Origin of the sequence: Macrococcus equipercicus, assembly GCF_024205945.1 — a bacterium.
In the GTDB taxonomy this organism is placed as follows: domain Bacteria; phylum Bacillota; class Bacilli; order Staphylococcales; family Staphylococcaceae; genus Macrococcus; species Macrococcus equipercicus.
In genome coordinates, this window is record NZ_CP073809.1 from 692,060 (window position 1) to 1,153,432 (window position 461,373).

At 45.5% G+C, this 461,373-nt stretch carries 447 protein-coding genes, 6 pseudogenes, 1 CRISPR repeat array and 2 riboswitches (2 of these 456 only partly in view); of the genes and pseudogenes, 355 read left to right on the plus strand and 98 right to left on the minus strand.

The window, feature by feature from the left end; translation table 11 throughout:
- Positions 1–103, plus strand: partial view of an enoyl-ACP reductase FabI gene (gene fabI / locus KFV11_RS03620; RefSeq protein ID WP_149458153.1) — the final stretch only. 671 nt of this gene lie to the left of the window's left edge; the window shows 103 of its 774 coding nt (coding positions 672–774); its start codon lies beyond the left edge, outside the window; its stop codon occupies positions 101–103.
- Positions 104–244: 141 nt separating this feature from the next.
- Here fabI and KFV11_RS03625 read toward each other — a convergent pair whose 3' ends face one another.
- Together KFV11_RS03625 and KFV11_RS03630 are read right to left on the minus strand one after the other, a co-directional pair.
- Complete coding sequence (locus KFV11_RS03625; protein ID WP_149458154.1) at positions 245–754, minus strand: YjcG family protein; 510 nt, start codon at positions 752–754, stop codon at positions 245–247.
- Positions 755–795: 41 nt separating this feature from the next.
- A complete protein-coding gene (locus KFV11_RS03630) occupies positions 796–1,518 on the minus strand; it encodes an alpha/beta hydrolase (RefSeq protein ID WP_254250373.1) in 723 nt (240 codons plus the stop codon).
- A gap of 136 nt (positions 1,519–1,654) precedes the next feature.
- On the opposite strand from KFV11_RS03630, the gene KFV11_RS03635 reads away from it, so the two are divergent.
- Together KFV11_RS03635 and galU are read left to right on the plus strand one after the other, a co-directional pair.
- Positions 1,655–2,755 carry an AI-2E family transporter gene (locus KFV11_RS03635; RefSeq protein ID WP_254250374.1) on the plus strand — a complete coding sequence of 367 codons (1,101 nt, stop codon included), beginning with the start codon at positions 1,655–1,657 and terminating at the stop codon, positions 2,753–2,755.
- Positions 2,756–2,819: 64 nt separating this feature from the next.
- The gene (galU, locus tag KFV11_RS03640; RefSeq protein ID WP_149458157.1) at positions 2,820–3,692 is read left to right on the plus strand and encodes a UTP--glucose-1-phosphate uridylyltransferase GalU; all 873 of its coding nucleotides are present in this window, start codon (positions 2,820–2,822) and stop codon (positions 3,690–3,692) included.
- A gap of 79 nt (positions 3,693–3,771) precedes the next feature.
- Here galU and ltaA read toward each other — a convergent pair whose 3' ends face one another.
- Together ltaA and KFV11_RS03650 are read right to left on the minus strand one after the other, a co-directional pair.
- Positions 3,772–4,968, minus strand: a complete 1,197-nt coding sequence (ltaA, locus tag KFV11_RS03645) for a lipoteichoic acid biosynthesis MFS flippase LtaA (RefSeq protein WP_149458158.1) — start codon at positions 4,966–4,968, stop codon at positions 3,772–3,774.
- Positions 4,946–6,118, minus strand: a complete 1,173-nt coding sequence (locus tag KFV11_RS03650; RefSeq protein ID WP_149458344.1) for a diglucosyl diacylglycerol synthase — start codon at positions 6,116–6,118, stop codon at positions 4,946–4,948. The genes ltaA and KFV11_RS03650 overlap by 23 nt, the downstream gene beginning before the upstream one ends.
- A 235-nt stretch (positions 6,119–6,353) precedes the next feature.
- Here KFV11_RS03650 and KFV11_RS03655 point away from each other — a divergent pair, with 235 nt between their 5' ends.
- From KFV11_RS03655 to KFV11_RS03680, 6 genes are all read left to right on the plus strand, one after another.
- Complete coding sequence (locus KFV11_RS03655; protein ID WP_436970215.1) at positions 6,354–7,835, plus strand: UDP-N-acetylmuramoyl-L-alanyl-D-glutamate--L-lysine ligase; 1,482 nt, start codon at positions 6,354–6,356, stop codon at positions 7,833–7,835.
- The gene (locus tag KFV11_RS03660) at positions 7,825–8,064 is read left to right on the plus strand and encodes a YueH family protein (RefSeq protein WP_149458160.1); all 240 of its coding nucleotides are present in this window, start codon (positions 7,825–7,827) and stop codon (positions 8,062–8,064) included. The genes KFV11_RS03655 and KFV11_RS03660 overlap by 11 nt, the downstream gene beginning before the upstream one ends.
- Before the next feature lie 9 nt (positions 8,065–8,073).
- Positions 8,074–9,636: a peptide chain release factor 3 gene (locus KFV11_RS03665; protein ID WP_149458161.1), complete on the plus strand. Its 1,563-nt coding sequence runs from the start codon at positions 8,074–8,076 to the stop codon at positions 9,634–9,636.
- Between the two features lie 31 nt (positions 9,637–9,667).
- Positions 9,668–10,441, plus strand: a complete 774-nt coding sequence (locus KFV11_RS03670; RefSeq protein ID WP_149458162.1) for a TerC family protein — start codon at positions 9,668–9,670, stop codon at positions 10,439–10,441.
- A 73-nt stretch (positions 10,442–10,514) separates the two neighbouring features.
- Complete coding sequence (locus KFV11_RS03675) at positions 10,515–11,828, plus strand: S1C family serine protease (RefSeq protein WP_254250375.1); 1,314 nt, start codon at positions 10,515–10,517, stop codon at positions 11,826–11,828.
- 16 nt (positions 11,829–11,844) lie between these two features.
- Positions 11,845–13,188 carry a TrkH family potassium uptake protein gene (locus tag KFV11_RS03680; RefSeq protein WP_149458164.1) on the plus strand — a complete coding sequence of 448 codons (1,344 nt, stop codon included), beginning with the start codon at positions 11,845–11,847 and terminating at the stop codon, positions 13,186–13,188.
- Between the two features lie 30 nt (positions 13,189–13,218).
- Here the strand turns inward: KFV11_RS03680 and KFV11_RS03685 are convergent, their stop codons facing one another.
- Positions 13,219–14,685: an ATP-binding protein gene (locus tag KFV11_RS03685; RefSeq protein WP_149458165.1), complete on the minus strand. Its 1,467-nt coding sequence runs from the start codon at positions 14,683–14,685 to the stop codon at positions 13,219–13,221.
- Between the two features lie 65 nt (positions 14,686–14,750).
- Here KFV11_RS03685 and KFV11_RS03690 point away from each other — a divergent pair, with 65 nt between their 5' ends.
- Positions 14,751–16,220, plus strand: a complete 1,470-nt coding sequence (locus tag KFV11_RS03690) for a bifunctional metallophosphatase/5'-nucleotidase (RefSeq protein ID WP_254250376.1) — start codon at positions 14,751–14,753, stop codon at positions 16,218–16,220.
- A gap of 33 nt (positions 16,221–16,253) precedes the next feature.
- Here KFV11_RS03690 and KFV11_RS03695 read toward each other — a convergent pair whose 3' ends face one another.
- Genes KFV11_RS03695 through KFV11_RS03705 form a run of 3 tightly spaced genes read right to left on the minus strand, consistent with a single transcriptional unit; the run spans position 16,254 to position 17,567 of the window.
- Positions 16,254–16,853 (minus strand): CPBP family glutamic-type intramembrane protease, encoded by a 600-nt coding sequence (locus KFV11_RS03695; protein ID WP_149458167.1) that lies wholly within the window; start codon positions 16,851–16,853, stop codon positions 16,254–16,256.
- A gap of 1 nt (position 16,854) precedes the next feature.
- On the minus strand, positions 16,855–17,037 hold the full coding sequence (locus tag KFV11_RS03700) for a YkvS family protein (protein ID WP_149458168.1): 183 nt from the start codon (positions 17,035–17,037) through the stop codon (positions 16,855–16,857).
- 41 nt (positions 17,038–17,078) lie between these two features.
- A complete protein-coding gene (locus tag KFV11_RS03705; protein WP_254250377.1) occupies positions 17,079–17,567 on the minus strand; it encodes a sigma factor in 489 nt (162 codons plus the stop codon).
- A 242-nt stretch (positions 17,568–17,809) separates the two neighbouring features.
- On the opposite strand from KFV11_RS03705, the gene KFV11_RS03710 reads away from it, so the two are divergent.
- Positions 17,810–18,235, plus strand: coding sequence for a competence protein ComK (locus KFV11_RS03710; RefSeq protein WP_149458170.1), 426 nt, complete (start codon positions 17,810–17,812; stop codon positions 18,233–18,235).
- A gap of 35 nt (positions 18,236–18,270) precedes the next feature.
- Here the strand turns inward: KFV11_RS03710 and KFV11_RS03715 are convergent, their stop codons facing one another.
- Complete coding sequence (locus KFV11_RS03715; RefSeq protein ID WP_254250378.1) at positions 18,271–19,428, minus strand: aminotransferase class I/II-fold pyridoxal phosphate-dependent enzyme; 1,158 nt, start codon at positions 19,426–19,428, stop codon at positions 18,271–18,273.
- 119 nt (positions 19,429–19,547) lie between these two features.
- The gene (locus tag KFV11_RS03720) at positions 19,548–20,534 is read right to left on the minus strand and encodes an acyltransferase family protein (protein ID WP_149458172.1); all 987 of its coding nucleotides are present in this window, start codon (positions 20,532–20,534) and stop codon (positions 19,548–19,550) included.
- 188 nt (positions 20,535–20,722) lie between these two features.
- Between KFV11_RS03720 and KFV11_RS03725 the strand changes: the two genes are divergently transcribed.
- Positions 20,723–21,169: a MarR family winged helix-turn-helix transcriptional regulator gene (locus tag KFV11_RS03725; RefSeq protein WP_149458173.1), complete on the plus strand. Its 447-nt coding sequence runs from the start codon at positions 20,723–20,725 to the stop codon at positions 21,167–21,169.
- Between the two features lie 70 nt (positions 21,170–21,239).
- Here KFV11_RS03725 and KFV11_RS03730 read toward each other — a convergent pair whose 3' ends face one another.
- The 3 genes from KFV11_RS03730 to KFV11_RS03740 all read right to left on the minus strand — a co-directional run bounded on the left by KFV11_RS03730 (position 21,240) and on the right by KFV11_RS03740 (position 26,983).
- Entirely contained in the window at positions 21,240–25,046 is a 3,807-nt protein-coding gene (locus KFV11_RS03730) for an N-acetylmuramoyl-L-alanine amidase (protein WP_254250379.1), read from the minus strand.
- A gap of 348 nt (positions 25,047–25,394) precedes the next feature.
- The gene (locus KFV11_RS03735; protein ID WP_254250380.1) at positions 25,395–25,868 is read right to left on the minus strand and encodes a DUF2538 family protein; all 474 of its coding nucleotides are present in this window, start codon (positions 25,866–25,868) and stop codon (positions 25,395–25,397) included.
- Positions 25,869–25,894: 26 nt separating this feature from the next.
- Positions 25,895–26,983 carry an LCP family protein gene (locus KFV11_RS03740; RefSeq protein ID WP_254250381.1) on the minus strand — a complete coding sequence of 363 codons (1,089 nt, stop codon included), beginning with the start codon at positions 26,981–26,983 and terminating at the stop codon, positions 25,895–25,897.
- Positions 26,984–27,410: 427 nt separating this feature from the next.
- On the opposite strand from KFV11_RS03740, the gene KFV11_RS03745 reads away from it, so the two are divergent.
- The 13 genes and pseudogenes from KFV11_RS03745 (at position 27,411) to KFV11_RS03805 (ending at position 42,857) form a co-directional block, all read left to right on the plus strand.
- Entirely contained in the window at positions 27,411–28,664 is a 1,254-nt protein-coding gene (locus KFV11_RS03745) for a nucleotide sugar dehydrogenase (protein ID WP_149458177.1), read from the plus strand.
- A 114-nt stretch (positions 28,665–28,778) separates the two neighbouring features.
- Complete coding sequence (locus KFV11_RS03750; protein WP_254250382.1) at positions 28,779–29,930, plus strand: glycosyltransferase family 4 protein; 1,152 nt, start codon at positions 28,779–28,781, stop codon at positions 29,928–29,930.
- Positions 29,923–30,330: a hypothetical protein gene (locus KFV11_RS03755; protein ID WP_254250383.1), complete on the plus strand. Its 408-nt coding sequence runs from the start codon at positions 29,923–29,925 to the stop codon at positions 30,328–30,330. The genes KFV11_RS03750 and KFV11_RS03755 overlap by 8 nt, the downstream gene beginning before the upstream one ends.
- Positions 30,308–31,990, plus strand: a complete 1,683-nt coding sequence (locus tag KFV11_RS03760) for a glycosyltransferase family protein (protein WP_254250384.1) — start codon at positions 30,308–30,310, stop codon at positions 31,988–31,990. Before KFV11_RS03755 ends, KFV11_RS03760 begins: the two co-directional genes overlap by 23 nt.
- A gap of 135 nt (positions 31,991–32,125) precedes the next feature.
- On the plus strand, positions 32,126–32,926 hold the full coding sequence (locus tag KFV11_RS03765; protein WP_149458181.1) for an ABC transporter permease: 801 nt from the start codon (positions 32,126–32,128) through the stop codon (positions 32,924–32,926).
- 30 nt (positions 32,927–32,956) lie between these two features.
- Positions 32,957–33,910, plus strand: a complete 954-nt coding sequence (locus KFV11_RS03770; protein WP_254250385.1) for an ABC transporter ATP-binding protein — start codon at positions 32,957–32,959, stop codon at positions 33,908–33,910.
- Positions 33,911–33,933: 23 nt separating this feature from the next.
- Complete coding sequence (locus KFV11_RS03775; protein WP_254250386.1) at positions 33,934–35,106, plus strand: glycosyltransferase family 4 protein; 1,173 nt, start codon at positions 33,934–33,936, stop codon at positions 35,104–35,106.
- The gene (locus tag KFV11_RS03780) at positions 35,096–35,386 is read left to right on the plus strand and encodes a hypothetical protein (protein WP_149458183.1); all 291 of its coding nucleotides are present in this window, start codon (positions 35,096–35,098) and stop codon (positions 35,384–35,386) included. The genes KFV11_RS03775 and KFV11_RS03780 overlap by 11 nt, the downstream gene beginning before the upstream one ends.
- Positions 35,387–37,513 (plus strand): glycosyltransferase, encoded by a 2,127-nt coding sequence (locus KFV11_RS03785; protein ID WP_254250387.1) that lies wholly within the window; start codon positions 35,387–35,389, stop codon positions 37,511–37,513.
- 55 nt (positions 37,514–37,568) lie between these two features.
- Positions 37,569–38,579, plus strand: a pseudogene (locus KFV11_RS11745) (acyltransferase family protein); the annotation flags it as partial.
- A 204-nt stretch (positions 38,580–38,783) separates the two neighbouring features.
- Positions 38,784–39,557 (plus strand): SGNH hydrolase domain-containing protein, encoded by a 774-nt coding sequence (locus KFV11_RS11750; RefSeq protein ID WP_367305188.1) that lies wholly within the window; start codon positions 38,784–38,786, stop codon positions 39,555–39,557.
- A gap of 67 nt (positions 39,558–39,624) precedes the next feature.
- The gene (locus KFV11_RS03800) at positions 39,625–40,803 is read left to right on the plus strand and encodes a glycosyltransferase family 4 protein (protein ID WP_254250390.1); all 1,179 of its coding nucleotides are present in this window, start codon (positions 39,625–39,627) and stop codon (positions 40,801–40,803) included.
- Between the two features lie 230 nt (positions 40,804–41,033).
- On the plus strand, positions 41,034–42,857 hold the full coding sequence (locus KFV11_RS03805; protein ID WP_436970216.1) for a polysaccharide biosynthesis protein: 1,824 nt from the start codon (positions 41,034–41,036) through the stop codon (positions 42,855–42,857).
- 18 nt (positions 42,858–42,875) lie between these two features.
- Here KFV11_RS03805 and KFV11_RS03810 read toward each other — a convergent pair whose 3' ends face one another.
- The gene (locus KFV11_RS03810) at positions 42,876–43,301 is read right to left on the minus strand and encodes an RrF2 family transcriptional regulator (RefSeq protein ID WP_254250391.1); all 426 of its coding nucleotides are present in this window, start codon (positions 43,299–43,301) and stop codon (positions 42,876–42,878) included.
- Between the two features lie 132 nt (positions 43,302–43,433).
- Between KFV11_RS03810 and KFV11_RS03815 the strand changes: the two genes are divergently transcribed.
- A complete protein-coding gene (locus tag KFV11_RS03815) occupies positions 43,434–44,576 on the plus strand; it encodes a globin domain-containing protein (protein WP_254250392.1) in 1,143 nt (380 codons plus the stop codon).
- Between the two features lie 42 nt (positions 44,577–44,618).
- Here the strand turns inward: KFV11_RS03815 and folD are convergent, their stop codons facing one another.
- Positions 44,619–45,485 carry a bifunctional methylenetetrahydrofolate dehydrogenase/methenyltetrahydrofolate cyclohydrolase FolD gene (gene folD / locus KFV11_RS03820; protein WP_254250393.1) on the minus strand — a complete coding sequence of 289 codons (867 nt, stop codon included), beginning with the start codon at positions 45,483–45,485 and terminating at the stop codon, positions 44,619–44,621.
- Between the two features lie 201 nt (positions 45,486–45,686).
- On the opposite strand from folD, the gene purE reads away from it, so the two are divergent.
- Genes purE through purD form a run of 11 tightly spaced genes read left to right on the plus strand, consistent with a single transcriptional unit; the run spans position 45,687 to position 56,801 of the window.
- Positions 45,687–46,169: a 5-(carboxyamino)imidazole ribonucleotide mutase gene (gene purE / locus KFV11_RS03825; RefSeq protein ID WP_254250394.1), complete on the plus strand. Its 483-nt coding sequence runs from the start codon at positions 45,687–45,689 to the stop codon at positions 46,167–46,169.
- On the plus strand, positions 46,156–47,268 hold the full coding sequence (gene purK / locus KFV11_RS03830; protein ID WP_149458190.1) for a 5-(carboxyamino)imidazole ribonucleotide synthase: 1,113 nt from the start codon (positions 46,156–46,158) through the stop codon (positions 47,266–47,268). The genes purE and purK overlap by 14 nt, the downstream gene beginning before the upstream one ends.
- Positions 47,265–47,966 (plus strand): phosphoribosylaminoimidazolesuccinocarboxamide synthase, encoded by a 702-nt coding sequence (gene purC / locus KFV11_RS03835; RefSeq protein WP_254250395.1) that lies wholly within the window; start codon positions 47,265–47,267, stop codon positions 47,964–47,966. Before purK ends, purC begins: the two co-directional genes overlap by 4 nt.
- A gap of 2 nt (positions 47,967–47,968) precedes the next feature.
- Entirely contained in the window at positions 47,969–48,229 is a 261-nt protein-coding gene (purS, locus tag KFV11_RS03840; protein ID WP_149458192.1) for a phosphoribosylformylglycinamidine synthase subunit PurS, read from the plus strand.
- A complete protein-coding gene (gene purQ / locus KFV11_RS03845; protein WP_149458193.1) occupies positions 48,229–48,888 on the plus strand; it encodes a phosphoribosylformylglycinamidine synthase subunit PurQ in 660 nt (219 codons plus the stop codon). The genes purS and purQ overlap by 1 nt, the downstream gene beginning before the upstream one ends.
- A 1-nt stretch (position 48,889) precedes the next feature.
- The gene (purL, locus tag KFV11_RS03850) at positions 48,890–51,064 is read left to right on the plus strand and encodes a phosphoribosylformylglycinamidine synthase subunit PurL (RefSeq protein WP_254250396.1); all 2,175 of its coding nucleotides are present in this window, start codon (positions 48,890–48,892) and stop codon (positions 51,062–51,064) included.
- The gene (purF, locus tag KFV11_RS03855) at positions 51,043–52,461 is read left to right on the plus strand and encodes an amidophosphoribosyltransferase (RefSeq protein ID WP_149458195.1); all 1,419 of its coding nucleotides are present in this window, start codon (positions 51,043–51,045) and stop codon (positions 52,459–52,461) included. Before purL ends, purF begins: the two co-directional genes overlap by 22 nt.
- A gap of 2 nt (positions 52,462–52,463) precedes the next feature.
- On the plus strand, positions 52,464–53,489 hold the full coding sequence (gene purM, locus KFV11_RS03860; RefSeq protein ID WP_149458196.1) for a phosphoribosylformylglycinamidine cyclo-ligase: 1,026 nt from the start codon (positions 52,464–52,466) through the stop codon (positions 53,487–53,489).
- A 1-nt stretch (position 53,490) separates the two neighbouring features.
- A complete protein-coding gene (gene purN / locus KFV11_RS03865; RefSeq protein ID WP_149458197.1) occupies positions 53,491–54,057 on the plus strand; it encodes a phosphoribosylglycinamide formyltransferase in 567 nt (188 codons plus the stop codon).
- A gap of 10 nt (positions 54,058–54,067) precedes the next feature.
- Positions 54,068–55,546, plus strand: coding sequence for a bifunctional phosphoribosylaminoimidazolecarboxamide formyltransferase/IMP cyclohydrolase (purH, locus tag KFV11_RS03870; RefSeq protein ID WP_149458198.1), 1,479 nt, complete (start codon positions 54,068–54,070; stop codon positions 55,544–55,546).
- Between the two features lie 10 nt (positions 55,547–55,556).
- Positions 55,557–56,801 (plus strand): phosphoribosylamine--glycine ligase, encoded by a 1,245-nt coding sequence (gene purD / locus KFV11_RS03875; RefSeq protein ID WP_254250397.1) that lies wholly within the window; start codon positions 55,557–55,559, stop codon positions 56,799–56,801.
- A 20-nt stretch (positions 56,802–56,821) separates the two neighbouring features.
- On the opposite strand, the gene KFV11_RS03880 is transcribed toward purD, so the two are convergent.
- On the minus strand, positions 56,822–56,986 hold the full coding sequence (locus KFV11_RS03880) for a hypothetical protein (protein WP_170234504.1): 165 nt from the start codon (positions 56,984–56,986) through the stop codon (positions 56,822–56,824).
- Positions 56,987–57,125: 139 nt separating this feature from the next.
- Between KFV11_RS03880 and auxA the strand changes: the two genes are divergently transcribed.
- The 5 genes from auxA (at position 57,126) to ptsP (ending at position 62,518) form a co-directional block, all read left to right on the plus strand.
- The gene (auxA, locus tag KFV11_RS03885; protein WP_254250398.1) at positions 57,126–58,400 is read left to right on the plus strand and encodes a lipoteichoic acid stability factor AuxA; all 1,275 of its coding nucleotides are present in this window, start codon (positions 57,126–57,128) and stop codon (positions 58,398–58,400) included.
- Between the two features lie 209 nt (positions 58,401–58,609).
- Positions 58,610–59,779 (plus strand): class I SAM-dependent rRNA methyltransferase, encoded by a 1,170-nt coding sequence (locus tag KFV11_RS03890; RefSeq protein ID WP_170234505.1) that lies wholly within the window; start codon positions 58,610–58,612, stop codon positions 59,777–59,779.
- Between the two features lie 50 nt (positions 59,780–59,829).
- Positions 59,830–60,378 (plus strand): DUF697 domain-containing protein, encoded by a 549-nt coding sequence (locus KFV11_RS03895; RefSeq protein ID WP_149458201.1) that lies wholly within the window; start codon positions 59,830–59,832, stop codon positions 60,376–60,378.
- A 164-nt stretch (positions 60,379–60,542) separates the two neighbouring features.
- On the plus strand, positions 60,543–60,809 hold the full coding sequence (locus KFV11_RS03900; protein WP_149458202.1) for a phosphocarrier protein HPr: 267 nt from the start codon (positions 60,543–60,545) through the stop codon (positions 60,807–60,809).
- Positions 60,809–62,518: a phosphoenolpyruvate--protein phosphotransferase gene (ptsP, locus tag KFV11_RS03905; RefSeq protein ID WP_254250399.1), complete on the plus strand. Its 1,710-nt coding sequence runs from the start codon at positions 60,809–60,811 to the stop codon at positions 62,516–62,518. Before KFV11_RS03900 ends, ptsP begins: the two co-directional genes overlap by 1 nt.
- 25 nt (positions 62,519–62,543) lie before the next feature.
- On the opposite strand, the gene KFV11_RS03910 is transcribed toward ptsP, so the two are convergent.
- Together KFV11_RS03910 and KFV11_RS03915 are read right to left on the minus strand one after the other, a co-directional pair.
- Positions 62,544–63,377, minus strand: a complete 834-nt coding sequence (locus tag KFV11_RS03910; protein WP_149458204.1) for a metallophosphoesterase — start codon at positions 63,375–63,377, stop codon at positions 62,544–62,546.
- Complete coding sequence (locus KFV11_RS03915) at positions 63,370–63,606, minus strand: glutaredoxin family protein (protein WP_149458205.1); 237 nt, start codon at positions 63,604–63,606, stop codon at positions 63,370–63,372. The genes KFV11_RS03910 and KFV11_RS03915 overlap by 8 nt, the downstream gene beginning before the upstream one ends.
- 181 nt (positions 63,607–63,787) lie before the next feature.
- Here KFV11_RS03915 and KFV11_RS03920 point away from each other — a divergent pair, with 181 nt between their 5' ends.
- Genes KFV11_RS03920 through KFV11_RS03930 form a run of 3 tightly spaced genes read left to right on the plus strand, consistent with a single transcriptional unit; the run spans position 63,788 to position 66,830 of the window.
- A complete protein-coding gene (locus KFV11_RS03920; RefSeq protein ID WP_149458206.1) occupies positions 63,788–65,134 on the plus strand; it encodes a cytochrome ubiquinol oxidase subunit I in 1,347 nt (448 codons plus the stop codon).
- 2 nt (positions 65,135–65,136) lie between these two features.
- Positions 65,137–66,156: a cytochrome d ubiquinol oxidase subunit II gene (locus KFV11_RS03925; RefSeq protein ID WP_254250400.1), complete on the plus strand. Its 1,020-nt coding sequence runs from the start codon at positions 65,137–65,139 to the stop codon at positions 66,154–66,156.
- Between the two features lie 11 nt (positions 66,157–66,167).
- Positions 66,168–66,830: a potassium channel family protein gene (locus KFV11_RS03930; protein WP_149458208.1), complete on the plus strand. Its 663-nt coding sequence runs from the start codon at positions 66,168–66,170 to the stop codon at positions 66,828–66,830.
- Positions 66,831–66,893: 63 nt separating this feature from the next.
- Here the strand turns inward: KFV11_RS03930 and rnjA are convergent, their stop codons facing one another.
- The gene (rnjA, locus tag KFV11_RS03935) at positions 66,894–68,570 is read right to left on the minus strand and encodes a ribonuclease J1 (RefSeq protein ID WP_254250401.1); all 1,677 of its coding nucleotides are present in this window, start codon (positions 68,568–68,570) and stop codon (positions 66,894–66,896) included.
- Entirely contained in the window at positions 68,570–68,782 is a 213-nt protein-coding gene (locus KFV11_RS03940; protein WP_149458210.1) for a DNA-dependent RNA polymerase subunit epsilon, read from the minus strand. Before KFV11_RS03940 ends, rnjA begins: the two co-directional genes overlap by 1 nt.
- Before the next feature lie 201 nt (positions 68,783–68,983).
- On the opposite strand from KFV11_RS03940, the gene KFV11_RS03945 reads away from it, so the two are divergent.
- Together KFV11_RS03945 and KFV11_RS03950 are read left to right on the plus strand one after the other, a co-directional pair.
- Entirely contained in the window at positions 68,984–69,757 is a 774-nt protein-coding gene (locus KFV11_RS03945) for a Cof-type HAD-IIB family hydrolase (protein ID WP_254250402.1), read from the plus strand.
- A 35-nt stretch (positions 69,758–69,792) separates the two neighbouring features.
- Positions 69,793–70,062, plus strand: a complete 270-nt coding sequence (locus KFV11_RS03950) for a hypothetical protein (protein ID WP_149458212.1) — start codon at positions 69,793–69,795, stop codon at positions 70,060–70,062.
- Positions 70,063–70,126: 64 nt separating this feature from the next.
- On the opposite strand, the gene def (KFV11_RS03955) is transcribed toward KFV11_RS03950, so the two are convergent.
- Positions 70,127–70,681 (minus strand): peptide deformylase, encoded by a 555-nt coding sequence (gene def, locus KFV11_RS03955; protein WP_149458213.1) that lies wholly within the window; start codon positions 70,679–70,681, stop codon positions 70,127–70,129.
- Positions 70,682–70,794: 113 nt separating this feature from the next.
- On the opposite strand from def (KFV11_RS03955), the gene KFV11_RS03960 reads away from it, so the two are divergent.
- From KFV11_RS03960 to KFV11_RS04015, 12 genes are all read left to right on the plus strand, one after another.
- Entirely contained in the window at positions 70,795–71,421 is a 627-nt protein-coding gene (locus KFV11_RS03960; protein WP_170234506.1) for a YkyA family protein, read from the plus strand.
- A gap of 178 nt (positions 71,422–71,599) precedes the next feature.
- A complete protein-coding gene (gene pdhA, locus KFV11_RS03965) occupies positions 71,600–72,715 on the plus strand; it encodes a pyruvate dehydrogenase (acetyl-transferring) E1 component subunit alpha (RefSeq protein ID WP_149458215.1) in 1,116 nt (371 codons plus the stop codon).
- Between the two features lie 3 nt (positions 72,716–72,718).
- On the plus strand, positions 72,719–73,696 hold the full coding sequence (locus tag KFV11_RS03970; RefSeq protein ID WP_149458216.1) for an alpha-ketoacid dehydrogenase subunit beta: 978 nt from the start codon (positions 72,719–72,721) through the stop codon (positions 73,694–73,696).
- 80 nt (positions 73,697–73,776) lie between these two features.
- Positions 73,777–75,072, plus strand: coding sequence for a dihydrolipoamide acetyltransferase family protein (locus KFV11_RS03975; RefSeq protein ID WP_149458217.1), 1,296 nt, complete (start codon positions 73,777–73,779; stop codon positions 75,070–75,072).
- Positions 75,073–75,075: 3 nt separating this feature from the next.
- A complete protein-coding gene (gene lpdA / locus KFV11_RS03980; RefSeq protein WP_149458218.1) occupies positions 75,076–76,482 on the plus strand; it encodes a dihydrolipoyl dehydrogenase in 1,407 nt (468 codons plus the stop codon).
- Positions 76,483–76,553: 71 nt separating this feature from the next.
- Complete coding sequence (locus tag KFV11_RS03985) at positions 76,554–76,853, plus strand: UPF0223 family protein (RefSeq protein ID WP_254250403.1); 300 nt, start codon at positions 76,554–76,556, stop codon at positions 76,851–76,853.
- 102 nt (positions 76,854–76,955) lie between these two features.
- Entirely contained in the window at positions 76,956–77,498 is a 543-nt protein-coding gene (locus KFV11_RS03990; protein ID WP_149458220.1) for a helix-turn-helix domain-containing protein, read from the plus strand.
- A gap of 9 nt (positions 77,499–77,507) precedes the next feature.
- Entirely contained in the window at positions 77,508–78,593 is a 1,086-nt protein-coding gene (locus KFV11_RS03995; RefSeq protein WP_149458221.1) for an ABC transporter ATP-binding protein, read from the plus strand.
- A complete protein-coding gene (locus KFV11_RS04000) occupies positions 78,590–79,396 on the plus strand; it encodes an ABC transporter permease (protein WP_149458222.1) in 807 nt (268 codons plus the stop codon). The genes KFV11_RS03995 and KFV11_RS04000 overlap by 4 nt, the downstream gene beginning before the upstream one ends.
- On the plus strand, positions 79,393–80,205 hold the full coding sequence (locus KFV11_RS04005; RefSeq protein ID WP_149458223.1) for an ABC transporter permease: 813 nt from the start codon (positions 79,393–79,395) through the stop codon (positions 80,203–80,205). Before KFV11_RS04000 ends, KFV11_RS04005 begins: the two co-directional genes overlap by 4 nt.
- Positions 80,202–81,275, plus strand: coding sequence for an ABC transporter substrate-binding protein (locus KFV11_RS04010; RefSeq protein ID WP_254250404.1), 1,074 nt, complete (start codon positions 80,202–80,204; stop codon positions 81,273–81,275). The genes KFV11_RS04005 and KFV11_RS04010 overlap by 4 nt, the downstream gene beginning before the upstream one ends.
- 71 nt (positions 81,276–81,346) lie before the next feature.
- Positions 81,347–82,150, plus strand: a complete 804-nt coding sequence (locus KFV11_RS04015; protein WP_254250405.1) for a DUF4064 domain-containing protein — start codon at positions 81,347–81,349, stop codon at positions 82,148–82,150.
- A 63-nt stretch (positions 82,151–82,213) separates the two neighbouring features.
- On the opposite strand, the gene KFV11_RS04020 is transcribed toward KFV11_RS04015, so the two are convergent.
- Positions 82,214–82,822 (minus strand): YktB family protein, encoded by a 609-nt coding sequence (locus KFV11_RS04020; protein ID WP_254250406.1) that lies wholly within the window; start codon positions 82,820–82,822, stop codon positions 82,214–82,216.
- A 103-nt stretch (positions 82,823–82,925) separates the two neighbouring features.
- Here KFV11_RS04020 and KFV11_RS04025 point away from each other — a divergent pair, with 103 nt between their 5' ends.
- The gene (locus KFV11_RS04025) at positions 82,926–83,747 is read left to right on the plus strand and encodes an inositol monophosphatase family protein (protein WP_254250407.1); all 822 of its coding nucleotides are present in this window, start codon (positions 82,926–82,928) and stop codon (positions 83,745–83,747) included.
- On the opposite strand, the gene KFV11_RS04030 is transcribed toward KFV11_RS04025, so the two are convergent.
- From KFV11_RS04030 to KFV11_RS04040, 3 genes are all read right to left on the minus strand, one after another.
- On the minus strand, positions 83,723–84,064 hold the full coding sequence (locus KFV11_RS04030; RefSeq protein WP_254250408.1) for a hypothetical protein: 342 nt from the start codon (positions 84,062–84,064) through the stop codon (positions 83,723–83,725). The genes KFV11_RS04025 and KFV11_RS04030 overlap by 25 nt on opposite strands.
- Positions 84,061–84,624: a hypothetical protein gene (locus tag KFV11_RS04035; protein WP_254250409.1), complete on the minus strand. Its 564-nt coding sequence runs from the start codon at positions 84,622–84,624 to the stop codon at positions 84,061–84,063. Before KFV11_RS04035 ends, KFV11_RS04030 begins: the two co-directional genes overlap by 4 nt.
- A 157-nt stretch (positions 84,625–84,781) precedes the next feature.
- A complete protein-coding gene (locus KFV11_RS04040; RefSeq protein ID WP_149458229.1) occupies positions 84,782–84,967 on the minus strand; it encodes a DUF5325 family protein in 186 nt (61 codons plus the stop codon).
- Positions 84,968–85,054: 87 nt separating this feature from the next.
- Here KFV11_RS04040 and typA point away from each other — a divergent pair, with 87 nt between their 5' ends.
- Together typA and KFV11_RS04050 are read left to right on the plus strand one after the other, a co-directional pair.
- Positions 85,055–86,899, plus strand: a complete 1,845-nt coding sequence (typA, locus tag KFV11_RS04045; RefSeq protein WP_149458230.1) for a translational GTPase TypA — start codon at positions 85,055–85,057, stop codon at positions 86,897–86,899.
- A gap of 4 nt (positions 86,900–86,903) precedes the next feature.
- Positions 86,904–87,248 carry a YlaH-like family protein gene (locus KFV11_RS04050; RefSeq protein ID WP_149458231.1) on the plus strand — a complete coding sequence of 115 codons (345 nt, stop codon included), beginning with the start codon at positions 86,904–86,906 and terminating at the stop codon, positions 87,246–87,248.
- A 60-nt stretch (positions 87,249–87,308) separates the two neighbouring features.
- Here the strand turns inward: KFV11_RS04050 and KFV11_RS04055 are convergent, their stop codons facing one another.
- The gene (locus KFV11_RS04055; protein ID WP_149458348.1) at positions 87,309–87,785 is read right to left on the minus strand and encodes a hypothetical protein; all 477 of its coding nucleotides are present in this window, start codon (positions 87,783–87,785) and stop codon (positions 87,309–87,311) included.
- Between the two features lie 118 nt (positions 87,786–87,903).
- On the opposite strand from KFV11_RS04055, the gene KFV11_RS04060 reads away from it, so the two are divergent.
- Both KFV11_RS04060 and KFV11_RS04065 read left to right on the plus strand, forming a co-directional pair.
- A complete protein-coding gene (locus tag KFV11_RS04060; RefSeq protein ID WP_149458232.1) occupies positions 87,904–88,176 on the plus strand; it encodes an Fpa/YlaN family protein in 273 nt (90 codons plus the stop codon).
- A 55-nt stretch (positions 88,177–88,231) separates the two neighbouring features.
- Positions 88,232–89,425: an FtsW/RodA/SpoVE family cell cycle protein gene (locus tag KFV11_RS04065; protein WP_149458349.1), complete on the plus strand. Its 1,194-nt coding sequence runs from the start codon at positions 88,232–88,234 to the stop codon at positions 89,423–89,425.
- 277 nt (positions 89,426–89,702) lie between these two features.
- Here the strand turns inward: KFV11_RS04065 and KFV11_RS04070 are convergent, their stop codons facing one another.
- A complete protein-coding gene (locus tag KFV11_RS04070) occupies positions 89,703–90,614 on the minus strand; it encodes a COX15/CtaA family protein (protein ID WP_149458233.1) in 912 nt (303 codons plus the stop codon).
- A gap of 279 nt (positions 90,615–90,893) precedes the next feature.
- On the opposite strand from KFV11_RS04070, the gene cyoE reads away from it, so the two are divergent.
- The 7 genes from cyoE (at position 90,894) to KFV11_RS04105 (ending at position 97,445) form a co-directional block, all read left to right on the plus strand.
- Positions 90,894–91,814 carry a heme o synthase gene (gene cyoE, locus KFV11_RS04075; protein WP_254250410.1) on the plus strand — a complete coding sequence of 307 codons (921 nt, stop codon included), beginning with the start codon at positions 90,894–90,896 and terminating at the stop codon, positions 91,812–91,814.
- Between the two features lie 31 nt (positions 91,815–91,845).
- Complete coding sequence (gene coxB / locus KFV11_RS04080; protein WP_149458235.1) at positions 91,846–92,910, plus strand: cytochrome c oxidase subunit II; 1,065 nt, start codon at positions 91,846–91,848, stop codon at positions 92,908–92,910.
- Between the two features lie 22 nt (positions 92,911–92,932).
- Positions 92,933–94,834, plus strand: a complete 1,902-nt coding sequence (locus KFV11_RS04085; protein ID WP_149458236.1) for a cytochrome c oxidase subunit I — start codon at positions 92,933–92,935, stop codon at positions 94,832–94,834.
- Complete coding sequence (locus KFV11_RS04090) at positions 94,834–95,463, plus strand: cytochrome c oxidase subunit 3 (RefSeq protein ID WP_254250411.1); 630 nt, start codon at positions 94,834–94,836, stop codon at positions 95,461–95,463. The genes KFV11_RS04085 and KFV11_RS04090 overlap by 1 nt, the downstream gene beginning before the upstream one ends.
- Complete coding sequence (locus KFV11_RS04095; protein ID WP_149458238.1) at positions 95,463–95,897, plus strand: cytochrome C oxidase subunit IV family protein; 435 nt, start codon at positions 95,463–95,465, stop codon at positions 95,895–95,897. Before KFV11_RS04090 ends, KFV11_RS04095 begins: the two co-directional genes overlap by 1 nt.
- Positions 95,898–96,021: 124 nt before the next feature.
- A complete protein-coding gene (ctaG, locus tag KFV11_RS04100; protein WP_254250412.1) occupies positions 96,022–96,975 on the plus strand; it encodes a cytochrome c oxidase assembly factor CtaG in 954 nt (317 codons plus the stop codon).
- A gap of 8 nt (positions 96,976–96,983) precedes the next feature.
- Positions 96,984–97,445 (plus strand): DUF420 domain-containing protein, encoded by a 462-nt coding sequence (locus KFV11_RS04105; protein WP_149458240.1) that lies wholly within the window; start codon positions 96,984–96,986, stop codon positions 97,443–97,445.
- Between the two features lie 35 nt (positions 97,446–97,480).
- Here the strand turns inward: KFV11_RS04105 and ytvI are convergent, their stop codons facing one another.
- Entirely contained in the window at positions 97,481–98,530 is a 1,050-nt protein-coding gene (gene ytvI / locus KFV11_RS04110; RefSeq protein ID WP_149458241.1) for a sporulation integral membrane protein YtvI, read from the minus strand.
- 46 nt (positions 98,531–98,576) lie between these two features.
- Positions 98,577–98,936, minus strand: coding sequence for a YugN family protein (locus tag KFV11_RS04115; protein ID WP_149458242.1), 360 nt, complete (start codon positions 98,934–98,936; stop codon positions 98,577–98,579).
- Between the two features lie 123 nt (positions 98,937–99,059).
- Between KFV11_RS04115 and KFV11_RS04120 the strand changes: the two genes are divergently transcribed.
- Positions 99,060–100,124: a CAP domain-containing protein gene (locus KFV11_RS04120; protein ID WP_254250413.1), complete on the plus strand. Its 1,065-nt coding sequence runs from the start codon at positions 99,060–99,062 to the stop codon at positions 100,122–100,124.
- On the opposite strand, the gene KFV11_RS04125 is transcribed toward KFV11_RS04120, so the two are convergent.
- Positions 100,099–100,590: a PaaI family thioesterase gene (locus KFV11_RS04125; RefSeq protein WP_254250414.1), complete on the minus strand. Its 492-nt coding sequence runs from the start codon at positions 100,588–100,590 to the stop codon at positions 100,099–100,101. The genes KFV11_RS04120 and KFV11_RS04125 overlap by 26 nt on opposite strands.
- Positions 100,591–100,645: 55 nt before the next feature.
- Here KFV11_RS04125 and KFV11_RS04130 point away from each other — a divergent pair, with 55 nt between their 5' ends.
- Both KFV11_RS04130 and KFV11_RS04135 read left to right on the plus strand, forming a co-directional pair.
- A complete protein-coding gene (locus tag KFV11_RS04130; protein ID WP_149458245.1) occupies positions 100,646–101,074 on the plus strand; it encodes a YlbF/YmcA family competence regulator in 429 nt (142 codons plus the stop codon).
- Positions 101,075–101,086: 12 nt separating this feature from the next.
- On the plus strand, positions 101,087–101,668 hold the full coding sequence (locus KFV11_RS04135) for a class I SAM-dependent methyltransferase (protein ID WP_149458246.1): 582 nt from the start codon (positions 101,087–101,089) through the stop codon (positions 101,666–101,668).
- Between the two features lie 53 nt (positions 101,669–101,721).
- Here the strand turns inward: KFV11_RS04135 and KFV11_RS04140 are convergent, their stop codons facing one another.
- Positions 101,722–102,639: a glycerophosphodiester phosphodiesterase family protein gene (locus KFV11_RS04140; RefSeq protein WP_254250415.1), complete on the minus strand. Its 918-nt coding sequence runs from the start codon at positions 102,637–102,639 to the stop codon at positions 101,722–101,724.
- 86 nt (positions 102,640–102,725) lie between these two features.
- Between KFV11_RS04140 and KFV11_RS04145 the strand changes: the two genes are divergently transcribed.
- Positions 102,726–102,971 (plus strand): DUF2129 domain-containing protein, encoded by a 246-nt coding sequence (locus tag KFV11_RS04145; protein WP_149458248.1) that lies wholly within the window; start codon positions 102,726–102,728, stop codon positions 102,969–102,971.
- Here KFV11_RS04145 and KFV11_RS04150 read toward each other — a convergent pair.
- Positions 102,954–103,343, minus strand: a complete 390-nt coding sequence (locus tag KFV11_RS04150; protein WP_149458249.1) for a DUF7147 family protein — start codon at positions 103,341–103,343, stop codon at positions 102,954–102,956. The two genes, KFV11_RS04145 and KFV11_RS04150, sit on opposite strands and share 18 nt — an antisense overlap.
- A 38-nt stretch (positions 103,344–103,381) precedes the next feature.
- Between KFV11_RS04150 and rsmD the strand changes: the two genes are divergently transcribed.
- Positions 103,382–103,927 (plus strand): 16S rRNA (guanine(966)-N(2))-methyltransferase RsmD, encoded by a 546-nt coding sequence (gene rsmD, locus KFV11_RS04155; RefSeq protein WP_254250585.1) that lies wholly within the window; start codon positions 103,382–103,384, stop codon positions 103,925–103,927.
- Positions 103,917–104,405 (plus strand): pantetheine-phosphate adenylyltransferase, encoded by a 489-nt coding sequence (gene coaD / locus KFV11_RS04160; RefSeq protein WP_149458250.1) that lies wholly within the window; start codon positions 103,917–103,919, stop codon positions 104,403–104,405. The genes rsmD and coaD overlap by 11 nt, the downstream gene beginning before the upstream one ends.
- Here coaD and KFV11_RS04165 read toward each other — a convergent pair.
- The gene (locus tag KFV11_RS04165; protein ID WP_149458251.1) at positions 104,393–105,484 is read right to left on the minus strand and encodes a nucleotidyltransferase; all 1,092 of its coding nucleotides are present in this window, start codon (positions 105,482–105,484) and stop codon (positions 104,393–104,395) included. The genes coaD and KFV11_RS04165 overlap by 13 nt on opposite strands.
- 123 nt (positions 105,485–105,607) lie before the next feature.
- Between KFV11_RS04165 and KFV11_RS04170 the strand changes: the two genes are divergently transcribed.
- Positions 105,608–106,120, plus strand: a complete 513-nt coding sequence (locus tag KFV11_RS04170; protein WP_149458252.1) for a YceD family protein — start codon at positions 105,608–105,610, stop codon at positions 106,118–106,120.
- 31 nt (positions 106,121–106,151) lie between these two features.
- Positions 106,152–106,325, plus strand: a complete 174-nt coding sequence (gene rpmF / locus KFV11_RS04175) for a 50S ribosomal protein L32 (RefSeq protein WP_149458253.1) — start codon at positions 106,152–106,154, stop codon at positions 106,323–106,325.
- Between the two features lie 50 nt (positions 106,326–106,375).
- Here the strand turns inward: rpmF and KFV11_RS04180 are convergent, their stop codons facing one another.
- The gene (locus KFV11_RS04180; protein WP_254250416.1) at positions 106,376–106,831 is read right to left on the minus strand and encodes an N-acetyltransferase; all 456 of its coding nucleotides are present in this window, start codon (positions 106,829–106,831) and stop codon (positions 106,376–106,378) included.
- A 136-nt stretch (positions 106,832–106,967) separates the two neighbouring features.
- Between KFV11_RS04180 and bshC the strand changes: the two genes are divergently transcribed.
- The 30 genes and pseudogenes from bshC to KFV11_RS04330 all read left to right on the plus strand — a co-directional run bounded on the left by bshC (position 106,968) and on the right by KFV11_RS04330 (position 139,094).
- Positions 106,968–108,515 carry a bacillithiol biosynthesis cysteine-adding enzyme BshC gene (bshC, locus tag KFV11_RS04185; RefSeq protein ID WP_254250417.1) on the plus strand — a complete coding sequence of 516 codons (1,548 nt, stop codon included), beginning with the start codon at positions 106,968–106,970 and terminating at the stop codon, positions 108,513–108,515.
- A 158-nt stretch (positions 108,516–108,673) separates the two neighbouring features.
- Entirely contained in the window at positions 108,674–109,105 is a 432-nt protein-coding gene (gene mraZ, locus KFV11_RS04190; RefSeq protein WP_149458256.1) for a division/cell wall cluster transcriptional repressor MraZ, read from the plus strand.
- Positions 109,106–109,115: 10 nt separating this feature from the next.
- Complete coding sequence (gene rsmH, locus KFV11_RS04195) at positions 109,116–110,051, plus strand: 16S rRNA (cytosine(1402)-N(4))-methyltransferase RsmH (RefSeq protein WP_149458257.1); 936 nt, start codon at positions 109,116–109,118, stop codon at positions 110,049–110,051.
- 11 nt (positions 110,052–110,062) lie between these two features.
- Positions 110,063–110,440: a cell division protein FtsL gene (ftsL, locus tag KFV11_RS04200; RefSeq protein ID WP_149458258.1), complete on the plus strand. Its 378-nt coding sequence runs from the start codon at positions 110,063–110,065 to the stop codon at positions 110,438–110,440.
- Entirely contained in the window at positions 110,427–112,664 is a 2,238-nt protein-coding gene (locus KFV11_RS04205) for a penicillin-binding protein (RefSeq protein WP_436970219.1), read from the plus strand. Before ftsL ends, KFV11_RS04205 begins: the two co-directional genes overlap by 14 nt.
- A 34-nt stretch (positions 112,665–112,698) precedes the next feature.
- On the plus strand, positions 112,699–113,667 hold the full coding sequence (mraY, locus tag KFV11_RS04210) for a phospho-N-acetylmuramoyl-pentapeptide-transferase (RefSeq protein WP_254250419.1): 969 nt from the start codon (positions 112,699–112,701) through the stop codon (positions 113,665–113,667).
- Position 113,668: 1 nt separating this feature from the next.
- Positions 113,669–115,009, plus strand: a complete 1,341-nt coding sequence (murD, locus tag KFV11_RS04215; RefSeq protein WP_254250420.1) for a UDP-N-acetylmuramoyl-L-alanine--D-glutamate ligase — start codon at positions 113,669–113,671, stop codon at positions 115,007–115,009.
- Positions 115,010–115,020: 11 nt separating this feature from the next.
- The gene (locus tag KFV11_RS04220) at positions 115,021–115,923 is read left to right on the plus strand and encodes a cell division protein FtsQ/DivIB (RefSeq protein WP_254250421.1); all 903 of its coding nucleotides are present in this window, start codon (positions 115,021–115,023) and stop codon (positions 115,921–115,923) included.
- A 174-nt stretch (positions 115,924–116,097) separates the two neighbouring features.
- A pseudogene (gene ftsA, locus KFV11_RS04225) lies at positions 116,098–117,247 on the plus strand (cell division protein FtsA); the annotation flags it as partial.
- A gap of 248 nt (positions 117,248–117,495) precedes the next feature.
- A pseudogene (ftsZ, locus tag KFV11_RS04230) lies at positions 117,496–118,470 on the plus strand (cell division protein FtsZ); the annotation flags it as partial.
- Between the two features lie 241 nt (positions 118,471–118,711).
- Positions 118,712–119,500, plus strand: a complete 789-nt coding sequence (gene pgeF, locus KFV11_RS04235; RefSeq protein ID WP_254250423.1) for a peptidoglycan editing factor PgeF — start codon at positions 118,712–118,714, stop codon at positions 119,498–119,500.
- Complete coding sequence (locus KFV11_RS04240) at positions 119,490–120,140, plus strand: YggS family pyridoxal phosphate-dependent enzyme (protein ID WP_149458265.1); 651 nt, start codon at positions 119,490–119,492, stop codon at positions 120,138–120,140. Before pgeF ends, KFV11_RS04240 begins: the two co-directional genes overlap by 11 nt.
- A gap of 9 nt (positions 120,141–120,149) precedes the next feature.
- A complete protein-coding gene (locus tag KFV11_RS04245) occupies positions 120,150–120,653 on the plus strand; it encodes a cell division protein SepF (protein WP_254250424.1) in 504 nt (167 codons plus the stop codon).
- Between the two features lie 8 nt (positions 120,654–120,661).
- Positions 120,662–120,955, plus strand: a complete 294-nt coding sequence (locus tag KFV11_RS04250) for a YggT family protein (protein ID WP_254250425.1) — start codon at positions 120,662–120,664, stop codon at positions 120,953–120,955.
- A 68-nt stretch (positions 120,956–121,023) separates the two neighbouring features.
- A complete protein-coding gene (locus KFV11_RS04255; protein ID WP_254250426.1) occupies positions 121,024–121,797 on the plus strand; it encodes a YlmH family RNA-binding protein in 774 nt (257 codons plus the stop codon).
- A 12-nt stretch (positions 121,798–121,809) separates the two neighbouring features.
- Positions 121,810–122,328, plus strand: coding sequence for a DivIVA domain-containing protein (locus tag KFV11_RS04260; protein ID WP_149458269.1), 519 nt, complete (start codon positions 121,810–121,812; stop codon positions 122,326–122,328).
- Positions 122,329–122,552: 224 nt separating this feature from the next.
- Entirely contained in the window at positions 122,553–125,282 is a 2,730-nt protein-coding gene (gene ileS / locus KFV11_RS04265) for an isoleucine--tRNA ligase (protein ID WP_254250427.1), read from the plus strand.
- A gap of 138 nt (positions 125,283–125,420) precedes the next feature.
- Entirely contained in the window at positions 125,421–125,912 is a 492-nt protein-coding gene (gene lspA, locus KFV11_RS04270; protein WP_149458271.1) for a signal peptidase II, read from the plus strand.
- A complete protein-coding gene (locus KFV11_RS04275; protein WP_254250428.1) occupies positions 125,899–126,804 on the plus strand; it encodes an RluA family pseudouridine synthase in 906 nt (301 codons plus the stop codon). Before lspA ends, KFV11_RS04275 begins: the two co-directional genes overlap by 14 nt.
- A 150-nt stretch (positions 126,805–126,954) precedes the next feature.
- Positions 126,955–127,479 (plus strand): bifunctional pyr operon transcriptional regulator/uracil phosphoribosyltransferase PyrR, encoded by a 525-nt coding sequence (pyrR, locus tag KFV11_RS04280; protein ID WP_149458273.1) that lies wholly within the window; start codon positions 126,955–126,957, stop codon positions 127,477–127,479.
- Between the two features lie 103 nt (positions 127,480–127,582).
- Entirely contained in the window at positions 127,583–128,899 is a 1,317-nt protein-coding gene (locus tag KFV11_RS04285) for a uracil-xanthine permease family protein (RefSeq protein ID WP_149458274.1), read from the plus strand.
- Between the two features lie 11 nt (positions 128,900–128,910).
- Complete coding sequence (locus tag KFV11_RS04290) at positions 128,911–129,780, plus strand: aspartate carbamoyltransferase catalytic subunit (RefSeq protein ID WP_149458275.1); 870 nt, start codon at positions 128,911–128,913, stop codon at positions 129,778–129,780.
- Positions 129,781–129,792: 12 nt separating this feature from the next.
- The gene (pyrC, locus tag KFV11_RS04295) at positions 129,793–131,073 is read left to right on the plus strand and encodes a dihydroorotase (protein WP_149458276.1); all 1,281 of its coding nucleotides are present in this window, start codon (positions 129,793–129,795) and stop codon (positions 131,071–131,073) included.
- Entirely contained in the window at positions 131,066–132,160 is a 1,095-nt protein-coding gene (locus KFV11_RS04300) for a carbamoyl phosphate synthase small subunit (protein ID WP_149458277.1), read from the plus strand. The genes pyrC and KFV11_RS04300 overlap by 8 nt, the downstream gene beginning before the upstream one ends.
- Complete coding sequence (gene carB, locus KFV11_RS04305) at positions 132,153–135,326, plus strand: carbamoyl-phosphate synthase large subunit (protein ID WP_149458278.1); 3,174 nt, start codon at positions 132,153–132,155, stop codon at positions 135,324–135,326. The genes KFV11_RS04300 and carB overlap by 8 nt, the downstream gene beginning before the upstream one ends.
- Before the next feature lie 11 nt (positions 135,327–135,337).
- Positions 135,338–136,096, plus strand: a complete 759-nt coding sequence (locus tag KFV11_RS04310) for a dihydroorotate dehydrogenase electron transfer subunit (protein ID WP_436970220.1) — start codon at positions 135,338–135,340, stop codon at positions 136,094–136,096.
- Positions 136,093–137,013 (plus strand): dihydroorotate dehydrogenase, encoded by a 921-nt coding sequence (locus tag KFV11_RS04315; RefSeq protein WP_149458279.1) that lies wholly within the window; start codon positions 136,093–136,095, stop codon positions 137,011–137,013. Before KFV11_RS04310 ends, KFV11_RS04315 begins: the two co-directional genes overlap by 4 nt.
- Positions 137,010–137,708 (plus strand): orotidine-5'-phosphate decarboxylase, encoded by a 699-nt coding sequence (pyrF, locus tag KFV11_RS04320; RefSeq protein ID WP_254250429.1) that lies wholly within the window; start codon positions 137,010–137,012, stop codon positions 137,706–137,708. The genes KFV11_RS04315 and pyrF overlap by 4 nt, the downstream gene beginning before the upstream one ends.
- A complete protein-coding gene (pyrE, locus tag KFV11_RS04325) occupies positions 137,705–138,313 on the plus strand; it encodes an orotate phosphoribosyltransferase (RefSeq protein ID WP_149458353.1) in 609 nt (202 codons plus the stop codon). The genes pyrF and pyrE overlap by 4 nt, the downstream gene beginning before the upstream one ends.
- A gap of 58 nt (positions 138,314–138,371) precedes the next feature.
- Positions 138,372–139,094, plus strand: a complete 723-nt coding sequence (locus KFV11_RS04330) for a hypothetical protein (RefSeq protein ID WP_149458281.1) — start codon at positions 138,372–138,374, stop codon at positions 139,092–139,094.
- A gap of 56 nt (positions 139,095–139,150) precedes the next feature.
- On the opposite strand, the gene KFV11_RS04335 is transcribed toward KFV11_RS04330, so the two are convergent.
- Together KFV11_RS04335 and pulA are read right to left on the minus strand one after the other, a co-directional pair.
- On the minus strand, positions 139,151–140,800 hold the full coding sequence (locus KFV11_RS04335; RefSeq protein WP_254250430.1) for a phospho-sugar mutase: 1,650 nt from the start codon (positions 140,798–140,800) through the stop codon (positions 139,151–139,153).
- A 20-nt stretch (positions 140,801–140,820) separates the two neighbouring features.
- On the minus strand, positions 140,821–142,881 hold the full coding sequence (gene pulA, locus KFV11_RS04340; RefSeq protein WP_149458283.1) for a type I pullulanase: 2,061 nt from the start codon (positions 142,879–142,881) through the stop codon (positions 140,821–140,823).
- Between the two features lie 231 nt (positions 142,882–143,112).
- Between pulA and glgB the strand changes: the two genes are divergently transcribed.
- The 5 genes from glgB to KFV11_RS04365 are packed head-to-tail and all read left to right on the plus strand — an operon-like array spanning position 143,113 to position 151,141.
- Positions 143,113–145,062, plus strand: a complete 1,950-nt coding sequence (gene glgB, locus KFV11_RS04345) for a 1,4-alpha-glucan branching protein GlgB (RefSeq protein WP_149458284.1) — start codon at positions 143,113–143,115, stop codon at positions 145,060–145,062.
- Between the two features lies 1 nt (position 145,063).
- On the plus strand, positions 145,064–146,212 hold the full coding sequence (locus KFV11_RS04350; protein WP_254250431.1) for a glucose-1-phosphate adenylyltransferase: 1,149 nt from the start codon (positions 145,064–145,066) through the stop codon (positions 146,210–146,212).
- Between the two features lie 2 nt (positions 146,213–146,214).
- Complete coding sequence (gene glgD / locus KFV11_RS04355; protein ID WP_254250432.1) at positions 146,215–147,318, plus strand: glucose-1-phosphate adenylyltransferase subunit GlgD; 1,104 nt, start codon at positions 146,215–146,217, stop codon at positions 147,316–147,318.
- A gap of 16 nt (positions 147,319–147,334) precedes the next feature.
- Complete coding sequence (locus tag KFV11_RS04360; protein WP_254250433.1) at positions 147,335–148,735, plus strand: glycogen synthase; 1,401 nt, start codon at positions 147,335–147,337, stop codon at positions 148,733–148,735.
- Positions 148,736–148,747: 12 nt separating this feature from the next.
- Positions 148,748–151,141, plus strand: coding sequence for a glycogen/starch/alpha-glucan phosphorylase (locus KFV11_RS04365; protein WP_254250434.1), 2,394 nt, complete (start codon positions 148,748–148,750; stop codon positions 151,139–151,141).
- 38 nt (positions 151,142–151,179) lie between these two features.
- Here KFV11_RS04365 and KFV11_RS04370 read toward each other — a convergent pair whose 3' ends face one another.
- On the minus strand, positions 151,180–152,847 hold the full coding sequence (locus KFV11_RS04370; protein ID WP_254250435.1) for an Rqc2 family fibronectin-binding protein: 1,668 nt from the start codon (positions 152,845–152,847) through the stop codon (positions 151,180–151,182).
- 149 nt (positions 152,848–152,996) lie between these two features.
- Here KFV11_RS04370 and gmk point away from each other — a divergent pair, with 149 nt between their 5' ends.
- From gmk to KFV11_RS04440, 14 genes are all read left to right on the plus strand, one after another.
- Positions 152,997–153,620 carry a guanylate kinase gene (gene gmk / locus KFV11_RS04375; protein ID WP_149458290.1) on the plus strand — a complete coding sequence of 208 codons (624 nt, stop codon included), beginning with the start codon at positions 152,997–152,999 and terminating at the stop codon, positions 153,618–153,620.
- Positions 153,620–153,817 carry a DNA-directed RNA polymerase subunit omega gene (rpoZ, locus tag KFV11_RS04380; protein WP_149458291.1) on the plus strand — a complete coding sequence of 66 codons (198 nt, stop codon included), beginning with the start codon at positions 153,620–153,622 and terminating at the stop codon, positions 153,815–153,817. The genes gmk and rpoZ overlap by 1 nt, the downstream gene beginning before the upstream one ends.
- Positions 153,818–154,015: 198 nt before the next feature.
- Positions 154,016–155,212: a bifunctional phosphopantothenoylcysteine decarboxylase/phosphopantothenate--cysteine ligase CoaBC gene (gene coaBC / locus KFV11_RS04385; RefSeq protein ID WP_254250436.1), complete on the plus strand. Its 1,197-nt coding sequence runs from the start codon at positions 154,016–154,018 to the stop codon at positions 155,210–155,212.
- Positions 155,202–157,577: a primosomal protein N' gene (gene priA / locus KFV11_RS04390; protein WP_254250437.1), complete on the plus strand. Its 2,376-nt coding sequence runs from the start codon at positions 155,202–155,204 to the stop codon at positions 157,575–157,577. Before coaBC ends, priA begins: the two co-directional genes overlap by 11 nt.
- Positions 157,578–157,764: 187 nt before the next feature.
- The gene (def, locus tag KFV11_RS04395; protein ID WP_149458294.1) at positions 157,765–158,277 is read left to right on the plus strand and encodes a peptide deformylase; all 513 of its coding nucleotides are present in this window, start codon (positions 157,765–157,767) and stop codon (positions 158,275–158,277) included.
- Positions 158,246–159,178 carry a methionyl-tRNA formyltransferase gene (gene fmt / locus KFV11_RS04400; protein WP_149458295.1) on the plus strand — a complete coding sequence of 311 codons (933 nt, stop codon included), beginning with the start codon at positions 158,246–158,248 and terminating at the stop codon, positions 159,176–159,178. The genes def (KFV11_RS04395) and fmt overlap by 32 nt, the downstream gene beginning before the upstream one ends.
- Positions 159,168–160,475 (plus strand): 16S rRNA (cytosine(967)-C(5))-methyltransferase RsmB, encoded by a 1,308-nt coding sequence (gene rsmB / locus KFV11_RS04405; RefSeq protein ID WP_149458296.1) that lies wholly within the window; start codon positions 159,168–159,170, stop codon positions 160,473–160,475. The genes fmt and rsmB overlap by 11 nt, the downstream gene beginning before the upstream one ends.
- Entirely contained in the window at positions 160,475–161,566 is a 1,092-nt protein-coding gene (gene rlmN / locus KFV11_RS04410; protein WP_425463244.1) for a dual-specificity RNA methyltransferase RlmN, read from the plus strand. Before rsmB ends, rlmN begins: the two co-directional genes overlap by 1 nt.
- Positions 161,567–161,571: 5 nt before the next feature.
- Positions 161,572–162,309 carry a Stp1/IreP family PP2C-type Ser/Thr phosphatase gene (locus KFV11_RS04415; RefSeq protein ID WP_149458298.1) on the plus strand — a complete coding sequence of 246 codons (738 nt, stop codon included), beginning with the start codon at positions 161,572–161,574 and terminating at the stop codon, positions 162,307–162,309.
- Complete coding sequence (gene pknB, locus KFV11_RS04420; RefSeq protein ID WP_254250438.1) at positions 162,309–164,384, plus strand: Stk1 family PASTA domain-containing Ser/Thr kinase; 2,076 nt, start codon at positions 162,309–162,311, stop codon at positions 164,382–164,384. Before KFV11_RS04415 ends, pknB begins: the two co-directional genes overlap by 1 nt.
- Positions 164,385–164,470: 86 nt before the next feature.
- The gene (locus tag KFV11_RS04425) at positions 164,471–164,635 is read left to right on the plus strand and encodes a hypothetical protein (protein WP_254250439.1); all 165 of its coding nucleotides are present in this window, start codon (positions 164,471–164,473) and stop codon (positions 164,633–164,635) included.
- A 53-nt stretch (positions 164,636–164,688) separates the two neighbouring features.
- Positions 164,689–166,020, plus strand: coding sequence for a multidrug efflux MFS transporter SdrM (sdrM, locus tag KFV11_RS04430; RefSeq protein WP_254250440.1), 1,332 nt, complete (start codon positions 164,689–164,691; stop codon positions 166,018–166,020).
- Positions 166,021–166,085: 65 nt separating this feature from the next.
- Positions 166,086–167,006 (plus strand): hypothetical protein, encoded by a 921-nt coding sequence (locus KFV11_RS04435; protein ID WP_254250441.1) that lies wholly within the window; start codon positions 166,086–166,088, stop codon positions 167,004–167,006.
- A gap of 47 nt (positions 167,007–167,053) precedes the next feature.
- Entirely contained in the window at positions 167,054–168,331 is a 1,278-nt protein-coding gene (locus KFV11_RS04440; RefSeq protein ID WP_149458302.1) for a cytochrome P450, read from the plus strand.
- A 30-nt stretch (positions 168,332–168,361) separates the two neighbouring features.
- On the opposite strand, the gene KFV11_RS04445 is transcribed toward KFV11_RS04440, so the two are convergent.
- On the minus strand, positions 168,362–168,667 hold the full coding sequence (locus tag KFV11_RS04445) for a rhodanese-like domain-containing protein (protein ID WP_254250442.1): 306 nt from the start codon (positions 168,665–168,667) through the stop codon (positions 168,362–168,364).
- 172 nt (positions 168,668–168,839) lie between these two features.
- Between KFV11_RS04445 and KFV11_RS04450 the strand changes: the two genes are divergently transcribed.
- A complete protein-coding gene (locus KFV11_RS04450) occupies positions 168,840–170,825 on the plus strand; it encodes a KUP/HAK/KT family potassium transporter (protein WP_254250443.1) in 1,986 nt (661 codons plus the stop codon).
- Between the two features lie 42 nt (positions 170,826–170,867).
- Here KFV11_RS04450 and KFV11_RS04455 read toward each other — a convergent pair whose 3' ends face one another.
- Both KFV11_RS04455 and KFV11_RS04460 read right to left on the minus strand, forming a co-directional pair.
- A complete protein-coding gene (locus KFV11_RS04455) occupies positions 170,868–171,542 on the minus strand; it encodes an ABC transporter ATP-binding protein (RefSeq protein ID WP_254250444.1) in 675 nt (224 codons plus the stop codon).
- 1 nt (position 171,543) lies between these two features.
- Positions 171,544–172,602: an ABC transporter permease gene (locus KFV11_RS04460; protein WP_254250445.1), complete on the minus strand. Its 1,059-nt coding sequence runs from the start codon at positions 172,600–172,602 to the stop codon at positions 171,544–171,546.
- A 79-nt stretch (positions 172,603–172,681) separates the two neighbouring features.
- Between KFV11_RS04460 and KFV11_RS04465 the strand changes: the two genes are divergently transcribed.
- The 5 genes from KFV11_RS04465 (at position 172,682) to KFV11_RS04485 (ending at position 176,953) form a co-directional block, all read left to right on the plus strand.
- Complete coding sequence (locus KFV11_RS04465) at positions 172,682–173,347, plus strand: response regulator transcription factor (protein ID WP_254250446.1); 666 nt, start codon at positions 172,682–172,684, stop codon at positions 173,345–173,347.
- Positions 173,340–174,689: a HAMP domain-containing sensor histidine kinase gene (locus KFV11_RS04470; protein WP_254250447.1), complete on the plus strand. Its 1,350-nt coding sequence runs from the start codon at positions 173,340–173,342 to the stop codon at positions 174,687–174,689. The genes KFV11_RS04465 and KFV11_RS04470 overlap by 8 nt, the downstream gene beginning before the upstream one ends.
- A gap of 95 nt (positions 174,690–174,784) precedes the next feature.
- Positions 174,785–175,660 (plus strand): ribosome small subunit-dependent GTPase A, encoded by an 876-nt coding sequence (gene rsgA / locus KFV11_RS04475; RefSeq protein ID WP_254250448.1) that lies wholly within the window; start codon positions 174,785–174,787, stop codon positions 175,658–175,660.
- Positions 175,660–176,307 (plus strand): ribulose-phosphate 3-epimerase, encoded by a 648-nt coding sequence (gene rpe, locus KFV11_RS04480; RefSeq protein ID WP_254250449.1) that lies wholly within the window; start codon positions 175,660–175,662, stop codon positions 176,305–176,307. The genes rsgA and rpe overlap by 1 nt, the downstream gene beginning before the upstream one ends.
- Position 176,308: 1 nt before the next feature.
- The gene (locus KFV11_RS04485) at positions 176,309–176,953 is read left to right on the plus strand and encodes a thiamine diphosphokinase (protein ID WP_254250450.1); all 645 of its coding nucleotides are present in this window, start codon (positions 176,309–176,311) and stop codon (positions 176,951–176,953) included.
- A gap of 50 nt (positions 176,954–177,003) precedes the next feature.
- Here KFV11_RS04485 and rpmB read toward each other — a convergent pair whose 3' ends face one another.
- Entirely contained in the window at positions 177,004–177,192 is a 189-nt protein-coding gene (gene rpmB, locus KFV11_RS04490) for a 50S ribosomal protein L28 (RefSeq protein WP_133451977.1), read from the minus strand.
- Between the two features lie 262 nt (positions 177,193–177,454).
- On the opposite strand from rpmB, the gene KFV11_RS04495 reads away from it, so the two are divergent.
- From KFV11_RS04495 to rplS, 34 genes are all read left to right on the plus strand, one after another.
- On the plus strand, positions 177,455–177,829 hold the full coding sequence (locus KFV11_RS04495; RefSeq protein ID WP_149458312.1) for an Asp23/Gls24 family envelope stress response protein: 375 nt from the start codon (positions 177,455–177,457) through the stop codon (positions 177,827–177,829).
- A 14-nt stretch (positions 177,830–177,843) separates the two neighbouring features.
- Complete coding sequence (locus KFV11_RS04500) at positions 177,844–179,481, plus strand: DAK2 domain-containing protein (RefSeq protein ID WP_254250451.1); 1,638 nt, start codon at positions 177,844–177,846, stop codon at positions 179,479–179,481.
- A 266-nt stretch (positions 179,482–179,747) separates the two neighbouring features.
- A complete protein-coding gene (gene sdaAB, locus KFV11_RS04505) occupies positions 179,748–180,413 on the plus strand; it encodes an L-serine ammonia-lyase, iron-sulfur-dependent subunit beta (protein ID WP_149458314.1) in 666 nt (221 codons plus the stop codon).
- Between the two features lie 10 nt (positions 180,414–180,423).
- Positions 180,424–181,314: an L-serine ammonia-lyase, iron-sulfur-dependent, subunit alpha gene (gene sdaAA, locus KFV11_RS04510; protein ID WP_254250452.1), complete on the plus strand. Its 891-nt coding sequence runs from the start codon at positions 180,424–180,426 to the stop codon at positions 181,312–181,314.
- Positions 181,292–183,334: an ATP-dependent DNA helicase RecG gene (gene recG / locus KFV11_RS04515; protein ID WP_149458316.1), complete on the plus strand. Its 2,043-nt coding sequence runs from the start codon at positions 181,292–181,294 to the stop codon at positions 183,332–183,334. Before sdaAA ends, recG begins: the two co-directional genes overlap by 23 nt.
- Positions 183,335–183,366: 32 nt before the next feature.
- Complete coding sequence (locus KFV11_RS04520; protein ID WP_149458317.1) at positions 183,367–183,984, plus strand: class A sortase; 618 nt, start codon at positions 183,367–183,369, stop codon at positions 183,982–183,984.
- A gap of 147 nt (positions 183,985–184,131) precedes the next feature.
- Positions 184,132–184,704, plus strand: a complete 573-nt coding sequence (fapR, locus tag KFV11_RS04525) for a transcription factor FapR (protein WP_149458318.1) — start codon at positions 184,132–184,134, stop codon at positions 184,702–184,704.
- Positions 184,697–185,680: a phosphate acyltransferase PlsX gene (gene plsX, locus KFV11_RS04530; protein ID WP_149458319.1), complete on the plus strand. Its 984-nt coding sequence runs from the start codon at positions 184,697–184,699 to the stop codon at positions 185,678–185,680. The genes fapR and plsX overlap by 8 nt, the downstream gene beginning before the upstream one ends.
- The gene (gene fabD / locus KFV11_RS04535) at positions 185,673–186,590 is read left to right on the plus strand and encodes an ACP S-malonyltransferase (RefSeq protein WP_254250453.1); all 918 of its coding nucleotides are present in this window, start codon (positions 185,673–185,675) and stop codon (positions 186,588–186,590) included. Before plsX ends, fabD begins: the two co-directional genes overlap by 8 nt.
- Positions 186,587–187,321, plus strand: coding sequence for a 3-oxoacyl-[acyl-carrier-protein] reductase (gene fabG, locus KFV11_RS04540; protein WP_149458321.1), 735 nt, complete (start codon positions 186,587–186,589; stop codon positions 187,319–187,321). The genes fabD and fabG overlap by 4 nt, the downstream gene beginning before the upstream one ends.
- Positions 187,322–187,353: 32 nt before the next feature.
- On the plus strand, positions 187,354–187,587 hold the full coding sequence (locus KFV11_RS04545) for an acyl carrier protein (RefSeq protein ID WP_254250454.1): 234 nt from the start codon (positions 187,354–187,356) through the stop codon (positions 187,585–187,587).
- Between the two features lie 176 nt (positions 187,588–187,763).
- Complete coding sequence (rnc, locus tag KFV11_RS04550; RefSeq protein WP_149458323.1) at positions 187,764–188,489, plus strand: ribonuclease III; 726 nt, start codon at positions 187,764–187,766, stop codon at positions 188,487–188,489.
- Between the two features lies 1 nt (position 188,490).
- A complete protein-coding gene (smc, locus tag KFV11_RS04555; protein ID WP_254250455.1) occupies positions 188,491–192,045 on the plus strand; it encodes a chromosome segregation protein SMC in 3,555 nt (1,184 codons plus the stop codon).
- Positions 192,042–193,256, plus strand: a complete 1,215-nt coding sequence (ftsY, locus tag KFV11_RS04560) for a signal recognition particle-docking protein FtsY (protein ID WP_254250456.1) — start codon at positions 192,042–192,044, stop codon at positions 193,254–193,256. Before smc ends, ftsY begins: the two co-directional genes overlap by 4 nt.
- Positions 193,246–193,578: a putative DNA-binding protein gene (locus KFV11_RS04565; protein WP_211359959.1), complete on the plus strand. Its 333-nt coding sequence runs from the start codon at positions 193,246–193,248 to the stop codon at positions 193,576–193,578. The genes ftsY and KFV11_RS04565 overlap by 11 nt, the downstream gene beginning before the upstream one ends.
- A gap of 11 nt (positions 193,579–193,589) precedes the next feature.
- Positions 193,590–194,942 (plus strand): signal recognition particle protein, encoded by a 1,353-nt coding sequence (ffh, locus tag KFV11_RS04570; RefSeq protein ID WP_149458326.1) that lies wholly within the window; start codon positions 193,590–193,592, stop codon positions 194,940–194,942.
- Positions 194,943–195,272: 330 nt separating this feature from the next.
- Entirely contained in the window at positions 195,273–197,675 is a 2,403-nt protein-coding gene (cas3, locus tag KFV11_RS04575) for a CRISPR-associated helicase Cas3' (RefSeq protein ID WP_254250457.1), read from the plus strand.
- An 11-nt stretch (positions 197,676–197,686) separates the two neighbouring features.
- Positions 197,687–198,403, plus strand: a complete 717-nt coding sequence (cas5c, locus tag KFV11_RS04580; protein WP_254250458.1) for a type I-C CRISPR-associated protein Cas5c — start codon at positions 197,687–197,689, stop codon at positions 198,401–198,403.
- Positions 198,404–198,413: 10 nt separating this feature from the next.
- The gene (gene cas8c, locus KFV11_RS04585; RefSeq protein WP_254250459.1) at positions 198,414–200,297 is read left to right on the plus strand and encodes a type I-C CRISPR-associated protein Cas8c/Csd1; all 1,884 of its coding nucleotides are present in this window, start codon (positions 198,414–198,416) and stop codon (positions 200,295–200,297) included.
- On the plus strand, positions 200,287–201,135 hold the full coding sequence (gene cas7c, locus KFV11_RS04590) for a type I-C CRISPR-associated protein Cas7/Csd2 (RefSeq protein WP_254250460.1): 849 nt from the start codon (positions 200,287–200,289) through the stop codon (positions 201,133–201,135). Before cas8c ends, cas7c begins: the two co-directional genes overlap by 11 nt.
- Before the next feature lie 2 nt (positions 201,136–201,137).
- Positions 201,138–201,803, plus strand: a complete 666-nt coding sequence (cas4, locus tag KFV11_RS04595) for a CRISPR-associated protein Cas4 (RefSeq protein WP_254250461.1) — start codon at positions 201,138–201,140, stop codon at positions 201,801–201,803.
- Positions 201,800–202,828 (plus strand): type I-C CRISPR-associated endonuclease Cas1c, encoded by a 1,029-nt coding sequence (cas1c, locus tag KFV11_RS04600; protein ID WP_254250462.1) that lies wholly within the window; start codon positions 201,800–201,802, stop codon positions 202,826–202,828. Before cas4 ends, cas1c begins: the two co-directional genes overlap by 4 nt.
- Positions 202,829–202,838: 10 nt before the next feature.
- Complete coding sequence (gene cas2 / locus KFV11_RS04605) at positions 202,839–203,132, plus strand: CRISPR-associated endonuclease Cas2 (RefSeq protein ID WP_254250463.1); 294 nt, start codon at positions 202,839–202,841, stop codon at positions 203,130–203,132.
- 138 nt (positions 203,133–203,270) lie between these two features.
- Positions 203,271–208,857: a CRISPR direct-repeat array (repeat unit 32 nt; unit sequence GTCGCACCTCACGCAGGTGCGTGGATTGAAAT).
- Between the two features lie 157 nt (positions 208,858–209,014).
- Entirely contained in the window at positions 209,015–209,197 is a 183-nt protein-coding gene (locus KFV11_RS04610; RefSeq protein WP_254250464.1) for a hypothetical protein, read from the plus strand.
- A 161-nt stretch (positions 209,198–209,358) separates the two neighbouring features.
- Positions 209,359–209,862, plus strand: coding sequence for a DUF805 domain-containing protein (locus KFV11_RS04615; RefSeq protein WP_254250465.1), 504 nt, complete (start codon positions 209,359–209,361; stop codon positions 209,860–209,862).
- A gap of 138 nt (positions 209,863–210,000) precedes the next feature.
- On the plus strand, positions 210,001–210,897 hold the full coding sequence (locus KFV11_RS04620) for a CPBP family intramembrane glutamic endopeptidase (RefSeq protein ID WP_149459716.1): 897 nt from the start codon (positions 210,001–210,003) through the stop codon (positions 210,895–210,897).
- Positions 210,898–210,975: 78 nt separating this feature from the next.
- On the plus strand, positions 210,976–212,025 hold the full coding sequence (locus KFV11_RS04625; protein ID WP_254250466.1) for an LLM class flavin-dependent oxidoreductase: 1,050 nt from the start codon (positions 210,976–210,978) through the stop codon (positions 212,023–212,025).
- Positions 212,026–212,107: 82 nt separating this feature from the next.
- On the plus strand, positions 212,108–212,479 hold the full coding sequence (locus KFV11_RS04630) for a YbaN family protein (protein ID WP_254250467.1): 372 nt from the start codon (positions 212,108–212,110) through the stop codon (positions 212,477–212,479).
- A gap of 61 nt (positions 212,480–212,540) precedes the next feature.
- A complete protein-coding gene (locus KFV11_RS04635; RefSeq protein ID WP_149459719.1) occupies positions 212,541–212,960 on the plus strand; it encodes a cupin domain-containing protein in 420 nt (139 codons plus the stop codon).
- Between the two features lie 166 nt (positions 212,961–213,126).
- Positions 213,127–213,402, plus strand: a complete 276-nt coding sequence (gene rpsP, locus KFV11_RS04640) for a 30S ribosomal protein S16 (RefSeq protein ID WP_149459720.1) — start codon at positions 213,127–213,129, stop codon at positions 213,400–213,402.
- A 2-nt stretch (positions 213,403–213,404) separates the two neighbouring features.
- Positions 213,405–213,629, plus strand: a complete 225-nt coding sequence (locus KFV11_RS04645; protein WP_149459721.1) for a KH domain-containing protein — start codon at positions 213,405–213,407, stop codon at positions 213,627–213,629.
- 42 nt (positions 213,630–213,671) lie between these two features.
- On the plus strand, positions 213,672–214,172 hold the full coding sequence (gene rimM, locus KFV11_RS04650) for a ribosome maturation factor RimM (RefSeq protein WP_149459722.1): 501 nt from the start codon (positions 213,672–213,674) through the stop codon (positions 214,170–214,172).
- Positions 214,169–214,897 carry a tRNA (guanosine(37)-N1)-methyltransferase TrmD gene (gene trmD, locus KFV11_RS04655; RefSeq protein WP_254250468.1) on the plus strand — a complete coding sequence of 243 codons (729 nt, stop codon included), beginning with the start codon at positions 214,169–214,171 and terminating at the stop codon, positions 214,895–214,897. Before rimM ends, trmD begins: the two co-directional genes overlap by 4 nt.
- Positions 214,898–215,016: 119 nt before the next feature.
- On the plus strand, positions 215,017–215,364 hold the full coding sequence (gene rplS / locus KFV11_RS04660) for a 50S ribosomal protein L19 (RefSeq protein WP_149459724.1): 348 nt from the start codon (positions 215,017–215,019) through the stop codon (positions 215,362–215,364).
- A 105-nt stretch (positions 215,365–215,469) separates the two neighbouring features.
- Here rplS and KFV11_RS04665 read toward each other — a convergent pair whose 3' ends face one another.
- From KFV11_RS04665 to KFV11_RS04680, 4 genes are read right to left on the minus strand one after another with little or no spacing between them, the layout of a single operon-like run.
- Positions 215,470–218,121, minus strand: coding sequence for a YfhO family protein (locus KFV11_RS04665; RefSeq protein WP_254250469.1), 2,652 nt, complete (start codon positions 218,119–218,121; stop codon positions 215,470–215,472).
- Positions 218,105–220,708: a YfhO family protein gene (locus tag KFV11_RS04670; RefSeq protein WP_254250470.1), complete on the minus strand. Its 2,604-nt coding sequence runs from the start codon at positions 220,706–220,708 to the stop codon at positions 218,105–218,107. Before KFV11_RS04670 ends, KFV11_RS04665 begins: the two co-directional genes overlap by 17 nt.
- On the minus strand, positions 220,705–221,085 hold the full coding sequence (locus KFV11_RS04675) for a GtrA family protein (protein ID WP_149459726.1): 381 nt from the start codon (positions 221,083–221,085) through the stop codon (positions 220,705–220,707). Before KFV11_RS04675 ends, KFV11_RS04670 begins: the two co-directional genes overlap by 4 nt.
- Positions 221,082–222,020 carry a glycosyltransferase family 2 protein gene (locus KFV11_RS04680; protein ID WP_254250471.1) on the minus strand — a complete coding sequence of 313 codons (939 nt, stop codon included), beginning with the start codon at positions 222,018–222,020 and terminating at the stop codon, positions 221,082–221,084. The genes KFV11_RS04675 and KFV11_RS04680 overlap by 4 nt, the downstream gene beginning before the upstream one ends.
- Before the next feature lie 105 nt (positions 222,021–222,125).
- On the opposite strand from KFV11_RS04680, the gene ylqF reads away from it, so the two are divergent.
- The 26 genes from ylqF to infB all read left to right on the plus strand — a co-directional run bounded on the left by ylqF (position 222,126) and on the right by infB (position 252,675).
- Positions 222,126–223,004, plus strand: a complete 879-nt coding sequence (ylqF, locus tag KFV11_RS04685; RefSeq protein WP_149459728.1) for a ribosome biogenesis GTPase YlqF — start codon at positions 222,126–222,128, stop codon at positions 223,002–223,004.
- Positions 222,991–223,746: a ribonuclease HII gene (gene rnhB / locus KFV11_RS04690; RefSeq protein WP_149459729.1), complete on the plus strand. Its 756-nt coding sequence runs from the start codon at positions 222,991–222,993 to the stop codon at positions 223,744–223,746. The genes ylqF and rnhB overlap by 14 nt, the downstream gene beginning before the upstream one ends.
- A gap of 97 nt (positions 223,747–223,843) precedes the next feature.
- Positions 223,844–225,013: an ADP-forming succinate--CoA ligase subunit beta gene (sucC, locus tag KFV11_RS04695; protein WP_254250472.1), complete on the plus strand. Its 1,170-nt coding sequence runs from the start codon at positions 223,844–223,846 to the stop codon at positions 225,011–225,013.
- Between the two features lie 17 nt (positions 225,014–225,030).
- Positions 225,031–225,939: a succinate--CoA ligase subunit alpha gene (gene sucD / locus KFV11_RS04700; RefSeq protein ID WP_149459731.1), complete on the plus strand. Its 909-nt coding sequence runs from the start codon at positions 225,031–225,033 to the stop codon at positions 225,937–225,939.
- 187 nt (positions 225,940–226,126) lie between these two features.
- On the plus strand, positions 226,127–226,978 hold the full coding sequence (dprA, locus tag KFV11_RS04705; protein ID WP_149459733.1) for a DNA-processing protein DprA: 852 nt from the start codon (positions 226,127–226,129) through the stop codon (positions 226,976–226,978).
- Between the two features lie 92 nt (positions 226,979–227,070).
- Positions 227,071–229,146, plus strand: a complete 2,076-nt coding sequence (gene topA, locus KFV11_RS04710) for a type I DNA topoisomerase (protein WP_254250587.1) — start codon at positions 227,071–227,073, stop codon at positions 229,144–229,146.
- Positions 229,147–229,398: 252 nt separating this feature from the next.
- On the plus strand, positions 229,399–230,700 hold the full coding sequence (trmFO, locus tag KFV11_RS04715) for an FADH(2)-oxidizing methylenetetrahydrofolate--tRNA-(uracil(54)-C(5))-methyltransferase TrmFO (RefSeq protein WP_254250473.1): 1,302 nt from the start codon (positions 229,399–229,401) through the stop codon (positions 230,698–230,700).
- A 58-nt stretch (positions 230,701–230,758) separates the two neighbouring features.
- Positions 230,759–231,631 carry a site-specific tyrosine recombinase/integron integrase gene (gene xerA, locus KFV11_RS04720; RefSeq protein WP_254250474.1) on the plus strand — a complete coding sequence of 291 codons (873 nt, stop codon included), beginning with the start codon at positions 230,759–230,761 and terminating at the stop codon, positions 231,629–231,631.
- A gap of 20 nt (positions 231,632–231,651) precedes the next feature.
- Positions 231,652–232,182, plus strand: coding sequence for an ATP-dependent protease subunit HslV (hslV, locus tag KFV11_RS04725; RefSeq protein ID WP_149459775.1), 531 nt, complete (start codon positions 231,652–231,654; stop codon positions 232,180–232,182).
- 9 nt (positions 232,183–232,191) lie between these two features.
- Entirely contained in the window at positions 232,192–233,574 is a 1,383-nt protein-coding gene (hslU, locus tag KFV11_RS04730; RefSeq protein ID WP_246143156.1) for an ATP-dependent protease ATPase subunit HslU, read from the plus strand.
- A gap of 14 nt (positions 233,575–233,588) precedes the next feature.
- Positions 233,589–234,362 carry a GTP-sensing pleiotropic transcriptional regulator CodY gene (gene codY / locus KFV11_RS04735; RefSeq protein ID WP_149459737.1) on the plus strand — a complete coding sequence of 258 codons (774 nt, stop codon included), beginning with the start codon at positions 233,589–233,591 and terminating at the stop codon, positions 234,360–234,362.
- A gap of 238 nt (positions 234,363–234,600) precedes the next feature.
- Positions 234,601–235,377 (plus strand): 30S ribosomal protein S2, encoded by a 777-nt coding sequence (gene rpsB, locus KFV11_RS04740; RefSeq protein ID WP_149459738.1) that lies wholly within the window; start codon positions 234,601–234,603, stop codon positions 235,375–235,377.
- A 136-nt stretch (positions 235,378–235,513) separates the two neighbouring features.
- Positions 235,514–236,398 (plus strand): translation elongation factor Ts, encoded by an 885-nt coding sequence (tsf, locus tag KFV11_RS04745; protein ID WP_149459739.1) that lies wholly within the window; start codon positions 235,514–235,516, stop codon positions 236,396–236,398.
- A gap of 165 nt (positions 236,399–236,563) precedes the next feature.
- Positions 236,564–237,283 (plus strand): UMP kinase, encoded by a 720-nt coding sequence (gene pyrH / locus KFV11_RS04750; RefSeq protein WP_149459740.1) that lies wholly within the window; start codon positions 236,564–236,566, stop codon positions 237,281–237,283.
- A gap of 16 nt (positions 237,284–237,299) precedes the next feature.
- Positions 237,300–237,857: a ribosome recycling factor gene (gene frr / locus KFV11_RS04755; RefSeq protein WP_149459741.1), complete on the plus strand. Its 558-nt coding sequence runs from the start codon at positions 237,300–237,302 to the stop codon at positions 237,855–237,857.
- A gap of 172 nt (positions 237,858–238,029) precedes the next feature.
- On the plus strand, positions 238,030–238,776 hold the full coding sequence (uppS, locus tag KFV11_RS04760) for an undecaprenyl pyrophosphate synthase (protein WP_149459742.1): 747 nt from the start codon (positions 238,030–238,032) through the stop codon (positions 238,774–238,776).
- Positions 238,777–238,787: 11 nt separating this feature from the next.
- Positions 238,788–239,579 carry a phosphatidate cytidylyltransferase gene (locus tag KFV11_RS04765; protein WP_149459743.1) on the plus strand — a complete coding sequence of 264 codons (792 nt, stop codon included), beginning with the start codon at positions 238,788–238,790 and terminating at the stop codon, positions 239,577–239,579.
- An 8-nt stretch (positions 239,580–239,587) separates the two neighbouring features.
- Positions 239,588–240,718: a 1-deoxy-D-xylulose-5-phosphate reductoisomerase gene (dxr, locus tag KFV11_RS04770; RefSeq protein WP_254250475.1), complete on the plus strand. Its 1,131-nt coding sequence runs from the start codon at positions 239,588–239,590 to the stop codon at positions 240,716–240,718.
- 3 nt (positions 240,719–240,721) lie between these two features.
- A complete protein-coding gene (gene rseP, locus KFV11_RS04775) occupies positions 240,722–242,005 on the plus strand; it encodes an RIP metalloprotease RseP (RefSeq protein WP_254250476.1) in 1,284 nt (427 codons plus the stop codon).
- 18 nt (positions 242,006–242,023) lie between these two features.
- A complete protein-coding gene (locus tag KFV11_RS04780; protein WP_149459746.1) occupies positions 242,024–243,727 on the plus strand; it encodes a proline--tRNA ligase in 1,704 nt (567 codons plus the stop codon).
- A 78-nt stretch (positions 243,728–243,805) separates the two neighbouring features.
- The gene (locus tag KFV11_RS04785; protein ID WP_281290605.1) at positions 243,806–248,110 is read left to right on the plus strand and encodes a PolC-type DNA polymerase III; all 4,305 of its coding nucleotides are present in this window, start codon (positions 243,806–243,808) and stop codon (positions 248,108–248,110) included.
- 134 nt (positions 248,111–248,244) lie between these two features.
- Positions 248,245–248,712, plus strand: coding sequence for a ribosome maturation factor RimP (gene rimP / locus KFV11_RS04790; protein WP_149459747.1), 468 nt, complete (start codon positions 248,245–248,247; stop codon positions 248,710–248,712).
- Between the two features lie 16 nt (positions 248,713–248,728).
- The gene (gene nusA, locus KFV11_RS04795; RefSeq protein ID WP_254250477.1) at positions 248,729–249,790 is read left to right on the plus strand and encodes a transcription termination factor NusA; all 1,062 of its coding nucleotides are present in this window, start codon (positions 248,729–248,731) and stop codon (positions 249,788–249,790) included.
- Between the two features lie 11 nt (positions 249,791–249,801).
- Entirely contained in the window at positions 249,802–250,089 is a 288-nt protein-coding gene (gene rnpM / locus KFV11_RS04800; RefSeq protein WP_149459749.1) for an RNase P modulator RnpM, read from the plus strand.
- Positions 250,086–250,415 (plus strand): YlxQ family RNA-binding protein, encoded by a 330-nt coding sequence (locus KFV11_RS04805; RefSeq protein WP_149459750.1) that lies wholly within the window; start codon positions 250,086–250,088, stop codon positions 250,413–250,415. Before rnpM ends, KFV11_RS04805 begins: the two co-directional genes overlap by 4 nt.
- The gene (infB, locus tag KFV11_RS04810; RefSeq protein ID WP_254250478.1) at positions 250,408–252,675 is read left to right on the plus strand and encodes a translation initiation factor IF-2; all 2,268 of its coding nucleotides are present in this window, start codon (positions 250,408–250,410) and stop codon (positions 252,673–252,675) included. Before KFV11_RS04805 ends, infB begins: the two co-directional genes overlap by 8 nt.
- A gap of 462 nt (positions 252,676–253,137) precedes the next feature.
- Here the strand turns inward: infB and KFV11_RS04815 are convergent, their stop codons facing one another.
- Positions 253,138–254,241 carry an IS30 family transposase gene (locus tag KFV11_RS04815; RefSeq protein WP_254249998.1) on the minus strand — a complete coding sequence of 368 codons (1,104 nt, stop codon included), beginning with the start codon at positions 254,239–254,241 and terminating at the stop codon, positions 253,138–253,140.
- Positions 254,242–254,493: 252 nt separating this feature from the next.
- Here KFV11_RS04815 and KFV11_RS04820 point away from each other — a divergent pair, with 252 nt between their 5' ends.
- The 22 genes and pseudogenes from KFV11_RS04820 (at position 254,494) to rny (ending at position 277,785) form a co-directional block, all read left to right on the plus strand.
- Complete coding sequence (locus KFV11_RS04820) at positions 254,494–254,631, plus strand: hypothetical protein (protein WP_254250479.1); 138 nt, start codon at positions 254,494–254,496, stop codon at positions 254,629–254,631.
- A 701-nt stretch (positions 254,632–255,332) separates the two neighbouring features.
- A complete protein-coding gene (locus KFV11_RS04825) occupies positions 255,333–256,292 on the plus strand; it encodes an IS30 family transposase (RefSeq protein ID WP_254250480.1) in 960 nt (319 codons plus the stop codon).
- A gap of 417 nt (positions 256,293–256,709) precedes the next feature.
- Positions 256,710–257,309 carry an FMN-binding negative transcriptional regulator gene (locus tag KFV11_RS04830; RefSeq protein ID WP_149459752.1) on the plus strand — a complete coding sequence of 200 codons (600 nt, stop codon included), beginning with the start codon at positions 256,710–256,712 and terminating at the stop codon, positions 257,307–257,309.
- 82 nt (positions 257,310–257,391) lie between these two features.
- Positions 257,392–257,733 (plus strand): 30S ribosome-binding factor RbfA, encoded by a 342-nt coding sequence (rbfA, locus tag KFV11_RS04835; protein ID WP_149459753.1) that lies wholly within the window; start codon positions 257,392–257,394, stop codon positions 257,731–257,733.
- A 42-nt stretch (positions 257,734–257,775) separates the two neighbouring features.
- On the plus strand, positions 257,776–258,669 hold the full coding sequence (gene truB, locus KFV11_RS04840; protein WP_254250481.1) for a tRNA pseudouridine(55) synthase TruB: 894 nt from the start codon (positions 257,776–257,778) through the stop codon (positions 258,667–258,669).
- A gap of 142 nt (positions 258,670–258,811) precedes the next feature.
- The gene (locus tag KFV11_RS04845; protein ID WP_149459755.1) at positions 258,812–259,117 is read left to right on the plus strand and encodes a DUF3243 domain-containing protein; all 306 of its coding nucleotides are present in this window, start codon (positions 258,812–258,814) and stop codon (positions 259,115–259,117) included.
- Positions 259,118–259,223: 106 nt separating this feature from the next.
- Positions 259,224–260,177: a riboflavin biosynthesis protein RibF gene (gene ribF / locus KFV11_RS04850; RefSeq protein ID WP_254250588.1), complete on the plus strand. Its 954-nt coding sequence runs from the start codon at positions 259,224–259,226 to the stop codon at positions 260,175–260,177.
- Positions 260,178–260,282: 105 nt separating this feature from the next.
- A complete protein-coding gene (rpsO, locus tag KFV11_RS04855) occupies positions 260,283–260,552 on the plus strand; it encodes a 30S ribosomal protein S15 (protein WP_149459756.1) in 270 nt (89 codons plus the stop codon).
- Positions 260,553–260,668: 116 nt separating this feature from the next.
- Entirely contained in the window at positions 260,669–262,774 is a 2,106-nt protein-coding gene (gene pnp / locus KFV11_RS04860; RefSeq protein WP_254250482.1) for a polyribonucleotide nucleotidyltransferase, read from the plus strand.
- Positions 262,775–262,892: 118 nt separating this feature from the next.
- Positions 262,893–264,083 (plus strand): M16 family metallopeptidase, encoded by a 1,191-nt coding sequence (locus KFV11_RS04865; protein WP_254250483.1) that lies wholly within the window; start codon positions 262,893–262,895, stop codon positions 264,081–264,083.
- 47 nt (positions 264,084–264,130) lie between these two features.
- Positions 264,131–264,394 (plus strand): hypothetical protein, encoded by a 264-nt coding sequence (locus tag KFV11_RS04870; protein WP_149459759.1) that lies wholly within the window; start codon positions 264,131–264,133, stop codon positions 264,392–264,394.
- A gap of 199 nt (positions 264,395–264,593) precedes the next feature.
- On the plus strand, positions 264,594–266,267 hold the full coding sequence (rnjB, locus tag KFV11_RS04875; protein WP_149459760.1) for a ribonuclease J2: 1,674 nt from the start codon (positions 264,594–264,596) through the stop codon (positions 266,265–266,267).
- A gap of 892 nt (positions 266,268–267,159) precedes the next feature.
- Positions 267,160–268,557: pseudogene (locus KFV11_RS11765) on the plus strand (DNA translocase FtsK); the annotation flags it as partial.
- 14 nt (positions 268,558–268,571) lie between these two features.
- Positions 268,572–269,285 carry a GntR family transcriptional regulator gene (locus KFV11_RS04885; protein WP_254250485.1) on the plus strand — a complete coding sequence of 238 codons (714 nt, stop codon included), beginning with the start codon at positions 268,572–268,574 and terminating at the stop codon, positions 269,283–269,285.
- 4 nt (positions 269,286–269,289) lie between these two features.
- Positions 269,290–270,528: an EF-P 5-aminopentanol modification-associated protein YfmF gene (gene yfmF / locus KFV11_RS04890; RefSeq protein ID WP_149459762.1), complete on the plus strand. Its 1,239-nt coding sequence runs from the start codon at positions 269,290–269,292 to the stop codon at positions 270,526–270,528.
- Positions 270,525–271,793, plus strand: a complete 1,269-nt coding sequence (yfmH, locus tag KFV11_RS04895; RefSeq protein ID WP_254250486.1) for an EF-P 5-aminopentanol modification-associated protein YfmH — start codon at positions 270,525–270,527, stop codon at positions 271,791–271,793. The genes yfmF and yfmH overlap by 4 nt, the downstream gene beginning before the upstream one ends.
- Entirely contained in the window at positions 271,786–272,478 is a 693-nt protein-coding gene (ymfI, locus tag KFV11_RS04900) for an elongation factor P 5-aminopentanone reductase (RefSeq protein WP_149459764.1), read from the plus strand. The genes yfmH and ymfI overlap by 8 nt, the downstream gene beginning before the upstream one ends.
- A gap of 11 nt (positions 272,479–272,489) precedes the next feature.
- A complete protein-coding gene (locus KFV11_RS04905; protein ID WP_254250487.1) occupies positions 272,490–273,275 on the plus strand; it encodes a YmfK family protein in 786 nt (261 codons plus the stop codon).
- Between the two features lie 12 nt (positions 273,276–273,287).
- Complete coding sequence (locus KFV11_RS04910) at positions 273,288–274,136, plus strand: helix-turn-helix domain-containing protein (protein ID WP_254250488.1); 849 nt, start codon at positions 273,288–273,290, stop codon at positions 274,134–274,136.
- Between the two features lie 20 nt (positions 274,137–274,156).
- Positions 274,157–274,738 (plus strand): CDP-diacylglycerol--glycerol-3-phosphate 3-phosphatidyltransferase, encoded by a 582-nt coding sequence (pgsA, locus tag KFV11_RS04915; protein ID WP_254250489.1) that lies wholly within the window; start codon positions 274,157–274,159, stop codon positions 274,736–274,738.
- A gap of 251 nt (positions 274,739–274,989) precedes the next feature.
- Positions 274,990–276,057: a recombinase RecA gene (gene recA, locus KFV11_RS04920; protein ID WP_302054853.1), complete on the plus strand. Its 1,068-nt coding sequence runs from the start codon at positions 274,990–274,992 to the stop codon at positions 276,055–276,057.
- A gap of 174 nt (positions 276,058–276,231) precedes the next feature.
- The gene (gene rny, locus KFV11_RS04925) at positions 276,232–277,785 is read left to right on the plus strand and encodes a ribonuclease Y (protein WP_149459769.1); all 1,554 of its coding nucleotides are present in this window, start codon (positions 276,232–276,234) and stop codon (positions 277,783–277,785) included.
- Between the two features lie 137 nt (positions 277,786–277,922).
- Here rny and KFV11_RS04930 read toward each other — a convergent pair.
- From KFV11_RS04930 to KFV11_RS04945, 4 genes and pseudogenes are all read right to left on the minus strand, one after another.
- Positions 277,923–278,141 (minus strand): annotated as a pseudogene (locus tag KFV11_RS04930) (tyrosine-type recombinase/integrase); the annotation flags it as partial.
- A 30-nt stretch (positions 278,142–278,171) separates the two neighbouring features.
- Positions 278,172–278,803, minus strand: a pseudogene (locus KFV11_RS04935) (IS30 family transposase); the annotation flags it as partial.
- A 101-nt stretch (positions 278,804–278,904) separates the two neighbouring features.
- Positions 278,905–279,249 (minus strand): SdpI family protein, encoded by a 345-nt coding sequence (locus tag KFV11_RS04940; RefSeq protein WP_254250490.1) that lies wholly within the window; start codon positions 279,247–279,249, stop codon positions 278,905–278,907.
- The gene (locus KFV11_RS04945; RefSeq protein WP_367305189.1) at positions 279,246–279,974 is read right to left on the minus strand and encodes a sporulation-delaying protein SdpB family protein; all 729 of its coding nucleotides are present in this window, start codon (positions 279,972–279,974) and stop codon (positions 279,246–279,248) included. The genes KFV11_RS04940 and KFV11_RS04945 overlap by 4 nt, the downstream gene beginning before the upstream one ends.
- 70 nt (positions 279,975–280,044) lie before the next feature.
- Here KFV11_RS04945 and KFV11_RS04950 point away from each other — a divergent pair.
- From KFV11_RS04950 to KFV11_RS05000, 11 genes are all read left to right on the plus strand, one after another.
- Positions 280,045–281,189 (plus strand): IS3 family transposase gene (locus KFV11_RS04950; RefSeq protein ID WP_254250491.1). Its coding sequence is split into 2 segments (ribosomal slippage): positions 280,045–280,291 and positions 280,291–281,189, totalling 1,146 coding nucleotides; the frame shifts between segments, so codons are not numbered across the junction.
- A 42-nt stretch (positions 281,190–281,231) separates the two neighbouring features.
- Complete coding sequence (locus tag KFV11_RS04955; protein WP_254250492.1) at positions 281,232–283,100, plus strand: RHS repeat domain-containing protein; 1,869 nt, start codon at positions 281,232–281,234, stop codon at positions 283,098–283,100.
- Positions 283,101–283,126: 26 nt separating this feature from the next.
- Complete coding sequence (locus KFV11_RS04960; RefSeq protein ID WP_254250493.1) at positions 283,127–283,573, plus strand: DUF7878 domain-containing protein; 447 nt, start codon at positions 283,127–283,129, stop codon at positions 283,571–283,573.
- 230 nt (positions 283,574–283,803) lie between these two features.
- Positions 283,804–284,127 carry a hypothetical protein gene (locus KFV11_RS04965; RefSeq protein WP_254250494.1) on the plus strand — a complete coding sequence of 108 codons (324 nt, stop codon included), beginning with the start codon at positions 283,804–283,806 and terminating at the stop codon, positions 284,125–284,127.
- Between the two features lie 27 nt (positions 284,128–284,154).
- Positions 284,155–284,952, plus strand: a complete 798-nt coding sequence (locus KFV11_RS04970) for a TIGR00282 family metallophosphoesterase (RefSeq protein ID WP_254250495.1) — start codon at positions 284,155–284,157, stop codon at positions 284,950–284,952.
- 90 nt (positions 284,953–285,042) lie between these two features.
- On the plus strand, positions 285,043–286,785 hold the full coding sequence (locus KFV11_RS04975; RefSeq protein WP_254250496.1) for a 2-oxoacid:acceptor oxidoreductase subunit alpha: 1,743 nt from the start codon (positions 285,043–285,045) through the stop codon (positions 286,783–286,785).
- On the plus strand, positions 286,786–287,649 hold the full coding sequence (locus KFV11_RS04980) for a 2-oxoacid:ferredoxin oxidoreductase subunit beta (RefSeq protein WP_149458821.1): 864 nt from the start codon (positions 286,786–286,788) through the stop codon (positions 287,647–287,649).
- A 19-nt stretch (positions 287,650–287,668) separates the two neighbouring features.
- Positions 287,669–287,772, plus strand: a riboswitch (TPP riboswitch).
- A 40-nt stretch (positions 287,773–287,812) separates the two neighbouring features.
- Positions 287,813–288,811, plus strand: coding sequence for an ABC transporter substrate-binding protein (locus KFV11_RS04985; protein ID WP_254250497.1), 999 nt, complete (start codon positions 287,813–287,815; stop codon positions 288,809–288,811).
- Between the two features lie 2 nt (positions 288,812–288,813).
- Positions 288,814–289,101 (plus strand): thiamine-binding protein, encoded by a 288-nt coding sequence (locus KFV11_RS04990; protein WP_149458819.1) that lies wholly within the window; start codon positions 288,814–288,816, stop codon positions 289,099–289,101.
- Positions 289,098–289,835, plus strand: a complete 738-nt coding sequence (locus KFV11_RS04995; protein WP_149458818.1) for an ABC transporter permease — start codon at positions 289,098–289,100, stop codon at positions 289,833–289,835. Before KFV11_RS04990 ends, KFV11_RS04995 begins: the two co-directional genes overlap by 4 nt.
- 58 nt (positions 289,836–289,893) lie before the next feature.
- A complete protein-coding gene (locus KFV11_RS05000) occupies positions 289,894–290,535 on the plus strand; it encodes an ABC transporter ATP-binding protein (RefSeq protein ID WP_254250591.1) in 642 nt (213 codons plus the stop codon).
- Positions 290,536–290,565: 30 nt separating this feature from the next.
- Here the strand turns inward: KFV11_RS05000 and KFV11_RS05005 are convergent, their stop codons facing one another.
- The gene (locus KFV11_RS05005; protein WP_254250498.1) at positions 290,566–291,216 is read right to left on the minus strand and encodes a VTT domain-containing protein; all 651 of its coding nucleotides are present in this window, start codon (positions 291,214–291,216) and stop codon (positions 290,566–290,568) included.
- 106 nt (positions 291,217–291,322) lie between these two features.
- Here KFV11_RS05005 and KFV11_RS05010 point away from each other — a divergent pair, with 106 nt between their 5' ends.
- The 17 genes from KFV11_RS05010 (at position 291,323) to glnA (ending at position 312,692) form a co-directional block, all read left to right on the plus strand.
- Positions 291,323–293,080, plus strand: a complete 1,758-nt coding sequence (locus KFV11_RS05010; protein ID WP_367305182.1) for an ABC transporter ATP-binding protein — start codon at positions 291,323–291,325, stop codon at positions 293,078–293,080.
- Positions 293,073–294,911: an ABC transporter ATP-binding protein gene (locus tag KFV11_RS05015; RefSeq protein WP_254250499.1), complete on the plus strand. Its 1,839-nt coding sequence runs from the start codon at positions 293,073–293,075 to the stop codon at positions 294,909–294,911. Before KFV11_RS05010 ends, KFV11_RS05015 begins: the two co-directional genes overlap by 8 nt.
- 75 nt (positions 294,912–294,986) lie before the next feature.
- Positions 294,987–296,522 carry a tRNA (N6-isopentenyl adenosine(37)-C2)-methylthiotransferase MiaB gene (miaB, locus tag KFV11_RS05020; RefSeq protein ID WP_149458814.1) on the plus strand — a complete coding sequence of 512 codons (1,536 nt, stop codon included), beginning with the start codon at positions 294,987–294,989 and terminating at the stop codon, positions 296,520–296,522.
- Positions 296,522–296,947, plus strand: a complete 426-nt coding sequence (locus KFV11_RS05025) for a YlbF/YmcA family competence regulator (RefSeq protein ID WP_254250500.1) — start codon at positions 296,522–296,524, stop codon at positions 296,945–296,947. Before miaB ends, KFV11_RS05025 begins: the two co-directional genes overlap by 1 nt.
- Positions 296,948–297,058: 111 nt before the next feature.
- A complete protein-coding gene (mutS, locus tag KFV11_RS05030) occupies positions 297,059–299,542 on the plus strand; it encodes a DNA mismatch repair protein MutS (protein ID WP_254250501.1) in 2,484 nt (827 codons plus the stop codon).
- Positions 299,542–301,332, plus strand: coding sequence for a DNA mismatch repair endonuclease MutL (mutL, locus tag KFV11_RS05035; RefSeq protein ID WP_254250502.1), 1,791 nt, complete (start codon positions 299,542–299,544; stop codon positions 301,330–301,332). The genes mutS and mutL overlap by 1 nt, the downstream gene beginning before the upstream one ends.
- Complete coding sequence (locus KFV11_RS05040) at positions 301,332–301,877, plus strand: glycerol-3-phosphate responsive antiterminator (RefSeq protein WP_149458810.1); 546 nt, start codon at positions 301,332–301,334, stop codon at positions 301,875–301,877. The genes mutL and KFV11_RS05040 overlap by 1 nt, the downstream gene beginning before the upstream one ends.
- Positions 301,878–302,025: 148 nt before the next feature.
- Positions 302,026–302,844, plus strand: coding sequence for an MIP/aquaporin family protein (locus tag KFV11_RS05045; protein ID WP_254250503.1), 819 nt, complete (start codon positions 302,026–302,028; stop codon positions 302,842–302,844).
- A 13-nt stretch (positions 302,845–302,857) separates the two neighbouring features.
- A complete protein-coding gene (gene glpK, locus KFV11_RS05050) occupies positions 302,858–304,357 on the plus strand; it encodes a glycerol kinase GlpK (protein ID WP_149458808.1) in 1,500 nt (499 codons plus the stop codon).
- Between the two features lie 125 nt (positions 304,358–304,482).
- Positions 304,483–306,159 carry a glycerol-3-phosphate dehydrogenase/oxidase gene (locus KFV11_RS05055; protein ID WP_254250504.1) on the plus strand — a complete coding sequence of 559 codons (1,677 nt, stop codon included), beginning with the start codon at positions 304,483–304,485 and terminating at the stop codon, positions 306,157–306,159.
- Between the two features lie 83 nt (positions 306,160–306,242).
- Positions 306,243–307,145 (plus strand): alpha/beta fold hydrolase, encoded by a 903-nt coding sequence (locus tag KFV11_RS05060; RefSeq protein WP_254250505.1) that lies wholly within the window; start codon positions 306,243–306,245, stop codon positions 307,143–307,145.
- Positions 307,129–308,067 carry a tRNA (adenosine(37)-N6)-dimethylallyltransferase MiaA gene (miaA, locus tag KFV11_RS05065; RefSeq protein WP_436970225.1) on the plus strand — a complete coding sequence of 313 codons (939 nt, stop codon included), beginning with the start codon at positions 307,129–307,131 and terminating at the stop codon, positions 308,065–308,067. Before KFV11_RS05060 ends, miaA begins: the two co-directional genes overlap by 17 nt.
- A complete protein-coding gene (hfq, locus tag KFV11_RS05070) occupies positions 308,064–308,258 on the plus strand; it encodes an RNA chaperone Hfq (RefSeq protein ID WP_149458804.1) in 195 nt (64 codons plus the stop codon). The genes miaA and hfq overlap by 4 nt, the downstream gene beginning before the upstream one ends.
- Positions 308,259–308,337: 79 nt before the next feature.
- The gene (hflX, locus tag KFV11_RS05075; protein WP_254250507.1) at positions 308,338–309,621 is read left to right on the plus strand and encodes a GTPase HflX; all 1,284 of its coding nucleotides are present in this window, start codon (positions 308,338–308,340) and stop codon (positions 309,619–309,621) included.
- Complete coding sequence (locus KFV11_RS05080) at positions 309,614–310,861, plus strand: methionine gamma-lyase family protein (RefSeq protein ID WP_149458802.1); 1,248 nt, start codon at positions 309,614–309,616, stop codon at positions 310,859–310,861. Before hflX ends, KFV11_RS05080 begins: the two co-directional genes overlap by 8 nt.
- Before the next feature lie 111 nt (positions 310,862–310,972).
- Positions 310,973–311,338 (plus strand): MerR family transcriptional regulator, encoded by a 366-nt coding sequence (locus KFV11_RS05085; protein WP_254250508.1) that lies wholly within the window; start codon positions 310,973–310,975, stop codon positions 311,336–311,338.
- A gap of 16 nt (positions 311,339–311,354) precedes the next feature.
- Complete coding sequence (gene glnA, locus KFV11_RS05090; RefSeq protein ID WP_254250509.1) at positions 311,355–312,692, plus strand: type I glutamate--ammonia ligase; 1,338 nt, start codon at positions 311,355–311,357, stop codon at positions 312,690–312,692.
- A 108-nt stretch (positions 312,693–312,800) separates the two neighbouring features.
- Here glnA and KFV11_RS05095 read toward each other — a convergent pair whose 3' ends face one another.
- From KFV11_RS05095 to KFV11_RS05110, 4 genes are all read right to left on the minus strand, one after another.
- Positions 312,801–313,961, minus strand: a complete 1,161-nt coding sequence (locus KFV11_RS05095) for a site-specific integrase (protein ID WP_254250510.1) — start codon at positions 313,959–313,961, stop codon at positions 312,801–312,803.
- A gap of 64 nt (positions 313,962–314,025) precedes the next feature.
- Positions 314,026–314,499, minus strand: coding sequence for an Ltp family lipoprotein (locus tag KFV11_RS05100; RefSeq protein ID WP_254250511.1), 474 nt, complete (start codon positions 314,497–314,499; stop codon positions 314,026–314,028).
- Between the two features lie 16 nt (positions 314,500–314,515).
- Positions 314,516–315,001 carry an ImmA/IrrE family metallo-endopeptidase gene (locus tag KFV11_RS05105; protein WP_254250512.1) on the minus strand — a complete coding sequence of 162 codons (486 nt, stop codon included), beginning with the start codon at positions 314,999–315,001 and terminating at the stop codon, positions 314,516–314,518.
- A 26-nt stretch (positions 315,002–315,027) separates the two neighbouring features.
- Entirely contained in the window at positions 315,028–315,393 is a 366-nt protein-coding gene (locus tag KFV11_RS05110; RefSeq protein ID WP_254250513.1) for a helix-turn-helix domain-containing protein, read from the minus strand.
- Between the two features lie 157 nt (positions 315,394–315,550).
- On the opposite strand from KFV11_RS05110, the gene KFV11_RS05115 reads away from it, so the two are divergent.
- From KFV11_RS05115 to KFV11_RS11680, 5 genes are all read left to right on the plus strand, one after another.
- Positions 315,551–315,790 (plus strand): helix-turn-helix domain-containing protein, encoded by a 240-nt coding sequence (locus tag KFV11_RS05115; protein WP_254250514.1) that lies wholly within the window; start codon positions 315,551–315,553, stop codon positions 315,788–315,790.
- A gap of 9 nt (positions 315,791–315,799) precedes the next feature.
- A complete protein-coding gene (locus tag KFV11_RS05120; RefSeq protein WP_254250515.1) occupies positions 315,800–316,543 on the plus strand; it encodes a phage antirepressor KilAC domain-containing protein in 744 nt (247 codons plus the stop codon).
- Between the two features lie 12 nt (positions 316,544–316,555).
- Positions 316,556–316,825 carry a hypothetical protein gene (locus tag KFV11_RS05125; RefSeq protein ID WP_254250516.1) on the plus strand — a complete coding sequence of 90 codons (270 nt, stop codon included), beginning with the start codon at positions 316,556–316,558 and terminating at the stop codon, positions 316,823–316,825.
- Complete coding sequence (locus tag KFV11_RS05130; protein WP_254250517.1) at positions 316,822–316,989, plus strand: hypothetical protein; 168 nt, start codon at positions 316,822–316,824, stop codon at positions 316,987–316,989. Before KFV11_RS05125 ends, KFV11_RS05130 begins: the two co-directional genes overlap by 4 nt.
- A 145-nt stretch (positions 316,990–317,134) precedes the next feature.
- Positions 317,135–317,269, plus strand: a complete 135-nt coding sequence (locus tag KFV11_RS11680) for a hypothetical protein (protein WP_302054854.1) — start codon at positions 317,135–317,137, stop codon at positions 317,267–317,269.
- On the opposite strand, the gene KFV11_RS05135 is transcribed toward KFV11_RS11680, so the two are convergent.
- Positions 317,266–317,502: a hypothetical protein gene (locus KFV11_RS05135; RefSeq protein ID WP_254250518.1), complete on the minus strand. Its 237-nt coding sequence runs from the start codon at positions 317,500–317,502 to the stop codon at positions 317,266–317,268. The two genes, KFV11_RS11680 and KFV11_RS05135, sit on opposite strands and share 4 nt — an antisense overlap.
- Positions 317,503–317,615: 113 nt before the next feature.
- Between KFV11_RS05135 and KFV11_RS05140 the strand changes: the two genes are divergently transcribed.
- Together KFV11_RS05140 and KFV11_RS05145 are read left to right on the plus strand one after the other, a co-directional pair.
- Complete coding sequence (locus KFV11_RS05140; protein WP_254250519.1) at positions 317,616–317,864, plus strand: hypothetical protein; 249 nt, start codon at positions 317,616–317,618, stop codon at positions 317,862–317,864.
- Positions 317,861–319,801, plus strand: a complete 1,941-nt coding sequence (locus tag KFV11_RS05145) for a coiled-coil domain-containing protein (protein ID WP_254250520.1) — start codon at positions 317,861–317,863, stop codon at positions 319,799–319,801. The genes KFV11_RS05140 and KFV11_RS05145 overlap by 4 nt, the downstream gene beginning before the upstream one ends.
- Here the strand turns inward: KFV11_RS05145 and KFV11_RS05150 are convergent.
- Positions 319,794–319,994 (minus strand): hypothetical protein, encoded by a 201-nt coding sequence (locus KFV11_RS05150; RefSeq protein ID WP_254250521.1) that lies wholly within the window; start codon positions 319,992–319,994, stop codon positions 319,794–319,796. The two genes, KFV11_RS05145 and KFV11_RS05150, sit on opposite strands and share 8 nt — an antisense overlap.
- Before the next feature lie 55 nt (positions 319,995–320,049).
- Here KFV11_RS05150 and KFV11_RS05155 point away from each other — a divergent pair, with 55 nt between their 5' ends.
- The 10 genes from KFV11_RS05155 (at position 320,050) to KFV11_RS05200 (ending at position 325,970) form a co-directional block, all read left to right on the plus strand.
- Positions 320,050–320,973 carry a RecT family recombinase gene (locus KFV11_RS05155; RefSeq protein WP_254250522.1) on the plus strand — a complete coding sequence of 308 codons (924 nt, stop codon included), beginning with the start codon at positions 320,050–320,052 and terminating at the stop codon, positions 320,971–320,973.
- Positions 320,974–320,981: 8 nt separating this feature from the next.
- The gene (locus KFV11_RS05160) at positions 320,982–321,686 is read left to right on the plus strand and encodes an MBL fold metallo-hydrolase (RefSeq protein ID WP_254250593.1); all 705 of its coding nucleotides are present in this window, start codon (positions 320,982–320,984) and stop codon (positions 321,684–321,686) included.
- On the plus strand, positions 321,683–322,168 hold the full coding sequence (locus KFV11_RS05165; RefSeq protein ID WP_254250523.1) for a single-stranded DNA-binding protein: 486 nt from the start codon (positions 321,683–321,685) through the stop codon (positions 322,166–322,168). The genes KFV11_RS05160 and KFV11_RS05165 overlap by 4 nt, the downstream gene beginning before the upstream one ends.
- Positions 322,169–322,180: 12 nt before the next feature.
- Positions 322,181–322,726: an NUMOD4 domain-containing protein gene (locus KFV11_RS05170; protein ID WP_254250524.1), complete on the plus strand. Its 546-nt coding sequence runs from the start codon at positions 322,181–322,183 to the stop codon at positions 322,724–322,726.
- A gap of 107 nt (positions 322,727–322,833) precedes the next feature.
- Positions 322,834–323,718 carry a DnaD domain-containing protein gene (locus KFV11_RS05175; protein ID WP_254250525.1) on the plus strand — a complete coding sequence of 295 codons (885 nt, stop codon included), beginning with the start codon at positions 322,834–322,836 and terminating at the stop codon, positions 323,716–323,718.
- Positions 323,719–324,252 (plus strand): MazG-like family protein, encoded by a 534-nt coding sequence (locus KFV11_RS05180; RefSeq protein ID WP_254250526.1) that lies wholly within the window; start codon positions 323,719–323,721, stop codon positions 324,250–324,252. It abuts the gene before it with no gap.
- Positions 324,242–324,400 (plus strand): hypothetical protein, encoded by a 159-nt coding sequence (locus KFV11_RS05185; RefSeq protein ID WP_254250527.1) that lies wholly within the window; start codon positions 324,242–324,244, stop codon positions 324,398–324,400. Before KFV11_RS05180 ends, KFV11_RS05185 begins: the two co-directional genes overlap by 11 nt.
- Entirely contained in the window at positions 324,387–324,842 is a 456-nt protein-coding gene (locus tag KFV11_RS05190; protein ID WP_254250528.1) for a DUF1064 domain-containing protein, read from the plus strand. Before KFV11_RS05185 ends, KFV11_RS05190 begins: the two co-directional genes overlap by 14 nt.
- Complete coding sequence (locus KFV11_RS05195; protein WP_254250529.1) at positions 324,835–325,242, plus strand: replication terminator protein; 408 nt, start codon at positions 324,835–324,837, stop codon at positions 325,240–325,242. The genes KFV11_RS05190 and KFV11_RS05195 overlap by 8 nt, the downstream gene beginning before the upstream one ends.
- 11 nt (positions 325,243–325,253) lie before the next feature.
- Positions 325,254–325,970 (plus strand): hypothetical protein, encoded by a 717-nt coding sequence (locus KFV11_RS05200; protein WP_254250530.1) that lies wholly within the window; start codon positions 325,254–325,256, stop codon positions 325,968–325,970.
- A gap of 121 nt (positions 325,971–326,091) precedes the next feature.
- Here the strand turns inward: KFV11_RS05200 and KFV11_RS05205 are convergent, their stop codons facing one another.
- Positions 326,092–326,529: a hypothetical protein gene (locus tag KFV11_RS05205; RefSeq protein WP_254250531.1), complete on the minus strand. Its 438-nt coding sequence runs from the start codon at positions 326,527–326,529 to the stop codon at positions 326,092–326,094.
- Positions 326,530–326,686: 157 nt separating this feature from the next.
- Between KFV11_RS05205 and KFV11_RS05210 the strand changes: the two genes are divergently transcribed.
- The 39 genes from KFV11_RS05210 (at position 326,687) to KFV11_RS05400 (ending at position 363,715) form a co-directional block, all read left to right on the plus strand.
- Positions 326,687–327,067, plus strand: coding sequence for a hypothetical protein (locus tag KFV11_RS05210; protein ID WP_254250532.1), 381 nt, complete (start codon positions 326,687–326,689; stop codon positions 327,065–327,067).
- A 266-nt stretch (positions 327,068–327,333) separates the two neighbouring features.
- The gene (locus tag KFV11_RS05215) at positions 327,334–327,945 is read left to right on the plus strand and encodes a TIR domain-containing protein (RefSeq protein WP_254250533.1); all 612 of its coding nucleotides are present in this window, start codon (positions 327,334–327,336) and stop codon (positions 327,943–327,945) included.
- 77 nt (positions 327,946–328,022) lie between these two features.
- Entirely contained in the window at positions 328,023–328,580 is a 558-nt protein-coding gene (locus KFV11_RS05220) for a GIY-YIG nuclease family protein (protein WP_254250534.1), read from the plus strand.
- 29 nt (positions 328,581–328,609) lie between these two features.
- Positions 328,610–328,951, plus strand: coding sequence for a phBC6A51 family helix-turn-helix protein (locus KFV11_RS05225; RefSeq protein ID WP_254250535.1), 342 nt, complete (start codon positions 328,610–328,612; stop codon positions 328,949–328,951).
- Between the two features lie 3 nt (positions 328,952–328,954).
- A complete protein-coding gene (locus KFV11_RS05230) occupies positions 328,955–330,244 on the plus strand; it encodes a PBSX family phage terminase large subunit (RefSeq protein ID WP_254250536.1) in 1,290 nt (429 codons plus the stop codon).
- 12 nt (positions 330,245–330,256) lie between these two features.
- The gene (locus KFV11_RS05235) at positions 330,257–331,783 is read left to right on the plus strand and encodes a phage portal protein (RefSeq protein WP_254250537.1); all 1,527 of its coding nucleotides are present in this window, start codon (positions 330,257–330,259) and stop codon (positions 331,781–331,783) included.
- Positions 331,764–333,575, plus strand: a complete 1,812-nt coding sequence (locus KFV11_RS05240; RefSeq protein ID WP_254250538.1) for a minor capsid protein — start codon at positions 331,764–331,766, stop codon at positions 333,573–333,575. Before KFV11_RS05235 ends, KFV11_RS05240 begins: the two co-directional genes overlap by 20 nt.
- Positions 333,575–333,970 (plus strand): WDGH domain-containing protein, encoded by a 396-nt coding sequence (locus tag KFV11_RS05245; protein WP_254250539.1) that lies wholly within the window; start codon positions 333,575–333,577, stop codon positions 333,968–333,970. The genes KFV11_RS05240 and KFV11_RS05245 overlap by 1 nt, the downstream gene beginning before the upstream one ends.
- The gene (locus KFV11_RS05250; RefSeq protein ID WP_254250540.1) at positions 333,967–334,191 is read left to right on the plus strand and encodes a hypothetical protein; all 225 of its coding nucleotides are present in this window, start codon (positions 333,967–333,969) and stop codon (positions 334,189–334,191) included. Before KFV11_RS05245 ends, KFV11_RS05250 begins: the two co-directional genes overlap by 4 nt.
- 272 nt (positions 334,192–334,463) lie before the next feature.
- Complete coding sequence (locus tag KFV11_RS05255; protein WP_254250541.1) at positions 334,464–335,069, plus strand: DUF4355 domain-containing protein; 606 nt, start codon at positions 334,464–334,466, stop codon at positions 335,067–335,069.
- A gap of 15 nt (positions 335,070–335,084) precedes the next feature.
- Positions 335,085–336,047, plus strand: a complete 963-nt coding sequence (locus KFV11_RS05260) for a phage major capsid protein (RefSeq protein WP_436970226.1) — start codon at positions 335,085–335,087, stop codon at positions 336,045–336,047.
- A gap of 44 nt (positions 336,048–336,091) precedes the next feature.
- The gene (locus tag KFV11_RS05265) at positions 336,092–336,370 is read left to right on the plus strand and encodes a hypothetical protein (protein WP_254250542.1); all 279 of its coding nucleotides are present in this window, start codon (positions 336,092–336,094) and stop codon (positions 336,368–336,370) included.
- A gap of 1 nt (position 336,371) precedes the next feature.
- On the plus strand, positions 336,372–336,680 hold the full coding sequence (locus tag KFV11_RS05270) for a phage head-tail connector protein (protein ID WP_254250543.1): 309 nt from the start codon (positions 336,372–336,374) through the stop codon (positions 336,678–336,680).
- Positions 336,680–336,982 (plus strand): hypothetical protein, encoded by a 303-nt coding sequence (locus KFV11_RS05275; RefSeq protein WP_254250544.1) that lies wholly within the window; start codon positions 336,680–336,682, stop codon positions 336,980–336,982. Before KFV11_RS05270 ends, KFV11_RS05275 begins: the two co-directional genes overlap by 1 nt.
- The gene (locus KFV11_RS05280; RefSeq protein WP_254250545.1) at positions 336,976–337,320 is read left to right on the plus strand and encodes an HK97-gp10 family putative phage morphogenesis protein; all 345 of its coding nucleotides are present in this window, start codon (positions 336,976–336,978) and stop codon (positions 337,318–337,320) included. Before KFV11_RS05275 ends, KFV11_RS05280 begins: the two co-directional genes overlap by 7 nt.
- A gap of 4 nt (positions 337,321–337,324) precedes the next feature.
- Complete coding sequence (gene gp17 / locus KFV11_RS05285) at positions 337,325–337,708, plus strand: tail completion protein gp17 (protein WP_254250546.1); 384 nt, start codon at positions 337,325–337,327, stop codon at positions 337,706–337,708.
- A 12-nt stretch (positions 337,709–337,720) separates the two neighbouring features.
- Positions 337,721–338,263 carry a phage major tail protein, TP901-1 family gene (locus KFV11_RS05290; protein WP_254250547.1) on the plus strand — a complete coding sequence of 181 codons (543 nt, stop codon included), beginning with the start codon at positions 337,721–337,723 and terminating at the stop codon, positions 338,261–338,263.
- A gap of 62 nt (positions 338,264–338,325) precedes the next feature.
- Entirely contained in the window at positions 338,326–338,685 is a 360-nt protein-coding gene (locus KFV11_RS05295) for a tail assembly chaperone (protein ID WP_254250548.1), read from the plus strand.
- A gap of 29 nt (positions 338,686–338,714) precedes the next feature.
- Positions 338,715–339,062 carry a hypothetical protein gene (locus tag KFV11_RS05300; protein WP_254250549.1) on the plus strand — a complete coding sequence of 116 codons (348 nt, stop codon included), beginning with the start codon at positions 338,715–338,717 and terminating at the stop codon, positions 339,060–339,062.
- Between the two features lie 13 nt (positions 339,063–339,075).
- The gene (locus KFV11_RS05305; RefSeq protein ID WP_254250550.1) at positions 339,076–343,533 is read left to right on the plus strand and encodes a hypothetical protein; all 4,458 of its coding nucleotides are present in this window, start codon (positions 339,076–339,078) and stop codon (positions 343,531–343,533) included.
- 50 nt (positions 343,534–343,583) lie between these two features.
- Positions 343,584–344,396: a distal tail protein Dit gene (locus KFV11_RS05310; protein ID WP_254250551.1), complete on the plus strand. Its 813-nt coding sequence runs from the start codon at positions 343,584–343,586 to the stop codon at positions 344,394–344,396.
- Positions 344,393–349,624 carry a phage tail spike protein gene (locus KFV11_RS05315; RefSeq protein WP_254250552.1) on the plus strand — a complete coding sequence of 1,744 codons (5,232 nt, stop codon included), beginning with the start codon at positions 344,393–344,395 and terminating at the stop codon, positions 349,622–349,624. Before KFV11_RS05310 ends, KFV11_RS05315 begins: the two co-directional genes overlap by 4 nt.
- 12 nt (positions 349,625–349,636) lie before the next feature.
- Positions 349,637–349,975: a hypothetical protein gene (locus tag KFV11_RS05320; RefSeq protein WP_254250553.1), complete on the plus strand. Its 339-nt coding sequence runs from the start codon at positions 349,637–349,639 to the stop codon at positions 349,973–349,975.
- Positions 349,968–350,126 carry a hypothetical protein gene (locus tag KFV11_RS05325; RefSeq protein WP_254250554.1) on the plus strand — a complete coding sequence of 53 codons (159 nt, stop codon included), beginning with the start codon at positions 349,968–349,970 and terminating at the stop codon, positions 350,124–350,126. The genes KFV11_RS05320 and KFV11_RS05325 overlap by 8 nt, the downstream gene beginning before the upstream one ends.
- Before the next feature lie 38 nt (positions 350,127–350,164).
- The gene (locus tag KFV11_RS05330; RefSeq protein ID WP_254250555.1) at positions 350,165–350,437 is read left to right on the plus strand and encodes a hypothetical protein; all 273 of its coding nucleotides are present in this window, start codon (positions 350,165–350,167) and stop codon (positions 350,435–350,437) included.
- A gap of 32 nt (positions 350,438–350,469) precedes the next feature.
- Positions 350,470–350,964 (plus strand): phage holin family protein, encoded by a 495-nt coding sequence (locus KFV11_RS05335; protein ID WP_254250556.1) that lies wholly within the window; start codon positions 350,470–350,472, stop codon positions 350,962–350,964.
- Between the two features lie 38 nt (positions 350,965–351,002).
- Positions 351,003–352,364: an N-acetylmuramoyl-L-alanine amidase gene (locus tag KFV11_RS05340; RefSeq protein ID WP_254250557.1), complete on the plus strand. Its 1,362-nt coding sequence runs from the start codon at positions 351,003–351,005 to the stop codon at positions 352,362–352,364.
- Positions 352,365–352,482: 118 nt separating this feature from the next.
- Positions 352,483–353,697 (plus strand): hypothetical protein, encoded by a 1,215-nt coding sequence (locus KFV11_RS05345; protein WP_254250558.1) that lies wholly within the window; start codon positions 352,483–352,485, stop codon positions 353,695–353,697.
- 211 nt (positions 353,698–353,908) lie between these two features.
- Complete coding sequence (locus tag KFV11_RS05350) at positions 353,909–354,124, plus strand: hypothetical protein (protein WP_254250559.1); 216 nt, start codon at positions 353,909–353,911, stop codon at positions 354,122–354,124.
- 489 nt (positions 354,125–354,613) lie between these two features.
- Positions 354,614–355,285, plus strand: a complete 672-nt coding sequence (locus tag KFV11_RS05355; protein ID WP_254250560.1) for a response regulator transcription factor — start codon at positions 354,614–354,616, stop codon at positions 355,283–355,285.
- 4 nt (positions 355,286–355,289) lie between these two features.
- A complete protein-coding gene (locus tag KFV11_RS05360) occupies positions 355,290–356,201 on the plus strand; it encodes a sensor histidine kinase (protein WP_436970227.1) in 912 nt (303 codons plus the stop codon).
- Positions 356,202–356,293: 92 nt separating this feature from the next.
- Positions 356,294–357,046, plus strand: a complete 753-nt coding sequence (locus tag KFV11_RS05365; RefSeq protein ID WP_149458797.1) for an ABC transporter ATP-binding protein — start codon at positions 356,294–356,296, stop codon at positions 357,044–357,046.
- Between the two features lies 1 nt (position 357,047).
- Positions 357,048–359,012 carry an FtsX-like permease family protein gene (locus KFV11_RS05370; protein ID WP_254250561.1) on the plus strand — a complete coding sequence of 655 codons (1,965 nt, stop codon included), beginning with the start codon at positions 357,048–357,050 and terminating at the stop codon, positions 359,010–359,012.
- Positions 359,013–359,084: 72 nt separating this feature from the next.
- Positions 359,085–360,038 carry a family 20 glycosylhydrolase gene (locus KFV11_RS05375; RefSeq protein ID WP_254250562.1) on the plus strand — a complete coding sequence of 318 codons (954 nt, stop codon included), beginning with the start codon at positions 359,085–359,087 and terminating at the stop codon, positions 360,036–360,038.
- A 109-nt stretch (positions 360,039–360,147) separates the two neighbouring features.
- Complete coding sequence (locus KFV11_RS05380; protein ID WP_254250563.1) at positions 360,148–360,618, plus strand: alpha/beta fold hydrolase; 471 nt, start codon at positions 360,148–360,150, stop codon at positions 360,616–360,618.
- A gap of 2 nt (positions 360,619–360,620) precedes the next feature.
- On the plus strand, positions 360,621–360,995 hold the full coding sequence (locus KFV11_RS05385) for a hypothetical protein (protein WP_254250564.1): 375 nt from the start codon (positions 360,621–360,623) through the stop codon (positions 360,993–360,995).
- Position 360,996: 1 nt separating this feature from the next.
- Positions 360,997–362,028, plus strand: coding sequence for a S66 family peptidase (locus tag KFV11_RS05390; protein WP_149458793.1), 1,032 nt, complete (start codon positions 360,997–360,999; stop codon positions 362,026–362,028).
- A gap of 142 nt (positions 362,029–362,170) precedes the next feature.
- The gene (locus tag KFV11_RS05395) at positions 362,171–362,593 is read left to right on the plus strand and encodes a MarR family winged helix-turn-helix transcriptional regulator (protein WP_149458792.1); all 423 of its coding nucleotides are present in this window, start codon (positions 362,171–362,173) and stop codon (positions 362,591–362,593) included.
- 90 nt (positions 362,594–362,683) lie between these two features.
- Positions 362,684–363,715, plus strand: coding sequence for a DUF2332 family protein (locus KFV11_RS05400; protein WP_254250565.1), 1,032 nt, complete (start codon positions 362,684–362,686; stop codon positions 363,713–363,715).
- A 24-nt stretch (positions 363,716–363,739) separates the two neighbouring features.
- On the opposite strand, the gene KFV11_RS05405 is transcribed toward KFV11_RS05400, so the two are convergent.
- Complete coding sequence (locus KFV11_RS05405) at positions 363,740–365,083, minus strand: aspartate kinase (protein WP_254250566.1); 1,344 nt, start codon at positions 365,081–365,083, stop codon at positions 363,740–363,742.
- Between the two features lie 116 nt (positions 365,084–365,199).
- On the opposite strand from KFV11_RS05405, the gene KFV11_RS05410 reads away from it, so the two are divergent.
- From KFV11_RS05410 to KFV11_RS05425, 4 genes are read left to right on the plus strand one after another with little or no spacing between them, the layout of a single operon-like run.
- Positions 365,200–366,393 (plus strand): homoserine dehydrogenase, encoded by a 1,194-nt coding sequence (locus KFV11_RS05410; RefSeq protein WP_254250567.1) that lies wholly within the window; start codon positions 365,200–365,202, stop codon positions 366,391–366,393.
- A 1-nt stretch (position 366,394) separates the two neighbouring features.
- Positions 366,395–367,456: a threonine synthase gene (gene thrC / locus KFV11_RS05415; protein WP_254250568.1), complete on the plus strand. Its 1,062-nt coding sequence runs from the start codon at positions 366,395–366,397 to the stop codon at positions 367,454–367,456.
- Positions 367,453–368,343, plus strand: a complete 891-nt coding sequence (thrB, locus tag KFV11_RS05420; RefSeq protein WP_254250569.1) for a homoserine kinase — start codon at positions 367,453–367,455, stop codon at positions 368,341–368,343. Before thrC ends, thrB begins: the two co-directional genes overlap by 4 nt.
- Positions 368,344–368,362: 19 nt before the next feature.
- Complete coding sequence (locus KFV11_RS05425; RefSeq protein WP_254250570.1) at positions 368,363–369,172, plus strand: Cof-type HAD-IIB family hydrolase; 810 nt, start codon at positions 368,363–368,365, stop codon at positions 369,170–369,172.
- 67 nt (positions 369,173–369,239) lie between these two features.
- On the opposite strand, the gene KFV11_RS05430 is transcribed toward KFV11_RS05425, so the two are convergent.
- Entirely contained in the window at positions 369,240–370,091 is an 852-nt protein-coding gene (locus KFV11_RS05430; RefSeq protein WP_254250571.1) for an oxidoreductase, read from the minus strand.
- A gap of 83 nt (positions 370,092–370,174) precedes the next feature.
- Here KFV11_RS05430 and panB point away from each other — a divergent pair, with 83 nt between their 5' ends.
- Genes panB through panD form a run of 3 tightly spaced genes read left to right on the plus strand, consistent with a single transcriptional unit; the run spans position 370,175 to position 372,211 of the window.
- On the plus strand, positions 370,175–370,990 hold the full coding sequence (gene panB, locus KFV11_RS05435; RefSeq protein WP_149458784.1) for a 3-methyl-2-oxobutanoate hydroxymethyltransferase: 816 nt from the start codon (positions 370,175–370,177) through the stop codon (positions 370,988–370,990).
- Positions 370,983–371,834 (plus strand): pantoate--beta-alanine ligase, encoded by an 852-nt coding sequence (gene panC / locus KFV11_RS05440; RefSeq protein ID WP_149458783.1) that lies wholly within the window; start codon positions 370,983–370,985, stop codon positions 371,832–371,834. Before panB ends, panC begins: the two co-directional genes overlap by 8 nt.
- Positions 371,831–372,211 carry an aspartate 1-decarboxylase gene (gene panD / locus KFV11_RS05445; protein ID WP_149458782.1) on the plus strand — a complete coding sequence of 127 codons (381 nt, stop codon included), beginning with the start codon at positions 371,831–371,833 and terminating at the stop codon, positions 372,209–372,211. Before panC ends, panD begins: the two co-directional genes overlap by 4 nt.
- Before the next feature lie 45 nt (positions 372,212–372,256).
- Here the strand turns inward: panD and KFV11_RS05450 are convergent, their stop codons facing one another.
- Positions 372,257–372,577, minus strand: a complete 321-nt coding sequence (locus KFV11_RS05450; RefSeq protein WP_149458781.1) for a hypothetical protein — start codon at positions 372,575–372,577, stop codon at positions 372,257–372,259.
- An 87-nt stretch (positions 372,578–372,664) separates the two neighbouring features.
- Positions 372,665–374,107: an amino acid permease gene (locus KFV11_RS05455; RefSeq protein WP_254250572.1), complete on the minus strand. Its 1,443-nt coding sequence runs from the start codon at positions 374,105–374,107 to the stop codon at positions 372,665–372,667.
- 234 nt (positions 374,108–374,341) lie between these two features.
- On the opposite strand from KFV11_RS05455, the gene KFV11_RS05460 reads away from it, so the two are divergent.
- From KFV11_RS05460 to KFV11_RS05485, 6 genes are all read left to right on the plus strand, one after another.
- Positions 374,342–375,820: a catalase gene (locus KFV11_RS05460; protein ID WP_302054856.1), complete on the plus strand. Its 1,479-nt coding sequence runs from the start codon at positions 374,342–374,344 to the stop codon at positions 375,818–375,820.
- A gap of 136 nt (positions 375,821–375,956) precedes the next feature.
- The gene (locus tag KFV11_RS05465; RefSeq protein ID WP_149458778.1) at positions 375,957–376,871 is read left to right on the plus strand and encodes a metal ABC transporter solute-binding protein, Zn/Mn family; all 915 of its coding nucleotides are present in this window, start codon (positions 375,957–375,959) and stop codon (positions 376,869–376,871) included.
- 11 nt (positions 376,872–376,882) lie between these two features.
- Positions 376,883–377,152, plus strand: a complete 270-nt coding sequence (gene rpsN / locus KFV11_RS05470) for a 30S ribosomal protein S14 (protein ID WP_149458777.1) — start codon at positions 376,883–376,885, stop codon at positions 377,150–377,152.
- Between the two features lie 142 nt (positions 377,153–377,294).
- On the plus strand, positions 377,295–378,278 hold the full coding sequence (gene guaC / locus KFV11_RS05475) for a GMP reductase (protein WP_254250573.1): 984 nt from the start codon (positions 377,295–377,297) through the stop codon (positions 378,276–378,278).
- Positions 378,279–378,382: 104 nt separating this feature from the next.
- Positions 378,383–379,384, plus strand: a complete 1,002-nt coding sequence (locus KFV11_RS05480) for a CAP domain-containing protein (RefSeq protein WP_254249438.1) — start codon at positions 378,383–378,385, stop codon at positions 379,382–379,384.
- 9 nt (positions 379,385–379,393) lie between these two features.
- Positions 379,394–379,813, plus strand: coding sequence for a hypothetical protein (locus KFV11_RS05485; protein ID WP_149458774.1), 420 nt, complete (start codon positions 379,394–379,396; stop codon positions 379,811–379,813).
- Positions 379,814–379,849: 36 nt separating this feature from the next.
- Here the strand turns inward: KFV11_RS05485 and KFV11_RS05490 are convergent, their stop codons facing one another.
- The 3 genes from KFV11_RS05490 to lexA form a co-directional block, all read right to left on the minus strand.
- A complete protein-coding gene (locus KFV11_RS05490; RefSeq protein WP_149458773.1) occupies positions 379,850–380,305 on the minus strand; it encodes a DinB family protein in 456 nt (151 codons plus the stop codon).
- 65 nt (positions 380,306–380,370) lie between these two features.
- Positions 380,371–381,057, minus strand: a complete 687-nt coding sequence (locus tag KFV11_RS05495; protein WP_254249439.1) for a metal-binding protein ZinT — start codon at positions 381,055–381,057, stop codon at positions 380,371–380,373.
- Between the two features lie 394 nt (positions 381,058–381,451).
- Positions 381,452–382,072 carry a transcriptional repressor LexA gene (gene lexA / locus KFV11_RS05500; RefSeq protein ID WP_149458771.1) on the minus strand — a complete coding sequence of 207 codons (621 nt, stop codon included), beginning with the start codon at positions 382,070–382,072 and terminating at the stop codon, positions 381,452–381,454.
- A 140-nt stretch (positions 382,073–382,212) separates the two neighbouring features.
- Between lexA and KFV11_RS05505 the strand changes: the two genes are divergently transcribed.
- The 7 genes from KFV11_RS05505 to KFV11_RS05535 all read left to right on the plus strand — a co-directional run bounded on the left by KFV11_RS05505 (position 382,213) and on the right by KFV11_RS05535 (position 387,850).
- Positions 382,213–382,446, plus strand: coding sequence for a hypothetical protein (locus tag KFV11_RS05505; RefSeq protein ID WP_254249440.1), 234 nt, complete (start codon positions 382,213–382,215; stop codon positions 382,444–382,446).
- Between the two features lie 106 nt (positions 382,447–382,552).
- Entirely contained in the window at positions 382,553–382,789 is a 237-nt protein-coding gene (locus KFV11_RS05510) for a DUF896 domain-containing protein (protein WP_149458769.1), read from the plus strand.
- 60 nt (positions 382,790–382,849) lie between these two features.
- Entirely contained in the window at positions 382,850–384,838 is a 1,989-nt protein-coding gene (gene tkt / locus KFV11_RS05515; RefSeq protein WP_149458768.1) for a transketolase, read from the plus strand.
- Between the two features lie 108 nt (positions 384,839–384,946).
- Positions 384,947–386,257 (plus strand): CitMHS family transporter, encoded by a 1,311-nt coding sequence (locus tag KFV11_RS05520; RefSeq protein WP_254249441.1) that lies wholly within the window; start codon positions 384,947–384,949, stop codon positions 386,255–386,257.
- Positions 386,258–386,321: 64 nt separating this feature from the next.
- Positions 386,322–386,552, plus strand: a complete 231-nt coding sequence (locus tag KFV11_RS05525) for a YneF family protein (protein WP_149458766.1) — start codon at positions 386,322–386,324, stop codon at positions 386,550–386,552.
- A gap of 127 nt (positions 386,553–386,679) precedes the next feature.
- Entirely contained in the window at positions 386,680–387,363 is a 684-nt protein-coding gene (locus tag KFV11_RS05530; RefSeq protein ID WP_149458765.1) for a cytochrome c biogenesis CcdA family protein, read from the plus strand.
- Between the two features lies 1 nt (position 387,364).
- The gene (locus tag KFV11_RS05535) at positions 387,365–387,850 is read left to right on the plus strand and encodes a CcdC family protein (protein ID WP_149458764.1); all 486 of its coding nucleotides are present in this window, start codon (positions 387,365–387,367) and stop codon (positions 387,848–387,850) included.
- Between the two features lie 12 nt (positions 387,851–387,862).
- Here the strand turns inward: KFV11_RS05535 and KFV11_RS05540 are convergent, their stop codons facing one another.
- Positions 387,863–388,360, minus strand: a complete 498-nt coding sequence (locus KFV11_RS05540; RefSeq protein WP_149458763.1) for a DUF2621 family protein — start codon at positions 388,358–388,360, stop codon at positions 387,863–387,865.
- A 93-nt stretch (positions 388,361–388,453) separates the two neighbouring features.
- Here KFV11_RS05540 and KFV11_RS05545 point away from each other — a divergent pair, with 93 nt between their 5' ends.
- The 5 genes from KFV11_RS05545 (at position 388,454) to KFV11_RS05565 (ending at position 393,691) form a co-directional block, all read left to right on the plus strand.
- Positions 388,454–388,654 (plus strand): DUF1659 domain-containing protein, encoded by a 201-nt coding sequence (locus KFV11_RS05545; RefSeq protein WP_170234540.1) that lies wholly within the window; start codon positions 388,454–388,456, stop codon positions 388,652–388,654.
- A gap of 30 nt (positions 388,655–388,684) precedes the next feature.
- Positions 388,685–388,900 carry a DUF2922 domain-containing protein gene (locus KFV11_RS05550; RefSeq protein WP_149458761.1) on the plus strand — a complete coding sequence of 72 codons (216 nt, stop codon included), beginning with the start codon at positions 388,685–388,687 and terminating at the stop codon, positions 388,898–388,900.
- Between the two features lie 99 nt (positions 388,901–388,999).
- Positions 389,000–390,118 carry an exonuclease SbcCD subunit D gene (locus KFV11_RS05555; RefSeq protein ID WP_254249442.1) on the plus strand — a complete coding sequence of 373 codons (1,119 nt, stop codon included), beginning with the start codon at positions 389,000–389,002 and terminating at the stop codon, positions 390,116–390,118.
- Positions 390,105–392,993 carry an AAA family ATPase gene (locus tag KFV11_RS05560; RefSeq protein WP_254249443.1) on the plus strand — a complete coding sequence of 963 codons (2,889 nt, stop codon included), beginning with the start codon at positions 390,105–390,107 and terminating at the stop codon, positions 392,991–392,993. Before KFV11_RS05555 ends, KFV11_RS05560 begins: the two co-directional genes overlap by 14 nt.
- Before the next feature lie 86 nt (positions 392,994–393,079).
- Positions 393,080–393,691 (plus strand): SCO family protein, encoded by a 612-nt coding sequence (locus tag KFV11_RS05565; RefSeq protein ID WP_149458758.1) that lies wholly within the window; start codon positions 393,080–393,082, stop codon positions 393,689–393,691.
- 36 nt (positions 393,692–393,727) lie between these two features.
- Here KFV11_RS05565 and mscL read toward each other — a convergent pair whose 3' ends face one another.
- Positions 393,728–394,093 carry a large conductance mechanosensitive channel protein MscL gene (gene mscL, locus KFV11_RS05570; protein WP_149458757.1) on the minus strand — a complete coding sequence of 122 codons (366 nt, stop codon included), beginning with the start codon at positions 394,091–394,093 and terminating at the stop codon, positions 393,728–393,730.
- A gap of 220 nt (positions 394,094–394,313) precedes the next feature.
- Between mscL and KFV11_RS05575 the strand changes: the two genes are divergently transcribed.
- From KFV11_RS05575 to KFV11_RS05590, 4 genes are all read left to right on the plus strand, one after another.
- On the plus strand, positions 394,314–395,852 hold the full coding sequence (locus KFV11_RS05575; protein ID WP_254249444.1) for a glycine betaine uptake BCCT transporter: 1,539 nt from the start codon (positions 394,314–394,316) through the stop codon (positions 395,850–395,852).
- Between the two features lie 100 nt (positions 395,853–395,952).
- Positions 395,953–397,311 carry a TrkH family potassium uptake protein gene (locus tag KFV11_RS05580; RefSeq protein WP_367305190.1) on the plus strand — a complete coding sequence of 453 codons (1,359 nt, stop codon included), beginning with the start codon at positions 395,953–395,955 and terminating at the stop codon, positions 397,309–397,311.
- A 134-nt stretch (positions 397,312–397,445) separates the two neighbouring features.
- Positions 397,446–400,154 carry an aconitate hydratase AcnA gene (acnA, locus tag KFV11_RS05585; RefSeq protein ID WP_149458754.1) on the plus strand — a complete coding sequence of 903 codons (2,709 nt, stop codon included), beginning with the start codon at positions 397,446–397,448 and terminating at the stop codon, positions 400,152–400,154.
- 72 nt (positions 400,155–400,226) lie between these two features.
- Positions 400,227–400,643, plus strand: coding sequence for an acyl-CoA thioesterase (locus KFV11_RS05590; protein ID WP_149458753.1), 417 nt, complete (start codon positions 400,227–400,229; stop codon positions 400,641–400,643).
- A 66-nt stretch (positions 400,644–400,709) separates the two neighbouring features.
- On the opposite strand, the gene KFV11_RS05595 is transcribed toward KFV11_RS05590, so the two are convergent.
- Together KFV11_RS05595 and plsY are read right to left on the minus strand one after the other, a co-directional pair.
- Positions 400,710–400,994 carry a HesB/YadR/YfhF family protein gene (locus KFV11_RS05595; protein ID WP_149458752.1) on the minus strand — a complete coding sequence of 95 codons (285 nt, stop codon included), beginning with the start codon at positions 400,992–400,994 and terminating at the stop codon, positions 400,710–400,712.
- Between the two features lie 8 nt (positions 400,995–401,002).
- The gene (plsY, locus tag KFV11_RS05600; protein ID WP_254249445.1) at positions 401,003–401,584 is read right to left on the minus strand and encodes a glycerol-3-phosphate 1-O-acyltransferase PlsY; all 582 of its coding nucleotides are present in this window, start codon (positions 401,582–401,584) and stop codon (positions 401,003–401,005) included.
- 187 nt (positions 401,585–401,771) lie between these two features.
- Between plsY and KFV11_RS05605 the strand changes: the two genes are divergently transcribed.
- From KFV11_RS05605 to alsT, 5 genes are all read left to right on the plus strand, one after another.
- Positions 401,772–402,470 carry a CoA transferase subunit A gene (locus tag KFV11_RS05605; protein WP_149458750.1) on the plus strand — a complete coding sequence of 233 codons (699 nt, stop codon included), beginning with the start codon at positions 401,772–401,774 and terminating at the stop codon, positions 402,468–402,470.
- Positions 402,470–403,111, plus strand: coding sequence for a 3-oxoacid CoA-transferase subunit B (locus tag KFV11_RS05610; protein WP_170234537.1), 642 nt, complete (start codon positions 402,470–402,472; stop codon positions 403,109–403,111). The genes KFV11_RS05605 and KFV11_RS05610 overlap by 1 nt, the downstream gene beginning before the upstream one ends.
- A 167-nt stretch (positions 403,112–403,278) precedes the next feature.
- On the plus strand, positions 403,279–405,291 hold the full coding sequence (parE, locus tag KFV11_RS05615; protein WP_254249446.1) for a DNA topoisomerase IV subunit B: 2,013 nt from the start codon (positions 403,279–403,281) through the stop codon (positions 405,289–405,291).
- The gene (parC, locus tag KFV11_RS05620) at positions 405,291–407,693 is read left to right on the plus strand and encodes a DNA topoisomerase IV subunit A (RefSeq protein WP_254249447.1); all 2,403 of its coding nucleotides are present in this window, start codon (positions 405,291–405,293) and stop codon (positions 407,691–407,693) included. The genes parE and parC overlap by 1 nt, the downstream gene beginning before the upstream one ends.
- A gap of 105 nt (positions 407,694–407,798) precedes the next feature.
- A complete protein-coding gene (gene alsT / locus KFV11_RS05625; protein ID WP_246143117.1) occupies positions 407,799–409,277 on the plus strand; it encodes a glutamine transporter AlsT in 1,479 nt (492 codons plus the stop codon).
- A 22-nt stretch (positions 409,278–409,299) separates the two neighbouring features.
- On the opposite strand, the gene KFV11_RS05630 is transcribed toward alsT, so the two are convergent.
- A complete protein-coding gene (locus KFV11_RS05630; protein ID WP_254249448.1) occupies positions 409,300–410,280 on the minus strand; it encodes a DUF1002 domain-containing protein in 981 nt (326 codons plus the stop codon).
- Positions 410,281–410,412: 132 nt separating this feature from the next.
- On the opposite strand from KFV11_RS05630, the gene glcT reads away from it, so the two are divergent.
- Complete coding sequence (glcT, locus tag KFV11_RS05635) at positions 410,413–411,258, plus strand: glucose PTS transporter transcription antiterminator GlcT (protein WP_149458744.1); 846 nt, start codon at positions 410,413–410,415, stop codon at positions 411,256–411,258.
- A gap of 101 nt (positions 411,259–411,359) precedes the next feature.
- Entirely contained in the window at positions 411,360–413,453 is a 2,094-nt protein-coding gene (ptsG, locus tag KFV11_RS05640) for a glucose-specific PTS transporter subunit IIBC (RefSeq protein ID WP_254249449.1), read from the plus strand.
- Between the two features lie 150 nt (positions 413,454–413,603).
- Here the strand turns inward: ptsG and msrA are convergent, their stop codons facing one another.
- A complete protein-coding gene (msrA, locus tag KFV11_RS05645; protein WP_254249450.1) occupies positions 413,604–414,113 on the minus strand; it encodes a peptide-methionine (S)-S-oxide reductase MsrA in 510 nt (169 codons plus the stop codon).
- Between the two features lie 132 nt (positions 414,114–414,245).
- On the opposite strand from msrA, the gene KFV11_RS05650 reads away from it, so the two are divergent.
- The gene (locus KFV11_RS05650; protein WP_254249451.1) at positions 414,246–415,187 is read left to right on the plus strand and encodes an LCP family protein; all 942 of its coding nucleotides are present in this window, start codon (positions 414,246–414,248) and stop codon (positions 415,185–415,187) included.
- 42 nt (positions 415,188–415,229) lie between these two features.
- On the opposite strand, the gene thmT is transcribed toward KFV11_RS05650, so the two are convergent.
- Both thmT and KFV11_RS05660 read right to left on the minus strand, forming a co-directional pair.
- Positions 415,230–415,418, minus strand: a complete 189-nt coding sequence (gene thmT, locus KFV11_RS05655; RefSeq protein ID WP_149458740.1) for a 2-hydroxymuconate tautomerase — start codon at positions 415,416–415,418, stop codon at positions 415,230–415,232.
- 2 nt (positions 415,419–415,420) lie between these two features.
- Positions 415,421–416,434 carry a cation diffusion facilitator family transporter gene (locus KFV11_RS05660; protein WP_149458739.1) on the minus strand — a complete coding sequence of 338 codons (1,014 nt, stop codon included), beginning with the start codon at positions 416,432–416,434 and terminating at the stop codon, positions 415,421–415,423.
- An 88-nt stretch (positions 416,435–416,522) separates the two neighbouring features.
- Here KFV11_RS05660 and KFV11_RS05665 point away from each other — a divergent pair, with 88 nt between their 5' ends.
- The 3 genes from KFV11_RS05665 to KFV11_RS05675 all read left to right on the plus strand — a co-directional run bounded on the left by KFV11_RS05665 (position 416,523) and on the right by KFV11_RS05675 (position 419,401).
- Positions 416,523–416,894, plus strand: a complete 372-nt coding sequence (locus KFV11_RS05665; RefSeq protein WP_149458738.1) for a sporulation protein — start codon at positions 416,523–416,525, stop codon at positions 416,892–416,894.
- 139 nt (positions 416,895–417,033) lie between these two features.
- A complete protein-coding gene (locus tag KFV11_RS05670; RefSeq protein WP_149458737.1) occupies positions 417,034–418,296 on the plus strand; it encodes a Y-family DNA polymerase in 1,263 nt (420 codons plus the stop codon).
- 64 nt (positions 418,297–418,360) lie between these two features.
- On the plus strand, positions 418,361–419,401 hold the full coding sequence (locus tag KFV11_RS05675) for a M42 family metallopeptidase (RefSeq protein WP_254249452.1): 1,041 nt from the start codon (positions 418,361–418,363) through the stop codon (positions 419,399–419,401).
- Positions 419,402–419,426: 25 nt separating this feature from the next.
- Here KFV11_RS05675 and KFV11_RS05680 read toward each other — a convergent pair whose 3' ends face one another.
- Both KFV11_RS05680 and KFV11_RS05685 read right to left on the minus strand, forming a co-directional pair.
- Positions 419,427–419,804, minus strand: coding sequence for a hypothetical protein (locus KFV11_RS05680; protein ID WP_149458735.1), 378 nt, complete (start codon positions 419,802–419,804; stop codon positions 419,427–419,429).
- Complete coding sequence (locus tag KFV11_RS05685; protein WP_149458734.1) at positions 419,804–420,469, minus strand: virulence RhuM family protein; 666 nt, start codon at positions 420,467–420,469, stop codon at positions 419,804–419,806. Before KFV11_RS05685 ends, KFV11_RS05680 begins: the two co-directional genes overlap by 1 nt.
- A gap of 161 nt (positions 420,470–420,630) precedes the next feature.
- On the opposite strand from KFV11_RS05685, the gene KFV11_RS05690 reads away from it, so the two are divergent.
- Entirely contained in the window at positions 420,631–421,881 is a 1,251-nt protein-coding gene (locus KFV11_RS05690; RefSeq protein ID WP_149458733.1) for an aminoacyltransferase, read from the plus strand.
- A 19-nt stretch (positions 421,882–421,900) separates the two neighbouring features.
- Positions 421,901–423,187, plus strand: coding sequence for an aminoacyltransferase (locus tag KFV11_RS05695; protein WP_254249453.1), 1,287 nt, complete (start codon positions 421,901–421,903; stop codon positions 423,185–423,187).
- Between the two features lie 171 nt (positions 423,188–423,358).
- On the opposite strand, the gene KFV11_RS05700 is transcribed toward KFV11_RS05695, so the two are convergent.
- Both KFV11_RS05700 and KFV11_RS05705 read right to left on the minus strand, forming a co-directional pair.
- Positions 423,359–424,954 carry a choice-of-anchor I family protein gene (locus KFV11_RS05700; RefSeq protein ID WP_149458731.1) on the minus strand — a complete coding sequence of 532 codons (1,596 nt, stop codon included), beginning with the start codon at positions 424,952–424,954 and terminating at the stop codon, positions 423,359–423,361.
- 134 nt (positions 424,955–425,088) lie between these two features.
- Positions 425,089–425,460 carry a hypothetical protein gene (locus KFV11_RS05705; RefSeq protein WP_246143116.1) on the minus strand — a complete coding sequence of 124 codons (372 nt, stop codon included), beginning with the start codon at positions 425,458–425,460 and terminating at the stop codon, positions 425,089–425,091.
- 167 nt (positions 425,461–425,627) lie between these two features.
- On the opposite strand from KFV11_RS05705, the gene pepF reads away from it, so the two are divergent.
- A complete protein-coding gene (pepF, locus tag KFV11_RS05710) occupies positions 425,628–427,436 on the plus strand; it encodes an oligoendopeptidase F (RefSeq protein WP_254249454.1) in 1,809 nt (602 codons plus the stop codon).
- Between the two features lie 36 nt (positions 427,437–427,472).
- Here pepF and KFV11_RS05715 read toward each other — a convergent pair whose 3' ends face one another.
- From KFV11_RS05715 to KFV11_RS05760, 10 genes are all read right to left on the minus strand, one after another.
- The gene (locus KFV11_RS05715) at positions 427,473–427,703 is read right to left on the minus strand and encodes a hypothetical protein (protein WP_149458729.1); all 231 of its coding nucleotides are present in this window, start codon (positions 427,701–427,703) and stop codon (positions 427,473–427,475) included.
- Between the two features lie 155 nt (positions 427,704–427,858).
- Positions 427,859–429,376: an acyl-CoA carboxylase subunit beta gene (locus tag KFV11_RS05720; RefSeq protein ID WP_254249455.1), complete on the minus strand. Its 1,518-nt coding sequence runs from the start codon at positions 429,374–429,376 to the stop codon at positions 427,859–427,861.
- Between the two features lie 7 nt (positions 429,377–429,383).
- Entirely contained in the window at positions 429,384–430,142 is a 759-nt protein-coding gene (locus KFV11_RS05725) for an enoyl-CoA hydratase-related protein (protein WP_254249456.1), read from the minus strand.
- Positions 430,123–431,031, minus strand: coding sequence for a hydroxymethylglutaryl-CoA lyase (locus tag KFV11_RS05730; protein ID WP_254249457.1), 909 nt, complete (start codon positions 431,029–431,031; stop codon positions 430,123–430,125). Before KFV11_RS05730 ends, KFV11_RS05725 begins: the two co-directional genes overlap by 20 nt.
- A gap of 11 nt (positions 431,032–431,042) precedes the next feature.
- Positions 431,043–431,252, minus strand: coding sequence for an acetyl-CoA carboxylase biotin carboxyl carrier protein subunit (locus tag KFV11_RS05735; RefSeq protein ID WP_149458725.1), 210 nt, complete (start codon positions 431,250–431,252; stop codon positions 431,043–431,045).
- A gap of 30 nt (positions 431,253–431,282) precedes the next feature.
- The gene (locus KFV11_RS05740) at positions 431,283–432,629 is read right to left on the minus strand and encodes an acetyl-CoA carboxylase biotin carboxylase subunit (RefSeq protein ID WP_149458724.1); all 1,347 of its coding nucleotides are present in this window, start codon (positions 432,627–432,629) and stop codon (positions 431,283–431,285) included.
- Between the two features lies 1 nt (position 432,630).
- Positions 432,631–434,268, minus strand: a complete 1,638-nt coding sequence (locus tag KFV11_RS05745) for an AMP-binding protein (RefSeq protein WP_254250597.1) — start codon at positions 434,266–434,268, stop codon at positions 432,631–432,633.
- 17 nt (positions 434,269–434,285) lie between these two features.
- Positions 434,286–435,428, minus strand: coding sequence for an acyl-CoA dehydrogenase family protein (locus tag KFV11_RS05750; protein ID WP_149458723.1), 1,143 nt, complete (start codon positions 435,426–435,428; stop codon positions 434,286–434,288).
- A gap of 73 nt (positions 435,429–435,501) precedes the next feature.
- Positions 435,502–436,080 carry a TetR/AcrR family transcriptional regulator gene (locus tag KFV11_RS05755; RefSeq protein WP_170234535.1) on the minus strand — a complete coding sequence of 193 codons (579 nt, stop codon included), beginning with the start codon at positions 436,078–436,080 and terminating at the stop codon, positions 435,502–435,504.
- A gap of 136 nt (positions 436,081–436,216) precedes the next feature.
- The gene (locus KFV11_RS05760) at positions 436,217–437,086 is read right to left on the minus strand and encodes a CvfB family protein (protein ID WP_254249458.1); all 870 of its coding nucleotides are present in this window, start codon (positions 437,084–437,086) and stop codon (positions 436,217–436,219) included.
- Between the two features lie 115 nt (positions 437,087–437,201).
- Here KFV11_RS05760 and KFV11_RS05765 point away from each other — a divergent pair, with 115 nt between their 5' ends.
- On the plus strand, positions 437,202–438,803 hold the full coding sequence (locus KFV11_RS05765; protein ID WP_254249459.1) for an ABC-F family ATP-binding cassette domain-containing protein: 1,602 nt from the start codon (positions 437,202–437,204) through the stop codon (positions 438,801–438,803).
- A 38-nt stretch (positions 438,804–438,841) separates the two neighbouring features.
- Here the strand turns inward: KFV11_RS05765 and KFV11_RS05770 are convergent, their stop codons facing one another.
- Complete coding sequence (locus tag KFV11_RS05770) at positions 438,842–439,015, minus strand: hypothetical protein (protein WP_170234534.1); 174 nt, start codon at positions 439,013–439,015, stop codon at positions 438,842–438,844.
- A 114-nt stretch (positions 439,016–439,129) separates the two neighbouring features.
- A riboswitch (Lysine riboswitch) is annotated at positions 439,130–439,305 on the plus strand.
- 65 nt (positions 439,306–439,370) lie between these two features.
- Here KFV11_RS05770 and KFV11_RS05775 point away from each other — a divergent pair.
- The 8 genes from KFV11_RS05775 to lysA all read left to right on the plus strand — a co-directional run bounded on the left by KFV11_RS05775 (position 439,371) and on the right by lysA (position 447,474).
- Positions 439,371–440,579, plus strand: coding sequence for an aspartate kinase (locus KFV11_RS05775; protein WP_254249460.1), 1,209 nt, complete (start codon positions 439,371–439,373; stop codon positions 440,577–440,579).
- A gap of 11 nt (positions 440,580–440,590) precedes the next feature.
- Positions 440,591–441,586 carry an aspartate-semialdehyde dehydrogenase gene (locus KFV11_RS05780; RefSeq protein WP_254249461.1) on the plus strand — a complete coding sequence of 332 codons (996 nt, stop codon included), beginning with the start codon at positions 440,591–440,593 and terminating at the stop codon, positions 441,584–441,586.
- Entirely contained in the window at positions 441,579–442,463 is an 885-nt protein-coding gene (gene dapA / locus KFV11_RS05785; RefSeq protein ID WP_254249462.1) for a 4-hydroxy-tetrahydrodipicolinate synthase, read from the plus strand. Before KFV11_RS05780 ends, dapA begins: the two co-directional genes overlap by 8 nt.
- Entirely contained in the window at positions 442,460–443,176 is a 717-nt protein-coding gene (dapB, locus tag KFV11_RS05790; protein WP_254249463.1) for a 4-hydroxy-tetrahydrodipicolinate reductase, read from the plus strand. The genes dapA and dapB overlap by 4 nt, the downstream gene beginning before the upstream one ends.
- 20 nt (positions 443,177–443,196) lie before the next feature.
- Entirely contained in the window at positions 443,197–443,910 is a 714-nt protein-coding gene (gene dapD / locus KFV11_RS05795; protein ID WP_254249464.1) for a 2,3,4,5-tetrahydropyridine-2,6-dicarboxylate N-acetyltransferase, read from the plus strand.
- Between the two features lie 89 nt (positions 443,911–443,999).
- Positions 444,000–445,148, plus strand: coding sequence for a M20 metallopeptidase family protein (locus KFV11_RS05800; protein WP_436970196.1), 1,149 nt, complete (start codon positions 444,000–444,002; stop codon positions 445,146–445,148).
- The gene (locus KFV11_RS05805; RefSeq protein WP_254249465.1) at positions 445,145–446,209 is read left to right on the plus strand and encodes an alanine racemase; all 1,065 of its coding nucleotides are present in this window, start codon (positions 445,145–445,147) and stop codon (positions 446,207–446,209) included. The genes KFV11_RS05800 and KFV11_RS05805 overlap by 4 nt, the downstream gene beginning before the upstream one ends.
- A complete protein-coding gene (gene lysA / locus KFV11_RS05810) occupies positions 446,209–447,474 on the plus strand; it encodes a diaminopimelate decarboxylase (RefSeq protein WP_254249466.1) in 1,266 nt (421 codons plus the stop codon). Before KFV11_RS05805 ends, lysA begins: the two co-directional genes overlap by 1 nt.
- A 234-nt stretch (positions 447,475–447,708) precedes the next feature.
- On the opposite strand, the gene cspA is transcribed toward lysA, so the two are convergent.
- Positions 447,709–447,909, minus strand: a complete 201-nt coding sequence (gene cspA / locus KFV11_RS05815) for a cold shock protein CspA (protein WP_016912585.1) — start codon at positions 447,907–447,909, stop codon at positions 447,709–447,711.
- 152 nt (positions 447,910–448,061) lie between these two features.
- Entirely contained in the window at positions 448,062–448,379 is a 318-nt protein-coding gene (locus tag KFV11_RS05820; RefSeq protein ID WP_149458711.1) for a DUF1033 family protein, read from the minus strand.
- A gap of 135 nt (positions 448,380–448,514) precedes the next feature.
- Here KFV11_RS05820 and KFV11_RS05825 point away from each other — a divergent pair, with 135 nt between their 5' ends.
- Genes KFV11_RS05825 through KFV11_RS05835 form a run of 3 tightly spaced genes read left to right on the plus strand, consistent with a single transcriptional unit; the run spans position 448,515 to position 450,662 of the window.
- Positions 448,515–448,781, plus strand: coding sequence for an acylphosphatase (locus KFV11_RS05825; protein WP_149458710.1), 267 nt, complete (start codon positions 448,515–448,517; stop codon positions 448,779–448,781).
- Positions 448,782–448,815: 34 nt separating this feature from the next.
- Positions 448,816–449,499: a 5-bromo-4-chloroindolyl phosphate hydrolysis family protein gene (locus KFV11_RS05830; protein WP_149458709.1), complete on the plus strand. Its 684-nt coding sequence runs from the start codon at positions 448,816–448,818 to the stop codon at positions 449,497–449,499.
- Positions 449,499–450,662, plus strand: coding sequence for a toxic anion resistance protein (locus KFV11_RS05835; RefSeq protein ID WP_149458708.1), 1,164 nt, complete (start codon positions 449,499–449,501; stop codon positions 450,660–450,662). The genes KFV11_RS05830 and KFV11_RS05835 overlap by 1 nt, the downstream gene beginning before the upstream one ends.
- 15 nt (positions 450,663–450,677) lie before the next feature.
- On the opposite strand, the gene brnQ is transcribed toward KFV11_RS05835, so the two are convergent.
- From brnQ to KFV11_RS05875, 8 genes are all read right to left on the minus strand, one after another.
- Positions 450,678–452,009, minus strand: coding sequence for a branched-chain amino acid transport system II carrier protein (gene brnQ, locus KFV11_RS05840; RefSeq protein ID WP_254249467.1), 1,332 nt, complete (start codon positions 452,007–452,009; stop codon positions 450,678–450,680).
- Positions 452,010–452,108: 99 nt separating this feature from the next.
- Positions 452,109–453,941 carry a vWA domain-containing protein gene (locus KFV11_RS05845; RefSeq protein ID WP_254249468.1) on the minus strand — a complete coding sequence of 611 codons (1,833 nt, stop codon included), beginning with the start codon at positions 453,939–453,941 and terminating at the stop codon, positions 452,109–452,111.
- Positions 453,941–454,723: an ATP-binding protein gene (locus tag KFV11_RS05850; protein WP_254249469.1), complete on the minus strand. Its 783-nt coding sequence runs from the start codon at positions 454,721–454,723 to the stop codon at positions 453,941–453,943. Before KFV11_RS05850 ends, KFV11_RS05845 begins: the two co-directional genes overlap by 1 nt.
- A 36-nt stretch (positions 454,724–454,759) precedes the next feature.
- Positions 454,760–454,963, minus strand: coding sequence for a DUF6501 family protein (locus KFV11_RS05855; protein ID WP_149458704.1), 204 nt, complete (start codon positions 454,961–454,963; stop codon positions 454,760–454,762).
- A 53-nt stretch (positions 454,964–455,016) separates the two neighbouring features.
- Positions 455,017–455,880, minus strand: a complete 864-nt coding sequence (locus KFV11_RS05860; RefSeq protein ID WP_254249470.1) for a VOC family protein — start codon at positions 455,878–455,880, stop codon at positions 455,017–455,019.
- A gap of 158 nt (positions 455,881–456,038) precedes the next feature.
- Positions 456,039–457,253, minus strand: coding sequence for a 2-oxoglutarate dehydrogenase complex dihydrolipoyllysine-residue succinyltransferase (gene odhB, locus KFV11_RS05865; protein WP_149458702.1), 1,215 nt, complete (start codon positions 457,251–457,253; stop codon positions 456,039–456,041).
- A 13-nt stretch (positions 457,254–457,266) separates the two neighbouring features.
- Positions 457,267–460,035 carry a 2-oxoglutarate dehydrogenase E1 component gene (locus KFV11_RS05870; protein ID WP_254249471.1) on the minus strand — a complete coding sequence of 923 codons (2,769 nt, stop codon included), beginning with the start codon at positions 460,033–460,035 and terminating at the stop codon, positions 457,267–457,269.
- 105 nt (positions 460,036–460,140) lie between these two features.
- Positions 460,141–461,373, minus strand: the 3' portion of a protein-coding gene (locus tag KFV11_RS05875; RefSeq protein ID WP_254249472.1) for a sensor histidine kinase. 135 nt of this gene lie beyond the right edge of the window; the window shows 1,233 of its 1,368 coding nt (coding positions 136–1,368); the start codon falls outside the window, past its right edge; the stop codon is at positions 460,141–460,143.

The window sequence follows — 461,373 nt, forward strand, 5'->3', positions numbered from 1 at the left end:
CATTGAAGTTGGTAAGACAGCGGCTTACTTATTGAGCGACTTGTCAAGCGGTGTCACAGGTGAAAATATCCACGTTGATGCGGGCTATCATATTTTAGGTTAAACTTATGTCACAAAAAACGGAAATTCCAGTAGGAATTTCCGTTTTTTGTGTAGATGCTTCAGTTATATCTATTACTATAAAAACAAAGCGGGGATATCACTGTGTCCCCGTTTTGTTTCTCTGCGGAAGAGTTGCCGCCTGTTAGTTACCTAATTTAAACGTTTCAAGCACGTTCCATGTGCCATTGTCGAGCTGGTAGCATAAGCTGATTTTATCCACTGTTTCTTTATGATCGATACCGGCCATTTTCAGCTGACCATATACATCTTCAAACTCCTGGCTTGAGAAACCTTGGCCGATAGTGAAATGCGGCACGAAAGGGTGAGCATTCTTTCCGTAAAAAGAACCATCATTTAATACTTCATAAATCTTTGTCAGACCTTCACTGCTTACCACTTTAAAGAAAATGATATTTTTAGTCGGGGCAAAGCTTGATACTTTTGTCACTTCAATTTCAACCGGCTCAACTTCAGCCGCGACTTCTGTTAATTTAGCTGTTACATTTTTAACGTCATCCTCTGCCACTTCAAACGCATCTTTCAGCGTAATATGCGGTGGAATTAAAGCATAGTGTGAGTCATAACGTTTGCGGTATGAATTAACTTTATCCTGGAACCCCTTCGATGGAAAAATAACGATACCTAATTTCATGTGAATGCCTCCCTTTGTTGAATTCAATTAATTATAACAAATTATTTCGATAAAAAATACTTTAGCACTAGTTCAAGTTGCGGTTTCCATGTCTTCCATGTATGACCGCCGTCAAGCTCTTCGTAATAAGTCGTCACGCCTAATGAAATCAACTGGTCATGGAAGGCCTGGTTCGGTGTCAGAAAGTCTGCTTCTTCACCTGTCATCAATTTAAAGGAGTTTTCTTCTAGGCCGATGACATGGTACAAATCGATGTTTGATGTATTGGCGATGGCAAGCTCCTCATTAATGGTTGCGGTGATCATCGGGCTCAGCAGCAGTGCCCGTGAGAAATTGAGCGGATAGGAAAGCACCAGTGACAGTGAAATACTCGCAGCGAGACTGTCACCCATCACTAACCGTGCGTTTCCTGTTTTCAACGTTGCAAAGTTCTGGTCGATGTACGGCATCAGTTCATTCGTGATAAATTTAATCATGTGCTGCTTGTCCGGACTGTCAGGATGATATTCCCGCTTCCGTGTCTGAACGTCAGGATAATGGACGTAGATGATAATGGCGCGTTCTATTTCATCAGCTGCATACAGTTTCTCATAGCAGCGGTGAAGCTGTCCGAGCTGGCTGAAATCCTGGCCGTCAAATGTAATGATGACATGATGCTTATACAGCGATGTATAGTTCTTCGGCAAGTAGATACCGAATTTGACCGTGCGGTTTAAATGCTTACTTACTAGTTCATGTGGATTGACGAGCCCTTGTTGAAACATAGACAGTAGTCACCTCGAAGTTTTTTTACTATTGTAACACAATATAAAATCAATTCTTTGGTTTCAATGGATATCACTCCGATATTTCTATCATATTTGGGTATAATAGAGAAGAACTTGAAACGAGGAGGTATATATGTTAAATAAAGTTTGGGTCAGAGTAGCGATAGGGCTTTTGCTCGCGTTTCTGCTAATTAAGTATTTTCTTGAGATCAACCACATTTTTTACCCTATTATTGTCATCGTCAATTCAATAGCACTACCGTTATTACTAGGTGGATTTCTTTATTATGTCACCGTACCACTTCAGACCTTTCTCGAGAAGAAACGGGTTCCGAGATGGGGCAGTCTGATTATCATTATTTTTCTGCTGCTGCTTATAGTAACCAGCTTTGTGTCAATCGTCGGGCCGATACTCGTCGGCCAGGTCAACTCATTTATCGATAATCTGCCGCAGATTCAGCATGATTTTGAGGCGTACATCAGCTATGCGCTCGATCAGCGTGAAAAGCTGCCGGCAGGGGTCAAGGACAGTATCAACAATGGTATTCAAAAAATTAATACGTATACAGGTGCCTTATTATCGAATGCTGTAGTCTATATTACTAAATTCATCTCTACGCTGTTCCTGTTAATACTTGTACCATTTTTCCTGATCTACATGCTGAAAGATCACGACAGATTTATCCCGTTCATTGCTTCTCCTTTTTCCGGAAGTCGGAAGAAGTTTGTCGTTGATTTATTCAAGGATATCGACAAGACGCTGAAGAGCTATATTCAGGGACAGGTCACAGTCAGTGCTATTTTAGGGTCACTGCTGTTAATCGGCTATTTGATTATCGGTCTTGATTATGCATTAGTACTTGCACTATGGGGCATGGTCACAAACCTGATCCCGTTTCTTGGCCCTTATCTTGCGATAATACCGGCACTTGTCATCGCATTGATTCAAGATCCGATCATGGTCGTCTACGTCGGTATTATCATGTTTGTCGCTCAGCAGCTCGAAGGTAATGTAATTACTCCGAACATTATGGGTAAATCGCTGAACATCCATCCGCTGACAGTCATTACTGTCATACTGGCGGCCGGCAATCTTGGAGGGTTCTTTGCGATTTTAATCGCTGTTCCGACGTATGCGGTATTAAAAACAATTGTCACTAATTTTTATAAGCATCGCCAGGATATTCAGCTGCAGGCTCAGAAGGTAGTGAAAGACCAGCCGAAATCTGAATAAAATTTTCCACTGTGCTATATCATTGGTAAAATATTGCTAAAAGCATCATTTGCAAGGAGATTATATGAAAAAAGTGAAAAAAGCTGTTATACCTGCAGCAGGAATCGGTTCAAGATTCTTACCGGCCACAAAGGCAATGCCGAAAGAAATGCTTCCTATTCTCGATAAACCGACGATTCAGTATATCGTTGAAGAAGCTGCAGCCGCAGGAATTGAAGACATTATTATTATTACCGGGAAACATAAACGAGCCATTGAAGATCACTTTGATTCTCAGCTGGAACTGGAGTTAAATCTCAAGGAGAAGCATAAGACGGATTTACTGGAGAAAGTGCAGCATTCTACTAATCTGGCTAATATCTTCTACGTGCGTCAGAAGTCACCGCAAGGTCTCGGACATGCCATCTGGACAGCGAAGCAGTTCATCGGTGACGAACCGTTTGCGGTGCTGCTCGGGGATGATATCGTTGACGCTGAAAAGCCCGCTATTAAACAACTGGTTGAAGTCTATGAACAAACCGGGACGTCAGTCATCGGGGCAAAGACCGTGGAAGCCCATGAAACAGAACGCTACGGTATCATCGAATCAAAATCACAGAACGGGCGGCTGTATGAAATCAACAATTTGATTGAAAAGCCGAAAGCCGGTTCAACCGAATCGACCCTGGCGATTATGGGACGCTATGTTTTAACGCCTGATATTTTCACTTATCTGGAAGAGCAGAATATCGGTGCCGGCGGAGAAATCCAGCTCACGGACGCTATTCAGCGGGTCAATGAGAAGACAGCGGTTTACGCCTATAATTTTGAAGGTGATCGTTATGACGTCGGTGATAAATTTGGTTTTGTGAAGACAACGGTGGAATATGCCATGCGCTCTGAAATGAAAGATGAACTAGTACCTTTCCTTGAGCAATTGATTGAGAAGTATCGTTAACAGCTCAGCATTATTAATTAAAAAACGGAAATTCCTGTAATTCAAGGAATTTCCGTTTTTTGCTGACATGAGCATTTGATTATGACTGCCGAGCTTTTCTCAAATGTATAAAAAAGTAGCCGCTGTAAAACAGCGCAAGCAACGTGAAGGTGATAGCTGACAAATACAGGGTGAAGTTTACATTTCTGAACAGCTCAACGGCGAGTCCTCCGGCCACCGGACCGAACATCGTGCCGAAGCCCTGCAGGCTGTTGAATACTCCCCATGATTCCTCTTTCATGTCCTCGCTGATATTCTCAGCGAGAAATGTGTTCCAGCCCGGCAGCAGCAGACCATAGAACAATCCGATAAATGCTGCAATGACAAGTGCCGGAACGAACGTTGTAAGCGTGCTGAGCATATAGATGGCAGCCCCGAAAAATAAAAAGCCTGCTGTAATGATCGCATAGCGCAAGTTACGGCTGATCACGTCCATCCACTTAGAAATGAACAGCATCGCCACTGTACAGCCGATGCCTCCTGCAATGAGCAGGTAAGTATACTCAAGCGTCGTCACCTTTAAGTGATTAATCGCATACGTCGGTAAGATTGGGACAAGCATGCCGATAGCGAGACCTTGAAACAAAATACCCGGGAACAGGCCGCAGTGCTGTTTCATGACAGAGCCGATGAGATGCACCTGTGCTTTGATCGATTTCTTGTCGATGAAAGAGACTTCAGTATGTACAAAGAAGTAGAGCACCCAGCCAATGCCTGCGACGACAGCCATTAAAAATGTATAGCGGTTCGGGTGAAGCTTGAAGATTAAATTCATGACAATCATCCCGGACATCATGCCGACAAGCCAGGCAAAGTAAACATAGCCCATTTGTTTTGCCCGTTTATTTTCCTGAACTGAGCTCAGCATCACTACCCATATCGGACAGACGGCTATACCCAGCAGTACAGCCGTTAAAATAAGGACAGCAGTGGAATGGAAAAAGATCACGAGCACTAGACCGATGACGGCAAGTAAAAAGCCGGTGTTCAATATAACTTTAGTGCCGAAACGTCTGAGTAGAAAACCCGTAGAGAAATTCATCAGCGCATCACTGACAAAATGCAATGTAATGCACAATGAAGTAATACCGACGGAAACACCGATGCCGGTCGTCGGTAAGACCGGCAGATAACTTAATATGAACATGCCCCGTGCAAACTCCATTAAAAACAAAACGGCGAGCATTAATGAAAAGTTCAACCCTCTTAGTCGATTATCTTGCAAAGAATTTCGCATATAATGAAACCTTGGACTGAATTTGCTGGTTGATGAGTGATTCATTCATCAGAGAGACTAAATCATAGCAGATGTTTTCAGACGCTGAGGGCAAGTAGTCGAGTTTCATCTGCTGTTTCATTCTGTTCAGTTCCTCGTCGTTGGTCAGAAGGTCGATAGCGACATGCGTTGTTTCAGCGACAGTATGGGTCATTCGTGCATAACCTTGGCGACTGAAATAAACGGCATTTTCACCTTCCTGGCCCGGGGCAGGGTTAAAGAAGACGAAAGGTATCGCTTTGCACAGACCTTCAGAGATTGTAATGCCGCCGGGTTTAGTCAGCATTAAATCGCAGGCGTTCATCCATGCATCCATTTCCTTTGTGTAGCCGATAATGACGATGTTGTCAGCTGCTGCAAACTGCTGGTTCAATTCATTGAACAGGCGGGTGTTATTGCCGCAGACGACAACAAACTGAACATCAGCCCGTTCATTCATATCGTGCAGCATCGTGTTGAACCCTTGAACGACACCGAACGCACCTGCTACCATCAGCAGTGTCTTCTTGGCTGTTGACAGGCCGTGAGATTGAAGCCAGTGCGTTCTGTCGACAGTATGCTCAAATTTAGAGTCGATCGGAATGCCGGTGACATGAATACTGTCCTCAGCTATGCCGATTGCTGTCAGCTGCTGCTTTGTGTGATCTGCCGCCACATAATAACGTCTTGATTCTGGAGTGATCCAGTTCTTCTGCATGTTGTAGTCGGTGATAACAGTGGCAATCGGGATGTTAAGCTTGAATTCCTGCGTCAGCAGTGACACTACGGGCGTCGGAAATGTCAGCAGAATAAGGTCAGGTTTTTCCTTGATGAGCAGGTTCAGCAGTCGGTTGAGACCGTAGTATTTATAGAAGCATTTGTCGATTTCATCCGGTCTTGAATAATAGAAATATTTGTAAGTGTTACGGAAATATTTATAGCTGTTGATGTACCATTTCTTCATCAGCGAAGTGACGACTGGATGGGCTTCCAGAAACAAGTCATGCTGAATGACCTCAAGATGCTTTAAATCCATCTGGTTGAATTTCTCCACAATGCTGTTGGTCACAGAAATATGGCCATTTCCAAAAGAGCCTGTTATGATCAGTAATTTTTTGTTTGTCTTCAATATAGTCACGCTCCGGAAATCATTATTGTACTAAGTCATTTTATCTTATTATAGTTAGTTTTGAAAAAGAAAACATACTAATTACAAAAAAATTACAATTTCACTGTAAAGTTTAACGGAATATTTACAGTGAAAAAGAGACCTTAGCTACTGATTTTAACAAATTTTTAAAGAGAATGATTTATATCGTGTGACAAAAAGGTGTATAATAATAAACTGTATAAAAGGAGGCTGTCCTGTGGATGTAAAAGAATTGATTGATTCAATAAAAGCAAAAAAAATATATGGTGACTTTCCGACTGCAGTTACAAATATAACGACGGATTCAAGAGAGGCGGATGCGTCTAGTATTTTTGTCGCATCTGTCGGTTATACTGTTGACAGTCATCGCTTCATACCGGATGTGATTGAGCAGGGCTGCCGGTTCATTGTGACCGACCATTATGTTGAAACACCGCCGCATATAGGCCAGGTGGTCGTCAAGGATACACTGCGTACGGCAAGTCTGTTCGCCCATAAGATCTTTAATGATCCAAGCGCCCGTCTGACGACTTACGGCATTACTGGCACAAACGGCAAAACAAGTGTCGCAACGATGATCCATCATCTGCACCGTGCCCTTCATATAAGCAGTGCTTATTTAGGGACTAACGGTCTGCAGATTGATGACCAGGTGACTAAAGGGGCTAATTCGACGCCCGAGACCGTCACCCTTGTCAAAAGCATGGTGAAAGCGCTTGATGCCGGCGCAGCAGCGATGAGTTTCGAGGTTTCGAGTCATGGACTCGTACTCGGCCGGTTGAACGGCGTGCAGTTTGATGTCGCAGTATTCACGAATTTGACACAGGATCATCTGGATTTCCATGGGACGATGAAAGACTACGGCTTTGCGAAATCACTGCTGTTCAGTCAGCTGGGCCATGACTTTACGCAGCCGAAATATGCTGTGCTGAATGGTGATGATGCCTTTACGGAGCAGTTAAGCAGTGTGACCTCAAGAGAAGTCATTACGTATGGCATTAACAAACCTGCTGATTTTATGGCAGAAAACGTTAAGACGACCCTTCACGGGACAGCATTTGACCTGCTGACACCAGAAGGCCGCTTTCATGTCGAGAGCCCTTATCTCGGCACTTTCAATATATATAACATGATGGCAGCTATTGCCGCTCTGTTTGCAGCAGGACATCAACTTGAGACCATCTGCAGCGTGACGGGCGAACTGCCGCCGGTAGAAGGCCGGCTTGAAGTGCTGGACAGAAATCTGCCGATTGATTTAATCATTGATTATGCCCACACCCCTGACGGTATGAATAAACTGATTGATGCCGTGCAGCCGTTTGTCAAAGGCCGCCTTATTTTCCTGGTCGGCATGGCCGGCGAGCGGGATTTGTCGAAAGCAGCAGAGATGGGTGCCATCGCCTGCCGCGCGGATTATGTCATCTTCACACCGGACAATCCAGCGAACGACGAGCCGAAAAAACTCACTGATGCGCTAGAAGCGGGCGTCACTCATCAGAATTACATCTCGTTTGAGGACCGTAAAGAAGGCATTATCCATGCCATCGCTAGCGCTGAACCGGGTGATATGGTCGTTCTTGCTTCGAAAGGCCGGGAGCCCTATCAGATTATGAAGAATTACGTTAAAGTGCCGCACCGCGATGATCTGATCGGGCTGGAAGCGGCTTATAACAAGTTCGGAGGCCGTCATGAAAATTAGACAGAGTAACAGTGAGACATTAACCGTAAAAGTGTATATACACGAAAATAAAAAAGAAGAAACATTCCTCGTCAGCATACCTGACATCTTCTTTTCCATTCAGTTTGATTACCACTTATTTGGAGAAGCACTGACAGAACATCTTTATGTGCATCTCTTTAATATACTGGATGAGAAAGAAGCGGCGGAACTTGCACTGCGCATCACGCAGTGGACGAGCGAAGTATAAGGAGAAAATATGACTTTAAGAGAAGAAGTAGCAATTAGAAAGACATTCGCCATCATCTCTCACCCGGATGCCGGTAAAACGACGTTAACAGAGAAATTACTGCTGTTCGGGGGGGCCATCCGCGAGGCCGGCACAGTGAAAGGGAAGAAATCAGGCAAATTTGCGACAAGCGACTGGATGGATGTAGAAAAAGAACGGGGTATCTCAGTCACGAGTTCAGTCATGCAGTTTGACTATGACCATTATAAGATCAATATTTTAGATACACCGGGACACGAAGATTTCTCTGAAGACACGTACCGTACATTGATGGCGGTCGATAGTGCCGTCATGGTCATCGATGCCGCTAAAGGGATTGAGCCGCAGACATTGAAACTGTTCAAAGTGTGTAAAATGCGCGGTATCCCGATTTTCACGTTCATCAATAAACTTGACCGGGTCGGCAAAGAACCGTTTGAGCTGCTGGAAGAAATCGAAAAAACACTGGAAATTGAGACTTATCCGATGAACTGGCCGATTGGTATGGGACAGTCTTTCTTTGGCATTATCGACCGGAAACAACGGACAATTGAACCGTTTCGCGATGAAGACAATCTGCTTCACCTAACTGATGAGTATCAGCTGACTGAAAGTCATCCGATTGAATCAGACAGTGCATTTGAAGCGGCGATTGAAGAGCTGATGCTTGTGGATGAAGCAGGTGAATCTTTTGATGAGGATAAGCTGCTGAAAGGTGACTTGACTCCGGTCTTCTTCGGTTCAGCGCTGGCAAACTTCGGGGTGCGCAACTTCCTGAATGCTTATGTGGATTTTGCACCGATGCCAGGCGGCCGCCTGACAGAAGAAGGAGACGTGATTGAACCGTTTGAACCTGATTTCTCAGGTTTCATCTTTAAGATCCAGGCGAATATGAATCCCGCTCACCGCGATAGAATCGCTTTCATGAGAATTGTCTCAGGAGCCTTTGAAAGAGGAATGGATGTCACATTGACACGGACAGGTAAGAAGCTGAAGATTTCAAGATCGACATCATTTATGGCGGATGATACACAGACGGTCAACCATGCAGTGAGCGGTGACATTATCGGGCTTTATGATTCAGGCAACTATCAGATCGGTGATACACTGGTCGGCAGCAGCCAGAAGTTTAGTTTTGAAAAACTGCCGCAGTTCACACCGGAGCTGTTCATGAAAGTCAGCGCAAAGAATGTCATGAAACAGAAGCATTTTCATAAGGGAATTGAGCAGCTGGTTCAGGAAGGTGCGATCCAGCTGTACCGTACGCTGTATACCAACCAGATTATTCTTGGTGCTGTCGGACAGCTGCAGTTTGAAGTGTTTGAGCATCGTATGAATAATGAATATAATGTGGATGTCATTATGGAGCCGGTGGGTAAGAAAATTGCGCGCTGGATTGAGAATGAGGAAGACATCCGCGATGTGATGAACTCAAGCCGTTCAATTCTTGTAGATGACCGCTTCGGCAATAAAGTGTTCTTGTTTGAAAATGAATTTGCGACACGCTGGTTCGAAGACAAGTTCCCTGACATCAAACTCTATAGTCTGCTATAATGATTGAATTAACTAAGCGGGAGGAATCGTTTTGGATCCAAGTATATTATTGACTTATGGCTGGGTAGTCATCGTTCTCGTCGTACTGGAAGGGCTGCTCGCCGCTGACAATGCGATTGTCATGGCTGTCATGGTCAAACATCTGCCGGAAGAACGGCGAAAGAAAGCATTGTTCTATGGTTTAGTCGGTGCTTTTGTGTTTAGATTCATCTCCTTGTTTGTCATCAGTTACCTTGCGAATATATGGGAAATACAAGCAATCGGTGCGATTTATCTGCTGTACATCTCGATCAAGAATCTCTATGAGTATTTTTCATCAGGCGATGCGACATCTGAGGAAGAGGAAGAAGAAATCGCAGCGAGAGCTAGTACCGGCGGCAAAGGGTTCTGGCTGACTGTATTGAAAGTAGAGCTTGCAGATATTGCTTTTGCGATTGACTCTATGCTTGCAGCGATTGCGATTGCCATTACGCTGCCGCATGTCGGTCCTCAGTTCGGCGGCATGAATGCCGGGCAATTCACGGTGATGTTTATCGGCGGGATGCTGGGTGTCATCATTATGCGTTTTGCGGCGAATTGGTTTGTCGCGCTGCTGCACAAATATCCCTCACTCGAAGCGGCAGCGTTTGCGATTGTCGGCTGGGTAGGTATTAAGCTCATGGTCATCGTCCTGGCTCATGAACAGATCGGTATACTGCCTCATGACTTCCCGCACTCAGCACTGTGGCAGAGTATTTTCTGGATCGTGCTGGTCGCTATTCTTGCCATAGGCTGGTTTACAGGTAAGAAAAACGCCGTTAAATAAAGCAGAACATTTATATTAAACTTAGTATTTCTTTTGTATAATGGAAATACTAAGTTTTTTTGTGGAGGCAATAATGAAAAAGATTACGATTAGGAAGGCAGATTATCGAAGAAAGAAGAGAAATTTCTTTGATAAAGCTCATGATGATAATGCCCCTATACAGAAAAGTTCCGCCGAAGAACCGGAATGGATGGAGGAACCGATACTAGAGGAGCCGGCTGAGATTGTTGTGCCTGATCAAGAGGTCCGTCATACCGACTTGCTTGAAACGGATGAACCCGTCCGGATCAGGCGGCCGAACTTGAGCTTTCTCTGGCTGCTCCTTGGTCTGCTGCTCGGCATTGTACTAATGTCTATTTTTTCGATGCTGTTTATGAAGCAGCGTGCAGAACCAGCGCCGGCCGCGGCGTCCAAAACAGAACACGCCATACAGCTGGCTAAAGATGATGTGGTAAGCATCATCAATACAAAGAAAGTTTCCAACCTGCTGGATAGCAGCGCAGTGATCAGTCCTGAAAAGCTGGGTATCGGCAGCGGAGTCATCTACAAGGTGACCGGTAAATCTGCTTATATCATCACGAACTATCATGTGATAAATGATGCCCAGGTTATTGAAGTCACGATGACCAACCATGACAAGCAGATTGCTAAAGTCGTCGGTTCAGATAAGTGGGCAGATATTGCTGTGCTCCGTATTCCGAAAGGTAAGATTAAAGATAGCATTACATTTGCTGACAGCGATGCAGTCGTTGTAGGTGAGCCTGCGATAGCTATCGGCAGTCCTCTCAGCCCGTCGTTTGCGGGCAGCGTGTCTCAAGGAATTATTTCCGGTAAAAATAGAAGTGTGCCTGTCGATCTGGACGGTGACGGCAGTTATGACTGGGAGGCAGATGTCCTGCAGACAGATGCAGCAATCAACCCTGGTAATTCAGGCGGTGCATTGATTAATGACGACGGGAAGCTGATCGGCATTAATACGCTTAAAATCTCCATCGATAATGTGGAAGGCATTAACTTTGCTGTTCCAGCTAATGAAGTGAAAGAGATCGCCGGTATACTCGAAGATAAAGGAGAAATCAAGCGGCCGTCCCTCGGTGTGCTGCTGGAAGATCTGTCCGACCTGCAGATAGATGCGGTGCGTGCACAGATCGCTTTACCGGACGCAGTGAACAAAGGAGTCGTCATAACAGGATTTGAAGACAGCTCAGTCGCTGAAGCAGCAGGGCTCATGACGAAAGATGTCATTACAAAGATCGATGATACGCCGGTAGAAAGCTTAAGCCAGTTCAGAAATCTTCTTTATTATGGTAAAAAGAGCGGTGACAATGCAGTCATTACATACTACAGGCAAGGACAGCAGAAGACTGTGCAACTTAAGCTGAAATAAGGAAGTGACAGAGAACATGCAAAAACTATTTGAACGGCTGACACCTCAACAAGGTATCGTCCTCTATTATATTGCTGCCATACTTATTTCATTTTTGCTTCTCAGATTGCCATATGTCCATAGACATGGTGTACACATCTCATATATAGATAGTTTATTTGTAGCGGTCTCAGGAATCAGTGTGACAGGGCTGACACCGGTGTCCATTATCGATACTTATTCAATATTCGGGCAGCTGCTGATTCTCTTCATTCTAAATCTCGGGGGCATCGGTGTAATGGCTATGGGCACTTTGCTGTGGGTAGTGCTCGGTAAAAGAATCGGTATACGTGAACGTCAACTGATTATGGTCGACAATAACCGGGATAAAATGTCCGGGACGGTGTCATTGATCAGAGAAATAGTGAAGACGATGCTGATGATTGAGCTTGCAGGGGCACTGCTTTTAGCGTTTTACTTCTACAAAGATTTTCATTCAGTCAGCCAGTCGCTCTATCACGGCCTGTTCGCAAGCGTCTCTGCTACGACGAACGGAGGACTTGATATAACGGGTGAATCATTAAATCCATATGCGGACGATTATTTTGTCCAGGCGGTCATTATGGTGCTGATCATACTCGGGGCCATCGGCTTTCCGGTGATCATTGAAGTGAAGACTTATTTAACGAATAAAGTGCCGAACTTCAGATTTAGTCTGTTCGCCAAACTGACGGTGACGACGTATTTATCACTCCTGGCAGCCGGTTTTGCAGTTATTTATTTGCTGGAGTTCAATCATGCCTTTGAAGGAGAGACGTGGCATAAAGGGCTTTTTTACGCTCTGTTTCAATCCGCCACGACGCGTAGTGCGGGATTGACTACTATTGATTTAAGCCGCTTTTCTGAAGCCACCCAGTTCTTTATGGGAGGACTGATGTTTGTCGGCTCTTCACCGAGTTCTGTCGGCGGCGGCATCAGAACGACGACGCTTGCTATTCTAGTGCTCTTTCTGGTGAACTTCAGCAACGGCCGGACGACGATCAAAGTATTCAACAAGGAGATTCATCCGCTTGATATTCAGCGGTCGTTTGCTGTTATGATTCTTGCCTGTCTTATCTGCTTTACAGCTCTGATGCTGATACTTAGCTTTGAGAAGCATCATATCGGACTGTTGTCCATCTTCTTTGAAGTGATGAGTGCGTTCGGGACGTGCGGACTGTCGATGGGTATTACCGACGATTTATCATCACCATCAAAACTTGTCATTATATCACTCATGTTCGTTGGCCGGGTCGGGCTGATCTCATTCATCATCATGCTGGGCGGCAAAGCAGAGCCGGATAAATTCAATTACCCGAAAGAACGGGTGATGATCGGTTAAAAAAGACTGATACGACGCATGGCTGTCGTATCAGTCTTTTTTGTTGGGCAGCTGGATGATGAACGTTGTTCCTATATGGACTTCGCTTTCTACGGAAATCGTGCCGCCGTTTGTCTCGATGATGTTTTTTGTCACCGGCAGGCCGAGACCTGTGCCGTTCGCCTTTGTAGTGAAGAAAGTATCAAATAACTGGTTGATGGTCTGTTTAGTCATTCCTTCACCGTTATCCCGTACAGACAGAAATATATGCTCCTGCTGGCTGACTTTCACTTCGATGATGCCCTGACGGTCAGGGGGTATCGCTTCTCGCGCATTCTGGATGAGATTGATCAGAATCTGCTTCAGCTGGTCACTTGAAATGGTTGTATAGAGCGGCTGTTCAGGATAGCTGCTGATAAGCCTGATGTTGTAATGCTCAAGCTCGTACTTCAAGAATATAAGGATGTCCTTGACGACTGTCGTGATTTCAACGGGTTCACCGATGATAGAAGTCGGACGGCCGAGCAGCAGAAACTGACTGACGATTTCATTGATACGGTCAAGTTCACTTTTAACAATGGAGAAATGGGGGTTGGACCGTTCTTTATCATAGCTCAGTTCAAGCAGTTCGACGAATCCTTTGACAGCGGTCAAAGGATTTTTGATTTCATGAGCTGTATTGGCTGCAAGCATGCCGATCAGCTCTTTTTTCTGGACATTGATTTCCTCAATCAGCCGCAGTCGTTCCTTTTGAATCTCCCGGTGGTGCATGAATAACTGCAGCATAGCGGTCACAAGGCTGATGATAAATGCGATGGGCACTATTCGTTTCAGCGTCGTCCAATAAATATTTTCATTGGATGTGATGGTCAGTTTCCACTGCATGTTCTGGAAGGAGACTGTTCTTGAAATGCCCGATTTTACTGGATTCTTTGACTCAAAAATAACTTTATTGTGAAAATCTGTTATAGTAATGGTACTTTTCGACTGGATGGCATCAATAACCGAAATCAGGCCGTTGATATCGACTTCAATCACGACCAGCACTTTACTGGATTCATTCGGTATGAACTTCGAAATATAGATGACATCAATGCCGTTTCTATCTTGTTCACGGCCGCTGACAGCAACATTATTCAAATTCATATTACTGTTAAAGAACGCGTAGCTTTTCAATGTCTTGCCTATCATCTGGGAACTGGAAGAATTGACCACTTTGCTCTCTTTGTTCAGCACATAGACCGTCTTATATCTTGGTTCTTGTCTCTTGATGGAATCGATGGCGCTGTTGATTTCATCCTCATCACGGCTGAGTGAGACGACAGTCGCCAAATTCGCTACCGTCGCGTAGGCATCATTGATGAATGTTTCGATATGCTGCTGATGCATGGCGATGTTACGGTCAATTTTAATAAGATCCTGACCTTTATAGTAATGGAATAGGGCATAAAAGATGGCGGATGATAGGATAAGCGTGATGAGCAGATTGAGAATTAGATGCTTTTTCAGCTGTTTCATTAAACTAGTCAACCTCCGGCTCGCTCATTTGTTATAATTAAAAAAAACGTGGATAGGTGATACTGATGACTCAAGGATTAATCGATATTCATATTATAGCAACAAATGATATTCATGGGGCGCTCTTTCCGTCAGAAAATGATGCAGGAATCATGAAAGCAGCGACTTATGTCAAAATGGTCCGCCGCGCATCAGAGCATCTGCTCCTTATTGATAACGGCAACGCCCTGAGCGGATCTGTCAGCACATATTTTTTCTCACACTCAAAAAATAATTTCCGTAATCCGATAATCACTTTGATGAATAAGATGAACTATGACGCGAGCGGCATCAGTCCTAATGAGTTCCGCTACGGGCTCTCATACTTCAATAAAGCACAGGCGATGGCTGACTTTCCTTTTCTGTCCGCCAATATTCTGCACTCCCGCACGAAAGAGCCTTATTTTAACTCGCCTTATATCATTAAGACGTTTAATGGTATGAAAATCGGCATTATCGGTATTACTTCAAGAGGATTGATGGCGAAGGAGACGGTAGAGAGGGTGGGCGAATTTGCAGTGGAGGAAACAGTAAGAGCTGCCAAGCGATGGATCCGGCATATGCATGACAAGGAAAGTCCTGACTTTGTCATAGCCCTGTATCACGGCGGCCTGAATGAACTGGTCCGTAACACCGACTATAAAGAGTTGACAAGTAATGAGGCGGAGGCCATTATTCAGGCAAGTGAAGGTATAGATGTCATGATTACCGGCCATCAGAAGAAGACGCTGAATAAAATGATTGATGATACATTATTTATACAGGCGGGCAGCAATATGAGTCACCTCTGCCATATTCAGCTGCAGTTCAAAGGGCGGACAAATACATTCGAACTGGTGAACAGTCAGTCTGAGTTGATTGACATGACCGCCTATCAGGAAGATGAGCAGCTGAAAGACGAAGTCTACTTTGAGGAGAAGGAATTCAGACAGTGGCTGAAAAGTAAAGCGGGGGTCGTCAACGACGATTTCCGGCTTGAGCATTACGAGGACTTTCTAGCACCGCATCCGTTCAAAACATTGCTGCATGATCTCTTGAAGAATTGTACAGCAGAAATCACATGCTGCCATATTCCACATATGAAGGCACAGGGACTGAGCGGCATGGTCACGCAGCACGACCTCTACAATTCGTATATCAGTATCGATCATCCGGTTCAGCTGCTGCTGACCGGCAAGCAGATTCACAGAATCATGGAGCGGAGTGCAGCCGCGCTGTATGAAGAGAATGGCATACACATCCGGCAGGAAATGCTGGATCCGACGGTCATCACAGACTGGCGGGGATTTGATTATTCACTTGACCTTGACCAGCCCATCGGCCGGCGGGTAAAGATGACACTGGAACCGGCGGCGGAATATATCATCGGGACGACAGATTATATATACCGTCAGTACAGTGATTTAATAGCGGATGGCCAGCTGCTTAAAGTTCATGACCGACATATGATAGAACTGCTGGAAGAACGACTGAAGTCAACGCTTTATCTGGCATAAACTAAGCTGCGCCCGATTACGGACGCAGCTCTTTTAGCGGGCATAGATTATGATGAGAAGAACGATAGCAAGTATTTGACCGATCATCGGTGTAATCAGGCGCTTCGTATAGGCATAGCTTACTGCTAAAAGAAGCTGGACTACAAAAATAAACAGGACGAGCTGACTATCCAGTGTCCAGACAAACAGCAGTGCTGAGGCAGCGCTTGTCACGATTACCGAAAGCCACGGGCTTGTGACTTCCATCAAGCGCTGTTCAAGCATGCTTCTCATGTACAGTTCATGAAGCGGGACAGTGACAATTAACGAAATAATCAGCTGCCACTTGTAATAGACACCGATAGATACAAGTGTCTTTAACAGATGGAAGTAATGCACATCTGTAGTCATTGCTGAAGCGGCCATATAAACAAGTAGAATGGCGATGCTTGCTGTAATTCCGGCTGCGATAGAAATAAGAATACGCTTTGACCGGATGCTGCGCTCATAAAAGACATAGCTGATAGAAGAGAACAGCATGATACCTGTCATGATGTGCCAGAATACTTGTTCTTCGTTACGCATCACTATAAGGATAATCTGAAAAACAATATAAGTGACAATAAACCATAGCAGCGGCTTTCTGATTGCCATGCTACGCCTCGTCAACGATAGTATAACGCTTATGGTTAATCACAGTTTTCTCCTGCAGATCCAGCTGTTCGAAATTTTCCATAATTGTTAAATCAACAATAACAGAGTTTTCATTGACTTTTTCCACTTTTCCGCGTAAGCCGTCATGAAACTCAACAATATTTCCTACTTTAGCGATTGTCATCATTATCCTCCTAAAAACGTGCTATTTGACATTATACTAAATTACTGCACAGATTTAAATGTAAAATTGTCGTTTAACCGTAATTTTTCTCGGGCACATTTACGCCAGCGCTTGACAGCTGATGGACTGCGGTCAGACATTCCTGCGATTTCCTCGATGGTATAGCCGAGAAGCGCATACTTCAGCCAGAGCAGCTCATTATCAGTCAGGCTGACAGCCAGCTCCTCAATCAAAAAAGCTACAGGTTCCTCAGTACAATCTAATAGAGGGATGAGCACTTCATCAGTGACCGGATGATAGCGCTCCTTGTACTTTATTCGTTTTCTTAGTTCATCGATAATAGAAAATTTCAGCTTCATATAGACAAACTGATCCTGATGAGCTGTACGCGTCGGATCAAAGCTTTCATGAATCTCCCATAACTTGATTAATGCCAGCTGGTAATATTCATCAAAGTCATAGGTAATATGATACTGGTGCAGCAGGTGATAAATCATTCGGTCATAGCGGGTTTTCCATTCCTCGAACATCATAACTCTTTTCTGCCTATGCACATAAACGATTGATTTCCGGATGACTACAGTGTAATGGCGTAAACTGTTAAATGAAAATTAACAAATTTAAATAATTTTAATATGTATTAAAAATAACCCTGTATTTTATTAATTTTTCCGCTGTTTGAGCTTGTTAATCAAGTTTCAGCTATATAATTTAGTTAATAATCAAGAGAGGAGGAAACGCTATCGACACCATCAATCATGAAGTAGTTTTTGTGAAGCGGGATTTAAGCAGCGGTGGGCAGTCAGAAATCATGCTGCGCAACGGCCGGATCCTTAAAGTGGACCGGGAACCCGAACAATTATTGAACGAGACGTTAATCTATCTTGGAAGTAATTTAAAAGCGAGACGCTCAGCGGCTAAACACGTCCATCAGATCAAGCAGTTTATTCCGATAGTCATTGATTCAGAGACAGGCATCACATTTTTTCCGCTGCATCGGCAGACCGACTACTGCCGTTATTATATCAACAGCTTTTATTATTTGAACTATGCAGATCAGCAGATTACCTTTACCAATCAGACATGCTTGAAGATAGCACTGTCGGAAGCCTTTGTGAGAAGGCAGTATGAGAAGTCGCTGACCATGATGGACAGCCAGAAGAAAATAAGAGAGCAAAAAATAAAGTATGACTATTAACAGATGAGTCATCCAGTAATAGTCATACTTGAAGTTCAGCGGGTTAAATCGTTGACCATCGCTTCCAGTCTATTCAAACCTTCAGCTAAGACGTCCTGGTGATAAGCATAGCTCAGTCTGACATAACCTTCCCCGGCTGCTGTGAAAGTGGAGCCGGGGACAATGACAACACCGTACTGTTCAAGCGCCCTGTTAGCAAAATCAAATGACGTCATGGCGAAAGGCTGGATATCAATAAACAAATAAAATGCACCGTCAGGCTGAATGCAGCGCATATTCATGGCTGAAAGCCGTTCCATACAGTAATTTCTTCTGGCGATGTAAGCTTCATTCATCACAGCGGCTGCATCTCTAGCCGTAGTGACAGCAGCGATAGCCGCGTGCTGGGCAGGAACATTAGCGCATATGCAGTTATAGGCATGAACAATCGTGATATGCGCCATCAGTTCCGCCGGGCCCATACAAAAGCCGATTCTGAAGCCGGTCATGGCATGAGATTTACTGAGTCCATTAATCAGCAGCAGCTTCTCCTGAAGTTCCGGAAAACTGCCGAATGACACATGGGGTTGTCCGAATGTATTTTCACTGTATATTTCGTCGCTGATTGTATAAAAGTTCTGCTGCGCCAAATAATGAGCAAGCGCAGCTGTGTCATCGGCTGACAATATAGCGCCGGTCGGATTGTTAGGGTAATTCAGTATGATGGCTTTCGTCTTGTCTGTCACGACAGCTTCAATCATTTCCGGCGTCACTTTGCACTGATTGACTGTAGTATCTATCAATACGACGGTCGCGCCCATGTTTTCAATGACAGGGATATAGCCCGCGTAGATGGGGCCGGGAAGTATGACTTCATCCCCTGGTTCAAGCAGCGTTCTAAAGACTGTGTCAATCGCTTCAGAGGCGCCGTTTGTAATCAATATACAGTCACTCTCGTAACAGGCATTATATTTATCGGCCATAAACTGACTCACGGCACGACGCAGTTCCGGCAGTCCCTGATTATGGGAATAAGTCGTATAGTTGTCGTTGACAGCATCGATAAACGCCTGCTTGACAATAGCCGGCGTATGAAAGTCCGGCTGTCCGACCGTTAAATTGACGGCTTCAGGGAATTCTGAGATTCGGTTGGAGAACTTGCGTATTCCGGGCACTTCTAATTTTTCAGCATAGCGATTTAAAGTTAACGACATAGAATCATCCTTTATGTTTTATTGTTCATTATAACGTATTCAATGAATGATAAAAATGAGTGGGCAGGATAAATAAGAGTGAAGATGAAACAGGAATCAATACACAGAAAAAACAGCTGTCAGTCAAGAGGATTTTTAACTTCGACGACGGGGGCCGTCACTTTCCTGGTCATATTGTGGCTGAAGAGATAGACGATAAGTGTCGATAACACAAAAAGAGCGACTATGATCAACAGCATATTGCCTTCAAACACTTTATCCCACTTATAGACCCGGAACAGTCCGATAAAGAGGCCGTGCAGCAAATAGATGAACATCGTTCTTGAACCGATATAAGTGAGCGGAAGTTCCCGCTTTGGCACGACGTTTAAAAAGCTGAATGTACTCAGGACGATAATACCGTATATCAGCCCGCGCTTGACACCACTGTAGGCATCGACATGTTCGAGTGAACTGTATGGTTTACTGCCGAACAGCCATTCAAAGTTGAAATCAGTCATCATATAGAAGACAAAGATCAGTGTAAGAGCAAGGATGGATAAGGGAAGGTACTTCTTATTCTTTATATAGCTGAAATGTTCCGGTGTTGCATAATAGCCCAGTAGAAACAACGGGAAGAATACAAAGGTCCGCGACAGGCTTAGTGTATTATTGATGAAATCAAAATAACCGACTAATATTCCGGTGAGAAAAGCGAGTACGACGACATAGTACACATTGAAGTCTTTGACTAAGTACAGCAGGATATGCCATGAGAATAAGCTGAGCAGAAACCACATCGCCCACTGTGGATCGAAAGGGTTCAAGTCAATGGTCTTTACGTCATCAATAAAATAATAGTAACATGCGTAAAAAGTCTGGAATATTAAATAAGGGATGATGAGTTTTTTTACCAGCTTCAGCAGATAGCCGGGCCTGCTGATTCCTTTGGCAAAGTAGCCGGAAATAAGCACAAAAGCCGGCATATGAAAACTATATATAAACATATAAAGCGCCTGCAGAAAGTGATTTTCTGTCACAAATGACCGAAGAAGGTGGCCGAAAACGACAAGAACGATTAACAGAAACCGCGCATTATCGAAATAATGATCGCGTGTTTTAGCCATAAAAACGCCTACTTTCTTAAAACTTAAAGTCTTGAATTTATTACCCTGTTTAAAGGGGGGTATGCATAAGACGACTGAAAGAATAGATTATATATAGTTTGCAATACTTCTTCAAAATTTAATAAGTAGTTGATAAACTAATACGAGTGCATTATAATTCATGGTAACAGTGATGAAGGAGAAATAGCATGGATGATACTCGTTTAAAAAGGTTTGGGCAATTGATTTACTTCATGAATTCTAAAATAGACGAAATCACATCGACGGAATTGACAGATGTCAATCTTACTAGAGAACAGCTTTATATGCTGGAATTAATCGCCGGTGAAGAAAATATGACGCAGAAAAAACTGATCTATCGATTGAACAAAGAACAGACAGCTGTGTCTCGGGCGATTAAAAAATTAGTTGATAATGGTTATGTTTATAAAGAGCAGAGTATATATGATTTACGTTCCACTGTTCTGAAAGTGACTGATAACGGAAAAAAAGTACTGGAGAAAGCAGAAGTTATAAAAGGCAGAGTTGTCCAGAACTTTATGAAGGAATTAGGCACAGAAGAGTCTCAAGAATTGATTATGTTACTAGAAAAAGTGTACAACTCTTTTTCTATCCGTGACCCATTCAGATATTAATGACCGCTTTGTTCAATTAAAAACCCCCGGCAGTCCGCTTTAACAGCGGACTGCCGGGGGTTTTCAATGATTACTGGTCATAGCGATAAACGAAGAACTTCAAGCCTTCAAGTCCAATCTGTTGGTAGAAATCAGCAATACGTGCAGCGTTCTTGGAAGCCCATGCAATATCCGTTGCATATTGATGTGTCGCCGTATTTTTAGGGTTCCAGCGCATTTGATGCAGTGTAAACTGCTGGTTTTTGAAATAGCTGTCCGCTACGTACTTAGCACCGCCTATAATGGCTTTTGCAGGTGTGTCCCAGCCGTTTTCATAAGCATACTTAGTGCCGTTGTATACATTGCTGTCGGTTGCTTTAGTGCCGTACATGTTATAGTACTTTTTTGATGCGGTCTTACTGACTTGCCCGGTTTTGCTGTTATAACCTAGTCCGCGGCTTAATTCACTTGTACCGTTGCCTGTTTCAAGTAAGGCATGACTGATTAAATAAATCTCGTTAATATTTAACAGTTTTGAAGCTTCAGCAAATGTTTGTCCCTGGCCTGCAAGAATGCCTTTTCCGACAAGCAGTTTATTAAGAGTAGAACCTGAAATACCTTGAGAGACATTCAAATTAAGGAACTGATATTTCTGTGCCGGATTGTTCATAGCGGAAGAAGTATTTAAGTAATTGCGGACTTCCTGACTTGTAGCGGCACGTGCCATGGATTTGCCGGTCTTATCTGTGTAGATGACTTTTGGAGCTGCTGTAGCTGCCAGATTCATCTGTTTTTTAACAGCAGTTGATAAGGATTCTGGTGCCTTAGCGATAGTGACCAGCTGCTTTGCTAAATATTTTCCTTCGATCCAGCCGACTGTGTTCGTTTTAGTGAATACTCCTTTGTACCAGAGTGATGTGCCCACTTTCTCTGTTTTCACGACATTAAAAATCTTGCTTGTCTGTTTTGACAATGGAGCAATACGCTGCGTAGTGCTGCCGCCTGGAATAGAGAAGAGATAGGATTGAACATTTGTAATGACATACGGTGCTTTTTCCCAGCTGACTGTCTGATGAGCAAATTGTGTGATTTGCTTATCGTTGATCCAGCCGACTGTTTTGTTGGCGGCATCGACAATCTGGAAGTACTTTTCTGAGCCCTTAAGTGCTTCTTTACTGATGTAGTACTGTTTATCTGCTAATTTCGCGGCTGCTTTCTTGTAGATAAGGTTGTCGGTATAGTAGACAGCGCCATTCGCTGTGCGGCCGATCATATCAATCGCTTTGACGTTGGTTGGTTGAGGCGTCAAGTATTTCCCTGGAATCCAGCCGACTGTGTTTGTATTAGCGAACACCCCTTTGTACCAGAGTGATGTGCCCACTTTCTCTGTTTTCACGACATTGAAGACTTTGCCCGACAGGTTAGCCAGTGGTGCGACGCGCTGTGTATTACTGCCGTCAGGAATGGAGAGGACATATGACTTAGTGTCTGTCACTGCGTAAGGTGCTTTTTTCCAGTCAATCACCTGGTGTGTTGTCTGGGTGATATCCTTGTCGCTGACCCAGCCGACTGTTTTGTTGGCGGCATCGACAATCTGGAAGTACTTTTCTGTGCCCTTGAGTGCTTCTTTATTGATGTAATACTGTGTAGCAGCAAGATTTACTGCTGCCTTTTTAGAAATATTGCTGTCCGTATAATAAGCGGCACCGTTCGCTGTGCGGCCGATCATATCAATCGCTTTGACGTTGGTTGGAGCAGGAACCTGGAGCGTTAAATGACTGCCGCTGATCCAGCCGGATATGTTGTTGACTGTACCGAAATAGTAAGGCGTGCTGTTGATGATCACTTTCTTGCTTGGCGCAAACACTTGATTGACTGCAGTCTTTAAATCGCTGAGTTTTTGTGTGTCTGTTCCCCACGGCGTTGAATAAATGCCGCTGACAAGAGAGTTGATAGTATATTTAGTGCTGACCTGCTGTTCAGTGCTTCTAGTAGCCTGTGTCAGGTCTTTCGATTCAATCCAGCCACGTGGATTGCCTTTATCATCCTGAATTAAATAATACGTGTCACCGTTCAGTTCTGCCTTTTTGTTGACGAAATAAGAAGAACTATACTTCGCACCCGCTGGAGTGCTCACTGTATCTGTCACACTCGCATAAATAGGTGTCGCTGCCGAGTTGATACGGGCCATTTTAGAAACAGCTGTTGTTGTCACTTTTCCAGTTTTCACAGGAGCAGGTGACGTGACAGGAGGTGTAGGGGGAGTCGGAAGCACATTATTTGTTTTATAGTTATATTTTTCTGTGACAAGCTGCACAAGTTCATCAAATGTATAACCGTTCTCCGCAAACCAGCCGTATGGGTCCCCGTGGTCAGTTCCACCGAGATAATTGGATACCGCTTTATGGGACCAAAGCGTACCGGTACCGTCATATTCGGCGCTGTCTACCGGTAGATTGTAGTACAGCAGGTTAGTCGCAATATAATCCGCGTAGTTATTGATCGCTTTACTGAACCGGTCTTTGCCCTGCACGCGGACGAGTTCTACCTGGATAAAGCGCGGGTTCGCATACTGACCGCTGCCCCAAGCGAGATAATCAGTCGGTGCTGTTTCTATGATATTATTGTCATCAACGAAAGCATGGACAAAGGCGTTTTCAAAGTTATTTTTCATATAAGCAATTTCGCCCCAGATGGTCGAGGTGTTATTGGCAGTTTCGTGGGCGACGACGCCTTCTGGAGCCCCCACACCATTACGGTAAGCAATGAGCGGGAAGTCGCTTGAAAAGTCCTGCTGATAGACAGGGACGTTATAATTCATGTATTTAATGTAGTCATTCACTGACATACTGCTAGCCGTTTTTTGAAGTGTCGTTTTCGGTGCGGCAATCGCAGAGCCTGATTGGTGAGAAAAAGTTCTGACAGCATTTCCTGCTGTTATTGCAGTAGAACTTTTTTGAACAGCAGTCGGCTGGACAGTCGTTGTGACCGTCGAAGAAGTGCCTGCAGTTGTTGATGGGACAGCAGCTGTTTTAGTTGAAGCTGCCGTCGATTTAGTAGCCGCAGTTTTAAGCGTTGAAGTTACAGGTATTTCAGCCGTTTTAGGAGTAGTGGCTTGCATCACAGGGTCTTGCGTCACAGTTTTAGCTGCTGTAGAGACAGTTGTTGCCGGTGCTTGGGTTTCAGTTGCCGGTATTGCCGTCGCTTTAGGAGCAGGGTCTTGCGCCGCAGTTTTAGGTGCTGTAGAGACAGCAGGTGCCGGTGCTTGGATTTCAGTTGCCGGTATTGCAGCCGCTTTAGGAGCAGGGTCTTGCGCCGCAGTTTTAGCTGCTGTAGAGACAGCAGGTGCCGGTGCTTGGATTTCAGTTGCCGGTATTGCCGCCGTTTTAGGAGCAGGGTCTTGCGTCACAGTTTTAGCTGCTGTAGAGACAGCAGTTGCCGGTGCTTGGATTTCAGTTGCCGGTATTGCCGTCGCTTTAGGAGCAGTGGCTTGCGCTGCAGTTTTAGGTGCTGTAGAGACAGCAGTTGCCGGTGCTTGAATTTCAGTTGCCGGTATTACAGCCGCTTTAGGAGCAGTGGCTTGCGTCACAGGCGCTTGTGTTGCCGGTGTTGCTGCCGTTGTAGTTTTAAGTGCTGTAAGGACAGCTGCAGGTGTCTGGGTGTCTGGTGGTGTCGATACTGCACTGCTGCTTTGTTCAGGGAGCGAAGTCGTCACGTTATTGTAATCAGATGCATTGATGGTTTTCACTACATTAGAAGGTGTGGATACTGTATTGTTTCCTCCTTGTGGTGTAGCAGTGATCTCCTGCGGTAAAACATTAACAGCTGAGTCATTGTTTTCTGCAGCAGTGCTATTCTCCGCAGCATGTGCTGCTGTAGAATGTGCTGCGAACATCATTAATAAAAGGGCTGGTGCCTTAAAGTAAAATTTGTTATCCATAATGCATCCTTTCGTCATTTGATTTCAATTACTAGCAATATTATAAATTTTTTGAGAATTGATGTATATAGTGCTACAAAACTGTAATATTATTTTAACAAACTAAAATTTCCATTTTAACTATAGATTTTTCAGCAGTTATTTATCTACTTATAGTATCGAAAACTCCATAATAAAAAGACAGTATCAATAGGATACTGTCCTTTTATTTATTGGTTTTGTCAATTACCGGCAAACATCTAAATCAATATATTATTTTTACTGTATAATATTAAACCACTTAATTGTCTAATATTCGTATATCACTTAAAGCGCATTTCGACGAATAATCGCTGTATACTGCCAGAATAATTTCATTTGGGTGATATTCCAGTTAGTCATGCCGAGTGAGTAGCCGGAAGGTTCAAATATTTTAATGTCTGATACTTCTAGAATCGCTGCAATTAAGTATTGATAATAAACATTCAGTGATTTGAAGGTTTCACTTAAGTGACCGTTCTCAAAGACAAAATCAAGGGGTACTTCATATTCAAAAATATTCAGTACGTTAAATATTTCTGGGATGGCGAGTATATAGCATGCACCGTCAATAAGGGGATTATCATCTGACTGATGGTAATACAGTCTTAAAGACTCATAGTTCTGATGGTGATATTCATCCAGATAGAAAAATCTTGAGCGGAAATATTCCAAGTCTCCGGCATGAATAATCTGATGTTCCAGCCGATCAAATATTTGATTGATCTGTTCGTATTTTTCATAAGTTTTACGCTGACTCATTATGTCACTCCTTTCCTCATATATGGTCAGGTTTGAGTGGATTCTGTTGACACGCTGTCTTCTGCAGGCTTGCTGTTAAATTCTTTGTTGATTGCATCAACATCAATTTTTTCAAGCGGTATGAGACTGCCATATAATGATATCACTTTGTAGTCGAGAAGGTATTCTTGTCTGCCTTTAGCAAGGCCCAGATCTTTTCTTATAAGGTTTGATATCCGGTAGACATCTGTAAATTCAGGATTATAGTAATAGACGCCGTTATACATATCATCTGTTCCTTTTAACTGAGTCTGTTTAAACGTGACATCGTTTGATGAATACAGCGAAGCAAGCGATGTGATATTGGTGAATGTCAAATTATGCTTGGCGTTGTCGCCGACAATGTTGATGAGTTCATCTAGTTTGGACAAAGAATCTGTTCTTTCCGCTTTTTTGATAATCGCTTCAATCATCTGCATTTGACGCTTACCGCGGCCTAAGTCTGTATCGATATGTCTACTCCGGGCAAGGGCAAGTGCCTGATCACCGTTCAATAACTGATGTCCTTGTTTGACTTTTATTCTTCCATGGTCATTTTTAGTAGGTTCATCGATATCAAATGGAACATCGAACTCAATACCATCCAGCTCATCCACGATATCGACAAAAGCCTGCATGTTGACTCGGGCATAGTAGTCCACAGGCACATTGAACAGCTGCTCGACTGCATTCATCGATGATTTCGGCCCGCCTTCTGCATGGGCATGAGTGATTTTGTCATAGTAGCTGACTGCTGGAATATAGGACAAGGTATCACGCGGGATGCTGATCAGCCTGATCTGTTTGTCATCACGATTAAACGTCGCTAAAATCATGGCATCTGTTCTTGCTTTATCTGCCGACTGGCCATTTTTTCGTCTGCTTTCACTGTCATCTATTCCAAGGAAAAGGATTGACACATGGTTCATCGACGGGTCAACATCGTTCTTTCTTAAATCTGATTTATCAGTATTCTTTGCATACGAACCGTTAATGGCGTCTTTAGTTGTCCAGTATAAATAACCGGCATATGCGGCTGGTACTACAATTAAACTCAGACTTAACAAAATCAGTAGCGCTTTAAAATATTTGTTCATCGTCTCGTCACCTTATCTGATCGTATTTGTATTTAAATCATACTATTATATTGCATTATTATAATCATAACAAGATTTTTCATTGGCGGCATCATTTAACATAAGGTTTCAGCTAATAATGAAGAGGCCCCTTCTGTCGGGAGGAAAAGCATTGTAAATGACAAACGATTCCTGTAAATTAGAAAGTAAGTATGTATTTTGCCGATCTATAGTGAGCAGCTGCTGGAATATCAGCTGACTGGTAATACAGCTGTTATTCTATCAGGGCAAAGCGATAGGTTGCAATTTATACATAATCCTATAATATAGTGTAAGCAGATAATTTATTATTAAATGTATATTAAATCATAGTAAATTCTAACGACATATGATTAAATTAATTTATTCTATAAGTTAGTACTTAATTAAAGTTAAAGGCGGGATTTTTTTGAAATTAACAACAATTGGCCTCGGTTATATTGGGTTACCAACATCTATTATGTTTGCGAAGCATGGTGTGGATGTTGTCGGTGTCGACATCAATCAGAAAGCTGTTGATTCACTAAACAGCGGTACGATTCATATTGAAGAACCAGGTCTGCAGGAGGCATTTGAAGAAGTGCTTGCATGCGGCAGATTTAAGGCGACAACTAAACCGGAACCGGCTGACTGCTTCATTATCGCAGTACCGACACCGAACAATGCTGATCAGTTCAAATCATGTGATATTTCAATGGTGATGTCAGCAGTTGAATCCGTATTACCATTAGTGGAAAAAGGCAATGTTATCATTGTAGAATCAACAATTGCTCCTCGTACAATGGATGACTTCGTGAAACCACTAGTCGAATCCAAAGGCTTCACAATTGGTAAGGATGTTTTTCTCGTTCATTGTCCAGAGCGTGTCCTGCCGGGTCAGATTATGTACGAATTAATCCATAACAACCGTATCATCGGTGGTGTGACTAAAGAATGTATCGAAGCTGGTAAAAAAGTATACGGCACATTCGTCCAAGGTGAGATGATTGAAACAGATGCTAAGACGGCTGAGATGAGCAAATTAATGGAGAATACTTATCGTGACGTTAATATTGCTCTTGCGAATGAACTCGCTAAAATCTGTAATCACCTTGAAATCAATGCACTTGACGTCATCGAGATGGCAAACAAACATCCACGAGTAAACTTGCATCAGCCAGGTCCAGGTGTTGGTGGTCACTGTTTAGCAGTCGATCCTTACTTTATTATTGCGAAAGACCCGATTAATTCAGATATTATTCAGGTCGGCCGTAAGATCAATAACCAGATGCCGCATTACGTGGTCAATCAGACTAAAGAAATCCTGAAAGCAGTCGACGGCAATAAAGTCACTGTGTTCGGTCTGACTTACAAAGGTGATGTGGATGATATCCGCGAATCTCCGGCATTCGATATTTACCAGATGCTGAATGACGAACACTTTGAAGTAGTCGCATACGACCCGCACGTAAAACTTGATTTTGTTGAGAAAGACTTAAAGACCGCAGTCAAAGACAGCTCACTTGTCCTTGTGTTAAGCGACCATTCTGAGTTCAAAGCATTAACAGATGCTGACTTTGAAAGTATGAAAGACGCTATTATCTTTGATACAAAGAACATCGTAAAAACTCAGTTCGAAAATACACAGTACTATAACTTCGGTAATCTTTACGCATTTAAATAATTGTTATAAGAACTTGTACTTCATTTATATGAATTATAAGTTCTTATGTGTTTATAGACATTAAAGCGAATGAATATGACTATTTGTACAGAAGCGCTCTTGGAGGAAATAGCAATGACAAAAGTATTGGTTGTGTGTAATGCGTATCCGTCTGATGAAAACATTTATCAGAACGGCTTCATCCATAGACGAGTAAAATCTTATCAGAAAAAAGGTTTTACAGTAGAAGTCTATTATTTGAAGCAGACGGCTCATGAAGAAGAGGAATATAACTATCACGATGTCAATGTGACAATGGGGAATGGAACACATTACAGCCAGTATATTCAGGCGCATCGCGAAGACTATGCGAGCTACCTGATTCACTTTATCAATCCTCTGATGTATTACCCGATCATCGAATATGTCACAAACCCTAAATTAGTCATATGGATTCATGGTTATGAGGCAGAGGCATGGCATAGAAGATGGTTTAATTTTCTTGCCAGTGTTGAAGAGCTGAAAGCCATTGTCGACAAGGCGACAGGTTATTACAAGGAGCAGCTTGAATTTATGAATGCGCTGTACAAAGAGCAGGACGTTGATATAACGTTCATCCATGTATCACAGTGGTTCAAAGATCATATCGCGGATGTCGACGGGAAGTTTGCACCACAGAACTACGAGATCATCCCCAATATAATTGATAGCAGAATATTTAATTTTAAGCAAAAACAGCGAGAAGGTAAACTGAAGATCTTATCGATTCGTCCTTATGCGTCACATAAATATGCGAATGATCAGATTCGGGATGCGATTCTTCTCCTGTCAAAGAAAACTTTTTTTAAAGAGCTTGAATTTCATATTTACGGGGAAGGGAAGCTGTATGCTGAGCTCACGGCTCCTCTTGTTCCGTTTGATAACGTTCATCTGCATAACACTTTCCTTCGTCAGAGAGAGATATCGAGTCTGCATAAGGCGTTTGATGTCTTCTTATGTCCGACCCGCCTTGATTCACAAGGTGTATCAATGTGCGAGGCGATGAGCAGCGGACTTGCAGTGGTGGCGACGGATATCTCTGCTATTCCTGAGTTTGTGGAGCATAATGTATCTGGACTGCTGGCAAAACCCGAGTCACCGGAGTCGATTGCTGTTCAGATTGAAAGGTTGTATAACGAAGCTGAACTGCTGAAGAATATTTCCTATCATGCGGCACTGTCCATCAGACGGAAAGCAAGTGAAGAAGTCGTAATCAACAAAGAATTGAAGGTGATTTTAGGTGGCTGATTATATCGACTGGAAAGCACGGTACATCGAACTGGAAGATCAGCTGCTTCAGATGATGGAGATGACGATCCATCTTATTGATAAAGAAGTACATCAGCAGAAGGCCAAAATCAGTGGATTAGAGACAACGTACGTCGATAGAGAGCTGACGGTGACGGTGAAATCTAAATCAGCCAATGCTCAATATTTATTTGAGCTGCTCAATACTGATAATGATGTACTGCTGAAGCAAGAGACAGGCTATAGAAATAACCATATATTCAATATTGAACAGCTTGATGAACCGTTCAAAGTCAGAGTGTCAATCCGAAACGAAGGACATGACAGTTATGATGATGTGAATGAATCAAAAATATTTAATGCAGAGGATGGCCAAAATGAAGAAAAAAGTGCTGATTAGTGGTCTTATCACTTCCAACCTATTAGATGAATCTGCTTTATTTCTGTCAAGAATCACTCAAGTTTTAGCGATGAACCGTGATGCAGAAATTGACCTTCTGCTGACAGCTCCTTTTGAAAAAAATACGGTTCTGAAGCAACTGCTGAACTATCCGAATATTCATCTTATTGATCCGTTTGAAGAAGCAAAGTACAGCGATTTTCATTTTTTCAGTGGAATTGATGTAACCGCACGGGGTGCAGCCCTGCTGATAGATTACACGCTGCATCAAAACGACTATGACATCATCATGATCGGCTCACTTGACGTAGGGCGCGAACTGGTGCGCATGGACAGCAGATTCATCGATCGTCTTTTAGTCAATGTAACCGGCATGACAAAAAACGGGAATGCCATCCCGGAAGAAATATGGCAGTTACTGCTGACTATTATTAGCGGCGGCGGCCGTCTGCTTTGTCAGACACAACAGATGATTCACTATCTGCACAGCGAGCTTCATATTGAGAACGAGAAGATGATTTATCTGAATCCGATGATTCCAGATAACCTTTACACATTTGAACAAATATTTACACCTCGGAAGCGCTATAATAGATTCAGTCATATGGATATCTTTTCTAGAGAAAGTGAGATTATCACACTGATTGACCAGTTCCGTATGTTACAGGAAACTTATCCTGAGGCAGCGCTTTATCTTGCTGAAGATGACACAGCTAAAACTCAAGAAATCCCTGAGCTCCTGCACGAGGTGCTGGAGCATGCATCAAACATCATCTGGATAAGTGGCCTGACACCGTCCAGCACTATTAATTTGATTCGTTTAAGTGATGTCGGTATCTTATATCGTAAAGATGACTTAAATGATTCTTTCGAACTTTCTCCGAAGCTGTTTGAATACTGTAATATGGCGGTACCACCGATTATCAATCGGAGTGAAATGCACGAAGCGATATTAGGTGCTGATTATCCTTATTATGCAGATGATGATGTAGAATTCTACAGTCAGATGGTCAAAGTGATAGAAGACCCTGAATTATATGAAGCAACTGCAAGAAAAGTATATGCACTCGCTAAGCAGTTCTCCTGCACAGCGACTTATCACAGGCTCGCGCCACATCTTTTCGGCATCCCGGAAAATGAGACAGACCAGCTTGTCAGCGAGGTGTTTCAAAAGCAGGAACCTATATTCAGAGAAGCGGACAGCATCTACTTCTTCCCGCTGGGTGAGAACGACATGCAGTTTATTGAGGAAGCGGCACGTCATGGACGTATTCTCTCTATGGATGTTAACAACGGCGTTGCACTTTGTCATGTGCAAGCCGGGGAGAGCGGCAGTATGAGTGATATGCTGAAGGCTGCCACCGAGCTCGCGTATTATACACATAGGAGTCACTTTGCTAAAGCTTCAGAAGATATCGGGCACTTTATCAAAGGGGCACCTCTGCCGATTGAACAGATACCTGCATCTGAACCTGCACCGGAAATTGAATATATAGAGCCGGGGCTCGTGTTAAGTCTTGAGACTGAAAATGCACAGCTGAAGAACGAACTGGCAGTCATCAAAAGACAGTATCAACGTTTATCATCTTCAAAGCTGGGCAGCATGCAGAAAAAATACTGGAAAATACGTAATAAGAAGAAAAATAAGAAATCTCGGTGAAAGAAATTATGGCGTATCGCTTTAGGTCAGTTTTTTTGACTTCCTGTCATAGGTAAGACCTTTACTTTTAATGGCGTACAGTATACTTTATAAGTAACAATAACTGAGAAGAGAAACAGAATGAGGGTTTAATAGATGAAAGAAGTATGGTTGATCTTAAAAGAACAGTTTGAAAATATGCATATGATTCGCAAACTTGCGATATATAATATGAAAACAGAGTATTCCAATCATTACCTGGGTATGTTCTGGAATATTCTGCAGCCGTTGTTCCAGGTGCTGATTTATTATGTTGTCTTCGGCATGGGGATGAGACAGGGCGGTACCGGTATGACTTATCTGCTTCATCTGATTTCCGGTCTTTTTCCTTGGCTTTTTATATCACAGTCTTTAAATATCGGTGCGAATGCCATCTATGCTCAGCTTGGACTCGTCACAAAGATGAAGTTTCCGTCGTCCGTCCTGTTATCCATATCCTTTACCAATACATTCATCAATCTGCTGTTCACGACGGCCATTGTTGTGGCTATGTCGTTGATCAATGGCTACAGAGGTTACATTCATTTCTTCGAATTTATATATTTCATTGTCGCGGCTTTTGCGCTTATTTTTGCGATCAACCTGGTGATGAGTACGCTTGTAATTCTGGTTCGTGATACAAGGCTCATTTTGCAGAATGTTTTAAGAATGGGTTTTTTCGTCACACCGATATTCTGGAATGTACATACTGCATCGCCCATCCTCCAGAAAATCGCTTCACTGAATCCATTTGCATTTTTAATCGGTATGTACCGCAATGCGTTTATTGAAGGCTCAGCACCTGTCTATGGCCACTTAGGCGATCATCTTTATTTTTGGAGCATCACGTTATTATTATTATTTATCGGTAGTCATATTCATTATAGATTCAAGAACCGTCTAATTGACTTTTTATAGTATGCTGCCAGCAGGAAATGAGGAAACAAAATGAGTAATGAAATGAACGAAGTAAATGCAACAAACGACATAAAAGTTAAAGTTGAGAATGTCACGAAAGTCTACGAAGTGAATCAGAATAAAAAGGACAAAATACTGTCTGTGCTGAAGTTCTGGCAAAACAATGACAGTGATAATGTGTACTACGCGCTCCGGAATATCAGCTTCGTCGTCAATGCAGGAGATAGTATTGGTCTTGTCGGCTTGAACGGAGCCGGTAAGTCAACCCTGTCCAATCTGCTCGGTGAAGTCACTGTGCCTACAGCAGGCTCCATTAAAATCAATGGCAGAAGCTCGCTGATCGCGATATCCGCCGGACTCAATAATGAGCTGACAGGTGAGGAGAATATCAGAATGAAATGTCTGATGCACGGGATGTCAGAGGCGCTGATCAATGAAAGGTATCAGGATATCATCCAGTTCTCAGAGCTCGGAGAATTTATCAAACAGCCGATCAAGACTTATTCAAGCGGGATGAAGTCCCGTCTCGGGTTTGCAATCGCTGTTCATACAGATCCTGACGTGCTGATTGTCGATGAGGCTCTGTCGGTCGGTGATGATACGTTCTCAAACAAATGTATAGAACGTATGAAGCAGTTTCAGGCGGAAGGCAAGACGATATTCTTCGTCAGTCACTCGGCTGAACAGATTCGTAAGATGTGTAACAAAGCAATCTGGCTGCACTACGGCGAAGTGAAAGCGGCAGGCGAATGCCAGTCTATTGTCAAGGACTATACGGATTTTGTCAAAGACTACAATCAGAAGACGAAGCCTGAGCAGCTGGAATACAAAGAGAAGATGTCACAGGCCCAGTATGCGCCGTATCAGGCGGAGAAAGAGAAAAGCAGCACGTCAATCTCCAGTCTCTTCTATCTCGTCTTACTCGTCATGTTTTTCGTCGGAAGCCTGCTCTCTCAGCTTCATATTATTAACTTCCTGAATTAATTAAAACTTAAATAGGTGATAAAATGAAAAACATTACAATGTTTCTCTGGAATAACTTCACCAATGATGCACGGGTGACCCGAGAAGGTTCAGCACTTGTTGAGGCAGGTTATCAAGTCACTGTCATTGCCAAACGTGAAGAAAATGAAAGAGAACTAGAGAAAAGAGAGCAGCTGCCGTCCGGCATCCAGGTGTATCGGAAGGATAAAGCCGAAATCAGTGTAAAAGCATTGAAAGCATCCACGCTCATGAAAAAGCATATTCCGAATGCCTTATTGATGTTTAAAATGATAGCGGCGGGATATAAAATTGACACGGATGTCTATCATAGTCATGATCTCAATACGCTCATTCAAGGGGTCGTCTGCGCAAAGTTACGACCGCGAAAACGTACCCTGGTCTTTGATTCACATGAAGTCAACACGAGCCGGACAAACTATAGTGCTGGACTAGTTTACAAAGTGGAAAAGTTTCTGCTGAACTTCGTTGATCATACGATAGTGGAGAATGAAACACGGGCAACGTATCACGAAAGATTATACGGTGATAGACCGATGTCACTGCATAACTACTCAGAATACTACGATATCAGCGAGGTGCCGGCAGCTGAACTTGCCATACCGGCTGATAAAAAGATTCTTCTTTATCAGGGCGGTCTGCAGCAAGGCCGCGGTCTGCCTCTACTGATTGACGCATTTAAGGAAGCAGATGTAGATGCCGTTCTGCTCATGGTAGGTGACGGCAAGATCCGTCAGCAGCTTGAAGAGCAGGTCAGGACACTCGGTATCAGTGATAAGGTTATCTTTACCGGCCGTGTTCCTTATGAACTGCTGCGGGCTTATACGAAGCGAGCTTATATCGGTTTTCAAATTCTGCAGAATACAAACTTCAATCATTACTCTGCCTCATCGAATAAGCTGTATGAGTATATGATGGCGCATGTGCCGGTCATAGGAACGAATATGCCGGAGATACGCCGCGTTATTGAAGCGGAAAATATCGGTCTGGTCATCAGTGAATCTGATAAGAACGAGCTTACAGCAGCTATTCGATATGTTATGACCCATCCTGAGAAACATGCAGAGTGGGTACTGAATAATGAACACGCAAAAGATATATACAACTGGGAACAGGAAAAAGCCAAGCTTCTCAATCTTTATAAAATTATAAACGTGGGTGAGAATAATGGAGAGTGAAGAACTGAAAGGACTGCTGATTCAGAGTCTTGAATCAGAGAAGAAAACCTTGCAGCAGCTGCATATGCGTGACCGTGAAATTGAGAAACTGAAAGGACTGCTGATACAGAGCCTTGAATCAGAGAAGAAGTCGCTGCAGCAGCTGAATATGCGTGATCTTGAAATTGATAAGCTGAAGAAGAAAGTCTTGCTGCATGAGAGAAGAATGGAAAAGATTAAACGTCAGCCTGTTATCAAGCTATTATTAAAAATTAAATCTTTTGTCAAAGGATTGAAGTAAATGCAGAACAGCAGAGTAAGAGTCAAAGAAATCAACCGGGTTCTAGCCGCACTTAAAGAAGGTCAGCCCCTGCAGCCAACAAAATCCGAGCGTTTTATAGAGAAGGATTATCAGCCGGGATTGTCCATCATTATTCCGATGTACAAGAGCGCGCCTTTTATTGAGCGTCTTGTTAACAGCCTGATCCACGTGATTTCAGAGAGTGTGCCGTATGAAGTGGTGTTTGTTCTGAACGGTACCGAAGAAACTGTTGCGCTTGACCAAGATCTGCTGGAAAAAGCGCTCTCCAGCAGCCGGCTGAACTATTCCATTCTGCTGTCCGAACAAGGTGCAGGGAAAGCGAGAAATGCCGGTATAAAGGCAGCACGGTACAGTCATTCCCTGCTGCTGGACAGTGATGATACGTTATCGCCGGGCATTATTGATCAGCTGGAACCTTATCTTTCTCCGACAGCTATCACAGTGTTTGAAATTCATGATATACACACGGAAAGTGACAGCGGCAGCAATGTCATTCAAGAAGAGGTTAAACCATTTTTCGGCCAGACGACAACTGAGTACTTTAAAATCATGAAGATTTTATCGATGAATGGGGCAAAAGTGATTCCGTCTTCTTATCTCCTCAACACGCTTTATGATGAGAACTTGAGAAGTGGGGAAGACATCGTCCTGATGATGTCCATCATCACTAAGTTCATGCCTGAAGTTATCATAGTCCCGGAACATACGGCAGTCTATCATCGTTATATTGTTGATAATTCTGTCAGCCGCGTTGCGATGAGCTATGACTTCAATGTCCAGCAGCGTTTTGAAGTGATCCGTCTCCTCGGTGATCTGGCTGATGAAGCAGATGCGGAGATAAGACAGCTGATTCTTAACCGGATGGATGCACAGGCGGGCTTTGTCTCGCGTTATCTTATGGTGCACCCAGAGGACTACAGCCGTGTGATTCAGCTGTTTCAGACGCTGGACTGTGATTATATTCCTTACGGAGCTATTAACAGAAATAATGTCAGAACGCTGTATATCGGCTACTGTTTCACGCCATATGCCGATACGAGCGGCATTGTACTTGCCAAACGTATCCGCGAGCGCTGTCAGCCATGTGACGTCATCTCGAATGATATGTCAGCCGTCCGTACAGTTGACTATACATTAAACCAGATAGCAGAACCGTTTATTTATCAACATTTCGAGCTGCCGACAAAACCTTCTTTTAGCAGCTGGAGTGTAATTGAGAGCTTTGTCACACTTGGTGAGAGAAAAGTTAAAGACCGTAAATATGATGAGATATATTCACGTGTTCTCTGGCCGGGCAGTCATTTTCTGGCATTCAAGCTCAAGATGCAGCGTCCGGAAATAAAATGGACAGCAGAATTCTCAGATCCAGTGCTGCATGATATTAAGAACAACGAGCGCGAAGCGCCACTTCACAGCAAACAGCTGCATAAATTGTTCGGCAAGATAGATAAGCGCTGGAAGTCTTATATCGACAGCAATCTGTTCAATATGACGGAGATCATCGCCTTTGCAGAGGCAGATGAGATCATCTTCACAAACTACAGTCAGATGTTCAGTATGTGTGAACGATTCAAGGAACCTGAACTCAGACAGATTATTACAGAGAAGGCGGTTATCAAGACGCATCCTGTGGCAGAACCATCATTCTATCAGCTGGAGCAGTCGCTCATTCAGCTGGATCAGGACTATTTCCATATCGGTTACTTCGGCAATTTCTATGAGACAAGAGGACTGCAGGAAATTATCTCGCTGATCCGGGAGCCGGAGCAGGTGGCAGCGCTGAATCCAAAATCACTGCCGCTTAAGCTTCATATCTTCACCTCTAATCCGAAGCAGTCCAAAATGGAGCTGAGAAAGCATGGACTCGGCCGTAGTGTCGAAGTCTATCCTTATCTCCCGTATTTGGAGTTTCTGAATATGACGACTCATCTGGACGCTTTGCTAGTAATGGATGCCCATACGAAAGAATATAAGCGAATTAATCCTTACTTGCCAAGTAAGCTGAGCGACTATCTGGGAAGCAATACTCCAATCATTGCTTTCACGGAAAGAGATAGTCCTATGAGCAGATTAAAAGACGCGAATTTATTAAAAATAGAACTATAATGTCTGGGCAGTGTCTTAAAACACTGTCCCTTTAAATGACAAGCGGAGGATTAGAATGAAAAACGAAGAAGTAAAAATAAAGAAAAAATTCCGCCCGGAAATTGAGGGGTTAAGAGCAGTTGCTGCTATTCTGGTTGCTGTCTATCACATTTGGTTCGGACGTGTATCAGGCGGTGTCGATGTATTCTTTGTCGTATCAGGATTTCTGATCACTACCAGCTTACTATCAAAAGTCAGACGGACAGGAACAGTGAATTTCTTTGATTTTATCTTCGGTTTACTAAAGCGGTTACTGCCGTCAGCATTTTTTGTATTGTATACTGTGATTATTTTCAGCTATATATTTATTGATCAGTCTCAATGGGTGCAGATTATCAAAGAGGTGTTTGCATCATCTTTTTATTATGAGAATTGGCAGCTTGCGTTAAGTGCGACCGACTATTTAGATCAGAGCAACGAAAAAAGTCCGGTGCAGCATTTCTGGGCTATGAGTATTCAAGGGCAGTTCTATCTCATCTGGTTCTTAATTTTTACGTTTGCCATTAAATTCTTTAATAAAAACATAAGAAAAACGCTGGCAGTCTTTTTCACACTACTATTAATAGTCTCTTTTGCATAATCTGTCTACCTTACTCAAGTCAATCAGCCTTGGGCTTATTTTGATACTCGTACTCGTGTATGGGAGTTCGCAATGGGTGCACTTCTCTGCTTAACCATTACAAAAATCAAGCTGCCGAAAATATTAGCTGCAATAGGCGGCTGGCTTGGTCTAATCATGCTGGTGCTCTGCGGTGTACTATTTGAAGTATCAACTATGTTTCCAGGTTACATCGCTTTAGTTCCTACTTTAGCAGCAGTATTGATTCTTGTTTCTGGTGAAAACGAAAGCGGAAAAGGTGCTGAGAAGTTCCTGGGACATCCTATCATGGTTAAATTAGGTGCGTTGTCATATGGTTTTTATTTATGGCATTGGGTTATTCTTACTTTCTACAAAGAGATTTACAATATTAAGCAGGTCAGTCTGCTGCATGGTATTTTGATTATTGTTCTTTCTGCGTTCTTATCCTGGGTTGTAACATTGTTGGTGGAAAAACCGATTAGAAATCTGAAAATTAATCATCAGTCATTTAAAATGTTTGCCATTCTTTTAATTATTTTGTTACCGGTTGTCTTAACCAACGGTTTATGGAAATACAAAATTGAGACAGATTCAAATAAATCTGAAGTTCTTATCGGCTCAGATGATTATCCGGGTGCCCGAGTCTTCGATATGAAAAAGATCGATAAGAAACCTTATTTACCTACCGCTGCAAATATTTCCGATGACAAAGCTCTTCCTTTTACAGATGGCTGTCAGCAGAATCTCGATTCCGCTGAAGTGAAAATATGTGAATACGGAGCAACTAAAAATTATGATGCCACTGTAGCCTTGGTCGGTGGCTCACATTCGACGCACTGGCACAGTGCATTGCTGAAAATAGCGGAAAAACACAATATCAGACTAGTTAATATGACTAAAGCAGGTTGTCGTCTATCTACAGGTAAAGAAGGGCTGCCTAAATGTGATGAATGGAACGAACATATCATTGGAAAAATTGCAGAAGTCAAACCGGATTTAGTTTTTACGACAGCAGAAATATCGTATTTTAATATTAAAGAAGTGCCTCAAGGGTATATCGAACAGTTTGAAGCTTTAAATAAATTAGGTATTCAAGTATTCGGTGTTAGAGACACCCCATATTTCAGAAACCATGTTCCTCGCTGTATTGAAGAGTTTGGACGCGATAGCAAGGAATGTGCGATTGAAAAAGTGCTGGTCGTTCCGGACGTAACAGATTGGTCAAAACTCAAGAATCCTCCTGCAAATGTTCACTACTATGACTATACAGATCATATTTGTCCGGATACTCTCTGTAGACCTGTTATAGGTAATGTAGTCGGCTATTATGATACAGGTCATCTGTCGGTCTCATTTGTCAATACGTTGGTCCCTTATATTGAGGAAGACTTAATACCACTGCTGAATAAGGTGAAAAAGAAATAAAGCGGGACGCACATGCGTTGTCTGGAAATATTATAATAAACTTACTATATAAAAAGGTGAGAAGTACATGAAGCTATTACTCGTGACACAGAATTTCTATCCAGAAATAGGCTCGGGAGCAAATCGGTTTAGAAATTTATATAATCATTTATCGAAGACACATGACGTCGATGTTCTGACGACACATCCAGCTTATCCAAATGAACGTCTATATCAGGATAGTAAGTTCTGGTACGATGACGGTATTAATCAGTCATCAAACATCAAACGGCTTAACATGATGACCAGTAAGCAGCACAAGTCAATAGTAATGCGTCTTCTGTACTATTTTGAGCTAGGATACAAAGTACGAAATATCATCAAGCATCAGCAGGATAACTACGATATTCTCTATGTGACCTCACCTAATATCTTTATGCCATGGGCAGCGTTTTTCGGTCAGAAGCATATAACAAAGCGAGTGCTTGAAGTCAGGGATCTATGGCCGGATTCACTGATTGGAATAGATAAATTAAGAACATTCAAGTTCGTCTTCCCTGTGCTGAAGCTGCTCGAAAAACGTATGTACCGTGCTTCCGACATCATCATTATCAACAATGAAGGTTTCAGACCACATATTTCCAAACTTGCACCAAAAGTCAGACAATACTATTTTCCGAATGCCTTTAATCAGGATGAGATTCAGTTCTCGGACGTTACTGGAGACTTCAAGGTCATCTATACAGGCAATATCGGCTTTGCGCAAAGTTATAATCAGCTGATAGAGGTTGCCAAAGGATTGGAAGAACGCCGTATTTACTTCAATGCAGTGGTCTACGGCATAAATGCTCATCAGTTCATTCGTTATATAGAAGAACATGACTTTAAGTATGTTAAAGCTTATTCAGAGAAAAGCCGGTTAGAATGCCTGGAAATGATTAAAACACATAATGTCCAGCTATCATTGCTGAAAGAGACGGAAACGTTCATGAATGTGCTGCCGGGTAAGATCATTGACGGTATCGGCTGCGGCGTACCCGTCGTAACTAACCTCGGCGGCTATGCGAATGGGCTGATAAACGATAATCGGGTGGGCTATGCAAAAGAGAAGGCGACGACAGAAGAAGTACTTAAGGCGATAGAAGAGATTAAAAATGACCGAAAACTTGAGGAAAGCATGCGTGACAATGCACGGGAGCTTGTTTATAAGGAATTTCTCTGGAACAAGAACATCATTGAACTTGAGAGAGTGTTAAGCGCTGAATAACTAAGCATAGCAGTATATAAGACTTTTGTGCTGAAGCTCACTATTTTAATTAATAAGTAGCATGTACTGCGTTTAAAGCATAAGGTTTACTCACCTTAATTTGAAGGAGACAGAATAAAAAACCATTTCATTTGTTATTTCCAGTCATTGCCTTATCCGTGGAAGTAATATAATATTAATTAAGTCGAAGTGATTTCCTGTTCATCAACATGCGGCTATTACATTTCATCATGACATTACTGGAGGTATACATATTGTTGTCCATCACTGCAAAGCAAAGACTTGTCACCTTGCTCATTATTGACTCCATCATTGTGAGCTTATCGGTTTTCGTCGGGTTTTATGTGCTCCAACCATTCTTTGAAGGCTACACGATTAAACTTCTGCTGTTATCTTCTCTTATTTTATTGATTTCTCATCATGTTTCAGCGCATCTTTTCAATCTATATCACAGAGCGTGGGAATATGCGAGTGTCAATGAACTGCTGATGATTGTTAAAGCAGTCAGCCTCTCTATTGCTGTGACAGCTGCCATTGTGCCGCTGTTCACTCATAAACCGCCTTTTCTACGTCTTTATTTTATCACTTGGATGATGCACTTAATTTTAATCGGTGGTTCAAGAATTTTCTGGCGCATTTACAGGAGAGCGTTCATTGACAGCACGATCAAGAAAAAACCGACGCTCATTGTCGGCGCGGGCCGCGGTGGTTCGATGCTGATCAGACAGATGTTGTCGACACCTTATATGGGGATGGAACCAGTCACGGTTGTTGATGACGATAAAAACAAGCAGAACCTCTCGATCTATGCGGGAGTGAAAGTACAGGGGTATGTCAAAGATATCCCGGAACTGGTGAAAAAGTACAAAATCAAGAAAATCATTATCGCTATCCCGACGCTGACACAAAAACGACTGAAGGAAATCAGTGAACTATGCGAAGGACTTGGCATTGAAGTTTATCGTATGCCGAACATTGAGAATGTCATGTCAGGTCAGCTGAAAGTCAGTGAAATCAAAAAGGTGGAGGTCGAGGACCTGCTCGGGCGTGATCCCGTCCATCTTGACATGGCGATGATATCAAAAGAACTGACCCATCAGACGATTTTAGTGACTGGTGCCGGTGGTTCTATCGGTTCAGAAATCTGTCGTCAAGTATGTAAATTCAGTCCGGAGCGCATCATTCTGCTCGGCCACGGGGAGAACAGTATTTATACGATTCATCAGGAGTTATTTAATACATATGGGGAAACGATTGATATCGTTCCGATCATCGCAGATATTCAGGACCGCAGCCGGATGTTTCAGATTATGGCTGACTATAAGCCGTATATGGTTTATCACGCTGCTGCCCATAAACATGTACCGTTAATGGAGTACAATCCCAAAGAGGCCATCAAAAACAACATTCTCGGCACTAAAAACACTGCCGAGGCGGCCGGTGCGGCCGGTGTCAACAAGTTCGTCATGGTATCGACAGATAAAGCCGTCAATCCTCCGAACGTCATGGGAGCGACGAAGCGGATCGCTGAGATGGTCGTGCAGAGTCTGAACTCAGAGTCAAATGTTACGGACTTTGTCGCTGTCCGTTTCGGTAATGTTCTCGGTTCACGAGGGTCTGTCATCCCGCTGTTCAAACGCCAGATAGAAGTAGGCGGTCCCGTCACAGTCACACATCCTGACATGACCCGCTATTTCATGACCATCCCTGAGGCTTCACGACTTGTGCTGCAGGCAGGTGCGCTTGCTGAAGGCGGGGAAGTGTTCGTCCTTGATATGGGGGAACCCGTGAAGATTGTCGACCTTGCAACAAACCTCATTCAGCTGTCCGGCTATAAAGTCGAAGATATCGGCATTGAGTTCAGCGGCATTAGACCGGGTGAGAAGCTGTTCGAGGAACTACTGAATGAGGATGAGATTCATCCGGAGCAGGCTTATGAGAAAATTTACCGCGGCAAAGTAGCTGCGGTGAGCAGAGAACAGGTGGATAGTATTATCAATGACCTGCTGACTGGTTACACAAAAGAAAAAATCATTAACTATACAAACAGATAAAAAGGAAATTGAGTGCCTTCACTCAATTTCCTTTTTTTTACGAATATAGCCTGGCGTGACATCGGCGACAGTATATTGGTCAAGCACATTGATATAAGACCACAGCGCTTCGCCGAGCACAGCCTGCAGCCCGCAGTGCCCGATCAATGGACACGTATTGGTTTCCGGATTGAAGCATTCCACTAACGTGAAGTTCTCTTCCGTCTGTCTGATTAAGGCGCCGACATTGATCTCTTCCGGCTGCATCTTCAGCATAATGCCGCCGCCGCGTCCTCTGATGGAAGTGATATATCCAAGAAGCGCAAGGTTATGAACGACTTTAGTCAGATGGTTTTTAGATATATTATAAAATTTTGCGATTTCATCTATTTGTGTCAGCTGGTCCTGTCTGGCTAGATACATGAGCACACGCAGCGAATAATCTGAGTATAAAGTTAATTTCATGAGTACTGACTCCTTTGACTGTCTGCTATTAATTGTTACAGAATAACAAACAAATTGCAATTCTATTGTCATCGGCAGCAAATCATATTATATTAAAGATGTATTTAATATATATCTTTAGGGGGAAAAGTCATGTTATCGCAACAGACAAGAGAAATCATTAAAGCGACTGTACCTGTACTGGAACAGCACGGCCAAGAAATTACCACGGTTTTCTATGCTCATCTGTTTGAAGCACATCCTGAGCTGCTGAATATTTTCAATAAGACAAATCAGCAGCAGGGCAGACAGCAGGCTGCGCTGGCACAGACGGTACTAGCGGCAGCTAAACACATCGACCACCTGGAAGCGATTGTGCCGAATGTCAATCAAATCGCTCATAAACATCGTGCGCTGCAGGTGAAAGCGGAACATTATCCAATTGTCGGCGAGCATTTAATCTATGCGATTAAAGAAGTTTTAGGAGATGCGGCGACGCCTGACATCATCACGGCATGGACAGAGGCTTACGGTGAGATTGCGGATGTCTTCATTCAAATGGAAAAAGCATTGTATGAAGAAGAAGAGTGGCATGACTTCAAACCGTTTAAAGTGACAGCGATCAAGCGGGAATCAGCACATATCAAGTCATTTACAGTCAAGCCGGTGAACGACATAAAGTTGAAAGCTGTAGTGCCGGGTCAGTATATTACTGTAAAAGTACATCCTGAAGATGAGCAGAATGACATGCTGCGTCATTATTCCATCTGCACGCACGATGTAACAGACGGCATTCAATTCGCTGTTAAACGCGATGTCGCGGGTGCTCAAAAAGGCATTGTCTCTAATTATCTGCATGACAAAGTCACAGTAGGCGATGAACTGCTGTTATCAGCACCGGCAGGCGAGTTTACATTGCAGTCTGCTGACCAGCCGCTCGTCTTTTTAAGCGGCGGCGTCGGTATGACACCGCTTATGGCGATGCTTCAGTCATCAGCTGACAAGCAGGTGACATTCATCCATTCAGCGTACAACCGCGCAGAAGTACCGTTTAAAGATGAAATCACAGCCTTTCACGGTCAAGAAAACATCCAGTTCTACTTCAACTACTCTGAAGAAGCGGGTAGATTGACAGCGGACAAACTGCGTCAAGTGATGACAGGCAATGAAGCGATTTATATGTGCGGCAGTGTCAGCTTCATGGAAAGTATGCTCGTTATTCTCGATGAACTGGGCATCGACCGGACAAATATTCATTTTGAGCCTTTCGGTCCGAAGATGAGTATCACAGCTTAATCCAGCGTTTACTACATGAAATGAGCCACCTGATCAGGTGGCTCATTTTTTGTTGTGCCTTTGTTGTTTAGTGCGCTGTGCTGCAATGAGCGTATTGTTGAGGACCATCGTGATAGTCATCGGACCCACACCGCCAGGGACCGGTGTAATAGCGCCTGCGACTTCTTTGACGTCGTCGTAGAGCACATCGCCCTGCAGTCTGCCGTCTACAACAGTATTGCCGACATCGATAACGACGGCCCCCGGTTTGACATCTTCTTTAGTGACAAGTCCCGGCTTACCGACAGCTGAAATAATGATGTCGGAACGCTTCAATGTCTCTTTTAAGAACCGGCTTCTTGAATGGAGCAGTGTCACGGTCGCATTGCTGTCAGTCAATAGCTTCGCAACAGGCTGACCGACAATATGACTGCGCCCGATGACAGCGACCTCTTGACCTGTGAGGTCACTGTCTGCATGTTTCAGCAGTTCCATGATGCCGAGTGGTGTACATGGAATAAATGTCTCCACTCCTACATAGAGACGGCCGATATTGACAGGATTGAAGCCGTCTACATCTTTTTCAGGTGCGATGGCCTCGAGTATATGCGTCTCATTGATCTGCTGAGGCAGCGGTACCTGGACAAGAATACCGTGAACAGTCGGATCCTCGTTTAACTTTCTGATCACTGTCAGTACGTCTTCTTCTGAAGTATCTTCAGCCAGTCTGATGATGTCTGATGACATACCTATTTTTTCAGCGGCCTTTTTCTTGGAAGTGACGTAGCTTAAGCTCGCCCCGTCATTACCGACGAGTACAACCGTTAAGTTGGGAGTAATGCCTTCCGCTTGCAGCGCGGTTACTTCACTTTGTAAGTTCGCCCGGTAATCCTGAGCAATCTTCTTTCCGTCTAAAATTTTTGCAGTCATTTATAATCCTCCTTATTTCGAACATTTTTATTATATCACAACATAATTAAAGTCTAAATACGAACGAAAATCAAATTTTAATTTAAAAAATATAAAAATGTCCGTATATTCAATTGAAATCATACTGGGATGTTGATATGCTATACAAGTAATATACACTTTATCAAATGGCAACATCAAATGTATGGGAGCTGAAAATCAATGAAAGTAGCTGTTGTTATGGGTTCGTCATCTGACTGGGAGACGATGAAAGAAGCCTGTATAATGCTCGACGATTTTAATATACCTTATGAGAAATCGGTCGTCTCTGCACATCGGACGCCTGTCGAGATGGTAACCTTTGCTCAGAATGCCAGACGAAATGATATTGATATCATTATTGCGGGTGCAGGCGGTGCGGCGCACCTGCCCGGCATGATTGCTTCACTGACAACGGTGCCGGTCATCGGCGTGCCGATTGAAACGAAAATCTTAAAAGGACTTGATTCGCTCTTGTCTATCGTGCAGATGCCGGGCGGGATACCGGTCGCAACGACAGCAATCGGTAAAGCAGGCGCGAAAAATGCAGGTATACTTGCAGCACGTATACTGAGCCTGAAAGACGAACGATTGATTGAAGCATTAGACAGTTATGAGCAGTCACTGGTCAGGAAAGTAGAGGCGATGCAGCATGAACTCAACTAAACTCACTATCGGCAGCACAATCGGCATTATCGGCGGCGGCCAGCTCGGGAAGATGATGGCCCAGTCGGCACAGCGCATGGGCTTCAAGGTCGCTGTTCTTGATCCGGATGAGACTTGTCCCGCAAGATTTTCAGCGCATCATTTCATTCATGCCTCTTACAATGATCTGACGGCACTGACGAAACTCGGCGAACTGTCTGACAGTGTGACTTATGAATTTGAGAACATTGATGGCGAAGCACTCGCAGCCTTGACTGAGAACTATAACGTGCCGCAGGGGTCGGCAGCGGTGATCACACTGCAGAACAGGCTGTCAGAGAAAGATGCGGTGGCAGCAGCCGGCGCACAAGTCGTACCGTACGTTCCAGTCGATGACGCAGCAGCACTGGAGACAGCGGCAGAGCAGCTGGGCTTTCCCTTTATCCTGAAGACAGTTTTTGGCGGCTATGACGGTAAAGGTCAGTATGTGGTCAAAGCAGCTGAACAGCTTGAGTCAGCCCGTGAGTTCATCAGCAGTGGCCTCTGTGTCGCTGAGCAGATGATTGATCTTCAGTCAGAAATATCGATTACAGCGACAGCTGCTGCAGACGGCAGTGTTGTATTTTTTCCGGTGCAGGAAAATGTGCACCGCAACCAAATATTATACAGAACGACAGTCACAGGCACACATCGGCATCAGCAGAACGCCATCAATGAAGTGAAGAAGATCATGGCAGACATCAAACTCATCGGCACATTCACAGTTGAGTTCTTCATCGATCAGGAGGACAAGCTATACGTCAATGAGATTGCACCGAGACCGCATAACTCAGGACATTATTCTATAGAAGCTTGTGATTATTCCCAGTTTGACACCCATATATTAGCCGTCGCAGGATGGGGCCTGCCGGAGCAGATTACGCTGCATCAGCCTGCTGTGATGTATAATTTGCTCGGACAGGATCTGGATGTTATGGCGCATGTATTCAGCGAGCATCCAGAGTGGCATGTTCATGTGTATGGCAAGGAAGTGCGCAAGCATGACCGTAAGATGGGCCACGTCACTATTTTAACTACAGCCAATGACTACGAGACTATTTATGAGGAGCAGATGAAATGACTTTAGTCTATGAAGGGAAAGCAAAGCGTGTATTCACTACGGAAGAAGACGGGGTATACCGCATTGAATATAAGGATGAAGTGACAGCGGGCAACGGGGCTAAAAAAGACAGCATGGCGGGCAAAGGACGTCTGAATAACCTGATCACATCGAAATTTTTCGAAAAGCTGAATGAAGAAGGTTACGCGTCGCATTTCATCAGCAGGCTGTCAGAAACAGAGCAGCTTGTCAGAAAAGTTGACATCATCCCACTGGAAGTAGTCGTCAGAAACAAGGCGGCAGGTTCGATTGTTAAACGTCTCGGCCTGACAAAAGGCCAGGCATTTGAAGTGCCGATCGTTGAGTTCTACTATAAGAACGATGAACTGAACGACCCGATTATTACTGAGGATCATGTGAAGCTGCTCAACATTGCTGACGATGAAGAAATCAAAGCATTAAAAGAGCAGGCGCTGATTATTAACCGCATTTTAATCAGGCTGATGGAGCAGATGAACTTATCACTCATCGACTTTAAAATTGAATTCGGCAAGGATAAGGACGGAACTATTCTGCTTGCTGACGAAATTTCACCGGATACTTGCAGAATCTGGGATAAGGCGACAAATGAAAACTTTGACAAGGACGTCTACCGTGAAGACACAGGTTCACTGATTGATACGTATACCGCATTTTATAATAAACTGGAGGCTCTTTAATAATGAAAACGATTGAACTCTTTATAACTTTACAGCGTCAAGTACTCGACACACAAGGTCAGACATTAACGCGTGCAGTCCATGATTTAGGCTATCCTGAGGTCAATGATATCCGTGTCGGTAAAGTACTTTACATGACAGTGGACGAGGCATCAGATGAAGCGGTGGATAACATTGTCAGAACATTGAGTGAGAAGTTATTTGCCAACACAGTCATTGAGGAATATTCGTACAATGTAATCGAGGCAGAGGAGACTAACTGATGAGACTTGCGGTCATTGAATTTCCAGGTTCGAACTGTGACAGAGATATGCTGAATGCGGCGATAAACACTGGCATGGAAGCTGTTTATGTAGATTACAGAGAGACGTCGCTCGCTGGCTTTGACGGCGTATTGATACCCGGCGGTTTTTCATTCGGTGATTACTTGCGCTGCGGCGCGATGGCACGTGTAGCTCCGGTTGTCAGTGAAGTGAAACGTCTGGCAGACGAGGGCAAACCTGTACTTGGTGTGTGCAACGGCTTTCAAATATTGACGGAAATCGGATTATTACCCGGGGCATTACTTCATAACGAAAGTCACCGCTTTATCTGCAAGGATGAACATTTGAAGATCCGTAACACCACGAAGTTCACTCATCTTTATGAGGACAATGAAACAGTCGTCTATCCGATTGCGCATGGCGAAGGAAGTTATTACTGTTCACCGGAAACATTGACAGAGCTGAAAGACAATCAGCAGATTGTACTGACTTATGCAGAAAATCCGAACGGCTCAGTAGAAGATATCGCAGGAATCGTCAATCGTGCAGGTAATGTCCTTGGGATGATGCCGCATCCGGAGCGCGCCATGGAGACACTGCTCGGGTCTGATGACGGCAGACGATTATTTCAATCTATTCTAGAAAGCTGGGGTAAGTAATATGGCTAAGTTTTTGGAACCAACAGCACAAGAGATCAAACTGAATCATGTTTATAGAGATATGGGACTGACAGACGAGGAATATGACAAAGTCTGTCATATTCTTGGCCGTCAGCCGAACTATACAGAAATCGGTATTTTCTCTGTGATGTGGAGTGAACATTGTTCTTATAAGCATTCAAAGCCGTTGCTCAAGCAGTTTCCGACGACAGGAGACCGCGTGTTGATGGGACCAGGTGAAGGTGCAGGAGTTGTTGATATCGGTGATAATCAGGCGGTGGTCTTCAAAGTGGAATCTCATAATCACCCGAGCGCTATTGAGCCTTATCAAGGAGCAGCGACTGGTGTCGGCGGCATTATCCGTGATATTGTCTCAATCGGTGCCCGGCCAGTGCAGCTGCTTAACAGTCTCCGCTTCGGCGAACTGGACAGCAGACAGAATCAGCGGCTGTTCCAGGGGGTTGTCGCGGGTATTAGCGGCTACGGCAACTGCATCGGCATTCCGACAGTTGCCGGCGAGATTGAGTTCGATTCGCGCTATGACGGCAACCCGCTGGTCAATGCGATGTGCGTTGGTATTATTGACCACGATAAAATCCAGAAAGGGACAGCAAAAGGCGCAGGCAATCCGGTTATTTATGTCGGTCTTAAGACCGGGAGAGACGGCATCCACGGAGCAACGTTTGCCTCTGAGGAGCTGAACGAATCATCTGAAGCCAAACGCCCGTCTGTTCAGATTGGCGATCCTTTTGTCGGCAAGAAGCTGATGGAAGCGACTCTCGAAGCTATCACTTATCCTGAGCTTGTCGGTATTCAGGACATGGGCGCTGCAGGACTGACATCATCTTCTTCTGAGATGGCTGCTAAAGGTGGTTCCGGTATGCATCTGACCCTGGAGAAAGTACCCGTCAGAGAAGCAGGTATTTCTCCTTATGAGATGATGCTGTCAGAGACACAGGAGCGGATGCTGCTCGTTGTTAAGAAAGGAACAGAACAGAAGTTTCTTGAGTTATTTGAGCATCATGAGCTGGACAGTGCAGTCATTGGTGAAGTCACTGATACGGACCGTCTTGTACTGACTTATGACGATGAAGTATATGCAGATATTCCAGTGCAGCCGCTGTCTGACGAAGCACCGGTCTACGTGCTTGAAGGGATAGCGGTCCACCGCGAAGTGACACATGATTACAGCATGATTGATGCGGAAGAAACGCTGCTTCAGCTGCTGAGTCATCCGACGATGGCGTCTAAGTACTGGGCTTATTCCCAGTATGACCAGCAGGTCGGCGCCAACACGATCATCAAACCCGGCCTGTCAGCTGGTGTGACACGTGTTGAAGGAACAACAAAGGCGATTGCCTCGACGATTGACGGTGAAGCACGCTATGTCTTCAGCAGCCCGTATAACGGCGGTAAGATGGTTGTCGCAGAAGCATACCGTAACTTGATTGCAGTCGGCAGTGAGCCGCTGGCGATGACTGACTGTCTGAACTACGGGAGTCCGGAAAAACCTGAGATTTATCACCAGCTTGCAGAATCAACGCGCGGCATGGCAGATGCCTGCCGTGTGCTGAATACACCGGTTGTATCAGGTAACGTCAGTCTGTACAACGAAACAAAGGGCGATGCTATTTTTCCGACACCAGTTGTCGGTATGGTCGGACTGATTGACGACATCAGTTTTCTGCATCATTACCATCCGACAGCCGGCGAGAATATTTATCTGCTGGGTGAGACAAATGACGACTTCGGCGGTTCCCAGCTTGAGAAGCTGCTGTATGACGACGTTGCAGAACAGGAAGAGACAATTGACCTTGAACAGGAAGTGACGCGCGGTCAAGCAGTCCGTGACGCGATCCGTGCGGGCAGTGTATCCCATGCCCAGTCACCTGGTAAAGGAGGCCTTGCTGTTAAACTGGCGCAGCTTGCTGCCTACTTTGAGACAGGTATTGACGTGACTGTTGAATTATCAGCTGCGCAGCTCTTTTCAGAAACACCGGGACGCTATATTTTAATCGCAAAAGAGCAGCCGGTTGAAGGTGCAGTGAAAATCGGTACATTTGGTACTGAACAGCTGACGATCAACTATAACGGCGGCACGATTAATTATGACGTCAAAATGATCAGTGAGACATGGAAAGGGGCTGTTTCAACATGTATGACATCCGCGGTCTAAATGAAGAATGCGGCGTGTTCGGCATATGGAATCATCCTCAGGCAGCACAGCTCACTTATATGGCGCTGCATAGTCTGCAGCACCGGGGACAGGAAGGGGCAGGCATTGTCTGCTCAAACGGCGAAAATATTTTCGGCGCACGCGGCATGGGTCTACTGCCCGATGCAATCAGCCAGATTCAGCTTGAATCGCTGTCAGGTTACACAAACGCGATCGGACATGTCCGTTATGCGACGACCGGTGCGTCTGAGCTCTCCAATGTGCAGCCTTTTATATTCAAGCATTCAAAAGGAGACCTTGGTCTTGCCCATAACGGTAACTTGACCAACGCCCGTCAAATCAGACTGGCGCTGGAAGATGCAGGATCGATATTCCAGACATCAAGCGATTCTGAAGTGCTGGGGCATCTGCTGCTGAAAGCACGGTCAGCGAGCGAGACTGCGAATTTAAAGGCGGCACTTAACATGATTAAAGGGGCTTTCGCCTTTTTAGTACTGCGGAAGGATAGTCTCTCTGCAGCGCTGGATAACCACGGGGTGCGTCCGTTAATGCTCGGCATGGTGGACGGCGCTTACTGCGTGGCAAGCGAAACGTGCGCTTTCAATGCTATCGGTGCGACGTATATTCGTGACGTCCGGCCGGGTGAAGTGCTGACGTTCACTAACGACGGGCTTGTCGAAGATAATTACTCGCAGTATAGAGACAGTAAACTATGCTCGATGGAATACGTCTATTTTGCAAGACCAGATTCAGAGTTCAACAGGCATTCCGTCTATAATGTCAGAAAAGCACTTGGCGAGCAGTTAGCGAGAGAGATGTCCGTAGATGCCGATGTCGTCATCGGCGTGCCGGATTCATCACTGCAGGCTGCGATGGGGTTCTCGGACTATTCAGGCATCCCGAATGAACAGGGTCTGCTGAAAAACCGTTATATCGGCCGGACCTTTATCACACCGAACCAGGAGATGCGGGAACGTGCTGTACGGATGAAACATGCACCGATCCGTGATGTCATCGCAGGAAAACGTGTCATTGTCATCGATGACTCTATCGTCCGTGGAACGACGAGCAAGTACATCGTCAAAGCTCTGAGAAATGCCGGCGCAAAAGAAGTGCATATGGGCATCTCATCACCCCCGCTTAAGCATCCATGCTACTACGGCATTGACGTATCCACTCACGCAGAGCTGATTGCCGCTTATCAGTCAGTCGAAGCAATAAGAGCAGAGATTGAAGTCGACTCACTCAGCTATTTATCTGTCGAAGGAATGCACGACGTTTACCGGAGACACGGCTCACATGGTGAATGTGATGCCTGCTTCACGGGGAATTATCCGGTTGAAATTGTGGATCATCTGCTGCCGGAAGAAAAAGAAAAGAAGACGAAAGGGGTATAGCGATGTCTGAAGCATACAAAGCGTCAGGAGTCGATATCCATGCTGGATATGAGGCTGTGGAACGGATGAAAAAGCATGTCGCGCGCACGATGCGTCCTGAAGTGCTGGGAGGACTTGGAGGATTTGGTGCAGCGTTTGATCTCTCAGCGCTGAACATGACGTCACCGGTGCTTGTCTCTGGAACGGACGGTGTCGGGACGAAGCTTCGGCTCGCGATTGATTATAGTAAGCACGATACGATAGGGATTGACGCTGTTGCCATGTGCGTCAACGACATACTGACAACCGGTGCGCTGCCTATTTATTTTCTTGATTATTTAGCGCTTCACTCAGTAGATCCGGTAGTGGTGGAGCAGATTGTCAAAGGGGTTGCTGATGGCTGCAGTCAGTCGGAATGTGCGCTCATCGGCGGCGAAACAGCAGAAATGGGAGAAATGTATCATCCAGGGGACTATGATATCGCAGGATTTGCTGTCGGTGCGGTTGAAAAAAGTGATTATATTACCGGTGCAGCGATTACAGCAGGAGATGTCATTATCGGCCTGCCATCAAGTGGTATTCATTCTAACGGCTACAGTCTTGTCCGTAAAATCATTCATGACTCAACAGCTGACCTTTCACAGAAGTTCGGCGACCGGACACTGCTTGATGTACTGATTGAACCGACCCGCATTTATGTGAAGCCGGTGAAGGCACTGCTCGCGGCACATTCCATTAAAGGGATGTGCCACATTACAGGCGGCGGCTTCATCGAAAATATACCGAGAGTGCTGCCGGATAAACTCGCTGCAGTGATTGATGTCACGTCCTATCCGTGCCCGCCTGTCTTTGACTGGCTGCAGAAAGAGGGCGGACTGGACCGCGCTGAGATGTATAATGTCTTTAATATGGGCATCGGCTTCTGCATCATTGCAGCTCATGAAGAAAGTGAAGCCATCATTCAGTCACTGAACGATGCAGGCGAACAGGCGTTTGTCATCGGTACGATTAAAGAACAGCAGTGCCCGATAGAACTGACGGGGGTATAGCATGAAGAACATCGCGATTTTTGCCTCAGGTAACGGCTCGAATTTTGAAAAAATTATGGAGAACATAGAAGTCGGCTATTTAGACCATATTCATGTCACCGGTCTTTATACCGATCAGCAGGACGCCTTCGCAATCGAACGTGCCCGCAGATTCCGTCTGCCGGTTCATGTCTTCAATATGAAGCGCTATGATAATAAAGAGCATTATGAGACGGCCATCTTAAAGCAGCTGCACCGCGATAAAGTGGAGTGGCTCGTGCTTGCAGGTTATATGAAACTAGTCGGTCCGACGCTGCTTAATGCCTATGCAGACCAGATCATCAATATCCATCCGTCCATTCTGCCGAGTTTTCCCGGGAAAAATGCAGTAGGCCAGGCGCTCCGCTACGGCTGCCGTGTGAGCGGCGCGACCGTCCACTATGTTGACAGCGGAATGGACACCGGGAAAATTATCGACCAGATGAGCTGCCCGATCTATCCGGATGATACGGAGGAGACATTGCAGCTCAGAATACAGAACCTGGAATATGAACTATATCCGAGAGTTATCAAGACTATTATTTCCTAAGGAGTTTATCATGAAAAAAGCATTGTTAAGCGTTTCAGACAAAACAGGGATTGTCGAATTTGCGAAAGAGCTGAGCGCTCTTGATTATGAGCTCTATTCAACCGGCGGTACAAAGAAGACTTTAGAAGCCCATGACGTAGCTGTCAAATCAGTGAGCGAGCTGACACAGTTTCCGGAGATTATGGACGGCCGTGTCAAAACACTGCATCCGCATATTCACGGCGGCATACTTGCAGACAGAGATGTGCCGGAACACCTGGAAGCTTTAAATGAACTCGGCATAGAGCTGATAGATTTAGTAGTCGTCAATCTTTATCCGTTCGAACAGACTGTGGCACGTCCTGATGTGACAGAAGAAGAAGCCATTGAAAACATCGATATCGGCGGGCCGACCATGCTCCGTGCGAGTGCGAAAAATTTCAAGCACGTGCTGACAGTTGTCGATCCCGCTGACTACGCTGCAGTGATCGATAAGATCAAGCATGATCAAGCTGACTATCAGTTCAGAAAATCACTCATGCTCAAAGTGTTCGATCATACGAATCATTATGACGCAGCTATCGTCAATTTCTTCTCTAATAAAGTCACGACACTCAGATACGGCGAAAACCCTCAGCAGGCAGCCCGTTTCGTGAAAACTTCAGCTGCCCCGAATACAATCGCCGGTGCACGTCAGCTGCACGGCAAGGCATTAAGCTACAATAACATTAAAGATGCCGACGCAGCACTGCAGCTGGTCAAACAGTTCAGCGTGCCGGCAGCAGTAGCAGTGAAGCATATGAATCCTTGCGGCGTCGGTACAGGTGAAACCATCGCCGAGGCGTTTCAGCATGCCTATGAAGCGGATGACCAGTCGATATTCGGCGGCATTGTCAGTCTGAACAAAGAAGTCGACAAAGAAACAGCAGAGCAGCTGAAAGCAATCTTTCTGGAAGTGGTCATTGCACCTTCGTATTCGTCTGAAGCACTTGAGCTGCTCACTCAGAAGAAGAACATCCGTCTGCTGGAAGTACAGATGCACGGCGACGAAGAAACTGAAGAGTTTGTCTCGGTATCGGGCGGCTATTTAGTGCAGGATAAAGATCAAAAAGTATTATCTCCGGATGAGATGACAGTTGTGACAAAAGCACAGCCGACCGCTGAGCAGTGGCAGGCAATTGAACTTGGATGGACAGTTGTCAAGAGCGTCAAAAGCAATGCCATTGTACTTGCAAACGATAAACATACGGTCGGTATCGGCGCCGGCCAGATGAACAGAGTCGGCTCTGCAAAGATTGCGATCGAACGTGCGGCAGCCATTGATGACCACGTCATTATGGCGTCAGACGGATTTTTCCCGATGAGTGACACAGTGGAAACAGCAGCACTCGCAGGCATCACATGCATCGTGCAGCCGGGCGGCTCTATTAAGGACCAGGAATCTATTGATATGGCTGATAAACACGGCATTGCAATGGTAATGACCGGCATGCGTCATTTCAAACATTAGGAGGAAGTTGATGAAAGTACTTGTAATCGGTTCAGGCGGCCGTGAACATGCCCTGGCACATAAAGTCAGCCAGTCCGTACATGTCGAGGAAGTTTTCGTTATTCCCGGCAATGATGCCATGACAAATGTCGCAACAGTCGTCACTGCCATTGCTGAGACCGACCATGAAAAAATTGCCGATTTTGCAGTAGCAGAAGCTATTGACTGGGTGATCATCGGTCCGGAGCAGCCGCTCACCGCAGGGCTGGCTGATGTGCTCAAGGAGCGCGGTATTAAAGTGTTCGGACCGAATAAGAAGGCAGCACAGATGGAAGGTTCAAAGTCATTTGCCAAGCAGATGATGAAGCACTACAACATACCGACTGCGGCTTATGAGATGATTAGTACGAAAGAAGCGGCCCTCGCCTATATTCAAGAGCACTCAGGGCCGGTCGTGCTGAAGCAGGACGGCCTGGCCGCAGGAAAAGGAGTCATTGTCGCTATGACGGAGCAGGAGGCAGTTGCTGCTGTCCATGAGTTTTACAAAGATGGTGACACAGAAGTCGTCTTTGAAGAGTACCTGCAAGGTGAGGAGTTTTCATTGATGGTGTTTGTCAATGATGACTTCATCATTCCGCTTGACTGTGTGGCGCAGGACCATAAACGTGCCTTTGACGGTGACACGGGCCCTAATACGGGCGGCATGGGCGCTTACTGTCCGGTTGCCCATATTAAGGAACAGACGATGAAAGAGACGAATGAACGGATTTCCTATCCGATTGCCAGAGCTATGAAGGAGGAAGGGCTGCATTACTTCGGTCTGTTGTATATCGGTGCTATCATTACAGAAGAAGGGCCCAAAGTCATCGAGTTCAATGCACGTTTCGGTGATCCGGAATGCCAGGTGCTGCTGACACGTCTTGAGACAGACTTAATGGATATCATCTTCGCGCTGGAAGCAAAGCAGGATATCACTTTAACGTGGTCCGCTGATACAGTGGTCGGCGTTGTTCTGGCAGCGAAGGGATACCCGGCAGCTTACGATAAAGGAATCAAGGTTGAGGGATATAACGGTGAACTTGATTATTATGTCAGCGGCTTGAAGTATGAGGACGGCTGGAAGACAGCCGGCGGACGCGTAATGCTTGCAGTCGGCAGTGGCGGGACAGTGAAGGATGCTGTAGAAGCAAGCTATCAAAACGCAGCAAAAATAAAAAGCGATGGACTCTTCTATAGAACAGACATTGCGCATCGTGCGCTAAAAAATAACGGCTGAGACATTCTCAGCCGTTATTTTTACTGCTCATATGCTTGTTTGACGTCGTCTTCAGTCTGTTCATCACCGGAATGATCATTCTCTAAAGAGTCAATCTTTTCTTTAGTTTCAGAGTTATTGTCAGCGCCGTTACCAGCTGCCTTTTGAGCGTCATCTTTGAATTCTTCAATTTTATCGTCAGTCATAATAAATTCCTCCTAATATGATTAATATTCATCTATTCCCTGCTGTCTTCCTTTAAAACATCTCATACTTAAGACTGAAATTTTCATATTCAAAGGACAATCACGCGACTTTTCCTTATAATGGTTATGAGGTGAAAGTATGAAATGGTTTAAAAACAATATAGAAGTCATCACCGGCTGTTTATTGGGACTGATTTTTGTCGGCAGCGGAATATTTATCATATTCAATAGCAGCGCTATTGTAAATTTCAAGGAAATAGCAGTGAATAAACTGCATATGGCACAGCTGCTGGATTTTATCAGTATTTATCACTATGCTTTTATCAAAATATTAAGCCGTTATATTCATAGTCTTCCGCTCATTTACGCGGCCATACTGATGATATACGGACTGGGCTTCATTTATATCAGCAGACTGCTGAAGAAGACGACACAGTTTGATCAGCTGATCGCTTATTTCTATTTGCTGAGTGCATTCTTTCTTTTTCTCTTTACAGCAGTGCTGATGTTTGAAGTTTACGATATATATACAATCGTCTATTTTCTGTCCTTTCTCATTCTGACGTTCTATGTATTGAATAGAAAGCGACTGAATCAGGATTACCGGAAGATGCATCATATCGTCCTGCTGTTTTTCTTTTCAGTCGCCTATATACTGACGCAGAACAGAATTTATGACCGCCTGGCAGATAACACAGTGACGCCGCTCGATGTAATGGCGCTTAACTTCTTCTTCATCCTGCTGACAGTGATGGGATTAAGTGCGCTCGGCAACTATATCTTTTTGCACCGGGCGACAAAAGCGGACAGCACTGATGAGCTGTCACGTGTGCACCGCAAAAAACGCGACCGCCTGGTGAGCGATACAATCAATCATCAGACTAATGAAGCATTTGAGCAGCTGTCTAGGCAGTCATTGAAAGCTGATGAAAAAGTAATGATCGCCCTTAAGAAAATGCGGCTGAAGTTTGCCGAATGGATCAATTTAAAAGATGAAGATATCCCGGCATGGATGAGAAAACCAAAGTGGTTCAAATTCTTTCATATTGAACTGCTGTTCGGGACAATGATACTAATATTGACGTTTATTGAACTGAACAACAGAAGTGTGCTCTTCAATGTCAGTCAGTTCAATGTCGTGAAAATGCAGTATTTCTATGAATGGATCAATCTTGCTGGTCTGCTGCTTATGGTCATCGGCTACTTATTCTTTACCGCGCTGATCCATTTCAAAAAGCGGGGTTATTTTGGTCAGCTGCTCACCGTGACCTTTTTATTCGTCAAAATCATCACTGCCTTCTATTTGATGCTGTTCAAAGGCATTAACTTGTCGTTGTTTATTCCACCTGTCATTATCCTGCTGGTTTTGATGATTACGCCGTTATTTTTCTATCATCTGAAGAAACAGTACTGATTAAGCAGTAATAAGTTAATTGTTTAATTTTCTCTCATTTTATGTATTGTCATTCTCCTGTATTTTAATTATAATATAATGGAAAGCGGTTACATAGCGATGGGAGAAATGCACTTTGGGGAAAGTGCAGTGGTAATATGAACGTACAGAGTGCCTTTACGGCACTCTTTTTGTGTTATAGTGAAGTATAACTAAATGAGGTGAAGTGAGTGAAGACAGTAACATTGAAAGAACGGCATGGCAAGAAATACAAGGATGGCTATTTAGTCGTCGAAGAAGCAGATGTGTTTGATATGGACCCTTTAAATGAAGGCGATCTTTTTATTTTAAAGAACGCGTCGGCAGAGGCACTCGGCCTGTTTTACTTCGGCCGTCAAAATAGAGGCATCGGCTATAAGGTGAGCGATGATTTAGAGGTCAAGCTGACACAGAGCTATTTTACAGCATTGATGGAGCAGGCGCATAAAGAACGCGAATCACTTTACCGGGCAAGTCACACGAATGCCTTCCGGATCTATAACGGAGAAGGGGACGGGCTTGGAGGTTTCACTGTTGATAACTATAACGGACATTTATTGATTCAGTGGTATTCAAAAGGAATTTACCGCTACCAGCAGGAAGTACTGACAGCGCTGAAAGCCGTCTTCAACTATGAAACGATCTATGAGAAACTAAGATTTGACAGAGAAGTGCCGACGCATCTCCTGACTGATAAGCCGGCGGAGTTCCCGTTGATCATTCAGGAAAATAATTTATTCTATACGATACATTTTGAAGAAGGACCGATGACCGGCATCTTCCTCGATCAGCGCGATGTGAGAAACAAAATATTAGCGCTGCCGTTAGAAGAAGGAACGATGCTGAATTTATTTGCCTATTCCGGAGGCTTTAGTGTGGCAGCGGCTAAAAATGGGATGAGTACGACAAGTGTGGATATCGCTAAACGCTCGCTGGAGCTCATTGAACAGAATTTTGGCTTGAATGAACTGCCGCTGGATGATCATTTCCGTTATACACTTGATGTGTTTGATATGTTCAAATACTGCTCCCGCAAAAAACTGTCATATGACTTGATTGTCATCGATCCGCCGAGTTTCTCACGTTCTAAAAAGCGCCGGTTCAGCGTGAAGAGCAATTACCATGAGCTGATTGAAGGAGCCGTGCCGCTTGTTAAAGCGAATGGTTATCTGCTGCTCAGCACAAATGCCAGTGATTACTCGCTGAATGCTTTCAAGAAGATGATTGAGACAACGCTGAAAGAACAGCGGCGGGACTTTGAATTTGTAGAAGTGATGGGGCTGCCGAAAGACTTTAAAACCACCAATTCTTATAAGGCTTCCAAGTATTTGAAAGTCGTGCTTATCAAGTTTTTAGATTAATCATCAATTTTTCGGGAAATAAATGATTAAACAATTAAGGAGTGAGCGACATGGGATTACTGGATACAATGATTAATAAAATCGCTAAAAACTTAAATAGCACCAACCGAAAAACAGCAATGATAAAAAATGATCTTCCTGCTGACGAGAGGCAGCTGATAGAGCGCCGGGAGATGGCGGAGAACTTGATTAAAAACAAGTCGCTGATGAGCTCAGCCGGTGCTGTTGTACCGATTCCCGGACTGGATGTCGGGGTTGACATGAAGCTGATGACTGACATGATTGAGCAGATCAACCGGACATATGGTTTAAGCCATAAGCAGGTGAACGGCATGACTGATGATCTTAAACAAAAAGTCATGATGACAGCGGCTAAACAGGGCAGCGAATTAATAGGCAGACGTATGTCTCGAGCAGTGGTTGCAGCATTGTTCAAGACGGTAGCAAAACGCGAACTTGCCAAGCAGTCTAAATGGGTGCCGATTGTCGGCCAGGCGATTTCTGCTTCTGTCAGCTACTATATGATGAAGAAAATGGGGCTTGCACATATCGATAAATGCGAGAAAGTCGCACGAGCATTAATCAATAGTACAAAGTGATAACTTATGTGTAGAGTGTTTATTTTACGGTGAGTTAAATCATCATCCTATATCAAACAATTGAAGTTGACGCTATAATTTGTTATTCTATTCACTGTATAGACCGTTTCAGTTTATATATAAAAAAATTTGCATAATCATGCTTCTAAAGGAGAAATTTAACGATGGAACAAAAATCTTATGTAATTATTGACGAAACTGGTATTCACGCACGCCCGGCGACAATGCTTGTACAAACTGCAAGTAAGTTTGATTCAGACGTTCAATTAGAATACAACGGCAAAAAAGTTAACTTAAAATCAATCATGGGTGTTATGAGTCTTGGTGTAGGTAAAAATGCTGAAATCACAATTTATGCTGAAGGTGCTGATGAGCAGGAAGCTATTCAAGCCATTTCAGACGTGTTGACTAAAGAAGGCTTAACAGAATAATGTCTAATATGTTAAACGGAATTGGGGCTTCCGATGGCGTTGCCATCGCGAAGGCCTATCTTTTAGTTGAACCAGACTTAACCTACACTAATGATACAGTTGCTGATCCTGAAACGGAAGTGACAAAATTTAAGGCGGCTATCAACCAGTCAAAAGTTGAGCTGACTCAAATTAGAAATAATGCAGAAGTAGCGCTCGGCCCTGACAAAGCGGCTATTTTTGACGCACATCTGCTCGTTCTTGAAGATCCGGAACTGATTCAGCCGATCGAAGATGATATCCGCACAAACCAGTCCAATGCAGCAGCGGCATTAATGACTGTAGCGAATAACTTTGTGATGATTTTTGAATCGATGGATAATGAATATATGAGAGAACGTGCGGCTGACATCCGTGATGTGTCCAAGCGTGTGCTGGCTCATATATTAGGTGTGACACTGCCGAATCCAACGACCATCAATGAAAGTGTCGTCATTATCGCAGATGATCTGACACCGTCTGATACGGCGCAGCTGAACAAAGAATTTGTCAAAGGGTTTGCGACTAATATCGGTGGCCGGACAAGCCATTCGGCTATTATGAGCCGCTCTCTCGAAATTCCCGCGGTAGTAGGGACTAAAAACATTACTGCTGCTGTGAAGCACGGCGATATGGTCATTGTTGACGGTTCAACAGGTGAAGTGTTTATTAATCCTGATGAGACAACTATCATCGCTTACAAACAGAAGCAGGCGAACTTCATTCAGGAAAAAGAAGAACTGAAGCAGCTTGTCAATGACAAAACAACGTCTAAAGACGGCCTGCACGTGGAACTTGCTGCGAACATCGGGACGCCTAACGATTTAGAAGGCGTAATCAATAACGGCGCAGAAGGTATCGGTCTTTACCGTACAGAATTCCTGTATATGGGAAGAGACAGCATGCCGACTGAAGAAGAACAATACGAAGCTTATAAACGCGTGCTTTCTGAAATGAAAGGTAAGCGTGTCGTTGTCCGTACGCTTGATATCGGCGGAGACAAAGAGCTGCCGTATTTAAACTTACCGCATGAAATGAACCCGTTCCTTGGCTATCGTGCGATCCGCTTATGTCTGGACCAGCAGGATATCTTCAGAACACAGCTTCGTGCACTGCTGCGTGCATCTGCGCATGGCAGCTTAAGCATTATGTTCCCGATGATTGCAACAATCAACGAGTTCCGTGAAGCGAAAGCGATTCTGGAAGAAGAAAAGGCGAAGCTGATTGACGACAAAGTGAAAGTATCAGATACTATTGAACTCGGCATTATGGTGGAAATTCCATCGACTGCTGCGATGGCTGATATTTTTGCAAAAGAAGTCGATTTCTTCAGTATCGGTACTAATGATTTAATTCAGTACACGATGGCAGCTGACCGTATGTCAGAACGCGTTTCATATTTGTACCAGCCTTATAACCCGGCGATTCTGCGCTTAGTGAAGCAGGTTATCGATGCGAGTCATAAAGAAGGTAAATGGACAGGTATGTGCGGTGAGATGGCAGGCGATACAACAGCAATTCCGTTGCTGCTTGGTCTTGGTCTGGATGAGTTCTCAATGAGTGCGACCAGCATCTTGAAAGCCCGCCGCCAGATTAAGAATTTAAATCAGACAGAAATGAAAAAATTAGCGGAACAGGCAATCAATTGTGCGACTCAGGAAGAAGTCGTGGAACTGGTTAACCGTATATAAAAAAGAAGCCGAGTAAACGAATTGTTTACTCGGCTTCTTTTGTTGTCAGCTCGAGCACAGTGATCTCTGGCGGGCAGAAAAAACGGATGGGCAAATGCGTTGTCCCGAGACCCGGAGACACATGGAGCATCATTGAATGATGATGATGCATCAGCTGATAGAGGCCGCGCACATATTTTTTTCCCAGTGCCGGCAGGATAGGGGCGCCCAGCAGTGGTAGTCTGATCTGACCACCGTGCGTGTGTCCCGACAGCTGTAGATCGACGTCAAAGCGTTTGACGTAATCAGCAAAATCAGGCTCATGAACCATCATAATAGTGAAATCGTGGGAGTCGGTCCTGTTTTTCAGCGCCTGTGTGACATTGCCTTTACTGTTTAACACGTCATCAATGCCGCTAATATAGATGGCTTCTCCATCATAGTCAATGGTCCGGCCGAAATTATTCATCAGGTGAATGCCGCTGTCTTCGATGACCTGCTGTATTTTATGGGTCCGGCTGCTGCGCTGGTCGTGGTTGCCGTAAGAAAAATAAACGCCGGATGGTGCCTGAATGGTCCGGAGCAGCGGCGAGAAAGCTTGAGGTTTTCCTTTATAGCGATCGATCCGGTCAAACAGGTCGCCGGTAATCATGACGATGTCCGGGCGAAGCGTGTTCACTTTATTAATATGCTCGATTAAATCCTCATATGTATAATTAAAACCGATATGAAGGTCGGAAATATGAACGATTCGAAACGGCCGTGCATGCTGGTTGTGCAGCAGCGGTATTCTATAAGTCTTGACTTTAACATCATCAGCCCTGGCATAGAGGAAGCGGGGCTTAAGTTTTAATAAAGTCCGTATGGCAAGCTCAATCATGCTGCACCTCCTGCAGCCGCGCTTCGATACGTGCTATATCCACTGTGCGGATGACTTCGTCACCCATGATGATAAGAGGTGTGCTGAACGCGTCGTAATCCATCATCTCCCGGCGGTAACGGGGGTTTCTGATATTCTTTTCCGTGTAAGGAATAGATTTTTCTGCCAAATAACGTTTTATGAATGCGCAAGGAGGGCATTGGTTCTGTGTATAGATGGTAATATTCATTGGTCGTTCTCCTTCTTAAGAATAGTATCAATATAGCTTTAATAGATGAAGAATACAATAAAGATGATCAATCAATATATTGTCACATTTATTTCAAGTTTATAAATAGAATTATGGATGGAAATTAGCTATAATAGAAATATATCAATTTGTGATAAAAATCACAATAAGGAGGAAATCGATGGATGCAGTTGTACTAAGTCGTCTGCTTACTGCTATGACACTTGCGTTTCATATTATATTTGCAACAATCGGTGTCGCTCTGCCGGTCATGTTTATGATTGCTGAGGGACTCGGTCTCTATAAGAAAGACCCGCGTCATATCGCGATGGCGAAACGCTGGGCAAAAGGCTTCACTATTACGGTGGCAGTCGGCGTCGTGACCGGGACGATTATCGGTCTGTTATTATCCTTATTATGGCCGACATTTATGAAGCTTGGCGGCCAGGTGATCGCCCTGCCGCTGTTTATGGAAACATTCGCCTTCTTCTTTGAAGCGATATTCCTGAGTATTTATCTTTACACATGGGATAGATTCAAAAACAAATGGCTTCACTGGCTCATTAACTTTCCGATCATCATCGGTTCAACCATGAGTGCCTTGTTCATTACGAGTGTGAACTCATTTATGAATACACCACAAGGCTTTAAGATTGTGCACGGAAAAATGACCGGTGTCGATCCGATAGCGGCTATGCTTAACCCGTCATTTTTTGTGCGTGCGTTCCATGTCGTAGCAACCGGCGGTATGACGATAGCATTTATGCTGGCAAGTATCGCGGCCGTGAAAATTTTGCGCAACAAGTTTCCACAGGATAGAGATTATCATACCCACGGCCTGAAAATCACGATCACTGTCGGTCTGTTGTTCGGCTTGCTGACAATTATTGCAGGGGATATGTCTGCTAAGTTTCTGCATAATGAACAGCCTGAAAAATTGGCAGCTATGGAATGGCATTTCAAAACTGAAAGACAGGCGGACCTTGTACTGTTTGGTATTTTAGATCCTAAAACCCAGGAAGTAAAAGGCGCTGTCAAAGTTCCAGGTGTCCTGAGCTTCCTGGCTGATAATAACTTCAATACTAAAGTAACAGGGCTGGATGATATTCCTAAAGATGAACGCCCGCCGCTCATCATTCACTATTTCTTTGATTTAATGGTATTCTTCGGTATGTTTGCATTCACTATTTCAATCGTGTATTTAGTGCTCAGAAAGTTCAAGCCGGCTATCACCGAGCATCCGTTTATGCTTTACATGATTGCACTGACCGGGCCGATGTGTATGCTGTCAATTGAATTCGGCTGGTTCCTTGCAGAGATGGGCAGACAGCCATGGCTCCTGAGAGGCTATTTAAAAGTGGTTCAAGGGGCAACACAGGCAGACGGTCTGTCACTTGTCCTCGTCGCTTTTGCCATGCTGTACGCTATTCTAGGTTTCTCTTGCGCCTATGTTCTGATCAGAATGTTCCGGGACAAGCCTGCTGAGTTTGATGTTAAACAGAATCAAGCATTTGTGGGAGGGGAATAAATATGGATTATCAGCATATTGGTATTACTGTGTTATGGACCTTCCTGTACGGTTATATTATTATCGGAGCTATTGACTTCGGCGCAGGATTTTTCATGCTGTATGCAAAGATTACAAAGCAGGACCATATGATCAGCAGTCTAGTGTCAAGGTACCTTAATCCGGTATGGGAAGTGACGAACGTCTTCCTCGTATTCTTCTTTGTAGGAATCGTCGGCTTTTTCCCGGATACGGCTTACTACTTCGGTTCAACGTTGTTGATTCCAGGAACAGTGGCGCTCATTCTGCTGGCTATCCGTGGCGGCTTCTATGCTTTTGAAACATACGGCAAAGATTCCAAGTTCGCATGGATTTTCCTGTACGGGATGACAGGACTGTTAATTCCGGCGGCATTCTCAACCGTCTTAACGATTTCAGAAGGTGGTTTTATTGAGAAGACGGATAAAGGAGTCATGCTCAACTGGCTGGAACTGTTGATGAGTCCGTATTCATGGGCCGTTGTTTTTCTTGCCATCATCTCTGTGCTGTATATTTCGTCAGGATTTTTAACGTATTATGCGCATAAAGCAGGGGACACGGCAGCTTACCGGCTGATGCGCCAGTGGTTTTTAATATGGGCGGGCCCGATGCTTATTATTTGCCAGTTTGTCTTCTTGAGTCTCCGGCAGCATAATGCACAGCACTTTAACACAGCACTCACGCATTACTGGTGGCTGTTTGCACTGAGTATCGTCTTCTTTCTGGCAGCACTCATTCTGATACTGCTGAAAAGAAATCATGGAGTGGCGTTTATCATGATTATGATCCAGTTCGCACTCGCATTCTTCGGCTATGGATTAAGCAAACTTCCTTACATTTTATATCCATATGTCAATATCAATAAAGCAGTCGTCAACGATAACATGGCCATTGCACTTGTCATCGTATTTATTTTAGGTTTACTTTTACTTGTTCCTTCATTACTATTATTATTAAGATTATTTATCTTTGACGCAGATTATGTCAAAGGTAACAAGAAGTAACGGAGGTTCATATGGAGAAAGAGTTTGTAGTGATCGGCCTCGGTCGATTTGGGGGAAGTATTGTTCGTGAGTTAAACGCTTTAGGGGTCGACGTCATGGCGATTGACAACGACGAGGCGCGGGTTAATGAATACGCAGATATCGCAACGCACGCGGTCATCGCTGATACAACAGACGAAGCGGTGCTTAAAAGTCTCGGCATCCGGAACTTCGATCATGTCATCGTTGCTATCGGTGATAATATTCAGGCGAGTATTTTGACGACATTGATTCTTAAGGATTTAGGAGTCAAGACAGTCACGACGAAAGCTCAGAATGATTATCATGCCAAAGTGCTCAATAAAATTGGCGCAGATACTGTCGTTCATCCGGAACGAGATATGGGCAGACGTATCGCGCATAACCTTGCGAGTGCTTCGGTGCTCGATTACCTGGAGCTTTCTGACCAGTATTCCATCGTGGAAATACGGGCAGGGGAAACGTTACAGGGCAATACGATTTTAGACCTGGATGTCCGGGCCAACTATGGACTGAATATTATCGCCGTGAAACGAGGCAAGGAAATACTCGTATCACCGGATCCGTATGAAGTGATTGAACGCGGTGATATACTGATTGTCATTGGTCACGATAACGATCTGAACCGCTTTGAGAAAAAAATAGCGAACGATTAAGACTGATTATCAAGCATTCTTATAATAAACAGCCCTCCCTGAGTACTCAGGGAGGGCTGTTTATTATTGTTTAACATCCATAATCATCGGCAGAATCATTGGTTTACGTTCTGTCTTCTCATAAAGATAAGGTGATAGTTCTTCTGCGATGGCATTTTTAATATGATGCCATTCGACTGCTTCAGTGCTGTTCAGCTTTTCGATGACGACGCGCTTCAAGCGGCGCTGTGCATCGTAGATTAAATGACCGGATTCACGCATATAGACAAATCCACGTGAGATGATGTCAGGTCCTGCAAGCAGCTGCTTCGTTTTAAAGTCAATGCTGACGACGACAATCACCAGACCATCTTCCGATAATATTTTACGGTCTTTGATGACGACGTTGCCGATGTCACCGATACCACTGCCATCAACCAGTATGTCACCTGACTGCACTTGGCCTGCTGTTCTCGCGGAATTTCTAGTCAGTGCCAGCACTTCACCGTTTTCATGGATGAACACATTGTCAGGATGAACGCCGCAATCGATACCGAGCTTACCATGAAGACTCTGCATACGGTATTCACCGTGAATCGGCATGAAAAACTTCGGTTTGATAAGTCTCAGCATTAACTTCTGCTCTTCCTGTGACCCGTGACCCGATGTATGAATATTTGACAGCTTACCGTGGATGACATCAGCACCTGCTTTATAGAGCGCGTTGATGGTCCGGTTGACGCTGCGAATATTGCCCGGTATCGGTGAAGAAGAGAAGATAACAGTATCATCAGGGATGATGCTGATCTGCCTATGTGTACCATTAGCGATACGAGACAGCGCAGCCATAGGTTCCCCTTGAGAACCGGTGCAAAGAATAAGCAGCTTATGCTTTGGTATGCCGTTGATTTTATTCGCTTCTACAAACGTTTCAGGCGGCACTTTAATGTAGCCGAGCTCTATGCCGATCTTAATATTGTTCTCCATTGAACGCCCGAAGATGACAATCTTACGGTCAAACTTGACAGCCGCTTCAATCGCCTGCTGAACACGGTATATATTAGAGGCGAATGTCGCGAAAATAATACGGCCGGTACATTTTCTGAAAATCTGTTCAACGTTCTGTCCGACTTCACGCTCACTGATGGTGAAATTCGGGACTTCTGCATTAGTTGAGTCAGACAGCAGACAGAGTACGCCCTCATCACCAAGCGCAGCCATGCGGGCAATGTTCGCCGGTGCGCCGACCGGTGTGAAGTCAAACTTGAAGTCACCGGTATGCACAATCTTACCTTCCGGTGTCTCAACAACAACGCCGTATGCCTCAGGAATGGAGTGTGTCGTCAAATAAAATGACACTTTCAGGTGATTGAATTCAAACACGCTGTCTTCGTTGATCGGATTTAATGATGCAGTTCTTAACAGATGGTGTTCTTCCAGCTTATTTCTGATCAGCCCTAAAGCAAGCGGTCCGCCGTAAATAGGAATGTTCAGCTGTTTCAGCAGGAATGGCACGCCGCCGATATGGTCTTCGTGACCATGCGTAATGAATAAGCCTTTAATCTTATCTTTGTTCGCCACAAGATAAGAATAGTCAGGTATGACATAATCAATACCAAGAAGCTCGTCTTCAGGGAACTTAATTCCTGCGTCAATGACAACGATTTCATCCTGGTATTCTACTGCATAGGTGTTTTTACCGATTTCGCCCATACCACCCAGCGCAAATACGCCTACCTCATTTTTTTGGAGAAGATTCATTAGATTGTCTCCACGTTATAACTTGGTGCTTTTTCTTCATATGCAAGATGAGCACCTTCCAGTTTCTGAACAAATTCGATATTGTAAGGGCGATCTGATAGATGTTTTCTCACTTGTTCTTCAGTTTCTGCTTCGAAATATTTGACGTGCGTATTTTCGCGGATGATGACTTCACTTCTGTCCTCTTGATAAAATACTTTAAAAATTGCCATTATATAGCCTCCTAATTTATTGAAATCACATAAAGAATGCCCTAGCTAGTCTAGGGCCAATTCAAACCGTACAAGACATTTATATAAATGTATGAGTACTGTTATTTTACATGAAGTAAGAAGCGAGTGTAAAGCCTTTAACTTAAAAACTAGAGTTTAACGTTAATCTTTTGTATGATTATAAAATATGGAGGCGGTAAAGTGACGAGGAAATTAATCTTTTTTGATGTAGATGGAACAATTTATAACAGCAGGACGGAAATACCTGAAGCCACCCATCAGGCGATTCGGCAGTTGAAAGCGAATGGACACATTCTCGCTATCGCAAGCGGTAGAGCACCGTTTACGCTCGAGAAAGTATGCCGTGATACAGAAATACATAACTTTGTCTCTTTCAACGGCCAATATGTTGTCTATAATAATGAAGTGATTCATGAAAATCCGCTCGATATTGAAGCGCTGCGGCAGCTTGAGGAGCAGGCAGCGGAGCGGGAGCATCCGATGGTCTATTTCACGCATAATGATATGGTATCAAACGTCAATCATCATGAGCATATAGAAAAGAGTCTGTCCTCAATTAAAATAAACCATCCGCGCTTTGAAGCTGAATATTTTGAACGTCATCCGATCTATCAGGCGTTAATATTCCACGAGGCGAGCGATGATGTACTCTACGACAATCAGTATGACGCGCTGAAATTTTACCGCTGGCACGAAGTGAGCCGTGATGTTGTGCCGAGCAGCGGCTCGAAAGCTGAAGGGATCAAGAAGTTCGCAGAAAAGCTCGGTATCGCTCAGCAGGACTGTATTGCAGTAGGGGACGGGAACAACGATTTTGAGATGATAGCGTGGGCCGGTATCGGTATAGCGATGGGCAATGCAGTTGATGGATTGAAAGCATCCGCTGACTACATCACTGCTCATGTAGATGATGACGGGATATACAAAGCTTTCAAACAGCTGCAGATGATATAGGATAGACGATAGAAAACAGATAAAGGATGATCATTATGGCAAACGTAGCAAGAATTAAAGAGGAGATTCAAAAAGAATTTAATCATCCCTCTAAATCATTGAGCCATGTTGAGTTCAATAGACGGGGCGGTGAAGTCGTGATGACTTATGTTTATTTCCCTGACACTCATGACAATAAGGACCCTCATCTCGCAGCACATAACAAAGACCCGGAATGGCTGAATATTGAAGAGATGAACCAGCTGGAGAAATTTTTGAGAGACAATAATCTATCGTTCAATGAACGGACAGATGTCTTTATTTAATACTTAAAGAGACTGGATAACCGAAAGAAGCCGCCAGGAATTTTATTTCCGGCGGCTTCCTCAGTTATTCGACAGGTGATGCGTTAGGCTCAGGCTTGAATGGATCGTCATGATTGATATGGTCATAAAACATCACACCGTTTAAATGGTCGATTTCATGCTGGGCGACGATAGCGGCAAAACTGTTTAAGCGCAGCTTCACTTCCTTGCCCTCAGGATTGTAGCCTTTCACTGTAATACGGGCATAGCGGTGGACAAGCCCCGGGATGGTTTCATCGACACTCAAGCATCCTTCACCTTGCGGCAGATAGCTTTTTTCTATGCTGTGGCTGATAATTTTTGGATTGATCAGCTGATGGGTAATATAATTGTTCTTCTTGTCATCAAAGAAATGGATGACGAGCATTCTTTTATTGATGTTCAGCTGAGGCGCAGCAAGGCCGACGCCGCTGCGGAGCTGATACTTGGCTGCGATATCATCGTCCTGACTATTTATAAGGAAGTCAAGCATATCGTCAATCGTCTGCCGATCTTCAGTGCTGAGCGGAAGGCTGACGTCTTCTGCTTTTGTGCGGAGGCCCGGATGGCCGTCGCGAATAATATCTTTCATCGTTAACATGTTATCACTCCTTGATAATAATATAACAGAGAGCAAATCGCTGTTCCACCTAATGATTGAATCACTAAATAAAAAAAGCTACTATAAGATAGAAATCACAAGGAGGTATGATGATGCCAATGTATAAAACAGCTGTCTGTTTATCAGTGCTGCTGCTCGCAGCCTGCGGCAATGAAAACAAGCAGCTTGAATCATTCTACAAGCAGATTGAACTAGCGAATGAGAAAGAAAAGCCGATTGTCGAGACAAGTGACAAGTTAAGCCGGCTTGAGAATGAAAAAGTGCAGATGTTTGAAAAAATCAATAAAGGCACTTTGAATGAAATTCATGCCACTGCCAAGAAACTCGCACAGAACGCTGATAATCGGAAAGCAGTCATTACAGAGGAGAAAGAGGCTATTGCAGCGTCTGAAGCAGCATTCAAAAAGTCGCTGCCGCTCGCTAAGGCCATCGCCGATCAGCAGAATAAAAACGAAGCGCAGGATATCATCGATAAGATGGAGAAGAAATACAGCACGCATGCGCAGCTGATGACAGCCTATGAAGACATTCTCGCTAAAGAGCGGAATATTTTCAGCTATTTACAGCAGCCTCAGCCAGCCGGTCAAATTGTCAACGAAAAAATAGATCAGCTGGGCGAAACAACGAAAAAATTTCAGCAGCTGACAACAGTATACAACAATAATTCCAAAGCGCTCGAAAAAGAGAAAAAAGATGTCGTTGATCGATTGAACGAATAGTCGAATAAAAAATTTTTTGATATATAACAGATGATAAATAAATACTAATACAGTTTATTAAACGGTTGATAGTTATAATGTAAAACGTTTAAAGTTTTTTATTTAACACTACTACAGATATATGATAGAATAGTTTAGTAAAGAAATTATATTAAATCCGAAAGGTTTGGTGAATTGAATGGCTTCGAAGAAACAAGCACCATTCGATGCAGTAGCAGTTCTTAATGAAATCGAGTCTAAGTTTGAACTTGTTCAAGTATTAGATTTAGATGGTAATGTAGTAAATGAGGCATTTATGCCGGACTTAACAGACGAGCAGTTAGTTGAATTAATGGAAAGAATGGTCTGGACACGTGTTCTTGATCAACGTTCTATCTCTCTTAACCGCCAGGGCCGTCTTGGGTTCTATGCACCGACAGCTGGTCAGGAAGCATCCCAACTTGGCTCTCACTATGCACTTGAAAAAGAAGACTGGATTTTACCGGGTTACCGTGACGTCCCGCAATTAATCTGGCAGGGTCTTCCGTTGACTAAAGCATTCTTATGGTCGCGTGGTCACTTTGTAGGAAGTCAGTTCCCTGAAGGAATGCATGCATTAGCGCCACAAATCATTATCGGTGCGCAGTACGTACAGACAGCAGGTGTCGCACTTGGTCTGAAAAAACGCGGTCAACAGGCAGTAGCTATCACTTATACAGGTGACGGCGGTTCTTCACAAGGTGACTTCTATGAAGGTATCAACTTTGCATCTGCATTTAAAGCACCGGCAATCTTTGTCATCCAGAACAACAACTATGCGATCTCTACACCACGTGACAAACAGACAGCTGCTAAAACATTAGCTCAAAAATCAGTAGCAGCAGGTATCCCTGGTATCGTCGTAGATGGCATGGACGTTTTAGCGGTTTACGAAGTGACACGTCAAGCGCGTGAACGTGCAATCGCGGGTGATGGTCCGACATTAATCGAGACTATGACTTACCGTTACGGTCCACATACAATGGCAGGTGACGATCCGACTCGTTACAGAACTTCAGATGATGATGCTGAATGGATCAAAAAAGACCCATTAGTTCGTTTCCGTAAATTCCTTGAAGCTAAAGGTCTATGGAATGAAGAGAAAGAAAACGAAGTTATGGAACGTGCGAAAGAAGACATTAAAAATGCGATTAAAGAAGCAGATGCGACTCCAAAACAAACGGTTTCTCAATTAGCTGAGATTATGTACTCAGGAGAAATGCCTGCTAACTTAAAAGAGCAATATGAAATTTATAAAGAGAAGGAGTCGAAGTAAGTCATGGCACAAATGACAATGATTCAAGCAATAACTAATGCACTTCAAACTGAACTAAAAAATGACGAAAACGTTCTTGTATTCGGTGAAGACGTTGGTGTCAACGGTGGTGTATTCCGTGCGACTGAAGGACTTCAAAAAGAATTCGGTGAAGACCGTGTGTTCGATACACCGCTTGCTGAATCAGGTATCGGTGGATTGGCAGTCGGTTTAACATTGACGGGCTTCCGTCCGGTTATGGAAATTCAGTTCTTCGGCTTCGTCTTCGAAGTATTTGATTCAATTGCGGCTCAGTTAACGCGTCAGAATTTCCGTTCAGGCGGCACTAAGCCTGCTCCGGTTGTAATCCGTGCACCATTCGGCGGCGGTGTTCATACACCTGAACTTCACGCTGATAACCTGGAAGGTTTAATGGCTCAGACACCGGGTCTTAAAGTGGTTATTCCATCAAACCCATACGATGCTAAAGGTCTATTGATCTCAGCAATTCGTGACAATGATCCAGTTGTCTACTTGGAGCATATGAAATTATACCGTTCATTCCGTGAAGAAGTACCTGAAGAAGAGTACACAGTGGAACTGGGCAAAGCAGCAGTGAAACAAGAAGGAACTGACCTTTCTATCATTACTTACGGTGCAATGGTTCAAGAATCATTGAAAGCAGCTGAAGAGTTAGCGAAAGACGGTCATTCTGTTGAAGTAATTGACCTGCGTACAATCCAGCCGCTTGATATTGAGACAATTATTGCCTCAGTTGAAAAAACAGGCCGTGTTGTTGTCGTACAGGAAGCTCAAAAACAAGCAGGGGTCGGCGCGAACGTTGTGTCAGAAATCTCTGAACGTGCTGTATTGAGTTTAGAAGCTCCTATTGCCCGCGTATCTGCAGCTGATACTGCTTATCCATTTACACAGGCTGAGAACGTCTGGCTTCCAAACAAAACGGATATTGTCGAAGCAGCTAAGAAAACTTTAGAATTCTAAAAAAGAGTTTGATTGAAAGGTAGCAATGGTTGTTACCTTTCTCCATTTTAATATTACGGAATATTTAGGAGGAACCTATAGTGGCATTTGAATTTAAATTACCAGCACTTGGTGAAGGTATCTTTGAAGGTGAGATTGTTAAGTGGTTCGTTAAATCGGGCGATACGATTCAGGAAGATGATATTCTTTGCGAAGTACAAAATGATAAGTCAGTAGTCGAAATTCCCTCTCCTGTCTCAGGTACAGTTGAGAAAGTAGTCGTTGAAGAAGGCACAGTGGCTAACTTAGGTGATGTCATTGTAACAATTGACTCTCCTGACGCACCGGCATCAGATGCACATGGTGAAGAAGCTAAAGAAGAACAGCCGGCGGAAGCACCTGCTAAAGAAGAAACAGTGAAAGAAACTACAGCAGCTACTGCTGACGTTGAAGTAGACGACAACCGTCGTGTTATCGCTATGCCATCTGTACGTAAATTTGCCCGCGATAACGGCGTCAATATTAAAGCTGTACAAGGTACAGGCAAAAACGGCCGTGTGCTTAAAGAAGATATCGAAGCATACAAAAATGGCGGCACTCCAGCTGTAACGCCACAAGTAGATGCAGCACCAGCTAAAGAAGCGACTGAACAAGTGGCTGAACAAAAACAACCGATTGCAGCTCCGGAAGGCGAGTTCCCAGAGACTCGTGAAAAAATCCCTGCAATGCGTAAAGCAATCGCTAAAGCGATGGTTAACTCTAAACATACAGCGCCTCACGTAACATTAATGGATGAAATTGATGTTGAAGCGTTATGGAATCACCGTAAAAAATTCAAAGATGTGGCAGCTGAACAAGGTATTAAATTAACGTTCTTACCTTATGTGGTCAAAGCATTAGTATCAGCATTGAAAGCTTACCCTGCTTTAAACACTTCTATTGATGATGCAACAGATGAAGTCGTACAAAAACATTACTACAACATCGGTATTGCAGCAGATACAGAACGTGGTCTGTTAGTACCAGTCGTTAAAAATGCGGATCGCAAATCAATCTTCGCAGTTTCTGACGAAATTAATCAGTTAGCAGGAAAAGCACGTGACGGTAAACTTCAAGCTAGCGAAATGAAGGGTGCTTCATGTACAATTAGTAATATCGGTTCAGCTGGTGGACAATGGTTCACGCCGGTCATCAATCATCCTGAAGTAGCGATTTTAGGTATCGGCCGTATTGCACAGAAACCGATCGTTAAAGACGGCGAAATCGTTGCAGCACCAGTTCTTGCATTATCACTCAGCTTTGACCACCGTCAAATCGATGGCGCGACTGCTCAAAATGCAATGAACCATATTAAACGTTTGTTAAATAATCCAGAATTATTATTAATGGAGGGGTAAAAAATGGTAGTAGGCGATTTTCCAATTGAAACAGATACTATAATTATCGGTGCAGGTCCTGGCGGTTATGTTGCAGCAATTCGTGCAGCACAATTAGGTCAAAAAGTAACAATCGTTGAGAAAGCTTCTCTTGGCGGTGTATGTCTGAACGTCGGATGTATCCCTTCAAAAGCTTTATTATCAGCTTCACACCGCTATGAAACAGCGAAACATTCTGAAGACATGGGTATTTCTGCTGACAACGTCACAGTAGATTTCACTAAAGTTCAGGAATTCAAAAACAGCGTTGTTAACAAATTGACAGGCGGCGTCGGTTCATTGCTTAAAGGCCGTAAAGTAGAAGTTGTTCAAGGGGAAGCGTACTTCGTCGATCAGAACAACCTGAAAGTGATGACTGAAAAATCTTCACAAACTTATACGTTCAAAAACGCGATCATCGCAACAGGTTCTCGCCCGATCGAAATTCCTAACTTCAAATTCAACAAGCGTGTTATCGATTCTACAGGCGCACTTGCACTTCAGGAAATTCCTGAAAGCTTAGTTGTAGTCGGTGGCGGATATATCGGTTCAGAGCTTGGAACAGCTTATGCTAACTTTGGCACTAAAGTAACAATTTTAGAAGGTGCGAAAGATATTTTAGGCGGTTTCGAGAAACAAATGACTCAAATCGTTAAAAAAGGCCTGAAAGCTAAAGGCGTTGAAATCGTTACTGAAGCGATGGCTAAATCAGCTGAAGAATCAGAAAACGGTGTTAAAGTGACTTATGAAGCTGCCGGCGAAACTAAAACAGTGGAAGCGGATTACTGCTTAGTGACTGTTGGACGTCGTCCTAATACAGATGAACTTGGTCTGGAAGAGCTCGGCTTAAAAATGTCTGACCGCGGTCTTATTGACGTGGACAAACAAGGCCGTACATCAGTAGACAATATCTTTGCAATCGGTGATATCGTTGCTGGTCCTCCACTTGCTCATAAAGCATCTTATGAGGCTAAAATTGCTGCTGAAGCAATTTCTGGTGAAAAATCAGAAGTGGATTACTTAGCAATTCCTGCAGTATGTTTCACTGAGCCTGAACTGGCAACTGTAGGTTACACTGAAGCAATGGCTAAAGAAGAAGGATTGGAGATCAAAGCTTCTAAATTCCCATTCGCAGCTAATGGCCGTGCATTATCTATCAATGCGACTGACGGTTTCGTTAAATTGATCTCATTAAAAGAAGACGGCCTGTTGATCGGTGCTCAAGTTGCCGGCGCTGGTGCTTCTGACATCATTGCTGAACTTGGTTTAGCGATCGAAACAGGGATGACTGCTGAAGATATGGCAATGACAATCCATGCGCACCCGACATTAGGTGAGATTTCAATGGAAGCTGCTGAAGTGGCAATTGGACACCCAATCCACACAATGTAATTTTAGGTTTAAAAAAATATCGGAAAACGCTATTCTATTATAGAATGGCGTTTTTTTAAGGAGGAAATGAAATGGAATATAGTTATCCGATTGATTTAAGCTGGAGCCCGGAGGAAATGGTTGATGTCGTTAACTTTCTATCATGTATCGAAGAAGCTTATGAATCAAAAATTGATCCGGCCTTAATGAACGACCGGTATCAGCGTTTTAAACACGTCGTCCCTGGAAAAGCAGAAGAAAATACTATTTATAAGGACTTTAAAAAAGCATCAGGCTATGACGGTTATATCGTTGTTAAAGCGATGAAAGAAGCGCTGAAGAAAGACAATCCGAAATCTATCACAATAAAACAGCATCATCCTAAACTTTAAGCCATAAAATTGAGTATTATGTTGTTTTCTCGCCTCATTTTTGGTAATTTATTATTATATTAAACTTTTAGTTTATATATATTAAACAAAATGAGGTGTCATATGGATATAGGAAAGAAAATCAAAGATCTTCGACGCCAAAAAAACTTGACGCAGGAAGAACTCGGCGAACGCACCGATTTGTCGAAAGGTTACATTTCACAGCTTGAACGCAATCTATGTTCTCCGTCGATGGAGACATTCTTCAACATTCTAGAAGTGCTCGGCTCAGAGCCAGGTGACTTTTTTAATGAGACGCTCTATCAGCAGAAAATTTACTATCCGAAAAGTGAGCAGACGTTATATGATGAATATGACGACGGCTATATCATCAACTGGCTTGTACCGGATTCCAATGAATATGATATGGAACCGGTCATAATCACGCTGAAGTCAGGCGCTGAATATAAGAAGTTTGAGCCTTCGTTATCAGAGAGCTTTATGTATGTACTGAAAGGCTGTGCATCCATCAGAATCGGCAGAAAAGAATACAAGGCACGGACCGGGGAAAGCTTTTACTTTAAAGCCAATGAATCTCATCAGCTGTTCAATGCAGAGCAGCAGGAGGCAGAAGTGCTTATTGTTGCGACAGAATCATATTTATAGGAGGAACGTATGAAGTTCATCACATTTGACAATATCTCAAAAGTATATGATGGTAATCAAGTGCTTGATCATATCAATTTTGACATTGAACAAGGCAAGTTTTATACGCTGCTCGGTCCATCCGGCTGCGGCAAAACAACGATTCTCAGACTGATCGCAGGATTCGAGAAACCGACATCCGGCGATGTTTATTTTGCTGGACAACGTATTAATGACGTGCCGGCGAACAAACGCCAGGTGAACACGGTCTTTCAGGATTATGCCTTATTTCCTCACTTGGATGTCTATGAGAATGTGGCTTTCGGTCTGCGCATCAAAAAGGCGAGTAAGGCTGACATTGCTGCTAAAGTGAAAGATGCCTTGAAACTCGTTAAACTGGAAGGCTATGAAAAACGCCGTATTGATGAGATGAGCGGGGGACAGCGGCAGCGTGTCGCAATTGCGAGAGCCATCGTCAACGAACCTGAAGTCATTCTTCTCGATGAACCACTGAGTGCCCTTGATCTGAAGCTGAGAACTGAAATGCAGTATGAACTGCGGGAAATTCAGCGGCGCCTCGGTATTACATTCATCTTCGTCACACATGACCAGGAAGAAGCGCTCGCGATGAGTGATTATATTTTTGTTATGCGCAATGGTCGTATTGAACAAAGCGGCACACCGCATGATATTTATGATGAGCCGGTCAATAAATATGTGGCTGATTTCATCGGCGAATCCAATATCGTTGAAGGTTATATGGTCAGAGATTATGTCGTGAATATTCATGGGAATGATTATACGTGCGTCGATAAAGGATTTGCGGCGAATGCGCAGGTTGACATCGTCATCCGGCCGGAGGACCTTGAGATCACGACTGTGGATAACGGCAAATTGACGGCGCGGGTTGATTCTCAGCTGTTCAGGGGCGTCCATTATGAAATTTGTCTGTACGATGCGACCGGCCATGAATGGATCTGTCACTCGACAAGACCTGCGCCTATCGGTGAAGCGGTCGGACTGACATTTGATGAGCGGGCCGTGCATATTATGCTGCCGGGTGAGACAGAAGAAGAGTTTGATGCGCGTATTGAGTCTTATGAGGTCAACGCATGAGTCGGGCCAAAAATTATTTTCTGATTCCTTATCTGCTGTGGATTGTCCTGTTTATCATCATGCCGGTCGTGATGATCTGCTATACGAGCTTTAAAGATATGGACAATCACTTTACGCTTGAGAACTACCGGAACTTTTTGTCACCAGTCTATCTGGATATGACATTATCGTCTTTTTTCTATGCGCTGATCATTACAGTGATCTGCCTTATTATTGCCTACCCAGTGGCGCTTGCGCTGAGAAATACTAAAAATAAGCAGTTCTGGCTGCTGCTGATTATTTTGCCGACATGGATCAATCTGCTGCTGAAAACATACGCTTTTATCGGCATACTGAGTAAAGAAGGCACAGTCAATGACGTCATGCGTGCTCTGCACCTGCCGGCATCACAGCTGCTGTTTACGGACGCGGCATTTATTATTGTCTCCGTCTATATTTACATTCCCTTCATGATTCTCCCGATCTTTAACAGCATGGATGAAATTCCGGAAAACTTGCTGCAGGCTTCCCGTGACTTAGGGGCTGACCAGTGGACAACATTCAGGAAAGTCATTATGCCGCTGTCGTGGGAAGGGGTTAAAACAGGTATTCAGGTCACTTTTATTCCTGCGCTCAGCCTGTTCATGATCACGCGGTTAATCGCCGGCAACAAGGTGGTCAATTTAGGAACGGCAATAGAAGAGCAGTTTTTAGTGACGCAGAATTACGGCATGGGCTCAACAATAGCAGTCTTCTTAATACTGGCCATGGCACTCGTTATGGTCATCACTAAAACCAATAAAGAAAGCAGGGACAACCGATGAAGCTACAGGCCAAATTATTTCTCGCTGCCGCTTTATTGCTGCTCTATTTCCCGATTTTCTTTCTGATGTATTATTCTTTTAATGCAGCCGGCAATATGAATCACTTTAAAGGCTTTACGCTCGATCATTATAAGGCGGTTTTTGAGAACAAGCGGCTGCTTGTTATTATCATGAACACGATTGCCGTCGCATTAATTGCAGCGAGCATTTCAACGCTGATTGGCGTCTTTGGCGCATTAGGGATTCACTATATGCGCAATAAACAGCTGAAAATCGGATTGTTGACATTGAACAATATTTTAATGGTCAGTTCCGACGTCGTCATCGGTTCCTCATTCCTCATTCTGTTCACGGTTATCGGTCACTATACAGGTCTCGGCCTTGGCTTCTGGTCAGTCCTCGTGTCTCATATCGCCTTCTGTGTGCCGATTGTCGTGCTGATGGTGCTGCCGAAGCTCTACGATATGAAGCAGTCCATGATTAATGCGGCGACCGACCTGGGCGCTTCAACGTATCAGACGTTGTCCCGGGTCATTATTCCGCATATTATGCCGGGTGCTGTCGCAGGCTTCTTTATGGCGCTGACTTATTCGCTGGACGATTTCACGGTCAGTTTCTTTGTGACAGGTAACGGGTTCAGTGTGCTGTCCGTTGAGATTTACTCAATGGCACGAAAAGGTATATCGATGGAGATCAATGCATTATCGACGTTGCTCTTCCTGATTGTCATGATCATCATTATCATTTATTATTTCCTGTCGACCGGACGAGAACGCCGTAGAAGAGTGAAAGCGGGGGTATTAAAATGAGACGATTGCTGCAGTTAATCGGTGTATCACTGCTCATTGCGGTGCTGCTGCTGTTTTCCACAAGGTTTATTGATCCACCGCCGAAAGCCGGTAAAGGGAATGTCCTCTACGTCTATAACTGGGGTGAGTACATGGACCCTGCCCTGCTTAAAAAGTTTGAAAAAGAGACAGGTATCCGCGTCATCTATGAAACGTTTGACTCCAACGAGTCTATGCTCGCTAAAATTAAAAATGGCGGTACGCATTACGATATCGCTGTCCCGAGTGAATATGCGATCCAGAAGATGGCCGATGACAATCTGCTGATTCCGATCGATCACAAGCAGCTTCCTAACTTGAAAAATATCGACCCATCGTTTATGAATCTTGACTTTGATAAAGAGAACAAATATTCAGTGCCGTATTTCTGGGGGACGGTAGGGATTCTCTATAACCCGAAAGCCACAAAAGGAATTGATTTCTCCAGCTGGAACAGCTTATGGAATAAACGACTGAAAAATAACGTGTTAATCGTCGACGGCGCCCGTGAAGGTATCGGATTTGCGTTGAACAGCATGGGTGAATCGCTGAATGAGACGAATACTGCGAAGCTGAAGCGGGCAGAAGAAAAGCTCGAAAAGCTGTCACCTAACGTCAAAGGGGTCGTCGGTGATGAGATCAATACGATGATGGTCCAGAAAGAAGCGGATGTGGCAGTCGTCTGGAGCGGCATGGGGGCAGATATCATGACGGAAAATGAAAATCTTGATTTTGTCGTCCCGAAAGAAGGCTCCAACTTATGGTTTGACAACATGGTCATTCCGAAGACAGCCCAAAACGTGGAAGGTGCCCATAAGTTCATCAATTTCCTGCTTGACGAGAAAAATGGCAGACAGAACACGGAGTGGGTCGGCTATGCCACACCGAACATGAAAAGTTATCAGCTGCTGGATAAGAAAGTGAGAGAAGACAAACGCTTCTATCCTTCTCAAGCAGTCAAAGATAAGCTCGAAGTATACGAAGACCTGGGTCAGGAAAAAATAGGTGAGTATAACGAGCTGTTCCTGAAGTTCAAAATGTCACTGAAGTGACTGTTAAATGATTAACCATACAGGCATCAGGGTAATGGAGAAGTAACGACATGGATTAAGGAGATGAATTTATGGTAAAAAGAGAATATACACAGACAGTTCGACCTGTCAGCCGAATACCCGAAAAAATATTCGGATGGCTTGCCTGGTTGACACTGCTCGCTATCGCAGGTTTTATACTTTACAGTCTTTTAGTATCGGGCAATGATCCGAACTTCATGGAATCTGCGACATCAGAATTAGAACGTCAGATCACCTCCAATCCTCAAATCGGAGACTTTATGGCGAACAATAATTTGACGCCGCAGGAATTCGTCCATTTAATATTGGAGGCCGGCTGGTACGTTCTTGCTTACATGGCACTGCCGTTAATTCTCGGTCTGATTGGCCTGTTATCCATGAAGAACAGAATAGCGGCGGGAGTCCTGCTGTTACTTGCAGGATTACTGACATTACCGATGTTCGCTATTTTCTGGATTCCTTTGTTCTTCCTGATTGCCGCTATTTTATTGTTCATCAGAAAAAACAAAGTTATCCGTAACGACGATTATCACGATGATAATCGCCGTGACACATATGACCGTCATCGTGAAGCCGCACCTGTCTACGTTGACCGTGATGAATCGCTTGACCGTGAACGCAACGACAACTATGAGCCCCGAACAACGAGTCAACCGGCGTCCGAACAGCTTACAGATTATGTCGATACGACTGGACGCCGCAATGAGACGGTTGAACCAGTGACTCAAGAACATGGCACGGTACAGCAGGAATCAGAGGCTTATAGAGACCGCGTCAAATACGTCGATAAAACAAAAGATGCGACGATTGAACGCCGTGAGAATTATAACAACCGCATGAACAACAGAGATTGATAATAAAGAGAGTATGCATCTGGTAAGTCCAGCAGGCATACTCTCTTTTTATAGGTGAATCGATTATTGTAAGTCGATCAGTTTAAGGAACGTCTCTTCAAGTTCATTGATGAATGCCTGGTCAGACTTTAAGGCCGGGTGTTCCGGCGGATATACTTTACCGAACAGCAGTTCACCATTTTTAACTTCTTTAAGGCGCCGGACAGCAGCCGTCAGTTCTTCATCAGTGACATCGCGCATCAATGTATAATCTTCCTTCATATGGTCTTTCTTCATAATGAAGTCTTCAGGCAGCGCGCGTAGTGTCTGCTGTTTCTGCTGCCAGAGCTCCGCTACATTCGCTTTTTCAGGGGATTCATAAATGACGCCGTACAGCACGAAGGCATGCGAGCCGAATAGACCGATCTGGAAATGGGGCAGCATCTTATAACCGCGTTTATGAGTGGCAAAAGCGACCCATGTATCATTCGGCGGATTGGTCTTACGTCTTAAATGTTTAGCGACATGCGGATAATAGACGTCACCTGTATGTTCTGTGAGAAATGCGCTCATATGTGTCCCGAGGTTGTTCAGCTTCGGCCTGATATGGTCAATCAATGCTGCCATTCTTGGCTCAAGCCCGTCAATATTAAAAACTTCAAAATCTTTTGTCGTAAAATGATAGTTAGCCATGATACCCTCCATTCACATTAATTTTATCATAAGAGGCAGGTTGAATAAATTTTTATTGGCTGTTCGGTCATGTATAATGAAACTATTGCAGGGAGGAATCGACATGACGATTTATGAATTCGCAGAGCAGATCATCTATGAAGCAGGTCAAAATATAAAAAACAAACTGGCGCTGGAGCTGACGATTGAAACCAAGTCGAATCCGAACGACTTGGTGACAAATATGGATAAAGAAACGGAACAGCTGCTCGTCGAGCGCATCAATCAAGCGTATCCGGATCATCATATCATCGGTGAAGAAGGCCATGGTAAGGAAGTTGATACGCTGGACGGTGTCGTCTGGATCATCGATCCGATTGACGGCACATTGAACTTCGTCCATCAGCAGCAGAACTTTGCTATTTCAATCGGCATCTTTAAAGACGGCGAGAAATATGCGGGTCTTGTCTATGATGTGATGAATGATAATCTTTATCATGCCATTGCGGGTGAAGGCGCCTATTTAAATGACATGAAGCTGGGAGCACTGGCCGATACAACACTTAAACGGTCAATTATTTCCTTGAATCCCAACTGGCTGACGAAAGACTGGATAAAAGATGTTTATACACCGATTGTCAAAGATGCAAGAAGCGCACGGAGCTATGGGTCGGCGGCACTGGACTTTGTATTTGTCGCGGTCGGAATTGTCGACAGTTATATGACACTCCGGCTTCACCCCTGGGATTTTGCAGGCGGTATGATTATCGCTGAAGAAACAGGTGCTGTTGTCAGCAATCAGATGGGGGAAACGCTCCATCCGCTGCAATCGAACTCCATCATAGTCGCAAACCAGCAGCTGCACCGTGAAATTGTCAGCGGCTATTTAAGTCGTTATGAGAAAGAACTGACAGAACTGCATCAAGGAATGTTCAGCTCTAGATAATAGGTGCCTTTCGTCCGCCCCTCATTTTTAAAATGCTGTTTCAATAGCAGTGCTATTTTAGCAGGCGGGATTTTTTTGTTGCACCATTGATACATCGCGGATTTGGTCATTTTTCTGTCAGGATAGATTAATAAGTACTCTTTTGCCGCCTGTACAAATAACTGATCAATTGAAATGATAGTCCGGCACGACAGGCAGAGGAACAGCCGCTGGTGGCAGTTAAAGTCACTGATGAGTTGACAGGACGGGCAGCGCAGTCCTTTTTTAACTGATTGAAACGAGATATTGTCTGAGACGTGATGGAAATCATGAATCATCTCAGCAATAATTCTCGTTTTTTTTTATGGCTGCCTTTAATCTGACTCAGATACGCCGCGATATCATTCTTGAATAGAAAGTGCTGCTTGGAGGCATGACCGTCCAGTGCGAAGCGGTCATTCAGGCAGACGCATTTAATGATGATAGGCAGCTGTTTTAAGCGGGGATCCAGTATATTGTAAATACTGTATTTGACACAGTTCAGATGGACAAGATCAATTTTGACTTCATCCGTGAAGTAGTCAGCCAGCATGCCGTGATGATTGATATAGTGCAGGCCGGAATAATTATTCAGCTTGAACAAATAAATTCCGTCATTTGAAATAAGAACGAGATTGATCAGGGCGTCCTGGTGATAATCCGAATAGTTGAACTGCCAGATGACATCGATGTTGTCCATATCCAGTGCGCTGAGGTATAACTCAAAATGCTGCTCGAGCAGTGTCGTCTCTTTCAGATGGCGCAGCAGTTCAAGCTGATGAGACGTTAAATCTGTCCGGTGTTTGAGTGCTTCCAGCAGTTCAACCTGCTTATAATTTCTTCGTGCTTTAATGATCATAATGTGCTCCTTTCATTTGATGATTAAAATTTAAAATGAAAAGAGACAAAGTGCAACTTGCAGATTTTAATGAAAAACAAAGAAAAAGCATCCATTTCTTAAGAAATGATGCTTTTTCTTCAAATTCTGCAGAGATAATATGAGTTTTCAGCAAAAATTACAGCCAGCCGTTTTCTCTGTACTTTTTTTTCTGGGTGAAGCCGATACCGAAAATCGAGATAAACAGCAGGAGGCCGATGATCACAGTGAGAATACTGCCTTCAGCAATACCCGCACTAATGACGATCAGCATGATCACTGCCATAATCGCAAGGAACAGAAATATGGATTTGCTTTTTTTCATAGAAACCTCTCTTTATAGAAAATATGAGTTATATATGCTATAATATCACAGTTAGATAATAAACTGTACATGTGAAAGGGATACAATATGCCAAACTTTAGAGAAGATGTACGTAATATTGCCATAATCGCCCACGTCGACCATGGTAAAACGACATTAGTAGATGAATTACTTAAACAATCCGGAATTTTCCGTGAAAACGAGCATGTGGAAGAACGTGCGATGGATTCAAATGATCTGGAAAGAGAACGTGGTATTACGATTTTAGCGAAAAATACAGCGATTGACTATAAAGGAACACGTATTAACATTCTTGATACACCAGGACACGCGGACTTCGGTGGTGAAGTTGAACGTATTATGCGTATGGTTGATGGTGTAGTGCTTGTTGTTGATGCTTACGAAGGAACAATGCCGCAGACGCGTTTCGTTCTTAAGAAAGCACTGGAGCAGAACTTAAAACCAGTCGTCGTCGTCAATAAAATTGACAAACCATCAGCACGTCCTGCTGAAGTGCTTGACGAAGTATATGACCTGTTCATCGAGCTCGATGCTAACGACGAACAGCTTGATTTCCCGGTTGTTTACGCGAGTGCCATTAATGGTACTGCCAGCCTGAATGCAGAGGCTCAGGATGAGAACATGCAGAGCCTGTATGAAACCATTCTTGACTACGTGCCTGCACCAGTTGATAACCGCGAGGAACCGCTGCAGTTCCAGGTTGCGCTTCTGGACTACAACGACTATGTAGGTCGTATCGGTATCGGCCGGGTATTCCGCGGGACGATGGAAGTCGGTCAGCAAGTATCATTGATCAAGATTGACGGAACAGTCAAAAACTTCCGTGTCACTAAAATCTTTGGTTTCTTTGGTCTGCGCCGTGTAGAAATTGAAAAAGCATATCCGGGTGACTTGATTGCCGTATCTGGTATGGAAGATATCAACGTCGGTGAAACAGTGACACCTGTTGATCATCAGGAAGCATTGCCTGTTCTTCGCATCGATGAGCCGACACTGCAGATGACATTCTCTGTCAACAACTCTCCATTTGCAGGTAAGGAAGGTAAATTTGTGACAGCAAGAAATATCCAGGACCGTCTGGAATCTCAGCTTGAAACAGATGTATCACTGCGTGTTGAAGCGGTCGGACCAGACTCATGGACTGTATCAGGCCGTGGTGAACTTCACTTGTCCATTCTCATCGAGAATATGCGCCGTGAAGGATTTGAACTGCAGGTTTCTAAACCACAAGTGATCGTCAAAGAAATTGACGGCAAGAAATATGAGCCATACGAGCGCGTGCAGATTGATGTACCTGAGGAAAATACAGGGTCAGTCATCGAATCGCTGGGTACTCGTAAAGGCGAAATGGTCGATATGATTAATACGGGTAACGGCCAGACACGTCTGATCTTCAATGTACCGGCACGTGGATTGATCGGTTACCGTACTGAGTTCATGTCAATGACACGCGGCTATGGTATTTTAAACCATACATTCGATGAATACCGTCCATTGTTAAAAGGACGTATCGGCGGCCGTCATAATGGTGTATTAGTATCGATGGATAAAGGGGTAGCGAGTACTTATGCGATTCTTGCCCTTGAAGACCGTGGGACTAACTTCATGGAACCAGGAACAGAAGTCTATGAAGGCATGATTGTCGGCGAAAACTCACGCGACAACGACTTAACGGTCAACATCACAAAAGTAAAAGCGGCAAACAACATCCGTTCTGCGACTAAAGAAGCGACAACGACGATGAAAAAACCTCGTATCATGACGTTAGAAGAAGCGCTCGAGTACTTAAATGATGACGAGCTGCTTGAAGTCACACCTGAATCGATTCGTCTGAGAAAGAAAACATTGGATAAAGCGCAGCGCGAAAGAGAACAGAAGAAGCAAAAAGCGGCATTACAGGAACAGGAGTGATCCTATGAATTTTGTTCTGGCGATGGCAAAAGGCGTAAGCGTGAATCCTGACGAACGTATGTCATTTCTGGCAAAATTATTTCAGGTCGACAAACATCCGGGTACAGGAATGTGGTATTTGCTGATAGCCATCTTTATATTGAGTGCTGTCGTCTACAACCTTGGATTTGCAAGAAAGTTAAAGCTCTGGCAGAATGTTGTCATCTATATTATGCTGTTTCTCGGCTGCATCATACTGAACTTCCTGGCAGTATTTCTGCCGGTCGGGGAAAGTCTGATCATCGCGGCGATTGTCCTCGGACTTTACCGCTACCGACTGCATAAAGAAAGACAGCATACTGCGAACTAAAAAAGGAGACCGAAAGGTCTCCTTTTTTATGTGTAGTTTTAAATGAGTCGCGCTCAGCACTTATTTAATAGTGATAGCAGTCACATGATTGATGCGCTGCTTATAGCCGTTATTATAGACAAATGCATCGACCATGCCGTCTTGATACAGGCGTTTACCTTCTTTTGAGAACTGGAAGTAAAGATCAGTCAAATCAGTCAGTGCGATTTCTTCAGTCGTTTCTTCATTAGACAGGGCGATGACAGCTGCATCTTCCCCGGGTTCCGCATTGACAAAGAATGGTTCCATATTGATGACGAATGTTCCTTCAAGCAGTGCCTGCTTTTTGAACTTCTTTTCAGAGTTTAATGTCGGCGGTTTTGAAGCACCTTCTAAAATATCACGGTTCCATTCCCGGTTGTCCTTGAACTTGATCGGTGCCACTCCGGTCTTCTTCCCTTGTTCCATTTCTTCAACAGTGACTTTTCTATCATCGAATATCCATGTGGATGGATCGAGTGTGATAGGGAACTTTACATTGCCTTTAATCTGAATAATCATTTCATTCACTCCTTCATAGCCATTCTAACATAAGGACAGCACTATTTTGCTTGATTTTTAGCGGGTGCTCATATAGAATTTTATATTATAGAATGATAAACGGGGGTGTATGTCTATGCAGGAAGTGAATTATAAACAACAGGCATATGACCAGCTACATCAAGATGCAGATAAAATCCTGCAATTGATCAAAGTGCAGATGGATAACTTAACAATGCCCCAATGTCCGCTATACGAAGAAGTTCTGGATACCCAGATGTTTGGTTTGAGCCGTGAAGTGGATTTTGCGGTCAAAGTGGGTCTTATTGATAGAGAAGTAGGGAAAGCACTGCTGTCCAGTCTGGAAAAAGAACTGTCCAAGCTGCATGATGCTTTTACGAATGTATAGAAGTCTAGAGCCGGCGCTTTAGACTATTTTTTATTAGAATTGAGTGATTGAATTGATGTACCAGCTTAAAAGATTTATTGATTACATAAGAGTGTATTCGAAATATGTTGATTTTACATTGTTGATTTCCTATGTGGCTCTTTGTCTGATCGGTCTTGTGATGATCTACAGCGCCAGTATTGTGGCAGGGCCGAGAGGGATGCTGACAGGCGGCAGCGGTCCGGTCAGTTCTACTTATTTCTACGTGCGTCAATTGTTCGCTGTGATTCTCGGATTCGGTATCGTGTTTTTTATGGCTTACTTCATGCATATCAATATCATTAAAAACAAGCGCTTCCAGCAGTTCGCGATTGTGGTCATGCTTTTTATACTGCTGCTGACATTGATTGCAGGGACAGAAATCAACGGGGCAAAGAGCTGGATCAACTTAGGAGTGATGAGTCTGCAGCCTTCTGAGTTCTTGAAGATAGTGACCATCATCTACCTTGCCTATATTTATGACAAAAAGAAAAACTTAAGCAAGATGAGCGTCGATCTGCTGGCACCTTTAGTTTTGATCGGTCTCTGTTCAGGGCTTGTCCTGCTGCAGCCTGACTTTGGTTCGATGATGCTGATCATGATGATTATTGCCTGCATCTTCTTGTATGCCGGAATTGCTTTTAAGCCGATGATGATCATGGCGGCTATTGTCGGTGGTGTGACCGGACTGATTATGCTGGGTACTTATTTATTTACCGGGCATTTGCTGCTGAAGCACCAGTCGCAGCGGTTTGAAGTGCTGCAGAATCCATTCAAGGACGAAAGCGGGATCGGCTACCAGCTGTCCAACTCACTGCTTGCTATCGGTAATGGCGGATTATTCGGCAGAGGGCTCGGTAACGGGATTATGAAGCTTGGTTATCTGCCCGAGCCGCATACCGATTTCATTTTTGCGGTTATCGCTGAGGAGCTCGGCCTTGTCGGCGTGCTAGTGGTTATTTTTCTGCTGTTCTTTATCGTCTACAAAGGTTTTCTCTATGCCGCACTTGCCAAATCGCTGTTTTATAAACTGATCTGCGTCGGTGTGGCAAGTTATATCGGTATCCAGACGTTCATCAACATGGCCGGTGTCTCGGGGCTGATTCCGCTGACAGGTGTGCCGCTGCCGTTTCTCAGTTACGGTGGTTCAAGTATGCTCAGCCTTTCAATAGCAGTCGGCCTGCTGCTGATGGCTTCCAAGCACGTCAAGCAGGAAGCGGAAAATAAATAGCTGTATGTGTCATTTTGGCGTTCTTTAAAATCAAAGGTATAATGAATAGGCTGGTCCGGCCGGCATATTTTTAAAGAAATTGATGGATATCGCTGAGGTTACTTCGAGCTGAATGGCATGCCGAGAAAAGTTTATATTAAAGATGCATGTGGAAGCTTCAGTTCACGTCATGCGCCAAGCTGATCCTGCCCATATCCCGGTTGATAAAAACAAGTTATTCATATAAGACAGCATCATAATAAATCCCCGCGGTCCTTCCTGGGCCGCGGGGATTTATTCAGCTTCTTAGTCGGGCTCTTGATATCAGTAGAATAAAGTAGCATAGCAAGCCGAATAACAATGTGATAAACAAGGCATGCAAAAGCGCGATATTCAAATTCAGCATCGTCAGGACGCTCAAGGCGCCGGTCGTCACCTGCAGGCAGACTAAAGCGAAAGCGATAGTATAGCCAAATTTAATCACCCGGTACTGTCGATAATGACGCACTGCATGAATGAACAAATAGAGCAGCCAGAAAAAAAGAATAGCAGCAAGAGTCCGGTGGCTCATCTGCACCCACTCATAGAAGTTAGCGGGCAGCGCGAAAGTGCCGCGCCTGCATAACGGCCAGCTGAGGCAGGCAAGACTGGCCTGAGCATGTCTGACAAGAGCACCGCTATAGATGACAAGATAAATGTAGCAGGTGATGGCGATTGTATGATAGCGCAAATGGTTTTTAATGACGATCTGCGTCGCATCGAATTTCTGATCCACCTCGAATATTATAAGCGTTAAAAGAAATACCGAGCTGAAGCTGATGAGTGAAATTCCGAAGTGAAGCGCCAGAATGAAATTGTTCTGCTGCCACATGACAGCGGCCGCACCGATCAATGCCTGGGCAAAGATAAAAGCGATACTCATAAAGCAGAGAAATTTTGTTTCTCTTTTATGGCCGAGATATTTAATGCTTAATATGACCAGCCATGTCACAGAAATTAGAGCGAGCCCTGAAACGCCGCGATGGGCGAGCTCAATCAATGTTTCTTTCGGGATTTGCGTAGGGACAAACTGACCATGACAGAGCGGCCATGATTTACCGCAGCCGTCAGCAGAGCCGGTTTTAGTTACGAGCGCCCCGCCGATCTGGACAATCAGCATCAATATAGTCGTGAATACTGACAGCCATTTTAAATTCTTTTCTTTTAACACTAAATTCACCTCTATAATCATCACAATCATTAAAATTCAAGTTATAAGTTATAAGTACATATGGTAGAATAAAAGAGAATCAGAACGAATTGCCACACATACACTTAAATAATAGTATAACAGTGATTCTCATATGTAAATGTGTCACATCCATGAACTTTGACAGCAGCTGTTCAAGGAGAAAATGTCATAATTTTATTTTTAAATGGTATAGAAAATGTGACGTTTTTGATTTATTATTGTTATTATATGCGTCAGTAGTGCTAAAGGAGGGTGGATATGCAAAATGAAACGATCATCAGAGACATTACAGTGGCTGATGAGAAGTTAACAATTAAAGACGTTAAAGCGATTATAAAACTTGGGCTTGTACAAGGTAACTTGATTCCTACATTCGCTGCAGCATGGCTTGCCATTGTGATGACCGGGCAATCATTTCTAGGCAGCATGCCAGAAGTCATTACGATGCTTTTAGGGTCGACTTTGATTATGGGTGGGAGTTGTGCATTAAATAATTTTTATGATCAGGATATAGATGCATTAATGCCGAGCAAGATGAACAGACCGAGCGTCACCGGTAAAATAAGCAGCGCCAGTATTTTAAAGCTGGCTGTCCTTCTCATTGTTACAGGTGAGATCATGCTGTTTATGATCAATACAACTACAGGCGTCATCGGTTTTCTCGGGGTTTTCGGCTATGTCGTCCTTTATTCCGTCTGGTCTAAACGTCATTTAGTGTCAAACACTATTGTAGGTAGTTTTCCAGGTGCTGTGCCGCCATTAATCGGCTGGGCATGCATCGATCCGTCATTGTCAAAGACAGCGTGGATGCTATTTATTATTATGTTTGCCTGGCAACCTGCTCATTTCTATGCACTTGCCATTAAGCGTCAAGAAGAATATCGTCTGGCAGGCATACCGATGCTGCCGGCAGTCAAAGGATTCAGCCGCACTCGACTAGGCATGCTGTTATGGGTGCTTGCGCTGATTCCTGCGCCGCTGTTCATGGGAGAGTTAGGAACGGTCTTCGTCGTATTAGCTTCTCTTCTCAATCTGGGCTGGTTAGGTCTGGTACTGTCAGGCTTCCGAAAAGGACTGAATGAAGAGAAATGGGCAATGAAAATGTTTATTTATTCTTTAAACTATTTAATGCTCTTTTTTGTTATGATAGTGGTAGTTACTTTAGTTCAAATGATTTAATAATGAATGAGTGAAAGAGGGGTTTATTTTAATGAAAAACAATTTGAAGAACTTAAAATTGTTTAGCCTGATTTTTGTGCTGGTAATGACGCTGGCAGGGTGTGGCAAGCCTTACTTATCAACACTTCGTCCAGCAGGTGAAGTAGCAAAAGAACAATTCGACTTGATGATGCTCTCTATCTTCATCATGCTCTTCGTCATTATTGTCGTGATCGTTGTCTTCATCTTAGCGATTTTACGCAGCAGACGTAGTAAACTTGGCGAAAACTTTATGCCGAAACAAGTACACGGAAATATGAAGCTGGAAATCATCTGGACGCTGTTCCCGATTATCCTGCTGATCATCCTTGCAGTGCCGACTGTCTTACTTACTTTTAAACTTGCAGATGTCAGAGCAATGGACAAAGTAAACTCTAAAGGTGAGAACAAGCAGATGATTGTCAATGTGACATCGCATCAGTACTGGTGGGAGTTTGAATATCCGAACCAGAAGATTGTCACTGCTCAGGAACTTGTTGTACCGACTGACAAAAAAGTATACTTCCGTCTGCATTCAGCAGATGTTAAACACTCATTCTGGATTCCAGCTGTCGGCGGTAAACTAGATACGAACGTAGAAAACATCAATAAATTCTATTTGATTTTTGATGACAAGAAAGCTAAAGAAGCAAACAATATGTTCTATGGTAAATGTACAGAGTTATGCGGTCCTTCTCACGCATTGATGGACTTCAAAGTTAGAGCGCTTCCTGAAGCTGAATTCGATAAATGGGTCAGCGATATGCAGGCAGTTAAAAAACCGGTAGCCTCAAGCAGCGACGCTAAAGACGGGGAAAAAGTCTTCAAGCAGTCATGTGCAGGATGTCACGCCGTAACGCCGACCGGTGTAGGGTCAAAAGGTCCTAACTTAACAGAATTCGGTGACAGAACAAGAATCGCCGGTGTCCTCACTCACAACGAAGAGAACTTGAAAAAATGGATCAAAGATCCAGACAGTGTTAAACCAGGAAATAAAATGGCTGGGCAGTACAAAGTTTCTGACAGCGATATCGATGCATTAGCGAAATACTTAATGGAACGAAAAGTCGGGAACTAAAGTTTAAAGGGAGGTTACACAATTGTCTACACAGACTAAAAGAGGATTTGGGGCAACAGTCAAGGATTACTTGACCACTGTTGACCACAAAAAAATTGCGATTCTTTACTTGATTATGGGTGGGTTGTTCTTCGCTATGGGTGGTCTGGAAGCGATGTTCATTCGTATCCAGCTGGCAGTACCGGAAAACGACTTTGTATCAGCAGGTCTATTCAACCAGATCATTACAATGCATGGTACTACAATGATTTTCCTTGCAGCAATGCCTTTGTTATTCGCATTTATGAATGCGGTCGTGCCGCTGCAAATCGGTGCGCGTGACGTTGCATTCCCATTCTTGAATGCATTAGGTTTCTGGTTATTCTTCTTCGGCGGAATCTTCCTGAACTTATCATGGTTACTTGGCGGCGCACCTGATGCCGGCTGGACATCATACGCTTCACTTTCACTGGCATCAGCAGGTCATGGTATTGACTTCTATGCATTAGGTTTACAGATTTCTGGTGCCGGAACATTGATTGCTGGGATTAACTTCCTTGTAACCATTGTTAATATGAGAGCACCAGGTATGACATACATGCGTATGCCGCTATTCACCTGGACAACATTCGTTGCCAGTGCACTAATCGTCTTCGCATTTCCACCACTGACTATCGGTTTATTCTTACTGATTTTCGATAGAATGTTCGGTACAGGATTCTTCATTGTCTCTCAAGGTGGTAACACGATTATCTGGGAACACTTATTCTGGATTTTCGGTCACCCGGAAGTATATATCTTAATCTTACCGGCATTTGGTATTTTCTCAGAAATCATCCCGACATTCTCACGTAAAAGATTGTTCGGTTACTCAGCAATGGTATTTGCCACTGTACTGATTGGTTTCCTTGGCTTCATGGTGTGGGCGCACCATATGTTCACCGTAGGTCTTGGACCGACAGCGAATGCCATCTTCGCCTTAGCAACAATGGCGATTGCAGTACCAACAGGGGTTAAAGTCTTCAACTGGCTGTTAACTGTCTGGGGCGGTAGTGTTGAATTTACGACACCTATGCTTTATGCACTAGCGTTTATCCCTTCATTCGTAATGGGTGGGGTTACAGGTATCATGCAGGCTTCTGCTCCAGCGGATTACCAGTTCCATGATACGTATTTCATCGTTGCGCATTTCCACTATGTTATCGTCGGTGGTGTCGTGTTTGCCTTACTGGCAGGTCTTCACTTCTACTGGCCGTTAATGTTCGGTAAGATGCTGAGCGATAAGCTGGGCAAAATTGCTTTTGTCCTGTTCTTCACAGGTTTCCACTTAACATTCTTAGTACAGCATTTCCTTGGTCTATGGGGTATGCCAAGACGTGTCTTCACATACTTACCAGGACAAGGCTATGACTTATTCAACATGATTTCTACTATCGGTGCTTTAACAATGGCCGTAGCAGTGATTATTACAGTAATCAACATCATCATGACATTCGCTAAAGCACCTCGCGTTGGTCGCGATGCATGGGGCGACGGTCGTACGCTTGAATGGTCATTACCACAACCAGTGCCATTCTATAACTTTGCTCAAACACCATTAGTACGTGGTTTAGATGCATTCTGGCTGGAGAAAACTAAAGGCGACGGTAAAATCTTACCGGCTGAATCTTTAGGTGAAATCCATATGCCTAACAATTCAATTATTCCGTTTATCCAATCACTCGGATTATTTGTAGCAGCATTCGGTGCCTTGTATTTCGCTGATGGTAAAGACTGGGCAATTGAAGCAGTTAAGGAATTACCAGTACAGCCATGGGCTCCTTTCATCATCGGCCTTGGCCTTGCGATTACAGCGGGCGGAATGATTGCTCGTTCTCTTATGGATGATCATGGTTACCATATCTCCAAAGAAGAGTTAATTGAGTATGAAAGAGGTGTGAAATAATGGCACATGTAGAAGAACCAATGACGGCTGAAAGATGGCCGAGCCATCCTGAAACTGCATCGATGGAAGGAAAGAACAAACTGACCGGCTTCTGGGTTTTCCTGGGCGGTGAGACAGCATTGTTCGCTTCATTGTTTGCAACTTACTTGACACTGAAAGACCATGTACCTAACCAGGAACACTTATTAGCAAAACAGTTATTCCACTTACCACTCGCATTTGTTATGACGATGTTACTGTTAACATCGTCACTGACAAGTGTCTATGCTATTTACCACATGAAAAACTATAACTTCGGTAAGATGAGATTATGGTTTATCATCACGATTTTACTGGGCTTCGGCTTTCTGGCTCTTGAAATCTATGAGTTCACTGAATATATTCATCAAGGTCATACGTTCAGATCAAGCGCGTTCGGTAGTGCGTTCTACTTCTTAGTCGGAACACATGGTGCCCACGTATTAATCGGACTTGTCTGGATGATCCTGCTGGTTGTCAGAAACAATTCTCGCGGCTTGTCAGTATATAACGCTGCTAAATTCAATACAGTTTCTCTATACTGGCATTTCATTGACGTTGTTTGGGTATTCATCTTTACAGTAGTTTACTTGTTAGGGGTGCTGGGATAATGACAAATCACGAAAACAAACGAGTAATCAACGAACAGCAGGTCACTGAACATGTGAAAGTAAGAGACGTAGACACTGTTGAAACACACAGTGCAGCGGTTCATGCACCCGTGTTCAACCGAGCAAGATTTGAGTACGATAAACGCGTAAGAACAGAAGAAATGAGAATGCAGGTCACTACATTCGCTGTCATGATTTTCTTGACGTTCATTGCCTTTGCAATGACTGCAGCCGGCTTAAGCAAAGATTTTGTACTGCCAGTCATTTTATTACTGGCGTTAATACAGGTTATTCTTCAGTTCTTCTACTTCATGCACATGAAGCATAAAGGACATGATATTGCTAAGCTGTTCATGCTTTTCGGTATGTTCCTTGCGATGACATTCGTCGTCACTGCGCTCTACTTAATGTGGTTAGGTTCACCGCTGAAATAACAACAAAAACACCGCTGACTTGTCAGCGGTGTTTTTAAATTGACATAGAATTTTCGTTATTGCCCGTTTGTCTCACCTTTGCTATCGTTTATAATAAAGTGAGAATATTTTATGGAGTGATGGTATGGGTCGTTTAAGCTCAATTTCTATATTTGGTTTTATGGCGAACTGGAGTCCATACTACCTGTTGATTGTAGTGTTTTTAACAGTGCTGTATTTTATGGCTGTAACAAAATGGAGACACGGCATAGCGGGAAATCGTCTGCTGAAGGCAAGTGAAACGGTCTTATTACTGATCGCTGTCGTTCTCATCTACTTATTAAAAGGTGGCCCGATTGATCTGCTCAGTCACATCGTCTTCAGCTTCCATATGCTGCAGATGGCAATGCTGTATTTATTAGTCATTCCGATGCTGTATTTTGCTGTGCCTGCTTACTTCGTTGATTACATCATCTCGCGTCCGGTCATTAAGCCGGTGTTCCAGCTGATGACGCGCCCGGTCGTAGCACTTGTGGTCTTCAATGGACTGTTCAGCATCTATCACCTGCCGGTTGTCCTTGATTTCCTTAAGACCAATGCAGCACTGCATGCAGTATATACGATTTTACTTTCAGTAACAGCCTTTGTGATGTGGTTCCCAGTATTCAATCGCAGCCAGCTGCAGAGATCACAGCTTTCCGGATTGCAGAAAATGCTCTTTATCTTTATGATCGGCGTACTGCTGACGCCGTCGTGCGGACTCATTATCTTTGCCCAGCAGCCGATGTACAAGACGTACACTGATCCTAAAGCCTGGATGAACGCCATGAGTTTATGTGTGCCATCAGGGACGCTCGATAACATTTTGGCTTCAAGTGGTATTTCGGGGCCTCAGTACTTTACGAATATGTCTTCACTGGAAGACCAGCAGACAGGTGGCGTCATCATGAAAGTACTGCAGGAGCTCTTCTTTGCCGTCATGCTGTTCTATGTCTTCTTCAGCTGGAAGTACAGTGAAGGAAAAGATGAAGAACACACAACGATGAGAAGTTTAGAGCGGCGCCGTCAGGAGCAGGCATATTTTAATCAATTCAGATAGGAGAACTTATGAACTTACCAATTTTACCGACGATCAGTACATCATTTATTGTCATCAGTGCGATTTTTGTAGCCATTGGATGGTACCAGATTGCTAAAGGCAATATAGAAGCACATAAAAAGATTATGTTAATCGCAGGGATTTGCGCGTTGACCTTCTTTATCATCTATGCCACTAGAACGGTTTTTATTGGCAACACTTCTTTCGGAGGACCGCATCGTCTCAAACTTTACTATACGATTTTTCTTGTATTCCATATCAATCTCGCGACTATCGGTGGTATTATGGGACTTGTGAATATATGGTCAGGTCTGAAAGGAAAACTTAAGCTGCACCGTAAAATCGGGCCGATCACTTCAGTCATCTGGTTCTTTACAGCGATTACAGGTGTGGCCGTCTACTTGCTGCTTTATGTGTTCTATCACGGCGGAGAAACAACGTCAGTCATTAAAGCGATATTAGGCCACTAAATATAAAAAGGCTTTGACACAATGTCAAGGCCTTTTTATATTTTAAAGTTAGTCTTAATCGCTCCTGATTCAATAAAAGTCAGAATGAGGATAAGGACGATAGGTCCGACGAAGAAGCCGATGAAGCCCATCAGTTTAAGACCGATGTACATCGCAATTAAAGTCGGCAATGGACTGAGGCCGACACCGTTACCCATGACTTTAGGTTCGAGCACTTTTCGCTGCACGAGCAGGAATAATGAAAGGACAATCAGTTTCACCGCCATGATATGGTCACCGGTAAAGTATTCGTAGAGCGCCCATGGAATAGTGATTCCTGTTGCCCCTACAATCGGCAGCAGATCGACCACACAGATGACAAGGCTCATCACGAGGGCATTTTCAAAGGTAATGAACAGCAGGCCGATGAATGTGAACACCCAGGTGATAAATGATAAGATGAATGCCGCACGTATCATACCGAAGATAGAGCCGGAAATCCGCTTCCAGACGAATAATGACTTCTGATAGGTCGAGTCATACATATGATTTCTGAAGAACTGCTTGATTTTCGGTATTTCCAGCATGAACAAAAATAATGCTACTAAAAAGACGAGTCCTGAAATAAGCAGCTCGGGCAGTGCTGAAATGAAGCCGGTAATATTTTCAACATTGAAGTAACTAACGATGCTATCTCTCATAGAGAGCAGGAACTTCTGTACTTCGTCGTTAATTGCGGTTGTCACGCTTGCCGGTAGAATGGTATTGATTCGCGCTTCAATATGTGACCACGCATCAATGAGCCCGTTCATCTTAGCCGGTAGATCTGTGGCGAGCTGAATAATATTCTGAATCAGCTTAGTCAGAAAGAAATAGATGAACAGTAGCAGCAGTCCAAGTATCAATGAATAAATGGTAGTGACACTCCATTTACGGCTGCCGAATTTCAGCTCAAGCCGTCTGATCAGCGGCTCGATCATCAAAGCCAGCAGCAGGGCGATGATGAGCGGGATAGAGATCGGTAGTATAAAGTAGACAAAAAGCACTAAAAGAATGATTACTAATGCAATAGTCATTGTTCGTTTCGTCAGCCATTTTTTAAGCATTCCAGCACCTCAAAGTGAATAATAAAAAAGACGTGGCAACCACGTCTTAAGCAAGTAAAGCACGGATATCATGATATACGTTCATTATTGTACGTTTGCAATGCTCAACCATTGCTTCAGGGAAGTATTCATCTTCACCGTATTCAATACCGGTCGGATAATAATGTTTACCTAAATATGGATCCATCATTTGCAGCGTGGCATTTTTCGCACCGACATCACCGTCAACTGCATAGCCAGGTATGCGCAAGTAATAAACGCCTTCTTCAAGCTGATATTTCAAGTCATATGTGACACGCTCGTAATCCCAATGGCCGCCAAGATTAAAACCATGTTTATTCATTACATGCTGAATCAATGTCTGGTCAGCAACTATATTTTCAATTCCTGAATTTTCAAATACCATTGAATAATCCTCCCTCGTTATGCTCACTTCTCATTTTAAGACAAAATGACGCGGCTTGCAATCAGATATTTTTTTCAGAGTAAATATTGTATAATATAATGATAAAAAGGCCAGGAGGCGCTTATGAAAAATATTCTGATAAAATTACTGGCCGTCCTGTTCGCCGCCGTTTTTCTGTTCTATTTATTTTATTCACCGTCACTGAAATTCGATGTCCTTGAAAACCCGGAAAAAGTATCGAAGCCGACGGAACAGATCAATGATAACAGCACACAGCCGGCCAACCCGAAATTGACGAAAGGCATCGGTGTCTATATCGGCAGGTCAATTAATGACTTTACAGACCGCTACGGCTATCCAAAACGCATCTATCCGTCGAAATACAGCTATGACAACTATATTTTTCAGTTTCACGATAAATATTATATATGTGGTGTGAAAGACAAGCGGATTGTAATGATTTATGCGACCGGTAAAGCCGCTGACACATATCCGCTGAAAATTACAGCGGATGCCGCGCAGATTTTTAACGGCACGACCATCAATACTGAGCCTGTCATAAAGACCGCTAAAGGTAAGTACCGGTTTGAACTGTCGGAAGTCGATGTCAAAACACAGCTGCTGCTGCAGTACGGGAATATATATGCCCAAGTATTTGTTGACCGGCTGACCAGCAAAGTGATGGCGGTGAAGTATATGACCGGACCTGTGCTCGTCGAAATGCAGCCGTATGCCATGAGCTATAACGGTGAAATCATTGAACGGACACCGCAACAGCTGGATCATACAATTGATGAGATCTCAATTAATTCGAATAATGTACTGACGATGTTTGAGCTGACTAATATCATGCGCGAAATTAACGGCAGAAAACCGCTTGCAACGAATGAACTCATCAATCATACCGCTCAGTTCCAGGTAGCTGAACTCAGCAGAAAAAGCGGGAAGGTAGTCACTCAAGTAGAGAATGATATCGGCACGCAGCTGAAAGATGAGAATATTGACTATAAAGATTTTGCCCAGAATATCGCTTATAACTTTGAAGATGTGCCGAGTCTGATCAACAGCTGGCTGAACTCGGATGAACATAGAGAGCAGCTGCTGAACAGTAAGTTCAACGAAATGGGCGGCGGTATTTCAGGTGGTTATACGTCACTTGTATTCATCGAGCGGGCGGAAGGTCAATAAGAAAGAAACTGCCGGTCGCAAAACTAATTAAGTCATCGTCATTGAATACTTGACAGGTCACAAGATAAGTGGTCGACCCTTTTTTAATGATGTCGGCACGGGCAGAGATGACAGCACCCGTGCCTTTTTTTGTGAAGTACGTCGTCATTTCATGAGTGACGACCCGCTTGCCGGCCGGCACAACTTCATTGCACAGCGTGCCCATCAGTGTATCAGCCATCAGCATCACGATACCGCCGTGCAGAATGCCGAGGCTGTTATCCATCAGTTCGGTCCGTGATACTTTGAGAGTGCCGGTGTCGCCGGAGAAGGCCATCTCAAAAGGATAGATTTTCTGCAGCCACGTGTCTTTCGGCCGGCCGTCGAACTGAGAGAGCAGCGTCATAACCGCGGCCAGTTCAGCTGGATTGTTCCGCTCAAAGATGTCTTTTAGTTGCAGGTCGATAGACTGTTTGAATTCGCGCATAGGATGCTCCTTAAGTTTATGGTATAATTTTTGCTGAAACAGGAAGAGGTGTGCCATGGTATACGATGAGACTATCTTTGAGCTGCTGGATTATGCAGAAGGCATCAACCGCATGATTCTCAGCAGTGAAAGTTATATTAATTATAGAAATAATACGCTGCAAATGCAATGTGACCCGGAAGTTGAGCGGTTAAGGAAACGATTTATCAGACTGAAGGAACGTTACGATGAAGTGATGCGCTTTGGCAGATACCATCCGGACTATATGGAGGTCATGCTGGAGACAAGACGCGCCAAAAAGGCCTATGACCTGCATCCAATGGTCGCTGCTGCTAAACAGGCTGAGACCGCCTTACAGACGCTGCTTGATGAAGTCATCGTGAGCGTATCAGCTGCGGTATCGAGTGAAATTAAAGTTGACAGAGGGAATCCATTCTTTACAGCTGATCACCAGTGCGGCGGCGGCTGTTCATGTTCAGCATAAGGAGCGATTGACATGAATGAGGAAAAGTTTCAGGATCAGCTGAGAAGAAAATGGAAGGCACGGAACGAATTCATCACGCTGCCGCCGCAGAAAGTTTACCGGCTGCTGGCTGTGCACAATGTACTGATCCATGAGTTTGAACAGTGGATCACACAGCAGCATGATATTGCGGCTAAAGCGAAAGTCCTCTGTCTGGGCTGTCATCACGGCCGTATACTGAGCCGTATAGATAAAGAGCGGGGGATTAAAGGTTACTATGTGGATCAGTCGCCGCGACTGATGCAGTCTGCCATTCATCTATATCCCCATTTCTCCTATAAGCTGCTTGAACCTGAACATATTCCTTATAAGAGCCGGAAAGTGAACTATGCGATAGTTGCAGTGCCTTTTCAGTCTTTGTATCACAAAAGTGCCATCACGGCCGAACTGAGGCGCGTGCTCAAAAAGCAGGGGGTCATCTACTTGTATGACCGAGTCGGTCAGTCACTGAGCAGTGTCATAGAAGCAAACGGTCTTTACATTGAAGAGAAAATCAACTATAAATTGATTACCATCTACCGGGTGAAAGCACTGGAGGATAAGCGCTTCATATAAAAGAAGAGGACAGCCGTGCAATACCCCCCTCGCACGCGAGGGGGGTATTCACATTACTTCCTGTATTTTTCCTGTACTAAATGATAAGCGAGGTCCGGCCGGTCGGTGACAATCGTATGAGCGCCTTTAGTGAGCAGGTCGTCCATTTCATCAATGGTATTGATCACCCAGTATCCGACCGCTATGTTATAGCGCTGCAAGTAGCTGATGAAACGGGGATTATCCAGTCGGATGCCGCTGTAGTGCACCGGCAGCTGGAATGTGTCAATCGCCGGCTGATACAGCTGACCGAGTCCGAGTTTAAAGAGCAGGAATGCTTTAGCGGCTTCAGTCTGACTTGCTCCCGTTGCGACACGGTCCTGTGCGTAATGTTTGAAGCGCTGCACTTGTTCAGCATAAAAACTTGTGACCAGCACATGGTCAAATGCGTCGAGCGCATCAATCAGCTGATACAGTTGGGACGGTACGCGTCTGCCGGCTGTAGTGTCCGGCGCGTCTTTTATATCTATATTGATACGCATGCCGGGAAATGCTTCAATCAAGTCTTTCAATGTCACGATTTTAGCGTCATGATGACCTCTGAACGAATGATTTCCATAGACATCTTTGAAATGATAGCCGACATCGAGCGACCGCAATGCTTCAAGCGTCAGTTCTGATACTTTTCCGGAGCCGTCGGAAACACGGTCCACATAAGCATCATGGAAGACGACGATTTCTCCGTCCTGAGTCAGCCGGATGTCGATTTCAAAGCCGTCGACTTGAAAGGCTTTCGCTTCCTTAAAGGCAGCCATCGTGTTTTCTGGAGCTAACTGCATGCCGCCGCGGTGCGCAAAGATGTAAGGTGAGCGGCTGCTGAAATAAGGCTTGACCGCTCTTTTATGCGGCTTGATCATCGCTTTCATGGCTGCGGTGGCGCCCATATATACCGTGACCGCTGCCAATGCTGCTATCGTTCTTTTTTTATTCAAGATAGTGCCTCCTTCATATTTTGATGCTTTATATTTTACTAAAGTTAATGATACTATTAAAGAAACTGTGAGACGAGGTTTTTACAATGAATATTATTGAACGAACACATTTAATCGTATATTTAAAAAGTCCGAAACATGAACGGCAGATCAGAAAGTTCGGCCATATTGTCTATTCCAGCAAAAAAGACAAATGGCTGTCCCTCTATATCGATAAAGAGAAGACGGATGACGTGCTGGAACAGCTGGCAAAGCTTAAGTATGTGGTGGACGTGCAGATCTCTCCGTACAGTTCGCTGGAACGGAGTTATGAATCAACGCATCGGGGGTAACAGCCGCTGCAGCCTCAGCACGCCGGTCAAATAATTGAAGTAGAGCGCATCTTCAAAGAAGTGATGCTTCGCCTTCACTTCAAGCTCAGCGAGCGGCAGAGATTGCCCGGCCGCCCATGATTTGATAAAATCAAAGCGCTTGTTGCTTTTTGGATAAGGGTAAGGGATGGCTTCGAAGATAGAATAAATACCTTGGAAATTTCCTTGCCGGGTGGGCTTCATAATGAGCAGTACGCTCGTCTTCGGTTTTTGTTCGAGGGTCGTATGCAGACAGACAATTTTATGAATTCTGTCGTGATTATAATTGATGAGCTCCTCAAGCTCAAAGAAATCGCTGTAGCCATCGCCGAGTTTGATAAATGATTGTGACATGATAGTGCTCCTTTATTATAGATTAAGTAGGTGAAATGATGCGGGTCATCGCAGGAAAATACAAGAAAAAACAGATTACTGCCGCTCGGGGCATGACGTCACGACCGACGACAGATAAAATAAAAGAAAACATCTTCAACATACTCGGCCCGTTGTCCGGTCGAGGCCTTGACTTGTTCGCCGGAAGCGGTGGACTCGGCATCGAGGGGCTCAGCCGCGGTCTGGATGAGGCGATTTTTGTTGATGGCAGCATAGATGCGGTAAAAGCTATCAAACACAATCTGGAGCAGGTGACAGAACCTACAGAAGTGTATCGCAATGATGCTTTCAGAGCACTGAAAGCATTGAATAAGCGCGGCCTGCAGTTTGATCTCATTTTTCTTGATCCGCCTTACCGTAAAGGGCTTCTCAATCAGTCGCTCGCACTGATTGAGGAGTATGAGCTGCTGGCAGCTGACGGCTTGATCATGTGCGAGTGTGACAAGGAGGAGCTGGTAGACTGCCGCTCTTTTGAACGCATCAAAGAAGAAGTTTATGGTTCCATCAAAATTACAATATTAAGAGGTAATACAAATGACAATTAAAAAAGCAGTAGTGCCGGGAAGCTTTGATCCTATTACGCTTGGCCACCTGGATATTATAACGCGCAGCGCCAAACTTTTTGATGAAGTGCATGTCTCTGTGCTGCGCAATACAAATAAGACCGGTTTCTTCACGATTCAAGAGCGGGTGCAGCTGATCGAAGAAGTGACTAAAGACTTGCCGAATGTCCATGTCGGCTACTTCGAAGGCCTGCTGATTGATTACTGCGAGAAAATCGGAGCAGAAACAATTGTCAGAGGACTACGGGCAGTCAGTGACTTTGAATATGAAATGCAGCTGACGAGCATGAATAAAAAACTGAACGACAACATTGAAACGCTTTATATGATGACGAACAACAAGTATTCATTCATCAGCTCGAGCATTGCGAAGGAAGTAGCCAAGTTCGGTGGTAACGTGAGTGATATCGTGCCGCTTCAAGTGGCGGAAGCACTGCAACAAAAATATCAGGACCGGTAAATCACCGGCGTGTTAAAGTCGGTCATCCCGCTGCCGCTTATTAAATTATGAAGACGTGTCGCTTTAATTTCAAGATGAAAAAGCGGTGCGTTCTTTTTATTGGTCATCGTATAATAATGTTCGCCCGGCAGTGTCTTTAAGTAGCGCCTTCCTTTATCATTCATAGCGAGCACTCTGACAGCGCTGACTTCGGGATAGCGCTCTGAAGTCTTGATATTGAGCAGCACGTAGCAGAGCAGCCGCTGCAGCCGTGTATAAGTATAACGCTTCGTCTTAATACGGGACATAAAATCACTGAATGTCGCTGCTTCTACTATATGCTTTTTCAGCAGGTTTTCCAGTCCTTCCGTCATCATATAAATAGCGCGCAGCTCGTCTGTGCTTGACGTAAGAAGTCTGTATTTCAAAATCTCGAAAAACTGTTCCCACTGAAGCAGCTGTTCTGACAGCAGCAGCCTGCCGGTCCAGCTCGGCACAGTGCGGGTAACGTCTTCATGTTGCAGCGCGGCACGCCTGATTGCTGTTGCGCTGGCGATCCGTCCGTTGATCTCTGTATCATGATAAGAACTATCAATACGCTGAACCGGGACAAGCTGCAGCCCGGGATTAATCTGTCGTGCCGCCTTCATATACTGCATGGCAAGGATATTGTTCGGCGAGAAATAGTCTCTTTGTTCTTCACCCATCATCATGGCGTAACTTTTACCGCGGTCGACAGCACTCGGCTCTGTCAGCAGGTCGACAGCAGCCGTCAGCTTATCGATGTCCGGCTCTTCTGCGCCGAACGACAGTGCATCTGCACGCAGTAATTTAGCGGCCTGAATGCCGCCTGAAGCAAAGTCATTGGCATAGCTCAGGGCATAGAACTGCGGCAGCTCGACGATGAGGTCACAAGCAGAGAGCGCCATTTCAGCCCGGATGAATTTATTGACGATGGCCGGTTCGCCGCGCTGCGTGAACTGACCGCTCATAATGGCGATGACAACATCCGCTCCTGTCTGCTCGCGGGCGAGTTCGGCCTGATAGGCATGGCCGTTATGAAAAGGATTGTATTCAGAAATGATAGCGACTGACTTCATTGATATTCCCGCCTTTTAAGTTTATAATATTGATTGTATCAAAATTAACTGTTAAGAAAAAATCTTGACAAATAACTATATTTAAAGTTAAAATAAATTTTGTGTTTGTAAGAGGTGAAACCTATGAAATGGTCAATGACACAACTTCGGAAACACCAGGATGCGCCGTTAAGTTTTGAAACTGATATGGAGTTTCCACATCTTATTAAAAGTCTTCAGTTAATTGATTTATCCACTATCCATGTTGAAGGGCAGTTAACGACGAGAACTAAGGAAGTTTACGCTGATTTAGTGATCACAGGCAGCTATACAATGAGCTGTGCCCGCACACTGGAGCCGGTAGAAGTGCCGATTCATATTGAATCCCTTGAAATCTTTGACATGAATGAATTTAATCTTGATGAGGAATTAAATCGACATGAAATGATTAATGGCATGATCGATATTAAGCCTGTCGTTGAAGAACTGGTTGTATTGAATAAACCGGCCCGTGTCGTTAAAGATGACGTTGAAATGTCATTAACGCAGGGCAATGGCTGGGAAGTTGTTGCTGAGGATCAGTTAACCCAGGAAGATACACCTAAAGTTGATCCGAGATTTGCGAAACTGCAAGATTTACTTGATAGCAAGTCTTAACGAACAGTCTCAAGTAGAGGAGGAGAAAAGAATGGCAGTACCTAAAAGAAGAACGTCTAAAACAGCTAAAAGAAAACGTCGTACACACTTCAAAATTTCAGTACCTGGCATGGTTGAATGTTCAAGCTGTGGCGAAATGAAATTATCTCACCGTGTATGCCCGTCATGTGGCTCATATAACGGTAAAGAAGTCGTCGCTAAATAATGATAAAACCCCTTACGCTGTAAGGGGTTTTTACTTTGCGGGCCGCAAGATTACTGTTCAGCCGGGTACCAGACATAAACATTCTCATTCAGGTCGCGTTCCAGATTATATTCAAGCGGTACAAAGCCCTGCTTGATAAAGAACGGCGCTGCCTGTAAGCGCGGCGCTGTTTTAATCGGCAGCCCGAATGTTTTGGCGTAATCGAGCAGCTGTCTGCCGTAACCTTTATGCTGGTATTTCTCGAGTACTTCAAGTTTCCAGAGTACAAGATAGTCCGTCGCATCGCTGAAGTAGTCGTTGTTCACATCATCTTTCTTAAACAGGCACATACGTGCTGCAAGATTTTCTCCGACATAGATACCATAGAATGGGGATTCAATATCAGCATCCATCATATTGCCTTCAAGCTCATTGACCATCCATAGTTCCTGATTGCCGACTTCTCTGAACTTCTTAAAGTCATCCGCTGTCTTATAGTTGATTTCTAGTTTCTTGACTTCTGTCATCATCATCACTCCTTGTTCATATTATAACCTTGTTTACATTATAGCGATGTGAATTCACTCATAACAAGCCGGAATATTGTATTATTGTTTTAAAGTTATTATACTATTGTAAGAATAACGTGAAGGAGTATCAGCAATGGAGATACTAACGGTCAATGACCACGAGAAAAGTTACCATGAGGAATTTCCTCAGCATCTGTTCAAAGAACGTGCAGCAGTGAAATCCCATCCGCATACACAGCAGCTGGCTGACATTATTGCAGATTACATGAAGCCGCTTGGTATAACGAAGCAGCAGGACAATCACCTGACAGCGCTTAAAGAAGGGGCACCAGTGATTATCGGCGGCCAGCAGGCGGGGTTATTTATCAGTCCGCTGTATACCATACATAAAATTATTTCTATTATCGTGCTCGCAAGAGAACAGTCTCATCAGCTGAATCGCCCGGTTATCCCAGTGTTCTGGATTGCAGGAGAAGACCATGATTTCAGCGAAGTCAATCATGCTTATCTTTATGATGATAGTCAGGTCAGACTGAATAAAGTAAAAGTCGCGACGAAGCAGCAGGTGGAGACTTCCGTCTCCGACTTTATGCTGAGTGACGAAGAAAAACACAGTACGGTTCATGAGTTCATGTCAAAGCTTAAGGAGACGGAACGCACCCGGCAGATTCAGCAGCTGCTTTCAGAGCTGCCGAATGCGTGGACCGATCAAGTGAAGCAGCTGATTCACGAACTATTTAAGGAGAGTGGCCTGCTGCTGATTGACAGTAATGACCCTGCATTCCGTCGTCTTGAAAAAGAAACGTTCAAGTATATGCTGACGCATCACGAAGCGATTCATGCGGCATTTATCGCCGGTCAGAAGAAATCCGTTGCCGGCGGGCAGCAGCAGATGATTGAGACAAATTCCAATGTCCATCTGTTCATGAAATATGACAATCAGCGGCAGCTCCTGAATTTTACGGCAGGAAAGTTCGTGCTGAATAAATCTGACGTGACATTCACGCGGGATGAACTGCTGCGGCTCATTGATACAGAGCCTGAACTGTTCTCGAACAACGTAGTGACTCGCCCGGTCATGCAGGAATTAATGTTCAACACGCTCTGTTTCATCGGTGGACCGTCCGAGATTAAATACTGGAATGAACTGGCTGATGTGTTTGCGTACTTAGATCGTCCTCTGCCCATATTAATTCCGCGGATGAGAATAACATATATTAACCGGCGTATTCAGAAGCTGCTCGAACAGTATGAACTGAATATATCAGCTATTTTAACGGGCGGCATGCAGCATCAGCAGGAGCAGTTTCTGGCGGACGAGGCGAATAAGGCGCTGCTTGTAAAAGTTGACGCTCTTGAGCAGCAGCTGACCACTGTGTTCAGCGAAATAACAGAGCTGGCCGAGACGAAACAGGTTCAAGTGATCGCTGGCAGCAATCTTGAGCATCATTTAAAACAGCTCGATTACTTCAGAAAGGCTTATCAGCGCGAACTCAGACAGAAGAATGAGATTGTGCTGCGCCACTTCAAGGAGATAGAGCTGCACTTAAATCCAAGAGGCGGTCTGCAGGAGCGGACATGGCATCCGCTGCAGCTGATCAATGACACGGATTTATGCATATTTACTAAAATTTCTGATGAACTCGTGTATACGACAGGACAAGTTGTCATTGAGTTATAACGCTATAGCCATCAATACTTTCCAGCCATTTCGACAAATGTCGAAATGGTTTTTTTTTGTATTATTTAATTAATAAATAATATATTGTGAAAATTTTATTTTTCAGTGGTACAAAGTGGGGCGATGTGGTAAATTATATTTAAGGCAGGGTGATAGATATGTTCATGGGTGAATATCAGCATCAACTGGATGCTAAAGGACGTATCATTGTTCCTTCAAAATTCCGTGATGAATTATCAGAACATTTCGTTATTACTCGCGGCCTTGACAACTGTCTTTTTGGATACACGATTGCCGAATGGCAGAAGATTGAAGAGAAGTTAAAGACACTTCCCATCACTAAAAAAGATGCACGTAAATTTATGAGATTGTTTTTTTCCGGAGCTGTTGAAGTAGACCTTGATAAACAAGGAAGAATCAACATTCCATCTCATCTGAGAGAATATGCTGGATTAACGAAAGAATGTGTAGTCATCGGTGTATCGTCCCGCATAGAAATATGGGATAAAGCTGTATGGCAGACATTTTATGAAGAAACTGAAGAGCATTATGAAGAAATAGCAGAAGAATTGATTGATCTGGATTTTTAGGAGGTAAATTATGTTCCATCACATCACCGTATTATTGCGTGAAACAGTCGATATGCTGGATATTAAAGAAGACGGCGTTTATGTCGATTGCACATTAGGTGGTGCAGGCCATAGTCTTTATCTTGTCAGTCAGCTGTCCGATAAAGGACGTTTGATTGCGATCGATCAAGATGACAAAGCATTGAATAATGCATCTGATGTCCTGAAAGATCATATGCATAAAGTGACGCTCGTCAAGAACAATTTTAGAAACTTGCGGGAAGTTCTGGATTCATTGAATATTGATAAAGTAGACGGCATATTATATGACCTCGGCGTATCAAGTCCACAGCTGGACGAAGCAGAACGCGGCTTCAGCTATCACAACGCGGCAAGACTCGATATGAGAATGGACCAGACGCAGGAACTGTCTGCCTATGAAGTGGTCAATGACTGGCCGTATGAAAAACTTGTCAGCATCTTTTACCGTTATGGCGAAGAGAAATTTTCCAAGCAGATTGCAAGAAACATTGAAAAATTAAGAGAACTGAAACCTATTGAAACGACAATCGAACTCGTCGATATTATTAAGGATAGCATCCCGGCACCGGCTCGGCGCAAGGGCGGGCATCCGGCTAAAAGAGTCTTTCAGGCCATACGCATAGCGGTCAACGATGAACTGGGCGCTTTTGAATCATCGATTGAGCAAGCCATCCAATCAGTAAAAAAAGGTGGCAGAATTTCAGTCATCACGTTCCATTCACTGGAAGATCGTATATGTAAACAGTTGTTCCTGGAATATGAAAGAGGGCCTGAAGTACCTAGAGGCCTGCCCGTTATCCCCGACGAATATCAACCTAAACTCAAACGAGTCAACCGAAAAGCCATTGAGTCAACAGCAGAAGAATTAGCTGAAAATAACCGGGCAAGAAGTGCGAAGCTACGCGTCGCAGAAGTATTAAAATAAGGGGTGACAACATGGCAGCAGAATACATAGGCAGTAATGCGTATGAAAGAGCTTATGACACATATGAAGGCAGCAGTACGAAAGCTACAGCAAAAACCCATGTTGTATCGCTTTCTAAAGTAGAGAAGCTGATTTATTTAGCGCTTGTAGCATTGATTGCTTTGGTCAGTGTTTATATGCTATCTTTAAAGTATGATGCGTATGACATGAATGTAAAAATTGCAGCAACAGACAGTAAAATAATCCATCAGCAGAGCATTAACGGAGAATTAAACGCTGAAGCAATGAAACAATCATCTTACGAACGTATCTATAGTAAAGCGAAAGCTTATGGGCTGAGCTTGAACAATGATAACGTAAAGGTAGTGCAAAAAGATGGCAGCAATTAAGATTAAAAAAAACAAAATAGGAGCAGTCCTCTTAGTATTGTTATTCGGACTGCTCTTTTTTCTATTGATTTTTAGATACTCGTATGTAATGATTTCCGGGCATTCGTCGGGACAGGATTTATCTATTAAAGCCAGTGAGAAATATGCCAGAAATATTATCAATCAGCCGAAGCGTGGTGTCATCTATGACCGGAACGGTGAAGTGCTCGCGCAGGACATCAGTTCCTTCAAACTTGTTGCTGTGCTTGATAAGCGCATGGTCAACACAGATAAGTCGCCCGCTTATGTTGTGAATAAGAAAAAGACAGCTGCTGCCCTGAGTAAAATTATCGATATGCCGAAAAAAGAAGTGTATAACCGGCTGATGACAAAAAAAGTGTTCCAGGTTGAATTCGGTAAAGCCGGCAAAGATTTAACTTATAATCAGAAGAAAAAAATAGAGGCGCTGAATCTCCCGGGACTCACTTTCTTCTCTGAGAAGAAACGGTTTTACCCGAACGGCAATTTTGCCTCACATTTAATCGGCTATGCTGAGAAAAATTCTGAGACCAATAAGATCGAAGGAATGCTCGGCACAGAAAAAGTATTTGACTCCTACTTATCAGGTAAAGCCGGTAAAACAACTTATAAGCAGGATATATGGCAGTATGTCCTGCCGAATTCCGGGAATGTCACGCCGGCAGTCGACGGAGATGACGTTCACTTGACCATTGACAAGAACATCCAGATATTCGTCGAGGATTCACTTGATATGATGGTGAAGCGCTATGCGCCGAAAGATTTATTTGCGGTTGTCGCTGATGCAAAAACAGGAGAGATCCTCGGGTACAGTCAGCGGCCGACCTTCAACCCCGAGACGCGTGAAAACTTCGGCGTCAAATGGCAGAACGATTTGTTCCAGAATACATATGAGCCGGGTTCTACGTTTAAGACATATGGTCTCGCTGCTGCGATAGAAGAAGGCAAGTATCAGCCGAACAAAAAATATAAGTCAGGCAGCCGGACAATAGAAGGCCAGAAGATTTATGACTGGAACAAGACAGGGTGGGGCAGGATCACAGAGAACCACGGCTTCCAGCTCTCTTCCAATGTTCTGATGATGAAGCTGCAGGATGAGGTCGGTATTAAGAAGATGAAGGAGTATTACGAAAAATTCGGTTTCGGCAAGACGACGAATTCACTGTTTGACGGCGAAGTGACCGGCAATATTTCCTGGGGCGATCCATTAAGCCGTAAAGTGTCAGCCTTCGGCCAGTCCACAACTGTGACCCCTATTCAGATGGTGCAGGCTGAAACAGCGATTCTCAATGGCGGCAAAATGCTCAAGCCGTATTACGTCCAGTCTATTAATGGAGATAAGAAAGTGATGTATCAAGGGGAAAAGACGATAGTCGGCACACCGGTCACAAAGCAGACCGCGAAAGAAACGATGAAAGCACTTAAGAGTGTCGTCTACGGCTCAGAGATGCATGCTTATAACTACCGTATTGATGACTACCAAATTGCCGGCAAGACAGGAACCGCCCAAGTGCCGGACACAGAACACGGCGGTTATGTGCAGGGCGATAATCCGTATTTACTGAGTTTCATGGGCTATGCGCCTGCGGATCATCCTAAAGTCATCGTCTACATGGCGATGTCACTCGCACAGAAAAATGCAGCGGAAGCTTACAATATTGGTGTTTCGAAAGGCTACAAACCACTGATGGAAAACACACTGAAATACTTGGATGTTGAAAACGGCAAAGAGAAAAACCAGCCGCTGACGACTAAAGTTCCTACTACTGCAGGTATGCCTGTAGAAAAAGCGCAGGCAGCTCTTGAAAGTAAGTCTGTCGCACCTGTTATGATCGGCTCAGGTAAAACGGTCACTGCTTCTGAACCGGCAGCAGGTCAGACGATGCTGCTCGGCGATAAAGTGTTCATTGCAACAGACGGTGACTTGATGATGCCTGACATTTCAGGCTGGTCCAAACGTGAACTGCTGGAATTTGAACAGCTGACCGGTATCAAGGTGAAGTTTGATGGCTCCGGTTACGTTGTCAAGCAGTCTGTTCCACAAGGTGAAATTATTAAACAAGGCGAAGCGGTTGTCGTTAAAATGGATTCGCTTGATCCGCTGAAACAGTCACCCGCCTACGATGATATTATTGATGCCAACCAGAAAGATGAAGAGAATGCATTAAAGAAACAACTTGAAGCAGAAAAAGCAAAACAAAATTAAAAGGAGAATGCGACGTTACGTCGCGACCATAATCATGCAGACATTTCCCTACGCGCTTGCTGCGTTTATATTAACAGCAATTTTAGTTCCTTTATTCATCCCGCTGCTGAAACGAATGAAGTTCGGTCAGTCCATCAGAACAGAAGGTCCTCAGAGTCATATGAAAAAAAGCGGCACACCGACGATGGGCGGCCTGACATTCCTAATCAGTACGCTTGTCATCAGTCTCATCGCCCTATTGTTTGTTGAAGATAGAGGACCGATCATGCTGTTGATGCTCGTCACTTTAGGATTCGGGCTGATCGGCTTTGTAGATGATTACATCATCGTGGTCAAAAAGAATAACCAAGGCCTGACTTCCAGACAGAAATTTCTATTCCAGATTTTAATCGCAGTGCTGTTTTATATCGTCAGCAAATCATTAGGACTGCTTGCATTGAACACAACGATCAATCTGCCGTTCACTGACATGGGTATTCCACTCGGCTTGTTCTATATTGTATTTATTGTTTTCTGGCAGGTCGGTTTCTCGAACGCAGTCAATCTGACGGACGGTCTCGACGGACTGGCAACCGGCTTATCGATTATCGCCTTCAGTTGTTATGCGGTGATTGCCATGTATCAGCAGGCGTTCGGTATCGGTGTGTTTACGATGATTCTTGTCGGCAGTTTATGCGGCTTCCTGATCTACAATAAATATAAGGCGAAGCTATTTATGGGTGATACCGGCTCGCTCGCGCTCGGCGGTGTGATTGCGACTGTATCCATCATGCTGAATCAAGAACTCACGCTGCTCTTCATCGGCTTAGTATTCGTCCTTGAAACACTGTCAGTGATGCTGCAGGTCACATCATTCAAATTAACAGGGAAAAGAATTTTCCGTATGAGTCCGCTTCATCATCACTTTGAACTGGGTGGATGGAGCGAATGGAAGATTGTCATTGTGTTCTGGCTTGCCGGTCTGATTACCGGTGCCGTCGGAATTTATTTAGGAGTGAACTAACATGAAAAACATTACAGATTACAGAGAGAAGCATGTACTGGTCCTCGGTCTGGCAAAAAGCGGCTATGAAACAGCAAAATTACTTCATCGCTTAGGTGCAGTGGTGACGGTCAATGACGGGAAGGACTTGACTGACAATCAAGACGCCCGTGAACTGAAAGAGATGGGCGTCACAGTGATAGATAAAGAACATCCATTGACACTGCTTGATACGCACGAACTCATCGTCAAAAATCCAGGTATTCCTTACCATGTACCGCTGCTCAAGGAAGCTGTCAGCAGAAATATACCCGTTATTACTGAAGTGGAGCTTGCCTATCAGATCAATGAAGGAACGACGATTGCAATCACCGGCACAAACGGCAAGACGACAGTGACATCGTTGATCGGCGACATGTTCAGTCATTCACCTGAAACAGGTCTGTTAAGTGGCAACATCGGAGTTGTCGCGTCAAAAGTCGCGCAAACAGCCGGCCCTATGGATACGATGATCACAGAGCTGTCATCCTTTCAGCTGATGGGCATCCGTCAGTATAAACCCCATATTGCGGTTATCACTAACATTTATTCAGCGCACCTTGATTATCACGGGACACAGGATGACTATGTCCAGGCTAAGATGACTATTTTTAAGAATCAGACGGCAGAAGATTACCTGGTCTTTAACGATGCACAGCGGCATTTGCTGCAAGACTTTCCGGTTCATAGTCAAGTCAGCTATTTCTCACCGGACCATGAGACGAACGGCGCCTATATTATAGATGACCATATTTATTTCCAAGGTGAGGTCATCTGTTCTGTCGGGCAGGTCGTTCTTCCCGGCAAACATAATCTTGAAAACATTCTCGCAAGTATCGCTGTCTGTAAATTATCCGGTATCACCAATGAAGCAATCATCGCTACGCTGACTACATTCGAAGGTATTAAGCACCGCACGCAGTACGTCGCAACAATTGATGGTGTGAAGTACTACAATGATTCGAAAGCGACTAATACACTGGCAACAACGTTCGCACTTGATGCGTTCAAAGCGCGTGTGCACTGGCTGTGCGGCGGTCTCGACCGCGGCAATGGCTTTGAGGATCTGGATCATCATGTGGGGAACGTTGAGCGCATGTATATTTTCGGTGAGACGACACCTAAACTGATTGCGTTTGCGCAGCAGCATGCTATTCCTTACGAAGTATGCGAGGATGTCAAAGATGCCGCAGCAAAAACCGCGCACTTCACACAGCCGGGACAAGTCGTCCTGTTAAGCCCGGCCTGTGCCAGCTGGGATCAGTATCCCACATATGAAGTACGCGGTGATGAGTTCATCCAGCAAGTTAAGAAGATGGGATAGCAGGTGATAGAATGGCTGAATCAAATGTGGTGAAATCCACAAGTTTTAACGGTCGGACAAAAAACCGTAGAAATCGGTATCGGTTGCAGCTAGGGATTTTTTTAGCAGTCGTTGTACTTGTGACATTGATTCTGCTGTATATGTTCACGAGTATCAGTTATGTCGGCAAGGTGACCATCAACAAGACCCAGCTCATCACAGAAAGCAAAGTGAAACAAATACTCAATCTGTCGCCGAAAGACAGAATCTATTCGCTTCCCGTCAGCAAGATGGAACAGAACTTAAAAATGCAGGATGGCGTTAAAAAAGTTGAGATTCACCGCCATTTCCCGAACAAACTGTCTGTGGATATTACAGAATATGCTATAGTGGGTGTAGTCGCTGACGGCAGCGGATTCAATCCGCTGCTGGAAAACGGCCAGGTACTGAAGTCCATTAATAATATTGACAGCAGCACTGCACCTGTCGTCTCGGATTTCGGCAGAAAAGAACGGCAGCAGCTGGTGACTATTTTAAACAAGACCAATCCTGCTATTGTCAACGCCATCTCCGAAATTAACTTTGTGCCGAACCAGGAAGCATCCAGACGCGTTCAGCTGTTTATGAATGATGGTCTTGAAGTTATCGGGGATTTAAGGACGCTCGGCGACAAACTTGACTACTATCCCGGCATGGCAAAAAATGTGCCGCGGGACCAGAACGGCAATCTTGTGAAGCCTGGTATTATCGATCTTGAAGTAGGCGCAGTGTTCATTCCTTATGAATCGCAAAAAGCAGAGACGCGGCGCCTTGAAATGGAAAGTGAAGTGGCAGCGAGAAAGAAAAGAGAAGATCAGAAACTTGAGCAGTCTATCAATGAACTGAAGAAACAGCTCGATGCCATCCGCACAAAATCAAAAAAAGCTTCATCATAAAAACAGCGCCGGCATAATCAGCAGGCTGCAGCGATAAATCAGCCGCTCAATAGTTATTATAAGAATTGATTAAAATTAACGATATATTTGTTTTATAGTTCACATGACGATAGCTATCATGTAAACTAATGTTAGTGTGTAATAGTATAAATTGTGTTTTGGAGGTGCCTATTAATGGAAGAGCATTATTATGTAGCCATAGATATTGGCTCAGCAAGCGTGAAAGTGGTTGTCGGTGAGAAATTTCATAACGGTATCAATGTGATAGGCACAGGACAAACTTTCACGGATGGAATCAGACGCGGTGTCATCGATGATTTTGATGTTGCACAGCATGCGATTAAAGATACGATTAAAAAGGCGCAGATTGCTTCCGGCGTAGATATCAAGGAAGTATTCTTAAAAATGCCGATCATCCATACAGAAATACATGATGTGACGAATGAAATTTCTTTTAATGGAGAATCAACGGAAATACACGGTGAACATATTGAAGAAGTGCTTGAAAACATCCGCGGCAAAAATACGGCAAGCGACATTGAGATTATCGGGGTATATCCGAAATTGTTCAGAGTCGATGATATCCATGAAGTGAGCGACCCTAAAAATATGGTGGCGACGCAGAGTCTTGCAGTAGATGCAGGTGTCATCACGACTAACCGTTCACTTTTGATCAACACATTGAAATGTGTGGAGTCATGCGGTGTTGAAGTGCTGGACGTCTACTCAGATGCCTATAACTACAAGCATATACTGACACCGACAGAAGTCGAACTTGGGGCCTGTGTCATCGACATCGGAGACCAGCTGACACAAGTAGCGTTCTATGAACGCGGTACACTTGTCGATGCGGACAGCATTCCGGTTGCAGGCGCTCATATTACAGCAGATATCGCACAGGCGCTTAATACATCGTACGATAAAGCGGAGAAAATCAAAGAGCAGTATGGTCATGCATTTTTCGACCTTGCGTCTGAACAGGACGTCTTCCACGTCGTCCAGAACGACAGCAACGAGGAAGTGGCATTCAACCAGAAGGAACTCAGTGACTTTATTGAAGCGCGTGTCGAGGAGATGTTCCAGGAAGTCTTTGATTTACTTCAGGACATGGGAATTGATAAGATCAACGGCGGCTTCGTCATCACAGGGGGTTCTGCCAATATGCTTGGAATGAAAGAGCTGCTGATGGACATGGTCAATGAAAAAGTAAGAGTTCATGTACCAGTTCAGATGGGTATCAGAAAGCCTGAGTTCTCATCAAGCATCGCGATGATTTCAAGCGGCATTAACTTTGATGAGCTTCTTGATTATGTTACAATTAATAATCATGAAACGCATGCAGAAGAAGTGCATGTTGAACAAGGATCAAAGCCGAAACAAAATCGGCTGGACGGCTTCTTCAAAAGAAAAAGCCAGGTCAATGTCGAACCCGGTGAAACGGTCATTGTTGACAATGATAGACAAAATCACTCAGATGAATCAGCAGCACACGAAGAACAACCAAGTATGATGAAAAAAATTATGAAATCATTATTTGAATAGACGGCCATTACAGTATAGGAGGAAATATTAATGTTGGAATTTGAACAAGGGTTTAACCATTTAGCAACACTCAAAGTCATCGGTGTCGGAGGCGGCGGTAACAACGCGGTCAACCGAATGATTGAACATGGCATGAACAATGTAGAATTTATCGCGATTAATACTGATGGCCAGGCACTTAACTTATCAAAAGCTTCATCAAAGATTCAGATCGGTGAAAAACTGACGCGTGGTCTTGGCGCGGGGGCTAATCCTGAAATCGGGAAGAAAGCTGCCGAAGAATCACGTGAACAGATTGAAGATGCCATTCAAGGCGCTGATATGGTCTTCGTCACTGCCGGCATGGGCGGCGGTACTGGAACAGGTGCAGCACCGGTTGTCGCTAAAATCGCTAAAGAGATGGGCGCGTTGACAGTGGGTGTCGTGACACGTCCGTTCTCATTTGAAGGCCGTAAACGTCAGACTCAGGCGGCAGCAGGTGTAGAAGCAATGAAAGCTGCGGTCGACACATTGATTGTCATCCCGAATGACCGACTGCTTGATATCGTTGACAAATCAACGCCGATGATGGAAGCGTTTAAAGAGGCGGATAATGTATTACGTCAAGGGGTTCAAGGGATTTCAGACTTAATCGCTGTGTCCGGTGAAGTGAACCTTGACTTCGCCGATGTCAAGACGATTATGTCTAACCAAGGATCAGCATTGATGGGAATTGGCGTGGCATCTGGTGAGAACCGTGCGATGGAAGCCGCTAAAAAAGCGATTTCTTCTCCACTGCTTGAAACGTCTATCGTTGGTGCGCAAGGGGTTCTGATGAACATTACCGGCGGCGAATCATTATCACTATTTGAAGCTCAGGAAGCAGCAAATATTGTGCAGGATGCCGCGGACGAAGACGTGAACATGATCTTTGGTACAGTCATCAATCCTGAACTGCAGGACGAAATTGTTGTGACGGTCATCGCGACTGGCTTCAACGAAAAAACGAGTGCCCGCTCAGTGAAACCACAGACATCTTTCAGTCAAAACCCTGTAAGAGAGACTAAAGAGGAGCGTCCAGAACCATCACAGCCGCAGTCACAACCACAGTCAACTAACGATGGAGATCTTGATGTACCAAGCTTCTTACGTGACCGTACGCGTTCACGCCGGTCAAGAAGATAATAATAATGCATGAAGCTGGGACAAACATTATTTCCTCTCGGAGGGAACAAACGTCCCGGCTTTTTTTTCATAGGAGGATACGGTGGAACTATTCGATACTCAACCACTGCATATGGCTGTCGACAATAACAGAGTGATCGGAATCACGACGAGAAACGGCGGGGTGAGTGCTTACCCGGCCGACGCCATGAATATGGCGCATTATATCGATGACCTGCCGGCTAATGTCGTTCATAACCAGCAGCTGCTTGCTGAGGCGATCGGTGTGCCGCGTGAGAACTGGGTGTTTCCGGTTCAGACGCACGGCAACCGGATTGCTCAAGTGACTGCCGAACGCCGGGGAACCAATATTGATGAACTGACTGGTGACCTGCATGGTTATGACGGGCTCTGGACGATGGAAGCGGATGTTCTCTTGACGATGTGCTTTGCAGACTGCGTGCCCGTCTATCTTTATTCATTAGTCGATTCGTTTACAGCGCTCGGTCACGCGGGCTGGCGGGGAACGCTCGGCATGGTCACAGGAGAACTGATTAAAGAAGTGACGCATCCTGAAGAACTCGTCTGCATCATCGGACCGTCCATCTGTCCGGACTGCTACGAAGTGAACGAAGATATCAGGAGGCAGTTCAACGCGCTGCCCTTTGACACAGCACCTTTCTTTGAACGGAAGGACAGCGGGCATTATAAGATCAACTTAAAGGCACTGAACCGGGAAATCGCCCTATTTCACGGAGTTAAGCCGGAGAATATATGGATTTCAGCACATTGCACAGCAGAACACCCTGACTTTTTTTCTTATCGGACGGAATGCGGCAATACAGGCCGGATGCTTGCATTTATAGGAACGAGGAATGAACATGACAGTTAAAGAAAATTTGAAAACAATCAATGAGTCACTAGCTGCAAGAACAGGCAGCAGTCGTCCTACTGTAATTGCAGTCACAAAATATGTTACAATAGACCGAGCAAAGGAAGCATTAAATGCCGGCGTCACTCACTTCGGAGAGAACAGAGTTGAAGGATTTCTAGCTAAGAAAGAGGCGCTGCCGGAAGGGATTTTCCATTTCATCGGTTCGCTGCAGACGAGAAAAGTGAAAGACGTGATCAATTCGATTGATTACCTGCATTCGCTGGATAGATGGTCACTGGCTGAAGAGATCGAAAAACGTGCGGATCATCCCGTTAAATGTTTCGTACAGGTAAATGTGTCCGGAGAAGCATCAAAGCACGGGATGGCGCCGGAAGCAGTAGTGCCGTTCGTGCAATCATTAAAAGCATTTCAACAGATCGAAGTGGTCGGCTTGATGACGATGGCGCCTTTCTCGGACAACGAAGAAGAACTGAGAAGCTGCTTTGCCGCTTTAAGAACATTAAAAGATGAAGTAGCGGACTTGAAACAGTCCAATGCACCATGTACTGAGCTGTCAATGGGTATGAGCAATGACTATTTGATTGCTGCAGAAGAAGGTGCGACATTTATTAGAATTGGCACAAAGCTTGTCGGGTAGGAGGACACTATGGCGATTAAAGATGTATTTAAAGGATTCTTCGTCGTTGAAGATGAAGACAATGATAATGAGATATACAGCAGTGAAGATACACGCGAAGCGCGGCTGAAAGAAGAGCAGAAGGTCGTCCAGAAGAAAGTGGTGCAGGGTGAACCAAGAAAAGCATTTAAGCCGACGGAGAACAAAGTGGTGACTAAACCGAACGTTGTCAATATAAAGCAGGATGTGCAGAGCAGCTCGAAAATGTGTCTGTTTGAGCCCCGTGTGTTTTCAGATACGCAGGATATTGCGGACGAACTTAAGAATCGTCGGGCGACGCTTGTCAATCTGCAGCGCATCGATAAAATCTCTGCTAAAAGAATCATTGATTTTCTGAGTGGAACAGTATATGCTATCGGCGGCGACATTCAGCGCATCGGCCAGGATATTTTTCTGTGCACACCTGACAATGTAGAAGTTGCAGGAACTATCACAGAGATGCTGGATGCCCCTGAAAACATGGAAGAAAGATAGGAGAAAAAATGTCCCAGGATATCGTCATACCCATTTTTAACTTTATATTGTTTTTGCTGCAAGTTTATTTCTATGCCATGATTGTCTATTTCTTTATGTCGTGGATTCCAGGTGCGCAGCAATCCGCATTCGGCAGAATACTGGCACGAATCGTCGAGCCTTACTTAGAACTGTTCAGACGCTATATTCCGCCGGTCGGCATGTTTGATCTGTCAGCCATTGTCGCGTTAGTGGTGTTCAACTTATTCAGAAACGGCGTTATAGCTATTTTTTACCAGTTTGTACTACCTCATCTGTATTAACTTGAATGAGCGATGACGAATAATCTCAGTTTAATGGGATTATTTTTTTGTAGCATAAGGAGAAGCGCATGAATCTACTACAGCATTTCAGATACGAAGAACAGGAGACAGTCAAAGCGATGATGCAGTTCTGTGAGCGCGCAGATTCAAGCTATGCACCGGTATTGACGCCTTTTCTTGATCCCCGCGAACAGTATATTTTAACTGTCGTCGTCAAGCAGTTTGCCGGCCTTCATGTTCATACGTTCGGCGGTGATGCCCAGGCTGAACGCTGCCGGGCCATCATCAGTCCGGACTACTTTGTTCCGGAGGAGGAGGACTTTCAGCTGACACTGCTTGAAGTGAATTATCCGGACAAATTTGTCACGCTGACGCACCGCAATTTACTCGGCTCGCTGATGCAGACCGGCATTAAACGGGAGCAGCTCGGTGATATCAGAGTCGGGCATCACATCCAGTTCGTTTTGACGAAACCTTTTGAATCTTTTATGATACTCGAATTGACACGCATCAAGAAAGCCGCCGTCACTTTGCGGGCCGTCCCGTTCAGTGACTTCATTGAACCGGTGGAGGCTTATACGCAGCTGCAGACGACGGTCTCCAGTTTAAGGCTCGACAATGTCATCCAGCAGCTCACAAAGAAGTCACGGGCGGTCGCCCAGAAACTCATAGACGGCGAACATGTTAAAGTGAATCATACCGTGATCACTAAGACGAGTTTCACAGTGGAAGAACACGACTTATTATCCATCAAAGGATTCGGCAGAGCGAAAGTCACGCATATCGGAGACCGGACGAAAAAAGACAAAATCAGACTAACGATAGAGACATTATTTAATTAAGAGGTGAACACAATGAATTATTCTCCTTCAGACATCGAAATGAAGCAGTTCAATATCGTCCATAAAGGATTGAATGAAAACGAAGTAAGAGATTACTTGCGTGAACTGAGTGATGAACTGGAACGGCAGCGTGAAGAAAAAGCGATGCTGCAGCGCATGATTGACGATAAAGATGAAAACATCAGCCGATTCCGCGCGGTTGAAAATACAATCGGTGAGGCGCTTGTCGTTGCACAGCGCGCCGGCGATGAAATTAAAGCTGCAGCAGGCATGCAGGCTGACGTCATCATTAAAGATGCGCAGAACCATGCCGATCAGATTGTCAATGATGCGATGCAGAAAGCCCGCGAAATCAGTTTTCAGACAGAAGACATGAAGCGCCAGTCAAAAATTTTCCGTGCACGGTTCCGTATGCTTGTAGAAGCGCAGCTTGATCTGCTGAAGAATGAGGACTGGGATTACTTATTAAATTACGATTTGGAAACAAAACCTATTGAACAATCGCAGTTAAATGATGTAGAATCAGAGTAATAGTTAAATAGCAGAACCGTTCTATAGCATAATGGCAGTCAAGCGAGCTGATGACAGTGGGAGATCAGCCTGCCGCTCTATGGATATATCACTCTGCTGATTAATTCAATCATGAACTAAGAGAACTCTAAACTTGAGTTAAACAAGGTGGTACCGCGGAGCAATTCGTCCTTGATACAAAGTTTAGCGTTCTTTTTTTATATTTAGAAAATGGAGATGATCAAATGGAATATAAAGACACATTGCTGATGCCGAAAACTGCTTTTCCGATGCGCGGCGGTCTGCCGAACAAAGAGCCTGAGATTCAGGCGCAGTGGGATGAGCAGGATTTATATCATAAAATTTTAGAGAAAAATGCCGGAAAACCGAACTATATTCTGCATGACGGCCCGCCGTATGCAAACGGACAGATCCATATGGGTCATGCCCTAAATAAAATCATCAAAGACTTCATTACCCGTTATAAAGCGATGACCGGCTTCAACTCACCGTTTGTTCCCGGCTGGGATACGCATGGTCTGCCGATTGAACAGGCACTGACCAAAAAAGGAGTCAACCGCAAGGAGATGTCTGTCGCTGAGTTCCGTGAGCTGTGCAAGCAGTTCGCATTAGAGCAGGTCGACCTGCAGAAAGCAGATTTCAAACGTCTCGGTGTCAATGCGGACTGGCAGAAGCCATACATCACGCTGCAGGAGAAGTTTGAGGCGGAGCAGATTCGTCTGTTCGGCGACATGGCGAAAAAAGGCTATATCTATAAAGGGAAAAAACCGGTCTACTGGTCTCCGTCCAGTGAATCATCACTAGCTGAAGCAGAGATCGAGTACCAAGACAAAGTATCACCATCAATCTATGTCGCATTTAAGACGAAAGATGGTAAAGGTCTTATCGACAACGATGTGAAGTTCGTCATCTGGACAACGACGCCGTGGACATTACCTGCGAACGTAGCAATCGCTCTTAATCCGGCGCTTGATTATGTACAGGTGAATGTCGCAGGAGAATCATTCATCGTCGCTCAAGTACTGCTTGACAATGTTTGTGACGCAGTAGGCTGGGACAAAGACAGTATAACGATCGACAAGACATTTAAAGGCGAGGCACTTGAACATATTACAGCGCAGCATCCGTTCCTTGACCGTGAGTCACTCATTATTTTAGGGGACCACGTAACGACTGATGCCGGTACCGGCTGTGTCCATACTGCACCTGGGCACGGGGAAGATGACTTTATCGTCGGTCAGAAATATGATCTTCCTGTCATCTCACCTGTAGATGATAAAGGGGTGTTCACTGAGGAAGCGGGCGAATTCGCAGGTGTCTACTATGATAAAGCGAACAAGCTGATCACAGAGAAGCTGACAGAAGTCGGCGCACTGTTGAAACTTGAATTCTTCACGCACTCATATCCGCATGACTGGCGTACAAAGAAACCAGTTATTTTCCGTGCGACACCGCAGTGGTTCGCATCCATCAACAAAGTCCGCCAGGATATACTGGACGCGATTGATGAGACAGCGTTTAAAGTGGACTGGGGTAAAACACGTATTTACAATATGATCCGTGACCGCGGCGACTGGGTCATCTCCCGTCAGCGTGCATGGGGCGTGCCGCTGCCGGTATTCTATGCGGAGAACGGCGACATCATCATGGAAGAAGCAACGATTGAGCATGTCGCACAGTTATTTGAACAGTTCGGCTCGAATGTGTGGTATGAAAGAGAAGCGAAAGACTTGCTGCCGGAAGGCTATACACATAGCGGCAGCCCGAACGGTGAGTTCATAAAAGAGACGGATATCATGGATGTCTGGTTTGATTCAGGATCATCGCACCGCGGTGTACTGGAAGCACGTCCGGAACTCTCATTCCCGGCAGACCTGTACTTTGAAGGGTCTGACCAGTATCGCGGCTGGTTCAACTCATCCATCACGACAGCGGTAGCGACACGCGGGAAATCACCTTACAAAAAACTCCTGTCCCATGGCTTTGTCATGGACGGAGAAGGCCGTAAGATGAGTAAGTCACTCGGTAACACGATCTTACCTGAGAAAGTCGTCAAACAGATGGGTGCAGATATCATCCGTCTCTGGGTGATGTCAGTCGATTACTTGGCAGACGTCCGTATTTCTGACGACATCCTGAAGCAGGTGTCAGAAGTGTACCGTAAAATCCGTAACACATTCCGCTTCCTGCTCGGTAATGTGGCAGACTTCAATCCCGAGACAGATGCGGTCGCTTATGACGACTTAACAGAAGTCGATCAGTATATGCTGAACCGCCTTTATGCCTTTGTCAACCAGGCACATGGTCATTTTGAGAATCATGACTACTTATTCATCTATCAGGAGCTGCAGAACTTCATCAACGTTGAACTGAGTAATTTCTATCTCGATTACGGCAAAGATATTCTTTATATCGAAGGCCGGCATGCACACGTCCGCCGCAGCATGCAGACCGTTATTTATGAAGTGCTGACTTCCTTGACCCGGTTACTGGCACCTGTTCTCCCGCATACAGCAGAAGAAGTATGGAGCCATACCCCTCATGTCACAGAAGAGAGCGTGCATTTAACAAATATGCCGGAAACAACAGAAGTCGATACTGCGTTAGTTGAGAAGTGGGAGAGATTCCTTGAGCTGCGCGATGATGTGCTGAAAGCATTAGAAGATGCGCGTCATGAGAAAGTCATCGGTAAGTCACTGGAAGCGAAAGTGCAGATCTTCACTGACAATGCTGAAGATAAGGCGCTGCTTGAGTCGTTTGACAACTTAAACCAGCTGTTCATCACGTCACAGGCAGAACTTACTGCTGATCAAGCAGGTAAGGACTATGACTTCTTAAATGTTGCGGTAGCGAAAGCAGACGGAGAGAAATGTGAGCGCTGCTGGAACTATACAACAGAGCTCAACGATGAAAAACTATGCCCGCGCTGTCAGAGCGTGCTGCAGGCCGGCTAATACAGAAGTAGTGAATAACAACCATCCATGGATGGTTGTTATTTTTTTATATAAGTTAATAGAATATAATTATGTCAACTTAAAAATCAAGACGATTACTGCGAAATGTGATAAAATAGGAAAGATTGGAGTGAGGACATGACTAAAAAATACAACCTGGCACTAATGATTCCTCTCGGTATGTTCTTGGTTGCTATGGATCAACTTGCAAAATGGATTATCGTTAAAACGCTGGCAGTCGGTGACTCTGTCCCGGTGATCGGCGATATACTGGAAATTACGTCTCACAGGAATTACGGCGCTGCCTGGGGCATGCTGCAGAATCAGAGGATTTTCTTCTTCATCATCACTATTTTTGTGCTGCTGATGATTCTCTACTTCTACCGGAAGGATGCTGTCAATAAGCCGTTGATGCAGCTTGGTCTGACACTCGTCTTCGCCGGAGCAGTCGGTAATTTCATCGACCGCCTGTTCAGAGGAAGCGTCGTGGATTTCATCGATACGAAGATCATCAACTATGACTTCCCGATTTTTAACATCGCAGATTCATGTTTGACGATTGGTGTCATCATACTGCTCTATGAAATATTAGTGAATGAAAATAAGGAGAAAAAGAATGCAGACATTTAATTTTGAAATACTGGAAGAAGAAGTGGGTCAGCGTATCGATAAATATTTAACAGATATGAATGCTGACTGGTCGCGCAACCAGATCCAGGACTGGATTAAAAATGAACTTGTCCAGGTGAACGGTAAAGTGGTGAAAGCGAACTATAAGCTGAGATTGAACGATGAGATCATCGTGACAGAGAAACCGGTGGAAGAAGTCAATTTAGTCGCTGAGGATTTAGGCATTGAAATCTATTATGAAGATAAAGATGTGGCGGTTGTCTATAAACCAAAAGGGATGGTTGTGCATCCGGCACCGGGACATCCGAACGGCACGCTGGTCAATGGTCTGATGTATGCGATTAAAGACTTGTCAGGCATTAACGGGGAGATCCGTCCGGGAATTGTGCACCGTATCGATAAAGATACATCAGGACTGCTGATGGTCGCAAAAAATGATATCGCACACCGCGGTCTCGTAGATCAGCTGGTCAGTAAAACCGTCACGCGGAAGTACACGGCGCTCGTTCATGGCATCATTCCTCATGAATTCGGCACGATTGACGCACCGATCGGACGCAATCCGAAAGACCGTCAGGAAATGTCCGTGCAGGATAACGGCAAAGAGGCGGTGACACATTTCAACGTGCTGGAAACATTTGATAAGTTCTCACTCGTTGAATGTCAGCTGGAAACAGGACGTACGCATCAGATCCGTGTCCATATGAAGCATATCGGCTTTCCACTCGCAGGAGACCCGAAATACGGCCCTAAAAAGACACTTGATATCGGCGGGCAGGCGCTGCACGCAGGAGTCATCGGCTTTGAGCATCCAGTGACGGGCGAGTATATCGAGCGTACGGCTCCGCTGCCTGACTATTTTGAAGAGCTGATCCGTAAACTACGCAAATAGTTTTAGAATGTTGTTTGACAATGGTCGTCAGTATGTTACTATGTATATAACTTAATCACGTTGCTTTTAACTAAGTCCAGAGAGGCTTAAAAGGCGTTGAGCGGGCAAAACCTCACGTCTATTAGACGTGAGGTTTTTTAGGAGGTTAATATGGAAAAACGAGTCATTCTTGATGATAAAGCAATCGACAGAACATTGACACGGATTGCCCATGAAATTCTGGAGAACAACAAAGGGACGGCTGACCTTGCTTTGCTCGGCATCCGGACGCGTGGTGTCTACCTCGCGAACCGCATCCAGCAGAAAATCGAGAAGATTGAAGGTGTCATCGTGCCGACAGGTGTGCTCGATGTGACCGCATACCGTGATGATATTGATGACCGTCATGCAGTGGAGGTAACGGCTTATGAAATCCAGGCTGACTTGAACAATAAGCATGTCGTCATCGTCGATGATGTGCTTTACACGGGACGCACCGTCAGAGCATCACTGGATGCAATCCTTGATCAAGTGCGGCCGAAGCGCATCAGCCTTGCGACGCTGGTCGACCGCGGGCACCGTGAGCTGCCGATCCGGGCGGACTTCATCGGTAAGAACATTCCGACGGCCCTCACTGAAGAGATTGTTGTGATGCTTGATGAAGTTGATGAGAAAACACAAGTTTATATTAAATAAATCCTTTTAAATCGGTACGAGATACCGGCAAAGGGCCATTAAGTGAAAAACTTAAGTCTCTTTGCATACGCAAAGAGACTTTTTTTGATAAGGAGAAGAAAAAATGACGATTAACGAAGAAATATACGAACGCACGGTGGAACCGGTCTACGATGTTCATGACAAACCAAGAGCACGGGAATGGCTGCTGCTGAGTTCACAGCACTTGTTCGCGATGTTCGGTGCGACTGTACTTGTCCCTTATTTGACAGGACTCCCGGTGTCAGCGGCACTGATTGCATCTGGTCTTGGGACACTGCTTTATCTGCTGATTACAAAAGGGATGATTCCTGCTTATCTCGGTTCAAGCTTCGCCTTCATCACGCCGATCATCGTCGGACTGAAGACGCATGACCTAGGTGAGATGCTGATGGCGCTCTTCATGTCAGGTGTGTTCTATGTCATCATCGGTCTGATGATTAAGCTCACCGGCACAGAGTGGCTCTTGAAACTGCTGCCGCCGGTTGTTGTCGGACCCGTCATTATGGTCATCGGTCTCGGCCTTGCGCCTGTTGCTGTCAACATGGCGATGTATAAAGACAGCGCACAGATGACAGGTTACAGCGGTCAGTACTTAATCATCGCTGCGGTGACAACGCTGACAGTTGTTGCCTTCAATATATTCGCGAAAGGCTTCTTCTCGATTATTCCGGTGCTGATGGGTATCATCTTCGGCTATATCACAGCAGTCGCACTTGGCGTAGTTGATTTCACAGGAATCAGTAAAGCCAAATGGCTGCAGCTGCCGGACATCTACATGCCGTTCAGAGATTACCAGCCGACATTTGACTGGATGCTGATTTTAATCATGCTGCCGATCGTCCTTGTCACAGTCAGCGAGCATATCGGCCATCAGGTCGTCATCAACAAAATTGTAGGAAGAAACTTCTTCAAAAACCCGGGTCTTCATCGAAGCTTGATCGGTGACGGTGTGTCAACGATGGTATCTTCCATCATCGGCGGCCCGCCGAGCACGACTTACGGTGAGAACATCGGAGTTCTTGCCATCACAAGAATTTACAGTGTATGGGTTATCGGCGGTGCCGCAGTGCTGGCCTTGATCTTAGGCTTCGTCGGTAAGTTTACAGCGCTTGTATCCAGTATCCCGACGCCGGTCATGGGCGGCGTATCTATTCTCTTGTTCGGGATCATCGCAGCAAGCGGACTGCGCATGCTGGTGGAATCAAAAGTAGATTTCGGCGATAAGCGTAACTTGATCATCGCCTCTGTCATTTTAGTGCTCGGCATCGGTAAAGCGCATATTGACCTGACGATTCAGGATATCCATCTGAATATCGAAGGGATGGCACTTGCTGCACTGGCCGGCATACTGCTGAATCTCATCCTGCCTGAAGCAAAAGTTCATGAAGATTACGAATAAGGAGGCAGACGATGAAACATCTGCATTCAATTAATGAGTTGACGCCGGAACAAATGATGGCTGTCATTGAACGGGCATTAGCATTTAAACAGGGGAAAAAAGCACACTACTCAGGATATGCTGCCAATCTATTTTTTGAGAATTCAACGCGCACAAAATGCTCCTTCGAAATGGCGGAACGCCGCTTAGGACTCGATGTCATTCCGTTTGAGACAAGCACTTCTTCAGTGACAAAAGGCGAGAGCCTGTACGATACATGTAAGACGCTTGAAAGCATCGGAGTTGATGTACTCGTCATTAGACACCCCGATAATGCATACTACGACCAGCTTGAAGTGCTGAATATTCCGGTCGTGAACGGCGGGGACGGTAGCGGTCAGCATCCTTCCCAGTGTTTGCTTGACTTGATGACGATCTACGAGGAATATGGTACCTTCAAAGATTTAAAAGTACTGATCTGCGGCGATATTATTAACTCGCGTGTCGCAAGAAGCAATTACACGGCACTGACGAAACTCGGCGCACATGTCCAGTTCGCAGCACCTGAGCACTGGCAGGACTATACACTGGATGCCGCTTACGTCGCAATCGATGATGTCATCGGGGACATTGATGTCTGCATGCTGCTGCGCGTGCAGCATGAGCGCCATGCAGATGGTCAGTCGTTTGAAGAGGCTGATTACCATTCACGATACGGCCTGACAACCACGCGCTACAATCAGCTGAAAGACGGAGCGATTGTCATGCATCCTGCGCCGGTCAACCGCGGTGTTGAGATTGACAGTGCGCTTGTCGAAGCGGATAAATCACGGATCTTCAAACAGATGGAAAACGGTGTTTACACACGCATGAGTATATTGAGTCATATTCTTGATAACTAAGGAGTGGATATAATGGCGACATTGCTACGGAACGGTAAAATACTTGAAAACGGTGAACTTGTCACCCGCGATATTCGGATTGAAGCAGGCAGAGTGAGTGAAATAGGCGAACGCCTGAATGTTTACAACAGCGACATCATCGATTTGAACGGCCAGTTTGTCTCTGCAGGATTCATTGATGTCCATGTCCATTTGAGAGAACCGGGCGGTGAGCATAAAGAGACGATTGAAACAGGGACAAAAGCAGCGGCACGCGGCGGTTTTACAACCGTCTGCCCGATGCCGAACACAAGACCTGTGCCGGATACAGTCGACCATTTAGAACGTCTGAATGCCTCTATCAGAAGAAACGCAGCTGTCAGAGTTCTGCCTTATGCGTCCATTACAGAGCGGCAGCTGGGCGAGCAGCTCGTAGACTTCAAAGCGCTGAAAGAACACGGCGCTTTTGCTTTCACTGATGACGGGGTCGGGGTACAGACGGCGAGCGTCATGTACGAAGCGATGCAGCAGGCAGCGAAGCTTGATATGGCAATTGTTGCGCACTGTGAAGACAATTCACTCATTTACGGCGGCGCTATGCATGAAGGTGAAGTCTCTAGGAAGCTCGGCATTCCAGGCATTCCGGCTATCTGTGAGGCCGTGCAGATTGCACGTGACGTCCTGCTCGCTGAGGCAGCAGGCTGTCATTATCATGTCTGCCATGTATCTTCAAAAGAAAGTGTCCGAGTGATCCGCGACGCAAAGCGTGCCGGTATTAAAGTGACCGCTGAAGTGACGCCGCACCACTTATTATTAAATGAGACAGCCATAACTGAAGATGATGCGATTTTGAAGATGAATCCACCGCTGAGAGGTCACGATGACCAGGCGGCATTAATCGCAGCGCTGCTGGACGGTACGATTGACTTTATTGCGACAGACCATGCACCGCATGCAGCGGACGAGAAGGCACAGCCGATGGCTAAGGCACCATTCGGTATTGTCGGCAGCGAAACGGCATTCCCGCTGCTCTATACACATTTCGTCAAAAATGGGGACTGGACTCTGGAACAGCTTGTCAGCTATATGACGACAAAACCAAGTGACGTCTTCCAGCTGCCGTACGGTAGGCTTGCAGTTGGTGAACCCGCAGACATCACAGTGATCAATCTGGACGACTGCTATGAAATCAAGGCGGAAGATTTTCTGTCTAAAAGCAGCAACACCCCGTTTATCGGTGAGAAAGTATTCGGCAATGTCACATTGACTTTAGTAGAAGGAAAAATCGCTTATCAGGAGGAACAGCATGCGTAAACAAAGATTTCTAGTATTAGAAGACGGCACAATATTCAAAGGCTACCGGTTCGGCAGCGACAAAGAGATTACAGGTGAAATCGTGTTCAATACAGCCATGACCGGCTATCAAGAAACATTATCCGACCCGTCGTACACCGGTCAGATCATTACGTTCACTTATCCATTGATCGGCAACTACGGCATCAATAGAGATGATTTCGAAACGTTGACTCCGACATTAAAAGGGATGGTCGTCCGTGAGGCATGTGAGCTGCCAAGTAACTTCAGAAATATGGCATCGCTTGACGAGACGCTGACTTCTTATGATATTCCTGGGATTGATGGCATTGATACGCGTCAGCTGACAAGAAAAATCCGTGAGCACGGTGTGCTGAAAGCAGCATTTGTCAACGACGAAGACAACATTGCTGCAGCGATTGAAGCGCTGAAAACAGCAATCTTCCCGACCGATGAAGTGGCACAAGTGTCAACAAAGACAGCATATGTATCGACTGGAAACGACTTAAGAGTCGTGCTGATTGACTTCGGCAAGAAAGAGAACATCGTCCGTGAACTGAATCTGCGCGGCTGTGATGTCACAGTCATGCCTTATAATACGACGGCAGAGGAAATCCTTCGTCTGCGGCCGGATGGTGTCATGCTGTCAAACGGTCCCGGCAATCCGCAGGACGTTGAAGCGGGGATCAATATGATCAAAGGAATTCTCGGCCATATTCCATTCTTCGGTATTTGTCTCGGCCACCAGCTGTTTGCACTTGCATGCGGTGCAGAGACGTTCAAGATGAAGTTCGGTCACCGCGGTGCCAACCATCCGGTTAAAAACTTGGCGACCGGCAGAATTGAGATCACTTCACAAAATCACGGCTACGCAGTAGATCCAGCTTCCGTCAGAAACACAGCGCTTGAAATTACACATACAGCCTTGAACGACGGTACGGTGGAAGGGTTAAGACATGTATCGCTGCCGGCGTTCTCCGTCCAGTATCATCCGGAGGCGTCTCCTGGCCCGCATGATCCGAACTACTTATTTGATGACTTTATCACATTGATGACAGAAAACAAAGGGAGTGTCCTAAATGCCTAAACGCGACGATATCAATACTATACTTGTAATTGGTTCAGGCCCGATTATCATCGGCCAGGCCGCAGAGTTTGACTATGCAGGAACACAGGCGTGTCTTGCGTTAAGAGAAGAAGGGTACCGCGTTATTCTCGTGAACTCAAATCCTGCGACGATTATGACAGATACTGAGATTGCGGACAAAGTGTACATCGAGCCGCTTACGCTTGACTTTGTCGCACGTATTATCCGTAAGGAACAGCCGGATGCGCTGCTGCCGACGCTCGGCGGTCAGACGGGACTGAATATGGCTGTGCAGCTGCATGAAGCGGGGATTCTTGAGGAGAACAATGTGACGCTGCTCGGCACGAAGCTCTCTTCTATTGAACAGGCGGAAGACCGTGATTTATTCCGCAGCCTGATGAATGAACTCGGTGAACCAGTTCCTGAAAGTGATATCGTCAATGATGTCCAGGGGGCCGTCAACTTCGCCAATGCTATCGGCTATCCGGTCATCGTCCGTCCGGCATTCACAATGGGCGGCACCGGCGGCGGTATTTGCCATCATGAGAAAGAACTGATTGAGATCGTCACTAACGGGCTGAAGTACTCTCCTGTGACTCAATGTCTGATCGAAAAATCTATCGCCGGCTTCAAGGAGATTGAGTATGAAGTGATGCGCGACTCAAATGACAACGCGATCGTCGTCTGCAACATGGAAAACATTGACCCGGTCGGTATTCATACGGGTGACTCAATCGTTGTAGCACCAAGCCAGACATTATCTGACCGTGAATATCATATGCTCCGCGATGTCTCCCTGAAAATCATCCGGGCACTGAAAATTGAAGGCGGCTGTAACGTTCAGCTTGCGCTTGACCCGCATTCATTCAATTATTACATCATTGAAGTCAATCCGCGTGTATCGCGTTCATCAGCACTTGCTTCTAAAGCGACCGGCTATCCGATCGCGAAACTCGCTGCTAAAATTGCAGTCGGGCTGACACTTGATGAGATGCTGAATCCGGTGACCGGCACAAGTTACGCAGCCTTTGAACCGGCACTGGACTATGTCGTGTCAAAAATACCGCGTTTTCCGTTCGATAAATTCGAAAAAGGTGAACGTGTACTCGGCACTCAGATGAAAGCAACAGGAGAAGTAATGGCGATCGGCCGTACTTATGAAGAATCTCTGCTGAAAGCAATCCGTTCCCTTGAGTATGGTGTCCATCACCTCGGTCTGCCGAACGGCGAGCAGTTCGACCTTGACTTCATAGAAGCGCGCATTAAAGCACAGGACGACGAGCGTCTGTTCTTCATCGGTGAAGCATTAAGACGCGGCGTGACACCGGAACAGATTCATGAGCTGACGAAGATTGATCTGTTCTTCCTGAACAAAATGCAGCATATCATCGACATCGAGCATGACCTGAAAGAACATCCGGGCGATATCGACCGCTTGATCTGGGCGAAGAAATACGGCTTCAGTGACCGTGTCATCGCCCATAGATGGCAGATGACTGAGCGTGACGTTTATAATCTGCGTCATCAGCATCACATTCTTCCTGTCTATAAAATGGTGGACACTTGTGCCTCAGAGTTCGAATCATCGACCCCGTATTTCTACGGCACGTACGAGACTGAGAATGAATCCATCGTCTCAGACAAAAAGAAAATCGTCGTTCTCGGTTCCGGACCGATTCGCATCGGGCAAGGGGTTGAATTCGACTATGCGACCGTACATGCTGTATGGGCGATCCGTGAGATGGGTTACGAAGCGATTATCATCAACAACAACCCTGAAACCGTATCAACCGACTTCTCCATCTCGGACAAACTGTATTTTGAGCCGCTTACTGAAGAAGATGTCATGAACATCATCAACCTTGAGCAGCCGGAAGGTGTCGTCGTGCAGTTCGGCGGCCAGACGGCGATTAACTTGGCAGAGAAGCTGTCTAAATACGGTGTGCAGGTGCTGGGAACAAGCCTTGAGAACTTGGACCGTGCTGAAGACCGTAAAGAGTTTGAAGCCTTGATGCAGACCATCAGCATCCCTCAGCCATTAGGTAAAACAGCAACATCTGTAGAAGAAGCAGTCGCTAATGCAGACTTTATCGGTTATCCGGTGCTCGTCCGCCCGTCATACGTCCTCGGCGGCCGTGCCATGGAAATTGTATACGATAAACAGGAACTGACTAACTACATGACGCAGGCTGTTAAAGCAAGCCCTGAGCACCCGGTCTTAATCGACAGATATTTGACAGGAAAAGAGATTGAAGTGGATGCCATCTGTGATGGTGAGACAGTAGTCATTCCAGGGATTATGGAGCATATCGAACGTGCGGGCGTCCATTCCGGTGACTCTATCGCCGTCTACCCGCCGCAAAGTCTGACTGAAGAACAGATTGAAGTGCTGGCAGACTATACAACACGCCTCGCTCACGGACTTGAAATTGTCGGTCTGCTCAACATCCAGTTTGTTATCGCAGACAATGAAGTGTATGTCCTTGAAGTGAACCCGCGTTCAAGCCGTACAGTACCGTTCTTAAGCAAAATCACAGAAGTACCGATGGCAAACCTTGCGATGAAAGCTATTTTAGGTGAGAAGCTCACGACGAAAGGCTACAGCGAAGGACTGATTCCGTTCAAGGAAGGCGTCTTCGTGAAAGCACCGGTGTTCAGTTTCAGCAAGCTGAAGAACGTCGACATCACGCTCGGGCCGGAGATGAAGTCAACAGGAGAAGTCATGGGCAAAGACATGACACTTGAGAAAGCACTGTATAAAGGGCTTGTGGCAAGCGGTCTGCAGGTGAAAGATCACGGAACAGCGCTCATTACTGTAGCTGACAAAGACAAAGAAGAAGCGCTTGAACTGGCTAAACGTCTGCATAGCGTCGGTTACCGCATGATGGCGACAACAGGAACCGCCGCAGTGCTCAAGGCACACAATATTCCAGTCGTGGAAGTCAGCAAAATCGGGCAGGAGTTAAATCTGCTTGACGTCATTAAAGACGGGCACGTCCAGATTGTCATCAATACAATGACTAAAGGTAAACTTTTTGAACGTGACGGCTTCCAGATCAGACGTGAATCAGTCGATAACGGTGTACCTTGTTTAACGTCTCTTGATACAGCGAGAGCGTTGATTGGAGTCATCGAGAGCATGACATTCAGTATGAATCAGATGTAGGGGGAATAACCATGCAGGAAAAAATGACAGTCGTCAGTCAACGGCCGATTGCCCGCAATATTTTTGAGCTGGTGATGCACGGTACGATTACAAGAAACATGAAGACACCCGGGCAGTTCGTCCATATTCGTGTCGGCAGCTCCAATGAGTTTATGCTCAGACGCCCGATTTCCATCTGCAATGTCAATGCCGAAGAAGAGACATTGACATGTCTGTACCGGGCGGAAGGAAAAGGGACGCTTGCCCTGTCAGCAGCACGGCCGGGTGACGTCATTGATATTATCGCACCGCTCGGCAACGGTTTCCCGGTAACAGCCGCACAGAAATGTGCGCTGCTGATCGGCGGCGGCATCGGTGTGCCACCGCTCTACGAACTGTCCAAGCAGCTGAACGCGCGTGGAATCAAGACGATTCATGTGCTCGGGTTCCAGTCTGAAGCAGATATGTTCTATATGGATGCATTCAGTGCACTGGGCGAAACACATATCGCGACAGTTGACGGCAGTTACGGCACACGTGGGTTTGTGACGGACGTCATTAAAGCACTGCCTGTGGTGTATGACACGTTCTATACATGCGGACCGATCGTCATGATTAAAGCGATTGAAGCGGCACTGCCTGATACACCTGGCTTTATGTCCCTTGAAGAGCGGATGGGCTGCGGCATCGGAGCGTGCTATGCGTGTGTCTGTCAGGCAGACAACAACCATGGTTATGTGAAAATCTGCTCAGATGGCCCTGTATTTGAGAAAGGAGCGCTTGTACTATGAGATTAACTGTGGAATTGCCGGGGCTCAGCCTGAAAAATCCTGTGATGCCCGCTTCCGGCTGCTTTGCGTTCGGACAGGAATATGCGCGCTTTATGGACCTCAATCAGCTCGGTGCCATTATGATCAAAGCGGCGACAAAAGAGCAGCGTTTCGGCAACCCGACACCGCGCGTCGCCGAAACGTCAAGCGGTATGATCAACGCGATCGGTCTGCAGAATCCGGGCGTCGACCATATTATGGCGCATGAACTCAAATGGCTCGAGCAGTTTGATGTGCCGATTATCGCAAACGTTGCCGGGTCTAAAGTGGAGGACTATGTGGATGTGGCCGGAAGCATTTCAACAGCACCGAACGTCCATGCGCTGGAACTGAATATTTCCTGTCCGAATGTCAAGGAAGGCGGCATCCAGTTCGGTACAGATCCGGAGACTGCGGCACGCCTGACAAGCATGGTCCAGGAAGTGTCGGCTGTGCCGGTCTACGTCAAGCTGTCGCCGAACGTCACGAATATTGTTGACATGGCAAAAGCCGTGGCACCTTATTGCGACGGACTGACTATGATCAATACATTAGTCGGCCTGCGCATTGACCATAAGACAGGAAAACCGATCATCGCGAATGTTGTCGGCGGATTAAGCGGTCCAGCGATCAAACCTGTCGCGATGCGTATGGTGTATGAAGTACGTCAGCACCTGGACATTCCTATTATCGCCATGGGCGGTGTGACTGATGCAGAAGACGTCATTGATTACATTTCAGTCGGCGCTGATGCCGTAGCAGTCGGTACAGCAAACTTCCAGAACCCGACTGTCTGCCGGGACATTATTGAAGCACTCCCGTCAAAACTTGATGCTTTAGGTGTCAACCATATTCACGAACTGAAAGGGCGCACGTTGCGTGCGTTAGGTTTATCATGATGACCAAGCCGATTATCGCACTGGATTTTAAAAATATGACGGAAGTCACTGACTTTCTGGCACCATTTGATGAAGCACTGTTCGTTAAAGTCGGGATGGAGCTGTATTTACAAAATGGTCCTGCCTTGATCAAGGAAATTAGAGCGATGGAACATGAGATCTTTCTCGATCTTAAGCTGCATGATATTCCGAACACGGTGAAACAGGCGATGTACGGTCTTGGCGGGCTGGACATCCAGATGACCAATGTCCATGCCGCAGGAGGGCGCACCATGATGACGGCAGCACTTGATGGTCTGCGTGCTGCAGGCAGTGAGGCCGCGCTTATCGCCGTGACCCAGCTCACAAGTACATCTGAAGAACAGATGCAGCGCGAGCAGCTCATACAGGTATCGATGAACGACAGCATTCTTCACTATGCAGAAACAGCACAGCAAGCAGGTCTTGACGGTATTGTCTGCTCAGCCCATGAGAGCCGCATCATTACAGATAAGCTTGGAACATCATTTTTGAAAGTCACGCCCGGCATCAGAACTGCGGAAGATGCTGTCGGTGACCAAGTACGGGTCGCAACACCGGAGTACGCCCGTCAGAACGGGTCGACTCATATTGTCGTCGGCCGCGCCATCACACAGGATGCTGATCCAGTGGCCAAGTATCAAATAATCAAGAAAGCGTGGGGAACAGAATGCTGAAACAAGAAATAGCACGTCATTTATTAACAATCGGAGCAGTCGCCTTCAGCCCGGAAGAACCTTATACATGGGCATCCGGCATTAAAAGCCCGATTTACTGCGATAACCGCCTGACGATGTCTTATCCTGAAGTACGCGGTGAAGTGGCGGACGGCTTAGTGACACTGATCAAACAGCACTATCCGGAAGTGGAAGTCATCGCGGGGACTGCAACAGCAGGTATTCCACATGCTGCATTTGTCTCTGAACGGATGCAGCTGCCGATGAGCTACGTGCGTTCTTCCAGTAAAAAGCACGGTAAAGGCAACCAGATTGAAGGGAAAGTGGAGGCTGGACAGAAAGTCGTCGTCGTTGAAGATTTGATCTCAACGGGTGGGTCTGCTATTGATGCATGTGACGCACTGAAAGCACATGGCGCCGATGTGTTAGGCATTGTCGCTATTTTCAGCTACCAGCTGCAAAAAGGCAGGGACAAGCTTACTGCAGCCGGTTATCCTTATTCCACCTTGACCGACTTTGATACACTGGTGGAAGAGGCGGCAGCCATGAACAAACTGAACCAAAAAGATATCGAGACAGTCACTGACTTCAGAAATAATCTGTAATATTTTCAGCCCGTTTACTGTATACTACAATAAACGGGCTAAACTATTGAGGTGACTTATGGGGAACAGATGGAATCATATTAACTCATTCATTAAAAACAGAAATGAAACAACGACCATTAAGCGGCAAATACCATCAAAGAATGACGGACGCAGTACATTACATGCGCAAGTCATAAAACCGGTCAAGCAGTTCGACTATAAGATTGAAACGTTCATCACTTATGTCTTTTATGCGTTGTCCAAACCGCACATCATTGTCGGAGACGAACGCAGCAGCAGATATTTTATATTTGCGGCATTGAATTTCCTGCTTTACTTAGTCGTGCTTTTTTTCGTCGGCGCTACAGCGGGCGGGCACTTCAACTGGCAGCACGGCACTGTCAACATGATGCTGCAGGGGCTGTTCACCATCGCACTGATTCTGTTCACCTTTTTCATCCAGCTGCTGTCAATTAACCGGATGAACACCATCTATAAAGTATTCGTCGATACGATCAGTTATTTCTCGATTGTCAGCTTTATCGGTGCTGTGCAGGTAATCTTCAATCTTCTCGCTCTGCCGTTCATTCATGAGCTTGAGATCATCTCGTTTTTGATCATCATGAGCATACCTATGAGATTGTTCACGACTTACAATGAGAAGCATCACTTTGATATCGACGTCTTTAAGCTCAATCTGATGTTCATCGTATTGATTGTCATCTATATGGCGCTTGCCGAACATATTCCGTGGACTAGATTTTTAGAGGGGATTAGTTCACTGAGTGCCAAAAATTAAATAATAAGAAGAGTCCAGGACATTGTTATCCTGGACTCTTCTATTATGAAGCCGGTTTATGCGCCGAAGAACTCAGCATTGATTTTTTCCGCCAGTTCATCAATGTCGTCGGTGATAAGTGACACATATAATTTGATCTTTGGTTCAGTGCCTGATGGCCGCAGTGCAATCCAGCCGTCCTCAAAGAAGAACTTCAGCACATCAGCTTTCGGCAGATGAATCGCGGTCTCGCCGTGTTCGTCTTTCCGGAACTGCGCTGCGTAGTCTTCTATGGCTGTGACTTTCAGACCGGCAATAGAAACAGGTGACTCCTGTCTTGCTTTTGTCATAATATCCTGGATTTTCTGTCTGCCACTTTGACCTTCAAATGTATGGGCGAACAGTTTCTCCTGGTAATGGCCGTAAGTGCTGTAAATATCGTTCATCTTATCGACGATGGTCTTGCCGTCATTCTTCAGCTCGCTGGCTAATTTAATGATGAGCGGCACGATCTGCACGGCATCTTTATCGCGGACAAACGGGCTTGCCATATAGCCGTAGCTTTCCTCATAGCCGAATATATAGTGATAGTCCTCTGTGCGTTCGAACTCGGCGATTTTCTCGGCGATGAATTTGAATCCTGTCAGTACATCGAACATTTTGACATCGTTTTTCTCTGCAATGACTTTGCCGAGTTCACTGGTCACGATGGATTTGACGGCGGCACGGTTTTTAATACCTTTTGTCTGTTCAATGCGGTAATTGAGAAGAAGACTTCCGAGCTGGTTGCCGTTGAAGTAATGGAAGTCATCACCGACTTTTGCGACAACGCCCATACGGTCTGCATCCGGGTCTGTTGCAATGAGCAGGTCGGCATTTTCTTCCCGAGCCAGCTCAACGGCCAGATCGAATGCCACGTGATCTTCCGGATTTGCTGAGGCGACGCTTGAGAAGTCCGGATCCGGCTTACACTGCGCAGTGACCAGCTTGAAATTGCTGAAATTCAGTGATTCCAGTAGTTCCGGTATAATCGGTACGCTTGTCCCGTGAAGACTTGAGAAGACAACCTTTAAGTCTGACTGCGGAATATCCTGGATCAAGTCGATGACTTCCTGCTTATAGCTTTCAATAACATCAGTATGCGCCTGTTTCACAAGGCCGTCTGCCTTTAACTGCGCTAAAGGTTTGACGGGAATAGTCAGTTCATCGTCAATTCCATCAATATAGCCGCTGACTTTCTGCGAACCTTCCAGTGCCATCTGACCGCCATCTGGTCCATAAATTTTAATCCCGTTATAGTCAGGCGGGTTATGGCTCGCCGTGATCATGACACCGGCATCCGCCTGCAGGTAGCGGACGGCGTATGATAGTTCAGGCGTTGTATGATAGCGCTTGAATATATAGGCTGTGATGCCGTTTGTCCCGAGGACAGCCGCAATCTCATCACAGAACTCCTTAGATAGATGGCGGGTGTCATAAGCAATGACGACTGTTGCGTGCTGAGTCATTTCATTTAAATAGCGGCTTAAACCATGAGCCACTTTGCGGACGGTGAAGCGGTTCAGACGGTTCGGTCCAAGACCAATCTTCCCTCGGATACCGGCAGTACCGAAGGCAAGGTCTGCGCTGAAACTTTCCTCTTTCTCTTCCTCGGACAGTTGATGATACTGCTCTTCAGTGATCAGACTGTGCTGTAATTGAGTTTCCCATTGTTGTCTAGCAGGCATGTAAAACATCTCCTTATTGATTAATAGACGTGCTTTAAAATAACGCTCTCAAAAGGTTCCAGTGCATAGCAGTATGACTGCGTCGCTGACGATTGAGTCGTACTTAACACCATATCAAATACCCCTGCATGCGGCAGTTCAATCGTATAAGATTCAGGTGTCGGGTTGAACATGACAATGAATTCACATGATGTATCAAGCAGCCGGGCACCGAATACCGGCGGTGGACAGGCAAAGCTGATGATTTTTGATGTGATGTCCTGGTAATCTGTCATCCGGAACACGGTAAAGTCCTTCTTGAGGGCTACCGCTTTTTTGAACACTGCTATCTCCTTGTCATAACGCTGACGTCTGCTCCAGTTCAGGCGATTCATATAGTCACCGAGATTATACGTGTTACCGTGACCATACTTTGTCCGGAAGAACTCCTGGCCTGCATGGATGAACGGCACCCCCTGGCTCAGCAGAGTGAAAATAGTCGTCATCTGATGAAGCAGCAGCTTGTCCTCATCCGGACGGTCGACTGAGTAATATATACGGTCATATAACGTATGGTTATCGTGCACTTCGCTGTAATTGATAGTCTGCTGCACGTGCATATCATCATACTTTCCGGTGAACAGATTATACATCCGGTCATTATATTTGCCGAAGCCGTTCATATAACCTGTATCTTCGATGTCAAAGTTATTGCCCTTCAGTGTATCTCTGAAGAAGTCATTAAAGAAATGAATATGAGGTACGAGATGGCCATTGGCAGGAACTGTTTTCTGCTCGTCTGCTAACGCTGTGTTTAAGTTCCATCCTTCACCGAGCAGCATGATGTTCGGGTGTCTTTCGTGCAGCGCTTCGTCAACTGTCTTCATCGTCTCCACATCAATGGCGCCCATTAAATCGAAACGGAAGCCGTCTACTTTATAGTAGTCAGCATAGTAGAGCAGGGAATCGATGATAAACTTGCGGGCCATCACACGCTCACTCGCAAAGTCATTACCGACACCTGTTCCGTTGCTGATTGAAAGATCATCGAAGTATCTGAAGTAATAACCGGGGACGAGCTTCTCAAATGAGGAGGTCAGTCTGTCAAAGACATGATTGAACACTACATCAAAAATAATGCCCATCCCGTGTCCGTGATAAGTCATGATAAGCTGCTTGAGTTCAAGCAGCCGTTGTTCCGGCTGCCCGGGCGCCTCGGAAAAGCTGCCGTCCGGTGTCTGGAAATGCACAGGGTCATAACCCCAGTTATAATTAGCTGTAAATTTAACATCATCGACCCGGGCGAAATCATTGATAGGCAGCAGTTCAACGTGAGTGACTCCGAGTGCCGCGATGTAATCGAGTCCTGTGCTGAAGCCGTCCGCAGTCGTTGTTCCGGCTTCAATCATCGCGCTGAATTTTCCGCGCTGATGCTCCGGAATACCACTGTTCGGGTGCATGGAAAAGTCACGGACATGCACTTCATAAATAATGCTTTCCTCCTGCTTGATAGCCGGGACAGTATGACTGCTGAAGCCGTCCGGTTCAACTTCCGGATTGACGACGACGCCTGACACTGCATTCAGAGCCAGTCCTTTCGCGTATGGATCGACCATGCGGCTGTATTCATGATTTGTGACGACGCCGAATAAATATTCAGCAAGATGAAAATCACCGTGCAGCGTCACGGTCCAGTTGCCATCCTCATAAGTCATTGGATAAACACGTTCGCCGATAATGACATCGGCTGAGGCCGCAACCGGCGACCATAAGGTGAAGGTCGTCGCCTCCGGATGATAAATGGCACCATAAGCTGTTCCTGGCTGCTGGAACTTCTCATCAAACGCTGCTGTCCTGACTATCTGTCCGATATGGAGCGGATATTTCTCCTGTTGAAACTCAAGCCACCACGAGGCGTTCAAGGCGATGGACTGAGCAGTAGTAAAAGTAAATACATTTTCATGCTGACAGCTATATTTAACAGGAAGGGTTATCCCTTCACAGCTGATGACAGCATCATGAAAATACTGATCAGGCTGATCTACCGAATGATATGGCAGATTGATTTCAGTGAAATGATCAATATAGCCGACATAAGTCATATTTTGCCTCCTCTGCAGACTAGTTAAATTATAAACTGACAGCGCGTGCAATGCTATCAGTATTCCTTTATTCTCTAAATAAAATGAATATTCTATCTGTTAAATGTTATACTTCGTGATTAATTACAAGTACAATGATAAATGAAGCATAAAATAGCTTTTATGCATAATAATTAAGGGTATATATGACTATACATGCGCACGACTTAGTGTACGGGAAGGAATGATGATATGCAGGAAGTTTCTGAGTTAGACCAATATTTATTTCATCAGGGCACTCACTATGAGGCTTATCAGTTTTTAGGTGCGCATTATTATTCTGAGCAGCAGATGACGACGTTCACTGTATGGGCGCCTAACGCCCGGGCCGTCGCAGTTGCGACAGACAGCAACAGCTGGACCGGTGAAGGCTATGAACTCGAGCGGATTAATGAGCAGGGACTGTGGAGCGGAAGCTTCAGTATCGAGCCGGCAGTCACCTACAAATATGCAATTCATACTGACCAGGGCACACTGCTTAAGGCGGACCCTTACGGCAGATATGCTGAAGTCAGGCCGAGAACAGCGTCGGTTATCACGAAGCCGTCCACTTATGAGTGGCATGATGACGACTGGATGACTTCTAAGAGCAAAGGCAATCCGTATACTAGTGCCATCAATATTTATGAGGTGCATCCCGGGACTTGGAAAAAGCATGACGTTGAATGGACAGCTGATATGACTGTCGACAGCTATACAGATGCCACTTATTATTCATACCGCGAGATGGCGGAAGCGCTTGTACCATACGTCAAAGAGATGGGCTATACACATGTTGAGTTTCTGCCGCTGACGGAGCATCCATTTGACTTGTCCTGGGGTTATCAGGTGACCGGCTACTATGCACCGACATCGCGCTTCGGTACACCGGATGACTTCAAATATTTAGTGGACTGCTGTCACCAGGCGGGTATCGGCGTGCTCATGGACTGGGTGCCGGCTCATTTCTGTAAGGACGCCCACGGCTTAAGGCAGTTTGACGGTGCACCGCTGTATGAATACAGCGACCCGAAACGAGCGGATAAGAAAGGATGGGGGACACTAACCTTTGATTTCGGGCGCAATGAAGTGCAGAGTTTTCTCATCTCCAATGCCAACTTCTGGCTCCAGGAATTTCATCTGGACGGCCTGAGAGTGGACGCGGTCCACAGTATGACCGATCTGAACTTTGAAAATCATACGCCTGAAGAGAAAATCTTTAATGAAGAAGGCACGAGTGAACATAAAGAAGCGGTTGCTTTCATCCGCAAGCTGAACACAGTTATTTTTGACTACCATCCTGAGGCTCTTGTGATGGCTGAAGATTCCTCCGACATACCGATGGTGACAGCGCCCGTCGATCAAGGCGGTCTTGGCTTCAACTTCAAATGGGATCTCGGATTTATGCATGATACGCTTGATTACTTTGAACTGGAACAGAGTGAACGGCGCCATCATCATCAACATTTAACATTTCCGATGATGTACCGTTATAATGAGAATTATGTACTGCCGTTTTCCCATGATGAAGTCGTCCATGGTAAACGGTCTATGCTGGATAAGATGCCGGGTGACCAGTGGCAGAAATTCGCCAATCTCCGGGCTTTATACGGCTATACAATGACTTATCCAGGTAAAAAGCTGCTCTTTATGGGAAGCGAACTGGGCCTGTACTCTGAATGGAAAGATAAAGAGCAGGTGGACTGGTTCATCCTCGACTATCCAATCCACCATAAGATGCAGACTTATGTGAAGGCGCTGAATCATCTCTATACGCAGTATCCTGAACTTTATGAGCTGGATTATGAGCCGGAAGGGTTCAGCTGGATAGACGTTGATAATGCTGAACAGTCGATTATCAGCTATGTAAGAACAAGTAAGAGTGGACGGCAGCTGGTCATCGTCCTGAATTTCACCGGCGAGGTTCATTATGATTATGTGCTCGGCGTACCCGCTGCCGGGAGCTACCAGGAAATCTTCAATTCTGACCGTGAGGAATACGGCGGCTCCAATCAAGTAGTGGAAGATATACTCTATTCAGATAAAGCAGCCGTAAATGGGTATAATAATAGTATTAAAACGAAGCTTCCGCCGTTTGGCATGGCGATTTATCAGAAGCTCGAGGAAACACCAAAAAATAAACTTATTGCTGGAGGAATATAAGATGAGCACAGAAGTAGTTGGAATGTTGTTGGCAGGCGGTAAAGGAACACGATTAGGACAGCTGACAAAGGAGATCGCTAAGCCTGCAGTGCCGTTCGGCGGTAAATATCGGATCATCGATTTCACGCTGAGCAATTTATCTAATTCAGATATCAGTACGGTCGGCGTACTCGTGCAATATGCGCCGTTAATGCTAAACCGCCATATCGGTATGGGAAAACCTTGGGGACTGGATAAGCAGGACGGCGGCGTCACAGTGCTCGCACCGTTCGCCAATCAGACAGGTGCTTCATGGTTCGAAGGCACAGCAGATGCGATCACGAAAAATATTCACTTCATCGACCAGTATGACCCGGAATACTTGCTGATTTTGTCAGGTGACCATATTTATCAGATGGACTATCAGGCGATGCTTGATTTCCATAAAGAACAGCAGTCCGATGCGACGATCTCTGTCATCGAAGTGCCGATTGAAGAGGCGTCACGTTTCGGTATTTTGAACACAGAAGACGACTTAAAGATTTATGAGTTTGACGAGAAGCCGAAAGAGCCGAAAAACAATCTGGCCTCTATGGGCATTTATATTTTCAACTGGAAAGTGCTCCGTGAGTACTTGCTGAAAGATGAGCAGGATACGACTTCAGAGCATGACTTCGGCAATGACATCATTCCGAAAATGCTCGCTGATGATAAACGCCTGTATGCCTATCGCTTCGATGGTTACTGGAAAGACGTCGGTACTATCCAGTCATACTGGGAGGCGAATATGGATCTGCTGGAAGAAGACTTAGCTGAGCTGCTGAACAGCAAAACGTGGCCGACTTATTCTCATGAAGCGAATCTGCCGCCGCAGTTCATCGGCCGCACAGCAAATATTACGAATTCTCTTGTCTGCCCGGGTTCTTTCATCTTCGGTGAAGTCACGCGCTCTGTATTGTTCAGTGAAGTGACAGTTGAAGAAGGTGCTAAAATTACAGAATCCATCATTCACCCGAGAGCGGTCATCGGTAAACAGGCAGTAATCAACAAAGCGATCATCATGGAAGGCTTCACTATTCCTGACCATGCTGTCGTGGATGGGTCGACAGCAGAGGAGCCGATTGTCGTGGGTCCTGAAAATATTAATGATTTTATGAGTGGAGGTAAATAAATATGCGTTCTTTAATGGGATTAATCAACTTAGCGAATGAACATGACTTTCTGGAAGAACTGACTTACTTCAGAAACGGGGCGAGTGTCCCGTTCGCCGGGCGTTATCGGATCATCGACTTCGCCATTTCCAATATGGTGAATACTGGAGCAGACGAAATCGGTATATTTACCAATCAAAAGTACCGTGCGCTGATGGACCATCTTGAAAACGGGGATAACTTCGGGCTTGATGACCGAAACTCCCGCTTGTTCGTGCTGCCGCCTGACTGGCATGACCCGACGGACATTTCACGGGGAGACTTAAGACATTTCCATAATAACCGGGATTACTTCAACCGTTCCAATGCGACCGACGTCATGATTGCCGGCTCACAGTTCATCTGTAACACGGACTTTAAGGAAGCGCTGAGACAGCACGAAGAAACCGGGGCGGATGTCACGCTGATCACAGAACAGCGAGAGACGCTTGAAGACATGCACCAGCCGCTCCTGCGTATTAATGATGAAGAAGGACGCGTCGTCTTTTTGAATCATGACCAGGAGAATAAGCATATTTTTACCGGCACTTATATCATCAAAAAAGATAAGCTGCTTGAAATCGTTGATTACTGCATCCAGAACTATAAGGATAACTTCTTTATTCAGGGCGTTCAGGAACGACTGGATCAGCTCAGCGTCAGATTCTTTGATATCCACGAAAGAACGATGTATGTCAATTCATTGAAGGCATTCTATCACAGCAACATGTCCATCCTTGATCCGACGGTTTACAAAGATATTTTCCTGCAAGCGCAGCGTATTCGTACGAAAACATCCAATCAGCCGCCTGCTAAATATTTGAATGACTGCATCGTCAAAGATTCAACCGTAGCTAACGGCTGTCTCATTGAAGGTGAAGTAGAGCATTCCATCCTTTACCGCGGCGTCAAAATCGCAAAAGGTGCGGTCGTCAAAAATTCCATCATTATGTCGAACTGCCGAATTGGTGAGAACGCCATTATCGAAAATGTCATTCTTGATAAAGATGTCAGTGTCAGCGATAATCAACGTCTCATTGGTTCATCGGATAAACCATTTGTTGTTGCAAAACGACAGACCATCTAATACGAGGTAAACAATCATGAAAAAAATACTATATGTGGCGTCTGAATGTACACCATTTTTCAAATCGGGAGGGCTCGCTGATGTCATCGGCAGCCTCCCGCAATATTTAAATAAGACTAAAAAATGTGAAGTCCGCGTCATTCTGCCGCTCTACAAGCAGCTGAAAGAAGCGTTCCGCGAACAGCTGACAGAAGTCATGATCTATACGACGGAAGTGGGCTGGCGGCAGCAGTATACCGGCATCTATGAAATGGTCTACGAAGGGGTTCACTACTACTTTGTGGATAATGAATACTACTTCAACAGGGAAAGTCTGTACGGCTATATTGATGACGGCGAACGATTTATTTATTTCTCGAATGCAGTCATCGAATTCATCTACCGCGGAGATTTCAAGCCGGATGTGCTGCACGGCCACGACTGGCAGGCAGCAGCGGCCGTCGCCATCTGCAACATCAAGAAGCCGGTGCCGGGTATCCGGACGGTATTCACTATTCACAACATTTTATATCAGGGCTGGCTCATGCACAGTGCATTTGAAGAGCTGCTGAATCTTGACCGCATTCACTTTGCGGGATTTGAGTGGGGCGGCATGCTCAACTTGATGAAAGCGGGCATTTTCCACGCTGATAAAATTACGACAGTCTCACCGACCTATGCGGAAGAGATCAAGACGGATTATTACGGCGAAGGGCTGCAGTGGATGCTGCAGCAGAGAAATGCTGACGTCCTCGGTATCGTCAATGGAATCAACGTGGACGACTACAACCCGATGAAAGACCCGAATATCCCGGTGAACTATAAAACATCCCTGCCGAAAAAACGCGAGAACAAAAAGGCGCTGCAGCAGGAAATCGGTCTGCCGGTTGATGCTGATGTACCGATGTTTTCCATCATCACCCGGATGGTGGAACAAAAAGGACTGCACCTTGTGATGGCGATTCTGGAAGAGTTCGTTCAGCAGCATGTCCAGATTGTCATCCTTGGCAACGGGCTGTATGAATTTGAATCCTACTTCAATGAGCTGCAGCGTAAATATCCGGAGAAAGTGCAGGTGACCATCGGTTTTGATGAAGGGTTCTCCCGCAGAATTTATGCGGCCAGTGATTTCTTCATCATGCCGTCACTCTTTGAGCCGTGCGGTCTGTCACAATTAATCGCGCTGCAGTATAAGGCGATACCGATTGTCAGAGAAACAGGCGGCCTGAAAGATACGGTCATTCCTTATAACATCTACAGCGGCATCGGCACAGGTCTTACCTTTGCCAATTACAACGCACATGAACTGTTAAGCAAGTTAAATGAAGCGGTGCGTCTATACCGTGATCCTGAGAACTACAAGTTATTGCTCAAAAATATTTCAAAAGTCAATAATAGCTGGGCTAAATCTGCAGCACAATACTTAGCAATCTATTAAGGGGCGGTAATCGTGAGAACATATACAAAATATGAATTCCTTGATCTTCTTGAAGATAAACTCCGCAAACAGCGGATGACGACAGTAGACGATGCGACAGACAAGGATCTATTTTATGCGATAGCTGCTATTATCAATGATGAAGTCCGTCAGGCAGGCCTTGAGACAGTGAAGCGCTATAGACAGAATAAAGAACGGCAGGTGTCGTATTTATCGCTTGAATTTTTGATCGGTCGTCTCATTGAAAGCAACTTAGTTAATACAGGGTTTAAAGCGGTGTGTGACGAAGTGCTGACGGACCTTGGCCGTAGTCCGAGAGCTGTCTATCATGAAGAAGAGGATGCGGCACTTGGTAACGGGGGACTCGGCCGGCTGGCAGCCTGCTTCCTCGATTCCGTTGCAAGCCTTGGTCTTGCAGGGAATGGCTTTGGTATACGTTACCGCTACGGTTTATTTGAACAGCATATCGCTGAGGGCCATCAGATTGAGCTGCCGGACAACTGGCTGAAAGAACCTTATCCATGGGAGACGCGGAGAGCGGAAGAGGCAGTGACAGTGAACTTCGGCGGGTCAGTCGATTATATCACTGATGACGACGGCAACTATGTCTTCACTGTCACCCATCTGCAGAGAGTGACAGCAGTCCCTTATGATGTCAGTATTGTCGGCTATCGTAATGACGTCGTCAATAACTTAAGGCTCTTTAAAGCAGAAGCAGCTGATCATCTCGAGAACGCGACATATAACAGCCGGCTTGACGAAATGAATGCTATCGATCAAATATCAGCTGTGCTGTATCCAGATGATAACAGTGAGGACGGCAAACTGCTGCGACTCAAACAGCAGTACTTCCTTGTGTCAGCGACCATCCAGACGCTTGTTAAGCGGTTCAAGCAGACATTCGGAATGCCGCTGACACAGTTTCACGACAAAAATGTCATTCAGATCAACGACACTCATCCGACGCTCGGCATTCCGGAGTTGATGAGAGTGCTGATGGATGAAGAAGGTCTCGACTGGGATGCGGCCTGGCATGTGACGACACAGACATTTGCCTACACCAACCATACCATTATGCAGGAGGCACTTGAAAAGTGGTCTTATAATCTGATTAGACAGCTCAATCCACGCGTGCTGATGATTATCGAAGAGATCAACAGAAGGTTCTGTGAAGACAAGCCGGCTGAAGATATAGAAGAGATCGCCATCATCAGTGACGGTCTTGTTCATATGAGCAGGCTTGCGATCGTCGGCAGCTTCAGCGTCAATGGTGTGGCGGCGCTTCACAGCGAGATCATCAAGAACTATACATTCAATGCCTTCTACCGCTTGACGCCTGACAAATTCAACAACAAGACAAACGGCATCACGCATCGTCGCTGGCTGCAAAACGCCAATCCTGAACTCAGCCGGCTGATCACTGAACGCATCGGTGATACATGGGTCACACATCCGGAGCAGCTTGAACAGCTCATGAATTATACGGATGATGTGGAGTTTCTGGAGCAGCTGCATGCAGTGAAATTCAGCAACAAGCAGCGTCTGAAAGCCCTTATCTTTGAGCAGACAGGGATAACAGTCGATGAAAACTCGATTTTCGATGTGCAGATTAAACGGCTGCATGAGTATAAGCGGCAGCTGCTGAACGTGTTTCATATGATGTATCTCTACAATACGATTAAAGACAATCCGGCGATTAATATGCAGCCGAGAACGTTTATCTTCGGTGCCAAGGCCGCACCGGGTTATAAGCGGGCGAAAGAAATCATCCGTCTGATTCATGCAGTGGCTGACACTGTCAATGCGGATCCGGCTGTCGGCAGCCGGATGAAAGTCGTGTTTTTAGAGAACTATAATGTCAGCCTTGCTGAAGACATCATACCGGCGGCGGACATTTCTGAACAGATTTCAACTGCTTCGATGGAGGCGTCAGGTACAGGTAATATGAAGATGATGATGAACGGTGCTGTGACGTTAGGTACAATGGACGGGGCGAATGTGGAGATTGATGAGCGCGTCGGCAGAGATAACATCATCATTTTCGGGCTGTCATCTGATGACGTCATTGGCTACCAGCATAACGGCGGCTACAATGCACGGGATGTCTATACAAACGACGACCGTGTCAAAAGAGTGATGGACCAGCTGATCGATGATACATTTAACCACGGTAAGTCATTTGATGATTTATATTATCATCTGCTGAAAGATAATGATCCTTACTTCGTCCTTGAGGATTTCACCGCGTATGTCGAAGCACAGGAACGTGCCGCAGCGCTTTATCAGGATAAGAAAACATGGCAGCGGATGAGCCTTGTCAATATTGCACAGTCCGGCCGGTTCTCAAGTGACCGGACTATTAAAGAGTACAATCAGGATATTTGGAAGCTGCACAACAACCAATAAAAAAGAAGCCGGCCGGCTTCTTTTTTTGTCTGATTCACTTAATCTTTCACTCTCATCTGCTCGACTTGAGCCTTGTCAGGTGTCGCATAGACGGTCGACTGGTCGGTGTAAGTGACAAACCCCGGCTTAGCGCCGCTTGGTTTATGGACATGTTTGATCAGCGTGAAGTCAACCGGTACTTGAGCGGACTGGCTTGCTTTCGAGAAGTAGCTGGCGATAACGGCTGCCTCTTTGATAGTTGCTTCAGACGGTGCTTTCGCCTGGATGACGACGTGTGAGCCCGGAATATCCTTTGTATGCAGCCAAGTATGGTCTTTTCGTGCGACTTTGTTGGTCAAATAGTCATTCTGTATGTTGTTCTTACCGACCAGAATCGGTGTGCCGTCTGCAGACTGGTATTGTTCCAGCTGAATGGTCTGCTTCTTGTTAGCCTTCGTCTTCTGGCGCTTTTTCATCAGACCCTGCTCCTGCAGTTCTTCACGGATGCCTTCAATATCTTCATAGGAAATATAGGCAAGCTGTGCTTCCAGTGTCTCAAGATAAGCGATCTCCTGTTTCGTTTCTTCGATCTGCGTCAGCGCATGGCCTTTACGCGTCTTCATTTTGTTGTACTGCTTGTAGTAGTACTGGGCGTTTTCAGCAGGAGACTTCCGCGGGTCAAGCGGGATGGTGACCATCTCGTTCGTATAGTAATTCAGTGCCGCAAATTCACTTAAGCCCTGCTTCAGCTGATACATGTTGGCAGTGATCAGTTCACCGTAGAGTTTGATCTCATCTGTATGTTCCGCTTCTTCCAGTTCGTTCACCAGTTTGGCGAGTTTTTTCTCGTCCTTATGCAGCAGCTGCGTGATATGACGGCTTAAATCCACGCTTTTTGACTTGATGCGTTCGCGTTCGCCGCGCTCGTTGTAATAGTCATCAAGCAGTAATGACAACGTCTCGAACGACTTGACGGGTTCGCCGAGTGTCTCAAGCGGCATAAAGTAAAAGTATTCTTTCGGGCCGTGTGTGTAATAGACCGGCTGGACGTTATCCATACGCGCTTTAAAGCTGCGGAACGCTTCATCCATATCGTCATCAAGCGTCAGCATTTCATCGACAGCAAGCGGGCTGAATCCTTCGAGTGCATTCAGCAGCTGCTTTCGTGCCGGCAGTTCACCTGTCAGCAGCGGCGTAACGCGCTCGAGCTCAAACGGATTATGTTTTTTTACGGTCGGCGGCTCCTCGTATGTGAAGCCGGGCATGATGGTGCGTGCGGCATTGGTGTTCGGCGTCAAATGTTTCATGCTCTCTAAAATCTTGAACTGCGCATCCGTCAGTATGACATTGCTGTGCTTACCCATCAGTTCGATGATAAGTTTGCGTTTGACAGGGTCGCCGATCTCATCGGTGTTATCGAAGTCAATCGTGACAATCCGGTCATTTCCCTGCTGCGAGAGCGCTCTAATAATGCCGCCTTCTAAATGCTTTCTGAGCACCCGGAGGAACATCGGCGGATCGAACGGATTGGCATATTTCTTCTCAGTCAGCTGAAAGCGGGCGAAATTCGGATGCCCGGATATAAGGAACTGCTGATTCTTTCTGTCTGCTCTCACTGTCATAATGATGGTCTGGTGGTCGGGCTGCGTCACCCGGTTAATTCGGCCGCCGGTTAAAAAGGCTAGTTCAGCCATCATCTTTCCTGTAAATAATCCATCAAAAGCCATTATTCATTCACCTCATTTATCATTATTATAGTGTATCATGATTCATCAGACGAAACATTAAAGATGAATAATTTATGGAAACATGTATTTTTGGCGGAATTTATGATAAATTAAGTTATAACGAATTTTTAAGTAGAAAGGTCGTCGCAATGGATACTGAAAAAGGATTGCTCATTGTTTTATCCGGCCCCTCAGGTGTAGGTAAAGGTACAGTTCGAAAAGCGATATTCGATGATCCTACAACGGACTTTGAATATTCTATTTCAATGACTACCCGCAAGATGAGAATAGGAGAAACAGATGGTGTGGATTATTTCTTCAAATCACGCGAAACATTTGAAGCACTCATTGAAGAAGATGAATTCATCGAATATGCTGAGTACGTCGGCAATTATTACGGGACTCCTGTTCAATATGTAAGAGATACGATGGATGCCGGCAAAGATGTCTTCCTTGAAATTGAAGTAGAAGGAGCAAAGCAGGTCCGCCGGAAGTTTCCTGAAGCATTGTTTATCTTCCTGGCACCGCCGACACTTGCGCATCTGGAGGAACGATTGATCGGACGCGGCACAGAATCTGCGGACGTTATCGCCTACAGAATTTCAGAAGCGAGAAAAGAAGTGGAAATGATGAACCTGTATGACTATGTCGTCGTGAATGATGAAGTGCTGGAAGCGAAGCGTAAAATCCAGACTATCGTAGAAGCGGAGCATTTAAAGCGTGAGCGTATTGAAGCGAGATTCAGAAAAATGTTATTGGAGGCAAAAAAATAATGTTATACCCACCATTAGATAAAATTAAAGAGAATGTAAATTCAAAATATTTGGTTGTTACACTGGCAGCAAAACGCGCCCGTGAATTACAGGACAATCCTGATTCAAACTTGCTGGAACGTTACACGTCCTACAAACCGGTCGGCCAGTCATTGGAAGAGATCGCCCAGGGTAAAATCCACATTATCGAAGAATAGTTGAAGCGTTCGTCTGATGCGACGCTTTTTAGCAACGAAGTGCTGCCGGCACTTCGTTTTATTTTTCTCTTGGCCGGTGATTCACAGAATTCTAACATGTGGCATCATTGTCCATCACGTATTATAATAATAGAGGATACAATCATCTGAACGTTCATCTGGCAAACTTGTTTGTCAGATTTTTTATAGGAGGAAACAATGAAAATATTACTGAGTGTGACTGGTGGTATCGCTGTCTATAAGGCGATTGATTTAACGAGCAAACTCGTGCAGGCAGGTCACGAAGTCAAAGTCCTGATGACACAATCAGCACAGAAATTCGTGACACCGCTGCCGTTTCAAGCGTTGAGCCGCCATGAAGTGCATACGGACTTATTTGATGAGACGAATCCAGAGGTTGTTAAACATATCGATCTTGCGGACTGGGCGGACATCAATATCGTCGCCCCGGCGACAGCATCAACGATCGGCAGGCTGGCACACGGCATCGCTGATAATATGGTGACAACAACGCTTATCGCATCGACAAAACCGACGTTCATCGCCCCGGCCATGAACAGCAATATGTATAGAAACCAGGCCGTGCAGCGCAACATGGCACTGCTCCGTGAGATGAACTATCATGTCATTGATCCGAACAGCGGCTTTCTGGCATGCGGCTATATTGCTGAAGGACGTATGGCTGAACCGCTTGAAATCATTCAGTCGATCGAGACGTTTATCATAGGGCAGCGTTATCTTCAGGATTATGCGGGCAGACGTCTGCTGGTTACTGCCGGGCCGACTATCGAGCGGCTGGATGCGGTCAGATATATGACTAATCATTCGACCGGCCGCATGGGTTACGCGCTTGCGGAAGCCGCTGCTTCCCGCGGGGCTGATGTGACTTTAGTGAGCGGCCCGGTTCAACTGACACCGCCAAAAGGCGTGCGTGTCGTTAATGTGGAGAGTGCTGAGGACATGTTTGAAGCAGTGAAATCACGGATGGACAGTCAGGACATCATCATCAAGGCTGCCGCTGTCGCTGATTATACGCCTGAATCACGCCTTGAAGGTAAGCTGAAGAAACAGGAAGGGAATCTCGAACTGTCATTCAAGCGGACGACTGATATTCTGAACTATTTAGGCGAACATAAGACGCATCAATATCTTGTCGGCTTCGCGGCGGAGACCGAGCAGATCGAGAAGTATGCTAAAGACAAGCTGAAGAAGAAGAATGCTGATGTGATTGTCGCCAATAATGTCGGTGACACGTCCATTGGGTTTAAGTCGGCTGATAATGCCGTTCAGCTGTTCTTTAAGGACGGCAGTACGCGCGTCATCGAGAAGATGCCGAAACTCGATGTCGCCCACGAAATATTGACAGCGCTAAAGAAGGATGATCATGTACGCTAAAGTAGTAGTGGATGTCAATGCAAAACGAGTGGACAAACTGTTTGACTATGCGGTGCCCGGCGAACTGGAGGCAGTCATCGCTGTCGGCATGCGTGTCGTCGTACCGTTCGGCCCGAGAAAGATTCAAGGGTACATTATTGAACTGGTGACAGGTGAATCAGCAAAGCCGCTGAAAGCGATCCATTGTATACAGGATGTGACACCGGAACTCAATGCCGAACTCATCGAACTGAGCGCATGGATGCAGGAGACGCATATCGCTAAGCGCATTGCGGTGCTGGATGTCATGCTGCCGAACGCGGTGAAAGGGAAATATCAGAAAGTGTACCGGCTGATGGCTGACGATATCCCGAATGAAGTGAAACAGCTGTTCAACAAACAGGGGATACGGAAGATCGGCGACTGCGCGCTTGAAGAAGTGATGACGCTTGAGCCGTTCATTGCAACCGGCCAGGTGATCGAGGATATTGATGTCAGCCAGCAGCAGCGCATTAAAATGCAGAAGGCTGTCACGCTATCCGGCGACATAGATAGGGCGCTTGCCATGCTGAGGACGGACAAGCAGAAGTCGCTTGTTGAATTAGTGGCCGACCGCCGCACCATCACTTTGAAGGAACTGAAGGAGATGGACTATTCGGCAGCGGTCATCAATGGTGTCGTGAGTAAAGGAATTCTGAAAAAGATTGAAATTGAAGAGACAAGAGACCCTTACAAAGACCGGGTGTTCTTTGCAGATGACAGAAAAGTACTGAGAGCAGAACAGGAGACCGCCTATCATGCCATTAAAGCGGCAGTGGACGCTGAAAGAAACGACGTGTTTCTGCTGCACGGTATAACCGGCAGCGGCAAGACGGAAGTTTATCTGCAGGCAATCTCTGATGTTTTGGATAAAGGCATGACTGCGCTGATGCTTGTGCCTGAAATCGCACTGACACCGCAGATGGTTGAGCGGTTTAAGGCGCGGTTCGGCGATGAGGTCGCGGTGCTGCATTCGGGACTGAGCGCAGGAGAACGTTATGATGAATGGCGGAAAATCAGAAGCGGGGAAGCGCGCGTCTCTGTCGGCGCCCGCTCAAGCATCTTTGCGCCGTTCACGAACCTTGGACTCATCATTATCGACGAAGAGCACGAAGCGAGCTACAAGCAGGCGGATTATCCGCGTTACCATGCGCGAGACATCGCCCAGTGGCGTGCAGCGTACAATCATTGCCCTGTCATTCTTGGCAGTGCAACACCATCATTAGAAAGCTATGCGCGCGCTGAAAAAGGTGTGTATACACTGCTGACGATCAAGGAACGGGCGAACCAGTTCCCGGTGCCGTCAGTCGAGGTCATCAACATGCGCGATGAACTCGCAGCAGGCAACCGCTCGATGTTTTCCGAGACATTGACTGCAGCAATCAATGACCGCATACAAAAGGGTGAGCAGATTGTGCTGTTCTTAAATCGTAGAGGACATGCGCAGTTTATGCTGTGCCGCGACTGCGGCTATGTGCCGCAATGTCCGAACTGCGATATCAGTTTGACTTACCATAAAGTGACCGATGACTTAAAATGTCATTACTGCGGTTACAAGGAACCGAAAGTGCTGACATGTCCGAACTGTGACAGTGACCACATTCGTGAGATGGGTGTCGGCACACAGAAAGTCGAGGAATTGATCTATCAGCACTTCGACGGGGCGAAAGTCATCCGGATGGATAATGATACGACGTCCCGCAAGGGGGCACATGAACGGCTGCTCACTCAGTTTAAAAACGGGGAAGCGAATATTCTGCTCGGCACACAGATGATCGCGAAAGGGCTTGATTTCCCGAATATTACACTGGTCGGTGTGCTGAATGCAGATACAATGCTTAATCTGCCGGACTTCAGGTCTGCTGAGCGCACGTATCAGCTGCTGACACAGGTCGCGGGCCGCGCAGGCCGTGCGGAGAAGGAAGGGCATGTGATCATCCAGACTTATAACCCCGACCATTATGCGATCGAGCATGCGAAAAACAATGATTTCTCCGGCTTCTACACCCAGGAGATGCAGTTCAGGAAAGTCGGCAAATATCCGCCGTACTTCTATTTAGTCAATCTTGTGTTCAGCCACAGCGAGATGAAGCGGGTGCTGCTTGAAAGCAGACATATCCATGATGTGCTGCTGCAGCATTTAACACCGGGCAGCTTTGTTCTCGGTCCGGCGCCGTGTGCTATCGGACGGATCAATAACCAGTACAGATTCCAGATCATCATCAAGTTCAAGGCTGAACCAGAGCTGTTAAAGGCACTCACTTACCTTGATGATTATTATTATGAGCAGTTTGTAAAAGATAAATTTTCGTTAAGCATCGACATCAATCCACAGACGATGATGTAAGTTTGCTTAAGTGACAAAGTACACTTTTTGTGCTAATATATTAACCATTATAAGAATTCAAAAGAGCTGCTCGCGTGACTGCCGGCAGCTTTTATTCTGCTCAATGCCTTGCTATTCACAGTCTACATCATTTATACTATTATGATTGTATCAGATAAAGAAGAACGAGAAGAAACGGGGAATAACGATGGCGATAAGACCATTAATCGAAGGCAGCAGTCCATTGCTGCATAGAGAAGTGAAGGACGTAACAAAATTCGATCACTCACTGCGTGAGCTGCTCATGGACCTTGAAGATACGATGTTTGAGGCGGACGGTGTCGGGATAGCAGCACCGCAGATCGGCGTCGACCTAAAAGTCGCGCTTGTAGATATGGAGGAAGACGGGATACTGCAGTTAATCAATCCTGTGATCACCCACTATTCGACGGAGACAGCAGTAGATATCGAAGGATGTCTCAGCCTGCCGGATATATTCGGTGAAGTGGCGCGCAGCGTGAAGATTGAACTGAAGGGCCAGGACTTGTCAGGAAGACCCATTGAAATGACGGCATTTGATGATGTCGCGCGGGCTATCCAGCACGAAGTCGACCATTTATACGGCAAGCTGTTTACAGAAAAGATGATCAGACAGATTAGTCTGGAAGAACTGGAGGAGATGTATAGCGATGACGAAGATCATATTCATGGGGACGCCTGATTTCTCGAGCCCGATACTTGAGCGCTTAGCGCATGATTACAACGTAACAGCAGTAGTGACACAGCCTGACAAACCAGTCGGCCGCAAAAAAATAATGACCCCTCCACCGGTCAAAGTGACGGCACAGCAGCTGGGCATTCCGGTCTATCAGCCGGTAAAGCTTTCCGGTTCAGAAGAACTGGACGCGATTATTGCGCTTCAGCCGGATTTGATTGTCACTGCGGCTTACGGCCAGCTGTTACCTGAGCGGCTGCTCAACGCGCCGGCATTAGGCTGTATTAATGTCCATGCGAGCCTGCTGCCGAAATACCGCGGCGGTGCGCCGATTCACTACTCAGTCATTAACGGTGAGCAGGAGACCGGCGTCTCCATCATGTATATGGTGAAGCAGCTGGATGCCGGGGATGTGATCACACAGCGTGCGCTTCCTATTGAACTGAATGATACAGTCGGCACTGTCCATGACAAGCTGTCGCAGTTAGGTGTTGAGCTGCTGCTGGAGACACTTCCTTCTATTATTAACGGGACGAACACACGGACGCCGCAGGATGAGTCGCAGGTCACATTTGCCTCTAATATTTCGCGGGCGGACGAGTACGTGGATTTCAACCGGCCGTCACGCGCTGTTCATAACCAGATCAGAGGGCTGTCGCCATGGCCGGTCGGTTACGCGAACTTTGACGGCAGACCGATGAAGCTCTGGCAGGCCGAACTTACTGACGGCAGTGGTGCACCCGGTACGATCATCAGCACAGATAAAGAGGGTATTACAGTAGCGACGGCAGATGGAGCCGTGCTGCTGAAAGAAATCCAGCCGGCCGGTAAGAAACGGATGACTGCTGCAAGCTTTGCAGCCGGCCAGCAGAAAGACTTAACGGGGACGGTATTCAATGAAGGATAATAATGTAAGACTGACTGCACTGAACATACTGGATAAAGTACTGACAGAAGGCGGATACAGCAATCTGCTGATCAATGAGGCTATCAAGTCAGGAGACGTTGAAGTGCAGGACCGTGCGCTGTTGACAGAAATCGTCTACGGGACACTGCAGCATAAGCTCACACTCGAATTCTATTTAGAGCCGTTCATCAAGACGAACATTAAAGGGTGGATGCGCCGCCTGTTGATGATGAGCGTCTATCAGGCGGTCTACTTGACTAAAATACCGGACCACGCCATCATCAATGAAGCAGTCGAAATCACAAAGCGCCGCGGCTCTGTTGCCGGTGCTAATGCAGTAAATGCGATTCTCCGTAACTTCCAGCGGACACCGCTCCGGGAGTTCAGCGAGATTAAAGATGAACTGAAAAGAATCAGTGTTGAAACAAGTACACCGCTCTGGCTCGTCAAGCACTGGAAGACGCATTTTGGGCTGGAAGTGACAAAGAAAATCTGTGACAATCTGCTGGAACGTCCGGATACAAGCATCCGTGTCAATACGACTCGACTGACAGTGGAAGCTGCAGTGAACCGGCTGGAAGCAGAGGGCTATACAGTGAAGCAGTCAACGATTGTACCGGAATGTCTGTTCATCGAAGGGCCGCCGATCGTGCAGACACGGCTCTTCAAAGATGGTCTGGTCAGCATTCAGGACGCGTCATCCATGCTTGTGGCGCATATTATGGATCCGCAGCCGGGTGAGACCATCCTTGATACATGCAGTGCACCGGGCGGCAAGACGTGTCATATGGCGGAGCGCCTGAATAACACGGGTCACATTGATGCCTTCGACATTCATGAGCATAAGCTCGAACTGATTGACTTCAATCTGCGCAAGCTGCGGCTGACGAATGTGGAGGTCGGTCTGCACGATGCCCGTGCGCCGTTTGACAGACAGTATGATAAAGTGCTGGTCGATGCACCGTGCAGCGGACTCGGCGTCGCAAAGCGCAAGCCGGAGATTAAATACGAGAAATCTCAGAAAGATATCGACCAGCTCTGGCCGCTGCAGCTTGATATTTTAGCGAATGCCGCAGCAAGTGTGAAACCCGGTGGACTGCTCATTTATTCAACTTGTACGATTGAACAGATGGAAAATGAGAACGTAGTCTACTCATTCATTAAACAGAACAAAGACTTTGCCATTGAGCCGATTGTGCTTGGTGATGAAACACATAAAACATTGCAGATTCTGCCGCATGATTTTAATGCGGATGGATTCTTCATTGCGAAACTCAGAAGAAAGGACGTGTCATAATGGCATTATTAGAAAAGAAGAGAAATAAATTCATGCCGAACTTCGACAAGCCCTCAATCTATTCATTACAATTACATGAATTAAAAGAGTGGCTCGCTGATAACAAGCAGCAGGGATTCCGGGCGAAGCAGATATTCGACTGGTTATATGTTAAACGCATCACTTCATTTGAAGAGATGAGCAACTTATCAAAGGAGCTTCGTCAGCTGCTGGAGGAGCAGTTCTCTATTACCACCTTGAAGACTGTCGTCAAACAGGAAAGTAAAGACGGCACCATCAAGTTTCTCTATGAGCTGCAGGACGGTTATACGATTGAAACAGTGTTGATGCGTCACGACTACGGGAACTCTGTCTGCGTGACGACACAGGTCGGCTGCCGCATCGGCTGTACGTTCTGTGCCAGTACGCTCGGCGGCTTGAAACGAAATCTGGAAGCGGGTGAAATCGTCGCTCAAGTGCTGAACGTGCAGCAGGCGCTTGATTTAACAGAAGAACGTGTGAGCCATGTCGTCATCATGGGTATCGGTGAACCGTTTGAAAACTATGACGAGATGATGGATTTCCTGAAAATCATCAATCATAATGATGGACTGAATATCGGTGCACGTCATATCACCGTCTCAACGTCCGGCGTCGTCCCTCGTATTTATGACTTTGCTGATGAAGACCTGCAGATTAACTTTGCGCTGAGCCTTCATGCCGCAGATAATGATGTCCGTTCACGCTTAATGCCGATCAACCGGGCTTATAATCTGGATAAATTAATGCCGGCAATTGAATATTACACTGAGAAGACAGGGCGCCGTGTCACTTTCGAATACGGTCTGTTTGGCGGTGTCAATGATCAAGTGCACCACGCTCGGGAACTGGCGAAATTAATCAAGCACTTAAACTGCCACGTCAATCTGATTCCAGTGAACCATGTGCCGGAACGCGATTACGTCCGTACATCGAAAGAAGACATCTTCAAGTTCGAAAAAGAATTAAAAAGACATGGGATTAATGCTACAATTAGACGGGAACATGGTTCTGATATAGACGCTGCATGTGGGCAGCTGAGAGCTAAAGAAAGACAGGAAGAAACGAGGTAGCATAAATGGATGCACGTTTTTTTACGGATATAGGCAGGACACGGACGCGTAACGAAGATGCAGGCGGCGTCTTTAAAAATCATACGGGACAGGTTTTGTTACTCATATGTGATGGAATGGGCGGACATAATGCAGGAGACGTGGCGAGCAGCTTTGTCACTGCCCGCATGAAAGAGCGTTTTCAGGAAGAGAATTATATCGAGGACCATCAGGCAGAGAACTGGCTGAAATCCAATATCTCAGACATTAACCGTCAGTTATATCAGCTGGCGCATCAGGATGATGAGAACCAGGGCATGGGAACGACGATCGTAGCGGCGCTGCTGTATGATGACAAAGCTGTCATTGCGAATGTCGGTGATTCCAGGGCTTATTTCGTCAATGAACGGGAATTCAGACAAGTGACCAATGACCATACATTCGTCAATCATCTTGTCATGGCCGGAGAACTGTCAAAAGAAGAGGCAGCCCGCCATCCGCAGCGTCATATTATCACTAAAGTCGTCGGCAGTGATAAACGGTTGCATCCTGATATATTTACTTATGAGACAAAGCATTACGATAAAATTCTGCTGACATCAGACGGCCTGACGGATTATGTAGATGAGCAGGTCATCCATCATGTATTCAATGAAGAAGGTGAGCTGGAGACAATCGGCGAAAAGCTGATCGACCTTGCCTTGTCCTCTGATGTGAATGACAATGTCTCATTTGTGATAGGTGATTTTGGGGGTGTCCGTTAATGCTTGGAACGATCATCAGTGAGCGTTACAAATTAATCCGCTATATCGGTGGCGGTGGCATGAGCAATGTCTACTTAGCAGAAGACATCATTCTCAACCGGCGGGCAGCTGTAAAAATTATCAATATTCCACCTAATGACAAGGAACGTGCTGTCCAGAGGTTTGAACGGGAAGTACAGAATGCCACGTCGTTATCTCATCCTAATATTGTACAGGTCATCGATGTGGATGAAGATGACCATCATTATTATTTGATCATGGAGTTCATTGAAGGGCCGACACTATCAGAATACATCAAAGAGAACGGGCCATTATCAGTCGATGAAGCGATTTTGTTTACTAAGCAAATCTTAAGAGGCATCGGGCATGCCCATCATCACATGATCATTCATAGAGATATTAAGCCGCAGAATATTCTGCTGACAGAAGATAAGGAATTAAAAATCACTGATTTCGGCATTGCCCGCGCACTGAGTGAGACAGCGATGACGCAGACGAATCACGTGATGGGTTCTGTTCATTACTTACCGCCTGAACAGGCTAAAGGAAAGGCAGCCGATGAATCAGCAGATATCTATTCAATCGGTATCGTGCTCTATGAGATGCTTACCGGACATCCGCCGTATGAAGGTGATTCTCCGGTCAGCATCGCCATCAAGCATATTCAGGAGCCGCTGCCTGATATTCGTGCTGTCCGTTCTGATGTCCCGCAGAGTCTTGAGAACGTCGTCATCAAGGCAACGATGAAAGACAAATACAGCCGGTACCGGTCAACGGAAGATATGTACACTGACCTGTCGACCGTACTGGATGCCGAACGCGAGAAAGAAGAGCCGGTTAAAGTAGCCGATGATAAGACGATGATGATTCCTGTGATCGATGATAAAAGAAAAACCGTGCGGCCGGTTACAGCAGCAGTGACACCTGAACCACGAGAAAATACACCGGCAGCGAAGAAGAGAAATCCATTGTTACTGCTGCTTATGCCGCTGCTGCTCCTTCTACTGGCACTGGGCGGAATACTCTGGTATATGTTTCTACCAAAGTACAGCCATGTTCCAGTCGTCAGCAGACATTCTCTGGCGGAAGCGACAGCGCTGCTTGAAAAAGAGAACTTGAGAAAAGGGAAAGTCACTTATCAATACTCTGAAGAGGATGACGGCACTGTGCTGACTGCTACACCGAAAGCCGGCACTAAGCTCAAGGAAATGGCAGAAGTTGACCTTTTAGTGTCTAAAGGACTCAAGAAATATAAGATCCAGGACTATAAAGGTAAAAAAATCAGTGCGGTCAAAAAGACTCTGGAAAAAGCAGGATTCAATAAAGTCGCTGTGAAGCACGTCTATGAGTCAGCTGAATCCGGGATCATTTTAGCGCAGAGCTTAAATGCCGGACAACAAGTCATACCGGGAGATACAACAGTGACATTCACCGTGTCTAAAGGACTTAAAAAAATAAAAGTAGCAGATTTTACCGGGCAGCCGTTCACTGCGGCGAAAGACGAGCTGGAAGCGCTCGGCTTTAAAGTGAATGTAACCGGCGAACATTACAGCGACACTGTAAACAACGGCGCGATTATTTCGCAGGATCATAAAGACAGCAGCTATACTGCCGGCACAGTCATCAACTTTGTCGTGTCAAAAGGCAGTGAGCCGACAACAGAAGAACCGGCGACGGAAGAATCGACAACAGAAGAACCGACAACAGAAGAACCGACGACGGAAGAATCGACAACAGAAGAACCGACAACAGAAGAACCGACGACAGAAGAACCGACGACGGAAGAACCAGCAACAGAGAAACCGACAGCAGGATATGATGTCACTTATACAGAGACAGTCATCATTCCTTATCAGCAAGTCGCACAGGCCGGGCAGCCGTCAGCGAAAAAAGTAGAAGTATATGTCGAAGATAAGAACAATAAACAGAGCCGTGTAGTAAATTCGTTTAATATGAACAATGATGCCACGGTCGTGATACCGATGACGATTGCTCCGAAGGGCAGGGCGACATTTATTATTAAAGTCGATGGTAAAGTATTTACAAGTAAGACGATTAATTATGACGACGTATAAGCACCAATCATTGGATTGGTGCTTTTTTAATCGATATAATAATCATATTAATATTATGTAAACTAAGAAAGTCAGCGGGTGAAAAAATGTCTCATAAAAATATAAAGATTCTGGTCATGTTTATTTATGTCTTAATGTTATTTTTCTGCCGCTATGCTTTCGAGCTGCTGGATGATGCGGTGACGATGCTGCTGCTGATTATCGGGCTGATCATCATGCTGCTATTAAATAATAGAAGAAAGAGGTCGTAACAATACAAAGCGCTGTGCTATAAACAGCGTTTTAAGTGGAAAAGAGGAATATTGTGAAATTTAAATCAGCAGGGATTATTATTGCCCTGATACTTATTATGTTTATGTCGGCGATTGAGACGTCGATTATTTCATTGGCGCTGCCGACAATCAAAGACGATCTGAATGTAAAATCATCTGTTTCGCTCGTCTTTGCGGTATACTTCATCGCGATAGTCATTGCCAATCCGATTGTCGGGGAGCTGCTGTCACGGGTCAAAATCATTTATTTGACGATTACAGGTCTGATATTATTTACACTCGGCAGCCTGTTCTCCGGCTTAAGTGACACGTTCACTATCCTGATTATCTCCCGTTTTATTCAAGGGCTTGGTTCAGGTATTTTAATGGCGCTCAGTCAAATCGTGCCGAAGCTTGCATTTCCAATTCCGTTCCGCTACAAGGTCATGGGAATGGTCGGCAGTGTATGGGGCGTGGCGAGTCTGCTCGGACCGTTGATGGGCGGTGCGATCCTTGAGATTGCATCGTGGCACTGGCTGTTTTTCATCAATCTCCCGATCGCGGTCATTGCTGGTGCGCTCGTGCTCTGGACATTCCATTTTGAAGATGAAGTGCTGGTCAAGAACCGTCTGGACTACAAAGGCCTTGCGTTATTCTATGTCATGATTGCGGCATTGATGGTCACGGTGCTGTCTACCGCCCATCTTGTGTACAATAGTATTGGTTTCATCGTCTTTTTGCTTGCAGCATTGCTGCTGTTTAAAGCCGAGAAAAAGCAGCGGGTTCCTTTTATTCCGGTGACAGAGTTCAAGCGGACAATCATTATTGTCTTTCTGACGGATTTTCTCTATGCCATTATGCTGATGGGCTATAACTTATACATGCCGATCTATTTGCAGGAAGAAGTGGGACTGTCACCACTGCAGAGTGGTCTGACTATCTTCCCGATTTCACTTGCCTGGATCACCATCAACTTTAATATGCATAGAATCGAAGCCGGACGAACGAAGAAGATGCTTTATTTAAGTGCGTTCACCAGCTTGATGCTCTGCAGCATTCTGCTGTTGTTCGGCAGTTCAGTGCCGCTTTTCACCGCCGTAAGTCTACTGCTTGCCGGTGCAAGTTTCGGGATTGTCTATACGAAGGACAGCATCACCGTGCAGGAGGAATCGTCACCTGAACAGATGAAGCGCATGATGTCGCTGTACACGCTGACTAAGAGTCTCGGCAATTCCATCGGTTCAACCATTATGGGCTATATTTATGTGCTGCCGGTAGTACTTATCGGTCCGAACATTCATAATGTCATGCTGGCCGTCATCATCATACTGCTCGTATTGATGGGACTGTGGACGACTTGCTATAAAGAACAGAGCCGTCAGTAGCCGCGCGTCTAAAAACAGCATAAATGGGTAAGAATTAATAACAAGCAGTGTGAAGGGGGAACAGTATGGAAAACTATTTAACGATATTCCGGGAGGTCAGAAGTCTTCTGGAGCAGGAAGGATACAGCAATGACACTATCAGCAGCAATTATGAGGAGATATTCAAGAATCTCTCACCGAATGAACTGACTTTTCAGCAGCTGATGGTCGAGTATTTAAGTGAGTTCAATGTCAAATCGATGGATTATATAGATCAGCATTACTGGACAAATGGTATCCGTGTCAGACGCTATAACGACGCGCTGATTGTCACTGATGTCATTGATGATCTGCAGTTTGTTGTCGGTGATGAAATCGTCGCCTTATCAGGAGACCCGCTCAGCGACCTTGCGGAACGTTATCAGAAGCTGTTGTTCAATGAACCGGCTGAACGCCAGGACTGGCATCCGATACTCAGGAAACAAAGCAGTGCAAAAGTCAGAAGAAGCGACCAGTATTATGACTTTGACCTTCATGTCTACGATGACAACCGAGGTCTTGACGTCATCCAGCATGACCAGTACACGGAAGTCGTCGTCTATTCCATTGACATGCTGCAGCGCTATCTCCATGAACCGGCGGAGCGTTTACTTATTGACCTCACCGCTGCTTACGGCGTGATTCCTGACAACCAGATTGACTGGATGGCTGAACAGCTGGCACGCACTGAGTTCGTCATGCTGGTCGATGCAATGACGAAAGGTAGTGCTGAGCGGCTTGCTGACTCTTTCGCAGGCCGGGGGCGGCTCGTCGGCCGGGAAACGTACGGTCAGGCCCAACTGCTGAAGAAAGTAGCGCTCGGCAATCATTTTTTTATATATTCCGCATATAAAGATAAGACAGTTTTACCTGATGTTATGGTAGAATTAAGTGAATCTTCATTTTTACAGGATGATATCAGGCAAGTTGGCAGATTTGAACTAATGAACCGACTTAGCAATCAGTAGTAATATAATATGAAGGTAATAAGTTTAAGGACTTAGGAGGAATTCTGATGAGCAAGCCCATTCCAAAGGATAAGGGAATAGACAAAACATTAACAGTCATGAAAGAAGGATATGAATACATTTCCAACCGCACGAAAAAATTCAATTCCGATGTTTTCGAGACGCGTGTACTTGGTGGTAAACGCGCTGTGATTATCAGCGGTAAAGAAGCGGCAGAATTATTCTATGATAATGACAAAATTGAACGTAAAGGTACATTACCGCCCCGTGTCGTCAAAACATTGTTCGGTAAAGGTGCGATCCATACAACAACAGGTAAAGTCCATCTTGACCGTAAATCTTTATTCATGTCATTGATGACTGAAAACAACCTGGAATATTTAAGGAAATTAACGCGTACATTCTGGTACCAGAATACAGAACGCATGCAGCTGATGGGTAAAGTGAATGTTTATAAAGAATCCATCATTCTTCTGACTAAAGTCGGCTTCCGCTGGGCAGGTGTCACTGAAAAGCCTGAGAAGATTGAACAGCATGCGATGGACATGGACAAAATGATTGACTCATTCGGTTCAGTCGGCACTGCTTATAAAGGTTACCGCGAAGCAAAGAAAGCCCGTGCGCGCGTTGAAGATTTCCTTGAAAAGCAGATCATTGCGACGCGTAAGGGTAAAATCCATCCTGAAGTAGGAACGGCATTACATTCATTTAGTCACTGGAGAGACTTCCAGGGCAACTATATGGATTCAAGACTTGCTGCCGTTGACTTGATGAACGTCATCCGTCCATTAGTGGCGATCAACCGTTTCGTAGCGTATGGTGTTCTTGCACTGCATGAATTCCCGGGTGAACGTGAACGTGTTGCAGCTGATGACAACAACTATGCCTACAAATTTACACAGGAGTTAAGACGTTATTTCCCATTCGTACCGTTCTTACCTGCAAAAGCGAAAGTAGACATTGACTTTCAAGGTTACAGCATTCCACAGGACACAATGATTGTCCTTGATATTTTCGGCACGCTGCACCGCGAAGATTTATGGCAGGATCCAGAACGCTTCTATCCTGACCGTTTTGACAACTGGGATGGCAGCCCGTTCGACCTGATTCCTCAAGGCGGCGGCGATTATCATACGAACCACCGTTGTGCGGGTGAGTGGATGACCATCATCATTATGGAAGAAACGATGAAATACTTTGCGCGCGAAATCACTTATGATGTGCCTGCACAGGACTTCACTGTAGACCGCACAAAACTACCGGGCCGCGTGAAGAGTGGTATGGAAATCGAAAACGTACGTCTGAACTTCGACCGTACGCTTTAATATAAAAACCTGGGATATTATCCCAGGTTTTTATATGTCAATTTCACCATGCCAGTCGTCCATTCCGCCTTCAACGTTCGTCACATTATAGCCTTGTCCATGTAAATAATCGACTGCTTTTTGTGAACGACCGCCTTTCTGGCAAATGACGTAATAAGCTTGATCCTTAGCCAGCTCGTCTGTGTGTTCTGCGAGCGTTGACAGCGGCATATTCACTGCTTCATTAATATGGCCGCGGTTATATTCATCCTGTTCTCTGACATCGATGATACGGTCAGTTGTTGCAGCCTGAAGTGCATCCTGAAGCGCATCAGTTGTAATCGATTTGTTCGTCATGTTGACACCTCTTTTTTCAGAATTAAGGTACATGTTTAATATACCCCGGAGCGGGAAGTAAATAACGTTGAGTAGAAGGTACGATTCTAAAAATAAGGATTGCTATATCGCTGCAGCAGCAGTATCATATAGCATTGTAAGCAAAAAATATTTGATAAAAGAAGGGTTAAAAATGCCGCAAAATAAAAGAAGCAACTGGCAGTTCGGTCTAATGCTTGTCGCTATCGGTATCGTCTACGGGGATATCGGTACGTCTCCGCTCTATGTCATGAAAGCGGTCGTGGAGACGAACGGCGGAATGAAGGCGATGACTGAAGATTATATTATCGGCTGTCTGTCGCTTGTCATCTGGACCATCACCTTACTGACAACAGTAAAATATGTGCTGATTGCCATGCAGGCAGATAACCATGGTGAGGGAGGAATCTTCAGCCTTTACACTTTGGTCAGAAAACGCCGCCGCTGGTTGATTGTCCCGGCGATCATCGGCGGGGCAGCACTGCTCGCTGACGGCGTGCTGACGCCGGCCGTCACAGTTACAGCCGCTGTTGAAGGGATGCAGGAGATTCCGGCCCTCAAAAATAGCTTTGTCACTCATCAGACTAATATTCTGATCGTTGTCATTTCTGTCATCTCGCTGATTTTCTTTGCACAGCGTTTCGGCACGGGCAGCATCGGTAAAATATTCGGACCGTTCATGCTGATCTGGTTCTCGATGATGGGTCTGTTCGGTGTGATTCAGCTGGCAACTGATTTATCTGTTTTAAGAGCGATCAATCCGCTGTATGGTATCCGTGTGCTGTTCGATGACAGCAACAAAATGGGACTGCTGATTCTCGGCACAGTATTCCTCTCGACGACAGGGGCTGAAGCACTGTACTCAGATATGGGACATGTCGGCAAGCATGCGATCTTTAAAACATGGCCGTTCGTCAAACTCATGCTGCTGCTCAGTTATTTCGGGCAGTCTGCATGGATTATCGGTCATATTAAGAAGCAGGATATGCTCGGCAATCATGAGTTCAATCCGTTTTTTCAAGTCATGCCTGAATCATTTATTGTTTTCGGTGTCATTATCGCGACGGGTGCCGCGATTATAGCATCTCAGGCATTGATCTCAGGAAGTTTCACGCTTGTCTCAGAAGCCATTCACTTACGGCTGCTGCCTAAGCTGGACATTAAATATCCTTCGACGATGAAAGGACAGATGTATATACCGGCTGTCACATTCTGCATCTGGATATTATGCATCATGGTCGTCCTGTACTTTAAAACATCAGTCAACATGGAAGCGGCCTACGGTCTGAGTATTACAGTGACGATGCTGATGTCGACGATATTGATCTATCATTACTTATCGATGAAGAAAATCGACAAAGGGCTGACAATCATAATTACTGGATTTTTCCTGATACTGGAAAGTGCGTTCTTATTCTCAAGCCTCGCTAAATTCATGCACGGTGGTTATATCGCGGTCCTCATCTCTGTCGCGGTCATCGCGCTGATGATCGTCTGGTATAAAGGGTACAAAATCAAGGATAAGCGGACATTTGATGTCAACATCGATCTGTATGTGAACCAGCTGACAGCTTTATCAGCAGATGCAGCTGTCCCTAAATACGCTGCGAACCTCGTCTATCTGTCGACAACAAACGATATGAAGATGATTGAGAAACAGGCGCTGAAGTCTATTCTTGACGGCCGGCCGAAACGAGCAGACGTCTACTGGTTCGTCAATGTCAAAGTGTCTGATAAACCGTATCAGGTGAACTATCAGATTGAGGACTTCGGGACGAAGAACATCTTCAAAGTTCAGCTCGTTCTCGGCTTCCGTATCCATCAGAACATCAATCTGTACATCAAACAGATTGCAGCGCATATGCTGAAAGAAGGCATCATTCATGAGCAGTCGCGCCGCTACGGTACGAATCCGACAAGAATCATCGGCGACTTCGCTTATATTCTTCTTATGGATCAACTGCCGATTGATGCCAGCATTGCATGGTATGACCGCCTGATCATGCAGATAAAAATATTCTTGAAAAAATATACGGCTTCACCGACAAAATGGTTCGAACTGCCTGCGAATGAAGTGGTCTATGAATCGATTCCGATTTCACTGCCTGCTTATAAAGCACCGTATATCAAACCGCTGTAATTCAATACAAAAGGACCTGCATGTGAAATGCAGGTCCTTTTGTTATTCAGCTGCTAACGTCAAATAGCCGTCCTCAAGATAATACGTTTTATCAGTGTAGGAAAACAGGCGCTGGTCATGGGTAATCATGATGCAGGCGGCCCCCGATTCCTTAACACGCTTTCTCAGCATATCGACGACTTCAGACGCACGTTCCTTGTCAAGGCTCGCTGTCGGTTCATCGGCAAGAATCAGCTTCGGTTTATTCATGAAAGCGCGGGCAATGGCTGTCCGCTGTTTTTCGCCGCCCGACAGCTCTTTTGGATGAGCGGACAGGCGATGGTCGAGTCCGAATGATGTCAGCAGCTGTTCGGCACGTGCAGAGGCTTCTTTCTTGCTCTGCCCTGCTTCACTGCCGACTGCCGTCAACTGTTCTTTAACTGTCAAGTAGGGCAGCAGGTGAGATGACTGGAAGATGAAACCGATGTCTTTCAGCCGCATGTCGGTTCTTTCATTGTCAGTGAGGTGGCGCCATGCTCTGCCATCAAGAGTAATATCGCCGCAAGACGGCGTGAGTAATGCGCCGACGATGGACAGCAGCGTACTTTTACCGGAGCCGGATGGACCATACAGCGCAACGATTTCTCCCGGCGCCAGCTGCAGATTGATATCTTTCAGCACAGTCGTCGCCTGCGCGCCTTTACCATATGTTTTTGAGACGTTTTCGATGCTTAGCATATTATTCTCCTCCTAAAGCGACCTGCGGGTCAATTTTAATGACTTTGATCAGTGACATCATGGCACCGATTAACGAGACGACAAAGAATAGTCCTGCGAGTATAACGACAAGGTTATGATTTAAATAAAACGGCATTGTCGCAGGCAGGAACATAGAGATGACGACGGTCAGTATAATCGCTGCTGCGACACCGATGAACGTGATCAGCATAATTTCCGCGAGAATGACGAGCGCAATCTTCCGGTTCTTCATACCGATGGCTTTCAAAATACCGTATTCATTAGTCTTCTGTATCGTGATCACATAGAAGAACGCTGAAATAACAATCGCAGAGATCACGAACAGGAATACGACCATCAGCTGCAGCGGCATCTGTTCAGCTTCAAAGCTTGGGATTCCTTTTTTCAGTTCATCGGCTGTGATGATCTCTGAGTCACTTAAGTCATCTTTCAGTTTGCTCAGTTCTGCTTTATCATTGGCCTGAACAAAGCCGGCATTTGGTGTGACATCGGGATTGAACTGCTCAAATCCTGCTTTCGTGACGATGGCAGCCGGTGTATGGGCGTACATCTCTTTTGCGATGAAACCGGTCACTCTATATTTGATTTTTTTCTTGTTGTCTTCTTTATTTTTTACAGTTAATGTATCATTCAGTTTTAATTTTTCCTGCAGCGATTCGTCGACAGCAATTTCATCTGCCTGCTTCGGCATCCGGCCTTCAACTATCGTTCTTTCGGGCATTGTTTCAGAGTACATCGCTGCGACAAAGAGATTATTAGTCAGCGGCAGCAGCTGCATGGCAAGCAGGTCGATATGATAGTCCGTCAGCAGCTGCTTGTCTTTATCGCTGAGGGCCGACTGTGTCAGCTGATGATCAGCATCCTTATCTATGATGTACTGCTCTGCCTTCATATGGTCGATTGCTGAGACATTATCCTGACCGAGCCCTTGTGCTAAACTAGTGACAAAGAGCACAAGAAAAGCCAGCAGGAACAAGATGGCTGTAATCAGTAAGTATTTTAGTTTGTAGTAAGAGAGTTCTTTTAAAGCGAGTTTCATGATTAACTTCCTTTCTATTTTGTTTGATAACGTTATATTAAGGGAGTTATATGAACTGAATATGAACAGGAGCGAAAAAATGAAACCGACTATTTTAATTGTGGACGATGAGAAGAATATTAGAGAGATGGTGCTCCGGGGACTGCCTGATTTCACAGTCGTCGGTGCAGCGGATGCTGAAGAAGCAGTGACGCTGCTCGATGAAGGCGGCGTTGATCTGTGCGTCGTCGATGTCATGATGCCTGGGACCAACGGATTTCTGCTGTGCGATGATATTAAACGCTGCTATCATAAGCCGGTCATCATGCTGACTGCCCGCAGTGAGCTGCACGATAAGCGCCAGGCATTCGAAGCGGGTTCTGATGATTATATGACAAAGCCGTTCAGTACGGAGGAGCTGCAGTTCAGAATAAAGGCGGTGCTGAGCCGCTACCGCGTATCGTCAGAGCAGCTGAAGCTCGGCAATGTCGAACTGAACCCTGAGAGTTATGAGCTATATATCAATGACCAGACACTGTATTTGCCGCGGAAAGAATTCGAACTGCTGAGTACATTGGTCAAGCGCGAACCGAAAGTGGCACCGCGTGACGAGCTCATCACTGAAATATGGGGCTATGACTTCGACGGCGACGAGCGGACCATCGATGTTCATATTAAGCGGTTGAGAAAGCGGCTGGCGGCTGTTCAGGCAACGATCGAAATTGTCACAGTGCGGGGCGTCGGCTATAAGGTGCATCATGTTTAACCGGTTGTCGACACAGTTTATTGTCTCGACATTAATCGTTATGCTGCTCAGCAGTCTGCTTGCCTTTTTGCTCGCCAATGTCTGCTACCATAGTTATTTGAAACCGATGAATGACGCGCGTATCACGCACACGCTGGCCAGGCAGAAACAGTTTATAGAGCACCACCCGGACATCGATAGTGCTGCTTACTTCAACCAGGTTGCAAGCTTGAATTTCCAGGTGATGGCGATTAAAGACGGGCAGAAGCGCTTCTACGGTACACCGTTCCGAGTGGATAATCTCACAGTCCAGCCGCTTGAACACAAGATCTATCACGGCATCAAAAACAGGCCGTTTAATTTGTTCATCACCGGCTTCTTTGATAACGAGACGAAAAATACAGTGGGCAGGACGCTGATTGTGAACGGTGAATCTTATGATGTCTATATTCGTCCGGATGTCGGGCAGAGCATGGGAGAATTCAGGGTGTTTCTGGCGATACTGCTCGTACTCATTGTCCTCTTCTCCATCTTCTTCGTGCTGCTCAGTTCCATCGGCATCGTCAGTCCGGTCGTTAAACTGAAGTCGTTTGCAGAGCGCATTCGCAGCGGAGATTACAGCGACGTGACAGCGATTAAGCGGCGCGATGAGATCGGTGTGCTGGCTCGCGAGATGGAAGAGATGAGCCGCGCCATCAAGCGGCATCAGGAGATGAATGAACGGTTCGTCGCCAATGTCAGCCATGAAATCCAGTCGCCGATCACTAATCTGCTCGGCCTGACGCATCAGCTGAAAGACCGGCAGGACAGCACGGTGATCTCAGCCATTGAGCATCAGTCAGAACGACTCAGCAGACTGACGAAACAGCTGCTGCTGCTCGCTGCCATTGATAACGAAGGCGTAAAGCTCAAGAGGGCATATTTTAACGGCCGGGAGCTGCTGCAGGAAGTCATCCAGTCGATGCTCTATCAGCTGGACCTGAAAGAGCAGCTTGCCATCGCTGACGCTGATGACATCATGCTTTACGGGCACCGGGACCTGCTGTTTCAGCTCGTGACGAACTTACTGTCGAATGCCATTAAATATTCGCCGGCAGCAGGAGAGATCCGCCTGTCACTGAAACTCAGAGCGGGTCATACTGTTCTGCAGGTGAGTGACAATGGCCGCGGGATGACTGATGACACGCGCAGGCATTTGTTTGAGCGCTTCTATAAGGCGGATACAAAGGAAGATGAAACGCTGTCAAATGGTCTTGGGATGGCTATCGTGCATGAAATAGCAGTGCTGCACGGCGCGGAACTGAAAGTCGACAGCGAACTGAACGGTGGGACCATCATCACTGTTATCTTTCCGGCGCAATAATATACAACGTGTCATGTTCTGACGCTGCGATGTATGTTAAACTAATGACAATTGTTTATACTGAAATGAGCGAAAGAAACAGATGAGGTGACGCAGTGAGAGAAGGATTAATTTATAAGGCGTTAAGCGGTTTTTATTATGTGGACAGTGAAGGTGAAAGCTTCCAGTGCCGTGCGCGTGGTGTGTTCCGGAAAAAAGGCATCTCGCCGCTTGTCGGTGATGAAGTTATCTTTCAGATTGAAAATGAGACGGACGGCTACATTACAGAACTGAAATCCCGCCGGAATGAACTGAAGCGGCCGCCAGTCGCTAATATCGACCAGGTGCTCGTCGTGATGAGTGCGAAAGAACCTGAATTCAGCAAAAACTTAATCGATAAATTCCTTGTTATTGTTGAAAGCTATGACATAGAGCCTTGTCTCATTGTCACGAAGAAAGATCTGCTGAACGCGGCACAGACTGCAGCGATAGAGAGCCAGCTGAGCGATTATGAAGCCATCGGTTACCGCACGTATTTCGTCTCCAATCTTGAGGACCAGTCAGCGCTTGCCGATATTTTAGTGGATGGCATTAACGTGCTGAGCGGGCAGTCAGGTGTCGGCAAATCGTCACTGATCAATGCGGTGAAACCTGACAGTCAGCTTGAAACTGGGATTATTTCAAGCGCCCTTAACCGCGGGAAGCATACGACCAGGCATGTTGAACTGATTCAAGTGAACGGCAAGTATTTAGCGGATACGCCGGGGTTCAGTGCACTTGATATCGCCCATATTGATAAATATATCCTCAAAAACTGCTTTCCTGAGTTTGCGGCTCGTGAAGACCAGTGCAGATACAGGGAATGTCTGCATGTCAATGAGCCGTCATGCGCTGTTAAAGCAGCGGTTGAATCGGGTGAGGTGATGCAGTCAAGGTATGACAACTATCTGCAGCTGATGAATGAAATTGAGACGAGAAAGGTGAGATATTGATGGTTAAAATTGCACCGAGCTTATTATCATGTGATTTTACGAAGCTTCAGGAGGAGGTCAAGAAACTGGAGGCGAGCGGCGTCGACTATCTGCATTATGATGTCATGGACGGTCAGTTCGTACCAAACATCTCTTTCGGGCTGCCGATATTAGCGCAGCTGCGGCAGATTACCTCGCTGCCGATTGACAGCCATCTGATGATTGCCGACCCTGAAGTGTTCGTCAGTCAGTTTGCGGATGCCGGCAGCGATATCATTACCGTTCACTTGGAAGCGACGCCTCACATTCACCGCGTGCTGCAAATGATCAGGCAGAAGGGTAAGAAAGCAGGAGTGGCTGTTAATCCCGGAACGAACGTGACACTGCTTGAGCCGGTGCTGTCTGATGTCGACCTTGTACTTGTGATGACCGTCAATCCGGGTTTCGGCGGCCAGTCGTGCATAGAAGGCATGGTTGACAAGATCAGCTATCTGGACGACTACCGCCGGGCACACGGCCTGACCTATGAGATTGAAGTGGACGGCGGCATCAATGAGGAGACAGCCGCATTGTGCCGGGCACGCGGTGCCGACGTGTTTGTTGCAGGGTCCTATTTCTTCAAGCATGATGATTACAATGTACCTGCACAGAAACTGAGGGGTGAATAAGATGGATCTGCATCTGCTATGTACATATAACGGCGTGACAGAGGACACGCTAAGTCAGCTCGCTCATGAGGACTGGGTCGGGATAGATTACGGCACCGTCGTGCTGCTCAGGCACGGGATCACTCCGATTGCTGCTTTCGGTGACTTTGATTCGACGACGCCCGCAGAACGCGACTTGATCAATGACCATATCGAAGTGGAAGTGCTGCCGTCAGAAAAAAATGAGACGGATCTTGAAGTAGGCATTCACTACGCGTTGACGCTTGATTATGACCGGGTGTTCATTCACGGCGCGACAGGCGGCCGGATGGATCACTTCCTCGGCAACTTACAGACACTTGCACATCCGGACGTCATATTGTCCGGCAGTGAGTTCTATATTGTAGATGAGCAGAACATCATCCAGGTGCTGGCAGCAGGCACACATATCATTACGCATGCGCAAGACATGCAGTATGTCTCCTTCATTCCGCTCGGCGAGCAGGTGCTGCTGACGATAGAAGGCCTGAAATACGAGCTGCTCCGCACACCGCTTGAACTAGGGCGGACGCGGACGGTGTCCAATGAGTTTATCGCTGACCGGGCCCAAGTGACAGTAGAGAACGGCATGGTCTATATGGTGCAGAGCAGGGACAAATCAGCATAAAAAAAAAGACCTTCCACACAAAGGTCTTTTTTTCTGTATCTATATAGTCATTAAACGCGAGTCACTTTACCTGATTTTAATGCACGAGCAGAAACCCATACACGTTTCGGTTTGCCATCTACAAGGATTCTAACTTTTTGTAAGTTAGCATTCCAGCGACGTTTGTTCGCATTCATAGCGTGAGAACGATTGTTACCAGTTACGGCTTTACGGCCTGTAACGTGACATACTTTAGCCATGTGATTTCCTCCTTTAATGATATATAGAGATACACTTATCTTTTACATACCATAGTAATTTAACACAAATGAGTAGAGGTTGCAACTTTATTGTTGAGAAACTTGTGACAGCTGTGTGTTATTTTATGACAGAAAACCGGTCGGCTGTCTCTGCTGAGACATTGTATTCATTGAGCTGTGCTTTCATATTTTAGAGTTTTCTTGTACATTGCAGGGAATATTGCGTATAATAACTTGATGAATGAAAATTAGGAGGGATCTCATGACTTTAGAAATTACAAATGAGTTCGGCAGTATTGATATTTCTAATGACGTCATTGCTACCATTGCCGGCGGTGCTGCTGTTGAATGCTACGGTATCATCGGGATGGCAAGCAAACATCAAGTGAGAGACGGAATTGCGGATATTTTAAGACGTGATAACTACTCTAAAGGGGTTATTGTCTCACAGAAAGACGATAAACTGGACGTAGACATGTATATCATTGTCGCTTACGGCACAAAGATTTCAGAAATCGCGAATAATGTGCAGTCTGCTGTTAAATATACGCTTGAAAAAGCATTAAACTTAAAAGTTAATTCAGTTAATATATATATACAAGGTGTACGTGTGATTAAACTGGACGAGGAAGAATAAGGAGGATCATTTGAATGAACAAGATTGATGGCAGGCTATTTGCTGAGATGATTTCAGCTGGAGCAAATAACTTATCTCAGAACGCAGAGTACGTGGATTCTCTGAACGTTTTTCCTGTGCCTGACGGTGATACAGGAACTAATATGAATTTGTCGATGACTTCCGGCGCAAAAGAAACAGCAGCGCATGTTGAAGCTCATATCGGCAATGTCGGCAAAGCATTTTCTAAAGGACTGCTCATGGGTGCACGCGGAAACTCCGGTGTCATTCTGTCACAGCTGTTTAGAGGCTTCTCTAAAGCAGTGGAGGAACAGGCGGACATCGAGGCGAAGAAATTTGCAAAGGCTTTTGATTCAGGTGTTAAAACAGCTTATAAAGCAGTGATGAAACCTGTGGAAGGGACGATTTTGACGGTCGCACGAGAAGCAGCCGCCCGCGGCATGGAAGTGGCTGACACAAGTGATGATGTCATTGAGATCATGGAAGCCATCGTCGAAGCAGGCAATATTTCTCTGAAGAATACACCTGAACTACTACCTGTACTGAAGGAAGTCGGTGTCGTCGACAGCGGCGGCCAAGGGCTGATGTATGTGTATGAAGGCTTTCTTGCAGCGATGAAAGGTGAAGCTATTGCACCGCCGCAGGCCAAAGTGGATGAGTCGTTTGTCAATGACGACCATGACTTCGGTGATGTCGTGAAAACAGAAGACATTGTCCCTGGCTTCTGTACAGAGTTCATGGTGCGCTTTAAGCCGGGCAAAAAGCCGTTCAATGAAGATGCGTTCAGAAATGACATGGCTGAGTTCGGAGATTCTCTGCTTGTCATTTCAGATGATGAAATCGTAAAAACACATGTCCACTCAGAAACACCGGGAGAAGCGCTGACATATGGCAGCCAGTACGGTGAGATCATCAAGATCAAAGTGGAGAACATGCGTGAGCAGCATAGAGAAGTACTGCGTAAACGTGGAATTAAGCAGTCAGCGACAAAAGAAGTGGAAAAAGCGGTCATCACGATTTCAATGGGTGACGGTATTACGAAGCTCTTTGAGTCTATCGGTGCCACACACGTCATCAGCGGCGGTCAGACGATGAATCCATCGACAGAAGATATCGTCAAAGTCATCGAAGCTTCTAAATGTCAGGAAGCCATCATTCTGCCGAATAACAAAAATATCATCATGGCAGCAGAACAGGCAGCTTCCGTCGTCTCAATTCCGGTCGCGGTCATTCCGTCCAAGACGATTCCGCAAGGTATGACGGCTATGCTGTCCTATATGCCGGATGCTGAACTTGAAGCTAACAAGGAGCAGATGACTGAAGCGCTGAAACATGTGAAGTCCGGCTCTGTCACTTATGCAGTACGAGATACGTCAATTGACGGCGTGGAAATTAAAAAGGGTGCATTCATGGGTCTGTTTGAAAGCAAGATTAAAGTATCGGATGTGAGTCAGCAGAAAGTATGTACTGAGCTGCTTGCTGCGATGATCGATGACGACAGCGAGATCGTTACCATCTTTAAAGGTGCTGATGCTGCCGACGAAGACGTCGATGCACTGGTCGCGCATCTTGAGGAGCAGTATGAAGATATCGAAGTGGAAGTGCAGGACGGCAGACAGCCGATCTACAGTTTCATGTTTGCAGTAGAATAATTGAAGACATGTCTTCTTTCTGGAGCGAGTAGAGAAGCATGAATCGTTACAAAGCTTACTATAAGTAAGCTTTTTTATGTTTTTATGAGGCTTTAACCCGTTCAAGTTGAAGTGGTGCAGGAAAGATGGTAGGCTACTTATGGCGAAAATATTAATTTTCCTGAAAACGCTATCTTTTTGCGGCTGTCAGTGAATGGTCAGCCAGCATTTAATAGTCAAATGGTGGTATAATCATCATATTAAAAGGTTTAAAGGGGTAGGTAGCAATGAAATATAGAAGTGTATTCGATATTATTGGCCCGGTAATGGTCGGTCCGTCTTCTTCACATACAGCAGGGGCCGTGAGAATCGGTCTTGTCGCACGTGATTTATTCGGCGGGACACCGAAGCAGGCGGATATTTATTTATATGGTTCATTTATGGAGACTTACAGAGGACACGGCACAGATGTCGCGTTAGTCGGCGGACTGATGGGATTTGATACAGATGATTCCCGTATTCCTCAGGCGCTGAACATTGCGAAGGAACAGGGCATGGTTGTCTCATTCATCGAGATGAGTGAGGAGAAGAGTCATCCGAACACTGCCGTCATTCATATGTCAGACGGCGATAAAGAACTGACGATCGAAGGGATATCCATCGGCGGCGGTAAAATCGAAATTGTCGCGTTAAACGGCTTCCCTATTGCCATATCAGGCAACTATCCGACACTGCTTGTCTTTCACCAGGACACGTTCGGCTCTATTGCGAGCGTGACACAGATTTTAGGCAGACATCAGATCAACGTCGGTCAGATGCAGGTGTCCCGTAAAGAGAAAGGCGACATCGCGTTAATGACGTGTGAACTGGATGATCAGATCACTGAAGAGGTTTTAAATGAAATAAGAGCTTGTCAGGGGATACAGACAGTAACCTTGATGGAAGAGTCATAAGGAGGACATGATGTTTAAAAGTGTAGCAGAACTCGTAACGATTTGCGAAACAGAGAACAAAAAAATATATGAAGTGATGATCGAGCAGGAGATGGCAGTCTCTAAACGCTCTTATGAAGATATATACAAAGGAATGGAACGCAACCTGGAGGTCATGGAGCAGGCGGTTGAACGCGGACTGAACGGCGTGCAGAGTCCGACAGGTCTGACAGGCATGGATGCCGTTAAAATGCGTGAATATATTGAGAAAGGCAACATGTTAAGCGGTGAGCTGCTGCTTGATGCAGTTGCGAAAGCAGTCGCGACAAACGAAGTGAATGCTGCGATGGGCTTAATCTGTGCGACACCGACAGCCGGCTCTGCAGGGGTGGTACCGGGCACGTTGTTCGCCGTGAAAAATAAACTCAAGGCGACTCGAGAAGATATGGTGAACTTCCTGTTCACAACAGGCGCATTCGGCTTTGTCGTAGCGAACAATGCTTCTATTTCCGGTGCTGCCGGCGGCTGTCAGGCGGAAGTCGGCTCGGCTGCTGCGATGGCTGCAGCGGCGATCGTAGAAATGGCGGGCGGTTCACCGAAACAATCTGCTCATGCATTTGCCATCTGCATGAAAAATATGCTCGGTCTAGTATGCGACCCGGTTGCAGGACTCGTTGAAGTGCCATGTGTTAAACGTAATGCAGCCGGTGCTTCCAATGCCATCGTCTCAGCAGATATGGCGCTTGCAGGCATCGAAAGTCGTATTCCGACTGATGAAGTCATTGAAGCGATGTACAAAATCGGTCAGACGATGCCGAGTGCACTGCGTGAAACAGGACGCGGCGGCCTGGCGGGCACTAAGACAGGACAGGAAATGAAAGAAAGAATTTTCGGTTCCAATGCACAACCAACATTTAATTGAGTCTGAATGTCCATTAACAGAATTAAAAGGTGTCGGCCCGCAGACGGTGCTCAAGCTGAATGATCTCGGCATCCATTCGCTGACTGATATCGTGCTGCATCTGCCGTATCGCTATGAGGACGAATCCATTGTCGATATCAACACGGCGGCGGACGGCGAGAAAATAACGGTGGCGGGGGAAGTATATAGTTCTCCGCAACTGAGTTATTTTGGCAGAAGCCGCTCGAAAACAGCCTTTCACATGCTGGTGAACCAAGTGGCGGTCAGAGTCGAGTTTTTTAACCAGCCGTACATCAAGCATCAAGTCGTGCTCGGCGAGACAGTGACCGTCACCGGTAAATGGCAGCGGTCCAAGCAGATCATTCAAGGCAGCAAATTTTCAGCGACAGTGACTGACAGCTCGGACAAAGCGCTTGTGCCGCAGTACAGCTTGAAAGGTCAGCTGAAGCCGAAGCAGTTCCAGAAGTTAGTGGCACAGGCGTTATCGCTCACTGACATCACGCCAATGATTCCTGATGACCTCGCAGCGAAGTATAAGCTGTGGGATTTAAAGCAGGCGGTCGAAACACTGCATTTTCCGGCGGATGATTCCAGCCTGAAGCAGGCGAAACGAACGTTTGCTTTTTGCGAACTGTTTTTATTTCAGCTGAAGATGAGAATGCTGAATATGAAGGAGCATCAGACCGGTCTTGCGGTCGGTATCAATTATGATATAGACGCAGTCAAGGCGTTCATTGAGACGCTGCCGTTTGAACTGACTGAAGCGCAGAAGAAGAGCGTCAATGAAATATTCCGGGACATCAAACTGCCGCTGCGCATGAACCGTCTGCTGCAGGGAGACGTCGGTTCCGGTAAAACAGTGGTGGCTGCGATTGCCATGTATGCCCTTATGACAGCCGGCTATCAGAGTGCGCTCATGGTACCGACAGAGATTCTCGCGGAACAGCATGCAGAAAGTCTTGCAGCTCTCTACAAAGACAGCTGCCGTATCGCCCTGCTGACGAGTTCAGTCAAGGGCAGAAAGCGGCGTCTCCTGCTTGAACAGCTGGCAGCAGGAGAGATCGACATGATTGTCGGTACGCATGCCCTCATCCAGGACGAAGTACGGTTCAACCGGTTAGGACTGGTCATCACGGATGAGCAGCACCGCTTCGGCGTCAATCAGCGGAAACGACTGCGCGAAAAAGGCGAAGAGGCGAACGTGCTCTTTATGACGGCGACACCGATACCAAGAACACTGGCGATCTCTGTGTTCGGAGAAATGGACGTCACGACAATCCGTGAGATGCCAAAAGGCCGTAAACCGATTATCACGTCATGGGCGAAACATGAGGAGATGCCGATTATTTATCAGAGGACGGCAGACGAACTGAAGAAAGGCAGACAGGCCTATGTTATCTGCCCGCTCATAGAAGCATCCGAGAAACTGGATGTGCAGAACACCGTCGCTGTCTACGAGGAGTTCTGCCGCCAGTTCGGTGCGGAGCGGGTCGGCCTGCTGCACGGCCGCATGTCGTCAGAAGAGAAAGATGCGGTGATGGAGCGGTTCAGCAGACACGAGATATCAATTTTAGTGTCGACGACCGTCGTTGAAGTCGGGGTCAATGTGCCGAATGCCACGATGATGATCATTATAGATGCTGAGCGGTTCGGTCTGTCGACACTGCATCAGCTGCGCGGCCGCGTCGGGCGGAGCGATCAGCAGAGTTACTGCCTATTAATCAGCAACCCGTCAACAGAGACCGGAATTGAGCGGATGCAGATCATGTGTCAGACGACTGATGGCTTTGTCCTCAGTGAGAAAGACCTTGAGATGCGCGGCCCCGGCGACTTTTTCGGCGTGAAGCAGAGCGGGCTGCCGGATTTTAAAGTCGCAGATATTGTTGAAGATTACCGCATGCTTGAAGTGGCGCGTGACGAAGCAGCGGCAATGATCTTAAGCGGTGCGATTGATAGACCTGAAAACAGCGGCCTGAAAAATCGGCTGCAGCTGGAACTGAACACGCTGGAGATTGATTAAGCGGGCTGATGCTGAAATGGAGGAGAAAACTGATGAGAGGATTACGGGCACTCGGCGTGCTATTTATAATGGCAGCTCTTGTGCTGTTTTTCTGGCAGAATATCCGGGCTTACTTCACGGATAGAGTGAACCATCAAGTGATTACTTCCTTTGAACAGCAGGACAAAGCGCCTGAAGTCAATCCACTCGAGCGGTGGATCACTCAGACAGACCCGGAAAAAGTGACGCTGAAGAAGAACATGCTCGGCTATTTAGAAATACCGGCAGCGGGCATTAACGAGCCGCTGCTGAAAGGACCGGCGACACAGGCTAACTTAGAGAATGGTGTCACGCTTGTAGAGAAGGATGAACAGTTATCTGAACAGAATATCGCCATTGCAGGCCACCGGGTCGAAGGAGCAGGCATCAGGTTCAATTATCTCGGCCGCGCCAACAAGGGGGATAAAGTCATCCTCGTGACAAAGGGCGGAAAGAAAGTGTATGAGATTTATGACAGTTATAAGGTCAATCCGTCACAAGTGTCCGTGCTGAATGAACATCCGGGCAGACCGCAGGAGCTGACTTTGATTACATGTGATTCCTATAACCCTGACACGCTGCTCTTTGAAGAGCGGCTCATCGTCAAGGCACGTATTGTGAGAGGTGCTTAACAGCTGCTGGAGTGAACGACTGACTCCGGCGGTTTTTTTGTGCGGCAGAGTGTAGAACTACAGTCTGTAAATGTTTGCACAAACTTTAGAAGTTGTTTATACTAAGTACAAGTATTAGTACCAACTACTAAGACAGGACTTGAAGATATGAAAAAATTAACGAAGGCTGAACGCCAGCAGCAGCTGCAGACCATATTGAATGACAACCCTTTTCTGACCGATGAGGCGCTTAGTCAGACGTTCAATGTCAGCATCCAGACAATCCGGCTGGATCGACTTGAGAAGAACATTCCTGAGCTGCGTGAACGTATTAAAGATGTTGCCTGTCAGAACAGGGATGAAGTGAAGGCGCTGCCGATTGATGAAGTCATCGGTGAGATTGTTGAACTGCAGCTGGATAAAGTGGCGATCTCTATTCTTGATATCCAGGATGAGCATGTGTTCCACCGCAATAAGATTGCCCGCGGTCATTTCCTGTTTGCTCAGGCCAACTCACTTTGTGTGGCGCTGATGGATGATGAATTCGCCTTGACGGCAAAGAGTGAGGTCAAGTTTGTCAGTCCGGTCAAGCTCGGTGAACGGGTCATCACGAAAGCACTGCTTGTCGAGAAGAAAAACAACAGGGCGGTCATCGAAGTGGTCAGCACAGTCAAGCAGCGTATGGTATTTACAGGTAAGTTTGAAATGTATTATGTGAGTGAAGGTGAAAATAATGATTAAAATTGCGGTTGATATGATGGGTGGAGACAATGCTCCGGATGTTGTGCTTGACGGCGTTAAAATGCTGCTCGATGAATACGATGACGTCGAAATCCAGCTCTTCGGTGACCAGGAGAAATACCGCCTGCAGCATGAACGTATTCAGTTCCAGCATTGTACAGAAGTGATCGATATGGAGGATGAACCGGTCCGCGCCATCAGACGCAAAAAAGATTCTTCTATGGTCCGCATGGCAGAAGCAGTGAAATACGGTGAAGCGGATGCCTGTGTATCGGCGGGAAATACGGGGGCGCTCATGTCATCCGGCCTGTTTATCGTCGGCCGGCTGCCGGGCGTGGAAAGACCGGCACTTGCGCTGACGCTGCCGACTGTAGATGACAGCGGATTCATCCTGCTTGATATGGGGGCCAATGCCGACGCCAAGCCGGAGCACCTTGAGCAGTATGCGGTCATGGGCAATGTTTATGCCAAAGCAATCCGCAAAATAGAGCGGCCGACGATCGGTCTGCTGAATATCGGCACAGAGGATAAAAAAGGGAACATGCTGACACGTGAAGCCTTCACACTGCTGAAGGCGCAGGACCCGTTGAACTTCATCGGCAACGTTGAGGCGAAGGATTTATTGTTCAGTGCAGCTGACGTCGTTGTGACAGACGGTTTCACCGGCAATATGGTGCTTAAGTCACTGGAAGGTACAGCGAACAGTATCTTCACCATGCTGAAACAGCAGCTGACGAAAAACATGAAGAACAAACTGGCAGCAGGTGTGCTGAAAAAAGATATGAATCTTATTAAAGACAAAATGGACTATTCGGAGTACGGCGGCGCTATATTATTCGGCTTGAATGGGATCGTCATTAAAGCACACGGCTCATCCAACGCCAGAGCGATTTTCAATGCACTCCGCCAGGCGAAGGAAACAGTAGAAATGAATGTGTTAGAAACTATGAAACGAGAGGTTGTCCGAAATGACTAAACGCGCACTGCTCTTTCCCGGTCAGGGAGCCCAGAAGCTTGGGATGGCGAAAGATATATACGATGAACTGGAGAGCGGCCGGGCATTTCTTGACCAGCTGAACGCTGCACTTAACTTTGATGTGCTTGAGCTCATGTTCAATGATGAAGCACAGCTTGGTCTGACCCAGTATACCCAGCCGGCCATTGTCAGCCATAGCACGGCTGTCCTGAATGAACTGACAATCGATTATGACTATACTGTCGGTCACAGCTTAGGCGAATATGCAGCGCTTGTCGCAAGCGGCGTGCTGACTGCGGAAGATGCCGTCAAGATTGTTGCTAAACGCGGTGAACTGATGGCGACGGCCTTTCCGAAAGGCACCGGCTCCATGGCTGCGGTACTCGGCTTGACAGTGGAGGAAGTGACGGCTATCTGCGAACAGCTGTCTACACCGGAACTGAAAGTGGAACCGGCCAACTTGAACTGTCCGGGTCAGATTGTTGTCTCTGGGCATCAGGAAAAAATTGATGCGTTCGTGCGGGACGGTAAGTCGCTCGGCGCAAAACGTGTCCTGCCGCTTAATGTCTCAGGACCATTCCATTCATCGATGATGGAATGCATCGCTGAGGAGTTTCAAGCCTTTTTAGAGACGTTCACATTTAATGATGCGGTAGTACCGGTCGTTCAGAATACGACCGCACGGCCTGTGACCGATAAAGACGAAATTAAGCAGCAGCTGATCAAACAGCTGTATTCACCCGTCCGCTTTGAAGAATCAATCCGTTATTTAATCGAGCAGGGTGTCACTGAATTTGTAGAAGTAGGACCGAACAAAGTATTGAGCGGTCTCATCAAAAAAATCGACCGGAATGTCACGCTCACAGCGCTCGGCACGGTTGAAGAAATTAAAGGGTGGAATGCACAATGACAACAGCATTAGTAACCGGCGCGTCAAGAGGAATCGGCAAAGCCATTGCACTGCAGCTCGCAAAAGATGGCTTTGACGTCGTAGTCAACTATGCCGGCAGTAAAGAAAAAGCGGAGCAGGTCGTAGACGAAATCAAGGCGCTCGGCCGTGAAGCAGTTGCCGTTCAGGCGAATGTTGCCGTCAAAGAAGAAGTGGCGGCCATGGTCAAAGAAACGATTGAGAAGTTCGGGACGATTGACTGCGTTGTGAACAATGCAGGGATTACGCGCGACAATTTGATGATGCGCATGAAGCAGGACGAGTGGAGTGACGTCATCGACACTAACCTGACAGGCGTCTTCAACGTCGTGCAGGGTGTCACTCGTCAGCTGCTGAAGCAGAGAAGCGGTACCATCATCAATATCAGCAGCGTCGTCGGCACTATCGGCAATGCCGGACAGGCGAACTATGTCGCAGCGAAAGCCGGTGTAGAAGGACTGACAAAGACCTTTGCACGTGAACTGGCATCCCGTCACATTACAGTGAACGCGATCGCACCGGGTTTTATCGTCTCTGATATGACAGACCAGCTGAACGAGGACATCCAGTCAGCGATGAAAACCCAGATTCCGCTCGGAACATTCGGCCAAGTAGAAGATGTGGCATATGCGGCTAGCTTTTTAGCGTCTGATAAGGCAAAATATATAACAGGGCAGACTCTGCACGTCAACGGCGGCATGGTCATGAACTAATAGCACCGCAATCATTTGAAGGAGGTGAGATTGTGGAAAACTTCGATAAAGTAAAAGAAATCATCGTCGACCGTCTAGGTGTTGATGCTGAAAAAGTAACTCCTGAAGCGTCTTTCAAAGATGATTTAGGTGCTGATTCTTTGGACATCGCAGAATTAGTAATGGAATTAGAAGATGAATTCGGTATGGAGATTCCTGATGAGGAAGCAGAAAAAATCAACACTGTTGGTGACGCTGTATCATACATCGAATCATTAAATAAATAATCGACCAGCGATTTTTACGTCTTGAGAGCTTCCCCCGTGAAGACTGCAAGGCGTTTTTTTAGTTCGCTGAATGATAATCGGCGGTTTACTAGGAAGCATCAACTGATTTAGCCATTTTTTCTTTTTTTTCATGCAGGAATGACGTAAAATAAAGGGATAATAAAAGGAGGTAGCATATGAGTAAGAAACAAGCGATATTAAAAGATTTTCACAGCCGGCTGGCGCTGAAAATGACTGAGCTGAATATTAAGCCGGATAATTTAAAACTGTATGAACAGGCATTTTCTCATTCAAGCTTCATCAATGATTTCAAGATGGAGAAGCTGAAAGATAATGAACGTCTCGAATTCCTCGGTGATGCGGTGTTAGAATTGGTGGTTTCTCAATATTTATTCCGAGAACATAGCGATATGTCAGAGGGTAAGCTGACGAAATTAAGAGCAGCTATTGTCTGTGAGCCATCACTTGTAACATTCGCGAATAAACTTGAATTTTCCCGGCTGATTCTACTCGGTAAAGGTGAGGAGAAGACAGGGGGCAGAAATCGTCCGTCACTGATCGCGGATGTCTTTGAAGCGTTCATCGGAGCGCTGTTTCTTGACCTCGGGTTTGAGGCAGCGGTCAAGTTTGCGGATCTTGCGATCATCCCGCATATCAATGAGGAGCTGCTGGCAGGAATTTTAGATCATAAGACATTTCTGCAGGAATATCTTCATCAGCAGGGGCTGGGGCAGATTGTCTATCGTCTTGTAGAAGAAAACGGCCCGGCGCATCACAAGGAGTTCACTTCAGAAGTGGTGCTCGATACAAAGGTGATCGGCCGCGGTACGGGGCGTACGAAGAAAGAGTCAGAGCAGCAGGCAGCACGCATTGCGCTCGAAACGATTCAGTTAGGAGTATAGCATGGTGTATTTGAAAGGGGTTACGGCCTATGGCTTTAAATCATTCGCTGATAAGACTCATGTGACATTCGGCCGCGGAGTCACGGCGATTGTCGGGCCGAACGGTTCAGGTAAAAGTAATATTACAGATGCCATCCGCTGGGTGCTCGGGGAGCAGTCAGCCAGAAACCTGCGGGGTGCGCGCATGGAAGATGTCATCTTTTCAGGGGCTGAGAACCGGCAGCCGCTGAACTACGCGGAAGTGACGCTGAAGCTTGACGAGGCAGGTCAGCTGATTGACGGCGCGGCGGAGATTGAAGTGACGCGCCGGCTGTATCGCTCAGGAGAGAGTGAATATTTTCTGAATCATAATAAAGTCCGGCTGAAAGATATCACGGAGCTGTTTTTGGATACAGGTCTCGGTAAAGAAGCGTTCAGTATCATCTCACAGGGCAAAGTGGACGAAATATTGAATGCGAAGCCGGAAGACCGCCGGCAGTTGATCGAGGAAGCGGCCGGCGTCCTGAAGTACAAGAAGCGCAAAAAAGAGACGGAGTCAAAGCTCAGCGAGACGGTGGGCAACTTAGCACGCGTCAACGATATTATCTTTGACCTGGAAGGCCGCGTGGAGCCGCTGAAGATGGAGGCGGCGATTGCGCTGGAATACCAGGAGCTGCTGCAGGAGATGAAAGATGCCGACATCCAGGTCACGGTGTTTGACATCACTCAGTTGAAGACTCACTACAGCCGGCTTGAGCAGGAAATCAAAGAGTACGAAGAAATGATTTTAATCAAGCAGGACAAAGTGACACGGCTTGAGCAGCAGATCGGACAGGCAGCCGCTGACAAATCACTGGCGGCAGCCGAACTTGACAAGCTGACAGCGCGGCTGCTCGAGCTGACGGAGACAATAGAGCGGACGCAAGGACAGTATCACCTGTTGGCAGAGAAGAAAGAGAACCATGCCGCCTCAACAGCACGGCTGCAGCGCGAACTGACGAGACTGTCAGCAGAAAGCAGAGAAGCCCGGCAGCGTCATGATGACAGCATCAAAACCATTGACGAAGCTAAGCAGGCAGTCAAACAGCTGCGGGCAGAAGAACGCGCACTTGAACAGAAGCTGACGGCGCTGAACAGTGACGTCGACCAGCTCGTGGAAGAGGTGCGTGGTAATTACTACGAGACGTTAAGCGAGCAGACGGCGAATAAAAATGAGCTTAAACTGATCGAGCGGCAGCTGGAACAGCTGGCTGGTTATTTTGCGAGCCACAAGGTGGACGCGGCGGACCGTGACAATTACGAGCAGGCTGATAAAGCACATCGAATGAAGCAGCAGCAGCTCACTGAGCTCGAGCAGCAGTTAACCGCTGCCCGCGAAGCGTATAAGCAGGAAGCGCTCAAAGTCAGCAGTCTGAATCAGACGTATAAGACAGAAGAAGAAAACTTATTTAAAGCTTACCGTTACATCGAGCAGCTGACATCAAAACATGAGAGCATTGTCGCTATGCAGGCGGAATTCCAGGGCTATTTCCAAGGTGTACGGGCTGTCTTGAAAGATGGCTCATTACCCGGCATTCACGGCGCTGTGGCAGGGCTGATTGATATTGACGCTCTGTATCAGACGGCGCTCGATATTGCGCTCGGCGGCCAGCTGCAGAGCATTATTACAGAAGATGAGGACAGCGCCCGCACAGCGATTGCAGCGCTCAAGAAGAAGAAAGCAGGAAGAGCGACATTTCTGCCGCTGACAACTATCAAGAAGCGGGAACTGCCGGAGTCAGTCAAACTTCAGTTGACAGAGCAGGCAGGCTTTGTCGGTGTGCTGTCAGACCTCATCACAACAGACAGGCGCTATCAGGCAGTGATCCAGAACTTGACCGGCCTGACTATTATCGCCGATACACTCCCGCACGCTAACCAGCTGGCACGCATCGTCAACTATAAGTACCGCATCGTGACACTTGACGGCAATGTGGTGAATCCGGGCGGCTCGATGACCGGCGGCAGTCTGAATCAGCCGTCGCTGCTGCTGAAGCAGAAAGAAGAAGAACGAGCACTCGCCCTTAAAATCAGCACATACAAGACATCGGCGACAGCACTTGAGGCGAAAGTCGCCGCACTGAAAGAAGAACTGGCAGAAGCGGAACATTATGGCCATACATTAAGAGCGCGCGGGGAAGCACTGGCGGAAGATCGCCAGGAGAAAATGCTTGAACTGACGCAGCATGAGCAGAAGCTCGCGCAGCTGCAACGTGCGAATGAGGCGTTCGCTGAACTCGCAGACCGCCGTCAGGAGCATACAGAGCTTAAAGAGCAGGCGGCTGACCTCAGACAGCGCGTGTCACGCCGCGAGGAAGAGCTGGCACACATTCAGCAGCAGCTGGAAGACTATACGGTATTCCGCACTGACAGCAGAACGCTCGAAAAAGAAGTCAGTGCCGAACTGAATGATCTGAGAAGCCGCCGCATCATCCAGCAGGAACGGCTGAAGTATCAGGAGGAGCAGTCCGCGCAGATTCAGCAGCAGCAGACGCAGCTCGAGCAGCAGACGCTTGAACTGACTGCACAGAACGCGCTGACGTCAGTGGAAGAGATGACCGCTAAAATCAGTGAGCTGTCAACGACACTTGCTGATATGCAGCACGACCGCACGACTGTCCAGCAGCAGCTGGAAACATGGAGGTCAGAACTACAGGCGCAGGAAGACAGCCTGAGTCAGGCCCGGCACCATTACAATGAAGGGATGCGGCAGATCAGCGGCCTTGAGAACGGCATCGGCGAAATGAAAGCCCGCTACTCAAGAATTGATGTGCAGCTTGAGAACTTGATCTATCACCTGCTGGAAGACTATCATATGACATATGAAGCGGCGGCAGCTGATTATACGGACGATAGCGACATCGATGCGCTGAGAAAACGCGTCAAGCTGACGAAGGCATCGATTGAAGAACTGGGACCGGTCAACATCGGTGCCATCAAGCAGTATGAGGAAGTGAAAGAACGCTATGACTTCCTGACTGAGCAGGAAAACGATCTGCTGGCAGCGAAAGCGACACTCGAAACAGTCATCAAGGAGATGGACAGTGAAGTGATGACACGCTTCACGGAGACATTCAAGCAGGTGCAGCAGCATTTCAATGTGGTGTTCAGTGAGCTGTTCGGCGGCGGCATCGGTGAGTTGACATTAAACAGCGATGACCTCTTAACAGCAGGCGTTGACATGACAGTGGAGCTGCCCGGCAAGAAACGGCAGCAGCTGACACTGCTGTCAGGTGGTGAGCGGGCGTTGACTGCTGTTGCCCTGCTGTTTGCCATTCTGAAAGTAAGAAGTGCGCCGTTTGTCATACTTGATGAAGTGGAGGCGGCGCTCGACGAGGCGAACGTCGTCCGTTTCGGCAGTTACTTGCAGACATTGAGCGACGACACACAATTTATTGTCATCACGCACAGAAAAGGTACAATGGAAGCAGCGGATAGACTTTACGGCGTCACGATGCAGAACTCCGGCATCACTCAGTTAGTCAGTGTCAATTTAAATGAACTGGACCATAATAAAGTTAAGGAGCTGACACAATGAGTTTTTTTAAACGATTAAAAGATAGATTTGTAGCACCAGAAGAAGAACAGGAACAGTTACAGCCTTTAGATGAACCCGTTCCAGCCGATGAACCCGTTCCAGCCGATGAACCCGTTCCAGCAGAACCAGTCAAGCCGAAGAAAAAGGCGGACGACTGGGACTTCAGCTTTGATGACGAAGATTTAATGTCCATCGAAGAATTCGAGGAGCTGGAAGCGCAGCAGATCGGTGCGAAGTTCCGTCAAGGACTGGAAAAATCCCGTGAGAATTTCCAGAACAGACTGAATGACTTATTAGCGCACTACCGGACAGTCGATGAAGATTTCTTTGAAGCACTGGAAGAAATGCTGATCCAGGCGGACGTCGGCTTCAACACGGTGATGGAGCTGGTCGAATCATTAAGGTTTGAAGCCAAGCGTCAAAATATTACTGAAACAGCTGACCTCCGTGAAGTCATTGTTGAGAAAATTGTGGAAATTTATGAGCAGGAAGACGATGAGCTGCAGGCGATGAATATTCAGGAAGATGGTCTGACGGTCATCCTGATGGTCGGTGTCAACGGTGTCGGTAAGACGACGACTATCGGTAAGCTTGCACACCGCTACAGACAGCAGGGCAAGACAGTCATGCTGGCAGCAGGTGACACGTTCCGTGCAGGAGCGATTGAACAGCTGCAGATCTGGGGCGACCGCGTCGGCGTGGAAGTCGTGAAGCAGAGCGAAGGATCAGATCCGGCCGCAGTCATGTTTGATGCAGTCAATGCCGCGAAAGCGAAGAAAGTCGATATATTGATCTGTGATACAGCAGGCCGGCTGCAGAATAAAGCGAACTTGATGAATGAGCTGCAGAAAGTGAAGAAAGTCATCTCAAAATCTGTGCCGGGTGCACCGCATGAAGTGCTGCTGGCATTAGATGCGACGACTGGACAGAATGCACTTGTGCAGGCGAAGGCCTTCAAAGAAGTGACTGACGTCACAGGTATCGTGCTGACGAAGCTTGACGGTACAGCTAAAGGAGGTATCGTCCTTGCGATCCGTAACGAACTGCACATCCCTGTGAAGTTTGTCGGACTTGGTGAGAAGCTGGATGACCTGCAGCCGTTTGACGCAGAAAGCTATGTCTACGGCTTGTTCGCAGATATGATTGAAGCGAGCGGTGTTGAATCTGACACAGCGGACGACACAGAAACGACTGATCCTCATGCAGGATGATCTGAACAAAACGATGCGGATGAACTATCTCTTTGATTTCTACCAGGGGCTGCTGACCGATAAGCAGCGCAACTATTTAGAGCGCTATTATCTGGAAGATGAGTCACTGTCAGAAATCGCAGAGACATTTCAAGTGTCCCGTCAGGCGGTTTATGATAATATAAGACGGACTGACGAACTGCTTGAGGATTATGAGCAGAAGCTCGGGCTACTGAAGAAGTTTGAACAACGTAAAGCACTGCTGGATGATATGAAAGCAAGCTTAACACAGCAGGACACAGCGCTGCTGAAGCTGATAGAACAAATAGAATCGATTGAATAGAGGTGTGTCATATGGCATTTGAAGGATTATCAGAACGACTGCAGGCAACGATGCAGAAGATCAGAGGTAAAGGTAAAGTAACAGAAGCAGATATTAAAGTGATGATGCGTGAAGTCAGACTTGCACTGCTTGAAGCCGACGTCAACTTTAAAGTCGTCAAGCAGTTCGTCGCGACTGTATCAGAACGCGCGCTTGGCAGCGATGTCATGACATCATTGACGCCGGGCCAGCAGGTCATCAAGATCGTCCAGGATGAATTAACACAGCTCATGGGCGGAGAGAATACAGCCATCAACATGAGCAAAAAGCCGCCGACTGTCGTCATGATGGTCGGTCTGCAAGGGGCAGGTAAAACAACCACTGCCGGTAAACTTGCCCTCCTGATGCGGAAGAAATTCAACAAAAGACCGCTGCTTGTCGCGTGTGATATATATCGTCCCGCTGCGATTCAGCAGCTGCAGACAGTCGGTAAGCAGATCGACATCCCGGTGTTCACATTAGGAGACCAGGTGAAACCTGATGAAATCACGCGTCAGGCACTGCAGCACGCAAGAGAAGAACATTATGACTTCGTCATCATCGATACTGCAGGCCGGCTGCATATCGATGAAGCGCTGATGAATGAACTGGTTGATGTGAAAGAAGTCTCAAAACCGGATGAAATCATGCTTGTCGTCGATGCCATGACCGGTCAGGATGCAGTGAACGTGGCAGAGAGCTTCGATACACAGCTTGATGTGACAGGTGTCACGCTGACGAAACTTGACGGTGACACACGTGGTGGTGCAGCACTGTCCATCCGCAGCGTGACACAGAAACCGATCAAATTCGTCGGTATGAGCGAGAAGATGGACGGACTTGAGCCGTTCCATCCTGAGCGCATGGCGTCCCGTATACTCGGCATGGGTGACGTCTTAAGCTTCATCGAGAAAGCACAGGCGTCAGTCGATGAATCAAAAGCGAAGGAACTGGAACAGAAGATGAAGACATCATCATTCACGTTCGATGACTTCCTGGAGCAGCTGGATCAGGTCAAAGCGCTTGGACCGCTGGATGATCTGCTGAAGATGATACCAGGCGCCAACAAGATGAAAGGCGTCAATCAGCTGAACATGAATCCGAAGCAGATCGATCATGTGCAGGCGATCATCCGTTCCATGACGAAAGCAGAGCGTGAGAATCCGGCGATCATCAACGTCTCAAGAAAGCGCAGAATTGCGGCCGGCTCAGGTAGAAGCATGAGCGAAGTGAACCGTCTGATCAAGCAGTTCGACGAGATGAAGAAGATGATGAAGCAGTTCTCAGGCATGAAAAAAGGCAAAAAAGGCAGAAACCCGTTCCAGGGAATGAACCTGCCGTTTTAATATGACAAACAACCGCTGAACAATACGTTCAGCGGTTTTTTTACGGGAAAATAGATTTGTGGACCAAATCTGAAGAAAAAATGGTCCACATTTCGATTTGTGGACCATTTTTTATGGGAAAACAAAATTATCGTAACAGTGGGTTAATTTTGATTATTTTCACAGCTATTAATCAAATAAAAGATAAGCTTATCTTCAATTTATATTTTTTTAAAAAATTTTTATTTTAATATTGAGAAAATTTAGAATAGATATTAAAATTTAAAATAAAATGATACAATTTTTGATATAAGTTTTTAAAAAAGTAATTAAACTTTTGAGGAGTTACTTATGAAAATATTAGCTCATAGAGATGAAATAAGTAATCGAACACAAACTTTAGATGCACATTTGCTGAATGTTGCTGATAAAGCAGCTGAGGATGGGAAAAAACTTGGTTTAAGTAAGTCGTTATTTATATTAGGTATTCTTCATGATGCAGGGAAAGCAGATCGCATATTTCAGTTTAAAATTAAAGAAAAGCCTGCTCTTCATGTCAATCACTCTTCTGCCGGAGCAAAATACTTTATGTCATATATTGAGCATCATCCTGATGTGTGGCCGGACCCCAGTGATCTGGAATTATTTCAAGAATATTTGGATGTTATGCTTTATGTGATTACAAGTCACCATGGATTATATGATATTTGGAGGCCGGATAGTGCTAAAAACTTTCTGGATGAGCGAATAAGTTATGCGGAGATTGAAAAGAATGTATACCACTATTCAGAAGATGTCGTTCCATATATTGAACAGCTGTTAGCCGATAATCAGATTGATTTAACAGTAAAGTTGAAGGAATCATTTTTAGAATACAGGACGTTCAGTAAACGTTTAACAGTACACGATAAAACTGAGCAGAATTTTTACAGCGGTCTTAAAATGAGATTGTTGTTGTCCTGCTTAAAAAATGCGGATATTGAAGATACAGTAAATGCCTACTTTAAATTCATGGAACCATTAAATAATGAGGACGTCGCTGCAAAGAAAGATAAATATCTAGAGGCCGTTGAAAAACATTATAAGTCTTTTGGAACTCCTGCATCTGATATTAATAAAATACGTAGTGCGCTATCTCAGGAAGCAAAGAAAAGAGGCCGTTCTGACACCCACGGTATCTATCAGCTTAATTTGCCCACCGGTGCAGGTAAAACATTGACGTGTCTGAGATATGGCATGCAGCAGTTGGTTGAAAAAGAGATGGACCGGTTTTTTTATATAACACCTTTTCTGTCTGTGCTGGAACAGAATGCACAGGAAATCAAAAGTATACTTGATGATAGACATATCGTTGAGCATCACTCAAATATGGTGCGTCCCGATGATTGTGAGGATGATTCAGCTGAAGAGATACTCCAGCAATATTTAATGGACACCTGGACCAGTCCTATAGTTTTAAGTACGATGGTCCAGTTTTTTCAGACATTGTTTGGAGGGAAGGCTAACAATATAAGGCGATTTTCTTCTTTAGCTCACTCTGTCATTGTTCTTGATGAAGTACAATCGCTACCTGTTGAAACCCTTCATTTATTCAACATGACATTGAACTTTCTGTCAGATGCCATGCAAGCTAACGTGATTTTATGTACTGCAACCCAGCCGGTATATGATTCGCAGTATATTACTCATAAAATCAACTATCAGCGTGAAAACCTGAAGGAAATAGTGAAACTCAAGGAAAATGAAAGGAGAGTATTTGAACGTACAACAGTAAGAAATTTAAACAATGGAGAATTCGTGGATGAATATTCAATTGCTGACTATATCAATAACTATTCTGATGACAGCATTCTTGTCATATTGAATACAAAAAAAGCAGTAAGAAAAGTGGTTGATTTAGTAGGAGACTTGGATAGACCACTCTATTATTTATCGACCAATTTATGTCCTAAGCACCGTCAGACTATTATACAGCGGATAAGAAAGGAGCTTCAGGATGACCAGCCAGTCGTCTGTATCAGTACGCAGTTAATTGAAGCGGGCGTTGACGTGGATTTTAAACGTCTGATCAGGTCATATGCAGGTATAGACTCCATAGTACAAGCAATAGGCAGGTGTAACAGGAATGGTCACTTCAAAACTGGATATGTGGAACTGGCTCGGACGACTCCTGAATTTGAAAATATCGATGTCAGTACATTGAGATCCATCAAAGATAAAGCGGATGTCACAGCCCGTCTCATCGCGCGCCAACAGAAGGAAATTGATGTCGTTAACTTAAATGATGAGTTCTACGAATATTATTATGCTGATCATCAGTCATTGATGGACTATCCATTAGGAAAAGACGCGAGTAATGGTGTCTCATTACTCTCAACGAATGACGATGTATATAGAGCCGGCCAATCAAGACTGAACGGTTTAAAACAATCCTTTAAAAGTGGGGCCTCCAAAATCAGATTAATCGATAATCAAACGACAGGGGTGATTGTCTATTACGAAGATAGCAAAGAGTTGATTGAGCAGTTAATCATGGCAATCAATGGTTATGAGGCATCGTATGAGCATGAGATTCTTAGAAGTATAAAGTCTCTTTTAGAACAATTACAGCCATACACCGTTAATATATATGACTTTCATTCTATTCAAGATAAAGTGATGTCATATATGAATGATCAGATTTACATACTCGCTGATAGTTTTTATGACCAGCGTTTAGGCGTTATAGAAATAAGTGATGACTTTATTTTATAGGGGGATATATAGTGGAATTTCAATCGAAACCTTTTTATTTCAGGGTGAAAGGTGATTATGCATTATGGACTTCAGTGGAATCAAAAGGAGGGGGCGAACGTTTTACCTACTCTGTCCCCACCCGCCAAGGTTTGCATGGAATAGCTGATGCTATTTATTTTAAACCGACATTTACTAATGTCATCGATGAAGTAAAAGTAATAAACCCTATTATGACAGAGACTAAAGGTATTAGAGCCATGGTAGGGAAAGGAGGTGCAGATCTCAATTATGTTACGTATCTTGAAGACGTTGAGTATTTAGTGAAATTTCATTTTATATGGAATAAAAATAGAACTGATTTAACATATGACCGCAATGAAAAGAAACATGAAGCTATCATGGAACGTGCTCTTCTTAAAGGTGGACGGCGAGATACATTTTTAGGAACACGAGAATGTGTAGCCTATGTGGAACTGATTGATGAAGACGTCTATCTCCATAGTGAAAGTTTCTATCATAACCAGAATATTTCATTTGGGATTATGTTTCATTCATTTTCGTATCCAAGTACCCCTGGCGAGCCACTAGAGTCCTATTTTAGTCATACTGTGATGAATGACGGTATCATTAAATACAAAAAGCAGGAGGATTGTGAATTCAAAAATAAACTGTCCAATTATTCAATTAAACCGCCTAAAGAAATTAAATCAGCAGATGAAGAACTGAAAGAATACGATATAAAATAGAGGTGAATTTATGAGCTTTACTACAGCATTGCTTAAAGCCTATGAGACAGCGGAAGACTTAAATATCGTTGACAAGTATGATGAATTCACGACTGTCCTGCTCCCATTATTTCACAGCAGTATGAAATCAAATAATAAAAATATCATCTGCATATACATGAATTCAGAAGGACAGTTTGAGAAAGCGGAATATCTGCCGGATAAACAAGTGATTATCTTCCCGGTAACAGAGCAATCAGTATCACGTTCTGGTTCTAACCCACCACCACACCCTGTGTCTGATAAGCTGCAGTATATAATACCGGTTTACTTAGACAAGCACGAAAACTACTTAAGAGAGCTCAATCAGTTCTATGGCTCAGCAGAAACTAATGACAGTAAAAAATTCCTTCGAAGCATATTGCAACTTCTTCAGGATGGTGAGCTGCTTAATAAAATAGTGAAAGATCTTTATCCTGGTCAGGATGTCACAATCAATGAGATGACAGTGAGTTATCGAGATGAAAAGGATAAAAAGATAAGTGTTGATTTATCCAGTGTATTTGTAACTTTTGCTGTGACAGATTTTAATAAGCATCAAACAGCGACAGTATCCAATCTGAAGTCTCTGCATGACGACTATATTCAGTACTTCAATCAAAAAATAGAACCGAACGGAATATGTAATATTAGCGGAGAATCCGATTATATCACTCAAAAACATCGTGGGCTGCTAGGTAATGCAAAGTTAATATCTGTGAGCAATAACAAAGAAACATACGCTGGAAGATTTAAAGAAAAAACTGATATTGTCCGCATCGGTTATCGGTCATCAGAGAAAATCCATCTCATGCTGAAGTATTTGCTTGAGAATCCGAATAGCCAGGCATGGCTGAGTGAACAGCAATATTTAGTCAATTGGTTTTCCGACGATATTTCAAATGATCGTCAAGTCAATCTCACCAAAAATAGCAATGAGTTTTTCACTTTTTTAAACAGTCTGAATGATGCTCCGATAAAAAATAGTCCTGTCATGCAGCATAATAAGCAGATTAAGCAAGCTTTCAAACGAGGAGACTTATCAATAAAGGAAACAGAAAACTATTATATCGCTATTATTGATAAGGCGAGTAATGGCCGTATTTCTCTGAAATATTTCAGAGAGCTCTCTGTATCAAAGCTATTAGAGAATCTGCAGAAATGGCAGCATGAAAATGCGTGGTGGAGATATAAAAAAGAGCTGAATAAAAGTGTATTAGAAACTCCGAGTCTCTATCAGTTAATCGATACAATAATGGGTGTAGAAAGAGACGGCAATATTGTACTTAGCAATGATAATTACAGGAAGATGCAAATAAGAGATTTAGTCACATGCATCGTTGAAGGTAAGACTTTGCCGAACCAATATTTCTTGAAAGCAGACCTTAACTGCAGAAATAGGCTCAGCTACCCTGATACATGGAATCAAATGTTGTTTACAGCATTAGCGGTACTCAATAATAAAAAGGAGGCTTTTAACGAAATGCTTGATAGAGACAATAATAATCGTTCTTATTTGTTCGGCCGTCTACTCGCAGTATACGAAAGGATGGAAGCGGCTACTTTTGACAAAGAATCAAAAAGAACGACTAACGCCGAAAAATTCTGGACATCTTATACAAATAACCCTGCCACAATGATGAATACACTTGAAAACAAGGTTAAAAGTTATGAGTATAAATTACAGCATACTCAGCCTGGTATTTATAATACATTGCAAAGAGAAAAAAACGATATTATTAACAAACTGCATGACAACAGTTTTAATAATATGAACAGTAAGTTAGATTATGAATTTATTTTCGGTTATTATGCTGAAATTAAAGATATATTCACTAAAAAAACAGATGTGGGGGAAAAGAATAATGATCAATAACAAAGTGGATTTTATTGTGACAGTGGTGGTTAATAACGCGAATCCGAATGGAGATCCTCTGGCAGGCAATATGCCGCGTACAGATTCAAAGGGGTTCGGTGAAATCAGTGATGTCTGTATCAAGCGAAAGATACGTAACAGAATGCAGGATCAGGGCTATGATATATTTGTGAAATCAAGAGACCGCATTGATGATTCTTATAATTCTCTGGAGGAAAGATATAATAAAACACTTGATAACAGTAAGACAGATGAACTCATAGAGAAAGAAGCCAATGAAAAATGGTTGGATGTCCGCTCATTTGGTCAAGTCATTACATACGGAAAAAGATCAATCGGTATTCGCGGACCAGTCTCTATCAGTATCGCTAAATCGCTTGATCCTATTGAAACAACTTCGATGCAGATTACAAGAAGTACCAATGGTATGCAGCCAAAAGGAGATAAAACACGGTCATCAGATACAATGGGAACAAAGCATTTTGTCGAATTCGGAACTTATATCATTTACGGGGCAGTCAACAGTTTTTATGCTGAAAAGACAGGGTTCAATGAAGAAGACCTTGCGGTGATAAAAGAATCGCTGCGGACATTGTTTGTTAATGATTCATCTTCAGCCAGACCAGAAGGGTCAATGGAAGTTAAGGAAATATTCTGGTTTACACACTCTTCAAAAGTAGGGGACATTTCAAGCGCAAAGATTAAATCTTTACTTACTTATAATGAAGACGATGCCATGAAAACACATTATAAAGATTACGGCATCACCCTCAATGAAGAAAAACTGAGTGAATACAAAGCAATGGGCTTACAGGTAGACCATTTCGAAGGTATGTAGAAGTGTACGAAGAAGATGACTATTTAATGTTAAGTGGTATACAGCACTTTTACTTCTGCAGGAGGCAATGGAGTCTCATACATGTCGAACAGCAGTGGCAGGATAACCGCTGGACTGCTGAAGGTCAGATTGTTCATGAAAAGGCAGATAACCCTTACATCAAAGAGAAGCGCAAAAACCACTTTCTTTCGAGAGCGATGCCGGTGTCTTCACCTTCATTAGGGCTCGCCGGCATTCTTGATGTAGTGGAATTCTCCAAAAATGAAACTGGTATCTCAGTCGAAGGGAAAAAAGGTAAGTGGCAGCCGACTATTGTAGAATTCAAGCGGGGAAAAGAGAAAAAAGATAATCGTGATATTGTACAGTTAGTAGCTCAAGCCATGTGTCTGGAAGAGACCCTTGATATACAGGTTCCGTATGCCTATCTATATTATCATCAGACCAATAAGAAAGTGAAGATAAGCATATCGGATGAGCTGAAACATGAAGTGCATGATCTAACTGAGCAAATGCATGAAATTTATAATCAAAGGATAACCACAGAAGCGGAGTTTCATAAAAACTGTAAGGAATGTTCACTGATAGATATCTGTATGCCGAGATTAACTAAAAAAAGAGTCAATATCAATAGTTATATGTATAACCATTTATATGAGGATTTAATATGAGAAAATTACTCAATACTTTATACATTACTAATGAAAATTATTATCTGTCCAGAGATCGTGAAAATGTAGTCATTAAAGAGGACTCAAAAGTAATAAAAAGATTTCCTATTCATATAATAGAAGGCATAGTTTGTTTTAATTATATCGGTGCCAGCCCTTCGCTCATTCAACTGGCAAATGAAAATAACATTTCATTGACATTCCTGACACCTACCGGAAGATTTTGCGGTAAGTTTATCGGCACAACAAATGGCAATGTGATTCTCAGGCGTGAACAATATCGCATAGCTGATGATGAAGAGCGGTCCTTACAATTAGCCAAAAGGTGTATAGAAGCTAAGATTATCAACAGTCGCAAAGTCTTACTCCGTACATTACGCGATCATAGGGAAAAAGTAAACGTCGCTCGTTTGACTGTTGCAACAGAATATTTAAAGAAACAATTAGTATTGTGTCAGGAAGTTAATAATAAAGATAGTTTAAGAGGTATAGAAGGTGATACTGCACGCATGTACTTTCAATGTTTTGACGATATTATTCTGTATCAGAAAGAAGATTTTGTCTTTGTGGCACGCAGCAGACGCCCACCGTTAAATAGAGTCAATGCCATTCTTTCATATCTATATAGCCTGCTGACTTATGAAGTTCAATCAGCCCTTGAAACAGTCGGACTAGATAGCTATGTCGGTTTTTTTCACACTGATAGACCCGGACGGGCCAGCTTAGCGCTTGATATGATTGAGGAATTAAGACCGTATCTTGTCGACAGATTTGTAGTGACTTTAATTAACAGAAAGCAGATTGGAAGCGAAGATTTTGAAGTTAAAGAAAATGGGGCAGTTCTTTTAAATAAAAAGGGACGAGATAAAGTACTGACATTATGGCAAAAAAGAAAGCAGACAGAAATCATTCATCCTTTTATCAATGAAAAAATGTCCGTAGGTCTTATACCATATGTGCAGGCTCAATTACTGAGCAGACATATACGCGGTGATTTAGAAAGCTATCCACCATTTCTATCATAAGGAGTTTAAAATGCTGGTACTTGTTACTTATGATGTTAACACTATGGAAAAAAACGGTAGGAAAAGATTGAGACATGTTGCGAAAAAATGTCTGGATTATGGGCAACGCGTGCAGAATTCAGTATTTGAGTGCAGCTTGGAGCCGGAGCAGTATGTTAAACTGAAGGCAGATCTAGAAAAAATAATTGATTCTGATCTGGACTCTCTTAGGTTTTATATGCTGGGCAAGAATTGGGTGAAGAGAGTTGAAACATTAGGCAAAGATGAATCTTATAATCCGGATACAGATGTATTTATTTTGTAAGTGCGAACCTAACTTAAACATAAAAGTATAAGGAGTATCGCGGTGAAAACGAGTAAATCTATTTGATTTTCGTTTGAAAATTGGAGTAATATTTCGCTTATGTATTACGCTATGTTTATTTTATGCATTAAATAAGCAGTCGCACCTCACGCAGGTGCGTGGATTGAAATAGCTGATGAGATGACCGATCAGCTCATGACTTATGTCGCACCTCACGCAGGTGCGTGGATTGAAATTTTTTTAGAGAAGTAAGCTGCCGCTGCAGTACCGTCGCACCTCACGCAGGTGCGTGGATTGAAATTCATCAAACGCCTGCTGCAGTTTCCGGGCAACGGGGTCGCACCTCACGCAGGTGCGTGGATTGAAATTCAACAGAAGACCGTCAGAGTTATCTGCGCGTTAAAGTCGCACCTCACGCAGGTGCGTGGATTGAAATAAAAATGACCAGAGAACGAACGGTAAATGTATTTATGTCGCACCTCACGCAGGTGCGTGGATTGAAATTGGATGACGAGTGATCTCGTGTCGCCGATAAAAGTGTCGCACCTCACGCAGGTGCGTGGATTGAAATTGGTAATGGCCCTGGCGGGTACCGTCGCGAAATGTCGCACCTCACGCAGGTGCGTGGATTGAAATCCATTACCCACTCCGCTGTCAATCAGCATATTGCGTCGCACCTCACGCAGGTGCGTGGATTGAAATTCTCGTAGTGAATGTTTTGCCGCAGCGGCAGCGGTCGCACCTCACGCAGGTGCGTGGATTGAAATTATTTTGTCGTCAAACGGTTCCACCTGGTGCTCGTCGCACCTCACGCAGGTGCGTGGATTGAAATTATATCAAACCTAAAAAAGAAACCTGTACCTGTGTCGCACCTCACGCAGGTGCGTGGATTGAAATTATCGTCCATATACGTGCCGACCCAGCCAGTCCGTCGCACCTCACGCAGGTGCGTGGATTGAAATTTCTTCGTCAACGATGGTCAGCAGCTTAGAATCAGTCGCACCTCACGCAGGTGCGTGGATTGAAATTTTGTCAACGAATTTGACATCTTCACGTTCAATGTCGCACCTCACGCAGGTGCGTGGATTGAAATATAATGTCCTCTGTCGTGGCCACGATCCTTAACGTCGCACCTCACGCAGGTGCGTGGATTGAAATAAAGTTTAAACTGGTGCATTTAGCCATGTAGTAGTGTCGCACCTCACGCAGGTGCGTGGATTGAAATATTGGTATATTTTCAGTGAGCATGATGTAACCACGTCGCACCTCACGCAGGTGCGTGGATTGAAATTCGGACCGTCCCGGCTGTCGTGATGCCAAATATCAGTCGCACCTCACGCAGGTGCGTGGATTGAAATTCATTCTTTACTGTCGCCGTTGTTTTGCTCATCTGTCGCACCTCACGCAGGTGCGTGGATTGAAATATCAGCAACCTCTTTCAGTGTTCTGTTGTCAACGTCGCACCTCACGCAGGTGCGTGGATTGAAATTGCTCTATTGTACCGACTTTGCTGTTGGTTGAGGTCGCACCTCACGCAGGTGCGTGGATTGAAATTTTGTTAGTGCCGCCGGATAATCTGATTGATGGACGTCGCACCTCACGCAGGTGCGTGGATTGAAATCACTTGGTATTTGAGTGTCTCCACCGTCACACGCCCGTCGCACCTCACGCAGGTGCGTGGATTGAAATACCATCACGTGTGTTCAAGAAGATTGGTTACTACGTCGCACCTCACGCAGGTGCGTGGATTGAAATAGATACTTTAGTCTGTGCCGCAGATACGGCATTGGTCGCACCTCACGCAGGTGCGTGGATTGAAATGAGAACGATGCGAGTATAGTTGTATTTGTACCCGTCGCACCTCACGCAGGTGCGTGGATTGAAATTTCACATCCATGTCCTCAACCACATATGAGACGTTATGTCGCACCTCACGCAGGTGCGTGGATTGAAATAAATACTCACAGTGATGAAAGCAGCGAACCGTTTATCGTCGCACCTCACGCAGGTGCGTGGATTGAAATGCTTTTGCGTACAAAAAGTAATCTTCAAGCGTCTGTCGCACCTCACGCAGGTGCGTGGATTGAAATCGTTTCCACTCGTCGTGGAAGATATGACGATCAGTCGCACCTCACGCAGGTGCGTGGATTGAAATGAGTAATCATTACTGCTTTTCTTCAATTTCTTAGTCGCACCTCACGCAGGTGCGTGGATTGAAATTTTGTAGCCTGTCTTCGTTTCCTTGACGTCTCCCGTCGCACCTCACGCAGGTGCGTGGATTGAAATCTCGTGAATATACTGCGAACTATCAAAAACACTAGTCGCACCTCACGCAGGTGCGTGGATTGAAATATCACTTGCTGACATAGACTGACAGACCTCAAATGTCGCACCTCACGCAGGTGCGTGGATTGAAATGCCAGCTTATAGACCAATGCGTCCTGCAAGTCGTGTCGCACCTCACGCAGGTGCGTGGATTGAAATAATGGCAACGTGATTGTGACTGTCTAACTAGACGTCGCACCTCACGCAGGTGCGTGGATTGAAATCAGCCTTTTACGGTCAGGTCAGTCCCGATGCTTGGTCGCACCTCACGCAGGTGCGTGGATTGAAATGTCAAACTCGGATGGTCAAAGAATGCCATCTGCGTCGCACCTCACGCAGGTGCGTGGATTGAAATGACCACATATGATGGCCGGAACGTCTTTGCCAGGTCGCACCTCACGCAGGTGCGTGGATTGAAATATGCCGAGTAGCATATCAAGTGATTCGTCAATATTGTCGCACCTCACGCAGGTGCGTGGATTGAAATACCTAAAAAAAGTTGATTGACAATTAAAGCAACATGTCGCACCTCACGCAGGTGCGTGGATTGAAATTATTTCTCACTGGATCAAAGGAAATAAATATCCGTCGCACCTCACGCAGGTGCGTGGATTGAAATTGCTCAGACGGCTCCATTTTTAAGGACATTGCGCGTCGCACCTCACGCAGGTGCGTGGATTGAAATTCTTGCGTCCCTTTTCGAGCTTGGGTTTAAAGATGTCGCACCTCACGCAGGTGCGTGGATTGAAATGACAGCTGAAACCGATACTTATCATCTGGGCCGAGGTCGCACCTCACGCAGGTGCGTGGATTGAAATTTCATCCTCCCATCCATCAAGTTGTACATCTTCGTCGCACCTCACGCAGGTGCGTGGATTGAAATTAGGAACAATCGATAGTGGATATACTGGGGAACTTGGTCGCACCTCACGCAGGTGCGTGGATTGAAATAATTCCTACCATAAAAGCCTCCTATAATATTTTTGTCGCACCTCACGCAGGTGCGTGGATTGAAATAGCAGGCGGGGTGTCAATGGTGAAGTCCAGCCGGGTCGCACCTCACGCAGGTGCGTGGATTGAAATTGACAGTCCTTGTGCCACCCGGTACTTATTGACGTCGCACCTCACGCAGGTGCGTGGATTGAAATGATGAGCATGACAAACGTAAACTCCCTGTCATCGTCGCACCTCACGCAGGTGCGTGGATTGAAATGTCAAATTCGCCGTTATAAAACGGTGGTTTCAACGTCGCACCTCACGCAGGTGCGTGGATTGAAATTTAATGGTGTAATACTTTGTCTTGCCAATACCTAGGTCGCACCTCACGCAGGTGCGTGGATTGAAATTACATAATCTATAAACGCACCGTTGTCATATCCGTCGCACCTCACGCAGGTGCGTGGATTGAAATAATAAAAGCGACGGTCGCTTCTTCTTCGAATGTGTCGCACCTCACGCAGGTGCGTGGATTGAAATAACTTCAAAATCAACGTTTTGATAGAGATGAGCGTCGCACCTCACGCAGGTGCGTGGATTGAAATTCGTGGTCAAGAATATTAATAAACTATGATTTAAGTCGCACCTCACGCAAGTGCGTGGATTGAAATAATTTGTGTGAAAACATTCGGCGCTATCGTTCGTCCGTCGCACCTCACGCAGGTGCGTGGATTGAAATAAGCCAGAGCAAGTACCCTATAAAGACAGTTCCGTCGCACCTCACGCAGGTGCGTGGATTGAAATTTGTTGACATTATACAGCTCGACAAACACGCGCCAGTCGCACCTCACGCAGGTGCGTGGATTGAAATTTCTACTGTGTCATTTTTAGACACTTTGATTAGGGTCGCACCTCACGCAGGTGCGTGGATTGAAATATAGGATAGATATAAAGTTTTGTATTGTCTGCAACTGTCGCACCTCACGCAGGTGCGTGGATTGAAATCAATACTGCTAATTCCTTGTGGTCGATTCGTTGCTAGTCGCACCTCACGCAGGTGCGTGGATTGAAATTAACCAGTCACTGACCACGCCCCATGACATAAAGTCGCACCTCACGCAGGTGCGTGGATTGAAATAAAATAGTTTCCACACTCACTTCGGTGGGTGTTTTGTCGCACCTCACGCAGGTGCGTGGATTGAAATTACTACATGGGCGAAAAAGACCCGAACGCACCAGTCGCACCTCACGCAGGTGCGTGGATTGAAATAGTGGCAACATGAGTAGTGAAGACCTGAAACATGTCAGTCGCACCTCACGCAGGTGCGTGGATTGAAATAAAAGCTAAGTACAAAGAAATTGAAAAGGCTCAGTCGCACCTCACGCAGGTGCGTGGATTGAAATTTCGCTGTACTGTCCGACAAAATCAGTCTCGACTGCGTCGCACCTCACGCAGGTGCGTGGATTGAAATTTCGGTGTCATTCGCTTGCTCGATGTCCAGAATCAGTCGCACCTCACGCAGGTGCGTGGATTGAAATATCAGGAGGTTCGACAGGTGCAGCCAATGCGACGTCGCACCTCACGCAGGTGCGTGGATTGAAATATTGGTATCGGCCCTTTAATCGGAATGTTCCGGGAAGTCGCACCTCACGCAGGTGCGTGGATTGAAATTACGGCGATTATCTTATTAGATTCGAGCCGCTGGGTCGCACCTCACGCAGGTGCGTGGATTGAAATGCCTTTATCAGATTTTCCTGTCGGAACGATTTATGTCGCACCTCACGCAGGTGCGTGGATTGAAATTAGTTTGTTCAGTTCTACTAATCGTTCGTACTTGTCGCACCTCACGCAGGTGCGTGGATTGAAATTTTAATTTATTGCCCAGCATCTTGATGGAGGCAGTCGCACCTCACGCAGGTGCGTGGATTGAAATATCAGGTGTCAGGCTGTCAAACACCTGTCTCGCAGTCGCACCTCACGCAGGTGCGTGGATTGAAATGATGGACAAAATAGTGGTCATGTCATCCGCATTGTCGCACCTCACGCAGGTGCGTGGATTGAAATTTCCGTGTAGTTGATGTCTGACAGCCGTTTTCGGTAAGTCGCACCTCACGCAGGTGCGTGGATTGAAATACTCCTTTTTATTTGTTTGCCAGTCCTCGCAACTGTCGCACCTCACGCAGGTGCGTGGATTGAAATAAATTTTGATTTTGAATAAATTTTGCTATTAAATTGTCGCACCTCACGCAGGTGCGTGGATTGAAATATCGTCGAGCTGCGTCGCCCAGTTGACACCCTCCGTCGCACCTCACGCAGGTGCGTGGATTGAAATTATTTTTTGGATATGGCTTTTATTGATTTGTTCGTCGCACCTCACGCAGGTGCGTGGATTGAAATAACGCTGATGATGCCGCCTGTACGCCCGAAAAGCGTCGCACCTCACGCAGGTGCATAGATTTAATGTGTATGTCCTATTGCTTCAGTAGAAGAAATTGCTCCTCAACTGATTTCAACAGCAACCACCAAAGTCCGCTTCAGTGGTTTTACTTTCTATCGTTTACTATACTAATACCAGCTTTTCGTTTATAATGAGTTATTAAACATGAAATGAGTGATAATGATGGCAAATCTATTCAATCAGTATACTGACTTGAAAAAGAATCAGACGCCGTGGCCGACGAAAAATGCTGCGTCTAAAAATAATAATGAAAGTAAGTTTGATATAGCCAGAAGAAATACGAAGAAAGCTGCTGCAAAAGCCGCTGGTACAGAAGATCAATCAGATGAAAGCATCAATCGTTAATTCATGGTCCTGCTAAAGTCACTGAGTATTATATTCAGTGACTTTTTATTATGAGATGATAAAGACTATATTATTTATTAAAAAGTAATTTATAACTTCATTTACAATAAAAGTATTTTAATCTATAATTAAACTATTATAGAGAGAAATGAGGAACTGTTTTGCAGAAAATACCGATGAATCCACTGGAAGCTTATATCAGTTACTGGAAGAATACTTTTAACATGTCGGGCCGTGCCAGGCGCAAGGAATACTGGTGGTCTGTGCTGTTCAACTCACTTATTACTGTGTTGATCAGCTGTCTGCTGGAGGCGCTGCATGTTAAGGGGACAGCGAACTACGCGGTTACGATGATACTTGCTGTTATTTTCCTGGTTCCGGATTTTTCAGTCACTGTCAGAAGATTTCATGACAACGGACTGAGCGGGAAATGGGCCGTTCCGATGTTCGCGCTGACATTGATTGCTATATTTTTTCCTGATTTTGGAGAGAGTGAATTGAATAAAGGCGTTACTAACGACTATATTAATAACACGATTGTAGTCAGCAGCATTCTGCTGTTTATTACATTACTCGGCTACTTTATCTTCATGATCTTTACGATGATGAAAGAAGGAGAGCAAGGTACAAATCAGTACGGAGATGATCCGAAGCACAGCCGGTAAAATTGAATGAAATAGATTGATCTGTGGACGCATCTTAATGGTGACGTCCACTTTTTTCTTAAAGTTATCTTAAATATCCTGTGCTTTTGCCGCTGTGATTGGTATGGGTGATAATATTGTTGTGAAGGAGTGGTTATAATGAAGTTGAATCATAGTATGCAGTTATCTACGAATCACGAGAAGGATCCGCGCTGGTGGACGACGATACTCTGGACCATTGCGGCGTTTCTGATCGGTCCGCTTATTGCGACGCTTATCGCGATTCCGGTTATTTTAATGGTTGATCAGTCCATCACTCTGGATGAGCTGATGAACAGTAATAAGGCGAACACGTATTTGTCGCTGCTCGGCTTCCCGGCAACGTTACTGCTCATCTTTATCATCAACAAGTTCTTCTACCGTCATCCGGTTGGTGCGCTCGGATTTTTCGGCAGACAGCTGCCGGGCAAGTATGTCATTGGTGCACTGCTTGGCGCTGGTGCTATTCTGCTTGAATATGACATCAATCTGCTGGCGGGTGCTTTGTCGACGACGGTGCCTGCACAGATTGAATGGCTGACAGTGATCGGGCTTACGCTCGGCTTCATGGTGCAGGGGCTGACAGAAGAGGTCATCTGCCGGGGGTTTATTATGAATAAGATCAGCCGGCAGCTCGGTGTCATGGCAGGGATACTGATCAACTCCCTGTTGTTTGCGGCGCTGCACTTGATGAATTCGAATATGAGCATACTGACGTTTATCAACCTGCTGCTTGCCGGCATCGTCTTCTCGCTGCTCTTCTACTGGACGGATAATATCTGGCTGACGGGTGCTGCCCACAGTTTCTGGAATATTATGCTCGGTGTCGTGCTCGGTATTGAAGTCAGCGGCGAAGGGCTGCCGGCGTCGGTCGTCACAACGGTGCTGCATAAAGATATGACACTGCTGAACGGCGGTTTCTTCGGTCTTGAAGGCGGCATAGTGGATACTGCGCTGAGCATTGTACTGATTATCGTGTTATGGCGGCTGGCAAAGAGGAAATATCAGCCGGCCTGAACAAAACAATTGATATCCGCCTCTTTTCGGTTATAATTTTAGTTGATATAAAAATTATACTAGAAAGAGTGGTCATTCATGAAGATAGAACTTGGGATTACATCATTCGGTGACAACAATAGAATTCATACACCTGAAGGAATACAGGACAAAATTCCTGCGGATGAGCGAATCCGCAATATCGTGGAGGAAATCAAGCTGGCCGATTCGCTCGGCCTTGATATATATGGACTCGGCGAGCATCATCGTGCGGATTATGCGGTGTCTGATCCGGTGACCATACTTGCTGCAGCGGCCGCGCAGACGAGCCGCATCAGATTATCTTCGGCTGTGACAGTATTGTCCTCTGATGACCCTGTGCGTGTGTACCAGCGATTTGCGACACTTGATGCGTTATCAAACGGCCGCGCTGAAATTATGGCAGGCCGCGGGTCATTCATCGAGTCGTTTCCGCTGTTCGACTATGACTTAAGGGACTACGAAATGTTATATGAAGAGAAGCTGGACTTATTGATGGCGGTCAACAACAATGAGCGGGTCACCTGGTCCGGTTCAACGCGTCAGCCGATCGAAAATAAAGGTGTCTACCCGCGTGCGGTGCAGGACGAGCTTCCGATATATCTCGCGACGGGCGGCACGCCTGAATCATCTTATAGAGCAGGCGCGCTCGGTCTGCCGATCACTTATGCCATTATCGGCGGCAATCCGCTGCGTTTCCGGCAGAACATTGCTGTCTATCACGCAGCCGCTGACAGTCATGGGGTTGATAAGAGCAGGCTGAAGATAGCGACGCACTCATGGGGCTACATCGCAGAGACAGATGAACAGGCATTCCAAGAATACTATCCGCCGACTGCTGCAAGTCACAATGTCCTGGCGAAAGAACGCGGCTGGCCGCCGTATTCTGAACAGGCGTATATGCATGAAATTGAGCACGGTGCTCTGTATGTCGGCAGTCCTGAACGCGTCGCGCAGAAGATCATTGACACTGCGGAAGGGCTTGGACTTGACCGCTTCATGATTCATCTGCCGATGGGCTCTATGACGCATGACAGGACAATGAACGCAATCAGGCTGTACGGTGAACGCGTGAAGCCGATTGTCGATGCATATTTTGCGCAGAAATAAGAACCATATGCACCTGGCATGCCGGGTGTATTTTTTATAGTCTCCTTCATGTTAAAATGAAGGAGAAGGAAGGAGGCAGAAGATGAGGGTTATTCTGCTGATTATCGGAAGTATCAGTGCCATTCTTGGATTCATCGGCGTCATCATGCCGCTTCTGCCGACGACCCCTTTTCTCCTGCTTGCTGGTTTGTGCTTTGCGAGGAGCTCTGAGCGATTTCACAGCTGGCTGATACGGACGAAGCCGTACCAGGCTTACGTCGAGGATTTCAGGAAGTGCCGCGGCTATACGATGACACGGAAAATAGAGCTGTTAATCAGCGTCTATATTGTCGTCGGCTTCTCAATCTATATGATTGATCATTTTTACATCCGCCTTGGTCTGTGCCTGATGCTGTGCCTTCAGACAATTGTGCTCATCTTTTTCGTTAAAACGCTGCCTGAAGGTGACGGGTAAGATTGAACATGCGGAAAATGGGTATAACAGAGCATAACCAAAATTTTCAGGAGGTTTGACAATGGCTTATAATTACGAAGACCAGGGAAAGAAACCGTTTGCCGAAAATATTGAAGGTATGACGCTTGACAACGAAAATTTCCGTACGACGATATGGACCGGAGAGAAACTGCAGGTCACATTGATGACGATTCAGCCGGGCGATGATATCGGGCTGGAAGTGCATGAGGGCATCGATCAGTTTCTGCGTATTGAGCAGGGTGAAGGGTTATGCCAGATGGGACCGTCTGAAGATAACTTGAACTTCGAAAAAGAAGTGAAAGCGGATGACGCAATCATCGTGCCGGCTGACACTTGGCATAACGTCACTAACAAAGGCACTGAGCCGCTGAAGATCTATTCCATCTATGCCGGACCGGACCACGAACCAGGTACGGTTCATAAAACGCATGAAGATGCAGAGAACGACCCGAATGAATAACAATGGGCTCTCCGGTAACGGAGGGCTTTTACTATGACACGGAATCACTTGGATTCAGTAATATTGTAAATAATTTCAGCCTGTAAAGAAAAAACACTTTACAGCGATTCGATATCCTGTTATAGTATGTACTTGAGATTAAGAAATGAAATGGAGAGATTTTATAATGGCAGTTAAAATTCGTTTAACACGTATGGGTTCAAAAAGAAACCCGTTCTACCGTATCGTAGTTGCAGACGCTCGTGCGCCTCGTGACGGACGTATCATCGAAGCAATCGGAACTTACAATCCAGTTGCGAAACCAGCAGCAGAAATCAAAGTTAATGAAGAATTAGCTTTAAAATGGTTAGCTGACGGTGCGAAACCGACGGATACAGTACGTAACATTTTATCTACGCAAGGAATTATGGAGAAATTCCATAACTCTAAAATCGCGAAGTAATAATGGAAAAATTATTACAAACTATCATTGAACCGCTCGTCGATTTTCCCGAAGAGATTGAAATTTCCAAGGAAGAACATGCGAATAGTGTGACGTATTATTTGAGTGTACACCCTGATGATACGGGCAAGGTGATCGGCAGGCAGGGGCGCATCGCAAAAGCGGTCCGCACGCTTGCCGCCAGCCGCAGCGAGAACGGCAAAAGAGTGTTTGTAGAAATTGATTAAGGGTGCCCGTGTGGTGCTCTTTTTTCATTAGGAGGGAATGCCATGAAAGTAAATGTCGGTAAGATTGTCAATATGCACGGGATTAAAGGGGAAGTGAGAGTGCTGTCTGAATCGGATTTCACAAAGGAACGCTTCCAGCCGGGTCACGAGCTCATTATCCAGTCGGGTAAGGAAGAAACGGTCGTCAAGATCAAGTCGTATCGCACGCACAAAAACTTTCATCTGTTGACATTTGACGGGCTTTTGAATATTAATGCGGTTGAGCAGTATAAAGGGGCAGATGTCTTTCAGGAGCTTGAGGAAGTGGAGATTGCGCTTGCTGAACATGAGTACTACTATCACGACATCATCGGCTGCACAGTGTTCAATGAAGGCGAACCGATCGGCCGGGTCACTGATATCTTTGAGACAGGAGCAAATGACGTCTGGGTCGTTAAAGGCGATAAGGAGCATCTCATCCCTTATATCGCGGACGTCGTCAAAAAAGTCGATGTCGACAACAAGACAATTGAAATAGAAGCGATGGACGGGCTGCTGTCGTGAGAATCGATTTTCTGACATTGTTTCCTGAGATGTTTGAGACGTTGAACCATTCGATTATGAAACGGTCACAGGATAAAGGCATTGTCACATTGAACACGGTGAACTTCCGCGACTATGCGCTTAACAAGCATGCCCAGGTCGATGATTATCCGTACGGCGGCGGTCAGGGGATGGTGCTGAAGCCTGAACCCGTGTTCAATGCGATGAAAGCACTTGAGACGACTGAACAGACACGTATCGTCCTCATGTGTCCGCAAGGTGAGCCGTTCAACCAGCAGAAGGCAGAGGAGCTTGCACACGCTGAGCACCTCGTCTTCATCTGCGGGCATTACGAAGGCTATGATGAACGAATTCGTACTGAGCTGGTCACTGATGAACTATCGCTCGGCGACTTCGTGCTGACCGGCGGGGAGCTTGCGGCGATGACGATGACAGATGCGATTGTCCGGCTCATCCCGGATGTCCTCGGCAATCAGGTCTCTCATGAAGATGACTCGTTCTCGTCAGGACTGCTTGAACATCCGCAGTATACGAGACCTTCTGACTACGAAGGCATGACTGTGCCGGATGTCCTCATGAGCGGCAATCATCAGCGGATTGCTGAGTGGCGTCATGAGCAGTCACTGAAGCGCACGTATGAACGTCGTCCGGACCTGCTTGAGAGTTATCCGCTCACTAAAGACGACTTGAAGTATTTAAAATCACTCGGTTATGAGGGAAATTAAGATTAGTGATTGAAATTCTATCATCATTATGGTATGATACTAAAAGTGTGAAAACACAACAATCACTATGGTCCGCTGAATTCAATGATTTAAGAACATAGGCAGAAGGAGAAGAAAATATGAATAATCAATTAATCGATGCAATTACAAAAGACCAATTGCGTACAGACCTACCATCATTCCGTCCTGGTGACACAGTACGTGTACACGTACGTATCGTAGAGGGAACTCGCGAACGTGTTCAGTTATACGAAGGTGTTGTTATCAAACGTCGTGGCGGCGGTATCTCTGAAACTTTCACGGTTCGTAAGATCTCTTATGGTGTGGGTGTAGAACGTACTTTCCCAGTACACACTCCAAAAATCGAGAAGTTAGAAGTATTACGTCGTGGTAAAGTACGTCGTGCGAAACTTTACTACTTACGCAGCCTTCGCGGTAAAGCGGCTCGTATTAAAGAAATTCGCTAATAAAAACGCATATCTTATGATATGACAGCCCTTGATCAGTCAAGGGCTTTTTTTTGCGGATTTTTATCGCCATAAAAAAAGCCCTGCACAGTTTTGCAGGACTTACTAGAGGTCATCAAGCGGCTGTTCCGGTGCCACGTAGTCAATGTCTTCTTCATTGGAGACAGCGCGGTGTTCCTTTGGAAAAAGTTCACGGCGGTATAATTTCCGGGAGAAGACGACGGCAGACAGAATGCCTATAATGCTGATCAGCTGCATGAGATGGAACCAAGGCGGCGTGTAGCTGATAACGATCTGTCTGGCATCAGCACCTATTTTGACAGCGGTCATCAAATAATTGCCTTCCATGATTTCAGCCGCTCTGCCGTCGACACGGGCAGTCATACCTTTTAAGTAAGGGGTCGGTATGACTGCATAGCCGGGGTCATGCGTGCCGAGCGTGACGACAAGCTTACTGCCCGCTTGTTTCAGCTGGTGCGTCGGAGCGTGTGCCGCGGCTTGCAGCGTCCTGTAGTCCTCGCCGTATATGCCGTTGATCTTGACCGTGTAGCGGCCGGTCATCAGCTTCAGGTCAATCGTCGGACTTGATTTGATCCGCATGGTGATCCTCGGGTTGAACCGTCTATAATCATCATCGAGCGGCTTTCTTGACTGATAGATCTCATTGAACCAGACGTAATGATACTTGCTCGGACTTTTCAGTTCGATGCTGACGTCGATATATAAATCTTTGTAGCGGTTTGCCAGCTCTTTATCCAGCGTGAATGTCATCCCGCCCTGATCCTGATCGACGGCTAAATGAGTCCCGTTCAAAGCGGCATGATGAAACGTCACGCGGGCATGCGGGAGCAGGTTCCTTGCCGGTGCCACTGCAGCATTTGCCGGCGTATCTTCCAGCACGACACCACGCAGCATCGCATGCTCCCGGTCAATCGGTGTCTTCAATGCAGACGGGGAAAACACGCGTTCGGTCACTCTGACGACCGGCAGCTGATACTGGTTGGCATACATCGTATAATGCTGCACGGCGTCACTCCGCTTGTCCACTGCCTTGAAACCATAAGGCAGTGTCGCTGTGTTGTTCGTCCGCAGGCTGTGATTGACGTTAAAGAGCGCATACAGATTGGCACGTTCACCGAGCCGGTAATAAATGCTGTTGCTGTCTGTGTCCATCGTAATATTAAGCGCTTTGTCGTAAAACTGATAAATATCCTTATCAAAGATGCTGGAATACAGCTTGATGCCGTTGAAATGCTGATACATCGGCGTGTTATGCGTCGCAGAAGTCTGCCAGTCGATCCGTTCTGACGGATGTCTCGTTGTCACGGTCTGTATCATGGACTGCTGGACTGCACTGTTGTAATTGCCCGAATGGATGAACTTCATATTTCTGATGTCTGCCGGATGAAGAGTATCCATCTGCGCTGTAATGTAGTCGTGGACAAAGTAGAAGTTCCCGTAGATGATGACACCTGTCAGCAGCACGTACAGCCGCTGCTCAGACCGGGGGACCATGAAGATGAGCGTGATAATCACCGGTACAAATACAAGCCACGGCAGCCACTGATGAGTGCTGTAGATGGACAGCGGATAGATGATGACGACAGGAAGCAATGACACCGCTATATCTTTTGCTGACAGCGTACGGATGTGCTGTAAATAGACCGCACAGACGACAGCCGACGAGAAGACAAGAAAGTATACCCAGCGGCGCTGATCGATGGAAAAGCCGTTGAAGAAACTGTCAAAGAGCGGTGACAAAGAGCCCGCAAGAAAGAGCAGCGTGATGACGGCAAACAATCTGAACGTGTAGTTACGGTACAGCTTGAAGGTGATGAGTGCCATCACTGTAATAAACGGGATGACAACGTAGTAGCCGTGATAAAACACATTATAAAGTATATTGAAGTCGATGAACGGCTTCAGCTTAAGCGGCGGCAGTGTCCGGTCGTTCAGCAGATAGCTGGTTACACCGGTATAAAAGCCGACCGCAGCGGTCATCACGGCCAGCAGTACGGCGATGGTCAGCACACAGACTTTAGTGAGCCGCGGCACAATGTCGCTGCGCTTCGGATAAATCGTGCGGTACAGAAAATAAAATAAGACGAAGATAAATTCATAGTAGCTGAAATAAAAGTTGGAATGCAGCGTCACTGCAATCCCTAAAATGAACAGTCCGATTTTCTTCTCATGGAAAAAGCGCTCCATACCGAGAATCGTCAGCGGCAAGTACAGCATGACGTCGCTGAAGAAGCTCCATGTGAAGGTGAAGAAGAAATAAACGGTCGAATAGCTGTAAAGCATCGCACCGGTCATGGCGGCATACTTATTGATGCCGAAATAACGCAGCATCCGGAACATCACGTAAATGATGACCGCCAGCTTGAAGATGGAGACGGTCAGCTGATTGACCGCCCAGAAATCAACATGCTGGGTCGGCAGCGGCAGTATAAGGTCCAGCACATAGACAACGGTGAAATAAAGATAGGCGATCGGAGAAGTCGAATAATAATAGGCAAGACTTCTGAAAAAATCACCGCCGATACCAAAGCCCATATCATAGAAGAAATTGAAATGGGAGAACTGCTCATATAAATACATCTGAAACGGAATCATCTGCGCAAGACCGTCGCCTTTACCGGTAAACAATGTACCGGCAGCAAAGAAGCGGTAAATGACGACGCTATGCGCTGCCAGTGACAGCAGCAGACAAAGCGTCAGCAGCTTTGCGGGCAGTCTGTTAAGTGGTTTCATCATGGCGCTCATTCCTTCTTCGTCCGTAAATATAAAGCACGCTGAGTCCAGCAGATAATATAGACACTGTCACCATTAAATAGAAATAGGGCGGTATATATTTAAACGTGACGATATGGCTGCCGCTCGTCACTTTGACCGCGCTCATCAAATAGTTGGCACGTTTGACCGGCACGGCACGGCCGTCAACTTCTGCCGTCAAACCGTCGCGGTAGACAATCGGTGTGATTAAATAGCCGGACTGCGGATCGTGCAGCGTGACTGACATTTTGTTGCCGACCTCCTTGAATATGTGATCCGTATGACCAGCGGCCTGTGTCAGCGTCTTATAGTTCTCACCGTAGATGCCATTGATCTTGAAACGGTAAGTGCCGTGAGTCAGGCCGACCAATATTTTGCCGTCCTTAGGTTTCACCCGGTAGAGAAGGTGATCCTGATGCGTCCGGTACTTACTCGTCTTGAACAGCCGGTTGTTGGCGTAGCCGTTGACATTGATCTGGATATTACTTTCAGCAGATGTCAATGTGACTGTCATATCAATGTAGAACTCCTTATTATTGAGTGCATGCTGAGGCAGAGTGACGATGACGCCGCCGCTCGGTGGCTCAACTTTTAGGATGTCGTCTTTCAGCCACTGGGCACCGCTCGGCGTGACGTGCGACTCAGCGAGCAGATTGTCAGAACGCGGGAGCTGAAAGTTAGTCTTCGCATGCTGCAGCACGACGCCTTCAATCATCGCGTGCTCCCGGTCGATCGGTTCAGTGAGCGTGTCCTGCTGTGTAATATTGCTGGTGATTCTGACGACCGGCAGCATCTTTGTATTTTCATAGATGCGGTATCTGCCAACTGTGCGGATCAGCTTGAAGTTCTCAGGAACATCATGCTGGTAGTCTTTTCTGACGACATAACGCACATTGAAGAGCGATTCAAGATTACTTCTTTCCTGCAGGCCGGAGTAGCGGCTGATGGACTCCTCTTTAATATTGATTTTCAGCTTGTTGTAAAAGTAATCGATAATGCTGCCGTCAAATATACTGGAATACAGGCTGACACCGCTGAAACTCTGATACATCGGCGTATTGTCCTGCTCGAGGACGCGCCAGTCAATCCGTTCGCCGGGCTTCAATGTTGATTTCAGTTCATCGATGATCTGCTGCTGCAGACCTGAGTTATAGACACTTGAGTCGATGTATGACATCTTTGCCCGGCCGTTAATACCCGGATTATAGTTGTCATAGAGATTATGGTCTTTCACGACGACAAGGTCGAGCGCCGCTATACTGAGGACCAGCGCGATATAGGCGGTTTGTTTAAGCGACTGCTGTTTCATCATGAGTACGAGCAGGCCGAGGACAGCCGTCAGCGGCAAAAACCAGATCCAGTCTACTTTCTTAGCGATATAAACGTAGCTGAGGCCCACGATGACTGCGCCCGGAATAATGGAATACAGATAGTTCTGGATGGAAATCGTCTTGAAGCGCGAGATGTACATCGCAATCAGGCCGCTTGAGAAGAACGTCAGCAAGTAATGCCAGCGTTTCTGCGGTGCTGAAAAGCCGTTGAACACCGAGTCGATGAACGGCATAAAGCTTAAATAGATCAAAGCGAGCGTCATCAGTGCAAACAAGCGGTAGTAATAACTTTTGTAGAACTTAAAGGTCAATAGTGCCTGCAGTGTGATGTAGAGGACAATGACCAGGTAGTTGTCATAGAAAATATTCGCGTGCTGATCGAACGGGCTGAACAGCGGGATCGGGTCTTTGAAGGGCGCCCGGTCGTTCTGCATAAATCCTTTGACGCCGTAGAAGAAGCTGAAGAGCGCTATGCCGATACCGAGTGCCGACATGATGATAAAGCCGGTCCACTGCTTTAAGCGTGACAGCTTGTCATCAGGATGTCTGAAAATGTTGCGGATCAAAAAGTAGATAAGGCCGAACAGCACCTGATAATAGGCAAAATAAAAATTATTGATGAAAATCAGCGACGCAGCAGTGATGAACATCCCTTTTCTGCCGCCCTGAATATACCGCTCGATGCCGAGCAGCAGCAGCGGCAGAAAAATAAAGACATCTGAAAAGAAAGACCAGTATAAAGTGAAGCGGAAATAAATGGCGGCCGTCAGGAATAAAAAAGCGCCCAGTACAGCCGGCAGCTCCTTCACTTTCAACCAGCGCAAATATAAATAAGTGAAATACATCGCAGCAGCGGACTTGACGATGGAAATATAGAAGGCGTTCACTGCCCAGAACTGAATCGTGTTCGTCTTCAACGATAGAAACACATCGAGCAGTCTGACGCCGATGACGTTGACGAAAAAGACGACGGACGTGGAATAGTAATAGGCAAGGTCTGTATAGAAGTCGCCGCCGAGCCCGAAGTCCATGTCATAGAAGAACTTGCCGGACGTTATTTTATGATATAAATAAAGCTGCATCGGCAGCATCTGCTCCAGACCATCGTTCGGACCTGTGAAAATCGTGCCGTCCTTCAGGAAACGATAGATGTAGAAACTGTGGCCGATGACAGCTAGAACGAGAAAAATCATCAAATAGATTAAGGTTGACAGCACAGAACGTTTAATGACTTTCATGATGACTCCTTAACAAGAATTTTTTTGGATAAGACGTAAGTCACAGGAACAGTGATGATGAGCGCCGGAAAGGGTGCAAGTGCCGGGCTGATATGAAGCAGTGCGACAAATACATAGAGCAGCGCACTTTGAAGCCCCATATTGACCACCTGCGTCAACGGAAACTGCAGAAACGTTTTTACTGTCGGCTGCACCTGATACACATAGTAACAGTTCAGGAAATAGGAGACGACGAATGCCGCGAGAAAACCTGTGATATGACTCGCGAGATAAGGCAGACCGAGCGTCAGCAGTATGAGATAGACGATGTAATAATTCGCTGTATTGACCAGACCGACCAGCACGAACTTGACGAACGGATGGCTGAAGCAGCTCATGATTCTGCATCCTTCTCTTCAATATTGGCGTGCTGTATTAAATAATGCGGCCGTCTTTTCGTCTCGTAGTAGATCTTCCCGATATACTCACCGATGATGCCGAGGCTGAACAGCTGCACCCCGCCGAGAAACAGAATGGCGGAGATGATGGTGAAGTAGCCGGGTTCATCGATGCCGCTCTGCATGATCTGAATCAATGTCACTAATATGTAGGCAAGACAGACACTCAGCGTGAATGCACCGAAATAAAAGCAGACACGGAGCGGCTTATTGTTGTAGCTCAAAATGCCGTCAATGGCATAGTCAATCAGCTTAAAGAACGAAAACGCGGAGCTGCCGTTTTCCCGTGCGACATTGTCGAACTCAATCGTCTTCTTGTTGAAACCGACCCAGTCATATATGCCCTTCGAAAAGCGGTTGTATTCGTCGAGTGACAGTATCGCGTCAATGACCGGCCGTGACAGCAGTCTGAAATCACCTTCACCGTCCGTCAGCTTGACATCAACAGCGTTGTTGATAAGCGCATAGAAGAAAGTGGTCGGCAGTCTTCTGAACAGCGGCTCACCACGGCGGTTACGGCGGGCGACCACTTGATTGAACCCTGCGTGATACGCGTTCACAAGCTGTGGAATCAACTCAGGCGGGTGCTGCAGGTCAGCATCCAAGATGACGGCCGCATCGCCTGCCGCTGCTTCCAGCCCGGCAAGCATCGCCGCTTCTTTGCCGAAATTTCTGCTGAAAGAAATATATTTGACCCGCGTGTCCTTGAAGCTTAAGTTTTCTATGAGCGGTAATGAATGATCACGGGAACCATCATTGACCATGATTAATTCATAGTCGTACTGATTCAGTTCCATAGTTTTTGTGATAGTATGGTAAAGGCGTGCTATATTTTTTTCTTCATTATATATCGGAACGATAAGTGACAGCTTCATAACGGCTCCTTTAACTGTGGAATGTTTTGATGAAATTAACACCTTATTATAGTACATTTTAAGTATATATGATTATGACAATAATAACAGAAAAGAGGTCAATCAATGACAATACAATGGTTCCCGGGCCATATGGCCAAAGCAAGACGAGAAGTAACTGAACAATTAAAGATGGTCGACTGTGTGTTCGAACTCCTCGATGCACGTATACCGTATTCTTCAAGAAATCCGATGATCGATGAAGTGATTAAAGATAAGCCGAGAGTCGTGCTGCTGAATAAAATGGATATGGCTGACCCGCGCGAGACGCAGAAATGGATGAATCACTTTGAGAAACAAGGTATTTATCCGGTCATGCTTGATGCCAAGAACGGTAAGAACTTAGACAAAGTCGTTAAAGCGGCAGAACATGTCACACAAGAAAAATTTGACCGGCTGGCAGCGAAAGGCCTGCGTCCGCGTGCTATCAGAGCAATGATTGTCGGTATTCCGAACGTCGGTAAATCGACACTGATCAACCGGCTGGCAAAGAAATCGATCGCAAAGACCGGCAATACGCCTGGTGTCACTAAGAAGCAGCAGTGGATCAAAGTCGGCAAAGTGCTGGAGCTGCTTGATACGCCTGGGATACTCTGGCCGAAGTTCGAAGACCAGCTTGTCGGCAAAAAACTGAGCCTGACTGGTGCCATTAAAGACAGCATCGTCCATCTCGATGAAGTGGCCATCTACGGTCTGGAGTTTGTGCAGCAGCACGATCTCGCGACATTGAACAAACATTACAATATCGACGTCACAGACGATGCGCCGTACATCGAACTGTTTGACGCGATCGGCCGCAGCCGCGGCATGAAAAATAAAGGCGGCGAGACTGATTATGAATCCGTCGTAGAGCTCATCATCCGCGAAATCAGAAATGCCAAGTTCGGCCGCTATACATTTGACCGGGTGGCAGAGCTGGAGCAGCTGACCGATGACGCTGAATGAACTGAAGAAGGTAGTCGCTGAACTCACCGACAGAGCAGCGCTGAACAAGATTTACAAGGAGGACGAACGGACCGGAGCCCGCAGGCTTGTGACGAGCAGGCTCCGTCAGCTCGACCTGGAACGCGAGCAGCGCATGAACTACGACAGGGCAAGCACATTTGAAGCGCAGTATGCCGGTGACATCATCTGCGGCATCGACGAAGTCGGCCGTGGACCGCTTGCAGGACCAGTCGTCGCATGTGCAGTCATTCTGGAGGAGGGTCACTATTATCCCGGCCTGACCGATTCCAAGCAGCTGTCCGCAAAGAAACGACAGTCGCTGGAAGCGCAGCTCCTTGCAGCTGTCAGTGATTATGCGCTAGGGACGGCGACAGTCGAAGAGATTGATGCGATCAATATATACGAGGCAAGTAAGCTCGCGATGCGCCGGGCAGTCGAAAGTCTGACCGTGAAGCCGTCTGTCCTGCTTATCGACGCCATGACGCTCGGTACCGGCTTAGTTGAAGAAGCCCTCATTAAAGGAGATTCAAGAAGCGTCTCCATCGGGGCTGCAAGCATTATCGCCAAGGAATACCGCGACCGGCTGATGATGGCTTATGACGTCCAGTATCCGGGCTATGATTTTAAGAATAATGCCGGCTACGGCACGAAGAAGCATCTGGAAGGAATCGAACGCTTAGGAATCACGCCGATTCACCGCCGGACATTTGAACCGATCAAGAGTATCATACTACACCAATAAATATGACATAATAGCCGATTACGGTTTACAATAACGCTTTCATTTTCTATAATTGCTACGTAAGCAAAATTTAACCCGTATTTTAGGAGGATGGAAAATGAATATCCATGAGTATCAAGGAAAAGAAATTTTTCGCTCAATGGGTGTAGCTGTGCCTGAAGGTTCAGTAGCTTATACACCTGAGGAAGCTGTAAAAGTAGCAAAGGAATTAAAACCTGGCGTCTATGTCGTTAAAGCGCAGATCCATGCCGGGGGCCGCGGTAAGGCCGGCGGAGTTAAAATTGCTAAAAATCTTGATGAAGTAAAAGCTTACGCTAAAGAACTTCTTGGTAAAGTGCTGGTCACTCACCAGACGGGTCCTGAAGGTAAAGAAGTGAAACGTCTACTCGTTGAAGAAGGCTGCGATATTCAAAAAGAGTACTACTTAGGGTTCGTCCTTGACCGTGCGACTGATTCAGTGGTCTTGATGGGGTCAGAAGAAGGCGGAACTGAGATTGAGGAAGTCGCAGAAACAAACCCAGAAAAAATCTTCAAGGAAGTCATCGATCCTGTGACCGGCTTAATGCCTTACCAGGCAAGAAGACTTGCTTTCAATATCAATATTCCGAAAGAATCTGTAAACAAAGCAGTGAAAATCATGCTTGGCCTATATGATGTCTTCATCAAAAAAGATGCATCAATCATCGAAATCAATCCTCTTGTAACAACAGGTTCAGGTGACGTTCTGGCACTGGACGCAAAAATCAACTTCGATGCGAACGCATTATACCGTCACAAAGATATCGTTGAATTACGTGACCTAGAAGAAGAAGATCCAAAAGAAATCGAAGCGTCTAAATATGACCTTGCGTATATCGCACTTGACGGCAACATCGGCTGTATGGTCAATGGTGCAGGTCTTGCGATGGCGACGATGGATACGATCAATCACTTCGGCGGAAATCCCGCGAACTTCCTGGACGTAGGGGGCGGCGCAACAAAAGAGAAAGTAACAGAAGCTTTCAAAATCATCTTAGGTGATGACAAAGTAGAAGGTATTTTCGTCAATATTTTCGGCGGCATCATGAAATGTGATGTCATCGCTGAAGGTGTCGTTGCAGCGGCGAAAGAATTAGAGTTAACGATTCCACTTGTGGTTCGTCTTGAAGGGACAAACGTTGATCAGGGTAAAGAGATTCTAGGCAATTCCGGCTTAGCGATTACACCTGCAGGTACAATGGCAGAAGGCGCACAGAAAATCGTTGAATTAGTTAAACAAGCTAAATAGGAAGCGGGGAGAAATTCGTGGGAGTATTTATTGATAAAAATACGAAAGTATTAGTACAAGGGATTACAGGCGCTACAGCGCTGTTCCATACAAAACAGATGCTTGAATACGGGACACAGATCGTTGCCGGTGTAACACCTGGTAAAGGCGGCCTTGAAGTGGAGGGCGTTCCTGTGTTCAATACAGTCGAAGAAGCAGTTCAAGCGACAGGCGCAACAGTTTCAGTCATCTATGTGCCGGCACCATTTGCTGCAGACGCAATCATTGAATGTGTCGATGCAGAACTTGAGCTTGCCATCTGTATTACAGAACATATTCCAGTACTGGATATGGTCAAAGTGAAACGCTACATGCAGGGCAAGAAAACACGCCTTGTCGGCCCTAACTGTCCAGGTGTCATCACGGCGGACGAATGTAAGATCGGCATTATGCCGGGCTACATCCACAAAAAAGGTCACGTCGGCGTTGTCTCCCGTTCTGGTACATTGACGTATGAAGCGGTTCATCAGTTGACACAGCTTGGCATCGGCCAGACAACAGCTGTCGGTATCGGCGGGGACCCGGTTAACGGTACAGACTTCATCGACTGTCTAGAAGCGTTCAACAACGACCCTGAGACACTCGCGGTTGTCATGATCGGTGAAATCGGTGGAACGGCTGAAGAAGAAGCAGCTGAATGGGTGAAAGCGAACATGACGAAACCTGTTGTCGGCTTCATCGGCGGCCAGACAGCACCTCCAGGAAAACGTATGGGCCACGCAGGTGCCATCATTTCAGGCGGTAAAGGAACAGCGGCTGAAAAGATCAAAGCAATGAACGCAGCAGGTATCAAGACTGCAGCAACACCATCTGACATCGGTTCTACATTAGTGGAACGTATCAAAGAAGAAGATGGCTTATACGAAAAATGTTTAACAGTTAAATAAATCTTCCAGGTAGACTTCGGTCTGCCTTTTTTGGTTTTATAATGATAACCATTTTTTAGCTGGCTGTGATCAAAATAACTTTAATGATCAAGTTATTCCATTAGAATTTACATCCCGGTAGTCGTCTTATTTTTAAGTTAACGGTTTCTCAACAAAAGCCCGTTACTATAAGAGTGAGGTGATGATAATGGAACAGGATATGATCTTAAAGTTGATTTATGCAGGCTTTTCAACAGCGCAGCTGCACCGGTTCAAGGAGCGGTTCGGCTGTTTCAACTATATCAGCTTGAAATATGAAGCCCTGCTAAAGGAGTATCAGGACCCGGCGCTCCGTAAAAAACTCAAGAAACTGCAGACGCTGGATAGTTCAGCGCTTAAAGCAGCACTGCATGACAAAGGGATGACGTTAGTCTATTACAATGAAGCGAATTATCCTGCGCTGCTGCGTGAGCTGTATGATTATCCGTGGGTGCTCTTCTGCAGGGGTAATACGGACTATTTAACAGGGCGCTGCCTTGCCGTGGTCGGCGGCAGGGAGCGGACAGAATATACAACGACTGTACTAACACAGTTTATACCTGAACTGACCCGGCATCAGCTCGTCATAGTGAGCGGGCTCGCGAAAGGGACGGATTCTGATGCGCATATCATGACGATGAGAAGTAACGGCCGTACAATCGGCGTTCTCGGCTTCGGTCATGACCATCATTACCCGGAGGAGACCGCCCTCCTCAGAAAGTATATGGAAAGGCAGCATCTTGTCATCAGTGAATATCCGCCGCACGTAAGCCCGCGTGCCTGGCAGTTCCCTGAACGCAACCGGATTATCAGCGGGCTCTGTCAGGGCACATTGATCACTGAGGCGAAACGACGCAGCGGCAGTCTGATCACGTGTGACCAGGCACTCGACCAGAACCGCAACGTCTACTGTCTGCCCGGTCCGATCACAAGTGTTTATTCAGAAGGGTGCAACTTAAGAATTTCAGAAGGCGCAAAAGCCTGTCTGTCGGTAGCTGACATACTCGAAGATTATCAATAATAAGACAGCTTAAAGATTTTATAATTGACAACTATTTAGCGCTACCGTTATCATTTACACTTGAATACGAAATAGTAAGAAATGAAGGGGAGATACAATTGGCAGAGAATCTTGTCATTGTTGAATCGCCTGCAAAAGCAAAAACCATTGAAAAATATTTAGGAAAAAAATATAAGGTTATCGCCTCCATGGGACATGTGCGGGATTTACCGCGCAGTCAGATGGGAATCGACGTTGATAACGATTTTGAGCCGAGATATATTACAATTCGTGGTAAAGGGCCTGTTGTTCAGGAACTGAAAAAACATGCGAAGAAAGCAAAGCATGTCTTCCTGGCAAGTGACCCGGACCGCGAAGGTGAAGCGATTGCCTGGCATTTGGCACATTTACTGGATATTGATGAAAACGCAAAGTCACGTGTAGTGTTCAATGAAATTACGAAAGATGCGGTGAAGGAGAGCTTTAAATCACCGCGCGCCATTCAGCATGAGCTGGTCGATGCACAACAGGCAAGACGTGCACTTGACCGTCTCGTCGGTTATAACATCTCACCCGTGTTATGGAAGAAAGTCAAAAAAGGTCTGTCAGCCGGCCGCGTGCAGTCAGTGGCGCTTAAACTGATCATCGACCGCGAAGAAGAAATCAATGCCTTCAAGCCGGAAGAGTACTGGACAATCGATGGGCTGTTTGAACATCAGGGCGTCACGTTCAAAGCGAAATTCCTGCATGAGAACAACAAACCGACGAAACTAAGAAGCGAGCAGGACGTTAAAGCGATTGTGAAGCAGTTATCCTCTGATTTATTTGATGTGACAGATGTGTCAAAAAAAGAGAAGCTCAGAAACCCCGCCAATCCTTTTACGACTTCCAGTCTACAGCAGGAAGCAGCACGTAAGCTGAACTTCAAGGCCCGCAAGACGATGATGCTTGCACAGCAGCTGTACGAAGGGATCGACCTGAAGAAGCAGGGGACAGTCGGTCTGATCACTTACATGAGAACGGACTCGACCCGTATTTCTGAGACGGCAAAAACAGAAGCGGCAGGATACATTAAAGACCACTTCGGTGAGCAGTATTTATCGAAACGCAAGGCAGCAGGACAGAAAGCGGGTGCGCAGGATGCCCACGAGGCAATCCGGCCGACATCAGCACTGCGCACGCCGAATGATATGAAAGCTTACTTATCAAGAGACCAGTTAAGACTGTATAAACTTATCTGGGAACGTTTCATGGCAAGTCAGATGGCCGCAGCGGTCATCGATACTGTGGCAGTCGACTTAGTGCAGGGACCGATCAAGTTCCGGGCGAACGGTCAGACGATCAAGTTCAAAGGGTTCATGAGCGTCTACGTCGAAGGTCAGGATGACACGGAGGACGAGGGCGAGAACAGGCTGCCTGAACTTGCTGTCGGAGACCGGGTCAAAGCGACGAACATTGACGAAAACCAGCACTTTACACAGCCGCCGCCGCGCTATACGGAAGCACGGCTTGTCAAAACGCTTGAAGAAAAAGGGATCGGCCGGCCGTCGACCTACGCACCGACGATTGACACGATCACAAAACGTAATTACGTCAAGATTGACCAGAAGAAGTTTTATCCGACAGAGCTTGGGCTGATCGTCAACGAATCAGTCAAGGAATACTTCCCTGAAATTGTTGAAGTGGACTTCACGGCGAACATGGAGGCACTGCTTGACCGCGTGGCGAACGGCGAGATCACCTGGAAGAAAGTCATCGAGACATTCTACGGGGACTTCAAACTACATGTCGAACGCGCTGAAGAAGAGATGGAGAAAATTGAGATTAAAGATGAGCCGGCTGGTGAAGACTGTGAGAAATGCGGTTCGCCGATGGTCATCAAGATGGGCCGCTACGGTAAATTCATGGCCTGCTCGAACTTTCCGGACTGCCGTAACACGAAAGCCATCGTTAAGTCGATCGGTGTTCCTTGTCCAAAATGTGATGACGGAGAAGTCGTGGAACGTAAGTCGAAGAAGAACAGAATCTTCTACGGCTGTACTAACTTCCCGGAATGTGATTATATTTCCTGGGATAAACCGGTTGCGCGGAAATGTCCGAAATGTGAGACACAGCTCGTGGAACGTAAAAAAGGCAAGACTATGCAGGTCGCCTGTCCTTCTTGCGAATACGAGGAAAAAGCACAATAAATACACCCTCCGGAAGAATATTTCTCTGGAGGGTGTTTTACTGCTGTTCTATGACACAGCATGAGTTTCTTCCATTAATATTAGTCGGCTGTTATAGGGCGGCGGATCATGACAGCTTCTGATTGTATATATGGACAATATTATGGACAGGTGAACAATTCGGATTACGAACAGTTCGGCTTGATAATATTTAATGGTTTATTTAATAGTCAGAATATATTACAATCATTGAGGATACAAGGAGGAATTACTATGACTACGATTAATGTTATTGGTGCAGGACTTGCTGGTTCTGAAGCTGCCTATCAGCTGGCGAAGCGCGGCATCAAGGTGAACTTATATGAAATGCGTCCGGTGAAACAGACGCCTGCTCACCATACAGATAAATTTGCAGAGCTTGTCTGCTCAAACTCTTTACGAGGAAATGCTCTGACTAACGGTGTCGGTGTACTGAAAGAAGAGATGCGCCGTCTTGATTCGCTGATCATGAAGGCAGCTGACAGCGCAAGCGTCCCTGCGGGCGGTGCCTTGGCAGTAGACCGCCATGAATTCAGCGGCTATATTACGGATACGCTGAAAAATCACGAGAACATTACAGTGATTAACGAGGAAATCAATGAAGTGCCGGCAGGTCCGACGATTATCGCAACAGGCCCGCTGACGACTGAGCAGTTATCAAAGAGCATTCAGGAGCTGACCGGTCAAAGTCATCTGTACTTTTATGACGCAGCAGCACCGATCGTCGAGAAAGAATCCATCGACATGGACAAAGTATATTTGAAATCCCGCTATGATAAAGGAGAAGCGGCTTACTTGAACTGCCCGATGACAGAAGAGGAGTTCGACCGCTTCTATGAGGCGCTGACGACTGCTGAAGTCGTGTCGTTGAAAGACTTCGAAAAAGAGATTTATTTTGAAGGCTGTATGCCGTTTGAAGAGATGGCCCGCCGCGGCAAGAAGACATTGTTATTCGGCCCGATGAAGCCGGTCGGTCTGGAAGATCCGAAAACCGGGAAGCGGCCTTATGCTGTTGTCCAGCTGCGTCAGGATGATGCGGCCGGAACGTTATATAATATTGTCGGCTTCCAGACACACTTAAAGTGGGGCGCCCAAAAAGAAGTGCTGCGTCTCATTCCGGGTCTGGAAAATGTCGATATCGTCAGATACGGTGTTATGCACCGCAATACATTCATTAACTCACCGACCAACCTGGAGCAGACGTACCAGTTCAAAGGTAAAGAAGATTTGTTCCTGGCAGGTCAGATGACAGGCGTTGAGGGTTATGTGGAAAGTGCAGCAAGCGGTCTTATTGCTGGCATTAACGCCAGCAAGTTACTGTCCGGTGTAACGCCGATCACATTCCCTGAGAAAACCATGATTGGTGCCATGGCGTATTACATCACACATACAAGCAGTAAGAATTTCCAGCCGATGAATGCGAACTTCGGATTACTGCCACCCCTGGAGAAGAGAATCAAAGACAAAAAAGAACGTTATGAGGCACTCGCTGCACGTGCGCTTGACACTTTAGAACAGTTTAAAGTGACATTATAGTTATTAGTGTTAAAGAAATTTGAATTGTGATACAATTCAGATAACTGGAGGGGTCGTCGTGCAAAGTCAGATTAACGCGTTCATCGCATACTTGAAGAACGAAAAAAATTTTTCTAGCCACACGCTCACCGCATATAACAATGATGTGCGATCTTTTATAGACTATTTAAACCGTGAAGGGCTGAATATTGAAACATTCAGCTATCAAAATGCCCGGGGTTATTTAGTCTATTTATATGACCAAAAACTGACGCGTTCGTCAGTATCGCGGAAAATATCCAGTTTGAAGACATTCTACCGGTTTATACAGCTTGATAAAGACGCCGTGAATCCATTTGATGCACTCGTTCATCCGAAGAAAGAACAGTATTTGCCGGCATTTTTCTATGAAGAAGAAATGGCTCAGCTGTTTGCGGAAATCGATCAGGGCAAACCACTGCATAAGCGTGACCAGCTGATACTTGAGCTGCTCTATGCGACGGGTGCACGGGTCTCTGAATTGGTGAACCTGAAACTTCAGGACATTGATGAGGAGATGATGGTCATCAAATTACTCGGAAAAGGGAATAAGGAGCGGATTGTCCCGTTTGGCAGCTTCGCACTGAAAAGTCTGCGTAACTATTTCCCGGTAAGGCAGCAGTATGCGCATGATCATGACTATCTGCTTATCAACAGCCGCGGTGAGCCGCTGACGGCACGCGGTGTCCGCTATATTCTTGACCAGGTCATCATGCGGGCAGGCAATGTTTCTGAGATACATCCCCATAAGCTGCGCCATACATTTGCGACGCACCTGCTCAATGAAGGTGCAGACCTCAGGACGGTGCAGGACTTACTGGGACACGTCAACTTATCGACGACCGGCCGTTATACGCATGTAACAAAGGAACATCTGAGACAGACGTATTTAAATGCACATCCTCGTGCATAAAGGAGAGATTACAATTGGCAATGCATGCAACAACGATATTTGCAGTCAGACATAATGGTCACTCTGCCATGAGTGGCGACGGACAGGTGACGCTCGGCGAACAGGTCATCATGAAAGCGACGGCTAAAAAAGTCAGACGATTATTTGACGATCAGGTCGTCGCGGGATTTGCCGGCAGCGTCGCCGATGCATTCACATTGTTTGAAAAATTTGAAGCGAAGCTCTATGAATATAATGGCAACTTGTCTCGTGCAGCAGTGGAGCTTGCCAAAGAGTGGCGCGGCGATAAAATGCTCCGTCAGCTGGAAGCGATGCTGCTTGTCATGAATGACAGTGAACTGCTCCTGGTAAGCGGTACAGGTGAAGTCATTCAGCCGGATGACGACATCATGGCGATCGGCTCAGGCGGCAACTACGCGCTCAGTGCCGGCCGTGCACTCAAAAAACACGCGCCGCATCTGTCGGCAAAAGAAATTGCACAAGCAAGTCTTGAGACGGCAGCTGATATTTGTGTCTTTACCAATCACAATATTATTGTGGAAGAATTATAAGGAGGCATCATGAACATTCAGATGAAGATGACGCCAAAAGAAATAGTCAATGAACTGAATCAGCATATTGTCGGTCAGGCAGAAGCAAAGAAAAAAGTAGCAATCAGTCTGCGCAACCGCTACCGACGGTCACTTCTCGATGAGCAGCTGCAGCAGGAAATCATTCCGAAGAACATGCTCATGATCGGTCCGACGGGTGTCGGCAAGACGGAAATCGCACGGCGGATCGCAAAATTCGTCGGTGCACCCTTTGTTAAAGTCGAAGCGACTAAATATACGGAAGTCGGTTATGTCGGACGCGACGTTGAAAGTATGATCCGTGATTTAGTCGAGAACGGTGTCCGGCTCGTCAAAGAGGAGAAGAAGAAAGAAGTGCTGGGTGAAGCGGAAAAACAGGCCGAAGAACGACTGGTCAAACTGCTTGTACCGGCCATGAAGAAGAAGCAGGCACAGAGCAATCCTTTGGAGTCACTGTTCGGCGGTCAGTTCCCGGGCTTCGGTGAGCAGAGCGATGATGAGGAAGTGACAGAAGAAATCAGTTCGAAGCGCCGTGATATCCGGACTAAGCTTGCAGCACAGCAGCTGGAAAATGAAGAAATCGTCATCAAAGTGGAGCAGGAGCAGCAGGCATTCGGCATACCGGGCATGGAGAACAACATGCAGGACATGCTGAGCCAGATGATGCCGAAGAAGAAAGTGGAGCGCCGTCTGACGGTCGCAAAAGCTCGTCCGATTCTTATTGACGAGGAAGCATCAAAGCTGATCGACCAGGAAACGGTGAATCAGGAAGCGGTACAGCTGACTGAGCAGATGGGGATTGTCTTCATCGATGAAATCGATAAAATCGCAGGCTCCTCAAACAGCGGACCAGACGTCTCCCGCCAGGGCGTGCAGCGCGACATTCTACCGATTGTGGAAGGCAGTGTCATCCAGACGAAATACGGGGCAGTGAACACGGCGCATATTTTGTTTATCGGTGCCGGTGCGTTCCACGTCGCTAAACCGAGCGACCTTATCCCTGAGCTGCAGGGACGTTTCCCGATCAGAGTGGAGCTCGATAAACTGTCCGTCGAAGACTTCGAGAAAATTCTGCGGGAACCGCGTCTGTCACTCTTGAAGCAGTATGAAAGTCTGCTGGCAACGGAAGATGTGACGATCAGCTTCACAGACGATGCCATTAAGCGCCTCGCTGAAATTGCTTATGAAGTCAATCAGGAGACGGACAACATCGGGGCAAGACGTCTGCATACAATCCTCGAGAAAATGCTGGAAGACTTATTGTTTGAAGCATCCGAAATGCCGAATGCCCATGTCGATATTACAAAGCAGTATGTTGAATTGAAGCTTGGTTCAATAGCAAAAAATAAAAGTTTAAGTGAATTTATTTTATAAAAAGGAGAATCAAGATGGATTTATTAACGAGAACACGTGAAATCAACACATTATTGCAGGAGCATGAAGGGCTCGCTGTCGACTTCAAGGATATGGCTGACCATCTCGGTAAAACGATGCAGTCCAACGTCTTTATTGTCTCAAGAAGAGGGAGAATATTAGGGTTTGGCGTCAACGAACTGCTGAAGAACGAACGGATCATCAAAATGCTGGAAGAGCGTCAAATCCCTAAAGAGTATACAGACTTATTATCTGAAGTCGAACAGACGGAATCCAATATCCCGCTGTCTAATCATCTGACCGTCTTCCCGCCGGAAAGTGAAGAGCTGTTCAAAGAAAGTCAGACGACGATTATCCCGATTAAAGGCGGTGGTGACCGTCTTGGGACATTAGTGCTCGGCCGTGTCGACAATCACTTTGATGATAACGATCTTGTTCTCGGTGAATATGCAGCGACTGTCGTGGGTATGGAGATCTTGAGAGAGAAGCATACAGAAGTCGAACAGATTGCCCGCGACAGAGCAGCGATTACGATGGCCATCAGTTCATTGTCTTATTCAGAGAAAGAAGCAATCGAACATATCTTTGAAGAGCTGAATGCTTCAGAAGGTCTGCTGGTCGCTTCTAAAGTAGCTGACCGCGTCGGTATCACACGTTCAGTCATCGTCAATGCACTGCGTAAACTGGAAAGTGCAGGCGTCATTGAATCGCGTTCGTTAGGTATGAAAGGGACGTTCATCAAGATCAAGAAAGAGCAGTTTTTAGAAGAATTGGCGAACAGCCACTAATCATATGAACGAATTGTCCAGCAGCGGGCAGTTCGTTTTTTGTGTGATGGCAGCAGTGCGGAAAGATAACGCACTGCAGACGGAATTTTTCTTGTCTTAATCCATGAAATATGGTATATTAATAAACGGCTTGTAAAAAGCTAATTCACACATTGCAGATAAGTATTTTGATGGGTGCAGCACAGCTGTTGTCAAAATTGCCTGTAATGGCGGAATAAACCACTAGGAGGAAAATAAAATGGCAGTTATCTCAATGAAACAATTGTTAGAAGCTGGTGTTCACTTCGGTCATCAGACACGTCGCTGGAACCCAAAAATGAAGAAATACATTTTCACTGAAAGAAATGGTATCTACATCATCGACCTTCAAAAAACAGTGAAGAAAGTTGAAGAAGCATACAACTTCATGAAATCTGTTGCTGAAGAAGGCGGTACTGTCTTATTCGTCGGTACTAAAAAACAAGCACAGGAATCAGTTAAAGAAGAAGCTGAACGTTCAGGTCAGTTCTACATCAACCAGCGCTGGTTAGGTGGAACTTTAACAAACTACAAAACAATCAACAAACGTGTTAAACGTATTGCTGAAATCGAAAAAATGGAAGCAGACGGCACTTTCGACGTTCTTCCTAAAAAAGAAGTCGTAGAACTTAAAAAAGAATATGATCGTCTGATCAAATTCTTAGGCGGTATCCGCGACATGAAATCTATGCCATCAGCAATCTTCGTTGTTGACCCGCGTAAAGAGCGCAACGCAATCGCTGAAGCGAAAAAATTACACATTCCAATCGTCGGTATCGTTGATACAAACTGTGATCCAGATGAAATCGACTACGTCATCCCTGCCAACGACGATGCGATTCGTGCCGTTAAATTATTAACTGGTAAAATGGCTGACGCTATTTTAGAAGCAAAACAAGGCGTTTCTAACGAAGAAGTGGCTGCAGAGCAGAACATCGATTTAACAGAAGCTCCAGCTGCTGAAGCAACAGAAGCTGCAGAAACAACTGAAGCTTAATTATAGCAAACCAGGTGATAAGTTGAATGTCTTATCACCTTTTTTAAAAGAAATTAAGTAAATTTTTCGCCTTTTATCATGCAATTTAGTATGATGAAACTGTGAGCACATAACTATTATCTGGAGGAATTTATTCATGGCTATCTCAGCACAATTAGTTAAACAATTACGTGAAAGAACTGGCGCAGGTATGATGGACTGCAAAAAGGCATTGACTGAAACAAACGGTGACATCGATGCTGCAGTAGATTACTTACGTGAAAAAGGTATCGCGAAAGCAGCTAAAAAAGCAGACCGTATTGCAGCAGAAGGTACAACTTATGTGGCATCTAACGGTAACGATGCGGTTCTTCTTGAATTAAACTCTGAAACAGACTTCGTTGCTCGTAATGAAGGTTTCCAGGCATTGGTTAAAGAAATGGCGGATCACATTCTTGCTGTTAAACCAGCAGATGTTGATGAATTACTGACTTCTGAAATGGCTGAAGGCAAAACAGTTGAAAACAAAATTAACGAAGCGATTTCTACAATCGGTGAAAAATTAACATTACGTCGTTTCGTACTGGCGACTAAAACAGATGCAGATGCATTCGGTGAGTACTTACACATGGGCGGCCGTATTGGTGTGCTTGCAGTCGTTGAAAATACAACAGACGCTGCAGCTGCTAAAGACGTAGCAATGCATATCGCTGCATTAAACCCTAAATTCGTTTCTCGTGAACAAGTATCTGCTGAAGAGTTAGAGCATGAAAAAGAAATTCTTAAACAGCAGGCATTAAACGAAGGAAAACCTGAAAATATCGTTGAGAAAATGGTTGAAGGTCGTCTTCGTAAATACCTTGAAGAAATTTGTGCGGTCGATCAGCCGTTCGTTAAAAACCCTGATCAGACAGTGGCAGAGTTCTTGAAATCTAAAGGTGGCACATTAAAATCATTCGTCCGCTTTGAAGTCGGAGAAGGTATCGAAAAACGCTCTGATAACTTTGCTGATGAAGTAATGGGTCAGATCAAAGGTAACTAATAATTAAGGACACGATACGTCGTGTCCCTTTTTTTACATCGTTTTTGAGCGGACTAAGAAACCCTTTAACTTTTGAAGTGATTATTGATATAATACATATAGTTTTGTGCGCTTCTTTCATCAGCAAAGAGGTAGAAAATATAAATTCTGAAAGGGCGATAACACTTGGAAACTTCCAAATATAAACGCGTTGTATTAAAACTGAGCGGAGAAGCATTAGCAGGAGAAGCAGGCTTCGGAATTAATCCGGTCATCATTAAAAATATTGCCAAGCAGGTCGCTGAAGTTGCACAGATGGACTGTGAAATAGCAGTCATCGTCGGCGGCGGGAATATCTGGCGCGGTAAAACCGGCAGCGACCTCGGTATGGACCGCGGGACAGCTGACTACATGGGCATGCTTGCGACAGTCATGAACTCACTGGCATTACAGGACAGTCTGGAGCAGCTCGACTGTGATACCCGCGTACTGACTTCGATCGCGATGCAGCAGGTCGCTGAGCCGTATATCCGAAGACGTGCCATCCGCCACCTGGAAAAGGGCCGCGTTGTTATTTTCGCTGCAGGTATCGGCAACCCTTACTTCTCAACAGATACAACAGCTGCACTACGTGCCGCTGAAATGGAAGCGGATGTTATTCTGATGGGCAAAAATAATGTGGACGGCGTATATTCTGCTGACCCGAAACTTGATCCTACTGCAAAAAAATATGAATCATTGACTTATATCCAAATGCTGCAGGAAGGCCTGCAGGTCATGGACTCTACAGCAAGCTCGTTCTGTATGGACAACGATATCCCGCTCGTGGTATTCTCAATTATGGAAGAAGGTAACATTAAACGTGCTGTAAAAGGCGAAGTTATCGGAACGACGATCACTAAGTAATGATAGGAGAATTATAATGACGACAGCAATTATTAATGAAGCAAAAGACAAGATGTCAAAAAGTATCGACAGCTTAACACGTGAATTTGCCGGCATCCGTGCAGGCAATGCCAGTGCCAATTTACTGGACCGTGTGACAGTGAACTACTACGGAGCGGATACACCTGTGCAGCAGTTAGCAGGGATCTCTGTGCCGGAAGCAAGAATGCTCGTAGTATCTCCATATGACAAAACATCTATCAATGATATCTTAAAGGCTATCAACCAGGCGAACCTTGGACTGAACCCGACATCAGACGGCAATGTCATCCGTATCACAGTGCCTGCACTGACAGAAGAACGCCGTAAAGATCTCGTGAAAGATGCGAAGAAAGAAGCAGAGAACGCGAAAGTCGCTATCCGTAATATCCGTCGTGATGCCAACGATGCACTGAAGAAAGCGGAAAAATCAGGCGAACTGACTGAAGACGATTTAAAGAGCTTCACAGACGACGTTCAAAACTTGACGAATGATTACATCAAGAAAATTGATTCACTGACAGACAGTAAAGAAAAAGATATTATGGCTGTCTAACAGCCAAGTTCATGAAGTTGAGACATCAAGCGGTTTCTTTGGAGACGATTCAAAGAAGCGCTGCCCGTCTCAGCTTCTTTTTTATGAATGATGTGCATTAATAAAATTAACGACTTCAATTATGGGTTATGATAGAATAAAGAAATAGTATTATGAATAGTTGGAGGAACGTATGTTTAATTTATTCAAGAAAAGTTCTTCGTTAGAAAAAACCGTTCATCAACCTGTACCTGAACATATTGCGATTATTATGGACGGCAACGGCCGCTGGGCGAAACAGCGGAAAATGCCGCGTGTTACAGGTCATTACGAAGGGATGCAGACGGTTAAACGCATTACAAGACATGCGAGTAAAATCGGAGTCAAGTATTTAACGCTCTATGCTTTTTCCACTGAAAACTGGACTCGTCCTGAAGATGAAGTGAATTTCTTGATGAAGCTGCCGGGCGACTTCCTGTCATCGTTCCTGCCTGAGCTGATCGAACAGAACGTCAAAGTTGAATCCATCGGTTTCATTGACCAGCTGCCGGCACATACGAAGGCTGCACTTACTGAAGTGAAGGACAAGACAAAGGACAACTCTGGTCTTAAGCTGATTTTCGCGATGAATTACGGCGGCCGGAAAGAGATCGTCTCAGCAGTACAGCGGATTGCTGAAGAATATAAGGATAATAACCTGAAACTCAGCGAGATTGATGAAGAGCTGTTCAGCAGCTATTTATTCACAAAACATTTTCCTGATCCCGACCTGTTAATCAGAACATCAGGAGAAGAAAGACTCAGCAACTTCCTGATCTGGCAGACGTCATACAGTGAATTTGTATTTGAAGATAAGTTCTGGCCGGACTTCGCGGAAGCGGATTTCGATCATGCCATCACCATCTATAATAACCGTCAACGTCGATTTGGGGGACTTTAAGGAGTACATTTATGAAAACTAGAACAATCACAGCCATTATTGCTATGGCTATTTTTCTGCCGATTGTCATTTACGGGGGCTGGCCCGTATTAATCCTTGCCTATTTGCTGGCCGCTGTAGCACTGAAAGAAGTGCTGAACATGAAGCATATCAAACTTTATTCACTGCCTGGTGTCATCAGCTTGATTGCACTCTGTCTGATCATGTCACCGCAGCGCAGTGAACTGGTCGAGATGCGCTATCAAGTGCCATTTCTCATCATTATGAGTCTTGTACTGCTGAGTTACACGGTCGTCTCAAAGAACAGATTCACCTTTGTCGATGCGGCATTCTGTATGCTCGCCGTCGCCTATGTCGGTATCGGCTTCATGTATTTCTATGAGACGAGAAACAGTGCCGGCCTGCACTTTCTGTTATTCGCGCTGCTCATTGTCTGGCTGACGGATACAGGCGCCTATATATTCGGCCGCCTGTTCGGCAGACGGAAACTGTGGCCTGAAATCAGCCCGAACAAAACAATCGAGGGATTTGTCGGCGGCATATTGAGCAGTACGATCGTTGCGATTATTTTCAGCATTTATTATGATATGCCGCTCAGTCTGTTCCCGCTGCTCATTGTCACTTGGCTGCTCAGCATGTTCGGTCAACTGGGCGATTTAGTGGAATCAGCGCTTAAGCGTCACTTTGATGTCAAAGATTCAGGAACATTGCTGCCGGGACACGGTGGTATTTTAGACCGCTTTGACAGCTTTATTTTTGTGCTGCCACTGATGAATATTTTATTAATCAACTTTCAAGGTTAGGTGAAGACATGAAAAATATTGGAATACTTGGTGCCAGTGGTTCAGTCGGGATGCAGGGACTTGATGTCATACGAGAGCATTCAGACTGCTACCGGCTTGTCAGTTTCTCTGTCGGCAGAAGTCTTGATCAAGCGAGAGCGATCATTGAAGAGTTTCAGCCGGAGCTCGTCTGCGTGCAGAATGCGGAAGATGCCGCTCAGCTTGCTGACTATAACATTAAAGTAGTGTCAGGGGACGCGGGACTTCTCGACGTCGCAGGCTATGAACAAAATGATATGCTGCTGAACGCTATTTTAGGAAGCGTCGGTCTGAAGCCGACGCTGCATGCCATCGAGCAGGGTATTGACATCGCGCTTGCCAACAAGGAGACACTTGTTGTGGCCGGTGAACTTGTGATGGCGGCAGCAAGACGACATAACGTTAAAATCCTGCCGGTGGATTCAGAGCATTCAGCGATTTACCAGTGCCTGAACGGTGAGGATGAGAAGACGATTGAGCGGCTGATCATCACAGCGAGCGGCGGCTCGTTCAGAGACTTATCAAGAGACGCGCTTGAACATGTGACGCTTGAAGATGCACTCAATCATCCGAACTGGTCGATGGGAAGAAAAATCACGATTGATTCTGCGACGATGATGAATAAAGGACTTGAAGTGATAGAAGCGAAATGGCTGTTTGATGTACCTGTTGACCATATTGATACAGTGCTTCATAAGGAAAGTATTATTCATTCTATGGTAGAATTCAATGATACTAGTGTCATCGCACAACTCGGAACACCGGACATGCGTATGCCGATTCAATACGCCTTCAGTTATCCAGAGCGGCTGCCGCGGCAGGCGGAACGGCTCGACCTTGCAGCAATCGGGCAGCTGAACTTCAAGCCGATGGACCTCGAGCGCTTCAGATGTCTGAAATTTGCCTACGATGCAATCCACATCGGCGGGACGATGCCGGTTGTCATGAATGCGGTCAATGAAGCAGCTGTTGCTAAATTTTTAAACGGTGAGATCAGCTTCCTTGATATTGAGCGGCTGATTGAACGCGAAATGAAGGCGCATGACGTCATACTCAATCCTGACCTTGAGACGATACTAGAAATCGATGCTGACTATAAGTCACGTCACTATGAGGTGTAAGCTATGTTAGGAATGCTGTCGTTTATTATTGTCTTCGGAGTCCTGGTCACAGTGCATGAATTCGGCCATTTATATTTTGCGAAACGCGCAGGTATCATGTGTCCGGAATTTGCGATCGGGATGGGTCCGAAGCTCTTCTCTTATAAGAAAGATGAAACATTGTATACCATCCGTCTGCTGCCGGTCGGCGGCTATGTCATGATGGCGGGCAGCGGAATGGAGCAGAATCCTGTGACAGCAGGCATGACCGTCAGTATTAAGAAAAATGAGCAGAACGAAGTCACGCATATTATTTTAGATGACCAGCATCAGTTCAGACAGATTGAACAGCTGGAAGCCGTGGACAGTGATTTCGAAGACCAGCTGTTTATTAAAGGGATTGACCAGTATACGAATGAAGAAGTCACTTACCCGATCGCTGATGAAGCTTATTTTGTCCGTGAAGGGGACTTGATACAAATCGCGCCGCGTGACCGTCAGTTCAAAAACAAGAAGCCGTGGCCGAAGTTTCTGACATTGTTTGCAGGGCCGCTCTTTAACTTCCTGCTCGCGCTCGTGTTGTTCATCGGTTACTTCTATGTGACAGGCACACCGACTGATAAGGCGGTCATCGGAGATATTCTGCAGGACAGCCCGGCCGATAAAGCAGGACTTGTCACGAAGGACAGAGTTGTCAGTATAGATGGCAATTCTATCTCCAAATGGGAGGACATGACGTCTTACTTCAACAGTAATGACATCAAAACCCATCACATCATTATCGAACGTGACGGCAGAGAACTGAAGAAAGAGATAAAACCTGTGAAGGCGACGCTGCAGGATGGCTCAAAACAAGTGAAGCGGGCAGTTATCGGTGTCAATCCGCTGTTCACACATGATAATCTGTTAGATCCTTTGATCTACGGCGTGAAAACAACGTTTAAGACAGGGCTGATGATTTTCAGTCTTGTCGGTGCGCTGTTCACCAGTATTTTCACGGGGACATTCTCATTTGATATGTTGAACGGACCTGTCGGTATATACAAAAACACCGAAAAAATTGCATCGCTTGGTATTCTGCCGCTCGTCTACTTTACCGCATCATTATCAGTGAATCTCGGCATCATGAACCTGCTGCCGATTCCGGCACTCGATGGCGGACGAATTTTATTTGTGCTTTATGAAGCGATTTTCAGACGTCCGGTCAACAAAAAGGCTGAGATTGCTATTATCTCGCTTGGCGCCGTGTTCCTGTTCTTCGTTATGATCATGGTGACATGGAATGATATTCAGCGTTATTTCTTTTAAAACAAGGAGGATTATTTAATGAAGCAGTCAAAAATGTTTATTCCGACATTAAGGGAAGTACCGAATGATGCGGATTCAAAAAGTCATCAGCTGCTGCTGAAAGCAGGGATGATCAAACAGATTGCCAGTGGTATTTACAGCTATCTGCCGATCTCTAAACGTGTACTGAATAAGATTGAAGCGATTGTCCGTGAGGAAATGGAAGCAATCGACGGGATTGAAATTTTAATGCCGGCGCTGCAGCCGTCAGAACTTTGGCAGGAAAGCGGTCGCTGGCCGAGCTACGGTGCGGAGCTGATGCGTATGACTGACCGTCACGGCCGTGAGTTTGCGCTCGGTCCGACACATGAAGAGATCATCACTTCTCTTGTACGTGATGAACTGAAGTCCTACAAAAAGCTTCCTGTGACACTGTTCCAGATTCAAAATAAATTCAGGGATGAAAAACGGCCGAGATTCGGTCTGCTCCGCGGCCGTGAGTTTATTATGAAAGATGCCTACAGTTTCCATGCCTCTGAAGAATCGCTCGATGCGACTTATCAGGATATGTACCGCGCTTACTCCAATATTTTCTCACGGGTGAACTTGAAATTCCGTCCGGTGATCGCAGACAGCGGTGCAATCGGCGGCAGTCATACACATGAGTTCATGGCGCTTGCTGAGATCGGTGAAGATACGATCGCCTATACAGACGGCAGCGACTATGCAGCAAACATTGAGAAAGCTGAAGTCGTCTATACGCCTGATGTCCAGCATACAGAAGAGCAGCCGCTTGAAAAGATCCATACGCCGGGTGTCAAAACAGCGCAGCAGCTTGCTGATCTGCTCGGCAGACGATTAGACGAAATTGTGAAGTCAATGATCGTGAAAGTCGATGACCGTTTCGTCATGTTCCTGCTCCGCGGCCATCATGAGCTGAACGATGTCAAAGTGAAGTCTTATTTCGGCACAGAATATGTGGAACTGGCAACAGAAGCTGAAATTGAAGGGATCATGAACGCGAAGCCGGGTTCACTTGGACCGGTCGGTGTCGATAAGATAGAGATCTATGCGGACTATTCAGTGCAGGATATCAACAATCTTGCAGTCGGTGCCAATGAGACGGAGTACCATTACATCAATGCGAACTTAAACAGAGATTTCACAGTGACCGCGTTCGGTGATTTCCGGTTTATCACAGAAGGTGAACCCGCGGCAGACGGCAGCGGCCCGGTGAAATTTGCTGAAGGGATTGAAGTCGGTCAGGTGTTTAAGCTCGGCACGAAGTATTCTGAAGCGATGAAAGCGACGTTCCTTGACGAGCAGGGAAAAGCACGTCCGATGATTATGGGCTGCTACGGTATCGGGGTATCCCGCACATTATCTGCAGTCATTGAACAGCATCACGATGATAACGGTATCATCTGGCCGAAGTCTATTACACCATTTGACTTGCATATCATCTCAGTCAATCCGAAGCAGGAGGCGCAGCGCCAGCTTGCTGACGAACTGTATGCCACCTTCAGTAAAGACTACGAAGTATTATATGATGACCGGACAGAACGTGCCGGCGTTAAATTCAATGATGCAGATTTAATTGGTGTGCCGCTGCGCATCTTAGTCGGCAAAAACGCAGCAGACGGCATTGTTGAAGTGAAAGTAAGAAAGACCGGCGAATCATTTGATGTGAACATCGGCGAACTGAAAGCCGAAATCGATTCGTTATATGATACGCTTGACTAGAAAATTTGATATAATGAGTGAAGCAAAAAGTAATACGCATCAGCGTGTTACTTTTTATTTTGAGAAGGTGGTTCTGGCGTGGCAGATAAATACGAAAAATTTAAGATACTATTGACGCAGCTGAAAATGACGAATGTCTTTCCGGATGATATAGCAGCGGGAAGCTCACTTGAGCGGCTTGATATTTCACAGAAAGATAGAAAGTGGCATTTTTATATTACGAGTCCAGTCATACTGCCGAGCGATCTCTACTTCCAGCTCTGCAATGAACTGAAGACCGCATTCAGTCATATTGCAGCAGTCACTGTGTCCATCAAGGCGCTCGACCAGTCGGATATGACAGAGAAACTGTCCGGATACCTGCATCACTGCATCGACCAGACAGCAATCAGCCCGAGCCTGAAAGTCCAGCTGAAAAATAAGAAATATCACTTCTCAGGTTCGGTGCTGAAATTCCAGGTTCATAATGAAGTGGAAGAGAAACACCTCGAGAAGGCGTGCAACGGCTCACTGCTGGAGGCATTCAAACAGGCCGGTTTCGCACTTGATAAGATTGTCTTTGAAATCTCTGAGGAAGAGCATGTGAAGGAACTGGAGTCGCTGGAGGCACATATTCAGGAGGAGGACACGACGAGCGCCCTGGAAGCACGCGTCCGTGTCGCTGAAATGCAGCGGCAGCGGGCAGAAGACGACAGTGATGAAGTGAGCGTGTGTGCGATCGGCAAAGAAATCAACGTCGAGACGATTCGTCCGATTTCATCGATTATTGAAGAGGAGTTCAAAGCAGCCATCGAAGGAGTGATCTTTGATGTCGAGATCAAGGAGCTGAAAAGCGGCCGTCATATTGTCCAGCTGAAGATTACGGATTATACGGATTCCTTGACGCTCAAAATGTTCACCCGTAAAGGCAAGAATGACCTGGAACATTTCAATGCGCTGAAACCCGGCAAATGGGTGCGGGCACAGGGACGGATTGAGGAAGATACATTTATCCGCGACCTTGTGATGATGCTGAACGACATTCATGAGATCAAGAAATCCCCTAAGACAGATAAGTCAGAGGAAAAACGTGTTGAATTCCATCTGCATTCCAGCATGAGTCAGATGGACGGCATTACGCATATCGGTAAATACGTCGAGCAGGCGGCACAGTGGGGGCATAAGGCCATTGCAGTGACGGACCATAACGTCGTGCAGGCGTATCCTGATGCGCATGCCGCTGCTGAGAAGAACGGCATTAAGATGATCTATGGCCTTGAAGGGATGCTCGTTGATGACGGGGTGCCGATCACGTATCATCCGACTGATAGAGTGCTGAAAGACAGCACTTACGTCGTCTTTGACGTCGAGACGACCGGCTTAAGTTCACAGTATGACAAAATCATCGAGCTTGCAGCCGTTAAAGTGAAGGACGGAGAGATCATCGATAAGTTTGAGCGGTTCAGTAACCCGGGTGAACGGCTGAACGAGACGATCAAACGGCTGACCGGAATTACAGATGATATGCTGGTCGGTGCACCGCCGATTGAAGACGTGCTGCCTGAGTTTAAAGACTGGGCGGGCGACGCCATTTATGTCGCACATAATGCAAGCTTTGACATGGGTTTCATTGACACAGGATATGAACGTTTAAATCTCGGCGCGAGTACAAACGGGGTCATCGATACGCTGGAACTGTCCCGGACGATCAACACGGAGATGGGTAAGCATGGTCTGAATTTCCTCGCGAAGAAGTACGGGGTCGAACTGACCCAGCATCACCGCGCCATCTATGACGCGGAGACAACCGCCCATATTTTCGTCAAGATGCTGAAGCAGATGGAGCAGCTCGGCGTCACTAATCATCTCGATATCGATAAGAAGTTGTCTAATCAGGATGCCTATAAGCGGGCTCGTCCTGTGCATGTGACACTGATTGTGCAGAACCAGACCGGACTGAAAAATCTGTTCAAAATCGTCAGTGAATCACTCGTCAGCTATTTCTACCGGACGCCGCGTATTCCGCGTTCCTTGCTCAATGCCAACCGGGAAGGACTGCTGGTCGGCAGCGCCTGTGATAACGGTGAAGTATTTACGGCCGTCATGAACAAAGATCAGGCTGAAGTGGAAAAAATTGCGGACTTCTATGACTTCATAGAAGTCCAGCCGAAAGCGCTCTATCAGCACTTATTGGCACGTGACTTAATCCGTGACAACAAGACACTGGAAGAGATTTATCAGCGGATCATCGCAGTCGGTGAGAAACTGAATAAGCCGGTGCTCGCGACAGGCAATGTCCATTACTTATATGAGCATGACAAAATTGCCCGTGAAATTCTCATCGCCTCAATGCCCGGCAACCCGCTCAATAAAAGCGGCTTCCCGGATGCGCATTTCAGGACGACAGATGAGATGATGGATGACTTCATGTTCCTCGGTGAGGAGAAAGCGCGTGAAATTGTCATCACTAATACGAACCTGCTTGCAGACCGTATTGAGCGTGTCGTACCGATCCGCGATGAACTGTATACACCATCGATTGAAGGCGCGAATGAAGAAATACGGGAGATGTCCTATGAACATGCGCGCAAGCTTTACGGAGAAGAACTGCCGGACATCGTCACCGCACGGCTTGAGAAGGAGCTTGCAAGTATTATCGGCAACGGCTTCGCGGTCATCTACTTAATTTCGCAGAAGCTCGTGAAACGCTCTCTAGACGATGGCTATCTCGTCGGCTCACGGGGTTCGGTCGGTTCAAGCTTTGTTGCGACGATGACAGAGATCACGGAAGTGAATCCGCTGCCGCCGCATTACATCTGTCCGCAGTGTAAGGCCAGTCATTTCTTTGATGACGGTTCTGTCTCAAGTGGCTTTGACTTACCTGATAAATCGTGTGACGTCTGTCATGTGCCGTTCATCAAAGAAGGGCAGGATATACCGTTTGAGACGTTTCTCGGCTTCAAAGGGGACAAAGTGCCGGATATCGACTTGAACTTCAGTGGTGAGTATCAGCCGAAAGCTCATAACTATACGAAGGAGCTGTTCGGTGAGGACAAAGTGTTCCGTGCCGGCACGATCGGTACGGTGGCAGAGAAGACGGCATTCGGCTACGTCAAAGGTTATCTGAACGACAACAGCATGCATAAGCGCGGTGCCGAAGTCGACCGCCTTGTTAAGGCGTGTACTGGCGTCAAACGGACGACAGGTCAGCATCCGGGCGGCATCATCGTTGTCCCTGAGCATATGGATATTTATGATTTCACACCGATCCAGTATCCTGCGGACGATCAGAACTCTGCCTGGAAGACGACGCACTTTGACTTCCATTCCATCCATGATAACTTGCTGAAGCTGGATATACTCGGACACGATGACCCGACGATGATCCGCATGCTGCAGGACTTATCAGGCATTGACCCGAAAACGATACCGGTGGATGATAAAGAGACGATGAAGATCTTCTCAAGTCCCCGAAGTCTCGGTGTGACAGAAGAAGATATTCTATGCAAGACCGGTACGTTCGGTGTCCCTGAGTTCGGTACCGGCTTCGTCCGGCAGATGCTGGAAGACACGAAGCCGAGCACTTTCTCTGAACTTGTGCAGATCTCAGGGCTGTCTCACGGGACGGATGTCTGGCTCGGTAACGCGCAGGAACTCATACGCACGGGTACATGTGACTTGTCAGGGGTTATCGGCTGCCGGGATGACATCATGGTGTACTTGATGTACGCGGGTCTTGAGCCGTCGCTTGCCTTCAAGATCATGGAGTCCGTGCGTAAAGGTAAAGGACTGTCAGAAGAGTTTGAAGAAGCGATGCGTGAGAACAATGTGCCTGAATGGTATCTTGAGTCATGCAAGAAGATTAAATACATGTTCCCGAAAGCCCATGCGGCAGCTTATGTGCTGATGGCGGTAAGAATTGCCTACTTCAAAGTACATCATCCGCTGTACTACTATGCGAGCTACTTCACGGTCCGGGCGTCTGACTTTGATTTATTGACGATGACGAAGGACAAGCATACGCTGAAAGCAGCAGTAAAAGATTACTACAGCCGCTTCCACGACCTTGCGAAAAAAGAAAAAGACGTGCTGACCGTGCTTGAGCTTGCGAACGAAATGGCGCAGCGCGGCTTCAGAATGCAGCCGGTGTCACTGGAGAAGAGTGCGGCCTTTGACTTCATCATTGAAGGAGACACGCTGATTCCGCCGTTCATCGCAGTGCCGGGTCTCGGTGAGAACGTGGCCCGGAGAATCGTCGCAGCGCGTGAGGAAGGGCCGTTTCTGTCGAAAGAAGAGCTGAACAAAAAAGCAGGTGTCTCCCAGAAAATCATCGATTACTTGACGGAGCTCGGCACATTGAATAACATGCCGGATAAAGCGCAGCTGAGTATCTTTGATCTGTAGCAGAGATAAATTTCACACCGTATTTGTTCGATGCGTCTGTTTATGTTATAATAGTTATGCTTAAAGAAAATACTCTACGACGGAAAGAGTGGGATATCCCGCTCTTTTCTTCTTGTATCATGAAGGAGGACTATATGAGCAAAATCACAGAACGTGTAGAGGAAATTGTCAGCCCGATTGTCGCTGACCTTGGCTTTGAACTCGTTGATGTCGAATATGTGAAAGAAGGACCTGATTATTACTTGCGCATTGCGATTGATAAGGCAGGCGGCATCGATATTTCAGACTGTGCACTTGCCAGTGAAAAGATCAGCGAAGTGATGGACAAAGAAGACCCGATTAAAGAGGCTTATTTCATGGATGTATCGTCACCGGGTGCTGAAAGACCTCTGAAAAAGGAAAAAGACTATGAAGCAGCGGTCGGTCATCCCATCTACGTGAAACTCTATGAAGAAATCAACGGTGACAAGGAATGGCTCGGCGAATTACTCAGCTATGATGAGGAAGTCATTAAAATGTCTGTAAGAATCAAGACAAGAACAAAAGAAATTGAACTGCCGAGAAAGAAAATCGCAAAAATCAGACGTGCAGTCATTTTTTAGTGATGGAGGAACTAAAGTGAAAAATAATGAATTATTAAATGCAATTGATTTCCTTGAGAAAGAAAAAAGCATTCCACGTGAAGTATTGATTGAAACAATTGAAGCGGCATTGATCACAGCCTACAAGAAAAACTACAACTCTGCTAACAACGTCCGGGTGGAACTGAACATGGACAACGGGACATATGCGGTTTATTCACGTAAAGATGTTGTAGAAGAAGTGGAAAACCCACGGGAACAAGTTTCTCTTGAAATGGCGCTTGAAAGCAACCCCGCTTATGAAGTCGGTGACATCTTCGAAGAGAATGTGACACCTAAAGATTTCGGCCGGGTAAGTGCCCAGGCAGCAAAGCAGGCAGTGATGCAGCGTCTCCGTGATGCAGAACGCGGCATCCTATATAATGAGTTCATCGATAAAGAAGATGACATCATGACCGGTGTCATCGACCGTGTGGATCACCGTTATGTCTATGTGACGTTAGGTAAGACTGAAGCTGTGCTGTCTGATGCAGAGCGCAGCCCGAACGATGTATACCGTCCGACTGAGCGCATTAAAGTGTATGTCAACAAAGTTGAACAGACGACGAAAGGCCCGCAGATCTTTGTATCCCGCAGCCACCCGGGTCTGCTGAAACGATTATTTGAGCAGGAAGTCCCGGAAATTTTCGACGGCACAGTTGTCGTGAAATCAGTGGCACGTGAAGCGGGTGACCGCTCTAAGATCAGCGTCCACTCGGAAAATCCTGATATTGATGCAGTCGGCGCGTGTGTGGGTGCTAAAGGTGCGCGTGTCGGTACGGTCGTGGATGAACTCGGCGGCGAGAAAATTGATATCGTTGAATGGAGCGCCGATCCGAAAACGTTCGTTAAAAATGCGCTCAGCCCATCACAAGTGGTAGATGTGCTCATTAATGAAGAGAATCAATCAACGACGGTCATCGTACCGGATTATCAGTTGTCTCTTGCCATCGGTAAAAAAGGTCAGAACGCACGTCTTGCGGCAAAACTGACCGGTTGGAAAATTGATATTAAAAGTGAGACTGACGCTAAAGAAGCGGGTATCTATCCAGTAGAATAAGGGGGATTTCAATGAAGCAGAAAAAGATTCCCATGCGTAAATGCATTTTAAGTCAGGAAATGAAGCCTAAGAAAGAAATGATTCGTGTCGTCCGCTCGAAAGAAGGCGAAATGGCCGTCGACCCGACCGGCAAAGCCAACGGACGCGGTGCCTATGTGTCGAAAGACCTTGAAATCGTGGAAGCAGCACGCAAAAAGAAACGGTTGGAACAGTTTTTTGACAGCAATACAGATGACATGGCACCGATCTACGATGAAGTCATCCGTCTCATCTACCGTGAAAAGATTCCGAAACGATGAACAGAGACAAAATATTCAATCTGATCGGACTTGCGATGCGTGCGAGAAAGCTGACAACGGGTGAAGAACTGGTCATCAATGAAGTACGGAAAAATAAAGTCAGACTGGTCATTGTATCATCAGATGCATCAGCGAATACTAAAAAAAACATCACGAATAAATGTCATTCCTACCGCGTGAAGTGTGTCGAGTTCGGGTCCCGCTATGAACTCGGCTATGCAATCGGCAAGGATGAACGCGTCATCATCGGTGTCATGGATGCAGGTTTTGCGAAGAAACTTGAGACGATGATTCGTGAGAGCAATGAGGAGAGAGCCTATGAGTAAAAAAAGAGTATACGAATATGCAAAAGAAGTGAAGTTAAGATCCAAAGATATCATCGATGAACTGAAAAAAATCGATGTTGAAGTGACAAGTCATATGCAGACACTTGAACCGAATGAAATTACTGCACTCGACAAAGTATTTAAAAAGAACGCTGCACAAGAGCAGCGTCCGGCGCAAAATAATACACGTCCGAACAATGGTCAGAAACCGGCGCAGAACAACCAGCGCCCGCACAATGGCCAGAAGCCTGCCAATAACAACGGTCAGAAGCCGGCGCAGAACAACCAGCGCCCGAACAACAGCCAGAAACCTGCCAATAACAACGGCCAGAAGCCGGCGCAAAACGGCCAGCGCCCGAACAATAATGCACAGAAACCGGGAAGCCGTCCACAGCGTCCGAACAACCAGAACCGTAATAACCAGCGTCCTGGACAGAACAAAAAAGGCAAAGGTAAAACAAACAAACCTGCCGTACAGCAGGCGCCGGTCGTGAAAGAGACACCTTCTAAAATTACTTATCACGAAGGAATCACTGTCGGTGAACTGGCAGATAAACTGAACAAAGATGCGTCAGAAATCGTGAAAAACTTGTTCATGGTCGGCATTATGGCGAACATCAATCAGGCGCTGAACGAAGATGCCATCGAGCTGATCTGCGCGGAATACGAAGTTGAGGCGGAACTGGAAGTCATCATTGATGCGACAGACCTTGAAACTTATTTCGAGGACGAAGCAGGAGCAGAAGCTGACAAACAGGAGCGCCCACCGGTCGTCACTATCATGGGTCACGTTGACCACGGTAAAACGACACTGCTTGACTCTATCCGTAACACACGTGTGACAGCAGGAGAAGCAGGGGGTATCACACAGCATATCGGTGCCTATCAGATTGAAACAAACGGCAAGAAAATCACATTCCTTGATACACCGGGTCACGCAGCGTTCACTACAATGCGTGCACGAGGTGCCCAGGTCACAGATATCACTATTCTTGTAGTCGCTGCAGATGACGGTGTCATGCCGCAGACGATTGAAGCGATCAACCATGCGAAAGCAGCAGAAGTGCCGATTATCGTAGCAGTCAACAAAATCGACAAACCGACTGCCAATCCGGACCGCGTCATGCAGGAATTAGGCGAGTACGGCTTATATCCGGAAGACTGGGGCGGCGATACCATCTTCGTTCAGCTGTCAGCGATCAACGGCGAAGGTATCGATGACCTGCTTGAGATGATTCTCCTTATTACAGAAGTAGAAGAACTGAAAGCGAATCCGAAACGCTCAGCAATCGGTACAGTCATCGAAGCGGAGCTTGATAAGTCACGTGGACCAGCAGCGTCACTACTTGTTCAGGATGGTACGCTTGAAGTCGGTGATTCCATCGTTGTCGGTAACACATACGGCCGTGTCCGTGCGATGGTCAATGACCTTGGCAAGCGTATTAAGACAGCAGCACCGTCTACACCAGTTGAGATCACAGGTCTGCAGGACGTACCGCTTGCAGGGGACCGCTTCGTCGTCTTCAAAGATGAGAAGAAAGCACGCCGCATCGGTGAAGCACGTCAGCAGCAGAACATTATGGCGCAGCGTCAGGAAAGTCAGAAAGTATCACTCGACAACTTGTTTGAACAGATGAAGCAGGGTGAAATGAAAGACTTGAACGTCATCATCAAAGGGGATGTTCAAGGTTCAGTCGAAGCACTGGCAGCATCACTCATGAAAATCGACGTAGAAGGTGTCAACGTCCGTATCATTCATACAGCAGTCGGCGCTATCAACGAATCAGACGTTACATTAGCATCAGCATCAAACGGGATTATCATCGGTTTCAACGTCCGTCCTGATGTCAACGCGAAACGTGCCGCAGAAGCAGAGAAAGTCGATATGCGTCTGCACCGTATCATCTATAAAGTCATCGAAGAGATTGAATTCGCGATGAAAGGGATGCTTGATCCTGAATTCGAGGAGAAAGTCATCGGTCAGGCAGAAGTCCGTCAGACCATCAATATCTCTAAAGTCGGTACAGTCGCAGGAAGCTATGTCACAGAAGGTAAAATCACACGTAACGCAAGCGTCCGCATCATCCGTGACGGCATCGTCGTCTATGAAGGCGCAGTCGATGCACTCCGTCGTTTCAAAGATGACGTGAAAGAAGTATCAGCGGGGTACGAATGTGGTATCACGATCGAGAACTTCAACGACATCAAAGAAGGCGACATCTTCGAAGCGTTTGTGATGGAAGAGATCAAACGCGTCTAAAACGTTGATTTAAAGCCATTCTTCATAGTTGAAAGAAAGAGAGATACCAACCACTAACATTTTCCAGTTAGCTAAATTAGCTGATTTGGAATGACAGTAATACCAACTCTAAAAGATAGTATTACTGTTCAATAGTGAAAGTATCAATGAATAATATTACATCTCGTTAATTTGTTAAATACAATATTAGCGAGGTGTTTTTTTATGAGTAGAATCAAGACAAGGAGAGAGAGGACAGAAAATAAGTTTGGTAATTTTGAGAAGATAAAGCAAATAGTAATTGATGAAAAGGAATTGCAGAATCTTTCATACAATACAATCATTAATTACAATAAAGTATTTACTTCTTTGAATGACTACTTTAAAGATACTGATCCGATAGCTATTACTGAATTACAGGCTAAAGATTATATTAGATATTTAAATCTAAATTGCAATTACAAGTTAGCCACCCTGACAAATCTAGTTCATATAGAATCCTAGGGATTCACTCAGTATGTTCTCTTTGATTAGTTCCTTCAAAAACACTTCCATCGCTGACTGTCCATTTAGTATCTTGCGTGGATATCTGTTCATCCATTCCTGGATTCTATGGACGGTAGAAGCTGTTACAGTTGAAATGGGGATACCTTTAGAAATATGCCGGCGAATAAATCTGTGCTGATTTTCTTTCGTCCCTCTCTCCCAAGAGGCATAGGGGTGGGTAAAGTAGACTTCAGATAATCCCTTGAGACATTCAGAAAGATCGCTGAATTCAGGTCCGTTATCTGATGTAATGGACTTGAATATTTTAGGGAAAGCATCTCCTGTTTCTTTTATCAGATGACGTAGTGCATTGACTACATGGCAGCTTTGTTTACCATCAATCTTTAAGATAAGTTCATACCGGCTTTTTCTCTCAACCATGGTGAGGAGAACCTGATCCTCCCCAGACTTCTGGCCGACAACAGTATCTATCTCCCAATGTCCGAAGGTCGTGCGTGTATCCACTGCATGAGGTCGCAGCTCAATAGACTGACCCAGTACTTTTTTATTGATACGAGTAAAGCCTGTCGGCTTCTTATTCTTAAGCTTTAATTTCATCAGAAGATTAATATTGCATGTCTTTATCAGTTTTCTGTCAATCCAGTGATAGAGTGTCTTTATGCAGGGTATGAATCTTTCTGGAAAAAGATTAGATTTTTTAGCCAGCATAATAACGGAAGCCGGAGACATTTCCTGATGTATCATCAGATGATCAGCCCATTCAACAAAGGGATTTCCTGTGATAGGAATAGGACGACGTCCTGACTTGATACGATTTTCAAAGTATCTATCCTGAGCAAGATCAGGTGAATAGATACATTTGTAGTAGGTGTAAGTCTTATTATTCTGTATCTGTTGGCTTCTTTGCGTGTAAGTCCCACGCTTTATCTCATTATTGATGGTCTGTGGCGCTCTACCGAGCTTTCCGGCTATTTGTCTGTTTGAATACCCTTCATCAATCAGCGTCTGTATGATGATCCGTTCATCTCTAGAAAGGTGTTTGCCCTTAACGGTTTTCGTGTTACCATTGATATGCGTCATACGAATTCATTCCTTTATTGTCGGTGTGAGAACTACAATATTAACATGAATTCGTCATGGCGTATTTTTTTATAAACAATTAATGTATCTTCCACCTTAGGTGGCTAACTTGATTGTATAACTTACCTTTTTTTAAAAAAACTGAAAATTTATATTTACTTTTATTTTCTATGGGTGTAATATGAATTCAACAGTTACATAAAATACAAATTCTATAGTATATATCTATAATAAATGAAGTAGGTATACATAATGGAGACTACTCAAGTAAATGCATTAGAGACACAAGAATTAGAGTTTTTAGAATTTGATAGTGTAGAAGAATTTGATAACTGTGAATCTAGTTTTTTAGCTAAAAACTACTTCTTATTAAACTGGATCTTATCTTAAAAAATAAAAAGGTGATATCTAAATTAGATATCACTTTTTTATTTTAAACAAAAGGAGATATTATGATGATTTTAAAAATAATAATACTAATATACAGTACTTTAAATATACTTGTTTCTATACTTTCAATAAAAAAGAAGTTACCTATTTTAAATATATGTATCTTCATAGTTGGTTCGTTACTTATGATTTACTCTGTGTGGGATGATTTTTCTCTTAATAAAATGATTTCTTTACTAATTGGATTATTATTAATACAGTTAGGGGCTACCTTAAATGGTAATTTTTTGAAAGGTCGAATTTCTTTCTCCCATCAAATTATACGTTTAATTATCTCTCTGATCATTATATATATATATTGGAGAATAATGTGATGGGCTATCTATTAATTGATTTAAATTTTATATATAAATCTGTCTTAAAAGAATTTGATAATTAATCGGATATTTTAGATAAATATCCGATTAATTATAGTTATGGTGATGTAGATATTAAAGAATATGATATGTATTTGTTAGAAAAAGATCCAAATCTAAAATTAGAAATATGGAATAATTTCAAGGATAGCAATTTAATATTGTCAAATAAGGTTGCCATTTTAAGAACGCCGATTGTAAAATTAAGCTAGACAACTAATAAAGCCTTCTGTGCTAAACTCAATATGTATTTCCGTCCAAAGAAAACATAAGGAGTTAGCACAAATGGCCTATACACATCTTACCACGGATGAACTTGCGTTCATAGAATCATATTACCACCAGAAAATTTCGGTCAGTGAGATCTGCCGGAGAATTAAGCGTTCAAGACAGACCGTCTATAATGTAATTAATGCACTCAAATCAGGTATATCTGCACTGGAATTCTATCAGAACTATAAGAAAAGAAAATCTCTTTGCGGAAGACGTAGAATCGTCCTTCCTAAGCATCAGATCAGTTATATTCAAAAAAGGATAGCCGACGGCTGGACACCTGACACCATCATAGGCAGAAATGAAGAACCTATCAGCTGTTCTGTCAAAACTCTGTACAGAATGTTCAGGGAAGATATTCTTCCTGTTCAATCACTTCCGATGAAAGGGAAAAGAAAACCTAACGGTCATCATGAGAAAAGAGGTCGTCAGACTTTCAAACGTCACATTTCAGAAAGAACAGTTGAATTTCCCGACTTTGATAAAGAGTTCGGTCATCTTGAAGGCGATACGATTGTTGGTCGTCGTCATGGTAGCGCAGTCATCACCCTTGTTGAACGCGTTTCTAAGATGATCATCACCCTACGACCGGAAGGTCGCAAGGCATCCGACATTGAAAAAGCATTAAACAGTATGTTCTCGGCTTTACCTTATCGTCTCTTTAAATCCATTACATTCGACTGCGGTAAAGAGTTTTCCAGCTGGAAGTCAATCAGTAACCAACACGATATATCTATCTTTTTTGCTGATCCAGGCACACCTTCGCAGCGTGGTCTTAATGAACATTCAAATGGTATGCTTAGAAGAAACGGTCTGGACAAAGATATGGATTTCAACACAGTTACAGACGATTATATTATTCAAGTTGCACATTCCCTCAATAATCGGCCAAGAAAATCTCTTGGTTACAGGACACCATTGGAAGCATTTATGAGTTTCATCGAAGATGAGAAGTTGTCTAGCTTAATTTGACAAACGAAATAATATTAAGGCAACAAACTTAACGAGATGATATTACAGTTATTGATATAAAAGGCTTTCTGACAGTATTTCACTATGATTTTCATGTGGTATCACGATTGAGAACTTCAATGACATCAAAGAAGGCGACATCTTCGAAGCGTTTGTGATGGAAGAGATTAAGAGAGCTTAAGATTGTTTGCTTACTGATAGCCATATTATAGTTTTTAGTAACAATATTATATCTGACCTTACTGTTTACATATCTGTAGATAGTAAGGTTTTTTGATGAGAAGAATTAAAACAATCAGATGAATTTCATCGTATAGTGGGTTTGAGTGATAGGGATGTTATAATATGAAGTGAATCTTCTATTTAAATAGAGCATGACGATTAAGCTGCTCGAAAAATCATCAACTGGAGGTCCATATGTTCATCCCGAAATATTTTGAAATGAAAGATTTGAAAGAGATCAAACAGTTTATTAATGACCATTCTTTCGCAACGGTCGTGACGACGGATAACGGTAAACCTGTGGCGACACATGTGCCGTTAATGTTGCGTGAAGACAATGAAAACTTATATTTATCCGGTCATTATGCGAGAGCTAACACACAGTGGAAAAATCTTGATGACAACGCTGACGTCCTGACTATCTTTCATGGGCCGCATGCGTTTGTCTCCTCGACATGGTATGACCATGAGAATGTCTCGACCTGGAACTATCAGAGCATTCATGTGTATGGACACAGCCGGTTACTGACGGAAGATGAACTGAGGGAGGATCTGAAGCTGCTGCTTGATACGTATGAAGCGAACGGTAAGACGTGGGACAATCTGACTGAGACGAGTCAGCAGCAGATCAGAGGTATCGTCGGCTTCAGAATTGATATTACGGATATTCAGGCGGCATACAAGCTCAGTCAGAACCGCAATGACCATGATTACGAGAATATTATTTCTGAACTGAGTTTAGGCGCTGCAGGTGACCGTGATGTCGCGGCGGCCATGAAGAAACTCCGGGATTAAATTGACATCACCGCGATAAAAATCTATAATAAATTGCATTGTCAACTTTAATTCAGGGTAGAGATAATAGAGGTGAATAACTATGAATAACAGAAAAGAACGCGTCGGCGAACAGATGAAAAAAGAGCTGAGTGAAATCATCAGCCAGAAGATTAAAGACCCGCGTGTCGGCTTTGTGACGGTCACAGAAGTAGAAGTGACAGGAGACTTATCTCTTGCGACGGTCTATGTGACGGTTCTCGGCAGCGATAAAGAACGTCGTGAGACACTTGCAGGTCTTGAAAAAGCAAAAGGTTTCATGAAGACAGAAGTCGGTCAGCGCATGAAACTGCGTATTGTGCCTGAACTGAAATTCGTCTATGATGAATCGATTGATTACGGTAACAAGATTGAACGTATGATTGCTGATCTTAATAAAGGCTAGCAGATAGTGCCTACTATCTGCTTTTTTAATGGAGGAATGACGATGCTGAACGGCGTACTTGCTATTAACAAACCACGGGGCATGACGAGTCACGACGTGGTCTTCAAGCTGAGAAAACTATTAAAGACAAAAAAAGTCGGACATACAGGGACGCTCGACCCTGCAGTGGACGGGGTGCTGCCAATCTGCATCGGTCCTGCGACAAGGATCAGCGACTATATTATGGACAGCGGAAAGCGCTACACAGCAGAGATCACGCTCGGCAGCCAGACGACGACAGAAGACCAGACCGGTGAAGTGGTTACGACGGAGTTCATCCAGCCGGACTGCTATACCGAAGCACAGGTGGACAATGCCTTGACCCGGCTCACCGGGCATATCGAGCAGACACCGCCCATGTTCTCAGCCGTTAAAGTAAACGGCCGCAAACTATACGAATATGCCCGCGAAGGAAAAGTGATTGAGCGGCCGTCCCGCATCGTCCATATTAAGGAGCTCACGCGGACATCAAGACTGACTTATAAGGACGGCCGGCTGACATTTATGGTTGATGTCGCATGCGGTAAAGGTACTTATATCCGGACACTCGCCACTCAAATCGCTGAACAACTGAATACAGTCGGCCATATGTCAAGGTTGACCCGGCTGGAAAGCGGCGGCTTCACTTTAAATGACTGTTATACGCTCGAGCAGATTGCGGACACAGTGGATGTCCAGCCATTGCTGCGGCCGATAGAAGAAGGGCTGAAAGAACTGCCGCATCTCGCAGTGGACGAGGCGCTGAAAACACGTGTGACCAACGGCCAGAAGTTTAGGGATGACGAGCTTCCTGTGATTGAGCAGACTGTCATTATCTATGAGAATAAAGCGCTGGCCATCTATGCACCGCACCCCGAAAAACCGGGACAGGTTAAAGCAGTAAAAGTATTTAATTAGAAAATTAGATGTAAAATTCATTAATATGTGTTTAAACTTTCTGTGACGGGATATACATATACTATCGATAGTCATAGAGTTATGACGTTGATAGTTTCATACTCAATCAAAGGACACTGTCCTAACAAAGGAGAAATGAACAATGACAAATGTAAATCCAGAAGAACACGTAAACAACTTATCACAGGAAGATAAAGACCAGATCTTAGAAAGCTTCAATAACTTCAAATCTTACTTAAACAAACAAGTCGGCAGAGCTGAAAAATTAGGCATGAGCGATGAAGCTATCGTGAAAGCTGCTGAAAAAGTCGCTGATCACTTAGCGAAAAACGAAGAACCTAAAAACCGTGAAGAAAAAGTTCTTAATGAATTATGGAACAATGCACAGGGCGAAGAGAAAAATGCCATCGCTAGTGCATTAGTGAGAATGGTTCAGCAGGAAGGCTAAACGTTTATCAAGATTCCGTCTATATGATGGAATCTTTTTTTGGCTTCATGACGTCATTTTCTGATACACTAAGCATAAAGTATATGGGAAAGAGAACGTGATAATGATGAAGACGATACATACGAATCATAATTTGACAGACATGTATAATCATCCCGATGTCGCGCTTGCGATCGGATTTTTTGACGGGCTGCATCTCGGTCATATGTCAGTCATCAATACGATGAAGGAGATGGCTGAAGAGAAGGAGCTGGCTAAAGCAGTGATGACGTTTGATCCGCACCCGTCAGTCGTCCTTAACCCCGAAAAGAAGCGGACGGACTATTTGACCCCGCTTGATGAGAAGAGACGCCTGCTGGAAGCCATCGGGATTGATTATTTGTTTGTCGTATCTTTCACCTCGAAGTTTGCTCAGATGGCAGAGCAGGATTTCATCCGTGACTATTTGACGAACAACCATGTCAAAGAAGTGGTCGCCGGGTTTGATTTTACATACGGTAAGTTCGGTAAAGGGAACATGATGAAGCTTGAAGCTGATAAGCAGGGGTTCAATGTGACGGCTGTTGCGAAGCAGGAGCTGAATGCAGACAAGATTGCGACAACGCATATTAGAAACGCCCTTGTAGAAGGACATGTTAATGAAGCAAATGCGCAGCTCGGGCGTCCCTACAAAATTTCAGGCCTCGTCGTGCAGGGCGAGAAGCGCGGTCGGACAATCGGTTTTCCTACTGCTAATGTGGCACCTGATGAAGCCTATGTGCTGCCGAAGCTCGGTGTTTATGCCGTGACGCTGAAACGGACAGGTTCAGACCAGCTGCTGAAAGGTGTCTGTAATATCGGCTATAAACCGACATTTCATGACCCGGCGGTTTCTGCCGTCTCCATAGAAGTTCATATTTTCGATTTCGCGGAATCTATTTACGGCGAACGTGTCGAAGTGTTCTGGCATGAATTCATCAGACCCGAGCAGAAGTTCAGCGGCATAGATGCCCTTATCGCCCAGATTAAGCAGGATAAGGAATCGGCTGAACAGCTCTTAGCTGATATTTCACTTGATTAATTGAGCGATAGTGCTATAATAGTCAAGTACCTTTCCTTGGCATTTCGACACTCCGACGAATGGCTCAGGTTATGGTGTAATTATATAATAGGAGGTCATTTAATTATGGCAATTTCACAAGAACGTAAAAATGAATTAATCGCACAATACCGCGTACACGAAACAGACACAGGATCACCTGAAGTACAGATCGCTGTGTTAACTGCAGAAATCAATGCATTAAACGAGCACTTACGTACACACAAAAAAGATCACCATTCACGTCGTGGTTTACTTAAAATGGTAGGTCGTCGTAAAAACTTACTGACTTACTTACGTGAAAATGACGTTCAACGTTACCGTGAACTAATTAAATCTTTAGGATTACGTCGTTAATCTTAATTCAAGTCGAAAGAGACAGTTGTTTCTTTCGATTTTTTTATGTCTAAATATACCTCAAACAAAAGATAAATGATATGATGGATGATATATATTGGAGAGGAGCATTTTTAATGTCTCAGAAAAAAGTATTTACAACAGAATGGGCAGGACGCCCGTTGACAGTTGAAGTCGGCCAGCTGGCAAAACAGGCGAACGGCGCGGCACTTGTCCGCTACGGCGACACAGTAGTATTATCTACTGCAACTGCAAGCAAACAACCAAGGGATGTTGACTTCTTCCCGCTCATGGTCAACTATGAGGAGAAATTATATGCGGCCGGCAAGATTCCGGGCGGCTTCAACAAACGTGAAGGACGCCCGGGTGAAGACGCGACATTGACTGCCCGTTTAATCGACCGTCCGATCCGTCCGCTGTTCCCGAAAGGTTACCGCAATGATATTCAAGTCATCTCTATCGTGATGAGCGTGGATACAGATAACTCTCCGGAAATGGCAGCGATGCTCGGCTCATCAGTCGCACTTGCTGTATCTGACATTCCTTTCCAGGGCCCGATTGCCGGCGTGAATGTCGGGCTTGTAGACGGCGAACTCGTCATCAACCCGACAGTCGCGCAGCGTGTGCAGTCGGACCTTGATCTGCAAGTAGCAGGACATAAAGATGCGGTCAACATGGTGGAAGCAGGTGCTAAAGAAGTGTCTGAGGACAAGATGCTTGAAGCGATTATGTTCGGCCATCAGGCGATCAAGGAACTTGTTGCTTTCCAGGAAACGATTGTGGACGAAGTAGCACCAGTGAAGAAAGAATTTGTTCCTGCAGCGCCGAATGAAGCTGTTGAGACTGAAGTGAAGCATTATGCTGAAGAATTGGGGCTGGCAGCTGCTATTCAGACAAAGGATAAGCTTGAGCGTGAGGAAAATATTACAGCGGTCAAGCTGCAGCTCCTGGACAAATATGAAGGTCAGGATGACGCGGTTTTAACTGTCGTGAACAAAACATTCGATAGCCTGATCAAAGAAGAAGTGCGCCGTCAGATCACTGAAGATAAAGTACGTCCGGACGGTCGTCGGCCTGATGAGATCAGACCGCTTGACAGTGAAGTAGGGCTGCTGCCGAGAGCGCACGGCTCAGGTCTGTTCACGCGTGGTCAGACGCAGGCTTTATCAGTTGCGACACTCGGTGCTTTAGGTGAGCATCAGATTATTGATGGGCTCGGTGTCGAAGAGCAGAAACGCTATATGCACCACTATAACTTCCCGAACTTCTCGGTCGGTGAAACAGGACCGATCCGTGCACCGGGTCGTCGTGAGATTGGTCACGGTGCACTCGGCGAACGTGCCCTGCTGCAGGTCATTCCTGACGAGAAGGACTTCCCTTATACAATCCGGGTCGTATCAGAAGTGCTGGAATCCAATGGTTCAAGCTCACAGGCGTCAATCTGCGGCTCAACGCTTGCACTGATGGATGCCGGTGTGCCGATTAAGGCGCCTGTTGCCGGGATTGCGATGGGACTTGTGAAGAAAGATGAAGACTATACGATTCTCTCTGACATCCAGGGGATGGAAGACGCACTCGGTGATATGGACTTCAAAGTAGCAGGTACGGCTAAGGGTATAACAGCGATTCAGATGGATATCAAAATTGATGGTCTGTCTGAAGAGATTCTGAAAGAAGCGCTGGAGCAGGCGAGAATCGGGCGCATGCATATCATGGATCACATGATGCAGACCATCAGCGCACCGCGTGAGACGCTGAGCGCGTATGCACCAAAAATTGAAATCATTCATATCAATCCTGACAAAATCCGTGACGTGATCGGACCAGGCGGCAAAAAGATCAATGAAATCATTGATGCGACCGGCGTTAAGCTTGATATCGAGCAGGATGGCACTGTGTTCATCGGTTCGAGTGATGCTGCCATGATTCAGGAAGCAAAACGTCTGATTGAAAACATCGTGCGTGAAGCAGTCGTCGGCGAAGTTTATATGTCAACAGTTAAACGTATCGAGAAATTCGGTGCGTTCGTTGAAATCTTCCCGGGTAAAGATGCGCTTGTTCATATTTCACAGCTTGCCAAGGAAAGAGTGAACAAAGTAGAAGACGTCGTGAAGCTCGGCGACCAGTTCCCTGTTAAAGTGACAGAAATCGACCGTCAAGGACGGGTCAATGCGTCGCGTAAAGAACTGCTGCCGGAATCAACTACTGAAACAACAGAATAATAGAAAGAAGGCTGGGACATAAGTCTGAATTCTTCGATGCTGCGCACGGTTTCACCAGGCGTCTTCATTGAAGAATGACGGCATAGTCCCGGTTTTTATATAGGAAAGAGGTTAATGCTTGAAGTTAAACAATGGACTCGTAGTGCTGGATAAGCACAACGTACATCAGACCGTGCATATTGCAGCATTCGTCAAAGTCGGAACGAAGAACGAAGAGGACTTCCCGGCAGGGACCGCTCATTTTATGGAACATATGCTGTTCAAAGGGACACAGTCGTTCACTGCACAACAGCTGGCTGACGAAATGGATGCGATCGGCGGAGAAGTCAATGCCTATACAACAAAGGAATACACATGCTATACCATCAAGACATTGCAGCGTTTTGAAGAGCGGGCGATTCACCTGCTGGATGAGATGCTGAACTGCTCGACCTTCCCCGAAGAAGAAGTGAGGCGCGAGCAGCAGGTCATCCTGGAAGAAATCAAGATGACAGAAGACGATCCGGAAGACTTGATCTATGAAGTGTTTCAGGAGCAAGCATTCAGCAATACACCGTTTGCCGTGCCGATTCTTGGCACTAAAGCATCAGTCGGACAGATTGACCGTGAAGTGCTCATTAACTTTTACAGCCGCTTCTACAGAGCGGACCATATCATTATTTCTTATGCCGGCCAGGATTCAACGGTACTGCGCGATGTCTTCAGCCGGATGACACCGGCTCAGACGGATAAGACAGCACCAATTGACTATCGGTTTGAACCTTTCAGCGACGTCCAGCATCATGATTATGAGCAGGCGCATTTATTGATCGGCTATGATGCGGTAGGTTACCATCATCCATTATACGATGCGTTCAGCCTGTTCAGCTCCATGTTCGGTGAGTCAGTCTCCTCGCCATTGTTCAGACGGCTGCGTGAAGAGCTGGGCCTCTGCTATAACGTCTATTCGTCACTCGATGCTTATAGTGAAGGCGGGGTGTTCTCCATTTATATCGCCTGTGACCATACTGCGGTCGAAGAAGCGGCCAGTGAGATTGACCGGCTGCTGGCAGCGTTTAAGGATCAGGTCACGGAAGAACAGCTTACGCGGGCGAAAACTTATCTCATCACGAATGCCTATATGAATAATGATTATGACGGTCATATTATGATGCGTAACGGTCAGAGCTACATGTATTACGGCAGAGTCGTCACACTGGAAGAATTTGAAGCGCATATAGAAGCTATCACCTTGACTGACATCCATAAAGTGCTGCAGATGCTTGCCGTTCAGCCGTCCAGGATGACGTTCACTAAATCTTTGTCATAACCGGCATTTAATATTAAAATAAAAGTGAAGACAAAGGAGGCATCATTATGGTATTTGATAAGTTAAACATCAATGATCAGACATTCGAAGCAGAAGGGCAGTTGACCGTTGAGCAGCCGTCCGTCAGAATCACGACAACAGACGGGGATGTCGGGTTGTTCTTCAACCAGCTTGAGACAAGCCAGTCCATCGATTCCATTGCCGTCTTTAAAGGAGACGAGGAGCGCTATTCATCATCCCGCATTAAAGTGAGCAACTTGACCGTTGTCGGCGGCAATTACCGCATCGAACTTGAAGAAACGAGCGACTAACATTTCAGCGTGATGTGCTGTACCAGCACTTTTAAACCGGATGAACTTCATCCGGTTTTTTTGTTGAGGTGCCGGTGAGCAGATGGCACTTAAGCGTTTCAACAAGCCGCCGCCTATTTTTTATTGTGTTATAAGAATCAAATAGCTTATAATAAAGACAATATGTTTTGTACGGGAAAGAATTTTAGGAGGAACTATTTTGAATTTAGTGAAAAAAGATAACAACCATATTAAAATCATTCCGCTCGGCGGCGTAGGGGAAATCGCAAAGAACATGTACATCGTTGAAGTAGATGATGAGATGTTCATGCTGGATGCAGGGCTGATGTTCCCGGAAGACGAGATGCTCGGAATTGATGTCGTCATTCCGGACATTCAGTATGTCATTGAGAACAAAGAGCGTCTGAAAGGGATCTTCCTGACACACGGTCATGAAGATGCAATCGGTGCGCTGCGTTATATCATCGGTAAGATCGATGCGCCGATTTACGGCTCACGCCTGACACTGGCATTAGTGAAAGACCATATGAAAGACGCGAAGATTGATCGCAAGTTAAAATATTATACAGTGAACAACGAATCAGTGATGCGCTTCAAAGGCGTCAACATCACCTTCTTCAATACGACCCACAGTATTCCTGACGCCCTTGGTATCTGCATCCATACGTCTCATGGTGCGGTCGTCTACACAGGTGAGTTTAAGTTCGACCAGAGTGTCAAAGGGCCCTATCGCCCGGATATGTCGAAGATGAGCGCTATCGGTGAAAGCGGCGTGCTGGCACTGATCAGTGATTCGACTGAAGCAGAGAAACCCGGCTACAATACACCTGAGAATGTCATTGAGAGTCATATCAATGATGAGTTTGCGAAAGCAAACGGCCGGATTATCGTCTCGTGCTACGCGTCCAACTTCATCCGTATTCAGCAGGTGCTGACAGCTGCTGCTAGAAACAATCGTAAAGTGACATTCCTTGGTAAGTCACTTGAAAGTTCATTCAATATTGCACGTAAGCTCGGCTACTTCGATATTCCGGAGCAGCTGTTGATCCCGATTAAAGATGTAGCGAAATATCCGAAGAATGAAATCGTCATCATCTCTACAGGCTCGCAGGGTGAACCGATTGAAGCATTAGCTCATATGGCACTGCAAAAACACAGCATCATGAATATCGAAGAAGGGGATACTGTCTTCATTACGACGACACCGTCTTCCGGCATGGAAGTCATACTGGGTTCAACGATCAATCACCTGGTGAAAGCGGGCGCGCATGTCGTACCGACGAACAAGAAGATTCATGCATCCGGTCACGGCTGTATGGAAGAGCTGAAGTTGATGCTGAACTTAATGCAGCCGAAATATTTCATTCCTGTGCAGGGGGAATTCAAGATGCAGATTGCACATGCTAAGCTCGCAGCTGAAACAGGTGTTCAGCCGGAGCATATTTTCCTGCTTGAAAAAGGAGACGCGGTCAACTTTGACGGTGAGAAAATGGTGGCCAACGAAAAAGTCACAGCAGGCAATGTGCTGATCGACGGTATCGGTGTCGGCGATGTCGGTAACATCGTACTGCGTGACCGTCGTCTGCTGGCTGAAGATGGTATCTTCATCGCAGTTGTGACACTTGATCCGAAGAACAGACGAATCGTGGCAGGTCCGCAGATTCAGTCACGTGGCTTTGTCTATGTCCGTGAGAGTGAAGAACTCCTGAAGGAAGCAGAAGATAAAGTGCGCGCTATCGTCGAAGAAGGCCTGATGCAGAACCGCATCGAATGGTCAGAAATCAAGCAGGATATGCGCGACAAGCTCGGTAAATTCCTCTATGATTCAACGAAGAGAAGACCGATGATCATTCCGGTGATTTCAGAAATTTAAATTTGATAACATTAAATAAACAAGCTTAGGCTTGTTTATTTATTTATCATGAGAGGTGTCATGATTGGTAGTTAAAAAAGCAAGCAGCAAAAAAAGAAAGCCGGCCGCAAAGAAGCGTAAGACTAAAAAGCCGGGCACCCCTGTCATCTATTTGACATCACTTGTCATATTGGCACTCTTTGTCCTTGGTATACTGCAGTTTGGACTTGTCGGTCTTGCGATTGACTGTCTGATGATCTTGCTGACGGGAAGCGCCCGTTACTTTACATACTTATTCTTTGTCATGCTGACCATTTATTATACAGTGAACAAACAATTCGTCCCGTTGAACAGGCGGCTTGCCGGCTGGGTGACACTGCAGCTCGGCCTCTGTCTTGTCTTTGAATCTGTCCGCCATTTAACAGCAGTGCAGGTCAGGCCGACGTTTAACGGGATTTTTGAAACAGAATCTGATTCGCATTTCCATTTTCAAGGCGGCGGCTTTCTCGGTTATGCGCTCGAACGGTCGCTCAGCCAGCTGATCAGTCCTATCGGAGCCCTGATCTTTGCACTGCTTGTTCTCGGTGTTGCAGGCATATTAATCGCCGGCCGCTCAATCAGAGCAGAATCAAAGGTCATCTTCGAGCAGCTGCTGCACTTGACACAGCAAGCGCAGACAAAAACGCAGACAAAAGTGCAGCAGCTGAAATCGACACGTGACCACCACGTCATCGATGTGTCAGAGCTTCACGAAGTGCCGGTTGATGATGTCACAGCTGACTATGATATCCAGGCAGATGAACCGGTCGCTGAAGAACACACTGATATCCCGCTGTCCCATCACGAGTCACGGAAAAAAGAGCAGCCTGTCAAAAAGGCGACCCCTCCTGTCATGGATGATGACAATCCAGATTATGCACTGCCGCCGCTTGACCTGCTGAATTTGCCTGACGGCGGCGTGAAGTCTGACATGAAGACGATCAAGCAGCGCGGTCAGCTGCTGGAATCGACACTGAAAAACTTCGGCGTCAATGCGAAAGTCAGTCAGATCAGAATCGGTCCTGCAGTGACGCAGTATGAAGTGCAGCCCGCGATGGGTGTCAAAGTCAGCCGTATCGTCAACCTGTCGAATGACATTGCGCTCGCACTCGCCGCCAAAGATATAAGAATTGAAGCGCCGATTCCAGGGAAGTCCGCAGTAGGGATTGAAGTGCCGAATAATTCGGTCTCAATGGTCACACTGCGGGAAGTGCTGGAAGAAGAGCCGGTCGAAGATAACAAATTGAAAGTCGTCCTCGGCCGTAATATCTCAGGGGACGCCATTACAGCTGAACTGAACAAAATGCCCCACTTACTTGTAGCCGGTTCTACCGGCAGCGGTAAATCAGTGTGCATTAACGGCATTATCACCAGCATACTGATGAATGCGAAGCCGCACGAAGTCAAACTGATGATGATTGACCCTAAAATGGTCGAGCTGAATGTTTATAACGGAATTCCGCACTTATTGACACCTGTCGTCACCAATCCGCAGAAAGCGGCACAGGCACTGCAGAAAATCGTCGGTGAGATGGAACGGCGCTATGACTTATTCAGTCATAGCGGAACAAGAAATATAGAAGGATACAACCAATACTTGACGAGACAGAATGAAGAGCTTGGTGAGAAGAACGCTAAGCTGCCCTATATTGTGGTCATTGTTGATGAGCTCGCTGACTTGATGATGGTGGCGAGTAAGGACGTGGAAAGTGCTATTATGCGGATTGCACAGATGGCTCGTGCAGCTGGTATCCATCTGATCATCGCTACGCAGCGCCCGTCAGTGGACGTCATCACTGGTCTGATCAAGGCGAACATTCCGTCACGCATTGCCTTTGCGGTCAGCTCACAGATCGACTCACGCACTATTCTCGACTCGCAGGGTGCGGAAAAACTGCTCGGACGCGGTGATATGCTGTTCCTGCCGTCCGGTCAGTCAAAACCGACCCGTATACAAGGGGCATTCCTGTCAGACAAGGAAGTAGAAGCTGTCGTCAACTATGTCACGAAGCAGCAGTCCGCGAACTACGTCAAGGAACTGGAGCCGGATGAGATCAAGACGGACTCGCCGTCAGAAGATGCCCTTTACTTTGAAGCCTATGAATTTGTCGTCGCCCAGCAGAAAGCAAGTGCTTCATTGTTACAGCGGCAGTTCAGAATAGGATATAATAGAGCTGCGCGATTAATTGACGAACTTGAAATGAATCAGGTGATCGGTCCTGCATCAGGCAGCAAGCCGAGACAAGTACTGATAGATGAAACGAAAGAATGATGGAGGAATGAATGGTGTCCGTTCAACATACAATATTAACTGTTAAAGACTGGATTATCATGAATATTGAACAGAAGCAGTTTGCGCCTAATGCGCCGATACCCAGTCTCTACGAAATTTCCCGTACACTCGATATTTCACAGGATAATGTCGAACAGGCGATCAGAGAATTGATTACTGAACAGATATTGACAGAGAAATTTCAGGAAGGCTACTGCGTTAAGCCGGAACCGGCGTTTTTCTATCCGGTGGATGAACTCCGGAGCATTACAAAGATGATTGAAGAAGTCGGCTGTACGGCCGGAACGATTATCATCAGTCAGGATCCGGAAGTGCCATCACGCGATGACAAAAAAATCTTGAATATTACTGACGACCAGCTGATCACAGTAGTGGAACGTATCCGTACTGCCGATGGACTGCCGGTCGCTTACTGCCTGGATAAAATCAATCAGCCGGACTTTGATTATCTGCATTTAAACGATAAGCTTTCACTGCTGCAGATTCTCCAGGATAATCCGGGATTCAAAGTGGCCTATGCGACTTGCGAAATAGAAGCGATCAGTTATGAACCTTACATTTCGAATGCGCTGGAATGTGCGCCGGAAGAAAGCCTGCTGCTGTTTAAGCAGGTTCATTACAATGAGGACGACAGGCCGGTGCTTTTTTCCATGAACTATTTCAAATCGAACCAGATGAAATTCCAAATCAAGCGGGAAATGAAGTGACGACATGATACCAGTACATATTAACGAGGAACATAAATTTAAAACGATATCGATAGTCATTAAATTCAAAGCACCGATTAACAAGGACACGGTGACAGAGCGTGCGCTACTGAGTAAACTGATGACAAAAGTAACGGCCCGGTACCCATCCGAGCAGCAGCTGCATGATGTGGTCGCAGAAAATTACGGAGCTAATTTGTTCAGCTATGTCACAAAACAGAAGACGGCGCACGTCTTGACGATCGGCATTGATATCATCAATGATAAATATTTGAGCCGGCCGGAGAATTTATTCGTTCAGGCACTCGAACTGCTGGAAGAAGTCATTCAGCGACCGCTCCTTGAAGGCGAGGCATTTCACCCGGGCAAAGTAGCTGTTGAAAAGCAACTGATGCAGGCGCGCTTTGACTCCATCAAGGACAATAAAACACAGTATGGATATCAGCAGCTCATGCAGGAGATGTTCAAAGGACATGACTACCGCTTCCCGAGTTACGGCATAGAAGAAGAGCTTGCTGCGGTCACACCTGGTTCTATTTATAAGGCCTATGAGGCGATGCTGCACCATGATGAGAAAGAGATTTTTGTCATCGGTGACGTTGATAGTGATGAAGTGACCCGTGACGTCAGACGCTATTTAGCGCTGCCGCAGGGCACTGCCGTGCTTGAAGACTTGAATATCGGCCGGCAGGATGTTCCTCACTATGTCACAGAGCAGACAGATACGACGCAGGCTAAAATCAATATCGGAATGACAGCGGACATCACTTACGGCACACGTGATTACTTTTCGTTCGTTGTCTTCAACCAGATTTTTGGTGGTGATGTGACGAGCCTGCTGTTTATGAATGTCAGAGAGAAACTGAGCCTTGCCTATCAGATTCATTCGCAGATTGATGCGCGTCTCGGTTATCTGTACGTCATTGCCGGCGTCAATAAAGAAACACGTGAGCTTGCTGTCAATACCATTTTGGAGCAGCTTGACATGATTAAAGCAGGACAGTTCAGTGAAGAGTTAATACATACCGCGAAAACGATGCTGGTCACTCATAAAAAAGAGACATTTGACCGACCGAAAGGATGGATCGAGGCGACGTATGCTAAAGGTTTTGACGACATCAAGCTGACAACAGAAGAGTGGATTGCAGGCATCAATGAGGTGACTTATGAAAATGTCATCCATGTCGCTCAGCATGTTCATGTCCATACGATATACTGTCTGACCAATGAGGTGAAAGCATGAAAGAATTAATTTATGAGCAGATTGACGAATCATTATTTGAGACGACGTTGAACAACGGTCTGAAGTTGTTTGTCATTCCGAAAAAAGGGTTCCAGAAAACTTATGTCACACTCACTACCCGTTACGGCTCACTGCATAATCAGTTTGTTCCTTACGGTGCCGATGACATGATAAAGATGCCGGAAGGGATCGCCCATTTCCTTGAGCATAAGATGTTTGAGAAAGAAGAAGGAGATATGTTCAACGCTTTCTCAAAAAACGGAGCTTCTGCCAATGCCTTCACGTCATACGACCGGACAAGCTATTTGTTCACTGCCGTAGACAATATTGAAGCTAATATCAAGCTGCTGCTGTCGATGGTCCAGCGCCCTTATTTCTCTAAAGAATCTGTGGAAAAAGAGATCGGTATCATTGCTGAGGAGATTCAGATGTATCAGGATCAGCCGAACTACCGTCTTTATTATCAGACGCTGCAAGGCATGTATCATGACCATCCGGTCAAAGAAGACATCGCCGGCAGCATTGCTTCTATCAATGACATTACTGCTGATAAGCTGTACAGCTGCTATCATACATTTTACCGGCCAGAGAACATGGTCATGTTCATCGTCGGCAATATCGACCCTGAGACAATAGCGGAAGTTGTTGACGCCAACCAATATGCGGTGTCTGACACTGCGTATTTCGCGCGGACAGCTGACATTCATGAGCCGCCGCACGTCAAGGAAGCGCTGCTCGAACAGACGGCGGACGTCCAGCAGCCGAAGCTGATGCTCGGCATTAAAGCTGAGCTGCATCAGCTTGACCAGTCATTGATTCAGACAGAGCTTGAAGTGATGTTTATACTGGACCTGCTGCTCGGTGAACAGACGGCATTTTATCATGAGCTGCTGGCAGACGGTTTGATTGATGACACGTTCGGCTACAGCTTCACGCTTGAGCCGACGTTCTCCCATCTCTTTATCGCCGGCTCGACGAAACAGCCTGATGTCCTGAAAGCACGCCTCATTGAACGCCTGACTCATTATTCCTTCAGCGACGAAGCGTTTGCACGGCTTGTCAAGCAGACGATCGGTGAGTATATCTCGAGCCTGAATTCTCCTGAATATATCGCCAATCAGTTCACGCGTTACTACTTCAATGGTGCGGTGCTGTTTGATATTCTGCCGATACTTGAACAGCTGACACTGAAAGACAGTCTCAACACGTTCAGCAAAATCGATGTTACGCGTATGACAGACAGCCGCCTGATGCCGAATGGCTAACTTTTTAGTGACCGGAGGCAGCGGTGATATCGGCCGTGCTGTCATCGATGCGCTGCTTGCAGCAGGGCACACGGCTGTCTGTCATTACCATCACGCAGACCTTGCTGTACTCACTGCACGCTGGGATGACCGTGTGACTTACTGGCAGGCAGATTTAACGGCGGGGCTTGCCGTCCGTCCCGATTTTTTTGAGCAGCTGGACGGCGTCATCTATTCAGCAGGCACCGCACAATTCGGCCTCCTGCAGGATGAGACGGCTGAAGCGGTCGACCGTCAGTATATGATTCATCTGAAAAATTTAATCACGGTCGTCCAGTGGATAATTCCTACGCTGGTCAGGAGACGATGTGGTAATATAGTGGTAATCAGTTCGATATGGGGAGAGACAGGCGCTGCCATGGAGGCCGTATACTCGGCGATGAAAGCCGGTCAGCTCGGCCTGGTCAAAGCGATGGCCAAGGAGCTGGCACCGAGTCATATTACAGTCAATGCAGTGACACCGGGGCTCGTCAGCGGACGAATGACAGCGGCGCTGGAAGAACTGCCGCTGATACTGGAAGACATTCCGCAGGGGGAACTTGTGACTCCGGAAGAAGTGGCTCATATGGTGCTGTATTTGCTGCATGAACGATCGAGGCATGTGACGGGACAGGTAATGCGAATCAACGCCGGATGGCTGATCTAGGGGGATGGACAATGCATAAAGAATGGTATCTCGAGTACGAGATTAAAGTGAACCGGCCGGGGCTGCTGGGAGATATTTCAAGTCTGCTTGGTACGCTCGGTATCAGCATCATTACGATTAACGGCGTCGATCAGGGCCGTCGCGGGCTGCTGCTGAAGACTGACAATATGGAGAAAGTCGCACGCTTTGAAAGCATCGTCAACCAGCTCGAGGAGATAGAGATTACAAAACTCCGGACACCGCAGCTGCGGGACCGGCTGGCTGTCAGACACGGCCGCTATATTAAGCGGGACCTGGATGACCGGAAGACGTTCAGATTTGTCCGAAAAGAACTCGGGATACTCGTTGACTTTATGGCGGAGCTTTTTAAAGAAAAAAATCACTGTCTGATCGGCATTAGAGGGATGCCGCGCGTCGGTAAGACAGAATCTATCGTCGCTGCGAGCGTCTGTGCGCATAAGAAGTGGCTGTTCATTTCTTCAACGATGATCAAGCAGACGGTGCGGAACTCACTCTTCAAAGGTGAATATGACGGCAACTATATTTATATTATTGACGGCGCTGTCAGTGCTAAGCAGACGGATATGAAACATATGCAGCTCATCAAGGAAGTGATGGCGCTGCCTGCCGTCAAAGTAGTGGAGCATCCTGACCTGTTCGTCGAGAACAGCGAGTTCACGCTTGATGATTTTGACTATATCATCGAGCTCAGGGAATCAGAAGAGCAGCAGATTACATATGAGCAGGTCAGCAAAAATAACTTGTTCGGCAATGAAGGTTTTGGATTTTACGAGTAAGGAGGTCAATACATGCAGCCTATTGGACGTAAGCTGAAGCAAAAACGGGAATCACTTGGAATGACACTGGTTGACCTTGAGAACAAAATAAAGATACAGCGTAAATATATCGAAATGATTGAACGCAATGACTTCGCATCACTGCCGAACCCGAACTATACGGTCGGCTTCATTGAGAAATATGCAAAAAGCGTCAATTTGAATGCGGAGAAACTGATTGAAGAACATCAGGATGAACTGCCTGATGACTATATTTCAGCAGTGGAAGCTAAACAACATTTGAACGAGACGCAGACTATCGTCAAAAAAGACGACCAGCTCATCCGGCAGCTCATCATCTCATTAGTCGGCCTGATACTTGTCATCAGTGTGGTCTGGCTGCTGAGTGCCAAACTGCTGTTCAAATCCACGGATAACCGCTGGACGGCAGGGAACGTCAATGAGAGCCGGGACGTCAAAGTAGAAGCGAAAGAAAAGTCGAAAGCCGCCGCTAAAAAACAAGAAGTGAAAGAAAAGCCAGTGAAACCGGTGAAAGTGGTCAAGACATCGGTCAAATATAAATCGTTTGACGGGTCTACGTTGAGCTATGACGTCGTAACAAGTGAACGGCTTGTGCTGAAAGTGAAGTCAAGTGTCCCGACGTGGATACAGGTGGATGATGACAACGAAAAACGCTATGCTTATCAGAAAGTGAAGGACAAGACGATGACGATTGATAACAAAGTTAAAACCGTCACATTGATCTCCGGGAATTCCACTGATCTGCAGGTGTGGATCAACGATCAAAAACTAGATGTACCGAAAACAGCAGACAGTTTGATTACAAGAACGTATCAGTTTGCTATAGAGTCAACAGATTAACAGAGAAAGTAGGATTATAAATGAATATTCCGAATCAGATTACCGTGGCCCGCGTGTTATTGATTCCCGTCTTCATCTTATTTTTGCTGGCTGACTTCCACATGGGGTCAATCAGCATTCTAGGCAGCTATGATATGCGCATCGAGCAGTTTATCGGCGCTTTGATCTTTATTTTTGCGTCGCTGACTGACTGGATAGACGGCTATCTTGCACGGAAGTGGCAGCTCGTGACGAATATGGGCAAGTTTTTGGATCCTCTGGCGGATAAGCTGTTAGTATCGGCCGGTCTGATTGCCTTAGTAGAGCTGAATGTACTGCCGGCCTGGATGGTGATTATCATCATCGCCCGTGAATTTGCGGTGACCGGCCTCAGATTGCTGCAGGTCGAGCAGGGCTATGTCTCAGCAGCCGGCAAGCTCGGTAAGATCAAGACAGCGGTGACAATGGTCGCGATGACCCTGCTGCTGCTGAACGAACCATTTGTCAACTGGCTGGGCTTCGGCCTCGGTTACTGGCTCATGTATTTAGCGGTATTCTTCACCATTTTATCAGGGATTGAATACTTCTATCATGGCCGTGATGTCTTCAAAAATTCAAAATAATTGAACAGCTGCGGCTGTTCTTTTTTTATTAAAACACAGAATATGATAAACTGATAGTAAGTCATTAAGGCGTAAAAAATGACTGATGCGTTCATGAAGTCCTGATGATTTATCGGTAAATACTGTATGAAAAAATACGAACAAACGTTTGCTTTTCGCTTGCTATTTCGTCTGAAAATCAGTATAGTAATACTTATAAGAGCGCTAAAAAATCAGCTAATAACACTTGTGTTATTAAGGAGGATATATATTTGAACGAACGTCAGAAAGCTTTAGATACAGTCATTAAAAATATGGAGAAATCTTTCGGTAAAGGAGCTGTCATGAAGCTCGGAGAGAACACAGCACGTAACGTCTCTACAGTTTCCAGCGGTTCTATTACATTGGACGGCGCTTTAGGGGTAGGCGGCTATCCGAAGGGAAGAATCATTGAAATCTACGGACCTGAAAGCTCAGGTAAAACAACAGTCGCACTTCACGCGATTGCAGAAGTTCAGGCGCAGGGCGGTGTCGCAGCGTTTATCGATGCGGAGCATGCACTGGATCCTGTCTATGCACAGAAACTGGGTGTCAACATTGATGAGCTTTACTTGTCTCAGCCGGACCACGGGGAGCAGGGTCTGGAAATCGCGGAAGCATTCGTCCGCAGTGGTGCCGTTGATATCATCGTTGTCGACTCAGTCGCAGCATTAACACCAAAGGCGGAGATTGAAGGCGAGATGGGTGACACGCACGTCGGTCTGCAGGCGCGTCTTATGTCGCAGGCACTGCGTAAGTTATCAGGGGCTGTCTCAAAATCCAATACAATTGCTATCTTCATCAACCAGATCCGTGAAAAAATCGGTGTGATGTTCGGTAATCCTGAAACAACACCAGGCGGCCGTGCGCTTAAATTCTACAGCTCTGTCAGACTGGAAGTGAGACGTGCTGAGCAGTTGAAGCAAGGCGTGGAAGTGGTCGGTAACCGCACGAAGATCAAAGTCGTGAAAAACAAAGTAGCGCCGCCATTCCGTGTAGCTGAAGTGGATATTATGTATGGTCAAGGGATTTCACGTGAAGGTGAGATCATCGATTTAGGTGCAGAGCATGAAATCATTCAGAAATCCGGCGCCTGGTATTCATATAACGGAGAACGGATGGGTCAAGGTAAAGAAAACGTGAAGATGTATTTGAAGGAGAATCCTGAAATTCTGAAAGAGATCGATACGAAGATCCGTCAGGAAATCGGTATCATGCCAAAAGACGCGGTAGCAGAAGAAACGCCTGCTGAACCGGAAGAAGACAAAGCTGCTGACTTGTTCGAAGACGAATTAGTATAAGCTCGATAATGAAACTGAAGTCATTCTGACTTCAGTTTTTGTCTATGATTAATTAGTCTAGTGACCTTGACTTTACTGCACTTCAAAACGTACAATTAATATATATAATTCCAAATTATATATATCGCTATTTAAGAATAACTAGATAATTAAGCAAAAGGAGGTGTTTATGTTATGCTATACGCCTTATTCATTTTGCTTGGCATCATTCTAGGAGTTGCTGCCGGTTATTATCTAGCAAAGACGAATTTGACGAACCAGCAGATTCAGGCAAGACAAACTGGTGATCATATTGTTAGAGAAGCTAGAAAAGAAGCTGAAAGTCTGAAAAAGGAAAAGCTGCTTGAAGCGAAGGAAGAGTACCAGCTGCGCAGCGATCGTCTGGAAGAAGAATACCGCGACCGACGATCCGATTTATCAAGACAAGAAGCAAGGCTACTTCAAAAAGAAGAGAACTTAGATCGAAAAAGCGATCTTTTAGATAAGAAAGATGAGCTTTTAGAACAAAAAGAATCTAAAATTGAAGCAAAACAACATCAAGTTGATGCGTTAGAGCAAAGTGTCCAGGATATCATAGTGAAACATGAACAGGAACTGATACGCATCTCCGGACTGACTCAAGATGAAGCGAAACAGGAAATTATTGACCAGGTCGAAGAAGAACTCTCTCATGACATAGCAGTATTAGTGAAAGAGAAAGAACAGGAAGCAAAAGATACGGTCGACAAGAAGGCGAAAATGCTTCTTGCCACGACAGTACAGCGGTTAGCAGCAGACCATACATCGGAATCAACGGTCTCTGTCATCAATCTTCCAAATGATGAGATGAAAGGACGGATCATCGGCCGTGAAGGACGTAACATCCGGACGCTTGAGACACTGACAGGTATCGATTTAATCATCGATGACACACCAGAAGCAGTCATTCTGTCAGGGTTTGACCCGATCAGACGCGAAATCGCGAAGATTGCGCTTGAAAACCTTGTCTCAGACGGTCGTATCCATCCAGGCCGTATTGAAGAGATGGTCGAGAAAGCCCGCCGCTCTGTCGATGAAGTCATCAGAGAAGCAGGGGAAGCGGCGACGTTTGAACTCGGCATCCATAACTTACATCCTGACTTAGTGAAAATACTCGGCCGGATGAAGTACCGGACAAGTTACGGTCAGAACGTGCTGAAGCACTCTGTGGAAGTGGCACACTTAGCCGGGATGATGGCAGCAGAGCTCGGTGAAGATGTCACGCTCGCAAAACGTGCAGGCTTACTTCACGATATCGGCAAAGCGATTGACCATGAAGTGGAAGGCAGTCACGTTGAGATCGGCGTGGACCTTGCGAAGAAATACAAGGAGCATCCTGTCGTGATTAACGCAATCCATTCGCATCATGGTGATGTGGAACCGACATCTGTCATCTCTATTCTTGTCGCGGCAGCAGACGCACTGAGCGCTGCACGACCGGGCGCAAGACGTGAGACGCTTGAGAACTACGTAAGACGTCTCTCACGCCTTGAGGAGATCGCTGAAAGCTATGATGGTGTTGAGAAGTCATTCGCTATCCAGGCGGGACGAGAAATCCGCATCATCGTCACACCGGAAGAAGTGGACGACTTGAAAGCACACCGTCTTGCACGGGACATCAAGAATCAGATTGAAGAAGAACTGCAGTATCCAGGACACATAAAAGTCACTGTCGTGAGAGAAATGCGTGCAGTCGAATATGCGAAATAATTGATACAAATCAGATAACTCTTAGAGCCATAGGGCTTTGAGGGTTATTTTTTTACCTTAAGATATTGAAAAAGGGCATAGTATGAGAAAAACAGTTATCGGGACATAAAAAAAGAGCCGGAAAATCGACTCTTAGCCTAGCATATTTTAACTGCTTCTAGTTTATCCATCTTTTCGGTCACGTGTGAATAGAATTGTAATGTAGTGCGATGGTCTGAATGGCCTATACGTTCCATAATGGCTTTTAATGATGTTCCTTGCTGTGATAGTAGAGATATATGAGTATGTCGCAACGTATGAGTGGTAATGTGTTTATCAATGCCACAATTTTCAGCTGATTCTTTTAAAGAAGTGTTATGGTCTGTCCAACATTATGTTGACAGACCAGCTGAGTACATACTGTTTAACGCTTTTTCAATGTCTGATGCCTTACGACCTTTCGGTCGTAGAGTGATAATCATCTTAGAAACACGCTCGACAAGAGTGATGACTGCGCTACCATGATGTCGATCGACGATCGTATCTCCTTCAAGATGGCCGAACTCTGTATCAAAGTCAGGAAATTCAGCCGTTCTTTCTGAAATATGACGTTTGAAAGCCTGACGTCCTCTTGTTTCATGATAGCCGCTAGGCTTTCTTTTCCTTTCATAGGAAGTGAATGAACAGGCAGAACATCTTCCTTGAACATTCTGTACAGCGTTTTAACAGAAAAGCTGATAGATTCTTCATTTCTGCCTATGATTGTATCAGGAGTCCAGCCGTCGGCTATCTTTTCGTGAATATAACTGAGTTGATGCTTGGGAAGGACGATCTTACGTCTTCCACAACGGGATTTTCTTTTCTTATAGTTCTGATAGAATTCTAGTGCAGATATACCTGATTTGAGTGCATTAATTACATTATAGACGGTCTGTCTTGAACGCTTAATTCTCCGGCAGATCTCACTGACCGAAATTTTCTGGTGGTAATATGATTCTATGAACGCAAGTTCATCCGTGGTAAGATGTGTATAGGCCATTTGTGCTAACTCCTTATGTTTTCTTTGGACGGAAATACATATTGAGTTTAGCACAGAAGGCTTTATTAGTTGTCTAGCTTAATTTTACAATCGGCGTTCATTTAATCTCCATCAATTTTTAATTTATTCTCAGTTTTTTTAAATACTAGATAAAAAAGCGAAAATAGTATAATTGTTTGGATTGTTAAGCTTACAAGAAAAATATTCTCATTATTAAAAATTAAAAATATGTCAATTATAAGTAAAGGTAAGGAAAATAGAAAAGTTTTAAAAAAAATAGCATGCATTAATTTCATGGAATACACTTGAGAAATATCCCAATTTTTTTTTGACTTCATAGATCTTTTACTTCTATAACCAATAAAATTATTTATTTCTTTTTGAGGACTATCTTTCATAAGTTTAGCAATTAAAAATAAAAAGATACTAGAAGTAGTAAGTATCATACATTTTCCTCCTTATTATCATGTATTTCGAAGGGATATAGATATAAAAATAAACAAACAATCATTACTATTGAAAAACTCCAAATACCTATGGTTAATCCAATACCTAAATGAAGAAATATGCCCAACAATAAAGCTATTTTTTTAGTTTTTGGTGATCCTATAATATTAAATGCTAAAAACACTTCAAGTATTGTGATACCCCAAGTAATGGGAATTATTATTTTACTTTCAAGTATTGGAGTTAATAATTTGTATTCCCAGTCAGGTACTCCGAATATGGAATCTTTGAAGAAATAATATAATGCTGTTCCATTTCCCCACTCCTCATTCTTTAACCTTCCGATAGCCGCACTAAAATATATAATACAAATCTGGATTTTAATTATCCAGAAAAATGAGAATGAGATTAATTTTTTATAATAATCTAGTGGTTTAATAGGAATGTTATATTGATTAATCCTCCAGTCTGTCAAAAGAATTGGAATGAGAAGAAAAGAAATAACAGTAGCAATTTGATCTCCGCCGTCTATTGGTAAACCATTATTTTGAATACTATAACAAATATACCAATGAAAAATACAAGTAATAAATGGTGCAAATCCAAGCATACTGATAATTAAAATTATAATCATAACAAAGCGCATAATTTCTAAATTCCATGAATAATTTTGGGCTAAACAAAAAGATGTAGGAATTATTAGATTGTCGCATACAATGTGAATCGTCTACACTTAGTTGGACAATTTCTATGTGAATAGATATTGTTAATCTAAGAAAGTAGGCGATTTATTTATGTCACGAGAAAGAAGAAGTTTCAGTCCTGAGTTTAAACTACAGATGGTCAAACTTTATGAGAACGGTAAACCTAGAAATGAAATTGTACGTGAATATGACCTGACGCCTTCGGCATTAGGAAAATGGATTAAACAACATCAGTCCACAGGATCATTTCTGCACAATGACAATATGAGCGATGAAGAGAAGGAAATGAAAAGATTACGTAAAGAGAATCAGCAGCTGAAGATGGAGAATGACATTTTAAAGCAAGCAGCGCTGATCATGGGACCAAGATAGCCGTCATTCGTGAGAATGCCGAGAAATATTCAGTATCAGCAATGTGTAAAGTCCTGCAGATTCCCAGAAGCACCTACTATTATGAAGTGAATAAACTGAATGACACAGGAAAAAATCATCACGATGGAGATGTCACTGAGAAGGTCGTTCAGATTTTCAATACAAACCGGCGTTGTTTTGGCACGAGAAGAATCAAAATCCATTTAGATAAACAGGGAATTAAGGTTTCCAGGAGAAGGATTGGCCGCATCATGAAAAAACAGAATCTTGTCTCCACCTACACATCCCAGCGTTACAGGGCCTTTCCGGCTCGACCAAACGAACGTGATATCACCAATGGTCTGGGTAGAGCATTCTATAGAGAAAGACCGATGGAGGTGCTGGTGAGTGATCTGACATATGTAAAGGTGGCTGGAAAATGGCATTATATATGCTTGTTTATCGATTTCTTTAACCGTGAAATTGTTGGTTACAGTGCAGGACCCCGCAAAGACAGTCATCTCGTTTCAGCAGTTCTCAGCACCATCAGACATGATCTGAGAGAAGTACAGATGTTTCATACCGACCGGGGAAAAGAGTTTGATAATCATCTCATAGATGAAGTGCTTGATACCTTCGGTATTCAGAGATCGTTGAGTATGAAAGGGTGTCCGTATGATAATGCGGTCGCTGAAGCAACCTTTAAAGCGATGAAGACCGAATTTATTAATCAATTTCATTTTCTTTCTCTAAATCATTTGAATATTGAACTTTTTGATTATGTGAACTGGTACAACAATATCAGACCGCACGGTGCATTGAATGATTTAACACCCAAAGAATATAAAGAAATATTCTATAAAAACTGCCCAATATTATGTTGACAGACCACATCCTATACGTATAATAAGAACCGAATCAGTTCGGTGAAGACAGCTGACGGCAAGGTCACACAGTATGCCTATAATGACAAGACCGGTGACCTTTCCCGTATCGATCTGCCATCCGGGAAATCCATCGTCTATAAATATAACAGTGAAGGCGATACAACGGCAGTCAGCGATGGGACGAAGAATCTCTTTGACTATGTGTATGATGCAGATGGTAAACTCACAGAAGTCAAGGACAGCACGAACAGTAAGAGTAAACGTTATTCATATGAGAATACACTGACCAATTCAGCAGGTGACGGTCAGGGAAGACTGATGAGTATCACTGATTACTTCGGTATCAATCAGAGCTATAAATATGTCACTGGAATCGACAGTATCAAGACCGACCTTCCCTCATCCATGACGTTCAACGGCGTAGAATCCATCTATAGCTATGATAAAGTCAACCGCCTTGATAAGGTGGAAGTGTCAGGGAACAAATGGCTGTTCCGACATGATGAACTCGGCAGAGTCAATCAGACGAAGCTGCCGATGAATACTGGCAGCGTCGACTATGAGTTCGGAGACAACGGGGCCATTGAAAGCATCGTGTCAGAGACGGGTGTTGCGAACGTTGTCAATGATCAGTACAGCTATGATCAGTATGGCAACATGAGCAAGAAACAGTCGAATGGTGTCGTCAGCACGTATCAGTATGATGCGATGGACCAGCTGACGGAGGAGAAGATTGGTGATAAGACCTTCAGCTATACCTATGACAAGCGCGGCAACCGGACGTCTGTCAACGGTACGAATGCGACATTCAATATCATGAACCAGTTGACACAGTTCGGCAGTGAATCCATCAGCTATGATGCAGACGGAAACAGAACCGGTGACGGTAAGTTCACCTATGAATGGGATGCCGTAGGACAGATGACTAGACTGACTGAGAAATCGACCGGTGAGACATGGTCGTATCAGTATGACGAACATGGCCGTCGTATCACGAAAGTTCATAACGGGACGACGATACGCTACCACTATGATAGTGACACCAACCATCTGATGGCAGAGAGTCAGGACGGTCAGGTCATCCGACAGTACATCCGTGACCAGGAAGGTAATCTATTAGGCCTGAAGGTCAATGGCACGTACTACAGTTATCATAAGAATTATCGTGGTGACATCATCGGTATCACGGATATGTCAGGTAATCTTCAGGCTTCCTATGAATATGACAGCTGGGGGAATGTGCTGAAGGAGGATGTCAAAGATACAAATCTTAAGAATCAGCCTTTTAGATATGCCTCATATTTCTATGACACTGAATCCAGTCAGTACTATCTGATGGCGAGATACTATCATCCTAAGCATGGCGTATTCCTATCGGTAGATCCAGAATTGGGTACTGATGAAACTGTAGGGATGCATAACGGCTATAACTATGCGAATAACAATACAGTAAGAAATATCGATCCATCAGGCAGAGCATGGCAGTCAGCTGATCAAGCAGGTGGATATGGAAGTAATAATATAGGTGGAGGAGTTTCAATAAGTCCGCGAATCAGAGTAGTCCGCGTCTCTACTCCTAAATCATATAGAGTAAACGCTTCATCTTTAAAACAAGTATTTAATAATGTTAGAAAAGATACATCGCGATTTAGAGTGAGTAATAAACATTTGAATAATGCAGGAGGAAGATATGTTAAATTCAATACAAGTCAAAAGTCAAAAGTGAACAAGTGGATAAGAGAAGCACTTAATAGTGAAAGGAAAAGGGTTTATAGAAATAAAAATAAAACAAAATCATATTATGTTGTTGCTAATTTACACAAGAAAATTGGAACAAGAGGGGAAAAAAGAATAAAAATTGTTTTTGGGGCTGATGGAAAAATATGGACTGCATATCCCCTTAAATAAAAAGGAGAACTAGGAGGAGAATTAGTATGAATGATATATCTGTCAAATATCACTTTACTTCAAACTTTAAAAATTTAAGTTTTAGTGAAAAAATGAATGTTGCAAATTTATATTTAATTGAAGGAATTTTAGTTATAAAGTTAGGTAATAAGATATACTTCGAGGAAAATGTGGCATTATTAGAGTTTTGGATACTATTAGATAGATGGATAAAAAATATCGAAACACACAATATATCGTCGTTTAAATATTACACTCTAGAGTTAGATGAAAATATTCCGTTATTTTCATTAATTCCGTATAAAGATAAGTTTTTAATTGAGGTTATTGAAATAAAGGAAAAAGTTGAAAACTTGTTGCCACAAGATAAAGTAATTGAGGAGTTTAAAAAAGTTCACCTAAATTTATCAAATGATATACAAAGTCATTATGGAATATTTATTGAAGATTATTTAGATAAGGTTCCTTTTTAAAACCTAATTATGTTAGTACTTCAAAATATTAAAGTGTACAGAAACTCATCTTTTATTGTATGGCTAGAAACCAATGAAGATTTCAGATATAGTACAAGAAGATGAACAGATGGACAAAAGGGTTTTTAACGTTTAAGGCATCAGATTAAATATGAAGTTTACTTATTAGTACGTCAGCTGATCAATTTTTATGTTACAGTAATTGAGAGTACAAGGAAAGGAACGACAGTATGACGAATAAAACGATGAGATGGCTGATAGGCATTGTGCTTGTTGTCACGATGCTGTTTGCCGGTATATACGGCTTCATTCAGTACAAAGTGAGCACTGTGCAGGAGCGTGTTGCTGAATACATGGTGAAGGAACAGCACGTGAAGAAAGAGGACTTCAAGGCAAAAGGATTTATGGCCAACAGAAGCGGTGACAAAAACTACATGGTGGAAGTGAAAGTGAAAGGTGATCCGAACTACTATTACTACTACCGGACCAATAAAAATCAAGTGAAACTTGAGTTTTACTTGGATAAAAATAATAAGCAGCATTTTGAAAAATAATATACATGTGAACTAAAGGAGTTAATGATGAGACTATTATTTATCGGTGATATTGTCGGTGCGATCGGGCGCGATATGCTGGAGACATATTTGCCGCAGCTGAAGAGTCAATATAGACCGAACGTGACGATTGTGAACGGCGAGAATGCAGCTCATGGCCGCGGCATCACGGAGAAGATCTATAAGTCAATGATGACGCAGGGCGTGGATATGGTGACGCTCGGCAATCATACGTATGGTCAGCGTGAGGTCTATGACTTTCTGGACCAGGACATCAAGATGATCCGGCCTGCGAACTATCCAGCCGAGGCACCTGGTGTCGGCATGAAGATGGTGCGTTTCAATCAGGACAAGCTTGCGGTGATCAATCTGCAGGGCCGGGCGTTTATGCCGGCGATTGACTGCCCGTTCAAGAAGGCGGACGAACTGATCGCTGAAGCGCGGAAAGAGACGCCTTATATTTTTGTTGATTTCCACGCGGAGACAACATCTGAGAAAGGCGCGATGGGTTATTATCTGGACGGCCGCGTCAGTGCGGTTGTCGGCACGCATACACATATTCAGACCGCTGATGAGCGGGTGCTGCCGGGCGGCACAGGGTTTATTACAGATGTAGGGATGACGGGCCATTACGACGGCATACTCGGTATTAACAAGGACGAGGTCATCCACCGCTTCCTGACGGCACTGCCGGTCAAGCACGTGCTGCATGATACCGGCCGCGGTATGCTATCCGGTGTATTCATCGAGCTCGATAAAACAGGCCGCACGAAAAAGATTGAGCGGATTTTAATCAATGACGATCATCCGTTTATCGGCCATTAGTATGATTTTCATGTGAAAACCTTCACCAGACATGTTCTGGTGGAGGTTTTCTGTTATATTAGATGAAGAGAATTCGAGGAGGTTAGTGATGTGAGATCACAAATTTCGTGGAAAGTTGGCGGACAGCAAGGTGAAGGGATTGAATCAACAGGGGAGATCTTTTCAACAGCATTAAACAGACAAGGATACTACCTTTACGGTTACAGACATTTTTCAAGCCGTATTAAAGGCGGCCATACAAATAATAAAATTCGTGTCTCTACGACACCGGTCTACGCAATCAGCGATGACCTGGATATATTGGTGGCATTCGATCAGGAGACGATTGATTTAAACTACCACGAATTAAATGAGAACGGTATTATTTTAGCGGATGGTAAGTTCACGCCGGAAAAACCGGAAGATTACACGGGTTTATTCGTCGAGATTAATTTTACAGAAATCGCTAAAGAACTGGGCACAGCTCTGATGAAAAACATGGTGGCGGTCGGCGCGACGGCTCAGCTGCTCGGCATGTCACTGGAACCGTTTGAAGCGTTAGTGGAGTCACTGTTCAAGAAAAAAGGCGACAAAATCGTTGCGCTTAATAAACAGGCGCTTCAGCTCGGCGTTGAGGAAATGGTGAAATACGGCAGTGAGATTGGCGATATGTTCAATCTTGAAGAGAGCGGTGAGAACGGCCATCTGTTCATGATCGGCAACGAAGCGATCTCACTCGGTGCTATTGCAGGCGGTGCACGCTTTATGGCAGCCTATCCGATTACGCCGGCTTCTGAAATCATGGAATACATGATTGACAAGCTGCCGAAGTTTAACGGTACAGTCATCCAGACGGAAGACGAGATTGCAGCGGCGGTCATGGCGATCGGTGTCAACTATGCGGGGGTCAGATCATTCACGGCGTCAGCAGGTCCCGGCTTATCACTGATGATGGAAGCGATCGGCTTGAGCGGTATGACAGAGCAGCCGTTTGTCGTCATCAACACGATGCGCGGCGGCCCATCTACTGGACTGCCGACGAAGCAGGAGCAGTCAGACTTGATGCAGATGATCTACGGTACGCACGGTGATATTCCGAAGATTGTTGTGGCACCGACTACCGCAGAAGATGCCTTCTATACAACAGTGGAAGCATTCAACCTGGCGGAACAGTACCAGTGTCCGGTCATTATTTTAAGCGACCTGCAGTTATCACTCGGTAAGCAGACCGTGCCTGAACTTGACTACAGCCGCATTAAAATAGAGCGCGGTAACCTGGTCACAGAAGTACCTGAGCGCGAAAACAAAGACTACTTCAAGCGTTATGAAGTGACAGCGTCAGGCGTGTCGCCGAGAACGGTTCCCGGCGTTAAAAACGGCATTCATCATGTTACCGGCGTGGAACATGCAGAAGACGGCAAACCGTCTGAAAGTCCTGTCAACCGCATTAAGCAGATGAAAAAACGGATGGAAAAAATCGCGAACTTAAAAATTTCAGAGCCGGTCGTTGAAACCGGTGGATTTGAAGCGGCGGACGTGCTTGTCATCGGCTTTATTTCAACATACGGTGCCATCGAAGAAGCGATGGACCGCGTGGATGCATCTGTGAACCACCTGCACATCAAGCAGCTGCATCCATTCCCGACAGCAGAAGTGCAGCAGGCATTCGATAAAGCGAAACGTGTCATCGTCGCTGAGAACAACTATCAGGGACAACTGGCACAGATCATCAAGATGAACGTGAATCATCAAAATAAAATTCACAGCTTCGTGAAATACGATGGCACACCTATTTTGCCGCACGAAATTGAAGGACAGATCAATTCTGTTGTGACTGCAAAGGAGTTATTATAAATGGCTACATTCAAAGATTTTAGAAATGACGTAAAACCTAACTGGTGCCCAGGCTGCGGTGACTTCTCCGTGCAGGCTGCAATCCAGAAAGCGGCAGCGGGCGCGGGTCTCGAACCTGAGAACCTGGCGATCATTACAGGTATCGGCTGTTCCGGTCGTTTGTCAGGCTACGTGAACTCATATGGCTTCCACTCTATTCACGGCCGTGCGCTGCCGCTTGCGCAGGGCGTTAAGATGGCGAACCAGGAGCTGACAGTCATCGCTTCCGGTGGTGACGGTGATGGTTTCGCGATTGGTATGGGGCATACAGTGCATGCGCTGCGCCGAAACATCGATATCACGTATATCGTGATGGATAACCAGATCTACGGCTTGACGAAAGGTCAGACGTCTCCGAGCTCAGCGCCGGGATTTGTCACTAAGACGACGCCGCACGGTGCTATCGAGCAGAACGTATCACCGCTGCAGCTGGCGTTGACAAGCGGGGCGACATTCATCGCTCAGAGCTTCTCGTCAGACATTAAAGAGCTGACAGCCATCATTGAAGCGGGTATACAGCATAAAGGCTTCTCATTCATCAATGTCTTCTCGCCATGTGTGACCTACAACAAAGTGAACACATACGACTGGTTCAAAGAGAATATTACGAAGCTCAGCACGATTGACGGCTATGACCCGTCAAATAAGGCACTTGCCCTGTCCACTGTGATGGCGCATGATGGTTTAGTGACAGGTATTGTCTATCAGGACACTGTGACAAAAAGCTACGCTGACCAGATTGACGGTTACAGCCCGTCACTTGTCAAAGAAAATATCGAAATAAAAGAAGAAGATTTCAACGAACTTATGTTACAATTTAAGTAATCACATGAGTGAAATATAGAAAAAACACTGGGGGAGCACTTGAGTGCTGAGACTGGATACGTCCTAAACCCTTATCGACCTGATCTAGTTAATGCTGGCGGAGGGAAGTGTCTTTGCACACAACCCTTCTTGAGGTTGTGTGTTTTTTATTGGAGGAAAAATTGTGAAGAAGGCATTGATCATCGGGTCGTCCTGCTTGCTGCTGGCAGCGTGCGGCAGTCAGACGGCGGACAAGAAAGAGGAAAGTAACAGTAAGGAACTGAAGCAAGTGACATTGATGCTCGACTGGACACCGAACACGAACCATACAGGAATCTATGTCGCAGAGGCGAAGGGTTATTTCAAGAAGCACGGTCTTGATGTGACCATTAAAACACCGGGTGATGTCACAGCGGATCAGCTGGTGGCGGCAGGTAAAGCGCAGTTCGGTATCAGCTCACAGGAAATATTGACACAGGAGCGCACAGAAGGCGTACCGGTCAAGTCCATCGGCGCGATCATCCAGCATAATACGAGCGGCTTCATGAGCCTTGCCGATAAAAACATCAAGTCGCCGAAAGACTATGAAGGAAAAACTTACGGCGGCTTCGGTGCACCGATAGAGGAGCCGTTTATCAACGCGATCATGAAAAAAGAGCGGGCGGACTCAAAAAATGTGAAAATCGTCAATATCGGTGACACAGATTTCTTCACGGCTTCCAAGAAGAATATCGACTTCGCCTGGGTGTTCTACGGCTGGACAGGTATTGAAGCTGAGACACGCGGTGAGAAAGTGAACATGCAGTATTTGATCGACTATGATAAAAACCTCGATTACTATACGCCGTTATTCATCGCCAATGAGAAGTACATCAAATCAGACAGCAAGACGGTCAGAGCGTTCATGCAGTCGGTTAAAGAAGGTTATGAATATGCGATCAAAGAGCCGAAGAAAAGTGCTGACATCTTAATCAAAGAAGCGCCGGAACTGAAAGATAAACGCGAACTCGTAGAACAAAGCCAGCAGTACTTGAAAGACAAATACCAAGCCGATGCTTCAAGCTGGGGCATGCAGGATGCCGCTGTCTGGAAAAACTTCGGGGAGTTCATGAAGAAGAATAAAGTCATCACGAAAGATTTCAACCCGGAACAAGCTTATACTAACAAATTCGTGGAGGAATAGACATGGCTGATACATTAATGAGCATTCAGATCATTCCAAAGACACCGGGCGGGGAGGATGTCATCCCGTATGTCGACGCAGCGATCGCTGTTATCGACGCGTCAGGGCTGCCTTATTTCGTGTCACCACTTGAAACAACGATAGAAGGCACTATGGCAGAACTGCTGCCGCTCATTGGGCAGATGAACCGGCGGATGATGGAACTAGACTGCACAAGTGTGATTTCACAGGTGAAGTTCTATCACGCAGCTGATGCGTCGATGGCAGAGCTCGTGAAGAACTACCGATGACGTATTATTTGAAGTTTGGTCTGTTCATGCTCGTTCTCCTTGTCATCTGGGAAGCGCTTGTCAGACTGCTCCATGTCGACCCGTATACGCTGCCCGCGCCATCTGCGATCGTCCGGGAATTTGTCACGGGCTTCAGTGACTACCGGGTTCATCTCGTTCCGACAGTCATGCTGGTGCTTGAAGGCATCGTCATGTCAGTCGTCTTCGGTATAGCGGTTGCGGTCGTGCTTCATTTAGTGCCGGCGCTTGAACCGTTTGTCTATCCGCTGCTGATTATGAGCCAGAACATTCCGGTCATCGTCATTGCGCCGCTGCTTGTCATCTGGTTCGGTTTCGGTCTGCTGCCGAAACTGATCGTCATCACGCTCGTCTGCTTCTTCCCGATCACTGTCAGTCTGCTGGAGGGCTTTAAGTCGGCTGACAAAGATTTAATGAAGTACATGAAGATCAGCGGCGCGCGCAAAATGCAGCTCTTCACAAAACTTGAGTGGCCGAACGCGCTGCCGTACTTCTTCAATGGTCTGCGCATTGCGGGCACTTATTCAGTGATGGGGGCCATCATTTCAGAATGGCTCGGCAGTGATAAAGGGCTCGGTAAATATATGATTCTCTCACAGCGTGCTTTTCAAGTGGACAAAGTGTTTGTAGCCATCGTCTGGATCATATTGTTTGCGCTCATTATATACGGCGTCATTCTGCTGCTGGAACGAAAGGTGGTGAAGTGGCATCGCTGACTTACTGGAATTACGTCATATTGCGCACCACTTCGGCAGTCACCAAGTATTAAAGGACATTAATCTCTCTGTCACAGCAGGAGAGTTTGTCACGCTGCTCGGCCCGTCCGGCAGCGGGAAGACCACGCTCTTCAATATTATCGGCGGGCTCATGACGCCTGCCGGAGGTGATGTGCTGCTCGGTGGACAGGCGATTACCGGTCATACGGGTCACGTCTCCTATATGCCGCAGACACCGTCACTCATGCCGTGGCGGACTGTGCTTGAGAATGTTGAGCTCGGTCAGGAGATACGCGGGACAGCAGACCGCGCCCGGACACTGCAGCTGATTGAACGGTGCGGTTTCACTGCGATAAAAGACGCGATGCCAAGTACGCTGTCCGGCGGTATGCGCCAGCGGGTGTCATTTATCCGGGCGCTGAACAGTCCGGGAAGTCTGCTGCTGCTCGATGAACCGTTCAGCGCGCTTGATGAAGTCACCCGCATTGACATGCAGCAGTGGCTGAAAGAAATACTGGCTATGGAGCAGCGGACCGTGCTGATGATCACGCACAGCATTGAAGAAGCCGTTAAGCTGTCTGATAAAGTCGCTGTGCTTGAAGGCAAGCCTGCTGTCATTCAGCAGGTGCATGATACGTCACGCCTGAGCGCTGAGGACACTCAAGTGCTGCGTCATGAACTGCTGGACTTATTGAGATAACCAAAAAACCACTTCTCATGTGAGAAGTGGTTATTTTTGACGCCCAGCCATTAATCCGCGTATACCGCTGATGACAGCAGGCAGCACAGAGACGACGATAATCAGAATGAGTACAACCTCAAAGTTGTTTTTGACAACTGGAAGGTTGCCGAAGAAGTAGCCGAGCCCAAGACAGACAGCCACCCATACGACAGCGCCGATAATGTTATAAAGAATGAAGTAGCTGTAATGCATGCGGCTTGCGCCTGCTACAAACGGAATGAATGTCCGGATGAACGGCATAAAGCGGGCCATGACAATTGTTTTTCCGCCGTATTTGTTGAAGAAAGTCGTCGCTTTCTCAAGATGCTCAGTTTTGATGAAGCGGCCGAATGTCCGGTGATTCGTCACACCGAGTCCTGCTGCCTTACCGATGTGGTAGTTGACAGTGTCACCAAGCACGGCTGCTATGACACAGACGATGAACAGCAGCCATATGTTGAGGGCGCCTTGAGGAGCGAGAGCCGCTGCAGCAAACAGCAGGGAATCACCCGGCAGGAACGGCATGATGACAAGACCTGTTTCGACAAAAACGATGAGGAACAGAATTGCATAGGTCATCGTGCCGTAGTCTTTGACGATAGTCACAAGATAGTCGTCAATATGTAAAATAAAATCAATGAGACTGGATATGATGTTCATAGAAAGACTCCATTTCAGTAAGTTTCAATCTACCTCATTATAATGATGGTTTATTTTATAAGCAACAGATTTATAAATTCCCACCTAACAAGTAATGTGGCATAATATGAATAAATATATCGGATTACGAAAGATCGGTGATAAAATGAGAGTTATCCTTAAGTTTACGAAGCCTTATTTAGGGCTGATTGTCTGTGCACTGCTGCTGATGTTCGTTGAACTTGGCGTCGACCTGTATGCGCCTGTGCTGATGAGTCATATTATTGACAACGGCATATTAAAGAACGACACGGCATATGTCAGCAAGTATTTACTGATTATGGTCGCTATCAGTGTAGCGGCATTTGTGTCAGGTATCATCAATTCCTACATAGCGGCGCACGTCTGTCATATGTTCTCCTATGATCTGCGTAATGCCATTTTTCGGCGGATTCAGAATTTCTCCGTCAAAACATTGAACCGCTTCAGAACGTCAAGCATCATCACCCGGCTGACGAGTGACGTCATTGCGACTGAAATGGTGCTGTTCATGAGTCTCAGAATCATGCTGAAAGCACCGCTCATGGTCATCGGCAGTATTATCATGAGCTTCGTTGTGGCGCCGGACATTGCGGTTTATCTGGTCATCGGGACGCCATTCCTTGCCATTTTCTTATTTGTGACAGCGCGAGCCGGGATGAAGATCTTTTTGCGCATTCAGCAGCGGATGGATGGGCTGAACCGGTTTATCCAGCAGAATTTAGAAGGCGTACGCCTCATCAAATCAAGCTTGAACGGCCCGTACGAAACCGAGAAGTTCGACACGATCGCCACACCGCTTAAAACAGACACAATAAAAGCGATGCGGTTGATGGAGAGCATTATGCCGGTGCTGCTGATCATCATGAACTTGTCACTGCTTGCGGTCATCTGGTTCGGGGCAGCGGCCATCAGCGCCAATGCTATAGCGGTCGGCCATCTAGTCGCGATCATCAACTATGCGCTCAGAATGCAGGGCGGCTTCTCGATGTTTGCCTTTATCATCATCAGCTATTCCCGCGCTAAGGCAAGCGCTGACCGCATGAGTGAAATATTGACGACACCTGCAGATGAAGCTTATGAGGCTGCCGATTCCGGTGAAGCGCATACTGCGGGCAACGTGATATTTGACCGTGTGTCCTTCAAGTATCCGGCATCCAATGACTATGTGCTGGAAAATATCTCATTCACCGTGAATAAAGGCGAGAAATTCGTCATTATGGGACAGACCGGCTCAGGTAAGTCAGCGCTGCTCAGTCTGATTCCGAAGATGTATCAGGCGACGTCCGGCAGCATCACGATTGATGACCGGAACATCGATGACTGGAACGTCAATGCGCTGCGCGATTATATCGGCTATGTGCCGCAGAAGACCGTGCTCTTTACGGGCAGCGTCAATGATAATGTACGCTGGGGAGATAATGATGCGACGACTGAAGCAGTCGCTGATGCGGCACAGCTTGCGCAGATTCATGAATCTATCATGAGCTTTGACCAGCAGTATGAGACTCGGGTCGGTCAGCAGGGCGTCAACTTGTCCGGCGGCCAGAAACAGCGGCTGGCGATTGCGCGGGCCTTGATCCGCAAGCCCGGGATATTAATACTCGACGACAGTACGTCAGCACTGGACATCCATACAGAGAATCAGCTGTTCGATGCATTGAAAGAGCTCCAAATGACACGCATCATCGTCACGCAGAAAGTGCATACCGCTAAGACAGCCGACCAGATTTTACTGCTTGACCATGGCCGGATGGAAGGTCTCGGTACGCATGAACAGCTGCTGCAGCAGTCGACGCTGTACCAGAACATTGTAGCCAGCCAGGAGGGGACAGATCATGATTAAAGACGTTTTCTCGCACGATAGAATATTGACTGCTGAAGATTTAAAGCGTAAGCCCAAGAAGAAAGTCAAGCGGGCTGAAGACTGGAAGCAGACGCTCTACAGATTATGGCAGCTGATGGAAGACCGCAAGTGGCTGCTCGTTGCGGTGATTCTCCTGGTCATCATCACGTCGCTCCTCAGTTTAATCGGTCCTTATATCATCGGTCAGATCATTGACCACAAAATTATTCCGCAACAGTTTGACGGCTTGCTCAACCAGCTGCTGCTGCTCATGTCCGTCTATATCGCCCTGTCTGCACTGACTTATCTTGCTGCATACTTCATGGTCGACATCGCACAGAAAGCGATATACAGACTGCGGATGCAGCTGTTCAGCCACATGCAGTCGCTGAGTATTCCGTTCTTTGACAAGCGGCAGCACGGTGAACTGATGAGCCGGATGACCAATGATATAGAAAACATCTCGAAAGTGCTGAACTCATCGTTCATCCAGTTCACGTCAAGTGTTGTGACACTTGTCGGTACAATTATTGTCATGCTCATGCTCAGTCCGCTGCTGACCGTCCTGACGATGCTTATCATCCCGCTGATGTTTTTCGCTACACGTTGGATCACACGACGGACTGGACCGCTCTACAAAAAACGGCAGCATGCGCTCGGCGAAATGAACGCCTATATCGAAGAGATCATTTCCGGCCAGCAGGTCGTCAAAGTCTTCTCGCAGGAAGAGGCGGTGATCAGCGGCTTCGAAGAGAAGAATCGAAGCGTGCGTGAAAATGGCTTCTGGGCGATTACGTACTCAAGTTTTATCCCGAAAGTCATGAACTTGCTGAACAATATTTCGTTCGCGGTTGTTGCAGGTGTCGGCGGCCTGCTGGCATTGAACGGCTACGGTGTGACGGTCGGTACGATTGTCATCTTCGCCGAATATGCGAGACAGTTCACGCGGCCGTTGTCTGACCTTGCCAACCAGTTCAATGAAGTATTGTCAGCACTGGCCGGCGCGGAACGGGTCTTCTCCATCCTCGATGAACCTGCAGAGCCGGATATTGATAACGATAACCGCAGCCTGCAGATCAATGGCAGCATCACGTTCAATGATGTGACGTTCAAGTATAACGAGGAACAGCAGAAAAATGTCATCAATCATGTTACGTTTGATGTCCTGCCGGGTGAGACAGTGGCGCTTGTCGGTGCTACCGGTGCCGGGAAGACGACAATCGTCCAGCTCCTCAACCGCTTCTATGATATTAACAGCGGTGATATTTTAATAGACGGTATTTCCGTGCGGGATATCCCGCGGAAGACGCTGCGCAGCCAGATCGCCTACGTGCTGCAGGACCCTTTCCTGTTTGACGGCACAATCGCTGACAACATTAAATACGGCAAGCTGGATGCGACCGATGAAGAAGTCATTCAGGCAGCGAAAGATGCGAATGCCTATGACTTTATTGTCAGACTGGATAAAGGCTTTGACACTGTCATAGCAGGGGAGGATTCCAGCCTGTCACAAGGTGAGAAGCAGCTGCTTGCCATTGCACGGGCGCTTGTACTGGATCCGGCGATTCTACTGCTTGATGAGGCGACGAGTTCCATCGACACGGTGACTGAGATGAAGCTGCAGCAAGCGATAGACAGATTGATGGCCGGCCGGACAAGCATCGTCATTGCCCACCGCTTGAACACCGTCAAAAAAGCAGATAAAGTCATCGTGCTGCAGCAAGGTGAAATCATTGAGCAGGGTTATCAGGAAGAACTGCTCGAACAGCGCGGCATCTACTACAGCATGGTCAACAGTGCTCATGCCGACTTTGACGAGCTGCTTGACTAGCTTAAAAACCTTTGATTAAACGCCTGTTTAGTAATATACTATATAGATGATTAACAAGCGGAATGAGGGTTTTTAATGAATGAAGAAAGTAGATTAGCCGGCGCTGAAGCTCAGACAGAGCAGCAGCCTGAAAAAGACTACAGCAAATATTTCGAGCACGTCTATCAGCCGCCGAATTTAAAAGACGCCAAAAAGCGGGGCAAAGAAAGTATTCAGTATCATAATGACTTTACTATAGAAGAGAAATATAAAGGTCTCGGCCGCGGCCGTAAATTCTTCATCCGTACATACGGCTGTCAGATGAATGAGCATGACACAGAAGTGATGGCCGGGATACTTGAAGCACTGGAATATACCGCGACTAATGATGTCAACGAGGCAGATGTAGTGCTGCTGAACACATGTGCGATCCGTGAGAACGCAGAGAACAAAGTGTTCGGTGAGATCGGCCACTTGAAACATTTGAAGCTTGAAAAACCGGACGTCTTGATCGGCGTATGCGGCTGCATGAGCCAGGAAGAATCAGTCGTCAACAAAATCATGAAATCTTACCAGAATGTCGATATGATCTTCGGTACGCACAACATACACCGGCTGCCCGCGATACTGGAAGAAGCCTATATGTCTAAGGCGATGGTTGTTGAAGTCTGGTCCAAAGAAGGGGACGTTATTGAAAATCTGCCGAAAGTACGTACCGGCAAGATTAAGGCATGGGTCAATATTATGTACGGCTGTGATAAGTTCTGTACTTACTGCATTGTGCCGTTTACACGGGGCAAGGAACGCAGCCGTCTGCCGCAGGAAATCATCAGTGAAGTGCGCGACCTCGCACGCCAGGGCTATCAGGAGATCACCCTGCTCGGGCAGAACGTCAATGCGTACGGTAAAGACATCGAAGGGCTGGACTACGGGCTCGGTGATTTAATGGCCGACATCCAGAAGATTGATATTCCGCGCGTGCGCTTTATGACAAGTCACCCGTGGGACTTTGATGACCGGCTGATTGAAGTCATTGCCCGCGGCGGTAATATTATGCCGCACATTCATCTGCCGGTGCAGTCGGGTAATAACGAAGTGCTGAAGATCATGGGCCGTAAATATACACGGGAAAGTTATCTGCAGCTTGTTGAAGATATCCGCCGGGCACTGCCGGACGTCGCGCTGACGACAGACATTATTGTCGGGTATCCGAATGAGACGGAAGAGCAGTTTTTAGATACAATAGATTTGTATGAGCGCGTCGGCTTCGAGCATGCCTATACTTATTTATATTCACCGCGTGAAGGGACGCCTGCCGCTAACATGCAGGATAATGTGCCGATGCGTGAGAAGAAAGACCGGCTGCAGCGCCTGAACAAAGTCGTCGAGCATCATACAGAGCATAAACTCGCGTCTTACTTAGGACAGGAAGTGCTTGTCCTGTGCGAAGGCCCGTCTAAGAAAAACGATGCGATTTTAGCAGGCTACACTGATAAGAGCAAGCTCATCAACTTTGCGGGGCCGCTTGACGCTGTCGGCAAGATTGTCCGCGTCCGCGTGACGGAAACAAAACGCTATTCAATGAACGGTGAACTGATTGAAATAATAGAACCAGTAGAGGTGGCAAATTGATGTATACAAATGATGAAATTTTAGCAAAAGCAAAAGAACTCGGTCATATGATGGCCAATACAGAAGCGGTGGACTTCTTCAAACGTGCGGAAGCGCAGATTCATGAGAATCAGACCGTCCGTGAGAAGATGGCATCGCTCAAATCACTGCAGAAGCAGGCAGTGAACTTCGAGAATTACGGCAAGGAAAAAGCGTTGACAATGGTGGAGGCAAAAATCGAGAACGTCGAGAAGGAACTGGACGAGATGCCGCTTGTCGATCAGTTCAAAGAAGCGCAGGGAGAAGTCAATTCATTGCTGCAGATGGTGTCACACGCAATCAGTCAGACCGTCACCGATGAGATTGTGATTTCTACCGGTGGCGATTATTTAGCAGGAGAAACAGGAGCGCAGCGTGCGAATTCAGCACCTGGCTGCGGAAACTAAAACATGAGCCGGTTCAGTATGAATCGGCTATTTTTTACATCAGGAGGAGAACATGGAGGGTCCCCTTGATTATTCAACGCGGCATTATTAAGTTATAAAGGATTGAAGTGTATGAAACCGACGCCGATGATGGCACAATATTTAGCGATGAAAGAAGAACATCAGGACAGTATATTATTTTTCCGCCTTGGTGACTTTTACGAAATGTTTTATGACGATGCACTGACCGCTGCACGAGAGCTCGAAATCACACTGACACGCCGTGACAAGAAAAATCCGATACCGATGTGCGGTGTCCCGCACCATTCAGCACGCGGCTATATTGAACGGCTGATTGAGAAAGGATATAAAGTCGCGGTCTGCGAACAGATGGAGAATGCGCGCGAAGTCAAAGGAATGGTCAGACGGGAAGTCGTGCAGATCATCACACCCGGCACCGTGATGGATACATCACTTGATGAAGACAGTCATAACTATTTGATGGCTGTCTCTCTCGCAGAGCATTTTAATATTGCTTATTGTGATGTATCCACGGGAGAACTGAAAGTGACGCTGTGCGATGAAGAGACATTCTTCAATGAACTGGCAGCAGTGAAACCAAGCGAGATCATTACTGCTGAACCGTTCAGTCATGCGCTGACTGCGAAAATAAAGGCAGTGACGACTGTCCTGTCAGTGCACGACCAGCTGTCAACGGACTTACCCGAGCAGGCCGGACAGTTAGAGAAAACGCTCCAGCCTGCAGTCCATCTCTTGTTCGATTATGTGACGATGACACAGAAACGGAACCTCGCTCATATTGAGCCGGCGGTGTATTATCACGCGGTTGATTATATGCGGCTTGATTTTTATGCGAAGCGCAATCTTGAACTGACAGAAAGCATCCGGCTGAAAACACGAAAAGGCACGCTGCTGTCCATTTTTAATGAGACAAAAACACCGATGGGCCATCGCCTGCTGAAAGAATGGATTGAACGGCCGCTGATCAGTAAAAGTCAGATTGACGACCGATTGAATCATGTGGAACTATTCAATGCGCATTTCTTGGAACGGGATGAACTGCGCCAGGCGCTGAACGACGTTTATGACATCGAGCGGCTTGTCGGCCGCATCAGCTATGGTAACGTCAACGCGAAGGACCTGGTCCAGCTGAAATATTCGCTGGAGCAGCTGCCGGTATTGAATGAGCTCCTGAGCCGCCTCGATATCGAGCAGATTCCGGCTGATGAGCTGGCTCATATTGTCACGCTTCTTGACGGGCTGAATGAAGAGGCACCGCAGTCGATTAAAGAAGGCGGGGTCTTCAAGGCCGGATTCAATGAGCAGCTGGACCATTACCGGGCGGCTTCTAAAGACGGGAAGCTGTGGCTGAGTGAACTGCAGCAGCAGGAGCGCGATAAAACAGGCATACGTTCACTGAAAGTCGCCTACAACAAAGTGTTCGGCTATTATATTGAAATCTCAAAAGCGAATCTGCATCAGTTTGATGCGGACCGCTTCGGTTATACACGCAAGCAGACATTATCGAATGCAGAACGTTTCGTCACAGAGTCGCTGAAAGAAAAAGAGGCACTCATTCTCGGTGCTGAAGAAAAAGCGGTTGACCTGGAATATGAGCTGTTTGTCACGTTGAGAGAGACGCTGAAGTCCTACTTGACGCTTCTGCAGGCAGCAGCTAAAAGAATAGCGGTGCTTGATGTGCTGCAGAATTTCAGCGAAGTCTCACAGAAAAATGACTATGTGCGGCCGGAGTTCTCAGACGAGCGTATGTTGAATTTAAGTGATGCGCGTCATCCGGTCGTCGAGCAGGTAATGAACCGTGAGGACTATGTACCGAATGACTGCGAACTGCATGATAATGCCTTCATCTATCTGATTACAGGACCGAATATGTCAGGTAAAAGTACTTATATGCGGCAGGTTGCGCTCATCAGTGTGATGGCACAGATGGGTTCATTTGTCCCGTGCAGCCGGGCAGAGCTGCCGATTTTCGACCAGATCTTCACACGGATCGGTGCAGCAGATGACTTAGTGTCCGGCCAGAGTACATTTATGGTGGAGATGCTGGAAGCTAGAAATGCGCTGAACAATGCCACAAAAAACAGTCTGATCATCTTTGATGAGATCGGGCGGGGCACTTCGACATACGACGGTATCAGTCTCGCCCAGGCGATGATTGAATACGTTCATGATCACATTCAGGCGAAGACATTGTTCTCGACGCATTACCATGAACTCGTGCAGCTGGACGGGACGCTCAGCGGGTTGAACAATATTCACGTGGCAGCGAAGGAATACAACGGGGAGCTGATCTTCCTGCATAAAGTGATGCCGGGCGCGGTTGAGAACAGTTATGGTATCCACGTCGCACAGCTGGCGGAGCTGCCTGAACCGGTCATCAGCCGGGCACGTGAGATTCTCACGCACTTTGAGCAGCCGTCCGTCAAAGAAACACTGGTCTATGAACAGACAGCTTTTCAGCTGTTTGATTCAGGCGTCGAAGAAGAATTGACACGCCTTGATATCGCACGGATGACACCGATTGAAGCATTGCTTAAGCTGCAGGAACTCCAGGATAAAGCAGGTGGACGTTAATGGGCATCATTCAGGAGCTGGATATCCAGCTTGCCAATAAAATTGCCGCAGGAGAAGTTGTCGAACGGCCTGCTTCTGTCGTCAAGGAACTGGTCGAGAACGCAATCGATGCAGGCAGCACCCAGATTACGGTGAAAGTCACTGAAGCGGGTCTGCAGACTATTACGGTCAGCGATAACGGTGCAGGTATACTGGAGGAGGATATGCCGCTTGCGTTTGGCCGTCATGCCACAAGTAAAATTAACAGTGACCATGATTTATTTCATATACGGACGCTCGGTTTCCGCGGTGAAGCGCTCGCCAGTATTTCTGCAGTCAGTAAAGTCGTCATGAAATCATGTGCGGACGGCAAGATCGGTCACCAGCTGTCGGTTGCAGGCGGCCGCATGGAACAATCATTGACACGTGCTAAGCAGGGAACAGAGATTACGGTCAGCGACCTGTTCTATAATACGCCGGCCAGGCTGAAGTACGTCAAAAGTCTGCATACCGAGCTCGGCAAAATCACGGATATGATGAACCGCTTTGCGATGAGCCATCCAAAGATCCGCTTCACGTTCTATGCGGATGATAAAATGATGCTGCAGACGACAGGCAGCGGCAGACTCGCTGAAGTGATGGCATCGATTTACGGCATGAAGATTGCCCGTGACTTAGTAGAGATCACAGGGCAGACCGGAGACTACGAGGTGACCGGTCTCGTCGCGAAGCCAGAACACACGCGTGCGAACCGTCATTATATCTCGCTGTTCATCAATGGCCGCTATATCCGTAATTTCATGCTGACAAAAGCCATGATGACTGCCTATCACACGCTGCTGCCGATCGGCCGTTATCCGATTGCCGCTCTCCATATTAAGATGGACCCGGCGCTTGTCGATGTCAATGTCCATCCGACAAAGCAAGAAGTGCGACTGTCGAAGGAAGCGGATTTGATGGCGCTGATAGAACAGCTGATCAAGCAGGCACTGCTCGGCCGCTCACTGATTCCACAAGTAGACGTTAAAAAGAACAAAGTGCTGGAGAAGTTTGAGCAGCAGAAATTCAGCTATGACCAGCAGCTGATTGCTGATCCAGCAGTCGAGCCGCCGGCAGTGAAAGCAGTGATCAGAGAAGCATTGCCGGAAACGCCGGTGACCCAGCGTGACAATAAGCCTCTGCCGGAACAACCACCGCTGGAACAAACGCCACTTGCCCAGCCGCGTGAGCGTAAGCTGCCTTTCATGGAAGTCGTCGGACAGGTGCATGGGACTTATATCATCGCGCAGAACGACGAAGGCATGTATATGATTGACCAGCACGCTGCACAGGAACGGATTAAATATGAATACTTCAAGACGCGGATCGGGCAGGTGACGCATGATGTGCAGCCGCTGTTACTTCCGTTGACACTTACATTCACAAATGATGAAGCGCTGCGCATCAACCGTCATCTTGACGAACTGAACGCCGTAGGTATTGTGCTTGAGAACTTCGGCGGCAGTGATTATATCGTGCAGGAAGTCCCGGTATGGTTTCCAGCGAATGCTGAAGAGACGATCAAGGATATTATCGATTACTGCTTGAATCATCAGTCGGTCGACCTGAATAAATTCAGGGAGGACACGGCGATCATGATGAGCTGCAAGAAATCGATTAAAGCCAATCATTATTTAAGACATGCCGATATGGCGCGGCTGATTGAGGAGCTCAGTTTCACTTCCGAGCCGTATACTTGTCCGCACGGCAGACCGATCACCATCCAATTCACGGGCTACGACCTGGAAAAACTATTTAAGCGGGTGATGTAATGATTTTACCGGCAATACGGGAAATAAAAGATATAGAACGGTTCAACACGATGAATTACGACACTTGTGTTATTCTCGATACACATATCGGTCACTTGACGAACATATTGAACTTGCTGAAATCAGCAGATAAGAAGGCTTATATTCATCTGGACCTTATTAAAGGGCTGTCGACCGATGAAGCAGCAGTCGAATATATCGTCCAGAAGTATAAGCCGGCCGGTATCATCACGACGAAGCCGAAACTTGTGAAAAAAGCGAATCATCTCGGTGTCAAGACAGTGCTGCGGGTCTTTATCCTTGATACAAGTGCACTGCAGCGCAGCTTCTTGCTCATTCAGCAGGCGGCTCCTGATTTCGTCGAAGTGATGCCCGGCATCGCATCAAAAGTCATCAATCAAGTGAAGGCAAAGACCGATAAACCGATTATAGCGGGTGGTTTAATAGAGACGGTCGAAGAAGTAGAAGCGGCTATAGCTCACGGTGCAGAGCTTATTACGACAAGTCACAGACCACTCTGGGAGCACTATGAACCGAAGCCATAAAAGAATGATTTGACAGCGTTTGCAAAAACAGTTAACATGAGGTTAAGTTAATAAATCGGACGAGACTTGAGACCATTATTTTTAATCTATTGATTATGAATAGTGGTTTTTCCTGTTTATTGGCATACTATATGAAGGAGTAGATGAGATGAGTGAATTTTTAGCTGAATTAGTAGGCACGGCCATTTTGATTCTTTTCGGCGGCGGAGTTGTTGCGAACGTCAATCTAAAAGGCGCCCTTGGAAAAGGCAGTGACTGGATTGTTGTAGCAGTCGGCTGGGGGCTTGCAGTTGTCATGGGTGTGTATGCCGTCGGGCAGATCACAAGCGCTCATTTGAATCCTGCAGTGACGATCGGACTTGCTGTCGACGGTGCGTTTCCGTGGAGTAAAGTGCCGATGTATATTCTCGCGCAGATGATTGGAGCGTTTATCGGTGCAGTGCTTGTCTGGATTCATTATATGCCGCATTTTGCTGACGAAGAAGATCCGGGAGCGAAGCTTGGTGTATTTTCTACAGGTCCTGTCTATCCGAACTTTGTCGCCAACTTTATTTCTGAGATTCTTGGGACAATGATTCTGATGATGGGTCTGCTGTTCATCGGTGCCAACAAGTTCACGGATGGTTTGAATCCTATAATTGTCGGGGCATTGATTATTGCGATTGGTCTTAGTCTTGGTGGAACGACAGGTTATGCGATCAACCCTGCCCGTGACCTTGGTCCGCGTATTGCGCATGCACTGCTGCCGATTCCGAATAAAGGCTTCTCAAACTGGAAATATGCGATTGTGCCGGTGCTCGGTCCGATTGCCGGCAGTATGCTTGGTGCCACGCTTTATCATCTGCTGTTCAAGGGTGAGATTAATTTGATAGGATGGGTATCGTTAGTAGTGACACTGCTGACACTGCTGCTCGGTGTCTTGTTGAACAAAGCAGTGCTTAAAGGCGAAGAAGCCAAATTAATGTAGGAGGAGATTATGGATGGAGAAATATATTTTATCAATTGACCAGGGAACAACAAGCACTCGGGCGATGATTTTTGACAAGGAAGGTCAGGTCGTCGGCGTCTCACAGAGAGAGTTCAAGCAGTATTTTCCGCAGTCAGGATGGGTGGAGCATGATGCCAACGAGATCTGGTCAACGACACTTGCGGTGCTCGCTTCCGTACTGACCGAATCGAACATCAATGCCAGCCAGATTGCCGGCATCGGTATTACGAATCAGCGTGAAACCGCAGTCGTCTGGGATAAGACGACAGACCGTCCGATCTACCATGCCATTGTCTGGCAGTCCCGTCAGACGCAGGACATCTGTAACGACTTGAAAGAACAGGGGCTGGAGCAGGAGTTCCGCGATAAGACAGGACTGCTGCTTGATCCTTATTTCTCCGGCACAAAAGTCAAATGGATTCTTGACAATGTTGAAGGCGCACGGGAAAAAGCGGAGCGCGGCGATCTGTTATTCGGGACGATAGACACATGGCTTGTCTGGAAATTGACAGGCGGTGCGATTCACGTCACGGACTATACGAATGCGAGCCGGACATTAATGTACAATATCTATGAGCTGAAGTGGGATGAGCAGCTGCTTGAGTATTTGACCGTGCCTAAATCCATGCTGCCTGAAGTGAAACCGTCTAGTGAAGTCTATGGTCATACTGTGAAGCATCATTTCTTCGGTCAGGAAGTACCCGTCGCAGGGATCGCCGGTGACCAGCAGGCAGCCTTGTTCGGTCAGTCCTGCTTCACAGCGGGTCAGGCAAAAAATACGTACGGCACAGGCTGCTTCATGCTGATGCATACAGGTGAGAAAGCAGTGAAATCTGACAGCGGTCTGCTGACAACGCTTGCCTGCGGTATCGACGGTAAAGTGTTCTATGCACTTGAAGGTTCAATCTTTGTAGCAGGCAGTGCGATACAATGGCTGCGTGACGGGCTGCGCATGTTCAACGATTCCGCGAAATCCGAGGACTACGCTGTTCGTGTTCAATCGACTGAAGGGGTGTATGTCGTCCCTGCCTTTGTCGGTCTCGGTACACCGTACTGGGATTCTGAAGCACGCGGTGCAGTATTCGGCATTACGCGCGGCACAGAGAAAGAGCACTTCATCCGTGCAACGCTTGAGTCACTCGCCTACCAGACGCGTGACGTCCTGGATGCGATGGAGAAAGACTCAGGCATTCAGCTTAAGAATTTACGGGTGGACGGTGGCGCTGTTAAAAACAACTTCCTCATGCAGTTCCAGTCCGATATTATGGATGTGCCGGTCCAGCGTCCTGAAGTCAATGAAACGACTGCACTTGGTGCCGCATATCTTGCCGGACTTGCAGTCGGTTTCTGGGAATCTAAAGATGAGATTGAAACACGCTGGAAGCTTGACCGTGAGTTCACACCAGAGATGGACAGCGAATCTCGTGAACAGCTGTACTCAGGATGGCAGCAGGCCGTCAAAGCGACACAAGTGTTCAAACCGAAACGCTAAGCATAATATTAGAACATCTGACATTATTATGTTATAGTTAATACAAGTTAATAATTAAGCAGAGAAATGAGACTTTGAATACATTATATGTAGGCAGAGTCTCAATTTTTTTAGGGGGAAATTATATGTTATTCTCAAGTTTAAATCGTGGACAGATTATTTCTAAAATGAATCGTACAGAATATGATCTAGTAGTCATCGGCGGTGGTATCACCGGTGCCGGTATCGCTCTCGATGCTTCCCAGCGCGGCATGAAAGTGGCTCTCGTTGAGATGCAGGACTTTGCAGCAGGAACGAGTTCGAGATCGACTAAACTGGTCCACGGCGGACTGCGCTATTTGAAGCAGCTGCAGATCGGTGTGGTCGCTGAGACAGGGAAAGAGCGTGCGATTGTCTATGAAAATGGACCGCACGTTACAACGCCTGAATTCATGCTGCTGCCGATGCATAAAGGCGGCACGTTCGGACCGCTGACAACATCCATCGCGCTGAAAGTTTATGATTTTCTGGCAGACGTCAAAAAAGAAGAGACAAGAAAAATGCTGTCAGTCAAAGAAACGATAGCACGGGAACCGCTCGTTAAGCAGGACGGTCTGCGGGGCGGCGGCTACTATGTGGAATACCGCACAGATGATGCACGTCTGACGATTGAAGTCATGAAACGTGCCGCGGAATACGGTGCTGACATCATCAACTATACAAAGGCGGCAGGATTTGTCTATGACCGTGATGAGCAGGTGATCGGAATCAATGCTGATGACTTGATCGGCGGCCATAAATTCGAAGTTCTCGCGAAAAAGGTCGTCAATGCCTCCGGCCCGTGGGTAGATGAAGTGCGCGGCGGTGACTATTCTAAAAATAACAAGCAGCTGAGACTGACTAAAGGGGTCCATCTAGTCTTCGACAGCAGTGTCTTCCCGTTGAAACAGGCAGTCTATTTCGATACAGAGCAAGACAAGCGGATGATCTTTGCGATTCCACGGGACGGCAAGACGTATGTAGGTACGACCGATACGTTCTATAATAACAAGAAGACAGCGCCGCTGGTCACTAAAGAAGACAGGGATTACTTGCTGGCAGCCATCAACTACATGTTCCCGACAGTCAATGTGACAGACAAAGACATTGAATCAACATGGGCAGGTATCCGTCCGCTCATTCTTGAGGAAGGTAAAGATCCTTCTGAAATCTCCCGTAAAGATGAAATATGGGAAGGCGATTCTGGGCTGCTCACTATTGCCGGCGGTAAGCTGACAGGCTACCGTCACATGGCCGAAGAGATTGTGGACTTAGTGGCAGAACGTCTGAAAGAGCAGTACGGCATGAAGTTCCCGGCGTCTCAGACGAAGCATACACCGATTTCCGGTGGAGATGTCGGCGGGTCTAAAGGGTTTAAAGAATATAAGGCGGATATGATGAACAATAACCCGGCGCTCGGCTTGTCAGCAGAAGAGCAGCTGCAGCTTATAAATCGCTACGGCTCTAATGCGCCGCAATTGTTCAGTATCGCCCACGCCAGCCTGGATGATGAAGTGAATGGTCTGCCGTTAGTGCTATACAGCGAACTTGTCTACAGCATCCAAAATGAGATGGTCTACAAACCGGCTGACTTCTTCGTCCGGAGAACCGGGGCACTGTACTTTGATATCAGAACGGTATACAACTATAAAGAAGCAGTCATCGAAACGATGACCAGACTGCTCAATTACACGGACGCTGAGCAGCAGCAGTACAGTCTCGAGCTCGATGAACTGATCAGAGAAGCAGTTGAACCATCTTTTCAAGTGTCAGTTGAGAAATAATTAAGTCATTACCACCTTATACCTTGATTGGGGTATGAGGTGTTTTTTGTTGTATAATATAATAATAAAAGGTGGGATGACAGATGAAGGAATATACGATGTCGATGCGTGACAATCAGAAGTTGGAAGTCGCCGTGTTTGAACCGGCCGCTCCAATCGGAACGATACAAGTGCTGCACGGCATGGCTGAGCATATGGCCCGTTATTATAAGATCGGTGAGTACTTTGAGGCGCTGGGCTACAAAGTCATTATGCACAATCATATGGGACACGGCAAAACGATTGACCAGGAAGCGCGAGGTCATTTTGAACACATCGAGACGCTGGCCCGCCATGCTGAAGAAGTGCTGGAGTCTCTTGTCGTTCCAGACAAACCGGTCATTCTGATCGGACATTCGATGGGGTCAATGATCGCCAGACAATATGTGATCTTGTTCCCCGACTTATTTGATGCCTTAGTGCTGAGCGGCACAAGTTACTATGACAGCCGCCATCAAGTGTCGCTGCAGGCATTGAACGCATTGATGCTCGTCTTCGGCAAGAAGGCAAAACTGCGTCGGATTAACCAGATGACGCTGAAGCAGTTCAACAAGAAGATTAAACCGCTGAAGACTGAAAGCGACTGGCTGAGCCGCAATGTCGATAACGTGAAAAGCTTCATCGATGACCCGCACACCGGATTTGACATGTCACTGAATGCGCTTGCGGAAATACTGCGGGCGATGAAGCGGACGCAGAAGAAGAAAGAAATGAAGAAAATGAATCATGAGATGCCGGTGCTGCTTGTGTCAGGAGAAGAAGATGCGTTCTCGAACTACGGCAAGGGAATCAAGAAGCTCGGCAAGGACTATAAGAGCGTCGGCATGAAGCACGTCAGAGTGCAGCTTTATACACAGTCGCGCCACGAAGTGCTGTTCGAATCGAATCAGGACGAAGTGCTCGACAGAATACTACTATGGATAAAAGGAATTGTCAGAGATGAATGAACAGATCAAACTAGTCGTCATCGTCGGTCCTACAGCGGTCGGCAAGACGGCGCTCAGCATTGAACTTGCAAAACGAATCGGCGGGGAAATCATAAGCGGTGATGCTATTCAAGTGTACCGCGGTATGGATATCGGTTCCGCCAAGATCACATCGGAAGAGATGGACGGCGTTCCCCATCATTTAATCGATATTTTAGAGCCGGACGAGCAGTATTCTGCCGCTCAGTTCAAGGAGATGGCTGTCCCGCTGATCGAAGCGATTCACGCCCGCGGCCACATACCGATGATTGTCGGAGGCACAGGGCTCTATATTCAGTCCGTGCTGTATGATTATCAGTATCAGGAAGAAGATGCTCAAGAGAGCGGCCGCCTGCTTGAGCAGTATGAGCACTATTCAAACGAGTCATTATTTGCGGAACTATGCGACCGCGACCCCGCAGCCAGTGAGACAATTCATCCGAATAACAGGCAGCGTATGCTCCGCGCCCTTATATTTAACCGCCTGCATAATCAATCGATTACGACTCAATCGAAAAGTCAGACAATTCACGCTAAATATGATACGCTGTTAGTAGGATTAACGATGCCGCGTGAAGTGCTGTACGACCGGATCAATCGTCGTGTGGACATGATGATGGCGCAGGGACTGACCGACGAAGTAGCGCGGCTGATGGCAGCAGGCTACAGCGATGCGAGAAGCATGACAGCGATCGGCTACAAAGAACTCATGCCTTACATCAGAAGTGACTTATCACAACAAGAAGCAGTGGAGCAGTTAAAGCAGAATTCCAGGCGGTTTGCCAAACGGCAGCTCACATGGTTCAGAAATCAGATGTCTCTTGACTGGTACGATATGACGGCAATATCCATGGCTGACATGGTTGACATATTGACGACTAAACTAAAAGGGGAATCTTTATGACACAACATAATCTGCAGGACGCGTTCTTGGATAAATATAAGAACGAAGGCACAGAGCTGACTGTATTCTTACTCAACGGGTTTCAGATGAAAGGGACTGTACTCGACTTTGACAAATATGTCATTCTCATTAAAGTCGGGGATAAACAGAATTTAATCTACAAGCATGCTATCAGTACGTTTGTAGAATAATGAATCATCAGGACAGGTGCAGCTGCGCCTGTTTTTTTTGGTCATTTTCCGTTACACTGTAACAAAGGACGTGAAAGCCATGAATGAAACAAAGAAAGAGCAAGAGCGCGTTGTTATATTCGCTGTGCAATTGAAGTCAATGGATGATTTCCAGTTCCAGGAGTCGCTGGCAGAGACAGTGTCACTCAGTGAGACGGCAGGTCTTGAAGTGGCCGGCACCTATGTACAGAACAGAGAGCGTTCAGACGCTAAGACGTATCTCGGTAAAGGGCGCATTGAAGAAGTCATGGAGCAGGTTGAACGCGAAGATATTACGTTTGATGTCGTCATCGTCAATGATGAACTGACAACGAGCCAGTCCCGGCATTTATCTGATCTGTTTGATACCAAGATTATCGACCGCACGCAGCTGATTCTCGATATTTTTGCCCAGCGTGCGAAATCCCGTGAAGGTCAGCTGCAGGTGGAACTTGCACAGAATGAATACTTGCTGCCACGGCTTTCCGGCCACGGTGTCAGTCTGTCGCGTCTCGGCGGCGGGATCGGAACGCGGGGGCCTGGTGAGACGAAGCTTGAGACGAACCGCCGGCATATCCGCTCCCGTATTCATGACATTAAAGGGCAGCTGGAAGAAATCAAGGCGCATCGTCAGCGCTACCGCGAGCAGCGCAAAAAAAGCCAGGTGTATCAAGTGGCGCTTGTCGGTTATACGAACGCCGGTAAGTCATCCTGGTTCAATCAGCTGACGCAGAGTGAGACATACGAAGAGAACTTATTGTTCGCAACGCTTGATCCCAAATCCAAAGTGATGCAGATCAATGAAGGCTTCAAAGTGATTTTGTCGGATACTGTCGGTTTTATCCAGCAGCTGCCGACGCATTTGATTGAAGCGTTCAGCTCAACGCTTGAAGAGGCGAAGTATGCAGACATCCTGATCCATGTCGTCGACCGCAGCCATCCGAACTATGAAGGTCATATTAAGACGGTGAATAACCTGCTGTCATCTCTTGATATGGCGGCGATACCGACTGTGACGCTGCTGAATAAGAGTGACCTTGTAACAGAAGAAATGCAGGAGGAGACGCATGATACTCTTGTCGTCTCTTCTAGAAACCAGGAAGATATCGGCCGGGTGAAACAGTTCGTGTCACGGTTCATCCAGCGGCAGATGACACCGTATCACTTTAACGTCGATTCTGACCAGGGACGGGCCATCAGTCAGCTGAAAGAGGAGACGATGGTGACGGCCATAGATTACGACGAAGCACGCGATGTATACCGTATGACCGGTTTTGAACGTCCCGGCAGCGGGACAGTCAGCAGAATAATGAAGACAGAAAAGAGCGAAACAACAGATGAATGAACAACTGCAGCAATTAATTACAGCAACAGATGAACAGGTGAGACCCGTTCATGCACAAATAGAAGCACGTGCTTTAATCAATCAGAAGAAAGTGCTGGCTGCGTTCCGTGACCAGCGGATATCAGAGAATGACCTCATCGGCACATTCGGCTACGGCTATGATGATACGGGACGCGACCAGCTGGAGGCATTATACGCGAGAGTCTTCAAGGCTGAAGATGCGATTGTCCGGCCGCAGGTCATCTCAGGCACGCATGCCATTACGCTTGCGCTATCCAGCCAGCTGAAGCACGGGGATGAACTGCTCTATATTACAGGGGAGCCTTATGATACACTGCTTGAAGTGATCGGGGTGAACGGCAACGGCATCGGCTCGTTAATCGAGAACGGTGTCAGCTACCGCACGGTTCCGCTGGCAGACGGGCGCATCGATATTCAAGCTGTACTCCAGGCCGTCAGCCCCGAGACGAAGGTCATCGCAATCCAGCGCTCAAAAGGCTATGCCAGCAGACCGTCCATCATGATCGCTGAAATAGAAGCGGCATGCCGGGCGATTAAAGCGCAGTTTCCGGACAAAATTATTTTCGTTGATAACTGCTACGGCGAATTTGTGGAGACGCGTGAGCCGGTTGAAGCGGGGGCAGATCTTATCGCAGGATCACTCATTAAAAATCCCGGGGGCGGTATATGCAAGATCGGCGGCTATATCGCCGGGAACAAAGCGCTGATTGAGCGTATCGGCTACCGGTTGACTGCGCCGGGCATCGGCAAAGAAGCAGGGGCATCACTGTACAGCCTGCACGAGATGTATCAGGGCTTCTTCTTAAGCCCGCACGTCGTCAGCCAGAGCTTAAAAGGCGCGGTCTTCACGGCGGCGCTGCTGACCCGGCTCGGCATGCAGACGACACCGGAATTTGATGCTGAGCGGACAGATTTAATCCAGGCCGTGACGTTCAACGATCCTGACAAGATGATCACGTTCTGCCAGGCGATACAGGCAGCGAGCCCGATCAATGCTCAGTTCGCACCGATGCCTGCCTACATGCCGGGTTATGAAGATGATGTGATCATGGCAGCGGGGACATTCATTCAAGGGGCATCCATTGAACTGACAGCGGACGGTCCGCTCCGTGCACCATACGAAGCCTATGTGCAGGGCGGGCTGACGTACGAGCATGTCAAACTTGCGATTATCCAGGCGGTGGAGACGATGCAGCAGAAAGGAATCATCGAACTGTAATCATTAATATAGAAATATGCGGCACTCCATGTGAGGTTTTCTCACATGGATTTGTTTTAATCAAAAAACTATGATAAATTAGCATTAAGTTCTTAACAGGGAGGCGGTTTGATGTCGTCAGATGCGGTAAGACGAAACATGGCTGTCTTTCCGATTAGTGTCGTTATGAAGCTCACTGAACTATCAGCGAGACAGATCAGATACTATGAAGAGCAGAACTTGATCACCCCCGCACGGACAGCCGGCAATCAGCGTCTGTTCTCGATGAATGAACTGGACCAGCTGCTTGAGATTAAAGTGCTGCTTGAAAAAGGTTTCAACATGAAAGCCATCAAGCAGTTCATCGCAGATAAGGAGTCTCAGCATTCCTCAGAAGAGAAACGCGTGCGCGAGCGTCTGTACAAAGATATTTTCATAAAACCGAATGCCACAGAAGTACCATTAAACCGTGGAGATTTATCAAGATTCTATAAATAAACCTTTGGAGGCTCACATGGCTAAATTTACAAGAGAAGATATTATCAGATTTGCAGAGGAAGAGAACGTCCGTTACTTACGGCTACAGTTCACTGACATTTTAGGGACAATCAAAAACGTTGAGATTCCGATCAGCCAGCTGAAAAAAGCGCTGGACAATGAAATGATGTTTGATGGTTCATCCATCGAAGGATTCGTCCGTATCGAAGAGTCAGATATGAAATTATATCCGGACTTAGATACTTGGGTGATTTTCCCGTGGACTTCTGATAAAGGCAAAGTGGCACGTTTAATCTGTGACATCTACAAGCCGGATGGTACACCGTTCGACGGTGACCCGCGTGCCAACTTAAAACGTGTCCTGGCAGAAATGAGAGAACTCGGCTTCACTGATTTCAACTTAGGACCTGAGCCTGAATTCTTCCTGTTTAAATTAGACGAAAAAGGCGAGCCGACGTTGGAACTGAACGACAATGGCGGTTACTTTGACTTAGCACCGACTGATCTGGGTGAAAACTGCCGTCGTGATATTGTGCTGGAACTTGAAGACATGGGCTTTGAAATCGAAGCATCACACCATGAAGTCGCACCAGGACAGCACGAAATCGACTTTAAATATGCAGATGCAGTCGCAGCATGTGACAACATCCAGACGTTCAAACTCGTTGTCAAAACGATTGCGCGTAAGCACAACCTGCATGCGACATTCATGCCGAAACCATTGTTCGGTGTCAACGGTTCAGGAATGCACTTCAACGTCTCTCTGTTCAAAGGGCCGAAAGACAATGCATTCTATGATCCAAAAGGTGAGATGGAGCTGTCAGATGATGCGCGTCACTTCATCGCAGGTATCGTGAAAAATGCCCGTGGTTTCACTGCAGTATGTAACCCGCTTGTAAACTCATACAAACGTCTAGTACCTGGTTACGAAGCACCTTGTTACGTTGCGTGGAGCGGCCAGAACCGTTCACCACTTGTCCGTATTCCGGCATCACGCGGCCTGTCTACTCGTGTAGAAGTACGCTCAGTAGACCCGGCAGCAAACCCGTACATGGCGCTTGCGACTATTTTACAGGCAGGTCTTGACGGTATTAAGAACAAGCTGGAAGTACCAGCACCAGTGAACGAAAACATTTATGAAATGAACCGCGAGCAGCGTGAAGCAGTCGGCGTACAGGACTTACCATCTACGCTTTACACAGCAATCAAAGCGATGCGCGAAAACCCGATCATGAAAGATGCGTTAGGCGAGCACATCTACCGCCAGTTCATCAACTCAAAATCTATTGAGTGGGATATGTATAGAACCCAAGTGTCAGAATGGGAACGCGATCAATACATGAAGCAGTATTAATAGAGTTTAGCCTTAGAGCGATGTCGCTTTAAGGCTTTTTTATTTTGAGTCCATTCATCATAAAAATACAAAAATAATAAGAGATGGACTCATTCTGGACTCAATGGTTTAGAAAACATTCTTTATATACTGGTTAAATGCGTCCATTCCTTCTTCTTTCATAGCAGGCGTCACATGGCTGTATACTCTCTCAGTCATTTCCATTGATTGATGGCCCAGTCTATCCTGGATCACTTTCATTGGGACACCAGCTTCAAGTAATAGGGTAGCGTGAGTGTGCCTTAATTTATGGACAGATAACTGTGACCCTAATATTTTATTGCTGCAGTAAATCATTGAGTTATGAATGGAGGACCTAGATATTGGCTGCCCGTAATCATCTACAAAGATGAAATTATATTTGTTACTGTAGAGTGATTGATTGATAATCTTATTTGCATTGTGCAGCTGCAGCATCTTAAACAATTCATTGCTCAGTGATTGAGTGATATAGACGTTGCGATGGTGTTTTGTTTTAGTCGGTCCTAACATGTCGCGTTTCTGGTCGTAAGACTTTGTGACGTGAATAGTGTTGTTCGCTCTATCGATATCCTGAAACGTCAACGCACAGGCTTCACCGACACGTAAACCAGTCTCAATAATCAGACGGAATAAAAAGTAATGATACACGTTACGGCGCTTAACGTCTGCCAGAAACGGCTCTATCTTATCATGCGGGATGTACTCAGCATTTTTCTTTTCATCGATAATCTTATACTCAATCATTTCAGCAGGATTAAAAGTAATGTAGCCATCATAACGAGCGCGTTCCATCACCCTATACATTAGTGAGTTAGTCTTTTTGATAGTCGATAAACTAAACTCATGCTCAAATAATTGATTGATAATGCCTTGATGCATCGTACCAGTAACCTTATCTAGTTTAATATTCTCATCATACAACTGAATCTCTGAACGCTCTTTAGTTGTTTTATCGTATTTAACAATCTTGAATAATCGTTTCTTGCTCCAGCGGTCTATATCCGTGCTGGCTACGCTGACTTTGCCGACTCTATAAGTTTCAATATACTGATCAATGTAATCATAGAGAGTAGGTACTGATTGCATAATGATGTTCTTATCCAGGTCAGCCTCAATTCTTGCTGCAGTTTTCTTTGCTTCTGCCATTGTTTTAATACCAGTTTCAGTAATCGCTTTACGTTTTCCTTCTTCATCTTTATAGTACACACGCACCCGGTAACCTTTGCCGTGTTTATCGATACTAGCCATAATATCAGTCCTTTCCTGAAAATAAGTGTAAAAAAAGAAGGGTATACGAAATACCCCCATGTATTTACTTTAAGTTATCAACTGCATACTGTGCTTCTTCTTCTGTAAACGCATCAAATTGTGATGTCAGCTGCTGTTTAACAGCATCAATCGACATGTTCTGAGTTTCAGCATACTGCTTAGCTTTTTCAAGTGCATTCTTTTTATAGTCTGCTTTGAGATTATCTACTGCCCACTGGGCATCTTCAGGCTTAAACTGATCAGCTTGAGACGTCAGCTGATTGTAGATGCCTTTCTTACTCATATACATCGTATCAGAGTATTGCTTTGCTTTATTCAGTGCTTTCTCAGCTTCGCCATTTGGAGCCTTTGGTTCTGATGTAGCTTTGTCAGCTGTTTCTTTCGCTTTATCGCCTGCTTGTTTAGCAGTATCTTCGACTTTTTTTCCAACATCTTTAGTAGCATCTTCAGCTTGTCCACAAGCAGCAAGTAATAAAGACGATGCAATCAGTGTTCCACTCAACATTTTAAAATTCATTTTCCAATCCCCTTTACTAAATTTTTTTTATATCTAACGGCTCGAAGCCAATTAAATATCCCTCATATTTAACCCACAAACCAAACTTACTTTTATAATCATTGATAACAACAGCAAGGTAACTGCGATCTATCTCAAGATGTAAACACATAGCATAGATGTCACCCCAGCAGCCATTTTTATAGCATTCTATAAGCTGTTCGAGTGGTATCAAGAGTTTATGTCCAAATCGACGAGCGCGCAGTTCCTGGCGTGCTGCATCAACGTTATACGTTTTTCCGTAGTAGCTCATAATATCGCTATATGATGTTTCATGATGGCCGTATTCTTCGGCTAGGATGCTGTTTTCAAAATAATAATTGAGTTTATCTGTAAGTAAAATCAATCCATTTGGATGCATATAAGTGCGCTCATATAGTCCGCCGAACTTTACCGGCATCGCTGGATCATACTGAATTGATACTTCAGGGTATTGATCAATTAATCTTTCTCGTACCTGCATTGTAAAAACCCCTTTATGTAAAAGTATTACTTGTGTTTGTTTCTAAGGCTTTTTCTCATTTCAATATATGCAAGTATCTCTTCGATTTCTTCTTCAGTAGCATCGTCATCAATATGAGCAGCGATAACTTCTGCATGATTATGATTGTAATGTGCAGGTTCTTCATTCATAAAAGAATTTTCAGGCTTGTCAGTGATCCATCCCATAAGATAAGCAGGATTAACATTTAGAGCATCTGCAAGTTGTTCAATTGTTTCGTTTTTTAAGTTTTTAATATTTCCACTTTCATAACGTTGAACAGTTGCTTCGGTTTTTCCGATTCTTTTACCTAATTCTGATAACGTCATTCCTTTAGCTTCTCTCGCTTTTTTTAACCTTTTAGAAAAACACATTATAATCAGCTCCCTTATATGGAAGATTATACTGAAAACTTTCGGTATATGCAATATGTTTTCAGTAAAAAACTGAAAAACTTACGTGAAATGCTTGACTGATTCAGAACAGTGGTTTAAAGTTAACTTACGCAATAAGAAAGTGAGGTGAACTTAAATGCCTGTTAATACAAATTTGCTTAAGTCGAAAATGGCTATCAATGGGATGAACATTGATGACTTATCAGGTGAGACAGGTCTTCATAGAGATACAATCTCCAATATTATTAACAATAAGACCGCGCCATCCTATTCAGCTATTAATGCAATTTTTTATGCATTACATTTAACACCTGAAGAGGGAAAAGATATTTTTTTTAGCTCAGACTTACGTAAAAAGAAAGTTTTAAAAACTTAGGAGGATAACATGAGCGAATTAAATTCAAGTAATCAATTCGTCCCCGTACAAGAAAACAACAATGGCGAAGTAGTAGTGAGCGGGAGAATGTTGCACGCAGCATTAGAAATCAAAACTCAATATACTAAATGGTTTGACCGCATGAAAGAATACGGATTTGAAGAAAACCAAGATTACATTATGGTTAGCCAAAAAAGACTAACCAATAATCCGCGTAATCCCTATACGGAGGAAGTAGACCACATCATCAAGCTCGACATGGCCAAAGAAATCTCAATGATCCAGAGAAGTGAGCCGGGCAAAAAGGCGAGACAGTATTTCATTCAGGTTGAGAAGCACTGGAACAGTCCAGAAATGATTATGAAGCGAGCGCTGCAGATTGCAGACAAGAAGATAGTGAGTCTTGAAGAGAAGATTGAAGCTGATAAGCCTAAAACAATCTTTGCGGATGCAGTGGCAGCAAGTAAGACATCAATCTTAGTCGGAGAACTGGCTAAACTGCTGAAACAGAACGGCGTGGAAATCGGGCAAAAAAGACTATTCCAGTACATGAGAGAGAACGGCTTCCTGATTAAGCGTAAAGGAACTGATTACAATATGCCGACGCAATACTCAATGGAACGTGGACTATTCGAAATCAAGGAGACATCAATCCAGCACTCAGACGGTCATATCTCAATCAACAAGACTCCGAAAGTGACAGGCAAGGGCCAGCAGTACTTTATCAATAAATTTTTAGCAGATATTGCATAAGGAGATCTGATCATGAATCTTACTATCGATGACGCAGTGATTACTGACCTAGTTAAGCAGCAAGTCAGTACCATCATTGCAGAATACAAGATGGAATTTGCAACCGTGGATATTTGGCAGCTTGCTGAGATTACATCGCTATCAAGATCGACACTGCTTGCCAAGTTTACTTGTGAGCCGGAATTAGTAGAGGTTACAAGACGTGTTGGAACAAGAGTTGTTTATCTCTATCCGGATGTCATAGATGCATATAAAAAAGTGCTTGAGAGGGTGAGTGAATGAAGGTATTTAATACAGCGTTAATCGCAGCAATGGCAATCATTGTTTTCCTTATAGCGATGGCTTACGTAGTGGTTAATAATCAGGCGCTTAATACTGGCTTGTTTGCGGCACTCATGATTGCAGGGTGTTTCTGGATGCTTTTAAAAGTGGGGGTACAACGATGAAACTTGATGAACTATTGATTGCATCCGGCATCAAAGAACGGCCACGTAAGACCATCACGCTGAAGTGGTCCACTGCAACTGGAATGACTCAAACGGCGGCGTCATCCATGTGATGACAATAAAACAATGAAAAGAGGTGAGAATCATGAAAGTTAAAATCATGCAGATCATAAAAATAGCCCTCTTAATCATCATCTTGGCGGAAGTGATTAAGAGAGCTGGACAAGAGAAAGTTTGGAAAAGTGATTTAACTGACATTAAACTCGGTGGCAAAAATTAATTTTCTACAAATATCTTACCGTTTCTGTATGAAATAGGCTTATCACAGTAAAGAATTTGTTTTCCAGCATATACTTGGTCAATTATCATTGTGCCATCTTGGAAAGTATGAATATTTTGAGACAGCCCATCGATATGTTGACAATGAGCGACATAAGCACCTGGATGTTTATTAAATTCAGGGCTTTTACCGATACCATCACGATTCACTAATTTGTATTTAAGTTCTAGCAATATTATCACCTCACTTTCTAAGGAGATTATACCAATAAAAAACGCCCTGACTGCAATCAGGACGAATAAATAAATAATCAAAAATATAGTAACACACGAAAGGAGTTTTGCAAATGGCAGTGATTATGCCAGGTGATGCTTTAGTCATGAAAGGATATGGATTTCACAAGAATTTAATGGATCCCTTACGATTCAATAAACATTGTAACTATTGTCGATTAGTCGTTCAGTTCAACACCAGAGAGGGATGGAGTGGAAGACTCTATGATAAAAGTCTCAAATCACAATTTGAAGTGGTTTCTAACAACCTGCAAGTCGTTCTGGATGGTCTGATGGATGAAGAAAGGAAGTATAGAAAATGAAATTTACGCTCATGACATTAGCCATTGAGAACTTTGCAGGAGTGAAGTCAAAAGAATTTCTGTTTAACGGTAGTGATGCTGCAATTTATGGAGCAAATGCTGCAGGTAAGACGACAACTGCAGTAGCCCTGCAATGGCTTCTCTTCGATAAAAACTTAGCAGGAAAAACTATCAATGTTGTTCCAGTAGATAGCAACAATCAAGAACAATACGAACTGGTTCCGACAGTCACAGCTGAATTTGAAATGGATGGCCAGAAGCTGACATTGACGAAAGAATCGCATCCGAAGTACTCAAAGAATCAGATGACCGGTGCCAAGGAATACACGAAGAGTCGGACATCCAAACAGTACATCAACGAAGTACCAACAACCATCACCAACTACAAAAAAGAAATTGCTGACATTATTGATGAGGATGTCTTTAAGCTTGTCACCAATCCTCAGTCATTCAATGATCTTCACTGGACCGAACGGCGAAAGATGCTTTTTGAAGTCTGCGGCAATATGACCGATGAAGAAATCATCGAAGCTAACGCAGAACTTCACCCACTTAAGAAGTACCTTGAAGGCAAGAAGATTGAAGATCAGAAGAAAGTCGTCAAAGACAAGCTGGCCAAGACCAACTCAGATATTGAAGATATACCAGTACGAATCAATGAAGCACAGAAAAACATCATTGAGACTGAGCCGATTGATGAAGAGACATTGAATCATCTGCAGCAGCTGAACAAGCAGCTTGAGTCAGAAATCATCGACATCGAGAACGGCGCAGAGGAAGTAAGATTGCGCAGCGAGATCACCGCACTGAATGAGCAGCAGAATCAGCTGAAACGAAATCATGACAGCACGAGTCAGCACAAAGTACTGCAGCTGAAAGCAAAATTAGACTTCGCACAGTCAAATAAGATGAACATCAATTCACAGCTGAAGAGGGTTGAGGATGACATTGAGGACCAGAAGAAGAGACGAACAAACAAACTCGCCGAATATAGTGCGAAGTCGGAAGAAATCAAGAAGGAACACGAACGCACATTCACGCATAGTGATGAAGGGCCGTGTCCATGTTGTGGACAGGAAATTCCGGAAGAACAGAAAGCTGCTGCCAAACAGAAAGCATTAGAGCAGTTTAACCAGGATAAATCACAGAGACTTGAGGCACTTGAAAAAGAGAGAGAAAGCATCAAGCAGCAAGGCGCAACATTCAAGCCTGCCATTACTGCGCTTGAAGAAAAGAAAACGCAGATTGAACAGCAGGCAGCAGATATTCAGCGAGAGATTGACAGCTTAAATAATCAGATCGCTGAAGCTGAAAGCAAAATCACTGACATCACAAAGACTGACGAGTACAACGAAATACTGCAGAAGGTCGCTGAGATTAACAAGCAGCGTAATGAAATCAAGAAAATAAATACAGAGAAGATTGAAGTACTGCAGCAGGAGATTGAAACGAATAATCGAGAGATTATGATCATGCAGGAGGCACAGGCAGACATCAAGGCAAACGCTCGAGCAATGGAACGGGTGAAGGAACTACGGGCAGAGGAAGAGCGGCTGGTCGAAGTGAAGGAAGAGCTGCATTATCAGCTGCATTTGATTGATCAGTTCAATCAATCCAAGGTCAGAACGATTGAAGCAGCGATCAATGAGAAGTTCAAGATGGCCAGATTTAAGCTGTTCGACGAACTGAAAAACGGCAACATCGAAGAGACCTGCATCACGACCGTGGACGGTGTTGAATATGACAAAGGCCTGAACAACGCAGCGAGAATTAATGTCGGTCTCGACATCATCAATACGTTATCCAAGCACTTTGATTTTTACGCACCGATTTTCATCGACAATGCCGAATCAGTCACAGATGTCCTAGAGACAGAATCACAGCAAGTCAAATTGATTGTAAGTGAGCAGGATAAGGAACTGAGAATACTCACATAAAGTTAGAAACGTAGTAGGCAGTGCCAGTTTCTTTAAATTTATGATAACCCAAATATCTATTTCGACCTAGAACATGTATTACTCGATAATCAGTTTCATTGTCTTTAAGAATGATTGAATTAAGAATTTGCTTTTCAATTTCTTCTTTATCAAACATTTTATCGACGGGTTTCATATCTTCAAATTTAATCATAAAGTACCCCTTTCACTTTGATAGAAAGATTATACCAAACAAAGGAGCAATAAACATGACAAATAATCAATTACAAAAAGTAGAGAAACAGCTAGTAGCAGAAAAGAACGTTTCAGACAATGTGCTGAACAAGGTACGAGTGCTTGAATCACAAGGCAATCTATCACTACCAAGGGATTACGAGGCTTCAAATGCATTGAAGCAGGCATGGTTAAAGATCAATGAAACTCAAGACCGTAATTATAAGCCGGCTTTATCAGTCGTGACTCAAGAGAGTGTGGCCAATGCTTTGCTCGATATGGTCACTCAAGGCTTAAACCCTGCAAAGAGCCAGTGCTACTTTATCGTCTATAAAGACAAACTGACACTGCAAAGAAGCTACCATGGCAACATCATGATGCTCAAACGTGACGCAGGCGCTAAAGATGTTGTGGCACAGGTCATCTACGAAGGCGACACATTCAAACAGAAACTAGACGGCACTGGACGTATTGAATCAATCTCCCATGAGCAGGACTTCTTCAACATCAAGAAGGAGAATATCATCGGCGCTTACTGCACAATCGTTTTTGATGATGACCGTCAAAATTATATTGAGGTCATGACAATGGACCAGATCAAGCAGGCATGGATGCAGTCAGCAATGATTAAGGATGAGAAAGCACTGGAAACTTCAAAGACTCACAACAACTTCAAAGAAGAAATGGCTAAGAAGACAGTCATCAATCGAGCAGCGAAAAGATACATCAATTCTTCAACGGACGAAAACCTGCAGCATGTGAAGCAGGCAGATGAACGTCAACGAAAAGAAGTATTCGACGCTGAAGTCAACGAAGTGGCCAACAAAGAGGAATTGGACTTTGATCCTGAAGTTGTAGAAGCACAATATACAGATGTTACTGAGTTCGAAGAGGTAACTGCAGGCGAGCCGGCATCTGCAGAAACTTATCAAACTGAAAGTGAAGAAGACCCATTTTAATTCAGACAATCGGTTCGGGGTCGTCTGGTAACTGCTATCGCATATCAGATGGCCAGACCGAACTTCTGCTTGAAGCCGGCATCAACTTCAAGACAGTTCAGAAGGCACTACAGTTTAAGACAAGCAGAATCAAAGGTGTACTCATCACACATGAACATTTAGATCACGCAGGACATATGGTTGAATACATGAAGAATGGGCTTGATTGTTATTTAACGAATGGTACAGCTAACGTCATTGGTGTGCCAGAAAAATATCATCATAGGTTATATAGAACCATCACCAAGGAACCTTTCAAGATTGGCACATGGACCATCCTGCCGTTTGATATTGAACATGATGCAAAGGAGCCATGCGGCTACCTACTGAAGAGCGATTTCGGTTACAAGCTATTGTTCGTTACAGACACTTATTACGTCAGATACAAGTTCAAAGGCATCACGCATATAATGCTTGAAATCAACTATGTATATGAGCAAATGCAGAAGAACATTCAGGAAGGCACATTGCATCCTGGACTTGCGCATAGAATCATGAAATCACATTTCAGTTTGGAACATGCATCGAATTTTCTGCAGGCGACAGATACAAGCAAGCTACAGGAGATTCACTTGATTCATTTGTCAAACAGTAATTCGAATGCACCATTGATCAAGGATTCAATACAAAAGATTGCGGGCGTACCCGTTTATATAGCAGGAGGTAAAGCATGAACAGCTGTAAATTTATCGGTCGTATAACCAGAGACCTAGAGTTCAGAGTCACCCCATCAGGAACAGAACTCGTCAGTTTTGACATAGCAGTCCAACGCTCATTCAAAAATAATGACGGGGAATACGAATCAGACTTCATCCGCTGCGTGGCATTCAAGAAAACTGCAGATTTCATCAATAATTATGCTAAGAAAGGCTATGTGATGGCAGTAGATGGCGAAATGAGAAACAACAACTATGAGGATAACAACGGTGTGAAGCACTACGGTATGCAGTTGATCATAAACAACGTAGATACAACAGTTCTATTCCTGAATAAGAAGAATAATCAGGATAGTGAAGTAAGTACTGCAGGTTACGACTATGGAACGACTAAACAGAGTCAGGGTCAGAACACAAGTCCGGCAGTGAGTACCGCAAGTAATCCATTTGCAAATGGTGGACCATTAACTGATGACGATCTGGATGATTTGCCGTTCTAAGGAGGTTATTTAATGATTGAGACTTGGAAAGATGTTGTCGGTTATGAAGGCATATATGAAGTAAGTGATTATGGCAGAGTTAGAACGAAAGAAGGCAAACAAACACATTCAGTAAGACATGGTGTTAGAACATGGAAACCTAGAATTTTAAAAGAAAAGAATCCGAAAGGTAGAGATGTCCGAGTTTCCCTCTGGAAAGACAAGGGAGATAAATCTTTTCTTGTACACCGTCTTGTAGCATTCGCGTTTATTCCAGAAGTGCCAGGCAAGACATGTATCAATCATATTGACGGTAATCCTAGAAACAACCATGTCTCTAATCTTGAATGGTGTACGTATAAAGAGAACACTAATCATGCATTTGATCACGACTTGCAAAGCTCAAATATGAAAGTAAAACTAATCAATGCAATCGGTATTGAATATGAATTTAGAAGTATTGCACGGGCCAACAATTTTTTAAAACGCAGCCATTCTTATATTAATGATCGTTTAAAGAAAGGCTATACACATGTTGAAAACATTGAAGGAATGTCGTTTAAAGTGATTAAACTATAAAATTAGTCAACGCAGGAAGTGAGAGAATGAGCAATGATTTCATACCTGGTGGCTATATCCTACTATCTCGGAGGCTAATCGAAAGTGAGATATGGGATAAGCCTCCGATGTATTTAAAAGTCTGGATTTACATCCTGACAAAAGCAAGACACAACCCTAAAGGTAACTTTGAACGCGGTGAATTATTGATCAGTATCCCTGAATTACAGGATGCCTGCAGTCATAAAGTAGGCTATCGAGTTGAGAAGCCATCCAAGACTCAAATCTTTAATATTCTTGAGTGGTTACGAAGAACGCACGAAGATACTGATGAAGACTACGGTGAAAACGACGACGAAATGAATACGAACGGAACAATGATTAGAACGACGAAGACAACGCGCGGAATCATCGTTAAAGTCTGTAACTACAACGTTTATCAAGACCCGAAAAATTACGAACGGAACGACGGTCGGAACGATGAACGTACTACGAACGGAACGACGGATAGAACAACGGTCGGAACAATGCGAGAACGACAGGGTGACACTATACACAAGAATGTAAAGAATGATAAAGAATTAAAGAATGATAAGAATGTAAGAAGTATTGTATACGACGACACTTTTCAGCAAGTCTATCAGAACTATCAGGAAAATATCGAAATGAATCCATCGCCTATGACTAATCAAAAGATTCAACAGGATTATGAATCGTACGGTAAAGAGATTATGATGCATGCAATCGAAAAGTCTGCATACGGTGGCAATCATGATTACAAGTTCATCAACTGGCTGCTCAACGACTGGAAGAAAAGGAAATTGACGACCGTCGAAGAAATCAAACTCTATGAGCAGCAGCGACAGACCAAGCAGACATATGGCAAGACCAATTCATCCTACGAGAAGACACCTGATTGGATAGCAAACAAGAATCAGCAAGTACAAGAAGTCAGCGAGGAAGAAAAACGAAAGCTTGAGGAAGAACTCAAGAATTTCTGGAAGGAGCAATAAATGAATAACTTAGAAAAATTAACTGAGCAAATCGAGCAATGGGCAATCGACAGAAACTTACACACTGCTGATCCACGTAAACAGATGTTAAAGCTGGGAGAAGAAACCGGAGAACTATACTCTGGTATGGCTAAAGGTAATGAGGAACTCATCAAGGACAGTATAGGCGACGCGTATGTAGTCATTACCATCCTGTCAATGCAGAAAAACTTCTCGATCAGCGAGTTCGTCGATTCGGTCGAAGAATCAACCATAAAAGACGATGCTGAAATGGCTTTGCAGTTCTCACTCGCACTTATGCTGCGAACAGGCAGTCTTGCACATAGTCTGAAGTACAGCAATGATACGGACACGCTGAAAATGATGACGCACTGGTTTATCGAGACGTTGTTCGACCTAGCTTATGCGTTGAACGTCAACTATATAGAATGTGTTCAGATGGCATATGACGAGATTAAGGATAGAAAAGGCAAGATGATTGATGGAGTGTTCGTGAAAGAATCTGATTTAGTGGAGGTAACAGATGAAAGTTAAGGTGATCACCCTTGTCGGAGACTTCGAGCGCCAGCTGAATAACACTATCCACGAACTCGAATCAAAGAAAGATGCGCAGGTTGTGAACATTCTTTATGTGCCTCACGGCAAAGAGTTGAAGGCAGTGATCCATTATGTCACGCACTGATGGCAAGAGTAAATATAACGCCAAGAAGTCCACCTATAACGACATCACTTTCGATTCAGAAGTTGAGTGTGAGTATTACAAGTTCTTACTTCATCAGAAAGAACAGCATAAGATCAGCATCATCAAGCTGCAGCCTAAGTACAAGATTATTGAGAAAGTAACACATTTCAGAGCGACTTACTATGTCGCTGACTTTGAAGTGACACTGCCAGGAGGCCATATCATAGTCATCGACATTAAAGGAATGGCGACAGCCGAGGCGAAGCTCAAGCGAAAGCTGTTCATGTCTCTCTATCCAGATATGGAGTTACTTTGGATATGCAAGGCACCGAAGTACTACACTCAGGAGACAGGAGAAACATGGATTGATTACGACGAATTGCAGCGACTCAAGGCACAACGAAGAAAACTAAAAAAAATGGAGGAAAAGAAACATGACTGAGAAAACAATCGACTTAAACTTAAACAAAATTTTAGACGGTGCTGTCCAGGAGAAATTTGAAGAAGAAATGGAGGCAGTGTTGAAGAACATCCATGACATTAACACTGATCCATCAAAAGCACGCAAGGTTGTCATTGAGTTTAAAATCTCATCAGACAGCCGCAGGGAGACGTTGAGCGTCGAAGTGAACAGCAAGCATACAACTGTTGGAAAAGAGCCTGTATCGGCTACGTTACTCACTGGAGAGGACAGCAAGGGTGTACATGCGAAAGAACTGAAGTCAGGAGCAAAAGACCAGACGTATTTCGATGAATCCGGACAGGTTTTAGATGATGCAGGCGAGCCAGTGGAGAAAGAAACGAACGTAACACCAATTAATAAGAAAGCACTATACAAATAGGAGGAATGGCAATGTTAAAAGAAGCTATGGAGTGGATCAGTGAGAAAACAGGTAATGTTATTGAGTTTGATTTAAACGGTGAGAAGTACACAAACAGAGAAATCTATAAGGTTGAGAAATCACGACGCAAAGAGTTGACTGTCACAACGTTAACTGGATTAGTGGACTATATCAAATCAGCATTTGACGGCAAGGAAGAGTACATTGTCTCAGTCCTTAGTCATCATAAAGTGGCAGTCGAATCAAAATTAAATGCTAACAAGCGACGCGAGTTTGTCATCGTATCGAATGCACAGCTCCCAGCTGTTAATCTGAATAGTTTTATGGATCTGGAGCAGTTTAACATCCAGCTTCAATCAGTATTTGTGCCATCTGACGAACGTGCTAAGGTACTAAGTCTTATCGGCAATATCAGAGCAGAAAACGTCATGCAGACGGGCGATAATGGCATCAGTCAGCAGGTGGAAGTAAAACGTGGTGTGGCATCAAAGGCTAAGGAAGAAGTGCCGAATCCGGTCTATCTGAAGCCATTCAGAACGTTCACAGAGATCAGTCAGCCGGAATCAGCATTTGTGCTTAGATTGCGTGAGGGCGGCTCAATAGGATTGCAGGCAGCATTATATGAGGCAGACGGCGGTGCATGGAAGAATCAGGCCATCCTGTCGATTAAAGAGTACCTGGAAGAAGAATTGAAAGAGCAGCAGAACAGAATCACGATTCTAGCATAATAACGGGGCGGTTTATCCGCCTCTTATCTTAAATATGGATATGATAAAAGTTATAGATAGGGGATAAAATCTAATGATAAAAAACTAATCATGTGATTATACACACGATTAGTTAGATTTATTATGCATAAGTTATGGATTCTTTTACTTTCTTATACATGAAAGGCAAAAACTTTGTGAAACCATACATGAATCCAAGTAAAGCCAACATTGCTTCGGCATTATCAGGTTTAATTGAAAGTAATATTATAATGCTGAAGAATGTATAAATGCTTACTGCGATTAACACAAAAACCATTAAACGTAGTGCTTTTAATGGATTGTATGACTGAAAAATAAAGATGACAAAAGCCAATATCATTCCAATACAAATGACAAAAAAAGTTATTGACATAGCCGTTTTAGCATTAGTCATAAAAGCATTAACTAAAACTGAAAATATAGATGTTTTATATTCATCAGAATTAATTGTTTCAGGTATTATGCTATAGGAATTATATGCAATATAAACTAATACTAGTATCATCAAAATAATTATACTATATTCTTTCTTATTCATAAGAATCACTCCTTTGACTCATAATATCCTAATTTTAAATGTAATTAAAGTTTATATAAATAAAAAAGGACCCGGACAGGCCCGTGACATAACTATCCGCAAAATAATAATAACACGGAGGTAACGCATATTGTACACACCACAGGAGATTAGACAGATGTTAAAGGATTACCCTTGGATGCTCACAGCCATTGAGTCAGATTTACTAAGCAATGACAGCATGAGTACTGCACAATATGGTATACAGGCAGCGATGCCAAAAGGACAGGGGCAGACAGGGGATAAAGTTTACAACTTGGTTTTAAAACGTCAGGGAACTCATTCGTATATATATAAGCTAGCAACTAAGGTCAAGTTTATTGATGAACATGAACATGTGATTAAAAACGACAAGGATATGTATATTCTTGAGTTGTTGAAACGTGGTTATTCGCATACACAGATCGGACTGCTGGTTCAGCTGCATAAGTCACAGGTCGGAAAGAGGATAGATGGTATTGTGGAAAAACTTTCTAATGCGTCAAAGTCAACAGAATAGATGGATAATACAAATAATTATTATTTTATAATATTAAAAAAATATATTATACTAGGTACGTGACCAATTGAAGGTTACCTCCTAAATTTATATGAACGTGAAACCACCTAGCGGAAACTAGGTGATTTTTTGTATACTTGAAGTATTCATATAAATTGAAGGGGAGAGAATATAATGAATTTAAAAAAATGGGAAAAAGCTCGTGAAAAGTCAGAAAAAATATTAAATGAAGTTACATCTATGAATTTATCTGACGCTATAAAAAAATGGATTATATTGTTGTTTCGATGCTTGAAGATGAATATTTGACTGAAAAATTAAGAGGTATCACGAACTTATCATTTTATAGAGCGACTTCTCTAAAAGAAGTAACTGATTTTATTGAAACTGTTATTGAAAAAATAGATGATGAAATTGAAGTTTTCAATGAACCCGAACATGCTACCAAGGCAGAAAAAGAAAATAGTATTTTTATCGTTCATGGGCATGATGAATCATTAAAATTGAAAGTAGAAAAAACTATATTAAACCAGGGTATTAAACCTGTAGTCCTTTCAGAGACAGTAAATGGCGGGAAAATGATATTAGAAAAATTTCAGGAAGAAATAAAGAAATGTAAAGCAGCAATAATAATTTATTCAGCAGATGATAAAGTAAATGATGGATCGCAAGCAAGACCAAATGTTATTTTTGAGCATGGTTATGCCATTAGTGAATTGGGAAAAGATAAAGTTGTTATGATAAACAGTTCTAATGAAGTAAATTTGCACTCTGACATATCAGGTTTGTTATACATTCCTGTAGTTGATGATTGGAAATACAAAGTTCTGAAAGAACTTAAGTATATGGGTTTTGAAATTGATTTTAGTAAGCAATAATAGTTAACAATTACACCTTTCGAGGTGTTTTTTTAATGCAAAAATTTAAAGTGTAATTAACATAAGGGAAGTGATAGATGATGGAAGGTAAAGTTTATTGTATAACTAATAAAGTGAACAAAAAGCAGTATATAGGTATTACCACGAGAGATATAAATCAACGTTTTAAAGAGCATCAAAAGGCTGACAGTATTATAGGGAAGGCAATTAGAAAATATGGGTCAGAAAATTTTGTGATTCAAGTTATCGATTATGCTACAAGTAGACGAGAACTTTTTGAGAAAGAGATTCACTGGATAGCGTTGAAAGAAACATTTAAGCATGGATACAATCTCACTCACGGTGGAGACGGAGTAAACAATGTTATTTTGTTGGATGTTAAATTGTCAGAGAAACAAAAGAGATTTGTAAATTGGGTCAAAGAACAGAACAAAAAAGAAATCGATGTAATGAATAGTAATTCTATGATTCAAATGATTTTAATAAATTTCATGCAACTATATTTAATTGCTGAACGAGAAAATGATAAGAGGAAAATAGCAAAGAATATTATCACTTTAAAAGAGTCTTTTAAGAAAGCGATATTTGATACAGATGTTATAAATCGTGACGAATTAACAAGCTGGGCAGTTTAATATTTTTTAATTTTGGAGGTGTTTTCTTGATGAACTCAAAGCAATTAAAAGCTGTCACATTAATGTTCGAAGGTGTTTTGACTCAGAAAGAGATAGCTTCAGAGTTAAAAGTAACTGAACAGACAATTACGAATTGGAAAAAGAAACAGGAGTTTAAAGATGCTCTACTAGAAGTTGAAAGGGATTATTTAAAAGGTTTGACGCCCAAAGCGCTGAAAACGATGGAGAAGTTACTCGATGCCAAAAGTGAACTAGTAAGGTATAACGCAGCTAGCGATATATTAGATAGAACTGGCCATAAACCAACAGATAAACAAGAAGTGCAAATCACCACCCCGACTATTATCAATGACATTCCGCTGGACGATTAAGTCATGCAGAATGCACTTAATTTAAAAGGTATCATCGGCGGTGGTTATAATCGTTTCTGGCACGATAAACATTTCTACAGAGTGGTCAAGGGGTCTCGTGGTAGCAAGAAATCAAAGACAACAGCACTCAACTATATCTATCGCATCATGGAACATCCATGGTCTAACCTACTTGTAGTGAGACGCTTCAGTAATACAAACAAACAATCGACCTATACAGATTTAAAGTGGGCGTGTAACCGGTTAGGGGTTGCACACCTTTTTAAATTCAATGAAAGCCTTCCAGAGATTACTTACAAGCCGACAGGCCAGAAGATATTATTCCGTGGTCTTGATGATCCATTGAAGATAACGTCAATCACGGTTGATGTAGGCATCTTATCATTTGCCTGGTTTGAGGAAGCGTACCAGGTCGAATCATACGATAAGTTTAGTACGGTCGTTGAATCAATACGGGGTAGTTACGATGCACCCGACTTCTTCAAACAGATAACTGTCACATTTAACCCGTGGTCAGAACGACACTGGCTCAAAGAGACGTTCTTTGATGAAGAAACAAGGCTGGATAACACATTCAGTACGACAACAACATTCAGAGTCAATGAGTGGCTTGATGAAGTCGATATTGCACGATATGAGGACTTATATATTAAGAATCCTAAACGTGCGAGAATCGTCTGTGACGGCGACTGGGGCATAGCTGAAGGACTTGTATTTGAAAACTTTAAAGTGGTCGATTTTGAATGGTATAAGAAGTACAAGCAGGTACAGGAGAAAGCACATGGTATGGACTTTGGTTTCACTCACGATCCGACAACTTTAGAAAGCGCCATTGTTGACCTAGAGAATAAAGAACTATGGATTTATGACGAGCATTATGAAAAAGGAATGCTCACAGACGATATCTTTAAGATGATTGTCCGGAAAGGCTATCAGCACGCAGAGATTACAGCAGACAGCGCGGAAAGACGTCTGATAGCTGAGATACGTAATAAGGGCGTACCGAAGATAAGAGGGTCCATCAAAGGCAAAGGGTCCATCATGCAGGGCATTCAGTTCGTTCAAGGATTTAAGATATACGTTCATCCATCATGTGTAAACACCATCGAGGAACTGAACACTTATACATTCAAGCAGGATAAAGAAGGTAAGTGGCTGAATGAGCCGATAGATGAAAATAATCACTGTATGGATGCGCTCAGATATGCATTAGAAAAGTACCACATTAAACGAAAAGAAACGAAAAAGGACCCTGCAAGACAGCTTAATCAGTTGAAAGCATTAGGGTTATAAAGGAGTGAGAACATGAGTGACACAATGACAGTCAATAACTTTGAACGTGATCTTGATTACAATAATCACACAGGCATTATGACAAACAACTACATCAATATTGATTATCGGTACGGCGGAACAAACGATGATTTATTAAATGACTTAGATACATTAGGTAAGTTCACTGAGCATCATATCAGCTATCAGGCACCCCGTTTACGGATTCTGTCAGATTACTATCAGGGCAAGACATTCAACGTCAAGAAACGCAGTACACGACGTGCTGACAAGCAGATGGCCGACAATAGAGCAGCACATGATTATGCTGCCTATGTTGCTGACTTCATCAACGGTTACTTCTTGGGGAATCCGATTGATTATGTAGTCGAGGATGAAACAGCAAAAGAATATATTGAATCCTTTAATGATTTGAACGATATCGTCTCACATAACCGTTCAATCGGTTTGGACTTATCTATCTATGGCAGGGCGTATGAGTACATGATCCGTAACGATAAAGATCAGGTACGCATTTATAAGACTGATGCAGAAAGCACATTTGTTATTTATGACGATACGCTAGAGAAGAACAGCATTGCAGCAGTCAGATATTACCCTGCTTCAAGCATTGATGTTGAATGGTCAGAAGGCGAACTTGTCTACAATGTGGAAGTTGTGACCGACGGCATGACGTACTACTTCACTGCTACAAGCACGAATAACTACAAGCCGAAGCAACGTAAGGAACCTGCCGCACATGCATTCAATAAGGTCACAATCACAGAATACAGAGCGAATGAGTTCCGTATCGGCGACTATGAGAAAGTGATCTCACTGATTGATTTAATGGACAGCGCTCAATCAGACACAGCTAATTACATGAGCGACTTGAACGATGCACTACTGCTTTTGATTGGTAACTTTGAATTACCGACGAACGCAGCTGAACTGCAGAAGACTGCACGTATCATGAAACTGGAGCCGCCGACTTACGAGACAGATGATAATCGTACAACTGAGGGACACGTTGAAGGTGACTATATCTATAAGAAGTATGATGTAGCTGGTGCTGAAGCCTATAAGAATCGTCTGAACAACAGCATCCATATGTTTACGAATACGCCTGATATGAGCGATGAGAACTTTGGAGGCAATACGTCAGGGGAGAGTGCGAAGTACAAGCTGATGTTCCTGGAACAGAGAGCCATCATCAAAGAAGGATTGTTCGCTAAAGGATTGAGACGCAGATATAATCTGCTGGAATCAATCGCGAAGACAAACAGCGAACTAGATCAGTCAGTCAACCTGAAGGAAATGAAATATAAGTTCAAGCGTAATCTGCCTAAGTCAATGATTGATGAACTCACAGCTTACATTAATGCCGGAGGTCAAATCAGTCAGGAAACGCTCATGATGCTGTTCTCATTTATTCCTGATGTCACCTTAGAAATGGAACGGATCCAGGAGGAACAGCAGGAGAAACAAAAGGCCCTTGAGAATAGCCGGCCAGATATTTATGCACAGGTAGGTGCTGACAATGCCCAAGAAGAACAATAAGGAGTCCTACTGGATTGAGCGTGAAAAGGACAATCTGACAGTTGAAATGATGAAGGATGCGCAAGTCTCGGCTGAAATGAAACGCATCCTAGAGAACGCTATGAACACGTGTCAGAAGGAGATTGAATCGTTCTATGCTCGGTATGCGGATAAAGAGGGTGTGTCAGTCGCTGAAGCTAGAAAGCTAGTCAGTGAATACGATGTCATCGCACATGAGGCAATGGCAAAGCAGTACGTGAAGGATAAGGACTTTTCAGATGAAGCGAATAAGCGACTCAGACTGTACAATGTCTCAATGCGAATCAATCGAGAGGAACTTCTTCTCACTGCACTCAACACACATTTGATAGCTGCTACAAACGATGTACAGCACACAATGGACGACTACCTCAATGATGGTGCTGTGCGTGAGTTGAAGCGTCAGGCTGGCTTACTCGGTAACATCAGCGTGCAGCAGAAAGATATACATGCGATTGTCAATGCATCCTACTATGATGCTACTTGGTCAGAGCGACTGTGGGACAACATGGATGAAGTGCGTAAAGTGGTCGATGAAACAGTCATCAATACCGTATTACGTGGCCGTCATCCAAAGGAAGGCATCAAGCGTCTGAGGGAACTCACTGGCCGCAGTGAATATGAAGCAAGACGGCTGCTAATCAGTGAGGTATCCAGGGTGCAGACAGAGGCACAGAAGATTAGCTACAAAGAGCAGGACATTATGCAATATAAGTATTTGTCAGTAATTGATGACCGGACGACGGACATCTGCCGAGGTCTCAACGGCAAAGTGTTTGATGTTGCTGATATGAAGGTCGGAATCAATGCACCACCCACTCATGCTTTATGCAGGTCAACGACTATTCCTTATAAGCGTAAGTCGGCAATCGACTGGGAGGATAAAGAGGACGGCGAACTGTTTATCGATGACGAGCAGATTGAAGCTGAGGCGGACTCTGAGAATGATGAAGTACTTGATGATATTGATGACATTATGAATCGAATCGACAAGATGGATAATCAGGACACGCAGACAGTTAAGCAAGCTATTGAGAAAGCAGAACAGAACAGGCCGCCAACGCTCACAGAGATGCACAGGAAGGGCCTGAATGACGAACAGCAACAGAAAGTACTGGAACAGTTAAACAAGGCTGACAGACGGGCTGTACAGCTGTTTAATCAGTATGGCGATGTGAAGATCGTTGTTAGCGAGAATGAGGAAAGTGCTTATTACAACACAGAAAAACATGCTATCTATATCAATCCAAAATATATGGATTACGGAATAGATGGTAGTGATGTAAGCGAGTATGCCAGGACTCTTTTCCACGAGATAGGACATGTGATTGATAGCGAGTATGCGAATCAGATTGGACTCGGCAGAAATATGCGGGCAGCGGCAGTTATGTTTAATGATGAAGATGAATCATTGTCTGATATCGCTGCTGAAGAGTGGCAGGCAATCGTTGAGAAAACAATGAAGAAGCACAGCGTCAATGAAGACAAGGCTTATATCATTCTAGCTAAAAAGTATAATGCTAAAGATTCAGCTTACTGGCTGTCTATATCAAGTCTTGTAGACGGAGTAACCAAAGGTGAACGACACTTTGGATATGGCCACGGCCCTGAATACTGGGAGGATGATTACCCGGTCGGTATCGAGATATTCGCAGAATTGTTCTCATTACTGATTACTAATCTGAAAGCCTATGCTTACTTTGCGAGTGTGTTTCCGGAGACTGTTGCCATGTTTGAACGAATGATTAAGTACATGCTGGGAGGCGGAAAGTAATGTTTGATTATAATAGTAAACCTAATCCACTTGAACGTTTATTAAATGCACAGATTGCCGAACTTAAAGAAGATGGAGCAATCGCTACTAAGAATTTGTCAGACGGATACCATACAATCGGTCAGCTTTACCATGATAGAGCGGTCTTGTTTGCAGTTATCTGCAACACGTACAAAGAGAATGCTTTCAAATCGAAGTTACATGACGATGGCACAATGTATGATGATATGTTCATCGTCGGACTTTATACACCAGAAGGCACTTACACATATCACTACCACATGGAATACTGGGACATGTACGATGTCGAAGAACTTGAGCATGCACCAGCGTATGATGGTCATACATTCAAAGATATTGGTCGTTTGTTCGGGTTAATAGGAGTAAAGTCATGAAAAAAGCAGAAGTTAAAGTACTTTTAAGAATGACACGTGGTATGGATCCTGAAACAGTGCAGCAGCTTGAGAAGTACAGTCAGATGGTCGCACAAGGACTTAAAAATATTCAAGTTGAGCAGAAGTTAGGTTTACTTAACGATAAGCAAAAAGATGCGAAAATCGGTAGCCTAGCTAAGATGACTCTAAATACTGTGATGGATATTGCTAAGAAGTTATAACTTACTCGACCGTCGAGAGACTGGCCAGGCATTAGATAGTAAAATTCTCTTTACTTAGGAGGTCATCCCTATCTCGTCCAGCTGTACGTCAACAGCTGCGACCTGAACACGTCGTCATAAACTATTCATACTAAATTATGTACACGGATAACAATTAAATAGAGCCATTCTAACAAGCGTTTTAGTGTTCCGGGGTGTTTACCATGTCGGAGGGTTAAAGGGCTTTTTATTATGCCTGTGAGAGCGTTATGTGTGTGGATAGGAACATACAAATGGAAAAGTACAAAGTTACGAAGTTGCCACTGAACCTACAATTTTTTGCTGATGAGAATCCTGACGATAAAAGCACGGATAACGACAAGAATAATGACGAGCCGGTTACGTTAACGCAGGAAGAACTGAACAAGAAGATTGAATCGGAATCAGACAAGCGACTAGCGAAGGTCCTTGCTAAGAAACAGGCAGAGTGGGAAGCCTCACTCGATGAGAAAGTAGAAGCAAAGCTGAAAGAGGACAAACGCCTCTCGAAGTTATCTGAAGCTGATCGCAAGGAAGAATTACTGTCGCAGAAAGAAAAAGACCTGGCACGTCGTGAAGCAGAGATTGCACGCACGCAGGTTAAAGCAGACGTCATCAGTGCTTTGTCAGAGCGTAAACTGCCGACACAACTAGCTGAATTTATCACATTAGAAGATAACGAACAGGCATTAGAGCAGATTAAGACGCTTAACACAGTGATTGATGACATCAAACGTGAAGCAGTCAAAGAAGCGACACGTCAGTCAGTGCCAGGTGCGGGAGCGACCGTATTCAATGGACAAACAGCTAGTGGTAAATCGTTTGTTGAGCTAGGAAATGAAAATCGAATCATTAAATAAAAAGGAGACTAACTTATGAACAAAATGACAGAAAAACTGAAGTTAAACATTCAGTTCTTTGCAGCACCAAATATGACACCGCAAACGTTTAATCCAGATCACGTGATGATGCACGAAATGAAAGATGGCACATTACTCAATAATTTTAATGAGCCTATCCTTCTGGATATCATGCAGAACTCTAAAATTATGCAGTTGGGTAAAGCTGTTGACATGGGCGGAAAATCAGAAAAGAAATTCACTTACTGGGCTGATAAGCCGGGCGCTTACTGGGTTGCAGAGGGTGAAAAAATCAAAACAACTAAACCAACTACAGTCAGCGCTACAATGCGTTCTCATAAACTTGCAGTTATTATCTTAGCATCACGGGAGTACCTGAACTATACGTATAGTGATTTCTTCAATGTGATGAAACCGCAAATTGCTGAAGCATTTTATAAGAAATTCGACGAAGCTGGACTATTAGGAGTAGAGAATCCTTTCGTTCAATCAGTCGCTAAGGCAGCAACAGATGCAGGCAATGTAATCACTGGAGAAATCAATTTAGATAAGATTTTAGAATTAGAAGATAAGTTGCTTTCGCATGACGTTGACCCTAATGCCTTTATCTCTAAAAACCAAAATAAAACTGCTTTACGTGGCGTAATTGATGAAGTGACAAAAGAACGCTACTACGATCAATCTGCTAAGACACTTGATGGTCTACCAGTAGTTGACTTGAAATCATCAGAGATCAAGAAAGGCGAAATTTATGCAGGTGACTTCGACAAGATGTTCTACGGTGTGCCATACCCGATGAGCTATGAGATTTCTACACAGGCTCAACTATCAACAATCACAAATGCAGACGGCTCTCCAGTCAATCTATATGAGCAAGAATTGATTTCTTTACGCTGCACGATGGATGTTGCTTTCCACATTGCACAAGAAGAAGCATTCGCTAAGCTGGCGCCAGCAGCTGAAGTACCAGTAGCATAACCGGAGGCTTAACGGCCTCCTAATCTTATTAAGGTGGTGAAATTATGTTAGGAAAAGTGTTGGTAACATTCACAGACCGATTGAATCTATCAGTCAGTCACACTAAGGATGCAATCTTTCAGACGTATGACGCTGAACGCTTTGAAGAAGTGACGTCTGATAAGAATGCAGCTAAAGAAGTTCTTGTTAAGCCGCTGACAGTCTCTGAACTGAATGAACTTGCTAAGAAGCACAGCATTGAAGTGCCTGCTAAAGTGAAGCGTGACGATCTTGAAGCATTGATTGAAGGTGAATTGTATGGAACTGACGCAGACGCTGAGTAATGTGAAATTGCAGTTAGGCATCACTGATACTAAACAGGATGACTTACTTACGCTTATCATCAACAACGTCGGGAAAGCGATGCTCGGCTATCTGCCGGCTCTTACGTCAGTACCGGATGAACTGGGCTACATTGTTGAAGATGTGGCCGTAGCACGCTATTACAGACGTGGTAGCGAGGGCATGAAGTCTAAGTCGATTGAGGGTTACAGTGTGGCTTACGATAAAGACTTCGACAGCTATCTGCATATCTTTGAACGCTATCAACCGGAGGAATCAAATGATACTCCTGGGGTGGTGGCGTTTTACTGATGGATAAGGACAGAGCAACATTTTATAAGTCAGTATCAGCCTACGACCCTAAGCAGTCAAAGACAGTCACACAGCTGTCAGAGATTGCAACCTATCCATGCATGGTAACGGGCCTCTCTAACAAGCGTCAACTTGAGACATTCGGCAACCTCACAAGTGCAGATGCAGTTATCAGACTGATTAATAAGGACATTACTGGAGCTACACACGTGCTGATCAATAGCAAAAAATACAGAGTAGCCAAGATATCCGATTATCAAACTGACCAGGTCGTCTACATTAAAGAGGTGCAGTCATGGTAAAGTGGAAGGGCCTAAACAAGATGAAGAGCGACCTGCAGAAACTTAGTAAGCAATCTGATAAAAAACTGGATGACGCTGTCCAGGATATCCGAATCATGCTGCAGGGTGAAGTGAGTGATGCTGCAGTATTTGACAAGGGTTACTCTACGGGTAATTTAAGACGTCTGATTAACTCTTCAAAGACTGGTCAGGCGCGTGGGATTCTTTCGTCTCCTGCTCACTATTCGGGGTACGTTGAAAAAGGCACCCGTTTCATGGACGCGCAGCCTTTCTTTTTTAACACAATTAGCAAGCAATCTGAAACAATCATGCAAATACTAGAAGAAAAGACGAGGTGATGAGTTGAAGTCACCAAGACAACAGCTTTACGATGATGTGTTTACAATGATATCGATGCTAGGTAACCAGGTCTATGACCGCCTACCAATGGACACAGTACCTTATCCGTTTATCGTCTTGAAGAACGACAATTCGGACTATGGCAATATCCATAAATTCACACGTAATATGAACGTCTCGCTCAAGATAGATACATGGTATTTATCCGCTGACAGAGGCGCACATGACAAGACTTTGACTCAGATTGAGCAGAGTCTTTTTAATTTGCGTGAAATTGAGGGATATGCGCTTAAGGTCAGAGACATCAACACATCAGAGATAACCGACACAACGACAAACGACGATCTATTACATGGCACGATTAACGTGACCTATCAAATCAATTAAAGGAGTGTTTATATGAATCAAATCGCAGATGGCGTTTCTAAAGTATTGTACTTTCGTAAATTAGGCGATACAAAACCAGCAACATTAGTATTACAGCAGGAACATTCAAAATCTTATAAGCGTGATCGCGAGGCAGTCGTGACTAAAGCAGGTCGTATCTTTAAAAAAGCACTGCTTGAAGATGAACTTTCCATCAAAGCATTACAATCTACAGCTGATGATGCATACAAGATGTTAGATGACTCTATCGTCGATGACTTTGCACTTGAAGTCTGGGAAGTGGATCTCGCTAAAAAGTCAGCAGATGGTAAGTTTCAGTCTGAATATCGTCAAGGCTGGTTGACTGAATGGGAAGCTACTTCGGCGGCCGAAGATGACCCGACAGTTGAAGGGACGTTCGTAACATACGGTAAGCGCCAAAAAGGACTTGCAACAGTACCACCAGAAGATTTACAGGCAAACGGCATCCTTGGTTATGTCTTCCATGACATGATTGCTTCGGACGTTGCAGACGACGGCCTTGCAGACCTTGCATCACAACCAGTAGTAGCATAAGAAACGAGGGGCCTCGGCTCCTCTTTTTATTTATAAAAAACTAATTATATGAGGTGTATTAAATGTTAACAATCAATGTAAATGGTCAAGAATTAGAATTACGTTTCGGACTCGGCGAATTAAACGCAGTGGATAAGGCTTTAGGACTCGAAGTAGAAAAAATCAATTTAGGTGAAGGCTTTGAAATGCTAGTGCCAAAATTACAAACAGCGAATCCATTAGCAATCGCTAAAATCATCCCTGCATTAACGCTCGGACAACCTGCACGACCAAAGACAGAAGAACAAGTGATGCAGGTGCTTCAAGCAGTTAAAGATCAGTATGGCTCATTCCAAGGATTCGCAGACGCGGTACTTGAAGAAATGAAGCATCATTTTTTGACCCAAGACCTCGTAGAAAAAGCGCTCCAGGAGACAGTGTAAGTACTGTAAAAGTTACTTATTGGGACATAGTGATTAAGGCGATGGCGAACTTCGGCAAACAGTCCATTGATGAAGTCAATCGGATGACACTGACGGAGTTCTACTGCCTGTCACATGCAAAGAATGAAAGGGATTTATACGACGAGTACAAGATGCACAAAGCCGCCTTTTTAGAACGTGAAGTCAACGCTCAGACAGAAAAGGGTGCAGGCAAGAACAAGCGTCATGAATACGTCTATAAATCGTTTAAAGACTTTTTCGATTATCAGAAATCTGAGAAAGCGCTGTATGAATTTGAACAGGAAGTGCAGTCAAACGGCAAGTCTGATAAACAGAAAGTCGCTGAAATGCTTGCTGAACGAAATAAAAAGAAATAGGGAGGTGGATTGAATGGCAGATCATAAAGATACTTATACACTGGAGGCCCTCTTGACGGGTAACAACAGCCGTTTGAAAAAGGTAGTCGACCAGGCTGTGATGATGCTTGAGCGACTTGAGAATCGCAAGAGCGATGATGTGAAGATTGATGGCGATGTCAAGCCTCTTCAGAAGAAGGTCGAAATGGCAAGACGGTTATCTGAATCACTGGACGGTAAGAATGTTGAGATTGATATCGATGCGGACACTTCTAAGTTATCAAGTAAAGTGAAGCAAGCTGAAATCGCTTCTGACTTACTCGATAAGAAGAAGGCGCAGATTGAAATCATAGCGCGCAACAGTGAAGCGATCAGAAATATGCAGCGCGTACGTTTATCAGCTAAACAGCTTTCAAGCGAAAAGCCTAAAGTTGATATTGAGGTCGAAGAGGCTGCAGCAGTATCACGTATTGCCAGATTTAAGGCTGTTCTTAAATCGATTCCTAACAAAGTACGCGTCCGACTTGATGCTGATCCGTCGGCAGTCGATAGACTAACACAACGATCAGGATTATTCCAAAAAGCATTCAGGTCCGCATCTAACAGTGTAAAAGATGGATTTGGTGAGACAGCATCAGAAATCAGCATGATGCAGAACGCGTTGATGGCACTAGCGCCGGCAGCCATTCCTATTGTAGCGTCACTGGTTCCGGCCGTGATGGCAGTAGGTAATGCGATTGCAGTTGTGGGTGGTGGTGCTATCGGCTTAGCGGGTGCCTTAGGAATTGCTGGAGCAGGCGTAATGATATTCGGCGCAATGGCAACATCAGCATACAATATGCTACAGGATGGCACATTACAGGCGACAGCAGAAACGCATGCATTTAATACGGCGTTAGATAATCTCAAGGGTACATGGGCAGGATTAATACAGAGTAATCAGGCAGCCATTTTTACTACTATGGCCAACGGTGTAAACATCGCTAAGACGGCTTTAAGCGGACTTAATCCATTTATTACAGGCGTCTCTAACTCTATGGCGGCCATGAGTACGCAGTTACTCGATTTCTTCAATAAATCAGCTATTGCAAATAACTTTTTTGCGATGCTTAATACAACTGGTGTATCAACGTTTCGTAATGTGTTAGGTGCTGCCGGCAATTTTGGTGCCGGACTTATGGCGATCTTTACATCGTTTGGGCCGTTGTTTACATGGATGGGGCAAGGACTCGCAAACATGTCAGCACAGTTTCTAGCCTGGTCAACATCAGTTAGTACAGCTGATGGCATCCGCAACTTTATCAGCTATGTGCAGACTAACTTACCTGTAATCGGCTCGATCTTTGGAAACGTCTTTACTGGTATTTTTAACTTATTTACAGCCTTTGGCTCAAACAGCCAAACAATATTTGGTGCCTTGCAGCAGATGGCCGCACAATTTGCTGCATGGTCGGAAACGGTCGGTCAATCTCAAGGATTCCGTCAGTTTATTGATTACGTGCAGACTCAAGGTCCTATCATCATGAGTACCATCGGAAATATCGTAACTGCGGTGATTGCCTTTGCAACAGCGATGGCGCCGGTCGGTGCGGCAGTTCTTGGTGTAGTATCAAGCATTGCTCAATGGGTGGCAGGATTTGCAATGGCGCATCCTCAAATTGTGATGGTGGTCGGTGCGATTACATCATTCATCGGTGCATTAGGTTTAGTGTTACCGGTCGTTATGAATATAGCGACTGGCATAATGACAGTCATTCGTGTATTTAACATGATTCGTACAGGCATTCAGCTTGCTGCAGGAGCGTTCGCGTTATTGACGAATCCTATCGGCTTGGCAGTCGTCGCTATCGGTCTGATTATTGCAGCCCTAGTGATTGCTTATCAAAAGTTCGAAGGGTTTAGAAATGTTGTCAATGCAATCGGTCAGGCACTTGTAACAGGCTTCCAGATGTGGTTGAGCGGATGGTCAGTAATGTATAACGGCATTGTCAACGGCATCACTACACTGTCTGCGTTGATGCAAGGATGGGCCGTTATAATCGGCGGTGCATTAGGTGCTGCGTGGAATGGCTTAGTTGCGATTGTTACAACAGCATGGGCAGCTATTACAGCAGCTGTGACGGTTGGTATCAGTCTCATCACAACAGGTATGGCATCGTTTGGTGCAATGCTGGCATCTATCTTTACAGCAGCATGGAATGGCTTAGTCGCGATTGTAACGACAGTATGGGTCCTTATTTCCACGGCAGTGCAGTCAGGCATTCAGTTTGTTATTTCAGGTCTGACAGCATTCGGATCGATGATTCTTTTTATCTTCTCAGCTGCCTGGAACGGACTCATTTCCATTGTGACATCAGTCTGGTCTGCTATTTCATCTGCCATCAGTGCAGCGATCTCAATAATTACAAGTGTTGTATCAAGTGGATTCAATGCGGTTGTTTCAACTGTCATATCCATCATGAGCAGCATTTCATCCGCGGTCAGCTCGGCATGGTCTGCGATTACATCAGCAGTCAGCGGTGCAATATCAGCAGTTGTGTCTGCTATCTCTAGCGGCTTTAGTGCTATGCTTTCGACAGCGACAAGCATCATGTCGTCTATTTCATCTGCGGTTGCGTCAGCATGGTCAGCAATCACGTCAGCTGTAAGCAGCGCGATATCTACAGTCGTCTCATTTATCTCATCTGGATTTAGTCAGATGTTATCAGTGGCGACAAGCATCATGTCATCAATCTTGTCAGCAATCATGTCAGCGTGGTCATCCATTACATCGGCGGTATCATCTGCAATTAGCACAGTCGTATCAGTGTTAACAAGCGGATTCAGTACGATGATCAGCGCAGTCACCTCGTTCGCATCGTCACTTATCTCAAGCATAACGTCGGCGATGTCGTCATTCATCTCAGCTGTTACTTCTGGCGCATCATCTGCGTTGTCCGCCTTAACAAGTGGACTATCTGCGATGGTATCAGCCGCAGCTGGATTTGTAGGAGAAATGATGTCAGCCGGCCATAACTTAATCATGGGGATGGTCAACGGTATTACTGGTGCTGCAGGTAGCTTAGTCAGTGCTGCAGTCGGCGCTGTAAAAGGTGCGATTGGTGCAGCTAAGGCAGCACTTGGTATTCATTCACCATCACGTGTGTTCAAGAAGATTGGTTACTACACAGTACAAGGTTTAGTTATCGGGATTGAAAAGGATATCCCGCGCGTCGCAACAGCGATTGACAGAATGCTCAGACCAGTAACGCAGGGACTTGCTAAACTTAAGAGCAATAACTACAATACAGCAAGTCAAGGCGCAGCTAGTGTCTATGGATTCCTGACAGCCAACATGGCGACAAGCACTAAAAAAATTGATGATATCATCGCAAAGCGTAAAACCATTTCAGACAAAATCGGCAAACTCAACAAAGATTTACGCAAAAAGATGACAGTCAAAGTACGTGCTGCTAAGACCGCAGAAATCAATAGGCTGAAGAAGCAGTACGCATCACTTCACAATATCGCGTCAGGACAGTACAAAAAGCGTGAAACAAATAGAAAGACGTTTTACGAGATCAGACCGATGCAGATCTATCTGACACGTATTGCTAAGAAGCGTGAAGAACTGGCAACACGCATTTCAGCAGCCCAGGATAAACTGGATGCTGTGCTGCAGAAACGTACAGACTTTAAGAATAGTATTTTAAACGATACACGCGGCTTTGCATCCATTGGTAATGCTAAGGTATCAACATCTAAAGGTCTTATCGCGGATATGCAAGCCCGCTACAAGGCAGTTGCTCAATATGCCGATAATATCAACAAGCTGAAATCACGCGGTGTGAGCCAGAATATCATCGGAGATTTACTTGCTGCAGGGATTGACGGTGGTGCAGAACAGGCACGTATCTTAGCGAATGCCTCCAAAGCAACGATTCAACAGCTTAATACAATCCAGAAGAATATCAACAGCAAGACGTCAGTATTAGCAGACAGACAAGCCAGCGATTTCTTTAACGTCGGCGTGAACGCGGCACGTGGCATTGTTGAGGGATTAAAAAAGCAGGATAAGGCACTGCAATCTGCAGCAATACGTCTTGCGGACTTAATCAGCAACACGGTGAAAAAACGTCTAGGTATCCACTCGCCATCACGTGTGTTTGCTGGCCACGGTGCATATACGGTGGACGGTCTGATTGTCGGCGTGAAAGCAAAGACAGCTGCTGCTGTCAGAACGATGTCAGGACTGGCAACTAAAGTCTCTGATGCCTACACACCTAAGTTTACAAACGGTCTGCCGGACATCGCCGGAAGTGTGCGAAATGCGACTGCTAATGTGGCATCACAGGTCAATGCAGATGTGATCAACACAGTGCGTAATGAGCCGGTCGGTGTGACTCTGAACGCTAACTTTGCACTCGGTAACAGAGATTACAATGCGTTTGTCGGTGACATCACTGACAGACAGAATACAAGCGTCAGACTCGAAGAAGTCTATGACGTATAGAGGCTATCAAGTGATAGTCTCTTTTTATTTTAATGAAAGGTGGTGGATGAATGGCATACAGTTTTACTGATATGACGCAGGTCGGCTCAATGCAAATCAACAGCGGCGTACAAACAATATTCAGCGGTATCAATATCGATTCCACATTAACAGATAGTAACTGTACAGTGATGACTTTAAACGTCACAGGACGCGGAGCAGTGGATTATAACTACAGTTCAGTTAGTCCAGACATGTTAGACGGTGAACTCTTTCAAAGTCTGACCCTTAAACCGAGACAGTTGCAGGTTGAGATGATGATCAGTGCAAAAGATAATGCGACACTGCGCAGGAAGTTCGAGCAGCTGAATGTCATGCTGCGTAAATCAGATATTGCGGCTATCCAGTTTACTGATGAGAACGACCGATATTATTACGGTGTTTACACAGGCTGGGACAATCCAAAAGAAGACGCAAACGAATTAGTATTCACACTTGAATTTAACTGCTCAAATCCATTTAAGTATTCAGCTGAAAAAACGATTGCTTATAATAATTCGGCTGTCTTAACTGTTAATAGTGATTATCCGACAAAGCCCTATATAGAAGTCAGTTACTCTGGAACGTCGACAACACTTGACATCATTAACACAACGACCAACAAAACGATCAAACTGTCTGGACTTAATCCATCAGTAGAAAAAATATACAAGATTGATGTATCTCGCAACAGCATCTTAAAAGCGAGTACAAACATTGACGGCTTTACAAACTTAGTCATCACGTCTGACTGGGAGGATTTCAAAATCAAGACAGGTGACCAAATTGTAATAACGCCTGCACCTGCCAGCACACTGATTAAATACAAAGGAGTGTTCTTATGATTTATCTGTTCAGTAATAAAAAGGAACTGACTAAGATCATTCCACGCGGTAATTTAATCGGTGCAATACAGGAGTTAGAGATAAACGGTCTCTATCTTGCAGAAGTAGAAGTTCCTTTATTCTTTAAAACGGAGCAGGGACAGGTCTACAATCACAAAAAATCATTTGATTCAGCTGCTTTCTTTGGTTTCTTTGATCTCAAGAAAAATTTTCAGCTGTATAAGATTCATACGCGAAAAGTGGACGGACGCACCCTCACAGTGAGTGGTGTCCATCTATTCTTCGATGAAGCTAAAGCAATGACAGTGATTAGAGATAAGCGTCTGGTCAGCGTAGATGCTAAGGCAGCAACAGATGCAGCATTCAGCGGCACAGGGTGGATAGTTAAGGAGACAGATGTCACCAGCCTTAAATCACTCGACTTTTATTACGAGACGCCGCAGGACGCACGTAAACGTATCATCGAGTTATGGAATATTGAGTTTGATTATGACTTCGGATTTGATGGCCGTAAGATTACATCAAAGAATATGTACATTAAGAAGAAGCTGGGTCAGTGGACAGGTGACCGTTATGCATACGGCACAAACATATTATCGATTGTCCAGGAGCAGGACGAGGCGGAAGTATTTACGGCAGCAATCGGACGAGGCAAGGCAGATGATACAAACTCAGCACTTAACAGCAAAGTATTGTTCGATGAATTAGCATGGTCAAAAGACGGCTATACAAAGCCGGTTGGACAAGACTATATTGAAATCGTGTCAGCTACCCAGCAGTATGGCTACTATGATGCTGCAGGTAATGTTAAGCCGCGTATTGCACTAGTCGACTTCGATGACGAACAGGATCAACAAGTGTTGGCTGATAAGACATACGAATGGCTGAAGCAGAACTGTGTGCCTAAAGTGTCCTATGAGACGACCGTTGCTAAGTCAGGTGATTACTACTTAGGCGATGAAATCGGAATCATCTATAAAGACATTGATATCGTAAAAAAAGCACGTGTGGAAAAGATTCGTGTCAATCTGCTCAACCCAAAGCTGTCAGAGTTAGGATTAGGCGATTACTCGTTCTTCAAGCAGGATCGTTTTAAAAAGAATGTAAAGAACGACATTGCGACTGTTAAAAAAGACACATTGACTGGATTACAAAAGTTAAGGCAGGATTTTAGCGACAACTTTGATGCACAAAAACAGGAAATTGATGCACAAATCCAGCAGGTCGAAATCAATGCACAGGCACAAGTCACAGCTGCTGAAACTCGAATGCATGGGGAGATAGACACTGCAAAAAGTACATTAAGCACTGATATTACAGCATCATACAACAACGCTGTCACAACGGCTGAATCGAAAGCTAAAGAAATGGATGCAGTCATATCTGGAGAATTGACATCGGCTAAATCACAGCTGAACACCAGCATCACAAACAGCTATAACAATGCCGTATCTTCGGCACAGACTAAAGTATCTGAAGCAGAGGCGCGACTTAACACAGCCATCAACAACCAAAAAGCAGCACTCACAACTGACATCAACAACAGCTACACTAAAGCTGTAACAGATGCAGAGACGAAGGCTAAAGCGTTAGATGCGGTAGTGTCACAACAAATCACAGATACAAAAAATACGTTATCTACGGATATCAACACAGCTTACACAAACGCAGTATCAGCAGCAGAAGCGAAAGCAAAGGCACTGGATGCTTCAATCACACAGACTGTTACAGCGAACAAACAGGCTGCTGACTCTGCACTCGGTACACTCAACACAGCACTTAGCTCAACCAACAGTAAAGTCGGTACAATAGAGCAGAATGTTACAGCGGCACAGAATAATATCACAACGCTGACTAATACAACTAACTCACAGCAGACAGCAATCAATCAAGCTAAACAGGACATCAGTGGGTTAACAACTACGGTCGGTGGACATACGAGTAAAATCAGTGACATGGATGGCAAGATTGCGTTGACTGCCACTAAAACAGAGGTTCAGAGTGCAGTTGATGGAATTGTGTTTGGTGGGGTTAACTTAATCCGTAATAGTAATTATGAATATCCTAAGCCAACAAGAGAATACTTGCAGACAGTTGATTTAGCACCTATATTTGAAAGCTATTCATTAACTCAAAAATATTCATTGTCTATGGATATTAAATCGCCTATTGCTGGTATTATTCAAGTCTACATGCAAAATGGTAGCGGCACTAAATATAGTTTTGTTTCCCAAACAGTACAAGTGACAACTGAATGGCAACGTTTCAAATTTGAAGGGTTGTCTCCTGTATTAAGTAAAGCCACTGAAACGAAAGCTATTCTATCATTTTATGGCACATACGATTCAGGCAGATTCCCGATTGTCCGTAATATCCAACTCGAGATAGGTACTAAAGCTACACCTTACGACATTTCACCTTTAGACCGTGATGCCCTTATCAGCCAAAACTCCGCAGCTATTGTTGTGGCAAACAATGAAATCACTAAGCGGGTTACTAAGACTGAGTACGACACTCGTACAGGTCAGATTGAACAGACAGCCAATACAGCGAAATCAACAGCAGATACGAACTCACAGACGATTACGACTGTCAAAGGTAATGTTGATAGTCTGACACAATGGAGAGCTGACAAAGGTACGGCTATTGATCAGACGATTGATGCTGTATCGACTAAAGCATGGCTAACGGATATTAGTCCGATTGACGGAAGATTACAGACAGCCGAAGCGAATATCACGACTAATGCCAATGAAATATTGAAGCGTGTAACTAAGACAGTCTACGATGCAGACACACAGCGTATCGAGGGTACAGCTAACACGGCTAAGAGTACAGCAGATAGTAATACTACTGCCATCACTACGGTAAGTGGTAAAGTCGGTGCTTTAGAACAGTGGCGGACAGATAAAGGCAGTCAGATTGACCAGACAATTAATGCGGTTACAACTAAAGTATGGACTAATGATATTGATGCGGTTAAGACTGGTACGACTAATTTAGTTGACAACAATTCAATAGTCACAGGTATCGGCACGACAAAAGAAATGGATATACTTGGATGGGCAAAGGCGATATTACCTAAGACATGGGTTCAAATAAAAATTAAGCCTTCAACAACCTATACTGTTTCTTATGATGTTCAACTAACAAGTAAGCCGTCTTCTCCTTTAAGGGCAAATCAACAATACGGGCATACATTGTTCTATTCTCCAACTGCGGGCTTCACAGTTATGGCACAAATGACTAAAGCCGCATATGAGTCTATGCCAGTTGGTAGCACTATAAAAGTCGTAGGAACATTCACTACACCTGCCTCTATTGCTTCTGATACGTATATATTGGCTTACACGGCATTTCATATAAAAACTAATGCAGATGGCACAACAACTAATGAATTTGCAACGATGAAATATAAGAATTTTATGTTGGTTGAGGGGAATAAAGTTGGTTCATATCAACCCGCACCCGAAGACGCTGAAAACAAAATAGCAGAAATCAAAGTGACAGCAGACGGTGCATTGACGAAAGCTACTAATATCGGTAATGACTATGTGAAACAGTCAGCAGTCCTTGTGCAGCCAGATGGTGTATTAATCGGTAGCAAGAAAGTCAGCGGTACAGAGATAGCGAGTGCTATATCGGTTACACCATCAAACGTGGATATCATTACAAAGGTTATGCGTGTCACAGGTGATATGGTGGTAGCAGGCGATATTAAGTCGTTGTCGTTATCAGCAGTCAATGCGGATATTGCCAACTTACGGGCGAGTATTTTAACGGCTGACAGCGTTACTGCTACGGCACTCAAAGCTGACACAGCACTCATTACAAAGCTGAATACGAACGCATTACTGACCAACTATCTGACTGCTGATACAGCGATGATTAACTCGATTAAAACAAATGCAATAACGGCGGTAAGGGCAGACGTGGCATGGTTGAAAGCTAATGTGATTACAGCGGATAGTATTGATGCAACGGCTTTAAAGGTTGATACAGCATTAATGGATAAGCTGAATGCAAATAGCATACTGACTAAAACTTTAGTTGCAGACAGCGTACTGACTGACACGATTAAAACGAAATCACTCGATGCAGTGTATGCGGATATTGCTACGTTAAAATCGAGTGTTATCACGGCAGGCAGTATTACAGCGGATGCGTTAAATGTAGATGCGGCGATGATTGATAAACTTGATGCTAACGAGATACTTGCCAAAAAGATTGTGACAGATGTTGTCTTTGCAGATACGGTCAAAACGAAATCGCTTGAAGCTGTAAATGCGGACATTGCCAATCTAAAGGCTAAAATCATTACAGCAGACAGTATTGACGCAACAGCATTAAAGGTCGATACTGCATTAATGGATAAGTTAAATGCAAATAGCATCTTAACTAATAAACTCATTGCTGACACTGCGATGATTAACGCAATCAAATCAAATAGTATAACAGCTACACGTGGCGATATTGCTTGGCTCAAGTCAAACATCATCACGGCAGACAGTATCACGTCAACGGCTATTAAGTCTGACACAGCGATGATTGATAAGTTGTTTGCTTCGTCAGCATTAATTGATCGGTTAACCAGTAAACAGGCATTTATCGACAACATCAACTCTATCAGTGTGACAGCTAACAGTGTGATGATTAACAGTGTTAAGGGTGAGTTAAATAAACCTAACAGCGGATTGAAAATCACACGTCCAGATGGTGCAGTAGCGATTGATAATGGCATGATTAAAAACGAAAGTATGATAACGACTACGATGCCGTACTTTATGTCGAGCGTGCCGCCGAGACCGGGACAGCCGTTTGAAGGTATCGCACACTTCTATCAAAAAGGCACGTACTACGGCACTAACCGTAACACTCTCGCATTAGGTGGCGCTCTGTACTCAAACTATGGACGACTAGCGTACTATCACTTTTTTCATGGCGCGAGATATGTTGTATTGACTATACGTATAAAAGTCAATTACACAGGCGGAGGGTGCATGGTTCGTAACTCTGATGACAGCATCTATAAGATTGTAACAGCAGGTTTAAATGATTCTAAAGCTGATTCTAACGGCGAAGTACCTTTCGATATCACGGTGGATTTAGGAACACCTACATATCAACGTAAGGAGTTTTACGTTTACTTCCGTCCTATCGCTGACGGCCCGCCTGATGCTGATGCGTTGATCCGTATACTGGACTGTCGTGTTACCGATTATCTATAAGGAGAACTAATATTGATTACAACATACACTATTAATGATGCCAGCCAGCACAACGATTTGATGAAACTGATTATTGACCCGACTCAAATTGAAGAAGACGGCAGTTTCACAGCATGCGAACTAAGTAATATTAACGACCCCTCACAATTGCAGGGGTTTATATTTATTATCGATAAAAACACAGCCGAACAGCTTGATAAAATTATCGTTAAAATGCAGGGGTTTAAACCTTTTTTAGATGTTAAAGAGGGCGAGATATACGATGATAAAGCCTATCTTTCATCTGTAAAGGAACGCATTGCACATCTCGAAAAAGAACTGGAAGCAGAAAGGGCGAAGTTAAATGAATAGAAACTATGAGAAAGAGTTAGGAATCACACAGCAGAAACTGACTGAAGCATTAGCTAGAGAAGTCATGTTGACAGCGATGCTGGATGACAAGAACAATGAGTTAGAACAACTGAAACAACAGATCGATAATCAAGAGGCTGCTGAAAAGTAGTCTCTTTTTTATAAATAAAAAAAATGGAGGAATGGAAAATGAGTGAATTTGTTAAGCAGGAAGTAAAGTACTTTGTTGCCCGTCTCAATACGACTACTGAGAAAGAAGAAGTGATGCAGTACCAGAGCTATAACGGCACGTACATGCCGACGGATGACCTGAAAAACGGCACGGTGTTCGTGGAACTTGAAAAGGCCAACAAGCTGAAAGAGATGCTGACGATGATGGCACAGTTTACAGGTGCGACCTATGAGTATTACGTGCTGCAGGAAGACAGCAATGTCAAACGCGTGGATGAGCCTCTGACTTAGGTTAGGGGTTATTAATTAAAGGAGCGTGGAGAATGGATAAGGTAATTTTTGTGACAGAATCAGATACATTCAAACAATTTTTTTACAATGGAGATTTGTTTCTAATTAAGGCGCTCATCATTTTGATGATAGCTGACATTGCAACGGGTGTAATGAAAGCATTCGTGGCAGGTAATCTGTGGTCAAGAAAATCGCTGTTTGGCTATGCCCGTAAGATGTTGGTATTTTGCATTATTATTCTGGCCAACATCATTGATCAGATTATAAACATGGAGGGCGGGCTAGTAAAGTTAACGATTATGTTTTACATTGCCAACGAGGGATTAAGTATTTTTGAAAACGCAGTACAGTTAGGATTACCGGTACCACAGGAATTAAAAGAAAAATTGGCAGTGATTAGTGACGGCAAATCATCTATACGGACAGAGATTAAGGAAGAGTTTTCGACAAATAATACACCTGATCTACCGGGCGGAGAACTCAACGTAAACGTTAAAGTACAGCCTGAAAAAAATGAAGATTTATAAGGCGGCCAATAGGTCGTCTTTTTATATGGAGGTAAGCGATGAAAACGACTAAAGAGTTGAGCGACCGTCTCGATTGGTACATCGGCAAGTACATTGATCCGGATAAAAAGTATGGTTTTCAATGTGCCGACTTACCGACCGATTTAGTCAAATGGGCCACTGGCATATTAATGACGGGTAACGCCCGTGACTTGATTTACAACGACTTTAAAGGTCAAGCGGATGTTCTTATAAACATACCTGAACTCGAGATATTAAAAGGCGACATCTTGATTTATTCGCATGGTCGTTTTGACAACAAATATGGACACGTTGCAATCGCATATAAAAACATCACGCTGCAATCATGTATTGTACTTGAGCAAAATTGGGACGATGACGCAGATACACCGGTTACGCCACGACTGGATTATTACGAGGGACTATCGCACGTTATCAGAATAAAATTTAAAAAAGATGGAGGAATTACAATGACTAAAAACGCAAAAATGAAATACGCAATTATTACTGATCATACAAAAGGGCTGCCACAAATTCCGTACCGGAATGGCGTTGGACGTCCTGAAGGTGTAGTCGGTCACGAAACAGCCAATCCCAACTCTACAATCGATGGCGAGATTGCATACATGCGAGCCAACTGGCAGAATGCTTTTGTACATGCCTATGCAGGTAATAAAAAAATCGTTGAAGTCGCTAACACGGATTACGTCGCATGGGGTGCTGGCCCGACTGCCAATGGTCGTTTCATCCACATCGAGCTTGTGCGTTATAAATCAAAAGCGGATGCAATGGCAGCAATCGACAGATGGATTTTTTACATGGCTTATCAAATTTACTGGTACAATCTACTTGCTGATGATGCGGCAGATGGGGCAGGCACTGTCTGGTCACATGACGCAGTAAGTAAATACTTAGGCGGCACTGATCATAGCGACCCGATTGAGTACCTCAAAAGTTGGGGCATCACATGGACACAGGTCGCTAAAAAAGTAGCTGAGTACGTCAATTCACTTTACAAAGGCGATTCAACTAAGGTTAAAGCGATTGGCGAGAATACAGCACAGGCTGTACAATCAGCAACTAAAGTAACAGCTAAGCCGACAGTCGATAAAAACGTCAGCTTTCCGCTCAACAAATACCGTTACCGGTCACCTGAAGCGTATGTGAAAGGGCGGATTGACAGTGACGGCGCTGAAGTACGGAAACGTACAGGCAGCCAATCTACCGGATTTAAATTTGATAAAAAAGCCGGATATGATTTACAGCCGGGTGATGAGGTTTATATCTTTGAGACTCACAACGGATTTGGTCGCATCTATACGGACGCACTCACAGGCAAAGGGTCGAATGATTGGATCTGGCTCGAACGTTTAAAAATTGATAAAATATTTAAAGCATAATTTTAAAGCCGTCTATCTTAACAGGGTGGGCGGCTTTTTTTGTTTCTATAGAATTTATGTTCTGACTATCGAGAAAGATATTGGAAAGTTACAATGTTAGAAAAAGGGGGAAGGAATTATGACTTCAGAAATATGTATTATGAATAGCTTAGGCATCGTGTTAGCAGCTGATAGTGCTGTTACAATCAGTGGAGGACAGTCAGCTAAAACATATAACACAGTCAATAAATTATTCAGTTTAAATAAGCATGATATAGGCATTATGATCAATGGCAATGCCAATTTCAATAAATTATCCTTGGGTATTGTTATAAAGGAATTCAAAAAAACATTAGGAGATGGAAAATTAACAACAGTAGAAGAATATGCGTCAAGATTTATAAATTTTTTAGACTCATTCCCAGAAGCGAAAACAACATTTGCTGAGATTGAAATGATAACAAGTTATTCTCATCAATTATTAGAGTACGTATTGGAAAAGTCGCAAATGCTAATTAACAATGTTTTAGCCTCAGAAGGAAAAATCGACAATGATCAAGTTCGACAAATAGTTTTACACAGTATCACCGAGGTATATAATATAATAGCGTCTGGTACAAATATTGTTTTTGACATAGATAAGGACTACTTGCTCTCAAATTATCAAGAGCTTATACATACTCAAATAAATATGGTCTTTAATAATGAGATACCTGACGATAAGATAAAACTAGCTTTTGTAAATCTTGTTTTTTTAACATTACAATCTGATTTCGAAATAATTAGTAAAAGCTCTTTAGTTATAGCTGGTTATGGAAATCAGGAAGTGCTTCCATCGATGGTAGAATTGGAGTTGCATGGTAGTTTTAACGGGAACATACTATATTTACGTAAGCGAACTTCTTATATTAGTATTGAAGAGAATAAGTTATCTGCAATAATTCCTTTTGCACAAACGGATATGATAGATACAGTTGTTAATGGCTCACATCCGTTTGTCGATGAGCATATTGCAAAAACAATAAATGACTCTTCTTTGAATGAAGATGAAAAAAATGCTATCATGTCTAAAATAGATGAATTCAAATTTTCGAAATTCACTCATCCATTTGAAGAGACTATTGTTCATTTGCCGTTGGAAGAATTGCCTCACATGGCTGAAACGCTTATTAATCTCACATCATTCAAAAGAAAGTACTCACAGAATATTGAAAGTGTTGGTGGCCCTGTCGATATCTTGACTATTACAAAAGGTGAAGGTCCTATATGGATTAACAGGAAGCATTATTTTGACGCTAAGCATAATATTGAGTATTTAAATAGAAAGGGTGGTTATAATGTTATTGAGCAATGACATAAGACATAATAAGGACTTATTAGCTTTCAATATTCAAAATAATCAACATCGCAACATTACCTTACGGGAAAGAATGAAAAATGAAAATAGATTGAAAGAGATTGAAAAAGAAAGAAATATTTTTCTAGAAGGTATAAAAGCAATGAATCGACATAATAGTTCAAATAAATAAACCGCCGATTTTAGTTTTAAATAGGGAGTGAGTAATGTGACAAGTGAAGAAATAAGAATGAAGATTTCTAAAAATCTCGAAAAATATCGATTAGAGAATGGTTACACGATTAAAGAATTTGCTGCTTTCGCAGAGGTGACTCCAGAAGAATATAATGAATCTATAAACTTAAATCGTGATTTCTTAGCTTACGAATTAATCAATATTTCTGAATGCACAAATGTTAAACTTAATGATATATTTTATAATTAATTTATAGTTATTTGAGTCCATTTTTCTTAACAAATGATTTTGGACTCATACTTGGACTCACCACTTTAAATTTATGTATATTTTTAAAAACTATTAACTTGATTTAATGGTATTTTATACTCTATAAAACTGTATGAAATTTTATTATAGTATATAGAACCCAAGTGTCAGAATGGGAACGCGATCAATACATGAAGCAGTACTAATAGAGTTTAGCCTTAGAGCGATGTCGCTTTAAGGCTTTTTTATTTTGAGTCCATATTTAATTAAATATAATAAAATCGTCTACACTTGATTTAACAATCACCTCCCTCATAGGAGTTGTCCTAGACGATTCAGTCATGAATCAACTCCAGTTAACGCCTTATGTTATTTCTTTTTTGCAGCAGTCTTCTCTGCACTGACTGAATATAAGTGCTGGGTCAAACAGCTGATATATTGCATGCTTTAAGTTATACTTTTATAAGGAACAAGCAACGAGGTGAGATGGTGAAAATTTTAATAATAGAAGATGATTCAGTCATTGCGCGTTCATTAGCAGCTGAACTCGACAGATGGCAGTACGACACTTACACTGTTGAAAACTTTAATAATATTATGTCAACTTATAATGAAGTTAATCCGCACTTAGTGCTGTTAGATATAAATCTGCCGTCATTCAATGGTTATCACTGGTGCCAGGAAATCCGGAAGACATCCAATGTGCCGATTATTTTTATCAGTTCGCGGACTGACAGCATGGATCAAGTGATGGCCATGCAGATGGGCGGCGATGATTTTATCGAGAAGCCGTTCAATATGTCGGTAACCATCAGCAAGATTCAGGCACTGCTGCGCCGGACATATGATTTCACAGAAGCACGTCATGATTTGACGGTGGGTGACTGCAGGCTGGCAGCCGATGAAGCAAAGTTATACAGAGAAGATGCATCGGTTGGTCTGACACTTACTGAACTGCAGATAGTGTCCCTGTTATTTCAGAGGGCGGGCAAGTTTGTCAGCCGTAACGCATTGATTGAGAAGTGCTGGGAATCTGAGCACTTCATAGATGATAATACGCTTGCGGTCAACATGACGCGGCTGCGCAAGAAACTGAGTACGCTCGGCCTAACGGATTTTATCGAGACGAAGAAAAACGTCGGCTACCGGATTGAGGGGTGATGGCGTGACAACGTTTCTCCGCCGGAAAACACCAGAACTGCTGATGATTGGTTTAACGTTATTATTGTTTTTGAGTATTTTTATCTTATTTGACCTGCCGCTTGACGTCTATATCATCGCTGCAAGTATCGTGCTGTTTATTAGTGTGATCTACTGGATCATTGCGTTCATTACTTTTAAGAAGGAGATGAAGCTTGCTGATGAGCTCCGCGAGAATCAGGCACTGCTGAAACAGCTGCGGAACGAACATAATGACTACCGGGATGAAGTGGAGTCCTACTTTCTGCTCTGGGTGCACCAAATGAAGACACCGATCACAGCAGTGAAATTACTGCTGGAGCATCCGGACGATGATATGATCAGTCTAGTGCGGCAGGAAGTGCTGCAGATCGATAACTATACGAATCTGACACTCAGTTATTTAAAGCTCATGAATACGACGACTGATATGACATTCAGTCAAGTCAAGCTGGATGATCTGATCCTCCCGCTGCTGAAGAAATATTCGATTCTCTTTATTCATTACCATACAAAGCTGCACTATGAGCCGATTGACGATTTCGTCCTGACGGATGCCAGATGGTCATCAATCATGGTTGACCAGCTGCTGAACAATGCGCTTAAATATGCGCGCGGCGGCGATATATGGATCACTTTTGACAACAGAGAACATCAGCTTGATATCCGTGATAATGGAGTCGGTATCAGCGACACTGATCTGCCGAAGATTTTTGACCGCGGTTTCTCAGGCTTCAACGGACGGCTGAATGATAAGTCAAGCGGACTCGGTCTTTATATTACTAGTACAGTGGGCCGCCGGTTGAATCAGCCGGTCACCGTCAAGTCAAATGCAGGGCAGGGCTCCACATTTACTATTCACTTTAAGTCTCCGCAGTCCAACCTTTCATTTTTGTAAGATAGCGACGGCTGGTTGTAAGAATAGATAAAGGCAGCCGCGTTTTCTGTCGAGTAACCTATAAGTATCAACAGAAAGGAAAGGTGAGGACAATGACATTACTTAATATTAAAAACGTAAAAAAAGTATACGGCAAAGGCAGCAATCAGACAACAGCACTGCGCCAAATGAACTTCTCGATCCACGAGGGTGAGTTTGTCGCGCTCATGGGGGAGTCCGGTTCAGGGAAGTCAACGCTGCTCAATATCATCGCGACGTTCGATCAGCCGACAGAAGGTTCGGTCACTATCGCCGGACAGGAAATCGGGCAGCTGGCAGACAAGGAAATCGCAAAGTTCCGGCGTGAGACGCTTGGATTTGTCTTCCAGGATTTCAATGTGCTGCATACGATGACGAACCGTGACAACATACTGATGCCGCTTGTGTTATCCAACGTGAAACCCAGTGCGATGAATCAGCGGCTTGAACCGCTTGCAGCGCAGCTTGGTATCAGCAGCCTGCTTGATAAATATCCGTATCAGTTATCCGGCGGCCAGCAGCAGCGGGTGGCGATTGCGCGGGCCTTAATTACAAAGCCGTCAGTACTGCTGGCAGATGAGCCGACAGGAGCACTGGATTCCAGGACATCAAATGATATTATGTCACTCTTCAGGATGATCAACGACAACAATCAGACAATTCTGATGGTCACGCATTCAGTCATCGATGCAGCGGCGGCGGACCGTGTGCTCTTCATTAAGGATGGCGTGCTGTATCATGAGATATATAGAGGTCAGGATAAGCCTGCAGCGTTTCAAAAGCGTATCTCTGACAGTCTGGCGATGCTGAACGAAAGAGGTGAGTGATTTGAAACTCAGTCTGCTCTGGAAACTTGTCGTTAAAAACTTTCAAGCTTTGAAACAGATCATTATTCCGTTTGTCCTGGCAGCAAGTGTCATGTTCGGTCTTGAGTATATCATGCTGTCTCTTATGGGAAATGACTTCATTAAGCAGCGTCATGCGAGTCTGCCGCTTATTCTGAAGTATGCGAATATCATGACGACACTGCTTGCCGCTGTGTTTGTCATTTATGCCAACCGCTTCGTCATGAAACAGCGGAAGCAGGAGTTTGCGCTGAACATGGTGCTCGGCATGGAGAAGAAGCACATAAGACTGATACTGCTGCTTGAGATGGCTGTGCAGTACGTCATCATCAGTGTTATCAGTGTTGCCGGCGGCTATCTTTTCGGCAATCTGATCTTTATGGTATTGAACCGGCTCGTTAAGTCGTCCGGTATCACATTGATGGACTATCCATTTGATTTTAAAGGAATGATAATAACACTCGCCCTGCTGGCAGCTGTCATGCTGGTGTTATTCATCATTAACAGCTGGATACTTTCAAGACAAAGTCCGGCTCATTTAATGCAGAGCAAGAAAGCCGGCGAAAAGAAGATGAAGAAATGGGTCATTATCATGCTGCTTATCATCGGTGCCTCCGCTCTGGGCTACGGCTACTACATCGCGCTGTCTGCCCAAGGTGTCATCAATTCACTGCAGCGGATCTTTCTGGCAGTGCTCGTCGTGACGATAGGAACATATTTACTGTTCATGTCGCTTACCATCCTTATTCTGCAGACCCTGCAGAACATACCGGCGATTTACTATCATCCGGTCAGATTCCTGTCAATCTCCGGACTGCTGGCACGGATGAAAGCCAATGCAGTCAGCCTGGCAAGCATCACCATGCTTGTCACCTTTCTTATTGTGACAATCGGCATGTCCTTAACGACGTACCGTGGTATAGAGTCCAATGTTAATTCCCAGTTTAAGCAGGATTATATAACGACTGTTTATGAGTATAATAAGGATGGTTCAGCGCCGAAGACACTTAAAGCGATGATGGCAGATATAGAAGACATTACAACTATTGACCACTTCAATGTGAAACCGACTATGTCGGTCTGCATGAGCAATGTGAACGGCACATTGAAAACAATCAATCAGGCCGTAGCAAAAACGAATTCCAAAAACTTAATATGTGCTTTCTTTGTGACAGAGCAGGGGCATAATGCGGTGATAGGCGAACGGTTATCATTGAAAGACGGACAGATTGCTTTAAGTGCTAATACGCAACGCTTTAATGACTATCGGACACTGACACTGGGCAAAAAAACGTATGATGTTGTTCCTCTAAAACACCAGTATATTGGAGGAGAAATTGCGATTGATGCGATGTATATCGTCGTCAAAGATATGCCGGCACTTGAACAGATGGCCGAGATTTTTACTGCAGACATCGGTACAATAATGACATTTAACGCAGTGAGCGATAAAAAGGCACTTGATAAACAGCTTGATCATTTCAGGAAGAAATATGGTGTGCAGCTGGAGGAGAAGCAGGAGACACAGAACAGACTGTATGAAATCAATGGAGGTCTGGTGTTTATCGGCCTGGTTGTTTCTATTGTGCTGCTCGTCGGCATGTTCCTTATCCTATACTACAAACAGATTGCTGAAGGCTATGAAGATCAGGGGAACTATGACATCATGAAAAAAGTGGGACTGCCTCATGCGCTTATTAAAAAGACGATCAACACGCAGATTCTCTTTATCTTCTTACTGCCGATTAGTATCGGCGTCATTCATACGGCGTTTGCATCGAACATCATCTTCCAGCTGCTTGGTCTGCTAGGCATCAGGGACCATCTGCTGTTCATGACCAGCTACTTAAGTGTTATCGCGGTCATTATGCTGGTCTACGGGGTGATGTACTGGATAACATCCAAAATTTACTTCGGCATCATCAATGCAGCAAAGACGGGAAAATAAGCGGAAACTTCCGCTTATTTTTTGTTTACACCTGAAGACAGCGTGTATACATGAAGTAAAGGAGTGATACACATGAATCAACAGCATGGTGTCGTCATCGACTGTGCAAGACGTTACTGCTCAGTCGACGTTCTGACGGCTGTTATAGATGAACTGGCGGCTGGTAAAGGTGATTTTCTGCAGCTGCATTTCTCGGATAACGAAGGATACGGCATAGCTTCTGACTACTTAGCGCTGAACAGCGGGGAAACGAATCCGGACTATTTGACACAGCAGGAAGTGACAGGTCTGATTCATTACGCAAATGACAGAAACATTCAGGTCATACCGGACTTTGATGTACCGGCACATTCGAAGTACTGGCTGGAACGTCATCAGGAGCTTTATCCGCAGCATGTCATTCAGACGGATTTTGATGAGACAGTCGTTGATTATTTTGGCAATGAAGCGGCAGTGGCTGCCGTCAAGCAGATGATCGATGACATCACGGCTCTGTTTCAGCAGCGGGGACTGCAGCGTCTAGTGATCGGCGCAGACGAAGTTCCGGGAAGCGGAAGCTATCAGCAGGACTATATTCATTTCATCAACACCATCGCTGACTATGTGACTGAACAAGGATATACGCCTGCCATCTGGAATGACGGCGTGACAACAGACGGGCTAAAGAGCTTAGCGCCGAATGTTGAGATTCTATACTGGCAGCAGCCGGAACAAGGGCTGACAGCTGATGAGTTCCTCAGCAGTCAGCGGGCAGTCTATAACTACAACTTCTACACAGCAGCATTTCTGCCGAATGTGCAGCGCAGCGAACAGGCTGTTCATGAACAGGCGGCTTACATCAAGAATCAACACAGACTGACCCGCTTCTGTCACCATGACGATCCATATTATGCAGCTGCCGCCAGTAACATAGCAGGATCTGCTATGACATTCTGGAATGAAGAGGCGGCAGGATTAAGCGATGAAGAGCTGCTTTTACAACTAGTGCCGCTGATACGTGCATTTTTACAGACAGCGAGACAATGACATTGATTAAGGAGCGTTGAGAAGACCATTGATCCCTGGTATTTAAAATACCGGGGATTTATTGTAAACTTAAAAGAAGAAATATTCAGATAATAAAAGGAGTGATGTGGTGAAATATTCTGTTGAAACGATAGGAGAAGGAGAACCTATCATCTTTTTGCCGGCAGGTGGTTTTAAAGGTAATGAAGGACTGATTATTGCTGATTATTTAAAAGATAGCTTTAAAACGTATTTACTTGATTTACCAGGCTACGGAGCAAGTGAAGGTATTCCTGGCAGGATCAACACACAAGCTGTAGCGGACTGGCTGAAAGGCTTTCTGGATGAAGCTGATATAGCATGCGTGACACTTATCGGCCATTCTATAGGCGGAGCGCTGGCACTCATGTTCGCTTTGCATTATCCAGATAGAGTGAACCGTTTAATTCTGCTTGATCAGGGCCACAAAAAATTTCCGAACATACCTTTTGCTGAATTCGGCAAGTTCGCGCTGCTGCTGCCTTTGCTCAATCTAGGTGTCTCTCTTATAAAAAGGCCGCTGCTAATAAGACTGCTGCCATTTTTACGGCACCAGCAGTAGAAGTGAACGGCCAGGAAGTCGAAAACTTCTGCAGGCGGATGAAGCTGACGCCGTCTCCTTATATTACCGCAGCACTAAAAACTGATGCAGAGCTGTCAGCTGAAGGGTTAAATCTGCTGTTCGCTTATTACAACGTTAATCAGCCGCAGCTACTTAACCATATTAAAGTAGAGACGCTTCTTATATACGGTACATTTAAGGATGTGAATGACAAAGAGAAGAAACGGACGGAGCAGGCTGTCACAACAGTGAATACATACAAGGCGCCAATTAAAACAATAGCGGTCGAAGGCGGTCACTACGTCTTATGGGAAGATGATTTCCCTTGGTCAGACGTCAGACAATTTCTAACAGCAGGAATAACAAAGGAGGAATGAGATGATTAAACCACAGAAACTTAAGCGCGGAGATACTGTAGCGATCGTCTCTTTGTCGAGCGGGATGGCAGGAGAAGATGCATTTCTTTGGAGGACAGAACAGGGGATTAAACGGCTCGAAGAAGTATTTGGCCTGCAGGTGAAGGTGATGCCTCATGCACTGAAGGGGACTGATTATATTTACCACCATCCGGAGAAGCGGGCGGAAGATCTGCATAATGCACTTAAAGACCCGGCAGTAAAAGCGATAATTTGTGCTATCGGCGGCAATGAATCTATACGGCTGCTGCCTTATATTGACTTCGAAACGATTAAAACGAATCCTAAGATTTTTACGGGCTATTCAGACAGCACAATTGGACATTTGATGTTCTATTTAAGCGGTGTCTCTTCAAGCTATGGACCTGCGCTGCTGACAGATTTTGCTGAGAATATCGCAATGGATGATTACACGGTAGCGAGCATTCATCAGACATGGTTTTCTAGCAAAGTGATAGGAGAGATCATGACGTCGTCCACTGTACGAGAAGTAGGTTTAAAGTGGACACCGGAGAATCAGTTCACTGCTCGGAGGCAGCTGCCAAACAATAGCTATGAAGTGATTAGTGGTCAAGGCATAGTACAAGGACATCTCATAGGCGGCTGTATTGAATCATTGTCTGACCTTCGTGGTACTTCGTTATTCCCGGAACTGCATCATTTTGAAGGTGCTATTTTATTTCTGGAGACCAGTGAAGAATATATATCTGCTGAAACGCTCGAATCCTATTTAAGAACTTTTGCGGTCATGGGAATCATGGACAAAGTCAACGGCATCATCGTCGGAAGACCACAGAACGGTGTTTTTTATGAAGCGTATAAAGAAGTCTATCAGCTGATAATGAAAGAATGTCAATGTGACCACAAACCTATTTTATACAATGCAAGCTTCGGGCATAATGAACCTAAATTTATTCTGCCTTATGGACTGCAGGCTGAAATCAATGCTTATGAGAAAAACTTTACTATTTTAGAGAATGCAGTCATCGATTAAACAATGTGAGAGTAACAGCTGACAAATAGCTGTTACTCTCTTACATTTGTTAAGTATTAAAAACTTAATAAATAAAGGTTTTATCTATTATTAATAAGTGTTTATAATATAAGTATTAATAGCTAATAAGGAGAATTTTTTGATGAATCAATATCTTAATGCAACCAATGAATTACTAAGGATTCAGCAGCTGTGGCAGCAGTCTGCGCGTAAATTTTTAAAGGCCTATGATATTACTTACCCGCAATTCAGAGTTTTATCCGGTCTTGTTGAATCACAGAATGATAACAAAAGAATCACACAGGCAGGTTTAAGTGAACTGATCGGTATAGATGTCATGACATTGTCTACAATCATCCGTAATCTGGAGTCGAGACGTCTTGTTCGCCGCGTCGAGTCACGCTCAGATACACGGGCAAAAAATGTTTACATGACTTCAATCGGGTTATCCTTAATGGAAGAAATGATGCCGTCGATGGAGATGGCTGCTGAAATATTTTTTGAAGATTTAGCTGAGACCGGAGAAAGTTTACTTGATGTGTTAACAAAAGAGATGAAATGTTAAGATTATGTAACAAGGCTTTGCTTCTTACACAATATATAGTATAGTTAGCGTCTTAATAGCAATGACTGTAATCATTTAAGGAGCGATAAAATGTCCTTTAAATATAGAAATTTGATGTTGTCCTACAGTTCAGTGATTGACAGGAAGAGTCCTTTATATAGTGACATCTCAAAAAGAATGGCTGACGATAAAGAGCTGAAGATGCTGTTGAGTCCATTGATGACAGGTCCTGAGGCTGTCCCGTTATTCATGAGCAGTGTTTTGTATAGTTTATATTATCATGACGATGAGCTGCGCGATTATTACATGAACTTTAATGATTTTGTTAAGCCTTTTGACGACGACGCTTACGGTCTATTCAAATCGTTTGTTCAGCGTCATCGGGATATGATCATCATGATGACAACTACAGGCGACTTGAAGAAGAACATCGTTGAACGGTCGTCTCTCCTTGTCCCGGTGTTCCATAGAATTGTCAAAGAAGTGAGCTCGTGTCGTTTCAACGTTATTGAAGTCGGCTCCAAAGCAGGGCTGCTGCTGAATTATGACTGGTACGGCTACACCTTCAACAAGGCCGTGTCGGTCGGTGATACAGAGCACATCAATATTAAGGTGAAGCTGAAAGGTTATAATCACTCCCTGCTTAAGCCGCTTGAGCATCCGCATATGAAATACGGCATTTCAGAATCGGTGACGCATATTGAGAACGATGATGAGTTCTACTGGATGCTGAGTCTCCTTTATCCAGAAGAAACAAAACGCCGTAAAAACTTGCTGAAAGCCCGTCAGATTTTCCTTGAGCATCCTGTGACGATGCTCGAAGGGGACGAGCTTGTCCTGCTTGAACAGGTGATTGATGAGCTGCCGGCCGATGAGCCGATTATTATTTTTCATGTGCATCACACTAAAAACTGGTCCGATGAAAAGAAAGCGAATTTCTTGAGTCTGATCAGCAGGAAAGCGGCTGACAAAGAAATCTATCATGTCCATCATCAGCTGTTCGGTTCCGATATATTCCTTGATTATTTTAATGAAGGCTATTTGAAACGCGAGAAGCTCGCTAATTTTGATTTGGATAAACTGAAGATTGAATGGCTGGTGAATCAGCCGTTAAAAATTTAAACACGCCAGCAATGGCGTGTTTTTTTAGAAATAAGCGTTATACACCGCTTTTACAGCTTTAACCGCATCTTTTTCCTCGATGCCGAACATCATGGAAATCTCCGATGACCCCTGGTTGATCATCTTCAAGTTAATTTGATGATCCATGAAGGCCTGTGTCGCTTTGTTGGCGGTTCCGACAGCCGTCTTCATTCCTTCGCCGACAATCATCAGAATGGCGAGGTTCTTCTCTGTAGAGAGCTGATCGATGTTCAATGTTGTCCGTATTTGCTCGGTCAACAGCGCTTCTTTGCCGTGCAGCTGGTGCTCTCTTAAGATGATGCTGACATTATCGATGCCTGACGGGATATGCTCATAAGAAATATTGAGATCCTCCAGTATGGACAGCAGTTTCCGGGTGAAGCCGATCTCCCGGTTCATCATATACTTCTTTATATTGATACTGGCGAACCCTTTGTCACAGCTGACGCCGACAACGCCTTCTGCCTGACGGCTGGAGACGATGAGTGTACCTGGGTCTTCCGGTCTATTCGTGTTTTTGATGACGACCGGTATTTCCTTTGAGTAGAGCGGTGCAATAGCTTCATCATGAAAGACATTGAAGCCTGCGTAAGACAGTTCCCGCATTTCGTCATATGTCACTTCTTCAATACGGTTCGGGTTCGGTATGATATTGGGATTCGCGCTGAAGATGCCGCTGACATCCGTGTAATTTTCATAAATGCCGGCATCGAGGGCCCGGGCGATGACAGCTCCGGTTAAGTCAGAGCCCCCACGTGAAAAAGTGACGATATGTCCTGTCTTTGAGATGCCGAAAAACCCGGGGATGACGATTTTTTTAGTCGGCGGCAAGCTATCTTTTATAGCAGTGTAGCTTTCCTCGAGCACCCGCGCATTGCCTGGCTCATCGGTGACAAATAGACCGGCATCCCGCGGATGATAGTATAGTGTGTCGATTCCTTGCTGTGTGTTATAAGCTGCAATCAGTTCGGCGTTAAAGTCTTCGCCACATGACTTCAGCGCGTCAAGCAGCCGTGCGTGCTCAGTAGTTTCTTTAATAAGGTGTTCCAGTTTTCCCTTGAAGTGGGGAATGAGTGACTGTTTAAGAGGCAGGTCCTGTTCGATGGATTGAAAGCGTTCGAGCACTGTATTAATTTTGTCGGTGATCTGCTGCGTGTCAGCATGACCGATGACCAAGTGATATAATTCAATCAACAGGTCAGTCAATTTCGTATCGTCCTGATAGCGTCTGCCGGGTGCTGATACAACGATGACACGCCGCTCGTCATCTGCATTGAAGATTGAAAGGACTTTTTTGATCTGTGCTGCGTCTGCTACGGATGAGCCGCCGAATTTCGCTATTTTCATGTGAAACCACCTTTTTCTTTTCTTTACATCTGATATCCTTAAGTTATACTATAATCAGGTTTCCATTTCAAGAGGACATATGTTTTTTTAGAATAGACAACGTTAGGAGCGCTCACATGAAAGATATTAATATTGCATTGCTTGGATTAGGGACGGTTGGAACTGGAGTAGTCAACATTCTGGAAGAGAACAAACTACAGCTCGAGAAGACGATGGATGCACGTATCACCGTCAAACACATATTCGTCAAGAATGTTAATAAGGACCGGGCAATCAATACAGAACGTTATCATCTGACGGATGACATCAATGATATTTTAAATGATCATACGCTTGATATTGCTATCGAGGTAATGGGAGGTATCGACACGACTTATCATTATTTGAAGCAGCTGATGACCAGCGGCGTTCATGTGATTACAGCTAACAAAGATCTGCTTGCGGTACATTTAGAGGAACTTGAAACACTGGCCGCTGAACGGGAGATATCCTTGAAATATGAAGCCAGTGTGGCCGGCGGCATCCCGATCGTCAATGCCATTAATAACGGCTTGAATGCCAATGGAATTAAACACTTCATGGGTATTTTCAACGGCACATCCAACTTTATTCTGAGTAAGATGGCACTTGAAGGGCAGTCATTTGAAGAAGCGCTCGCTGCGGCGACTGAACTCGGCTATGCAGAAGCGGATCCGACTGCTGACGTGGACGGCATTGATGCACAGCGTAAAGTCGTGATTACAAGCTATCTTGCATTCAATCAGTTCATGACACTTGATGACTGTGCAGTGGAAGGCATCAGAAATGTCACAAGCACTGATATTAAGCTTGCCGGTGAACTCGGGTATACCATCAAACTGATCGGCCAGGCATATGCTGAAAACGACCGTGTCGAAGCGTCAGTCAAGCCGACGTGCCTGCCGGTCCATCATCAGCTAGCACATGTGGACTATGAATACAATGCGATTTACATAGATGGCAGTGCTGTAGGAGATACAATGTATTACGGCAGAGGTGCGGGAAGCCTTGCAACCGGCAGCGCGGTCGTCAGTGACCTGCTGCATGTCATCAGATACATCGATACGAAGCTCCATACGCTGCCGCCGCACTTTGAGATTGAAACCAAGGCGCTTGACCGTTCACGTCACTTACTTGTTATCGGTGACGAGACGGTGACAAAGACATTTGCCGGCAGAACTGTCACGACTGGTGAGACGACTGCTGTAGAACTGCTGAACGTGTCGACCGCTGTGTTTGATGAAGTGGCGGCACTTGACGATGTTAAAATCTACGAAATAGAAGGTGTGTAAGATGAGATGGAAAGGTTTAATTGATGCATATAAAGACTATTTACCGGTGACTGAGCAGACACCCAGACTGACATTGAATGAAGGAAACACACCGCTGATTCATCTTCCGTATTTATCCGGCCAGCTGAATGTGGAGCTATATGCCAAGTTCGAGGGGTTGAATCCGACCGGCTCATTTAAAGACAGAGGGATGGTCATGGCTGTTGCTAAAGCGAAAGAGGCCGGGAAAGAGATTGTGATATGCGCATCTACCGGCAATACATCAGCCGCAGCGGCAGCCTATGCGGCACGTGCCGGAATGAAGACGATCGTAGTCATTCCTGAAGGTAAGATTGCGATGGGGAAACTTGCACAGGCGATGATCTACGGCGCTGACATCGTATCTATAGAAGGAAACTTTGACGAGGCGCTTCATATCGTCCGTAAAGTCGCGGAGAAGAGCGATAAGATAGCGCTCGTCAACTCAGTGAATCCTTACCGCCTTGAAGGACAGAAGACCGGTGCGTTTGAAATCATCGACCAGTTAGGACAGGCGCCTGATATGCTGTCCATTCCTGTCGGTAATGCAGGCAATATTTCAGCTTACTGGAAAGGGTTTAAGGAGTTCAACGACGTTAAAGGGACAGCGTTACCGCGCATGCTTGGTTTCCAGGCAGCTGGTGCCGCACCGATTGTCAGCAATGCAGTCGTTGACCAGCCGGAAACGATTGCGACAGCGATTCGTATCGGTAATCCGGCCAGCTGGCAGCTCGCAGTTGCAGCGCGAGATGAATCAGACGGTCTGATCGACAGCGTGACAGATGAAGAGATTCTAGCGGCATATGAGCTGATGACGACAAAAGAAGGAGTGTTTGCAGAACCGGCGAGCAATGCTGCGATTGCCGGACTGCTGAAGCTGCACCGGGCAGGCAGACTGGAAGCAGGAAAAACAGTCGTCGCTATCTTGACAGGGAATGGACTGAAGGACCCGCAGACTGCAATCGACAGAGTCATGCAGGCACCGGCAGTACTGAAAAATGATGAAGATGCCATCATCCAGTATATCGAGGATAAATTATCATGATCCGGGTGAAAGTCCCGGCCTCCACATCAAACCTCGGACCGGGTTTTGATTCAATCGGTATGGCGCTGGATAGTTATCTTGAGATTGAAGCTGAGGTCAGCCGCGACTGGCAGTTTAATCATCGGTCAGAGCTGCTGCATGATCTGCCTGCTGATGATACCCATTATTTAGCGCGCATGGTCAATCATTTCTGCCGCCTGTTAAAGGTCGAACCTTTTAAGCTGACGGTGACCATGACTTCGACTATACCGCTGGCACGCGGGCTCGGCAGCTCAGGAACAGTGCTGATCGCAAGTCTTCTGATTGTCAATCATGTACGTCAGCTGAAGTTGAGTACAGATGAACTGATCCAGCTGTTATCAGCAGAAGAGGGACACCCGGACAATGTCGTCCCGTCACTGCTCGGCGGCCTTGTCGTCGGCTGTCATGACGGCGGGCAATGCTATTATGAGGCGTTAGCGCCTATAGCGTGGCCCATGTATGCTGTCATACCGGACTATGAACTGAAGACGGCAGATGCAAGGAATGCCCTGCCTTTCGAACTGACATACAGCAGTGCAGTGAGAGCGAGTGCTGTGAGCAATGTTCTAGTCGCGGCGCTCAGCACGGGAAACTACGATCTTGCAGGACAGATGATGATGCAGGATCTGCTGCACGAACCTTACCGAAAGCATTTAATCAAAGATTATACCGAATTGCATGACATGCTGAATGGTCAAGGCTATGCTTTTTTAAGCGGGGCAGGACCAACCTTGTTTGTCATGGCGAGGCCTGATGCTGATATTGAGCAGCAGCTGCGTGAACGCTTTCTGAATTGTGAAGTCAGACGGGTGAACACTGACACAGCAGGTGCAGTCTGTTATGCTGAAGTAGAGTTAAGTGACTAATAAATGATGGAGTGAAAACATGGATTACAGATTAGTAGTACTGGATATGGACGACACATTGATGACTTCAGATAATGTCATGTCAGAACGGACGAAAAATGCGCTGCTTCAAGTGCAGCAGCATGGCGTCGGCGTCATACTTGCCTCAGGACGGCCGACAAACGGCATGGTGAAGACAGCGGAAGAGCTGCAGCTTGATAAGCATCAGTCTTATATACTCAGCTATAACGGTGCCCGTATTTTTGACATGAGTGATTTCAAGATGGTCAAAGAGACAGCACTGACGAAAGACCAGTTCGATAAATGCTATGACTACTGCAAGTCAAAAGGATTTTTCGTGCTGACTTATGTGGATGAGACGATTGTCTATGAAGGAGAACATCCTTATATGGATGTGGAGCATGAACTGACTGGCCTGCCGATGAAGCAGGTGGCGTCGCTGAAAGATTTTGTGCAGAGCAACGTCCCAAAACTGGTGGGTGTGGATTTTGAAGAAAACATTAGCCGGGCCAATCAGGAACTCGGTGGCCACTACGGCCATGATATACATGTCACAACATCCAAACCGTTCTTCCTTGAATTCATGGCTGAAGGCGTGTCGAAAGGTCGGGCACTGCGTGAACTGGTGACTGAGCTTGGTATTGACCGTGAAGCAATCATGGCTTTCGGCGACAGCAACAACGACAAAGACATGATTGAATATGCAGGACTTGGTGTCGCTATGGGCAATGCCAATGAGGCTATAAAAAAAGCCGCAGATCTCATCACTAAAGATCATAACAGTGATGGTATTGCGGACGTTTTAGAACAGTATATATTAAAGAAGTAGCTGCGGCTGCTTCTTTTTTTCTGACTGTCATTGGTTGGCAGGAAGTGGCCTTCAAATGATTTATGGCCTACCGCTTATACTGATAGCCTGTAAGCAATGTGCAGCAGACATCAAGCAGCGGGGTCGTCAGCTGATGTTTCCGGGCCAAGCGCTGCAGTTCTCCTTGAATATAATCATATTCAAGGAGAACGCCGGCAAGTGTATCGTAGTACATGCTTGTCCCCATATCACCGGCATAACTGCGATAGATGGCTATAATATCCTGGACGGTCTGCGCCGTAAAATCGAGGCCTTCAGCCCGGGCGATTCTCAGCCCTTCCTGTAAGAGCTGTTCCGTCAGTTGCATAACTTCAGGCAGTTCTAGTACATGGGCCGTGTTTTTTGTCAGGGCGGTGACCGTATTGATGCCTAAGTTGACCAGCAGTTTAAACCAGAGGGCCGCTTCATAGTCAGGGGATACAACGAGCTCGAGCTCAGTCGCGTCAAGCCGCTGACTGATGCGCTGCAGCTCTTGATTAACGGGAAGAATCAGTTTCTTATCCTGGAAATGGCGGACGTAGTCATCTGTTTTCTGGCCACTGATGTAGACGACGGCCTGCACCGCATTAAACTCATGAAGCATGTCAAGCTGTCCCATGCCGTTCTGACAGAGAATGATGACTGTATTATCATGGCTCATCGCCTGAAGCGCAGGAAGTATTGACGCGAGTTTCGTCACTTTGACCGCGACGAATATGACATCGAATGTATCACTGTTCAGCAGCAGGGAAGAGACATTAATCTTATAGTCATTCGAACCGCTGTTCAGCACAACCTGCTGTTCGCGGCGGCCGAACAGTTTGACTGCTGCCACCTTGCTGATTTCATGGGCGATGACAGTGCCGACAGCACCGGGTCCGATAACGGCGTATTGAGTCATAATAGCCTCCTTGGAATTTATTTATATACACAGTGCAATGTGTCTATTATAATGTATTCATCGCTAAACAAGGAAGTGGAACCATGAAACTATTAAAAGATCTTCAGCAGATGAAGCGTGAGCACGTCAAGCTGACCATGATGACTGCCTATGACTATCCAAGTGCTAAGCAGGTGGAGGCAGCAGGCATTGACATGATTTTAGTCGGTGACAGCCTCGGTATGACTGTGCTCGGCTATGACAGCACGGTCTACGTGACGATGGAAGACATGATCCATCATACAAAGGCGGTGCGCCGCGGCGCCCCCGATACATTCACTATCATTGATATGCCGTTCGGCAGCGTCGGCATCAGTGAAGAAGTGGACCTCATGAATGCCGTCAGACTATACCGCGACTCAGGTGCTCATGCCGTCAAAGCAGAAGGCGGGCACTTGACGGCATTTATTCAGCAGTGCGCGAACCTCGGTATTCCGGTTGTCGCTCATTTAGGACTGACACCGCAGAGTGCCGGGCTCACAGGTTATGCCGTCCAGGCTAAAACAAAAGAAGCGGCAGAGCAGCTGATCGCTGAAGCACAGGCCGTTGAAGCGGCAGGTGCTGTCATGCTTGTGCTGGAAGCAGTGCCGAGCGACCTTGCTGCCTATATTTCAGGCGAACTGAGCATTCCGGTGATCGGCATCGGCGCGGGACGTGATACTGACGGCCAGGTGCTTGTCTATCATGACGTTCTGAATTACGCGACAGACCGTAAGCCGAAGTTTGTGAAGCAATACGGTGACTTCTCAGCAGGGATCGAAGCACTGAGCAGCTATAACAATGAAGTGAAAGCCGGCCAGTTTCCAACGGATGAGTTCACTTATAAGGCGAAAATTATGGGTGAGGTAGCACATGACTAAACGTATTACATCTATCAAAGAAATGACAGCCATCGCCAATAAGCATTTGCAGGCAGGCGAGTCGATAGGCTTTGTGCCGACGATGGGTGCTCTCCATGACGGCCATGCGACGTTGATGAAAGCGGCAAAGCAGGATAACACTGTGACCGTTGTCAGCGTCTTCGTCAATCCGCTGCAGTTCGGTCCGAATGAAGACTTTGACGCTTATCCGCGTGATATCGATAAGGACGAAGCACTCGTCAAAGGCATCGGCATCGATTATTTATTCCATCCGTCTGCAGAAGAGATGTATCCAAAACAGGACATCACGCTCACAGTCGGCAGACTTGCTTCAGTACTTGAAGGTGCTAAACGTCCTGGCCATTTTGACGGGGTTGTGACAGTCGTCAATAAACTGTTCAATATCATTAAGCCGACGCGTGCTTACTTCGGCAGAAAAGATGCCCAGCAGCTTGCAATCATAGAGGCGATGGTAGAAGATTTTAATCAAGATATTGAAATTCGGGGTATCGATATTGTGCGCGAGGCTGACGGCCTTGCCAAGAGCTCACGAAATATTTATTTAACAGAGGCGGAGCGACTGGAAGCCGTGGCGCTCTATAACAGCCTGCAGCTCGCTAAAGACTTGATTGACGGCGGCGAGAGAGATACTGCAGTCATTGAAGAAGAAATCACGCGTTACATTACGTCTTATTCATCAGGAACAGTGGAGGAAGCGGCAGTTTATCAGTATCCTGAACTCATTAAAGTCGATACGCTTGAAGGCCGGTGCTTTATTTCGCTTGCAGTCAAGTTCTCAAAAGCGCGCTTAATAGATAATATAATTATTGGGGGAACAAAATGATTAGAACAATGATGCACGGAAAGATTCATCGTGCAAGAGTCACAGAGGCGAATCTTAACTACGTCGGCAGCATTACGATTGACCAGGATATACTGGATGCGGTAGACATTCTGCCGGATGAAAAAGTAGCGATCGTCAATAACAACAACGGGGCGAGACTCGAGACTTACGTCATCGCAGGCGAACGCGGTTCAGGGGTCATCTGCCTGAACGGCGCAGCAGCCCGTCTCGTCCAGGTGGATGATGTGGTCATCATTATGAACTATGTCCAGCTGACAAACGAAGAAGCACAGCTTCATAAACCGAAAGTCGCAGTTATGGATGAACATAACCATATTGTAGAACTAATCACTGAAAAAGAAGCCACTATTATATAAAACAAAACCCCGTACCATTGTACGGGGTTTTCTAGTCAGTCATATTTACTTGCTCGTCGCTGTCCACTGGTCTCCTGGATGGCGATGTCTTTTCGTATGGGCATAAATATGGTCCGCTGCATAATCCTCATTTGTATAGACGGTGATGTCATAGAACGCCATATCTTTATCGAACCGCTCCTGTAAATAGACTTCTTTCAGATGAACGAATAACCGCTGCATCGCCTGCTGATCCAGACTTGGATATTCACGCAGTATTTTTTTGGTCAGGTTGCCGTTCTGATTATAGACCCCCTGGACGACAATGACGAACTTCTCATCAGTTTTCAGCACATCATCAAATATATTGAACTGTCCTGCAGTCATGAGTCTGCCTCCTTGTAACCGTTTTATTACTCTTATTATACATAAAAAAAAGAGATTTGCGGATGCAAATCTCTCATCTGACTGTTTTTACAGCTGATGTTTAGATAAATCGATATCTTCCAGTTTGATGACCTTTGTCTTTTTCACGAGTTTATAGCCGAAATATGTAACTATCGCGATGATAATCGGTATGAACGAATCAATCAACTTCGCCCAGTTAAGAGACGAAATGTCTGCAAATGACTGCCCGACAAGCAGGAAGATGATGGTAACACCGACGATGATGACGCCTAGCGGGAAGAACGGTGCTTTATAAGATAACAGCTCATCGTCATTGCGGTTCTGTACTTTAATGGCACGGCGCAGTCTGTAGTGACTGAGTACGCTCATGCCCCAGACGAGCAGGACAAGCGTTCCAAGCATATTCAGCAGCTTGCCATAGCCGCCCATGTTAATATGAGCATAGATAATACTCGCGATAATCAGTGCCGTTGTGACAAGCAGCGCATTAAAAGGCATGTTGCGTTGATTAAGTTTACCGAGGAATTTCGGTGCCTGTCCTTCATTGCTCAATGAGTAGAGCAGACGGCTTGTCGCGTATAATCCTGAGTTGCCGGCCGATAATACCGCTGTTAATATAACTGTATTCATAAGCGTCGCCGCAAATAGAATGCCGAGATTATCAAAGATGATTGTGAACGGACTCATCGCCACATCAGAGTTCTCATTCAGCAGACGCGGATCAGTGTAAGGGATCAGTGCCGCGATTACAAAGATAGAACCGATATAGAACAGCAGAATTCTCCAGAATACCTGCTTGATGGCTTTCGGCATCGATTCTTCAGGGTTCTCTGATTCACCGGCTGTGACAGCGACTACTTCTGTCCCGCCGAATGAGAATCCAGCGACGACCAGCACGCCGAGCAGACCAAGGAAGCCGTTGACAAACGGTGCATCGCCTGCTGTGAAGTTTTGAAGCCCGACAGCCCCTTTGTCTCCGAGTATGCCGAAGATCATTAACATGCCGATAATCAGGAAGATAATAATCGTTGCTACTTTGACAAATGAGAACCAGTATTCAGCTTCCCCGAATGACTTAACTGAGAATGCATTAAGTAGAAATAATAATAATAGGAAGAAAAGACACCATACAAGTGAAGGAATACCGCCGAAGACATGCCAGTAGGACAGTACTTTGGCAGCCGTAATGATATCGACACTTGCCACAAGCGCCCATATGACCCAGTACAGCCAGCCGACCATAAATCCTGCAGCAGGGTCAACGAAACGTCGGGCATACGCACTGAAAGAGCCGGATACTGGATAAAATGTTGCAAGTTCCCCGAGTGCTGTCATCAGGAAGTAGACCATAATGCCGATCAGGGCGTACGCTGCGATGGCACCGCCTGGTCCAGCCTGACTGATAATAGCGCCGCTCGCCATAAATAAGCCGGTACCGATAGAGCCGCCGATAGCGATCATCGATATGTGTCTTGTTTTTAAATCTCTGTCCATCTGGTTGTTTTCCATAGATTCACCTAACCTTTGTCTGTATTAATATTTATTGTATGGGAGCCAGAAAGATTTGGCAAGAAAAAATTTTAGTGCATAAAACCTTTAAAGCAGTAAAGTATTTAAATATTAATGGTAAAAGTCTGACAAAGAAAATGTTCAGATTATAATAAGTGTGTTATAATAATTATTATAAATAAGAAACGAGAAACAAAGCCATTACTTAAACTTACTATTCTGGAGGTATGACCATTGACTGAAAACAATAACCAGCATTTAACAGGATTATTCGGTGCACCTGTGAGTGACCGTGAAAATACAATGACTGCAGGACCACGGGGACCCGTTGTGATGCAGGATATCTTCTTCATCGAGCAGATGGCTCATTTTGACCGTGAAGTGATTCCGGAGCGTCGTATGCATGCCAAGGGGTCTGGTGCATTCGGAACTTTTACAGTGACACATGATATTACTCAATATACATCTGCGAAGATCTTCTCAGAGATCGGCAAGCAGACAGAAATGTTCGCACGCTTCTCAACAGTAGCGGGAGAACGCGGGGCAGCAGATGCTGAACGTGATATTCGTGGTTTCGCGCTTAAATTTTATACAGAGGAAGGTAACTGGGATCTCGTCGGTAACAATACACCGGTCTTCTTCTTCAGAGATCCGAAGTTATTCGCAAGCTTAAACCACGTCGTTAAACGCGATCCAAAGACTAACATGCATAATCCACAGTCCAACTGGGATTTCTGGACAAGTCTGCCTGAAGCATTGCATCAAGTGACAATCCTGATGAGTGACCGTGGTATTCCGAACGGTTTCCGTCATATGCACGGCTTCGGTTCTCATACGTACAGCATGTATAATGCGCAGGGTCAGCGTGTCTGGGTGAAGTTCCACTTCAGAACACAGCAGGGCATTGAGAACTTAACGGACGAAGAAGCCAACCGTATCATCAGCACGGACCGCGAATCCAGCCAGCGTGACCTGTTCAACGCGATTGAACAAGGTCAGTTCCCGAAATGGAAAATGTTCATCCAGGTGATGACTGAGGAACAGGCGAAAAATCATAAAGACAATGCGTTCGATTTAACGAAAGTATGGTTTAAAGATGAATACCCGCTGATTCCAGTAGGCGAGTTCGAATTGAACCGTAATCCTGAAAACTACTTTGCGGAAGTGGAACAGGCTGCATTTGCACCGACTAACATTATTCCAGGACTTGACTTCTCTCCTGATAAAATGCTGCAGGGCCGCTTGTTCTCATACGGTGACACTCAGCGCTATCGTCTCGGCGTGAACCACTGGCAGATTCCCGTCAACTATCCAAAAGCAGTGGCGAACCTCTGTCCGTTCTCTCGTGACGGGCAGATGCGTGTAGATGGTAACTTAGGCGCTCATACGAACTACTATCCAAACAGCTACGGTCATCATCAGTCGCAGCCGCAGTTCAAAAAGCCGGCGTTACCGCTTAATGGAAGTGTCTATGAACATGATTTCCGTGAAGACGATACGAACTACTACGAGCAGCCGGGCAAACTGTTCAACTTATTGACTACTGAGGAGCAGCATCGACTGTTCATTAATACAGCCAATGCTATGCACGGTGTAAACGACGAAGTCAAGCGCCGCCATATTAGAAACTGCTACAAAGCAGATCCTGCTTATGGTCAAGGAATTGCTACAGCTCTCAATATTGATATTGCTACAGTTGATCTTGAAAACTAGCAGATTGAACCAGTCGCCTCGGCGGCTGGTTTTTTTATGTAAATAATAATTATGACGATTTGCAAAAAGTTCTTGCATTTATCCCGAGTTCGTTATAAGATTTATATCGAAATCATTACGATTAGGAGATGGACAAATGAAACGCATTATTTTTTTAGTGGCGGCACTGCTGCTCACTCTGGCAGGGTGTAATCAGCAGACTAGCATTAAGAGTGAGAAGATGCAGGTATACACGACAGTATTTCCTTTAAAATCGTTTATCGAGCAGATAGGCGGAAATCACGTTGCTGTAACAAGTATTTATCCAAACGGGATAGATGTTCATACATACGAACCGACACAGAAAGATACACTGGCAGTCGCTAAAAGCGACCTGTTCGTCTACACAGGTGATGAGCTGGACCCTATAGCCGGCAAAATGGCCAAGGTGGTAAAAGACAAAAAGAAACTGCTGGCGGTAGCTGCTGACATTAAGAGCAGCGAGCTGCTGAAGCATGATCATGATGAGGCACATGAGGAACACGAACATGAATCGACCTTTGATCCTCATGTCTGGCTGGACCCAGTACTTGACCAATCGTTTGCCCGTAAGATTAAAGACGAACTGATCGCTAAAGATCCGGCACACAAGAAAGATTACGAGAAGAACTATCAGTCACTCAAGAAGGATTTACAATCAATCGACAGCCAGCTGAAGGACATTACTAAGCACCCGAAAAGAGACACCGTCTATATCTCACATGATTCACTCGGCTATTTGGCGGACCATTATCACTTCAACCAGGTCGGCGTCTCCGGCATGAATAACGATGAACCCTCACAAAATGAAATTGTTCATATGATCAATGACATCAAAGCTTCAAAGACACCTTACATCATATACGAGCAGAATATTTCATCAAAAATCACGGATATCATTAAAGATGATACAAATGCCAAACCGTTGAAGTTCCACAACATGGCCGTACTGACTAATCAGGATAAAGATGCAACGTATCAGTCGTTAATGAAGCAAAACATTAAAACGCTCGATAGCGCACTTAATAAATAGGAGGAACACACATGGCTAAAAAATCGAAAATAGCAAAAGAGCAGCAGCGCGCGGCTCTAGTCGCTCAATACGCAGAGAGAAGACAAGCATTAAAAGCAGCAGGTGATTATGAGGCACTCGCACAACTGCCGCGTGACTCCTCACCGACACGACTAACGCGGCGCTGTCAGCTCACAGGACGTCCAAGAGGCGTCATCCGGCAGTTTGAGCTCTCTCGTATCGCGTTCCGGGAACTGGCCCATAAAGGCCAAATACCAGGCGTCAAGAAGGCCAGCTGGTAAAAACCAAGCAGTAGAATATGTAAAATTCGTAAAAACGCGCTATTTCTCTTTACAAATCACTTGAAAACCTGTAAATTATCCTATGGACGAATAATAATTTGTTGTATATAAAAATAGTTCGTATTTAAAGGATGGTTAACTCATGTTTGATGTATTTGATTATGAAGATATTCAGCTGATTCCAAATAAGTGTATCGTGAAAAGTAGAAGTGAATGTGACACATCTATTCAGTTCGGCCCAAAAACATTTAAAATTCCAGTCGTTCCTGCAAACATGCAGACGGTCATGAACGAAGAACTGGCAGAGCGGTTTGCAGCCAATGATTATTTCTACATTATGCACCGTTTCGATGAGGCGGCCAGAATCCCGTTCATCAAAAAAATGCATGATAAAGGATTGTTTGCTTCTATTTCAGTCGGCGTCAAAGACAATGAATATGCTTTCGTAGAAGAACTTAAAAACAGTGACATAATTCCTGAATATATGACAATCGATATCGCACACGGCCATTCTGACCAGGTCATTGAGATGATCAAGCACATTAAGAAGCATCTGCCGGGTACATTCCTGATCGCCGGCAATGTCGGGACACCTGAAGCAGTGCGAGAACTTGAAAATGCGGGTGCTGATGCGACTAAAGTAGGCATCGGTCCCGGCCGGGTATGTATCACTAAGATCAAGACAGGATTCGGTACCGGCGGCTGGCAGCTTGCAGCTATCAAGCTGTGTGCAAAAGCCGCACGTAAGCCGATTATCGCAGACGGCGGCATCCGTACGCACGGGGACATCGCTAAATCAATCCGTTTCGGTGCTGACATGGTAATGGTCGGCTCATTATTTGCGGCTCATGAAGAGTCTCCGGGAGAAACGGTTGAACTGGACGGTAAGCTGTACAAAGAATATTTCGGCAGTGCTTCTGAGTTCCAAAAAGGTGAGAAGAAGAACGTCGAAGGTAAAAAAATGTTCGTTGAGCATAAAGGCAGCCTGCAGGACACATTAACAGAAATGCAGCAGGATCTTCAGTCCTCTATCTCCTACGCTGGTGGTAGAGACCTGGAATCCATCCGCAAAGTAGATTACGTTGTCGTGAAGAACTCAATCTTTAACGGCGATATGGATCGTTAATCATCATGCACATGACAGAGAGCTGTCATGTGCATTTTTATTCCATGCATCGCAGCCTTGAACTTGTTATAATATATACTTAACTAACGCTTATAAGGAGTGCCATGAAAAAATTGCTGTTATTTCTCCTGCTTGCGGCAGGACTGTTTATTTTTCCGCTGCGCATACTGTCACTACCTGATGACTGGACACTGGCTGCTAAGCACCGGCTGCGGGATGCCGTATCTGCACAGTCCGGCACTACTGCTGTCCGTATACCGAAAAGCTATATAGATGACATTAAGCTTGGTATGTCAAAGCAGGAAGTTGATCATCTGCTTGGCCCGCCGAAAGACCAGCTGAGAAATCAGTATCAGAATAACTGGAATGTCTATCACGATCATTACCGGCACTTTATACTCGTCAACTATACGGCGCAGCGGGTGACAGGCATCTATACAGTGGCCGGTCCTTTTACTTCTGATAAGCAGGTGAGCTACGGCATGACAGAGAACAGCGTCCGTCAGTGGCTTGGTGCTCCTCTGGAAGTGATTGAGGGGCCGCGTTATCGCCTGGAGCTCGATGATCCGCACATGCTCACTTATTTGACTGACGGTGTGTACTATACGTATTATTTCGATCAGCATGAGGACGACAAGCTGGTCGGGATGAAAGTGACTGCGCAGTCACTTGAGAACAGAAAGCCGCAGTTATATGCGAGTCCGTCGCCAGAGCTGGCGGCCGCTTATGAGAAACTGGATTACCATCTCATCAACGCTGACCGGGTAAAACACGGTTTACCTCCTGTCAGCTATCATGATAGAATGAGTCATACCGCAGTGGAACATTCAATCGATATGGCAGAGCATCATTTTTTCAGTCATACGAACAAGCAGGGGTTAGATCCGTTTGACCGGATGCAAAGAGCTGGCTTCGACTATATCTTCGCCGGAGAGAATCTCGCGTACGGACAGTTGTCGCCGATAGAAGCTCACCACGGCTTAATGAATTCACTGGGACATCGTAAAAATATATTGAATGTAATTTTTAAAGAAGTAGGGATAGGTGTTGCTTTTGATGATAAGAATATCCCGTTTTACACTGAAGATTACATTACCGAGAATTAGGAGAACGTTATGGCTAAAGAACTAGTAGTATCATCATTACTTATTACGACAGAAGAAAAAATACTTGTGCAGGACATCGGGCATAAACGAATGAAGCTTCCTTATGTCCTGAAAAAAGGCAGCCAGTCCATTCAGGACAGCGCCCACGCTTTCGCGGCACAGCTGAATAAAGAACTGAAAGTCGGCGGCATTTTGTTCGTCGTGGAAGAAACTGCCGAGCATAAAGGATGGCTGTTCACTACACCGGTAAATGAAACGTCGTTTGTTTTCAACGTGAGGAACAAGGAAGAATTTAAAGTGAGACGACCCTATTACTGGCTGCCGTTTGAATATTTAAATCAGCTTGATATTGCTGATGAGCTCAAGCAGCTCATCGTCTCCAATCAAGTGATTAAATCCAGTGTGCCGCTGATTAATTTAAATCAATAAGATAACCCCGGAATTTTTCCGGGGTTATCTTATTGATTATAATCGTGTAATCCTCATATTCCGGCGCTCTGTCACTTTTTCGCGCTTCGCTGTTCTGCTGGCAACAGGATAATCTGAATTCTCGAGGAGATGAAGCATGACATCAATCTGTCCCAGCTGACGGAACTCGTTGACAATGTTTTTCTGGATGGTCTCGTAATGGTCTTGTTCACTGTCCATCAAGCGATTGACCTGATTGAAAGATTCAAGGACATCATCAAAGTTCAAAGCACTTAAACTGTTCTTATAATCCTGGACACCGGAATGGTGGAGGTGAGGGGTGTCACTTTGTCCGAAACTGGAATGATAAGCACTTGCAATCTTAAGCAGCACGGCTTTAATGCTGCCACCCCCGAAGCCGAAGTTGTAATTAAATTCAGAATCGCTTAAATGCTGCAGTTTCGCGAGTAGTTGTTCCCGTTCATTTCTTACCCATTGATATTCATTAGCCATCTGTCATTCTCCTTTGGAATTTGATTGATGGATAACTATACCCGTCCATAAGAAAGTTACTCAGTCTAGTGTGAAATCATTTCATCCTTAATCTTATCGGCGCTCATATCACTGAAGTAGTACGTCGGCCAGTTTTCAAGCTCTTTAAGTAGTGCAGCACGGTCATCACCCATATAAATATGATAATGTGATGCTTTCTTCGGACTGATATTGTGATCGCTGAACTGAACGTAGCTAGGTGCCCCGGCATCTCCGGACGTTTTCTTGAATATAAATCTCACACCTCTGTTACCTTTATCATATGTTAATAGTTCATAGCCATCATATGTATAATCAGCTTGTAGTTTTTTATTGTTATCATAGAAAGTTATGGACTGTCCGTCGATGACTATACGTTTGACTGTTGTTTGGTAGCCTTTTAAATAGTATTTTTTATATTCCTCAGCCGTCATGTCACCATCTTCTGCTTTATGTGTGAAGACTTCGTCCAATATGCCGTCTTTTGCAAGCGGATAGACAGACTGCCAGTCTCCTTGCCAATCAGTTAGCTGACGGTCCTGGACTTCCGCGTCCTTAAAGTAACCATCATGAACTTTTTTTTCTGCAGCGGACATTTTACTGTGACTATGTGACTGACGATGATCATGGCTCTGCTGCTGCGCCGTTTGAGTGGGCTGAGCTTCTTTCTGCTGACATCTGGCCAGCGCGAGTGACATCATAAGCAGACCGGCAGTGATTTTCGTAGCTTGCATTTAAAACATCTCCCTAAAACGTAATTGTTACGATTTATAATATAAGTTAACTGGGCTGTATTGTCAATACTGGAGCTGAATTTTTTCAAAGCATGATGATTTCAGTTAAAATATAGGAGAAGGGTGATGTGGAGTATAAGTTGTAATATTTCACATGTATGTTTGCGGCTGCTTGATACGGGTACAGTACTATTGTAATTGCATGATAAGGGGATAGAACGATGGAAACAAAAAAACCACAAGAAAAAGACATTTTAGAGCAAGTTAAAGAAATACTCGGACGCAAGTAAAAAGATCATTAAAAAGTAGATGAACTCCACTATAACCCGTACCGGCTGACTCAGCCGGTATTTAATTTGCCATAAAAAAACACCGCTTCATCATTGAAGTGGTGTTAAAATTCGCGGAACAAACCGACGACTTTACCGAGTACTGTTACTTTATCAAGGTAAATCGGCTCCATTGTGCTGTTTTCAGGCTGCAGCCGGTAGCGATTGTTTTCTTTGTAGAAGCGTTTCACCGTCGCTTCATCTTCTTCCGTCATTGCGACGATGATGTCTCCATTTTCGGCAATCGCCTGACGTCTTACGATGACTTTATCTTTATCCATAATGCCTGCTTCAATCATACTTTCACCGACGACTTCAAGGATGAAGATATCGCTGTTGTGGCTGGAAGTGAAGTGGGCAGGCAGTGGGAAATATTCTTCGACGTTTTCAACCGCTGTAATCGGCAGACCGGCAGTGACTTTACCGATGACCGGGACATGGATTGTTTCTTCATGCAGCGCAGATTGAGCAGAATCAGAGACGATTTCTATCGCCCGGGGCTTCGTAGGGTCACGTTTGATGTAACCTTTCTCCTCAAGACGCGATAAATGGCCGTGCACAGTTGAGCTGGAAGCAAGACCGACTGCTTCACCGATTTCTCTGACACTCGGTGGATATCCTTTAGCTGATACGACTTGTTTTAAATATTCATATATTTCTTGTTGTCTTTTAGTTAATTCTTTCATGAGAACACTCCTTCATGTTTGTTCTAAAGCCATTATAGCATACATGTTCGGGGCGAACAAACATTTGTTCGTATAGTGTTTGACAGAGAACAGATGTTCTGTTATTCTGAGTATACAAACAAATGTTCTGGAGGTAATTAATGATGACAATCAGAATTTCGAAAGAATTTTTCCTTTATTCCGTTTTATTTACAATGTTTTTGACATTTGGCACATTATATATGGCACAATCTGAAAGAATATATGAACAAGGTCAGTCAGCATCATTAAAACAGACCGCCGGTGACACAACAATCGAAACGAACACGCGTTCTAATCATAGGAGCCCGCATCAGTCCACACAGAATGGCGAAGTGCTGGGAATTGTCCAGTAATTTTCTTGCCCTGCTCAGCTGAGCAGGGTTTTTTGTGGAGGTGGACGTGCACAAGTTGGTTTTCTACGCCTTTTTTGCTATCTTTATTATGAAAGGAAGGATGCTCATGTTAGAACAACATAAAATGGACCGCATCAATCATCTTGCAAAGAAAAAGAAGGCGGAAGGTTTAACAGAAGAAGAAGGCCGCGAGCAGAGCAGTCTGCGTGCAGAGTACTTGAATAGTTTCAGAGACAGCTTTAAGAAAACGATTGAAAACACTAAAATCATCGATCAGGAAGGCACTGATGTCACACCTGAAAAGATCAAGGACATTCAGCGTCAAAACAATTTACGGGATTGATGATCAGCAATAAGCTATAATTTAAAAGAATTATGACTTTCATATAAAGGAGATTTTATAATGTTTAATGAGAAAGATCAGTTAGCAGTAGATACGCTGCGCGCATTAAGTATTGACCAGATTGAACAGGCGAATTCCGGCCACCCGGGATTACCTATGGGAGCGGCTCCGATGGCGTATACGCTCTGGACGCGGCATTTAAGATTCAATCCAAGTTCAAAGTACTTCTTTGACCGCGACCGCTTCGTGTTATCGGCGGGTCACGGCTCAGCGCTGCTTTATTCATTGCTGCACGTCTCAGGAGCGCTTGAGATGGAAGAACTTAAAAATTTCCGTCAGTGGGAATCTAAAACACCGGGACATCCTGAGTTCAACCATACAGATGGCATCGACATTACGACTGGACCGCTCGGCCAAGGGTTTGCGATGAGTGTCGGTATGGCAATGGCTGAGAAGCATTTAGCTGCGACATATAATACAGCGGATGCGGCTATTATCGACCACTTCACGTATGTCCTTGTTTCTGATGGTGACCTCATGGAAGGGATTTCTCATGAAGCGGCTTCACTCGCAGGGCATTTAAAGCTGAACAAATTAATCGCTTTATATGACTCCAATGACATTTCTTTAGACGGTGACCTGGACAAAGCATTCTCTGAAAATGTGAAAGGACGTTTTGAATCATACGGCTGGCAGCATATTCTTGTGAAAGACGGCAATGATATGGAAGCGATCAACGAGGCGCTCGAGACAGCGAAGCAGTCAGACCGTCCGACGTTGATTGAAGTGAAGACGGTGATCGGCTACGGCGCACCGAACAAACAAGGCACAAACGGTGTGCACGGCTCACCACTTGGCGCTGAAGAGCGTAAACTTGCGCTTGAAAGTTACGGGCTTGATCCAGCACTTAAATTCAATGTCCCTGCAGAAGTGTATGAAATCTTCCAGACGACGATGCTGAAACGCGGCAACGACAAAGAAGCGGCGTGGAATGAACAGCTTGAAGAATACAAAGCGAACAATCCGGAACTTGGTGAACAGCTGCAGGCGGCTATTGACAACCGTCTGACAGATGACTATGCAGCGAACCTACCGAAATATGAAGTAGGTTCTAAAGCCGCTACACGTGCTACTTCCGGCGAAATGATCCAGGCACTGTCACAATCCGTGCCGCAGCTGTTCGGCGGTTCTGCCGACCTTGCATCATCAAACAAATCTAACGTGAAGAAAGAAGCAGACTTCTCAGCTGAAACACCTGAAGGACGCAACATCTGGTTCGGTGTGCGTGAATTCGCGATGGGTGCAGCAATTAACGGTATGGCAGCACACGGCGGCGTCAAGCCATACGGTGCGACGTTCTTTGTCTTCAGTGATTACTTGAAACCGGCGCTGCGACTTGCCGCTTTGATGGGTGTGCCGTCTACGTACGTCTTCACACATGACTCTATCGCTGTCGGTGAAGATGGTCCGACGCATGAGCCGGTTGAACAGCTGGCTGGTCTTCGCGCAATGCCTTACTTGAATGTGTTCCGTCCAGCTGATGGCAACGAGACACGTGTCGCATGGAAAGTGGCAATGGAATCGAAGAAAGACCCGACTGCCTTAGTGCTGACACGTCAAGATCTGCCGGCATTAGATGTCAGCGAAGAAGTCGTAGAAGAAGGGGTGCGCCGCGGCGGCTATGTCGTCTACAAATCAGCTTCTCCTGAAATTCTGCTGATCGCTACAGGATCAGAAGTGTCTCTTGCATTAGAAGCAGGAAAACAGCTGGAAGCACAAGGAAAAGGCGTGCAGGTCGTGTCACTTCCTAACTTGAACTTATTTGACCAGCAGGATAAAGCATACCGCGAAGAAGTGCTCCCGTCTGTGATCACGAAACGTGTCGCTATCGAAATGGGTGCGACAGACGGCTGGTACAAATATGTCGGATTGAACGGCCTCGTCATCGGTATCGACCGCTTCGGCGCCAGTGCACCAGGTGACGTGGTGATGGAGAAATATGGTTTCACGAAAGAACAAGTAGTAAAGCAAGTGCTTGCAATGCAATAACTGATTGATAAGCACAAGACAACAGAAAAAATTTAAATGAATTTTCAGAATAATTATTGCCTTCTTGCCTCAATCATTTTAAAATTGAGGCAAGGGGGTATTTTTATTATGAATTTAGCATTATTAGGTTTTATTATGATTGTCGTTTTTATGGCGCTTATCATGTCGAAGAAAATGTCAGCGCTTGTCGCCTTGATTCTTGTGCCGACGGTCTTTGCGATTATCGGCGGCTTTTATAACGGCATCGGCGAGCATATGCTGGAAGGACTGAAGCAAGTAGCACCGACTGGTATGATGCTGATTTTTGCCATTCTATACTTCGGTATTATGATTGATGCAGGCCTCTTTGATCCTGTCATCAATGTCATCATTAAAGCGGTGAAAGGCGATCCTTTGAAAATTACAATCGGGACCGTCATACTCGCGAGTCTTGTTGCACTAGATGGGGATGGGACAACAACCTTTATCATTACCGTGACTGCGATGCTTCCGCTCTATAGAAAAGTTGGAATGAATCCATACATACTTGCTGCACTGGCCTTATTATCGATAGGTGTCATGAATATGACGCCGTGGGGCGGTCCGACAGCCCGCGCGATATCAGCGCTGCAGACGACGACTGAAGAAGTTTTCACGCCGATCATCCCGGTTATGGCGGCAGGCATTCTGTTTGCACTCGGTGTCGCTTACTACTTCGGAGTGAAGGAACGTAAAAGAGTAGGCATCGCTGATCATCTGATGATGTCACTTGATGATATGCATCTGCATCCTGATGGTAAGTCGAACGACGAAAATGCATTACTACGGCCGAAACTCGTCTGGGTCAATGCACTGCTCACCATACTGCTGCTCTATGCATTGATTACCGAATTTCTTCCTATTCCTGTGTTATTCATGTGTGGTTTTGCGGTCGCTGTGCTCATCAATTATCCGAATATAGCCCTGCAGTCAGAACGCATTAAAGCACATGCGCCTAATGTTCTTGCAGTCGTCAGCCTGGTGTTTGCGTCAGGAATATTCACTGGTGTGATGAATGGCACGAAAATGGTGGATGCGATGGCCACTGCGCTCGTTAATATCGTTCCCGCAAGTATGGGAGATCACTTTGCAGTAATCACCGCACTATTAAGCATGCCATTTACTTATTTCATGGCCAATGATCCGTATTATTACGGCATACTCCCTATTCTTGCGGAGTCTGCATCTCAGTTCGGCATCACAAAAGCCGAAATGGCAAGAGCATCTATATTAGGTCAGCCGGTCCATGTCTTAAGTCCGCTATACGCTGCCGGCTATTTACTGGTAGGTATGCTCGGTATTGATTACGGGGAAAATCAGAAGTTTGCTTTAAAATGGGCGATAGGTTCCTCTGTCTTTATGATTGTAGTAGCAATAATCCTCGGTGTCATTCCACTGTAATAACTGTTGAAAAACTTGTGATTATTTAGTACACTTTTAAAGGAATGAGAAAGTGGGTGAAATAATGGCGACTTGGATATGGATTTTATTAATTATTCTAGCAGCAGTGGCAGGTGCAGCACTTGGTTTCTACTTGGCACGTAAATATATGATGGATTACTTGAAGAAGAACCCGCCAATCAATGAAGATATGTTAAGAATGATGATGATGCAGATGGGTCAAAAGCCTTCTCAGAAAAAAATCAATCAGATGATGGCGATGATGAACAAGAATATGAATCAAAACGTCAAATAATAAGGGTGCTGCGGCATCCTTATTTTATTTGTCCTCATTAAAAGCTGTGAGTGTCACTAATTTTTCAAAAAAGAGTACTTCAACTGGATGAAGATTTGGTAAAATAGTCTGGAATGGAGTGATTAATATGGGTGATGTCACCATGGCGCTTGCTTTCGGTGCAGGTTTACTGAGTTTTATATCACCGTGTGTACTACCGATTTACCCGGCTTTCTTATCTTATATCACCGGTGTATCGTTCAATGACCTGCAGGAAGGGCAGCTGAACACAAAAGCGATCCTTCACACGCTGCTGTTTCTCATCGGATTTTCAATCGTCTATATTTCCTTTGGAGTCGGCATCGGCTTCGTCAGCGATTTTCTCAATCAGTATGATGATACGATTCGGATGGTCGGCGGCCTCCTGATGGTGGTGTTCGGCCTGATGACGCTCGGTGTTTTCACGCCTGAATTTTTGATGGCTGACAAAAAACTGAGCTTTAGAAACAAACCGGGCGGCTACTTCGGCTCACTGGTCATCGGCATTGCCTTTGCGGCCGGCTGGACGCCCTGCATGGGACCGATTGTCGGGACGATCATCTCACTCGCGCTGACGAATCAGTCGCTTGCGTTGTTCTATATGATCTTATACGTGCTCGGTTTTTGTATTCCCTTTTTCCTGCTCACGTTCTGTTTGACGAAACTCAAGTTCATCAAGAAATACAGCCGCATACTGACGAAAGTGGGCGGCGTCATTATGGTGATCATGGGACTGCTCCTGTTCTTTGATTTACTGACAGAGATTACTAGACTATTTAGCTGGGGGATTTAATATGTATGTCATTCTATCGATGGTTGTAGCGTTATGTATGGGGATGATTGTGATCGTCGTTCGGATGAAGGCGCAGAAATATCCGACGAATGCCAGAAAGATTATTATGCCGCCTTTCTTTATGGCGACCGGGGCATTGATGTATCTTATCCCTTATTTCAGGCTGACCGGCATGGAAGTACTGGAAGCAGTTCTTGTCGGCATGTTTTTCTCATTGTTTTTAATTTATACTTCCAATTTCCAGGTGATCGACGGACAGATTTATATGAAACGTTCGAAGCTGTTCCCGGTGATTTTAATCTCGCTGCTGGTGATCCGCTCTGTGCTTAAGTTTTATTTAAGCAGCACGATACATCCGGGCGAGCTTGCAGGCATGTTCTTCCTGCTCGCATTCAGCATGATTGTACCGTGGCGTATCGCAATGTACATTAAATATAAAAAACTCGCTGATTCACTGGACATTCACGACAAAAGCGCAGCTCTCTAAATGAGAGCTGCGCTATTTTTGTGCTTCTTTCGCGATAAGTTCTGAATGGTCGAAAATAGAGAATTTATTCTTTTCGTCATCCGCATATTTGAAGTAGGAACTGTAAGGTGTATAGTCGATACCCAGCTGTGTCAGTTTCTTCTTCATAAAGCCGTGGTCACGCTTCGGCGTAGCGATGATATAGCCGCGCATAATATGGTCCAGTTCTATTCTTTCAGCACCTTCGTCAAGCGCAATCTTTGAGATTCTGCCCGCGATCCGCTCTTTAGCGACGTCCCGGAAGAGTTCAGGCACCGGTGTCACCAGTTCATTCAGCAGTGATTTACTGTCATCATGCCACATGGGAAGCGCCTTATGGATGTAGTAGTCCTGCCAGTCCAGCTCACTTTTGCCGTCTTCTTTAGGCAGCCGCTTCAGAAATTTCCGAAACATGAAAAAACCGCCGATGGCAAGCAATCCGAGAAAGATGACGGTCCAGACGAAGATCAGCGTAATAAAAATAGCGTTCAATGTATTCACCTCATGCTCATTATAGAAAAAATAACCTGCTGTGTCTATTCCTCGTCCTTTATTCGATATATAGAGTGTAAAGGAGGTGATCATATGTTAAAGGAAGTCGTGCTTAGTCTTACTTATGTCGCTGATGTTTCAGAGAGCGGCAAGGAAGTCCGTAAGACGCGCCGCTTCAATCAAGTGAGAATGGACTTGACTGAAGCTCAGGCCAACAGCTTTAAAGAGCTAATCGCCGTGCTGACCGGCGAAGACTATGTCTCAGCAGAGAAGATCGAAACGAAGACTGTATAGCAGACGAAAAAAAGATGAGGAGGTGATTTGATGAAAACATTACAGATGGTATTTACGACTGATTTCGGTAAGAGCTACCAGTTCAACATCGCGCATCCGAAAGAGCAGCTGACTGCAGCTGATGTCCGGAATGTCATGCAGTCCATTGTCACTGGAAACTATTTTGAGACAACAAACGGTCGTCCTGTCGCAGTGAAAGAAGCGAAGCTTGTGGAACGTATTGAGACACCATTATTTAAACTGTAATCAGTGTTCAGGTTTTTCAGCACGAGGTTATTTATCTGACAGGGCATGTCTGATTCATCGGGCATGCTTTTTGTGTATAATGCAGATGAGGTGATGACTATGAAATTAATGCATATAGGAGATTTACATATCGGCCGCACACTGAACCAGCACTCTCTGCTGGAAGATCAGTCCTACATACTCGGTCGAATCATTGAGGAGATTGACCGGCTTCATATAGAACTGCTCATCATTGCCGGCGATATTTATGACCGTTCGCTGCCGTCGAAAGAAGCGGTGCTGGTGTTTGAACAGTTCATCCGGGCGGTGAACATCGACCGGAACATACCTGTGCTTGCTGTCAGCGGCAATCATGACGGCGCTGAGCGGCTGGGCTACGGGAAAGAATGGTTCAAGACGCATGGGTTCCACATCAGTACGGCGATTGCCGACAGCTTTGAGCCGGTCGTTTATGATGACATCCATTTCTATTTAATCCCGTATATAGAGCCGGTAGAAGCACGGTTCTATTTTGAGGATGACACGATCACAAGTCACGGGGCGGCATACAGCGCTGTCATCAGCCGGATAGAAGCGCAGCTGGACATGACGAAGACCAATATCGCTGTCAGCCACCTCTTCATTAAAGGCGGCGATGAAAGTGATTCAGAGCGGCCTCTATCGCTAGGCGCGGTTGAATACGTGCCAAAAGAGCTGTTCAATCACTTTGATTATGTGGCGCTCGGCCATCTGCATCATCCCTTTGCCGTGAATTCCGCGACTATCAGCTATAGCGGCAGTCTGTTGAAGTATTCGTTCTCTGAAGCGGATCAGCCGAAAGGATTCCGCATGATAGACACAGATGACGGCATCACTAACACATTCATACCGCTCAAGCCGATACGTGATGTGAAGGTCCTTGAAGGCTCATTTGATGATTTCTACCAGCAGCCGGCAGCGGCGCATCAGGAAGATTATCTGAAGATGATCCTGAGTGATATGCGTCACGTCAATGACCCGATGACCAAACTGAAGCAGGTTTATCCGTACTTGCTGGAGCTAAGGCATGCTGATGAAGTGAAAGTTCAGGAGACAGCAGCCGTCAAAATCATAGAGCAGAGCGATGCGGATATTATGAATCTGTTTGCGGCTGCACTGACAGCGGAACCGCTGACAAAAGGACAGCTGACGATCATCAATCGACTGCACGGGGGAGGAGACAAGCATGAGACCGATTAAACTGGAACTGCAGAACTTCGGGCCGTTCATCCATGAAACCATTGATTTCACACAGCTGGGTGACCATCACTTATTTCTGATCAGCGGGCGGACCGGCTCAGGCAAGACGATGCTGTTTGATGCCATGACGTATGCACTGTACGGTGAAGCTTCTACCGCGGCAAGAGATGAAGCAGCACTCCGCAGTCATTTTGCTGAAGCAGGGCAGCCGACTTTTGTCCGCTTTCAGTTTGCGCTGAACAACCGGGTATATGAAGTCACCCGTCATCTTACTTACATCAAGCCCGGCAACAAGACGAAGACGCTGCCGAAGCTCGAAGTGATTGAACAGCTCGGCGATGACAGGAAGCTGCTCGCGAAAAGCGTCAAGGATGGCAACCAGCAGCTGAAGGAGCTGCTGAAGATAGACGCCAATCAGTTCCGGCAAATACTGATTCTGCCGCAGGGAGAGTTCAAGAAATTTCTAGTGGCGGGCAGCAGCGAGAAGCAGAAGGTGCTGAGGACGCTGTTTGATACAACGCGGTTTAAAGCGCTTGAAATTAAGCTTGCTGAGGAGACGAAAGCGCTGCAGCAGCAGGTCCGTGAAACTGAGCAGGAAATAGAAGTGCTCCTCAGTCAGTTTAAATCGGAGCAGCAGCTGGACGGTTCAGCGGTCAGTCAGCTGGAGGAACGCGGTAAAGAAATCACCAGGCAGCAGGAAGCAGCTGCGGCTCTGGAGGAGCGGCTTGTGGAGTATCAGGCAGCTGCAGACAAGGCGGAGCAGCAATTACAGAGCGCTGCAGCAGTGAATCAGGCGATCGAGGAGCGGCAGCAGGTGACTGAGCAGCTGACCGGCCATCGTCAGCAGCTTCCTGACGTGAGCGAACGAGAACGGCAACTTGATGTCATGCGCGCGATGGAGCAGCTGACGGACGTACAGACGGATGCCGAGGAAGAGCAGCAGAAACTGACTGCAGTCATTGAAGAGGCGGCTGCTAAAAGTGAGACGCTCCAGTATATCCAGCGCGAAATAAAAGAACGGTCTGACCAGCTGGCAGTGCTTGAGGAGCGGCAGCCGCAAGTTGAAGAGATGAGAACAAGACTGCATGACTGGCAGCTGTTCTATCTCAATAGAGATGATTACGGGCGGCTGAAGCAGACAATAGCTGATTATTCAAAGGAATATCAACAGTATGAGGACAAAATGGGTCAGCTGGCAGCACAGCAGCGCCAGATGACGGAGCAGCAGCTTCAGCTGAAAGACAGTATTCAAGTCTTTAAGGAAGAAATCGAATGCGGGCAGGAGCAGCTGTCGCACTTTGCAGTTCAGATGAAGGCAGCCGAGCTGCATGAGTCAGAGAACAAGACGAATGAACAGGAGCTTCGACTGATCAACAAGCAGCTGAGTCAGCTGCTTGCCTCCTACGATGAAGAGCGCTGTGCAGCAGCGCTATTGCGGCATCAGTTACATGACGGAGAAGAATGTCCGGTCTGCCGGCAGACGGTTTCTCAAGTCGTGCAGAGTGAAGAGCCGCTATTCGACATGCAGCAGCTCCGGGATTTACAGGAGCAGCGGGTACGACTGGAGACAAGGCTTACACACCGGGAAACAGCAGCTGGAATTCCGGCGCGCTATGCAGCACTGGCACAGTCAGTGGCCGGTCTTGAGGACGAGCAGGACCGGACGTCAGCAGCGCTGGCAGCACTGACTAGAGAGATGGACGAGCTCCGTGAGCAGCAGGCACATATGAAAGCACAGCGGACAGCAGCCGATGTCAAGCTGGAGTATTATAAGGCTCAGCAATCGCAGTTCACTGCGGTGACGGGATTTTCTTCCTATGATGATTTTTATGAGCAGTACCGCAGCATGCAGCAACGGGTCGGCGACTACGATGAAGAACTGAGAAATGCTGAGCTGACGCTCGATCAGCTGACGCAGCAGCAGCAGCACGAACAGCAGCTGTATGAGCGTATCAATGGCGAGCAGCGTGAGCGGCAGCTGAATGTGCAGAAGCTGACGCAGAAATATGAATCGATGCTGAGCGGGTTTCAGCTGACTAAGGAGCAGCTGCCGGCGACATTTGATGAGCAGCTGATGGCTGAACTTGAGGACCGGCTCGACTGGTATAAAGAGCAGGAGCAGGCAATGACAGTCAAAATAGCGGATTTGACAGCACGCATCGGGACGCAGCACTTCACAGATTTACAACCGCTTGAAATGGAATTCGAGCGGCAGCGGACAGTATACGAGCAGCAGCAGGAAAAACTGAGACGGCAGCAGTACCAGCTGGAACATAATATCAGCTTGATGGCACGTCTGCAGCATGTTTTGGCGGATTATCAAAAGACAGTCGGAAGACATGAGGAAATCGTGACGCTTGCCCAGCTGTTCGGTGGACGCAACCGCCAGAAGCTCACACTTGAAAACTTCGTGCTGACTTATTACCTTGAACAGACACTGAAACAATCCAATACAAGGCTCGATCAAATGACAAGCTATCGTTATCAATTTCAGCGGAAGACGCAGGTGACTCAAGGCTACAGCGGCCTTGAAATAGAGATATTTGACAACTACAGCAACAAGGTGCGCGATATCTCGACGTTATCCGGCGGCGAAACGTTTCTGGCGTCACTCGCTTTAGCGCTCGGCTTAAGCGATTATGTGACACAGCTGTCCGGCGGCATTAACCTGGAGTCGGTCTTCATCGATGAAGGATTCGGTACACTGGACAGCGAGACGCTGGAAACAGCCATTGCATCGCTTGTCGAACTGGAGCAGAGCGGCAAGATGGTCGGCTTAATATCGCATGTGCAGGAACTTAAAAACCGTATTCCTGCGATATTAACTGTCAACAGCAGCGGTTATTTAAGCACGACAGCTTTCAAAATTAAATAATTGTAATCATTTGGTCAAATATTTCTTTGTTATCATATTTATGCCGGCCTGCCATTTTGATATATTAAAACAAATAGGAGGGAAATATGAAGAAATATATCATTCTTATCGTGTTAACAGTCTTAATGACAGCATGCGGGAAGTCAGCGATTGCACCTGCGAGCGGCTACGGTAATACAGTCAGTTCGTTCAGTGCAACCGATGAAGACGGTAAAACGTTTACTAATAAAGATTTAAAGGGGAAAGTATGGATTGCGGACTTCATGTTCACAAACTGTAAAACAGTCTGTCCGCCGATGACTTACAATATGAGTACAGTCGTTGATGAGCTGGAGAAACAGCACGTTAAAAATTACGGCATCATCAGTTTCAGCGTGGATCCAAAGCGCGATAAGCCTGAAGTCATGAAGAACTATGTGGCAAAGTATGGCTCTGCAATGAAACATTGGAAGCTGCTGACGAATTATGACGAGAAGTTTATCCGCCAGTTTGGAGAAGAAAGCTTTAAAACCATTGTCGTGCCGCCATCTAAAAATAATGATCAGGCAACGCACGGCACATCATTTTACTTGATTGACCAGAACGGAACCGTTATTAAGGATTATATCGGTAAAGATACAGGTGATCAGAAATTCCCGAAAGATCAAATTGTCAAAGATGTTAAAGTGATGAGTGACAAAGGACCTTATAAGAAATAAAAAACATCCCATCAGTGATGGGATGTTTTTTGACGTTTAGATGTTTTTGCTGCGAAGTAAGTCACGGATTTCAGTTAATAAAACAGTGTTCTCTTCGATTGTTTCTTCTTTTGGTTTCGCTTTTGTTAATTTGTTGAATACTTTGACGAAAAGGAAGATAGAAACAGCAACGATCAAGAAGTCGATGATGGATTGAATGAAGACACCATATTTAATACCTTTATAAGCCCATTGTGAAGCAAAATCAGTGTTACCGAAAATCAGTGCGATAAGCGGCATAATGACACTTTGTACAAGTGCTGTAACAATCTTGCCGAATGCTGCCCCGATGACAACAGCTACTGCTAATTCAAGGACGTTCCCCTTAATAGCGAAATCTTTGAATTCCTGCCATAATGACATGTATAGTCACCTCCTATAAACTATAGCATACAATAAAAACAGTATATAAAAAAGAATTTTTTTCACTTTTTTTCACTTTTTCCTGATTGCAGCTGTCGCAGTAACTGTACGGCTAGTGAGGAAGCGGATTCAATAAATGCCGATAAAATGGTTCGTTTGATAAATAACTGGATATACGTTATAGTAATACATGTTTTTTAAAATAGGAAAGGAGTATTAAATGAAAAATCAAAAGAAAATCACTAATGTATTCTATATTTCGCTTGTATTAGTGCTGCTGACAGTGATGCTGGGTGCATTGTTTCCACAAGGATTCGGGGAAGTCACCAGCAGAATCAACGCGTTCATCACACGGGATTTCGGCTGGTACTATGTCATGTTATCTGCTGTCATCGTCGCTTTCTGTGTATTCCTGATATTAAGTCCGATCGGCAAGCTGAAGCTCGGAAAACCATCCGACAAACCGGAATTCAATATCGTTTCATGGTTTGCGATGCTGTTCAGTGCAGGGATGGGAATCGGCCTTGTGTTCTGGGGAGCCGCTGAGCCGCTGAGTCATTTTATGGCGCCGCCGACCGCTGAACCGAAGACCGATGAAGCGTTTAAAGAATCGTTGCGCTCGACATTCTTTCACTGGGGCTTTCATGCCTGGGCGATTTATGGTGTTGTCGCACTGGCCCTTGCCTACTTTCAGTTTCGAAAAGGTGAACCCGGCCTGTTATCACATACTTTAAGACCGATATTCGGTGATAGAGTAGAAGGCTGGTTCGGCACTATCATTGATGTACTTGCAGTATTTGCAACGGTTGTAGGGGTTGCAGTTTCTCTCGGGATGGGTGCTCAGCAGATCAATGGTGGATTGCATTATCTCTTCAATGTTCCTAATACTTTCTGGGTTAAAGTCATCATTGTTGTCATCGTGACTATTTTGTTCCTGATGAGTGCATGGAGCGGATTGTCTAAAGGCATCCAGATTTTAAGCAACGTCAATATTATTATCGCAGCGCTGTTACTGATCAGCGTGCTGATTCTCGGCCCGACCATCCTAATCCTGAATATGTTCTCAACGACCGTCGGAGATCTGCTGCAGCATTTCATGTATTTGAGTTTTGATGTGGCACCGCTCAATGAACATAAGAAGGACTGGATGTCGTCATGGACGCTTTATTACTGGGGCTGGTGGATGAGCTGGAGTCCGTTCGTCGGTATTTTCATCGCCCGGGTCTCTAAAGGGCGGACCATCCGTGAATTTCTGATCGGTGTTCTTATGGTGCCGGCACTGTTAAGCTTCTTCTGGTTCAGTGTGTTCGGCACGACGGCAATACAAATGTTCAAGAAAGTGCCGGGTATCGGTGAGCTTGCTGTTGAACTTCAACTGTTTGCAGTGTTTAAGGAAGTGCCGATGGGCTTCGGCTTATCATTGATCGCGCTTGCTTTAATTGCGACTTTCTTCATTACATCTGCTGACTCTGCGACATTTGTCCTCGGCATGCAGTCGACTCACGGTTCGCTGAATCCGCCGAACTCCATAAAAATAATCTGGGGACTCGCGCAGTCATTGATTGCACTTGTGCTGATTTACGCCGGCGGATTGAATGCGCTGCAGAGTGCAGCTATTATTGTTGCCTTCCCGTTCTCATTCGTGCTGATCATGATGATGATCTCTCTCTACATGGATGGCAACCGGGAGCGGATGCGACTGGGACTCACTTTAAAACCGGACAAGCGTTTCCGCAAGGCGCAGCCACCCGAAAAATGATGATTGACCGTAAACCTGCTCAGGTTTACGGTTTTTTACTGTCTCCATTCAGCCGTCGCTTGCTTTATACTGGTGAAGATTATATATTGCATTTCACATCATTTGGTGGAACAATAAAGAAGCTAAGATTGGAGGAATCATTATAAAACGTCGAAAAACGAATCCATACTTTATTATTTTATCATCCTTTATAATGTTTCTGCTGGCAGGGACCGGGCTTCTGTCTTTACCGGTCTCACAGCTGAAACCGACGTCATTCATCGACTGTCTGTTTCTGGCGACAAGCGCCTTTACAGTGACCGGCCTGTCACCGATTGACATTACAGAGCACTTCAGTTATTTCGGGCTGACTGTGCTGCTCATATTGATACAGGCGGGCGGGCTTGGGCTGGTCACACTGGCGATGATTGTCTTCATTATGATCGGCAAGAAAGTAGGTCTCAAAAACCGCTTCCTTGTTTCAGAAGCACTGAACCAGGGGAATATCGGCGGTATTTTAAGGCTGGTCATGTATTTATTCTTTCTCAGTCTGGCGATCGAACTATCAGGCGCCGTCTTTTTAGCGATGGAGTGGATACCGGAGTTCGGTTTCTGGCAGGGACTGTACCGCAGCTTCTTCACGGCAGTCAGTGCCTTCAACAATGCCGGTTTTGCGCTGCACAGTGACAATCTGGTCGGTTACCGGTTCAATCCGGTCATCAACTTTGTCATTACGACGCTGATCATTCTCGGCGGGCTCGGCTTCACGGTGCTGATTGATGTCGCGAAGAAGACATCGTTCCAGAAGCTCCGGGTTCACACAAAAATTATGCTGCTCGGCACGCTCTTAATCAATGTCAGCGCGACTATTGTCATCTTTCTGCTGGAGATGGATAACCATCAGACGCTGGGCGGTCATTCCTGGTACAATCAGTTGCAGATGGCTTACTTCCAGGCTATCACCACAAGAACGGCTGGTTTTAATACGATAGACATCGGCGCTATGAACACGGATTCCATATTAGTCATGATGCTGCTGATGTTCATCGGTGGCGGTTCGACTTCAACGGCCGGCGGGATTAAGCTGACGACTGCTGCAGTCATTTTGTTCGGGACGATCAGTTTTATTAAGCAGCATGAGCAGATTAACATCTTTAAGCGGGCGATTGACTATAAAATTCTGCTCCGGAGCTTCGCGATTGTCGTGCTCAGTACGCTGATTGTCTTCACGATCACTTTTCTGCTTGTCCTTGCAGAACCAGACATCCCGTTCCTAAAGCTGTTCTTTGAAGCGGTGTCTGCCTTCGGTACAGTCGGGCTGACAATGGGTATTACCGATGACTTGTCTGTGATCGGTAAACTGCTGATTATTTTAATGATGATGATTGGTAAAGTCGGTATTTTGACGATAGTCTTCACCTTCTCACGACCGAGAAAACAGACGTATTATTTCCCGAAAGAAGATATTCTTACCGGATGACAGCAGCATGCTGCTAATGATAAGAAAAACTTATAACAATGTATTTGATATTTGAAATTTGATAACATTTACTTCTCGTTTCATATTGATTAAAATAGAGAAGTAAAGGATTAATTTAAATAGGGGGAACTAGTATGAATTCAAATCTTCAAAATGCTTCTAAGCAGACATTTGAATTGAATGGTAAGACTTATACGTTTTACAGCCTGAAATCTCTTGAAGAAGCAGGTCTCGGCGAAATCAGCAAATTGCCATATTCTATTCGTGTGCTGCTTGAATCTGTGTTAAGACAGTTTGACGGCCGCGTTATTACAGAAGAGCATATTAAACATCTTGTTAAATGGGGAAAAAAGAACGATCCAAATGCAGAAGTGCCATTTAAGCCGTCACGTGTTATTCTGCAGGATTTCACTGGCGTGCCGGCTGTCGTTGACTTGGCATCATTACGTAAAGCGATGGATGATGTCGGTGGGGATGTCACTAAAATTAATCCAGAAGTTCCAGTGGATCTCGTCATTGACCACTCAGTGCAAGTTGATGCCTATGGTAACGCGACTGCACTGCAGCGCAACGTCGAACTTGAATTTGCGCGTAATAAAGAGCGTTATCAGTTCCTGAACTGGGCGACTAAAGCGTTCGATAACTACCGCGCTGTGCCACCTGCGACAGGTATCGTCCATCAGGTCAACCTTGAATACCTTGCCAATGTAGTTCACGTTCGTGAAGCTGACGGCGAAAATGTTGCATTTCCTGACACATTAGTCGGCACAGACTCTCATACGACGATGATCAATGGTATCGGTGTTCTCGGCTGGGGTGTTGGTGGTATTGAAGCGGAAGCGGGCATGCTCGGACAACCGTCATACTTCCCGATTCCGGAAGTCGTCGGTGTTAAACTGACTAACGAATTGCCGGAAGGCGCAACAGCGACTGACCTGGCACTTCGCGTCACTCAGGAACTCCGTAAAAAAGGCGTCGTCGGTAAGTTCGTCGAGTTCTTTGGTCCGGGCGTTGTCAGCCTGCCGCTTGCAGACCGTGCGACAATCGCTAACATGGCACCGGAATACGGCGCAACTTGCGGCTTCTTCCCTGTTGACGAAGAAGCGCTTGACTACATGCGTTTAACAGGTCGTGATGAGGAACATATTCAAGTGGTCAAAGAATACTTGGTGACAAATAACATGTTCTTCACAGTCGACCAGCCTGAACCGACCTATACAGATATCGTGAAGCTTGATTTGTCAACTGTGGAAGCATCATTAGCGGGTCCAAAACGGCCTCAAGACTTAATTCCATTAAGTCAGATGAAAAAGGAATTCGTTAAATCTGTGACAGCGCCGGCCGGCAACCAGGGCCACGGACTGGATAAAGCAGAATTCGACAAAAAAGCAGTCATCAACTTCAATGATGGTCATCACGGCTTGATGTCGACAGGTGATATCGCTATTGCTGCGATTACTTCTTGTACAAATACATCCAACCCTTATGTCATGCTTGGTGCAGGTCTTGTCGCTCGCAACGCAGTGAAATTAGGACTGCAAGTACCTGAATTCGTCAAAACATCATTGGCACCGGGCTCTAAAGTAGTGACAGGTTACCTTGAGCAGTCAGGACTGCAGCAGTACTTGGATCAACTGGGCTTCAACACAGTCGGCTACGGTTGTACGACATGTATCGGTAACTCAGGACCGTTACTTCCTGAAATCGAAGATGCGATTGCACGGGAAGATCTGCTTGTGACTTCTGTACTATCAGGTAACCGTAACTTTGAAGGACGTATCCATCCATTAGTTAAAGCGAACTACCTGGCATCCCCTCAGCTGGTTGTCGCTTATGCCCTTGCGGGAACAGTGAACATTGACCTGCAGAAAGATTCACTGGGTAAAGGTGCAGATGGCCAGGATGTTTACTTGAAAGATATCTGGCCGTCAATCGATGAAGTCAAAGACGTCGTGCGCTCTGTTGTGACGCCTGACTTGTTCCGTAAAGAATATGCATCTGTTTTTGAATCCAATGAACTGTGGAACCAGATCGAATCTACAGATCAGCCGTTATACGACTTTGATCCGACATCTACTTACATTCAGAATCCGACATTCTTTGAAGGATTGACGCCTGAACCGGGCCGCATCGAGAGCTTGAATGGCCTGCGTGTCATGGGTAAATTCGGTGATTCCGTGACGACAGACCATATCTCTCCGGCAGGTGCTATCGGTAGAGATACACCGGCAGGCAAATATTTACTGGATAATGGTGTAGCTATTCGTGACTTCAACTCATACGGCTCACGTCGAGGTAACCATGAAGTCATGATGCGCGGAACATTTGCGAATATCCGCATTAAAAACCAGATCGCTCCGGGCACAGAAGGCGGATTCACAACTTACTGGCCGACAGGCGCTATCATGCCGATCTTTGATGCCTGCATGAAGTATCAGGCAGACGGTACTGGTTTAGTTGTACTTGCCGGCAACGATTACGGTATGGGCTCTTCACGTGACTGGGCAGCTAAAGGTACGAACTTACTAGGCGTTAAAACAGTCATCGCACAGAGCTATGAACGTATTCACCGCTCTAACTTAGTCATGATGGGTGTACTGCCACTGCAATTTTTACAAGGAGATTCTGCTGAATCACTTGGACTCACTGGTAACGAAACATTCTCAGTGGATATTGCTGAAGGCGTTAGACCACGTGACCACGTTAAAGTCACAGCGGTCAAAGAAGACGGTTCAACTGTGGAATTCGAGGCGCTGGCGCGCTTCGATTCAGAAGTCGAGATTGATTATTACCGTCACGGCGGCATTCTCCGCATGGTATTACGCGATAAACTCGCACAGTAATTAAGAATGACAGGCCGGCTACTTATGTAGTCGGTTTTTGTTTATGGTATAATGAGAGTAAGGAGTGTGGCTATGTTTACGACAGAATTAGAAATACCGGTCAGATATGCAGAGACGGATAAGATGGGTGTGGTCTATCATGCTAATTATTTGATCTGGTTTGAAGTGGCACGGACAGATTTCATTGAAAAAGCAGGGTTCAGCTATGCGGAGATGGAAGAAGCAGGAGTGATTTCTCCTGTCATCGATGCACAGCTGACTTACAAAAACTCGGTGACTTATCCTGAGAAAGTGACAGTTCTGACGTGGATTGAGTCTTATTCAAAGCTGAAGACGGTTTATGCCTATAAGGTTGTTAAAGAGGACGGCTCTGTAGCTGCCACAGGTACGACGACTCATATATTGATGAAACGCGGGACGAACAGACCGATCAGACTGGACCGCCATTTCCCGGAATGGCATGAACGCTATATGGCATTGTATTCATAAACTAAGTAATAAGAGCCCGGCATGTTATGAAATATAACATGCCGGGCTCTTATTTTATAGGTCTGCTTAGTTTGTGATCGTATATTTGATTTCGTCATTCTCACATGTGACATTAAGCACATTGTCTTCGTAATACCACAAATCTTTCTCATCCACGTAATATGTCAGACCGTCCTGTGTCTCTGAGTAGCCTTCCGGATCGACTGTATCGACTGTAAACGCCGGGCTGAATCCTTGTTTCAGATTGACATCGCCGCCGTAGCGCACGTAAAAACGGATAGCCTTGTTGTCTGGTATGTCCAGTTCTTTCTTGAACCAGCCGACTGCTTTATCATCTAGGTTAATTTTCATCTCGCACCTCACATCCAGGTTATTTTAGGCTCTTCTTTATTGATTATACGTTTGATGTTGGACCGATGTCTAATGATTACAATCAGCATGATGACAAAGGCAATGACAATCAATATCCAGTCCATGAAAACAATGGATAGGATGAAGTTAACAATACTTGCGATAATACTTGCCAGTGACACAAATTTGAATAAGTACAGCACGATGATAAATGTGATGGTCACGGCTACGAACAGGATCGGATTGACCCCCATAATGACACCTGCCGATGTAGCGACTGCTTTACCGCCTCTGAACTTTAAGAAGACGGGGTAAACATGACCGAGTATCGCGAAAAGACCGATGATGACACCATGAACTTCATGATTAAAAAGTAATGGTAGAAAGACGACAATAAAACCTTTGAAGATATCTAGTATCATCACGATGATTCCAGCTTTTTTCCCTAATACACGAAACGTATTCGTAGTTCCTAGATTACCGCTGCCAGACTGTCTGATATCTTTATTGTAGAAAACTTTGCCGATGATCAGACCGGATGGGAAGCATCCGATTAAATAGGCAAGCAGGAACATCAACACCATTGTCATATAGACATGCACTCCTTTGATAGCTGGTGCTAATAGTTTACCATAAAACCAGGAATGAAAGAAATTTTAATTGTTTCGGCGTCAGAAGTCCTGCTGTAAAAAAACGTCATTAAAATAATGTTTTTAAAAATTCTGAAAATATGGTATAACATAAATGAATAGGTATTCATTTTAAGGGGGATGCAGCATGTCAAAAGTGACGACTGATTTACATGAAGCACTGAACGGGCTTCAGGACGGGATGACGCTTGTAGTGGGAGGATTCGGATTGTGCGGAATTCCGGAGAAAGCGATACAAGTGATCAAAGATAAGGGGACGAAAGATTTGACCATCGTCAGCAATAACTGCGGCGTTGATGACTTCGGTCTCGGTATTCTGCTTGCCGGACGTCAGGTGAAGAAGATGATCAGCTCGTATGTCGGTGAGAACAAGACGTTTGAGCGTCAGTATCTGGATGGTGAACTGGAAGTAGAGCTGACGCCGCAAGGAACACTGGCAGAACGGCTTCGTGCGGGTGGTGCCGGCATACCCGGCTTTTATACCCGGACAGGTGTCGGAACCCCGGTTGCTGACGGCAAGGAAGTGAAGACCTTCGACGGGAAGGACTATTTACTGGAGCGGGGTATTACCGGTGATTATGGATTAGTTAAAGCATGGAAAGCTGATAAACTCGGCAATCTGGTCTTCCGTAAAACCGCCAGAAATTTCAATCCTCTCTGTGCAGCGGCAGGTAAAGTGACGATTGCAGAAGTCGAGCAGCTTGTTGAAGTAGGTGAGCTGGATCCGGATGACATCCATACGCCGGGCATATACGTGCAGCATGTTTATTTAGGCGAGAACTACGAGAAGCGTATTGAACGTAAAGTCGTCAAGGAGGAGAAATAATGGCAGAACGTCAACTGATTATTCAAAGAGCCGCAAAAGAGATCAAAAGCAACATGTATGTCAACCTGGGCATCGGATTACCGACGCTTGTAGCCAACGAAGCGACGGCAGACGTGCAGCATGTCTTCTATCAGTCCGAGAACGGGCTGCTCGGCATCGGTGCCTATCCGACTGAAAGCGCAGTCGATGCTGACCTGATCAATGCCGGTAAGGAAACAGTGACCGCTGTACAAGGAGCAGCGTACTTTGATTCAGCAGAAAGTTTCGCAATGATTCGCGGCGGCCATATCGACCTTGCCATTCTTGGCGGGATGGAAGTGTCAAGCAGCGGAGACCTGGCCAACTGGATGATTCCAGGTAAGATGGTCAAAGGCATGGGCGGGGCGATGGACCTTGTCAATGGTGCGAAAGAAGTGGTCGTCATTATGGAGCACGTGAATAAGCACGGTGAGTCAAAGGTGAAAGCTGAATGCACACTGCCGCTGACGGGCAGAGGTGTCGTCAACAAGTTGATCACAGATCTTGCGGTGTTTGAGTTCACTGACGGTAAGATGAAGCTCGTGGAACTGCTCGGAGATGCGACACTTCAAGAAGTGAAGGATAAGACGGAAGCCGCGTTTGAAACAGCTTGGCACGAATAAATACTGACGAAGAAACCTCAAGCAGGTTTCTTTTTTTTATATTAAAAATATAAATAATAATATTATGTAAACTTATTGTATTAATTAAACTTGATTTTTTCGCTAAAGTATATAAAAATAAGAACTGTGATAAAAACAACGAACATATGTTTGCAGGAGGAAGTAATTTGGCGAAGAATAATCAATATAATGACGAATCCATCCAGGTGCTGGAAGGCTTAGAAGCTGTAAGAAAACGGCCTGGTATGTATATCGGTTCAACAGACAGCCGCGGTCTCCATCATCTGGTCTATGAAATTCTCGATAACTCAATCGATGAAGCACTGAACGGCCATGGGACAGAAATCAGCGTGGTACTTAACAAAGATGGCAGTGTGACCGTTCAGGATAACGGCCGCGGTATGCCGACAGGTCTGCATAAAACAGGAAAGCCGACACCGGAAGTGATTTTCACTGTGCTGCATGCCGGCGGTAAGTTCGGTCAGGGCGGCTACAAGACAAGTGGTGGTCTGCACGGTGTCGGTGCGTCGGTTGTGAATGCGCTCAGTGAGTGGCTGGAAGTGACGATTCATCATAACGGCAAAGTTTTCGAACAGCGGTTTGAAAACGGCGGTGTACCGGTGACGACGCTCATTGAAAAGGGCACGACGAAACGGACAGGGACATCGGTCACGTTCAAACCGGATCCTAAAATCTTCAAAACAACGACGACTTTCAACTATGAGACGCTTGCTGAGCGGTTAAGAGAGTCAGCCTTTCTGCTGAAAGATCTGAAGATCACGCTGACTGACAAACGGGTAGAGCCTGAAACAGCAGAAGTCTTTCATTTTGAAGAAGGACTGAAGGCGTTCGTCTCATTTATTAATGAAGGTAAAGATACACTGCATGATGTGGCGATGTTCTCCGGTGAATCGAATGGGATTGAGGCGGAGATTGCCTTCCAGTATAATGACCAGTATTCGGAAACCATTCTCTCGTTCGTCAATAACGTCCGTACGAAAGACGGCGGAACGCATGAAGTCGGGATGAAGACTGCGATGACGCGGGTATTCAATGAATATGCGAGAAAGATCGGCGAACTGAAGCAGAAGGATAAAAATCTTGATGGTAACGATATCCGTGAAGGGATGACAGCGGTCATTTCGGTGAAGATTCCGGAAGAACTGCTGCAGTTTGAAGGGCAGACTAAGTCGAAGCTCGGCACGAGCGAAGCACGAAGCGCCGTCGATAATATCATCAGCGACCAGCTGCCGTACTTCCTCGGGGAGAACGGTCAGCTGTCACAGAACCTGGTGAAGAAGGCGGTCAAAGCGTCACAGGCCCGTGAAGCAGCACGTAAAGCCCGCGAGGAAGCACGGAACGGCAAGAAGAATAAACGCAAGGAGACGCTGCTGTCAGGTAAACTGACACCTGCCCAGAGCAAGAACACAGAGAAGAATGAGCTCTATCTTGTGGAAGGGGATTCAGCGGGCGGCTCTGCCAAGCTCGGCCGGGACCGTAAGTTCCAGGCGATTCTGCCGCTCCGTGGTAAAGTCATCAACACGGAGAAAGCAAAGCTTGAGGATATTTTCAAGAACGAGGAGATCAACACGATCATCCATACAATCGGTGCCGGCGTCGGTAGTGACTTTACGCTGAAGGACAGCAACTACAATAAAGTCATCATCATGACCGATGCTGATACGGACGGTGCCCATATTCAAGTGCTGCTCCTGACATTCTTCTTTAAATATATGCGGCCGCTGCTGGCAGACGGCAGAGTATATATCGCACTGCCGCCGCTCTACAAAGTAGCTAAAGGCAGAGGGAAAAGTGAAGTGATTGAATATGCCTGGACGGAGGACGAACTGAAGGACGTTCAGAAGAAAGTGGGCAAAGGCTTCACGCTGCAGCGCTATAAAGGACTTGGTGAGATGAATGCCGACCAGCTCTGGGATACGACGATGAATCCTGAGACGAGAACACTCATCCGTGTTCAGATTGACGATGAACTGCGCAGTGCTAAACGTGTGACGACGTTGATGGGTGACAAAGTGGAGCCGCGACGTGACTGGATTGAACGCCATGTCGAATTCGGCATGCAGGAAGATTCCAGTATCCTTGAGAATGATGAAGTCGCGCTGCTTGAAGCGCAGGATATCGAAATGATGGAGAATGTAACGATTGGAGATGAGGCATAGTGGCAGAACACATACAGACTTTACCGCTGGAAGACGTCATCGGCGATCGTTTCGGACGGTACAGTAAATATATTATTCAGGACCGCGCACTGCCGGATGTGCGTGACGGTCTGAAACCGGTGCAGCGGCGCATCTTGTTTGCCATGCACCAGGACGGCAATAGCTTTGACAGAAACTTCAGGAAGAGTGCGAAAACCGTCGGCAATGTCATCGGTAACTATCATCCGCACGGAGATACTTCAGTTTATGATGCTATGGTGCGTATGAGTCAGGACTGGAAACTGCGTCATGTGCTGATTGAGATGCACGGCAATAACGGCAGCATCGATAATGATCCCCCTGCTGCCATGCGTTACACTGAGGCGAAGCTGTCTAAGCTTGCGAGTGTGCTGCTGCAGGACATCCAGCATAATACGGTGGATTTCGTGCAGAACTTTGACGATACCGCGATGGAGCCGATGGTGCTGCCGGCAAAGTATCCGAATCTGCTCGTCAACGGGTCGACCGGTATTTCAGCAGGTTATGCAACAGATATTCCGACACATAACTTAGGGGAGGTCATCGATGCAACACTTGCGATCATTGACAAACCGTCAATTACAGTAGACGACTTGATGACGTTGATGCCGGGCCCGGATTTCCCGACCGGCGGCATCATTCAAGGCCGTGCCGGCATCAAGCAGGCCTACGAGACAGGCAAAGGAAAAGCAGTCGTCCGCGGCAAAGTGGCGTTTGAGGAACTGCGGGGCGGCAGAACTGAGATTGTCATCACAGAGATTCCATATGAAGTGAATAAAAGCACGTTAGTGAAGCGGATTGATGAGCTGAGAGCCGATAAGAAAGTGGAAGGCATCATTGAAGTGCGTGACGAAACTGACCGTGACGGGCTGCGCATTGCGATAGAGCTGAAGAAAGATGCCAATGCAGAAGGTATCTTGAACTTCCTCTATAAGAACACGGACCTTCAAGTGACGTATAACTTCAACATGGTGGCCATCAGTGACAGAAGACCTAAGCTGCTTGGGATCAAAGAAATACTGACGAGCTATATCGATCATCAGCAGGAAGTAGTGACGAGACGCAGTAAACACGAACTTGACCAGGCAAAGAAACGCATGCATATCGTTGAGGGACTGATTAAAGCACTGTCTATCATGGAAGAAGTGATCACGACGATCCGTGAGTCAAAAAATAAGCAGTATGCGAAGGAAAACTTAGTCAGCCGCTTTGACTTCACGCTGGACCAGGCGGAAGCTATTGTGACGCTGCAGCTCTACCGGCTGACGAACACTGACATCGCTGCGCTGGAAGACGAGCATAAAGAGCTGAGCAACCGGTTGACGGCGCTTGAGGAAATTCTCGGCAATCCGAAAAAGCTGATGCAGGTCATTAAAAAAGAACTGAAAGCGGTCAAGAAAGACTTTGCAACAGAACGGCTGAGTGCCATTGAAGACAAAGTCGCTGAAATTAAGATCTCAAAAGATATTATTGTGCCGAGCGAGGAAGTGATTGTCAGCCTGACCCGCGAAGGTTATATAAAACGCACGTCACTCCGGAGCTTCGGTGCAACCGGGCTCGACGAGATCGGGCTGAAGGAGGGGGACTTCCTGCTGACGCATGTGTCATCTAATCTGCAGCACGTCGTCCTTGTCTTCACGTCGCTCGGTAACTATATCTATGTACCGGTCGTCAATCTTCCTGACCATAAATGGAAAGAGCTCGGCATGCATATTTCACAGCTTGTCCCGCTGAAAGAAGGAGAACGGGTCATTCATATGATGACGGTTGCGGACTTTGAGCAGGGCGGCTTTATTATGACTGCCACTAAGGGCGGTATGATCAAGAAGACCAGCCTTGCTGAGTTCAGCACGAAGCGCTTCTCGCGGCCGATTCTGTCGATGAAGCTGAAAGATGATGACGAAGTGCTGCAGGCCCTCTACATCACAGGTGACGAAGAAGTACTGGTCGTGACGGCTAAAGGGATGGCGCTCCGCTACTCATTGAGTGAAGTCCCGGAGACGGGGATTAAAGCAGCAGGCGTGAAGTCCATCAATTTAAAGGAAGATGATTCGGTCGTTGCGACGGAATTATTATATCCGGACCACTTTATTGTTCTGGCGACGCACCGCGGGGCTGTCAAACGGATGAAGCTGGATACGGTTGAAGTCGGCCGACGTGCTAATCGCGGCGTCGTCGTGCTGAAAGAGATAAAATCCAATCCGCACCAGCTGGTCGGAGCAGTGGTCACTGAAGATGCTGGACACTATATGATCATATCGGATTCCGGAAATACTGAAACAGGGACGGTCAAAAGTATCAGGCTCACAGAACGCTATACAAACGGCAGCTTTGTTGTCGACACTGCAGATTTCGGTATGCCGAAGACGCTGATAACACTGTAGCATGCGTGTCTTCTTGTTCCTCGTATTTTAAAAAGTTATTTTTTATCCTCCTATTTATGATAAAATACGGTTATGTACGTATTTTTTCACAGGAGGATTTTTTATTTGAATTTCAATCACGTTAATTTTGACGCGCTTATACCGGAATGGTTTAAGACAATCGTCTCAACAGGTAATGCTTTGATCTGGACACAGTTTCTGATCGGCTTGCTGCTTTTAGCAGGACTGTTCTTCAGCTTAAGTTCAAGGTTTGTCCAGTTAAGATGGCTGCCGGAAATGTTCCGGGTCATCGGTGAGAAACCTGAAACATTAGAAGACGGAAAAAAAGGGATTTCTTCGTTTCAGGCGTTCGCAATCAGTGCGGCCAGCCGTGTCGGCACGGGTAACATTGCCGGCGTAGCGACAGCTATCGTTCTTGGTGGTCCTGGTGCGGTCTTCTGGATGTGGGTGATTGCGTTTTTCGGAGCGGCAAGTGCATTTTTTGAAGCGACGCTCGCGCAAGTCTACAAAGTAAAGGATGCTGACGGTGGATTCCGCGGCGGTCCTGCCTACTATATGGAGCAGGGGCTCGGCCAGAAATGGCTCGGCACGACATTTGCGGTATTGATCACTATCACGTTCGCCTTTGTCTTCAACATGGTACAGTCAAACACTATTGCTGAAAGCTTTAACACGCAGTACAACACACCAGCGTGGGTGACAGGTTTAATATTAGCTGTTATTACGGCTGTCGTTATTTTTGGCGGCGTACGCTGGATCGCTAATGTTTCATCTGCGATTGTGCCGGTCATGGCGATCTTCTACATCTTAATCGTCTTCTTCGTTTTAGTGACACATATTGGTGCCATTATCCCGATGATCATCAGTATTTTTAAAGGTGCCTTCGGCCTTGAGCCGGCATTCGGCGGGGCACTTGGTTTCACGATCATGCAGGGGATTAAGCGTGGCTTGTTCTCCAATGAAGCGGGTATGGGTTCTGCACCGAATGCAGCAGCTACTGCAGCGGTCACCCATCCGGTCAAACAAGGTTTAATCCAGTCGCTGGGTGTCTTCTTTGATACGATGCTTGTCTGTACAGCAACAGCCATTATGATTCTGCTCTATTCAGGGCTTGAGTTCGGTGACAAGGCACCTCAAGGGGTAGCGGTCACGCAGGCGGCACTGAACAGCCACATTGGTTCCTTCGGCGGAGTATTCCTGACGATCGCCGTCTTCTTGTTTGCCTACTCATCAGTAATCGGCAACTACTACTATGGGCAGTCTAATATTGAATATTTGACGACTAATAAAAGTGTCATGCTGATTTTCAGACTGCTGGTGGTCGTGATGGTATTCCTCGGTGCGGTGGTTAAAGTACAGACTGTGTGGGATACAGCTGACTTATTCATGGGTCTCATGGCTATCTTGAATATTACAGCGATTATCGGACTTGCGCACGTGATCTTTGAAGTAACGAAAGATTACAGTGCACAGAGAAAACGCGGACTGAATCCGGTATTCAGAAAATCGAATATCTCGACTGACCTGTCGCGTGTCGAAACGTGGGACGAAGAGTTCCAGAGCACGACATACCAAAAAAAATAAGCAGCTTCGGCTGCTTATTTTTTTATGCGGTCAATGATTTGAAGAAGTTGACGATGGCTGTGAAGAAAGACTTGAGCGCTGCCATGAATTTATCCATGACGCCCTGCTGCTCCAGTGAGTCCTTCAAGTTTTTACCCGCTTCCTTTGCTGTGTCAGCGGCCTGTTTAAAGCCCTCTGAGTTTTTGATGTCATTGACATAGTTCGTTGCGCTGTCGATAAATTTGTCAGCATTTGCACCTGTAAAGACGCCTTGATTCTGGGCATTCGTGATGAAGTTGATGATCAATGTGATCTGATTGCTGTTCAGGACATCACTCAGTCCGTTGTTATTGATTTTTTCGATGACGACATTTTTGATCTGGTCCTGTGATAAATTGCCGCCCTGTTTAGCGACTGCTGCTTTCGCCTCGGCAATGGCTTTATTCAGCTGTTCTTGAGAGTAGCCGGACTTGTTCTGATTGTCTTCGTTGATGCTCGTAATCGTAGTCAGTTCCTCCTGGGCGGCCTGTGTCTGATTCTTGTTGATGGCTTCACCTTGTGTCTCAAATGCTTTGTAGACACCTGCCAGTGCGCTTTCACCGGTGACGTCCTCTGCCGCAGCGATTTTAACGTCGGCATCTGTCACACCGGCAGTTAACAGGGCATTTTTATAAGTGTCCTCAGTAATTTTCGTAATTTGACCTTTTGATTCGTCAATATTCAGTGTCAGTCCGGAACCTTTGCTTAACTTCTTGATGCGGATGCTTGATTTCAATACAGCGTTTGATGACTGGAGGTTTAAATATTTATTTAAGTCATCGGCATGGACATAAGTCGTCTTATCAGAATCTGCTGTACCTAACAGCTGCTTTGTCGTATCCTGCAGCTGTGGATTGGACTCAAGAGCTGCACCGTAGACGGTGACTGCTTCCTGCCAAGCTTCTTCAGTGACTGCATAGGACGGTTTAGTGACTAGTGTCGAGCTCATCATAGCGATGCTGCTCAGTAGGAGTAAACGCTTCATTATTTTCATTTTTTAGAACTCACTTCCTTGTTTAATTGCTCATATTTGTTATATTTATATTAAATACAAGTCTTGCACTTAGTATAGCATGCAGAAAATAATCTGACATAGGGCTTAAGAATGAGGTAACGTATGGGTGAGTATATTATTGAAAAAGCATTGAATAACAATGTTCTCATCGCGAACTATTACGGCGAGGAAGTCGTGCTTATCGGCAAAGGGATTAGTTTCGGCAAGAAGCAGGGTCAGCGAATAGAGGCTGATAAGATTGAGAAGATTTATGAATTAAGGGGCTACCATGAGCAGGAACGCTATAAAACGCTGCTCGGTATGACGAATGACCGGGTCATTAAAACGGTCATTGAAGTGGTCGATACAATTAAGGAGATGGCATACGGTGAAGTAAATGATTCCATCTTATTATCACTGACCGACCACATTATTTTCGCATTGAAACGACTCGAGGACGGCATTGTGATTGCGAATCCATTTCTGAAGGAAACAGAAGCACTGTATCCTAAGGAGTTTGATATTGCGACTAAAGTCGTCGATATGCTGAATGATAAGCTCCGTGTCTATTTTCCGGACACGGAGAAAGGGTTTATCGCGCTCCACATTCATTCTTCCATCAATAATCATACGATGCGTGAGATGAATATGATGACTGAAGTGGTCGCGCGGGCGGTCCAGATCATCGAGCATGATCTGAAAATACAAGTGGACAAAGATTCATTAGTATATGCGCGTTTTGTCAGACACATCAGTTTCGCTGTGCAGCGCGTCATGATCAATGACCGGCCGCCCGAACAAAGAAATTTAGAAAAACTATTGAAACTTCAATATCCGGCATGCTACAATATTGCTGTTAAGATAGTAAAAATGATGCAGCAGCAGTTAAATAAACCGGTGTATGAATCCGAACTCGTTTATTTAACGATGCATATACAGCAGTTTAATACTGAAGTCGAAGACGTGTAACTGGTAATGCAGGCATGAGTTGGTGACTGGTACAAGGGACCAGTCTATACTCATGTCTTTTTTTGTATCATTTTTACCTTAAACAAAAAGGAGGAACACACATGTTCAAATCATTATTCGGGCAGTTGCAGCGTATCGGTAAAGCATTAATGCTCCCGGTTGCCATTCTGCCGGCCGCAGGGATCCTGCTGGCGTTCGGTAATGCGATGCACAACGAACAGCTTGTTCAATATGCACCGTGGTTAAATACTCAGTTCTTTATTATGTTATCAGGCATTATGGAGTCAGCGGGTCAAGTTATCTTTGACAACCTGCCACTGCTGTTCGCCATCGGTACTGCACTTGGTCTGGCAGGAGGAGACGGCGTTGCCGGACTTGCTGCTTTAGTCGGTTACTTGATTATGAATGCGACGATAGGGAAATTCCTCGGTATAACAATCGACGATATTTTCAGCTATGCAGACGGTGCGCATACATTAGGTCAGGCTGCTAAAGAACCAGGTAATGCACTAGTGCTCGGCATTCCGACACTGCAGACAGGGGTATTCGGCGGTATTATCATGGGGGCAATCGCCGCATGGTGCTACAACAGATTTTACAATATTACTTTGCCGGCTTTCCTTGGCTTCTTCGCCGGTAAACGTTTCGTACCAATCATCACTTCTTTAATGGCAATTATTGCAGGTATCGTACTGGCACTTGTCTGGCCGGCGATTCAGGGCGGACTGAACGGACTGTCTGAATTCCTGCTGAACAAAAACTTAGTACTGACAACATTTATTTTCGGTATCATTGAACGGGCGTTAATTCCATTCGGTCTTCACCATATCTTCTATGCACCGTTCTGGTTCGAGTTCGGTCAGTATACAGATGCTGCGGGCAACTTAGTCCGTGGTGACCAGAAGATCTGGATGGCACAGATGAAAGACGGTGTACCATTTACAGCAGGTATGTTTACGACAGGTAAATATCCATTCATGATGTTCGGTCTTCCGGCAGCAGCTTACGCGATTTACCGTCAGGCACGCCCGGAGCGTAAAAAAGTAGTCGGTGGTTTAATGCTGTCAGCAGCATTGACATCATTCTTAACAGGTATTACAGAACCGCTTGAATTCTCATTCTTATTTGTTGCACCGATTCTTTATGTCATTCACGTGTTCTTAGCAGGTACTTCATTCCTGATCATGCACTTACTGCATGTTAAGATTGGTATGACATTCTCCGGTGGTTTCATTGACTACACATTATTCGGTCTGTTGAACTGGGACCGTACAAATGCACTGCTGGTCATTCCTGTAGGTCTTGTCTACGCAGTCGTTTACTACTTCCTGTTCACATTCGCTATCAAGAAATTCAACTTGAAAACACCAGGTCGTGAAGATGAAGAAACAACGACTAAAACAGCAACAGCAGGTGAACTTCCGTTTGCAGTTCTGGACGCAATGGGCGGCCAGGAAAACATTAAACATCTGGATGCTTGTATTACGCGTCTGCGTGTTGAAGTAAGAGATAAATCTAAAGTAGATACTGGCGAGTTAAAAGCTCTCGGTGCTGCTGGTGTGCTTGAAGTCGGCAACAATATGCAGGCAATCTTCGGTCCGAAATCCGATCAGATTAAGCATGACATGGCGCGTATTATTTCAGGTGAAATCACACGTCCAGAGCAGACTATCACTTCAGAAGGTAATGACGATGTTGTCATCGAACCGACAGCTCCAGCTGCGCGTGATAACGGTGCGACAGCAGGTGTAACAGAAGTGTTTGCACCAATCACAGGCGAAGTCGTTGATATCACTAAAGTACCGGACGAAGTATTCGCCGGCAAAATGATGGGTGAGGGTGTTGCCATCATTCCTGAAACAGGCGAAGTCGTTGCACCGTTTGACGGAGTCGTGAAAATGGACTTCCCGACAAAACACGCATTAGGGCTTGAATCAGATGAAGGTGTTGAAATGCTGATTCACTTCGGTCTTGAAACAGTGGCATTAAAAGGGGAAGGGTTTGACGTACTCGTTAAACCAGGCGATAAAATCGTGATTGGTCAGCCGTTATTACGTGTGGATCTCGATTACATCAGAAAGCATGCGAAGAGCGACATCACTCCGATTGTCTTCACAAACCTTAATAATCAATCATTAGTGAATACACATTACGGTCACGTCAACCAAGGTGACAAAATCACTGAAATTAAATAGTAAATCTGCCCCGAGCAATCGGGGTATTTTTATGACGATTTTTAATTTTATAATAATATTATGTAAACTTATTATTATAAATAAATATTAAATCACTAGTAACAAAAGGAATGAATTACTGAAAAAGAAGAGAAATAAAGAGACACCACCTTAACGTGATGTCTCTTCGCTGTACTGCTGTCTTAAAGCTTGTTCACGGGCATAGTTTTCAGGTTCTTTTCTGTAATAGTCCTGGTGCTCATCTTCAGCCGGATAAAATGTTTGATAAGGGAGTACTTCAGTGACAATAGGTTTGTCATAATTCACTTGAATGGTTTTGATATAGCTTTCAGCTGCTTCTTTCTGAGCTTCATTGACATAGAACACCGCTGTTTTGTACTGAGAGCCGCGGTCATGGAACTGGCCGTCTGCATCCGTCGGGTCAATCTGCTTAAAATAAATATCAAGTAGTTTTTCAAACGGGAATAACGCCTGATCATATTCGATTTCTACAGCTTCGTAATGACCTGTAGTTCCTGTTTTGATCTGTTCATATGTCGGCTGATCGGTATGTCCGCCCATATAACCGCTGATTATGCCTTCGATTCCTTCAAATTTATCGAATGGTTTTACCATGCACCAGAAACATCCGCCTGCAAAGTAGGCTTTATTTATTTTCAAATTGATCACCTTCTTCTTTCCTGTTTTCATTTTACTATATTCTTTAACTGATTATTACAGGAATTACTTGATTTTTAATATTAATTTGTATAAGTTAAATATATTATTGTATATATATGAGAGAGGGTTTACATGATAGCTCAACAACCAAACGCGCGTAAGAAGAAACGCCGTTTAAAAAAATTACCAATCGTTATTTTAGCGTTACTATTACTTTCGGTCTTACTGGCTTTCTGGATGAAATCAAGCTACAGCGCCGGTATCGGGGTCGCACGTGAACATGGCAAGACACCGGAAAAATATACATTTAACGGTCCGATAAATAAAGATGCCAAAGTGAATGTGCTGATTCTTGGTCATGACCGGGCGGTTGACGGATCCTCAAGAACCGACTCTATTATGGTGGCGCAGTACGATTATTTGAATAAGAAGATGAAGATCATTTCAATTATGCGTGATATTTACGCTGATATCCCAGACGGCTACCGGAACTATAAAATCAACACAGCTTATACGCTTGGCGGGCCTGAGTTATTAAGAAAAACAATCAAGCGTAACTTAGGGCTTGATATTGAATACTATGCGATTATCGACTTCAAAGGATTCGAGCAGATGGTCGATGAACTTGCTCCGAATGGTCTGCCGATCAATGTGGAGAAAGATATGTCTGCTAAGATTGGTGTTTCACTCAAACAAGGGCAGCATAACTTGACCGGTAAAGAAGTGCTGGGCTATGCACGGTTCCGTCATGATGAAGAAGGGGACTTCGGACGTGTCAGACGTCAGCAGCAGGTCATTAAAGCACTTGAGAAGGAAATGATGTCACTGTCGGCTGTCATGAAAGCACCGAAACTTGCAGGCATTGCCAGAGGGTATGTTGATACGAACATGGCTGACGGAAATATCTTTAAGACGGGAATATCCTATATGGTCAGAGGGGATAAAGACATTCAGACAATGATTGTCCCTGTAAAAAACAGTTTCCGCATGGTCGATGTTGATGGTATAGGTAGTGTACTTGATATCGATAAAGAGAAGAACAAGAAAGCGATACAGGATTTTCTTAATGAATAATAACAAAAGGCATCACAGGAATGTTCCTGTGATGCCTTTTGTCTAGTTTTCGTCGGATTTCAATGTGCCGCCGACGCCATATCGATTGTGTTTCAGTTCTTCCACAAAGACATGAATGTTTTCTTTCGGTGCATTCGTGTTTTTGCTGACCGCTTCAGTCACTTCCTGCACCATCGCTTTAATCTGTTCTTCTGAACGTCCTTCAAGTAACTCGATAGTAATGAATGGCATAGTTATTCTCCTTTATTGTCATATGGATTATAGATAGATGAGCCTTTACCATTGATCCAGTCCTGCTGTGCGTCTTCCTCCATGAATTCAATGTTAACATCGACGACATGAGGCTGCTGCAGCAGACGTTCTGCAAGGTCGCGCTTGATTTCTGACAGCTGTCTTAAGTTATAATCATGATACGGTGTTTCAACGATCGCTTCCAGATGAAGGTCTTCGCCTTCCTTCAAAACGATGAGACGTTTAATATCAGAGATATATTTGTTCTCGAGAATGATTTTTGAAGCTTTCACTTCCATCTCATCATCAGAAACACCGATCGCTCCAGCTGCATTCTCAAGGAACACCCGGGCAACGACATAAAACATCATCAGGCCGATAATGACTGATACAATCCCTTCAATCTGACCAAAACCGGTCCATCTTGAAATCATGATGGCGATAAGGGCGATGATGCCGCCTAATGTGGCTACTGTATCTTCAAGGAACACAAGTTTTGTCGCAGGTTTCGCTCTGTTCATATTAGCATAGCTGGTTGTGAACGGATGAAGCCCTGTCGCCGGTAAGTGCGCTTCTTCCAGCACTTCTTTTCCTGCTTTATGGAGGACACTGCCTTCTAGAATAATACCAACCAGTAACACACCGGCATTAATCAAAAAGTGGGTAAAGTTCTGATCGCCATTCGTCGGATGCTGGATATGATGAATTCCTTCCAGTACAGTTTCATAAGCAAGGATGGCCACGATAATGACGGCGAATAAACAGACGATGTTGACAAGGCGTCCGTAACCGAACGGGAACTTCTCATTCGGTGCTTTCTTTGAGACTGCTGAACCGACCCAGACGAACAGCTGGTTTGCCGCGTCACCGAATGAGTGCATCATCTCAGCAAACATCGCCACGTTGCCGGTGAAGAGGTAAGCGACAAACTTCAAGGCACCAAGAACAAAGTTGACGATGGCAGCTGTCAGAGAAGATTTACTGCCTTTCTTTAGCAGATTAAACAGATTTTTCATATTTGTACTCCTTTAATTTGATTTGTTTGTTCTGTTCCCTATTATATGCGAAAATAGTCGTAAATAATAACTTTTTTGGAGGATTATAATGTTTAAGCATTTATTATCATCTATCGGCTTTAACGGCATGACCGTGGATACACTCGTGGCCCGCAGTCAGTTTGATAGACATGAACACGTGACAGGCATCGTCCGTATTGAGCGGGATGACCATCATATTGATCATATCGAGCTGACACTGATTGAACGAGTCCCTAATCATGACGAAACAAGTGAATTTGCGACATATGACCGTGTGCTGGAGAAACTGTCACTGACTGATAATGGTGATGACATTCCTTTCTCATTCCCTGTTCCGGCCCGCATCCAGTCACTGGAGCACGAATTCGTTATTATGACACAGCTGTTCATTGACGGGTCAGTAGATGCAAGTGATGAAGACTATATACAGTTTATTTAAAGACCTGCCTGCCCGGGCGGGTTTTGTTATGCATATAAATAGAACATATGTTCTATTTATAATTGAAAAAGAACATATGTTCTTTTATAATGAAAATATAACTCAGGCTATCACACTTATTTTGAAGGGAAGGATCAAGATGTATGATTATCATCTATGTGAAGAACGCGATGTACTCTGTATTGACCAGAAGAGCTTTTTTGCGAGTGTATCCTGCATGAGCAAAGGGCTGGATCCCTCCAGCGTCAAACTGGCGGTCGTCGCTGATACGAAACGGCAGGGTTCAGTGGTGCTTGCTGCAACGCCGCCGCTGAGAGCGCTCGGAATCAAGACAGGCTCACGGCTGTTTGAAATCCCTCATCATCATGACATCTATATCATCAACCCGTCGATGAAGCTTTATTTGGAAGTCGCGAGCAAGATCACTGAGATTGCCCTGAAGTATGTCGCCCCGGAAGATTTCCATCAGTACAGCATCGATGAATTTTTCATGGATGTGTCCCGCAGCTATGGACGGTTTGCTGATAGTGCCGCGGCATTTGCGGTGATGCTCAAAGACGAAATCTTTCATGCCACGCATATACAGTGCGCCGTCGGTATCGGCTCAAACGTGCTGCTCAGCAAACTTGCCCTCGACTTTGAAGCGAAGAAATCAACCCGCGGCATCGCTGAATGGCGTTATCATGACGTCCCGGAGAAACTCTGGTCGATCGAGCCGCTTCATCAGTTCTGGGGGATTAACCGCCGCATGGAGAAACGCCTGAACCAGAAAGGGATTTTCACGGTCGGGCAGCTGGCGCATTACCCGCATCATTATTTAAAGCGTGATTTCGGTGTCATCGGTGTGGATCTGCATCTGCACGCCAACGGAATCGATACCAGCATCATCCGGGAGAAACATCAGGTGTACAAGCCCTCTATATGCAAGAGTCAGATATTGATGCGTGACTATGCATTTGAGGAGTTGAGAATCGTCTTACTGGAACAGGCGGAGGAAGTCACCTTCAGATTGAGGGCTGAGAACCGTCTGGCGAAGACAATCACATTCGCAGCGGGGTACAGCGATGAGGGGAAAGTGAGCAAGGCCTATACACTCTCCGAAGGAACGAACTTAACGCGCGACGTCTTCCAGGTCATCTGGGGCTTCATGGAGCAGCTGTGCGACCGGAATCGCCGTTATCGTACGCTGTCCGTCACATTGTCGAACTTCATTCCTGAGGAAGACCGTCAGCTGACTCTATTCATCGATGAGTTCAGCCGCAGCAGGGAGGAGCAGCTGGCAAAGACAATCGACCGGCTGAAGAGAAAATATGGCCCGGCAAGTGTCGTCCGTGCCAGCTCCTGTACCGCAGCAGGCACGGCCCTGAAACGCAGCGGGCTGATTGCAGGCCACAAGGCATAACTTGTCTCCTGCTTTCAAATTAGCTACTATGGAAAGGTACACTTCATAAGAAAGCAGGGATAAGATGTATCCAGATGTAGAGGCAACAGTCAACCGAATTAAAGCGCTCGTCCATATTCCGGGACCATCAGGCTTCGCACATGAGGCGGTCCGCTACTGCAGGGAGCTCCTGAGGTCCTATGGTTATACCGTCACAGAGACGAATAAAGGCGGCATACGGGTCACAGTGACAGGCACGGACGATGAACGTCACCGCTTCATGACAGCACACGTCGATACGCTCGGCGCTATGGTCAAAGCGATACTGCCGGACGGCCGGCTTCGTATGACGATGATCGGCGGTTTCAACTGGAACGCAGTAGAAGGGGAATACTGTGAGATTCATAGCGCGGATAAAGTGTTCACGGGGACAATCTGCATGCATGAGACAAGCGTCCATGTGTACCGGGAAGCGACTGACATCAAACGTGATGACACACATATGGAGGTCCGTATCGATGAGCGGACGACCTCTGCTGCAGAGACAGAGGCACTGGGGATCAGTGTCGGTGATTTCATCAGTTTCAGTCCGAGATTCCAGACGACAGACAGCGGCTTCGTCAAATCCCGTCATCTGGATGACAAAGCCAGCGCGGCGATGCTGCTTGAGCTGCTGCGCCACTTAAAAGAGGAACAGATAACACTGCCGTACACGACGCATTTCTACTTCTCGAACAATGAGGAGATCGGTTACGGCGGCAACTCCAATGTCCCGGCTCAGGTCGTGGAATATATCGCAGTCGACATGGGGGCGCTCGGTGACGGTCAGGCATCAGACGAGTACACAGTATCCATCTGTGCTAAAGACAGCTCAGGCCCTTATCATTATGAGCTGCGTCAGCATCTCGTCAAGCTGTGCCGGACAAACGACATTAAATACAAAGTGGATATCTATCCGTACTACGGCTCTGATGCCAGTGCAGCGATGCATGCCGGCCATGATGTCAAGCATGCTCTGTTCGGTGCCGGTATCGAGTCCTCCCACGCAATGGAGCGGACGCACAAGGATTCCATCGAACAGACTGAGCGCCTGATCTATGCCTATGTCCAGAGTGAATTAGCATAGACAAATAACACACCGTATAGGTGTGTTATTTGTCTAGTGTGCTGAAATCGATGGACGCCAGCAGACCGATCAGCATGCCGATGGTCAGTGAGAGCATCGTACCGAGAAGAATATATTCAGAGCGTTTGTCGACTTTCTCAGGGATGTCCGTTACCGGATCCTGCTTCATATCATTGAACCGCAGAATAGACTTACTCGCGATGATCAGACCGATAGCCGTGTATTCCTTCAGCAGTATAAAGATAATGATCAGCAGTCGTTCCAGGTAACCGATCAAGAGGCCGACATGGTCAGACGCCGGCATCCGGGTTGTACTCATCTTCACCAGTATGAGTTTGATGAACGGCCCGCTGTACATGTACAGGATGAAGCAGAGGAAGTAAAGGATGATGTTCATCAGCATCAGTCCGCCTCCTTGATTGAGTCATGGATCAGCTGTTTCATCCGCGGCTCATACGTCTCATCAAACCGCTCCAGTGACTGCAGAATCAGTGCCAGCTGGCGGGACCGGCCTTTCTTGAGATGGGTGGAGATTGTCGATATGCTCTTCTGAAACGTCTCAGCCAGCTCTTTCTGCGTCGCTGCAGTCAAGTTCATCAAGTAGACTTGCCGCTGCATAGCGGTCTGGGACTGCAGAATATCGGTCAGATAATAGAAAAGGATATCATTGTAGAGCGCTGTGTCCACCGGTGCGGCGAGCTTGAAGTCAACGAGCTCATGAGTCTTGATCTCATCCAGTGCAAGTCTCGCCTGCTTGATCAGTGGATCGTTCCAGTGTTCAAATGAATGGTCCGGCAGTGCCGCTTCTCCGACTGCAATACCGAATTTAACAGGCTGATGGTTAAAAGGCCATAATAATTTGATATAATAGGCAAGTACGAGTGTACTGCTCGGTGAATCACTGACAAAGAACAGTTCGTCCCCCATGCGGAAATTGACATAGGAATGCGGCAGAACAGCAGACCATGCCTCAATACGACGTTCCAGCTTTCTGAGGAAATGACTGATTTCCTCTGTATTATGAAAAGACGTGCTGTGAGAGACGTCCATAATAAAAATGCCGAGCATGAAATCCCCCCCTAATATTCGCCTAAATAAACGAATTCGTTATAATTCTTCTATATAGACGAATTATAACATGTTTCATCAATGAGCGAAGCTATTAGTTAATGCATCAGCCAGTACTCATGTATAATAAATTAAATCAACGGACTTACAAGGAGTTAACAATGAAATTTACAACTTTAACTAGAGAACAATTCGGCGAATTTTGTGACAGTCAGTCGTACAGTCATTTCACGCAGATGGCGGTCAACTATGACTTAAAAACATCAGAAGGCACGGAGACGCATCTTGTCGGTGTCACAGAAGGCGGGCGCATCATTGCCGCAAGCCTGCTGACTGCGGTCCCTGTCCTGAAGACATTCAAGTACTTCTATTCCAACCGCGGCCCGGTGATGGACTACAGCAACAAGGAACTGACGACCTTCTTCTTCACAGAACTGAAGCGCTATGTGAAGCAGCACCGCGCACTGATGCTGCGCGTCGACCCATACGTGCCTTATCAGCGCTGGAACCATGATGGGGAGAAGCTCGAGACTTATCCGTCCGCTTCACTGCTGGAGACACTGCCCGAGCTCGGCTATGACCATCAGGGCTTCACGACCGGATTCCATCCGGTGCATCAGATCCGCTGGCATTCGATTCTTGATCTGACAGGTAAGGATGACAAGCAGGTCTTAAAGGACATGGACAGCCTGCGGAAACGAAATATCAAGAAAGTGCTGAAGAACGGGGTTAAAGTCAGATTCCTTGAGAAAGACGAAATCCAGTTGTTCCGTAATTTCATGAAAGACACAAGCGGTAAGAAGGAATTCCTGGACAGAGACGACAAGTTCTACACAGACCGCATGAAATACTTCGGTGACCGCGTGCTGGTACCACTGGCCTATATCGATTTCAAGACTTATATCCCTGAACTGGAGGCCGAGCAGGACAGGCTGACGAAGGATATCGCGAAAGCAGCTGAGGAGATCGACAAAAAGCCGGACAATAAAAAAGCCGTGAACAAGAAGGAGGCTGCCGAGCAGCAGCTTGCTTCAGTAGAGGAAAAGCTGCTGGAAGCGAAGACACTTCATGCCCAGCACGGCGACACACTGCCGATTGCTGCGTCATTCTTCCTGATCAACCCGTACGAAGTCGTCTATCTGGCAGGGGGGTCATCCAATGAATTCCGTCATTTTGCCGGCTCTTACGCCATCCAGTGGAAGATGATCAACTACGCACTTGACCACCATATCGACCGCTACAATTTCTACGGTATCAGCGGGGACTTCAGTGACCAGGCGGAAGATGCAGGAGTAATCAAGTTCAAAAAAGGTTTCAACGCAGATGTGATTGAATATATCGGTGACTTCGTTGCGCCGATCAATAAGCCTGTCTACAAAGTGTACAGTGCCTTAAAAAGGATCAGAGGATAGCAGAAAGAGAGGAATAAACATGCAGTTTACAGAACTGACTGTCAAGGAATATAGCAACTTTATGTCAACGACGCCGTTGATGAGCCATTACTTCCAGGCCAAGGAGAACATCAAGAACAGAGAGGACGAAGGGTATCCCGTCGTACTGCTTGGTGTCAAACATGATGACGAAGTCATCGCGGCAAGCCTCTTCTCGAAAATTCCGATGTTCGGCAGCTATATGTACTACTCAAACAGAGGACCTGTCCTTGATTTCCGTGATACAGCGCTTGTGACCTTCTATTTCACGTCACTTGACCAGTACTTGAAGCGGCATCAGTGTCTCTCTGTCAAAGTAGACCCGTACTGGCTCTACAAGACATATGACAAGGATGTCAACTACAAGGAGGCCAACGGGACGAATCAGCATATCATCGAGCTTATGAAGTCGCTCGGATATGACCACAGCGGCTATACGAGAGGGTATACGGCTGATTCGCAGGTCAGATGGATGAGCGTCCTGTATCTGGATAACGAAACACCGGCGTCTATCATGAAACAGTTTGACAGCCAGCGTAAACGAAATGTAAAAAAATCCCATAAATATGGCGTTAAAGTCCGTCTGCTCGGCACAGATGAAGTCGAGCAGTTTCTGGAATTATACAAAGAAACAGAAGAGCGGACCGGTATGATTGCCCGGGACGATGACTATTTCCGTCAGTTCGCGGATAATTACGGCAGTAAAGTCATCATGCCGCTTGCTTATATTGATCTGGATGACTATATCAGAACTACATCTGCTGAACTGAACGGTGCAGAAGCTAAGCGCGACCAGATGATGATGCACGATAACAAAAGCGATAAACTCATTAAAAAGATCGCTGAGCTCGATAAACAGATTGATCAGCTGCAGCAGACTCTGCTGGATACACATGAACTGAAAAAAACAGACGGCAGCATTTTAAACCTGGCGGCCGGAATGTATTTTGAGAACAACTTTGAGCTCAATTATTTCTCAGGCGGTTCAAGCAGCAAATACAGCCATTTCATGGGTCCGTATGCAATGCACTGGCATATGATTAATTACTGTTTTGAACATGGTTATCATCGTTATAATTTTTACGGTGTGTCCGGCGATTTCTCAGAATCCGGCGAAGATTACGGCGTCTATCAGTTTAAGCGCGGATTCAATGCCCAGATAGAAGAGCTTGTCGGTGATTTCACGAAGACCATCAACAAACCGAAGCAGAAACTTTATCAGGCGGCCGGTAAAGCAGGACGCGGCTTCAGAAAAGTTCAGCGGAAACTGCTGCGCAGAAACAACTAGCTGAATATAGAAATAAATAAGGATGAAGCTGTCCTTATTTATTTTTTAATATTCTAGTTTACATAATATATATTATAGGAAGTTATATGTATAAAAGAAAACAGTCATTTCACTTGCCCTTCTTCATCATAAAAATCACACATCCACCATTTGATGGATGTGTGATTATCATTACTTCATATCATCCAGTTCATAGACAGCAATCGTGCCGGACATTTCATGACTCGCAAGTAACAATGGTTTATCAACTGGTGACTGCTCTTTAGGAATAAATGTGATGCCTTCAGGTGAAATGTCAGCTGACTTGAAATAAGTCTCGAACTCAGGTTTTACTGGCTGATCGATGTTATAAACCATGATGCCGCCGGTGCGTTCAAGGCCAATAAATGCATACTGATGGCTGCCGATCATGCCGACAGTCACGGATTCAGGCTCAGGGCCTTTGTCATCACTTCTAGAATCAAAGTCAATCTTACCCGGTTTCTCCTGGTTACTATTGAATGCAGTCGGCCATGCACGAGCAGTAATAGTTTCAAAGTCGTCACCGCTGTCATATACCCGCTTCATAGAATCCGCTTCGATGACCGAGAATGAGCGCCCTCCGAACGTGATCACAGCATTGTACTTGCCGTCTTTTCCGGTAAAAGGATTGTTGATCGAAGTTTTAAGACGGGCCAATGCGCTTTTATCCTCTAAAATACCCGGCTGAAAACCTTTGAAGTAAGACGAGGCTGTATTGTACTGGTCTGCGATATCTCCTACGCGGGTCTCTTCGCTGAATCCCGGATAATCCTGGGTGTCCCCTTCATTCGCCGTCAGCAGGTAGGTCCTGCCTTTGTAGTCGACGTGACTGACACCATCCGGCTGCAGCATACCGTATACAGGATAGTTCTGCATATTGATGGCGCTGTCTTTATCTGAGGCATCCATCTTCGCCTTATGATGGTAACTCTTATAGCCGAGGCTCTTGACTGAGACAATAGCTTCGGTCTGAAGATCCACTTTAGCGATAGCGTTCCTTTCCTGTATTGTCACATAGGCGAACCTGTTCTTCCGGTCAATCGTCACATACTCAGGCTCCAGGTTGAGAAAACTTTCTCTCGCATTTCTTCCGAGTGCCCGTACGTCGGACGGAATCATCTTAGGATTGAAATAACAGGTCTTCGCATGCTGCTGCTTGATGACACCAGTTTTATTGGTTTGGATGATGGAGATGGAACCTTCCGGATTAATCGTATAGGCATCATTCGGCTCCCCTTCATTAGCGGCGACCAGCTGTCTGCCGTCACTTGTAAACGTCAGCATGTCAGGCAGTGCCCCTACTTCCACCTGACTCAGAAACTCCCCGTCCATGGACATGAAAATGACATGGCCGTTATCCGTCTTAGCGGCAGCCGGCACGCTGACAGCAATGTAGCGATGGCTCGGATGAACGGCGACACTTGTGATGTCAGAACCTGCGGCATTGAAATCCTTGAGCAGCACCCGTTTGTACAGCGGGAACTGACCCGCCTTCAACTGGGACGCATCCAGAATATCAAGGGCGTTCAGAGCACCGTTGATGGAGTACGCGCGTTTGTACTTCTTGTCATAGGCTACGATCTCCGTGCCGCTTTCCCCGTAATCTGTCTGTGAATCATAACGCGCCAGCTGAGAGACTTTGATATGCGAGCCTGCGTAGGATGATACAGAGGCCGCTTCTGCTGCCGGTGCGAGCAGCACCGCTGAGAGCGAGGCTGCTGCTATTAACTTCACTGCTTTATTCATATGTTCTCCTCCAATGACTGTGATCCTTCCATTGTAGACGCCGCATGTAAAGCATGAATGAACATTGTCAATACTCAGTAAACAAACCAATAAATTTTCCAAAAAAAAAGAATGCCTGTACAGGCATTCATGTTCTATCTTACGTCTGTATCGTTATAACGTGCTCTGTTCTGCTTGTCTTCAAATGCCTGTCTTTCCTCGGCAGCGCGCCGCTCTCTCCGCTTTCGGTCACGGCTGTCTTTAGTGACATACCAGAAGATTGCACTGAGTATGAGTGAGATGACAGTCAGAAAGACCGCATAGCCGAGTAACGCAGGATACTTGATATCGAAGAAATTCGGCAGAATGAACGCACATATTGCTAAAACGATAAATGTAAAGACAGGTGCCAGTATGAACTTGTTCATGAACAGACCGAATACAAGTGATAATAGCAGCATACCGATAATCGTGATCAGTAGAAAGTTCGGTATATCCGTATAGCTGATGTCTCCTAAAATATACATATCATGTCCTCCTTTTATGGTGCTCTACATTGATTAATTACCTGATTCCTGTTATCTAAACATTATGTGATAACTTTAAGATTATTCAGAGGTTTCAGTAAATTAGCAGTGCTTTATCGGAAACCGAACGGTATAATTGATTCATAGAGCAGAGAGGAGAGTTAAACATGAGTTTACCATTAAGAAAAGATGTGGATGTTAAAGAAACGTGGGACTTGAGTCCCTTGTTCAGCAGTGATGATGCATTCTACAGCAGTCTGGCAGAGACGACGGCTGCAGTCAGCGCCTTCAACAAAGAATATCAAGGCAGACTGACTGATGCGGCCGTTATCGAGGAGATGCTGAGCAGGCTTGCGGCTCTTGAAATTGAGCTGGACCGACTGGCCAACTATGCATCCCTCAACTTAAGCACCGATCAGTCCAATGCGGAGGCACAGCGGCTTTACAGTAAGTTCGATTCTTCTTACAGCGAGATCGCAAGCCTGCTGTCGTTTGTTGATTCAGAGCTTCTGCAGCTGGATGAAGCAGTGCTCCAGGAAGTGAAGGATACGACAGCCAGCTACAAGCGCTACATAGAGAAGCTGTTAAAGAAGAAGCCTTATCAGCTCCATCCTGAAGTCGAGAAAGTGCTTGCTGCCTTCTCTTCTACCTTTAACGCACCTTATAACCTCTATGACACGACGAAGCTGCTTGATATCGACTTCGGGACATTTGAAGCGCACGGCAGGGAGATCCCGCTAAGCTACGTGTCATTTGAAGGCGAGCTTGAAGTCGATTCTGACCCGGTCGTCAGAAGAAATGCCTTCAGAAAGTTCTCAGATACACTGAAGAAATACGAGAACACAACGGCTAAAACGTATGACATGGCAGTCCAGCAGGAGAAAACAGAGTCCAGACTGCGCGGTTTTGACTCCGTTATTGATTTCCTGCTGGAAAGACAGGAAGTTTCACGTGATTTATACAACCGGCAGATCGACCTCATCACGACCGAACTGGCACCGCATATGCGGCGTTATGCCAGGCTGCTGAAGCGGACGAACGGTCTTGAGGAAATGCGGTTTGAAGACTTGAAGATCTCCCTGGACGAAAGCTATGAACCTGAGATTACAGTCGAAGAGTCAAGAGACTACATCCGAAAAGGTCTGGCGGTCATGGGTGAAGACTACATGAAGCTGGTGGAAGCGGCCTACGATAACCGCTACATTGACTTTGCTCAGAATAAAGGCAAATCAACAGGTGCCTTCTGTGCGAGCCCTTATGCGACGAATCCGTTCATCCTGATTTCATGGACGTCCAAAATGACAGAAGTGTTCGTCCTGGCACACGAGTTAGGTCATGCGGGCCACTTCAACCTGGCCAACAAGCATCAGAACATCTTTGATGCCAGCAGCTCCATGTACTTTGTAGAGGCGCCGAGTACAGCCAATGAAATGCTGATGGCCAACTATTTGCTGAGTGAGTCAGATGACCCGAAATTCAAGCGCTGGGTTATTTCGACTATTATCTCCAGAACGTATTATCACAACTTCGTCACTCACCTGCTTGAGGCGGCCTACCAGCGCGAAGTCTACAACCGTGTTGATGCCGGCGAGAATATGACGGCTCCTGTATTGAATGCCATCAAGAAAGATGTCATCGCATCATTCTGGGGAGATGCCGCTGAGATAACAGAAGGTGCTGAACTGACATGGATGAGACAGCCGCATTACTATATGGGATTATATCCTTATACGTATTCAGCAGGCCTGACGATCTCAACATTGATGGCGAAGCGTATTCTCGAAGAAGGAGAGCCCGCAGTCAACGACTGGATTGAAGTGCTGAAGGCAGGCGGCAGCAGACCTCCTGTAGAACTTGCAAAGATGGTCGGCATCGACTTATCGACTGATCAGCCATTAAAAGAAACGATCGCCTACATCGGTTCTCTCATCGATGAACTCGAGCGGCTGACAGCTGAAATAGAAGCAGCAGAATAACTGAATCCCTCCATCACTGATGATGGAGGGATCATTTTAGTTTTTCTTCAGTTCTTCAGCAGCTTTCAGCCGTCTGGCATCTTCTTCTTTGACAATAGCTATCTGTCTTCTGAAGACATAGAAGGCGAGTAATACACCGATGCCTAAAAAAGGCAGCCATATTAAATCAGGGGAATTCATCAGCCCGTTAAAACGCACGAGCATAAAAAAGAACAGCATCCACATCAAACTGAGAAAAAGAACGAAAATCTTGTCATCCTGCTTCATGACAACCTCCAATTTAGTATAAATACTTATAATATAAAAACTTAATTTTATTCATATATTCCCTTTTTTATCATGCTTTAAACTCTAAAAAATAATTGGACATAAAAAGCGCGGCACATCCATTGACAGTTAAATGAATGTGCCGGGTCATTATATTATACCGGATAGACACCATGCTTTTTACGGGCTGACTTCTGGAATTTACTATCGAGTGACGCATACTGGTCAATTAATATTTCCCTCAGATGATCAGGATCAACGATGTCGTCAATCACCAGCTCACTTGCCAGCCGGTAAATATCAATATCATCCTTATACTCATCCTGCTTCTGCTTGATGAACGCCGGACGTTCTTCTTCAGCCAGCTCAGCAATCTTGTTGGCATATACCGCATTGACGGCAGCTTCCGGTCCCATGACGGCGATGGACGCAGTGGGCAGTGCGATGCTGTAATCCGGCTCAAAAGCCGGTCCTGCCATTGCATAGAGCCCGGCGCCGTATGCTTTACGGATGACAACGGATATTTTCGGTACAGTGGCGCTGCTCATCGCAAACAGCATCTTCGCGCCGTGCCTGATGATACCTGCACGTTCCACCTGTGTGCCGATCATAAAGCCCGGGATATCCATCAGGAATAACAGCGGAATATTGAATGAATCGCACAGGTTGATGAACTTCGCCGCCTTATCCGCTGAATCCGGGAACAGGACGCCGCCTTTCATCCGCGGCTGATTGGCAATGATGCCGACTGGTTTGCCGTCAATTCTGGCAAGCCCGGTGATCAACTCGCGGGCAAACAGTTTCTTGATCTCCAGGAATGAACCCTCATCAATCAGCTGGTTGATGACATCCATCATATTGAGCGGTGCGTTCTGGTTGTCAGGAATAAGAGCGGACAAAGTCTTGTCAGTCGCTTTAACCGCCTTCGATTCAACAGTATTTGGCAGCTCATTGAAGTTCTGCGGGAAATAGGCCATATAGTCTCTTGCAAACGTCAGTGCTTCTTCCTCTGACTTGACAAGCACATCACCGCAGCCTGACACTGAACAGTGCATTTTAGCGCCGCCCATCTCTTCCAGTGTCACTTTCTCGCCGATGACTTTCTCGGCCATACGCGGTGAACCTAAATACATCGATGCGTTGCCTTCCACCATGACGACCACATCACAGAATGCCGGAATATAGGCGCCTCCTGCAGCAGACGGACCGAATAACAGGCAGAGCTGCGGCACTTTACCGCTCATGTCAATCTGATTGTAGAAAATGCGGCCCGCGCCACGACGCCCCGGGAACATCTCAATCTGGTCCGTAATTCTCGCACCGGCTGAATCTACCAGGTAGAGCATCGGAATATTTAATTTCATCGCCTTCTCCTGAATGCGGATCATCTTCTCGACCGTTCTTTTCCCCCATGAGCCGGCTTTGATGGTTGAGTCATTCGCCAGAAAGGCAACAGAGCGGCCGTGAATCTTGCCGATGCCCGTTACAACGCCGTCAGCCGGCAGGTCTGCTGCCATATGATTGGCGAAGCGGGCATCTTCTATGAAACGACCGTCATCAAATAACAGCTCAAGACGCTTTCTGACAAACAGTTTACCTTTTGCGCTGTTGGCTTCATGATATTTTTCCTTGCCCCCTGCTTCAATCTTCTCAATTCTTTCGTTGAACTCCACGTTATCCCTACTTCCCCTTATAATTTGGTTTCCGCTTCTCCTTGAATGCCTGCAATCCTTCAATACGATCTTCAGAATTCAGCACAAGGTCATAGCATTCACGTTCATAGTGCAGACCATCTGCGAGCGGCAGGTCCAGCGCTCTGTTCACAGCTTTTTTTGCCGCTGTGACAGCAAGCGGTGCATTCTTTGAGATGCGTTCCGCAAGTTTAATGGCGCTCTCCACTACATCAGCTGACACCTCTTCCAGCAGGCCGAGCTCAAGTGCGGTATCAGCAGACACCGGCTCTGCGGTGAATATCAGCTCTTTTGCTTTGGATGGGCCGGCAAGTCTTGTCAGCCTCTGTGTACCGCCCGCTCCCGGAATGATGCCGAGCGACGTTTCAGTGAGTCCGATTTCAGCATCCGGCACTGCCAGCCTGAAGTCACAGGCAAGTGCCAGTTCCAGTCCGCCGCCATATGCACCGCCGTTCAGTGCGGCGATTGTGACATACGGCAGCTCTTCGATCATGCTGATCTTTCTGCCGATGTTCACACTCGTCTCATCTGCTTCTTCAGGCGTCATGCCGAGACGCTCCTTTAAATCCGCTCCTGCACAGAATGCCTTGCCTGCCCCTGTAATGATCAGCACCCGTGTGTCCAGATGATGCAGCACGTCCTGCAGTTCTAAAAGCAGTTCCCGGTTCAGGGCATTCCTGCTTGCCGGCCGGTTCAAAGTCAGTAGCGTGATGTAATCGCTGTACTGATTAATTTCTATAAGTGCCATCCTGCTCCCCCCTGTACTTTCTCAGCTGACTGCTTAAGTTCGTGAAGTTCAGTGCTCGTGAAATATAGTCCGCAGTCATGAGCAGCTGCTCCATATTGATGCCTGTCGCGATATTCAGCTCATTCATCATGTAGACGACATCCTCTGTCGCGACATTGCCCGACGCCCCTTCAGCATATGGGCATCCGCCCAAGCCGCCGACTGATGCATCAAACACCGCGATGCCGTGCTGCAGACTGGCATAAATATTAGCGAGCGCAAGACCATTGGTGTCATGAAAGTGCATCGCTATCTTCTCACGCGGGAAGGACTTCAGCAGCTCACTGAGCACAGCATCCACCTGCTGCGGATTCGCCATCCCCGTCGTATCTCCGAGCGAAATTTCATAGACACCGAGCTCATAGAGCGCGGCCATCAGTTCCTTCACGGTGCCCAGGCTCACGTCGTCTCCAAACGGTGAGCCGAAGACCATGGAAATATAGGCCCGTATTTGATAGCGTCCGTTACTTCTCTCGGTGACTTGTTTAATGTCGTCCAGCGCTTCCGCAGTGGATTTATTCAAGTTCTTGCTGTTATGGACTTCAGAAGCCGAGATGAAGACGGCTATTTCCTGCAGCCGGGTCGCTTCCGCCCGTGCCATACCTTTGATGTTCGGCACGAGAGCGCTGAACCGGGCATGGCCGGTCAGACGCTGCAGCAGTTCATCTGCATCGCTGAGCTGCGGCATCCATTTAGGATGGACAAAGGAAGTGGCTTCGATATAAGATAAGCCGCTTGCCTCCAGCATCCCGATCAACTTCAGTTTGACTTCCAGCGGTACTGTCTGTGTTTCGTTCTGAAGTCCGTCGCGGGGACCGACTTCCTTGATGACCACTTGAGCTGGCAGCATAAAGATCCCCCTTATTCAATAATCGCGACGATATCCCCTTCGTTGACAAAGTCCCCTTCAGCGACTTTGAGCTCCTTGATCGTCCCTTCATCTTCAGCCATGATCGGAATCTCCATCTTCATGGATTCCAGGATCATGATGTCCTCATCCATCTCTACTGTGTCTCCGACTGCTTTGACAATTTTCCACACGCTTCCTGACATCGTTGCTAATACTTCCATCGGTATCATCCTCTTCTGTTGTAATGTTAACTACTTGGACGGCTTCGCCACTATTTGTTCTTCAATGAAATTCGTCGTATATTTGCCGGAACGGAACACTGCGTTCGTCAGACAGTCAATCAGCATCAAGCGGTTCGTCTTAATGCCTTCAATCTCCAGCTGCTCAAGATATGCGGTGAGCGACTCGATGGCTTCATCCCGCGTTTCCTGATGACAGATGATCTTGGCAATCATCGGGTCATAGAACGGTGTGATTTTGATTGGACCGTCAATCGCTGCATCCAGTCTGATATCGCCTGACGGCCACTTAATGTGAGTGATCTCACCGGGTGACGGGAAGAAGGTCTTCGGATCTTCCGCGTAAAGCCTCAGCTCGATGGAATGCCCGGATTGTTTGACGTCCTCCTGTTTGATTTCAAGCGGTTCGTCATTAGCGATCTTCAGCTGCCAGTACACCAGGTCAACGCCTGTCGTCTCTTCCGTCACCGGGTGCTCCACCTGCAGCCGTGTGTTCATCTCAAGGAAGTAGAAGTTCTCGTCCTTGTCGACTAAAAACTCTACTGTACCGGCATTGTAGTAGCCGATCGCTTCAGCAATCTTCACTGCTGTCGCGCCCATTTTCTCACGCGTCTCCTGCGTCAGGTCGGCACTTGGTGATTCTTCGATGACTTTCTGATGGCGGCGCTGTACTGAGCATTCACGTTCGTACAGGTGGATCGTGTGCCCATGCTTATCAGCCAGCACCTGTATTTCAATGTGACGCGGCTGTTCGATGAATTTCTCGATGAACATCGCGCCGTTGCCGAAGAAGTTCTCCGCGCGGCGCTGGTTGCTCTCAAATGCCTTCTCCAGCTTAGCCGGGTCATCGATGCGCTGCATACCGATACCGCCTCCGCCTGCACTTGCTTTCAGCATGACCGGATAGCCGATCTCGTCAGCGAACTGTTTCGCGGCTGCTGCATCGGCGATATCATTGTTGCCCGGCACGAGCGGGATGCCGTGCTGCGCCATCAGCAGGCGTGAAGCGATTTTGTCTCCCATCTGCTCGATCGCTTCAGGACTCGGGCCGATGAATGTAATGCCGTGATCACGGCAGGCATTGACGAATGCGATGTTTTCACTGAGCAGGCCGTATCCCGGGTGGATGGCATCCACATCATGTTTCTTGGCCGCTGCAATGATTTTATCGATATTTAAGTAGCTGTCCTTCACCTGGTCCTTACCGATCAGTTCTGCGACATCCGCTTCGCTGACAAAAGGCATATGTCGGTCCGCTTCCGTATAGACAGCGACTGTTCTGATGTTCTGTGCCTTGCATCCTCTGATGATTCTTCTGGCGATTTCTCCGCGGTTGGCAATCAATACACTTTTAAACACGTTAATCCTCCTCTTTCGCTATGAATTCCTGTGCCAGTTCCCTGAGTTTGAACTTCTGTATTTTACCGGATGCTGTCATCGGGTATTCTGTGACAAACTCAATGTATCTCGGAATCTTATAATGGGCGATCCTGCCCTGATAGTACGTCTTGACGTCATCTGCCGACAGTTCATGATGATCTTTCAGGATGATATAGGCAATGAGCTCTTCGCCGTACTTCGCGTCCGGTACGCCGACGACCTGTGCATCCTGAATAGCCGGATGTTCATACAAGTACTCTTCAATTTCACGCGGATAAATATTCTCTCCCCCGCGGATGACCATATCTTTGATGCGGCCGGTGATCGAAAAGTAGCCGTTGTCGTCCATGACTGCAATATCACCTGTATGCAGCCAGCCGTCATGATCAATAGCAGCAGCAGTCGCCTCAGGATTTTTGTAATAACCTTTCATGACAAGGTAACCCCGTGTCACAAGCTCACCCGGTGTGCCCGGCGGTACTTCCTCTCCTGTCTCCGGGTTAATGACCCGCGCCTCTACGTTCGGATGGACTTTGCCGACAGAGGAGACTTTCAGTTCGATCGGATCATCAGTCGTCGTCTGCGTGATGACCGGTGACGATTCAGTCTGACCGTAGCAGATGGTGATTTCATTCGCTCCCATCTCGGACATGACTTTTTTCATCACTTCAACCGGGCAGATGGACCCTGCCATAATTCCTGTTCTGAGCGACTGTGTATTATAGCTGCTGAAGTTAGGTGTGTTCAATTCCGCGATGAACATCGTCGGCACACCGAGGAGACTAGTGCAGCGGTGATCCTGAACAGCCTGCAGCACAGTATCCGGTTTGAAGCTTTCGATGATCACCATCGCCGCCCCGTGGTTCACTGCAGCAAGGACACCCAGCACGCAGCCGAAGCAGTGGAAAAATGGCACCGGGATACAGACGATGTCGTCCGGCGAATAGTTCATCCGCCCGCCGATGATGCTGCCGTTGTTCACGATGTTGTAGTGCGTCAGCATGACCCCTTTCGGAAATCCGGTCGTCCCGGACGTATACTGGATGTTGATAACATCTCTGAAGTCAAGCGACTGGACGCGTTCTTGAAATGCTTCGGCCGTCACAGTGCTGCGATTAAGCTGCTGCCAGCTGACGAAGCGGTCATCTTCAAAGTCGCGCATCGCAACCACGGTCTTCATCCGGGGAAGCACTGCCGACTGAATCATATGGCCGTTGTTTCCTGCAAGCTCAGGCACGAGTTCAAGGACAATGTCCCTGTAGTTCGTCCGTGAGACCTGCTCGGTCAAAATCAGCATTTTTGCATCGGACTGACTCAAAATGTATTCAAGTTCAGTTTTCTGATAACTTGTATTGATTGTGACGAGCACCGCACCGATTTTTGCGAGCGCAAACATCAGCTGCAGCCATTCTTCCTTGTTGTCGCTCCAGACGGCTACATGGTCCCCTTGTTCAATGCCATACGCCATGAGGGACCTGCCGAGCGCATCTGTCTCCTCGTCAAACGTCCGGTATGATTTAGTGACGCTGCGTTCAGGGTAAATATAGGCGGTCTGCTCGGGGTTTTCCTGTGCCTTAGCTTTCAGCAGCTGACCGACTGTCTGTTCCTTGAGCCCCATCTCCATGTTTGTCCTCCCTATTTCAGCACTTGGCGTGCAATGACCATACGCTGGATTTCAGATGTTCCTTCCCCGATTTCAAGCAGCTTGGCATCTCTTAAATAACGTTCCACCTCATATTCACGCATGTAGCCGTAGCCGCCGTGTATTTGAATGGCCTGATTCGCTGTCCGGAACGCTGTTTCAGACGCGTACAGCTTCGCCATTGCCGCTTCTTTCGTAAAGGGTCTGCCGTTATCTTTCAGCCAGGCAGCTTTATGTACCATCGTCCGTGCCAGTTCCACTTCAAGTGCCATATCAGCAAGCTTGAACTGGATCGCCTGGAAGTTTGAGATGGACTGACCGAACTGCTTCCGTTCCTTCGCATAGTTCACGGCTTTTTCCAGTGCGCCCTGAGCGATACCTACTGCCAGTGCGCCGATGGAAATACGGCCGCCGTCAAGCGTCTTCAGGAACTGCTTGAATCCTCCTTCCGGGTCACCGAGCAGGTTCTCGGTCGGCACTGTGACGTCCTCGTAGACGATTTCACATGTGTTGGAGCCGCGCACACCCATCTTGTCGTACGGCGACGTGATTTTAAGACCCTGTGCTGTCGTCGGCACGAGCACTGCTGAGATGATATTCCTGCCGTCTGCACGCTTGCCTGTCACTGCAGTCGTCGTGATGACGTTCGCATACTGGGCGTTCGTGATCCAGCACTTCTCACCATTGATGACGAAATTGCCGTCCACTTCTTTTGCTGTCGTCCGTGTACCACCGGCATCACTTCCGGCGTTCGGTTCTGTCAGCCCGAATGATCCGAAGGCCTTCCCTTCGATGATCGGCACGAGAAACTCCTGCTTCTGCGCCTCTGTTCCGAACTGGTAAATCGGTGTAGCCCCGAGACTGACATTGGCAGCATAGCTGAGCCCCGTACCGCCGCACACACGACCGATCTCCTCGACAGCAAGACAGTAGCTGAGCGTGCCGCCGTCAGAACCGCCGTATTCCTCAGAAAACGGAATGCCGAACAGGCCCAGTTCCCCCATCTGTCTGAAGATATCGACGTCCATCGTTGCTGTCTCATCGATTGCTATGGCGCGTGGACGGATGACCTCCTCTGCAAAATCTCTTGTCATCTTCTTAATCATCTGCTGTTCTTCTGATAACTCGAAATTCATTACAAGCACCCCTTAAATAATTGTTATCTATTAAAAACCGACCATTCGGTCTCTAATGACTAAAGTAAAAACTTTAAGAATGACTTCTTAAAGCGTTGAACACGAAAATCTTCATTTCTTCGGCGATGTCCTCGAGCGACTTCCTGCCGTCCGGCTTATACCACGTGTACATCCAGTTGACCATGCCGAGTATTGACATCGTGATCACTGTCGGATGGATGTCCTTTGTGAAAACATCTGCCGCCTGACCCTCGATAATGATAGTCTCTATGGCAGATTTGAACTTGCGTCTCGAAGCAACGATCTCTGTCTTGTACTCATCAGCCAGATACTTGTTCTCGTCATTGAAAACAGTGATATGCGCCTTATAATGGTCATAGACAAAAATGAAATGCGTCAAAATATAATCCAGTTTCTCTGCCGGCGGAAGGTCTTTCTGCTCCAGTTCATCTACCAGGCGATTGACATGATTGATGAAGCTTTCATGAATGCGGTACAGCAGTTCATCTTTTGACTTGAAATGATGATAAAAGCCGCCTTTCGACGAGCCGCTGTGAATGACGATACTGTTGACCGTCGTATTTTTGAAGCCGTTCTCCTCAAACAATATCAATGCAGACTGAATCAATCTGCTCTGTAAATCTTCATGCACGTGCAACACCTCATCATGTTTATAAATTTACTATATCAAAGAATTTAGAAAATTCAAATAAAAATTGAATAGTGATTCATTTTTTGTAATCGGTTTCAATATAAAAAAGAATCATCAGCTGATGATTCTCCTTTCATTATAACTTTATGATTTTGTCTTGTTCAATACGAATTTTCTTTTCTTTATATAACTTTCCTAAAGCTCGCTTAAAGCTCGCTTTGCTCATCTTGAACACTTCACGAACGGCTTCCGGGTCAGATTTATCTGAGAACGGCAGTTCACCGCTGTATTCATCCAGCATGCTTAAGATCATCTCACTGTCATCATCCATCCGGACATGGGCAAGCGGCAGGAACGATCCGTTCAGTTCGCCGTTCTCCTTATGACCGATGATGCGTACAGCGACTTTCTCGCCGAGCCGCGGCTCTTCTTTCCGTTCTGACTCATGGACAAAGATCTTATAGCCCTCTTTTGACAGCAGGAATGTGCCGATGCGCAGGAGACGATAAGGATAGGCCTCAATCGTCGTGTGCAGCACGCTTTCCTCTGCCGGTGTGTAGAGACTTGTGACAACCGTCTCACTCGCCAGACGGGCATAAATCTGGTCATTTTTATCGACGCGCAGCGTACAGAACAGCTCATCGCCGTTCTCCGGCCAGACATCCTTCACTTTCGGCAGGTCCTCCCACGGGATGATGATCTCCCTCGGCAGGCCAATATCGACCGTAACACCGTCCCGGTCTTTCTTGATGACTTTCACCCAGTCATATTTATTCGTCGAGATGACCGGCATGTTCTGCGTCGCAAACAGTTCTCCTGTACGGCCGGGATAGACGAAGAAGCTGTAGTCCTCACCGATCTCCAGCTCATCCCCTTCCTCAATCTCAGAGGCATTCAACTTCACACTTTCATTGTTCGGTCCAGCAAGCTTGTAAGTCGAACCTTCAAGACCAATGACCTTCAAAAAGTCAATGCTGCCTGACAGGCGTTTTTCATTGTTTTCCATACGTACTCCTTTAGTTCTTTTTCTCATATTATAACACCTCATAATAATTAAAGTATAAGCGTATGATGAAATATGTTATAATTTTGAGCGGAAAACAAATATTAAGGAGAATGTTATGTTACAAGTATCTAATGTCAGTCTTCGTTTCGGCGACCGCAAATTATTTGAAGACGTTAATATTAAATTCACGCCCGGCAACTGCTACGGCCTGATCGGTGCCAATGGTGCCGGGAAATCAACTTTCCTGAAAATCCTCTCCGGCGAACTGGATTCACAGACAGGTCACGTCTCGCTTGGCAAAGATGAACGTTTATCAGTTTTAAAACAGGACCACTTCGCCTATGAAGATGAGCGTGTACTGGATGTTGTGCTTCGCGGTAACGAACGCCTCTGGTCCGTCATGAATGAGAAGAATGAGATCTACATGAAGCCTGACTTCAACGATGAGGACGGCATGCGTGCCGCTGAACTTGAAGGTGAGTTCGGTGAGATGGGCGGCTGGACTGCTGAAAGCGATGCGCAAGTGTTATTGTCAGGACTCGGTATTAAAGATGAGTTCCATGACAAAACGATGTCCGAGCTAGAAAACAACCAGAAGATCAAAGTGCTGCTTGCGCAGGCATTGTTCGGTGAGCCGGATGTCCTGCTGCTTGACGAGCCGACAAACGGTCTTGATATCCCGGCCATCAGCTGGCTTGAGGACTTCCTGATCAACTTCGACAACACAGTCATCGTCGTGTCCCATGACCGTCACTTCCTGAACAACGTCTGTACGCATATCGCTGACCTTGACTACGGTAAGATTAAAGTCTATGTCGGCAACTATGATTTCTGGTATCAGTCAAGCCAGCTCGCACAGCAGATGCTGCAGGATTCAAACAAGAAGAAGGAAGAGAAAATCAAGGAGCTGCAGGACTTCGTTGCCCGCTTCAGTGCGAACGCATCGAAATCCAAGCAGGCGACAAGCCGTAAGAAGATGCTCGAGAAGATCGAGCTGGATGACATCCAGCCGTCATCGCGTAAGTATCCATTCGTCAACTTCAAGCCGGAACGTGAGATCGGCAATGAACTGCTGCAGGTTCAGGGGCTGTCTAAATCTATCGACGGTGTGAAAGTCCTCGATAACTTGTCATTCACGATGAACCCGAACGACAAAGCAGTTCTTGTCGGTGATTCAGAGATCGCGAAATCCACACTCCTTAAAATCCTTGCAGGTGAAATGGAGCCGGATGAAGGAAGCTATAAATGGGGCGTCACGACTTCCCAGTCTTACCTGCCGAAAGATAATTCAGAGTTCTTTGACGAGAAGAACATCGACCTTGTAGAATGGCTGCGTCAGTACGCACCACCTGAGGAACAGACAGAGACGTTCCTGCGTGGATTCCTCGGCCGTATGCTGTTCTCCGGTGAAGAAGTCCGCAAGAAAGCGAAAGTATTGTCCGGGGGAGAAAAGGTCCGCTGTATGCTGAGCAAGATGATGCTGTCATCTGCCAATGTGCTGCTGCTTGATGAACCGACGAACCATCTGGACTTAGAGAGCATCACTGCTGTCAATGACGGCTTGAAGGCATTCAAAGGTTCTATCATCTTCACTTCTTATGACTTTGAATTCATCAATACAATCGCCAACCGTGTCATCGATCTGAATGTACCGGGTGGACTCTCTAAAGAAATCTCATATGAAGAGTACTTGAAAGAGCAGGGCGTACTGAAATAATCATAAAGGTCGTGCCGCATCATGCGGCACGACCTTTTTCAGCTGACAATAAGCCAGCCGAGCAGTGAGCCGATGAGGACGATCACCAGGAGAATTCCGGTGCTTTTCGTATCCAGCAGATTCCCTGCCCCGTTGTTCAGTGGGTCCGTTAAAGGATTCGTTTTTGACTCTTTATAACTGAGCCGCTCTTTGTCATCGATAGTGCTCTTCATTTTTAACCCTCTTTTCAGAATTATTTATCGCAGTAACGCAACAAATTTTCAAACAATTATAAATACACTATACAAATTAATTCGCTTTATGTATAATAAAACCAACAATTGAATAGTTAGAGATGAGGCGCATCAATCATAAGTAAGTAAAGTTCGTATCTGCAAATGCTTTACTGAAAGGGTGAGATGCCGAAATCGGAGTCGCTGTTGCAGCAGTGCCCCGGTTGGATTCACAGGTTAAGAGCTAGGAATCTGTCATTATTTGATAATAATGGAGTGCATCACTTGTAAATAGATAAACAAGTCCGCACGCGGACTTGTTTTTTTGTTTATAGATGCCATAGGAGGCAGACTTGTGGTTACAAAGAGAAGCGTATTGAAGTTCGGCGGTACATCTGTCGCTGACTTTGAGAAGATCAAGAATATCGGGAATTATTTGAAAGACCGCGTCAACAATGATGAACAGCTGGTTGTTGTCGTCTCCGCCATGGGCAAGACGACGGACGTGCTCCTTGAGAATGTCGGCATGTTATCGGCTAAGCCGAATGAGGAGAATCTGGCTCTGCTGCTTACGACGGGTGAACAGCAGACCATCTCCTATCTCGCCATTGTGCTCCATGAACTGGGTGTCAGCGTCAAGGCGCTGACCGGATTCCAGGCAGGTATCAAGACAATGGGCCATCATATGAAAAGCAAAATCCAGGATATCGAAGCGGAAGTACTCAACAGAAACTTCGAGTCACACGATGTACTAGTCGTAGCCGGCTTCCAGGGCATCAATGAGCGCGGAGAGATTACGACGCTCGGCCGCGGCGGCAGTGACACAACAGCGGTGGCCATCGCGTCAGCGCTTGCAGCACCGTGTGAGATCTATACAGATGTCGCCGGCGTCTACAGCACAGACCCGCGGCTGTATCCGGCGGCGAAGCGGCTTGACGTTGTGAGCTTCGAAGAAATGATGGAGATGAGCGCGCTCGGTGCCGGCGTGCTGGAGACGAGAAGCGTTGAAATCGCGAAAAACTATAACATCCCGATTTATCTCGGTAAAACACTATCAGATGAGAAAGGAACATGGATCATGCCGAAAGAAGATATACTCGAGAAGAAAGCAGTGACCGGGGTCGCCCTCGATAAAGATATGAACTACGTGACCCTCAGCTATCCGATGTATGACAGAAACTTGCTGGAGGAGCTGTTTATACGGCTTGAGCAGGGAGAGATCAATGTTGATATGATTTCACAGATCGTCAACAGCGACGGCCTGCAGCTGTCGTTCACAATGAAAGATACAGATGTCAATCAGATCAATGAGATTTTCAGCGGACTGATCGGCCGGTTCCCTTCCCTCGTCTATAACGTTGAGGAAAACTACGTCAAAGTGTCAGTGATCGGTTCCGGCATGAGAGATATGTCCGGCGTCGCATCTAAAGTATTTATGACGCTGCTCAACCACAATATCAACTTTTATCAGGTCACGACGTCGGAAATCAGCATTTCCTATGTCGTCAACCATGAAAACGGCCAGCTTGCAGTAGAACAGCTGTGTCAAGCATTTGAACTTTAGGAGGAAACCACATGTATAGATTAGCAGTAGTCGGAGCGACAGGACTTGTCGGCTCTAAAATGCTCGAAGTATTAGACAGAAAAAACATTCCTTTCAGTGAACTGACATTATTCTCCTCAAAAAAGTCAGCCGGCACTGAAGTCATGTTCAAAGGACAGACTTATACCGTCCGGGAACTGACAGCAGAAGCAGCGGCTGAACCGTTTGATTATGTGCTGATGAGTGCAGGCGGCGGGACATCGCTGAAATTCTCACCCCTATTCGAACAGAGCGGCGCGACAGTGATCGACAATTCAAGTGCCTTCAGAATGGAGGGAGATATTGACCTCATTGTCCCTGAGGTGAACCGTCCTCAGTCCAACCGTACAATCATTGCCAACCCTAACTGTTCAACGATTCAGTCCGTCGTCCCGCTGAAACCGCTGGCCGACCGCTTCGGACTTGAGCGTGTCAGCTATACGACTTATCAGGCGGTATCGGGGTCAGGTATTGCAGGCAGGAACGATCTGGCAAACGGAGAGAAAGGGATCGCACCGACCAACTACCCTCACCCTATCTACAACAATGCGCTGCCTCATATTGATGTCTTCCAGGACGACGGCTACACTAAGGAAGAACAGAAGATGATCGATGAGACGAAGAAGATTCTGCAGCTGCCTGAACTGAAAGTTACAGCGACTTGTGTCCGGATTCCTGTCCAGGACAGCCACAGCGTCGCTATCAACGTCACATTAAGCACGCCGGCGACTGTTGAAGAGATCAGAGACGTACTTGCTGCGGCACCAGGTATTGTCGTTGTCGATGACGTCAAAAATAATGCATATCCGATGGCCATCCATTCCACAGACCGCGATGAAGTGTTCGTCGGCCGCATCCGCAGCGACGAGTCACTGCCGAACACCTTCCATATTTGGTGTACAGCTGATAATTTACTGAAAGGTGCAGCGCTGAACGCTGTACAGATTCTCGAGCAGCTTCATACGATAAGGAGTGAATCTCATGTCTAAACTGTTTCATGGTACAGCGGTTGCTATCACGACCCCGTTCAAAGAAGGTGTCGTAGATTATGATACATTCGAACGCCATATTGAGTTTCTGCTCACTAACGATATTAAAGCGCTGTTTGTCAACGGCACGACGGGTGAAGGCTCCACATTGACGAAAGAAGAACAAATCAGACTTGTCGAGACAGCGGTGAAAGTCACTGCCGGCCGTGTACCGGTCTATGTCGGCTCAGGCACCAATGATACTCAGGCGTCCATCCAGCAGTCATTAAATGTGAAAGCAGCGGGCGCAGACGGGATCATGCTCATCACCCCTTACTACAATAAAACCAATCAGCGCGGATTAATCGCTCATTTCACAGCTATCGCTGATGCGGTCGAACTGCCGGTGATTCTTTACAATGTACCGTCGCGCACGAACGTGACGATTGAGCCTGAGACAGTGAAGGAACTGGCTGCTCACCCGCATATCGCCGCGTTAAAAGATGCGACAGGCGATATGCAGTACTTTGAAGCAGTGAAAAGTCTTGTTCCTGACGATTTCGCTCTATACAGCGGCAACGATGACTCCTTCATCGAATTCCTGGATCACGGCGGCGACGGCATTATCTCTGTAGCTGCCAATGCGGTACCGAAAGAGTTTCAGACGATCTACGAAGTGTATCAGCAGGATCCATCTCAAGCAGGCGATCTGTATGCAGGCGTCAGCCCGTTGATTGAAGCGCTGAATATCGATATCAATCCGATGCCGATTAAAGCGCTCGTCACTTACTTAGGCTTTGCAGACGGCAGTCTTAGATTACCGCTTGTCGCCCTGCCGCCACATGAAACTAAAGCTGTTATCCATATGTATCAGCAGCTGAAGGACGGGATACTATGAGAATTCTGCTCGCCGGCTACGGCGCCATGAACGTACGCGTCGCCAAACTTGCTGAAGAACGTGGTCATGTCATCACCGGTATTATTGTCAACCGCCAGAACGATTACCCCTACCCCGCCTATTCAGTGGAGAGTGACTGGCCGGATGCGGATGTCATCATTGACTTCTCCCATCCTGAACTGTCACTGGCTTTGATCAGCAAGGCGCAGCTGCCTATTGTGATGGCGACAACCGGTCAAAAGGAAAATATCATCCAGGCACTGCACGACCGGGCAGCAGAACTCCCTGTTTTCTTCAGTGCGAATATGAGCTACGGCGTCCATATTTTGACTGAAATCATCAAGTACAGTGTCCCGCTGCTCCAGAACTTTGATATAGAGCTGACTGAGAAGCACCACCGCAGAAAAGTCGATGCGCCGAGCGGTACACTGGTCAAACTCTACGATACGATTAAAGAGCAGCGCGCGCAGTCGACACCTGTGTACGACCGCACAAATATCCACTCAGCCCGCACGGCCGAAGAAGTCGGCATCAACGTCGTCCGCGGCGGTACAATTGTCGGCGAACATGAGGTGCTGTTCGCCGGTCATGATGAAACGATACAGATTATTCACCGCGCCCAGAGCAAAGATATATTTGCTAGCGGCAGCATCGATGTGGCAGAACAGTTGATCAATAGACCACCCGGATATTATACATTCGATACTTTATAAAACGAAAAGAGGACTTATTCATGAAAGAATTTACAGCACAGGAAATCATCCAGTATATCAGCGACGCTAAAAAGCAGACCCCTGTCAAAGTTTATGTGAACGGCAACTTCGAAGCAGTGACATTCCCTGACAGCTTCAAAGTGTTCGGCTCTGATGCATCAAAAACAATCTTTGCGGATTACAGCGACTGGGCAGAATTCTATGAAGCCAATCAGTCAGCAGTCACTGAATTCGAAGTGGAATATGACCGTAGAAACTCAGCCATTCCGCTGATCGACCAGACAACAATCAATGCACGCATTGAACCCGGTGCATTCATCCGTGAACATGCAGTGATCGGTGACAATGCCGTGATTATGATGGGTGCAACGATTAATATCGGTGCCGTTGTCGGTGAAGGAACGATGATTGACATGAACGCGACGCTCGGCGGCCGTGCGACAACCGGCAGAAATGTCCATGTCGGTGCAGGAGCCGTGCTTGCGGGCGTCATAGAGCCGCCAAGTGCGCAGCCTGTCATCATTGAAGATGACGTCCTGATCGGAGCAAACGCCGTCGTTCTGGAAGGCGTCCGTGTCGGCAAAGGTGCTGTCGTTGCAGCTGGTGCCATCGTGACTGAAGATGTAGCTCCAGGAACAGTAGTCGCCGGCACACCTGCCAGAGTGATCAAGCAGGTCAGTGAAGTAGAAGGCTCTAAAATTGAAATTGTCCAGGCATTAAGAAACTTAAAATAAATTATCCTGAATGAGGCTGTGACATATCTTGATAAGCTCCTGTGACAAGTGCAGGCTACAGATGTCCCAACCTCTTTCTTATTAGGAGAATGATAATGGAACTGCAATTTTTGACTGAAACGAGACGCCATCTCCATCAGCATCCTGAGCTGAGCATGGAGGAGTTCAACACAACAGCATTCATTAAAAGCAGGCTTGACGCCCTGCACATCAGTTATGAGTGCCCGCTTCCGACAGGAGTCATCGCAAAGATTGAAGGCAGCGGCTCTACTGCTGTCGGCTTCAGAGCTGATATTGATGCCCTTCCTATTCTTGAGGAGAATACGTGCGACTATAAATCGACAGTAGACCACGTGATGCATGCCTGTGGTCATGACGGCCATACAGCGATGCTGCTCGGTTTTGCGGGACGCGTTAAACAGCTGGCAGACAGCGGCCGTTTAAAGACGACGGTCTACTTCATCTTCCAGCCTTCTGAAGAGACGATGGCAGGAGCCAATCAGCTGATTAGTGCCTATGACTTCGGACCGCTGGCAGGTATTTACGGTCTGCACATGATGCCGGACAATGAGGAAGGCACGATTTTATCGAAACCAGGACCGCTGACCGCGAGTGCGACAGAATACCGCTTCTTTATCAGCGGGACATCCGCCCACGTCGCCAACAAAGAACAGGGTCAGTCCGCCGGCGAAGCACTGGCATTCATACTGAATCAGTTGAGCCAGCTGCAGCACTATCACCTGCCGGGCTTAAGACAGAATATCGTGCACATCGGAAAGTTCAGTGCCGGCGAAGCAATCAATACCGTGCCGTCAACCGGTTATCTTGAAGGCACGATCCGCACGTTCGATATGGCGAATCTCGCAGTCGTCAAGGAGCAGATGGCACGCATACGTACAGCTTGTGAGACATTGACCGGTGTATCAGTTGAACTGAAGTTTGCTGAAGGTTATCCACCGACGATCAATGATGAAGCAGCCTATCAGCTGATGCAGCAGGCTGCCGGAGCGACAGACCTGACGTGGATCGAGAAAGACGACCCGTACTTATTCGGTGAAGACTTTGCCTTCTACAGCACTGCTGCACCGACTGCATTCGCCTTTCTCGGCTGCAGAAATGAGGCGAAAGGATTTGTGACAGGACTGCATACAGCGACATTCAACTTTGATGAAGCAGTACTGCTGAAAGGCATTGACCTGTTTGAAGCGATTCTTCAGCAGCACGAGGTGCAGTCATGACGGCGCGGTGGACACTTAATGCTCAAGCCTTCAAAGATAACGTGGCACATGTCATCCAGAACAAGCCGGTCATGGCGGTGATGAAGAACGATGCCTATCACTTCGGTCTTGATTTTGCGGTCACTGCCTTTTTGGAATGCGGCATTACTGCCTTCAGCACGACCGTGCTCCGGGAAGCTGTCAGAATACGTGAACTGGCACCGGATGCGCTCATCTTTCTGATGAATCCGAGTACAGAGTTTCAAGTGCTGCGGGATCATCACATTCAAATGACACTGCCGTCCGCTGCGTTTTATCGTCAGTATCAGCAGCAGCTCGCCGGCATCCATGTCCATCTGGAATATGAAAACCTGCTGCACCGTTCAGGGTTCAAGACATTTGACGATATGATAGACGTGATTGAAGAGAATAACAATGTTCCAGCAGAGGAGCAGATGATGATAACCGGCCTCTGGACGCATTTCGGCTATGCAGATGAATTTGATGTGGATGACTATCATACAGAGAAAGAAGCGTGGCTGACAGGCCTTGCCATAATCAGCAAATATCATCGCTTTACATACATCCATGCACAGAACAGTGCGAGCTTTGTCCGTGACGGCCTTTTCCAGGATCACAGTCATGCACGACTCGGCATTATTCTGTACGGGTCAAGACCATACGCTTCATTACCGGAAGCAATGACACGACAGGCACTGACAGTCAGTGCCAATGTCATTCAAGTACAGACGATAGAAGCTAGTCAGTCGGCTGGTTACAGCTTCGCCTATACAGCTGAACAGACGACCCGCCTTGCTGTTGTCGATATCGGTTACGGAGATGGTATTCTCAGGACACGCAGCAAGCACGACTGTATGATCAACGGCAGGCGTCACCCTATTCGTGCGCTCATGATGAGCCATATGTTCGTTGAAGTCGATGATACTGTCACGGCTGGAGATGACGTTATCCTCTACAGCAATGACAGCAGAATCGACACATTCACTTTTAAAGGTGTTGGCGCCAATTCAGAGCAGCTGAGCGCCCTTAATCATCATTCATTACAGAAGGAGATCATTTAATGACATTACAATATATTCATAATGAACTGACCCTGCATGGTCATCGTCTCAGCGACATCGCACGCACATCCGGCACGCCTCTCTTCGTCTATGATGAGACAATGATCCGGAATCAGTGCCGACGTTTTCATCGTGCCTTACAGGAATCAGGGCTCAACTATACAATATCCTATGCCTCCAAGGCGTTTTCTTCTGTCCAGCTCTTCAACTTGATGGCAGAGGAAAATATGGGACTTGACGTCGTCAGTGAAGGCGAGCTGTTTACAGCGCTGCAGTCCACTGTCGCTGAAAACCGCATTCATTTTCACGGCAACAACAAAACGGACCGCGAGATTAAATATGCCGTTGAATCCGGTGTTGACTACTTTGTGATTGACAGCCTGGATGAAATCGATCGTCTTGATGCACTCGCCGACCGGACGGTCAAGGCAGTGCTCAGAATCAATCCCGGCGTAGAAGCCCATACGCATGAATTCATCCAGACCGGTCAGGAGAACAGCAAGTTCGGTCTCAGTGTCAAAAAAGGACTGGCACTTGAAGGCATCAAAAAAATCCAGCAGGCAGCGCACATTGATTTTATGGGCGTGCATTTTCATATCGGTTCGCAGATCTTTGAATCGACTGGCACCATCGCAACGATTGATCTAGTGATTGACTGGCTAGCTGACAATGACATCGCCATCAGTGTCCTGAATATCGGCGGCGGCTTCAGCACTAAATATACTGATGACGACGTCAGCTACCCTATCGAAGACGGCATTAAAGCCATTACAGATGCACTGAAAATCGCCTGTGCGCGCAACCACTACCCAGTGCCGGAAATCTCACTTGAGCCCGGCCGCTCGATTGTCGGTGAAGCAGGTATTACATTGTATGAAGTCGGTACAGTGAAAGACATACCTGATGTGAACTATTATGTGTCGATTGACGGTGGTATGAGCGATCATATTCGTACAGCGTTATACGATGCCCAGTATGAACTGAAACTCGTCAACCGCGAAGAGCCGCACGATAAACTCATGACGATTGCCGGCAAACTATGTGAGTCAGGAGATATTATACGCCGTGACATCAAGCTCCCCGCAAGTGTACGGACAGGTGATTATCTGGCAGTACTCTCGACCGGCGCCTACCACTACAGCATGAGCTCCAATTATAATCAGATGCTGAAACCTGCCGTTGTCTTCGTCACAGCAGCAGGTGTCCGAGAAGTCATCCGCCGCCAGTCACTTGAGCAGCTCATACAAAACGATGTGGTTCATTAATGATTGGTTTTCCCCTGACGATTAATATCGTCAGGTTTTTTTATTTTTCACTGTAATACACTTTAGTCCTATCCTTTTTCTTATTGTATTTTTATTTTTTAATTATAATATAAGTTTACATAACATTATTATATTTTTATTAATTGAAAAAATTTTTAGATTATTCAGCGCAGAAAATAAGACACCCTAACATAAAGTTAGGGTGTCTTATTAACGTTTCTATATAATTTTAGATTATAATTTGACAACGTTAGCAGCTTGTGGTCCACGATCGCCTTCAACGACTTCGAATTCCACTGCTTGACCTTCTTCTAAAGATTTGTAACCTTCTTGGTTGATTGCTGAGAAATGTACGAATACGTCATTTTCTCCTTCGATTTCGATGAAACCGAAACCTTTTTCTGCGTTAAACCATTTAACTGTACCTTGTTTCATGTTTGAAACCTCCAAGACTAAAAATTCAATATGCAATTATTCACATATTACAAAACAAACGGCCGCGGCTATTCACTTTGTAATATGGAATAACGCTTATTGCTTGCTTTAATTATAAAATAAGGTGTATCAATAATCAACACAATTTTGTGTTAATTTAGACATTTACAATGTTTACCACCTTGTAAAACTTGCTCGCCTTCCAGTGCGATCAAACTGTAGTATATCTGCAGATCTTCATCACATTCCTCGCAGAACTCCAGCTCACAGTTTCTGTAGAATGCATGAATATTATATTTACCGATGATTTCGTTCGGAAACTTTTGTCGCATGGCTTCAAGCTGCTGTTCATAGCCTGCTGCCAGTTCTTCTGCTGTCTGGAATGTCTGAGTCATGATTACTTTTTCCGGCCAGTCCTCAAACAGCCACCAGCCTTCATAATCTGCTCTTATTACTTTGAGTTGAAACATGTAACTTCCCTTCTTTCCAATCCAGTCTATATTATGTAAGCAAAAAAATCAGATTTCAAGTAATTCACCTGATAATGCAATTTATTAGGAATTTCAGGCGAAAATCCATATAATTATTTGTGAGAGGTGAAACGCATGATAACAGAGCATATTAAAGTTTATGGACGTGTGCAGGGTGTCGGTTTTCGCAATGCGACTGCCAAGCTTGCTGCAAAATATGATATTACTGGAACTGTACAGAATGTAGAAGATTTTGTCGAAGTATTTGTTTCAGGGAAATCTGATGAAGTGAAAGCTTTCGCTGCGAAAGTCATCACTGGACCGGCATCATTTTCAAGAGTCAGATCTTATGAAATATTTGAAATTCCTTACCGTGAATATGATAGTTTTAAGCAGATTTAACCTTAGTTTTATTATAAAAAGGAAATGATGACGTATGAAGTATAGTGTCTCGCATTTTATCGGCGCCATATTTGCTGTACCCGTCGCTTTAATCGTCGGATTCATCAGCATCAATTTTTTTGTCGTTGACCAGTGGCTGGACTGGCTGCTTATGATTGGCAGCTATTTCGGTGCCTATATTCCGATTCAACTGACCACTTCCAATCAGTATTTGAATGAAGTGGGTTTATCGAGACGAGAATATAAATATGTGAGAAAGCATTTGAATGAGGCGAAACCTAAAATCAAAGTGCTTCTCAGCCAGTACACAAAAATCCGCAGTTACAGCGACTTTAAAAATATTAATGAAATCAACCGTATTGCCCGTGCCATCTATAAGACTGTCCAGAAAAACCCGAAAAAGTTTTTCAAAGTCGACAGCTTCTTTTTCTCCCATCTTGATAACACGGTGAACTTGATCAACCAGTATGTCTATCTTGTCCGTATGCCGCATAAAAATCATGAGGAGATCAATCAATTGAATGCAGCGAAGATCACACTTGAAGAATTAAAGCGTACGCTGCACGCAGATTTGAGGGCATTAAACGCTGAGGATTATCAGCAGATGTCTGTTGAAGTGGACCTCGCTAAAATCAATCAGCTGCCAGCGCTCGACCATACAGAGCAGGTCGAAGTCCCTGTATTAAAATCACAACAGAAAGAAAGGATTGAACGTTAATGCCAAAAGATGAGCTACTAGACGATTTGACCGCAAACCCGTTTGCTGCTGACCTGCAGCCTGAAATACAGCCCATTCCGGTCGTCAGACAGGACATAACCGCACAGCCGGCACAACTGTCTCCTGAGAAACGGGAAAAGATCAACAAAATTAAAGCGCAGATTAAGCCGCTCGACAATGAGAACTTATTAATGTATGGTGCGAATGCCCAGATGAAGCTGTCCCAGTTTTCACATCAAATACTGGATGAAGTACAGCGTAAGGACATCGGTCCGATCGGTGATAACCTGGACAATCTGATGAAAAAGCTGAAGGAAATTGATCCTGATGAATTAAATGAGCAGGAAAAATCAAGATTCAAGCGCCTGTTCAAGAAAGTGTCTTCAAGCATTAACGAACTGCTGTCAAGATATCAATCCGTGTCCGGACAAATCGACCGTATTTCGGTTGAACTGTCCCACTCAAAAGATGTGCTGATGAAAGACGTCGCTTTACTGGACCGGCTGTACGAGGAAAACCGTGCTTACTTTGAAGCGCTGGATATGTTTATTCTGGCCGCAGAAGAAAAGCGCGATGAACTAAATGCCGACCTGCCACTGCTGCAGCAGAAAGCAGCAGCGTCCAATGACCAGCTGATGGTCCAGGAAGTCAACGATATGCGCCACTATATCAACCGGCTCGACAAACGGGTCTATGACTTGAAGCTGTCAAGGCAGATCACTCTGCAGTCAGCGCCGCAGATCCGGATGATTCAGGACGTCAACCAGACGCTTGCTGAGAAGATTCAGAGCTCTATTCTGACGAGTATCCCACTCTGGAAAAACCAGATGGCCATCGCGCTGTCATTGTTACATCAGCAGAAAGCTTCAAAAGCACAGCAGCAGGTCACTAACACCACGAATGAACTGCTCCTGAAAAACTCTGAAATGCTCAAAACGAATACGATTCTGACTGCACAGGAAAATGAGCGCGGCATCGTAGAAATTGAAACATTGAAGACCACGCAGAGCAATATCGTGGAAACAATCCGTGAGACATTATCGATTCAGCAGGAAGGCGCAACAAGACGCCGTGCCGCTGAAGCAGAGCTTTCCAAGATGGAAAATGACCTTAAAAACCAGCTGCTGCAGCTGCGCAACGAAAAAAGCCAATCGAACTATTAGTTCGATTGGTTTTTATTATGTGTACTGAATTTTTTCCTGACGTGCGCCTAATAGATAGCCGACGATGTAACCGACGATGGCAAACAGCAGCCATTCCATTGACTGGCCTTTTAATGGCAGGCTGTCCATGAATGATAAGTGCAGCATGCCATATGCATGCATGACAGATAGAATGGACTCAATAGTCACTAGTCCAAGTGCCAGCTGCTGTGCGAGCGGCGGTGTCGGGATAAACTTTGCAAGAAGCATGACGAGAACTAACGTCATAGCAATCGGATAAAGCACGAGCAATACCGGTACAGATTTAGAGATCACTGCTGATAAACCTTGGTTAGCCAGCAGGAAGCTGAACAATGTAAAGACGATAACATATACTTTATAAGAGATTTTAGGGAAGATCTCATAGAAATATTCACTCACCGCTACAATCAGTCCGACAGAAGTCGTCAGACATGCAAGTGTGACAATGACGCCGATCAGCAGCTTACCGAATCCGCCGAACGTTGCGTTAGCTACATGCGTTAAAATATACGTTCCCATGTCAAGATGGTTCTTTTCAATGCTAGCTGCTGTCGCTGCAGACAGGCTGTAGTGGTTACCGATCCAGCCGAGTGTCAAATAGATGAAGCCGAGTGCTGCTGCTGCGATAACGCCTGCCAGCACCGTCTGCTTGAACAAACCGGTTTCTTTCGTGATGCCTTTAGCTTTGATGGCATTCAGTACGATCACTGAGAAAGCGATGGCTGCAATCGCATCCATTGTTAAATACCCTTCAGTGAATCCTTTGAAGAAGCTGCCGACTCCTGAAGAATAAACAGTTGTATCAGTAGGTGTCGCCGGCTTGTTGAATAAAATATAAATTCCTCTAATCACAAGTAAGACAATCGATACTAGTAAGACAGGTGTCAAAAATGAACCTACTCTATCAACCATTTTTGACGGATTGATTGCCAGCCATAAAGAAATAGCGAAATAAATCAATGTAAAGATGAATAATGATAAGGCAGAAGGTGAACCGAGAAACGGAACGACAGCCATCTCATAAGACGTTGCTCCCGTACGAGGAATCGCAAACAGCGGGCCAATCGTCAAATAGATCGCCACTAGAAAGACTGTTCCGAACACCGGATTGATTTTTCTGAGTGCTTCTTTATAGCCCCCTTCGTCAAGCGATCCTACAATGATGCCTAACAGCGGCAGCCCTACCCCTGTCACAATAAAACCTAAAATTGCCGGCCAGAAATACGCACCGCTAGTATGACCTGATTTCGGCGGGAAGATTAAGTTACCTGCGCCGAAGAAAATGGCAAATAACATAAACCCCACTACCCATGTACTTTTTTTCATAACATTCCTCCTAAAAATAAAGTCAAAAAAATTATAACACTTTAAAGGGTTGAAGTCCACAGAATTCTGAATATTTAAATTTTAGTTAAATGTTCCCGGTCACCGCAATGACTGCAGCAGCAATTTTTTAAGCAGCGGCGAAATAATAAACGGCAGATTTTCGACCCCTTCCACAAAGACGCAGTAGTCGTTGTAAATGTTTTTAATCGTCGCTTCAGTCTGCGGGTCTATTGGTGACTGACTCAAAAACACATTGATGACAAATACGCCTTGACGACGTAAGTTCATCACTGCTTCATGTGTATCAATGATACCGTTTGATTCATAGCCGAACGCAGATGGTTCGCCGTCTGAAAAGACAATCAGAAACTTCTGCTGTTCACTGCGCCGGCGGATCATCTCACCTGCAACGCGTATCGCAAGGCCATCCCGGTTATCATCCTGGGCTTTGATCGATGCAATGCCGGTGCCGCCTGTCGGTGACAATGACTCCTGGTAGTTGACCAGATAGTCGAATATATTCCGCTGGGCATGCTGGTCTGAGCTGAATGTATCCTCGTTGAACGCCATCACTTCGTGGCGGATCAGCAGCTTCTTCAGTGTCTCGTGGAAGAGGACGATCCCTTTTTTTGTCTCTTCAATCTTATTCTCCATACTATAGGACGCATCGACGAGCAGTGTGAACGTCGCATCCAGCTCTTTTGACTGCTGATCCTTCTTGTAAAATAACCGCTTCTGCTCGTCAAGGAACCAGTTCGTCAGCTTTTTGTCGAGCAGCCCTTTCGCAAGACGGGTCCGTGTGTTCTCACTGCGGTGTGCGATCGTCTTCTGGATGATCGACGTAAGCTTGCGCACTTCCGGGAGCACTTCCTTTTGAAGCAGGGAATAGTTGACTTGGGTGTCGGGCGTGATGACCGGCGTCCGCCATTCAATGATGACGCTGCTGTTCTCTTCGCCGACTTCCTCAGAGATATCGATACCATCCCCATCTTTCTGGGCAGTGCTTTTTCCGCGGCCTGCCATGATTTCAGTCACTTCGTCTGAATCACTGCCTGCTCTGCCGCCTGCCGCTTCAATACGGCTGTTCCTGCCCTCTCTAATTTCCGTCTGCATATAGCTGCCGGACTCACTGTCTGAGGACTGACTATTCGTCAGTACTTCTTCTGTTTCAACGTTGCCGGATTCTCCGGCGCTCTCTTCCAGTTCCACGGCCTTGATTTCTTTGAACCGCTTAATGTCTTCCAGCAGTTTGACCGGTAAATAATAATAGTCATTCAGCATATCACGTGTCAGCAGCTCATCAATGACATACATCATTCCGATGGCAATGTCCGCGCTATCTGCTGTCGTCAAAGTATCGAACGCCCGGCTCAGCAGCTCGCGCAGTCTGGCATCGACCATGCCGCTATAAGATGTCTCAAGATCGAGAACATTATCGGTCAGCAGCGCTTCTTCCAGCTGAAGGAACAGCAGATCCGTCGGCATCTTCTTTGTGCGGTAGACAGTCAGCTGACTGGCATTGTCCTGGCGTTTCAGTGTTTGCCGTGTCACAAAGAACTTACGGGCAGCAGGTCTTGATCCGACGATAAGACGCATCAGCCGCTGTTCTTCCAGCATGACAAATAGCTGCATGAAAAACTTCCGGTGACGCACTTCTGTCTCCAGCATGTCATAGATGGCGTCCTGGTCCTGCATGGCATATCCCAGACCATACAGCAGACAGTCACTCTTCAAGGCATACAGCTCTGACTCGCGGTGACGCCATTTAAAGCTCACGTTCAGCTCTTTCTCCAGCGGGTCAAAGTAACCGAACTTCTGATAGCCTACTTTCACTTCATTATCTTCCATGATGAGCTGGACAAGATCGGTCAGCATCATCAGCTGGGTCGGATCGACTTTTTCATCGTTGAATAATATGAACTTGTCTGCCATTAAAACGTCAGTTCCATCGCATTGATAATGGCCTGCTGTTCCCGTTCATCCTCCAGCTTGTCAACGATGGCCCGCTTGATGGCACGTTCAACCGGCATGATCGTCGTCAGATCACACAGATCAAGCAGCGCCCGGATGGAGCTCGCCTCTTCGCTGATCTGCCCCTGCTCTGCCATCACCACTAAGTCTTTATTGAACTGAATCAGCTGGTCTATAAGTGTGATATCCGTAAGCTTCGTCTGCTCCTGGATGACCTGCTTCAGTATATCACCTGAAATGTAGTTCATATCAATGACAACGAATCTGTTTTTCAGCGCTTCATTCATCGGTAATGTACCGACATAGCCGACATTGATCGCTGCAATGACAGCGAAGTCATCATGTGCAGTCACCACTTCTCCAGTGAATGGATTGGTGAGGGTTCTTCTGAAATCGAGCACGCCGTTCAATATCGGCAGCGTCTCCGGTTTCGCCATATTGATCTCATCAATATACAGCAGATGTCCTTCTTTCATCGCTTGAATCACGGGGCCTTCGACAAAAGTAATCTGCGTTTCTCCGTCTATCACTTCAATCGTCTTAAACCCGAGCAGGCTCTCAGCGTCAAGATCCACAGAACAGTTGATGCTGTTCATCTTCCGGCCCAGCTTGAGCCGCAGTGTTTCCGCGAGTTTCGTCTTGCCGGAACCCGTCGGTCCTTTTAAGAGGATGTTTTTCTTCAGCTGCAGCATATTCACCGCATCGTCTAAAATCGTTGTATCATCATTCTGATATAAGTTCATTGCCTTCTCCTTCAATAATAAAAAGGGCTTCCGCCCTTATATTTCTTCAAAATATTCTTTATAATAGCCGCCGACTTTGCCGCTGTTATCTCTTATATGATAATATTCTTCCGTTTCATTGACAACATCATAGGTCTGACCGATCGTCAGCATATCGCTCACTTTGTATTTCTTGGCGTTTGTCTGGACGACTGTCACTTGTTTGATCGGCTCTTTAGTCAGCCATTCCTCGTGTAACATGTTATACCTCCTTCTCATTTGCTGCCCGCTCATCATCAAGTAATACGGCACACTTACAGTGATTCTGCATGTCCGTCGATTCCAGGCGAATCTGTTGCTATACCAAATAATATACCACTTAAGTCATTGAAATAAAGAGATTTAAAATAATTGTCGTCCACGATGCCTGAATTCGGCACATTTGCCGACTCGAGTACGGTTAATACTTGCTTCAGAGTGTCTTCGTCTGCCGCTCTGAATGCTGCATGATGCACCCCGCTCTGTCCTGTTAAACCTGACGACTGTAATATATGTACTTCACCGCCGTTGCCTCCTTCAGCCATGCTGAACACCTGGACAAGCTGTGCTGATGATTGATGCTTATACTCAGTCGTGCGGTCCATGCCGAGCAGCTGCTTTAACACTGACGCAGTCGGCAGTGTATGCTCGACTCTCAGCAGCACGGGACCGAGTCCGACTATCTGATGGATGGAATCGACCGGTGAATCAATATGAGGCGTCCCATATGGAATGCCTATGTTGTTCTCGTCGGACACTAAATAGACGAGGCGGTCATCCATGTCGTAGAACGGCAGCGCGTGTCGACCGTTCAACTGGATCACACCGTCATACTTGATGCTGTGCTCATCAAAGCGCAGTTTGAAGTAATACAGGCTTCTGTCCGTCGGCACTCTTAACGAATAGGCATAAATACCGTTCGTCCCCTCTCTGTAGTCCTGTTCCTCAGCACTGATAAAATTCAGCAGTGTACCCGGACTCCCTTTGGCGTCACCGAAGGAAAGGCGGTGAGACGTTGTATTGTTAAAATTGATTGGCTTCTTCACAAGCATCATGCCGAGTATCCCATGATAAAAATCATGACAGCGCTCTATATCAGCCGTTTCAACAGTCACATGATGAATACCAGATAAATTCATAAACTACTCTCCTTAAACAAGATGAACTCTTACTCTATTATTCTAAAGTTTTAGCCCGATGAATACAAGCGGTGTTCAGTCGTCTCGTCAATCTTTCGCTGTCAAACCGCAAGACGCCCCGGCTGTCATGGCAGCCGGGGCGTCTTCATTATCATAGCTTAGCTTTCAAGCAGTAAATCTTCAGGATTTTCAATCAGTTCTTTCACTGTTTTCAGGAATCCTACTGCTTCTTTGCCGTCAATGATTCTGTGGTCATAGCTTAAGGCGATATACATCATCGGACGGTTTTCCATGCGCTCTTTGTCGATAGCGACGGGACGTGTGACAATTGAGTGCATGCCGAGGATTGCAGCCTGAGTACCATTGATGATCGGTGTCGACATCAATGAACCGAACACACCACCATTGGTGATTGTGAATGAACCACCCATCATATCATCAAGTCCGAGCTTTTTGTCACGTGCCTTAACTGCAAGGTCGTAAATGCTGCCTTCGATTTCTGCAAAGTTCTTCTTGTCACAGTCACGGACAACCGGTACGACTAATCCTTCTTCAGTGGAGACGGCAACTCCGATGTCATAGAACTGTTTCAGCACTAAGTCATCGCCGTCAATCTCAGCGTTAACCGCAGGATATTTTTTAAGGGCAGCAACGACGGCTTTCGTAAAGAATGACATGAAGCCGAGGCGTGTTCCATTATGATCTTCCTGGAACTTGTCTTTTTTACGTTTACGAAGTTCCATGACATTAGTCATATCCACTTCGTTGAATGTCGTCAGCATTGCTGTATTTTGAGATACTTCCAGTAATTTATTAGCAATTGTTTTACGGCGGCGTGACATTTTCTCACGGATGACCGGTTTATTAGGATTTTCTTTCGGTGCAGCTGGTGCAGCCGCTTTCGGCGCTTCCTGCTTCGTGCTGTTTTCAACATCATGGCTGCGGATTAAGCCGCGCGGGTCTTTAGCGTTGATATCGCTTAAGCTGATACCTTTTTCGCGTGCTAATTTACGAGCTGAAGGGGTCGCTACGATCCGCTCAGTTTTTGTCTCTTCAACTGCCTGTTCAATAGTCGGCGTTTTCCCGGTGTCAGCTGCCGCTGGTGCCTCCGCCTGAGGAGCGGGTGCTGCACCCGTACCGCTTTCATCGACGACAGCGATGACTGCACCTACTTCTACGGTATCGCCTTCTGCTGCTTTCAGTTCAGTGATGACACCTGCTTCTTCTGAAATCACTTCAACGTTGACTTTGTCTGTTTCAAGCTCAACGATATTTTCACCTTTTTCAACGCGGTCGCCCACTTGTTTGAACCATGTTGAGATCGTACCTTCCGTAATTGATTCTGCTAATTCTGGAACTCTGATTTCTGCCACTGTAATTTCCCCCTTAAATAGTTAACGCGTTCTGAATAATTTGAGACTGCACCAGCTTATGAATTTCATTATCGCCTTCTGACGGGCTTGAACGCTCGATTCTGCCGTAGTAGTTGACAGCGATATTACCTGCTAGTGCTTCCAGCTGCGGATAAATGTAATTCCATGAGCCCTGGTTTTTAGGTTCTTCCTGAACGAAGCCGATCTCCTTGATGCCTTTAAGCTCATTGATCACTGCTTTGATTTCTTCAGCAGGCAGCGGGTACAGCTGTTCAAGTCTGACTAGCAGAATCTCCTCGTTCGGTGATTTCTGCAGCTCAGTGTACAGGTCAATGGCCACTTTACCGCTCGCGATCAGTAATTTCTTCACTTTTGTCTTTTTGAAGTCATCAACAATGATCGGTCTGAATGAACCTGTTGTGAATGCGTCTACTTTGTCAGAGACAACGTTATTGCGCAGCAGGCTCTTCGGTGTCATGACGACTAATGGTCTCATCTTATCGGTGTTCAAGTAATGTGCCTGTCTGCGCAGTAAGTGGAAGTAGTTTGCAGTGCTTGTAACGTTTGCAACTGTCCAGTTGTTTTCTGCACCAAGCTGCAAGTAACGTTCCAGACGGGCTGATGAATGCTCTGGTCCTTGACCTTCGTAGGCATGCGGCAGGAGCAATGTCAGACCTGTCGTTTCGCCCCATTTCGCGTTCGCGCTGGAAATAAAGTTATCAAACATCATCTGTGACATGTTTGAGAAGTCGCCGTACTGTGCCTCCCAGACCGTCATCGCATCTTTGTTCTCCACGTTATAGCCGTATTCAAAGCCGACAACTGCCGCCTCTGACAATGGTGAGTTATGAATATCAAAAGATGCCTGGCTGTCAGTGATATGCTGAAGCGGTGTATATTTAGCACCTGTGTTCTCATCACTTAATACTGCATGGCGCTGGGCAAATGTTCCCCGCTCAGAATCCTGACCTGTCAGACGGACTGGATGGCCGTCTTCAATGATTGTGCCGAATGCAAGCAATTCTGCATGGCCCCAGTCAATCAATCCGTCTTTAGTGAACGGCTCATGGCGTCTGTCAAGTATTTTTGAAAGCTTGCCGAACAGTGTAAAGCCTTCCGGATAAGTCAGCATCTCGTCGTTCAGTTTTGTCAGTCTGTCTTTAGCGACACCTGTTTCAACGGTTTCCTGACCAGCGCTGACCGCTTCCGGCATCGCCATCTTTGCATCAAGCACTTTTTCGTTCTTATCGATGGCATTATGCGCAGAGCGGATCGCTTCTTCTGCCTGACGGAAGATCTCATTCATTTCATCTTCAGTGATCGTTCCTTCAGCAACGAGTTCCTTGCCGTATTTAATCTCGATGCTCGGATGGCCTTTCACTTCTTTGTAGAGCATCGGATTAGTCACTGACGGCTCATCCATCTCGTTATGGCCGTAACGTCTGTAGCCGACTAAGTCAATCACAAAATCTTTATTGAACTGCTGGCGGAACTGCATCGCAAGAATGACGGAATCGATACATGCCTCTACATCATCTGCATTGACATGGACGATCGGGATATCATAGCCTTTTGCTACATCTGTCGCATAAACCGTGGAGCGGGAGTCGTAGCTTTCAGTTGTAAAGCCGACACGATTGTTTGTGATGATATGAAGAGAGCCGCCTGTAGAATAGCCTTTCAGGTTGCTTAAATTCATACTTTCGAAGTTAATACCCTGACCCGGGAATGCCGCGTCACCATGAATGAGGATGGCCAGCGCTTTATTGAAGTCGACTTCAGGCTGTGCCACACCCGCAGTCACTTCCTGGTCCGCACGTGTTTTACCTAAGACGACCGGTGCGACGATTTCCAGGTGACTCGGGTTGTTGGCCAGTGCAATCAACTGCTCAGAACCATAGCGGCTTGTCTTTTTAACACCGCCTAAGTGATACTTCACATCTCCGGTCCAGCCTTTTGTCACCGTCAGACTGCCGTCTTCCGGCAGAAACTTCATCGGGTCTGTATGCATGAATTCTGACAGCATCATTTCATAAGGCTTCTCAAGAACATGAGTCAGTACATTCAGACGGCCGCGGTGTGCCATACCGATCTGGATGTTCGGAATGCTGCTGTCGCTCGCAATCGCCAGTACTTTTTGCAGCATCGGTACTAATGCATCGACTCCTTCAATGGAAAAGCGCTTAGCGCCGACAAAATTTTTGTGGATGTATTTTTCAAATCCTTCAACTTGAGCAAGACTTGTCAGCAGAGTGATTTTCTCTTCTCTGCTATAGGATTTTCTGCTGTTCGACTCGATTGTCTTTTTCAGCCAGTCGCGTTCTTCCGTGTTGTTGATATGGCTTACTTCATAAGCGATTGTCCCTTGATAAATCTCTGCCAGCTGAGTGACTGCTTCATAGGCATTGGCAGCATGTCCTTCAAAATGTGCAGAGACAAGTTTTGCCGGAAGCTTTTCAAGGTCTTCTTTAGTCAAGTCAAAATCTTCTATAGTTAATTTTGGCAGATTTTCACGTCTAGGTTTATACAATGGATAAATATCAGCTGTTAAATGCCCATACTGTCTGATATTATCAGTTAATCTCATCACTGATTTGACTTTCTCGGAATCGATGCCGCTGACAGAGCCGGTGCTCCGGCCTGTTGAAATCGTCGAAAATAATTCCTGTAGTTCCCCTGTTACAGATGAAGGATTCTGTTGATACAGATCAAACATCTCTAAAAGATAACCTAAATTCGCGCCGAACCGTGCAGGCGCTTCTTCGAGGTTTTTCCCTTTCATTGTAGTTCCACCCTCCGAAAATTAATATAAAACGTTTCCATAACCTATTTTAGCACTCTAAATATTGATTTTAAAGGCTGTAATATCATTTTATGAAAATTACTTTCATAGTTCTGAGAATTGAATCATGACTTTTGTATATTTGTTTAATTCGCTGTCAATCTTGACAGTCCCGCCATAACTTTCAATGATTTTCCGGGCGATGGAAAGTCCGAGCCCATTGCCGCCCATTTCTCTTGACCTTGATTTATCAACACGGTAAAACCGGTCAAAAATAAATGGGATATCCTCTTTCGGTATGCCCGCGCCGTGATCGATGATTTCCAGCTGGACGACTTTGTTTTTTAGTGACGTCCTGATAATGATATGCTGCTCGTCTTTATCGTATTTCATGGCATTATCAATGAATATCAGCAGCAGCTGCTCAAACTGATGCCGATTCATCTGAAGCTTGATTGCTTTATGAGAGGAATGGAACTCAAAACGGTAGTCGGGGTGCAGCTGAGCAAGCGACTTCAACCGCGCCTGAATCTCGTCATTGATAGCAATCGTGTCCACTTCCCGGTTATACTGCCCTTTATCATCTTTTGTCAGCAGCAGGAGCTCTTCTACGAGGTTAGTGATCCGGTTCATCTCATCCAGTGAAATCTTAAGTGATTCATCCAGCACTTCAGGCTTGTTTTTCCCCCATCGGTTGATCAGGTTAAGATGACCCTGAATAATCTGCAGCGGCGTTCTGAGTTCGTGGGAGGCATCTTCGACAAACTGCTTCTGCTGATTGAACGATGTTTCAAGCTGGGCCATCATATTATTGAACGTATTGATCATATCATCTGTCTCATAATAGCTCTTAGGCAGCGTCAGTTTGTTCTGGAAGCCGTCCCGCTGAATCTGTTTCATCTGTTCCGACAGCTTACGGATGGGCTTCGTGATATGATTCGAGAAGAAATAGCTGATAATCGCTGTAATGAACAGGGCGGTCAGTCCGAAAATACCGGCGAGCACAAACATGTACTGAATGATTGAATGATAGATCTTCAGCGGATGGACAATTGTCAGAAATCCTGCTGACTGCATCGTATTGATCGGTGCTCTAACGACGATGTAAGCTTCATTGCTGTAGGTCTCTTCAGTGATCTCAACGCGCGTGATCCGCTTGAAACGGGGCGTCCATCTAATCGTCTGATCACTTGACACACTTGAATACGGCTGTCCCGCTGTATCATAGAAGATGACTTTCTGATGATCGGTGATCGCCGCTCTAATGTCGACTGTCGAGACTTCCCCCGGATTTTCGCTGACCAGCAGCTTGCCGATATCCACGGTGCTGCGTCTGGC

Coding starts and splice junctions, on each gene's coding strand:
- KFV11_RS03625 (WP_149458154.1), bottom strand. CDS start 754: ATGAAATTAGGTATCGTTATTTTTCCATCGAAGGGGTTCCAGGATAAA.
- KFV11_RS03630 (WP_254250373.1), bottom strand. CDS start 1,518: ATGTTTCAACAAGGGCTCGTCAATCCACATGAACTAGTAAGTAAGCAT.
- KFV11_RS03635 (WP_254250374.1), top strand. CDS start 1,655: ATGTTAAATAAAGTTTGGGTCAGAGTAGCGATAGGGCTTTTGCTCGCG.
- galU (WP_149458157.1), top strand. CDS start 2,820: ATGAAAAAAGTGAAAAAAGCTGTTATACCTGCAGCAGGAATCGGTTCA.
- ltaA (WP_149458158.1), bottom strand. CDS start 4,968: ATGCGAAATTCTTTGCAAGATAATCGACTAAGAGGGTTGAACTTTTCA.
- KFV11_RS03660 (WP_149458160.1), top strand. CDS start 7,825: ATGAAAATTAGACAGAGTAACAGTGAGACATTAACCGTAAAAGTGTAT.
- KFV11_RS03665 (WP_149458161.1), top strand. CDS start 8,074: ATGACTTTAAGAGAAGAAGTAGCAATTAGAAAGACATTCGCCATCATC.
- KFV11_RS03675 (WP_254250375.1), top strand. CDS start 10,515: ATGAAAAAGATTACGATTAGGAAGGCAGATTATCGAAGAAAGAAGAGA.
- KFV11_RS03680 (WP_149458164.1), top strand. CDS start 11,845: ATGCAAAAACTATTTGAACGGCTGACACCTCAACAAGGTATCGTCCTC.
- KFV11_RS03685 (WP_149458165.1), bottom strand. CDS start 14,685: ATGAAACAGCTGAAAAAGCATCTAATTCTCAATCTGCTCATCACGCTT.
- KFV11_RS03690 (WP_254250376.1), top strand. CDS start 14,751: ATGACTCAAGGATTAATCGATATTCATATTATAGCAACAAATGATATT.
- KFV11_RS03695 (WP_149458167.1), bottom strand. CDS start 16,853: ATGGCAATCAGAAAGCCGCTGCTATGGTTTATTGTCACTTATATTGTT.
- KFV11_RS03700 (WP_149458168.1), bottom strand. CDS start 17,037: ATGACAATCGCTAAAGTAGGAAATATTGTTGAGTTTCATGACGGCTTA.
- KFV11_RS03705 (WP_254250377.1), bottom strand. CDS start 17,567: ATGTTCGAGGAATGGAAAACCCGCTATGACCGAATGATTTATCACCTG.
- KFV11_RS03715 (WP_254250378.1), bottom strand. CDS start 19,428: ATGTCGTTAACTTTAAATCGCTATGCTGAAAAATTAGAAGTGCCCGGA.
- KFV11_RS03720 (WP_149458172.1), bottom strand. CDS start 20,534: ATGGCTAAAACACGCGATCATTATTTCGATAATGCGCGGTTTCTGTTA.
- KFV11_RS03725 (WP_149458173.1), top strand. CDS start 20,723: ATGGATGATACTCGTTTAAAAAGGTTTGGGCAATTGATTTACTTCATG.
- KFV11_RS03730 (WP_254250379.1), bottom strand. CDS start 25,046: ATGATGTTCGCAGCACATTCTACAGCAGCACATGCTGCGGAGAATAGC.
- KFV11_RS03735 (WP_254250380.1), bottom strand. CDS start 25,868: ATGAGTCAGCGTAAAACTTATGAAAAATACGAACAGATCAATCAAATA.
- KFV11_RS03740 (WP_254250381.1), bottom strand. CDS start 26,983: ATGAACAAATATTTTAAAGCGCTACTGATTTTGTTAAGTCTGAGTTTA.
- KFV11_RS03750 (WP_254250382.1), top strand. CDS start 28,779: ATGACAAAAGTATTGGTTGTGTGTAATGCGTATCCGTCTGATGAAAAC.
- KFV11_RS03760 (WP_254250384.1), top strand. CDS start 30,308: ATGAAGAAAAAAGTGCTGATTAGTGGTCTTATCACTTCCAACCTATTA.
- KFV11_RS03765 (WP_149458181.1), top strand. CDS start 32,126: ATGAAAGAAGTATGGTTGATCTTAAAAGAACAGTTTGAAAATATGCAT.
- KFV11_RS03770 (WP_254250385.1), top strand. CDS start 32,957: ATGAGTAATGAAATGAACGAAGTAAATGCAACAAACGACATAAAAGTT.
- KFV11_RS03775 (WP_254250386.1), top strand. CDS start 33,934: ATGAAAAACATTACAATGTTTCTCTGGAATAACTTCACCAATGATGCA.
- KFV11_RS03780 (WP_149458183.1), top strand. CDS start 35,096: ATGGAGAGTGAAGAACTGAAAGGACTGCTGATTCAGAGTCTTGAATCA.
- KFV11_RS03785 (WP_254250387.1), top strand. CDS start 35,387: ATGCAGAACAGCAGAGTAAGAGTCAAAGAAATCAACCGGGTTCTAGCC.
- KFV11_RS11750 (WP_367305188.1), top strand. CDS start 38,784: ATGAAAAAGATCGATAAGAAACCTTATTTACCTACCGCTGCAAATATT.
- KFV11_RS03800 (WP_254250390.1), top strand. CDS start 39,625: ATGAAGCTATTACTCGTGACACAGAATTTCTATCCAGAAATAGGCTCG.
- KFV11_RS03805 (WP_436970216.1), top strand. CDS start 41,034: ATGACATTACTGGAGGTATACATATTGTTGTCCATCACTGCAAAGCAA.
- KFV11_RS03810 (WP_254250391.1), bottom strand. CDS start 43,301: ATGAAATTAACTTTATACTCAGATTATTCGCTGCGTGTGCTCATGTAT.
- KFV11_RS03815 (WP_254250392.1), top strand. CDS start 43,434: ATGTTATCGCAACAGACAAGAGAAATCATTAAAGCGACTGTACCTGTA.
- folD (WP_254250393.1), bottom strand. CDS start 45,485: ATGACTGCAAAAATTTTAGACGGAAAGAAGATTGCTCAGGATTACCGG.
- purE (WP_254250394.1), top strand. CDS start 45,687: ATGAAAGTAGCTGTTGTTATGGGTTCGTCATCTGACTGGGAGACGATG.
- purK (WP_149458190.1), top strand. CDS start 46,156: ATGAACTCAACTAAACTCACTATCGGCAGCACAATCGGCATTATCGGC.
- purC (WP_254250395.1), top strand. CDS start 47,265: ATGACTTTAGTCTATGAAGGGAAAGCAAAGCGTGTATTCACTACGGAA.
- purS (WP_149458192.1), top strand. CDS start 47,969: ATGAAAACGATTGAACTCTTTATAACTTTACAGCGTCAAGTACTCGAC.
- purQ (WP_149458193.1), top strand. CDS start 48,229: ATGAGACTTGCGGTCATTGAATTTCCAGGTTCGAACTGTGACAGAGAT.
- purL (WP_254250396.1), top strand. CDS start 48,890: ATGGCTAAGTTTTTGGAACCAACAGCACAAGAGATCAAACTGAATCAT.
- purF (WP_149458195.1), top strand. CDS start 51,043: ATGTATGACATCCGCGGTCTAAATGAAGAATGCGGCGTGTTCGGCATA.
- purM (WP_149458196.1), top strand. CDS start 52,464: ATGTCTGAAGCATACAAAGCGTCAGGAGTCGATATCCATGCTGGATAT.
- purN (WP_149458197.1), top strand. CDS start 53,491: ATGAAGAACATCGCGATTTTTGCCTCAGGTAACGGCTCGAATTTTGAA.
- purH (WP_149458198.1), top strand. CDS start 54,068: ATGAAAAAAGCATTGTTAAGCGTTTCAGACAAAACAGGGATTGTCGAA.
- purD (WP_254250397.1), top strand. CDS start 55,557: ATGAAAGTACTTGTAATCGGTTCAGGCGGCCGTGAACATGCCCTGGCA.
- KFV11_RS03880 (WP_170234504.1), bottom strand. CDS start 56,986: ATGACTGACGATAAAATTGAAGAATTCAAAGATGACGCTCAAAAGGCA.
- auxA (WP_254250398.1), top strand. CDS start 57,126: ATGAAATGGTTTAAAAACAATATAGAAGTCATCACCGGCTGTTTATTG.
- KFV11_RS03895 (WP_149458201.1), top strand. CDS start 59,830: ATGGGATTACTGGATACAATGATTAATAAAATCGCTAAAAACTTAAAT.
- KFV11_RS03900 (WP_149458202.1), top strand. CDS start 60,543: ATGGAACAAAAATCTTATGTAATTATTGACGAAACTGGTATTCACGCA.
- ptsP (WP_254250399.1), top strand. CDS start 60,809: ATGTCTAATATGTTAAACGGAATTGGGGCTTCCGATGGCGTTGCCATC.
- KFV11_RS03910 (WP_149458204.1), bottom strand. CDS start 63,377: ATGATTGAGCTTGCCATACGGACTTTATTAAAACTTAAGCCCCGCTTC.
- KFV11_RS03915 (WP_149458205.1), bottom strand. CDS start 63,606: ATGAATATTACCATCTATACACAGAACCAATGCCCTCCTTGCGCATTC.
- KFV11_RS03920 (WP_149458206.1), top strand. CDS start 63,788: ATGGATGCAGTTGTACTAAGTCGTCTGCTTACTGCTATGACACTTGCG.
- KFV11_RS03925 (WP_254250400.1), top strand. CDS start 65,137: ATGGATTATCAGCATATTGGTATTACTGTGTTATGGACCTTCCTGTAC.
- KFV11_RS03930 (WP_149458208.1), top strand. CDS start 66,168: ATGGAGAAAGAGTTTGTAGTGATCGGCCTCGGTCGATTTGGGGGAAGT.
- rnjA (WP_254250401.1), bottom strand. CDS start 68,570: ATGAATCTTCTCCAAAAAAATGAGGTAGGCGTATTTGCGCTGGGTGGT.
- KFV11_RS03940 (WP_149458210.1), bottom strand. CDS start 68,782: ATGGCAATTTTTAAAGTATTTTATCAAGAGGACAGAAGTGAAGTCATC.
- KFV11_RS03950 (WP_149458212.1), top strand. CDS start 69,793: ATGGCAAACGTAGCAAGAATTAAAGAGGAGATTCAAAAAGAATTTAAT.
- def (WP_149458213.1), bottom strand. CDS start 70,681: ATGTTAACGATGAAAGATATTATTCGCGACGGCCATCCGGGCCTCCGC.
- KFV11_RS03960 (WP_170234506.1), top strand. CDS start 70,795: ATGCCAATGTATAAAACAGCTGTCTGTTTATCAGTGCTGCTGCTCGCA.
- pdhA (WP_149458215.1), top strand. CDS start 71,600: ATGGCTTCGAAGAAACAAGCACCATTCGATGCAGTAGCAGTTCTTAAT.
- KFV11_RS03970 (WP_149458216.1), top strand. CDS start 72,719: ATGGCACAAATGACAATGATTCAAGCAATAACTAATGCACTTCAAACT.
- lpdA (WP_149458218.1), top strand. CDS start 75,076: ATGGTAGTAGGCGATTTTCCAATTGAAACAGATACTATAATTATCGGT.
- KFV11_RS03985 (WP_254250403.1), top strand. CDS start 76,554: ATGGAATATAGTTATCCGATTGATTTAAGCTGGAGCCCGGAGGAAATG.
- KFV11_RS03990 (WP_149458220.1), top strand. CDS start 76,956: ATGGATATAGGAAAGAAAATCAAAGATCTTCGACGCCAAAAAAACTTG.
- KFV11_RS03995 (WP_149458221.1), top strand. CDS start 77,508: ATGAAGTTCATCACATTTGACAATATCTCAAAAGTATATGATGGTAAT.
- KFV11_RS04000 (WP_149458222.1), top strand. CDS start 78,590: ATGAGTCGGGCCAAAAATTATTTTCTGATTCCTTATCTGCTGTGGATT.
- KFV11_RS04005 (WP_149458223.1), top strand. CDS start 79,393: ATGAAGCTACAGGCCAAATTATTTCTCGCTGCCGCTTTATTGCTGCTC.
- KFV11_RS04010 (WP_254250404.1), top strand. CDS start 80,202: ATGAGACGATTGCTGCAGTTAATCGGTGTATCACTGCTCATTGCGGTG.
- KFV11_RS04015 (WP_254250405.1), top strand. CDS start 81,347: ATGGTAAAAAGAGAATATACACAGACAGTTCGACCTGTCAGCCGAATA.
- KFV11_RS04020 (WP_254250406.1), bottom strand. CDS start 82,822: ATGGCTAACTATCATTTTACGACAAAAGATTTTGAAGTTTTTAATATT.
- KFV11_RS04025 (WP_254250407.1), top strand. CDS start 82,926: ATGACGATTTATGAATTCGCAGAGCAGATCATCTATGAAGCAGGTCAA.
- KFV11_RS04030 (WP_254250408.1), bottom strand. CDS start 84,064: ATGATTCATGATTTCCATCACGTCTCAGACAATATCTCGTTTCAATCA.
- KFV11_RS04035 (WP_254250409.1), bottom strand. CDS start 84,624: ATGATCATTAAAGCACGAAGAAATTATAAGCAGGTTGAACTGCTGGAA.
- KFV11_RS04040 (WP_149458229.1), bottom strand. CDS start 84,967: ATGAAAAAAAGCAAATCCATATTTCTGTTCCTTGCGATTATGGCAGTG.
- typA (WP_149458230.1), top strand. CDS start 85,055: ATGCCAAACTTTAGAGAAGATGTACGTAATATTGCCATAATCGCCCAC.
- KFV11_RS04050 (WP_149458231.1), top strand. CDS start 86,904: ATGAATTTTGTTCTGGCGATGGCAAAAGGCGTAAGCGTGAATCCTGAC.
- KFV11_RS04060 (WP_149458232.1), top strand. CDS start 87,904: ATGCAGGAAGTGAATTATAAACAACAGGCATATGACCAGCTACATCAA.
- KFV11_RS04065 (WP_149458349.1), top strand. CDS start 88,232: ATGTACCAGCTTAAAAGATTTATTGATTACATAAGAGTGTATTCGAAA.
- cyoE (WP_254250410.1), top strand. CDS start 90,894: ATGCAAAATGAAACGATCATCAGAGACATTACAGTGGCTGATGAGAAG.
- coxB (WP_149458235.1), top strand. CDS start 91,846: ATGAAAAACAATTTGAAGAACTTAAAATTGTTTAGCCTGATTTTTGTG.
- KFV11_RS04090 (WP_254250411.1), top strand. CDS start 94,834: ATGGCACATGTAGAAGAACCAATGACGGCTGAAAGATGGCCGAGCCAT.
- KFV11_RS04095 (WP_149458238.1), top strand. CDS start 95,463: ATGACAAATCACGAAAACAAACGAGTAATCAACGAACAGCAGGTCACT.
- ctaG (WP_254250412.1), top strand. CDS start 96,022: ATGGGTCGTTTAAGCTCAATTTCTATATTTGGTTTTATGGCGAACTGG.
- KFV11_RS04105 (WP_149458240.1), top strand. CDS start 96,984: ATGAACTTACCAATTTTACCGACGATCAGTACATCATTTATTGTCATC.
- ytvI (WP_149458241.1), bottom strand. CDS start 98,530: ATGCTTAAAAAATGGCTGACGAAACGAACAATGACTATTGCATTAGTA.
- KFV11_RS04115 (WP_149458242.1), bottom strand. CDS start 98,936: ATGGTATTTGAAAATTCAGGAATTGAAAATATAGTTGCTGACCAGACA.
- KFV11_RS04120 (WP_254250413.1), top strand. CDS start 99,060: ATGAAAAATATTCTGATAAAATTACTGGCCGTCCTGTTCGCCGCCGTT.
- KFV11_RS04125 (WP_254250414.1), bottom strand. CDS start 100,590: ATGCGCGAATTCAAACAGTCTATCGACCTGCAACTAAAAGACATCTTT.
- KFV11_RS04130 (WP_149458245.1), top strand. CDS start 100,646: ATGGTATACGATGAGACTATCTTTGAGCTGCTGGATTATGCAGAAGGC.
- KFV11_RS04135 (WP_149458246.1), top strand. CDS start 101,087: ATGAATGAGGAAAAGTTTCAGGATCAGCTGAGAAGAAAATGGAAGGCA.
- KFV11_RS04145 (WP_149458248.1), top strand. CDS start 102,726: ATGAATATTATTGAACGAACACATTTAATCGTATATTTAAAAAGTCCG.
- KFV11_RS04150 (WP_149458249.1), bottom strand. CDS start 103,343: ATGTCACAATCATTTATCAAACTCGGCGATGGCTACAGCGATTTCTTT.
- rsmD (WP_254250585.1), top strand. CDS start 103,382: ATGCGGGTCATCGCAGGAAAATACAAGAAAAAACAGATTACTGCCGCT.
- coaD (WP_149458250.1), top strand. CDS start 103,917: ATGACAATTAAAAAAGCAGTAGTGCCGGGAAGCTTTGATCCTATTACG.
- KFV11_RS04165 (WP_149458251.1), bottom strand. CDS start 105,484: ATGAAGTCAGTCGCTATCATTTCTGAATACAATCCTTTTCATAACGGC.
- KFV11_RS04170 (WP_149458252.1), top strand. CDS start 105,608: ATGAAATGGTCAATGACACAACTTCGGAAACACCAGGATGCGCCGTTA.
- rpmF (WP_149458253.1), top strand. CDS start 106,152: ATGGCAGTACCTAAAAGAAGAACGTCTAAAACAGCTAAAAGAAAACGT.
- KFV11_RS04180 (WP_254250416.1), bottom strand. CDS start 106,831: ATGACAGAAGTCAAGAAACTAGAAATCAACTATAAGACAGCGGATGAC.
- bshC (WP_254250417.1), top strand. CDS start 106,968: ATGGAGATACTAACGGTCAATGACCACGAGAAAAGTTACCATGAGGAA.
- mraZ (WP_149458256.1), top strand. CDS start 108,674: ATGTTCATGGGTGAATATCAGCATCAACTGGATGCTAAAGGACGTATC.
- rsmH (WP_149458257.1), top strand. CDS start 109,116: ATGTTCCATCACATCACCGTATTATTGCGTGAAACAGTCGATATGCTG.
- ftsL (WP_149458258.1), top strand. CDS start 110,063: ATGGCAGCAGAATACATAGGCAGTAATGCGTATGAAAGAGCTTATGAC.
- KFV11_RS04205 (WP_436970219.1), top strand. CDS start 110,427: ATGGCAGCAATTAAGATTAAAAAAAACAAAATAGGAGCAGTCCTCTTA.
- mraY (WP_254250419.1), top strand. CDS start 112,699: ATGCAGACATTTCCCTACGCGCTTGCTGCGTTTATATTAACAGCAATT.
- murD (WP_254250420.1), top strand. CDS start 113,669: ATGAAAAACATTACAGATTACAGAGAGAAGCATGTACTGGTCCTCGGT.
- KFV11_RS04220 (WP_254250421.1), top strand. CDS start 115,021: ATGGCTGAATCAAATGTGGTGAAATCCACAAGTTTTAACGGTCGGACA.
- KFV11_RS04240 (WP_149458265.1), top strand. CDS start 119,490: ATGACAGTTAAAGAAAATTTGAAAACAATCAATGAGTCACTAGCTGCA.
- KFV11_RS04245 (WP_254250424.1), top strand. CDS start 120,150: ATGGCGATTAAAGATGTATTTAAAGGATTCTTCGTCGTTGAAGATGAA.
- KFV11_RS04250 (WP_254250425.1), top strand. CDS start 120,662: ATGTCCCAGGATATCGTCATACCCATTTTTAACTTTATATTGTTTTTG.
- KFV11_RS04255 (WP_254250426.1), top strand. CDS start 121,024: ATGAATCTACTACAGCATTTCAGATACGAAGAACAGGAGACAGTCAAA.
- KFV11_RS04260 (WP_149458269.1), top strand. CDS start 121,810: ATGAATTATTCTCCTTCAGACATCGAAATGAAGCAGTTCAATATCGTC.
- ileS (WP_254250427.1), top strand. CDS start 122,553: ATGGAATATAAAGACACATTGCTGATGCCGAAAACTGCTTTTCCGATG.
- lspA (WP_149458271.1), top strand. CDS start 125,421: ATGACTAAAAAATACAACCTGGCACTAATGATTCCTCTCGGTATGTTC.
- KFV11_RS04275 (WP_254250428.1), top strand. CDS start 125,899: ATGCAGACATTTAATTTTGAAATACTGGAAGAAGAAGTGGGTCAGCGT.
- pyrR (WP_149458273.1), top strand. CDS start 126,955: ATGGAAAAACGAGTCATTCTTGATGATAAAGCAATCGACAGAACATTG.
- KFV11_RS04285 (WP_149458274.1), top strand. CDS start 127,583: ATGACGATTAACGAAGAAATATACGAACGCACGGTGGAACCGGTCTAC.
- KFV11_RS04290 (WP_149458275.1), top strand. CDS start 128,911: ATGAAACATCTGCATTCAATTAATGAGTTGACGCCGGAACAAATGATG.
- pyrC (WP_149458276.1), top strand. CDS start 129,793: ATGGCGACATTGCTACGGAACGGTAAAATACTTGAAAACGGTGAACTT.
- KFV11_RS04300 (WP_149458277.1), top strand. CDS start 131,066: ATGCGTAAACAAAGATTTCTAGTATTAGAAGACGGCACAATATTCAAA.
- carB (WP_149458278.1), top strand. CDS start 132,153: ATGCCTAAACGCGACGATATCAATACTATACTTGTAATTGGTTCAGGC.
- KFV11_RS04310 (WP_436970220.1), top strand. CDS start 135,338: ATGCAGGAAAAAATGACAGTCGTCAGTCAACGGCCGATTGCCCGCAAT.
- KFV11_RS04315 (WP_149458279.1), top strand. CDS start 136,093: ATGAGATTAACTGTGGAATTGCCGGGGCTCAGCCTGAAAAATCCTGTG.
- pyrF (WP_254250429.1), top strand. CDS start 137,010: ATGATGACCAAGCCGATTATCGCACTGGATTTTAAAAATATGACGGAA.
- KFV11_RS04330 (WP_149458281.1), top strand. CDS start 138,372: ATGGGGAACAGATGGAATCATATTAACTCATTCATTAAAAACAGAAAT.
- KFV11_RS04335 (WP_254250430.1), bottom strand. CDS start 140,800: ATGCCTGCTAGACAACAATGGGAAACTCAATTACAGCACAGTCTGATC.
- pulA (WP_149458283.1), bottom strand. CDS start 142,881: ATGACTTATGTCGGCTATATTGATCATTTCACTGAAATCAATCTGCCA.
- glgB (WP_149458284.1), top strand. CDS start 143,113: ATGCAGGAAGTTTCTGAGTTAGACCAATATTTATTTCATCAGGGCACT.
- KFV11_RS04350 (WP_254250431.1), top strand. CDS start 145,064: ATGAGCACAGAAGTAGTTGGAATGTTGTTGGCAGGCGGTAAAGGAACA.
- glgD (WP_254250432.1), top strand. CDS start 146,215: ATGCGTTCTTTAATGGGATTAATCAACTTAGCGAATGAACATGACTTT.
- KFV11_RS04360 (WP_254250433.1), top strand. CDS start 147,335: ATGAAAAAAATACTATATGTGGCGTCTGAATGTACACCATTTTTCAAA.
- KFV11_RS04370 (WP_254250435.1), bottom strand. CDS start 152,847: ATGGCTTTTGATGGATTATTTACAGGAAAGATGATGGCTGAACTAGCC.
- gmk (WP_149458290.1), top strand. CDS start 152,997: ATGGATACTGAAAAAGGATTGCTCATTGTTTTATCCGGCCCCTCAGGT.
- rpoZ (WP_149458291.1), top strand. CDS start 153,620: ATGTTATACCCACCATTAGATAAAATTAAAGAGAATGTAAATTCAAAA.
- coaBC (WP_254250436.1), top strand. CDS start 154,016: ATGAAAATATTACTGAGTGTGACTGGTGGTATCGCTGTCTATAAGGCG.
- priA (WP_254250437.1), top strand. CDS start 155,202: ATGTACGCTAAAGTAGTAGTGGATGTCAATGCAAAACGAGTGGACAAA.
- def (WP_149458294.1), top strand. CDS start 157,765: ATGGCGATAAGACCATTAATCGAAGGCAGCAGTCCATTGCTGCATAGA.
- fmt (WP_149458295.1), top strand. CDS start 158,246: ATGACGAAGATCATATTCATGGGGACGCCTGATTTCTCGAGCCCGATA.
- rsmB (WP_149458296.1), top strand. CDS start 159,168: ATGAAGGATAATAATGTAAGACTGACTGCACTGAACATACTGGATAAA.
- rlmN (WP_425463244.1), top strand. CDS start 160,475: ATGGCATTATTAGAAAAGAAGAGAAATAAATTCATGCCGAACTTCGAC.
- KFV11_RS04415 (WP_149458298.1), top strand. CDS start 161,572: ATGGATGCACGTTTTTTTACGGATATAGGCAGGACACGGACGCGTAAC.
- pknB (WP_254250438.1), top strand. CDS start 162,309: ATGCTTGGAACGATCATCAGTGAGCGTTACAAATTAATCCGCTATATC.
- KFV11_RS04425 (WP_254250439.1), top strand. CDS start 164,471: ATGTCTCATAAAAATATAAAGATTCTGGTCATGTTTATTTATGTCTTA.
- KFV11_RS04435 (WP_254250441.1), top strand. CDS start 166,086: ATGGAAAACTATTTAACGATATTCCGGGAGGTCAGAAGTCTTCTGGAG.
- KFV11_RS04440 (WP_149458302.1), top strand. CDS start 167,054: ATGAGCAAGCCCATTCCAAAGGATAAGGGAATAGACAAAACATTAACA.
- KFV11_RS04445 (WP_254250442.1), bottom strand. CDS start 168,667: ATGACGAACAAATCGATTACAACTGATGCGCTTCAGGATGCACTTCAG.
- KFV11_RS04450 (WP_254250443.1), top strand. CDS start 168,840: ATGCCGCAAAATAAAAGAAGCAACTGGCAGTTCGGTCTAATGCTTGTC.
- KFV11_RS04455 (WP_254250444.1), bottom strand. CDS start 171,542: ATGCTAAGCATCGAAAACGTCTCAAAAACATATGGTAAAGGCGCGCAG.
- KFV11_RS04460 (WP_254250445.1), bottom strand. CDS start 172,602: ATGAAACTCGCTTTAAAAGAACTCTCTTACTACAAACTAAAATACTTA.
- KFV11_RS04465 (WP_254250446.1), top strand. CDS start 172,682: ATGAAACCGACTATTTTAATTGTGGACGATGAGAAGAATATTAGAGAG.
- KFV11_RS04470 (WP_254250447.1), top strand. CDS start 173,340: ATGTTTAACCGGTTGTCGACACAGTTTATTGTCTCGACATTAATCGTT.
- rpe (WP_254250449.1), top strand. CDS start 175,660: ATGGTTAAAATTGCACCGAGCTTATTATCATGTGATTTTACGAAGCTT.
- KFV11_RS04485 (WP_254250450.1), top strand. CDS start 176,309: ATGGATCTGCATCTGCTATGTACATATAACGGCGTGACAGAGGACACG.
- rpmB (WP_133451977.1), bottom strand. CDS start 177,192: ATGGCTAAAGTATGTCACGTTACAGGCCGTAAAGCCGTAACTGGTAAC.
- KFV11_RS04495 (WP_149458312.1), top strand. CDS start 177,455: ATGACTTTAGAAATTACAAATGAGTTCGGCAGTATTGATATTTCTAAT.
- KFV11_RS04500 (WP_254250451.1), top strand. CDS start 177,844: ATGAACAAGATTGATGGCAGGCTATTTGCTGAGATGATTTCAGCTGGA.
- sdaAB (WP_149458314.1), top strand. CDS start 179,748: ATGAAATATAGAAGTGTATTCGATATTATTGGCCCGGTAATGGTCGGT.
- sdaAA (WP_254250452.1), top strand. CDS start 180,424: ATGTTTAAAAGTGTAGCAGAACTCGTAACGATTTGCGAAACAGAGAAC.
- recG (WP_149458316.1), top strand. CDS start 181,292: ATGCACAACCAACATTTAATTGAGTCTGAATGTCCATTAACAGAATTA.
- KFV11_RS04520 (WP_149458317.1), top strand. CDS start 183,367: ATGAGAGGATTACGGGCACTCGGCGTGCTATTTATAATGGCAGCTCTT.
- fapR (WP_149458318.1), top strand. CDS start 184,132: ATGAAAAAATTAACGAAGGCTGAACGCCAGCAGCAGCTGCAGACCATA.
- plsX (WP_149458319.1), top strand. CDS start 184,697: ATGATTAAAATTGCGGTTGATATGATGGGTGGAGACAATGCTCCGGAT.
- fabD (WP_254250453.1), top strand. CDS start 185,673: ATGACTAAACGCGCACTGCTCTTTCCCGGTCAGGGAGCCCAGAAGCTT.
- fabG (WP_149458321.1), top strand. CDS start 186,587: ATGACAACAGCATTAGTAACCGGCGCGTCAAGAGGAATCGGCAAAGCC.
- rnc (WP_149458323.1), top strand. CDS start 187,764: ATGAGTAAGAAACAAGCGATATTAAAAGATTTTCACAGCCGGCTGGCG.
- smc (WP_254250455.1), top strand. CDS start 188,491: ATGGTGTATTTGAAAGGGGTTACGGCCTATGGCTTTAAATCATTCGCT.
- ftsY (WP_254250456.1), top strand. CDS start 192,042: ATGAGTTTTTTTAAACGATTAAAAGATAGATTTGTAGCACCAGAAGAA.
- KFV11_RS04565 (WP_211359959.1), top strand. CDS start 193,246: ATGCAGGATGATCTGAACAAAACGATGCGGATGAACTATCTCTTTGAT.
- ffh (WP_149458326.1), top strand. CDS start 193,590: ATGGCATTTGAAGGATTATCAGAACGACTGCAGGCAACGATGCAGAAG.
- cas3 (WP_254250457.1), top strand. CDS start 195,273: ATGAAAATATTAGCTCATAGAGATGAAATAAGTAATCGAACACAAACT.
- cas8c (WP_254250459.1), top strand. CDS start 198,414: ATGAGCTTTACTACAGCATTGCTTAAAGCCTATGAGACAGCGGAAGAC.
- cas7c (WP_254250460.1), top strand. CDS start 200,287: ATGATCAATAACAAAGTGGATTTTATTGTGACAGTGGTGGTTAATAAC.
- cas1c (WP_254250462.1), top strand. CDS start 201,800: ATGAGAAAATTACTCAATACTTTATACATTACTAATGAAAATTATTAT.
- cas2 (WP_254250463.1), top strand. CDS start 202,839: ATGCTGGTACTTGTTACTTATGATGTTAACACTATGGAAAAAAACGGT.
- KFV11_RS04610 (WP_254250464.1), top strand. CDS start 209,015: ATGGCAAATCTATTCAATCAGTATACTGACTTGAAAAAGAATCAGACG.
- KFV11_RS04620 (WP_149459716.1), top strand. CDS start 210,001: ATGAAGTTGAATCATAGTATGCAGTTATCTACGAATCACGAGAAGGAT.
- KFV11_RS04625 (WP_254250466.1), top strand. CDS start 210,976: ATGAAGATAGAACTTGGGATTACATCATTCGGTGACAACAATAGAATT.
- KFV11_RS04630 (WP_254250467.1), top strand. CDS start 212,108: ATGAGGGTTATTCTGCTGATTATCGGAAGTATCAGTGCCATTCTTGGA.
- KFV11_RS04635 (WP_149459719.1), top strand. CDS start 212,541: ATGGCTTATAATTACGAAGACCAGGGAAAGAAACCGTTTGCCGAAAAT.
- rpsP (WP_149459720.1), top strand. CDS start 213,127: ATGGCAGTTAAAATTCGTTTAACACGTATGGGTTCAAAAAGAAACCCG.
- KFV11_RS04645 (WP_149459721.1), top strand. CDS start 213,405: ATGGAAAAATTATTACAAACTATCATTGAACCGCTCGTCGATTTTCCC.
- rimM (WP_149459722.1), top strand. CDS start 213,672: ATGAAAGTAAATGTCGGTAAGATTGTCAATATGCACGGGATTAAAGGG.
- rplS (WP_149459724.1), top strand. CDS start 215,017: ATGAATAATCAATTAATCGATGCAATTACAAAAGACCAATTGCGTACA.
- KFV11_RS04665 (WP_254250469.1), bottom strand. CDS start 218,121: ATGATGAAACCACTTAACAGACTGCCCGCAAAGCTGCTGACGCTTTGT.
- KFV11_RS04670 (WP_254250470.1), bottom strand. CDS start 220,708: ATGAAAGTCATTAAACGTTCTGTGCTGTCAACCTTAATCTATTTGATG.
- KFV11_RS04675 (WP_149459726.1), bottom strand. CDS start 221,085: ATGAGCTGCTTCAGCCATCCGTTCGTCAAGTTCGTGCTGGTCGGTCTG.
- KFV11_RS04680 (WP_254250471.1), bottom strand. CDS start 222,020: ATGAAGCTGTCACTTATCGTTCCGATATATAATGAAGAAAAAAATATA.
- ylqF (WP_149459728.1), top strand. CDS start 222,126: ATGACAATACAATGGTTCCCGGGCCATATGGCCAAAGCAAGACGAGAA.
- rnhB (WP_149459729.1), top strand. CDS start 222,991: ATGACGCTGAATGAACTGAAGAAGGTAGTCGCTGAACTCACCGACAGA.
- sucC (WP_254250472.1), top strand. CDS start 223,844: ATGAATATCCATGAGTATCAAGGAAAAGAAATTTTTCGCTCAATGGGT.
- dprA (WP_149459733.1), top strand. CDS start 226,127: ATGGAACAGGATATGATCTTAAAGTTGATTTATGCAGGCTTTTCAACA.
- trmFO (WP_254250473.1), top strand. CDS start 229,399: ATGACTACGATTAATGTTATTGGTGCAGGACTTGCTGGTTCTGAAGCT.
- hslV (WP_149459775.1), top strand. CDS start 231,652: ATGCATGCAACAACGATATTTGCAGTCAGACATAATGGTCACTCTGCC.
- hslU (WP_246143156.1), top strand. CDS start 232,192: ATGAACATTCAGATGAAGATGACGCCAAAAGAAATAGTCAATGAACTG.
- codY (WP_149459737.1), top strand. CDS start 233,589: ATGGATTTATTAACGAGAACACGTGAAATCAACACATTATTGCAGGAG.
- rpsB (WP_149459738.1), top strand. CDS start 234,601: ATGGCAGTTATCTCAATGAAACAATTGTTAGAAGCTGGTGTTCACTTC.
- tsf (WP_149459739.1), top strand. CDS start 235,514: ATGGCTATCTCAGCACAATTAGTTAAACAATTACGTGAAAGAACTGGC.
- frr (WP_149459741.1), top strand. CDS start 237,300: ATGACGACAGCAATTATTAATGAAGCAAAAGACAAGATGTCAAAAAGT.
- uppS (WP_149459742.1), top strand. CDS start 238,030: ATGTTTAATTTATTCAAGAAAAGTTCTTCGTTAGAAAAAACCGTTCAT.
- KFV11_RS04765 (WP_149459743.1), top strand. CDS start 238,788: ATGAAAACTAGAACAATCACAGCCATTATTGCTATGGCTATTTTTCTG.
- dxr (WP_254250475.1), top strand. CDS start 239,588: ATGAAAAATATTGGAATACTTGGTGCCAGTGGTTCAGTCGGGATGCAG.
- rseP (WP_254250476.1), top strand. CDS start 240,722: ATGTTAGGAATGCTGTCGTTTATTATTGTCTTCGGAGTCCTGGTCACA.
- KFV11_RS04780 (WP_149459746.1), top strand. CDS start 242,024: ATGAAGCAGTCAAAAATGTTTATTCCGACATTAAGGGAAGTACCGAAT.
- rimP (WP_149459747.1), top strand. CDS start 248,245: ATGAGCAAAATCACAGAACGTGTAGAGGAAATTGTCAGCCCGATTGTC.
- rnpM (WP_149459749.1), top strand. CDS start 249,802: ATGAAGCAGAAAAAGATTCCCATGCGTAAATGCATTTTAAGTCAGGAA.
- KFV11_RS04805 (WP_149459750.1), top strand. CDS start 250,086: ATGAACAGAGACAAAATATTCAATCTGATCGGACTTGCGATGCGTGCG.
- infB (WP_254250478.1), top strand. CDS start 250,408: ATGAGTAAAAAAAGAGTATACGAATATGCAAAAGAAGTGAAGTTAAGA.
- KFV11_RS04815 (WP_254249998.1), bottom strand. CDS start 254,241: ATGACGCATATCAATGGTAACACGAAAACCGTTAAGGGCAAACACCTT.
- KFV11_RS04820 (WP_254250479.1), top strand. CDS start 254,494: ATGGAGACTACTCAAGTAAATGCATTAGAGACACAAGAATTAGAGTTT.
- KFV11_RS04825 (WP_254250480.1), top strand. CDS start 255,333: ATGGCCTATACACATCTTACCACGGATGAACTTGCGTTCATAGAATCA.
- KFV11_RS04830 (WP_149459752.1), top strand. CDS start 256,710: ATGTTCATCCCGAAATATTTTGAAATGAAAGATTTGAAAGAGATCAAA.
- rbfA (WP_149459753.1), top strand. CDS start 257,392: ATGAATAACAGAAAAGAACGCGTCGGCGAACAGATGAAAAAAGAGCTG.
- truB (WP_254250481.1), top strand. CDS start 257,776: ATGCTGAACGGCGTACTTGCTATTAACAAACCACGGGGCATGACGAGT.
- KFV11_RS04845 (WP_149459755.1), top strand. CDS start 258,812: ATGACAAATGTAAATCCAGAAGAACACGTAAACAACTTATCACAGGAA.
- ribF (WP_254250588.1), top strand. CDS start 259,224: ATGAAGACGATACATACGAATCATAATTTGACAGACATGTATAATCAT.
- rpsO (WP_149459756.1), top strand. CDS start 260,283: ATGGCAATTTCACAAGAACGTAAAAATGAATTAATCGCACAATACCGC.
- pnp (WP_254250482.1), top strand. CDS start 260,669: ATGTCTCAGAAAAAAGTATTTACAACAGAATGGGCAGGACGCCCGTTG.
- KFV11_RS04870 (WP_149459759.1), top strand. CDS start 264,131: ATGGTATTTGATAAGTTAAACATCAATGATCAGACATTCGAAGCAGAA.
- yfmF (WP_149459762.1), top strand. CDS start 269,290: ATGATACCAGTACATATTAACGAGGAACATAAATTTAAAACGATATCG.
- yfmH (WP_254250486.1), top strand. CDS start 270,525: ATGAAAGAATTAATTTATGAGCAGATTGACGAATCATTATTTGAGACG.
- ymfI (WP_149459764.1), top strand. CDS start 271,786: ATGGCTAACTTTTTAGTGACCGGAGGCAGCGGTGATATCGGCCGTGCT.
- KFV11_RS04905 (WP_254250487.1), top strand. CDS start 272,490: ATGCATAAAGAATGGTATCTCGAGTACGAGATTAAAGTGAACCGGCCG.
- KFV11_RS04910 (WP_254250488.1), top strand. CDS start 273,288: ATGCAGCCTATTGGACGTAAGCTGAAGCAAAAACGGGAATCACTTGGA.
- pgsA (WP_254250489.1), top strand. CDS start 274,157: ATGAATATTCCGAATCAGATTACCGTGGCCCGCGTGTTATTGATTCCC.
- rny (WP_149459769.1), top strand. CDS start 276,232: ATGCTATACGCCTTATTCATTTTGCTTGGCATCATTCTAGGAGTTGCT.
- KFV11_RS04940 (WP_254250490.1), bottom strand. CDS start 279,249: ATGATACTTACTACTTCTAGTATCTTTTTATTTTTAATTGCTAAACTT.
- KFV11_RS04960 (WP_254250493.1), top strand. CDS start 283,127: ATGAATGATATATCTGTCAAATATCACTTTACTTCAAACTTTAAAAAT.
- KFV11_RS04965 (WP_254250494.1), top strand. CDS start 283,804: ATGACGAATAAAACGATGAGATGGCTGATAGGCATTGTGCTTGTTGTC.
- KFV11_RS04970 (WP_254250495.1), top strand. CDS start 284,155: ATGAGACTATTATTTATCGGTGATATTGTCGGTGCGATCGGGCGCGAT.
- KFV11_RS04980 (WP_149458821.1), top strand. CDS start 286,786: ATGGCTACATTCAAAGATTTTAGAAATGACGTAAAACCTAACTGGTGC.
- KFV11_RS04990 (WP_149458819.1), top strand. CDS start 288,814: ATGGCTGATACATTAATGAGCATTCAGATCATTCCAAAGACACCGGGC.
- KFV11_RS04995 (WP_149458818.1), top strand. CDS start 289,098: ATGACGTATTATTTGAAGTTTGGTCTGTTCATGCTCGTTCTCCTTGTC.
- KFV11_RS05005 (WP_254250498.1), bottom strand. CDS start 291,216: ATGAACATCATATCCAGTCTCATTGATTTTATTTTACATATTGACGAC.
- KFV11_RS05010 (WP_367305182.1), top strand. CDS start 291,323: ATGAATAAATATATCGGATTACGAAAGATCGGTGATAAAATGAGAGTT.
- KFV11_RS05015 (WP_254250499.1), top strand. CDS start 293,073: ATGATTAAAGACGTTTTCTCGCACGATAGAATATTGACTGCTGAAGAT.
- miaB (WP_149458814.1), top strand. CDS start 294,987: ATGAATGAAGAAAGTAGATTAGCCGGCGCTGAAGCTCAGACAGAGCAG.
- KFV11_RS05025 (WP_254250500.1), top strand. CDS start 296,522: ATGTATACAAATGATGAAATTTTAGCAAAAGCAAAAGAACTCGGTCAT.
- mutS (WP_254250501.1), top strand. CDS start 297,059: ATGAAACCGACGCCGATGATGGCACAATATTTAGCGATGAAAGAAGAA.
- mutL (WP_254250502.1), top strand. CDS start 299,542: ATGGGCATCATTCAGGAGCTGGATATCCAGCTTGCCAATAAAATTGCC.
- KFV11_RS05040 (WP_149458810.1), top strand. CDS start 301,332: ATGATTTTACCGGCAATACGGGAAATAAAAGATATAGAACGGTTCAAC.
- KFV11_RS05045 (WP_254250503.1), top strand. CDS start 302,026: ATGAGTGAATTTTTAGCTGAATTAGTAGGCACGGCCATTTTGATTCTT.
- glpK (WP_149458808.1), top strand. CDS start 302,858: ATGGAGAAATATATTTTATCAATTGACCAGGGAACAACAAGCACTCGG.
- KFV11_RS05055 (WP_254250504.1), top strand. CDS start 304,483: ATGTTATTCTCAAGTTTAAATCGTGGACAGATTATTTCTAAAATGAAT.
- KFV11_RS05060 (WP_254250505.1), top strand. CDS start 306,243: ATGAAGGAATATACGATGTCGATGCGTGACAATCAGAAGTTGGAAGTC.
- hfq (WP_149458804.1), top strand. CDS start 308,064: ATGACACAACATAATCTGCAGGACGCGTTCTTGGATAAATATAAGAAC.
- hflX (WP_254250507.1), top strand. CDS start 308,338: ATGAATGAAACAAAGAAAGAGCAAGAGCGCGTTGTTATATTCGCTGTG.
- KFV11_RS05080 (WP_149458802.1), top strand. CDS start 309,614: ATGAATGAACAACTGCAGCAATTAATTACAGCAACAGATGAACAGGTG.
- KFV11_RS05085 (WP_254250508.1), top strand. CDS start 310,973: ATGTCGTCAGATGCGGTAAGACGAAACATGGCTGTCTTTCCGATTAGT.
- glnA (WP_254250509.1), top strand. CDS start 311,355: ATGGCTAAATTTACAAGAGAAGATATTATCAGATTTGCAGAGGAAGAG.
- KFV11_RS05095 (WP_254250510.1), bottom strand. CDS start 313,961: ATGGCTAGTATCGATAAACACGGCAAAGGTTACCGGGTGCGTGTGTAC.
- KFV11_RS05100 (WP_254250511.1), bottom strand. CDS start 314,499: ATGAATTTTAAAATGTTGAGTGGAACACTGATTGCATCGTCTTTATTA.
- KFV11_RS05105 (WP_254250512.1), bottom strand. CDS start 315,001: ATGCAGGTACGAGAAAGATTAATTGATCAATACCCTGAAGTATCAATT.
- KFV11_RS05110 (WP_254250513.1), bottom strand. CDS start 315,393: ATGTGTTTTTCTAAAAGGTTAAAAAAAGCGAGAGAAGCTAAAGGAATG.
- KFV11_RS05115 (WP_254250514.1), top strand. CDS start 315,551: ATGCCTGTTAATACAAATTTGCTTAAGTCGAAAATGGCTATCAATGGG.
- KFV11_RS05120 (WP_254250515.1), top strand. CDS start 315,800: ATGAGCGAATTAAATTCAAGTAATCAATTCGTCCCCGTACAAGAAAAC.
- KFV11_RS05125 (WP_254250516.1), top strand. CDS start 316,556: ATGAATCTTACTATCGATGACGCAGTGATTACTGACCTAGTTAAGCAG.
- KFV11_RS05130 (WP_254250517.1), top strand. CDS start 316,822: ATGAAGGTATTTAATACAGCGTTAATCGCAGCAATGGCAATCATTGTT.
- KFV11_RS11680 (WP_302054854.1), top strand. CDS start 317,135: ATGAAAGTTAAAATCATGCAGATCATAAAAATAGCCCTCTTAATCATC.
- KFV11_RS05140 (WP_254250519.1), top strand. CDS start 317,616: ATGGCAGTGATTATGCCAGGTGATGCTTTAGTCATGAAAGGATATGGA.
- KFV11_RS05145 (WP_254250520.1), top strand. CDS start 317,861: ATGAAATTTACGCTCATGACATTAGCCATTGAGAACTTTGCAGGAGTG.
- KFV11_RS05150 (WP_254250521.1), bottom strand. CDS start 319,994: ATGATTAAATTTGAAGATATGAAACCCGTCGATAAAATGTTTGATAAA.
- KFV11_RS05155 (WP_254250522.1), top strand. CDS start 320,050: ATGACAAATAATCAATTACAAAAAGTAGAGAAACAGCTAGTAGCAGAA.
- KFV11_RS05165 (WP_254250523.1), top strand. CDS start 321,683: ATGAACAGCTGTAAATTTATCGGTCGTATAACCAGAGACCTAGAGTTC.
- KFV11_RS05170 (WP_254250524.1), top strand. CDS start 322,181: ATGATTGAGACTTGGAAAGATGTTGTCGGTTATGAAGGCATATATGAA.
- KFV11_RS05175 (WP_254250525.1), top strand. CDS start 322,834: ATGTATTTAAAAGTCTGGATTTACATCCTGACAAAAGCAAGACACAAC.
- KFV11_RS05180 (WP_254250526.1), top strand. CDS start 323,719: ATGAATAACTTAGAAAAATTAACTGAGCAAATCGAGCAATGGGCAATC.
- KFV11_RS05185 (WP_254250527.1), top strand. CDS start 324,242: ATGAAAGTTAAGGTGATCACCCTTGTCGGAGACTTCGAGCGCCAGCTG.
- KFV11_RS05190 (WP_254250528.1), top strand. CDS start 324,387: ATGTCACGCACTGATGGCAAGAGTAAATATAACGCCAAGAAGTCCACC.
- KFV11_RS05195 (WP_254250529.1), top strand. CDS start 324,835: ATGACTGAGAAAACAATCGACTTAAACTTAAACAAAATTTTAGACGGT.
- KFV11_RS05200 (WP_254250530.1), top strand. CDS start 325,254: ATGTTAAAAGAAGCTATGGAGTGGATCAGTGAGAAAACAGGTAATGTT.
- KFV11_RS05205 (WP_254250531.1), bottom strand. CDS start 326,529: ATGAATAAGAAAGAATATAGTATAATTATTTTGATGATACTAGTATTA.
- KFV11_RS05210 (WP_254250532.1), top strand. CDS start 326,687: ATGTTAAAGGATTACCCTTGGATGCTCACAGCCATTGAGTCAGATTTA.
- KFV11_RS05215 (WP_254250533.1), top strand. CDS start 327,334: ATGGATTATATTGTTGTTTCGATGCTTGAAGATGAATATTTGACTGAA.
- KFV11_RS05220 (WP_254250534.1), top strand. CDS start 328,023: ATGATGGAAGGTAAAGTTTATTGTATAACTAATAAAGTGAACAAAAAG.
- KFV11_RS05225 (WP_254250535.1), top strand. CDS start 328,610: ATGAACTCAAAGCAATTAAAAGCTGTCACATTAATGTTCGAAGGTGTT.
- KFV11_RS05230 (WP_254250536.1), top strand. CDS start 328,955: ATGCAGAATGCACTTAATTTAAAAGGTATCATCGGCGGTGGTTATAAT.
- KFV11_RS05235 (WP_254250537.1), top strand. CDS start 330,257: ATGAGTGACACAATGACAGTCAATAACTTTGAACGTGATCTTGATTAC.
- KFV11_RS05240 (WP_254250538.1), top strand. CDS start 331,764: ATGCCCAAGAAGAACAATAAGGAGTCCTACTGGATTGAGCGTGAAAAG.
- KFV11_RS05245 (WP_254250539.1), top strand. CDS start 333,575: ATGTTTGATTATAATAGTAAACCTAATCCACTTGAACGTTTATTAAAT.
- KFV11_RS05250 (WP_254250540.1), top strand. CDS start 333,967: ATGAAAAAAGCAGAAGTTAAAGTACTTTTAAGAATGACACGTGGTATG.
- KFV11_RS05255 (WP_254250541.1), top strand. CDS start 334,464: ATGGAAAAGTACAAAGTTACGAAGTTGCCACTGAACCTACAATTTTTT.
- KFV11_RS05260 (WP_436970226.1), top strand. CDS start 335,085: ATGAACAAAATGACAGAAAAACTGAAGTTAAACATTCAGTTCTTTGCA.
- KFV11_RS05265 (WP_254250542.1), top strand. CDS start 336,092: ATGTTAGGAAAAGTGTTGGTAACATTCACAGACCGATTGAATCTATCA.
- KFV11_RS05275 (WP_254250544.1), top strand. CDS start 336,680: ATGGATAAGGACAGAGCAACATTTTATAAGTCAGTATCAGCCTACGAC.
- KFV11_RS05280 (WP_254250545.1), top strand. CDS start 336,976: ATGGTAAAGTGGAAGGGCCTAAACAAGATGAAGAGCGACCTGCAGAAA.
- KFV11_RS05290 (WP_254250547.1), top strand. CDS start 337,721: ATGAATCAAATCGCAGATGGCGTTTCTAAAGTATTGTACTTTCGTAAA.
- KFV11_RS05295 (WP_254250548.1), top strand. CDS start 338,326: ATGTTAACAATCAATGTAAATGGTCAAGAATTAGAATTACGTTTCGGA.
- KFV11_RS05305 (WP_254250550.1), top strand. CDS start 339,076: ATGGCAGATCATAAAGATACTTATACACTGGAGGCCCTCTTGACGGGT.
- KFV11_RS05310 (WP_254250551.1), top strand. CDS start 343,584: ATGGCATACAGTTTTACTGATATGACGCAGGTCGGCTCAATGCAAATC.
- KFV11_RS05315 (WP_254250552.1), top strand. CDS start 344,393: ATGATTTATCTGTTCAGTAATAAAAAGGAACTGACTAAGATCATTCCA.
- KFV11_RS05325 (WP_254250554.1), top strand. CDS start 349,968: ATGAATAGAAACTATGAGAAAGAGTTAGGAATCACACAGCAGAAACTG.
- KFV11_RS05330 (WP_254250555.1), top strand. CDS start 350,165: ATGAGTGAATTTGTTAAGCAGGAAGTAAAGTACTTTGTTGCCCGTCTC.
- KFV11_RS05335 (WP_254250556.1), top strand. CDS start 350,470: ATGGATAAGGTAATTTTTGTGACAGAATCAGATACATTCAAACAATTT.
- KFV11_RS05340 (WP_254250557.1), top strand. CDS start 351,003: ATGAAAACGACTAAAGAGTTGAGCGACCGTCTCGATTGGTACATCGGC.
- KFV11_RS05345 (WP_254250558.1), top strand. CDS start 352,483: ATGACTTCAGAAATATGTATTATGAATAGCTTAGGCATCGTGTTAGCA.
- KFV11_RS05365 (WP_149458797.1), top strand. CDS start 356,294: ATGACATTACTTAATATTAAAAACGTAAAAAAAGTATACGGCAAAGGC.
- KFV11_RS05375 (WP_254250562.1), top strand. CDS start 359,085: ATGAATCAACAGCATGGTGTCGTCATCGACTGTGCAAGACGTTACTGC.
- KFV11_RS05390 (WP_149458793.1), top strand. CDS start 360,997: ATGATTAAACCACAGAAACTTAAGCGCGGAGATACTGTAGCGATCGTC.
- KFV11_RS05395 (WP_149458792.1), top strand. CDS start 362,171: ATGAATCAATATCTTAATGCAACCAATGAATTACTAAGGATTCAGCAG.
- KFV11_RS05400 (WP_254250565.1), top strand. CDS start 362,684: ATGTCCTTTAAATATAGAAATTTGATGTTGTCCTACAGTTCAGTGATT.
- KFV11_RS05405 (WP_254250566.1), bottom strand. CDS start 365,083: ATGAAAATAGCGAAATTCGGCGGCTCATCCGTAGCAGACGCAGCACAG.
- KFV11_RS05410 (WP_254250567.1), top strand. CDS start 365,200: ATGAAAGATATTAATATTGCATTGCTTGGATTAGGGACGGTTGGAACT.
- thrC (WP_254250568.1), top strand. CDS start 366,395: ATGAGATGGAAAGGTTTAATTGATGCATATAAAGACTATTTACCGGTG.
- thrB (WP_254250569.1), top strand. CDS start 367,453: ATGATCCGGGTGAAAGTCCCGGCCTCCACATCAAACCTCGGACCGGGT.
- KFV11_RS05425 (WP_254250570.1), top strand. CDS start 368,363: ATGGATTACAGATTAGTAGTACTGGATATGGACGACACATTGATGACT.
- KFV11_RS05430 (WP_254250571.1), bottom strand. CDS start 370,091: ATGACTCAATACGCCGTTATCGGACCCGGTGCTGTCGGCACTGTCATC.
- panB (WP_149458784.1), top strand. CDS start 370,175: ATGAAACTATTAAAAGATCTTCAGCAGATGAAGCGTGAGCACGTCAAG.
- panC (WP_149458783.1), top strand. CDS start 370,983: ATGACTAAACGTATTACATCTATCAAAGAAATGACAGCCATCGCCAAT.
- panD (WP_149458782.1), top strand. CDS start 371,831: ATGATTAGAACAATGATGCACGGAAAGATTCATCGTGCAAGAGTCACA.
- KFV11_RS05450 (WP_149458781.1), bottom strand. CDS start 372,577: ATGACTGCAGGACAGTTCAATATATTTGATGATGTGCTGAAAACTGAT.
- KFV11_RS05455 (WP_254250572.1), bottom strand. CDS start 374,107: ATGGAAAACAACCAGATGGACAGAGATTTAAAAACAAGACACATATCG.
- KFV11_RS05465 (WP_149458778.1), top strand. CDS start 375,957: ATGAAACGCATTATTTTTTTAGTGGCGGCACTGCTGCTCACTCTGGCA.
- rpsN (WP_149458777.1), top strand. CDS start 376,883: ATGGCTAAAAAATCGAAAATAGCAAAAGAGCAGCAGCGCGCGGCTCTA.
- guaC (WP_254250573.1), top strand. CDS start 377,295: ATGTTTGATGTATTTGATTATGAAGATATTCAGCTGATTCCAAATAAG.
- KFV11_RS05480 (WP_254249438.1), top strand. CDS start 378,383: ATGAAAAAATTGCTGTTATTTCTCCTGCTTGCGGCAGGACTGTTTATT.
- KFV11_RS05485 (WP_149458774.1), top strand. CDS start 379,394: ATGGCTAAAGAACTAGTAGTATCATCATTACTTATTACGACAGAAGAA.
- KFV11_RS05490 (WP_149458773.1), bottom strand. CDS start 380,305: ATGGCTAATGAATATCAATGGGTAAGAAATGAACGGGAACAACTACTC.
- KFV11_RS05495 (WP_254249439.1), bottom strand. CDS start 381,057: ATGCAAGCTACGAAAATCACTGCCGGTCTGCTTATGATGTCACTCGCG.
- lexA (WP_149458771.1), bottom strand. CDS start 382,072: ATGAAAGAATTAACTAAAAGACAACAAGAAATATATGAATATTTAAAA.
- KFV11_RS05505 (WP_254249440.1), top strand. CDS start 382,213: ATGATGACAATCAGAATTTCGAAAGAATTTTTCCTTTATTCCGTTTTA.
- KFV11_RS05510 (WP_149458769.1), top strand. CDS start 382,553: ATGTTAGAACAACATAAAATGGACCGCATCAATCATCTTGCAAAGAAA.
- tkt (WP_149458768.1), top strand. CDS start 382,850: ATGTTTAATGAGAAAGATCAGTTAGCAGTAGATACGCTGCGCGCATTA.
- KFV11_RS05520 (WP_254249441.1), top strand. CDS start 384,947: ATGAATTTAGCATTATTAGGTTTTATTATGATTGTCGTTTTTATGGCG.
- KFV11_RS05525 (WP_149458766.1), top strand. CDS start 386,322: ATGGCGACTTGGATATGGATTTTATTAATTATTCTAGCAGCAGTGGCA.
- KFV11_RS05530 (WP_149458765.1), top strand. CDS start 386,680: ATGGGTGATGTCACCATGGCGCTTGCTTTCGGTGCAGGTTTACTGAGT.
- KFV11_RS05535 (WP_149458764.1), top strand. CDS start 387,365: ATGTATGTCATTCTATCGATGGTTGTAGCGTTATGTATGGGGATGATT.
- KFV11_RS05545 (WP_170234540.1), top strand. CDS start 388,454: ATGTTAAAGGAAGTCGTGCTTAGTCTTACTTATGTCGCTGATGTTTCA.
- KFV11_RS05550 (WP_149458761.1), top strand. CDS start 388,685: ATGAAAACATTACAGATGGTATTTACGACTGATTTCGGTAAGAGCTAC.
- KFV11_RS05555 (WP_254249442.1), top strand. CDS start 389,000: ATGAAATTAATGCATATAGGAGATTTACATATCGGCCGCACACTGAAC.
- KFV11_RS05560 (WP_254249443.1), top strand. CDS start 390,105: ATGAGACCGATTAAACTGGAACTGCAGAACTTCGGGCCGTTCATCCAT.
- KFV11_RS05565 (WP_149458758.1), top strand. CDS start 393,080: ATGAAGAAATATATCATTCTTATCGTGTTAACAGTCTTAATGACAGCA.
- mscL (WP_149458757.1), bottom strand. CDS start 394,093: ATGTCATTATGGCAGGAATTCAAAGATTTCGCTATTAAGGGGAACGTC.
- KFV11_RS05575 (WP_254249444.1), top strand. CDS start 394,314: ATGAAAAATCAAAAGAAAATCACTAATGTATTCTATATTTCGCTTGTA.
- acnA (WP_149458754.1), top strand. CDS start 397,446: ATGAATTCAAATCTTCAAAATGCTTCTAAGCAGACATTTGAATTGAAT.
- KFV11_RS05590 (WP_149458753.1), top strand. CDS start 400,227: ATGTTTACGACAGAATTAGAAATACCGGTCAGATATGCAGAGACGGAT.
- KFV11_RS05595 (WP_149458752.1), bottom strand. CDS start 400,994: ATGAAAATTAACCTAGATGATAAAGCAGTCGGCTGGTTCAAGAAAGAA.
- plsY (WP_254249445.1), bottom strand. CDS start 401,584: ATGACAATGGTGTTGATGTTCCTGCTTGCCTATTTAATCGGATGCTTC.
- KFV11_RS05605 (WP_149458750.1), top strand. CDS start 401,772: ATGTCAAAAGTGACGACTGATTTACATGAAGCACTGAACGGGCTTCAG.
- KFV11_RS05610 (WP_170234537.1), top strand. CDS start 402,470: ATGGCAGAACGTCAACTGATTATTCAAAGAGCCGCAAAAGAGATCAAA.
- KFV11_RS05630 (WP_254249448.1), bottom strand. CDS start 410,280: ATGAAGCGTTTACTCCTACTGAGCAGCATCGCTATGATGAGCTCGACA.
- glcT (WP_149458744.1), top strand. CDS start 410,413: ATGGGTGAGTATATTATTGAAAAAGCATTGAATAACAATGTTCTCATC.
- ptsG (WP_254249449.1), top strand. CDS start 411,360: ATGTTCAAATCATTATTCGGGCAGTTGCAGCGTATCGGTAAAGCATTA.
- KFV11_RS05650 (WP_254249451.1), top strand. CDS start 414,246: ATGATAGCTCAACAACCAAACGCGCGTAAGAAGAAACGCCGTTTAAAA.
- thmT (WP_149458740.1), bottom strand. CDS start 415,418: ATGCCATTCATTACTATCGAGTTACTTGAAGGACGTTCAGAAGAACAG.
- KFV11_RS05660 (WP_149458739.1), bottom strand. CDS start 416,434: ATGAAAAATCTGTTTAATCTGCTAAAGAAAGGCAGTAAATCTTCTCTG.
- KFV11_RS05665 (WP_149458738.1), top strand. CDS start 416,523: ATGTTTAAGCATTTATTATCATCTATCGGCTTTAACGGCATGACCGTG.
- KFV11_RS05670 (WP_149458737.1), top strand. CDS start 417,034: ATGTATGATTATCATCTATGTGAAGAACGCGATGTACTCTGTATTGAC.
- KFV11_RS05675 (WP_254249452.1), top strand. CDS start 418,361: ATGTATCCAGATGTAGAGGCAACAGTCAACCGAATTAAAGCGCTCGTC.
- KFV11_RS05680 (WP_149458735.1), bottom strand. CDS start 419,804: ATGCTGATGAACATCATCCTTTACTTCCTCTGCTTCATCCTGTACATG.
- KFV11_RS05685 (WP_149458734.1), bottom strand. CDS start 420,469: ATGCTCGGCATTTTTATTATGGACGTCTCTCACAGCACGTCTTTTCAT.
- KFV11_RS05690 (WP_149458733.1), top strand. CDS start 420,631: ATGAAATTTACAACTTTAACTAGAGAACAATTCGGCGAATTTTGTGAC.
- KFV11_RS05695 (WP_254249453.1), top strand. CDS start 421,901: ATGCAGTTTACAGAACTGACTGTCAAGGAATATAGCAACTTTATGTCA.
- KFV11_RS05700 (WP_149458731.1), bottom strand. CDS start 424,954: ATGAATAAAGCAGTGAAGTTAATAGCAGCAGCCTCGCTCTCAGCGGTG.
- KFV11_RS05705 (WP_246143116.1), bottom strand. CDS start 425,460: ATGTATATTTTAGGAGACATCAGCTATACGGATATACCGAACTTTCTA.
- pepF (WP_254249454.1), top strand. CDS start 425,628: ATGAGTTTACCATTAAGAAAAGATGTGGATGTTAAAGAAACGTGGGAC.
- KFV11_RS05715 (WP_149458729.1), bottom strand. CDS start 427,703: ATGAAGCAGGATGACAAGATTTTCGTTCTTTTTCTCAGTTTGATGTGG.
- KFV11_RS05725 (WP_254249456.1), bottom strand. CDS start 430,142: ATGGCACTTATAGAAATTAATCAGTACAGCGATTACATCACGCTACTG.
- KFV11_RS05730 (WP_254249457.1), bottom strand. CDS start 431,031: ATGCTGCCAGCTCAAGTGGTCATCAAGGAAGTCGGTCCCCGCGACGGA.
- KFV11_RS05735 (WP_149458725.1), bottom strand. CDS start 431,252: ATGGAAGTATTAGCAACGATGTCAGGAAGCGTGTGGAAAATTGTCAAA.
- KFV11_RS05745 (WP_254250597.1), bottom strand. CDS start 434,268: ATGGGGCTCAAGGAACAGACAGTCGGTCAGCTGCTGAAAGCTAAGGCA.
- KFV11_RS05750 (WP_149458723.1), bottom strand. CDS start 435,428: ATGAATTTCGAGTTATCAGAAGAACAGCAGATGATTAAGAAGATGACA.
- KFV11_RS05760 (WP_254249458.1), bottom strand. CDS start 437,086: ATGGAAAACAATGAAAAACGCCTGTCAGGCAGCATTGACTTTTTGAAG.
- KFV11_RS05765 (WP_254249459.1), top strand. CDS start 437,202: ATGTTACAAGTATCTAATGTCAGTCTTCGTTTCGGCGACCGCAAATTA.
- KFV11_RS05770 (WP_170234534.1), bottom strand. CDS start 439,015: ATGAAGAGCACTATCGATGACAAAGAGCGGCTCAGTTATAAAGAGTCA.
- KFV11_RS05780 (WP_254249461.1), top strand. CDS start 440,591: ATGTATAGATTAGCAGTAGTCGGAGCGACAGGACTTGTCGGCTCTAAA.
- dapA (WP_254249462.1), top strand. CDS start 441,579: ATGTCTAAACTGTTTCATGGTACAGCGGTTGCTATCACGACCCCGTTC.
- dapB (WP_254249463.1), top strand. CDS start 442,460: ATGAGAATTCTGCTCGCCGGCTACGGCGCCATGAACGTACGCGTCGCC.
- dapD (WP_254249464.1), top strand. CDS start 443,197: ATGAAAGAATTTACAGCACAGGAAATCATCCAGTATATCAGCGACGCT.
- KFV11_RS05800 (WP_436970196.1), top strand. CDS start 444,000: ATGATAATGGAACTGCAATTTTTGACTGAAACGAGACGCCATCTCCAT.
- KFV11_RS05805 (WP_254249465.1), top strand. CDS start 445,145: ATGACGGCGCGGTGGACACTTAATGCTCAAGCCTTCAAAGATAACGTG.
- lysA (WP_254249466.1), top strand. CDS start 446,209: ATGACATTACAATATATTCATAATGAACTGACCCTGCATGGTCATCGT.
- cspA (WP_016912585.1), bottom strand. CDS start 447,909: ATGAAACAAGGTACAGTTAAATGGTTTAACGCAGAAAAAGGTTTCGGT.
- KFV11_RS05820 (WP_149458711.1), bottom strand. CDS start 448,379: ATGTTTCAACTCAAAGTAATAAGAGCAGATTATGAAGGCTGGTGGCTG.
- KFV11_RS05825 (WP_149458710.1), top strand. CDS start 448,515: ATGATAACAGAGCATATTAAAGTTTATGGACGTGTGCAGGGTGTCGGT.
- KFV11_RS05830 (WP_149458709.1), top strand. CDS start 448,816: ATGAAGTATAGTGTCTCGCATTTTATCGGCGCCATATTTGCTGTACCC.
- KFV11_RS05835 (WP_149458708.1), top strand. CDS start 449,499: ATGCCAAAAGATGAGCTACTAGACGATTTGACCGCAAACCCGTTTGCT.
- brnQ (WP_254249467.1), bottom strand. CDS start 452,009: ATGAAAAAAAGTACATGGGTAGTGGGGTTTATGTTATTTGCCATTTTC.
- KFV11_RS05845 (WP_254249468.1), bottom strand. CDS start 453,941: ATGGCAGACAAGTTCATATTATTCAACGATGAAAAAGTCGATCCGACC.
- KFV11_RS05850 (WP_254249469.1), bottom strand. CDS start 454,723: ATGAACTTATATCAGAATGATGATACAACGATTTTAGACGATGCGGTG.
- KFV11_RS05855 (WP_149458704.1), bottom strand. CDS start 454,963: ATGTTACACGAGGAATGGCTGACTAAAGAGCCGATCAAACAAGTGACA.
- KFV11_RS05860 (WP_254249470.1), bottom strand. CDS start 455,880: ATGAATTTATCTGGTATTCATCATGTGACTGTTGAAACGGCTGATATA.
- KFV11_RS05870 (WP_254249471.1), bottom strand. CDS start 460,035: ATGAAAGGGAAAAACCTCGAAGAAGCGCCTGCACGGTTCGGCGCGAAT.